The organism is Aeromonas sp. INTO2 (assembly GCF_049860605.1).
GTDB classification, from domain to species: Bacteria; Pseudomonadota; Gammaproteobacteria; order Enterobacterales; family Aeromonadaceae; genus Aeromonas; species Aeromonas caviae.
Genome location: NZ_CP187588.1, coordinates 540,207 through 1,001,579, shown reverse-complemented (window position 1 = coordinate 1,001,579; position 461,373 = coordinate 540,207). Strand labels below are relative to the sequence as shown.

Genomic DNA, 461,373 nt, shown 5'->3' with positions numbered 1-461,373 from the left:
TGCACATGGCACCCCGCCATGCCGATGCGCTCGGAATAGAAGCGCAGGTAGAAGCGGCTGACATCCCACAGGAAGCGGCCCGGCTCCCCCGCATCGTCCCGCAGGGCATCCAGATAGTCGGCGGTGAAGATGCTCTGCTGGGTGACGTCGAGCCCGATGATCACCAGGGGCCAGGGGGCGGTGAAGACCCGGTCCGCCGCATCGGGATCGTCGTGGATATTGGCCTCGGCATAGGGGGTCACGTTGCCGCGATGGCCGTTGACGCCAAAGGCACCGCCCATCACGACCACTTCTTTCACCAGGGCGGCTACCTCGGGGGCCGCCTCGAGCGCCAGCGCCAGGTTGGTGAGGGGACCGATGGTCACTAGGGTGATCTCGCCGGGATGGGCCTTCACCGTCTCGACGATGTATTGCCAGGCCGGGCGGGGATCCGGGATGAGGGTCACCTCCCCCGCCTGGACGTCGCCAAAGCCGCTCGGGCCGTGCACCACCGTCGTCGGCCCCACGGGCTCGCGCAGCAGCGGCGCGGCGGCGCCCCGGGCCACGTCCGCCTTCATGCCATATTTTTGCTTGAGCCAGAGGGCGTTGCGGGTGCCATTTTCGATGGTGGCATTGCCAAACACCGTGGTGATGGCGAGCAATTCGATGGCAGGGTGCGCCTCGGCAAACAGAATGGCCATGGCATCGTCGATGCCGGGATCGGTATCCAGAATGATCTTGTGGGTCATGGGTCCTCCGTGAAACGAGCTGCCAGTGTAGCGGGCCGCCGCCGCTTTGACAGCTCCGGGATCACAACCTCGGGGTTTCCTTTGCATCAGGCATGATGGCGGGAGCGCTCGCCCTTGGGGTCAGGGCAGGGTCACTCGGAAGGGGCGACCACGGCCTCCTCTCCCCTGGCGGTGCGTTTCAGTTGCCCCATGAATTGCTTGAAATGGGGGAGAAACCCCTTGAACAGCTCCTCTTTGCGATGCTGCATCATGACTTCGCCAAACAGCTTCAACCCGACGATAAACGCCTTATGTTCCTGCTCCGACATGGGCAGCTTCCCCTTGCTGAGCGCCAGGATGGCAAAGATGTCGTCGTGATTCTGGCAGTCGAACTGCAACGGGGGCACCTCGCGGTCCAGCGCCTGGACCTGTACACGATAAGTGTGTGGCATCTTTCATCTCCTCTCGGGCTGGGCTTTTGCCCATATGGTTGATAAAATCAATTAAACCCTTTTAAGTTGACTTTATCAACCATGAAGTTGTCAAACCGCCTCTTCCGGATCCTCGATCAGTACAAAATCGCCATGACGCAGCATTTCCGGGCACAGCAGATCGCCCTTAGCCCCCTCCATTACAAGGTGCTGCAACTGATCCATGCGCTGGATCCCGCCACGCCGCAGCTCATCGCGCAGCGGTCGGGCCGCGACAAGGCGCAGGTGACGCGCCTGCTGCAGGAGATGGAGAAACAGGGGCTCATCGAGAAGCGGCCCCATCCCACTGACAGACGCAGCATCTGCCTGGCCTTGACCCCGCTGGCCTGCGAGCGGGTCAACCAGGGGGAGCAGGAGGCCGCACGGCTCGACGAACGGCTGTGTTCCCTGCTGACGCTGGCGGAGATAGCGCAGTTGCAGCAACTGCTGGACAAGATAGAAAAAGGGCTTGAGTCGACCGATTAGGGTCAGCGTCAGGGGGGCCGCTGCCTGATTTGTGGCCAACCAGCGCGGCCTGCGCTGGCGGCGTCTTGTGAGCCACTCCCGGAGATGGTATCACTGGCCCCACTCTCCCCTTCCCGCCGAGGCGCCATCGTGATCACCCTGATTAAAGAGTCCGACCAGTTGAAAATGCCCTGGAAGAACAGGCAGGGCACCACGGCCCAGATCCTGATCTCCCCCCCTGGTTCGACCCTGGACAAGCTCGACTTTGACTACCGGCTGAGCTCGGCCCCCATCAAGGAAGCAGGGAGTTTCTCCCGCTTTCCCGGCTACCAGCGCATCCTGCTGCCCGTCAGCGGTGCCGGTTTCGTGCTCAACGGCCACCCCTACGCCACCTTCGAGGCAGCCCACTTCAGCGGGGATGACGAGACCCGCTGCGAGCTGCTGAAAAAAGAGGTGACGGATCTCGGGCTCATCTACCACCCGGCGCGCATCAGCGCCAACGTGCGGGTGCTGAACCTGCCCTTCCCCCTCAGCCTCACCCTGGAGACGGACAAGTGCTACCTCTGCCACCTGCTGGAGGGCCAGCTCACCGTGCAGGGGCAACAGGTCGCACCGGGAGAGACCCTGGTGGTGCAAGGGGAGGAGAGCATCCGCTTCGAGTGCGGCAAGAAGACCACCCTCGCCTTCTTTACCCTGCAGCCCAAGCAGGCCGCCGTTTAACGCCGAGGGGCACGGCCCCCGCTGTCGAGGCAGGCCTGCATGGTGTCATAGGGGGTATAGTGCCTGGTGCGGCTGTAGTAGGTGCCGCCCTTGGGGTGACAGATGCCGCTCCGGCTCTTCTTCACCGGGGGCTCGGCGGCCAGCGCGATGGCACACAGCAGCATCAGGCAACAGCCAAGCATCCATTTCACTGCGTTCATGCTCTCTTTTCCGAAGGGGCGTAGGCGGGCCACTGGCCCATTTGCGGCCTATTCTACGCCGCTCATCTCCTTGCCACCCCAGACCAGATCATGAAAGCACCGCGACGCAGCGCAAGCGAAGACAAAAAAGCCGGGCCCCTCCCGGCTTTTGCTTGTGCTGGCGGCGACACGACCCTTGGCACTACCCCACCTTGAAGCTGCCCTTCATCAGGGCGAAGTGGCCCGGGAAGGAGCAGAAGAAGGTGAGATCCTTGCCCGCCAGGCCGTCGGTCTTGAAGGTGACGCTGGTGCTCTCGCCGCCCCCCACCAGCTTGGTGTGGGCCAGGATCCTGGGGTCATCCTTGGGCAGGTAGTCGTGATCGTCCCCGGCGCTCATGCCGGCGGTGGCGATGGCCTGATAGTCGGCGGTGTTGGCCAGCACCCAGTTGTGGCCCATGTTGGCCACCGGCAGCTTGCCCGTGTGATTGAGGGTCACCGTCACCTCCTTGCAGGTGGCCGGCACGCTCATCCCCGTCTGGTTGAACTGCATGGCGTCATTGCCTTCGATCACCAGTGCGCACTCGTCGGCCAGGACCGGGGTGGCGAGGGAGCCAAGAAGCAGCAGGGTTAACACCTTTTTCATCACGTTCTCCTTTGATTGACGAAGGATGACAGCACAGGCATCTCGCCCCCGTGGGCGCGACCCGCAAAGATGCTGTCAGGATCGATCTTCATTGTATTCAAATGTCACCGAAGGACGACCGCTTTTGGGCCAGCCTGCGAGCCCGGTCACTTCTTTTCTCCCGACCCCGGGCCCAAAGCGGGTTGATCAAATTCCCCTCCGGCTTAATTATTTGCGGCCTTCCCGCCCACGGCCACTCGCCAACACCACAGCCGTTGGCTAAGCTGCTCCCCCGTCGATGACTCCCGCGAGAATGAGAGATGAAGTTCCCCTTTGCGCCTGCGCTGGCGCGCACCCTGCTGCTCTCCCTGATCCTGCTGCTTGGCGCCTGCCAGCCGGCCCCGACCCAGACCCGCATCCAGGGAAACACCATGGGCACCTATTATGCGGTGACCCTGAGCGACCCCTTCCCCGGCGGACAGGAGGCACTGCAACAGGAGGTGGAGGCGCTGCTGGCACGCCTGAACAAGGAGATCTCCACCTATGATCCGGGCTCCCTCATCTCCCGCTTCAATCAGGGAACGGGGCAGCCCCCCCAGGTCATCCCGGCCACCATGGCGAAGATTGTGCAACAGGGGATTGACGCCGGGCACCTCACCCGGGGGGTTCTCGATGTCACCGTGGGCCCCCTGGTCAATCTGTGGGGATTCGGGCCGGACAAGCGCCCGGTCAGGCGGCCCGGCGCAGAGCAGATCGCCAAGGCGCGGGAGCGGGTCGGCATCGACAAGCTCACCCTGACCCCCGAGGGGGATCACTTCCTGCTCGGCAAGGCCATCCCAGACCTCTATCTGGATCTCTCCACCCTGGGCGAGGGGGCAGCCTCCGACGAGATAGCCGGGCTGCTGGAGCAAAAAGGGGTCCACAACTACCTCATCGAGGTGGCGGGGGCGGTGCGCAGCAAGGGGCACAACGACAAGGGCAATCCCTGGCGGGTGGCCATCGTCGAGCCCTCTGACAGACCGGGCGCCATCGAGGACGTGGTGACCCCGAGCGGCATGGCGGTGAGCACCGCCGGCAGCTATCGCAACTATTACGAGCTCGACGGCAAGCGCTACTCCCACATCATCGATCCTGCCACCGGCGAGCCCGTGACCCACAAGCTGGTCTCCGCCACCGTCATCACCCCCACGGCCCTGGAGGCCGATGCCCTCGACACCGCCCTCATGGTGATGGGCCCCGAGCGGGCGATGGCCTTTGCCAGGGAGCACAAGCTGGCGGTCTATCTCATCGAGAAGACCGCCACGGGCTTTGCCGCCAGCCACACCCCCGAGTTTGCCCCCTATCTGGTGCGCAAGCAGCCCTGAATGACGAGGCCCCGCAGTGCGGGGCCTCGTTCACTGACCGCCTATTCGATGGGGATGCGGTGGGGCGCGGGGCTGGCCGCCTGCTTGGGCAGGCGCAGGGTGAGGATGCCGTTGTCAAAGCGGGCGCTCACCTGCTCTGGCGACACCTCCACCGGCAGCTCGACGCTGCGCGACACGCTGCCATAGTAGCGCTCGCTGCGCAGGGCCCGTTCATCCTTGTTCTGGCTGTCAAACTGGCGGATCTCCGCCTTCAGGGTCACCAGCTTGCCGTGCACGTCCACGTGGATGTCCTCCTTCGCCACCCCGGGCAATTCCGCATGCAGCAGGTAGTCATCCCCGCTCTCCCGCAGATCCAGCTTGATCTGGCTGGGCAACGGGTCCCCGTGCAGGGGGCGGATGTAGAAGCCGGAGGCCATGTCGTGGAACAGGTCATCAAACAGGCTGGTGCGACTCGGTAGCAAACTCATCTGATCCCTCCTTGTGAGCGGGCAAGGGAGCAGACGGGCACTCTGCCCTCTGCTGCCTCCCGCATGCTGACGCTCTTCAAGTCTAAAAACCGGGACAGCGCCTGCCAGTGCCAACTCGCCTTCCCTTGACCGGGATCAAAGGCAAGACACCCTTTTTTTCACCCAAGGTCTGCGGGAAAAACCGGGGCCCCTCCCCATGTGCAATTGCCTGCCTGCGGACTTTGGTGGCACACTTCTCCCACCAGCCCGTAGCGCCTTGATGCCAGACAGATGCAGACACCGGACTCCGTACCCGAGAAGAAACCCCAGCCCAAGCCCAAGCGCATCCTGCTGGTCAACGAACAGCGTTCCTTCCAGATGATGATGAAGGCGATGCTGATCAACATCGGCATCAACCGCATCACCTACACCAACTCCGCCGACGAGGCGCGCCGCCGCTGCCAGAAAGAGAGCTTCGACATCTATCTGCTCGACTATGAGCTGGGGGCGGGCGAGAACGGCCGCCAGTTGCTGGAAAGCCTGCGGGATCAGCAACTCATTCCGCCCCAGAGCGTGGTGATCATGGTCAGCAGCGACGGCTCCCGCGCCATGGTGCTGAGCGCGCTGGAAGCCGAGCCCGACGAATACCTGATGAAGCCCTTCTCCCAGGAGCAGTTCTCGTTTCGCCTCAAACGCGCCCTCGCCCGGCGCCAGGCGCTGGAGAGCGTCTTCAGCGCCCTCACCCGGGACGATCTGCCCGCCCTGGTGGAGGCCTGTGCCAAACAGGCGGACGCCGTGCCCCGCTTTGCCAACTTCTGCCGCTGCCTGCAGGCCGACACCCAGCTCAAGCTGGGCCAGGCCAAGGAGGCCCGCAGCCTGATGCGCCAGCTGCTGGCGGGGCAGGAGAACAGCTGGGCTCGCCTCACCCTGGGCAAGGCGTGCCATACCCTGGGTCTGCACGAGGAGGCGGTGAGCCACCTGCAAGCCACCCTGAAACACACCCCCCTGATGGTGGAGGCCTACCTCTGGCTCGCGGAGTCCCTGCTGGCGCTGGGCAATGACGAGCAGGCCCAGCAGGAGCTGCGCCGGGCGGTGGACATCTCTCCCCAGTCGGTGCAGCTCTCCCGCCGTCTGGCGGAGGTGTGCCTGCAACGGCACGACTACGCCCAGGCCAAGGACGTGCTGCTCGCCCTCATCGACTTGTCGCGCAACTCGATCCACCGCACGCCGCATTATCTAGGGGCCTATATCCAGACCCTCACTCTCTACGCCCTCAACAGCAACGACGGCTACCACATCGCCAACCTGCAAAAGCAGGTGAACTCCGCCCTGTCGCGCATCCGCGACTCCCTGATGATGTCGGAGTTCAACTACCCGGTGTTCGAGCAGATCTGCCAGGCCCGGGTGCGCATCGCCCTGGGAGAGCTGCTAAAGGGCAAAAAGATGCTCTATCGCGCCAACCAGAACTGGCTGGACGAGCCCGCCACCATGCCTCCGGCCCTCCTTGGCGAGACCATACTCGCCCTCTATCAGCTCGGGGAGTTCGAGTACGCCGAGAGCCTGCAATCCCTGCTGGCGGAGGATGAGGATCGGCTGCTCACCACCTGCATCCAGGTGACCCGGGATGACAAGACGGTGCAGGAGCGGCGCCAGCGCTATCAGCAGCTCAACGATCTGGGCATCAAGGCCTATCAGGCCGGGGAGCTGGAGCAGGCCCTCGGCCACTTTCGCGAGGCCCTGCGCCGGGCGCCCGCCAATACCGGCGCCGCCCTCAACAAGATCCAGGTGCTGCTGCAACTCATGCAGAAGAACCGCAAGAGCCCGGAGTTTGGCGCCGAGTGCAAGGAGACCCTGGAGGTGCTGGAGGGCATCCCCCTCAACCCCGCCCAGCAGGAACGTTTTCGCAAGCTGCGCCAGGAATATCATCAGCACAGCTGATATCCCCCCTCCTCCCCTCACCTATGCTGATACTGACTCAGGGAAGGGAGGGGCAACACCATGGCAATGTGCCGATACCTGGTGGCCGATGGCCGCCACTGCACCGAAGAGGCTGGGGATCATGATCTCTGCCGCTGGCACGACCCCGCTGCGGCCCACAACACCCCTGATACCGCCGAGGCGCTGGAGCGCTATGTGCGCCAGGGAGGCCTGTGCCACGGCCTGCAACTGGCCCGCGCCGAGCTGGCGGATCTCAACCTGGTGAACAGGCAGGGTCCGGAGGGATTCTTGCTGGAGCAGTGCAACCTCTATCGCGCCAACCTGCGGGGGGCCCATCTCTACGGCATTCGCATCAAGGGCGGCAGCCTGATGAAGGCCGATCTGAGCGAAGCGAACCTCCACTGCGCCACCCTCGACGACGTCAACCTACTCGGCATCCGCTGGAAGAACACCCGCCTCGACAACCTGGAGACGGGCAAGCGGCTGATGCAGGACAGAAAGGGGCGCCGCGAGCGGGACCCGGCACAGGCCCGCGTCTGGTTCAAGGAGGCGGAGGAGACCTACCGGGATCTGCGCAAGGCCTCGGAGGCCCAGGGCATCTTCACCATGTCCGGTCGCTACATCCAGCAGGAGCTCACCATGCGCCGCCTGCAGATGCCGTTCTGGTCCTACCGCCGCTTCGCCTCCTGGATAGTGGATCTCTTCTGCGGCTACGGCGAGGCCCCCATGCGGGTGGTGCTTTTTTCCCTGTTGCTCATCGTCATCTGCAGCATTTTTTACTTCTTCTGCGGCCTCAACTTCGCGGGCACCCACCTCATCTATCGCCCGGACGCCCCCCTGGAGCAGAACGCCATCTTCCTGATGGAGTGCCTCTACTACAGCGTGGTGACCTTCACCACGCTGGGGTATGGGGACTTCACCCCGGTGGGGTTGTCACGGATCTTCGCCGCCTTCGAAGCCTTTACCGGCAGCTTCACGCTGGCCCTGTTCGTGGTGGTGTTTGTCAAGAAGATGACCCGCTAGAAACCTGTCCACGATCCTGCTGGGAGGCTGCTTCCAAGGCTCATGTGCAGCTCGCTTGTGTATCGCCAGGCGCTCCCATGTATACATATGCGCTCAGGTTCCTCTGCTGCGCGTCACCTTGCTGACAGACTCTCGCGACAGATCGTGAACAGATTCCCGAGCCGCTGCGCCAGTCACAGCCCCCGAACTTGCATCCATCGCGGATTCCTAGTCCAATAAGCGACGAACAAAAACGACATGAGCACCCCGAACATGAAGATCATCTCTTTCAATATCAATGGCCTGCGCGCCCGTCTTCATCAGTTGCAAGCCCTTATCGACAAGCACCAGCCGGACGTGATCGGCCTGCAGGAGATCAAGGTGCACGACGAAGCCTTCCCGGTCGCGGACGTGGAGGCCATGGGCTACCACGTGGTCTTCCACGGCCAGAAGGGGCACTACGGGGTCGCCATCATGAGCAAGCAGGCTCCCATCGAGGTGCAAAAGGGCTTCCCCACCGATCCGGAAGATGCCCAGCGCCGCATGATCATGGCCAGCTTCAAGCGGGAAGACGGCTCCGTCATCAAAGTGATGAACGGCTACTTCCCCCAGGGGGAGAGCCAGGATCATGAGACCAAGTTCCCGGCCAAGCAGAAGTTCTATGAGGACCTGCAGCACTACCTCGAGACCCACCACACCCCGGACGACCAGATTGCGCTGATCGGGGATATGAACATCTCCCCCACGGATCTCGACATCGGCATCGGCGAGGCGAACCGCAAGCGCTGGCTGCGGGATGGCAAGTGCTCCTTCCTGCCCATCGAGCGGGAATGGATGGAGCGCCTGAAAGGCTTCGGGTTGACCGACACCTTCCGCGCCGCCAACCCCACCGAGTGCGAGCGCTTCTCCTGGTTCGACTACCGCTCCAGGGGCTTTGACGAGAACCGGGGCCTGCGCATCGACCTCATCATGGCCTCCGACGCCCTCAAGGACAAAGTGACCGAGACCGGCATCGACTACGAGCTGCGCGGCATCGACAAGCCCTCGGATCACGCTCCCATCTGGGCCTGCTTCGCCTGATCCCGGCGCCAGGCACCCCCTCGCAAAGAGAGCCAGCCCCCGCCCATGCGGGGGCTTTTTTGTTCACTACCCCCGCCCTTTCTTAATCCACATCAACTCTTTGGCTGACGGGTTTTGCCAAACCTTGACCTTCTCCTTTAGGCAAGGTTTACATTCGACTCATCCGTCACAGGGAAACCGCCCATGTTGTCATCGAGATTGCCCACAGTGCTCATCGCCCGGCTGTTGCTGGCGCTGCTGCTCGTCTGCAATCTCACCCTCTGCATCAGCTGGCATGGTGCGGCGGCAAGGGAAGAGGCGACTTCCTCCTCCCTCGCCATGACCAACACTATGCCCGCGGCCATGCAGGGGCTCTCCTGCCACGATGGCGGTGGCGGCAGCGCTGCCGCCGACCTCAATCAGGATGAGTGCCAGATGCACGGCGGCCTCACCTCGCCAATGGGTACCGGCCTGCCGCTGCTGGCGGCCCTGCTGACCCTGTTCGCCCTGCCGCTGTTGCTGCTGCCCCTCGGGACGGCAAGCGGCGCACTGGACAACTGGCTGCGCGACCCCTTGCTGCGTATCCGCGGCACCCACCCTCCCTCCTGGCCGCGCCGACACCTGATGTTGTCGGTGCTGCTCCACTAGAAAGCCCTTCTCTCGCGGCGGCGGCAAGCTTGCGCTTGCTCGTTTCCGGCCGCCTTGCCTGACCCTCCCTGCCAGCAACAGGGAGCCGAGCGCACGCTGACGTTTATCGCTGCGCCCCGTTTGCCGCCAGCCCCTGGGTGATGCCTTGCCCATCCGGCAGCCTGTACAAGAGAAGATGTATCATGTCACCAGCCAACTTTGTCGCCTTCGCGGGCGCCCTCTCCTCCTGCCCTGCCCGTGCCGGAGGCCAGTCATGAACAAGACAGTCCTGATGTCTGCCCTGCTGCTCGCCCTCGGCGCCGGTGGCGGCTACTGGGCCGCCAAACAGAGCACAGATGGCGCCAGTACCCAGGAGAAGACGCCGCTCTACTGGGTCAACCCCATGGATCCCCGCGACAAGCGCGACGGCCCCGCCAAGGACAACATGGGGATGGACTTCATCCCCGTCTATGAGGAGCAGAAAAACGGCTCGCCGGGCACCGTCACCATCAGCCCCGAGATCCAGCAGAACCTGGGGGTGCGGCTCGCCAAGGTGGAGCGGCTGCCCCTTCAACAGCAGGTCGAGACGGTGGGCTATGTCGGTTATGACGAAGACAGGCTGGAGGCCATCAACGCCCGCATGGCGGGCTGGATCCGCACCCTCGCCATCAAGAGCGAGGGGCAGCAGGTGAGCAAGGGAAGCCTGATTTACGAGCTCTACGCCCCGGATCTGGTCAATGCCCAGCACGAGTACCTGCTCGCCCTCAACACAGCCAACCCGCTGCTGCTGCGCGCCGCCGAGGGCAAGCTCAAGTCCCTGCAGGTGCCGGCAGATCAGATTGCGGCCCTCAAGCGCACCCGTCAGGTGCAGGAGACGGTGCGTATCTATGCCCCCAGCAGCGGCTATGTCTCCGAGCTGAAGGTGCGCGAAGGCCAGTATGTGGAGCCCACTGCGGCGCTCTTTAACATCAGCACCCTCAAGCAGGTGTGGGTCAGTGCCGAGGTGTTCGAGCGTCAAGCCGCCCAGCTGAAGGTGGGGGACCCGGTCACCATGACCCTCGACTATGCCCCCGGTCGCAGTTGGCAAGGTAAGGTGGATTACCTCTACCCGACACTGGATGCCGCTACTCGCACCCTCAAGGTGCGGCTGCGCTTCGCCAACCCAGACGAGTTTCTGAAACCCAATATGTTCGCCAAGGTGACCATTCAGGCGGACAAGGGAGAGCCGCAATTGGTGGTGCCGAGCGAAGCGGTGATCCGCACCGGCAGTCAGGATCGGCTGGTGCTGGCACTGGGGGATGGCAGCTTCAAATCGGTAGCCGTCACTCTGGGCCCCCAGTTTGGCGACAAGGTGGCCATCAAGGCTGGGGTAGAGGCTGGGGATAACATCGTCAGCTCGGCCCAGTTCCTGCTCGACTCGGAATCGGCCATCGATTCCGACTTTCAGCGCATGACGGCGGTACGCCCCGCCCAGGTGTGGACCCAGGGTGAGGTTGAAAGCATCGATCTGGCCAACCGCACCCTGATGGTCTCCCACCAGCCCATCCCCGAGTGGCAGTGGCCCGCCATGGAGATGGAGTTCACCGTGGCCGATGGGGTCGATATGAGCAAGCTCACCGAAGGGCAGACCCTGCATCTGCAAGTGATGCAGGAGGGGGATGAGTACCGCATCACCACCATCCATCAGGAGCAAGCGCCGGCCAACGGCGATGCCACCAAGCCTGCTGCGGATGAGATGGAGAAGATGGAAGGCATGGACCATAGCCAGCACGATATGGGAGCCAAATCATGATCCCGTCGATTATTCGCTGGTCCATCGGCAACCGCTTTCTGGTGCTGCTATTGACCCTCATGCTCACCGCCTGGGGGCTCTGGTCGGTCAAGCAAACCCCGGTGGATGCCCTGCCGGACCTCTCCGATGTGCAGGTGATCATCAAGACCTCCTACCCGGGCCAAGCGCCGCAGGTGGTGGAGGATCAGGTGACCTACCCGCTCACCACCGCCATGCTGGCGGTGCCGGGCGCCACCACGGTGCGCGGCTACTCCTTCTTCGGCGACTCCTTCGTCTACGTGCTGTTTGACGACGACACCGACCTCTACTGGGCCCGAGCCCGGGTGCTGGAGTACCTGAGCCAGGTGGCCCCCAACCTGCCCGCCTCCGCCCGCCCCCAGCTCGGCCCCGATGCCACCGGGGTGGGCTGGGTCTACCAGTACGCCCTGGTGGACAGAACCGGCAAGCATGACCTGAGCCAGCTCACCTCGCTGCAGAACTGGTTCCTTAAATACGAGTTGCAGACGGTGGAGGGGGTCTCCGAGGTCGCCACCGTGGGCGGCATGGTGCGTCAGTATCAGGTGCGGGTCGACCCGGACAAGCTGCGCGCCTACGGCATTCCGCTCTCCCTTATCGAGACCGCCATCAAACAGGGCAATCAGGAGACCGGCGCCTCCGTCATCGAGATGGCGGAAGCGGAGTACATGGTGCGCTCCAACGGCTATCTGAAAAGCGTGGAGGATCTGAAGCAGATCCCGCTCGGCACCAATGTGCGCGGCGCCCCCCTGCTGCTGGGGGATGTGGCGGATGTGGTCACCGGCCCCCAGAGCCGACGCGGCCTGGCCGAGCTCAACGGCGAAGGGGAAGTGGTGGGCGGCATCATCGTCATGCGCTATGGCGAGAATGCCCAGCACACCATAGACGGGGTCAAGGCGCGGCTGGCGGAGCTCAAATCCAGCCTGCCGGAGGGGGTGGAGATCGTCACCGTCTACGATCGATCCGATCTTATCCAGCGCGCCATCGACAACCTCTCCGGCAAGCTGGTGGAAGAGTTCGCCGTGGTGGTGCTGGTCTGCCTCGCCTTCCTGTTCCACCTGCGCTCGTCCCTGGTGGTGGTCATCTCCTTGCCCATCGCCATCCTGACCGCCTTCATCGTCATGCACCTGCAGGGGATCAACGCCAACATCATGTCGCTGGGGGGCATCGCCATCGCCATCGGCGCCATGGTGGACGGTGCCATCGTGATGATCGAGAACGTCCACAAACACATGGAGCGGGAGGCGCTCACCGACAAGAACCGCTGGCGCATCATCACCGAGGCGAGCATTGAGGTGGGGCCCGCCATCTTCTTCTCCCTGCTGATCATCACCATCAGCTTCCTGCCGGTGTTCGCGCTGGAGGCGCAGGAGGGGCGGATGTTCCACCCCCTCGCCTACACCAAGACCTACGCCATGGCCGCAGCGGCCGGGCTCGCCATCACGCTGGTGCCGGTGATCATGGGTTACTTTATCCGTGGCAAGGTGCTGGCGGAGCAGGCCAACCCGCTCAACCGCTGGCTAAGCCAGGGCTATGTGCCGCTGCTGAAAGCCGTCTTGGCCCGTCCGAAAACCACTCTGGCCATCGCCGCCGTGGTGACGGTGGCGGGCTTCTGGCCGCTCAAGTACCTGGGCTCCGAGTTCATACCGCCGCTCGATGAGGGGGACATCATGTATATGCCCACCACCGCGGCCAATATCTCGGTGGGCAAGGCGCGGGAGATTTTACAGCAGACCGACAAGCTCATTCGCACCGTGCCCGAGGTGCAGAACGTGTTCGGCAAGGCGGGGCGCGCCGAATCGGCCACCGACCCCGCCGACCTGGTGATGATGGAGACCAGCATCCAGCTCAAGCCCCGAGATCAGTGGCGTCCCGGCATGACCCCGGAGAAGCTGAAAGAGGAGCTGGATTCCCTCATCCGCTTCCCCGGCCTCACCAACGCCTGGGTCCCCCCCATCAAGACCCGCATCGATATGCTGGCCACCGGCATCAAGACCCCGGTGGGCATCAAGATTGCGGGGCCCGATCTCAAGGTGATCCAGCAGCTCGGCCAGCAGCTGGAACAGATCATCGGCAAGGTTGAGGGCGCCTCATCGGTCTACGCCGAGCGGGTAGCGGGCGGCCGCTATGTGAAGGTGGACATCGACCGGCTGAAAGCGGCCCGTTACGGCCTCAATATCGCTGACGTGCAGGCGGTGCTCGCCACCGCGGTGGGCGGCATGGAGGTGGGTCAGACCATCGAGGGGCGCGAGCGTTACCCCATCAACCTGCGCTATCCCCAAAGCTATCGCGATTCGGTGGCGAGCCTCGAGCTGCTGCCGCTGGTCACCCCGAGCGGTGCGCGCATCGCCCTGGCGGACGTGGCGCGGGTCTACATCAGCGACGAGGCGCCCATGCTGCGCAGTGAAAACGCGCGCCTCAACGGCTGGGTCTACGTCGATATTCGCGGCCGCGATATCGGCTCCTTCGTCGATGAGGCCAAGGCCGAGGTGGACAAACAGCTGGTGCTGCCGGCGGGCTACGCCCTCACCTGGTCCGGGCAGTACGAGTACATGGAGCGGGCCAAGGCACGCCTCGCCTACGTGGTGCCATTGACCGTCGCCATCATCGTGCTGCTGCTCTATCTGGCGTTTCGCCGCTTCCAGGAGGTGCTGCTCATTCTCACCACCTTGCCGCTGGCGGTGGAGACCGGCGTCCTGATGCTGGTCTACCTCAACCACGCCTGGGATGACCTCGTGGCCTGCGGCAAGCCGGACCAGGCGGGCCTGCACCGGGCGGTGATCCACGGCGCCGCCCTGCGCCTGCGCCCCAAGATGATGACGGTGGTGACCATCATCGCGGGCCTGTTGCCCATCATGTGGAGCCACGGCACCGGCTCCGAGGTGATGCAGCGCATCGCCGCCCCCATGATTGGCGGCATGGTGAGCGCGCTGGTGCTGACCCTCTTGGTGCTGCCTGCCGCCTATTACCTCTGGCGCAGCCGCAGCCTTGGCAAGACCGAAACCCGGCAAGCCGATTGACCCGACTTCACCACCGATTTTGAATAAACGACGAGGAAAAGATCATGAATTACAAGACTTTGACCCTGACATTGCTGCTCGGCCTTGCCACCCACACCAGCCTGCAGGCTGCCGAGATGATGAACCATGCCGGCCACGACATGGGCCAGATGAGCCAGATGGAAGGCATGAACGAGATGGCGATGACCCAGGGGGTCATCAGCCGCATCGACGCGGCCAACGGCAAGGTCGGCATCAAGCACGAGGCCATCGCGAACCTCAAGATGCCGGCGATGACCATGGTGTTTCGGGTGGCCGATCCCGCACTGCTCAAGGATCTGAAAGTGGGGGATGCGGTGCGCTTTCACGCCGAAAACCCGGCCGGCAAGCTCACCGTGACCGCCATCCAGAAACGGTAACCACTGCCTTGAGCCATAAAAACGGCGGGATTATCCCGCCGTTTTTATTTATGACATCACAAGATGTGGCTCTGTCAGCCGCGAATATGCGCGATAAAGGCGTCGATCTGTTCGCGGCCGCAGGCCGGGTTCATGAAGACCGCCTTCTCCCCGGCGATGTAGGAGTACTTGCCACGAGCGTCATAGTCGGAGTGAGCGATGGCCTCCACCCAGTTGGTGTAGAGCCCCACCTTGCCGCGCCCGGTAAGCAGGCTGCGGTGGTAGTCGGTGTTGCGCTGCAAGCGCGCCTTGTAGGCCGCATCCGGGCTGCGCGCCAGCTCGAAGGCGAACTCGGCCTCGGGGTCCTGCACCCACTCGGGGTTGTAGATCTTGAAGCCCACGCTCGGCCCCTGGTTCTCCTGGGCCACCAGCTTGACGTTGCCGAGCTGGCTTAACCGGAAGCGGAAGTAGTTGGCGTTTTGCAGGCAGTGGGCCAGCACGGTGCGATACCCCTCCACCCCCAGGTAGTTGAGCGCCGCATAGGCACCAAACAGGCCGCTCGCCCCGCGGGAGCACTCGATGGTGGACTGCAGGTGGGTCTGGCCCTGAATGTCCCGCTCAAAGTAGGAGAAGTTCTCCGGGTCGTTCTCCATCGCCTTGAGGTCGTCCTGCTCCTTGATCATCACCAGGCTGGAGGTGTAGGGCACATAACCCCACTTCTGGAAGTCGACGGTGAAGGAGTCGGCGTATTTGAGCTCGGCGAAGCGGCTCACGTTGCGCTCGATCCCCGCCAAGGTGGCGCTGTTGATGGCCAGCGGGTTGGCGGCAAAGTCGTAATCCAGGAAGAAGATCATCGACCAGCCGATGGCGGCGTCGACGTGGATGTGGGGCCTGACCGCCACCTCGAAGCGCTCGCAGAGGCGATCCCGCAGGTCCACCACGGGTTTCACCTGGTCCACTCCGAAGGTGTCGGTGGTGCCCATGGTCAGCATGATAGTGGGCACCACGTGCTTGAGAGCGAAGCAGGCGGTCAGGGTGCGCTCGAGGTGGTCGAGATCGATGTCGTTGTTCTCGCCAACCTGGATGCGGATGGTCTTGTTCTCGATGTCGACCCCGAGCAGGGAGAGGTTGGTGATGTTGGAGTAGTGACCGCCCTGGGAGTTGATGATGCGGTAATCCTGATAGTGGCCGAGCCCCTTGTGCTTGGCCTGTGGCAGGCTCTTGCGGATGCCGAGCAGGTAGCCGTAGAGGTTACAGAAGGTCCCCCCCTGGGTGAAGATGCCGGTGGCGCGGGCCGGGTCGTAACCCGCCAGCAGCGCTATCTGGCGCACCACCTTCTTCTCCAGCTCCTCGGCCACCCCGGCGTATTCGGAGTAGACCAGGTTAGGGTTGGCCAATATGCCCATCTGGGCGCCATAGATGGCGGGATCCGCCGACATGGTGATGACGTTCTCGACGCTGGAGGGGTTCTCCCAATCCTTTGACAGGGCGCCGGCAAACAGCAGCTCCGCCATGGGCTCCCCCGGCGTGCGCATGGTGGCCGGCACCGGCATGGTTTCGCAGAGATCGGCGAGACGGGCGCGGCCATCGGGCCAGGCATTGAGCCGCGCAGCCGGCGCCAGTCCACGGGCGCGAAACTCGTTGAGGGTGGCAAAGCCGGGCTCGCGAAAGACCGGCCAGAGGTCGGGGTTGCGTGAGAAAAAGTGGGCTTTGGCGGTGGCAAAACGGCGGGCGAATTCGGGGGAGACGGCGTTGACGCCCTCATCTTTCAGATAGACCAAGTGATTCATTTTTATACCATTGATACTGCTGAGGTGCGGTTTTTATACTCCAGTGACACCTCTATCAACAGAGACAATAACTAATGGTCTGCCCTACTTTTTGTCATGTTGGCGCCCTGACGGGCGCCGCGCCCCCTCTTCCCTCTTTTCCCCTGTTCATCTTGTGATCCTGGTCATGGGCAAGGTCAGCGCAGGGCGGTCAGCAGCCATGCCGAAAACCCTTCCAGCTCGGGGTTGGCCGAAAACGTCGCCCGCCACTGACGCAGCAACTCGTCGATGGCCTCGGGACGATAGGCCACCCCGGGCAGGCGTGCGGCCAGGTCATCCAGGGGCGCAGGGTCCAGGGTGTCACTGAAGATCTGTGCCCGCCCTATCACCCCCTTCTCCACATCGAAATGCAGCTCGACCCCGCCCCAGGGGAAGCGCTCCTCCAGCAGGTGACTGAAGGCGGGAGCATGGCCGAAGTTCCACTCCCAGCTGCGTTGGCGGGCAAAGCTCTCGGCAAAGCCGGGCAGGTCGGGCATCCGCTCGGGGGATATATGCTCGGGCTGCACCACCTCACCGTGATGGGCAAAGAAGGCGTCGCACAGGGCCTGCACCACCTGCTCATGACCCAGGCCAGGCAACAGCTCGCCAAGGTTCGCCACCCTGCTTCTCACCGAGCTGATACCCTTGGCCGCCAGCTTCTTGGGGTCGGGATTGAGGTAGTGGGCGAGGCGACCAAGATCGGCGTCCAGCAGCAGGGTACCGTGGTGAAAGCCGCGATCATGGGTCTCCCGGTAGGCCGAACCCGACACCTTGCGATCCCCGTCCGGGGTCGCCACCAGCAGGTCGTTGCGCCCGGAGGCAAAAGCGCTCACGCCGAGTCTGGCGAGGGCATCGATGACGATGGTGGTGGAGACGCTCTTGTCATAACCGGGCTTGCCCGCCATGAAGGTGAAACAGCTGTTGCCAAGGTCGTGGAACACGGCGCCGCCCCCGCTGCTGCGCCGGGCCAGGGTCACCCCGTCCTCTTCCATGCGGCGGGTGTTGCACTCCTTCCAGGGGTTCTGGGCCCGGCCTATCACCACCGTATTGTCGTTGCGCCACAGGAACAGCACCCGCTGGGCCGGGTCCATCTGGCGAAAGATGCACTCCTCCACCGCGAGGTTGAACAGGGGATCGTGGGAGTCGGAGAGCAGCAGGCGCAAGGAAGACATGACAGGACCTTCTCGGAAAACAGGAAACGGATGACTACCATACCACCCTGAACGGAGGAAGGCGTCCCCCGACCGCCACAGGTCGACACCCGATAGGGGCAAGAGCATCAACTTCTGATACGACAGGAGAAGACAAGCGGGAATTGCCGAAAACACGCAGTTTATCATTAACAGGCGAGAAGAGAGGCGGCAGCCACCCCTCCTGGAATGACACCTTATGCCCTTGCCACCGGGTCGGTGACGGGTTAACAAGGTTTCAAAACGAGCCGTGACGCCCATTGGCGTGATGAATGACACAAAAATGACTTTTACTGCCTCCCGCGCCCCATCTTATTGGGGCTTGCTCCCCTTGCGAATAACAGGAAATTGTTTGACTCTAGCCAGAAGAGCACCTCCCGAGAGAACAGCGGTATGACGGAGTCCGATGCATCTCGCCAGCCTGTACGCTGGCTTCTGCCCTTCTGGGTGATGATTGCCACCCTGACCACGGCTCCCCTCAGGGCGGATGAGCGCGTCATCCTGCAACTTCCCTGGCAGCACCAGTTCCAGTTTGCCGGTTACTACGCCGCCATCGCCAAGGGGTTCTACCGGGAGGCCGGCCTGCAAGTCACCCTGCGGGAGGCGGGGCCGGGCACCGACGTCATCAATGAAGTCACCACGGGTCGCGCCCAGTTCGGCATCCGCGGCAGCGATCTGCTGCTGGCCCGGGCAGCAGGTCGCCCTGTGGTGGTGCTCGCCGCCATGTTGCAGCACTCCCCCCTGATGCTCATCACCCTGGAGCGGCCGGATATCCAGACCCCGGGCGATCTGGCCAACAAGCGGCTGATGCTCGAACCCGGCTCCAACGAGCTGCTCACCTACCTGCATCGCTACACCCGCAGCCGGCAGTGGGATACCCTGCCCTACGAGAGGGGGGTACAGGCACTGCTGAGGGGCCAGGCGGACGCCATCAGCGCCTACAGCACAACCGAGCCCTTCACCCTGCAGCAACAGGGCATTCCCTACCGGGTGTTCAGTCCCCGCGACATCGGGTACGACTTCTACGGAGACAACCTCTTCACCTCGGAGAGTGAGGTCATCAACCAGCAGGAACGGGTCCAGCGCTTCTTGCAGGCCAGCCTCAAGGGGTGGCGCTATGCCATGGATCATCCCGAGGAGATGATCAACCTGATCCTGGAGCACTACCCCAGCGGGGCCGGGCGCGAGGCGCTCGCCTTCGAGGCCCGTGAAACCCGGGCCCTGATGCAGCCCGACATCATCGAGCCCGGCTACATGCAGCAGGATCGCTGGCAGCAGATCGCACGCACCTACCAGGAGGCCGGGATGATCAAGGCGGTGCCCAACCTCACCCCCTTCCTCTACAACAGTTCCCAGGCGAGCCTTCGCCAACAGCGCCAACTGCTCGACAGGAGCGTGGCCATCGCCATGCTGATCTCTTTCTCCCTGCTGGCCCTACTCGGCGTCTTCCTGCACCTCTATCTGCGTCTGCGGGAAGAGGCCAGTGACCGACAGCGGCTCACCCGGGAACTGGCCCAGCGCGAGCAGCACTACCGTTTCGTGGCGGAGAACAGCGGCGACGTGATCTGGACCATGGACACCGGCAGCCTGCGTTTTCGTTACATCAGCCCCGCCATCGCGTCCCTGAGCGGCTATGAGCCCGCCGAACTCTTTGCCCTCTCCCTGCGCCAGCTGCTCCCCGATGAGTCCTGGAAACAGCTTCGCGACGGCATCACCACCTCCCTCGAGGCCTGGCAACGGGGGGATCATGGGCAGACCCGGTGCGTCATCCACTCCCAGCTGCGCCACAAGCAGGGTCATCTGGTGGCCATCGAGACGGTCACTACCTTGCATGGCAGCGCCAGCACAAGACCGGACGCCATTTTGGGGGTGACCCGGGATGTCACCGAACGTTCGGCCCGGGAGGAGATGATGCGCCGCCTCGCCTTCTATGACCCCCTCACCGGCCTGGCCAACCGCCGCCTGCTGCAACAGCGGCTCAAGGAGACCCTGGAGCAGGCTCCCCAGCAGCCCCTGGCCCTGGTCTTCATCGATCTCGACCACTTCAAGCCCATCAATGACACCTTCGGCCACGAAACCGGCGACCTGCTGCTCAAGCTGGTGGCCGAGCGCATGGGGGAGTGCGTCAGGGAAGAAGATCTGGTGGCACGCCTTGGGGGGGACGAATTCGTGATCATGCTGCCCGATACGGATGCCTCGGCCCTCGCGGTCGCCGACAAGCTGCACCACTGCCTGCATCACCCCTTCCAGCTTGAGCAGCAGGCGCTGCGCATCTCCGGCAGCATAGGGGTCGCCCTCTATCCGGATCACGGCACCGACCCCAAGACCCTGATGCACCACGCCGATAAGGCCATGTATCAAGCCAAGCACCATGGCCGGGGCAGGGTCTGCCTGTTTTCCACCGGGCAGGATCCCCTCCCCGGCACCCTGCAATGGCAGCCTGCCCACGCATGCGGCCACCCCCGTATCGATGCGGACCACCGCCAGCTCTACCTGCTGGCCAACCGCTTGCTCGAGCACATGCAGGATCCCGGCATCCATCCCGATGCCTTGCTGGCAGACATGGCGCAGATATTCGAGATGGCGCGCCAGCACTTCCTCCTCGAAGAGCTGGTCCTCGTGCAATATGGCTATGAGGAGCTGGCGGCCCATCGCCAGGAGCACCAGCATCTGCTGAAAAAAGCCGGTCAGCTGATGGTGGCCGCACAGGCGGGCACCCTTGGCAACGACGCCCTGCTCAACTTCATCATCCAGGAGCTGGTCGTGGGTCACATGAGCCAGGCGGATCGCCGTTATTTCCCCCTGATGAAAACCTGCGATGCCCGCGAGGCGGTGTGATGCCAGAAAACAGGGGGCACGTGCCCCCTGTGTTTACCTCTGACTTCGGCGAACGAGCAGGCTGTAGTAGAGCAGCGGGATCACCACCAGGGTGAGCAGGGTGGAAACCAGGATCCCGAAGATCAGGCTGATGGCCAGCCCGTTGAAGATGGGGTCATCCAGGATGAAAAGCGCCCCTATCATGGCCGCCAGCGCCGTCAGCATGATGGGTTTGGCTCGCACCTGCGCCGCCTCGATCACCGCCTGCTCGAACGCCATGCCACTCGCCCGCTGCTGCTCGATGAAATCCACCAGCAGGATGCTGTTGCGCACGATGATCCCGGCCAGCGCAATCATCCCTATCATCGATGTGGCGGTGAACTGGGCCCCCAGCAGGGCGTGACCCGGCATCACCCCGATGAGGGTGAGCGGAATGGGGGCCATGATGATGAGCGGCACCAGATAGGAGCGGAACTGGGCCACCACCAGCAGGTAGATGAGGATCATCCCCACCCCATAGGCCAGCCCCATGTCGCGGAAGGTCTCGTAGGTTATCTTCCACTCCCCGTCCCACAAGAGGGCCACCTCCCCCAGCTTGTCGGGCTGATGCACGTAATACTGTGGCAGCGAGATGTCGGCACCGGCGGCAAACATGCCGTAGAGCGGGCTGTCGGCATGGCCCCCCATGTCAGCCACCACCATCACCATGGGCTGCATGTTCTTGTGCATGAGGTAGCTGGGGGCGACCTCGTCACAACGGCTCACCAGCTCGGAGACCCGCACCAGCTGGCCGCTCTGGCTGCGCACCTTGAGGGCCATGATGCCGGTCAGATCCCGCTTGTCACCGGGGGCGAGCTCGATGCGGATCGGCACCGGATACTTGGCGCCTTGCCCCTGCAGCCAGCTCGCATCCTGATAGCCCACCCCGCCATTGAGGGTCGCCACCAGATCCCCGAGATCGACCCCGAGCAGGGCCGCCTGGGCGCGATCCACCACCAGCCGCCACTTGGGCTGGGGGTCGGTCAGATAGATGTCCACGTCCACCAGATCCGCCGTGGCCACAAAGCGGGCCTGTACGGCGCGGGCAGCGGCTTCACGGGCGGCCTGCGTCGGGCCATACACTTCCGCGACAATGGGTGACCAGACAGGCGGTCCCGGGGGCACCTCCACCACCTTGAGATTGCCCCCTGCCGCGCTGGCGATGGCCTGCAAGGGCGCACGCACCGACCGGGCAATCTCGTGACTGCTGCGATCCCGTTCATGCTTGTCCACCAGATTGACCTGGATGTCCCCCACGTTGGCGCCGCTGCGGATGAAGTAGTGGCGCACCAGCCCGTTGAAGTTGATGGGGGCGGCGGTGCCGGCGTAGATCTGGTAATCCTTCACCTCGGGCACCCTGGCGAGCTCCCGACCCACCGCCAGCAGGGTGCGCTCGGTCTGCTCCAGGGTCGCCCCCTCCGGCATGTCGAGCACCAGCTGGAATTCCGACTTGTTGTCAAAGGGGAGCATCTTGAGCACCACCCACTGCACCACCGGCATGGCAGCCGCCCCCGCCACCAGCAACAGGATGGCCAGCCAAAGCTTGTGTCTCGCTCTTTTGGCACCCGCCCCCATCAGGAAGGGGGTCATCAGCCGGTGAAAGAGCCCGGCCTTGGCCTCCCCGTGGGCGACACGCCCCTCGCGCGTGAGCAGGTGATTGGCCAGCCAGGGGGAGAAGATGAAGGCCACCAGCAGGGAGATGAGCATCCCCATGCTGGCATTGATGGGGATGGGGCTCATGTAGGGGCCCATCAGGCCGCTGACGAAGGCCATGGGCAGCAGGGCCGCGATGACGGTCAGGGTCGCCAGTATGGTCGGCCCCCCCACCTCGTCCACCGCGCCCGGAATGAGATCCTTGAGGGACCCCTTGCCCAGGCCGCGATGGCGGTGGATGTTCTCCACTACGACGATGGCGTCATCCACCAGGATGCCGATGGAGAAGATCAGCGCAAAGAGGGACACCCGGTTGAGGGTAAAGCCCCACGCCCAGCTGGCAAACAGGGTCAGCGCCAGGGTGATGACGATGGCGACCCCCACCACCAGCGCCTCGCGCCACCCCATGCTCACCAGCACCAGCAATACCACCGCCGTGGTGGCAAAAATGAGCTTGCCGATGAGGGTGTTGGATTTGGTCTCGGCGGTGACGCCGTAGTCACGGGTCACCGTCACCTCGACGCCAGCCGGGATGAGCCGGTTCCTGAGGCTCTCGACCCGTGCCTCCACCCGCTTGGCCACCTCCACCGCGTTCTGCCCCGGCTGCTTGCCGATGGCCAGGGTCACCGCCGGGTAGCTGGCTTGCCCCTGCCCCATCCAGCTGCGCTGGACCGGGGTCTCTTCCCCAAGCGCCACCCGGGCCACCTCACCGAGATAGACGGGCTTGTCGCCCTGCAACCCCACCACCAGCTCCCGGGCCTCCTGCTCGCTTTGCAGGAACTGCCCCACCTGCACCTTGATTTCCCGGTTATCCTGCACCACGGCCTGCTCGCTGCCCACCCGGTTGGCGGCCGAGAGACGCTGGCTAAGTTCGCCCCAGCTGATGCCATGGGCGCTGAGGGCCGCCGGGTCCGGCATCACCCGCAGCACGGCGCTCTGGCTGCCCAGCGTGTAGATATCGCGGGTACCGGGAATGCGCTTGAGTTCGGTCTCTAGCTCGTGGGCGACCCGGGTCAGATCGGGGGCCCCCAGCTGCTTGCTCCAGAGGGTCAGACTGACGATGGGCACATCATCGATCCCCCGGGGTTTTACCAGTGGCTGACCGACTCCGATCCCCTGTGGCAACCAGTCGCGGTTGGAGTCGAGCTGGTTGTTGAGATCCACGATGGCCTGCTCCCGGCTCACCCCCACCTTGAACACCACCACCAGCAGGGCGCCATCGGGTTGGGAGAAGGAGTAGAGGGTATCTATCCCCTTTATCTGGGAGACCACCTGCTCGGCAGGGGTGGTGACGAGGGATTCCACCTCTGCCGGGCTGGCACCCGGGAAGGGAATGTAGACGTCGGCGAAGGTGACATCGATCTGGGGCTCCTCCTCCTTGGGGGTCACCAGCACGGCAAAGAGGCCGAGCAAGAGCCCCACCAGCGCCAGCAGCGGGGTGATGGCCGAGCCCTGAAACAGGGCCGCCAGCCGACCCGCCGGCCCCAGGTGGCCATGGTTGTCGTTCGGATCGCTACTCATGTGGCACCTCCTGTTGACGGGTCCAGGCATCGGGGGCCAGGGTGTCACCGCCCTTGAGACCCGCCAGGACCTCGCACAGCCCAGCCTCGCAGTGGCCGACCCGCACCGGGGTCAGGGCCCAGCCCTCCCCCTCTTTGAGGTAGACGCCGTTGAACTCCCCCTGCCGCAGCAGGGCGGGCTCCGGCACTTGCAACACCTGACGCTCACCCTGTTCGAGCTGCACCTTGAGCCACATGCCGGGCAGCACCCCTGTCGTGTTCGGCGGCAGATCGAGGCGCAGCCGGAAACTGTGGCTCTGGCTGTCGGCGTAGTTGAAGCGGGTCAGCTTGACGGGAGTCACGGCCTTGCCACCGGGCAGCAGCACCTGCACATCCGACGGCTGGCCGGCGAGAGCCAGTGCGGACTGGGGCAGCTCCAGCTCCACCCTCAGCTCGCCAAGGGAGAAACCGGATAGCAGCGGCGTACCGGGGGCCACCGTCTCCCCCAGCTCCACCAGCCGCCTGGTCACCACCCCGGCGTAGGGGGCGAGGATACGGGTATAGCCGTAGGCTTCCCGGGCCTGGATGAGGGCGGCCTCGGCGGCATTGACCTCGGCGCGGGCGGCCCGATCCGTTGCCTGGGCGTTGTCGAGCTGGGCCCGGGTGATCACCCCCTTGGCGATGAGGGCCTGATAACGGGTGAGCTGGCGCTCGGCCTCCACCTGCTGGGCCTGGGCCCTGGCCACTCGCGCCTCGGCGCCGGTCACGGCGGCAGACTGCTCCTTGCCGCTTATCTCGAGCAGGGGCTGCCCGGCCTGTACCTCGTCATTCACATCCACCAGCATGCGGGAGACGCGGCCACTGGTCTGGGCCGCGACCGTCCCCTGATGAATGGCGCTCACGGTACCGCTCAGGGTGAGCCAGTCGGTGACGCGCTGCGGGGTCAGCGTCAGCGACCCCTTGGCCTCCTCGGCCGCCACCAGGGTGGATGTCATGACCAGCAGGGGGATCACCAGCAACCGGATTGTGTTCATCATGATTCTCCTTCCCTGGCTCATGGGCACCTTGAAAACTCAGGCAATACGGTGCTGGCGAGCCTTCTCCAGCACCCTGTTCCAGACCTTGTCCACCAGCAGGATCCCGGCCGCCATGGCCCCGATGAACAACATTATCATGGGCTGTCCGCTGGAAATGAGACTCAAGGCAGGCCCTGGACAGATGCCGACCAGGCCCCAACCGATCCCGAACAGTGCGGCCCCGCCAATCAGGCGGCGATCCAGCACGGGAGCGGGAACCCGGGCCATGGGTTCCCCCAGCAGGCTCAGACGACGGGGCTTCACCAGCAGGAAGTAGCCCGGCATGAAGACAGCCAGGGCGCCCCCCATCACGAAGGCCAGGCTGGGATCCCAGGCACCGGCCAGATCGAGAAACCCGGTGACCCGCGCCGGATCCATCATCCCGGAGAGGGCCATCCCCAGCCCGAACAACAGACCCGCAAACAGACTTGTCAGCAATTTCATGGCAATCAACCCGTCAAAACATGTGGTGAGTAAAGAACACGGTCGCCACGCCCATCCCCATAAAGGTGAGCGTCGCCACCACGGAGCGCGTCGACAGCCGCCCCATACCGCAGATGCCGTGACCGCTGGTGCAGCCATTGCCAAGACGGGTGCCGATGCCCACCAGCAGGCCGGCCAGCAGCACCACGGGCCAGCCGGGCAAGGCATCAAAGGCGGGCATGGTGGCCCAACCCAGGGTCAGCGCCAGCCAGGCCCCCAGTCCCAATCCCAGCAGAAACAGCACCCGCCAGGGGGTCTTGTACTGCATTGCACCGGCCAGAATGCCGCTGATCCCGGCCACCCGGCCGTTGAACAACATCAGGATCAGGGCCGAGAGCCCCGCCAGCATGCCGCCCCCCAACGAGAGCAGCCATTGGCTTTCCATCATCGAATTTCCTCATCTGAGTGACAAAAATGGGTTTGCAGCGCCGCCAGCACATCGGCCGCCGCCTCGCTCACCAGGGAGTAGTAGATCTGCTGGGAGACTTTGCGCGAGCGGATAAGGCCCTGGCGCTTCAATACCGACAGTTGCTGGGAGAAGGCCGACTGCCCGAGCTGACTGTGGGCCAGCAGCTCCCCGACCCCCTTCTCCCCTTCCACCAGCTGGCAGAGCACCATCAGGCGTTCAGGATGAGCCAGCGCCTTGAGCAGGCCGGCGGCGGCTGTCGCATGTCGGTTCATCTCGTCGAAGTGGCTCATAAGATTAAATTAGCAATTGCTGATATTTGTTCTATTGTATAAAACAACCCTAAATTAGCAATCACTAAACAAAAGGAGACGAGAAATGGCCGTCGATAACGGAGTCAGAGTGGTCGCAGGTGGCATGTTGCTGCTGTCGCTGCTGCTCACGGCCTGGGTCCACCCGGGCTTTGTCTGGTTGAGCGTCTTTGTCGGGGTCAACCTGATCCAGAGCGCGTTCACCGGGGTCTGTCCCGCCGCCGCCGTGCTCAGGCGAATGGGGCTCAAATAGGCAGGCGGACATATTGGCTCACAGGAGCCGTGTAATAGAGCGGAGGCTCATTATGGCAACCATCATCATCGGGGCAGGGTTGGGGGGCATGTCGGCCGCCTACGAGCTCAAGGCCGAACTCGGCAAGCAGCAGGACGTCATCCTGGTGAACGACAAACCCGACTTTGAATTCAACCCTTCGAACCCGTGGATTGCGGTCCGGTGGCGAAAGCGCAAGGATATCTCCCTCCCCATAGAGCCTCATGTGAAGAAGAAGGGGATCCGCTTCATCCACGCCGCCCTGACCGGGTTGCAACCCCTCGAACAGCAGATCCGCCTCTCCGATGGCCAGCACCTGCACTACGACTTTCTGGTGCTCTGCACCGGCCCCGCACTCGCCTTTGAAGAGGTTCAGGGAGCGGGCCCGACGGCGTGCGGCACCGCCAGCGTCTGCACCCTCTCCCACGCAGAGGAGTGCCTGCACAGTGTCAACGGGCTGCTCGACGAACCGGGTCCGGTGATCGTCGGTGCCATGCCCGGCGCCTCCTGCTTCGGCCCGGCCTACGAATACGCCTTCATCCTCGATCGCCACCTGCGCGACAAGAAGGTGAGAAAGGACGTGCCCATGACCTTCGTCACCAGCGAACCCTACATCGGTCACCTCGGCCTCAACGGCGTGGGGGATTCCAAGGGCATGCTGGAGAGCGAGCTGCGCATGCGCGACATGCAATGGATCTGCAATGCCCGCACCGTGGCGGCCAGGGATGGGGTGATGACGGTGGAGGAGCTGGATGAAGATGGCAACGTCAAGCGCACCCACAGCCTCCCCTACAAGCATGCCATGATGCTGCCCGCCTTCGCCGGCATCAGCCCCCTGCGGGGTCTCGAGGGGCTGGTCAATCCCCGCGGGTTCGTCATCGTCGACGAACACCAGCGCAACCCTGTCTTCCCGCAGATTTACGCCGCCGGGGTCTGCATCGCCATCCCGCCCCAGCACAAGACGCCGGTACCGACCGGGGTGCCCAAGACCGGCTACATGATTGAGGCCATGGTGCGCACCCTGAGCCACAACATCAAGGCGGAGCTGGACGGCCAGCCCCCGGTCACCCGGGCGGTGTGGAATGCCATCTGTCTGGCGGACATGGGGGACACAGGGGCCGCCTTCGTGGCCATGCCGCAGATCCCGCCGCGCAACGTCGCCTGGTTCAAGAAAGGGAAGTGGGTCCACCTGGCCAAGATAGCGTTCGAAAAGTATTTCCTGCACAAGATGCAGGTGGGCGACACCGAACCCATCTATGAAAAACTGATGCTCAAATACCTGGGCATCGACAAGACCCGGTAACCCCCCAAGGGCCCGCCGGTGAAGGGAAGAGGGCTCCCTTCGTCGGCGCTTTCATCTCTTTTTTATTATGTTTCAATATGTTGCTATCAAGGGCTCGGGGTTTACCCAGGCCGCCGTATCGGCTACCATGTCGCCTCTTTATCACTAGCGGAGACCATCGGTGGGCAACTCATCAAGTGACGGACGCACGCCGCCCCTCGTCGTCGGCACCCTGGTCGCGAGCTAGCCGCAGGTTATTCTCTGCCGCGACTCGCCACCCTGCGAGAAGTGGATCCCTCTTTTCCCCGCTTTTCACACTTGACGTCAGGTGACGCGGACTCATCCCCCGACACCTTGCCTGCATAGTTTCTGCTTCCCAAAAGGAGGCTGCTATGCGCTTGATTTCAAACAACTCTGTCGCTGACAAATCCCCTTCCCTGCTGAGCAGACTGGGACGGGGCCTGCGACCACTCTGGCAACGTGGCAGACGGCGTCAGCACCTCTATCGGCTGCACATCCGCTGCGAAGACAGAGCCGACATGGAGCAGGTGCTGGCGGCGGTGAGCCACACCCTGCAACCGGCCGGACTCAGTCCTCTGCAGTCCATGAAGCCCGGGCGCGGTGAAGGCCGCGTGCTGGTGCTGAGCCTCTACTGCACGCCGCCCCAGCGCCGCTATCTGGTGCAGTTCATCCACCAGGTCGGGGCTGTCCACCCGGTACGCTGGGAACTGCGCCCCCGCGCCGGGGACGACGCCACCAGGCATTGACCCTCGAATGAGGCGGGTCCTTCCCGGGCAACCGTGAAGGGCCTGTACCCTGTTCTGCGCCATCCCGCTCCGTCAGGAGGCGGGTCGCGCCCTTGCATTCACCACGATGTCGACCTTGCCCCCCGTCTCTCACACAACCCGGGGGAGCAGGCTGGTCGGCATCCCAGGAGGAGACCCTTCATGAGAATGTGGCAACAACTCGATTTTCTCGCCCTGCTCGACACCCTGGCCAGCCTGCTGCTCGCCTTCGTGCTGGGCAGCCTGGTCGGCCTGGAGCGCCAGTACCGCCAGCGCACCGCCGGCCTTCGCACCAACGTGCTGGTCGCCGTGGGGGCGGCCCTGTTCGTCAACCTGGCCCAGCGCATCTATGACCTGCATGGTGGCAGTTACGGGGTCGTCCACGTGGTGGCCTACATCGTCTCCGGCATCGGTTTTCTCGGCGCTGGCGTCATCATGCGGGAATCCGGCAACATCCGGGGCATCAACACAGCGGCCACCCTGTGGGGCGTGGCCGCGGTCGGGGCCGCCTGCGGCGCCGGGTTCGCCCTGGAGGCCATCCTCGGCGCCCTCTTCGTGCTGGCCGCCAACACCCTGCTGCGTCCCCTGGTCAACCAGATAAACCGTGACCCGGTGAACAACATGGACACCGAAGTGACCTATCACGTGACCGCTCTCATCGGCCGCGCTCACCAGAAGGAGGTACTGCCCTGGCTCGAGCAGATGCTGGAGCAGGCCCACTACCCCCTGAGCGAGCTCGACATCACCCCCTTCGGCGATCAGGATCTCGAGATCTCGGCGGCGCTGCTCGCCACCGCCATCGATGGCACCAAGCTCGATGCCCTGATGAACACGCTCGGGGAGCACCCTCACATCAAGCAGATCTTCTGGCGGGCCAGCATCACCGATTGACGCCCTCATACCAGGCGCAGCACAAAAAGCCCCGCCGGATCCGGCGGGGCTTTTTCACAGGAAAGGGAAGCCGTGTGCCTAGCGGCGGCTGCGCCAGCGCACCCTGGGGTTGATGACCTGGGCGGTCTGGGCTGGGGGATTGCCCGCGATGAGTTGCTGCATCATCTCGGAGGCGGCCCGGGCCAGGGCCGGGCAATCCTGGGCCACGGAATCGATGCGCATGGGGATGCAGTCGAGCAGATCGTGATCGTCGAAGGTACACAGGCGCATGCCGGTCTCCATCAGTCCCGCCTCGTTGAGGTAGCGCAGCACCCCCTCCAGCAGGGTGAAAGAGGCGGTAAAAAGCCCCTTCGGCGGTGCCCCGAGTTCGTCCACCAGCTCAGACATCAGCTGATAACCCGAGCTCGGCTGGTAGTCACGGTGGCGGACCCGGTCTGAAGTGGCCTCCAGCCCGGCCCGGTGCAATCCGAGCTCGTAACCCGCCAGCCGGTGGCGGCTGGGGGAGAGATCCAGCAGACCGCCGAAGTAGTAGATCTCCTCCCCGCAATCCTCGGCCATATCCTGCACCAGCTCGGCGGTAGCCTTGCAGGCGTCCGAGATCACCATGGGCAGGCGCGACTCACCGATGTGGCGGTCGAGCTGCACCACCGGCAAGCGGTCGTGGATGCGGGCATAGATATCGTCACTGTGGCCGCTGGAGGCGACGATGAGGCCATCCACCTGGCGGCTGATGAGGTTGTCCACCACCCGCTGCTCCAGGGTGGGGTCATCCTCGGAGCAGGCGATGAGCAGCTGGATCCCCGCCTCCCGACAGCGGGCCTCCAGGGCACGGGCGATGCTGGCGAAGCCGAAGTTGGTGAGGTCGGGGATGACCAGCCCCCAGGTGTAGCTGCGCACCTCCCGCAGGGAGCGGGCATGGATGCTCGGCTGATAGTGGCACTCGTCCGCCACCGCCTGGATCCGCTTGCGGGTATCGTCGGCGATGCGGTATTCCGCACTCTTGCCGTTGAGCACCAGACTGGCGGTGGCCTTGGAGACCCCCGCGAGCGTGGCTATCTGGGCAATCGTGATCCGTTTCTTCTTCTCCACCTGACCTCCCGGCACACTGAGACCGGGCTATTGTACTAGGCAGGTCGCCAGCGGCCAGTGATCGAGACAAATTTTGCTGCCATCATCACCGCAACGTGCGGAAAGTACTGGGTTTTCGCCGGGGAAGTAACGGGTCGACAAGCTCTGGCGCCCGCCATCGACGAAGCACTCCAGGCTGGAGCGGTCACACAAGACGGTGATCTTGCCCCCAAGCCAGGGGGCGCTTCGCTCCTCCCACTCCCCGCTCTGCCAGTTCTGGCGACGCAGGACAAGACGCCCCGGCTGCCACACCAGCTCGACCACGGCCCCGAACCCGATGCGCCCTTCACCGCACAGCGCCAGATCGAGCCAGGCCGAGTCGATGGCCAGGGCAGGCAGCTCGTCCGGCGCCCCCTCGAAGCGGGTCTGCTCCCCTTTCAGGGCGCCCAGCTCTGCCACCGGCCGCTGGCAGAGCCACTCATCCTGCCAGAACAGCTCCCGCGGGCAGCTCATCTGGTGGATCCAGCCGTGCTCGAGAGTGGGCTGGCTCATCTCGTTCTCCTCCGGCAAGCCCAGCCAGCCGAACAGCAGGCGCCGCCCCTGGCTGTCCTGGGTAGTCTGGGGGGCATAGAACTCGAATCCCCGGTCCAGTTCATGGAAAGCCCCGTGCTCGAACCTCTCGCCGTCGAAATCACCCGCCAGCCAGCCGCACTGGTAGAGGTTGCGATAATCCTCTCCCTGCGGGGCAATCCCCTGCGGGCAGCTGATCAGCACATGGCGATCTCCCAGGGGGAAGAGGTCCGGACACTCCCACATATAGCCAAACTCCCCGAGACCGCCGCGCCCGCTGCCGGCGATGGGGCCCACCAGCGTCCAGGCATCCAGGGTATCACCGCGATAGAGCAGCACTTCCCCCCGATCGTCCAGGGTGCGGGCCCCCAGCACCATCAGCCACTGCCGACCGTCGTGCCACACCTTGGGGTCGCGCACATGGCCGCTGTAGCCTGCGGGCAGGTCCAGCACAGGGCCCAGCTTGGCAAAGCCCCCCGCACCGTCGGCGCGGGCCAGACACTGGTAGGCGGTGCGGCTGCCGTCCGGGTATTTGACGTTGCCGGTGTAGATGAGGGTCAGACGCCCCTGCTCATCGCTCACCGCCGAGCCCGAATAGCAGCCGTGGCTCTCATAGGCCTCGGTGGGCAATAGCGCCACCGGCTCATGCTGCCAGTGCAGCAGATCGGTGGAGGTGACATGCCCCCAGCCCTTGTTGCGGTGCTCGCAACCGAGCGGGTTCCACTGGTAGAAGAGGTGATAGCGCCCGTCGTGCTCGATGAAGCCGTTGGGATCGTTGAGCAGCCCCACAGGGGCTGCCAGGTGCCAGCGGGGCCGATGGGGATCGGCCGCCGCCTTGAGCTGTCCGGCCAGCAGGGACCGGACAACCTGGTTCAGGAGATGGCTTTCCTTCATCACTCCACCTTGTACTTGAGCAGGTAGGAGGCGGCGAAAGCGGCGCCAAAGGCGATCACCAGACCGATGACGTAGTGGATGAGGCTCATGGGCTGGACGATGGCCATGCCCGGGATGCCGGTCAGGCCCACCGCCGTCATGCCGACCTTGGCCGCCACCACGTAGGCGCCGCCGCAGGCCCCGCCGAACAGACCGGCCAGGAAGGGCTTGATGTAGCGCAGGTTGACCCCGAAGATCGCCGCCTCGGTGATACCGAGCAGGCAGGACATGGCCGCCGGCACCGTGATGGCCTTGATCTTCACATCGCGGGTCTTGAAGTAGACCGCGAGGCAAGCCCCACCCTGGGCCACGTTGGCCATGGCCCAGATGGGCAGCAGGAAGTTGACGCCGATGGCAGGGTTGGCCAGCAGCCCCGCCTCGATGGCGTGGAAGCTGTGGTGGATGCCGGTGATGACGATAAGGGAATAAGTCCCGCCAAACACCAGACCCGCCAGCCAGCCCGCCTGCTCATAGAGGGCGCTCAGACCGAACGAGATGCCATCCCCCAGCACCCGCCCGGCGGGGCCGATGAAGAGCAGCGCCACGAAGCCGGTGATGATGACGGTCAAAAACGGGGTGAGGATGAGATCCAGGGCGTCAGGGATGCGCTTGCGCAGCTGCTTCTCCAGGTGGGACATGAACCAGACTGCCAAGAGCACCGGGAAGACGGTGCCCTGGTAGCCGATCATGGCGACATCCAGGCCGAAGAAGTCCATGGTCTTGAAGCCCCCGGCCACGCCCCAGGCGTTGGTCAGGGCCGGGTGGGTGAGAATGCCGCCGAGCGTCGCCCCCAGATAGGGGTTTCCGCCGAATTCGCGCGCCGCCGTAAAACCGATGAGGATCGGCAGGATGATGAAGGCTGCCGAGCTGAACATGTCGAGCATCACAAACAGGGCGCTGTCTGCGTTGACCCAGCCGTAGGTGCGCACCATGCCGAGCAGCCCCATCAGCAGGCCGGACGCGACGATTGCCGGGATGATGGGGACGAAGATGTTGGAGAGGGTCCGCGCCAGGCGCTGTGCCACATTGAGCTTGGCCGTCGCCATGTCGGTCAGCTCCGCCTTGCTGGCGGTGCCGGTACCGGTCAGCGCCACGAACTCCGCATAGACCTTGTTGACCAGGCCGGTGCCGAAAATGACCTGGATCTGGCCGGCGTTGCTGAAGCACCCCTTGACCCCCTCCAGCTTGTCGATGGCGGCCTTGTTCACCTTGCTGTCGTCCGCCAGCACCAACCGCAGCCGGGTGGCGCAGTGGGCGGCGCTGACGATGTTCTCCTTGCCCCCGAGCAGGGGCACCAGATCCTGGGCTATCGCGCTGATATTCATATTCTTCCTCTTATGACCCGCCACGCTGGCGGGCCCTTGTCACATGAGAGTAGGGGCTGTCGAGCCGGGCTTCTAGCCGCAGATCAACAGCCGTCTGCGCCTGATCGCAAAAATTCATCCAGCCGGGTGCGGGTGGGCAGTGCCGTCATCGCCCCCTTGGCGGTGGTGGCGAGCGCCCCGCAGCCGTGGGCCTGAGCCAGAATGGTGGGCAGCTCGGCCAGCGTCGGCAGCGAGGTCCGTTCGGCCAAGGCCGCCAGCAGCCCGGCGACGAAGGCGTCCCCCCCCGTAGTATCGAGTGGCGTCACTTTGGGCCCCACCCACTCCAGCAACTCGCCACCCAGACGGGCCACCACGCCCCCGCCCCCGGGTCACCAGCACCAGTGCCGGGCCTGAAAGAGTGGCAAGCCCCGCCGCCAGATCGTCCAGACCGCTCAGCAGTTGCAGCTCCTCCACCGAGAGCTTGACCACGTCTGCGAGGGCCATGGCCTCGCGCACCACGGGCAGCATCTCGGCAGGGTTGCCCCACACCTCTGGCCTCAGGTTGGGGTCGAAGCAGACCCGCCCCCCGACGGCACGGATGGTCGCCATGGCTTGCAGGCAACTGCTGCGCACCGGCTCGTTGGCGAGCGCAATGGAGCAGGTCAGCAGCCACTGCCCGGCCTGGAAGACCGGCAGATCGGCGTGGCTCAGGAATTGATCGGCACTGGGGCGCACCATGAAGGTGAAGCTGCGCTCCCCCGCGTCATCGAGATCCACCAGCACCGTGCTGGTGCGATGGGCCGGATCCTGGATCAGGTGGCGAATGTCGACCCCCTCCCTGGCCAGGGTCTCCCCCATGAAGCGGCCGAAGGGATCCGCGCCGACCCGGCCAATGAAAGCCGACTCCCCGCCGAGCCGGGCAACGCCCACCGCCACGTTGGCCGGTGCGCCACCCGGACATTTGAGGTAGTGCTGCTCCCCTTCCGGGATCAAGTCCACTACCGCATCCCCCATTACCCACACACGATTCGTCACCTTGTTGCTACTCCACTGCTGCACAGGATTTGCCGGGGTCAGCCCCGGGTTCTGGGTCCGCATTATCAGCTAAACCGTTTTAGCTAACCAACAGATCCCGGGGCCGCCTGCCATTTTTGTGATCGGGATAACGAACTAGAACCAGGTTTCCATCTGCACGCCAAAGTTCCACTCGCCCCCGGCGGTGAAGTTGCTCTGGCCCATGGCATCGGAGCTGGCGTAGTTGTCGAGCTCGGAGGACCAGTCCATCCAGGTGGCGAACACCCGAAGCTCGGGCCGCTCGAAGAAGCCGGCGGTCTGCGCCTTGAAGGTCGGCGCGAAGGTGAGCTTGGTGAAATCGCCGCTCACCGCCTGACGACCCTTGTAGCCCTTGGGATCGAGGTCCATGTACTGCCAGGTCGCCTCGTAAACCAGCTCGACGTTCTGGCTCAGCACCTGGGCCAGGCGGCCATTGAGGGTCACCCAGCGGTACTCGTCCCCTTTCACGTAACGATCCTGGCTGTGCTCGGCCAGCAGGGCCGGGGCCACACGCCAGCGGGGCGCAAGATCGGTGGCGCCAAACACTGCGACCCGCACCGCATCGGCATCCGGCAGCAGCTCGCTGTCGGAGCCCAGCCCCTTGAGCTCGGCACCCAGACCGTGGCCATACAGCACCGCCGCCTTGGAGAAACCGGGGTTGATGCCAAAGAAGCTGTCGGCGTGGTAGGCCACCAGGGTGTGGGCACCCTTGTTCGCCGCTTCGCTGCCCGCGCCGCCGTCGTTGATGCGCGCCTCGTTATCCTTGGCGGAGAGGCCGTTCAGCATCCACTGCCAGTTGCCAACGCGGTTGTTCATGGTGAGGATGTAGCTCTCGATGTCGGAGAGACCGCTCGCGCTGATGTCGCCGTAGTCGCGCCCGTAGAGGGAGAAGTTCGCCTTCCAGCTGTCGGCCAGCTGCACGTCGTAGACGCCGCCGCCGGTACCGGCCAGGAAGACCACGTCCGAGTCGAGCCAGTGGATGTCGAAGTTGTCCCGGTCAAAGCGCTTGCCCGCCCAGAGCACCGAGTGCTGGAAAGGACCGCTGAAGCTCGCCAGATCGCCGATTTCGGCAAACACCTGGCGGGTGTTGAGGCTGGAATCGCTGGCGGTCCAGTCGTTGCTGGTCTCCACTCCGTCCGCCAGCATCAGCTTGTAGCGGGCCCAGCTGCCATCATCGAAGGTCTGGCTCTTCAGCAGGTTGGCCTCCATGTAGGTGTCATCCTCGTTGCCAAGGCGACCCACGGCGCCGCCCACCGAGCCGGCCGGGGTGATGTAGGGGCCGCCGCGGCCACCGTTGCCGTTGCCGTTCACCAGCAGGCCCGAGCGGGCATAGCCGTGGAACTCGAAGCCCTGGGCACCGGCGGTCTGCTTGTCCACCTTCTCGCTCTGGGCCTTGGCCACGGCGGCGGTCTCGCGGGCTTCGTTTGCCTTGCTCTGGGCCTCGTCGGCCCGCGCTTCGGCAGCGGTGGCACGCGCCTCGGCTGCCTGCACCCGCGCCTCCAGCGCCGCCAGACGAGCCTCGATACCACCATCCGCCGCCCACAGCGGGCTGCTCATTCCCAATCCCAGCGCCACGGCCAGCGCCAACTTGCTCTTGAACATCGTCATCGTCCTCACCTGTCTTCTGTCGCCCGTCCGGGCTCTGTTGTTGTTGACGAGCCGAGGATAGCTAAACCGCTTTAGCTGACTCAATATGCCAGCTAAACCGTTTCAGCTGGAGTGTGAGCGGGATAACATTTGTACAGGGGGAATTGGCGGAAGTTGTGAGGAGGATCCCTCATCGGGATCCACTCAATAAGGGGGGATCCAGGCCAGATGGCGGGCAAAAAAAAGCCGGCACATCCGTGCCGGCTTGGGTAACGCGGGTCGCGTTTATTTGGTCAGGTCGTCGAAGAAGCGTTTCACCCCTTCGAAGAAGCCCTCGGATTTCGGCTTGTGGGTCTTGGCAGCGGCGCCGCTGAAGGAGTCGTCCAGCTGGCGCAGCAGATCTTTCTGGGTCTCGGTCAGCTTGACCGGAGTCTCGATCACCACCTTGCACATCAGATCCCCCACCTGGCCGGAGCGCACGGACTTGACGCCCTTGCCCCGCAGGCGGAACAGCTTGCCGGTCTGGGTCTCCGGGGTCACCTTGAGCTTGACCCGGCCATCCAGGGTCGGCACTTCAATCTCCCCGCCGAGCGCCGCCGTGGTGAAGCTGATGGGCACTTCGCAGTAGAGGTCGTTGCCGTCACGGACGAAGATCTCGTGCTCGCGCACGTGAACCTGTACGTAGAGATCCCCCGCCGATGCGCCGGTTTCCCCCGCTTCCCCTTCGCCGGAGAGACGGATGCGATCCCCGGTGTCGACCCCGGCCGGGATCTTGACCGACAGGGTCTTGGTCTTCTGGTAGCGCCCTTCCCCATGGCACTTGCGGCACGGATCCTTGATGATCTTGCCGCGACCGTGACAGTGGGGGCAGGGCTGCTGCACCGCGAAGAAGCCCTGGCGCATCTGCACCTGGCCGGAGCCGTGGCAGGTGGGGCAGGTCTGGGCAGAGCTGCCGGTATGGGCACCGGAGCCGTTGCACACTTCGCAGTGGACCTGGGTCGGGATCTTGATCTCCTTGGAGACCCCGCGCACCGCCTCTTCCAGCGTCAGCTCCATGTTGTAGCGCAGATCAGCGCCACGGGCCGGGCCGCGACGACCGCCCCCGCGACCACCGAAGATGTCGCCAAACACGTCGCCGAAGATGTCGCCGAAATCGGCACCACCGCCAAAGCCGCCGTGGCCGCCACCCTGGCTCGGATCCACCCCGGCATGACCGTACTGGTCATAACGGGCACGCAGGTTCTCATCGGTCAGGACCTCGTAGGCTTCCTTGACCTCTTTGAACTTCTCTTCAGCCCCGGCATCACCCTGGTTGCGATCCGGGTGATACTTCATGGCCAGACGCTTGTACGCCTTCTTGATCTCGCGCTCGTCGGCACCTTTCGACACCCCGAGCACTTCGTAGAAATCGCGCTTCGACATACTCATCCTGTTGCTATATCAGCAGTTACGCAGACGGGCGTTGGTTACCCAACGCCCGTGAATTCATGGACTCAAGTCGATGGGCGAAGCGGACTTCGCCCATCCGGGTCGGGCTTACTTCTTGTCGTCTTTCACTTCTTCGAACTCGGCGTCGACCACGTCGTCGTCAGCCTTGGCAGAAGAGGAGGACTGACCGGCGTCAGCACCGGCGGCGCCTTGCGCCTGAGCCTGCTGCTGGGCAATCTCCATCAGCTTCTGGGACGCTTCCAGCAGCGCTTGCTGCTTGGCTTCGATGGCAGCCTTGTCGTCACCCTTGATGGCGGATTCCAGCTCGCTCAGGGCAGTCTCGATCTTGGTCTTCTCGTCGGCAGGCAGAGCTTCACCGGCTTCGGTGACCTGCTTGCGCACGGAGTGGACCAGACCGTCAGCCTGGTTGCGGGTCTGCACCAGCTCTTCGAACTTCTTGTCCTCGGCCGCGTTGGCTTCGGCTTCGCGTACCATGCGTTCAATCTCGTCATCAGACAGACCGGAAGAGGCCTGGATGGTGATCTTCTGCTCCTTGTTGGTCTCCTTGTCTTTCGCGGAGACGTGCAGGATGCCGTTGGCGTCGATGTCGAAGGTCACTTCGATCTGCGGCAGACCGCGCGGTGCCGGGCGGATGCCTTCCAGGTTGAACTGGCCCAGGGACTTGTTGTCGCTGGCGCGCTTGCGCTCACCTTGCAGCACGTGAATGGTCACGGCAGACTGGTTGTCTTCGGCGGTGGAGAACACCTGGGACTTCTTGGTCGGAATGGTGGTGTTCTTCTCGATGAGCGCGGTCATCACGCTGCCCATGGTTTCGATCCCCAGGGAGAGCGGAGTCACGTCCAGCAGCAGTACGTCGGTCTTGTCACCGGACAGTACGGCACCCTGGATGGCAGCACCCATGGCCACGGCTTCGTCCGGGTTGACGTCTTTGCGCGGCTCTTTGCCGAAGAAGTCGGCCACGGTCTTCTGAACCAGCGGCATACGGGTCTGACCGCCCACCAGGATGACGTCGTCGATCTCGCCAACCGCCAGACCGGAGTCTTTAAGGGCGACACGAACCGGCTCCAGGGAGTCTTTCACCATGTCTTCCACCAGGGATTCCAGCTTGGCGCGGGTCACCTTGATGTTCATGTGCTTCGGACCGGTGGCATCTGCTGTGATGTACGGCAGGTTGACGTCGGTCTGCTGGGCAGAAGAGAGCTCGATCTTGGCTTTCTCGGCGGCATCTTTCAGACGCTGCAGGGCCAGCTGGTCGTTGCGCAGGTCAATGCCCTGCTCGCGCTTGAACTCGTCAACCAGGTAGTTGATGACGCGGTTGTCGAAGTCTTCACCACCCAGGTGGGTGTTACCATTGGTCGCCAGTACTTCGAAGGTGGTTTCCCCTTCGACTTCGTCGATCTCGATGATGGAGATATCGAAGGTACCGCCCCCTAAGTCATACACGGCAACCTTGCGCTCGCCCTTGACCTTGTTGACGCCGTAGGCGAAAGCCGCGGCAGTCGGTTCGTTGATGATGCGTTTTACATCCAGACCGGCGATGCGACCGGCATCCTTGGTGGCCTGACGCTGGGCGTCGTTGAAGTAGGCCGGTACGGTGATGACGGCTTCGGTCACCGGCTCGCCCAGGTAGTCCTCGGCGGTCTTCTTCATCTTTTTCAGCACTTCGGCAGAGATCTGCGGCGGTGCCATTTTCTTGCCTTTCACTTCAACCCAGGCGTCACCGTTGTCGGCCTTGGCGATGGCGTACGGCATGATTTTCAGGTCACGTTGTACTTCGTCATCTTCGAAACGACGGCCGATAAGACGCTTGATGGCGAACAGCGTGTTCTTCGGGTTGGTGATGGCTTGGCGCTTGGCCGGCTGACCAACCAGGATTTCGCCGTCATCGGCATAGGCAATGATGGACGGAGTAGTACGGTCGCCTTCCGCGTTCTCGATCACGCGAGCATGGTCGCCATCCAGAATAGCGACGCAGGAGTTGGTAGTACCCAGGTCAATACCGATGATTTTACCCATTTGACGAATCTCCAAATACTTTGAATAAACTGGCGAGGGGCTCGCCTTGATACGTTAACGGCTAGGTGGGGCCTGCCACTGTGGCTTTCAAGCTCCCGGCATCAAATTTTTTGTGCCGCCGTGGCCTTGCAACCTATATGGGGTCTCAAGTCGGCGCTTCAAGTCCGGCCCTGAAAAAACCTGCATACAGGCCACCTGACAGCCAAATGACGCCAGACAGTTTTTTTTGGCGCCACATCCAACAAAAAGCCCGCCAAGCGGCGGGCTTGGTGAGAACAGCGTGATCAGTCAGCGGACTTGGACACCATCACCATGGCCGGGCGGATGACGCGGCCGTTGAGCTCGTAGCCCTTCTGCATCACGGCGATCACGGTGTTCGGCGCCACGTCGGCACTGGGCACCATGCTCATGGCCTGGTGGGCATTGGGGTCGAACGGCTGGTTGGTCGGGTCCAGCGCCACCAGGCCGAACTTGGCCACGCCGCTCTGCATGGATTTCAGGGTCAGTTCGACCCCTTCAATCATCGGCTTGAGGGTGTCGTTCTCCTTGTCCGCCAGCTCGATGGCGCGCTCCAGGTTGTCCAGCACCGGCAAGAGCTCTGCGGCGAACTTCTCCAGTGCAAACTTGTGGGCTTTCTCCACGTCCTGAGCGGCACGGCGACGCAGGTTCTCCATCTCGGCGACGGCGCGAATGGCGCGCTCGCGCTCTTCCAGGGAGGCCTGCTGGGCCGCCTCCAGCTGGGCCTCCAGCTCGGCGATGCGGGCCTGCTCGGCTGTCACTTCACTGTCTACATCGGTCGGCTCGACTGGCTGGGCTTCCACTTGCTCCATCGCTTCAACCTTTTGTTCTTCGTGGCTCATGACATCTCCAATATTCAGGGGTTGCGTGTGAGGGTGGCTGGCGTTCAGACAAGCGACACGCGCCAGCAGACCCTGTGTTGGCGCTATTATGGGGACACAGCCCCGGCTTTCAAGGGGAAAAGGGCAGATCGGGCACAATGGCGCCCATCCGCGTGCCAGGCAGCCCCTTTTCGGGGCCGATTGCACCAACCGCCACGGAGGCAGACAAATCCCCGGCAAAGCGCGGTATACTCCCCCCAAGACTCCCCCAGACCCGATAACCTATGGATTCTCCGTTCAAAACCGTTGCCCTCATCGGCAAGCCCCATCACGAGGGGGCCAACCAGACCCTGACCGGCCTGTACCAGTACCTGACCAGCCGCGGCTTTCGTGTGCTGCTGGAGAGCCGGGTGGCCCATACCCTGGGGCTGCTCGGGGAGAACGTGATGGATCTGGTGCAACTCGGCGAGCAGGCGGATCTCGCCATCGTCGTCGGCGGTGACGGCAACATGCTGGGGGCCGCCCGGGTGCTGTCACGGTTCGATGTGGCGGTGATCGGGGTGAACCGGGGCAACCTCGGCTTCCTGACCGATCTCTCGCCCCAGGATTATCTGCTGCCCCTGGAGCAGGTGCTCTCGGGTCACTTCAAAAGCGAGCATCGCTTCCTGCTGGAGGCCGCCGTCTATCGCCACGGGGAGCGCAAGTCGAGCAACCTCGCGGTCAACGAGGCGGTGCTTCACCCGGGCAAGATCGCCCACATGATCGAATTCGAGGTCTACATCGACGGCAGCTTCATGTACAGCCAGCGCTCGGACGGCATCATAGTGGCGACACCCACCGGCTCCACCGCCTACTCCCTGTCGGCAGGGGGCGCCATCCTCACCCCCAAACTCAACGCCATCACGCTGGTGCCCATGTTCCCGCACACCCTGAGCAGCCGCCCCATCGTGCTGGATGCGGACAGCGAAGTGCGGCTGCTGGTCTCGCCAGACAACCAGGACGACGCCATGCAGGTGAGCTGCGACGGCCAGGTCACCCTGGCGGTCCACCCGGGGGACGAGATCCTCATCAAGAAGAGCAGCCACAAGCTTCATCTGGTGCATCCGCTGGATTACAGCTACTTCCACGTGCTGCGCAACAAGCTCGGTTGGGGCAGCAAACTCTTCTAGCCAGGCACTATCGGTGGCGAGGGTCTACCCCTCGCTGCTTTCGACCAGCCGAGGCAGTGCCGGCTCGAATGCCAGATGCACCCCGTTTCGCCCCGCTTCCTTCACCCGGTACATGGCAGCATCGGCTTTGGTCAGCATCAGTGCCAGGTCAGCCTCGGCACTGGCGCACACGACCCCCATGCTCACCGTGACCCCCTCGCACGGCAGGCAGGCCCCCTGCCGGGAGCCCGTCTCTATCTGGCGGCGGATCCGGTCACAGATGTCGCGGGCCATCTGGCCGCTCACGCCCCCCATGATGATGGCGAACTCCTCGCCACCGATGCGCCCCACCAGATCACCCTTGCGTACCTCGGCCACCAGCACCCCGGCCACATAGCGAATGACCTCATCCCCGCAGCCGTGACCAAACTGGTCGTTGACCCGCTTGAAGTGATCGATGTCCAGGACCACCACGCAGCGCGTCTGGCCAGGCGTAGCCCCCTCTCCCTGCCTGAAGAGGCCGCGCCGATTGAGCACCCCGGTGAGGGGATCCCGCTCCGAGAGCGCCAGCAATGCCTCCTCCGTCTCCACATAGGCCACCAGAGGCAGCAGCAACACCGAGCCGATGGTCAGCACCATGTGCATGAAGAAGATGAGATCGAGCCAGCCTCCGTCTCCCATCCGCCCTTCGGCTCCCAGCAAGAGCAGCCCCCCCTGACTCAGCAGGATGGTGAAATGCAGCAGGTAAATGAGCGCCACCACATGGAGCACCCGCTTCTGTTGCCGGCCGAGAGAGACGATGAGGCAGGCGCACCACAGGTACAACATCGACTCCATCAGGGCCAGCACAATGCGCACGGGGGCGAGGCTGGACAATCCCAGATAGAGCAGCAGCAACACCGCCACGCCTCCCCCCACGGCACGGGGATGCCATGCGCGCTCGTAAAGCGCACAAAAACCGGCGAGCAACAGCAGGATGCTCATGAGCGAGACCAGGCCGCCGACCCGGATGCCCAGCGCCGGATGGCCGCCCAACACCCCCAGACTGAGCAGCAGGATGGAGAGGGAGAAGAGAAAAGCGGAGAGGGACCAGTACAGAAAGTTGCCTCGACCCGGCTTCAGGGAGTGGATGAACAACATGATCAGCCCCGACATCAGGTTGATTGCCAGGGAGATCAGCAGCAGGGTCGGGGTATGGATCATCGTGACGCATCCTTGCGAAGAGGTCTGTGCACAGCCCAGGCTCAACCAGGACTGTTTCGAGTGTGTCTCAACCCGCTACTCACCACAAGAGAGCCCCTCAAGGTGGCTTCTCGCATCGCCTCAGCCCATGCCAGGTACGCAGGTTGATTTTGCAGGCCATCTGATCGGCGTCACACCCATGCCGCGGCCTTGACATCCTTGCCCTCCCCCTGTTTCGCAAAAATCCTCCCTGCCCACTTTACTGTATATAAAACCAGTATATACTGGATGCATAGACAGTAATGTTGACCCATACAGGATGAGACCATGCTGACCCAGCTGACCGTCAACAACTTCGCCATCGTCAAGTTTCTCGAGCTCGATCTGCAACCGGGGATGACCTGCATCACCGGGGAGACCGGGGCGGGCAAATCCATCGCCATCGATGCTCTGGGGCTGTGCCTGGGGGAGCGCGCCGAAGCCAGCATGGTGCGCCCGGGCAGCGACAAGACCGAGGTGAGTGCCCGCTTCCTGCTGGAGGGTAATCCTGCCGCCCGGGCCTGGCTCGCCACCAACGAGCTTGAAAATGACGGTGAGTGCATCGTCCGGCGGGTACTGTCCGCCGAGGGGCGCTCTCGCAGCTATATCAACGGGGTTCCCGTCCCCCTCGCCCAGCTCAGGAACCTGGGTCAACTGCTGGTCAACGTCCACGGTCAGCACGCTCACCAGATGCTGCTCAAACCCGATTACCAGCTCGCCCTGCTGGACGGCTACGCCGGTCATCATCTGCTCCTCGACGATGTGCGCCGCCACTACCAACAGTGGCGCCAGTTGCAAAACGAGCTCAACCGGCTCAAGGCCGAGCAGCAGCAGCGGGAAGCCCGCCGTCAACTCATCGAATACCAGGTGCAGGAGCTGGACGAATTTGCCCTTCAGCCGGGAGAGTTTGAAGAGATTGAAGAGGAGCATCAGCGGCTCGCCAATGGCACCGAGCTGATGCAGGAGTGCGGGTATTGCCTCGATCTGCTCTATGACAATGAAGAGACCACCATCGCCGGTCTGCTGCAGACGGCGGTGGACAGGGCCGAGACCCTGGTCGGCATGGACAGCCGGCTTGGCAACGTACTCGGCATGCTCAACGAAGCGCTGATCGGCGTACAGGAGAGCCACAGCGAGCTGCGCAGCTATCTCGACCGGCTGGAACTGGATCCAGAGCGCTTCAACGAGCTGGAAAGCCGCCTCTCCAAGGCCATCAACCTGGCACGCAAGCACCATGTCAAACCGGCGGAGCTGGCCCTGCACCATCAGGAGCTGGCCGCCGATCTGGCCCGCCTCAACTCCGACGAGGAGCGTCTCGAGGGGATGGAGGACGAGCTGGCCTCGGCCCGCCAGGCCTTCGTGCAGGCCGCCGAGGCCCTGAGCCAGAGCCGCCAGCGCTATGCCGAGGAGCTGGGCGCCAAGGTAAGCGCCAGCATGCACGAACTGGCGATGCCAGATGGCCGCTTCGCCATCGAGGTGCGACCCGATGCCCAGAGCAGCCTCTCGCCCCTTGGCATCGATCGGGTGGAGTTCATGGTCACCACCAACCCGGGTCAGCCCATCCAACCCCTTGGCAAGGTGGCTTCCGGTGGCGAGCTGTCGCGTATCAGCCTCGCCATCGTGGTGATCAGTGCACGCAAGATCTCCACCCCGACCCTTATCTTCGACGAAGTGGATGTGGGGATCAGCGGCCCGACCGCCGCCGTGGTGGGCCGCCTGTTGCGCCAGCTCGGCGAATCCACCCAGGTGATGGTGGTCACCCACCTGCCCCAGGTGGCAGGCAAGGGTCACCAGCACATGGTGGTGAGCAAACACACCGACGGCAAGACAACGGAAACCCAGATGCAGGCGCTCACCCCGGGTGCCCGGCTCAACGAACTGGCCCGCCTGCTGGGGGGCGATCAGATCACCGACAACACCCTGGCCAACGCCCGTGAGTTGCTCGCAAGCTGACCACGGGGCGGACGGGATGCCCTCCCGTCCATGTCGGCCTTTTCAGATTGACCGTGCCATCATCGCGCTGGCCAGTTGAAGCCTCTTGCCGATGGCACCGGCCTGGTTGGCCCATGCCGTGAGCCACAAGAAAGAGGGGGAGCCCGGGCTAATCCGCGGCACGTGTCTTGATGCTCAGTCTGAGCCTGTCAGCCTGGTCATCACCCAGTCGGGTTTCCATCGCCATGGTCAGAACGCCACTCATCTTCGTTGCACTCATTCATATATCGAACGGACCCACTCCTTCATTTTCCATTCAACTCAGTCTGTTATGATGATGTAAACGGACTCGGTACCTTCAGTTGCCATCGACAGAAGGTGACGCTTGATGCAAACACACCGGGTTCGTTTGAGCTGACATTTCGCGGGAAGGGAGGATGGGAGCGCGCTTCCGCCGTCTGACCCGCACCTGCCAAGGAGAACTGCTTATGAGCCCGACCAATATTGTGCTGTTGCTGGAAGGCAAGGATTACGAGCAGGAGACACTGGCCAAGGCGAGCCGTCTGGCACAAGGGCTGGGCGCCAACCTGACCTTGTTGCACCTGACCCACAGCAGCAAGACCCGTCGCAATAGTCTGTCCCTGTCACAAGAGGAGCGCAGCCCCCAGGGCACCCTGGATGCCAAGGCGATCATCAGTGAACTCATCACCCAGCTGTCTCATCCGGTGGATTACCAGTGCCTGGTGGTGGATGACGTGGTGCCGGATCTCCAGCGCTGGCTGGCCGCCCACCCCGCCGATCTCTTGCTGGTCGGCAGCCGTCATCACTGGATGGAGGGCTCGCTAGCCCGCCTGCTCCTCTACAAACTGCCCCTCGATATCCAGATCTGCCACGAGCCTCACGCCGCCTTGCTCAAAGCCGTCGGTTGACACCACAAGACCCGCTCCCTGAGCGGGTCTTCTTGTTTCTGACGCCCCGCCGTCACCCTCCCCCAGCTTGACCTCCTCCACTGCGTCACCGCCAGAACCACACGATTTCTTACACATTGCTCGCTTCTTTTTGAGGGCCATTTGCTGCACGATATGGCCCTTGCACGCCTTCGCTCGTTTCGTTCAGGTGATAAATGAAAGCTCTTCGAAAACCCGGCAAGCTCGCCCTGCTCGCCCTTGTGCTGATCCCTCTCGTCACCTGGCTGGCCTGGCCAGGCAACACACCGGACCCGGTACTGACCGCAACGGTAACCCGCCAGGATGTGGAGCAGACGGTGCTCGCCAGTGGCGTACTGCAGGCCATCGAGCAGGTGGATGTGGGGGCTCAGGTCTCGGGTCAGGTCACCTATCTCGCGGTGGAAGCGGGTCAACAGGTCAAACAAGGAGAGCTGCTGGCGGAGATCGATCCCCTGATCGCCCAGAACAACCTCAAGACCGCCGAGGCGGAGCTGGCCAGCCGCCGCGCCCAGCTCAAGATCAAGCAGGCACAGCTCAAACAGAACGAGCTTGCCTGGCTCCGCCAGCAGCAGATGTTTCGGCAGGAAGCGAGCTCTCGTGCGGATCTGGAGAGCGCCGAAGCCCAGCTTGCCGTCACCCGGGCCGAGCTGCAAAGCGCCCAGGCCGACATCGACAACGCCATCATCAAGGTGGAGCGCGCCAAGACGGAGCTCGGCTACAACCGCATTCAGGCCCCCATGGATGGTACCGTCGTCTCCATCGTCACCCGGCAGGGGCAGACCCTGGCCGCCAGCCAGACGGTACCGACCCTGCTCAAGCTCGCCAATCTCGACACCATGACGGTCAAGGCCCAGATCTCCGAAGCGGACGTCACCCGTGTCAAAGCGGGCATGCCGGTCTATTTCACCCTGATAGGGGATCCGGATACTCGCTACCACGGTACCCTGCGCACGGTCGAGCTGGCCCCCACCAACATCAATGAGCAGACGGCCAGCACCACGGCCACCAGCAATGCGGCCATCTACTACTATGCCCTGTTCGATGTGCCCAACCCCGGCCATCAGTTGAGGGTCGCCATGACGACCCAGGTCACCATCGTACTCGGCGAGCGCAAGCAGGTACTGGCCATTCCCCAGACCGCCCTCGGCAAGAAGACTGGCGACAACGAGTACGAGGTCAGCCTGCTCAAGGCAGGGGACCAGAGAGAGACCCGCCGCATCAAGACCGGCATGAAGGATGACATCAAGATTGAGGTGGTGAGCGGCCTGACCGAGCATGAGAAGGTGATCCTGGAGCAGGGCAAGCCGGCCCTGCACGATGAAGGGGAGATGGACCCGTGAGCGAGCCCCTGATCCGTCTCAAGGGCATCGAGCGGCGCTACCAGAGCGGAGAGCACGAAGTGACCGTGCTGCACCCGCTGGATCTCGCCATCGATGCCGGGGAGATGGTGGCCATCGTCGGCGCCTCCGGCTCCGGCAAATCGACCCTGATGAACCTGCTGGGCTGCCTCGATCGCCCGAGCAGGGGCCAGTATCTGTTTCGCGGCCAGGACACCGCGACCCTGGATGCCCTCTCCCTGGCACGGCTGCGCTGCCACCACTTCGGCTTCATCTTCCAGCGCTATCACCTGCTGCCCCATCTGGATGCGGCCGCCAACGTGGAGATCCCCGCCATCTATGCCGGCACCGCCCGCCTTGATCGCCAGGCCCGTGCCCGCACCTTGCTGACCCGCCTGGGACTGCAGGATCGCAGCCACCACAGACCCGGCCAGCTCTCCGGCGGTCAGCAGCAGCGGGTCAGTATTGCCCGGGCGCTCGCCAACGGCGGCGAGGTGATCCTAGCGGACGAACCCACCGGCGCTCTCGACAGCCAGAGCGGCAAGGAGGTGATGACCATCCTCAAGGAGCTGCACGCCCAGGGCCACACCATCATTCTGGTGACCCACGACATGGCGGTGGCAAGCCATGCGGATCGCATCATCACCCTGCGTGACGGGCGGGTAGTGGAGGACAGCGGCCATCGGGCGACCGATGACAACGCAGCCTCCCCATCCGGGGCGCCGGCCCACCCGCTGCCAGGTGATGGCAGCCAGCTGGCCCCTCCCCCTGTCGGGCAAGATGCACAGGGCACAAGCGCCGCCGTCCGCACCGCAAGCCGGGGCTGGGATCGCTACCGGGAGGCGGGGCGCATGGCCCTGCACGCCATGCTGGCCCATCGCATGCGCACCTTCCTCACCATGCTCGGCATCATCATCGGCATCGCCGCCGTGGTCAGCGTGGTGGCGCTGGGTCAGGGGGCGCGCGCCAAGGTGATCGACGACATCAACGCCATGGGCACCAACACCATCGACATCTTCCCCGGCAAGGACTGGGGAGACGAGAAGGCCGCCAGCATCCAGACCCTGAACGAGCGGGATCTCGACGCGCTGCTCGGCCAGCCCTATCTGGAGGGTGCCAGCCCCCAGATAGCGACGTCGGGCCAGCTTCGCTATCGCAACAAGACCAGCAGCGGCAGCGTGATCGGGGTCGGCAACGACTTTTTCCGGGTCAAGGGGATGACGCTCACCCAGGGGCGCCTGCTCGATGAGCGGGACATTCGCAACCGGACGGCAGTCGCCGTGGTGGATGGCAAGACCATAGAGAGCCTGCTCGGCCAGGTGGACCCGGTCGGCCAGGTGGTGCTGGTCGGCACCCTGCCGGTGCGCATCGTGGGGGTGGTCACCCAGGAGACCGGCTTTGGCCGCAGCAGCCAGTCGGTCAATGTCTGGCTCCCCTACAGCGCCGTCATGAGCCGTCTCCTCTCCCAGCAGCACTTCACCCAGATCACCATCCGGGTCAAGGACGGCGTCCAGCCCGCCCTGGCCGAGCAGGCGGCAGTCGCCCTGCTGACCCAGCGACACGGCGTAAAGGACTTCTTCACCTTCAGCAGCGACAGCATCGTCAAATCGGTGGAGAAGACCACCGCCACCCTGACACTGCTGGTCTCCGCCATCGCGGTGATCTCCCTCATCGTCGGCGGCGTCGGAGTGATGAACATCATGCTGGTCTCGGTGGTGGAGCGCACCCGGGAGATAGGGATCCGCATCGCCGTCGGCGCCCGCCAGTCCGACATACTGCAACAGTTCCTCATCGAGGCGGTGATGGTCAGCCTGCTGGGGGGGCTGCTCGGTATCGGCCTCGCCCTGCTCATCGGCGCTCTCTTCTCCCTGCTCGTGGAAAGCTTCCAGATGCGCTTCTCGCTCTTCTCCATCCTGATGGCCTTCGGGTGCTCCTCCCTCATCGGGATCCTGTTTGGTTACCTGCCCGCCCGCAATGCGGCCAGGCTCGATCCGGTGGAGGCACTGGCGAGGGAATGACGATGCACAACCTATCAAGGCTCGGGCTAAGCCTGATGCTCACCGCCAGCCTCGGTGCCTGCAGCCAGCAGAGCACCTATCACAGACCCGATCTCGACGTGGCGCCAGCATGGCAGCAGGAGAGCCGGGGTCTCACCGCGCAGCAGGCTGGCCCCTGGTGGCAGGGATTCCAGGATCCCGCGCTCGATCGCCTGGTCGAGGCGGTGCTGGCCGCCAACCCGGACATGCGGGTGGCCGGGCTCAAGCTCAAGAACGCCCTGCTCGGCGCCGATCTGGCTGACACCAACCTCACCCCCTCGGTCAGCGCCAATCTCGGGGCCAGCGGCACCAAGAACATGAAAGATGGCAGCGCCAGCAGCAACCTGGGCCCCTCTCTCAACCTCAGCTACGAAGTGGATCTCTGGGGCAGACTGGCCGCGACAAGGGATCAGGCGAGCTGGGAAGCACAAGCCAGCGAACAGGATCTGGCCGCCACCCGGTTGCTGCTCATCGGCAAGACCCTGGAGCAATACTGGCAACTGGCCTACCTCGGCTCGGCCATGACCCTGGGCACCCAGCAACTGGGCAATCTGGAGCGCATTGAACGCCTGACCCGCGCCAAATACGAGGCGGGCGCCGTGACCCGACTCGATCTGGTACAGGCCAGCCAGCAGAAGGCAGGCAAGCAGGCGGAGCTCGCCACCCTCACCCAGCAGCGGGCACAGGCGGGCAATGCTCTTCGCCTGCTGCTGGGCCGCAGCAGCGGGCCGCTCGCTGACGCTCCCGACGCCCTGATCATGGGCCCGATCCCGTCCGTGGCGGCTGGCATCCCCGCCGATGTGCTGGCCCGGCGGCCCGATGTGCGCGCCGCCGAACTCAGGCTGCGCAAGACCCTTGCGAGGGGAGACGAGATCCGCACCGGCTTTTATCCCACCCTGAGCCTGACCGGCGGTGCCAGCACCACCTCGGATACCCTGACCCAGGTGCTGCAAAATCCAGTCGGCACCCTGGGCGCCACGCTGGCGCTCCCTTTCCTCGAGTACAACAAGACCCGGCTCTCCATCGCCAGCGCCGACATCGACTACCAGATTGCCGAAACCGAATTTCGCAAGCAGCTCTATACCGCGCTGCTGGAAGTGGAGGATGGCCTGGCCGCCCGTCAGCAAGGGGAACAGCGGCTGCGCTATCTGGAGCAGCAGAGGGCCTATGCCCGGGAGGCCGAGAGGCTCGCTGGCGCCCGTTTCCTGGCCGGAGCCACCGGGGTGCAACCCTGGCTGGATGAGCAGAACCGCCTGTGGGATGCCGAGCTCGCTCTGCTGGCACAGCAGCAGGCCCAGCTCAACAACATGGCAGGCATCTATCGGGCGCTGGGGGGAAGCGATCGAACCTGACCCAGGCAGAGAGTGTGGGATCGCGATGGACATCCCGAGGAGGTCAATCGCGACCCATTCTGCCCACAAACCAATTGATAATAGTTTTCATTTCATCAAGAATGGGCGCCATCATCAGCCAGGAGTATGCCCATGTCTCAACCCGCCCCGGCCAATCGCCCCCGCCTGCTCACCGTCAAGCATGTTCAGGATGTGAGCCCGCACCTGCGCCGAATCTGCCTGACCAGCCCCGAGCTTGTGGACTACCCCTTCAGCTGTGGCGGTGCTCATGTCAAGATCATGCTGCCCCGACCGGGTCAGCGCGAGATAGTGTTGCCCACCCCCACCGACAAGGGGCCTCGCTGGCTCGATCCCGCCCAGAAACCCGTCATTCGCACCTTCACCATACGCGCGTTTCGCCGGGAGGCGCTGGAGCTCGACATCGACTTCGCCCTGCACGGCGAGGCCGGCCCCGCCAGTCGTTTCGCCCTGCACGCCAAACCGGGTGACAGGCTCGCCATCTCAGGCCCGGGCGGTCCCGACCCCATGCTGCAAACGGCCGAGCACTATTACATGGCGGGGGATCTCACCGCCCTGCCCGCCATCAGCGCCATGGTGGAGATGATGCCGGCCCATGCCCTCGGCCATATCGCCCTGCTGGTCCCCCATCAGGACGACGTGCAGGATCTGTCGCTGCCGGCCGGCGTCGACCTGCGCTGGTTCGTGGGCAATCCGGAGCAGGCCGCGACTCTGGTGGCGCATTTCACCGCCCAGCCCATGGTCGCCGAGGGGAGCTATTTCTGGTTTGGCGGGGAAGAGAGCCTGGTCGTGCCGCTGCGCCGCCACGTCAGACGCGCCCTGGATGCCGAGCGCCAGCGGGTCTACGCAGTCCCCTACTGGCGCAGCGGCAAGGATGAAGACGCCTACCATCAGGACAGGCACGCCGTGATGGACAGCTGATCCCCTCTTTATCTTGTGACTGGCGGGCTTCTTCCCTCGGGGAAGCGGCCTGCTTTTGCTGCGGTTCCCCCGCCATCGTTCTCTCTCCCCCCATCTTCGCCTGGCGATTTCATTGCACTTGCATTTGAGACAAACACCAAGATAATGACAATCATTCTCAACAACTGCGATGAGCCGTGAATCTGTCTGCTCCCAACAGGATGCCGCATACGGGTTCCCCATCGCACACATGCACAGCAAGGTAACTCCAGATGGCAGTTTTGAATTCGGTCATGCGCGCCTTCGCCATAGAGGCGCTCCCCACCCCTGCCGAGCTGCTGGCGCAGCACCCCTGTCCGGCCGACATGGCCCGGCATATCGACAGCCAGCGCCATCAGGCACGCCGGATCCTGGCAGGTGAAGACGATCGCCTGCTGGTCGTGATTGGCCCCTGCTCCATCCATGATCCCGTCGCGGCCCTGGACTATGCCGGACGGCTGGCACGATTCGCCACCGCCTATGAAGACAGCCTTCAGATAGTCATGCGCGCCTATTTTGAAAAGCCGCGCACCACGGTGGGCTGGAAGGGGCTGGTCTTCGATCCGCACCTGGACGGCAGCAACGACATCAATCGGGGATTGCATCTGGCACGCCAGGTGCTGCTCGACATCAATGGACTGGGGCTCGCCACCGCCACAGAATTCCTCGACACCACCAGCTTTCTCTATCTCGCCGATCTCGTCAGCTGGGGCGCCATCGGGGCACGCACCACGGAGTCTCAGGTCCACCGGCAATTGGCCTCCGCACTGCCCTGCCCCGTGGGATTCAAGAACGGCACGGACGGCAATATCCGGGTCGCCATCGATGCCATCCAGGCCAGTACCGCCTCCCATCTCTTCACCGCCCCCGGCAGCCAGGGCGGCATGGTAGTGATCAAGAGCGAAGGCAATCCCGACGGCCATATCATTCTGCGTGGCGGCACCCTGCCCAACTACCACCAGAGCGATGTGGCGGAGGCAGCAGACCGCCTCACCCGCCAGGGACTCCCCCCTCGCCTGATGGTGGATTGCAGCCATGGCAACAGCCAGAAGCTGCACACGAACCAGCTGAAGGTCGCCAAAGAGCTCTGTCGCCAGCTGAGCGAAGGGAGCCAAGCCGTCGCCGCCGTCATGGTCGAGAGCTTCTTGCTGGGAGGAAACCAGAAACCGGCTCCTCTGGGTGAACTGCAATACGGTCTGTCAGTGACCGATGCCTGCCTCTGCTGGGAAGAGAGTGAACACCTGCTTGCCATGCTGGCAGAGGCGGTCCAGGCCCGTCGCCGCACCCGGAGAAAATACACACACGCCGTTCAGTCTGAACTCGGACAACCCGTCATCTAGCATTCGGTTTATTTGTTTGCCACCAATCCGTGTCTGCCTCATCCGCACATTGTCCGGCATCGTGCGGATATATCGCAGAAGAGCGGTGTCAAACAGACCATAAATAGAGGGGATAAATTAATAGGCGGTGGGCGTCATGCATCAGCATGAAAAAGAGACGGGCCGCTCAGGCATACAGATGAGGATCCACCGCCGCTATTTCATTCTGTCACAGCAGGTATCCATGATCGTTTCTCACAAGGGACGAAGAAACACGGGCTGTATGAGTCCTCAATGCGTATAAGTGGCGAGGTGGCGTGGAAGATGATGCGCCAACTTTATTGGGCACATGATGGTTATGGCTATTCCAGACGAGGCTCTCCAATTAACCGGAGTAACCTGCGCAATTGGGTTTTACTGCGACATCCTCTGAACCCTGAAAATAATAATGCCGCCCTGCAGGCGGCATTATCGAGATCCGGATCCGGCGATCAGATCAGGAAATCGTTCAGATCCTTGCCCAGCGCAACTTGCTCGGCGATGGCCTTGGGCATACGACCCTGACCGGTCCAGGTCTTCTCCTGACCGTCTTCCTGGTACTTGTACTTCGCAGGACGGGGAGCACGCTTGCTCTTGGTGGTGCCCGCCGCAGCCGGAGCCGCCACGCTGCCGATCAGCTCACGGGGATCGATACCAGCCTGTTGCAGCATTTCGGTGAATTCATTCAGTTTGCGCTGACGCTCTTCCTGTTCGGCACGTTCCTGTTCAACGGACTCGGCACGCTCGTTATATACCAGGTCAAACTTTTCTTTCGCTTCTTGCAGTTGCTCAAACGGCAGTTCACGAATGGCAGCGCGCAAGCTGCGAATGTTCAGCAGAACCTTCAGAAACTCGTTCATTACTTCCTCACAGAATTATTTTTGTATGTCACAGGGATAACACGATTTGAGAATAGCATGCCCATTGGATAACAACATAATGTTTTTATACCATCCGGCAGCGCTCTGACACCATATGGACATTATTCACCGTGGTTAATTCCCTGCCTGATACTTATTGGGAATACCCTCACGGACTTTATTTTCTATTTTCCCCGGTTAATCTCAGGCTCACCTCATCCGTTGCACACGCTGTTATCTCTTACCCGCGTCGCTCTGCGCCAGGTCATTTAGCAGCAGTGCCGGCACTTATTGTACAAATAGTGCGCTCATGGCCATGACCTTCGCGGACAATAAACCAGGTCCCGTTTCAGGATGCCCCTTGCGCCTGATCCTGTATCCAGCGGATGAATGCCTGGATCTTGGGACACTGGCGATGAGGGAGGGTCGCCAGGTAATAACGCGGCTCGCAGCGCACCGCCATATCCGGGAAGGGCATCACCAGCGCTCCGCTCGCCAGCGCCTGGCTTGCCAGCTGCCTGCGCCCCATGGCGACACCGGCGTGGTGGGTGGCGGCAAGGATCGCCAGATCCGCCCGATCAAATCCCATGTGTGACGAGCAGGCCTCCAGGGAGAGATGCCAGTGGCTCCCCCAGGTGCGCCACTCGTCGCTGTCGGTGTCCAGGCCCCAGGCCTGCCTGTCATGGAGCAGGCGGCACTGCTGCAGATTCCCCACCTCCCCCATCAGACCGTGGTCGCTGGCGTATTGAGGGCTGCACACCGGCACCATGAATTCATCCATCAGGGGGTGAATGGCCAGGCCCGTCGGGGTTCTGGCGTCGAAGTTGAGGGTCAGATCGATGCCGTAGCCGTGCAGGTTTATATGCTCGTTGCCCGTCAGCAGGTTGAGCTCGATGTGAGGATGCAGGCGGGAAAAATCGGCGAGCCTTGGCACCAGCCAGCACTGGGCGATGGAGGGGCGCGAGTGCAGCGTCAGGGAGCCCGACAGCGCCTGCTCCCTGATCTCCAGCACCTCCTGATTGATGAACTCCAGGGAGGAGGTGAGCGCCCAGAAGATGCGCTGCCCCTCCGTGGTCAAGGCCACCTTGCGGTGAAAGCGCTGGAACAGCAAAAAACCGAGCGCCTCTTCCAGGGCCGAGATGCGGTGGCTCACCGCGCTTGGGCTCAAGGAAAGCTCGTCGGCGGCGAGCGCAAAGGAGCCGTGGCGGGCCGCTGCCTCGAAGGTGTGGAGCCTGGCGAGCTGATGGCTGCTGAGCAGCTTGCTCCTCACCCCTGGGTGCTCATCGCGTTGCATGGTTGGGCCTCCCTCTCTTTTATCTGGCAGATGATACCAGAAGGGCGAGGTTTGCATTCACCAGGAAGACCCAACTCACCCGTATGCGAAGACACAGCAGGGTAGATGACCATTTGCATCAACTGGGCTCATCCAAGCGACGCGTTTTATCATTTGTCACGGCAACGCTGGCGCCGTTCAATGGGATGATTCCGTCACCACCCCGAGAGGCTTTCATGACACACACCGACATTGCCGGGCTCATCGCCCGCTTCCCCCTGCTCGAACCGCTGATCGCCCTCACCCCTGTGACCTGGTTCAATCCGGGGGCCACCTCCCTAGCGGAAGGATTGCCCCATGTGGGGCTCACCCGGCACGATGTGGCCGCCGCCTCCGCCCGGCTCGCCCGCTTCGCCCCCTACCTGTGCGAGGCCTTCCCCGAAACCCGCGCCAGCCACGGCATCATCGAGTCCGGGATCGCCGCCATCCCGACCCTGCAGGGGACCCTCAATGGGCGCTACGGTGTCGAACTCACCGGCAGGTTGCTGCTCAAACAAGACAGCCATCTGCCCATCTCCGGCTCCATCAAGGCGCGCGGCGGCATCCACGAGGTGCTGGCCCATGCCGAACACCTGGCCATCCAGGCTGGGCTGCTGCGCGAGACGGATGACTATCGCACGTTGTTCTCGGACGAGTTCCGCCACTTCTTCGGCCAGTACAGCATCGCGGTGGGGTCGACCGGCAACCTCGGCCTCTCCATCGGCATCATGAGCGCCCGCCTCGGCTTTCGCGTCACCGTCCACATGTCGGCTGATGCGCGGGAGTGGAAGAAGCGCAAGTTGCGCCAACATGGCGCCATCGTGGTGGAATACGCCGAGGATTACGGGGTGGCGGTGGAGCAGGGACGCAAGGAAGCCGAGCGCGATCCCAACTGCTTCTTCATCGATGACGAGCACTCCCGCACCCTGTTCCTCGGCTATGCGGTGGCGGGCGAGCGGGTGAAAAAGCAGTTCGACGAGATGGGCATCAGGGTGGACGCCGACCATCCGCTCTTCGTCTACCTGCCTTGCGGCGTCGGCGGTGGCCCGGGCGGAGTGGCTTTTGGCCTCAAGCTGGCGTTCGGGGACAACGTGCACTGCTTCTTCGCCGAACCTACCCACTCCCCCTGCATGCTGCTCGGGGTCCACACCGGGTTGCACGATGCCATTGCGGTGCAAGACCTTGGCATCGACAACCTCACCGCCGCCGACGGCCTGGCGGTGGGACGCGCCTCCGGTTTTGTCGGCCGCGCCATGGAACGCCTGCTTGCGGGCTTCTACACCCTGAGGGATCAGGAGATGTACGACCTGCTGGGGCTCCTGGCCCGGGATGAAGAGATCCGGCTCGAGCCCTCGGCACTGGCGGGCATGGCAGGCCCCTGGCGAGTGGCCACCAACCTTGAGTGGCAGAGTGGGCAGGGACTGGATGCTGCCAGGATGGCCGGGGCCACCCACCTGGTGTGGGCCACCGGCGGCGGCATGGTGCCCGCCGAGGAGATGGAAAAATACCTGGCCTGCGCCCGGATCTGATCTTTTTTTCGCCCCCGTGACCCGCCGACCTGGCGGGTTTTTCTGCTGCGAGATCAGCAAGATGGCACCTCAGCCCTCGCCACCATGACACAGACGGCCAGACTGCTGGACAGCCTGATTTGTCATCCAGCCCCACTGACTGGTTATTTTGTGATACGATAGAGACCGTTTTTTGACATCTGCGCCCCGTTGTCCCCTTTTTCCGGTGAGATAACCACCGGATCCGGCGACCAACACCTGTCGGGCGCAGCACAACATGTGCCCAGTTCGAATCGCTCCTGCGCGACCTTGACGCCTGGAGCACTCCCCTCTGGGCATCTTAGATAAGGAGATCGGGCGATGAAACAATATCAAAGCTGGTTGGGACAATATCTGATGAGCCGCCGTGACGGAGACCACGCCATGGCATCCGAGCTCGCCAACTCCATCTGCGAATTCTGGCAGGCCCGTGGAGATGAGGCCGAGACCAGCAAATGGCAGCAGATCTACGAGCAGCACGTGGAAAAAACCACCTGACGACCTGCTCTCTTCCATAAAAAAACCGGCGCTCATGGCGCCGGTTTTGCATTTCAACGACCCGGATCACATCTGGTCGATCATGTCCTGGGCGAACTGGGAGCAGGAACGCAGGGTGGCCCCTTCCATCAGACGCTCGAAGTCATAGGTGACGGTCTTGTTGGCGATGGCCGCTTCCATCCCCTTGACGATGAGGTCAGCCGCCTCGGTCCAGCCCAGGTGGCGCAGCATCATCTCGGCAGAGAGGATGAGGGAACCCGGGTTGACCTTGTCCTGGCCAGCGTATTTCGGCGCGGTGCCGTGGGTGGCTTCGAACAGGGCAACGCCGTCGCCGATGTTGGCACCCGGTGCGATGCCGATGCCGCCGACCTGGGCCGCCAGCGCGTCGGAGATGTAGTCGCCGTTGAGGTTCATACAGGCAATGACGTCATACTCGGCCGGACGCAGCAGGATCTGTTGCAGGAAGGCATCGGCGATGACGTCCTTGACCACGATGGTCTTGCCGGTTTTCGGGTTCTTGAAGGAGCACCAGGGGCCGCCGTCGATGAGCTGGGCATCGTACTCTTTCTGGGCCAGGGCATAGCCCCAATCCTTGAAGGCACCCTCGGTGAACTTCATGATGTTGCCCTTGTGCACCAAGGTCACGGAGTCGCGATCGTTGTCGATGGCGTACTCGATGGCGGCACGGACCAGACGCTCGGTACCGGCCTTGGACATGGGCTTGATGCCGATGCCGCAGGACTCGGGGAAGCGAATTTTCTTCACGCCCATCTCGTTTTGCAGGAAAGCGATCACCTTCTTGGCTTCATCGCTGTCTGCCTTCCACTCGATGCCGGCGTAGATGTCTTCGGCGTTCTCGCGGAAGATCACCATGTCGGTCAGCTCGGGGTGCTTGACCGGGCTCGGGGTCCCTTCGTAGTAACGGACCGGGCGCAGGCAGACGTAGAGGTCCAGCTCCTGGCGCAGGGCCACGTTGAGGGAGCGAATACCACCGCCGACCGGGGTGGTCAGCGGGCCCTTGATGGCCACGCAGTATTCACGAATGAAATCCAGGGTTTCGGCCGGCAGCCAGGCACCTTCGCCATAGACATGAGTCGATTTCTCGCCGGTATAGATCTCCATCCAGGCGATCTTGCGCTCGCCTTTGTAGGCTTTCTCGACCGCAGCATTCACCACATTCAACATGGCCGGGGTCACGTCCACACCGATACCATCCCCTTCGATAAACGGAATGATGGGATTGTGGGGAACCTGCAGCTTGCCGCTGGCATCGACTGTGATTTTCTGGCCCTGGGTCGGGATAACTACTTTGCTTTCCATCGGCATCTCCTAACTTCCGTTTGTTATCAATCTGATCGTTGCGCGCGGCCATCTTAAGCCCATCCATTTGCATAATCAAATAGCGGGCGTGCATGTCAGACCATAGTCGGGGAGTGGATCACAGTGCGCCTGAGGATCCCCTACTCCCTCGCTGCCCTCTGGTCCTGACGAGGCGCAGGCCCCGTCCATCCGGGCCTCTTCCTCTAGTGATGACAGCGTCTTCCTGCCCTCGCCGCCCCGAAGGCGTCATTCCCCCAAATCCCGTTCGCCTTTACATCGTCGTAACCCCTTTGGCGAGGCAAGGCGCGCCGGGGGACAGGCAGCCGGATCCGGACTAGGCTCTTTGCCAGTGATCGGGGCGCCCGGGGCGTGGCCGATCATGAAGAGAGCACGACAACAAGGAGAACACCATGTTTATCGTCACCAACCGGATGGTCAACGAGCAGGGCAAGACCCCCAGCGAGATCTTTGGCGAAAAACCCGCAGAGGGCCCCAACGAACTGCGCCTCGCCGAGGCCCGGCGTCAGGGCAAGCAGTGGCAGCTGGACCTGCTGCCGGATCAGATCACCGCCGAGATGGCCGCCAGCGTCGGCCTTGACCCCGACCTCCCCCACCCGGCCAGCGCCTATGTGGCGCGCAAGCTGCTGGAGCGCTGCGCCGGGACCGGCAGCACGGCCAAGCAGAAGCTCAAGACCGGCAAACACCTGCTGCTGTTCGTACACGGCTTCAACAACGATCTTGACGATGTGCTGGAGCGGGCCGCGGGGCTCGAGGCCCGGTACGGCGTCGAGGTGCTCTGCTTCAGCTGGCCCGCCAATGGCGGCGGCGCCCGGGGCGTGCTGAGCTACAAGAGCGACAAGCGCGATGCCCTGGCCTCGGCCGGTGCCCTTGACCGGGTGCTGGAGAAGATGAAGGGGCTGATCGACGAGTTCAACGGCCAGTATGTGACGCAACTGGAAGAGAAAGCCCAGAAGAAGTTCGCCGACAACGGCGAGGCCTGGGATCGCTACTTTGCCAAGGAGGTGAACAAGCGCTGCCCCTTCACCATCAACCTGCTGCTGCACAGCATGGGCAACTACCTGTTCAAGCACCTGCTGGGCAGCACCACCTACCACGCCAACCAGCTGCTGTTCGACAACATCATCATGGCCGCCGCCGACACCAACAACGAGCTTCACGCCCAGTGGGTCGATCGCATCCAGTGTCGCAACCGCCTCTACATCACCATCAATGAGCGCGATGGTGCCCTGATGGCATCGCGCATGAAGATGGGGGAGCAGCAAAAGGCGAGGCTCGGCCACTACACCCGGCGACTGGATGCCAGAACGGCCACCTACGTGGACGTGACCAATCAGCCCCATGTGGGGGACTCTCACGCCTACTTCGAAGGGGATGCCCTCGCCAACGAGAAGGTGCTGCGCTTCTTCCACACCGTCTTCAACGGCGGCACCGGCGAGCGCACGGAGCTGTTCGATGCGGCCCAGAACCTCTATCGCCTCTAGCCACTGCGCAAAAAAACCACCGCCCCGAACAGGGCGGTGGTTTTTCATTATGCGCTCACTCGGTGGCCACAAGGCCGCCAGGGGCTAGTGTTCTGCCGCTTCCGGCTGGGGCGCTTCGCTGCGCTCCCGTTGCAGTTCATCGACCCTGGCCTGCCATCTGTCCTGGGCCTGTTTTTGCCCCTGGGACTCGAATTCCTGGCGCATGGTGTCGATTTTTTGGTCAAGTTTTTCCATCAGGATGTCTCCTTACATCTCGGGTTACACACTGGCTGACGGCACTGTTTGGCCAACCTGCTCACCCGATTGGACACCAGGTTTTCCCCAATTGTCCAACAAAATAAACGATTGATTATGCAAAAACCAATCTAGAAAATGGGTTAAAGCTCCTTATGAAACCCCATCACCCACCCTGAAAACGCCTGATAAAAACACTATTTTTACCATTGATATCAATATCTTGATATTTATCACTCGCTCAATGACGCCCTTGAGATCGGCATGACGAATGTATGCACATTTTTTTTCACAAAAACGCCCCGCTCTCCGGATTCTGCGACCGGAAGGCCCCCTTTTCCATCCAAAAATACGATGGGTTATGACACAACCCATCTCTTTAATGGATAGATAATCCCCAATCCCGGCCCTGCGGCTTGCCAACCCGACCATCAGCAGGTTCGCTTGTTACCCATCCGGGCATATCCCGCCCCACTCCCGCCCCGATAAAATGAAGCCGCACCACGCCTGCTGAGCGGGTTGTTGCCGCCCTCATCCCCTCTCGTCGGAGTCATGACATGGATCTCTTCTGGTGGTTTGCCCTGCCCGTCGCCGCAGGCACCTTCTATGGGTGCTATTTCTGGAACCAGCGCCATGCCCAGCCCGACTGGCTGCGCCTGCCCACCCGCGCCGACTACCTGCACCAGCATCCCGAATGCGCCATCGACCATGAACTGGGGGCGCGCTGCTGCGCCTGCGGCTCCGACAAGGTGCTGGGCCACCCCCAGACCGGCTGGCCTGATCATCGCTTTCGCCACACCTGCCTCGCCTGCGGCAAGGCGATCTTTCGCACCGAAGAGCCCCCTGTATAAGCATCCACATTCGCCCTTTTTGTATGGCGATGTATGGCGATGGCAGATGCTGACACCCGCGAAGCAGCAAAGAGCACGCGCTCGGGACAGGGAGATGGCGCAGGCGTCCTGACAGGGAGAGCGCCGACCAGGTCATAATGGGTTGTCGTTTGTGACCCTCTTTCGTACTATTGCCCGCCACTGCAAACCCCCTTTTCCGGCCCGGGCGTCACGCACGGCGCGGGCCCACAAACGGATAGCGATCCCATGACATCTCTGACCCACTGCTCGGTGCTGGCGATGACGCTGGTTGCACTGCCCGCTCTCGCCTCCGGCGACGGTGACGGGTGCGGCTTCTGGCTCACCGACTGCCCTCTCCCCACCTATCCGCTCTATCTCAACGAGAACGACACCCGGGGCAACCTGCTGATGCTGCTGGGGGATGCCCAGCATCACCCCCTCCCCTTCACCCTGCCGGCGGATCCGCTGAACGAACGCAGCCAGCCGCTGTTCTACCTCACCCGCCTCCCCCAGCCGGAGGAGGTGGAGGACCCGGCGCTGCGCGAGCAGCTCGGCAGCCGGCTGGCCGCCTACGACCCGTCCCTCCCCCCGCTGCTCGAGCACTACGCGGGCCACGACTCCCTCTACGGCCACGCCATCTCCAACTCCCTCTCCTCGGTCAGCGCGTTTCTGGACGCCCTCGAGCAGAGCGAGGTGCCCGCCCCGGAGCGCACGTCGCTGCTGCGAAGCCGTCTGCTGATCCTGGGGCAGCAGGAGAGCCCCGCCCCCGCGACCGAAATGAGCAGTGCTGCCCTGGAGTGGCAGGGGTATCTGCAGGCCGCCCGACACTTCTACGAGAGCCGCTTCGAGGAGGCCCGCGCAGGCTTTGCCGCCTTGCAGCAGGCCAAGGCCCCCTGGGTGGCCGAAAGCGCGACCTACATGGTGATGCGCACGGAGATCAACCTCGCGATGAAGGAGGCGAAGGACGAATACGGCGATCAGGACGTGACCAGGAGCGACAAGGAGGCCCTTCGCCGCGCCATGGCCCAGGGTCAGGCCTATCTGGCGGCCTACCCGCAAGGGCGCTACGCCAGCTCGACCAGAGGACTGTTCAGACGCATCCAGTGGATGTCCGGTGATCTCGGCGCCCTGCGGGATGCCTATGACGAGGCCATGGCAACCCGCCAGCCCTTGCCGGCGCTGGAGGCCCTGGTCAACGAGATCGATCTCACCCTGCTCAGTGGCGATGCCTATCGCCATCAGGCGGCCTATCAGGACTCGGCCCAGCCGGCGCTGCTGTTCGTCAATGCCCTGCGGGGTCTCAGACCGACCTATGAGCGGCCGCGGGACTGGCAAGATGCCCAGCTGGACGACGCCATCACGCAACTGCAAAAAACCGGTCACCAGGCGCAGGCGGCCTATCTCAAGGCCTACGCCCTCTTTTTGGACAAGCAGTTCGAGCAGGTGCTGGCCCTGCCCTCCCCGGGGCAGGAGGACGCCACCCTGGCATTCAGCCACCAGATGCTGCGCATCTGGGCCTGGCAGGGCATGAAGGCCTTCGACAAGGCCGAGCAGGCCCTGATGGCACTGGTGGCCTCCCCCCTGGGTCAGGCCCAGCAGGCGTTCGTGGAGAACGTGCTGGCGGATCACTGGGTGCGCACCGGCAACACGGCGGCCATCTTCCAGCCGGGCAGCCCCATCACCCAGCTGCGCATCCGAGCGGCCGTGCTCAAGCAGGAGGCCGACCCCGCTCTGTTGCGCCAGCAAGCCAGTCAGGGCCCGAGCGCGGCGGAGCGGCAGATTGCGCTCCATACCCTGCTGGTGCGGGATCTCATCGCCAGCGACCCGGCCACCTTCTTGCAGGATGTGGCCCTCATCCCCGCCGATTACAAGGAGGCGACCCCTCCCGCCGACGCGCCCTGGGAACCCGTGCCCAACGGGGATGTGCGCCTCTCGGCGTTCCAGTGGCGCGGAGAGGGGACGCCCCAGGGCTACCACTGCCGGGATCTGACCCAGACCCTTGGCACCCTGGTGCAGCGCCCCGACGATGGTCATGCCCTCAACTGCTTCGGGGAGTATCTGCGCAGCCGGGATCCCCATATCGACCTGTGGCAGGATCGCGAGATGATCTGGGGGCTGGCGCAAGACGAGCGCCCCACGTTCCCGAGTCGCCTCGCCCTCTATCAGGCCGTGATGACCAACCCCAAGGCAGAGCCCGAAGACAAGAGCTATGCCCTCTATCGCGCCATCCAGTGCTATGCCCCCTCCGGCTACAACAGCTGTGACAGCCAGGAGATCCCCAAACGCACCCGGCAGGCCTGGTTCAACACCCTCAAGCAACGCTATGGCAACTCGGTGTGGGCCAGATCCCTCAAATACTACTGGTGAGCCATGAGCAGACGCTCTGAACGCGCCCTGCTGGCGCTGCTGCTGACGGCCCTGGCCACCCCCCTTGAGGCCAGTGTCGATGCCAGCGCCTATGACGCCTTCTGGCTCTGGTCCGCCACCCGCCACCAGCCGGTACTGGAACAGGCCAGCACCCTCTATCTGCATCAGGGGGAGATCCTGGACAGGCCCGGCGGCCCCCGCTTCGTCAAGCTGGGGCGGGTTCCCTCCCCTCTCAAGGCCGGGCAGGTCTGGCTGGTGGTGCGTGTCAACGCCCTCCCCCTCTCCCCCGCCCACGAGCAGGTGCTGGTGCGCCTCTACGAGGGGTGGCGCGCGGCCGGGGCCAGGGTGGCGGGCATCCAGATCGACTTCGATGCGGCGACCCGCCAGCTCGATCGCTATGGCAACGCCCTGCAACAACTGCGGCGCGTCCTGCCTCCCGAGTGCAAGCTCAGCGTGACGGGGCTGCTCGACTGGGCGAAAACGGGGGACGTGGCAGAGCTCAATCGCCTGCCCGTGGACGAGCTGGTGATCCAGACCTATCAGGGCACGCGCACGGTGCCGGGCTATCAGGCCTATCTGCCCGCCATGGCACACCTGACCATCCCGTTCAAGGTAGGGCTGGTGCAGGATGGGGAGTGGGATCCCGCCTGGCAGACAACACTTGCCGCCTCCCCCCACTACCGGGGCGAGGTGGTCTTCCTGCTCAACCGTCCGGCGCCGATCCCGGGGACCAGCAGGGCGATATCCTCCTTCACACCCCCTGCCCCTTGATCCAGCGCCGATAGCGGGCATTGCCACGCAGGGTCTGCCACTGCTGGCAGGCCAGCGCCAGGGCGGGTGCGACCTTGGGGCGGCTCGGCTGGCCACGCCCGAGGCGCCGCAGCTGGTATTTCACCATCGCCATGTAGCCCACCGAGGCCAACACCTTGTTGCGCCAGGGGATGGGGCGCAGCTCGGCGCTGGCCGCCTGCTCCCGGTGCCATCTGGCGGGCAGATCCGGTGCTATGGCCAGCGCGGTGGCCATACCGACGACCGCCACTCCGCTGCCAAGCACCTGCTCCACCACCGGATAGCGGCGAATTCCCCCGGTCACCATCACGGGCATATGGGCAACAGAGACGATCTCCCGAGCGAACTCCAGAAAATAGGCCTCCCGCGCCAGGGTACGGCCATCCCGGGCCTGGCCGTGCATGGCGGGCGCCTCGTAACTGCCGCCGGAGAGCTCCACCAGATCCACCCCGAGCGGGTTGAGCATCTCCACCACCGCCCTGGCATCCTCGGTGCTGAAGCCGCCACGCTGAAAGTCGGCGGAGTTGAGCTTGACCGACAGTGAGAAGCACTCCCCCACCTGCTCACGTATCCCCTGCACTATCTCCAGCAGCAGGCGGGCACGATTCTCAAGGCTGCCGCCCCAACGATCGCGACGCTGATTGGTAAGCGGCGAGAGGAACTGGCTCAACAGATAGCCGTGGGCGGCGTGGATCTGCACCCCGTCAAAGCCCAGATCCTGTGCCAGCCGCGCCGTGTGGATAAAGCGCGCCTTCACCTCGGCAATATCGCGCTCGCTCATGGCCCTGGGCGGGGCGAACTGCCTGGAGAAACTGCCGAGCGCCATGGGCACGGCGGAAGGGGCCAGGGTGGGCTGCCCCAGCGCCGCCGGCATCTGGCGACCGGGGTGGTTGATCTGCATCCAGATCTGGCCCCCGCCGCTTTTGGCCGCCGCAGCCCAGGCCCTGAAACGCTCGCCTATCTGTGGGGATAGCGCCGGGGAATCGAGCACCACGCCCCCAGGCCCCGTCATGGCGCGCCCGTCCACCATCACATTGCCAGTGATGATAAGGCCGGCGCCCCCCACTGCCCAGGTGCGATAGAGCTGGATCAGCGCCTCCGAAGGGGCATGGTCACGGTCGGCCATGTTCTCTTCCATGGCGGCCTTGGCGAGGCGGTTGATAAGCTGGCTGCCACTCGGCAGGGTCAGGGGAGTAAAGGGGTTCATGGCAATCTCCTCGGTAGTGAGGGCCCCACCATAAGTTTGAAGCCGACTTGAAGGTCAAGCCCCTTTGTCGGGATGCCGCTGCGATGGGGGAAATACTATCCAGCCGCACCGCCCTTGCTCAGGGCCGTTGACATTCAAGCGGACTTTAACCCTAGAATTCCCCAGACCCCGCCCCCTCAGTCATTGACATGGCGGGCCCATCAACCCGCAGCCCGGGAGGCAAGATGAAGATCGGTGAACTGGCCAGACAGACCGGCATGGCGGCCTCGGCCATCCGCTTCTATGAAGCCAGGGGCCTGCTCAGCCGGGTGCGGCGGGGTGCCAACGGCTATCGCGACTACCCGCCCGAAACGGCGCAGTTGCTGGCCATCATCGGCCAGGCCCAGCAGGCGGGCTTCTCCCTCGACGAGATCAAGCAGCTGGTACCCGCCGACATCAGCTCCTGGCAGCACGCCCCGCTGCTGGCGGCGCTCAAGGCCAAGGTGAGCGATATCGAGGCGCTGGAGGCAAGGCTTGCCCACAGCAAGCAGCAGTTGCAGGCCCTGATCCAGCTGGTTGAAGCCAAACCGGGCGAGATGCCGTGCGAGGAGAACGCCGCCCGGGTGCTGGCCAGCATGGGCATTGCCTCCCCCGAGGGCGCCGCCAAGGCCACCACATCGGTCAAGCCCGCCATCGTTTCGCGCGGCGCTCACCGTCACAAACAGGGAGAGAGATAAGGATGACGTTTGTCGAGATGGACCCCGCTCACCTGCCGCTTGCCCTGCTGCTGGAGGCCGATCCCGCCGCGTCGCGCATCGCCGCCTACCTGCCCGGGGCCTGGGGCTTTGCCGCCCTGGCGGACAACGAGGTCGTGGGGGCCTGCGTGGCGGGCCTGGTGGGGGAGCAAACCGCCGAGATCTTCAACATCGCCGTTGCCCCCAACCGCCAGCAGCAGGGCATCGGCTCCGGCCTGCTGCGCTTCGTGCTGGAGAACCTGACCGGGAAGGGGATAGGCCGCGTCGAACTCGGTACCGGCAGCTTCGGCCACCAGCTCACCTATTACCAGCGCCACGGCTTTCGCGTCCATGCCGTCGTGAAGGATCACTTCCTCATCCACTATCCCGAGCCCCTGATGGAGCACGGCATCCAGCACAAGGACATGCTGCGCCTCTCCCTTGCACTGGCGCCGGACACCGCCTCCCCCTGACCCGAGAGGGTGAGCCCCGCTCTCCCCCTGATGGCCGCCCCCTGTGGTACACTCCGCCATCCCCTGTTTTTGGTAGGCATGCGATGAAATCAGCCCGTCCCCGTCTCTCCCTCTCCGCCCGCCCTGACGCAGGCCGCACGGCCAGCGGGCCTACCACTGTGCCCCCATCCCAACGCCGGGAGGCCCGGCACCCAGGGAGGGTCAATGAGCGCAAACCGGCCCCCGCCCCGGCGGATCGCAAGCTGCTGCTCCTGAACAAGCCCTATATGGTGCTCTGCCAGTTCACCGACGAGGCGGGCCGCGAGACCCTCAAGGATTACATCAAAGAGCCCGGCATCTATGCCGCGGGCAGGCTGGATCGAGACAGCGAAGGGCTCTTGCTGCTCACCAACGACGGCAAGTTGCAGGCACGCCTCACACAGCCGGGAGAGAAGACCCCCAAGACCTACTGGGTGCAGGTGGAAGGCATCCCGATCGAGGAGAAACTGGCCGCCCTGCGCGCCGGTGTGGAACTCAACGACGGCATGACCCTGCCCGCCGGGGCGCGCATCATGGATGACCCTGCGGTGTGGCCACGCAACCCGCCCATACGCGAGCGCAAAGAGATCCCCACCTGCTGGCTGGAGATAACAATCGTGGAGGGGCGCAACCGCCAGGTGCGGCGCATGACCGCCCACATCGGTCACCCCACCTTGCGCCTCATCCGCTACGCCATCGGGGAGTGGACCCTCGATGGGCTGGCGCCGGGAGAGAGCCGCGCCCCTGCCCGCCCCCGATCTGGCCCCCGCGCCACGACCAGCCGCCACGCAAGGCAAAGCACGGGCATCCGCCGCAGCGGGGGGCACTGGCCGCCGCGCCCCCCGCACCGCCCGGCCAACAGATCAGGATCCACCCCAGGGGCGGGAGCGCCGCGGGGCAGACCCGCGCCCCGGCAATCGCAGCGGCGGGCGCACCACCGCCCGCCGTCCGGCTCGCCCCAAGCCCTCTGAATGAAGGCGACAACGGATCTGCATCGAGCGCCCCTGCCGGGGCACAGCCAACAAGACAAGGAGTCCTTATGAGCGATCACCCACCGCTGCCCACCCGCCTCACCGTGGCCGCCCTGGTGCACTGGCAAGGGCGTTTCTTGCTGGTGGAAGAGGAGATTGCGGGCAAGCGCCGCTTCAACCAGCCCGCCGGCCACGTGGAGCCGGGAGAAGACCTCATCCAGGCGGCCTGCCGCGAGCTGAAAGAGGAGACGGGGCTGACCGCCGCCCCCACCGGCTGGCTCGGGGTCTACCTCTTCAAACCGGCGGACAGCGAGGCCACCTTTGTGCGCACCGCCGTCATCTTCGACCTTGAAAAGTCGCCCGGTCAGCACCATCCAGAGGATCCCGACGGTGACGTACTGGCCTGTCACTGGCTCAGCCTGGAGGAGATTGCCGAGTGCAAGCCCGCCCTGCGAAGCCCCCTGGTGTGGCAGTGTATCCAGGACTATCTGGCCGGCACCAGGCTGCCGCTGTCGGCCCTCAAGGCCTTTATCTAAGCGCCATTGGACGCTCTTTTTGACGCTATGGGGCCGAGACAAGAAAAACGATTTCCCGCCACCGGGCTTCCAAGGGGAACGGCGGCAGGGAGATGTGACCGGGGGCGCAAAACTCTGGTAGAATACGCCCCGTTTAAACGAACTGGTAACTTCGACTAATGACAGACAACAGCCAAATCAAGGTGATCGTCGGCATGTCCGGCGGCGTGGATTCTTCCGTCTCGGCCTACCTGCTCCAGCAGCAGGGCTATCAGGTCGAAGGCTTGTTCATGAAGAACTGGGAAGAAGACGACACGGACGAGTACTGCTCTGCCGCCCAGGATTTGGCTGATGCCAAGGCCGTCTGCGACAAGCTGGGGATGAAACTCCACACCATCAACTTCGCCGCCGAATACTGGGACAACGTCTTCGAGCACTTCCTGGAAGAGTACAAGGCGGGTCGCACCCCGAACCCGGACATCCTGTGCAACAAGGAGATCAAGTTCAAGGCGTTCCTGGAATTCGCCGCCGAAGAGCTGGGGGCCACCTACATCGCCACCGGCCACTATGTGCGCCGTGACGACAGCACCGGCCGCCCTCGCCTGCTGCGCGGCCTCGATACCAACAAGGATCAGAGCTACTTCCTCTATACCCTGAGCGAAGCCCAGGTGGGTCAGAGCCTGTTCCCGGTCGGGGATCTGGAAAAACCCGAGGTGCGCCGCATCGCCGAGCAGCTGGATCTCATCACCGCCAAGAAGAAAGACTCCACCGGCATCTGCTTCATCGGTGAGCGCAAGTTCAAGGACTTCCTGGCCAAGTTCCTGCCCGCCCAGCCCGGTCCCATCGAAACCGTAGACGGCAAGATCATCGGCGAGCATCAGGGGCTGATGTACCACACCCTGGGCCAGCGCAAGGGGCTTGGCATCGGCGGTCGCAAAGATGCCACCGAAGAGGCCTGGTACGTGGTGGACAAAGAGGTGGAGCGCAACACGCTCGTGGTGGCACAAGGGGAACACCCCCGTCTCTACTCCGACGGCCTGGTCGCGAGCCAGCTGCACTGGGTGGATCGCACCCCCATTCGCGCGCCGCGCCGCTGCACCGTCAAGACCCGTTATCGTCAGGAAGACATCCCCTGCCTGATCCAGCCCATCGACGATGAGACCATCCGGGTCATCTTCGACGAGAAACAGGCTGCGGTGACCCCGGGCCAGTCCGCCGTCTTCTACGACGGGGAAGTGTGTCTGGGCGGCGGCATCATCGAACAACGTTTCAGCCATCCGGTCTAAGGGCTGGGCGCTCACGAGCGTCCGCGCTGTACTCCCTTCTCCCCTCGCGGGAGAAGGGTTGGGGATGAGGGGGTAACCACCCTCACCCTGACCCTCTCCCTGAGGGAAAGGGGACAAAGAAAAACAGTACCAGGCAGCGATACATGATTGGCAACGTCCAGGCCGGATCATGGCATCGGCCGGTGAAAGAACAGAACAGGGCCGTGAAGACATGGCCGACACATTCCAGGCCGGATCATGGCATCGGCCGGTGAAAGAACAGAACAGGGCTGTGAAGACATGGCCGACACATTCCAGGCCGGATAATGGCATCGGCCGGTGAAAGAACAGAACAGGGCTGTGAAGACATGGCCGACACATTCCAGGCCGGATAATGGCATCGGCCGGTGAAAGAACAGAACAGGGCTGTGAAGATATGAGCGACAAATTCCAAGACAGAACCATGGCCTTCGCAGGCATCTGCCAGGCCGCCTATCTGGTGCAGAAAGTGGCCCGTGACGGCTCCTGCGACGAAGCCTCCCTGCGCGAGAGCCTGCAAAGCATTCTGGTCACCAACCCCACGCAGCCGCTGGAAGTGTTCGGCAGCCACCTGGCCATTCGCGACGGCTATCGCGCCCTGGTGGAACAGCTGGGGGCCGACGGCAGCCAGAAGAATGCCGAGCTGACCCGCTACGTGGTGAGCCTGATCGCGCTGGAGCGCAAGCTCGCCAAGCGCAAGGACATCCTCAACATGCTGGGGGAGCGGATCAGCCAGATCGGCCGCCAGCAACAGCATTTCGATCTGCTCGACGAGCAGATCCTGGCCAACATGGCGAGCATCTACAGCGACCTTATCAGCCCCATCGGGCCGCGCATCCAGGTGGCGGGCACCCCGCTCTTCCTGCAGCAGCCCCTGGTGCAGCACAAGGTGCGCGCCCTGCTGCTCGCAGGCATCCGCGCCGTGGTGCTGTGGCGCCAGCTCGGCGGCAGCCGTACCCAGATCATCTTCGCCCGCAAGAAGATGGTGGAACTGGCCAAACGATTTTAACCCCCACACCAATCATCAGGAGTTCACCCCATGGAGCTGTCCGCGCTGACTGCCGTTTCCCCGATTGACGGTCGTTATGGCGACAAGGCCGATGCCCTGCGCCCTATCTTCTCCGAATTCGGTCTGCTGCGTTTTCGCGTCGAAGTCGAGGTGCGCTGGTTGCAAAAACTGGCCAGCCACGCCGGGATCCCGGAAGTCCCTGCCCTGAGCGAGGCAGCCAATGCCGTGCTTGACGGCATCGTCAGCAACTTCAACGAGCAGGATGCCGCCCGCATCAAACAGATCGAGCGCACCACCAACCATGATGTGAAAGCGGTGGAGTACTTCCTGAAAGAGAAGGTGGAATTGAACCCGGAGCTGGCCGCCGTCAGCGAATTCATTCACTTCGCCTGCACCTCGGAAGACATCAACAACAACTCCCACGGCCTGATGCTGAAGACCGCCCGGGAAGAGGTGATCAAGCCTTATTGCGAAAAGCTCATCAGCGAGATCAAGCGCCTGGCCGTCGAGTACCGCGACATGCCGCTGCTCTCCCGTACCCACGGTCAGCCGGCGACCCCGAGCACCATGGGCAAGGAGATGGCCAACGTCGCCTACCGTCTGGAGCGCCAGCTCAAGCAGATCATGGCGGTGGAGCTGCTGGGCAAGATCAACGGTGCCGTGGGCAACTACAACGCCCACATCAGCGCCTACCCGGATGTGGACTGGCACCAGTTCTCCGAGGAGTTCGTCACTTCTCTCGGCCTGACCTGGAACCCCTACACCACCCAGATCGAGCCCCACGACTATATCGCCGAGCTGTTCGACGCCCTGGCCCGCTTCAACACCATCCTGATCGACTTTGACCGTGACGTCTGGGGTTACATCTCCCTGGGCCACTTCAAGCAGCGCACCATCGCCGGCGAAATCGGCTCCTCCACCATGCCCCACAAGGTCAACCCCATCGACTTCGAGAACTCCGAAGGCAATCTGGGTCTGGCCAACGCCGTGTTCCAGCACCTGGCGAGCAAACTGCCCATCTCCCGCTGGCAGCGTGATCTCACCGACTCGACCGTGCTGCGCAACCTGGGTGTGGCGGTGGGTTACTCCCTGATTGCCTATCAGGCGACCCTGAAGGGCATCTCCAAGCTGGAAGCCAACGCGGACGCCATGGCCGCCGATCTGGACGCCAACTGGGAAGTGCTGGCGGAACCCATCCAGACCGTGATGCGCCGCTACGGCATCGAGAAGCCCTACGAGAAGCTCAAAGAGCTGACCCGTGGTCGCCGCGTCGACGCCGAAGGGATGCGCACCTTCATCGACACCCTGGAGTTGCCGGAAGCGGTCAAGGTCGAGCTCAAGAAGCTGACCCCGGCCAACTACATCGGCGACGCCCAGCGTCTGGTCGATCTGCTGAAATAAGTGATGTAACCGAACCGGCGGGGGCTCTGTCATGACGGCAGGGCCCCCGTTGGTTTTGGCCCATTTGATATGATCACCCTCTATCGGGCCATTTCAGAGCCCTTGCCCAAGCCCGCCTTGGGCAAGCCCTCTCACAAGATACGAGAAGCACCATGTACCAACTCAATCTGGATATCGCTCACTTCCTCGAGCACTACTGGCAGAAGCGCCCGCTCCTCATCAAGGGCGGTTTCACCGACTTTCAGGATCCCATCAGCCCGGACGAGCTGGCGGGTCTGGCCATGGAGGAGGTGATTGAATCGCGCCTCGTCACCCGCTTCAACAACAAGTGGGAGGCGGCCCACGGCCCCTTCGAATCCTACGATCACCTGGGGGAAGAGAACTGGACCGTGCTGGTGCAGGCGTGCAACCACTGGGTACCCGAGGTGCACGAGCTGGCGGTGCCCTTCCAGTTCATCCCGGGCTGGCGCTTTGACGATGTGATGGTGAGCTTCTCCACCCCTCACGGCGGTGTCGGCCCCCACATCGACAACTACGATGTCTTCATCACCCAGGGTCAGGGCAAGCGCCACTGGCGGGTCGGCGATGCCAAGCCCTTGAACGAGTTCGCCGCCCACGCGGCCCTGCTGCACTGCGAGCCGTTCGAGGCGATCATCGACGTCATCATGGAGCCGGGCGATATCCTCTACATCCCGCCTGGATTCCCCCACGAGGGCTACGCCATCGAGCCCTCCCTGAACTTCTCGGTGGGTTTCCGCGCGCCGGACGCCAAGGCCCTTGTCTCCTCCTTTGCCGATCACCTGATCGACAACGAGATCCGCACCGAACGTTACGGCGACCCGGACCTCCAGCCCCGCGCCCGCCACGGGGAAATCCAGCCCCATGAGCTGCACCGCCTGCGGGAGCTGATGCAACAGGCCCTCGACGACGAGACCCTGTTCAAGGAGTGGTTCGGCACCATGATCTCCGAGGCCAAGCACGATCTGGACGTCAATCCGGTGGAGCCGGACTACAGCGCCGACGAGGTGGCCGACCTGCTGAGTCAGGGGGAGCCCGCCATCAAGGTGCCGGGGTTGCGCAGCGTCTGGTTCAGCGGCGAGAGCCGCACCTGCTACATCGACGGCGAAGCCTGGACCCTGCCAAGCGAGGATCCGGCCGCCATCGCACTCCTGTGCGACAAGGACATCATCACCCAGGACGCGCTGGTGGAACTGGCCGATCAGGCGGGCTTCCTGCAACTGCTGACCCGGCTGGTCAACCGCGGCTACTGGTTCTTCGGCTGATCCAGAGGGCTGCCGCCCCTCCCGGCGTGCCGGGAGGGGCGGCGTTTTTTCCGCTGTAGGCCAACCGGCTCCTGCCCTGCATTGCTTCGCCCTGACGCCGCGGGAGGGAGTGACTACACTGGATGACGGCCAACGGCATCGGGCCGGATCGCCCCCGCAATGGGGCCCTGTTGTTTGTCATTTAACAACATGGGATCGGGCAGGATGCGGGGCCAGAAATGGGAACCAAATGGCCTCAGTTGCGGAAAATCAATTATTTTAGCCCCTAAAATGAGCTGTGAGCGAAAACGTTATCTTTCAAATTGAGGCCGTTTTCGCTCAAAACGTTGTTTCTGGATCATAAAAAGTATCCAAAAACTGGTGTATATTGCACGGCGGAAATTCCTTAACCATGAAGACTGACATGAAAAAGACCAAAATCGTCTGCACCATCGGTCCCAAGACCGAATCCAAAGAAATGCTGGGCAAGATGCTGGATGCCGGCATGAACGTCATGCGCCTGAACTTCTCCCACGGCGACTACGCCGAACACGGTGGTCGCATCAGCAACCTGCGCGCTGTCATGGCCGAAACCGGCAAGCACGCAGCCATCCTGCTGGACACCAAGGGTCCGGAAATCCGCACCATCAAGCTCGAAGGCGGCAACGACGTCTCCCTGGTCGCCGGCCAGACCTTCACCTTCACCACCGACCAGACCGTGGTGGGCAACAAAGACAAAGTCGCCGTCACCTATGCCGGCTTTGCCAGCGACCTGCGCGTCGGCAACCGCATCCTGGTTGACGACGGCCTGATTGGCCTGGACGTCATCGAAATCACCGAGCGCGAAGTGATCTGTAAAGTGCTCAACAACGGTGACCTGGGCGAGAACAAGGGCATCAACCTGCCGGGCGTCTCCATCAAGCTGCCGGCCCTGGCCGAGAAAGACAAGCGCGACCTCATCTTCGGTTGCGAGCAAGGCGTTGATTTCGTTGCCGCTTCCTTCATTCGCAAGAAAGAAGACGTGCTGGAAATCCGTGAGCACCTGAAAGCCCACGGCGGCGAGAACATCCAGATCATCTCCAAGATCGAAAACCAGGAAGGCCTGGACAACTTCGACGAGATCCTGGCTGTCTCCGACGGCATCATGGTTGCCCGTGGCGACATGGGTGTCGAGATCCCGGTAGAAGAAGTGATCTTCGCCCAGAAGATGATCATCGAGAAGTGCAACAAAGCCCGCAAAGTGGTCATCACCGCCACCCAGATGCTGGACTCCATGATCAAGAACCCGCGTCCGACCCGTGCCGAAGCCGGCGACGTGGCCAACGCCATCCTGGACGGTACCGACGCAGTGATGCTGTCCGGTGAGTCCGCCAAGGGCAAGTACCCGCTGGAAGCCGTGACCATCATGGCCACCATCTGCGAGCGTACCGATGCCGTGATGCCGTCCAACCTGTCTGCTGCCAATGACAGCAACAAGCTGCGCATCACCGAAGCGGTCTGCAAAGGCGCGGTAGAGACCTCCGAGAAGCTGGACGCCCCGCTGATCGTGGTTGCCACCGAAGGCGGCAAGTCTGCCAAGGCCATCCGCAAGTACTTCCCGAAAGCCTGGATCCTGGCCATCACCACCAACAAGAAGACCGCTGCCCAGCTGGTGCTGACCAAGGGTGTGGTTGCTCACGTGGTTGACTCCATCGCCTCCACCGACGACTTCTATCGCATCGGCAAAGAAGCCGCGCTGGAAATCGGCATGGGCGTGAAGGGTGACGTGGTTGTCATGGTCTCCGGTGCCCTGGTACCGAGCGGTACCACCAACACCGCCTCCGTTCACGTACTGTAATCCGTCCTGAACCGATGAAAGCGGCGCCTGCGGGCGCCGTTTTTTTTTATCTCTCCCCCTGCTGCCCCTCTTGCGCCGGTGCTAGAATCCACGCGGATTTTACCCTGGTGGAAAATCCCCCGAACATCGCATAATCACCCGGACGCTTTATGCTCTCAACACGCTTCAAAAGAGCCTCGGCCACCCTGCTGCCGCTGCTCTGTTTACTCATCACCTTCTGGACCCCGAGCACCCTGGCGCAGGATCTGCCCCAGCGCGCCACCGTGCAGCGGGCGCTCGACGCCCTCGGCAAATCGGACACCCCCACGGCCAGCCAGCAGGCGGACCAGAAGTTCCTGACTGACACCCTCTCCCTCCTCGACAGCATCGACAAGGAGAAGACCAAGGCCAAAACCCAGAGCGAACGCCTGCGCACCCTGCCGGCAGAGCTCAAGGAGATCGGCGCCAAGCTCGACGCCCTGACCCAGGGCAAAAGCCCGGAGCAGCTCAAGAGCGAATACGCCACCATGAGCCTGGCGGAGCTCGATGCCCGCCAACCCGAGATCATGGCCAACATGCAGGCGGCCCAGGAGGCCCTTGGCACCATCGGCAGCCAGATCACCAACCTGCAGACCCTGCCGGAGCGGGCCCAGGCCAGCATGAGCCGCGCCTATCAGCGCAGCCAGGAGATCCGCACCCGCCTCAACGCCGGGGACGGGGTGAGCAGCGCCGAGAAAATGAAGCTTAATGCCGAACTGGCCCTGCTGGATCTGCAACTGGCCAACCTGCAAAAGGAGCTGGACAACCGCACCAGCATGCAGGATCTGGTGGTCAAGCAACGGGACTACCAGAGTGCCCGCCTCGCCAGTGAAGAGCAGAAACTGCAGGCATTGCAGGAGCAGAGCAGCGCCAAGCGCCTGGGGGATACCGAGAAGACCGCCGAAGAGACCGGCGAACTGGTGGCCGCCGAAGACAACCCCCTGGTGCAAAAAGAGCAGGAGCTCAACTACCAGCTCAGCCAGCAACTCATCAGCTCCACCAACAGCCTCAACACCCTGGCCCAGAAGAACCTGCAGGCGAAGAGCATGCTGGAGCGCGGCACCCAGACCGAGCGCAACCTCAACGAACAGGTGCAGATGCTCAAGGGCAACCTGCTGCTCTCGCGCATCCTCTATCAGCTCTACCAGCAACTGGAAGCGGCCCCCTCCACCCTGGTGAAGAACCTGGAGGAGCAGATCGCCGACCTGCACCTGGCCCAGTTCGAACTGAGCCAGCAGCGTGACCAGCTGTTCCAGAAGAACCAGTATCTGGACAACCTCATCGCCAGCAGCGGCGAGACGGTGAGCGACGAAGACAGGGCCAGCCTTGCCAAGCTCATCGACACCCGCATCGGCCTGCTGGATCAGCTCAACCGCCAGATGGATGCCCAGCTCACCAACGCCATCAGCCTGCAACTGACCCAGCAGCAGCTGACCCGGGTCTATGCCTCCATCGAGTTCACCCTGCAGCAGCACATCTTCTGGGTGAGCAGCAACAAGCCCATCGATGCCAAGTGGTTCATCACCTGGCCGGCCCAGGCCTTCAAGCAGGCCTCCGACTGGGTGCTGAAACCGGACTGGAGCGGCTGGGGCGACATGCTGCTGGCGGTCTCCCTGCTCTCCCTGCCACTGCTGCTGGTGGGCGGCCTGCTGCTGTGGAAGCGCGGCACCCTGCTCGAGCGCCAGAAGAAGATCGTCAAGGATCTGGGACGTTTTCGTCAGGACAGCCAGTGGCATACCCCCCGTGCGCTGCTGTTCACCGTGCTGCAACGCCTGCCGGGCACCCTCTTCATCCTGGCCGCCGGCCTGCTGCTCGCCTATTGCGGCCTGCTGAGCCCGAGACTCATCTTCCAGATCACCCTGAACCTGGCCCTCGGCTACCTGGTGTTCAGCGTCTACCTGTCGGTGATGCGACCAGGGGGCATCGGCGAGACCCACTTCCGCATGCCGCGGGACGAACTGCAGGCCAAGCGCAACAGCATGCGCTACCTCTGGCTGCCCCTGCTGCCCCTCATCATGCTGTCGACCAAGGCGGTGGTGGAGCCCTCCTCCCTTGGCAACGACGTCATCGGCCAGGGCATGACCATGCTGCTGCTGGGGCTGACCGCCTACCTGGTGCTGCCCATCTCCCGCGCCCGCATCAAGGGCGAGGCGAGCATGTTGCAGACCCTGACTGCCGTCGCCCTGGCGCTGGCGCCGGTGGCCCTGATGGTGCTGGCAGCCCTTGGCTACTACTACACGGCTCTGAAACTCACCGGCAGGCTCATCGAGTCCTTCTACCTCATCATCATCTGGGGTCTGGTCTATCGCACCGCCCTGCGCGGTCTTGAGCTGGCAGCCCGTCGTCTGGCCTATCGCCGCGCGGTCGCCAAGCGGGAGCACAAGACCCAGGAGGATGCAGAAGGGGGCGAAGCCATCGAAGAGCAGCCCATGGATCTGGAAGAGGTCAGCCAGCAGTCCCTGCGTCTGACCCGCATCATGCTGCTGCTGGTGTTCGGCGTCGCCTTCTACTGGCTCTGGTCTGATCTGGTGGCGGTCTTCACCTACCTCGACAGCGTGGTGCTGTGGCACAAGAGCGAGGGGACCGGGGCCAACGCCGTGCTCTATCCCATCAGCCTGAGCGACGTGCTGACCGGCCTGTTCGTGTTTGGTGCGGCTCTGTCGCTGGCCCGCAACCTGCCGGGCCTGCTGGAGGTGCTGGTGCTCTCCAAGCTGCGCCTTGCTCAAGGCACGGCCTACGCCTTCACCACCATGCTCAACTACGCCCTGATCGGGGTGGGCAGCCTGACGGCGCTGGCCATGCTGGGGGTCCAGTGGGAGAAGCTGCAGTGGCTGGCCGCCGGTCTCTCGGTCGGTATCGGTTTCGGCATGCAGCAGATCGTCTCCAACTTCATCTCAGGCATCATCATCCTGTTCGAGCGCCCAGTGCGGATCGGCGACACCGTCACCATCGGCACCATCTCGGGCACGGTCAACAAGATCAGGATCCGCTCCACCACCCTCACCGACTTCGACCGCAAGGAGGTGATCATCCCGAACCAGCAGTTGATGATAGAGCGGCTCATCAACTGGTCCCTGTCCGACACCGTCACCCGGGTCATCGCCCGGGTCGGGGTGGCCTATGGCTCGGATCTGGATCTGACCCGCAAGCTGTTGATGCAGGCCGCCATGGAGAACAGCCGGGTGCTGAAAGACCCGGCCCCCATCGTCTACTTCCTCACCTTCGGGCCCAGCACCCTGGATCACGAGCTGCGCTTCTTCGTGAGCGAGCTGGGGGATCGCAACCCGGCCATCGACGAGCTGAACCGCCGCATCGACGTGCTGTTCCGCGAGCATGGCATCGAGATCGCGTTCAACCAGATGGACGTCTACATCAAGAACATGCAGGGAGACGAACAGAAGGTGGAATCCCGCCCGGCGCTGCCGCCGGCAGGGAACCAGCCCGTCTGATCCCGCCCGCTTCACAGGCCCCGTCACGGGGCCTGTTTTTTTCTGCCCGCCCCCCGCCTTGGAAAGCGCAGATCGCCCCCAATATAGGGAAGACAACGGACTGTCTGCACGAGGAATCCAATGGACTCGCTCTACGCCGTGGTGCTCTTTGCCATCTCGGCATCGGTCACCCCCGGCCCCAACAACATCATGGTGATGAGCGCCGGCGCCAGCGTCGGGGTACGCAAGAGCCTGCCCCTGCTCATGGGGATCTGCGTCGGCTTCACCCTGATGCTGTTGCTGGTGGGGCTGGGCTTTGGCCAGCTCTTTACCCGCTTCCCCGAACTCCACTTGTTCATCAAGTGCGCGGGCACCCTCTATCTGCTCTATCTTGCCTGGCTCATCGCCCGCCCGACGGACGGGATGACTGACAGCAACGGGGCCCGCCCGTTCGGCTTTTTCAAGGGAGCCCTGTTCCAGTGGGTCAATGCCAAGGCCTGGGTGGTCGCCACCGGCGCCATCGCCGCCTTCACCAGCGCGGGGAGCGACCCCTTTGAGCAGCACCTCGTCATCGCCCTGACCTTCTTCATCGTCTCTTTCCCCTGCGTCGGACTCTGGCTCCTGTGCGGTTCCCTGCTCAAGCGCTGGCTGGCAAACGATCTTGCCCGTCGCCGCTTCAACCAGGTAATGGCAGCCCTGCTGGTACTGTCAGTGGTGCCCGTCATTCGCGAGATCCTGATCCCCGCCTGAGAGGCCGGGACTCCCCTTTCCCTTGACCCGACGGACGGCCGTCGCAAAGGAGATGCAATGCAACAAGTGGTCTATGTGGCCAACCCGGTGAGCGGGTTGATCCATGTGTTTCGCCTCGAAGCAGGCACCCTCGCCCCGCTGCAGGAAGTGCAGACCGGCGGCGAGGTGCAGCCCCTGGTCATCAGCCCGGACCGGCGCTGGCTCCATGCAGGGGTGCGCCCCGATTTTCGGGTGCTGAGCTTCCCCATCACCGCCGATGGGCGGCTCGGGGCCCCGACCTCGGCGCCGCTGCTCGGCAGCGCCTCCCACACCTGCACCGATGGCAGCGGCCGCCTCTTCTTTGCCGCCTCCTACGCCTTCAACCACGTCACCGTCTCCCGCCAGGATCAGGCGGGGCGGATGCAGCCCCCTCACCAGCGTCTCGACCACCTGATGGCGGCCCACTCGGTCACCTGGCTTGCGGGGCAAAACGGGGAGCAGGAGCTGCTGGTGGCCTGCCTGAAGGAGGACAGGGTGCGCCGCTTTGCCCTGGTGGACGAGAAGCTGGTTCCCCATCCCTTGGGGGACATTCACACCGCACCCGGCGCCGGGCCCCGCCATCTGGCACTGCACCCGGACAACGGCGATCTCTATTGCCTCAACGAGCTCGATGCCACCCTCAATCGCTACCACAGGGAGGCGGACGGACAGATAGTGGCGCGCGAGAGCCTGGACATGCTGCCCCCAGGCTATGAAGGGGAGCGCTGGGGCGCCGACCTGCACCTGACCCCGGATGGACGTTTTCTCTACACCAGCGAACGGGCCAGCAGCCTGCTCACCCTGTTCGGCGTCTCCCCCCAGGATGGCGCCCTCACCCCCCTCGGCCACTTCCCGACCGAGGCCTGTCCTCGGGGCTTTGCCATCGACCACAGCGGCCACTGGCTCATCGCGACCGGGCAGCAATCCCACGAGGTGGCGCTGCATGCCATCGACCCCGAAAGCGGCCAGCTCACCCCGGGCCCACGGAGCGAGGTGGGCAAGGGGGCCATGTGGGTGAGGGTGCTCGCCCTCCCCTGAGATGGCGAAAAACGGGCATAAAAAAAGCCATGGCACTGCCATGGCCTGCGTGAGCCGGCCCCCTCAGGAGCCGGTCACCTCCTTCAGGAAACCGGTGAAGCGCTGCCAGGACTTGGCATCGGCATCGGCGCGGTAGTTGTCCGAACCAAAGACGCTGAACGCGTGGGGAGCACCGCTGTAGCTGGTCGCCTCGTGCTTCACCCCGGCGCTCTCCAGCTCGGCCACCAGCGCCGCAAACTGACCCAGAGAGACCGCCTCGTCGGCGCTGCCGTGCTGGACAAGCAACTCTCCCTTCACCTCTTTGTAGTCCTGCCCGGCCGGGGTCTCCAGCCCGCCGTGCACGCTCACCACCCCCTTGAGATCCGCCCCGCTGCGGGCCAGCTCCAGCACGGCGGCGCCGCCGAAGCAGTAACCGAGGGCCACCGCATTGTCGAGCCGCCCCCCCTGCCTGCCCGCCTCCGCCAATCCCCCTTGCAGCAGGGTGCGCATCCTGGTCCTGTCCTGATAAAGGGCCCCGGTGAGGCGCTTCTTGTCTTCCACCGTGCTCGGCCTGACCCCGGCACCGAACAAATCTACGGCAAAGACACTGTAGCCCAGGGCCACCAGCATCTCGGCCCGCTTGATCTCGTAACCGTTGAGCCCGTCCCAGTCGTGCACCAGCACCACCAGAGGGGCATCCTTGTCGGCACCCGCCAGGTAATAGCCCTCGAACGGATTGCCTTCGACCTCGTAGCGCACCGCACCGGCCTCGGCCGCGCCGCTTCCCATCAGCCCCAGCAGGGCCAGGATCCATGCCCTCTTCATCCTTTCGTCCTCTCCCGTCAATGGTGCCCCTGAGTGTAGCCGCTTCACATGGGGAGGCCGGGTTCAGTGGTACGCAGGCAAAGAAAGAGAGGCCACCCGAAGGTGGCCTCTTTTTCATCATCTCAACGTACAGCAAGCCAGGCGCTTAATCCTTGGCGCTCTCCATGGCACCCGTTTCGGAGTGCTGGGGCAGGATGAGGTTCAGCAGGATGGCCGCCACCGAGGCCAGCCCCACGCCCGCCAGGGCGAAGTCACCGATCTTCATCTCCAGGGCACCGACACCCACGGTCAGGGTCACCGCCACGATGGCGATGTTGCGGGACAGCCCCAGATCCACCTTGGACTCCACCAGGGTCTTGAGACCGATGGCGGCGATGGATCCGAACAGCAGCAGCATGATGCCGCCCATCACCGGCATTGGGATGGAGGTGAGCAGGGCGTTGAACTTGCCGAAGAAGGCCAGAATGATGGCGAACACCGCGGCCCAGGTCATGGTGACCGGGTTGAAGTTGCGGGTGATCATCACGGCGCCGGTCACTTCCGCATAGGTGGTGACGGGGGGACCACCGATGAAACCGGCGAAGCAGACGCCGATGCCGTCACCGGCCAGGGTGCGGTGCAGGCCCGGATCCTTGGTGTAGTCCTTGCCGGTCACGCCGCCGATGGCGAGCACGCCGCCGATGTGCTCGATGCAGGGGGCGATGGCCACCGGCAGCATGAAGAGGGCCGCGGCCCAGTTGATCTCCGGGGTCTCGAAGTGGGGCAACGCCAGCCAGGGGGCGTTGACCATGCCGTCGAAACTCACCTGGCCCATCAGCACGGCAGAGACATAACCGGCGATGACACCGCACAGGATGGGGATGAGCTTGATCCAGCCCTTGCAGAACACGGCGGCAATCAGGGTGACCGCCAGCGAGATCCCCGCCAGGGTCAGCGCCGTGGTGGCAGGCACCACCTGCTCACCGCCGGCACGGCCCATGGCCATGTTGCAGGCTACCTGGGCCACCGACAGGCCGATCACCATGATGACGGGACCGATGACCACGGGGGGCAGCAGCTTGTGCACGAAGCCCATGCCACGAGCGCGGATGATGGCCGCCAGGATGAAATACATGAAGCCCGCGGCAAACAGACCGAACATGGTGGAGGGCAGGCCCCAGGTCTGGGTGGCATAGATGATGGGGGCGATGAAGGCGAAGCTGGAGCCGAGGAAGATCGGCACCTGGCGACGGGTGCAGAGCTGGAACAGCAGGGTGCCGACACCGGCGCCAAGCAGGGCCATGGAGGGATTCAGTCCGGTGAGCAGGGGCACCAGCACCATGGCACCGAAGGCGACAAACAGAATTTGCAGCCCGGCGACGCTTTGCTTGACCAAGGAAAACATGGGTATCCTTAATTTTTTGATAACTGACAGGGATATTTGACACTTTTCAGTCATCACAAGACGTTTTCAAGGCAGCCAACGGGCCAAACGGCGTCATTTGTTGCCTTTTACTGCTTGGGGAGGGCATGAAACTGGCTTTTTAGGCGGGATTCGCTGCTACAAGCATCGAGGAAGCGATTTTACGCACTTTTATGGCCAACGCCAATCGTTTTTCCGGCGAGTTGACATGACAAGGCTTTCAACTGGTCGACGCAGATATCGCCCCAACCCCCTCTCTATACTCGAAGGCGTGACCCCACACCGACAAGGAGTTCCCCATGTCACTGCCCTCGTTCAAACCCAGCCAGCGCCGGCTGCTGCTGGGTTCGGCCATCGCCCTGGCCCTGTTCGCCACCCCGCTGAGCTATGACTTCGACCACCACCAATGGCAGGCAAACCAGGCCCATGCCAAGTCCTGCTTCATCGCCGGTACCCGCATCCTGATGGCCGATGGCTGCGAACGCCCCATCGAGACCCTGCGGGTCGGCGATCGGGTGCGGGACAGGCACGGGCAGAGCAACCGCATCCAGGCCATCGAGCGGGTGGCGCTGGGGGCGCGCAGGCTCTACGGGCTCAATCATCTGCCCCCCTTCTTTACCGCCGAGCACCCCTTCCTCACCACCCGGGGCTGGGCGGCCATCGCACCGGCCATGACCCGCACCGAAAACCCGGCCCTCGCCGTGCTGCCGCTCTTTACCGGCATGCACCTGCTGGGTTGGTCAGAGTGGGGCAGCGCGGGCAACCTGGCGCTGGCGCCGCACCCTGTCGAACTGCCGGTGGCCTCCCTCTCCTGGGTTGATGCCCCGCCCGCCACGGCGCTGTTCAACCTGATCCTCGATGGCAGCCACAGCTATGTAGCCAATGGGCTGATCGTGCACAACAAAGGGGGGGATGGCGGCGGCAACAGCGGCGGCGGAGGCGGCAACAGCAGCGGTGGGGGCAATAGTAGCCACAGTGGAAACAATAGCGGAAATGGAGGCGATAGTAGCCATAACGGAAACAATGGCGGGGACGACAGCGGCCACGGCGGCGATGACCGTGGTCAGGGCGAACATGCCGGTGGCGACCAGCACGCTGGCGGCGATCGCCACGGCGGTGGCGACAAGCATGCAGGCGGGGAGCGTCATGCCGGTGGCCGGGTGGACGACAACGGTGTGGACGCCGTCGATGCCAATGGCAACAAGCTTCGAGGCGATGGCAGCGTGGATGACAACGGTGTGGACGCCGTCGATGCCAATGGCAACAAGCTTCGGGGCGATGGCAGCGTGGACGACAACGGCGTGGACGCCGTCGATGCCAATGGCAACAAGCTTCGAGGCGATGGCAGCGTGGATGACAACGGCGTGGACGCCGTCGATGCCAGTGGCAACAAGCGTCGGGGCGATGGCAGCGTCGATGACAACGGTGTGGACGCCGTCGATGCCAATGGCAACAAGCTTCGAGGCGATGGCAGCGTCGATGACCGCCTGGTGCCCCCGCCCGCTCAATAAGTGGCAGCGTCCTGCCCCGCACACACAGCAGGGCAGAAAACAGAGAGGGTGGCCTGGGCCACCCTCTCTTTTTCTATGGCATCGTCATGCCCGCGACACGTGCGGGCAGGTCGCACCTCAGACCCGGCGGTACGGCAGGTAGACCGGCTCCCACATATGGCTCAGGATGTGCTCTTGCAGATCCTGACCGATGAGCGGGTGGGAGGGGTCGCGGCGCACGATATCCTTGAGCACCGCGGTCGCCACGTGCACCGAGATGTTGCGCAGCTCGCTGATCCTCGGGTAGACGGTGCCCCGGGCGAGATCCGCCTCGCTCACGCACTCCGCGAGCGCAAAGGCGGCGGTGGTGAAGATGTCCGGGCTTATCTCGCGGATCTGGCTGACGATGGCCGCCAGCCCCACCCCGGGGAAGATGAAGACGTTGTTGCCCTGACCGATGCGATAATCCTGCCCCTCATGGTGCACGTCTTTGAACGGGCTGCCGGTGGCGACGATGGCGCGCCCCTGGCTCCAGCGGAAGATGTCTTCCGGCAGGGCCTCGCAGTTGGCGGTGGGGTTGGAGAGGGGGAACACCATGGGGCGCTCGCAGTGAGTCAGCATCAGCCGGATGTGCTCCTCCTGGAAGGCGCCACCGGCGCCGCTGGTGCCGAGCAGCACTGTGATGGGCACGTGGCGCAGCACCTCGGTCAGCCCCGCCTTGCCCTGCAGATCCCACTGGGCCAGCAAGAGGCCCGGCTTGGCGTAGCGGCGCTTGTACTCATCCAGCCCCTCGCGGTTGTCACACACCAGCCCCTGGGTATCCAGGATATAGATGCGATCCCGCGCCGCCTGCGGGTCAAGCCCCTCGCGGATCATCCCCGCGCAGATCTGATCCGCCACCCCGACCCCGCCGGCTCCGGCCCCGTAGACCAGGTAATGCTGCTGGCCCAGGGTTTCCCCCTTGGATTTGACGGCCCCTATGATGCCCGCCAGCACCACGGCCCCGGTGCCCTGGATGTCGTCGTTGAACGACGGCAGCGCCTGCTGGTAGCGGGCCAGGTTGTTGAAGGCGTTGGACTTGCTGAAGTCCTCCCACTGCAACACGGCGTTGGGGAAGTGGCGCTTGACCCCGGCCACGAACTTGTCGATGAAGTCGTCGTACTCCTTGCCGCGAATGCGCCTGTGGGGCTGACCCAGGTACATGGGGTCATCCAGCAGCGCCTGGTTGTCGGTGCCCACATCCAGCGCGATGGGCAGGCAGCAGGCGGGGTGGATGCCCGCCCCCAGGGTATAGAGGGCGAGCTTGCCGATGGGAATGCCCATGCCCCCCACCCCCTGATCGCCGATGCCGAGGATCCCCTGGCTGTCGGTCACGACGATGATGCGCACCGCCTTGGCATCCATGTGGCGGGCGAGGGAGCCCATGTCATCGACGTTCTTCGGGGTGATGTAGAGGCCGCGCGGCTTCTGGAAGCGGTGGCTGAACTCCTGGCACGCCTTGCCCACGGTCGGGGTGTAGATGTAGGGAGTCATCTCCTCCACGTGGCGGGACAGGAGGGCGTAGAACAGGGTTTCGTTGCGATCCTGCAAGGCTCGCAGGTTCTGGTACTTCTCGATGTCGCTGCAGGCGCTCAGGAAGGCCTCATAGACCCGCTCCAGCTGGGCTTCGAAGGTCTGCACCTGGGGCGGCAAGAGGCCGCCCAGCTCAAAATCGGCCCGCTCCTGTTCGGTGAAGGCGGTACCCTTGTTGAGGTTGCGATCGTTGAGCAGATTGGTGCCCGTCAGCGCAACGGGGCGAAAATCGTGACCCTGTGCATCTTTCCACAGCAGATATTGTCCGGTAGCCATAGTCATTCTCTTTGATTTACATGAAGTTGCCATCAGGCAGGAGAGCAAGACTCAGAATGCTGGGGATCATATGACGTTTGCCGATCCCGTTTTGTGAGCTTGGACAAACCCTGCGGCCAAAGGCGCCTTTGCCGGGGCAGCCGAAGGTTGCTCCCACGCCCGCCTTGGCGCAAGATCCCGACACGCCCCTGTGGGCATCCCTTTGCGAGCAACGGAGCACCATGACCCCTTCCTCTTCCCCCGCTTTTCTCGTCAGCGGCGTCATCCTCGCGGGCGGTCGCGCCACCCGCATGGGGGGCGATGACAAGGGCTGGGTGCCCCTCGCGGGCACTCCCCTGATCGAACACGTGCTGACCCGCCTGCGCCCCCAGGTGGACGAGGTGCTGATCAACGCCAACCGCAGCCAGGCTCGCTACCGGCAGCTTGCTCCCGTCATCGGGGACGCGCAGGCCGACTTCCAGGGGCCGCTGGCCGGCATGCTGGCGGGGCTGACGGCGGCCCGTCACGACTGGGTGCTGTTCATCCCCTGTGACGGCCCCGCCCTGCCCCTTGATCTGATGACCCGCTTTCGCGCCGCCATCACCCCGGACACCGATCTGGTGGTGGCCCACGACGGGGAGCACCTCCAGCCCGTGGTCGCCCTGCTGCGCCGCGCCCTGCGCCCCTCCCTGAGCCAGGCGCTGGCGGACGGGGAGCGCAAGACCGGGGCCTGGTTTGCCCGCCACCGGATGGCGGTAGTGCCCTTTGCCGATCTGCCCGACGCCTTCGTCAACCTCAACAGCCCGAGCGATCTCGCCGCCTGGGAGGCGAGGCTGCGGGAAGGGGGCGCGCCATGAGCCCCCTGCCCCTGCTGGGCTTCGTCGCCTGGAGCGGCACCGGCAAGACCACCCTGCTGGAGCGCCTCATCCCGCGCCTGGTGGCGCGCGGTCTGCGCCTCGGGGTGCTCAAGCACACCCATCACGCCTTTGACATGGACCAGCCCGGCAAGGACAGCCACCGCCTGCGCCAGGCGGGCGCCACCCAGGTGATGGCGGCCTCCGACCGGCGCCACGCCCTGATCCGGGAGACCCCGGAGGGGGAGCCCCCCTTCGAGGCGCTGCTGGCCCGCTTCGATACGAGCGCCCTGGATCTGCTGTTGGTCGAGGGGTTCAAGCACAGGCGCTTTCCCAAGGTGGAGCTGTATCGCGCCGCCATCGGCCGGCCCCTGCTCTTCCCCGAGGATCCTGACATCGTCGCCCTCGTGAGCGACACTCCCCAGGCCACGACCCTGCCCCGGTTCCCCTTCGAGGATCTGGAGGCCATCGCCGATTTCATCTGCGCCCGGTTGCCCCCGCACGAACCCCGTCAGGCCCCACCGCCCCTTCGCCTCTGCGCCCGGCTGCTGGCGGCCCTGCCCCCATCGGCAGAGCAGAGCGTTGTGCCCGGCTTGCTCAGTCAGGACGAGGCGGGCACCCTGCTGGTGCGCCCGGTGGATGGGGGCCACGACAGTGCCAACTGCCGCATCGAACGGGCGCCGGGTAGCGCGGCCCTTCCCCCCGGCGAGCGGGTCATGGTGCGCCTGCCGACAGGTGCGCCCGTATGAACCGGGGAAACGACGCAGGTCAAGGCGAATGCCGTCCCCCTTGCTATCCTCACAACCCTGACCCGAGATAAGAGAACGCCCTTGCGCCTCAATGCCCCGCTCTCCCGCTTCGATCTGCTCATCTATGGCCGCTACCGCCTGGTCCACGGCCTGCGCATCGCCCTGGCCTTCACCCTCACCTTCCTGCTGACCCGGGAGCTCAAGCTGCCGGAGAGCACCTGGCCCCTCATCACCCTGGTGGTGGTGATGGGCCCCATCTCTTTCTGGGGCAACGTGCTGTCGCGCGCCCTGCAACGGGTGGTGGGCACCGTCTTCGGCGCCGCCTGCGGGGTGGTGGCCCTCTATCTGGAGCTCTACTCCCTGCCCCTGATGCTGGCCTGGTGCTGCGCCATCATGTTCCTGTGCGGCTACCTGGCGCTCGGCAAGCGCCCCTATGTGGGGCTGCTCATCGGTATCACCCTGGGGGTCATCGTCGGCGGGGTGCCCGGGGACATCGAGACCGCGCTCTGGCGCAGCGGCGACGTCATCCTGGGGTCGGTGCTGGCCCTGCTGTTTTGCAGCATCTACCCCCAGCGGGCCTATACCCACTGGCGTCTGCAGATGCACGACGCCCTGCAGCAGGCCGGGCGGCTCTACCACACCCACCTCTCCCCCAACGTGCTGGAGCGCCCCAAGCTCACCCGAAGCCATGCCCGCCTGCTCGCCAAGATAGTCAGCCTGCGCCCCCTGCTGGCCCCGGCGGTCAAGGAGACCCGCCTTGGCAGCCCGCTGTTCGAGGCGACCCAGACCACCCTTCGCAACAGCGTCTGCACCCTGGAGATGCTGGCCAACACCTATTGGCGGGATCGCCAGAGCCACTTCCTGATGCAGAGCCACCCGGGGCTTCGCGCCTGCCAGCAGGCGACGGAGTCGGTGCTCACCGAACTCGCCCTCATGCTCAAGAGCGGCGATACCACGGCGGCCGACCAGGCCATCGGCCGCCTGCAAGCCGCCGTCGCCCGGCTCGATGGGGACGCAAGCCAAGCGCCAGGCCAGGGACACGACCCCACTCTTGGCGGCTACCTCTGGCTCAATCTCCATCTCATCGAGCAGCTCGCCCACCTCTATCGCCTGCTGGGGCTGGTGCTGCAACCCTATGCCAAGCCCTCGACCCGCCCCTGATCGCGCCGCCTGCAACCGCCCACAAAAAAGCCCCGCCGATGCGCAATGCTGATCAGTTAAGGATCCATTGACCGATCCTTCTGCTGTAGGACAATCCGGAACCAATCACTGGTTCCGGATTTTTTTATGTCTATTGCAAACGATCTGAACGATGTTGTTGAGGCATCTGGCGACATGCTGGCTCGGCTGGCCATTTTTGCCGACCATATTCCCGACGAATGGATTACTGCCGCTGCCACCTTGTCTGAAAAGGCCACTATCCGCCGACGCCGCTTACCTTCTGATATGGTCTTGTGGCTCGTCGTGGGGATGGCCTTTTTCCGCAATGAGCCCATCTCCGAGGTCGCTCGGCGCCTCAACATCTGTGCAGAAGGGTTGGCCAATGATGCCTTGCTCGCGGACAGTGCCCTGTCTCAGGCCCGTCAGCGACTCGGCAAACAGCCGCTCGAGTGGCTGTTCAAACAGTGCGCCGATGTGTGGGGGCGGGAACGTTATCCTGAAGACCATTGGCACGGTTTACAGGTCTTTGCCATCGATGGGGCCCTGTTCCGAACCCAGGATATGCCTGAACTCAGAGCACATTTCGGCTCGGGTAACACCTCAACCAACCGGCAGACACCCTACCCGATGCTGCGGTTGGTCACGCTCATGAATGTCCGCTCGCATGTCATTGCCAACGCGGCCATCAGCCCGTACCGCAAAGGGGAAATCCCCCTGGCCAGCGAGTTCATTCACTCATTGCCGGACAAGTCAGTGACCCTGCTGGATAAAGGCTTCTTCGGTGCCGACCTGTTGCTGCGTATTCAGGCCGAAGACACCGACCGTCACTGGCTCATCCCGGAACGCAAGGGGCTGGTATACACGGAACTTGAGCGCTATGGCGACGGTGACCGTCTGTTGCAAATGACGGTCTCGCCTCAGGCTCGCAAGAAAAACCCGGCGTTGCCGACACACTGGCAAGTTCGCGCAGTGACCTATGAGGTGGCAGGCAAGGAGAAAACGGTCTTTACCTCCCTGCCCGTGGCGCGATTCAGTGCAGCTCAGGTGGCGACCCTGTACCACGAGCGCTGGGAAATCGAGCTGGGATACCGGGATATCAAAAGCGCGATGCAGCACAACGCCATCACGCTGAGAAGCAAGAAAGTGGACTTGGTCTATCAGGAGCTGTGGGGATTGCTGCTTGGATACAATCTGGTCAGGCGGGAGGCCAGCCAGGCCGCCGTAGCCCATCAGCGAGCGCCCAATGAGGTGAGCTTTAAGTTTGCCTGTCAGTTCATCGCGAACCAGATGGCAGTGATGGCGGGCGCGTTATCGCCAGCCCATACGCCACGGAGGTTGGCGGAGTTGCGGGGCTGCATAGGCGTCATGTTCATAGAAAAACGCCCCAGGCCATCGAGACCCAGGGCGGTGAAGATATCAAAGACCCGTTTTCCGGTAAATCGCAATGCGGCTCCGCTTAAGTGAACAGCATTGCCGCCGATGCGGGGCTTGCTTGTCTCGGGCTCGCGCCTTAGCTTGCACGAGCCAGGGGCTGCTCGGGAGTGAGGTAGAGGGAGAAGTCCTCTATCCCCGCCTTCAGGGCGGCAAAGCAGTCGGGGTCGATGGCCGTGCCCAGGTTTTCCGCCATCATCTTCAGGGCCCTCGGCACCGGGATGGCATCCCGATAGGGACGCTTGGCGGTGATGGCATCGAAGATGTCGGCGGTGGTGATGATGCGCGTCTCCAGGGTGATCGCCTCCCCCTTGAGCCCCTTGGGGTAGCCCTTGCCATCGAGTCGCTCATGGTGGGCACCAGCCACCAGGGCCAGCTCCTCGAAGGCGCCGATGCGGCTCAGGATCTCCTCGGTGTAGGCGGCATGCATCTGCACCGCCGCCCACTCCTGCTCGTCAAGCTTGCCCGGCTTGTCGAGGATGGCGTTGCTCACCCCGAGCTTGCCCACGTCGTGAAGCAGGGCACCCCGCTTGAGCCAGCGTCGCCGCGCCTCGGACAGCCCCATCTGGGCGGCGAGGATGTCGGTATAGAGCGCCACCCTGCCGCTGTGCCCCGCGGTATAGGGGCTCTTGGAGTCCACCACCTGGCCGAAGGCCGCAGCAATCTCATCCAGATAATCCTCATCCAGCGCCACCTCCCCCTGCCCCGCCGGGTGGGCGAAGACCCGCTCCGCCAACGCGGGATCCGCCAGCCCTTGCCAGAAGGCGTCATCGGCCAGCGCCTCGAAGGCATTGACCAGGGCGGGATCAAACCAGTTTCCACTGCGCTCGCGCAGCTCCCTCATCGCCGCGTCCGGCCCGGCGGCGGCGTGAAACACGTCCACCACCTGACAGAGCAGGGCGATGCGGGAGAAGAGCGGAATGGCCTCCCCCGCCAGTTGTTGCGGCCGCCCTTTGCCGCTCCAGTGCTCATCCAGGGAGAGGATCCCCTGGGCCACCTCGTCGCTGAAACGCAACTGGCGGGCGATGTCCGCCCCCCGGTGGCAGCGGGTCAGGATCAGCTCGTTGGCTATCTGATCCCCGTTGCGAAAGATGTGGAACAGGCTGCGAAAACGGCCCAGCAGATCCGCCTGCAAGCCGGTGTGGCCCAGCACGAAGTTGACCACCTCGGAGAGGGAGCCATCCACCAGCTTGAAGTCGCGCTTGAAGTGAAGATCGTCGGTGAGATAGAGCTCGCAGATGCGGGCGGCATTGCTGCTGCACCCCAGATCCTTGAGCAACAGGGTGTAGTAGAGGTCGTGGCGCTGCCGGGCATCCAGTCCCAGTTGCTCCCCCAGACGAGAGCCTATCCAGCAGCAGCGGATGCAATGGCCTCTCGGCTGCCCTTCCGTCATGTCCAGGGCATGGCTGAGAGAACCAATCAGCTCTGCCAAACGCAACCCGTTTACCGTCATAGCCCACTCCCTCTACATCGGGGCGTACTTGCCCGCAGGCATGTATAGCATTTGTCGGGAGTAAAGGATCAGGGGCGCGACAAATTATGCCTGCACCGCTCCCCGACTTGCCGCCGCATCGAGCTGCTCGCGGCTCAGGGTCGAGACCAGTTTGTCATCCAGATAGAGATCCAGCCGCTCCCCGCGCATCTCTCCCCGCATCAGGCTGCGCTGACCGTCGATGTAGTGGATCTCCATCTGGGCGGTGCGCTCGTCCGGGTAGCTCACCTGTACCTCGCGCACCCCTTGGGGCAGCAGGGCCAGCGGCACCTGGTTGAGGGCAGGATCCAGGTGCTGGTTCACCTTGATGATCGCATCGCTCTTCTGATCCACCAGGGCGGGCGACTTGCCGGTAATGGGGTTCTTGCCGGACCAGAATTCGATGGTGTTGAACACGAAGAGATCCGCCGTGGCCGCCAGGCCATAGACGGGGGAGAGCAGCACGAAGACGCCGGCACGGCCGTAGCGGTTGTCCACCACGCTGAGGTTGCCCTTGGTCACCATGGAAGAGAGGCCCATCTGGCCCATGCAACCGCCGAGCCCCAGGCTCGCCCCCACTCCCAGCAGCAGGGCCAGTGCCCTGCCTCTCTGTCGTACTGCCATTGTTGTCTACCTGCTCAATAAAAAGGAGGCGGCAGCCTAAACAAGGGGGCCGGGCGGCACAATGATGAAGGGGGGCCTCATACAGCCAGGGTTCAGCCTGGCCGTCCGATCGCTCACTCTGTTGGCAATCTTGTGGCCAGCCCCTCAGATGGAGAGGGCCGACACCGTCTGGGAGACCCTGTCCGCCTCCTGGTGGATCTCGCTCATCAGCTTGTCCACCCCGGCTATCTGCTGCTTGCCGAGTTCGGCGCTGCCCGCCACCCCGGCCATGTCGTCGGTCACCCTGGCGGTCAGCTCGCGGTTCTTCTGCACCACTTTGGCGATCTCGTCGGTAGAGAGCGACGTGCGGGCGGCCAGCTGGCGCACCTCGTCCGCCACCACCGCAAACCCGCGCCCCTGCTCCCCCGCCCGCGCCGCCTCGATGGCGGCGTTCAGGGCCAGCAGATTGGTCTGATCGGCGATGGCGCTGATGGTCGAGACGATGGCCTCGATGCTTCTAGACTGCTCGTTGAGCTGGCCGATGAGGGCGATGGCCTCATCCACCTGGGAGGCGATGAGGGAAGAGGTCTGCACCACGGCGCGCAGCAAGCCCGCCCCCTCCTCTGCGCTGTGCAGGGTCTCCTGGGCGGTGCTGTGGGCCAGGCGGGCGGCCTCCCGGGTGGCGTGGTTCTGCTCGATGCGCGCGGTGATGTCGCTGGCGAACTTCACCACCCGCACCACCTTGCCGCTGCCATCCCGGATGGGGTTGTAGGTCGCCTCCAGCCAGACGGCCTGCCCCCGGCTGTTGTGGCGCATGAAGAGGCCGGATTTGAACTGGCCCCGGGCCAGCTCCTCCCAGAAACGGGGCTGCTCGCGCAGGAAGGTTTCGTCACAGAAGATCCTGTGGTGCCTGCCCGCGATCTCCCCCAGGGTGTAGCCCATGACGCTCAGGAAGTTGGCATTGGCATGGAGGATGTCGCCGTTCGGGGTGAACTCGATCATGGCCTGGGAGCGGTCCAGCGCCTCGGTGAGCGCCTCGAGCCGCCCCAGCCGCTGGTGCTGTTCGGTGACGTCGCTGGCCATCTTGAGTACCCGGGTCACCCGGCCCTGGTGCTTCACCGGGAAATAGGTCGCCTCCAGCCAGCGCGTCTCCCCCTGCCGGTTCACGCGCTCGAAGGTGCCTGACTGCACCTCCCCCTGAGCGAGACGCCGCCAGAACTGGCGATAGTCACCGGACTCCCCCCAGGCCCTCGGACAGAGCTGGCTGTGGGGCTGCCCAATCAGTTCGGCGGCACCATATCCCATCAGGGCCAGGAAAGGGGTGCTCGCCTCCTGGATGATCCCCTCCGGGCTGAAGATGACGGTGGCGGCACCCGCCTTGATCGCCTCTATGATGCCCTGCTCCTCGTCGAGCCGGGTCTGACATGCCTGCAACTGCGCTTTGAGCTTCTGATTGAACATGACACTTCTTCCTCGTTGACCATCCCCATGGGCACCACCGCCTCACCCACAGAGGGTATCGGCACCGCCAGCGCCGACATAAGTGGTCGGACGACTGAAACGAATGGAGCGCGCAGTGTATAGAAAAGCGGCGATGCCGCCAAGGGCTCCCAGTACGCAGCCCTTGTGAAAGAGGATCAACTCGGTGCAGAAAAAGAGGAGGCTAACGGCCAGGTACGCACTCGAGGCAGGCGGGATTGCCGGCAAAGCCGAACCGTTCGTAGATAGCGCGCCCATCACTGCTGGCATGGAGCCACAGCTTGCCCAGTTGCTGCTCGCGGGCATACGCCACCATGGCCACCAGCAGGGCATTCGCCATTCCCCGTCTGCGCCAGGCCGGCCGGGTGTAGATGTTGAGCAGGTACCCTTCCCGCCCCGCCAGATTGCCCGGGTAGGGCGGGCGAACGAAGAGTGCCAGGGTGGCGCACGCCACCACCTCGCCCTCCTCCTCCTCCTCCACCACCCAGCTACGGGCGCTGCCCTCTTCCTGCGCCTGAATGAAGTAGGCCTGCGTCGCCTCCCTGAGGACCGGATCCTCATCGGGCCGGGCAAGTTCCCCCACCTCGCAAAAGAGCGCCATGCGCAGTGTCGTCAGGGCAGGAATATCGGCCGCCAGGGCCTCGCGTACCTTCATCTCTTCTCCTTTACATTCCTTTCCCGCCCGTCAGTCAGGCAGGGCTCGTGTGCGGCCACCTTACGCCGGAGGCGAGCGACGGGCAAGGCGCCAGCTGTCGAGCCCCAGGGGGCCCGCCCCCCACACGGCCAGGGTCAGCAGCATCCAGCCCCACAACTGGTGATCGTGAAAGCCTCCCGCCCAGAGGGCCGGGTAGGAGATGACCGCCATGGCGTTGAAGCCAAACAGCAGCAAGGCGACCGGACGGGTGAAGAGGCCCGCCAGCAGGAAGAGGGGCAGCAACAGCTCGGTCGCCGTGCCCGCATAGGCCGCCCACTGCCAGGGCAGCAGGGGCACCTGATATTCGAACTCGAACAGATAGAGGGTGCTGTCCCAGGCCGTGAACTTGAGCCAGCCGGATCGCAGAAAAATGGTGGCGACCCAGAGCCTGGCAAGCAGCAACAGGCCACCGCTGCACCAGGGCAAGATGCGTTCAACAAGGGGGCCAAGGGGCCTGGCAAGGGTTTGCGTTGTCATGGGGCAAGCTCCAGATCGACCAGCAGGTCGAGGGTGATGAGGGGGGCCAGGTGTTCGGCCATGGCGGGATCCTGAGCCAGCAGGCTGGCCAGCGGCCTGCCCTGCAGGCAGCCTTGCAGCAGACGCCAGGCGGCGGCATCCAGGGGAATGGGGTCGACCCGGTGTCCGGGGCGTTTCTTGAGTGCCAGGGAGCAGACAGCATCCAGTTCCCTGACCGTCTCACCGCCGTGCAGGGCCATCTGCCAGAGCGCCAGCACCGGATGAGGGCTCTCCAGGAGTTGCAGATCGCAGGCGGGATGCAGCACCAGCCGCTCCCAGTGGCCAGGGGGCATGGCGGCAAGCCGCTCGGCAGGCCAGCGCCGCGTCTCTGGCGCAAGCAGCGAGACCCGCTCCAGCCCCCACTCGAAGCGGGCCAGATCCCCGAGCCAGGGCAACGCGGCCGTGGTGGGCAAGCGTGCCAGCCAGTCGCCAAAGCCCTCCCCGTAGTCCTAGTCCATGACGCTCCCCTCCTCCAGAGGTGCCGCCAGCACGAACCCTCGTGCCGCCGCCTCAAAGAAGGTCTCGCCAACCATGGCGCGTACCGCGGGGTAGCTGCTGGCAAGCACCTCGGTGAGGCCGAGGATGAAGTTGTTGCGATAGATCTGCAACAGGGCGTCGGGGGCAAAGCGTCCCGGCTGGATGTGCCCGAGGATGGCATCATCCTGGCCGAGCAGACCGCTCACAAAAGTACCTTGCGGGAAAACAAGCTCAGACATGGGCTGCCTCCCTGGATGTTTGCTGCGCCGCGCTCAGGATCTCGCTGGCACGCTGCGCCTCTCCCAGCAGCACCGGCAGCGGGGGGATCGCCAGATCCCATTCAATCAGGGTGGGGATGGCGCGCTGCTGGCAGACCTGCTCGTAGAGCGCCCAGACGGGCTCGGCCACGGGGGTGCTGTGGGTGTCGATATAGAGGGGCCCCTGAGGCAGGTGCTTCTCGGTAAAACCGGCCAGGTGAATTTCGCCGACCGTGTCGAGGTCGATAGTCGCCAGATAGTCGTCCACCTCCAGGCCGTGATTGACCGCGCTCACATGGAGGTTGTTGAGATCGAGCAGGACGCCGCAACCGCTGCGCCCAGCCAGCTCGGCCAGAAACTCGGCCTCCCCCATCTCCCCCGCCAGTTGCAGGTAGGAAGAGGGATTCTCGATGAGCAGTTGTCTGCCCAGTGTCTGCTGCACCCGATCTATCTTGTCGCTCATGTGCAAAAGAGCGGCCCGGGTGTAGGGCATGGGCAGCAGATCGTTGAAATAGCGCCCGCCGATGCTGCCCCAGCTCAGGTGCTCCGACACCCGCACCGGCGAGATGGCCGCCACCAGGGCCGCCAGCTGGCGCAGGTGCCCGGCATCGAGAGGATCGGCGGAGCCCAGCGACATGCCGACTCCGTGAAGGCTCACGGGGTAGTGCCTCGCAAGCTCCCCCAGCACCTCGAAGCCCTGGCTGTGGCGCTCGAAGTAGTTTTCGCTGTGTACCTCAAGCCAGCCCACTCCGGGCAGGGTGTGGCGGATCTCGTCGTAGTGCGGGGGGCGTAAACCGATACCGATCAAGGGGTTCATGGCTGGGCTCTCAATAGATAGGGCCATGATGTGGCGGGCGCCACACCATGGCATGCGGCTTACTTGGGTTGCAGGGACCCGCCAGCGAGCTTCTCGCACAGCCCCTTGGGCACCACCACGAAGGCATCCCCCTGGGCATCCATCTTGGCGGTGCCGGCGCAGGATCCGCCCTTGGTGGCGCAGTCGTTCTTGCCCGCCTTGACCACGCCGTAGCACTTCTCCTTGTCATCCGCAGCCATGGCCGGCGCGGCGATGAACTGGGCACCCAGGGCCAGCAGACCCGTCATGGCAGAGGCGATGGCAGTACTTTTTTTCACGTTCATGTCTCTATTCCTTGTTGTCGAGAGTGATGTCTCCGGCGCATCTCACCCGGCTACGTTCAATAGAACCGGACGAGGGGGGAAAAGATTTCCCAAAAAACGGCATCAACTCGCTATTAACAAACAAGAAAGCGGTAACCATCTGATTTAAAGGCATAAAATACGATGAAAAAAACAGGGCGACGAGTGCCTCCCCCACGGTGATCATGGCCGTTGACCCCGTCACTCGCCGTCCACCCCTTGTCTGCTTTGCACCCGAGGGGCCTATAGTGTCTTGAGTCTCTCCACCCAAAGGTGTCCCATGAACGCTCCCCGTCCCCCCAGATGCACCCTGTCGCTGCCCATCTTCATACCGGGTCTGCTCTTCATCCTGGCGCTGCTGGCCATCTGCTCCCTGGCCCCGGAGGCCGCCGCCCGCTTCTTCGGCAGCGGCCAGAGCTGGATAGCCCAGCACTTCAGCTGGTTCTATGTGCTGGTGGTCGGCATGTTCCTGATCCTGCTGCTGGTGATCGCCTTCAGCCACTTTGGCAACATTCGCCTTGGGCCGGACGATGCCCGCCCGGAGTTCAGCTTCACCTCCTGGCTCGCCATGCTGTTCGCCGCCGGCATGGGGATAGGGCTCATGTATTTCGGGGTGGGTGAGCCCATGAGCCACTTCGTCTCCCCGCCCCAGGCGACGCCCCTGACCCAGGTGGCCGCCCGCGAGGCCATGGTCACCACCTTCTTCCACTGGGGCTTTCACGCCTGGGCCATCTACGCCATCGTCGGCCTGGTGCTGGCCTACTTCGGCTTTCGCTACAACCTGCCCCTGACCATCCGCTCCGGCCTCTATCCCATCTTCAAGGAGAAGATCCACGGGCCGCTCGGCCACGCGGTGGACGTCTTCGCCCTGGTGGGCACCATCTTCGGCATCGCCACCACCCTGGGCTATGGCGTGATGCAACTCTCGGCGGGGATCACCCGCCTCACCGGCATGGACACCTCGGGGGAGCTGTTTCGCTTCGGCCTCATCGGGGTCGTCATCGCCCTCGCCGGCATCTCGGCGGTCACCGGTCTCGACAAGGGGGTGAAGCGCCTCTCCGAGCTCAACCTCTTTCTCGCCATCGTGCTCCTGCTGTTCGTGCTGGTGGCCGGCCCCACCCAGTACCTGCTGGGAGCCCTCTCGGAGAACATTGGCAACTATGTCTCCTCTTTAAGCCAGCTCACCTTCCGCACCTTCACCTACAGCGAGACCCGCCAGGCGGGCTGGTTCAGCAACTGGACCCTGCTCTACTGGGCCTGGTGGATCTCCTGGTCCCCCTTCGTCGGCCTCTTCATCGCCCGCATCTCCCGCGGACGCACCCTGCGCGAATTCATTCTCGGCGTCCTGTTCGTGCCCACCGCCTTCAACCTGCTCTGGATGACGGTGTTCGGCAACGCCGCCATCTGGGCCAGCCAGCATGAGGGGGGTACAAGCCTCATCGACTCGGTCGGCAACATCGACACCCTGCTGTTCAACTTCTTTGACCTCTTGCCGGGAGCGGACATCACCTCGGCCCTCGCGGTGATCCTCATCAGCGTCTTCTTCGTCACCTCCGCCGACTCGGGAGCCTTCGTCATCGACAACATCGCCACCCAGGGCAAGGAGGGCTCACCGGTCTGGCAGCGCCTGTTCTGGGCTCTGCTGCTCGGGGTCACTGCGGGTACCCTGATGAGCACAGGGGGGCTGGCGGCGCTCCAGTCCATGACCCTCATCGCCGCCCTGCCGTTTGCCTTCATCATGGTGCTGCTCTGCCTCGGACTCTGCCGCGGCCTTGTCGCAGACAAGGAGCACTCGGCCAGGCGCCTCTCCCCCGCCACTGACTTCTGGAACGGCAAGCAGTGGCGCACCCGGATGGATCACCTGCTGCGCCCCTCCACCGAGCAGGAGGCCCGCGCCTTTGTGGACAAGGTCGCCCTGCCCGCCCTGACGGCCCTGAGTCAGGAGTTCGCTGCCCGGGGCATCACCAGCCGGGTCGAAGAGGATGGGCCGGATCAGTGCCATCTGCTGGTACCCCAGCAGGGTCGCCGGGACTTCTGCTACGGGGTGCGCATCGAGGCCCGCCCCGCACCCGCCTTCAACCCCCTGGAGGCGGCCCACAACCACGATCCCGAGGCCCGCATCTTCGAGCCCATCACCTATTTTGCCGATGGCCGCGCCGGTTACGACATCCAGTACCTGACCCGGGACGAGCTGAGTGCCGACGTCTTGCGCCAGTACGAGCGTTATCTGGTGCTGAGCCAGGACGAGGGGCAGGATCTGCTGAGCAGCGCCCCCGAACATACCCAGCCAACCCAGGGAGAGTGATGACCAGGCAGGGATCAAGTCAGCTCCCCGCCCACAGCTTATGGCCGGGCACACTGGCGGCGAGGGCTGCCCCCACCACCCATCACAACAGAGAAAGGGGCCCTGGGCCCCTTTCTCGTCAACTGCCTCAACCAGCGTTGGTGTCAGAGCCTCACCGGCTCAGGCGGTTTTCACGCACTTCTGGATAAAGCTGTTCTTGGCCGCCCCGGCGAGCTTCTTGTCCGCCGCCGCCTTCTCGCACTGGGTCGCCTTGTCGGCGGCCCCGTCCGTCTTCAGGCACTTTTGCACGAAGCTGTTCTTGGCAGCCCCGGCCAGCTTCTTGTCGGCGGCCGCTTTCTCGCACTGGCTTGCCTTGGCACTGGCGGAGGCATCCTTGACGCACTTGCCCACAAAGCTGGTCTTGGCGGCGCCCGCCAGCTTCTTCACCGCCGCCTGGGCCTCACACTCTTGCTGCGCGCCAGAGGTCGCGCTCTGGGCTACCCCCATTCCCATGCCCATGACCGTCACACACAGACTCAACACCATCAGGATCCGCTTCATATGACCAACTCCCATCGTGATATGGATTGTGGTTATCCCGCACTGATACGGGCCAAACGAGGCACCCTCGCCTCGCTGCACTATAGTCCCCCCTCCCCGTGACAACAAAATGCCCCTTCCTTCTCGACAACCCCCTCCCAGGCCTTCCCTCCGGCCACCCGGGCCTTAGTTCCAATTGTTGAGCTGGCGCAAAAATCCAGCGCTTCCTTGCGGTTGCGTCAACTTTTGACTGGTTTGCGTATGAGGCTTGAGGATATGCTGGTCATTCGGCGCCTACAGCACCATCCGGGCCCCGCCCGCTGGTCGATGGAGCGCATTGGAAGCTATAATCCAAGGGCGGTAGCGTGAGCTTTCATTGAATTATTCTTGGCTCAGTAATTTGGAAAACCTGACTTTAATTCCCATCCAAAAAATATAACCCCTCATTATTCACCAACATTTGATTGTATTACCATATATTATCGATTAACAGGAATCTCTAATGAATAGATTGATTGTCAACATGGCTGTAGTAAAAGTAAATTGGGACCAGTCCGCATCAGCCCCATTTCTTGATAATTATCTTCCTTTAGTCCTACACACATTGAAAGAGTTAGAGTCAGATGAGATCTCTACACATGAATTCAAAATAAAATTTGAGGCCATAGCTGATTTCAGAATCCCTCAGAATGTTATTCTGGTATTATTGAATAGAGTAATAAAGAAATATGAAGCCATCAAAAAATCCAGGGCAAATATTTATGTTATAGATAGAGATAAACTACCAGAAAGTAGCTATCTTGAGAGCCGGCATCAACAGGAAAGACTGTTTAGAAGTTTATTATCAAATTTTAGTAAGTATTGCCTTTCCACCTTCAACATCTCTATGCCTGATGATGAAGCCAGTCAATACTTCTTTGAAGTCTTATATCAAATTGCACCTAGGCTGTGTTCTCAAAATGCTGGTTTTCTGTCCACACATAACTCGCGCAAGTAGCGAAGGCAGAAAGCCAGTTTGATAAAGGCTGCAAAACTCTTGGCTAGCTTTTCATATCTCGTTGAAAACCGGCGAAACTTCTTCAACCAACCGAAGCACCGCTCCACGACATTGCGCCTGCGGTAATGCACCTTGTCCAGTACCAATGGACGCCCCTTATGGCGCCGTTGCTGGTCGCTGCGTTGCGGAATGACCGCTTTTATCCTTCTCCGCCGTAGCTCGGCTCGAAAGGCTTTGCTGCTATAGGCCTTGTCTGCGGCAAGATGCGCTGGCCGTGTTCGGTAGCGACCTGATGACGTTGGTATCCTCGCCATGGCCAACGCACTTGTCGCATATCTGATTTCCGCTGATTGCCCCGGCGAAAGGCAGAACCCCAGCGGTAAACCATTACCATCAGTGACCAAGTGAATTTTGCTGCCAAAACCACCACGAGAGCGACCAAGTGCTTGATTCACCGGAGTGTTTTTTTACGCGCTCCGGCAGCATCTTTGGATGCTCTGACATTGGAGCCGTCCAGGCACCACAGGTCGAAATCGATGAGCCCTTCTTCATTGAGCTTGAGTTGCAGCGCTTCCAGAATGGCATCAATCCGGCCTGTATCCTGCCAACGCCGGAAGGTGTTGTAGACCGAATTCCATGGTCCGAAACGTTCTGGAAGGTCTCGCCAAGGAGCTCCGGTGTGGAGTATCCAGAGAATGCCATCGAGCACTTGGCGCGGTTCACGGGTAGGGCGCCCGATCAGGCTTCGAGAAGGAAACTGGGGCTCGATAAGCCCCCATTGTGCATCAGTCAGCTGATAACGGCGGGACACGGAATGGATCTTAAGCTGTTGAGAAGATGTGAGATTATATCTTCATCACTTTAAGAACACAGCCTAGACTATTTAGCAGTGCAATGGCTGAAGATCAATATAATAGCACAGAATATAATTCACAATGGAAATATGGATACTTAGTCTCAAGATTTATTAGCTATGCAAACGAGTGTGACCAGCAGAGCCTTGACATCATTTTGTCATTCGTTAGAGGAGCGATGCTAACAGAGACATTTTATTATCAGGCGCCAGAAGATATTCAGGGTAAATTTAGAGATATCTCTGTATATTTAGATACATCTCTTCTATTAGATATATTTGGCTTTGCAGAAGATACTCAATGCATTCCTGCTAAAGAACTAGTAGACATGTTAAAACAATTATCTGTACCACTATATTGCTTTCAGAAAACAAGAGGAGAAATAGATTCTATTCTACATGCTATATCACTTCAATCTCAACGTATAGGCCGAGTTAAAGAAGCTCGCCCTGGTAGTGTTGGTGACTATTTCAACAGCATGGGTTACAGTTCATCCGATATTGAAATAGAGCGAAACCGCATTGACAGTTATCTTGAAAAATATGGTATTACTGTAATAGATCCACCAGCATATCTTGGTCACTATGGTATTGACGAACAAGGACTTGATGCTGCGATTAAAGAGAGAATTCCATATCAAGCTGATGACTCCCGACATAGGGACATTGATTGTATAGCTGCTATCTACAGGATAAGACAAGGAAAAATAAAGAGAAGCCTCCTTGATTGTAAAGCAATTTTCGTTACAAAAAACAACGATCTAGCTTCATCATCTACGAAATTCTTCAATAGCCAATACGGGCACTCTGATACACCTCTCTGCATACCTGATCAAGTATTCACAACTCTTGTATGGCTTAAGACAGCTAAAAAGGCTCCAGACTTACCACGAGAAAGAATCGTTGCCAACTGTTTTACTGCTATGCAGCCCTCTGAAGATATGTGGAGGCGTTATGCAGCTGAAGCAAAAAAACTTTTTGCACAAGGAACTATAACCGAAAGCGACTATAACTTCCTTGTTTATAGTACTGATTCAAGACTACACCTAATGAACTTAACCCTTGGTGACAGTGAAAAAATAATTGGTACGGTACAAGAGGTTTTAGAACGATCACGCAAAGAAATATTAAATGAAACCATACAAGAAAACAGACTATTATTAGAACAAAAAACTTCCTCAGAAGAAGCTCTCATGTACAGGATCTTTAGCTACAACCAATTGAAATAGATAGAAAAAAGGCTTCGTTTGTGATCTGATTTAATCGCAAAAAAAAACCGACACACCCGAAGCCATGACTATTATCAATGCAACCCAGTACCTCAAGCAACTTCTTAGCTCTTCTGAACTCAACCGGATCGGTAAATTTACCGGTTTTTGTCAGCGACTCCGGGATATCCAGCCTGCGAGACTACTCCCGGCTCTGCTCTCAGGGCTTGGTTGCGACAAGGTGGATGGTATTGCTGGTTTGCATCGCCATTTCAATGCGTTGCAGCTCCATGATACTGACCAAATAGCGTATAAACCCTTTCACAACCAGTTACGCAAGCAGGGTTTTCCCTTGTTCATGCGCGCACTGGTTGAACGAGCCATCGCCTTACGCCTCAAGGAGTGTCTACCGGACGCCCACGGACTGGCAGGCTTTGAGCAGGTACTGCTGCAGGACGGGTCGTCATTCGCGTTACATCCGCAATTGGCAGAACATTTCCCGGGCCGATTCAATAAGCACAGCCCCGCTGCGGTAGAGTGTCATATGACCATGTCCTTGCTGGACCAGTCGCCGATATCGATGAGTATCACGGCGGATACCGAATCGGAGCGCAAGCATCTTCCGGCCGCAAATTCGTTAAATAACAAACTGTTATTGGCGGATGCCGGTTACATCAGCCGCGAGTACTTTGCTGATGTGACCAAAGCCAAAGGAAGCTATCTGGTCAGAGGGAGTCAAAATCTCAATCCCAAAGTACAGGCAGCTTACCGACAGGACGGCAGGGAAATGCCCAAGTTACTCGGAAAAAAGCTCAAGGATATCGATCGGAGAAGCTGCAGAGCCGAGGTTCTGGATCTGGATGTGAGTTCGGGAAAGTATAAATATCGACTCATAAGACGTTGGTTTGCAGAGGAAAAACGGTTCTGTATATGGATGACCAATCTTCCGCGTGAGCGATGGCCAGCCGAGAAGGTGATGGCATTGTATCGTTGCCGTTGGCAGATCGAACTGTTGTTCAAAGAGCTGAAATCACATAACCGGTTGAAGGCGTTCGCGACACGACAAAAAGCGATAGCGGAAGGCTTGATCTGGGCTAGTTTGCTGGCCTTGCTGGTCAAACGTCGGCTGGCGCTGACGCTGATTGGCAGCGCGGAGTTATCGATGCTGAAGATTGCCAAAAACAGCGCGCTTTGGTTAATGCCGATATTGGCGAGCATCATCCATGGTGCGTGGCAGGAAATAACAGAGAAGTTGGAGTGGGCAATGGTGTATTTATCCAAAAACGGCAAAAAGAGTAGGCAGAGAAAATCCAAGCAAAACAACACGTTAGACGGTATTATTAATTCGCTTGCCGCTTAAGGTTCTGTACATGAAGAAGCTCTAACCTCGCTCAAAACAAACCTTAAAAATAGAATTCACGGCATCATATCCCCTGTACTTTATGTTTTTAGCTACATGATTATTACTTATGGTTTTTTCTCCACATGGCCAAAGGAAATTAATCTCCTTAGTTTACTTCCAATACTTTCAATATCATTCTTTACCATATTAACATTTTCAGGGTTAATACATGGGATATCATTAAAAAAAACAATTAATTCAGCTTCTAATTATCTATCTTTGAAAGTTGCAAAGTGGTTAGAATCTTAGTTATTTGAAACAGGATATCTGAGGCTCCACCTTTCTGAGCCAGCCACTCCTCGGCTGGCTTACGATTTAATCCCCCCTCCAATCAATACTCCCTTTCAATCCCCCCCCCGCCACAAACTCGGGATCGTGGAAGACCAGCAGCAAGGTGCCCGGATAGTCGGCCAGCACCTGAGTGAGCAGATGACGCGAGGGGGGCTCCAGATGGTTGTCCAGCTCATCGAGAGGCAGTGAAATCTGGGACACCCACCTTTTTGAGCCAGCCGTTAATTGGCTGGCTATATCTCTCATCACACACTGATCTTCCTGGAGCCCGATAAATACCTTGTACACCAGTGTCATTTACCCAGTGGGGTCGCGTGTTCAGACATGGCAATGCCTGACACCAAACAAATGCCAAGGGAGTAAAACGGGATCTATCGGATTAACAAGGTGGCTGATGGCATCGCCGCTGACCACAGTGCTGGGCGAATTGCTGGCAAAAAGGTGGGTGTCCCAATTTGGAAGTCCAAAAACCATCCCGCCCGGGATGGTTTTTTATTGGATGGCTTGAAAGGCAGGGACCTTCTTACCACCGCCCCTGGGGTGGCTGCTGGTTGCGCGACTCCACCATGGCAATGAGGATGGCCATCAGGCTTGATATCAGCATCAGCACCATGGCGATGGGAAACGTCACCAGGATGTAAGAGAAACGCCCGATCTCTGCCGCTGGAGAGTCCGATAGCATGATCATTGGCAGGGGGAATACCAATAACAGGGCCAGGTAAAACATGAGCCTGGCGATCATCAGGGGGGTCTTGAGGGACTGGGTCACTATTTTTCGGTACGGCCACATGATGGTTTGCTCCCTGCACTGTGGTGTTGTTGTTGTCGATAAGCCGCGCCGTCGAGGCATCTGCGGCTCTGCTCGTCCATGAAGGGTGTCAAGCAGTCCCCTGATTAGCAGCCACGGCAGACCGGGTCAACGGGCCACGGGGGGCCGGAAATGACCCACCGACAGGGTTGTGCTGCCAGGGGCGAACATAACAACGAGAGTGCAAACCAGATTCGTAAAAACGTCGCAGTAATCACTGTCAGCGCACTTTCTGCCAGCAGGTTGTGAGGCACAACCAAAACGGGGAGTTGCGCCGTTGGCAGCGCTGTGATGCCCCCTCCCAGGCAGAGCGGCGCCCTGCGTGCGGCTCGGGTTCTCCGGCCTGCATGGCTTGGCTCTTGCTACTCAATCTGGCTAGCCGATCTGGCTACGCCGAGCCAGTGTGACTGCGCTAGTCGGTTGCAGGCCGATCGCCGGGCTGCTGTGCCCCCAGCAGCGTGGTGCCGTAGGAGTTGTCCACCGTGCAGCGCCACTGCCCGCCGGGCTCTTTGCGAAACACATAGGTGGCGCGCCGGGTTTCATCGATCCACCCCTCTCCGCCCGGGTAGCGCAGCCGGGTCTCCATAATTACCAGCGCATTGTCGGCCCCTTCTATCACCTCCATGGCGCCCTGAGTCACCTCGAGCTGCCCCTGAAAGTAATCCGAGATGGCCCCGAAGGCGCGGCGGATGGCGGGGATGCCGCGCACCACCATACCGGGTTTGACCACCAGGGCGGCGTCTTCGGCGTAGAAGGCCATCAGGGCGTCGAAGTCGCCCCGGGAGATGGCGGCGTCACAGGTCTCGATCAGGGTGCGAAGGGGATGCGGGCTCATGCCGTGCTCCTTGTTTCAGGGGTATAGGGCGGGTCCCCCACTCTATACCGGACATAAAAAATCCCCCGCTCTCGTGAAAAAGCGGGGGATCGTCAGCGTCTCATGACGGCTTAACCGAGCAGGAAGGCCTTGAGGCGGCCAAAGTCAGCGGGTAGATCGTGGGACAGGAGCGGCAGCGCGGCGTGCTTGGCGAGCGGGCCCGGCAGCGGCACATCCAGATTCAGGATCTCGTCCACCGACTCCTTGAACTTGGCCGGATGGGCGGTGCAGAGGAAGACCCCAACCTCGTCTTGCCCAAGCTGCTCGTTCAGCAGATCCCAGGCAATCGCCCCGTGGGGCTCGCACAGGTAATCCAGCTGATGCAGGCGCTGCAACGCATCCCGGGTCTGGGCATCGTCACGCATCCCTGAGCCCAGGGTTTCCAGCGCCCAGCCCTTGCGACGGCACAGCTCTTCCACCCGCGGCCAGTTGTTGGGGCGGCTCACGTCCATGGCGTTCGACAGGGTCGCGACTGTCTGGTGCGGCTCCCACTGGCCGGTTTTCAGGTAGCGCGGCACGGTGTCGTTGGCGTTGGTGGCGGCGATAAAGCGCTTCACCGGCAGCCCCAGCGCCTTGGCGATGAGACCCGCGGTGAGGTTGCCAAAGTTGCCGGACGGCACGCTGATGACCGCCTTGGCGCGATCGGCTTTCGGCAACTGGGCCACGGCTTCGAAGTAGTAGCAGACCTGGGCCAGCAGGCGGCTGATATTGATGGAGTTGGCGGAGTTGAGGCCGATGGCGGTCTTGAGCCCTTCATCGTCGAAGGCATCCTTGACCAGCGCCTGGCAGGCATCGAAGTCACCGTCGATGGCGAGGGTGCGGATGTTGCCACCTAAGGTGCAGAAGAGCGCCTCCTGCAAGGGGCTTATCTTGCCCTTGGGGTAGAGGATCACCACTTCAATCCCCTCCAGGCCGTAGAAGGCGTGGGCCACGGCGGCACCGGTGTCGCCGGAGGTGGCTGTGAGGATGGTGATCTTGTCATTGGTTCTGAACGCAGCCAGACACTGGGCCATGAAGCGGCCGCCGAAATCCTTGAACGCCAGGGTCGGGCCGTGGAACAGCTCGAGGGCATAGGTGCCATCTTTGAGCTTCACCAGGGGCGCCGGGAAGGTGAAAGCAGCGTCGATAAGCTCGCTCACCTTGGCAGCCGGTACTTCGTCACCCAGCAGGTGGCTCAGGATGCGGGCCGAGCGCTCGGCCAGCGGCAGATCCAGCAGGGCATCCACGTCGGCCAGCGGCTCCAGGGTCTCTGGGAAGAACAGCCCCTGCTCGCGGCCCAGACCCTGACGCACCGCCTGCGCGAAGCTCACCTGTTCACTCTTGTCCTTGATGTTGTAAAGATTCATAGCTCGCTTCCTGTTACCCGTGCCCCGGCCATGTCCAGTTTGCAGACCCGGGCAAATCCATCTTCATTGCGCACGAAGTGCGCTTCCATCCACTCTTTCATGCGTTCGGCCTGGGCCAGATCCTTCATCACCACGAACACGGTGGGACCGGACCCCGAGATGCCGGTGGCGAGCGCCCCGTTCTGGGCCCCCTGGGCCCGCACCTCGTTGAAGCCTTCAATCAGGGCCGCGCGATAAGGCTCGGCGATCACGTCTTTCAGGACGCTGGCGGCCAGCCCTTCCTGGCGGCTGTAGCTGGCATGCACGAAGGCGGCCAGCCGGCGGCCATAGGTGAGGCAGTCCTGGCGGCGATACTGGGCCGGCAGGATGGCACGGGCGGCGGCGGTGGAGACCACGGTGCCCGGGTAGCAGACCACCCAGTACCACTCGTCAAACACCGGGATGCCCTGGCTGATGACGCCCCCCTCCTCCAGCACCAGCTGCATGCCGCCCAGATAACAGGGCGCCACGTTGTCGTAATGGACGGAGCCGGAGATCTTCCCTTCCATCTCCCCCATCAACAGCAGCAGGTCGTGTTCATTCAGGGGCGCGCCGTGGAAGGCGTTGAGCCCTTCCAGCGCCGCCACCACGCTGCAGGCACTCGATCCCAGGCCCGAGCCCACCGGCAGGTTCTTCTCCAGCACCATTTCCAGCGGCTTGAGACCAAGGCCGCGCTTCTCCAGCGCCTCGCCATAGGCGACCCAGCAGTCGTGGAGGATGTTCTTTTTCGGGTCGTCCGGCAACTTGTGGGCGTAACGGCCCACAGAGGAGAGAGCGAAAGGCACCTCTGCCGATTTGACCTGGACGCGGTCACCCAGCAGGGAGCCATCCACGGGGGCGAGCGCCGCCCCCAGGACGTCAAAGCCCACGCTCAGGTTGGCGCTGGAGGCCGGGGCATAGGCCACCACGCTGCCACCGATTTCTACATTCGGGTTCATCTCTGAACTCATGTTACAGCTCCTGCTTCCAGTTCTGGGTGCGCAGCACGTCGGCGAAGACACCGGCGGCGGTCACTTCGGTTCCTGCGCCATAGCCGCGCAGTACCAGGGGGATGGGCTGGTAATAGGTGGAGAAGAAGGCGAGCGCGTTCTCCCCGTCTTTTACCTTGAACAGGGGCTCGTCGCCACCCACCGCCTTGATGGCTACCTTGCACTTGCCACCCTCGATGGAGCCGACGTAACGCAGCACCTTGCCTTCACGCTGGGCCGCCGCGAACTGGTCGCGGAACCAGCCGTCGGCCTCGGGCAGGCGGGCCATGAAGGCTTCCACGTCGCCGCTCACGTCAAAGCCCGGCGGCAGTGCCTGCTCCACCTCCACATCGGAGAGCTCCAGCCCCATGCCGGCCTCGCGGGCCAGGATCAGGAGCTTGCGAGCCACGTCCATGCCATTCAGGTCATCGCGGGGATCCGGCTCGGTGAAGCCGTTGCCGCGGGCGATCTGGGTAGCCTCGGAGAAGGCCATCCCCTCGTCCAGCTTGCCGAAGATGAAGGAGAGCGACCCGGACAGGATGCCGTCGAAGGCGCGCAGCTTGTCGCCGGCCTTGATGAGGTTTTGCAGGTTCTCGATGACCGGCAGGCCAGCGCCCACGTTGGTCTCGTACAGGAACTTGCGGCGGGTCTGGCGGGCGGTGCGACGCAGCGCCTTGTAGTAATCCAGCGACCCGGTGTTGGCCTTCTTGTTCGGGGTGACCACGTGGAAACCGGCCCCGAGGAAGTCGGCGTACTGGACGGCCACGGCTTCGCTCGAGGTGCAATCGACGATCACCGGGTTGATGAGGTGGCTCTCTTCCACCAGCTTCTTCACCGCCTCCAGGCTGAAACTGCCTTGTGCTTCCACCAGCTGTTCACGCCAGTTGGCGAGGGCCAGACCGTCCTTGTTGACCGCCATCTGACGGCTGTTGGCGATGCCCACTACACGCAGGCCGGTGCCCTGCTCGGCCAGTACCGGCTGCTGGCGGGCAATCTGATCCACCAGGGCTGCACCGACGCCGCCCACCCCGACCACGAAGAGATCGATGAACTGCTGGCTGCCAAAGAAGTTCTGGTGGCACGCCTTGATGGCTTCCGCCACCTTGCCGGAGCGCACGACCGCGGAGATGGAGCGCTCGCTCGACCCTTGCGCGATGGCGACGATGTTGATGGAGGCCTGGGCCAGGGAGGTGAAGAAGCGCGCCGCCATCCCCTTGGAGGTACGCATGCCGTCACCGATGAGGGAGATGATGGCCAGATCGGTCATGATCTCGAGCGGGTCCAGCAACTGGTTCTTGAACTCCAGCTCGAACTCGCGCTCCAGCACCTTGCGGGTCTTGTCGCTGTCGTAGCTGTGGATACAGAAGCTGACACTGTACTCGGAGGACGACTGGGTGATCAGCACGATGCTGACCCCGGCGCGGGAGACGGCGGAGAAGATGCGACCGGCCATGCCCACCATGCCCTTCATGCCGGGACCGGAGACGTTGAACATGCACATGCCGGAGAGATCCGAGATCGCCTTCACCTTCAGATCGTCATCCCCCTGATCGACCCCGATGAGGGTACCCGGACCCTGAGGGTTGAAGCTGTTCTTGATGAGGCAGGGGATGTGGAACTGGGCCACGGGGGCGATGGTCTTCGGGTGCAGCACCTTGGCACCGAAGTAGGAGAGCTCCATCGCCTCTTTATAGGAGAGGGTTTTGAGCAGGTAGGCATCCGGCACCAGGCGCGGGTCGCAGTTGTAGCAGCCTTCCACGTCGGTCCAGATCTCGCAGCACTCGGCGTCCACGCAAGCGGCCAGCACGGCTGCGGAATAGTCGGAGCCGTTGCGGCCCAGCAGCACGGTTTCGCCCTTGTCGCTGCCACCGGTGAAGCCCGGCATCAGGTAGAGGCAGTCAGAACGCAGACCCTTGGCGGCGAAGCGCAGGCGGGAGGCTTCGATGTCCACATGGGCTTCGAGGTAGCCGCCATCGGTGACCAGCAACTGCTCGGGCACGATGAGATCCAGCTCGATGCCGCGCACCCGCAAGAGCTCGTGCATGAAGGCGATGGAGAGGTTCTCGCCACGGCTCAGGATGCGGGCCTGGACGTTGTCCGGGCACAGCCCCAGCAAACGGATACCCTGCATCAGCCGCTCGACCTGATCCAGTTCGCTGGTCAAACGAGCCTGCAGCGCCTTGTCATCCAGCGCGGGATAGGCGGCCTTCAAGCCGGCCAGCAGGCGGGAGAAGATGCCGTTGATCTCGAACAGGGTACTGCTTGCATCCATGCCGCGACTGGTCTGTTCCACCAGGGCGACCAGGTGATTGGTCACCTTGGCCGGTGCCGACAGCACCAGGGCCACCTGGGATTGGCCGTGGGTATTCACCGCGATATCGGCAACCCGCAAGAAACGCTCTGCGTCGGCCAGTGACGACCCGCCAAATTTCAACACTCTCATCGCTATCTCCCTGTATTCCCTGCAAATTGATCTGCTAATTGGTCTAAAAACAATCCAACAAAAAAGGCCCGTACTGGGTGGGTACGGGCCTTTTTCTGATTTCTGTGCTTGTTCGTCAGCGCATCAACCGGCCCCAGTGCCACCTGTGGTGGTACCGGTAATAATGGTGGTGGTGATGACGTTGGTGAATAGCTGCATGACGAACACTCTTGAACGAATCTGGTTGTTAGCAATACCGCGCCCGGCGAGGGGCTGTCAACCTAAACCTCCTTGCCAAACTTGCGGGCAAGGTCTTTGCAGAGCAGATGGAGCATATTGAGATCCCGCTGCGGCAGCATGGGCACTCGGTCCATCACCCATTGATGCAGTTTTTCATCCTGCGAAACTCCGAGTTCACCAAGCAATTCTGCTGTTTTTGATTTCAGCACGCGAACCTGCCCAGCACTCTCGAAATTTTCTGCTACGTCCTGCTCGTCGCTCACTTTCTGGTCATCGAGCAGCGGACTCAGCTCATAGGCATACAGCATGATCGCCTGACCCAGGTTCAGGGACGGGTATGAGACCTTGAGAGGCAGGTAGCTGATGAGATCCACCTGGGCGAGTTGTTCGTTGGAGAGTCCGGACTCCTCGCAGCCAAACACGATGGCCACCTTCTCGAGAGAGGGCTTGGCCCGGATCTGGTCGCGAATGTCCGCCGGGGTGAGGTAGTGCTGGTAGCGGCCGCGCTGCCGGGCGGTGGTGGCGACCACCAGATCCATGTCCGCCAAGGCCTCTTCCAGGGTGTCGAAGGCTTGCGCGTCCGTCAGGATCTCCTGCGCCCCGTGGGCAACCCAGCTCGCCTCCTCCTCTTCGTGCACCCGGCTCCCCACCAGTCGCATGGCATCGAAGCCCATGGTCTTCATGGCGCGGGCAGCAGCCCCCACGTTGGCGGCACGGGCGGGCGACACCAGCACAAAATAGAGTTTCATCGGGTTCTCTCCAGGATGGGGCCGACGCCGCGAACTGCGGCGAACCGTCGGCAAAACAGGGGCGCAATCTACCGTTTATCCCGAAATATTGCCACTTGAACAGATGTTTGGATGTTGCCATAGTGGCCTTGGACGCGAGTCCGCCGCCTCCGGGCACTGACGCCATGGGCCCGACAGTTCACAAGGAAGAGAGAGATGCAGCAGCCATTGGAGCAGGCGGTCGCCGAGACGATCCTGCAACGTTTTGAGTCGTTTTACAGCCGCTTTCTCGAGATAACCCAGGGCAGCAAGAGCCGTTTCGAGAACAGCGACTGGCTGGGGGTGCAGCTCGCCGGTCGAGAGCGCATCCGCCTCTATGATCACCATGTCGGCGCCACCACGGCGCAGATCAAACAGATGATGGGGGAGCAGCTGCCGACCCAGGCCCTGCTCAAGCAGGTGAAAGGCGCCTTCAGCGATCTCCTGCCCCGCTGCGAGAACTTCGAGGTGGCGGAGTCCTTCTTCAATTCCGTCTATCGCCGCATCTTCCGCCATCGCAACATCCGCGACGAGAACCTTTATATCCACCCCTTCGTAAGCCGGGGCGACAAGCCTGACCTGGGATCCTTGCTGCGTATCTATCGCACCGATCTCTCCCACCTGCCCCAGACCCTGAGCCAGCTGCTCGGGGATTACAGCTTCACCCTCCCTTTCGAAGACAAGCAGCGGGACATCATGGACATCCACCGCCATCTGGCAGAGAGCGGCCCGGCCATCCTGCACGAGGAGCCCTTCGCCATCGAGCTGCTCAGGGAAGTGTTCTATCGCAACAAGGGAGCCTATCTGGTGGGGCTCATCCGGGTGAAGGGAGAAGTCTATCCCTTCATCCTGCCCCTGCTCAGCACCGGTCAGAGCATCTATGTGGACACCGTCATCTTCGAGCCAGAGCTGGCCTCCATCGTGTTCGGCTTCGCCCGCGCCTACTTCATGGTCTATGCCCCGGTGCCGGCGCTCTTTGTGGCCTTCCTTCGCCAGATCATGCCCCGCAAGCCGGACTATGAAATCTACAACGCCATCGGCTGCCAGAAACACGGCAAGACCGAGCTCTATCGTCACTACCAGCAGCACCTGGCCCAGAGCCGGGAGCAGTTCGTCATTGCGCCCGGCATCAAGGGGATGGTGATGAGCGTGTTCACCCTCCCCTCCTACGATGTGGTGTTCAAGGTGATAAAAGACGAGTTCACCCCGCCCAAGGAGGTGAGCCACGAGCAGGTGAAGGAGAAATACCGGCTGGTAAAACAGCACGATAGAGTGGGCCGCATGGCAGATACCCAGGAGTTCACCAACTTCGAGTTTCCCCTCGATCGCATCTCGCCGGAGCTGTTGGCCGAGCTCAAGGCGGTGGCGCCCTCTGCGCTTACCCTCACCGCCGACAAGCTGGTGATCAAACACCTCTACACCGAGCGCAAGATGATCCCCCTGAACCTCTATCTGGATCAGGCGGACGAACAGCAGACCCGCCTCGCCCTGGAGGAGTACGGCAACGCCATCCGCCAGCTCGCGGCGGCCAACATCTTCCCCGGCGACATGCTGTTCAAGAACTTCGGGGTGACTCGCCACGGCCGGGTGGTCTTCTACGACTACGACGAGATCTGCTACATGACGGAATGCAACTTCCGCCAGATCCCGCCGCCCCGCTACCCGGAGGACGAGTGGAGCGCCGAACCCTGGTACTCGGTGGCCCCCAACGACATCTTCCCCGAGGAGTTCGCCACCTTCCTGCTGCAAAAGCCCCAGGTGCGGGAGATCATGATGCAGGTGCACAAGGACTTGTTCGATGCCAACTACTGGAAGATGCTGCAGAGCAACATCAAGGAGGGGGTGTTCGAGGATGTCTATCCCTACCGGCGCAAGAAGCGGTTTCGCTTCCAGCGAGGGGGATGACCCGGCATCAGGCACAAAAAGGGACGCCATGGTGTCCCTTATCACATTCTTATGCACGCTGGCGCAGGGGTCGCCTGCGACAGCCTTTGACGAGATCCCGGCTTATTTCACGGCGTCAAAGGTCAGCAAGGTGGCCTTGTCGGCATCCTTGAGTACCAGCTGTTTGCCGCTGATCTGGAAGCTCGCCACCTTCTCCAGGGTCTGCAGGTAGTTCATCTCCTTGCCGGCCAGATCCCCCGCACACATCATGCGCGTCGAACCCATGGCGCCCAGCGTCAACACGCCGTCACCCTGCTCTGTGATGCCGCCAAAGTAGCGGTTGCAGCCGCCCTTGCCCGCCACCTTGTCACCGGCGACCTGCAGGGTGAAGGTATCACCGCTCGCCCCTTGCAGTTGCCAGGTCGATGCCTGCAATTGTGCCAGCGTGGAACCCGTAGTCATGGCGCAGCCTCCCAGGGCCAGAGCGGCCAGCAGGATCAGTTTGTTGTTCATCAGTTCACCTCGTGATGGAGCGTGTCGTAACGACACGGAGTGAGGGGCCTGTGTACCATGGCTGCGGCGTCAATCAAAACTCTTTTATTGTGATCGGGGTTCCCTTTACTCCCCGCTGGCATGTGCCATGCTTGTAGTCCTGTTCGGACCCAGGGAGGGGAAACGAATGGTCAAGTCTCTCGTCATCGCAATGGCATCCAGCCTCGTCTTTTCGGCTCAGGCCGCCGACTGGAGTTTTCTCCAGACCGAATCGGACAACCCGCTCTACGTCAAAAGCTATTCCGGCGTATTGCTCGGCAACCAGAGCCACCTTGGCGACAATTTCGACCTCTGGCTCATCAATACCGGCTATCAATACCCGCTTCAGGATGACATCAGCCTCTATATGGAGGCCGGCCCCGCCATCGGCCCCCAAAGTGGGCAGGCCGGGTTCAATATCAGCTCTGGGGTGCGCTATCGCCTCTCCCCGTCACTCAACATCGGCAGCCAGCTCAAGCAGCTGGAGGTGAGCAAGGCCAGCACTCTGGTTGAGCTCAACAGCAGCCTGCTGGTGACACCCTCCCTGGCCATCACAGCCAATTACGGACTCAGTGCCTTCAGCACGGAACACTTTCTCACTCTGGGCGTGGGCTTCAACTTCTGAGGTTCAGAGGAGCCTGGCGCCGCTCACCAGCACACCGTTGAGGTCGGCGTAGACATAGTCGCCGGGCGCTATGGTCACACCGGCAAAAGAGACCACGGTGTCCAGCGTCCCCAGGCCCCGTTTTTCGGTCTTGACCGGACAGGGGGCCAGAGCCTTGACCCCCAGCGCCAGGGTCGCCAGCGTCCCCACATCCCGCACGGCCCCGTTGATGAGGATCCCCTCCCACCCCTGCTCCACCGCCTTGATGGCCAGCTGATCCCCGAGCAGCGCCCGACGCAGGGAGCCGCCCCCGTCGATCACCATCACCTTGCCATGGCCGGGACGATTGACCAGCTCACGCACCAGGCTGTTGTCTTCAAAGCAGGAGAGGGTCACGGCCTCGCCGTAAAACAGCGCCTTGCCGCCATAGTCCTGAAACAGGGGGTCAGCGATCCTAAGGGCGTCGCCATGTTCATCGCAAAGGTCGGGCAGCAGGTCCAGCATGATCATCATCCTTCCATGGAGTGAAATGTGTCCGCTCATTCTTTCATCATGTCGGGGCGCTGACAATCCACCGGCCGGGTGCCCTGTGCGGATGGCGGGGGGCCATGTCAGCCCGAAGGCCTGAGCCGCCAGCGGGACGCAAGCGCCCCCAGATGACAGGGCGGCCCTTCCAGCAACACGGGCACCAGCCAGAGCTCTCCTTCACGCACCCAATAGAGGGCATTCTGGCCAAATCGGGCGGCCAGCCGGATAGCCTCTGGCAGCGAAAGCGGCAACAATAGCGACGCCTCCTGCCAGCGCTCATCCTCATCGCTCCCCCAGACCTCTCCCATGACGGGACACTCGCCCACTTGCCGGACAAGGGCTCGCTGGCGACGGGCATTGCGGCGCAGCCCCACCCACCGGCTGGCCGGGTTCCAGGCCGTGACAATGGCATAGGCTGGGCAGCTGGGAGGCGCAAAGGGGGCGATGAAGCACACTTTTCTGTAGTTTTCCCACAAAGTCATGTCAACCACATGTTACATCCCATTACATTTATTAAGGGCGAAAAAGCGGGTCAGCCCAAGTATGATGCAGCGAACTCGGGGATTGACTTATATCAAAGCTGAGTTAAAAAGTTGCTATCTGACGGCAAAGAGTGTTGTTATGCGCCTGTTAACTGATAAAATGCAGCAACTTTTGTAATGGACTACCTCTCCGGGCTTCTCTATGTTCAGACTTGTTGAGAGCCCATGTACGGCACAGGGATGCTTGCCGACATAGTTACCAAATTCGCGATGATTCGACCTGATATTCATACCCAGGATGACGTAATAAATTTTCAGGACCGGTCGGATAACGCCAAAGAGTGTTAAAATTTCGATAATTAACTGATAGGAATCTGGGAATACTCATGCAAACACCACATATTCTGATCGTCGAAGACGAGCTGGTCACCCGCAACACCCTCAAGAGCATCTTCGAAGCCGAAGGCTACATCGTGCTGGAAGCCAACAACGGTGACGAGATGCACCAGGCCCTGACCAGCCACACCATCAACCTGGTGATCATGGACATCAACCTGCCGGGCAAGAACGGCCTGCTGCTGGCGCGCGAGCTGCGTGAAGATGACAACATCGCCCTGATGTTCCTGACCGGTCGCGACAACGAAGTGGACAAGATCCTAGGGCTGGAGATCGGCGCAGATGACTACATCACCAAGCCGTTCAATCCCCGTGAACTGACCATCCGTGCCCGCAACCTGCTGAGTCGCACCATGAACGTGGCCGCCGGTGGCGAAGAGAAGAAGCTGGTAGAACGTTATCTGTTCAATGGCTGGGCTTTGGACATCAACAGCCGCGCCCTGGTCAGCCCGGCTGGCGACATGTTCAAGCTGCCCCGCTCCGAGTTCCGCGCCATGCTGCACTTCTGCGAGAACCCGGGCCAGATCCAGACCCGTGCCGAGCTGCTCAAGAAGATGACGGGCCGCGAACTCAAACCCCACGACCGCACCGTGGACGTGACCATCCGCCGTATTCGCAAGCACTTCGAGAGCGTGGGTGACACCCCGGAGATCATCGCCACCATCCATGGCGAAGGCTATCGCTTCTGCGGCGAGCTGGAGCAGGAGTAATCCTCCCCACTCCCGAGTTGAAAAGGCGCCCTGTGGCGCCTTTTCCATGTCTGCAAGTCCGCCCCCCCCAGGCAACTTGCCCCCTCAAAAAGAGCACAACAAAAAGCCCACTCGCAGGAGTGGGCTTTTTGTGTGAAGGCTGGAGCGGGCAGCGGGAATCGAACCCGCATCATCAGCTTGGAAGGCTGAGGTAATAGCCATTATACGATGCCCGCTAGGCATCAAAACGTGCTCGGTGTGATGGGGAATCCCCACGACAGACAGCCATCTGGCTGATATGGACAACGGCGCGTGCCGCCATCTGGAATGTGGAGCGGGTGATGGGAATCGAACCCACGTATGCAGCTTGGGAAGCTACCGTTCTACCATTGAACTACACCCGCGTCAGTGGCCTCTACTATATGCATTTTGCCGCCGAGCGCAATCACCGACCTCGCATTTTTTGCCATAAATCAAGCTGTTCGGCCAACTAATGAGCATGAAGCCGATTTTTCACACAATGATGTTCATCCGCCCGGTTCTGCAAGGTTGCCAAGCCGTGGGGGCGACGATAGTCTTGCGCCACTCGTTTGAGGAGGGTGGTAATGGACAAGAACAGACAGAAACATCTCTATGGCTGGTTGCGCAAACAATCGGGCCATGGTCGGCGCTGGATCGGCATCTCCATCGCCTTCGGGCTGGGTCAGGGCGTCCTGATGGTGATGCAGGCCTGGTTGCTGGCGACCCTGCTGCACGGTTTCATCATCGAAGGCTCCACGCCGGAGCACTCCGCCCCCCTCTTCATCAGTCTGTTGCTGGTGACCCTGACCAAGGCGGCCCTGGCCTATGGCCGCGAGGTGGCGAGTTTCAAGGCGGGCAGTGCGGTGCGCCAGGCCATCCGTGAGCTGGTGCTCACCCGCCTCGCCAGGCTCGGCCCTGCCTATATCCAGCGTCGCCCCGCCGGTAGCTGGGCCAGCCTGCTGCTCGAGCAGATCGAAGAGATGCAGGACTTCTTCTCCCGTTATCTGCCCCAGATGGCCATCGCCGTCTTTATTCCCCTGGTGATCCTGGTCTCCGTGTTCCCGGTCAACTGGGCGGCGGGCCTCATTCTGCTCGGCACGGCCCCGCTCATTCCTCTCTTCATGATCCTGGTGGGGGTGGGCGCCGCCGATGCCAACCGCCGCAACTTCCAGTCGCTGGCGCGCCTCTCAGGCCACTTCCTCGATCGCCTCAAGGGGCTGCGCACCCTGCAGCTTTTCATGCGTACCCGGGCGGAAGGGGAGGCCATCCGCGATGCATCGGAAGATTTTCGCGAGCGCACCATGGAGGTGCTGCGCCTCGCCTTCCTGAGCACGGCCGTGCTGGAGTTCTTCGCCGCCATCGCGGTGGCCCTGGTGGCCGTCTACTTCGGTTTCTCCTACATCGATCACCTCAACTTTGGCAGCTATGGCGTCAAGGTCACCCTCTTTACCGGCCTGTTCGTGCTCTTCCTCGCCCCCGAGTTCTACGCGCCGCTGCGGGAACTCGGTGCCTACTATCACGCCAAGGCACAGGCCATTGGCGCCGCCGAACAACTGCTGGAATTTCTCGAGGCCGACGTGAGCGAACCCGCCTCCGGGACGCTCCCCTTCCATGCGGATGGCCCCGTCAAGGTAGAAGCCCGCAGCCTGGAAGTGCTGAGCGCCGAGGGCAAGGTGCTGGTCGGTCCCCTCGATTTCACGCTGGAAGCCGGCACGCGCACAGCCCTGGTCGGCATCAGCGGCGCGGGCAAGAGCTCCCTGGTCAACGCCCTGCTCGGTTTTGCCCCCTATCGCGGTTCCCTGTGCGTCAACGGAGTGGAGCTTCGTACCCTGGACATCAGTCAGTGGCGCCAGCAGCTAGGCTGGCTCTCCCAGAATCCCCAACTCTTCCACAGCTCCCTGCGGGACAACCTGCTGCTGGCCAGACCATCCGCCAGCGACGCCGAGCTGGAATCCGCGCTCAAGCGCGCCCAGGCCTGGGAGTTCGTCAATGAGAAAGGGCTGGACTATCGGGTCGGGGATCAGGCGGGCGGCCTTTCCGTCGGCCAGGCCCAGCGCATCGCCCTTGCCCGTACCCTGCTCAAGACGACCCAGATGATGGTGCTGGATGAACCCACTGCCAGCCTGGATCGCCATTCTGAGCGGGCCGTCATGAGCGCCCTCGAACAGGCCGCACAAGGTCAGACCCTGCTGATGATCACCCACCGCCTCGATCAGCTCAGCCAGATGGACAACATCCTGGTGCTGGCGCACGGCAAGCTGGTGGAGCAGGGACGTTTTGCCGCACTCGGCGAGGCCCAGGGCCCCTTCGCCCGCCTCCTGTCGCAATCCCAAGGTTTCGGAGACTCTCTCGATGACTGATCTATTGCCGTTCCTGCGCCTTTATCGCCAGCACTGGCTCAGCCTCTCCATCGGCCTGCTGCTGGCCCTGGTCACCCTGGTGGCCGGCATGGGCCTGCTCTCCCTCTCCGGCTGGTTCCTCTCCGCCGCCGCCGTCGCCGGGCTGGCGGTCGCCACCCGAGACACCTTCAACTACATGACCCCTGCGGGGGGCGTGCGTTTCTTCTCCATCGTGCGCACCGCCAGTCGCTGGGGCGAGCGGGTCGTGAGCCACGACGCCACCTTCCGGGTGCTGACCCGGCTGCGGGTCTGGTTCTGGCAAAAGCTCTCCCCTCTCTCCCCCGGCTCCCTTGCCGGTTTTCGCCAGGCTGACCTGCTCAACCGTCTGGTGGCCGACATCGATGCCATGGATCACGTCTATCTGCGCCTCATCACCCCCATTGGGGCGGCGCTGCTGAGCTGCGCCGGGCTGGTCTTCTTCCTCTCCTTCTTCGATGGTCGCCTGGCGCTGACGCTGGGAGCCATTCTGCTCTTTGGCATGCTGGCCTTGCCCCTGGTCTTCTATTTTGCCGGGCGCGCACCGGGCCGCCAGCTCATCGCCGAGAAGTCCAACCTGCGTACCCGCATGGTGGACTATCTGGACGGCCAGGCCGAACTGCAGATGTTCGCCGCCGCTCCCGAGGCGCTCACCGGATTGCAGCAGGCGGAGCAGGCCCTGATCAGGGCCCAGGCCCGCATGGCCCGCGTCAGCGGTCTGGCCGCCTTCTCGGTGCAGTTGCTGAGCGGCTGGACTCTGACCCTGATGCTCTGGCTGGCCGGTCACGGCGTCGGTGGCAGTTCCCCTGACCCCATCACGGCACTCATGGTGTTCGCTACCCTGGCGAGCTTCGAGGCGCTGCTGCCACTGGCCGGTGCCTTCCAGCACCTCTCCACCAGCCTCACCTCCGCCCGCCGTCTCAACGAGATCCTGCAAGAGGCCAAAGCGCCGGAGTGGGGAGCACAGCAAGCCCCCGCTGCCCGGGGTGCCGTGCAGATAAGCGACCTGCATTTCACCTATCCAGGCCAGGATGCCCCCGTGCTGCAAGGGTGCACCTTGCAACTGCATGCCGGGGAGAAGCTGGCGCTGCTGGGGCAGACCGGCTGTGGCAAGTCCACCCTGATGGGGTTGCTGACCCGGGAGTGGACGGCCCTATCGGGGGAGATCCTGCTCGATGGCAAGCCCCTCACCGATTACAGCGAAGAGGCGCTGCGCGCCTCCTGCTCCGTGGTGAGCCAACGGGTCCACCTGTTTGCCGATACCCTGCGTGGCAACCTCACCCTGGCCGCCCCCGGAGCCAGCGACGAACGGCTCATCGAGGTGCTCACCCAGGTGGGGCTCGGAACTCTGCTCCACGATGAGGGTGAGCAGGCCGAACAGGGACTGGATGCCTGGCTCGGGGATGGCGGGCGTCCGCTCTCCGGCGGGGAGCGCCGCCGCATCGGCATCGCCCGCGCCCTGCTCCACGATGCACCGCTCTGGCTGCTGGACGAGCCCACCGAAGGGCTCGATACCCAGACCGAACGGGAGATCATGGATCTGCTGCTGACCCTGGGGGCGGATCGCACCCTGCTGCTCATCTCCCACCGCCTGCTGGGGCTGGAACGGATGGACAGGGTAGCCCTGATGGAAGAGGGTCGCATCCGTTTGTGTGCCCCCCACCAGGAGCTGCTGGAAGATGATCACTACCGCAGCCTGCACCGGCGACTGGCCCCCGCCTGATCCGGGGTCGTCTCGCTACAATCCATTGATATGGCTAAAAATGGGGCTGGTCGCCATCGGCGACTGCCCCCTATAATGGCCCACTCGCCACCCAACAAGATGCCGATATGAAACGCCTGATCCTGATGATGCCCCTGATTGCCTCCGGTTGCGCCGACTTCGCCTTCAACAGCAATCTGGACAAGGAAAACTTCGACGAGTACTTCAAGCCGGGGAGCGTGCGGATCTACGAGCAGAGCGAGCTCGCCGACCTCAACTACCTCTACCTCGGCACCGTCGAGGGGGAATCCTGCCAGAGCGATGCCAACCAGGCGGTGCCCAATGCCGGTGAAGCCCGCACCCTGGCCCGCCGCCGCGTGGCGGACATGGGGGGCAACGGCGTCAGCTTCGACAAGTGCGCCGAGTTCAGCGACGTGCCCGGCTGCCTGAAGCAGGTGATCTGCTACGGTCAGGCGCTGAAAGTGGCCGAAGAGAAGTAAGTCCTGCCATGGCGATCGCCATCGTGCGACTCGGCAGCCCCCGCCTCGAGGATGAGGGACTTCGCATCGGCACCGTGCGTCGCCCCCCTCGCGGCGTGCCCAAAGCGGCGTTCGCCAGCCAGGATTGGTACGACGTCTGGTTCCCCAATCTGGCCCCCAGCGCCGAGACCATGAAACTCGGTCAGACTGCCGACACCCCGGCCCGGTGGACCGCCTTCTGCAAGCAGTACAAGGCCGAGATGGCCGCCCCGGCCGCGAAGCACGATCTGGCCCTGCTGGCCGCCCTCTCCCACACTACCCATTTCTCGGTGGGGTGCTACTGCGAACAGGAGTCCCGCTGCCATCGCAGTGTGCTGAGGACCCTGCTGGCCGACGCGGGGGCATTGCTGCGCTGAGCCCCGTCATGGATGAACACCCCACATGAGAAGAGGGCACCCTGGGGTGCCCTCTTCTTTATGATGTCGGCTAATGCGCATTCGATGACAAGGAAACCTCCACTCGTCGTCGCAAGGCCTGTTCCTCGTCATGGGTCATGCCCGGCAGCGGCCCCCGGGGGTTGCTGGCAAGCCATCCCACCAGATCGTCAACCGTCTCCTCCAGGGGGCGAAAGTTCAGCCCATGAACGATGGCGGCCTCGGCGCTGATGGTGCCATACCCAGCATACTCGGGCAGCTCGTTTGGCAGCAGCGTGGGATAGCTTTGCCAGGGCGCCACCCCTGCCGCCATCAGGTCACGCCAGGGAGCCCACTCGAGCTGCAAGGGGGTCGCTGGCGTCAGCCGGGCAGCGAGGCGCTCCACCCAGTCGTTCAGTGCGATGCCGGGCTTGATCAGGTTGAAGCACCCAGCGAGTCGCTGCTCGGCAGCCCGCAGCACGAACTCGGCGCAGTCGCGCACATCCAGGTATTGCAGCCTGTCCTCCCCCAGCCCCGGCAAGAGCCAGGGCCCGCCCCGCTGCACCCGCCTCACCCACCAGGCAAGACGAGCGGTCGGGTCAAAGGGGCCGCAGAGCACGCCGGGGCGCAGGGTGCACAGGCGATCTCCCCAGCGGGCGCGATACACCGACTCGCACAGCACCTTGAGGGGGCCGTAGTCGGTGGGCGCTCCTGCTATCTCGTGCAAGGGGGCCGACTCATCCATGCCGGGTTGGGAAAAATCGTGATAGACACTGATGGTGGAAATGAAGATGAGCCGATCACAGCGCCCCAGCAGAGCGTCAGAGAGTCCTTCGGCCTGTTCGGGGCGATAGCAGCAGGTGTCGATGACCAGATCCCAGTGCAGCCCTTCGCCCCGCAAGGGGGCCAGGTCCCCGTCTCTGTCCCCGTGAAGCTGGGTCAGCTCCCGCCAATCCGGGTGCTGGCGGTGGCCGCGATTGAACAGCGTCACCTCGTGCCCCCAATCCAGGGCTAGCGTGGTCAGGTGGCGACCCAGAAAGCCGGTGCCGCCGATAATCAACAATTTCATCCCTGTCTCTCCTCTATGGCGCCCTCTCCTTGCAGCCCCTCCACGGGCAGCCGAAACGGCCATGGCCTGGCATGGTGAGCACACGTCCCAGGCACGCTCTGATGCCGCCAGGCATATCGTCATGGTGCGGGCAGCAGGCTCCTTGCCCGCTCCCCCGCCACCCCTTTTGCCGCCCCACCCTACGCAAGTTGGCACCAGGACACAGCCCCCGGGCACCGGGTCTGGGATCGGGATCACAGGGGCCGCGTCCTGGTACTCCCCCTGCGTTTTCGGCGTGCCTGTGCTACATTGCCCGGGTTTTCAGCCAGGATCCGCCATGAAGTTCGATATCGATACCCTAGGGATCATCCGCTCTCCCTACAAGGAGAAGTTCGCCATACCCCGCCAGCCCGGCCTGGTCAGCGCGGCTCGCGCCCGCCTCGAACTGCTTCCTCCCTACGATCAGCCCGATGCGCTGCGCGGCATCGAGCAATTCTCCCATCTCTGGATCAGCTTCGTGTTTCACCAGACCATGGATCAGGGCTGGCACCCGACGGTGCGCCCGCCGCGCCTCGGCGGCAACGAGCGGGTCGGGGTCTTTGCCACCCGCTCCACCTTCCGCCCCAACCCCCTTGGCCTCTCCGTGGTCGAGCTGCACGGGGTGGGACGTGAGCGCGGCAAACTCTGGCTCGAGCTGGGCGCCGTGGACTTGCTCGACGGCACCCCCGTCGTCGACATCAAGCCCTATGTCCCCTATGCCGACAGCCTGCCCCACGCCCGTGGCGGTTTCGCCCCCGATGCCCCCACCCCGCCGCTGGCGGTGAGCTTCAGCGCCCAGGCCGAGCAGCAGCTCGCCCCCTGGCTCAAGGCCCACCCGGAGCTGCGTGAACTGGTGAGGGAGGTGCTGGCCCAGGATCCCCGCCCTGCTTACAAGAAGGGCAAGCCGGATGACAAGGTGTACGGTGTCAGATTGTTCGATGTGAACGTGCAATTTCAGATAAAAGAACCGCAATGTCAGGTGCTGACCATCGAACCCGCTTGAAAAAAGCCTCTCGGGCAGCATGAAAAAAGCCACCCTCCCGGGTGGCTTTTTTATGGGCAAAACAGGGTGCTCAGCGCCGCTGCAGCAGCAGGCTGCCGATGGAGTAACCGGCGCCAAAGGAGCAGAGCACCCCGCGAGCCCCGCTCGGCAGATCCTGGTTGAAGAGGTGGAAGGCGATGATGGAACCCGCCGAGCTGGTGTTGCCGTAGCGGTCGAGGATGACAGGCGCCTCCTGCTGGCTGGCGTCGTGGCCCAGCAACTTGCGGCCGATAAACTGGTTCATGGTGAGGTTGGCCTGATGGAGCCAGAGCCGGCTCAAGCCATCGGCCGCCCATCCCTGCTCCGCCAGCTGGGAGGCTATCTGATCGCACACCAGGGGCAGCACCTCCTTGAACACCTTGCGCCCCTGCTGGCGGAACAGCTTGTCGTCGCCGTAGCGGGTGCGCGGGCTGAGCCGGTTCAGGAAGCCGAAGTTGTTGCGGATGTTGTTGGAGTACTGGGTCACCAGCTTGCTGGCCACCAGTTGCCAGGGGTTGGCCACCTGGCAATCGGCCTCCCGCTCCAGCAGCACGGCGGTACAGGCGTCTCCGAAGATGAAGTGACTGTCCCGATCGCGGAAGTTGAGGTGACCCGAGCAGATCTCCGGATTGACCACCAGCGCCAGCCGGGCGGTACCTGCCGCCAGCATGTCTGTGGCGGTCTTGATCCCGAAGGTGGCGGAAGAGCAGGCCACGTTCATGTCGAATGCCAGGCCGCTCGCGCCGAGATAGTGCTGCAATTCGATGGCCAGCGCCGGGTAGGGGCGCGGCATGTTGGAGGCAGCGACGATGACAAGATCGATCTCCCCCGGTTCACGACCGGCGGCAATCAGCGCCTGCTCGGCGGCCGCCACCGCCATCTCCACCATGATGGAAGGCTGATCGTCCGGGCGCTCCGCCATGAGCGGTTGCATGATGTCGGGATCCAGCACCCCCTCGCTGCTCACCAGATAGCGGCTCTTGATGCCGGAGGCCTTCTCGATGAACTCGCAGCTCGAGTGCTGTTTGGCAGGCAGCTGCCCTGCATCGATGGCGGAGGCGTTCTCCTCGTTGTAGAGATCCACGTACTGGTTGAAGGCCGCCACCAGCGCTTCATTGCTGACGGCAAAGGGAGGGGTATAGAGGCCTGAGCCACTGATTACGATAGAGGTCATCTTTGCTCCTGGCCGGGTGCAATCCCGGCTTGTCTGTTTTTTAGGGTTCAGAGGGTCACAGCTGGTCGATGGCCGCAGCCAGACCCGCCAGGGTCAGCGGGTGCATCCGCCCGCCGATCAATTCGTTCATCAACTTGATGGAGGGGTGCCACAGCCACTCCTGCCTTGGCAGCGGATTGACCCACACCATCTTGGGGAAATGTTGTTGCAGGCGCCCGAGCCACACCTGGCCGGGCTCCTCGTTCCAGTACTCTACGCTGCCACCTGGCCAGGTGATTTCATAGGGGCCCATCTTCGCATCCCCCACCACCATCACCCTGTAGTCGCTGCCGTAGGTGCGCAGCAGCCGCAAGGTATCGAACCGATCATCATGGCGCCTGGCATTGTCCTGCCAGACGAAGTCGTAGAGGCAGTTGTGAAAATAGAAGAACACCAGGTGCTTGAACTCGTGGCGCAGGGCCGAAAAGAGGCGCTGCACCTCGGCCACATGGGCATCCATGGAGCCCCCTACGTCGAAGAAGACCAGCAGTTTGACCCCGTTGTGGCGCTCGGGCCGCAGTTTCACATCGAGCCAGCCTTGCCTGGCCGAGCTTTGGATGGTGTTGTCGAGATCCAGCTCGTCGGGATTGCCCCGGCGCACCCAGCGCCTGAGCTTGCGCAGGGCGAGCTGGATGGCGCGCTGCCCCAGGGGCGAGTCGTCACTGAAGTTGCGAAAGTGGCGCGCCTCCCACACCTTGGTCGCCCGCCCGTGCTGGCCCTCTCCCCCCATGCGGATCCCTTCCGGGTGATAACCACCGTGACCGAACGGGCTGCTGCCCCCGGTGCCGACCCACTTGTTGCCGCCGGCGTGGCGCGCTTTCTGCTCGCTTAGCCGCTGGTTGAGGGTCGCCAGCAGCTGGTCCAGCCCGCCAAGGGATTGGAGCAACGCCTTCTCCTCCGGGCTTAACAGTCGCTCGAACTCCTTGCGCAGCCAGTCGTCAGGCAGGCTCTCCGGCAACAGGGGGATGGCGGCCAACCCTTCGTAATACTCGGCGAAGGCGCGATCGAAGCGATCGTAGTGCGCCTCATCCTTCACCAGCAGGCAGCGGGATAGCTGGTAGAACTCGTCCATGTCGAGGCTGGCCAGTCTGGCTGCCAGCGCCGCGTGGAGGTCGAGCAACTCCCGCAGGCTGCAAGGAAGCTTGTGGCGGCGCAGGTGAAGGAAGAAGTCGATGAGCATTCAGCCGCCGCGGCGCGCCAGAAAGGCGAGCTTCTCGAAGAGGTGCAAGTCCTGCTCCGTCTTGAGCAGGGCACCGTAGAGAGCGGGCACCAGCTTGCCGGGCTCACGGGTGCGCAGGGCTTCGGGGGCGATGTCGTCCGCCAACAACAGCCGGATCCAGTCCAGCAGCTCGGAGGTGGACGGCTTCTTGCGCAGCCCCTCTACCGCACGCAGCTCAAAGAAGAGCGTCATCGCCTCGTCGAGCAGCCGCTCCTTGAGGTCGGGGTAATGGAGCTTGACGATGGCCTGCATCTCGGCCTTGTCGGGAAAGCGGATGTAGTGGAAGAAACAGCGGCGCAGGAAGGCGTCCGGCAGCTCTTTTTCGTTGTTGGAGGTGATGATGACCACGGGGCGCTGGCGCGCCTTCACGCGCTCGCCGGTCTCGTAGACATCGAACTCCATCCGATCCAGCTCCAGCAGCAGATCGTTGGGAAACTCGATGTCCGCCTTGTCGATTTCATCGATGAGCAGCACTGGCCGCAGCTCTGCGCTGAAGGCCTGCCACAGCTTGCCCCGGCGGATGTAGTGGCCTATCTCCCCTACCCTGGGGTCACCGAGCTGGGAGTCTCGCAGCCGGGCGACGGCATCATATTCGTAGAGCCCCTGCTGGGCCTTGGTGGTGGACTTGATGTGCCAGCTGATGAGCTCGGCGCCCAGGGATTCGGCCACCGCCTCCGCCAGCACCGTCTTGCCCGTACCGGGCTCACCCTTGATGAGCAGCGGCTTCTCCAGCACGATGGCGGCATCGACGGCCATCTTCAGTGCCTGTGATGCGAGATAGCGGTCGCTTCCTGCAAATCCCATGAGATCCCTTCCATTGGATGCCTAGGCAGCGGGAGCCCCCTCGGCAAGAGAGAATAAGTTCTATATGTTGTAATAACATATTGTTATAACGATTCGTCACTTCTCATTCAGAAACCACAGGGTAATCTTGTTTCATCGCCTTAACAAACACAGGGATAGCACCATGAGCAAAATTTTTGAGGACAACAGCCAGACCATAGGCAACACCCCGCTTGTTCGTCTCAACCGTGTTACCAAGGGCCGCGTGCTGGCCAAGATCGAGAGCCGCAACCCGAGTTTCAGCGTCAAGTGCCGGATCGGTGCCAACCTCATCTGGGATGCCGAGAAACGCGGCGTGCTGACCAAGGGCAAGGAGATCATCGAGCCCACCAGCGGCAACACGGGCATTGCCCTGGCATTCGTGGCTGCGGCCCGCGGCTATCCCATCACCCTGACCATGCCAGCCACCATGAGCCTCGAGCGCCGCAAACTGCTCAAGGCCCTGGGTGCCAACCTGGTGCTGACCGAAGGCCCCCTCGGCATGAAGGGCGCCATTGCCAAGGCCAACGAGATCCTCGAATCCGAGCCGGGCAAGTACGTGCTGCTGCAACAGTTTGAAAACCCGGCCAACCCGGAAATCCACGAGCAGACCACTGGCCCCGAGATCTGGGACGCCACCGATGGCGAGGTGGATGTGTTCGTGGCGGGCGTCGGCACCGGCGGCACCATCACCGGGGTCTCCCGCTACATCAAGAAGACCAAAGGCAAGGCCATCGTCTCCGTGGCGGTCGAGCCCAGCGAATCCCCTGTCATCAGCCAGAAACTGGCGGGTGAAGAGATAAAGCCCGGTCCCCACAAGATCCAGGGCATCGGCGCCGGCTTCATCCCGGGCAACCTGGATTTGAGCCTGCTGGACCGCGTCGAGCAGGTGAGCAGTGACGAAGCCATCGAGATGGCCCGCCGCCTGATGGAAGAGGAAGGGATCCTGGCCGGTATCAGCTCCGGCGCTGCCGTGGTCGCTGCCAATCGTCTGGCCGAGCAGCCGGAGTTCGAAGGGAAAACGATTGTCGTCATCCTGCCGAGCGCCGCCGAGCGTTACCTCTCCAGCGCCCTCTTCGCCGGTGTGTTCAGCGAGCAGGAATTGCAGCAGTAGTTGATCAGCCAACACCAAAACGACGGCGCTCCTCGGAGCGCCGTTTTCATTATGCGCTAAACTCTCTAGCCATCAGTGCCACTCGGCCCCTTATTTTTTGGGGTAAAATAACAAACTTGGATATGACAAAAAAAGCAGACATTCTGTGATAAATCTCATATCCTGTGCGGCGTCACGAGGTGTTTGCTGGCAAGGTATCACAAGGTAACAAAGTGTTATTTTTCGTTAGAAAATAATTTCAGGCCAGGCCTGACGCGGCTTGCAGCCTGATAACGAAAAATTACCTGGCCACGACGCCGAATACTGCACAGAAAATTGACCTGGATTAAACCATTGCAGGTCTGATTTCGTTACTTTACAACATATCCATACTGACACGGTGAGACAGGAAGCCTCATTGGCGACCATCTCTCCAAACAATATCAATAATATGGGGTGAAACCATGTACGAGAAGTCTGTTGTTATTACTGCTGAAAACGGCCTGCACACCCGTCCTGCAGCTCAGTTCGTGAAAGAAGCCAAAGAATTCCAAAGCGAGATCACTGTGGTCTCCGGTGGCAAATCCGCCAGCGCCAAGAGCCTGTTCAAGCTCCAGACCCTGGGTCTGACCAAAGGCACCAACGTGACCATCCAGGCTGACGGCCCGGACGCTCAGAAAGCCGTTGAGAAGCTGGTTGCCCTGATGGACGAGCTGGAGTAATCCAGCTTTATTCCTCCCCCACAGTCGTTTTAATAGGAAGGATTATGATATCTGGCATTCTTGCGTCCCCCGGTATCGCATTCGGCAAGGCGCTTCTTCTGAAAGAAGATGAAATCGTTATCAATCAGGGCAAGATTCCCGCCGAACAGATTGATGCCGAGATCAACCGCTTCCTCGAAGCCCGCACCAAATCAGCCGCACAGCTGGAAGCCATCAAAGAGATGGCCGGTCGCACCTTCGGTGAGGAAAAAGAGGCCATCTTCGAAGGCCACATCATGCTGCTCGAAGATGAAGAGCTGGAAGGGGATATCAGATCCTTCATCAAAGAACACAAGGCCTCTGCCGACAGAGCCGTTCACGAGGTGATCGAACAGTACGCCAAGATGATGGCCGATCTGGATGACCCCTATCTGCGTGAGCGCGCCACCGACTTCCGTGACATCGGCACCCGTCTGGTCAAGAACGTACTGGGCATCGCCGTTGTCAACCTGAGCACCATCGACGAAGAGGTCATCCTGGTCGCCAAAGACCTGACCCCGTCTGAAACCGCTCAGATCAACCTGAAATACGTGCTGGGCTTCGTCACCGACATCGGTGGCCGAACCTCCCACACCTCCATCATGGCCCGCTCCCTGGAGCTGCCGGCCGTCGTGGGCACCAACGACATCACCGAGCGCGTCAAGAACGGTGACATGCTGGTGCTGGATGCGATCAACAACCAGGTCATCATCAACCCGACTGCCGACCAGTTGAACGAAGCCAAGAAGTTCCAGGCCCAGTTCCAGGCAGAGAAGGACGAGCTGGCCAAGCTCAAAGACCTGCCTGCCATCACCCTGGATGGCCACCAGGTCGAAGTGTGCGCCAACATCGGGACCGTCAAGGATACCGAAGGTGCCATCCGCAACGGCGCCGAAGGCGTGGGTCTGTACCGTACCGAGTTCCTGTTCATGGACCGTGACGCGCTGCCGACCGAAGAGGAGCAGTTCAAGGCTTACAAAGAAGTGGCCGAAGCCATGCCGGATCAACCGATTATCGTCCGTACCATGGACATCGGCGGCGACAAAGAACTGCCCTACATGAATTTCCCGAAAGAGATGAACCCCTTCCTGGGCTGGCGTGCCGTGCGTATCTTCTTCGATCGCACCGACATCATGCACGCCCAGCTGCGGGCCATCCTGCGTGCGTCTGCCTTCGGCAAACTGCGCATCATGTTCCCGATGATCATCTCCGTCGAAGAGTTCCGCAGCCTGAAGGCTACCGTGGAGACGCTGAAAGCCGAACTGCGTGCCGAAGGCAAAGCCTTTGATGAATCCATCGAAGTGGGTATCATGATTGAGACCCCGGCCGCGGCCGTGATGGCTCATCATCTGGCCAAGGAAGTGGATTTCTTCAGTATCGGTACCAACGACCTGACCCAGTACACCCTGGCTGTCGACCGTGGTAACGAGATGATTTCCGCCATGTACAACCCGCTGTCACCCTCCGTCCTGACCCTGATCAAGATGGTGATCGACGCTTCCCATGACAATGGCAAGTGGACCGGTATGTGCGGTGAACTGGCTGGTGACGAACGCGCCACCCTGCTGCTGCTGGGTATGGGTCTGGATGAGTTCTCCATGAGCGCCATCTCTGTACCGCGTATCAAGAAGCTTATCCGCAACACCAACTTCGAAGATGTGAAGGCCATGGCCGACCAGGCGCTGAGCTTTGCCACCGCCGCCGAAATCGAAGCGTGCGTAGATAACTTTATTAAGCAGAAGGCAGTCTGCTAAGATCGGCTGCAAACAGCGACAATCATCTCTAGGAGCTTTTACTATGGGTCTGTTCGACAAACTGAAGAAACTGGTTTCCGACGACAGTTCTGACACTGGCGGCATCGAAATCTTTGCTCCGCTGTCCGGCGAAATCGTCCCCATCGAAGATGTGCCTGACGTCGTCTTCGCCGAGAAGATCGTCGGCGACGGCATCGCCATCAAGCCGGCCGGCAACAAGATGGTTGCTCCGTGCGACGGCACCATCGGCAAAATCTTCGAGACCAACCACGCGTTCTCTCTGGAGTCCGACTCTGGTATCGAGCTGTTCGTTCACTTCGGTATCGACACCGTCGAGCTGAAGGGTGAAGGCTTCACCCGTATCGCTCAGGAAGGTCAACAGGTCAAGCGCGGTGACACCATCATCGAGTTCGATCTGGCCGTTCTGGAAGCCAAAGCCAAGTCTACCCTGACGCCTGTGGTCATCTCCAACATGGACGAGATCAAAGAGCTGGTGAAAATGACTGGCGCCGTGACCGTGGGCGAAACCCCGGTGATCCGCATCAAGAAATAATGCGCCCTGGCCTGACGCCAGCGACCGCCAAAAACCGAAGCCTGGTGCTTCGGTTTTTTTTTTGCCCCTTCCATCTCCTGATACTCCATGGGCTCCCGCACAGGTCAGCATGACGGCAGAAAGGCAGAAAGGCAGAAAGGCAGAAAGGCAGAAAGGCAGAAAGGCAGAAAGGCAGAATTGTTATCGAGATCGACACGGGCATAAGCAAGCCGAGTACCCTCAAGAGGGATACCTGCGGGTCCTTTGGCTCGATATGAGACGGGATGAAAAGAGATAAGCCGCTTAAGTGGCGAGGAGACAACGATGCTGAGAAATACCGAACAACGTTATGGCAGCCTGAGCATAGGGCTGCATTGGTTGACCCTGCTGCTGATGATCGCCGTCTATGCGCTGATGGAGTTCAGGGACATCTTCCCCAAAGGGTCGGCCGGCCGCGACCTGATGAAGGAGTTTCACTTCATGGTGGGTCTGCTGATCCTGGCGCTGGTGGTCGTGCGCCTGCTGGTGCGCGTGGGTAGCCCTTCACCGCGTATCGTGCCCGAGCTCTCCCCCCTGATGCTCACGCTGGCCAAGCTCGCCCATCTGGCGCTCTATGGCTTCCTGATCCTCACCCCGCTGCTGGGCTGGCTGCTGTTGAGCGCAGGGGGCAAACCCATTCCCTTCTTCGGCCTGGCGCTCCCCGCCCTCATCGCCCCCGATGACGGCCTGAAGGGCACTATCAAGGAGTTGCACGAGACGCTGGCCAGCATTGGCTATGCTCTGATTGCCCTGCACGCAGCGGCAGCCATCTACCACCACCATGTGCTCAAGGACAACACCCTGACCAATATGCTGCCCGAGCGCAAATAACCAGCAACGGGTTGCACACCAACAAAAAGGCCCCTGTGACAGGGGCCTTTTTGTTCATGGAGGGTCATGGGCGACACGTCGTCATCCGGGCAACACTACCCGGCTTTCGCCGCCGCCGAGGGCCTCCACCCGCACCTGCACGCCGATCCGCTCCACCAGGGTCTGCACGTGGGAGATGACCCCGATCTGGCGACCAGCCGCCTGCAGGGAGTCGAGACTGGAGAGCGCCAGATCCAGGCTGTCGGGATCCAGGGTGCCGAAGCCCTCGTCGATAAAGAGCGATTCGACCTGGGTCTGCCGTGACGACAGGCTGGAGAGGGCCAGCGCCAGCGCCAGCGACACCAGGAAGCTCTCGCCGCCGGAGAGGGAATCTACCGAGCGCACCTCGTCCCCCATGTCGAGATCCACCACCTGCAGCGCCAGATCGGTGCCGGGCACCCTCTCCAGCCGATAGCGGGGGGAGAGCTCGGCGAGCTGGGCGTTGGCCTCCAGCAGCAACCGCTCCAGGGTGAGGCTCTGGGCGAAGGTACGCAGCTTGGCGCCGCTGGCCGAACCGATGAGATCGGAGAGTCGCTGCCAGTGATCCGCCACCGCCTGCTGGGCGGCCAGCTCCTCCTGCAAGGTGCCCGCCTTGAGGGCCGCCGCCTCGGCCTGGGCCAGCGTGCTCTTGCACTGGAACAGCTGCTCGTCGAGGGTGCGGCAGTGCGCCTCCAGCGCCGTCAGCCGGCTGGCTAGCTCCTGTGGCGCCAACGCGGCCAGCTCGGGGTGATGCTCGCGGTAACGATCCCGCTTGCTCTCCTCCAGCGCCAGCGCCCGCTGCCGCTCGGTCAAGCGGGTACGCGCCTCGGCGCGGGCATCCTCCAGCGCCTGCAAGGCGGCGCGGCGCCCCTTGAGCTCATCCGGGCTCATGGCCAGCAGGCGGCGCAGGTCATATTCGGCGATACCGAGACTGCTGGCGTGGGCAGCCCAGCGCCCCAGCACCTCCCGCCGCCGCCGACTGCTCACCTGTTTCTCCTGCTCCAGATGGCTGAGACGGGTCTTGAGCTCGGTCTGGCGCTCGCGCAGGGTGCGGGCCGTCCCCTGCATCGTCTCCCGCTCGCTGGCCAGTTGCTGCAGCCGCTGCTGCCAGCGGCTCTCGACCAGGGCAATCTCCTCCCCCCCCAGACAGGTGGCACGACTGGTAACCAGCCCCTGCCGTTGCTGTTCATGCTCCTTGTAGTCGCGTTCGAGCTTGTGCAGCAGCTCACGCTGGGTCTGCAGACGCGCCTCCTGGGCGCTCAGGGCCGGGGTGAGGCTGGCAATCTCGCCGGTCAGCCGCTCCCACTCGCTCTGGCCGTGCAGCCAGGCCTCGCAGGCCCGCTGCCACTCGTGCCACTGCTGGCTGCCCAGCCACTGACGCCAGGGCTGGCCTCCCATCTGCTCATCGAGCCGGCTGCCCCCCTGCTCAAGGCGCTGGCGCAGGGTCGTTTCCTGCTCGCCCATCCCCTTCACCTCCCCTTCCAGGGCGATGCGCTGGCGGTCGGCCTCCTGCCACTGCTGCTCGAACTGCTGGTGCTGGCTGGCCAGCTGGCTCAGCTGCTGGCGCACGGCCTGCAACTGCTGCTGCCCCTGCTGGGCCTCGCGCAGCTGCTGCTGGCTGCGGGCCAGCCCCTGCTCCAGGCTCTGGCCGCGGCCGAGCAGGGTACTCATCAACTCGTTCCACTCGATTGGGCTTTGACGCAGCGGCAACGGATGGCCCAGCAGTTCGGCACCGCCGAGCTGCTGCCAGCGCTGGGTCAGCTGCTCGGCGCGCGTCTCCAGCTCAGGCAGATGCTGCTGACGCACCGCTAGCTGGCGGGCCAGCTCCTGGCGTTCGCTCTCGCACTGAATGTATTGGTGATTGAGCCGATCCCACTCAAGCTCCAGGCTGCGGACGCGCTCCGCCAGCTGGCCGAGAATACCGGCCACCTGCGGCTGGCTCTGGTGATAGGGGTGCTCCTCGGCGCCACACAGCGGGCAAGGTTCACCGTCGCGCAGGATGTGGCGATGCTGCTCGAAACTGGCGATGGCACGGGACTGCTCCAGCGCGTGGCGTGCCTCGTCCCGTTGCAGGGCGAGCCGCTCGCGGGCCGGCGTCAGCTCGTCGCCGAGGATGGCCAGCTTGCCGAGCGCCTGCTCCAGCTGGGCGATCTCCTGCTGCAGGCGACCATGCTGCTCACCGTGATTGCGGCCATAGTCCGCCAGCTCCAGCAGCTGACGCAGCTGGCCGAGCTGCTCGGTCTGCCCTTGCCACTGCTCCTGCGCCTTGGCCAGGCGCCCCTCCCACTGCTGCTCCTGCAGCTCGTGCTGCTGTTGCTGCAGCCGCGCCTGCTCGCGCTGCCAGTAGTCGCGCTCCTGCTGCCCCTGCTCCAGCTGGCGCTGCAACTGCCTGAGGGCACGCAGCTTGTGCTCGCGCAGGGTAAGAAGCTGCTGCAGCCTGTCGGCATCCTCGGCCCAATCCTGCATGGCGGTGAGCAGGGGCTGCCACTGGCGGGCCACCGGCGCTAGCTCCTTGTGCTCCTCAAGCCAGGCCCCCCACTGCTGGTGCTGGGCCTTGAGCTGCTCCACCTGCTGGCGCTGCTGGCGCCAGCCCTGCTCCAGGGTGAGCTGGACTTCCCGCTCCTGCGCCCCCTCCTGCTGGATCTTCTGCAGTTGCTGCTGCTTTTCCCGAATGCGGGTGTCGAGCTCCTGCGCCCGTTTGAGTTCGGGTTGCAGGGCGCCCCACTCGCGCTCGGCGGCGATCTTCTCCGCCAGCAGTTGCTGTTCGGTGAGGGCGCTCTGCTGGGTCTGCTCCTCCAGCTTGCCAAGTTCGGGACCAAGCTCGGCCAGCGCCTTCTCCTGCTGCTGCACCTCCAGGGTGAGGCGAGCCAGCTCGTCGTGATCGGCGCGGGCCACCTGGGCCTGCTCGGCGCGGGCGAACTCCTCCCGCTCGGGGGCGGCCGCAGCGTGGGCCACCTCGGCCGCGGCAAGGGCCGCCTCTCCCTCCTGACAGGCCTGCAACTGGGCGGCGATGCGGCCGTTGAGATCGCGCAAGTCCTGCATCAGCTGCTGTTGCTGCTGCTCGTGCTTGAGGCTGGTGGCAAGGCTTATCTGCTGGCTCACCCACTGCTCGCGGGTCGCCTCGTCCATCAGCGCCACGTCACCGAGCCGCTGGCTGATGGCAGCCAGTTTCTGCTGCTCCTCCCGCGCCCGCTCATGGGTCTGGACCGAAATGGCGGAGTAGAGCTCGGTGCCAGTCATCCGTTCGAGCAGGGCCGAACGCTCATCGGCGCTCGATTTTAGGAAGGCGGCAAACTCCCCCTGCGGCAGGATGACGGCGCGGCGAAACTGCTCCCAGGAGAGCCCCACCAGCTCGTCGATGCGATCCTGCAGCTCCCGCTTGCTGCCACTGAACACCTGGCCCGACGCCACGTCGGTCAGGCTGCGCTCCTGGGCCTGAAAGCGCCCCTCGGCGCGGTTGCGGGCCCGGCGCACCGCCCAGCGGGCCAGCCAGATGCGGCCGTCACAGCCGCGAAACTGCACCTCGGCAAAACCGCTGGCGTGGCCGCGGCTGAGGATGCCGCGCACGTCGTTGGCCTTGAGCTTCTCCTCGTCATCCATGCGGCCCACTTCGGCGACATTCTTGCGATTGGCGATAAAGCGCGGCATCTCGTCGTAGAGCGCCAGACAGATGGCATCGAGCAGGGTGCTCTTGCCCGCGCCAGTATTGCCGGTGATGGCAAACAGGCCGGCAGCCCCCAGAGCGCCACCGGCAAAATCGATGGTGAATTGACCGGTCAGGCTGGCCAGATTCTCCCCTGACAGCGACAAGATTTTCATTGGCTGGACTCCTTCACCTGCTCCAGGATCTCTTCAAACGACGCCACCAGCTCGGCCTCCGGCTCCCCGTCGAACTGACGCTGATAGCAGAGGCGAAACACCTCGGTGGGGGAGAGCTCATCGAGCCTGCGCTGGCCGGCACCATCCGCCAGCCCCTGGCCCGAGCCCTGATAACTGGTCGTGATGCGGGCAAGGCGCACCGGCTTGTCGCCGATGGCGGCCAGCACGCGCTCGCGGATGCGGGCCTCGGGTTTGGGCAGCAGCAGCCGCACCTCGAGGAAGGGCTGCGCCTGCTGCGGGCAAGCGGGTAGCGCCAGCGCCTCGATGGCCTGGAGCGCCTCGTCAAGGCCGCTCTGGGGCAGCCGGATCATCTCCACCGCGCGGGGCACCGGGATCCGCTCAAGGCGGGCCAGTTTGCCCCTCTCAAACGTCACCTCCAGCACCTGATGGTTGTAATTCGCCTCGGCCAGCGAGAGCGGCAGCGGCGAGCCGCTGTAGTGCACCCCCTCGGCCGGACTCTGGGCCAGGTGCAGGTGACCCAGCGCCGTGTAGTCGGCGGCGGCAAACAGCTCGGCAGGCAAAGCGTGCTGGTTGCCGCCGAGCACCCGCCGCTCGGAGAGCTCGGAGAGCTGGCCCGCCGCCAGATAGGCGTGGCCCATGGCGATGAGGGCCTGATCCGGATGGCAGCGCGCCCGCCCCTCGCTCAGCACCGCCTCATAGACTTGGCGTACCCCTTCGATGAGTCTGTCCTGCCCCTCCCTGAGCCCGTCGGGGCGCAGATCGCTACTGCGCAGAAACGGCACGGCGGCGCACCAGGCGGCCACCTCGCCGTTCTTGCCTCGCAGCGGCACCAGCAGGCGCTCGGTCTCGAGGCGCCCCTCGTCGTCCCGGCTGATGCTGCCCACCAGATGGAGGTCGAAAGCGCGCAGCAGCTCGTGGGGGGCATCCAGCTTGGAGGGAGAGTCGTGGTTGCCGCCGATGAGCACCATCTCCAGTGCCGGGTGCTCGGCCCGCAGCCGTGCCAGGAAGCGGTAGAGCTGCTGCCAGGCACTGGCGGGAGGGTTGGCGGTGTCGAACAGATCGCCCGCCACCAGCAGGGCATCGATGTCGCGGGTCTTGATGGTGTCGGCCAACCAGTCGAGGAAGGCGTCGTGTTCGAAGCGGCGGTCGTGGCCGTGAAGCTGATGACCGAGGTGCCAGTCGGCGGTGTGCAGGATCTTCATGGAAAACGGCTCGATAAGGAGAAGAGAGCGGGGGCGAGGGCGCCCCGGGATGGAAACAAGATGAGGATGGAGCCCCCCGTTTTCAACCGGGGCAGCCCCAGACGTCAGATTCAGACGGCTTGGTAATGCATCTGGTACTGAAGATGACCGGTGAGGGGATCGGGCACCTCCCCCCCGATTTCAAAGCCGTGGCGGCGGTAGAAACGCACCGCAGGCTCGTTCTCCACGAAGACCCGGGTATGCAGCTCGGCACATCTGGATCTGGCTTCCTGCAACAGGGCGTGCCCCACCCCCCGCCCCTGCCTATCGGGGCGCACGAAGAGTGCAGCCAGGTAATCATCCACCAGCGCCATGAAGCCGAGCAGGTCCCCTCGCTCCTCGAACACCCAGATGCGGGCGTGATCGAGGTAGCGGGTACGCAGCTCCTCCTGAGCCTGCCACCAGCAGGAGGCATCGACGAAATCGTGGGCCTGCAGGGAGGCCAGGAGCCAGATTTCGACGATCTCTTCCATGTCTTCCGGCCGACTCTGTCTCAACATGGTCGCCTCCTTGTCAGCAATGTGAACACTCGCAGTCTAGGGGAGTTGGGCCCGCTCCCGGGGGATCAAGGTGGGGCCCTGTGAGGTCGATCGCCCTTTATTTAGCGAGAATGATTGGCTGATCACAAAGCGCCTCTCTAGTACAATGCCCGCCGGACAATCTAGAGACCGAGGACGCCATGTGGTTTAAAAACCTGCAGATTTACCGCTTTACCCGCCCCTTCGACCTGACCGTTGAGCAGCTGGAAACCCAGCTGGAAGCCTGCGCCTTCACCCCCTGCGGCAGCCAGGACATCTCCCGGTTCGGGTGGGTCAAGCCCCTTGGCAAATTCGGCTCCACCCTGACCCACGCCGCCTCTGGCCACATCCTGCTGTGCGCTCGCAAGGAAGAGAAGATGCTGCCCGGCACCGTGGTCAAGGAGATGCTGGCGGAGAAGGTAGAGGCCATTGAATTCGAACAGGGTCGCGCCCTCAAGAAGAAAGAAAAAGAAGCGCTGAAAGAGGAGATCATGCACACCCTGCTGCCCCGCGCCTTCAGCCGCACCAGCCAGACCTTCGCCTGGATAAACCCTGCCGACAACCTGATGGTGGTGGATGCAGGCTCCGCCAAGAAGGCGGACGATCTGCTGGCGCTCTTGCGCAAATCCATCGGCTCCCTGCCGGTAGTGCCGGTGGCCCTCAAGAACCCGCCCGAGATCACCATGACCGAGTGGCTCAATGAGGGCAACCTGCCCGCCGCCTTCACCCTGGAGGACGAAGCCGAGCTGCGCAGCGCCATGGAGCACGGCGGCATCATCCGCTGCAAGCAGCAGGATCTGATGAGCGAGGAGATCAAGAATCACCTGGCCAACGACAAGCTGGTGACCAAGCTGGCCCTCAACTGGGGCGAAACCCTGAGCTTCGTGCTGGGGGATGATCTCTCCATCAAGCGCCTCAAGTTCAGCGAAGAGCTGCGCGAGCAGAACGACGACGTCACCAGTGAAGATCCCGCCGCCCGCCTGGACGCCGACTTCGCCCTGGTCACCGCCGAGCTCTCCCAGTTCATCCCGGCCCTGTTTGCTGCCCTGGGCGGTGAAGAGCAGTCCATCTAAGCAAATTGGCTCAGCCTGATTGCAAAAAACCGCCTTCACGGCGGTTTTTTCATCTCCATCGGCATCATCGCCACGGGCTGGCCCCCTCCGGGGTAGCGCCGCCGCCCTCCCGCCGCGCAATCCCCTGAGCCCATTGATTGCGGCAGCATGGCGCACTGCCCCGGCAGCATGACATCTCGCTAGAGTGCCCCCCTTTCCTGCAACAGTCGATGAAGTCGCTGCGCCAGGGTGCGGTAACCCTCGGCATTGAAATGCACCGCATCGGACTTCAGGGCCGGGTCTCGCAGCAACTCACCGATGCTGTCGTTGTCCAGCACCAGCCCGTACTGCTCTGCCAGCTCCCCGTAGAGGGGAGCGCCATCGGCAAACAGGGATTTTCGGGGCACCCCGACAAGCAGGATCTGGGCCCCGCTCCCCTGCACCGCCTCTATCATGGCAGCGAGATTGGCCTTGAGGGCCGCCTCCCCGCTGCCACGCAGGATGTCGTTGCCCCCCTCCAGCAGGATGACCAGAGCGGGTCTGTGCCGGGCCAGCAACCCGGGCAGGCGGGCCCTGCCGGCCTGGCTCAGCTCTCCGGACACCCCGCCATTGACCACGGGATGGCCGCTCAGGGTCGCCAGCACGCTGGGGTAGCTTTGGGACGGGCTCACCCCGCGCCCCTCGGTCAGACTGTCCCCGAAGGCGAGCAGGGTCTCCCCCTGGGCCAGCGGTCTGAAGGTCGGCTCCCCGCAGGCCGCCAGCAACAGGCAGAGCAGCCCCGCCATGCAAGGTTTCGCCAGCGTCCCCCGGTGTGTCATGAGCGCCTCCTTGATAGTTTTGTAACCATATGAGTATTAAGACAAACTTTTAATCAAGCTCCAAGTGTGACACATTTCGGCAGGTGAACAAGAAACCGACAAGGAGCCTGTCATGTCCCTCAAACCCCTCGGCCTGCTGGTCGCCCTCGGCCTGCTTGGCGGCTGCGCCTCCCAGGATGGCTTTCACTATGTCCCTCCTCCCCAGACCCTGATCGCCCCGGAGGCGGCCAGCGGCTGGATTGACAAACCGGGCTGGCAGGGCCGTGACTTCATGGTGGCGGCGGCCAACCCGCTGGCAGTGGATGCGGGCTACCAGATCATCAAGGCGGGGGGCAGCGCCGTCGATGCAGCCATCGCCGTCCAGCTGGTGCTGACTCTGGTGGAGCCCCAATCCTCGGGTATCGGCGGCGGCTCCCTCATGCTGGTGTGGGACGGCAAGCAGGTGGCGGCGGTGGATGGCCGGGAGACAGCCCCCGCCGCTGCCACCGATCAGCTCTTCATGAAGGCGGGCAAACCCATGGCCTTCTATGAGGGGGTGGTGGGCGGGCGCTCCGTCGGCGCCCCCGGCACGGTGCGTGCCCTGGCCCTGGCGCACGAGCGCTATGGCAAGCTGCCCTGGGCCACGCTGTTCGAACCCGCCATCACCCTCGCGGAACAAGGGTTCGTGATAAGCCCCCGCCTCGCCACCCTGCTGGCAAAAGATCCCTATCTGGCCGGGGATCCGGACGCCCGTGCCTACTTCTATCAGGCGGACGGCACTCCCAAGACGGCCGGTACCCGGCTCACCAACCCGGCCCTGGCCAGGGTGCTGCGTACCCTGGCAAGCGATGGCCCCGACGCCTTCTATCGCGGCCCGCTGGCCGAGGCCATGGTGGCCAAGGTGCACGCCCACCCGACCAACCCCGGGGTGCTGAGCGCCGCCGATCTCGCCAGCTACCGGGCCAAGCTGCGGGACGGGCTCTGCTTTGACTATCGCCAGAGCGAGATCTGCGGCTTCCCGACCCCCTCCTCCGGCACCATCGCCCTTGGCCAGATTTTCGGCATGCTGGAGAGCCGGGACATGGCCGCACTCAAACCGGTACAGGGGGAGCAGGGTCAACTGGCCGCCTCCAGCGAGGCCATTCACCTCTACAGCGAGGCTGCACGCCTCGCCTTCGCCGATCGCAACCAGTATGTGGCCGACGGCGACGTCGTCGACGTGCCGGTGACAGGCCTGCTGGACAAGGGCTATCTGGCGCAGCGGGGGCACCTTATCGGCAACCGCTCCATGGGCGTCGCCCAGCCCGGCAACCCGCCCCGGGCGCTGGCCAGGGGCCGGGACGCCACCCCGGAGCTGCCCTCCACCAGCCACATCTCCATCGTGGACAAGAGCGGCATGGCGGTGGCCATGACCAGCTCCATCGAGGATGGCTTCGGCTCGCGGCTGATGGTCAACGGCTACCTGCTGAACAACCAGCTCACCGACTTCTCCTTCACCTCGGTGGACGCCGCCGGCCTGCCGGTGGCCAATCGGGTGGAGCCCGGCAAGCGCCCCCGCTCCTCCATGTCGCCCCTGCTGGTGTTTGACAAGGCAAGCGGCGAGCTCGAGATGAACCTGGGCTCCCCGGGAGGCTCGGCCATCATCAACTACGTGGGCAAGGCGCTGCTCGGCACCCAGGATTGGGGGCTCGACCTGCAGCAGGCCATCAACCTGCCCAATTTCGGCAGTCGCAACGGCCCCACCGAGCTGGAGCAGGGGCGCACGCCCGACGCCGTGGTTCAGGGGCTCAAGGCCAGAGGGCACGAGGTCCTGCTTAACGAGCAGACCTCCGGGCTGCAGGGCGTCCAGCGCCATGCCGGCGGCTGGCTGGGAGCCGCAGACCCCAGACGTGAGGGGGTCGCCAGGGGAGAGTGATGCCCCTTCAGCACCCTCGTTCACCATGGAGGAGGCCAGCCTCCTCCATGCCGTGTGCTCATAGGTGTTCTCCCTTGCCTCCCAATATCATCATAGATTGATTATTTCTGCCAATTTTTCTTTAACCGCACACTCTTTTCACCCAATCGCAATGCATTAAAGATGCTTTTCATCAAAATCAACGAAAAAACTGGAACAGTGTTGCTCATGGCATATAAATGCATTACTTTTCAATAGAAACGGCATCTGTTGCCCTCAAGATTTCCCCTTGATACGGCCAACTTCTGTCTCTTTCGCCCCCTGCTCATTGACAGCTGCCCTCTTCGCCTTCGGGTGATCTGGTAGCCCCTGACTGCCATTAGCGAGGTGACGACATGGACCACTCACTCCCCCTTATCACCACCCTGGTAGGCGGCCTCGTGCTGGCCTACCTCTTCGGCATGCTGGCAAGCCGCCTGCGCATCTCCCCCATGGTGGGCTACCTCGCGGCCGGCGTGGTATGCGGCCCCTTTACGCCGGGCTATGTCGCCGACCTGCGGCTCGCCCCCGAGCTGGCCGAAATCGGCGTCATCCTGCTGATGTTTGGTGTCGGCCTGCACTTTTCCGTGAAAGACCTGCTGTCGGTGAAACACATCGCCATCCCGGGAGCCATCGTCCAGATAACCCTTGCGACCCTGCTCGGCCTTGGCCTCTCCCAACTGCTCGACTGGACCGTGACCGCCGGCCTGGTGTTTGGCCTGGCCCTCTCCACCGCCAGTACCGTGGTGCTGCTGCGCGCCCTGGAGAGCCGCGGCCAGCTCGACACCAACGAGGGACGCATCGCCATCGGCTGGCTCATCGTGGAGGATCTGGTGATGGTGCTGGCCCTGGTACTGCTCCCCATCCTCGCCAACCTGCAGCAAGGGGGCGAGGCACTGACCCCGGCCCAGGTGATGGCGGATATCGGCCTGACCCTGGCCAAGGTGGCTGCCTTCATCGCCCTGATGGTCATCGGCGGACGCCGCCTCATCCCCTGGCTGCTGGCCCGCACCGCCGCCACCGGCTCCCGCGAGCTGTTCACCCTGGCCGTCCTCTCCTGTTCTCTGGGCATCGCTTTTGGCGCCGTCAAGCTGTTTGGCGTCTCCTTTGCCCTCGGCGCCTTCTTCGCCGGCGTCGTGATGAACAGCTCCCATCTGAGCCACAAGGCGGCCAACGACACCCTGCCCCTGCAGGACGCCTTCGCCGTGCTCTTCTTCGTCTCCGTGGGCATGCTGTTCGACCCCGTCATCCTGCTGCGCGAGCCCCTGGCCGTGCTGGCCACCCTGTTCGTCATCGTGATCGGCAAATCCGTGGCCGCCTTCGCCATCGTGCGGCTCTTTGGCCACAGCCAGCGCACGGCGCTGACCATCTCCGCCAGCCTGGCACAGGTGGGGGAGTTCTCCTTCATCCTGATGGGTCTCGGAGTCATGCTCGAGCTGGTCCCCGGAGTCGCCCGTGATCTGGTGCTGGTCGGCGCCTGTTTCTCCATCGTGCTCAATCCGCTGGTCTTCAACCAGGCGGAGCGCTGGCTGAGGCGCCATCCCGATCCACGCACCGATGGGTCACCTCACCTCTGCCCCTTGCAGGGCCATGTGGTGGTAGTGGGCGCCGACGAGATAGGTCAGCACCTCATCCGGCAGTTGCATGAACAAGGCAGGGAGATAGTGGTGATCGACACCGACGAGCGACTGCTGGCCCCCTGGCGCGCCATGGGGATCACCTGTCTGGCGGGCCATCCCATCCAGCAGGATCTGCTGACGGCGGCGCTGCCCAACGCCAGCTGGCTGCTGATCACCCTGGATGACAGCCTGCTGGCCGGTGAGATAGCCATCAGGGCGCAGGAATACGGCGCCCTGATGCGCATCGCCGCCTGTGCCCACCAGCACGAGGAGGTGCATCATCTGCGCGTGCGCGGCGTGCATCAGGTGGTCAAGAGCGAGGAGGAGGCTGCGCGGCGACTCTGTCACCTGGCCATGGAGATGGCCTGAAGCTCATCGAAGTAACGAGTCCCCACGATGGGGCCAGACAAGCAGCCCGGGCCTGCTGCCCGGGCTTTTTGCATGACGGGGCGATACTGCCGTCCCCTCACAGCAGATCGTGCTTGTCCAGCAGGCGATAGAGGGTGGCCCGGGAGATATCGAGCGTGCGGGCCACCTCCTCGAGCTGATCGGGGAAGCGGGCCAGCGTCCGTTGCAAGGCCTGACGCTCCGCCGCTTCGCGCACCGCCTTGAGCGAGCCGTCGAGCAGCAGGCTGTCCATGTTGGTCAGCTCCATGTCATCGGCTTCGATGAAGGGGCCGCTGCACATGACCACCGCCCGCTGCACCCGGTTGCGCAGTTCCCTCACATTCCCCGGCCAGCCATAGGACTGCATGGCCTGGCGCGCCTTGCGGGTGAAGCTGAGCACCCGCCCGCCCCGCACTTCCGCCAGAATGTCATCGGCAAGGAGCTGGATGTCTTCCGCCCGCTCGCACAAGGCCGGGGTGCGCAGGCGCACCACGTTGAGCCGGTAATAGAGATCCATGCGAAATCCGCCGCTGGCCACCGCCTGCTCCACATCGATATTGGTGGCCGCGATGATCCGCACATCCACACGACGCGTCAGGTGGCTGCCCACCGCCTCTATGCACTGCTCCTGCAAGAAGCGCAGCAGGGTTGCCTGATCCTCCAGTGGCAACTCCCCTATCTCGTCGAGAAACAGGGTGCCGCCATCGGCGGCCTCTATCTTGCCTATCTTGTGGTGCTGTGCCCCGGTGAAGGCCCCCTTGACGTGGCCGAACAGCTCGGACTGGATGAGCTGATGGGGCATGGCCCCGCAATTGACCGCGACGAAGGGGCTCTCCTCCCCGAACGTGCTGTAGTGCAGCTCCCGGGCCACCAGCTCCTTGCCCGTGCCGCTCGGTCCCGTCACCAGTACGGGCAGGCGGCAATGCTGCAACCGCACGATCTGGTCGCGCAACTGGCGGATGGGGGCGCTCTCCCCCTGGATGAAACGCAGCTGGGGTTGCAGTCTGGGGCGGTGTCGCCGGATGAGGCGCGCCATCCCCAGGGCATGTCCCAGGCTGTGGGAGAGCCTGTCTCTGTCCAGGGGAAAGGTGTGAAAATCATGAAAACAGGCTGCCAGCAAATTGCGAAGGGCTTCGCTGGCGAGACAGTCCCGCTGGATGAGGCCGATCCACAAGGCGCCGGAGTGCTGCGCTATCAGGTTGTAGAGGGCTTCGTGCTGCTGATGCTCGATCACCACCAGCACCAGGGGATAGTCCTTTTCCTGCAGTTTTTTCTCTGCCACCACCAGGGAGCTTACCTGCTCCACCTGCCACTCGCCTTGTTCCAGCAGGCTTTCCAGTACGGCACATGAATTGATGAGCAACAATGCCGTTTCTGTCATAGGGACAACTCCTTGTTATCACCACTGCACGAGGGAGTCTGACGCTGACGACTTATCCAGATAACTCCCTTTATCATCAAATGGCGCCGTTTAATATGGCCAGACGATGATAACTATAAACCATCCCGCCTTTAGACTGATGGCACCACAATATTGAGACGGCAAAAATATCGGTGAGAAAAAATAAACCCTTTGATAAATAAGCGCTTACTTGGCGACATAATATGTCGCTCTCAACATTGAGACATAAAAACAATCATATCAAATAAAAAACAGTTAAAAATCAAAATATTGCCAATTGGCATGGTCGTTGCTCTCTCCAATAAGCCCTCCTGGCAGATGGAGACAGAACATGAAGACATATATTGCATTGGCAACATTTCCTTTTCTGGCATTTGCCACCCCCTCATTGGCACAAAACCGGGTCGATCTCGGTGCTCAGGCATTGAGCAATATTCGTGGTTCCATGGGCGTCAATATGGTTGCCGGTAATAACAACCAGCAAGGCAATCTTGCCGCCATCGCCATTTCGGGTCCGGCCGTCATTCAATTTGGCCAGCTGAATCAATCCACCACCAATCTGAACGGCAGCCAGAGCGTCGCCATCCTGGGCTCGGCCCTGAGCCAGAACCGGGGACTGGTCGGCATCAATCAGGGGGCGGGTGAGGGCAACCAGCAACTGAACGCCTTCGCCCTGTCCCTCGATGACAGCGGCCTGGGTGTCGTGACCGACATCAATCTCAGCTCCAGCGTCGCGAAGACCCCAGGGGGAAAGCCCCCCGCCAACACCACTACCAGCATCTATCTGGATGACACCGCCCTCACGGGCAGCAAGGGGGTCATTCAGGTGAACCAGGTCACGGGACAGGGAAACCAGTCAGTCAACATGGTTTCCCTGCCCCTGGCTGGCGCAGTAACGGCATCCCCATGATGCCGCAGGGATAGGAAGCCAGGCCCGGGGGTATCAGCCGATGGGCATATCTTCCGCTGAAAGTTCAATGGAGAGACTCATTATGCGTGGACTTATTTATAGCTCATTAGCCGCCGCGGTCATCATGGCCATGTCGGGCACTGCATCCGCCGATTACCGCGGTGACAGAGATGAGACAGGGGCAACCTTGACCAAGAAGGTCAAGGCAGAAGTCGATGTGGAATACGAAGGCAGGGTCAATGTCGGCGGCTACATCAACGTCAACAAACTCGGCATGGCCGTCGTGGACAACCAGCAGTCCAGTTCCATGATAGGCACCGCCAATACAAGAACGGAGAACACGAGCAAGATCGACGGCTCGTTCAAGGGTGCATCCGGTAACATCGGCGCCAACGTCGCAGCCGGTGACTCCAACGTACAGGGCAACAGCGCTTCCCTGGCCGCCTATGACGAGGTCGATGCCGAGTTCATCATGGGTCGTGGTCAACAACAACACGGCGCCCCTGGCGGATCGTCGGATGCCGAGGTCTTCTCCACCCAGAGCGCCAGCAACAACTGGACGACCAATCACGGCCATCAGAACAAGGCCGGTGTGGGCGATGGGGCCTTCAAGGATGCCGCAGGCAACATCGGGGTCAACGTGACCTCGGGCTCGGGTAACGTCCAGGCCAACAACATGGCAGCCTCCGTGTCCACCGGCAACATGGCCGTGGCCACCGTGGCCAACAGCCAGAGCGTCTCCAAGAACATGACCGAAAACCAAAGCCTGAGTGCAACCAAGACGGTTGACAAGGCAGGTGTGTTCCTCGGTCTCAAGGCTTGGGGCGATTACGAAGGGGGCGGTACCGGTCATGATGTCAAGAAAGGACATGGCCACGACAATGACAACGACAGGTACGGCAACAACAACCCGAAAGATGATGGCAAGTTCGAGTTCAAGGAAGAGGGTGACATCAAGCTCAGTGGGTACGCCGTCGGGTATATTCCCGTGGTCAACACCTACACCAGCCGCGAAACCTTCAACCGGGCAACCATCGATGGCGGCGCCTTCAACGGTGCCGTGGGCAACATCGGGGTGAACGTCTCCTCGGGGACCAACAACCTGCAAGCGAACAATCTCTCGCTGGCCGCAGGGTTTGCCAAGTAAGTCGATGCGAGGGGGCCCAGTGCCCCCTTTTTCCCTGACACTGGAGGTCTGAATGCGCTGGCTGTTGCTGTTGCTGTGCTGTCCTGCCGTCTGGGCGGGCTCGGTGCCACTGGGGGAGCATCTCCCGGCACTGGGGGATCTCAACAAACCGGTGCAGAGCATTCTGGAGCGCCGGTACGCCAACATCGAGCGCCAACATACGGATTTCAGCTGCGGGGCCGCCGCCGTCGCCACCATCTTGCGCTACGCCTACGGCCATGCAACCAATGAACGCTGGGTCATGGATGGCATGCTTGCCATGGCAGACCCGGAGCAGGTCAAGCACTACGGCTTCTCCATGCTCGACATGAAGCAGTACCTGCAAATGCTCGGCATGCGGGTCAGAGGGTATCGACTGGGCGATGAAAAACTGCGCCAGGTGAGGGTACCTACCATCGTCCTGCTCAACATTCGCGGCTATCAGCACTTTGCCGTGCTGCGGGCCATCGATCGCCATGATCGCGTCTATCTGGCAGACCCGGCCCTCGGCAACCGGGTGATCACCTTCAAGGAGTTCAAGGAGAGCTGGAACGGCATCCTCCTCGCCGTCATCGGCGCGGGCTATCGTCCCGATGCCCCCCTTGCCAACCCCTCTCCCCCGCTCTCTGTCAGAGGCAAGGATGGGCTCTTCGCCCCGGTCAATGAAACATCCCTGCTGGAATTCGGTTTTCAGCACAAAGAGCTAATGTGAGGTCATCATGAATACCCGACCCGCCCTATGCCTCCTCTGCAGCCTGGGTGGCATCGCCTCTCCGCTGCTGGCAGCACCGGACCCGCTGGCCCATCTGTCAGACCACTTTGCGCCCGAACTGGCGGACGGGGAGCTGGCCCACCTGCGCGGCCGCTATGTCAGCAGCCATGGCATCAGCTACTTCGGCATCGAGTTCATCTCGTCACTGACCACGGCCCAGGCCCAGCAGACGGCGGCCATGAACCTGGCGCTGAGCATTGTGCAAAACAAACCCAAGCTGGATGTGCGCGTCAAGGATGAGGTCAAGCCCGCGGCCACGCCCGCCAAGGAGGCCCAGGTGCAGGGGGCCGGGCTGGTGCAGGTCGTTCAACTGGAGGGGAGTGGCAACAGCTCGGTCAACCAGGCCGGTATTGAACTGACCCCCCCCACCATGACGGGACACCTGGTTCAGGCGGGCAGCTACGAGCATCAGGGCGATCTTGGTACCGCCACCTATCGGGTCTCGGGGAATTATGCCGGCTTGCAACTACACTCTTCCGACGGCCGGGTCCTGCTGGAGCAGAGCCTGCGCGGTACCGACTTCAGCCGGGGGCTGCTGCAGTTCAACAAGGTCAGGGGGGACGGTTTGCAGACGCTCAATCAGACCCGCATCTGGTTTTCGCGCTGAGAGCAGGTGAGTTCCCGGGGCTGAACTATAAGAAAGGATGATAAACAACAAGGACGTATCCCGATGAAACAGTCTCGCATGCTGTTGATTGCCCTCGCCCCCTTCGCCTGCTGGGGGGCCACGGCCGAGGAGGAGGCCCTGCAACAACAGCTGGATCTCCTGCGCCAGCAACTGATCCAGCAAAACCAGGCCCTTCATCAGCTCCAGGCCCGCCTGGAGGCCGTCAAGGCCGCCGGTGCCACGACGGCAACCGCCGGAGCCGGGGCCGCCGTCGCCTCCACCCAGCAGGACGCCTCACGGCGCACGCCGGAAGTCGGCCGCAGTACCGAAGACCTGATGATCGAACAGCACAATGTGTTCGACCGCGCCCTGACCGTCGATGTGGGCCTCTCCTACCAGCACTACAACCGCAAGGATCTCGCCCTGCGCGGCTTCCTCGCCCTGGACGCCATCTTCCTTGGCGAAATCAACCTGGATCGGGTGCGCTCCGATCAGTGGACGGCGGATGTCATCACCCGCTACACCCTCAACGATCGCTGGCAACTGGAGCTGGCCCTCCCCTACATGTTCCGCAACACCAACTACCAGAGCACCGGCAAGGAGAACTCCAGCCGCGACTTCGAGGAGCAGAGCGTCAGCGATGGCGGTCTGGGGGATCTCAGCCTCGCCATCTACTACAGGGTCATGGCCGAGAGCGAAGATTGGCCGGATCTGGTATGGAACTTCCGGGCCAAGGCGCCGACCGGCAAGGATCCTTACGGCATCGAGATCAACACCTCGGAATCGGGCAACCTGGTGACCCCCAAGGAGCTCGCCACCGGCAACGGGCTCTGGCAGCTCTCCACCGGCTTCTCCCTGGTCAAGACCATGGATCCCGCCATCCTGTTTGCCAGCCTCAACTATGGTCACAGCCTCAAGCAGGACTTTGACGATATCTCCTACCAGCCCGGCAACCAGCCCGGCAGCATCCAGCTGGGGGACTGGTATGAATATGGCCTGGGGGTCGCATTCGCCCTCAACGAACGCTTCAGCCTCTCCTTCAACATCAACCAGCGCGTCACCATGGAGTCCGAGCAGGGGTCCGAAGGCTTTGCCATGGAGAAGGTTACCGGCTCCGATGCCAACGCCGCCAGCTTTGGCATGGGGTCGACCTGGGCCATCACCGACAACCTCTCCATGGCGGTCAACTGGTCTGCCGGGCTCACCACGGACGCACCGGACTACACCATCGGGATCCGCTTCCCCTACCGCTTCTAGCCCCGTCAGGACCCCGGCAGGTTGACGACAAAAAACGAGGGAGGCATAACGCCTCCCTCTTCTTGTTGACGCCAGCCTGCCTGGCGGGCCACCTTGTCATCACACCCCCAGGCGATCGCGCAGGGTGTACCATGCGGCGCCGGCGGCGGTGAAGGGGATGCGCAGCAGGCGGCCACCCGGGAAGGGGTAGTGCGGCAGCCTGGCGAACGCATCGAAGCGCTCCGCCTGACCGCTCAGCACCTCGGAGAGCAGCTTGCCCGCCAGATGGGTACAGGTGACGCCGTGGCCGCTGTAGCCCTGCATGTAGTAGATGTTGTGACCGATGCGGCCAAACTGCGGCAGGCGCGACAGGGTGAGCAGGAAGTTGCCGGTCCAGGTGTACTCCACCTTGACGTCGGCCAGCTGCGGGAAAGTCTTGAGCATCTTGGGGATGATCAGCCGCTCGATGTCCGCCGGATCCCGCGCCCCGTAGACCACGCCGCCGCCATAGATGAGCCGGTGATCGCCGGAGGTGCGGTAGTAGTCGAGCAGGTAGTTGCAATCCTCCAGACAGTAGTTCTGTGGCAAGAGTGAACGGGCCCGCTCCTCTCCCAGCACTTCGGTGGCGATCACCTGGGTGCCGCAAGGCATGCTCTTGCCGGCGAGCTCGGGCACCAGGTTGCCGAGATAGGCGTTGCCGGCCACCACGATAAAGCGTGCCTTCACCGCCCCTTTGGCGGTCTTGACCAACGCCGGCTGACCCGGCGTGATGCTGGTGACGGCGGACTGCTCGAAGATAAGCCCCCCCTGCATGCGGATGGCTTCCGCCTCCCCCAGCGCCAGGTTGAGGGGATGAATATGGCCGCCGCTCTTGTCCAGCAGGGCGCCGACGTAACGATCGCTCGCGACCACCTCGCGCACCCCGTCGGCATCGAGCAGCTCCAGCTGGTCGTTGCCCCACTTCTCCCAGCGCGCCTTCTGCGCCTTGAGTTCGTGAAGCTGCTTCTCGGTCTCGGCGGCAAAGACCCCGCCCTCCTGCAGATCGCACTGGATGTTGTAGCGTTTGATCCGCTCGCGGATGATCTGGCCCCCCTCAAACAACATGGAGCCGAGCAGCCTGGCCTGATCCGGCGGGCAGTTCGCTTCGATGGTGTCGATGTCGCGGCTGTAGGAGTTGACGATCTGGCCGCCGTTGCGGCCGCTGGCGCCAAAGCCGACCCTGGCCGCCTCCAGCACCACCACCTTGTACCCCTTCTCCACCAGATGCAGCGCACTGGAGAGGCCGGTGTAGCCTGCGCCGATGACGCAGACGTCGCACTCCAGCTGCTCGGTGAGCGTGGGATAGGGCGCGTGTTTGTTGGCACTGGCTGCGTAGTAACTCTTTACATGTTCGGTCATGATCCCTGTTTCCTTACCGGTTCGTTTCCAACACAACGGGTTGTTCACATTAAAAGCTGGCCGGGGTGTGGGCGCTGACGATGCGGCAGACCTGCCCCGAAGGATTGCTGAAACTGTGGGGCTCGCCGGTGTCGATGACATAGCTGTCCCCAGCGCACAGTTCATAGGTCTGGCCGGCCAGGGTCAGCAGCACCGACCCTTCCAGCACGGTGCCCACCTCCTCCCCCTGATGCTTCACCACGCCGCCGGTGTCGGTGCCGGGGGCATAGGTCTCCAGCATGAAGCCGAGCTGGCGCCGATTGTTGCCGTTGTGCACCAGCTTCATGGAGACCCCCTGGCTGCCGAGCTCGATGAGCTGCTCCGCCTTGATCACCACGCTGGGCGTGCTCGCCACCTCCTCTTCGGCGAAGAAGCGCGACAACGGCAGCTCGTAGACGCTCAGCAGCTTTTGCAGGGAGGCCACCGAGGGGCTCACCTTGTTCTGCTCTATCATGCAGATGGCGCCGTGGGTCAGGCCGCTCAGCTCCGCCACCCGGCGCTGGGAGAGCCCGAGCTCCCTGCGGATCCGGGCGAGCCGCTCCCCCATGTTTCTCTCGTGCTCCGCCAGGGGGTTGTCCGTCATGGTCCGCCACCGGACCTCGCCACGGGATTGCTCCATCGCCCATCTCCTTCCATGGTCATTCGAATACCTGGTGCAGCCTGGTCAATATAGTGAGTCAGGCACGTCAGCCCCGTTCACTATCCTGCACAACCCAGGGCGTTCATTATTTTGCACACCCTGCGCAATGAAAACCGCTACAATCGCGCTCACAGCCCCATTTCTAGCATGTGACGCCCAGTTCACTCAAATATATTTAACACTTGAAAAACATTTCGGCTCATTTTATGGTCATTACGTGCTTATTATTCTATACGGCGGTGCCCACATAAACGCGCCACCCAGACCCACTATCGAGGCCCCTTACATATGTCAGCATCACAACCTGCTCTCTCCCTGATCAAATCCCTGGCCTATGTCGACGGCCGCTGGTGCGAGTCCCTGGGCGGGCGCCGGTTCGAGGTCCTGAACCCGGCCACCGGCCAGGTCATCACCCAGGTGCCCGACATGGACGGGGAGGACACCCGCCTCGCCATCGCGGCCGCCCACGCGGCGCAACCCGCCTGGGCGGCCCTCACCGCCAAGGAGCGCAGCAGCAAACTCTACGCCTGGTTCGAGCGCATCATGGCCAACCAGGAGGAGCTCGCCCGCATCATGACCTGCGAGCAGGGCAAGCCGCTGGCGGAAGCCAAAGGAGAGGTGGCCTACGGCGCCAGCTTCATCCAGTGGTTCGCGGAAGAGGGCAAGCGTGCCTATGGCCGCACCATCCCCGGCTTCTCCGCCGATCGGCGCCTGGCCACCATCAAGCAGCCGGTGGGGGTCGTGGCCGCCATCACCCCCTGGAACTTCCCCATCGCCATGATCACCCGCAAGGCGGGTCCGGCGCTGGCCGCCGGTTGCACCATCGTCATCAAGCCCGCCGCCGAAACACCCCTCTGCGCCCTGGCGCTGGCGGTACTGGCTGAGCAGGCGGGCATTCCCGCCGGGGTCATCAACATCGTCACCTCCCATCAGGCGAGCGCAGTGGGCAACGAGCTGTGCAGCAACCCCGTGGTGCGCAAGCTCTCCTTCACCGGCTCCACCCGCATCGGCAAACTGCTGATGCGCCAGTGCGCCGACACCATGAAGCGCCTCTCCCTGGAGCTGGGCGGCAACGCCCCCTTCATCGTCTTTGACGACGCCGACCTCGACGCCGCCGTGGCCGGGGCCCTGGCCTCCAAATACCGCAACGCCGGCCAGACCTGCGTCTGCGCCAACCGCATCCTGGTGCAGGCCAGCGTCTATGACGCCTTCGCCGAGAAGCTCGCCGCCGCGGTCAAAGCCTTCAAGGTGGGGGACGGCATGGGCGAGGGCGTCCAGATCGGGCCCCTCATCAACCCGGCCGCCGCCAGCAAGGTGGCCGAGCTGGTGCAGCAATCGGTCGCCGCCGGTGCCCGGGTGCTGGTGGGGGGCGACGCCCACCCCGCCGGTCCCCTCTTCTATCACCCCACCATCCTGACCGGGGTCACCCGGGGCAACCCCATTCTGGACGAGGAGATCTTCGGGCCCGTCGCCCCCCTGGTGCGCTTCGAGACGGAAGCCGAGGCCATTGCGCTTGCCAACGACACCCCCTATGGCCTGGCCGCCTACTTCTATGGCCGCGACATCGCCCGGGTGTGGCGAGTGGCCGAGGGGCTCGAATACGGCATGGTGGGGATCAACGAGGGGATCATCTCCACCGAACTGGCCCCCTTTGGCGGGATCAAGGAGTCGGGACTGGGCCGGGAAGGGGCGGCCGAAGGGCTGGAGGAGTACCTGGAGACCAAATACCTCTGCTTTGGCGGCATTCGCTGAGGGGAGTGAAGGGGCAATCGCATCGTTAAAACAGATGCGTTATGACACAGCCCATCGCTTTTACAGATAGAAAGAGGGGGCCGCCGGTCACGACCGAGCGCCTTGTGGGCCCTGAGGGCACACCCGGGGCCCCCTTTTGCGAACAGGCCGCCCTGCCCGAGGGCAGTTGGCGGCACACATATGGCCAGATGGCACAGGAACAGCGGGGGCCCATGCCCCTCAGGGAGGAAAGATGAGTCATTCAAGCAACAACCAGCAGTGGCAGGCCCGCCGCGAAGCGGCCGTGGTCCAGGGGGTCGGCACCCTGCTGCCGGTCTTCATCGACCGGGCGCACAACGCCGAGCTGTGGGACGTGGAGGGCAACCGCTACATCGACTTTGCCTCCGGCATCGCCGTGCTCAACACCGGCCACAACCACCCCAAGGTGGTGGCGGCGGTGCGCGAGCAGCTCGAGAAGTTCAGCCACACCTGCTTCCAGGTCACCCCCTACTCCGGCTATATCGAGCTGGCGGAGAAGTTGAATGCCCTGGTGCCCGGCCCCACCCCCAAGCGCACCCTCTTCCTCTCCACCGGCGCCGAGGCGGTGGAGAACGCCATCAAGATCGCCCGCGCCCACACCGGTCGCAGCGGCACCATCGCCTTCAAGGGGGGCTTCCACGGCCGCACCATGATGGGCATGGCCCTCACCGGCAAGGTGGTGCCCTACAAGACCGGCTTCGGCCCCTTCCCGGGGGAGGTCTATCACCTCCCCTTCCCCGCCGATTACCTGGGAGTGAGTGAAGACGATGCCCTGGCCGCGCTGGATCTCTGCTTCAGCGCCGACATCGAACCCACCCGGGTGGCCGCCATCATCATCGAGCCGGTGCAGGGGGAAGGGGGCTTCTACCCCGCCTCCGCCAGCTTCATGCAGCGCCTGCGCCAGGTGTGCGACCAGCACGGCATCCTGCTCATCTGCGACGAGATCCAGACCGGTTTCTGTCGCACCGGCAAAACCTTCGCCACCGAATACAGCGGTGTCGAACCCGACATCATGACGCTCGCCAAGAGCCTGGCCGGCGGCTTCCCGCTCTCTGCCGTGGTGGGCAAGAGCGAGGTGATGAACGCCGCCAAGCCCGGTGGCCTGGGGGGCACCTATGCGGGCTCCCCCATCGCCTGCGCCGCCGCCCTGGCAGTGCTGGAGGTGATCGAGGAGGAGCGCCTGAACCAGAAGGCCCTGGCCCAGGGGGAGCAGATCAAGGCACGCCTGCACCAGCTGGCGACACGGTTTGACTGCATCGGCAACATCCGTGGCCCCGGCGCCATGGTGGCCATGGAGCTGGTGAAGGAGGGAGATGCCGCCAGACCGGACCCGGATCTCACCAAGCGGCTGGTGGCCGAGGCGGGCAAGCGGGGGCTGGTGCTGCTGGCCTGCGGCGTGCGTGGCAACGTGATCCGTTTCCTCGCCCCCCTGACCGCCCCGGCGGCCATCGTCGACGAGGGACTGGACCTGCTGGAGCAGGCCCTGTCCGCCTCCCTGGCCTGATCCGGAAGACCGCGTTCGCCCACGTGCAAAAAAATGCGTTTTTGCTCCCTTGATATGCTTGTCAAGGGGGCATCACGAATGCACAATGCGCCGCCGTATTCAAGGACCGTCCGCTCATCGGAGCCCGGTTCTTTTTTTGCGCCAAACAAATCCATAACGAGGCCGGAACAGACCGGAAATGATAACGAGGTGGCACGCCATCTCACGACACCCGCTTCTTAGTGAGGAACTCCATGGGGCATATCATCGCTTTCCTGCCGGCCCGCGCCGGTCTGCGCCATCCGTCCGCATCCCGGACTGGCGCCCCCACCGTGCAGGATGACCTCACCGTCAGCCTGATCCCGTCAGCCAGCCTGCGGGGGATCGCCTGATGCACCCGCACCCCGCCGGTCTGAAAAAAAGCCTGAAACTCTGGCACGTGGTCATCATGGGGCTGGCCTATCTCACCCCCATGGCGGTGTTCGACACCTTCGGCATCGTCACCGAGATCACCGAAGGCCATGTGCCGACCGCCTACCTGCTCGCCCTCATCGGCATGCTGTTCACCGCCATGAGCTACGGCCACCTGGTGCGCAAGTTCCCCTCGGCAGGCTCCGCCTACACCTATGCCCAGAAGGTGTTCCACCCCTATGTGGGTTTCATGGTGGGCTGGGTCTCCCTGCTCGACTACATGTTCATGCCCATGATCAACATGCTGCTGGCCAAGATCTACATGGAGGCCCTCTTCCCCGGCGTGGCCCCCTGGACCTACATCCTGGCCCTGGCCGCCGTCATGACCTTCCTGAACCTGCGGGGCATCAAGCTGGTGGCGAACTTCAACAGCCTGATCGTCATCATGCAGTTCAGCATCATCGCCGTCTTCATCGGCCTCATCGCCTGGGGCGTGAGCCACGGCGAGGGGCTCGGCACGGTGGCGAGCAGCCGCCCCTTCTTCTCCGAGCAGATGCACATCAATCCCCTGCTGACCGGCGCCTCCATCCTCTGCCTGTCGTTCCTCGGGTTTGACGCCATCACCACCCTGTCGGAGGAGACCCCGAACGCGGATCGGGTGATCCCCCGGGCCATCGTGCTCACCGCCCTCATCGGCGGCGTGCTCTTCATCTCGGTCTCCTACTTCCTGCAGCTCTTCTTCCCGGACATCTCCCGCTTCCAGCAGCCGGATGCGGTGCTGCCGGAGATCGCCCTCTATGTGGGCGGCAAGCTGTTCCAGGCGGTGGTGCTGGTCTGCACCACGGTGGCGGTGCTCGCCTCGGGGCTCGCCTCCCACGCCGGGGTGTCGCGCCTGCTCTATGTGATGGGCCGGGATCGCGCCCTGCCGAGCCGCGTCTTCGGCTACATCCACCCCACCTGGCAGACCCCGACTCTCAACGTGCTGCTGGTGGGCATGCTGGCCCTCTCGGCGGTGGTCTTCGATCTGGAGATGGCGCTGGCGCTCATCAACTTCGGCGCCCTGGTGGCCTTCACCTTCGTCAACCTGGCGGTGATTGCCCACTTCTATCTCAAGCTGGGTCACAACAAGACCCTGAAGGATCACCTGCTGTTCCTCGCCCTGCCCCTGTGCGGCGCCGCCTGCATCGGGGTGCTCTGGCTCAACCTGGAGCCCGCCTCCTTCGAGCTGGGGCTGATCTGGGCCGCCCTCGGTGCCATCTACCTGCTGCTGCGCCTCACCGTGTTCCGGGTCCGCCTCGGCCGCCCCGAGCAGGACGCCTCCTGAGCAAAACCGGCGCCCTCAGGGCGCCGGTTTCACATAGTGGCAAAGCAGGGCGCCAGCTGATGACAAGGTTGTCATCGACTTTTCGGCAGCGGTGGCGAAGTGATCGCTCACGGGGGGAAAAAATTCCCCGCTGGCGGCCTTTTTCGCTTGTCTCCTCCCCCCCCTGAGGGCACAATACGGCGCCCCTTGAGAGCCGATGTTTCAACAACATCGGTTCTTTGCTTTTCTGGGGCACACCACCATTCACCAAGAGGCCGGCCATGTGCCGGAATTGATACCCAGATTGCCAAGCAATCTCCCGACGTTGTGAGGAAAAACATGGGGCATTTCACTGCTTTCCTGCCGGTCCCCGCCGGCGTGCGCCACGCATCTGTGCCACAGATGGGCGCCCCCTGTGTCCAGCGACGCGTTTCCGCGTCCCTGATCCCGTCCTATCTCGCCCACGGGGCCTGTGCAGAGGAGAAAGCGTGATGGCCGGTGCCAAGCTGCTCAAGACCCTCACCCTGTTCCAGGTCGTGGTGATGGGTCTGGCTTACCTCACGCCCATGGCGGTATTCGATACCTTCGCCATCGTCGGTGACATCACGGATGGTCGCGTGGCCACCGCCTACCTGCTGGCGCTCGGCGGCATCCTGCTGACCGCGTTCAGCTACGGCCACCTGGTGCGCCGCTTCCCGTCCGCAGGCTCCGCCTACACCTATGCCCAGAAGGTGTTCCACCCCTATGTGGGCTTCATGGTGGGCTGGTCTTCCCTGCTGGACTACATGTTCATGCCGATGATCAACATCCTGCTGGCCAAGATCTACCTGACCGCCATGTTCCCCACCGTGGAGCCCTGGATCTTCATCTTCGGTCTGGTGACCGTGATGACCTTCCTGAACCTGCGCGGCATCAAGCTGGTGGCGAACCTCAACGGCTTCATCGTCTTCATCCAGATCGCCATCATCGTCACCTTCCTCGGCCTCATCGCCTGGGGCCTGAGTCACGGTGAAGGGGCCGGCACCCTGATGAGCAGCCGTCCGTTCCATGTGGAGTCTGCCAGCATGCTGCCGCTGTTCACCGGCGCCACCATCCTCTGCTTCTCGTTCCTGGGCTTCGACGGCCTGAGCTCTCTCTCCGAAGAGACCCCGAATGCCGGCAAGGTGATCCCCCGTGCCATCGTGCTGACGGCCCTCATCGGCGGCATCATCTTCGTCACCGTCTCCTACAGCCTGCAGCTCTTCTTCCCGGATCTGGCCCGCTTCAAGGAACCGGACGCCGTGCTGCCGGAGATCGCCCTCTACGTGGGCGGCACCCTGTTCCAGAGCGTGGTGCTGGTGTGCACCACCGCGGCCGTGCTCGCCTCCGGCATGGCGGCCCACGCCGGAGTGTCGCGCATCCTCTACGTGATGGGGCGCGATCGCATGATCCCGGAGCGGGTGTTCGGCTATATCCACCCCACCTGGCGCACCCCGGCCATCAACGTGCTGCTGGTGGGGGCCCTGGCCCTCTCCGCGGTCTCCTTCGATCTGGACATGGCCCTGGCCCTGGTGAACTTCGGCGCCCTGGTGGCCTTCACCTTCGTCAACCTCTCGGTGATCGGCCAGTTCTGGGTGCGCGAGAAGCGCAACAAGAGCCTCAAGGAACACCTGCTGTTCCTGGTGCTGCCGCTGCTGGGGGCCGCCACCATCGGCGCCCTCTGGATCAACCTGGAGCAGAGCTCTCTGGAGCTTGGCCTCATCTGGGCGGGGATCGGGGTCACCTACCTCTTCCTGCGCCTCGCCGTGTTCCGCATCCCCTTCCGTCAGTACGAGGAAGCGGCCGACGGCCAGTAAGGCGGCACACACGCCCAAACAGAAGGGGAGCCCATGGCTCCCCTTCTTGCATTCAGACGTCCGATACGCGGACCCTCACCCCTGATTGAGCACGGCCGTGGCGGCCGCCTTGACCGGATCCCTGGTCACGGCGTTGACATCCTTGCGGGTCTGGTTGACCTTGTCCTGCGCCTGCTTCACACCGGCACTCTGCTTGTTCAGGGCCGCATTGGTGTGCTGCCTGGTCTCTTTCAGTCCCGCCGTCTTCTTGTCCAGCACGTCCGTGGTGTGTTTCTTCACCTCGGCATTGGCCTTCTCCTTCTGCTTGCGCACCAGCTTGTCGGCATCGCAGTTGCCCTTGACCCCCAGGGTGGCGTTCATCGCCTCGTTCCTGACCGCCTTGTCGAGGTTGCACTCGGACTTGAACACGCTGGCCTGCGCACCGGCAGACAGCAGACCCAGGGAGAGGCACAAAACCCATGCACGCATCATCACTTCCTCAGTTTCAAGACAGGAAAGTCCGGCAGCATATAACCCTGGGATCCCAGTGCAAGGGCGGGGGCCGGTGATGAGCCGGATGGCGTCATATCGGCGTTTGCTCCGACACCTTTTGTCTGCGACGCCCCCTGCAGCCCTGTCACCAAAGCATCATAAAAGTGTCACGTTGTCATATTTCTGTCATGGAGCCTTGTTGTAATGCGCCCGTCCATTTTCAACGCAGAACGACCCCAAGAGGCCATATGCACAGCACCGCATCTTCCGCACCCCAGCAGAACCGTCGTCCCGGCCCCCTGTTCAACTGGCTCGCGGTGATCACGCTGATCTACCTGATCCTGGTCGCCGTTGGCGCCGTCTCCCACGGCTTCAAGGGCTTCTCCGGCGGCGCCGAGGGCGCGGCCCAGATCTTCGCCTTTGCCAACAACCCCTTCGTCGCGCTGCTGCTCGGCATCCTGGCCACCGCCCTGGTGCAATCCTCCAGCACCGTCACCTCGGTGATCGTCGGCCTGGTGGCAGGGGGCCTGCCCATGGCCATGGCCATCCCCATGGTGATGGGGGCCAACCTCGGCACCACCATCACCAACACCATCGTCTCCCTGGGGCACATCCGGGACAGAGGCGAGTTCCGCCGCGCCTTCGCCGCCGCCACCGTGCACGACTTCTTCAACCTGCTGGCGGTCTTCATCTTCCTGCCCCTGGAGCTGATGTTCGGTCTGCTGCAAAAGAGTGCGGAAGGGATTGCCAGCCTGCTGCTGGGCTCCGCCGACATGTCGATGAAGGGGATGGATTTCATGAAGCCCCTCATCTCCCCGTCCCTGGATCTCATCGACGGTGCCGTCGCCTTCCTGCCGGGCAAGGGCCCCGCCATCGCCACCATCGTCATCGGCATTCTGCTCATCCTGTTCTGCGTCACCGCCCTTGGCAAGGTGCTGCAACGGGTCATGGTGGGTCGTGCCAAGGAGCTGCTGCACAAGGCCCTGGGCCGTGGCCCGCTCACCGGCATCGCCTCCGGCACCCTGGTGACCGTCATGGTACAGTCCTCCTCCACCACCACCAGCCTGATGATCCCGCTGGCGGGCGGCGGCGTGTTCAACACCCGTCAGCTCTACCCCTTCACCCTGGGGGCCAACATCGGCACCACCATCACGGCCCTGCTGGCGGCCACCGCCATCAGCGGCGCCGGCGCCCAGCTGGCCTTGACCATCGCCTTCGTGCATGTGCTGTTCAACGTCTTCGCCGTGGCGCTCATCTATGGCGTGCCCTTCCTGCGGGAATTGCCCATCAAGGCCGCCGAAACCCTGGCCCGGGTCGGCAGCGAGAACAAGCTGCTGGCGCTGGGTTACGTGGCCGGGCTCTTCTTCGCCCTGCCCGCCCTGATGATGGTGGCCGTCAAGTAAATCCGAACCGGGGGCATCATGCCCCCGGTGCCTTGCCCGTCCGGTCACATCCTCCGGCATCCCCCCTCGCCCTCCCTCCCCGGCTGGGATAAGATGCCCCTTCATTGCACTCTGATTTCAAGGAACAGGAAAACCCGATGAAATTCATTCTGATAGCCCTTCTTATCGCCGGCGCCGCCTACTACTTCTACTCCAGCAGCAACAACCGGAAGCTGGCGGAAGAGAACGTGCGCAAGGGGGCCGAGTTCCTCGCCAGCAACCAGGAAAAACCCCTGGTGACCACCACCGCCTCCGGCCTGCAGTACGAAGTGCTGACCCCGGGCACCGGCACCGTTCACCCCACCGCCACCAGCAAGGTGAAGGTGCACTACGAGGGCAAGCTGCTGGACGGCACCGTGTTCGACAGCTCCGTCGCCCGTGGCGAACCCATCGAGTTCGGCCTCAACCAGGTGATCAAGGGTTGGACCGAAGGGGTGCAACTGATGGTGGAAGGGGAGAAGACCCGCTTCTACATCCCCGCCAACCTGGCCTATGGCGATCGCGCCGCCGGCAAGATCCCGCCGGGCTCAGTCCTCATCTTCGACGTGGAGCTGCTGGGCATTCAATAAACCCGCCCTGGGCCTGCGTTGAGCTTGGCGGTGGCGCTGCGGGGCATCCCGTCAGAAGCCACGTCCGACGGACCCTGATCACAACGCCGGCGCACTGCGCCGGCGTTGTCGTTTCTGCCCCGGTCTCCCTCGCCCTGATGCCAGACTATCAACCAAAAGTGAAGAGTGCTTATCCATAAAGCCTGATTGTTAACCCATCATTAGGGGCAGATAATGACCACATCGTCAGCGGCATGTCGCCCTGGCCTCGGGTTGTCGGTGCGCCGCGCGCATCGGCACAACGCATATGGAGTCTGTCATGTCTATCGCCCCTGTCTGGTTCATCTCCCACGGCGCCCCGGATCTGGTCCTGCGCGATCAGCCCGCGACCCGGTTCCTCAAGCAACTGCGCCTCAAGGGTGCCAGAGGGCTGGTGGTGATCTCGGCACACTGGTTCAGCCGAAGCGAGCTGCAGATCAACGTCGAGCCCAACCCGGCCCTGATGTACGACTTCTACGGCTTCCCCGAGCCCCTCTACCAGATCCGCTGGCCCGCGACGAGCCCGCAATGGTTGCAGGAAGCGGTGAGCGATCAGCTGCTGCTGGCCGGTCTGCCCGCCACCCCGGTGCGCCGCGAGCTGGATCACGGAGTCTGGTCCCCCCTCTCCCTGATGGATCCGGACAGTGAACTCCCCCTGGTGCAGATCGCCATCCCGGCCAGCTTCACCCCGGCCCAGCTGTGGCAACTGGGGGAGGCATTGCAGGGGCTGCGCGAGCAAGGGATCGGCATCCTCGCCTCCGGCGCCATCACCCACAACCTCCGTGCCCTCGGGCCGGACGGCTCGCCGGTTCCCCAGTGGGCGAGCCAGTTTGCCCGCTGGCTGGAGCAGACCATGGCAGAGGGAGACAGGGGAGCACTGGAAGATTACCGGGCCCGGGCGCCGGGCGCGGTGGAATCCCATCCCCATGACGATCACCTGCGCCCCCTGTTTGTGGCGCTCGGCGCGGCGGGGGCCGACAGACCCCGAAAGCTGCACGACAGCTGGGATTACGGCAGCCTCTACATGGGGGCCTACCAGTTCGGTTGAGGGCGGGGCGGCCAGGCCGCCCTGCTTGCCGTGCTACCGCCGACGCGCGTGGAGAAATAGCGGACTCGTTATAGCCATTTTCCGGTAGAATGGCCGCCATTGGATGAGGCTTGGCAGGGATGGCTGTCGCGTCGGGTGGCTAGATGAACCTATATCGAACACTGATCCTGCTCTGTCTGCTCTGCCTTCAACCTGTGCAGGCCCTGACCCTGCACAGCCGCTACGATCCCGCCCCGCTGCCTCCCCGCTGGTCGGAGGCGGAGCTCGGATGGCTGCGCCAGCAGTCCCAACTGCGGGTCGGCATCCTGCAAGAGGACTACCGCCCCTTCACCATGAGCGCTCGCCAGCGCGTCGAGGGGCTCAGTGCCGACTACATCGACCTGCTGGCCCGGATGCTGGACAAACCCGTTGCCCTGAGCGCCTTCCCCGACAAGGCGCACCTGCTCCGTGCTCTGGCACGGGGGGAGATACACCTCGCCAGCCTCGGCAATCTCACCCTGGCGGACAGTGACACCCGGGCGATCCGCCTGAGCAACCCCTATTTCAGCAGCCCCCTCGTCTTCTCCGTGCCCAGACGTTATCGGGGGGCACTGCTCACACCGGGACAGCGGGTAGCCGCCGTCCGGGATCAGATAGACAGGGCGCGCTTTGGCCGCTACTACCCCACTCTCACCCTGGTGACCTATCCCTCCAACATGGAGGCGTTCGATGCGGTCTTCTTCGGCCGCGACGACATCCTGCTAGGGGATGCCCACGCCACCCACTACCTCAACAGCGAGCGCTTCGACCACCTTCGCCAGCGGGGCGAGGCCCCGCCCGAGCTGGCGCCTGCCGAGTTCCGCTTTGCCGTCCCGGCCACCGAGCCCGCCCTGCTCAGCCTGGTCAACCGGGGGCTGGCGGCCATCGACGACCGGGCGCGCAACACCCTCTTCACCCAGTGGAACGGGCCCATCCGCGACATGAACGAGCGAAGCGCCGATCTCTATGATGCCGCCGAGCGGGCCTGGATGCGGCAAGCGCCCCCCATCAGGGTGTGGCTGATGGACAACCTCTACCCCTATGGCGCCCTGGATCATGACGGCCAGCTGGTCGGCATGACGGTGGACATGCTGGACAAGATCCGCACACGCACCGGCCTCACCTTCGAGTTCGTGCGGGCAGACTCAGAGGGTCAGCTGGCAAAAGCCATGCAGTCAGGCGCCATCGACCTCATCGGCGCCATCTCCCAGCAGGTGGCCGAACACTACGGGCTGCGCACCTCGGTGCCCTATGCCACCGACAACATCTATGTGATCCTCACCCGCCAGGAGGAACAAGGGATCGACACCATCCGGAGTCTGGCGGGCAAGACGGTGGCGATGACGCACCATGTGCCCCTCGCACAGAGACTGGAGGGCAGCCGCATCACCCAGGTGGAGAGTGCCGCAGAGGCGATGGAGGTGCTCGCCCAGGGACGGGTGGATGCCGCCATCGTGCCCCTCTATTTTGCCCGTCATGCGCTGGACAATGATCCCCAGAGCCCGCTGCGCATCGCCGGCCCCGCCGATGACGAGCCAATCCGGATGGGGTTTGCCAGCCTGCCCGGACAGGGGATGCTGATGGGGATCCTCGACAAGACCATCCTCGCCATCCCCCCCAACGAGCTCGCCATGATGAGTTACGAGTGGCGCAACCGCAAACTGCCGGTGCCCGGCTTCATGGATCGCCACGCCCACATCGTCTACCTGGTGTTCGTGGGGCTCCTCACCCTGGCGCTGGTGCTGCTCTATCGCAACCGCATGTTCAAGCGGATGGCCAGCGCCGAGCAGGCGTCCCGCCAGCAACTGGAGGCCCATGTCAGGTTCATCCGGGCGCTGGGGGAGAGCCTGCCCCACCCCATCGTCGTGCGGGACAAGAGCGGCAAGGTATTGCTGTGCAACAGCAAATACCTGACCCAGCTCGGCGCCGAGCCAAAGGCCATCCTGGGTCAGCCCTTCGCCCAGGGGCTGTCAGGGGTGCTCGATGCAGACAGCATCGCCGTGCTGGAGCAGGACTTTGCCAGGGTATTGCAGGAGGGGCAGCCCATCTTTGCGGATCGCCTCTTCCATCACAGGGGAACCCAGAGCGACATCTATCACTGGATGGTGCCCTATTTCGACGGGGAGGGGGCCATCAGCGGGGTGATCGACGGCTGGATAGACATCACGGACCGCAAGCGGCTGGAAGAGGCGCTGCGCGAGGCCAAACAGCAGGCCGACAGCGCCAGCCGCGCCAAAAGCGACTTCCTCGCCACCATGAGCCACGAGATCCGCACCCCCATGAACGCCATCCTCGGCATGCTGGAGCTGGCCACCGAGGATCCCGCTCTCAGCCGTCACAGCGGCGAGCTGCTGCGCATCGCCGCCGACTCCGCCAACGGCCTGCTGGATCTGCTGGGGGACAGCCTGGATATCGCCTCCATAGAGGCGGGCCAGATGACCCTGACTCCCACCCCCTGCGATCTCGCGCCCCTGCTCTCGTCCGTCACCCGGGTCTTTGCGGGCATGGCCGAGCAGAAGGGGCTGCTCTATGAGGTCAGGCTGCCCGACACCCCCATGCCAAGGGTGCTGATCGATCCCCTTCGCCTGCGCCAGATCCTCTTCAATCTCATCGGCAACGCCATCAAGTTCACCGAGCAGGGCCGGGTCGCCATCACCGCCACCCTGACCGGGAGCGAGCAGCCTCCTGTGCTGCACCTCACCATCACCGACACCGGAGCCGGCATTCCCGCGGACAAGCTGCCCCGGCTCTTCACCCCCTTCTATCGCGCCCACGGCCAGGGCCAGTTCCCCGGCAGCGGGCTGGGCCTCAACATCGCCCGCATCCTGTGCCAGATGATGGGGGGGGAGATAGCCGTTCACAGCCAGGTCGGCGAAGGCACCCGGCTCGAGATAAGGCTGCCCCTCACGCTCGCTCAGCAACCCCCGCCCCGATCACGGCAATGCCGGCGCCCCAGCCCCACCAGGCTCAACCCCTCCCCCATCGGCTGCATATCCTGGTGGTCGATGACAATCACGCCAACCAGATCCTGCTGCGCCAGCAGCTCAAGCACCTGGGACACGACGTCAGTGTGCGCAGCAATGGCCTGGAGGCCCTGCGCGCCCTCGCCAGCCCCCCCTTCGATCTGGTCATCACCGACTGCCAGATGCCGGTGATGGACGGCTTCGAGCTGACCCGCAGCCTGCGTGCCCTTGGCCATGACCTGCCCGTCTGGGGCTTCACCGCCCATGCCCAGCCTCGCGAGCGGGAGCTTTGCCTCGCCGCCGGCATGAACGACTGCCTGTTCAAGCCCATCGGCCTCGCCCGTCTGCGCGCGGCGCTGGCCACCCTTGGGCCTGCGCCCTGAGTACCGCCAGCCCTTCCTCCCGTCATGTCGCACGGGCGCGGCTGAGAATGCGGCTGAGAGTGCGCCGGCGTTTGCCGCATAAAGGGTCGCCCACAGAAACAAGAGACAAGAGACAACGTGGACCAGCCATGGATACAAGGCCGGTGGCGGTTCGAGCCCCATAAAAAAACCGACACCAGGGTGTCGGTTTTTTATATCGGGAGGTGCGCCCTGCCTTCCTGTCACGCCAGTCTGGCGCCGGGTGAAGCGGGCGTCACGGGGAGGATCAGTAGAAGATCCGCTCCCCTCGCTCGCTCATCTTGAGCCAGACCGGCTTGGTGCTGGTCTTGCTCCAGATGCGGTGCAGGTAGCTGTAGAAACGGGCGCGATCCCGGCGAAACAGCATCACCGGGAAGGCGAGCAGACCCGCCATCAGGACGAAGATGCGGCGAAGGATTATCTGAGTCAGGGAGAAGGGATGAAACATGATGTAACGCCTCACTGGTAAGACCACTGAACAAAGATTACGCCAATCATTGTAGGATTACTACACCGACAGCGCCATTTTTTGATAAAAAATGGGGCTAAAAGCCTAAAAATGAAACCGGGTTACATTCTTTAACTAAAAAACAACAAAGGTGGCAAAACGCGGCCCCTGTTCCAGAGTTAACGAGGACTGGACCAGAACGGGGGAACACAGGATGAAACTTGCAGATGCGGCGCTGCTGGGGGCATTGGGCGTGCTCGCCTGGAGCCAGTGGCAGGAGTGGCGGCTCAATCGTGACGATGCCATCGACATCCCCTATCACGGGGTCCCCACCGCCAGCCTGTGGCAATGCGGTCTGCTGATAAAGGAGATGGCCGCGCTGGCAGAACAGGGGGGCGAAGAGAGGTCCGGATCCAGGGGCGAGGCATTGGCCGAGATGGATCAGCATCTGCACAAGACGTGGCAACGGGAGGGTTGTTCACGGCTTACTGACATCCAATGAAGCATCATTCTGGGCCGCCATGGCGGATAGACAACGTCAATGACGTGGAAAACAGGGAGAAGATGGAGGCACGTTCCGGAGTCGAACCGGACTAAACGGATTTGCAATCCGCTGCATAACCGCTTTGCTAACGCGCCATGCTGACAAGGCATTGCCTTGAGAGTGATGTCCATGGTTGGTGCCATGGAGTATTGGAGCGGGAAACGAGACTCGAACTCGCGACCCCGACCTTGGCAAGGTCGTGCTCTACCAACTGAGCTATTCCCGCATGACTGCTTGCGTGCCAGTTGCCTGACAACGAGGCGCATTATACGTACCCCGAGCCCGGGCACAACCCTTTTTTCTCACTTTAAGCCCTTTCCCGTGCTGTTTGCTCACCCTTTAGACGCCTTGGTCGAAAATCCCCCCGCTCCCTGTGACCCGACGAGCGAATTTAAGATAAAGCCATTGAAATAGTTAGCCTTTAGTCAGAAACTCATCGCGCTTAGTAACTGGATTCTCAATTGAAAATCATGCGATGAAATGGAACTTCAGGCCTCGGGGGCTCAGACCGCAGCTGATGCTGGCTTTTTTCATGTTGGGCCTGGTGCCCTTCCTGGTCGTCACCCTGTTTTTCCTCTATAGCCACGGCAAGGATCTCACCACCCAGACCTCCAACCATCTGGTCTCGGTGCGCAACATCAAGAAAAACCAGCTGCAAGACTACTTCGGCAACCTCAAGGAGCAGATCATCAACTTCTCCCAGCAGGACTTTGCCGGCAACAGTATCGGTCGCTTCTACGGTTTCACCGGTGCCTTCGAGAAGCTCGGCACCACGCCGCAGGAGGCCCGCGCCCGCGCCCAGGCCCGCTATGTGCCTGGCTCCTGGGACAAGCTGCAACAACCTGACAGTCAGGTGGAGATAGAGCCCTCCATCAGTGCCCTCATCCTGGCGGACGAGATGTATGGCCGCGTCCACCAGCGCTTCCATCGCGGCTACGCCGACATGGTGCGCAAATCCAACTACAGCGACATCTTCCTGGTCGACCTCAACAGTGACGTGGTCTACTCGGTCACCAAGCAGGCCAACTTCGCCACCAACCTGCTCTCGGGCCCCTACCAGTCCAGCGGCCTTGGCAACACCTTCGCCAAGATCAAGCGCCGCCTCGATGGCGGCCAGAAGCCCCAGCAGATCTTCGAGTTCACCGATTTTGGCCGCAACGAGCTGACCGGCCAGGTGGTCGCCTACCTCGCCGCCCCCGTGATGCAGTACGACTATGTGCGCGGCGTGGTCATCTTCGAGCTGCTGCCGGACAAGCTCAACCAGATCATGGCGGAGCGGGAGGGGCTCGGCGCAACCGGCGAGACCATTCTCATCGGCCCGGACAAGCGGATGCGCGCCAACGCCTGGCTCGCCCCCGAATTCAGCGTGGAGAACAGCTTCAGCCCCGACTTCCGACCGCTGCAGACCCCCCTCATCATCAAGGCCCTCTCCGGGGAGCAGGGGGTCGGCCCCTTCCTCTCCTACCACGATGACGAGGTGCTGGCCGCCTATACCCAGGTGAAGGTGTTCGATACCGAGTGGGCCTTCATCGCCGAGATCTCCACCAGCGAGGCCTATGCCCCCATCCGCCAGCTCGAGACCCTGGTGATCCTGCTGGGAGCTGGCTCACTGCTGCTGCTGATCCTCTTCTCCCGCTGGCTCTCCCACTCCATCACGGCGCCCCTGCGATCCCTCACCGCCGCCGCCGAACAGGTGGCGGACGGCGCTCTGGATCACCCCATCACCATCCCCCGCACCGACGACGACATCGACCGGCTGGCCCAGGCGTTTCGCCACATGCAGCGCTCGGTGAAAGACAAGATCGAGCTCATCGAACGCCAGACCCAGGAGCTGCAACAGCAGGTCAAGCTAACCCACAAGCAGAACCTCAGCCTGCAACAGGCGGACAAGCTCAAAGACGAGCTCCTGGCCAACACCTCCCACGAGCTGCGCACCCCCATCCACGGCATCAAGGGGATGGCCGAGTCCATGCTCGCCAGCCAGCAGGACCTGACCGAAGGGCAGCAGAAACAGCTCGGTCTCATCATCAAGAGCGCCGACGGTCTGGCGCGCCTCGTGGACGACTTGCTCGACTACCACCAGATGCGCTACGGCCAGCTGGAGATCCACCCCCAGCCGGTCTCCTCCAAGGGGGTCATCCGGCTGGTGCTGGATCTCTGTCAGCACCTCGTGCAGGCCAAGCCCCTCACCCTGGTGGACAAGAGCCCCGCCGAGCTGCCCCCTGTGCTGGCGGACGAGCAGCGCCTCGAGCAGGTGCTCTACAACCTGGTGGGCAACGCCATCAAGTACACCCCCCAGGGCAAGGTGGTGCTGAGCGCCCTGGTGGAGGGCAACTTCCTGCGCATCAAGGTGACCGACACCGGCATCGGCATCGCCAGGGAGCATCTGGAGCACATCTTCGAGCCCCTGGTGCAGATGAGCCCGGAAGTGAGCAAGCAGGGAGCGGGCCTCGGTCTCTCCATCACCCGCCAGCTGGTACACCTGATGGGGGGGGAGCTGTTCGTGGAGAGCGAGCCGAGCGTCGGCTCCACCTTCGCCTTCACCCTGCCGCTGGCCAGGGGCAAGGCGGGCAGTCTGACCCTCGACAGCCGCCAGATAGAGCACCAGCTGGTGCGCCAGCAGCCCGTCATCCTGCCGGACTGGGAGAGCGAGGATCTGCCGCCCCCGCCGCAAGATGCCCCCGTCATCCTGGTGGTGGACGACGAGCCCATCAATTTGCACATACTGCGCCACCTGCTGCAGCCCTGCGGTTATCGCATCCTGCCCAGCAGCGACGGCCACGACGCCCTGACCAAGCTGGCTCAGGAGCCGGTGGATCTCATCCTGCTTGATGTGATGATGCCCACCCTCTCGGGCTTCGACGTCTGCCGCCGTCTGCGCCAGCAGCACCCCAAGGAGAAGCTGCCGGTGCTGCTGCTCACCGCCCTCAACCAGCCCAAGGAGATTGAAGAGGGTTTCAACGCCGGGGCCAACGACTATCTGGTGAAACCCTTCTGCAAGGAGGAGCTGTTCGCCCGGGTGAGAGCCCTGCTGGAGGCCAGCGCCGGGCGCGCCTCCCTGGTGGAGAACCGCCTGCTCAAACAGGAGATAGAGCACCGTCTGCTGCTCCAGGAGCAACTGCACCAGGATCAGGAGCGGCTCCTCGCCCTGCTTGGCGAGGGGGCCGACCCCATGGTCTTCCTCGATGAGCAAGGAGGGGTGCTGTTTGCCTCCCGGGCCCTGGCGCGCCTGCTGGGTCAGGAGCCGGAAGCCATGGAGGGGCAGAGGCTGGACGAGTGGCTGGCCGCCCCGCTGGCAAGCCAGTGGCCCGACATGACCGCGCAGCCGGAGCGGGAGCTGGACTTCCTGGTGGCGGGCCAGCGAGACACCCTCAACGCCCGCGCCCTGCCCATCAACCTGGGGGGGCAGCACGCCTATGCGCTGACCCTTGGCACCGAACCGCGCCAGGACGACAATCGCATGGCTGCACTGGAGAACGCCCTCAAGAGCCTCTCTCGCCAGGCCATCATCGAGGATGGCCAGTTGCTGGGGGAACTGAGCCGGCTGGGCGGGGAGTTCAGGTCGCTGGCCGACGATCTCATTCGCCAGCAGGATGACGAACCTCTGCGCCGCGCCCTGGTGGACACCATGCGTCTCACCCTGGAGACCTGGCAGCAGAGCACCGGCAAGGGCAAGATAGTGCTGGCGGAGAAGAGCAAGCTGTGGCGGGTCTACATGGACCGCTCCAGTCCCCAGACCCGCACCCTCGACAAGTACCTGAACCTCGACACCCTGCCCAAGGCACCGCGCTGGAAGACGGTGGTGGCCAGCGCCGAGTACGTGCTCAAGCACTGCGCCCTGAACGAGGTGCAGCACCAGAGTCTGCACCAGAGCACCCAGCGCCTTCGCCAGCTCGCCAGCCGCAAGGCATGAGTCTCCAACCCGCAGCCACGTTGCTCTGATGATGGCTGCGGGATAGAAAACCAAGCACCAATAGCCAACTCTGGACACATCGACTCGCAGGCTTTCTGCGCCTATCAGGGGGATCGCGATGGCTGAGCTCGCGGGGTCGGCCAGATGACCCTGCAGGTGCGGGCCCATGCCCCATCACCATGTTGGTGATGACCCCGGGAGACCTGTCTGAGCCGGCAAGTGGCTAATCAGGTGAATGGACATTCGAGAGAATGGGGTGAGACTTCGCGACCCCGTGACCACAGGCCCCAAATCGGGAAAGACATTGGGAGATGGCTGAGGCGGGGGTAGAAATGACAAACCCGCGACGGACGCGGGCTTGAGGGGAATAAATGGCGGAGAGACAGACCGCTATAAAACAGTCCAAAACAATCTATATCAAAACAAATAACCAAGAAATATCAATGCATTGAAAGAGCATCGTGTCCGAACCCTTCCAATCTAACACTATCAAATCCCACATCAAATGGCATACTGGATGGCATACTCATATCCGCTGAAGGTGACCATATGGCAATACTCACCGATACCAAGGCTCGCAGTCTAAAGCCCGAAGACAAACCCCTCCCCCATGGTGGAATAACAGGCTTAGCTCTGCATCCGTCGACAACCAAAGGAAGGGGGAAGTGGGTGTTACGCTACGTCAGCCCCACAACCGGCAAGCGCCGTAATGCAGGGTTAGGGGCATACCCAGAAATCTCTATCGCAGATGCAGGCAACCAGGCACGGTTAATGCGGGAACAGCTGGCTAAAGGGCTAGACCCTCTTGAGGAGAAGGGAGAGGTAAAGAGAGAAGAAACCAGCAAGCCCGCTATCCCCTCACTGGAGATCGCTGCCCGTCAGGTTCACGAACAGTTACTCCCCGGTTGGCGTAATCCGAAACATGGCAAACAGTGGATCTCTACTCTGGAGCAATATGCCTTCCCGCTTCTTGGTCGTCAGTCTATCGATACCATTTCGCCAGCTCATATCGCCAGCGTACTGCAACCTATCTGGTTGTCGATCCCAGAAACTGCAACCCGTGTTAAACAGCGGTTGCATGCCGTGATGGCCTGGGCTTGGGCCCATGGATTCTGCCAAGCAAATCCTGTCGATGTCGTGGATAAACTCCTGCCGCAACAGCCCAGCAAAGCAATTCGAACCCAACATCAGCCCGCGATGGATTGGCGAGAGCTTCCTGAGTTCTACCAAAAGCATTTGGCCAGCTCAGAGTCCTTTGATGTTAGCCGTGCCCTGCTGTCATTTGTGATCTTAACGGCCTGCCGCTCCGGCGAAGCCAGGAGTATGCGCTGGGAAGAGCTCGACCTGGGTAATGCCATTTGGACAATCCCAGCAGGCAGAATGAAGGCACACGTTACACACAGAGTACCATTGTCTCTTGAGGCCCTGGCAGTGTTGAAAAAGGTACAGGGTTTACATGGGGAATGGGTATTCCCTTCACCACGTAAACAAGTACCACTCACCGATATGGCTATGACCAGCCTATTGAGGCATATAGGTGCATCAAGTACCACTCCCGGTCGTATCGCTACTGCACATGGTTTTCGCTCTAGCTTCCGGGATTGGTGCAGCGAGCAAAGTTATGCACGGGATCTTGCAGAAAGGGCTCTAGCCCACACAGTTAAAAATAAGGTCGAAGCCGCCTATCATCGCACTGACTTGCTGGTTCAGCGTCGGCCCATGATGGATGCTTGGGCGGAGTTTGTTACGGGGTCTTCAGTGGATAAATAAGAGGGTGGCCTATTAGGCCACCTATATTTAGTGTGAATATTGTCGCTGATATTCTTGATCGATCATATCTTCTACAACCTGATAGATCCGGCGGTTTGAATCCTTTGCAATCCTCTTTAGCATTTCTTTCCGTTCTTCGGAAAGTGGAATGCTCATAGACTTACGATTTTCTGAGTTGATGCGATTTTTTTGCACAGTTCCACTCTTTCTTATCGAGGCCATTAATATGGTGCGATGATCTATCGATAACAGATCGTAAAGCGTAATCATAGCTTGTTTTGCTTTGTCATTTTTATTTACCCCTGATAAATCAAGCCAAGCAGGAGCTGTGAATGCAAGGTAAGTTTTGAATGTATAATTCCAAGCCCACTCTGCCATCCCCTCATTTTTTATTAACCAATCCTCCATCTTGGATTTATTTTTAATTTCACCCCAAACGTTTACAAAATACTGAAGTTGCCGCTCTTTATCTTGTCGAGAGACCATCCATAGATCAAAGAAATAAATTATACACTCCCTCTTTTCTCGGCTATTAGTTAAGTGAACTGGCAATTTAAGATCAAAGTAGACGCTCTCATTCAGACCAAGCGAAGGCAATACATCAACCATCAGTTTGTTTTTATCATCAATAATAAGTGATTGATTGCATCGAAGGATGCCATCTCTCCTGCCTTTAGTGGCGACTCGCAGATAGGACCAAACAAAATTGCATAACCGTTCATTATCAGGATCAATCCAATCAAAGTTTTTCGTGCCCAGACAATGTTCATTGAACATATCCAGCATCAGTTTTTTTACTGTATTTTCTTCTTCAAACTCCTCCTGATAAGGAGATATACCAATATTATCTAATTCTTTTGCCAATAGCCTTCTTTCTTCTCTTTCATTTATATCAGCAACAACATCACTTATAAACAATTCCAGCCTATTTGCCTGTTCTTCAATATTTGGCACTGAAATTTCTCTGCGGCGCCGATTATCGTCATAAAAAAACAAATGATAGAGAAAGGTGATTTCTCTTTCTTCCTTTTTGGGATGCCATGTCACTTTTGCCATTTGAACCTCGCCGTAAATCAAGCCTGCATTTTAGCTCTGTAAGAGTCTCAACCTGAGAGAACCACATCATGAGGAAGGGGAACTCAGTCCTCTGAAATAAAGATTACTATGTAGATTTTACGCTAAAGAGAGGCGATTTTTCGTTGATTTAGGATAGAAAAGTAGATTGTTTTATGTTGATTTCAGGCTGATTTTATGCTCATGAAAAAACTTGGGTGTCACAACAACCTTGCCTCAGAGAGGTCCGGCTCCCTTTTTTGCGCGCCGAGCTCGTTCGACCAAAAGACGAGCCACCCTCCTTGCTCCTGTTATCGGAAAGCCAACCAAGTATCTGAGTTCGTATAGGCTTACAGATACATTGACGTTTTGATGCTGCTATATAGGCTTATTACTGCCTCTGTAAGCCTATTTTACAAGATGCCTCTGTTGAAATCTGTTTTTTTTAACTGGCCCGCCCTTCTGATGAAACAACCCACCACATCATCAGGAGCACACCATGAACAACACCATCAAAGTCCTGCGCACCAAAGACCTCATCGCCAAGATTGGCATGGCACGTTCTACCATATACGACTGGCTTGATCCAAAGTCACCTCGCCATGACAACACCTTTCCCAAACCGTTCAAGATTGGCAAATCTTCCATCGGCTGGTTTGAGCATGATGTGGACAGTTGGCTCATCCTTCGGAGTCAGTCCTAAGCCAATATATTTTTCACAGCAATTAGGCTCCTTAACTTCCTGTCATCATACGAACCACTTTACTGCTAATGAGACAGTAAAATAGGCTATCTCTTCTTATATTTACTTTTCACTGTCAGCCACCCTTCATGGTAAGTATAGAGTTTAGGTTTATATATTATTTAATACCATTTATTACCATGCACACTAAGTACGCTACGCATCACCACTCAACGCCATGGATACCCCAGCATCCTATTGCTACACCCGCATACCACTACACCCGTATATATAACCACATTCCACTATGAGCAACTATGCCCGCTATACGCGTGTGTCTAACACACAGCGTAGGGGTAACGCTGCCTGAGCGAGAGCACCATGTTTAATACAGTTAGACTTTTGGATATCCTGACCTTATCACGCAAACTCCAGCATACGACGTTCCCAGTCGTCATCGTGGCATATACTCCTATCCGCGAGCTGCATATAGATTTAGATTATTCGAATGGACCATTATCGACTTGCCTCTTTAACGTATTGGATACCGTGTGTGATTATTTCTACTGTCACACCGAGATATCATCAGCCCACCCTACCATCGAGCTATTCCTGACTTATATGCGAGCAGTACCAAGGCTACACCTCGCCAAGATGGTTTCTCTCAATAGTCAGACTCATGTACAGAACCTTAAGCGGCAAGCGAATTAATAATACCGTCTAACGTGTTGTTTTGCTTGGATTTTCTCTGCCTACTCTTTTTGCCGTTTTTGGATAAATACACCATTGCCCACTCCAACTTCTCTGTTATTTCCTGCCACGCACCATGGATGATGCTCGCCAATATCGGCATTAACCAAAGCGCGCTGTTTTTGGCAATCTTCAGCATCGATAACTCCGCGCTGCCAATCAGCGTCAGCGCCAGCCGACGTTTGACCAGCAAGGCCAGCAAACTAGCCCAGATCAAGCCTTCCGCTATCGCTTTTTGTCGTGTCGCGAACGCCTTCAACCGGTTATGTGATTTCAGCTCTTTGAACAACAGTTCGATCTGCCAACGGCAACGATACAATGCCATCACCTTCTCGGCTGGCCATCGCTCACGCGGAAGATTGGTCATCCATATACAGAACCGTTTTTCCTCTGCAAACCAACGTCTTATGAGTCGATATTTATACTTTCCCGAACTCACATCCAGATCCAGAACCTCGGCTCTGCAGCTTCTCCGATCGATATCCTTGAGCTTTTTTCCGAGTAACTTGGGCATTTCCCTGCCGTCCTGTCGGTAAGCTGCCTGTACTTTGGGATTGAGATTTTGACTCCCTCTGACCAGATAGCTTCCTTTGGCTTTGGTCACATCAGCAAAGTACTCGCGGCTGATGTAACCGGCATCCGCCAATAACAGTTTGTTATTTAACGAATTTGCGGCCGGAAGATGCTTGCGCTCCGATTCGGTATCCGCCGTGATACTCATCGATATCGGCGACTGGTCCAGCAAGGACATGGTCATATGACACTCTACCGCAGCGGGGCTGTGCTTATTGAATCGGCCCGGGAAATGTTCTGCCAATTGCGGATGTAACGCGAATGACGACCCGTCCTGCAGCAGTACCTGCTCAAAGCCTGCCAGTCCGTGGGCGTCCGGTAGACACTCCTTGAGGCGTAAGGCGATGGCTCGTTCAACCAGTGCGCGCATGAACAAGGGAAAACCCTGCTTGCGTAACTGGTTGTGAAAGGGTTTATACGCTATTTGGTCAGTATCATGGAGCTGCAACGCATTGAAATGGCGATGCAAACCAGCAATACCATCCACCTTGTCGCAACCAAGCCCTGAGAGCAGAGCCGGGAGTAGTCTCGCAGGCTGGATATCCCGGAGTCGCTGACAAAAACCGGTAAATTTACCGATCCGGTTGAGTTCAGAAGAGCTAAGAAGTTGCTTGAGGTACTGGGTTGCATTGATAATAGTCATGGCTTCGGGTGTGTCGGTTTTTTTTTGCGATTAAATCAGATCACAAACGAAGCCTTTTTTCTATCTATTTCAATTGGTTGTAGCTAAAGATCCTGTACATGTAGTCAGACTGCTCATAGACTGGCAGATGCGATCAATAACGCCTTGGAAGCCTTCCTAAGCGAGTTAAAGAGTCAGTCGCACCGTAAGCGTCTCAATAACCTTCGACGCGTTGAGAAACGCAATCAGCGCAGCATAGCGACCTATATCAACAGCCTATTCGCTCAACATGCAAAGCTATTATTCATTCGTTTGGATATTGGGTATCGCGAGGCCCACTATCATCGATTAACCGCGAATTCAACTTCGAAGTGCGACACTCGCCTATGCCGCCTGACGGTACTCTTCGAATACCTTGACAGGCTGCCTGAATCCGAGACATTTCCGAGGTCGTAGGTTGAGCCACTGCTCCGCTCTCCTGACATCCTCGTCCGTGACCTCTCTCAGGTCTGTTCCCTTTGGGATAAACTGCCTCAACAGCCCATTGCTGTTCTCGTTCAGACCGCGCTCCCACGAAGAGTAAGGGTGCGCAAAGTAAGTCTCGGCACCCAGCGCTTCCTCTATCGCCTTGTGTTCGGCAAACTCGCCGCCGTTGTCAAAGGTGATGGTATGCACCTGCTCGATGTAGGGCGTTAACATCTCGATTATCGCATCCCGCACCACCCCAGCCTGTTTGCTCGCGACCCGCTTGACCAGATAGAGCCGGCTCTTGCGCTCCACCAGGGTGACCAGTGCACCTGTGCCTTGCTTGCCCAGCACCGTGTCCGCTTCCCAATCACCGAGCCGCTCCCGGCTATCGACGATAGCCGGCCGTTCATCAATAGAGCGGGCTTCCTTGATGGGAGAACGCAGGCTGCTCGCCCCCTTGCGGTAGCGCTTGTGGCCCTGGCGCAGATGGCGGTACAACTGGCCACCCCGGGCTTTGTCGGCGGCCACATGGCGGTATATCCACTCGTGACTCACCATGAGGCCTATCTGCTTGCCCACCGCGCTTATCTGCTCCGGGCTCCACCACCAGGCGAGTGTCAGCTCGACAAACTGGATGACATCGGCAGATAGCCGAGATTTGGCCGCACTGGCCCGTCGGTGGGTGGCGTGCTGATGCGCATTGTCTGGCTGGTAGCCCTGCGGCCCGGCGTTACGACGCAGCTCCCGGTAGAGGGTGGAGCGATGAACGCCAATGGCGCGTGCGGTGGCAAGGATGGACATCCCCTGTGCGCGAAGCACCGATAACTGGTATCGTTGCCCCTCGGTCAACTGCTGATAGCTCATGGTGATACTGCTTTTACTTTGGCGAGCAGAAGGGTACCACCAATCAGCAGTTGGCCACCTCTCGCCATTCATCCATGAGTGTCGCACTTATTATCTGAATTCCCGAACCGTGGATAACACCTCCGATAACCTGCGTCATTACCTGAGCGTAATACAACGACGATTCAAACACCTTGTGGGATATATCTGGAAGATAGAATATGGTGCCGACCGGCGTTTCCATTTTCACCTCACCTTTATCTTCAACGGGGCTGAGCATCAGCAGGATATCTCATTGGGGCGATTGCTGGGGGAGCAGTGGGAGACCATCACCGATGGGCAGGGGAACTATTACAACTGCAATAGCAGGCGAGTCCAGTACCAAGAATGGGGGACCGATGGGATTGGTATGGTGCATTACGCAGATACCGGCAAACAGGATCTACTACTGAGTGCTCTTGGTTATCTGACCAAACCCGATGAGCAGATATTGGCTACCCTCCCAGCAGGTCGCCGAACCTTTGGTCGCATGGAGATCTCGGTAGCCCGTCCTCGCGGGGGGAGGCCACGGAGCGTGAGCTATGGAACTGGGGCTATTCAGTTGGCCAACTGATACAGCCCTCAAGGAATCTTGGATTCAGATTGCACTGAGAATGGTGGGAATGTGATGTTTCGCACCCTATAACTGCATGATATTCAATAATCTGGAAGTGATCGCCGACGGAGATAGTTGGGCGACTTTAAAAATGGTTAATAACAATGGAGGTTACATGTTCCTAAACGCTGAACGGAAAAAAGCACTGCAAGACCTTGAAACTGCTGAAACGCGCTGCAAAGCCTACGTTGTGCTGGCCCAGCGAGAGATCACTGCTCTCTATGAGTGGCGCGCCAAATGCAGTAAAGAGTTGATCACTCGAGTTGAGAGTTATATCAACAGAATGAAGAATACCCCCATCGAATTCGATAAATCATTTGCAGAATTCAAAGCTGAAATCGTTGAGTTTGATGACGTCGTCGAAAAGCTTGAGATGGAATATAACAAATCACATGTTGGTAAGGGTACTGCCGCTGTTGGGATTGCTGCAGGTGCTGGCTTCGCAGCTTTTGCACCCACAGCTGCTTTGGCCGTAGCAACTACATTTGGTACAGCATCTACAGGGACTGCTATCGCAACGCTAAGTGGTGCAGCGGCAACTAACGCGGCCCTGGCTTGGTTGGGAGGTGGCGCCCTTGCTGCAGGTGGTGGTGGCATGTCTGCTGGCGGAGCATTGCTGGCACTTGCTGGGCCACTGGGGTGGGGAATAGGTGCGGCTGGCATAGCTGGCGGCGCGTTACTAGCTCGTAACAAAAACAGCAAGATTATTGAAGATACTCGAAGCGAAGAGCGCAAACTACTTGCTCAATGTAGTGAGCTCAATGTTGTCCAGACCACCGTTAAAAAAATGGTTTCGCTTACCTCCGAGCATTATCACGGTACGGAAAGCATTATCGACGTGCTAAGCAAGACTGCGCCTCACGACTACAAAGACTTTGCCCCTGGCCAAAAGCAACAACTTGCCTCACTGATCAATCACATCAACTCGCTGTCTCAGCTAATCAACAAAAAGGTTAAGTAATGGTAGTGAAGCATGCTGAACCAGTGAAGGATCAAGTCACAGGAATTGTTGTTGATCAGCTTAATCAAATGAATCAACAAGCCATGAATATCCAACTTGACGCACAGCACATTGCCTTTGAGGTGGCCACTGAGCAGATGCAGAAGGTGCGGGATTTCATTGCCAATCCCAGTGGCATTCTTGGCTCGATGTCCACTAAGCATGGTGAAATTGCCGAGCAGGTCGAGGTAGGTGTGCGCAATGCTCGCCAAGCTATTGAGGAACGACTGCAAGACGAGTCATTGCTTAAAGCTACGTTCGAGGGGGTGGGTCGCACCGCCCCTGTGGACTACATGATCGATAACGTTGCTGTGCAGTCGAAATTCATAAACGGTGCCAAAGACAATCTCGATCATGTCCTCAGACACCTCGACAAGTACCCAGAATTTGGCCGCAAGGATGAGATTTATCACATACCAAAAGACCACTGGAAAACCATTCGTGATGTTCTGGATGGTAAGCCAGTTGATAACTTAAATGAAAAATCTATCAGGGCAATCCAAGAAAAAGTCGTGGCCATGGAGCAGGCCACTGGACGCTCGTTTGATGACCTAGTCCGCCCTGGAATATCCGATTATCGTGACGTGCAACTAGGGCGGATTGATGACACGCTGGATAAGTATGATCAGGAACTTGCGGATCAAAATCAGGAAAAGAAAACCGAGATTGTTGATGACCACCGGCCATCACTCCAGGGAGCTGCGAATGCTGCAATGATGGGAGCCGCAGTAGCTGGCGCAGTGACTTTGGGTACAGGGATCTACAAGAAATACCGTGAAGGAAGGAACATATTCAAAGGTGAGCTCACAAAGAACGATTGGCAAGAGCTTGGTATGGATACGGCCAATGGTGCTCTAATCGGAGGAGTGTCTGCGGGAGCAATCTACACGCTGACAAACTTTGCCGGTATGGGAGCTCCTTTTGCCAGCGCTCTGGTCACAGCGGCCAAAGGTGTTGGAAGTCTCACCCTGTCACTACAAAGGGGGGAAATTGATATAGAGCAGTTCACCGATCTGGGCATGATTGTGTGTGCAGAAGCAGCTGTTGTTGGCGCCATGACTGTAGCTGGCCAAACAGTCATCCCGATCCCAGTGCTCGGCGCTCTCATCGGTTCAATCTCAGGAAAGATGCTGGTCACTGTTGCCAAAGGTATGAGCGACAAAATGATCGCTGAAATGAATCACAAAAAAGAAGCCTTTATTAAACGGCTAAGCGAGATTGAACAACAGGCTTTGGCACGCATTATGGCTGAGTTTGACGCGCTGGGTGATTTGACAAAGGCCGCATTCAATATACAGACCAACCAACAACTCCTGCTGGCTAGCGTCGAACTGGCCAGAGCTTATGGAGTCAATGAAGCACTCATCATTGCAAGTGAGGACGAGCTCGATAGCTTCATGAATGCCTAAGGAAGGTGCGAACAAGTCCCTGATATGAGATCATGTTTGTCATCTGGAGCCATGGAACAGGGTTCATCATGAGTCATCAACTTACCTTCGCCGACAGTGAATTCAGCAGTAAGCGCCGTCAGACCAGAAAAGAGATTTTCTTGTCCCGCATGGAGCAGATTCTGCCATGGCAAAACATGGTGGAAGTCATCGAGCCGTTTTACCCCAAGGCTGGTAATGGCCGGCGACCTTATCCGCTGGAAACCATGTTACGCATTCACTGCATGCAGCATTGGTACAACCTGAGCGATGGCGCGATGGAAGATGCTCTGTACGAAATCGCCTCCATGCGTCTGTTTGCCCGGTTATCCCTGGATAGCGCCTTGCCGGACCGCACCACCATCATGAATTTCCGCCACCTGCTGGAGCAGCATCAACTGGCCCGCCAATTGTTCAAGACCATCAATCGCTGGCTGGCCGAAGCAGGCGTCATGATGACTCAAGGCACCTTGGTCGATGCCACCATCATTGAGGCACCCAGCTCGACCAAGAACAAAGAGCAGCAACGCGATCCGCAGATGCATCAGACCAAGAAAGGCAATCAGTGGCACTTTGGCATGAAGGCCCACATTGGTGTCGATGCCAAGAGTGGCCTGACCCACAGCCTAGTCACCACCGCGGCCAACGAGCATGACCTCAATCAGCTGGGTAATCTGCTGCATGGAGAGGAGCAATTTGTCTCAGCCGATGCCGGCTACCAAGGGGCGCCACAGCGCGAGGAGCTGGCCGAGGTGGATGTGGACTGGCTGATCGCCGAGCGCCCCGGCAAGGTAAGAACCTTGAAACAGCATCCACGCAAGAACAAAACGGCCATCAACATCGAATACATGAAAGCCAGCATCCGGGCCAAGGTGGAGCACCCATTTCGCATCATCAAGCGACAGTTCGGCTTCGTGAAAGCCAGATACAAGGGGTTGCTGAAAAACGATAACCAACTGGCGATGTTATTCACGCTGGCCAACCTGTTTCGGGCGGACCAAATGATACGTCAGTGGGAGAGATCTCACTAAAAACTGGGGATAACGCCTTAAATGGCGAAGAAACGGTCTAAATAGGCTGATTCAAGGCATTTACGGGAGAAAAAATCGGCTCAAACATGAAGAAATGAAATGACTGAGTCAGCCGAGAAGAATTTCCCCGCTTATTCGCACCTTCCCTAACTAATGGGCCACCAAGAAGAGTGGCCCTATTTATTACCGTGAGGTAAGTGCCAGTTGGCTGGCAATCCAATCGTGAATCTGGCCTGGGGTAGTGATTGCGGTTTCTAGCGCAAAGCGTTTACTGCAACACTCTACCTCTGGGTATTCCTGCGCTTGGCCGGTCCAAACTTCATGATCAGCCCAGGGGTAGTCGTGCTCGATAGAGCCCCAGTTATACATGGCATGCTTGGTAAAGCGATATAGATGTACTGTGAGCCAGGCTCTTAATGTACAGATCTAGTTATCACCTGACACCGGCCTCAAACCGGTGTCTTGTTTACGCTACTTTAGTGCGCACTTCCTTCGGTATCAATTTCAGACCCTTTTTGAACATGCTGTAGGGAGTCTGTCCTTCCATCATCCTGCCTTGATGTGGCCGCTGGGTGTTGTAGTGATCCAGATAGCTGTCCAGGTCTGTCTGCATCTGCTCTACCGACTCATACCAGGTTGTCCTCCCCTTGATACGGAAGTGTTCATCCAGCAGGGTGCGATGTAGCCGCTCGATAAAGCCGTTGCTCTGCGGCCTGCGTACCTTGGTGGTCCGGTGCTCAATCCCCTCCAGTTGCAGGAACAGCTCGTAGGGGTGATGGTCAGGGCGCCCGCAGAACTCGCGCCCGTTATCTGACAGGATGGTATAGACCCGCGCCTCGTGAGCCTCGAAGAACGGCAGGACCGTTTCGTTGAGCACATGGACCGAGGTCACCGGCAGCTTGCTGGTGTAGAGCCGTCCCCAGGCGTGGCGGCTGTAGCAGTCCAGTACGGTTTGCAGATACACCTTGCCCACCCCCTTGAGTGCGCCGACGAAGAAGGTGTCGACCGCCACCAGTTCCCCGGTGTAGTGAACCTCAATTTGGCGTTCGCGAAACTCGGGGCTGAAGCGCTCGAGCAGGCGGATCTGCTCGTCATTGAGCTCAATCGTCTGTTCCCTGTGGGTTTTCTCGAGGCGCAACAAGCGGTCATGCTTGGAGAGCAAGTCGTGACGTTGCCACACGCCACGCACACCGTGCGTATTCCGGCGAAGTTGAACAGCCATTCCGGCCAACGTGAACACCCTGATCCTTAACGCGCTCACGTCACCCCGTTTCTAACTCGAGTGTTCAGATTGGGTCAACTCACTTCTCCTCTTTCTCATCGATTCTCCCTTCAGTGACAGCCGGTGAGCGTTGTGCATCAGCCGGTCCAGGATCGCATCTGCCAGAGTGTTGTCCCCCAAGCTCGCGTACCACTCTTCCGTTGGCAGCTGACTGACCACGACCGTCGAGTATTTCCCGTACCGATCATCCATGATCTCCAGCAGGGCGTTGCGCTGCTCGGCATTCACCGCTTCCAGTCCCCAGTCATCCAGGATCAGCAGCTCTATCCTTGCCAGTTGACCCAGCAGTCTGGCGTAACTGCCATCTACCTTGGCCTGGCTCAGCTCAAGTAGCAGACGCGGCAGCCGGTAGTAACGAGTGCTGTGCCCCTGCTGACAGGCTTGGTAGCCCAGCGCACAGGCTAGGTAGGTTTTTCCGCAGCCACAGGGGCCGGTAATGAGCAGGTTCTGGCCCCGGCGCAGCCACTCTCCTTGGGCCAGGTTTGCCACCTGTGACCGCTCCAGGTTGCGTGCAGACTGGTAGTCCACCTCTTGCACCGTGGCCTGGAGTTTGAGCCTCGCCTGCTTGACCAGCCGAGCTTGTTTACGCTGCTCCCGGCTCAGTTGTTCGTGTTCGACCAGCAGGCTTAGCCGCTCGATGAAGGGCAGCCCTTCGTAGGTACTTGCCTGTTCCAGTTGTTGTTGCACGGCATCCGCCATGCCGGTCAGTTTCAGGTGTCTCAAGCGGGTCAGCGTTTGTTGGGTCATGGGACGTATCCTCTTTAGTGGAAGCTCTGGGGGCCACGGATGTTCTCGTGCTCTTGCGGTAACTCTGGGTAGCTCAGCGGGCTTGCGGGCAGTTGGTCGCGGCCACTGGTCAGCACCGACTTGAGCTGTTTGAGTCGCACCAGACCTTCCCGGTTGGCCAACTGGCAACAGGCTTCAACCCGTGATGGCGGATATTCCCGGCTAAGACTCAGCAGCCCCAGGCAGAGTCGGTATGCCTGCTCGGCATGGGCTTTCTCTTCCAACCGTTCGCTAACCCAGCACAAGGTGCTCGGTCCGATGTCAGCAGCCCACTGTTTAAGACGCCCTGGGGTCCAGCGTTGCTGCTTGCTGTGACGTTCCGGCATGTGCTCAGGGAGTGTGCTCATCCCCGGGATGGTTTTACGCGGATGGCTCGCGACCAGCTGTTGCTGGTGATAGACCTGAAGCAGTGTGTCGCCTGCATGGAGCTCCAGTTGCTGACCCACATACTGGTGTGGCACCGAGTAATGGTGCTGCTCATAGCTGACGTGATAGTCGATGTTGACCTTGACCGTTTTGATGGCGACATAGCGATAGGGATGCACCGGCAGTGGTCCCAGTGCCGGGCGGTCCAACTGCTCAAATGCGTCACGTCGGTTACCGGGCAGTTGCTTGAACGGACGCTCGTTGAGTTCGTTCAGCAAGGCACGGATGCACTGGTTGAGTTCGGCAAGCGAGAAGAAGGTCTGATGGCGTAGACGGGCCAGGATCCAGCGCTCGACGATCTGCACACCCACCTCTGCCTTGGCCTTGTCCTTGGGCTTGTAAGGACGAGCTGGCATCACCGCCACCTGATAGTGCTCGGCCAACTGCTGGTAGCTGGGGTTGAGCTCGGGATCGTATCGGCAAGCCTTGCTGACACCGCTCTTGAGGTTGTCGGGGATCAGCAGTGCCGGTGTCCCGCCGAAAAACTCAAAGGCACGGACATGGCTTTGCAGCCAGTCCGGCAGTGACTGTGACCAGGTGGCCTCGGCAAAGGTGTAGTTGGACGCACCGAGCACGGCGACAAAGACTTGTGCCTGACGGACCTCACCCGTAGTCGGCGACACGATGGGCACCGTGGGCCCGCAGTAGTCGATAAAGAGCTTTTCCCCCGCCTTGTGGATCTGGCGCATGGAGCGCTTTTGCAACTGACACCAGGACTTGTAACGGTCACAGAACTGGGAGTAGCTGTAACAGCTATTGGGATAGCGCTGGGTGTACTCCTCCCAGAGCAGCTGTTTGGAGACCCCCTTGCGCTTGAGCTCCTGATGGACAGAGGGCCAATCCGGCACAACATGGCGGGCCGAGATGGTGGTATCGGCCTGCGGATAGAACAGGGCAGCCAGTCGGCCATCATCAAGCTCGGTAGGTAAGGGCCAGGTAAGGCCGAGCGCCTGGGCACTTTTGAGGAGTTTCTGGATGGAGCCGACACTGACCTTGGTACAGATACTGATTTGGCGAACAGAGAGGTCAGCTTCCAGCCGCAGTCGCAGTACTTCACGAATTTTACGCATTGCAATCCTCTTGGCAGACATAGGCTCTTCCCTGGCAAAAGGGAGAGCGTATCAAAGGTTTTTAAATCAATGCGTTAAGGATGATTCCGGTGAATGTGAACAGTGATTCCGGGATGTTGAACACTGTTTCCGGAAAGGAGGGGCGAAGTGTTCAGGTTGAACCGGAATGAGCGTTCATATTGGTCCGGAAATGGTGTTCACGTTGAATCGGAATTGGTGTTCATGATCGGCCGGAATATGCACACCGCCCGCACTGACGTTGATGCCTTGCAGAGCCAGTTCTTGCGCGACCCGCAGCGGGCCATGGGTTGGTCTGGTGAGAGAGTAATCGAGGATAGCCTGTTCAATCTCGGGAGCGACCCGGTTGGGATGCGCCCCTTTACAGCCGGGTAGTTTGTCGAGCAAGCCCTCGGCGCCATAGGTCTGATAGTTACGGCGAATTTCGTAGAACTGCTGACGGCTGTAGCCGATGAGCTTGCAGGCTTTGCTGACGTTATTGAGCTCTTTGGCGAGCTCTAGCAGGCTGAGTTTGCGACGTGCTACTTTCTCGTTGGTGGTCATACGGTGACTCCGGATAACACGGTAGGGGTACCGTTTTGTTATCCGGTTTGAAGCCGTATGACCACTCCCTTTTGTGGGCAACTGTCAGGTGAATACCATCTCCATACACTCTTAATGTATCGCGTGCGCAGCTATCCGTTCGTGTTCATCGAAAACCGGGTTGGCAAGATGGTCGTCATCATCGCCAGCGTGATGATGCAGCCTTACTTGGCCGTATCATGGAGGCGATGGCAGAGCTTCCCTCCTATGGCTATCGCCGGGTCTGGGCGCTGTTACGGCGTCAGTCTGAGGCAACAGAACAACCTGTGGTAAACGCTAAGCGGGTATATCGCGTCATGCGCGAGCATGGCTTGCTGCTGGAAAGAAAACCAGCTGCACCATTGGCCCAGCAGGCACATAAGGGGCGTGTTGCCGTCAAGGAGAGCAATCGACGGTGGTGCTCAGATGGCTTCGAGTTTCGCTGTGATAACGGTGAAAAACTACGTGTCACGTTCGCCATGGATTGCTGCGATAGGGAAGCGTTGGACTGGGCGGCCAGTACTGGGGGTTACGACAGTGACACTGTGCAAGATGTCATGCTGAGGTCTGTCGAACGTCGCTTTGGGGATTCGTTGCCGGCATCACCGGTGGAGTGGCTGACTGATAATGGCTCGGCGTATCGAGCCCATGAGACCCGCGCGTTTGCACGAGAAATCGGGTTGGAGCCCAGAACTACTGCGGTGAGAAGCCCACAGAGTAACGGTATAGCGGAGAGCTTCGTGAAGACGATGAAGCGAGACTATATCGAGATGATGCCAAAACCGGATAGCCGAACAGCGGTAGGCAATTTGGCTATCGCGTTTGAGCATTATAACGAGCACCACCCGCACAGCGCCTTGGGATACCGTTCACCACGGGAATTTCTGCGCAGTCGGGTATCACAACCCTAAGCGGGAAAAAGTGTCTGGACCTATGGGGTCAAATCCAATAGGGAACACGGCCAAAAAATGTGGCGGTGAGCAGATCCTCACTACGCTGAAACGCCTCACGCCAACTTACTGACTCCCCTTCCAACCCAATGCGACCCGCTTTGCTGCTTAAGATTGCCTGTAGCATCCGTCCTCCAGGATTCAAAAGAACATAAGCATCTATCGTACTACCAGTCGAAGTTAATAATTGCCAAATGGGGCACAATTTGGCCCTGAATGAAAAGAATCTCAGATATATATCATCTCCATGAACCTCGACCGGGGCTGCCTTTGCAGCCCCTTTTTCATTGGAGATTTTTATATGGCTCATCTCATCGACACCATGGCCTACACCGGCCAGACGCCTTGGCATGGCCTCGGCAATCTGTTACCCGCACAGCAATCGCTCGATATCTGGCTACAAGCTGCCGGGATGGATTGGACCATCGAGCAGAGCGACGTGATGTTTAACGTGGCTTCCGATGCCCTGCATATCCGCCCCTACAGCGATAGCAAGGTGCTCTACCGCTCCGATACCCTGACACCGCTCTCGGTAGTCTCCCAGCGCTATAACGTGGTGCAGCCCCACGAGGTGTTGCACTTTTATCAGGATCTAGTGGAAGCTGGCGGCTTTGAATTGGAAACCGCAGGCTCACTCAAAGGCGGTCGCAAGCTGTGGGCGCTGGCCCGTACCGGCCAGGACATGAAACTCAAGGGCGGGGATGTGGTGAAGTCTTACCTGCTGCTCGCCACCAGTTGCGATGGCACCCTCTGCACCACGGCGCAGTTCACTTCCCTGCGAGTGGTCTGCAACAACACCTTACAGATGGCGCTGCGTGACAGCAGCGGGGCCATCAAGGTCCCCCATTCGACCCAGTTCGATGCGACAGCAGTAAAAGAGTCGCTGGGACTCGGACTCTCTCATTGGGATGAGTTCAAAGCCCAGACCAAGGCATTAGCGCAACGCCCGGTCGCTCCTGAAGAGGCCCTGCGCTTCTTTAGTGACCTGCTGACCCAACCGTTGGATGACGAGAACATCATCCTCACCCGCCCAGTACAACGCCTGCACGAGCTCTATCAGGGCGCCGGGATGGGGTCTGATTTATCGAGCTCCTGCAATACTGCCTGGGGGCTGGTCAATGCGGTGACCGAGTACGTGGATCACCATCGCCGTGCTCGCAGTCAGGATCACCGGCTCGACTCCGCCTGGTTCGGACAAGGGGCGCAACTGAAAATCCAGGCGTTAAACCGGGCCCTCAACCTGTTGCAGTGATGGCCGTATCCATCTAGGATATAAACTAAAGATTATATTGGTGCGCTATGTGGACAGTAAAAACGACCGAGCTGTTTAATGCTTGGTTTGATGTGCAAGATGAAGCGACGCAGGAGAAAGTCTTGGCTGGGCTACTCGCCTTGGCACAAGGTGGCCCATCGGTAGGGCGTCCCCTGGTCGATACCATCAAGGGCTCGCGTTTTACAAACTTAAAAGAGCTGAGGGTGCAGCATCAGGGAGAGCCGCTACGTGCATTCTTTGCCTTTGACCCGCTGCGACAAGCCATCGTGCTTTGTGCTGGCAACAAGGGCGGGAACGAGAAGCGGTTTTACAAAGAGATGCTGCCGTTGGCTGAGGCACAGTACGCCAGGCATCTGGCTGAGTTGGAGGAAAAGTAATGGGAAGAACACTTGACGATTTGCTGGCCTCCCGTTCAGAAGAGAGTCGGCAACGCATCCAGGAAATGGCAACCGAGCTGTTGCTGGAGGTGCGTATACAGGCGCTGCGCGAAGAGCTGGAGGTGTCGCAGGTTGAGTTGGCTAAGGCACTCGGTGTCAGTCAGCCTGCCGTCGTGGCGATGGAGCAGCGTGGCAGTGATATCAAGCTCTCCACCATGAAACGCTATGTTGAAGCGATGGGCGGCAAGCTGCGTGTAGATGTGGAATTGCCTACCGGCCGACACATCGGGTTCAACGTCTGACGCCGTTGCGACGACCCGTTAACAGACATCTAGCGATTTAGCTCGCCCATCAACACCCCATCCTGAGGCTGCAAATGCAGCCTATTTTCATTCCACCAGAAAGCAAAAATCCCCTCACCCGGACTGGCGTAAGCCAATCCGGGCGGGAGCATTTATGCCGTCAAGCAGGAGTCACGATGAAAGCAAAAGCCAAATACGGTCAGGCCATTCGTTTAGCCTCGACCTCCGACCTCCCTCGCGAACAGTGGCTGGCGATCCGCAAGCTGGGGATCGGCTCGTCCGATGCCGCCGTGGCGGTGGGCCTCTCACCCTATAAATGCCCGCTGTCGCTATGGCTGGAGAAAACCGGTCGCAAGGAGCCGGAAGATATCTCCCACAAGGAAGCGGTGCTGTGGGGTATCGAGCTCGAACCGGTCTTGGCGCAGGTCTACGCCAAGCGAACCGGTTACCGGGTACGCCGGGTCAATGCCGTACTACAGCACCCCGAACACACCTTTATGCTCGCCAATCTCGACCGGGAGGTGGTGGGTCACCCCGACGGCCCCGGCATCCTCGAAATCAAGACCGCCAGCTATCACAGTGCCCCGCAGTGGGAGGAAGGTGTGCCGGTCGCCTACCAGTGTCAGGTACTTCATCAGCTCGCCGTCACCGGCCATGCCTGGGCGGAGGTAGCTGTGCTGATCGGGGGGCAGGATTTTCGGATTTATCGCATCGAGCGCGACGAGGAGAAGGTCCGGGATCTCACCGAGCGTGAAGCACAGTTCTGGCATCAGGTCACCAGCAACCAGCAGCCCGAGCCCGATGGCTCTGAGGATGCAGGCTCGGCGTTGGCTTGGCTATTTCCCCGCGATGACGGAGAGACCGTCGATCTCTCCGATTCCCCCGAGTTCAACCAGCTGTTCGGGGAGTTACTGCATCTGCGCGAGCACAAGGAGGAAGTGGAGCTACGCGAGTCGCAGATCAAGCAGCGGCTACAGGCCACGCTGGGCGAGGCCACGGCAGGGCTCTTCGCCGACGGCAAGATCACTTGGAAACGCAGCAAGGATCGGCTGGCGCCGGACTTGGAACGGCTCGGGCAGGATCATCCCGACCTGCTCAGCCACTACGTCAAACCGGTGCCCGGCTCACGCCGTTTCACCATTCAGGCCACTCATGCTGGCAGGAGTTAAACACCATGATCAAAGGACTGGCAATTACCCCGCCCGTGATCGGGCGGATCTGTATCGGCAGGCTGGTACAGAAAGACGGGAAATGGGTGCCGGAGAAGGATGACAGTTTCACCCTCACCACCCAGGTGCAGCAGAAAGGGGGATGGTTACTCCATCCCTTGCATCAGCAGTTCGCTCAAGGGCATGAGCAGGCCAAGATCCGCGCCATCCCGGTACGTGTGCTGTTCAATGACAGCGATCTGAACCTGCGGGCAGAGTACAGCGCCTTTGACCGCCAGACTGGGCGACCGCTCTGTGTCGGCAATGGAGAGATGGCAAAACGGGTGGGGGCACAAGGGATGGAGGAGGTCAGTTGCCCCGGTCCAGAGCGCTGTCCCTACGGCCAGCAACAGGGCTGTAAGTTGTACGGACGACTGAACCTATTTGTGGAGGGACAGGGGGATGAACTCGGCAGCTTTATCTTTCGTACCACCGGCTATAACTCGGTACGAACCCTGGCGGCACGGCTCAAGTATTTCGAGGCAGTGAGCGGTGGATTGACCCGCTATCTGCCACTGACCTTGAGGTTGCGGGCCAAGAGCACCACCCAGTCCTACCGTACCCCGGTCTACTACGTGGACTTGACGCTGCGTGACGAACTGACCCTGACCGAGGCAGTCGGTCAGGCACGGCAGGAAGCGATGCAGGATGATGAAGCTGGGCTGACGATTAGCGAAATGGAAGCCGTGGCGCGGGCGCTACTGCGCAATGGTCAGTTCGAGGAGGTGGATGAAGAGGTGCCAATGCTGCTGGAGGAGTTTTACCCCCAGGTGGAGGAAGGGGAACATTCGACTGCCGAACCGGCTCTGCAAGCGGAGACCAGACCACGGGGAACGCGAACTCGGGCATCCCCGTTAACCAACAAATTGGGTAAAGGCGCGGCACCGGCACCCGGTGCGCTCTAACTCAGGATCTGGCCAGACGCTCGACCAATCGCTCAAACGTCTCCAGCGGCAATGCCCGGTCGGCACTGTCCAGTCGGGCTAGCTTCTGCCCCAAGACTGTACCCTGCTCGGTTGGGCGCGGGCGGGTCTCATACATCTTTTCACACCGACTCCAGGGCACCCATTAGGTGCCCTGTTGCGTTTATATGCCTGACCACAAGGAGTTAACTTCATGTCTCGATTCACCCCAGGCGATCATTTGGTGACCGTTCGCCTCGGTTATACCCACCACGGCCTCTATGTCGGGGGCAACCATGTCATCCACTATCAGGGGCCTAATCTCGGCCTACCCGGTGAAATAGTGATGACCTCTCTGGATGAGTTTTCCGATGGTAAACCGGTCTGGTGCAAGCCTTGCCCTGCCAGGCTGTATGGCCGAACAGAGAGCCTCGAACGTGCCCGTACTCGGCTGGGCGAGCATCGGTACGATGTATTATTCAGTAACTGTGAACACTTCGTGATGTGGTGCATCCACGGTATCCATCACTCGACACAGGTTAGCCAAGCAGCGGCGGCGGTGGCGAAAGCGGCCCTCCGCACTCAGCAGACCACCATCATGCCCCCAGCTACAACCGTGTTGACCCGAGAACGCACAGCATCTGATTGCATGACGCTCGCCACCTCCGCTATCACTCTGACTTCGCCAAGCTGGGTCCCCTTGGCAACCGGCGTATTAGCCGCTCACGCAGTAAGCCGCCTCTGGTCCTGGCTCACCGACTGAGCCACTGCCGCTACCTCACACTTTCAAGGATCACTACCATGACTATTCCCTTTCACCGGGACGGCATCAGCCTGCCTGTCTGCCAAGCACTGTTGGCTCTACTCAGCCAGGAAGCCGAACGAACCGACCTCGACCTGGGACGCTGTACCCAGCTGACCTTCAACTTCCGTAACCCCGGTTACAGCGCCGAACAAGGCGGCGTTCACCCGGTCGAAATACGCCTGGTGCGTGGTCTTGACGACTGGTTGTTCGATTACGTCACCGACTTCAGCTACCAAGGGCTGGGGCAAGATGCCGAGCTCTGCAAGGAGCTCGATTTCAACTTTCTCGATGGGGAGCACACCATGTTGGGCTGGGGACCGTTGCGACTGGCCGAAGCGCGGGAGTTGTTCGATATATGGCAGAGCAACTTCATTGCCTACTACCGGTTGGAATGTTTCAGCATCACGGTCAGCGGCGATTAGGAGGTGTGAAATGCCACATGAATTAGCGCTCTCCCACTACTCACGCCAATGGCTAGAACTAGTTGCAGCCAAAGCCAGGTTACAACCTGTACACAGCGGCAAACACTGGCTGCTGCACATCACCCCCGATAGCCCACATGTCCGAACGGTGACTCTACAAGTTCGCTGGTCTGGGGTTCAGTGGCAACTGCTCACCATCAGCAATGCTGACGACTGGCGCACTATGAACCAGCCTGTGAATGAGATCTGCGTTGATCCCAAGCGCAGGTGTTTCTGGCATTGCCAGGCAGGGCCGGTCCCGCTCACTGAACAGCCCAGGGTACTGGCCAGCTTTCTGGCTGACCTGCAGCGCATTTGTATTCATCGCGGTTTTACCGTGGAGAGTGACCCCTTACCCCATGAGGAAGGTGCCGATGACCAGAACACTGCTCGCCCTTGAGCTGGAGGGGGTTCACGATAGCGGGGGGCAGATCCAAGTAGTGCGGGACTACGGTCTACGGGTAGATGGCTACGCCCTCTACCTGCGCTATCAGACCGAACAGGGTTACGCACTGGCCGAATGGCTGTGCGATCACCCACAGCGGGAGTGGCTGTATGGCATCGGCAACCTGCTGGCCACCAGTTACCACCTCCCGTTGCACGACCTGACACCGCAAGGGCTGGCCCAGGCCCCCCACTGACCCACTCGCCGCAATCACCACCCCCTTTATTGCAAAAAAGCACACCCCACCAGCCCATAGGCCAGTGGGGCGAACGCTTTTGGAGGATCCATCATGTTGCATCAGAAACTCATCGCCGGGGAGGAACCCGGCACTTATCGCGTGCCCGGCCTCGTTACCGACGACGATTTGCTGATCATTGCCCAGATGATTGCCCGCCAGAAACTGGCCAAGGGCGTTGCCATTACCGATAAGCACTTGGCCCTGCAAGGGCTGCTGCAAGCACGAGATCGCGAAGTCTTTGCAGCGTTGTTCCTCGATAACCAGCACCGGATCCTGGCCTATGAAGAGCTGTTTCTCGGCACCCTGTCCGCAGCGACCATCTACCCCCGCGACGTGGTCAAGCGGGTACTGCACCACAATGCCGCAGCGCTGATGCTGGTGCATAACCACCCGTCGGGTTACCCGGAGCCCAGCAGTGCAGATATCGAGATCACCCAGCGGCTACAAAGTGCCTTGGCACTCGTGGATATCCGAACTCTGGATCATCTGGTGGTCGGGACGGAGGGCGTGGTGTCGCTGGCAGAGCGGGGGCATTTGTAACGGTCACGCCGGTCAAGCGGCCCGTTCGGGGAGTAATAAAGCATGGTCAGCAGTGACTAATGCAATGACTCACCATCATTCGGAGTAAACAGAGTATGAGCACAATAGGCAGTTGGGGATTACATACCCAGGTCCAACCACGCTTTGGCGCACGTGCCATTGTCGAGAGAAGCGGAGTCTCCCTGCTATGGGATCGCAGCGGCGTCTATGGCGAGGCTGACGAGCAGTGGCTTACCGATATCGACACCGTTTTACCGGGGTTTATTGAGCGTCTTAGCAAGCTCTTTCAACAAGGGGAACTGCTGAGCGACCAAGATAAATTGGTGACGTTGAGGCAGGGGGATTGGGTCTGCCTGGCCAATCCAAGGGCCAGCTATGGTTACCTCTATCTGGATGTCTACCGGCAAGAAAGCGGCAATGTTCAAGCCACAGAGGCGTGAAACCGACACAAAGGGTGAGCCACATGCTCACCCTCTGCCTGAGACTTATTTTTTTGCCTGACTACTGAACCCCAAATGCCTTACATACGGTATCCACGGACCGGCAACATGATCGACTTCAGCTATCAGGGGGCAGAATGCGGAACTGTGCCAGGAGCTCGATTTAAACTTCTGGAGGACGATCACTACATGCTGGAGTGGGGGCCGCTGCCGCAGGCTAGTGCCATAGAACTGTTTGTTGTATGGCAATCCAATTTCATCACTGGTGTTACGCCGCAACTCCCAGTACAGCAGGAATTCAGATAAAATGTGCAACACTCATGGTTAAGCGGCGAGAGATAGTGATATGTGCGGTCAGAATGTGAAGAGCAGTGAGGTAATGCTGTCCATGCTCGATTCGATGGCGCCCATGCCCGGCTTGCCGCCTTGTCTGTATTACATGATGCCGTTGGAGAACTTCCGGACGGTACGCAAGCACGGCCTTGTGTCCCGCAGTACTGCGATGGCGCAAGGGCTGCACATTCAGGATTATTCGGATCTGGAGGTGCAATCTCGGCGCGCCAAAAGGCGCGAGCCGGTTTTTCAGCGCTGTTTGCATGATTACGTACCGTTATACCTGAACCCCAGAAATCCCATGCTGTACCGACTCAGGGATCGGGCTGCAGATCTAGTTGTGCTGGGGCTTACGCCAAGTCTTTTGGATTACCATGATCAGCACTGTTTTACGGATGGCAATGCGGCCAGTGAACTGACGCTATTTGCGAAAGGCCCATCGGTGGTTCTGCCTTCACTAGAAGCTCTCAAGGCAGTGTACTGGAACGATGTGCCGGATGGTAAGCGTCGACGCTGCGCTGAGGTACTTGTAGCGCCTAGTATCGCCCCCGGATTTATCGAGGTCGCGATCTGCTCAAACGCCGAAACAGCTGCGGCTGTTAATGATGCGGGGCTTTATCTAGATGACCGACTGATTGTCGATCCGAGCTTCTTTTTTGCGGGGGCTTTTAGGTGAGTAATGTCTCAGTGGTTACGGGCAATATCTTTTGCTCTCGCGCCCAGACGTGCGTCAACACCATTAACTGTGTTGGTGTGATGGGAGCAGGCATCGCATTCGAGTACCGTTTGCGTTATCCGGACATGTTCCAGCAGTACCGTGCCCTGTGCGAGCAAGGGCAGTTTAGTATTGGGAAGTTATGGATTTACAAAGCAGCGGATCGCTGGGTGTTGAATTTCCCGACCAAGAAGCACTGGCGCTACCCGAGCCAGGAAGATTTCTTGCACGCCGGGCTAGAGAAATTCATGAGGACCTACGAATCTCGCGGGATTAGCTCTGTTGCCTTCCCGCTACTAGGGGCTCAGATGGGGGGGGTATCGGCTGAGCGCTCATTGGAAATCATGCTGCATCACCTTGGCACTTGTGCGATTCCGGTGGAGATTTATCGCTATGACCCTGTTGCACCAGATGATCTGTACGAAGTATTCAAGACTAGATTCTTGAAACTGAGCTCCGAGCAGATCAAGTTCAGCAGTGGTTTGCGTTCTCAGTCTATCGAGGCAATTAGGACAGCGTTGGCGGACGAGCGGGTCTGTCAGCTGAATCAGCTATTGCAATTCGAGGGGATTGGAGACAAGACCTTGGAAAAGGCTTACAGCTTTGTCACGCAGGTGTTGAGGGGATCGGAACAGAGAGCACCGACGCAAGCATCATTGCTCTAACTGTGGCCTCGGAATCAACGGAAAAGTAAAAAATACTGCGTGAATATAAATATTCATGTTGATCTGGATGCCGTCGATTTCATAAATCTCTGCTTCAGCAATCTATTAATAGCAATTTTTACAATTGGCATGCATTTCACCCGTACTTCTAGGGAAGGTGCGAACAAGTCCCTGATATGAGATCATGTTTGTCATCTGGAGCCATGGAACAGGGTTCATCATGAGTCATCAACTTACCTTCGCCGACAGTGAATTCAGCAGTAAGCGCCGTCAGACCAGAAAAGAGATTTTCTTGTCCCGCATGGAGCAGATCCTGCCATGGCAAAACATGGTGGAAGTCATCGAGCCGTTTTACCCCAAGGCTGGTAATGGCCGGCGACCTTATCCGCTGGAAACCATGTTACGCATTCACTGCATGCAGCATTGGTACAACCTGAGCGATGGCGCGATGGAAGATGCTCTGTACGAAATCGCCTCCATGCGTCTGTTTGCCCGGTTATCCCTGGATAGCGCCTTGCCGGACCGCACCACCATCATGAATTTCCGCCACCTGCTGGAGCAGCATCAACTGGCCCGCCAATTGTTCAAGACCATCAATCGCTGGCTGGCCGAAGCAGGCGTCATGATGACTCAAGGCACCTTGGTCGATGCCACCATCATTGAGGCACCCAGCTCGACCAAGAACAAAGAGCAGCAACGCGATCCGCAGATGCATCAGACCAAGAAAGGCAATCAGTGGCACTTTGGCATGAAGGCCCACATTGGTGTCGATGCCAAGAGTGGCCTGACCCACAGCCTAGTCACCACCGCGGCCAACGAGCATGACCTCAATCAGCTGGGTAATCTGCTGCATGGAGAGGAGCAATTTGTCTCAGCCGATGCCGGCTACCAAGGGGCGCCACAGCGCGAGGAGCTGGCCGAGGTGGATGTGGACTGGCTGATCGCCGAGCGCCCCGGCAAGGTAAGAACCTTGAAACAGCATCCACGCAAGAACAAAACGGCCATCAACATCGAATACATGAAAGCCAGCATCCGGGCCAAGGTGGAGCACCCGTTTCGCATCATCAAGCGACAGTTCGGCTTCGTGAAAGCCAGATACAAGGGGTTGCTGAAAAACGATAACCAACTGGCGATGTTATTCACGCTGGCCAACCTGTTTCGGGCGGACCAAATGATACGTCAGTGGGAGAGATCTCACTAAAAACTGGGAATAACGCCTTAAATGGCGAAGAAACGGTCTAAATAGGCTGATTCAAGGCATTTACGGGAGAAAAGATCGGCTCAAACTGAAAAAATGAAATGACTGAGTCAGCCGAGAAGAATTTCCCCGCTTATTCGCACCTTCCCTAGAGAATCAACAAGGAAAGTACCCATGTCAGAACTCAAAAAGTTCCAAGTCCAAACCGCTCGCCCGCTGCCGGTCATCGTGTTGGCCGACACCAGTGGCAGCATGTCGGTCGATGGAAAGATCGAAGCCTTGAACAAGGGACTCAAAGACATGATCAGCAGTTTTGCCAGCGAGAGCCGTCTGCGTGCAGAGATCCAGGTCAGTGTGATCACCTTTGGAGGTAGCCAGGCAGAGTTGAACCTACCTCTGACTCCGGCTCATCAGTTGCAAAGCTTCACACCGCTGGTGGCAGATGGTATGACCCCACTGGGCGGTGCTCTTTCGCTAGTTTGTGAGATGATCGAAGACAAAGACAGCATTCCTTCCCGCGCCTACAAGCCGGTGATCGTGCTGGTCTCCGATGGCTATCCCAATGATGACTGGCAAGGCCCATTTGCCAGCCTGGTCAATGGCGAACGCTCATCCAAGGCCACGCGCCTTGCTATGGCCATTGGTGCGGATTCGGATGAGATCATGCTCGGCGACTTCACCAACGACCCTGAGGCGCCGCTGTTCCATGCCGAGAATGCCCGCGACATTCACCGTTTCTTCCGTGCAGTGACCATGAGTGTCAGTGCGCGCAGTCAGTCGGCCACACCTAATCAGCACACGCCATTGCAGATCCCTAGTGCAGACGATCAAGACTGGGAATTCTGATGCGCATGCTGGCAGGCGGGGCTTCAGTGCGAGGCCCCGCACATCAGTTGGACGGCACTCCTAATCAGGATGCTCTGTGCGTAAGTGGTCTACGCGGCGGCTTGTGTATCGCCGTGGCAGATGGGCTAGGCAGTCGTCCACTTAGCCATCTTGGCTCCCGGAAAGCTGTCCAGCTGTTCAGGCAACTTGCCCGTCAGCGACAAGGAATGCTGCATGGCACGGTTGCTCTGACCCTGCGTGATGCCTGGCTTGCCCACTTTGGTGATCGATACAGGGCTCATGAAACGACCTGTTTGTGGGCTCAAGTGGATATTTATGGGCAAGGTATGGCTGGTCAGGTTGGGGATGGCATGCTGCTGGTTAGAAGTCAGGGTGTGTTCAAGGTGCTGACTAATCGGCGCCAAGGCTTTGGCAATCAGACGGCCACCTTGGCACAGGTGAATTCTCAGGATGGCTGCAGCGCCGAATTCGTGCTGACCCAGCCAGGCGATGGTGTATTACTGATGACTGACGGCATATCGGATGACCTGATTCCGGAACAGTTGGAGTCATTCTTCGATGCGATTTGCCAGCGCCAGTTGCGCAGCAGCAAACGCCGTATGCGCAAGTGGCTGACACGAGAACTGCACGGTTGGTCCACACCACGTCACGGCGATGATAAGACCATCGCTGGAATTTTCAGAACGGATTGAAGCAGATGACCGCGACTACGACAGCGCAGAAGAAACGTGTAGTGTATGACACCAAAGGCTCGGTTTATGAACTGCGGCAGGAATTGAGCCGGGGTGGCCAAGGGATCGTATACCGGACCCAGTATCCCCAGGCTTTGATCAAGGGCTTCACCAACAAGGATGAGCACGCTCGCCTGCGTTGGCAGCGGCATATCGCTTGGCTGATTCGTCAGAATCTCAGTGATCTGAAACTGGCCAGGCCATTGGCACTGCTGGCTGAGCCACGCTTCGGTTATGTCATGGAACTGATGGATGGTCTGGTTCCGTTGCAAGGCCTGCTCGACAGTTTCATCAATGCAGAAAATGAGGCGTCTGCCGATTATCTTCGGCAGGGTGGTCTGCGCCGGCGTATCCGTATTCTGAGCCAGCTGGCCAGAACACTGAATCAATTGCATGCGCGCGGCATGCTTTACGGCGATCTATCCCCGAGCAACATCTTCGTATCAGATGACCCCATCCATGCGGAAACCTGGCTGATCGACTGCGACAACATCAGTCTGGAAACGCACAGCGGCTTGACTTTGCACACGGCTGACTATGGTGCTCCAGAAGTGGTGCGCGGTGACGCGCTGCTGTCCAGCCTGACGGACAGTTGGAGTTTTGCGGTCATCGCCTATCAGTTGCTGACCCATAACCACCCCTTCAAGGGCGAGTTGGTAAGCAACGGTGAGCCAAATGAAGAGGAGGCTGCGCTGCGTGGTGAGCACCCTTGGATCTACGACACGCAGGATGATACCAATCAGTGTTTTGCCAATCTGCCGATTCAACTGGTGGAGCACAGCAAATTACCTGCACTTTTTTGCCGTTGTTTCGAGCAGGGGCTATGCAGCCCCTGCGAGCGCCCAAGCATGGCTGAGTGGCTCGAAGCCTTGGCTGAAATTGACGAGCACCTTTACTGCTGCGACGGTTGCGGCGGCACTACCTTGCTGCCTGCTGAGCTTGATTCACTCAATGAGGCGTCATGCTTTTTCTGCGACGAACCTGCCGATAGCCGGCTGGTGTTGTTCGAGGAGTTTATCACTCTGCCGGACGAAGCGGAGGGTTCGTCTGAGGAGCCTGGCAACATGATTGCCACCGGCCGTAAGGTATGGTTGCAACCGGGGGGAGATCTGGAGCTCAAGCGTTTGATGCCCACCTTCAGCTATGACCGCTGGCCTGCGGACCATCTCCGCATCGAGTACTCAGATCAGGGACTCGTCATCTACCCGCTGTCGCAGAGCAAGTTGCATCTGCAGCGGGGCTCAGTGAAGAAGCCACTGGAGCGTTACCAGGGACTCAAGGAAAGTCTGCGCGGACAGCACGAGGAGCCCTATCGGCTACATGTGGGTGAGCTGGCAGAGTCCCATGTCATTTGGCAGTTCCGGTGGTGATTACATATGGAATTTAAAGACTTTCCCCTGCTGTCCGAGGATGTGCTGGCGCTCTTTACAGATGAGCAAATCGACGGTTTTCAGGCTGGTCAGGTGATTTTTCTCCAGAGCTATCAGGATGAGTGGCTGGCGATACAGGGTGACTTACGTGTCAGGGTGAACTGCGCTCCGACTGATCATGGTCTCTTTAGCCGCCTGGTAATACGCGATCAGAGCCGCTGGCTGCTGACCAGCAAACAGAGCTGCCAGCTACTGGTGCAGTACTGCGCACCAGTCGAAGTGTCCACCATGCAGCTTGAACTTGGGGTCGACGAACTGATTACCGATGATCTCTACGGTAAACAGGAAATTGCCGATAAGAGCATCGACCTTGCCTGCCGATGGTTCGCGGAGCAGTTCCTGGTACGTGGGCAGGCCGAGGGTGACTGGCTCACCGTCGCACGCTTTAGCAACAGTGCCTCCAAGGGAGGCTTCCAATTGCTGGGCAATGGTTGGCGCGCCGATGTGGAGCAACGGCAGGACCGTGGACTGCTGATCAAGCGCCTTACCCGCCACTTGCGCCGTGACAGCGCGTTTTCTTTGCTGATCGGCCAGTTTGAGTTCCGTGATGCCTCTGTTGTCGCGGTTCTCAACAGCGGCAGTCAACAGGCGATACTGGATACTGCGCTGCGAGACAATGCCAGTTATTTGGAATTATGGAATCTCTACAACGATAAGGAATGGCAGAGTGCATTGCAGCAAGCCGAGAGCCTGCGTTCACTGCGCTTTGTGCAATGTGAAGGCGGCGAAGATGGACGTGAAAACCTCTGGCGTCTGACTCCGAAGTCACAGGACGACTACCGGGAGTTTCGTCAACGTTGGCGCAATCTCGAATTGCCAAGCGACACCCAGTTTGACCTGGGTACTGAGCGTCCCGACTGGGCGGAGGAGCTGAGCACCGACGAGGCAAAGACAGCCGCGAGTACACCGCGCGGCACCATCCGTTTTGAGCCTGACTGTGTTGTATTCAAGACGGCCTCGAACCGGCGTGATGTTCGCCCGAAACAGGATGAAGGTTGGCTCTACCTCTCGCTGGCAGGCCAGCGATCCGTAGGCAAGCGACGCCTTGCGGCAAAGCAGTCCATTGACTCGGGCAAGCGCTTGCCGCAGTTGAAGTGGCTCTTGGAGGGTATTGCGGTGCCAGCAGCCCGGCGGCGCCCCATCAAAGGGCTTACACCCTATGCGCAGGAAACCTTCAAGGGGGGAAAGCCTACAGAGAAACAGGCACTGGCTCTGGATGCTGCGCTCAATACTCCAGACCTGGCCATCATCATTGGCCCACCTGGTACGGGCAAAACGCAGGTAATCGCTGCGTTGCAGCGTCGCCTGGCTGAAGAGGCTGAAGAACGGGACATTTCCGCGCAGGTCCTGATCAGCAGCTTTCAGCACGATGCTGTAGACAACGCTCTGGATCGTAGCGATGTGTTCGGTTTGCCTGGAGCGCGCGTGGGCGGTAAGCGTGGTGCGAACGATGAGGCGTCGCTGATCGATCCCTGGCTAGAGCGGCATGCGGCCCATTTGCAGGAAAAAATTTCTACGGAGTACAGCAAGTACCCGGAACTGGAGTGCATCAGGGATCTATCGACCAGGTTGGCGATGGCCCGAGTTGTCGGTGCATCGCCAGTTCAACAGGCGGAAGCATTCGACCGCATTCTGGACGGATTGCGAGGCTTGGACCAGAGCGGTCTGGTATTGCCGCCCAAGCTGGAACATCAGCTCGAAGACTATATCGAGCAACTAAAGACGCAGGCGCCCAGCTTGGCCGAGAACCGGCCGGATGAGCAAGCCTTGCGACGCATTCGAGCACTACGTGTCGAGGCCTCTTCATTTGCAGATGATGGCCCAGATCGAGCCTGGAATTTGCTCAGTTGGTTGAAACGTCATAGCCAAGGCAGCAGTGCCGAGTTGCTGACATTGCTGCAAAACGCTGCGGATAGCTCGCAACTGGCGGAATCTGACCTACATGCGCTTGCGGACTGCCAGGCTCGTCTACTCAAACTGTATTTGCCCGACTACCGGCCTACGGAGTTGAAGCGTCAAGCCGACCCTGAGGGTCAGACTCTGCTTAATGAAGTCGACAGGCATCTAGAGCGCAAGTTGCGCCAGCGCAAACAGGGTGTAGCGTGGGTGCTAGAGCAGCTAGCCGACAGCCTGGCGATGGACCGTAATGCTGCTCAGGCTGTTGTCAATGAGTACTCCATGGTGGTGGGCGCAACCTGCCAGCAAGCTGCAGGCCGGCAGATGGCGAGTCTGAAGTCAGTGGCTGGGTTGAATAGCACCGATATTGAGTTCGACACCGTGGTGATCGATGAGGCCGCCCGTGCCAACCCTCTGGATCTGTTTGTGCCGATGTCCATGGCGAAGCGGCGCATCGTTCTGGTGGGCGATGACAGGCAGTTACCGCACATGCTCGAGCCTGACATTGAAGGGCAATTGCAGGAGGAGCACGAGCTGACCGAGCTGCAATTGGCTGCATTTCGATCCAGCCTGTTCGAGCGAATGCGCATAAAGCTGCAAGATCTGGAGAAGCAGGACACGATTCGCCGAGTCGTAATGCTGGACACTCAATTTCGAATGAACCCGACCCTGGGGGCGTTCATAAGTAAACAATTCTACGAGGCTGTTGGTCTAGGGACGGTACGCTCCGGCAGGGCTGCAGAGGATTTTGTCTTCTCCCATGATTTGCTGAACGCTCTTGGGGAGCTTGAGCCCCACTACCGAGGCCGAGTATGCCAATGGATCGACGTACCCGCTTCCCAGGGCAAGGACCATCGCCCTGGGATCGGAACGAGCAGGATCAGGGATATTGAGGCTCAGCGCATTGCTGAAGAAGTGGTAAGGCTGATGCAGGCCGGTGGTGACAGCCTTTCAATTGGCATCATCACCTTCTATGCGGCGCAACGTGATCTGATCATGGAGAAACTTTCTCGGCAGCAGATTGAAGGGGTTGCGTTGATGGAACAACGCAACGGCACCTATGAGCCACACGAGCATTTCAAATGGGCCAGAAAGGTACGAGGCGATGGCTCAGTCAGCCTCGAAGAGCGATTGCGTGTAGGCTCAGTCGACGCCTTTCAAGGCAAGGAGTTTGATATCGTCTTGCTCTCGTGCGTACGCACCTATCAGCAGGCAAGGCCTGGGCAATCGAGCGGCGATGTAGTCGCTGATCGTGAAAGGCAATTGAATCGCCAGTTTGGCTTCCTGCGTTTGCCGAACCGAATGAACGTGGCCATGAGTCGCCAGCGGCAAATGCTGATTTGTGTGGGTGATTCGGCACTGGCAACCAGTCCCGAGGCAGAGGAGGCGGTACCGGCATTGGCGGCCTTCTACCAGATGTGTGGAGGTGAACATGGCAGCCTTCGTTGAAACTGGCACATACCTCAGGTTCGGAGCCGCCCCGAGGGGCAAGAAAAAGCCGGTGCTCTGGCCTGTGCTGGTGTACCGAGTGTTGTATCCAGATGCCAAAAGGTCACAGTTAAATCTGTTTCAGCGTGCGGTACTGGGATTGATTCGTGCGCGCACTGTCCGTGGCGAGGCAATCGCGGATCTGACCGGACTTCACCAGAACCTGATTAAGCTGATATTGGCTCAAGGCGTGAGTAATGGCTGGCTGGTAGAGAATGCTCAAGCATTGACGGACAAGGGTGAGCGCCTGCTAGACGACGAGGAGACAGACGAGGCCAACCTGAAAACCGGCTATTTGCTGCAGGACGCGCTGACGGGGCAGTTTTGGCCGCGCCTTGTTGCTCAACTAAATCAACTGGAGCCAAAGGATCCGCTGGCTCACTACCCAGAATTCCTGGATGAAAGAAAGACCGGGTATAACATCAGACCGTACATGATCGCGAGCGGGAGAGCTGACCTACCTGCACTCGATCATGAGTCCTTGACGCTAGCCTACCGGAATTATCGCGAAGACTATCGCGCAAGCCAGCAGCTTGGCCAAGACAACCAACTGCCGAAACAAATCAGTTTGCAGGGCGTGCAGCGACTAGATGATGTACCGCAATCTGCGCGGGCGCTTATCTGGGTGACTGCTGATGACGATGGTGGTGGCCTGTGGTCAATCAACGATCCATTTGAACTGCGCGAGAATGCCTGGTGGCTGCAGGACACACTTCTTCAGGTGATTGAGGGTGACGCTAAACTGCTCGCTCGTCTTGAACCATTAGTGAATGTGCCGCGTGCCGACAACCAGAGTGTCGAGCAGTGGCTGGAGGCATTGCGGAAGCAGACTGAACTGCAGGTGCTAATTGAGTTCCCCTGGGTGGAACGTCAGCCTGATATCAAACGCCATTTGGCAGCACTGCTGGTCCGTAGAGAGAAGCTTCTTCAGGGCGACAGCCACGACCAAGAGCTGGACGCGGCAATGATGGAGTGCCAGAAACTGCTTGAGGTTGTCATGCAATGGCTGATTCGCAAGTACCCAGCCGATGCTGGGCAGCTACCAATACAACAACGGCCCGATCCGAAGCTCAATCAGCGAATTCTCTCAGCGTTGCAGATTCCTGCATTCACTGAGGAAGTTATCAGGCTGCTGTCTAGGCAGAGGATCGCTCAAGTTATCAGGGCCTGCTCCAGGCCTAGCGACTCACTTAAGGCACTACTGTTTGCCGCATCCATGGGCACTCTTAATGCTCAGCAACACCCGCTCAAGGTACTGGGTGATCGGGAGCTGCAGTTGGCCAAGCTCATGGAGCTCGCGGACCTTCGTAACCAGAGCAGTCACGCCCAGAGTCGTTTTACCGGACGAGATTCAACTCAACTTACTAGTAGCATGGCCTTGGGCAGTATCCAGTACGCCCTAAGCTTCACCGCATGTTTTAAGGAATGGATGTAATGGCGAAGAAGTTCTCAAACAAATTTGGTCCTCCCCAGATACCAGTGGCCGCATCTGTCACAAAAGGATCGCAACGTCCTTCGCTAGAGAAGCATGTCCCTACTTGGGTTGCTTCATTTGAGAATGCATCCAAGGTCTACCAATCGTTTAATATGAGTCTTGATATCCATGTCGAGCCTGATTGGTTACGCAGCGTGTTCGAGCGTTTCCAGTCCAACGGTGACACTGATCTTGCACTGTGGATTGAGCAGTTTGCGGATGTGAGCAAAGAGCTTGTGCAGTTCAAGGAACGTCTACGCGACGAAGCTGCCGAGCGTTGGGATGAGGCTAATAGGCTCGCTTTAGCTGTGGAAGTAAGGGAGCAAGCAATTTCGACAGCACAGCACACCCTTGAGCAAGAAACTGCTGTTTTGCAGCACGACAAGGCTGAGTTAGCGAGTGAGCAATCGCTGTTCTCCAAGAAGAAGTCGGAGCTGCTTGATAGCGAGCGCTCCCTGAACTTGCGCGAAGCAAACGCGCAGGCAGGTTTCGTTGAGCAAAACGAGCAAGCGTTACGCCAGTTGGAGGATCGTCAGCACCAACTGACGCAGCAGCATGAAGCTCATCTACAGCAGTTGCAGGAAGAGAAACGCCAGCTCGATAGCGAGCTCACGCACACAGCTAGGCACCTGGCCGCGGTAAAGTACAACTGTACTGAGGAGGAGGCTGAGCGTACCCGGCAGTTGGACCAGCGCGAGCAGGAAATAAAACAGAGCAAGATGGAGCTTGATCGTGTGCGTAGCAGGCTTGATCGTGAGTGGGATGAAATCAAGGTTGCGGAGAATGCCCTTGAGCAGCGCATCGCTGCTGATATGGAAGCCGAGCGTGCGAGTCATGAGCACGCAATTTCCAGGTTGGAGCGTCAACGTGACACCGCTTGGAGAAAATCCGAAGAATGGAGGGAGCAGCTGGCGGACATTCAGGAGCTCAAGCAGGCACTGGGTGAGCAATCTGGCAGAGAGATTTTGGAGCAGCTTGAAAGCTTGCGACAGGAAAACAGATCCCTCAAACGTAGTCTGGAGCAGTCGGACACTGCTGAGCTGCAGCGGGAAAATGAATACCTGCGCAGTAGCAAGGCCGATCTTGAGCGTGATATTTCGATGCTGAGGCCCGAGCTGGATGAGCTACGGCGCGAGCTGAGCATCAAGCGCGTCGCATCAACTGAGCTAGAGGCTGTGGCGCGGGAGAAGCGTGTGCTGGAGCAGCACAAAAATACGCTGGCCGTGCATATTGATGATCTTGAAAGCCGTATTGAGCAGCTTACCAACGCACAGAAAACCCAGACACCTTTCCCAGCCATGTCGCTTATGGACTCCGATCGTGAGTACCGAGCCAGCATGGAATTGGAAGAAGTCCCCGATCTCAAGTTGTTTGCTGTGGAACTGCAGCACCGGATCGCCAAGGCTGAAAAGCATGTAGAGCTGTTCTACCCACTCGAAGATATTCGCGTGCTGCTTGGCGGCTTGGCCATGAGCCAATTGCATGTCTTCCAGGGCATCAGCGGGACTGGCAAAACCAGCCTGGCCAAGGCTTTTGCCAAGGCTATGGGGGGCTTCTGTACAGACATCGCCGTGCAAGCCGGTTGGCGTGATCGCGATGATCTGCTGGGGCATTACAACGCGTTCGAGCGGCGTTTCTACGAGAAGGACTGCCTGCAGGCCCTGTACAAGGCACAGACACCTCGGTGGCAGGACACCTGCAACGTCATCCTGCTGGATGAAATGAACCTTTCGCGCCCCGAACAATACTTTGCCGAGTTCCTCTCGGCGCTGGAGAAGAACAATCGGGATGAGCGCTTGATCAGTCTGTCCGAGACGGCCTTACCAAATGCACCAGCCATGCTGCATGAGGGGCGCAAGATTCTGGTTCCAGGTAATGTCTGGTTTATTGGTACGGCCAACCACGATGAAACCACCAATGAGCTGGCTGATAAAACCTATGACCGTGCTCATGTGATGACGCTGCCCAAGCAGGATCATCGTTTCAATATCAAGAAACTGGAGTCTGCGAGCTATTCCTATTCCTCCCTTCGCAAGGCATTTGTCCGCGCCCGCACAGAGCGAAAGGGGGAAGTTATTGAATTGCTACAGCGCTTGACCGGGGACGGCTTCACTGAGCAGTTGGGTAGCCAATTTGCGCTTGGGTGGGGCAATCGCTTCGAAAAGCAGGCGATGGATTTCATCCCGGTGATGCTGGCAAGCGGTGCCTCTTCAGGCGATGCACTGGATCACTTGCTGTCTACTCGAGTCATGCGTTCGGGCAAGGTCACTGGTCGCTACAACGTTGGTGTTGATGCAGTCAGAAGCTTGAAAGACGCCTTGGAGACTTTGTGGATCAAGGCTGATCTTGATGGGGAACCGGTAAAATCCCTCGAGATGCTGGATGCAGATATTCGACGCCTGGAAGGTCGTAACTGATGTGGCTTGACCGACTCACAGGGGAGCAATGTCGTCAGTTACCACCTGTAATCGAGCAGGGGCGCTATCAACTTGCAGCCAGTAGCCATACCTTCAATGGGCACACACCTGCTTTTTCTGGTGTTCTGGTGAGCGATGGAGGCGAGCGGTGCCAATTGGGAGGTGAGGTGTGCTCTTTTGTTATGCCGCAGCAAGCTCAGGCCGTCCAATTGGATCAGCTGTGCAAAGCAATAGAGACCATTGACGCTGATATACGTCGAACCGAGTTGATGTCGCCGTTGATGCCTGCAGCGATCATTGACACCCAAAGTCACCTACTTTCCTTTGAGGAGTGCTTGCTTGACGTGGTGCAACAAGGGCATTTACATCAGATATCACAACGACCACGTCTGGATTTGCACTATCAGGATGAGGTAGCTGATGTCGCGCGTGCACGGCGACTGGCAAAAGGGGCTCTGGTGCATCTGGCATCGCATTCAGAGTGCTGGCAGCGGCAGACGCTGAGCGGTGTGATTCCCAAAAAAGTGCTTGCTCGATTTAGCGAAGATGACTATGGGATCTATGAGAACCGTGTTTTTGCCAGGCTACTGGACAAAATCGAGCGTCACTTGTGGAGCCGCCTGTTAGCGCTGAAGAACCTGCAGGCAACCCTGAGTCAGGCGCTGGAGTTTTATCGATCAGAAGAGATTGACTACCGTCTTTCCCACGAGGTTTGCCGGCTCTGGGGGATGGCATTTGACCAAGCTACGACCAGCAGGACTTCTGAGCTTCTTGGCAAAACACTAGGGACTCTTCAGCGCCTGCACCGAACCATTTCGGGGTTGCAGCAAAGCGGCCTATACCTGCTAGTCAGCCGGCAAGCACAGGTCACGGGCTCGTTGCATCTGACCAACGTTCTTAGCCATGACCCTCATTATCGGCATTTAGCGATTCTTTGGGATCTTCTGGACAAGACGACGCTCAGTACTCGAACAACACCCGAAGAGCGGTTCCGGCAGAACCAGTACCTGGCACATGCCTATTCGCGTTATGCAGGCCTGGTACTGCGTCATGCGTTGCACCCGTATCTGCATGGGAATGACGAGGGTATATGGGCGGGTAGAACCATACAGCTCCAGCAAAGTGGGCTTGAGTGGCGGCTGGTGAGCATTGCTTCAGGTGAGCACTATGCTGACGAAACCTTGCTCACGGTGGTGCCTTGGTTGAGCAGTACACCTGTATCAGAGGAGCTTCAGCAACTCCCTGTGGATAGATTCATTGCTTGGCCAAATATTGGCCAGGAGTCTCATCAGGCTGCACATCAGGTGCAGTGGATTACACTATCCCCTTCTGACATGTACTGCGTGGAGCGCTTTGGCCTGCTCATTGATCAAGTTCTTTACCGTAAGGTGCTGCAGGCTTATGGGAAACCTCTCAACAAAATTCCAGCAACGGTGCTGGCATTGGCTGATGGGATTCCCGGTTTACATGTTGACCATCGGGCGCACGCACTGGAAGTACGAGAGGTCGTGTCCGACGAGGCCGTTGATATGTTGAAAAATGCCTTGATTGCGGTAAACGCAACTCATCAGGGAGTCGCTCTGGAGCGGCTCAATCATGGGCTGCTCGCCTTGGAAACATGCCCGGTCTGTAGGACAAGGGCAGATCTGTTTTATCAGGATCCTGCTGGCTTCAGGGCGAACTGCGAAGGATGTGGTACTGTACGCTATCTGCGACAGCAAAATGATCTATTAGTATTTGATCAGATTGTTTCAGGGCGCATGGACTTTCGAACCTTGGGGCGCAGAGCTTTTTCTATGCAGATTTAGTTCTGAGGTGTTGAACACCCAGAGCAGTTGATCAGCGCGCAAAAATGACCAAGTTTCCGGGGATTTCAGCGTCCATAGTTGGCCACCCCGGTTTGCCAAGCCTTCAATCAATGACGGTGAATCAGGTAGAGATTGCAGCCATAGATCCGGATTTTGATCGAGGCTACTGCCTCTATCCCTAATGGAATTCGCTGACCGGCTCCTATATCAATTTTTCGCACTTGAAAGTGCCTTGACGTCGATGATGCGGACGCTGGGGCATCTGGTTGGCCGATTCAAAGTGCGTCGCCTGATGAAGGAAGCGGGACTGGAGTCCAAGCAACCCGGCTCTCATGCCTACAAGGTCGCCCGGGCTGAACGACCAGACATCCCGCATCTGCTGGCGCGTGAATTTGCGGCCCCGCAGCCCAATCAGGTGTGGTGCGGCGACATCACTTACGTAGTATGGGCAGGTGGCCGCTGGCATTACCTGGCTGCGGTGCTCGACCTCCACACCAGACGGGTTGCAGCATGATGGTGCTCCATACGCCATCACCCCACCGTGTTGGACGCGGCAGGGAAGGCGATGTGTTTGGTTAATGGGTTGGCAAATGTGGTGGTGGCAACAAGATTGGCTAGCTGTGTTCAGGCTGCTAGTGTGTCCGGGGTGTAGTCGTGCAACGGAATGTGGTAACTGGTAGCTAGCAGGGTGTCTAGCTGGGTTAGCCAGCGGTGATCTGAGTTGTTGTACAGCCATTGCGTCAATACATTGCCCTGTTCGTTTTCATAGCGCATGTAGTGTAGTGGACTTGCCCTTGCTCCTGTCCAAAGAAAGCCAGACTTGTGTAACCTCAGCCAACATGTAATGGCATACCCAATGGCATACTGAAAAACACATAAAAACAAAAAACCCAACCTAATCAATAGGTTGGGCTTAATAAATGGCGGAGAGACAGGGATTCGAACCCTGGGTGGCATTGCTGCCACAATTGATTTCGAGTCAATCCCGTTCGGCCACTCCGGCATCTCTCCACGGGCACTCATATTGACCCAACCCTAGCCGGGAAATCAATGTAAATCTCGTTGCAGATCAGACGACTGGCGATAAAACCGCCATCCGGCGATCCCGCCCCTCCCAACGCCAGTGACTTTCACCCGGCAGCGCCTCCCCACTCACGGCCTCCACTTTGTGCCCGGTTCCGGGCGGGTGAATATGGCGAGCCTGATGGGCCAGTGACACCCTGTGACGCGCTCGCCACCGCCCTCCCGGCAGTCATGGTGCCGGACTGGTAATCCCCGCGGGATTCGTTGACAATCTCTGCTCATTTTTTGGAAGGGAACCCGTCCCTCGCCCCAGCCGATAGGAACAACCATGCTCAACACTCGTATCGTCTCACTGCTGCTGGCCGCCGCCAGCCTCTGGGCCGCACCTGTCTGGTCCAACACCTATCCCCTGCCGCCAGCGGACAGCCGTCTCATCGGCGCCCTGGAAGATTACATCGTACAGCCTGGCGATCATCTGGAACTGGTCGGCAAGCATACCCGGACAGGCTTTCTGGCACTGCTCGAAGCCAATCCCGGCGTAGACCCCTATCTGCCCACACCGGGCACCCGGCTCACTCTGCCGACCCAGATGCTGCTGCCCGACGTGCCGCGAGAAGGCATCGTCATCAACCTGCCTGAACTTCGCCTCTACTACTTCCCCAAGGGCAAGCAGGAGGTGATGGTGCTGCCCATCGGGATCGGTGACATCGGGCGCGAGACGCCGGAGATGACCACCACCGTCATCGCGAAAAATCCCAACCCGACCTGGGTGCCCGGCCCCATGGTCCGCAAGTCCTGGCTGGAGCAGAAGGGGATCGATCTGCCCGCCGTGGTCCCCCCCGGCCCCGACAACCCCCTCGGCAAGTTCGCCATGCGTCTTGGCTATGGCAACAAGGACTACCTCATCCACGGCACCAACAAGGATTTCGGGGTCGGTCTGCGAGTCAGCGCGGGTTGTATCCGGCTGCGCCCGGATGACATCGAAACCCTGTTTGGTCTTGTTCCCGTCGGCACCCCGGTCCGTGTCATCAACCAGCCGGTCAAGATGGCGGTGGAACCTGACGGTCGTCGCTGGCTGGAGGTACACTCTCCCCTCTCCCGCACCGAAGCGGAGATGGCACAGGGGGCGCCGCTGGTGCTCTCCCCCGAAGCCGAGCAGTTCATCGCTGCCCCCGACATCGACAGTGCCCGGGTGACCGCCCTGCTCGAGCACAAGAGCGGGCTGCCCAAGCCCGTGAGCGGCTGAAGGCCTGACCACCATGAACAGAATCAGTCATGTGGTTTGCCTGTTGTTTCTGCTGCCTGGCTCCGCGGCGATGGCGGACATCCTCTGGATGCGCAACGGCGATCGTCTGAGCGGGACCATAGAGGAGATCACGGACGAGCAGATCCGTATCAAGCCCGCCTACAGCCAGGCCATGACGGTCCCGCGCCACGCCATCAAACGCTGGCGTCTGGACAAGCAGGAGAAACCCAAGACGCTCACCAAGACGGGGATCCCCCTGCTGGGCTCTCCTGATGAGGCCAATGCCTGGCTGCTGACGGGGAACGGGGATCTCAACATCAAGCTCAAGGAGAACACCAAGAAGACCAACAACGTCAATCTCAAGGTCTCCACCGAGTTTGCCAATCTGGACTGGCGTTACAGCCTGGATGGCGAGTACATCTACGAAACGGCGAACAACATCACCGACAGCCACGAGTACAAGCTCAAACCCAAGCTCGACTTCTTCTTCGACGATCACTGGTTCCTGCGATCTTCCGTAGACATCGATTACAACATGATCGAGGCAGGCTATCTGGAGATTGACTATGCCTCCGGTCCCGGATACCGCTTCTGGAATGACAGGCAACGCCGGCTGGAGATCATCAGCCAGCTCGGCCTGGAGCGGGCCTATTTCAGGCCGGAGGTGTGGAGCAACTCAGACCTGTTTGACGACAGGATCATCAATTACCCCTTCGTCAGCCTGGGTTGGGACTACCGGCAACCCTTGGCACTCTTGGAAGAGAAGTTCGAGCTGTTTGGCAAGGGCAGTTATGAAAGGTTCGTCGACCAACCATCCCCCTATCTGACCAGAAAGCAGTCCGTCAGCGGCAGCCTGGGCCTCAGGTATTACTTCAGCGATCATTTGCGTCTCTCCTGGTCAAGCGAACTGGATTGGGACGATGCCTGGCTCGACTACCACGGTCTGCACAGGGATGTGAGCGAGAAAGAGTGGCGTCACCTCATCACCCTGGGAGCGAGTTTCTGACCCGCCAGAAACGACACAGGCCCACCGAAGTGGGCCTGTGTTCATGGACGCAAGACGAGCGCGTCAGAAATAGATCCGGGTGACCGACTCGATGACGCAGCCAGGGCGGCGGATCCCCTCGATCTCTATCTTGATCTCCTTGAGGAGCTCGATGCCGCCCTTGATGGGCGTGACACGCGACAGCTTGGTACGGGCGCGGATATTGCTGTCCACCTTGATGGGGTAAGGGAAGCGGACCTGCTCCAGGCCGAAATTCACCACCATGCGAGCGGTCGGGAACTCCGGCGTGCTCTCGTCCACCGAACCGGTCAACTGGGGCAGCAGGGCCAGAGTCAGGAAGCCGTGGGCAATGGTGGTCTTGAAAGGAGACTCGGCCGCCGCACGCTCGGGATCGGTGTGGATCCACTGATGATCGCCGGTCACGGTCGCGAACTGGTTGATCAACGCCTGGGTGACCTGCAACCACTCACCCACATGGGTCTCTTCACCGATGCGGGTCTGCAACTCGGCATAGAGTGCCGCCGCTTCGCCTTCGAGCTCCACCACGGGATCCTGCGCCAGGGCAGGCTGGCCATTCGCTACCTGGGTGACTCTGGCAGCCTCTTGCTGGCGGGCATCCTGGGACTCCCCCTGCAAATCCAGCACTCTTCCCAGCAAGGGGTGAAGGTGTGCCTTTTGCTGAAACTCACGCCAGTAGTCGCGGATCGCCGGAGAGAGCCAATCCTTGAGCTCAAAGGGGTGTTGCGCCAGAATTTCGCGCTTGTGCTTCAGAAAATCGACAACTTTCATTTACCGATCCCTATTCGATTCAAAGCCTGTAAAGAGGTCTAACCAGTCCTATTTTATGAAAGTTTCATCAGCAAGTACAAAAAAATCTCGGCGTACACCTGTACCAGGCGCGAGAGTGGTCACTAACATGCGAGCAAACACGGGCAGGAAAACGATTGAATGGAAGGCTGCAAACGAATCAACATCTGATCTGAAAAGAGACGGGGCCCGTGTCGCCACTGAGCCCCGTCCTCGATCATCTCCCCTGGGCGGTCCACCAGCTCTTGCGCTGCCCATCGTCCAGGAAACTCCAGGCGAGGATCCGGCTCACCTTGTTGCCTTGCGCCATGTCGAGCACGCGAACCTCCCGCGCCCCCACCCGAGCCAGCGCCTTTCGTGCGGCAGGCAGATTTTCCTTTTTCGACACCAGCGAGCTGAACCAGAGGCATTGGCTGGCAAACTCCTTGCTCTGCTCTATCATGGCCGCCAGAAACGCCGCCTCGCCCCCCTCGCACCAGAGCTCGGCCTTCTGACCGCCGAAATTGAGCACGGGCGCCCCGGCCACTGCCTGGCCCTTGCCCAGGTTGCGCAGCTTGCGTTCCGTCCCCTTGCTCGCTTCCGCCAGAGAAGTATGAAACGGCGGGTTGCACAGAGTCAGGGCAAAGTGCTCCTTCGGCCCCAGGAGCCCGCGAAAGACATGCTTGGGGTTACCCTGATGACGGCATGTGATCTGGTTGCCCAATCCATTGCTGGTGGCCAGCAGGGTCGCCGCCTTCACCGACACAGGATCGATGTCTGAGCCCACGAAGCGCCAGCCATACTCCCGGGCGCCCAGCAAGGGATAGATGCAGTTGGCCCCGACACCGACATCCAGCACTCGAACCTGCTTGCCCGTCGGTACGCATCCCGCGCTCTCGGCCAGCAGATCCGCGGCTCGATGCAGGTAGTCTACCCGACCCGGAATGGGCGGGCAGAGATAGCCGGGGGGCAGATCCCAATGCGCAATGCCATAGTGCAGTGCCAGCAATGCCCGGTTGAGCGTCTTGACGGCGGCCGGATCGGCAAAGTCCAGGGTTCGGGTGCCGTGCTCGTTGGTGAACACGAAAGGCGTCAACGCCGGGGTACGCTGGCAGAGCGCGTCGAAGTCGTAGGGTGCCTGATGGCGATTGCGCGGGTGCAATCCGGTTTTCTGCTGGGGTGTCATGCTGGACCTGCCGAGGATCAAGGGGGCCACACTATAGAGAGTCGACCAGGGAAAGTCTAAACGAGGGTCATAAAAAAACCGGGCCCTGAGGGCCCGGTTCAAGTGAGGTTGGAAAAACAGTCCGTACTGCGAGCCGTTTGTCCAGCCTGACTCAGATGTCTATCCGGCGTGCCTGCCAGAATTTGCTGCGCCAGTAACTGCTGTCGAGCTTGGAGCGTGTCACCCCGGCGCGGGTGGAGGCATGAATGAATTCGCCATTGCCGACATAGATGCCCACGTGATTGAGGCGGCGGTTGATCTTGAAGAAGACCAGGTCTCCTTCGACCAGATCCTGTTTGGAAACCCGGGTGCCTTCATGGACCTGGGAGCGGGTATCACGGGGTAATTCGATGCCGACTGCATTGCGGAACACTTCACGGGCGAAGGCGGAGCAATCGATGCCTCGCTGGCTGCTTCCTCCCATCCGGTAAGGAACGCCGCGCCACTCTTTGTATACGGTCAGGATTTCGTTGACGTCAGGGGTTGGTGAAACTTCGGGTTCAATCACGGGTTCCATCATGGAAACCTCGATCTTGCTCGCGACCTCGGGTTGGGGTGCCGATGCACAACCCACCATTCCGAGCGCGACCAGCAGTAGCATCAGGTGGCGCAATCCTTTATCCCCGCAAAAAGAGTGAAACTTGTTAAAATGCAGCCCGAAAGGGCAATTTATAAGGCAACAGCACCCGACTATATCCAAGAATTCTATCGAGGCAAGCGAAAATCCCAATCGACCTCACATTTTTGCAAGGAAATGCTCTGTTTAGCGCAATTTATGTGATCATGCCCAAACAATATACAATCTTGAAAGCATCGGTTTTGAGCGCATCAAACGGACTGTTATCGCTATTTCACCCCCATTTTTAAGTGAAATATTATGCTATCTGCGGATCTCTATTTGTTAAATACGGCAAGCGTTGATGCAGACCTGGTGATCAGGCTGGCATCCGAACTCGCCCCGGATGAACGCCGTCACTGGCACGAGATCCACCAGGCGGGTCGCCAGCATGAGTACCTGCTCGGCCGGGTGCTGCTGCGCCGCCTGCTGGCCGAGCGACTCCATTGCCGGGCCGATGCCCTGACTTTTGGTATCGGTGCGCATGGCAAACCGACACTGCTCAGTCATCGCTGGCAGTTCAACCTCAGCCACAGCGGAGAGTGGCTGGTGATCGCCCTCTGTGAGGAGGGCCCCCTCGGGGTGGACATCGAGATGGGAGTGCGTCACCGCCCCATACTGCCGCTGGCCAAACGCTTCTATGCGCCAAGCGAATACCAATGGTTGAGCGCCCAGCCCCGAGAGGAGCAACATTCGGCCTTCTATCGGCTATGGTCTCGCAAGGAAGCTGTGCTCAAGGCGCATGGCGATGGTATTTCCGCCGGGCTCGACAAGATCTGCTTCCTTCCGGAGCAGGCATGGCAGCTCAATAATCATCTCGACAATCGCCACTATGAAATCCGTGACTGGCCCACGGGCAGCGGATGGCTCAGCCTGGCTGCCCCGACCCGCCGGGTCGATGCCCATCTGCTGGATGCACGCTTGAATTCCACCCCGCTGGACCCCATGTTGATCCACACCATTTTTCGAGAGTCAGCCTCATGATCGTCGACATCACTCCCCAGAACTTCCACGCAGAATTGCTCGATGCGTCCATGAAAAAGCCGGTCGTCATCTATTTCCACGCCCCCCAGATGCCGGAGAGCCAGGCCATGACCCCGCAAGTGGAAGCGCTGGTCGGCCCGGCCAATGCGGCGGTGACCCTGGCCAAAGTCGACATGAACGACCCCCAGTTGCAGCCTCTGGCCAGCCAGCTTGCCTTGCGCGCACTGCCCGCGCTGGTGCTGTTCCATCAGGGGCGCCCGGATGAACAGGCCATTCTGGAAGGGCCGCAGGATGAAGCCACATTGCGCCAATATTTCGCCGCCTTTGCCCCCAAAGAGGAGGAGTTACTGCTCGATCAGGCAAAGCAGGCGCTGGAGAACGGGCAAGCCGATGTGGCGCACACCCATCTTGGCCAGGCCCATCGCCTCGCCCCCGAGCGTCACGACATCACGCTCTGGCTGATACAGGCCGCGCTGGATCTCAATCTCCTTGACGAGGCGCAGAGCCTGCTTTCGACCATCCCCATGGTGGCACAGGATGATCATTACCAGACCCTGAGCTCCCGCCTCTCGCTGGCGCTGCAGGCCAGCGACAGTCCTGAGCTGCGCGCCCTGGAGCTACGCCACGCTGAACAGCCTGATGACCATGCCCTCGCCCAGGAGCTGGCGGTGCTCTACAGCCAGGTTGGTAGACAAGAGGAGGCGTTGGCCCTGTTGTTCACCATCCTCAAACGTGATCTCGCCTTTGGCGATGCCAAGAAGATCTATCTCGATGTGCTGGCAACCATGGGTGCGCACCCTGCAGCGCAGAGTTATCGTCGCAAGCTCTACAGCCTGCTCTATTGAGCGACAGGAAAATCAGATGAGGGGATGCCGATTCGTCGGCATTGCCTTGTCAGGCGGGTATTAGCGGGAAAAACGCGGGTATTTGACGAATTTCAGGCAAAAAAAATGGCGCATTGAAATGCGCCATTTTTTCGCATGGATTACTTCTTGTAGGAAGTAGCCATGTTGTCGATGCGCTGGTTAGCACGCATAGCTTCTTGCTTGGCTTCTGCAACATCAGCAGCGATCTTGGACTGATCAGCACGAACAGCGCTAACATCTTGAGCCAGTTGGTCAACTTTGTTAGACAGATTCTGAACGGAAGTTTCCAGTTCGCTGGTGTTTGCACAACCGCCCAGCAGAGCGGACAGACCAACAACACCTACTAACAACATTTTTTTCATTTTTAAAAGCTCCCTTTAACTCGCCAGACGTTTAGCAAGCGGCGTGATTATGGCACAAAAAAATCATAGTTTGGATAGGCCTCATCACAGATAAATGCGTTAAAACCCTCATTTTTTTTTAGTTGCACACTTTCCGTACAAACTTTAAGCAAAAATGAGTGTCCCTGGATGAGGTTCGCACAAAGCGTAACCAAAATTTGGGCTTATTACAATTTCGTATGAGGCTCAGGCTGAACGTTCTGACAGCAATTGACGATATTGCACCAGATCTTCGATGGTCAGGACCGGCATCCGGTGCTGGCGACCGAAGGCCACCAGGTCCGGCAACCTGGCCATGGAGCCATCTTCCTTGGTCAACTCGCACAATACTCCGTAAGGTTTGAGCCCGGCGAGCTGCATCAGATCGACGGTCGCTTCCGTGTGACCACGGCGGGTCAGTACCCCACCCGTACGGGCGCGCAGCGGGAAGACATGGCCGGGTCGATGCAGATCGGAGGGCCGGGCGCCGTCGGCGATGGCCGCGCGGATGGTGGTGATGCGATCGGCGGCGGACACCCCGGTGGTCACCCCCTGCGCCGCTTCGATGGTCACGGTGAAGGCAGTCTGATAGTGGCTGGAGTTGGCCTCCACCATCATCGGCAGCTCGAGCTGGCGAACCCGCTCGTCGGTCAGACAGAGGCAGACGATGCCGGAGCACTCGCGGATCATCATGGCCATCTGCTCGTTGGTCATGGTTTCTGCGGCAAAGATGAGATCGCCTTCGTTCTCGCGATCTTCATCATCGGCCACCAGCACACCCTGACCGGCACGCAGAGCGGCCAGCGCGGCTTCGACGCGAGCAATGGGATCACCGAATTCACTGAGTAGAGACTGATTCATGGTAAGACTCCTAAAAAAGACAAGGACCAGAATCAGGGCATGGAAAGGCAGACAGAAGTAGCCATGCGGCGGCCAACCCGGCAGGGTCTGGCCAGCAATATCTGTCTTATCCTCTTTCATCCGGACTATGACCGTCGGCTCCGGCATCTCACCGGATCTGCTGACCCCGTCCCGGATGAATGCCGGGTCGGGCGCTCGCGGGCTCCCCGAGTCACATCGGGATACCGCCGGTGGGGAATTTCGCCCCGCCCTGAGAATAAGCGCAGACAGCCTAAAGAAAAAAGACGCAGGATGCCAGCCAAAAACCCATCAAAGACAAACCGGGAGCTGGCTGCACTGCAATTTTCGCGCGAGCACCACCCGATACACGGCGCGCTGTCCTTTCTGATTTCGTTTGTGGCATAGTGCCAGCAAAAACGCGCGCGCCCGCGCAGACCGGGTGCCAACATCACAAACGGAATCATGACAGAGATGGAAAAGAAAATACTGCTGACCGATTGCCCCGACGCCAAGGGTCTCATCGCCAAGATCACCAACATCTGCTACAAGCACCAGCTCAACATCAACAAGAACGACGAGTTCGTGGATCACGAAAACGGCCGCTTCTTCATGCGCACCGAGCTGGAAGGGCGCTTCAACGACGAGACACTGCTGGCCGACCTCGATGATGCACTGCCTGCCGGCGCCCAGCGTCGTCTCGTCAAGGCGGGCAAGAAGCGCATCGTCATTCTGGTGACCAAGGAGACTCACTGCCTCGGCGACATCCTGATGAAAAACTATGCCGGCGCCCTGGACATGGACATCGTCGCGGTCATCGGCAACTACGACACCCTCGCCGAGCTGACCGGCAAGTTCGACATCCCCTTCCACTGCGTGAGCCACGAGGATCTCAGCCGCACCGAGCATGAGGAGCAAGTGCGCACGCTCATCGATGGCTACCAGCCGGATTACGTCATCCTGGCCAAATACATGCGTGTGCTGACCCCAAGCTTCGTGGAAGCCTATCCGCGCAAGATCATCAATATCCACCACTCCTTCCTGCCTGCCTTCATCGGCGCCCGCCCCTATCGTCAGGCCTTCGACCGCGGGGTCAAGCTGATTGGTGCCACCGCCCACTTCGTCACCGACGATCTGGATGAAGGCCCCATCGTCGAGCAGGACGTGATCCACGTCGATCACACCTTCAGTGCCGATGACATGGCCAAGGCCGGACGCGACGTGGAGAAATCCGTGCTGAGCCGGGCGCTGGAACTGGTGCTGAACGAGCGGGTCTTCGTCTACGGCAACAAGACCGTCGTGTTCAAGTAAGCGGCTGCGCGCACCCAGAAAAAAGGCTCCCGAGGGAGCCTTTTTCATTGCGCGGCACTCACGGGTGCAGCGGCAGACCATTGACGGTCACGGCCCCTTTGTCGAGCTTGAGCTCGGCCTGAAGCTGTGACTCCTGCGCCTTCAGATATCCCATGGCAGTGAATTGCTCCAGCATGGGGGCCAACTGGGGAACGGCCTGGCCCAGCTTCTCCCCAAGGTGGGCATGAAGCAGACCGGAGAGTGCCTGCATCCCCTCCTCGCTGCCCATCAACTGTGCCAGGGTGGTGGACGCCAGCTTGGCCTCCCCTTGCAGGCTGACAGGCTCACCGTTCAATCGCGCACTCAGGTCCGCCAGTTCCAGCGTGGCCCCTCTCTGGAGCATCTTGTCCAGCGCTTCCTGGATGGCCGCTTCGTCCACCCGTTTGCTGCTGGCCTCTTGCAGCGTCTGATACCCCTCGAGATCCAGCCCCTTGAGGGAGAGATCCAGATTTCCCTGGGTCAGCGCGAGCCGGTCTTCCTCGCTCTCCATGTTGAGGGTCGCCACCTTCATCTGATAGCGAGTGGAGAGCGTCTGAAGATCGTCCCCCGCCAGCTCGGTGGCCGTGGTCAGCCCCTCCAGCGTGATCTTGACGTTCCCCGGCTGGGTCAGGGAGAAGGCCGTAAGGGTCGCATCGCTGCGGGGAGAGAGCCAGAGCCCGCTGATCTCGGCCATGTCGGCACTGCCCTTGAGATCCGCCAAGGCCAGATCTGTCTTGCTCTGGGCATCGTGGACCGTCATCCCCAACCAGTGGGCGGTGAGATGGCCATTGCCGTCGAGATCCCCGCGATAGTCGCCGTTCAAGGGCAGGAAGGTGAACTCGTTGAGCCCCTCCTTGACCTTGAAGTCACTCACCCAGAAGCGGGAGCTGTTGCTCATGGTCCAGAGGCTGCTCGCCGATTCTGCCCCCAGTTGCCACTGCTGCATCCCCAGGGAGGTCAGAATGGGCGCCAGCGTGCCCTGTGCAGTATCAAGCTGGAGGTGACTCTTGATATAGAGCGGCAACAGGCGGCTGTTGAACGCGAACTGCATCTCGATGGGTTCGCTTCCCGCCAGTTGGGGATCAAAACTCGCCAGCGTCTGGGGCGGCACCACCACCTTGAGCACACCGTCGCGGGTAAACAGATTCTCCGTCTCTGGGCTCCAGGTGACTTCGATCCCGCTCTCCTGCTGCGCCCTGGCGATCTGCTCGGCCAGGATCCGGTCGAACGTATTGCCCGTGTACCAGCAGGCGCCAAGCCCTCCCACCACCAACACGGCTCCGACAGCCAAGGCCACTTCTTTCTTCATCAGTTCTGTTTCTCCACAATGGTTCAATGGCGGGTGCATGGGCGCACTCTACGGGGAGGATGGGCATCAACACAAGCCAGACAACGGCTTGGGGTCCACGCTCTGACTGTCACAGCAGGGGGCTGAACAGGTAGAAGATGTTCTCAAGCAATTTTTTGTACCAGGGGCGAGCACGCCACCTGGTCAGTGACATGGGGGTCGCCTCCAGCATGTAGCCCTGCACCAGCTGGTTCATCTCGGCCACAAACACCGGGTTGTCGATGAGCAGGGTGATCTCGAAATTGAGCCAGAGACTGCGCCGGTCGAGGTTGACCGTGCCCACCAGGGCGAAATCATCGTCCACCAGCACGCTCTTGGTGTGCAGCAGTCCGGCATCATAGCGGTATATCTCCACTCCTGCCGCCAGCAGATCCTCCATGAAGGAGTTGCTGGCGTGGTTGGCCATCAGGGAGTCGTTGCGCGCAGGCAGAACTAACTGCACCAGCACGCCGCGGGCCGCCGCCGAAGAGAGGGCCGCCGCCAGCGGATCGTCCGGCACGAAATAGGGGGTGGTCAGCACCAGATGGTGACGAGCCTGGTAGATGGCGAGCAGCAGGCTCTGCTGGATGCAGTCACCGCCGACGAAGGGGCCGGAGGGAATGAGCTGGGCCCGATAGTTGGTCTGTGACCAGGCTTCCGGCTCATGTTGCAGACTGTCGAGCAGCCGCTCGCCGGTCTCCATCTCCCAGTCCCAGACGAAGGTGGACCACATCAACGGCACCACAGGGCCCTGCACCCGGATCATGATGTCCACCCACTGGCCGACCCCGGCATCCTGCTTGAAGAAACGGGGATCCACCATGTTCATGGAGCCGGTGTAACCAACCTTGTCATCGATCACCACCAGCTTGCGGTGCATGCGCAAGTCCTGGCGCTGAAACGGGATGCGCCAGGCGCCGACCGGCAACACTTCCACGACTTTGACACCGGCGGCACGCAAGGTTTTGGGCCAGGAGGAGCGGAAGAAGGTCTTGCTGCCGATGGAGTCGAGCAAGACACGACAATCCACGCCGCGTGCCGCCACCTCCATCAACGCCTCGCACACCTCGTCCACATCCCCGCCGGGGTGCCAGATGTAGAACTCCAGATAACAGGATTGGGAGGAGCCCCGGATGTCGCGCACTATCTCCTCTACGATGCTCTTGGGCTTGTGCAGCAGGGTCATCCGGTTGCCCGAGAGCATGGGCATGGCCAAGCGCCCCTGGATCAGATCGTGGAGCGGGCGTGCCTTGCTGCCCACCTCGCAGCAGTGCTGGGGGAAGAGGCGCGCGAGCTGGCGGATCCAGATGGCGTAAGGACGGTACATGGCCTGGGCCCGCTCCGCCCGCTTGCGACCGAGGCGTATCTCGCCAAACAGCACGTAGAAACCGACCCCGGCGAAGGGGATGGCATAGATGAGGGCCAACCAGGCAAGAGATACCCCGATGGGACGTCGCTTCATCACCACCCGCAGGGAGATCCCTGCCACGATCACGGTGTGAAACAACAGCAACAACCAGCCGAGAAAGCGGGAAAACAGCAACTGAATGTCGTATTCCAGACCGTCGAGCAAGGCGACTCCTTGGTGTATTGGACAGATGGCACGGGCAGACCCCACAGGGTCGGGATGGTATGCTATGGGGCACACCCATTCTATCAGGTCGTTAGCATGATCCTGCAATCTATGCTGCTGAGTCTGGCCATGCTAGGTCAAGGCTCATATGACATCAATGAGCAGCAGATAAATCAGTACCTGCAATCCCAGGTGCAAGTGGACAAACAGCTGGAATTGCCCGGCATCATCAAGGCCCATGTGCAACTCGAGCAGAGCGATGTGCAGATTGGTCGCCAGAGCCCGGATACCGCCAGGGTGTTTGGCAAAGGCAAGTTGAAAATCGCGCTCCCGGATCAGACCGAGTACGACGCGCGCCTCAACATGACCTATGAGGCGAGGCCCCGCTACGACAAGGCCAGGAGTGCGCTCTTCCTCGACAACATGAAGCTCATCGATTACAAGCTGGAGCCTGCTGCGGCGGAACAGAAGTTTGGTTTCATGCTGAGGATGCTGCTGCAGAGCATGGAGAAACGGCTGGAGACCCAGCCTGTCTACAAGCTGGATGACAAGGACCCCAATCAGGCCTGGCTCAAGGAAAATCTGCTGGGGCTGGAGCTGTCACCAGGCAAGATCCACCTGCTGACCAAACCCCAATAAGACGTCAGTTGAAAACAGGCGCCTTCGCCTGACGCACCAGCAGCTCGATCTGATAACCCTGTTCGTGCTGCTGGTGATAGTGGGAGTGAAGGGGCCCGTCGAGTTCATGCAGGGGAAGGTGGTCAAATCCCGCCTTGAGGTAGAAGGGTTTCTCGAACGGCAGGGCGTGACAGATCACGGGCTTGTCGGAAAGATCGCGGCAGGCATGCTGCAGCAAGCGGGACCCCAGCCCCAGGGACTGGTAGTGAGGGAGCAGACGAAAGCCGCACAAGTGGTAATAATCCTGTTCATCGCGCAGGCGCACCGCCCCCACCAGCCAGTGCGCGTCACGGACCACAAAAATCCGCTCTGCCAAATCCGGCACATAGTGGGAAAACGTCGTCTCGTAATAGTCTCTGATGAGGGAAAGATCCGCATCACAGTACTCTTCGAATCTGAGCTCCATCGCTCGCCTGCTTGTCATGCCCATTTCGCTCTGGCCATACCGGCCCTCTCCTGCTCGCTCGCTGGCTCCACGAAGAGATCTGACCAGAGTGGAGCAACAGCAAGATAACACGCCTTTAACTTACAAAAAAGCCAATAACTCGATGGAAAAGACGAGGTTGCGATCATCCGCCCCTTGACGCCATGAGCCGCGCCCCTTGTCCTGAGTGAGCACTCAGGTGGGACGTCCCTCTGCCATCACATTTCCAGCCTCCCCTGTTCACGGGCACTTGTTCTGCGCCATCCCGAATGCTTTACTCAACGTGGCTAACGAGGCTTAAGGAGCAAGCCGTTGAAAGCATGGATGTTGCTGGGCATGATGCCGCTGTTTTCCCACGCAGCCCCGGCTCAGATACCGCCGCCGGCAGAGGTGGTGATCCTGACCCCGGAGACGGCAGTCTCCTCCCCGGTTCCCACGCCGCGTACCGTGGCGCTCACCCCGGCGCCGCTCCCCTCCCCTGAACCCGCTAAGCCTGCAAGCCGTCAGATCCAGGTCTACAAGTCGGTACAAAAGAACGGGGTCATACGCTATTCCGACATGATGCCGGAGCAGGGTCACTACGAACTGCTGCTGTTCAACGACTGCTATGCCTGCGATCCGGCGTCCAAGGTCAACTGGCGCACAACAGGCCTCTTCCTCTATGACTACGCCAGCACCATACAGGCGGCAGCCAAGGCTTATCAGGTCGAGCCTGCCCTCATCCGGGCACTTATCCATGCCGAGTCCGCTTTCAATCCTCTGGCCGTCTCCCGCAAGGGCGCCATGGGACTGACCCAACTGATGCCCGCCACGGCGCGCGAGCTCGGGGTCGGCAACGCCCTGCTGGCGGAGCAGAACATCTTTGGCGGGGTGAAATACCTGGCGGGTCTACTCAAGCAGTATGACGGCAATGTGGCCCTGGCCACCGCCGCCTACAATGCAGGCGCCGGTGCGGTGCAAAAACACGGCGGCATACCGCCCTATGCCGAAACCCGGGCCTATGTGGAACGGGTCAAGCTGCTGCATCAGCGCTACAAAGAGATGCTGAGCGCCAAGGGACTGTGATCATGCCGCACCCTATCGTCGGCATGGCGCCCTGCCCGGTGTTCCTTCAGGCATAAAAAACACGCCCGAGGGCGTGTCGATACCACACGTTACCTAGCAACACATCACTCTTTCGTGGCGATCACACGATAGGCCAATGCACCCAGAATGGCACCGACAACGGGGGCAACCCAGAACAGCCAGAGCTGGCCCACTGCCCAGTCACCGACAAAAAGCGCCACGCCAGTGCTGCGCGCCGGGTTGACCGAGGTGTTGGTCACCGGAATGCTGATGAGGTGGATGAGGGTCAGGCACAGACCGATGGCGATGGGAGCAAACCCGGCCGGTGCACGGCTGTCGGTGGCGCCCATGATGACGAACAGGAAGAAACCGGTCATCACCACTTCACACACCAGCGCCGCCAGCATGCTGTAGCCGCCCGGGGAGTGCTCGCCATAGCCGTTGGAGGCAAAGCCCGCCGCCAGATCGAAACAGGCCTGACCGCTGGCAATCACATAGAGCACCGCCGCTGCCGCAATCCCGCCCAACACCTGAGCGACCATGTAGGGCAGCACGCCGGAGGCCGGGAAACGACCGCCGGCCCAGAGCCCGATGGTCACGGCCGGGTTCAGGTGACAGCCAGAGATATGGCCGATGGCGTAAGCCATGGTCAGCACGGTCAGACCGAACGCCAGCGCCACGCCAAGCAGGCCGATGCCGACGTTCGGAAAGGCGGCGGCCAGCACGGCGCTGCCGCAGCCCCCCAGCACCAGCCAGAAGGTGCCCATGAATTCAGCTGCAAAAGGTTTCACTTCTCAACTCTCCCAATGATGGATGAAGCGGGAGCCAGCGGCTCACCGGGCCGCACCACGCGGCCGGCGCACATTATGGGAGTCCCGATCGGGCAAGCGAAGGGAAGCGATGAAGGCCGAAAAACGTGACCCGCGTCACAAGTTATTGATTAACTGAGAAGATTGTCGTTAGCGTCCGGGCGGGCTGCGCCTCGTAGCAGGCAGGCAGTGCGACAGCTTGTGACTCTGTTGAGGCTTTTGCCGACAGCCGCCACTGCCAGAGAGGCAACCAATCGGCACAGGGCCGCTTGCCTGAGATTGCCGGAATCACACCGGCAATATCGGCTCAGCGGTAACGACCACGCACCGATCCCGTGCTGCGCCCGGCCATCTTGATCAGGATCTGGCGGGTATGGAAGTGGCAGAGCGCCACCCCGAGGGCATCCGCCGCATCCGCCTGGGGGGTGGCCGAGAGCTTGAGCAGGTGGGTCACCATGTGCTGCACCTGCTCCTTGGCGGCGCCGCCGGTGCCCACCACCGCCTGCTTGATCTGGGTGGCCGAGTATTCGCTCACCGGCAGCAGAGCATTGACCGCCGCCACGATGGCGCTGCCGCGCGCCTGACCCAGCTTCAAAGCCGAATCAGCATTGCGCGCCATAAAGACCCGCTCGATGGCGAACTCGTCCGGCTTGAACTGGGTGATGATCTCGCTCACTCCGTCATAGACCTGCTTGAGGCGTGACGGCAGCTCGCCCAAATCGGTGCGGATGCAGCCCGAGCCCAGGTACTCAGCCTTGCCTGCCACGATGCGAATGACCCCGTAACCTGTGATGCGCGAACCCGGGTCTATCCCCAAAATGATGCTCATGGACGGGCCACCCTGGCCATCATGGCGGGGATTCGCTCCCGTTTGGCAAGGGCAGCCAGCCGGCCACCCCGTTTCAATAGCTGGTTCATCACACTCTGTCGCTCTGCTGGCAGTTCATGGCCGCCAAGATAGCAAACAAGCGCCCGCTTGGCTTGCGCGGCAGCGCCCCCGTCAATCAACTGTGCAGGGATGCGCCATCTCATACAGTGGTCCGGCGATTTTTTCGCCCGCAGACCCACCCATGGCCCGGGCAAACCAGCGCGGCGATCACCTTCACTCCCCCGCCAAGGCCACCAGTTGCTCTGCCAGTCGGTGGCCGTGCAGGTAACTCTCAATCAGCGCCCCGTCGGCCCGCCCCGTCTCAATCTGCTGATACCAGTGAGCCAGCATGGCGGCAAAGCCCCGTTGGGTAAGCACCGACTGCCAGTCGTCGGGGGCCAGGGTCTGCACGGTTTTATCGCGGGCCAGGGTGCCCCGGGTGCAGTTTTCGATATGCAGGGAGAGGTTGTCGCCATAGGCATCGATGCGCTCCTCGGTGAGGCCGGCACTGCGGTTCATGCTGCCGCTCACCGCCACCTGCCCGTACTGCCAGGCCATGCTCACCCCGGCCAGCAGCTCGGGTTGACGGGCACAGCGCCGCAGTACCGCATGCAGATCCCCATCAGGCGCGCCGCCGTAGTAGCAGAGGCTGTCGAGCACATGGATGAAGTCGTCGAACAGAAACGAGCGCGGCGCCCCTGGCAGGGCGTGGCGGTGCTTTTGCCAGTTGAGCTCGGTGAGCGGCTGGCCGCGGGCTTCGCTCATGGCGGGCAGATAGCGGCGGTTGAAGCCGACAAACAGCGGGCGGTTCTGCGCCAGCGCCAGGTTGGCAAGCTCCTCTACCCCGGCAAGAGTGTCACAGAGCGGCTTGTCGACAAAGGTGGGGATGCCGGCGCGCAGACACTGGGTGGCCAGCTCAAGATGCACCGCGGTGGCGGCGTGGATCATCACCGCATCCGGGCGGCTTGCCAGCAGGTCGTCCAGCTCGGTGAAGCTCTCGGCAATCCGGTACTGGCGAGCCAGCTTATCCAATACCGCTGGATTGCGGGTACAGAGCAGCGGAGTGACTCGCTCGTCACTGGCAAGCAGCGGCAGATAGGCCTTCCGGGCGATATCGCCAAGGCCAATCAGGGCAATGCGCATGGGCACTCCTCTCAAGGGGATAACCAGATAACTGCCTGCACGATCTCAGGATTTCCCTCGCAGATCCAGCCTTGGCGCATCTCGCTCCAGGCGCCTTCTGATGCAATGCGGCATCGCCCCGCGACACCCTGGCCACCTTCCTCCATCGCAGCAAACCCCGGCGGCGCTTGAGCGGCAAACCGCGATAGCAAAACAGGCAGGGCGACAACAGTCGCCCTGCCTGTTACACCCGCACACACCACCGCACTCGGGCGATTGGCGCTCTTCTCACGTCGAGTTACTCTGCCGATCCGGCCTGCTCTTTGGCATCCCGCCACTTGCCAATCCTGGCGCCCAGCTCGGCGCAAAGCATGGCGCTGACCATGGCACCTATCATCCGGGTCATATCCGACATCTCTGTTGCAACCGGAAGCAGGGGCACGATCAGGTTAAAGGCGATGAGCCCCATCACCAGCCCGAGCCCGCTGCCAATCTTCTCTCTTCGGGATCGCGTTGTTATCGCCATCTGATTGCTCCTGACCAAACCCTTTCGACAATATTATCAAACAATGCGTTCAACAGAGGTCTTGCAATGCTTCGAACTGCCTGTGCCCCACTCTATAAACTGTTATCAGACATATTTATCGACAATTAATCCATTATATAAACGGGCTGCCAGACGTTATTCTGCCCATGAATATTATTTCGCCAGCACTGTCAGTGGGGGCGACCACATACTTCCCCCAACAGCCCTCATCCTCAATAGCGATAATCGGCCTGCGCCTTTCACAAACCACAAGAGCGTCGCCATATCGCTCTTTGTGTTCAGCGTCGGGGAGATGGGCAAAGATATTGGAAAGTCGATGTTTTTCCTATGGTTGCATCACTTTTCCACTCGCATGATCAGGTTCGTTTGGCTTATCATAGCCACTCGATACCTATTGAACCGCATAGATAATTGCCTCTTCTGACACTCAGGACATATCAGACACAGCCGCTTGCGAGAATGAGCACGCCTGGCGCCGATATTAAACATCAGCCCGCGTTAATATCTCTTATATCAGCAAGTGTCGATATTTCACTCCACCCGAAGACGCTTTTCTCTGGCCTCACTGGCATGTCTGAATCTCGCTATTAAATATAAATGGCAAGGAATCGCTATGGATAAATCGTTTCGTCTTGCACCTCTCAGCTGTGTATTGATTGCCGCCGTGGGTTGCAGCTCTCAGCAGATGCAGAATTTCAAATCCACGGTCAATGATATCGGCAAGGATTACGGCATGCCGGTGCTTTGTGGGGCTGGCATGATTGCAGGAGGGGCTGCGGGCTACGCCATCAACGGGAAAAAAGGGGCTGTCGCGGGGGTTGCCCTCGGTGGGGCGCTGGGCTGCGCAGCAGGCTATATGTGGCAGTCCAGGCTACAAGAGCTTGACCGGATAGCAAAGGAAGAGAATCTCAACATCGCTACCGAGAAACTGACCGTTGCCGAGCCAGCCGCAGTGACCGGTGTCCCTCAGGACGCCGGCCTTGTGGCCCAGATCCCCGATTCCGGCATGTTCTCGAGTGGTTCTGCCCAGCTCACAGAAAGCGGCCTGCGCGTGGTCACGAAACTGGCCCAGCTCTATGCCAAACCCGCAGCCGCAGACGCCTCGGATCAGCGCCGTATCCTTCTCGTCGGCCACAGTGACGCCACCGGCCCTGCAGAACTCAACCTGCGACTCTCCGAGCAACGTGCGCGAGCCGTCGGCAAGGTCCTGGTCGCATCGGGGATCCCGGCCTCTTCCATTTACTATCAAGGCGCGGGTTCGTCGCGTCCCATCGCAGACAACAGCGACCCCTTGCTTCGCGGTCAGAATCGCCGGGTCGAAATTGTAGAACTGGCGAACGAGCAGGCTCTGGTCATGCGGGCCCAATCCGAAGAGAACAACACCCGCTATCTGCGTTACGGGGCTTCCGATACCGCCAAACCGCGTGTGGCTGCGACCAAACCGGCGGCTCAGTCCGCAAGCGGTTCAAGCAAGGTGGCGGCCACGTCGCAAACCGCCCCTCGCCAACCCGCCGCCAAGCAGAGCGCCTCAAACACCAGCACGACCAAGGCCCTGCCCAATGCCAAGGCCGCAGTGGACTTCGGCGGCAAGCCTGCCGGCACCTATCAGTGGAACATGGCTCAGAACATCAAACCCAAGGCGAGTGGTTTTGCACTGATCAGCAGCGCATACGCAAGCGACATGCCGATGTCGAGCTGTGAGGCAGATAAGCCACGCAGTGCAGGCCAGGTACTGAGCATGGCAGACGACAAGCCTCTCCCGCGCCATGCCACCAAGGAGTACATGCCCGGCTATAACAATCGCGTCTGGGCCAATACCGTCAACGGCCACCTGGTGACTGTCTCTCCGGTTTCCATCTTGCGTGACAACGCCCAGGTCGATCGTCAACCGATCCTGCAAGTCGTTCAGGGTTACAAATCCTCGAATCAGAAGAAGCCCCAGACCCTCAAGGCGGTGGCCAACACCTATGAGGGCGAGAGTGAGGTGCTATACCGCGTCTTCACCAGCGATCCCAAGGCGTCGGTGTCCTGCATAGACCTCGTGTTCAGCAAAGGCAACGCCAAGGTAAGCCAGGGAGCCCTGTTCTATCCGGCAGGTTCCGAGGCTTATGTGGCTTCGTACCTGCCCATTCCCGCCACCCATTCCAAATAAGAAAACGGAGAAACTTAGTGGAAGACTTTTCTTTGGCAGCGCTCAAGACGCTGATCCTCGCCAACCAGATGCTGACCGTTGGCATTGTTTCATTCCTCGTCAGCACCGTGGTGGTGTGGCGGCATTGGGAGCATGTCTCCTACTTCCTGATCCGGGTATGGCACAGCCTGCCGCTGATCGGCACAGTGGCCCGTCTCGCCCGCAAGCCGGCCTCGGTCGATGGCGATGGATGGATCAACCATGAAGTGACCCTGTCGAATGTGTACTACCGCGAATACAAGAAGCATTTAAAGGGGACAGATGCCTACAACGCCTCCCTCGACTACCTTGCCAAGGCAGGAGAGGCCGGCCGCTCCCCGCGCCCGGCGTGGGTGCTTGCTCTGGTGCTGGTGCTGGTGCTGGTCGAGGCAATGGGCTTTGCCTATGTGCTGGCAGGCTGGATGAACATGGATGCCTCCACCAATGACCGTCATCTGCTGGCAGCCGCGACGGCTCTGTTGCTCGCCGTTGCATCCGCATTCCTGGCTGAAGTGGCCGGACACTCCCTGCATCACAACAGCCTGATCGCCCGGGCGCGTCACTGGTGGCAAGGGGAAGAGCCCTCAAAACGCTCCCGTACCCTCAAGGCAAACAAGGCCATCAATCTGGAAGACTCCTTCTCGGACTCTGACAAACCTGACTACGAGCAGTTGCTGGCACGCCTGAAAGACGTGAATTCAGGTGTCAGCCGCAAGTTTGTCTGGCTGATTGTCTGTGCTTCGTTTGTTGCCTGCATGGCCGTGGGCGCCTTCGTGGTGCGTTCAGCCACCCTCGACAGCATCGAAACCGAGATGGTCAACAACATGCGCGCCGAAACAACGGCACAGAGTGACAGCAGCATGGGGTCGCCGTTTGATCTGCCGGAAGAGTCTCAAGCCATCAACAACGAGGCGGAAGAGGCCACCATCGAAGACAAGATGCAGGCCATCCGTGAGGCCAGCCTGACCACCTACGTCATGCTGTCGCTCATCTACATCGCCATCCAGGGGATCAGCATCTGGCTTGCCAGCAAATACCACTTTGCGGGCACCCATTCCAAAACAGCCTGGCGTCTGACACACGAATACGCGACCGCCGAAGAGATGCTGGACGCGATGGACCAGCAACGCACCGCCATTGCCAGCCATGCCGATGACAAGCTCCGCCGCTTGCAGACCCTGTTGTCGAGCCGTGACCATACCAACTCGGGTGTGCTGGGGGCGCTGGAAGGGGAGAAATCCGCCCATCGCAATTTCCTGGCCTTTATCGAGTACAAGGCAGGCACCGTGCCGCCCAAGCCGGCCCCTCAGGCGGCCCCCCAGGTCGCACCGACAGTGCAAGCCGAGCCGGCACCCGCCGTACAACCGGCTGTTGCGCAGGCAGAGGCGGCTCTCCCGCCCACCACTGACGCCCCCGGCCAGACCGGCGCTGCCGTCAAGGCCGCCGATTTCCATGATGTCACTGGCCTGCCCGAAGAGAGTCTGGCAGCAGCCAGCCGCGCACTGGGGGTGGACGAAGCGCAGTTGCGTGATATCCGTGAACAGCAGATGGCCCTCAAGACCCTGGGCCTCTTTCCCACCAAGCAGAGTGCCTAATCGTGAAGATCACCCAGGTATTGCTACTGGCGTTGACGCTGCCTTGTGCAGCGTTGGCGGCCGAGCGTAACGACATACAGAGCTGCTATGAACGCAATGGCCTGACCGACATCAAACCTGCGGGCACCGGTCGCGAACTGGTGGTCATCATCGACCAGACCATTCCGATGCCTGACGATCTGCAACGCAGCAGTTGGGGGCAGATCGAGCGGTTCGTGCAGGCTGGCGATCGCGTCAAGCTCTATACCTTCTCCGCCTTCTTGCCTGGCGAATACCTTCGCCTGGCCTACGCGGGGCAACTGGATATGCCGCTGGAAGGGGAGATCCGGGACGATGTCAGCATGCGCAAATTGCGCGGCCTGGACACCTGCCTGACGACGCAGACCAAGGTCTTTCGTAACGGCTTTGGCAAACAGTTCGTGAAAGCACTGCGTGATGCCCGCCAGGACATCCCCAAGAGCGAGATCATGAACTCGCTGCGCAAGGTGGGTGACGATATGAAGGCCGAGCAAGGCGTCAATGACCGCGTCGTGTTCCTCATTTCGGACATGCTGGAGCACTCCGATTACACCAGCTTCTATGCCACCAACAAGATCAAGCAGCTCAATGTCGGTGACGAGCTCAAGCAGGCCAAGAGCAAGGGGCTGTTTGCCGATCTGCAAGGCGCTCGCGTCTACGTCACGGGCGCCGGGCTGGTAACCGACGCGGTGAAACACGCCTATCGTTCCGGCAAGACCATGGATGCACTCGGTGACTTCTGGTCACAGTACTTCGAGCACTCCCATGCCACCCTGGTGAACTTCGGCGCCCCCAGCCTGAGCACGGATTTGCAATAACCGTCACCTTCACAGGCAGAGCCCGCGCTTCTGCCCATCACACAAGGGCGACCAACTGGTCGCCCTTGTTATTTATTGCCAACGCTGCCCCCATTCGAGATATCGGCCAACCCGCCCCTTGGCATCAGGTTTAATCATGCGAGCGAAAGGTGGATCCCCATACTTGCCGACTCTCGTAAAAGATCCCCAAGGGACGTCGTCATCTCCCCCTTTCTCCATGGACCGAGCAAGATAAGCTCCCTTTTTATTTGGGACAGCCATCTTTGTGTACGAATTGTTCCATTGGAGGAACCATATCACCCACTCTGTTTCACTGATGCAAAAATCACCTGCTCAAGCAACACCCACGGTGTCGCAGCGTTGTGAAAAAACGGCCTGATAACAGAGGGCCGATAGTACATCTTCCTTAACCCTTCTCTTCTTATCTGCGACAGCAGCGCCTTATCAAGACAGCCATCTTTTGGAGAAAGCCCTCATCCAGCGCCCAGCACAACTCGTCATCCAGCATTTGTGATGGCATTTGTGAAACTCGGGGGATTAAAGAGAATGTCTTGGCATTGATGACGCCACTTCAGATGCGATCACACAGGCGGGGGGCTGGCGCGATACCGGACGTTGTTATGATGCGAGCATTCATCACTCAAAGGGATGGTTGATGACACCGTCGCTGGCCACAGTGCCAGGCAAACTGCTGACAATGCTCTTTGTCACCCACCACTCTGATACCCTGGCGCCGAAACAGCGTCACTTGCTTGAGCCAGCGCACCTCGTCCAACCCCAGCCGCGCCAGGATGGGGGCAAGACAAACTGGGATATGGCCCCGTTTGTCCACTCGGATGGCGCGACCTGTCCAGTCCACCAGCATCAGGTAATCCGCAAAGGTATATGGCAGGCTATCGGGTCGCGCTTCGTGCGCGAATGGCAACAGCAACGGCGGCAATGGGGCGGCGGACTGCTCGCCATCGAGACGCTGCTTGAGGCTGGTGTAATCGCTCTGCTCGGGCCGGTCGGCAATCGCCGCCCGTATCGGATTGAGATCAACATAGGCCATGCAGGCCAGCAGGGCTGATTCGGTGAGCAGGGCCTGGCTCTTGAAGCGCCCTTCCCAAAAATGGCCCTTGCAACCATCTTCCCGATTGGCCTGCCGAGCCAGGTTTTCGTTGAGCAACCGCACAAACCAGCTGATGGAATGTAACCGCTCCCGCCACTGCCCTATCAGTTGTTGCACCACAGCGAGTTCAGGCTCAATCAGGGATTCCCCCTGATACCAGCGTCGTACCAGCAGCGGCCACTGGAATAGCGCCGCCCAACGCTCGGCCACCTCTCGCTCGCTCCAATTGGCAGCGGTATCCGACTCGACCTTGAGCACCAGGTGATAGTGATTGCTCATCACCGCATAGGCACACACACCGATGGCAAACAGTCGCGACAATTGGCCCAACTTGTCCACTACCCACTGGCGCCGATGCTCGTAACTCTGGCCGGAGTGGGCATCTTCCCCGCACAGAAACGCCCGCCGCACACAGCGACTGACCACATGATAGTAAGGCGTATCCTGCAAACTGATTTGACGTGAACGGGCAATGGTCATGGCTCACCCCCTGGGCAGTGACACCTCAAGCCAAGTACAGGGCTACGCCGCTGTCAAAAAGGTGGGTGTCCCAGATTTCCTGTTGAACCACAGCGAGTTCAGGCTCAATCAGGGATTCCCCCTGATACCAGCGTCGTACCAGCAGCGGCCACTGGAATAGCGCCGCCCAACGCTCGGCCACCTCTCGCTCGCTCCAATTGGCAGCGGTATCCGGCTCGACCTTGAGCACCAGGTGATAGTGATTGCTCATCACCGCATAGGCACACACACCGATGGCAAACAGTCGCGACAATTGGCCCAACTTGTCCACTACCCACTGGCGCCGATGCTCGTAACTCTGGCCGGAGTGGGCATCTTCCCCGCACAGAAACGCCCGCCGCACACAGCGACTGACCACATGATAGTAAGGCGTATCCTGCAAACTGATTTGACGTGAACGGGCAATGGTCATGGCTCACCCCCTGGGCAGTGACACCTCAAGCCAAGTACAGGGCTACGTCGCTGTCAAAAAGGTGGGTGTCAAAAAGGTGGGTGTCCCAGATTTCTGTGGAGCATATTGGAAGCTGTAATCCACGGGCGGTAGCGTGGGAGTTGGTTGCGTTACGCCCCATACAGAAAGGTGGGTGTCCCAGAACTCCCTCATTACAGTGGCTATCTGGAACCTGTTGAACTGCGATGGATCACTGCCCTCGCTGTGCATATTCCGGCCGATCATGAACACCAATTCCGATTCAACGTGAACACCATTTCCGGACCAATATGAACGCTCATTCCGGTTCAACCTGAACACTTCGCCCCTCCTTTCCGGAAACAGTGTTCAACATCCCGGAATCACTGTTCACATTCACCGGAATCATCCTTAACGCATTGATTTAAAAACCTTTGATACGCTCTCCCTTTTGCCAGGGAAGAGCCTATGTCTGCCAAGAGGATTGCAATGCGTAAAATTCGTGAAGTACTGCGACTGCGGCTGGAAGCTGACCTCTCTGTTCGCCAAATCAGTATCTGTACCAAGGTCAGTGTCGGCTCCATCCAGAAACTCCTCAAAAGTGCCCAGGCGCTCGGCCTTACCTGGCCCTTACCTACCGAGCTTGATGATGGCCGACTGGCTGCCCTGTTCTATCCGCAGGCCGATACCACCATCTCGGCCCGCCATGTTGTGCCGGATTGGCCCTCTGTCCATCAGGAGCTCAAGCGCAAGGGGGTCTCCAAACAGCTGCTCTGGGAGGAGTACACCCAGCGCTATCCCAATAGCTGTTACAGCTACTCCCAGTTCTGTGACCGTTACAAGTCCTGGTGTCAGTTGCAAAAGCGCTCCATGCGCCAGATCCACAAGGCGGGGGAAAAGCTCTTTATCGACTACTGCGGGCCCACGGTGCCCATCGTGTCGCCGACTACGGGTGAGGTCCGTCAGGCACAAGTCTTTGTCGCCGTGCTCGGTGCGTCCAACTACACCTTTGCCGAGGCCACCTGGTCACAGTCACTGCCGGACTGGCTGCAAAGCCATGTCCGTGCCTTTGAGTTTTTCGGCGGGACACCGGCACTGCTGATCCCCGACAACCTCAAGAGCGGTGTCAGCAAGGCTTGCCGATACGATCCCGAGCTCAACCCCAGCTACCAGCAGTTGGCCGAGCACTATCAGGTGGCGGTGATGCCAGCTCGTCCTTACAAGCCCAAGGACAAGGCCAAGGCAGAGGTGGGTGTGCAGATCGTCGAGCGCTGGATCCTGGCCCGTCTACGCCATCAGACCTTCTTCTCGCTTGCCGAACTCAACCAGTGCATCCGTGCCTTGCTGAACGAACTCAACGAGCGTCCGTTCAAGCAACTGCCCGGTAACCGACGTGACGCATTTGAGCAGTTGGACCGCCCGGCACTGGGACCACTGCCGGTGCATCCCTATCGCTATGTCGCCATCAAAACGGTCAAGGTCAACATCGACTATCACGTCAGCTATGAGCAGCACCATTACTCGGTGCCACACCAGTATGTGGGTCAGCAACTGGAGCTCCATGCAGGCGACACACTGCTTCAGGTCTATCACCAGCAACAGCTGGTCGCGAGCCATCCGCGTAAAACCATCCCGGGGATGAGCACACTCCCTGAGCACATGCCGGAACGTCACAGCAAGCAGCAACGCTGGACCCCAGGGCGTCTTAAACAGTGGGCTGCTGACATCGGACCGAGCACCTTGTGCTGGGTTAGCGAACGGTTGGAAGAGAAAGCCCATGCCGAGCAGGCATACCGACTCTGCCTGGGGCTGCTGAGTCTTAGCCGGGAATATCCGCCATCACGGGTTGAAGCCTGTTGCCAGTTGGCCAACCGGGAAGGTCTGGTGCGACTCAAACAGCTCAAGTCGGTGCTGACCAGTGGCCGCGACCAACTGCCCGCAAGCCCGCTGAGCTACCCAGAGTTACCGCAAGAGCACGAGAACATCCGTGGCCCCCAGAGCTTCCACTAAAGAGGATACGTCCCATGACCCAACAAACGCTGACCCGCTTGAGACACCTGAAACTGACCGGCATGGCGGATGCCGTGCAACAACAACTGGAACAGGCAAGTACCTACGAAGGGCTGCCCTTCATCGAGCGGCTAAGCCTGCTGGTCGAACACGAACAACTGAGCCGGGAGCAGCGTAAACAAGCTCGGCTGGTCAAGCAGGCGAGGCTCAAACTCCAGGCCACGGTGCAAGAGGTGGACTACCAGTCTGCACGCAACCTGGAGCGGTCACAGGTGGCAAACCTGGCCCAAGGAGAGTGGCTGCGCCGGGGCCAGAACCTGCTCATTACCGGCCCCTGTGGCTGCGGAAAAACCTACCTAGCCTGTGCGCTGGGCTACCAAGCCTGTCAGCAGGGGCACAGCACTCGTTACTACCGGCTGCCGCGTCTGCTACTTGAGCTGAGCCAGGCCAAGGTAGATGGCAGTTACGCCAGACTGCTGGGTCAACTGGCAAGGATAGAGCTGCTGATCCTGGATGACTGGGGACTGGAAGCGGTGAATGCCGAGCAGCGCAACGCCCTGCTGGAGATCATGGATGATCGGTACGGGAAATACTCGACGGTCGTGGTCAGTCAGCTGCCAACGGAAGAGTGGTACGCGAGCTTGGGGGACAACACTCTGGCAGATGCGATCCTGGACCGGCTGATGCACAACGCTCACCGGCTGTCACTGAAGGGAGAATCGATGAGAAAGAGGAGAAGTGAGTTGACCCAATCTGAACACTCGAGTTAGAAACGGGGTGACGTGAGCGCGTTAAGGATCAGGGTGTTCACGTTGGCCGGAATGGCTGTTCAACTTCGCCGGAATACGCACGCTGGTCAATGGAACATATTGGAAGCTGTAATCCATGGGCGGTAGCGTGGGATTTGGTGGCGTTACGCCCCACACAAAAAGGTGGGTGTCCCAGATTTCCTTTGTTAAAACTCGCCCAGGCAGTTTCGTTTGGCTTACCATAACCATCCAGAACCTGTTGAACTGCGATGGGATGCTGTCATCGCTGGTCAAAGGAGCATATTGGAAACTGTCATCCACGGGCAGTAGTTTACTTCCCTAGTCTGGCGGGAAATAGCAGACGACCTCGAGACCAGATGTAGAACGCGGTCAAAAAAGATGGGTGTCCCAGAATTGGCCCAACGCTCGGCCACCTCCCGATCGCTCCAATTGGCAGCGGTATCCGACTCGACCTTGAGCACCAGGTGATAGTGATTGCTCATCACCGCATAGGCACACACACCGATGGCAAACAGTCGCGACAATTGGCCCAACTTGTCCACTACCCACTGGCGCCGATGCTCGTAACTCTGGCCGGAGTGGGCATCTTCCCCGCACAGAAACGCCCGCCGCACACAGCGACTGACCACATGATAGTAAGGCGTATCCTGCAAACTGATTTGACGTGAACGGGCAATGGTCATGGCTCACCCCCTGGGCAGTGACACCTCAAGCCAAGTACAGGGCTACGCCGCTGTCAAAAAGGTGGGTGTCCCAGATTTCCCCTACTCCGGGGATTTAGCCTGCTCCCTGGTATCGAGCCACTTGCCGATTCGGGCACCCAGCTCGGAGCAGATCATTGCGCTGACCATGGCCCCGATCATCCGGTTCATATCCGAGATCTCTTTTGCTTCAAGGAGCAGGGGCGCGATCAGGTTAAAGGCAATGAGCCCCATCACCAGCCCGAGCCCACTGCCAATCTTCTCTCTTCTGGATCGGACTCTTACCGCCATCTGATTACTCCTGATTCTGGGATGCCCGCTGCAATATGTTTTAGGGAGATACCATGGTGCCCTCCCCTTTGAACCAGACGCCAAGATAACAAAGTCACTGTCACCTAGCCGCTTTTGGTTGCAGTTGGTGATGCGCTTTGATGATCTGGTTCAAAAAACGATAACGTTTTGATGGTTGTATCACTTCCGATACTCGTAAAAGCGGCTTCGTTTGGCTTACCATATCCGTCCAGAACCTGTTGAGCTGCGATGGGTTGCTGCCAACGCGGGTCAATGGGGCATATTGGAAGCTGTAATCCACGGGCGGTAGCGTGTACTTTATATGTTTTAACAAACTGCATGCACAAAAACTTATTTAAGAAGGAAGTATTAATAACTTTTTCGACATCATCTAACGGCCAGTTTCTGTGAGTAAAAACAAGTTCTTATTGACTTTCAAATTACATGGCGATATTGTCCACCTCGGCTTATGGGCAGATTTTGGATTGTGTTTCGCAATCAGTGAAAAAAATGTCCCACAGGACTCGCCATTTGGCGGATTGACGCAGTGTCGATTCCGAATATAAGTGCATAAGAGTGCCCATAAGCCTTCACTTTAACTTCAAAAAAATGTCCAGACTGGCCTTATTAAAGCAAGCAACTACTAAGAGAATGCTTGCAAAAGTACTAGATGTAAACCCCTCCTTTCTTACCAAAACCCTCTATTTGACCAGCGATGAACTAAAATATAAATCTTTTGAAATACCTAAACGCAATGGCGACCCTAGGACAATTTACGCACCAAATAAAGAATTAAAAGATTTGCAATCTAGGCTTTCAGCTTTACTACTTGACTGTATAGATGAAATAAATAAAGAAAGGAAAATAACACCAAAACTATCTCATGGTTTTGTTAGGGAAGGTGCGAATAAGCGGGGAAATTCTTCTCGGCTGACTCAGTCATTTCATTTCTTCATGTTTGAGCCGATTTTTTCTCCCGTAAATGCCTTGAATCAGCCTATTTAGACCGTTTCTTCGCCATTTAAGGCGTTATCCCCAGTTTTTAGTGAGATCTCTCCCACTGACGTATCATTTGGTCCGCCCGAAACAGGTTGGCCAGCGTGAATAACATCGCCAGTTGGTTATCGTTTTTCAGCAACCCCTTGTATCTGGCTTTCACGAAGCCGAACTGTCGCTTGATGATGCGAAATGGGTGCTCCACCTTGGCCCGGATGCTGGCTTTCATGTATTCGATGTTGATGGCCGTTTTGTTCTTGCGTGGATGCTGTTTCAAGGTTCTTACCTTGCCGGGGCGCTCGGCGATCAGCCAGTCCACATCCACCTCGGCCAGCTCCTCGCGCTGTGGCGCCCCTTGGTAGCCGGCATCGGCTGAGACAAATTGCTCCTCTCCATGCAGCAGATTACCCAGCTGATTGAGGTCATGCTCGTTGGCCGCGGTGGTGACTAGGCTGTGGGTCAGGCCACTCTTGGCATCGACACCAATGTGGGCCTTCATGCCAAAGTGCCACTGATTGCCTTTCTTGGTCTGATGCATCTGCGGATCGCGTTGCTGCTCTTTGTTCTTGGTCGAGCTGGGTGCCTCAATGATGGTGGCATCGACCAAGGTGCCTTGAGTCATCATGACGCCTGCTTCGGCCAGCCAGCGATTGATGGTCTTGAACAATTGGCGGGCCAGTTGATGCTGCTCCAGCAGGTGGCGGAAATTCATGATGGTGGTGCGGTCCGGCAAGGCGCTATCCAGGGATAACCGGGCAAACAGACGCATGGAGGCGATTTCGTACAGAGCATCTTCCATCGCGCCATCGCTCAGGTTGTACCAATGCTGCATGCAGTGAATGCGTAACATGGTTTCCAGCGGATAAGGTCGCCGGCCATTACCAGCCTTGGGGTAAAACGGCTCGATGACTTCCACCATGTTTTGCCATGGCAGAATCTGCTCCATGCGGGACAAGAAAATCTCTTTTCTGGTCTGACGGCGCTTACTGCTGAATTCACTGTCGGCGAAGGTAAGTTGATGACTCATGATGAACCCTGTTCCATGGCTCCAGATGACAAACATGATCTCATATCAGGGACTTGTTCGCACCTTCCTTAGAAATCGGTCAATAATAACAAACGCAAAAAACCACACTCATAAAAAAAATGTTTTAAATTTAGATTTAAATGATTTCTTTGGATCATTTAACTTCGGTCGAGTGAGAGGTTTTTTCATAAAAAACCAGCACTTTGAGCTTCATGAACATATTGCAACTGTTATTGCACAAATAGCATGCTATAAAAACTTTTTACCTCAAGGAAGTCCATGCTCTCCAGTAATAACAAATTTAATAATGCATAGTGTCGATATTCGACTTGCTAAACTTGCTAAGAAAAATAGCTGTACATATACCAGGTATGCAGATGACATAACCTTTTCAACACGTGAAAATATATTTCCAAAAGATGTTGCAATAGCAGATAAAAACAAAATTCATCTCGGCAGAAGGCTTTCCAAAGAGATAACTGATAATGGATTCACAATAAATGAGAAGAAAACCAGAGTTCAGTTAATGGATTCAAGACAAGATGTAACTGGCTTGGTTGTAAACAAAAAAGTTAATATAAAAAGTGACTACTGGAGAATCACTAGAGCTATGTGCCATAGCTTATTCCAAACTGGTTCATACATAAAATGCGAACAGAATGGACAAGAGGTTGCGGGTACTCTTTATGAACTAGATGGCCGATTAAATTTCATTGATTACATAGATAAATATAATAACGTAAAGGAAAAAGGTCCTATAGATAACCGTTTTTCACTGAGAAACCACGGACTTAACTACAGAGAAAAACTTAATGTAAGAGAAAAAACCTTCAGTCGATTTTTATTTTACAAGTATTTCTTCGGCCATAATAAACCAACGGTACTATGTGAAGGGAAAACCGATAACATTTATATCAAGGCAGCCATACTACGTTTATCTGAAAAATTTGACTTATTATCCAATGCAAAAACTGATGAAAAAGAATATGAGCTCCTGGTTAACTTTTTAGAATACAGTAAGAGAACTAGATACCTCCTTGATTTATATGGTGGAGCAAGTTATCTAAAGCGTTTTGTAGAAAGATACCGTTCTGATTATTCTTACTATCGAGCTCCAGCAGCAACGCAACCGGTCATTATTGTTGCGGACAACGACTCTGGTTCAACAGAGTTAATTTCATATCTTGTAAATAATAAACCTCTCTACCCTGAACTAAAAAAGGATAAAGTCGAGTCAAATAAAATCATAAAAGATTCTTCTTTTGTTCATGTTGAGAAAAACTTATATATAGTGTTTACGCCACTTATTGATGGTCGAGATAGCTTCATGGAAAATCTCTTTTCACATGAAACACTAAATATTGAAGTTGATGGACGAAAATTCTCACCCCAACAAGAAGCCGATACTAAAAACTCCTATGGTAAAAATACTTTTGCGACCAAAGTAGTATCGGCCAAAAAGCATAGCATACCTTTTTCCGGTTTTGAGCCATTATTAACCAGAATGGAAGAGGCTATTATTCACTATCGTACCCAAATTGAAAAAAATAAGGTTAAATAAAAAGGCGACCATCCGGTCGCCTTTTTATTTCTATCGCTTGTACAGATCTAGTTATCACCTGACACCGGCCTCAAACCGGTGTCTTGTTTACGCTACTTCATGTACAGAACCTTAAGCGGCAAGCGAATTAATAATACCGTCTAACGTGTTGTTTTGCTTGGATTTTCTCTGCCTACTCTTTTTGCCGTTTTTGGATAAATACACCATTGCCCACTCCAACTTCTCTGTTATTTCCTGCCACGCACCATGGATGATGCTCGCCAATATCGGCATTAACCAAAGCGCGCTGTTTTTGGCAATCTTCAGCATCGATAACTCCGCGCTGCCAATCAGCGTCAGCGCCAGCCGACGTTTGACCAGCAAGGCCAGCAAACTAGCCCAGATCAAGCCTTCCGCTATCGCTTTTTGTCGTGTCGCGAACGCCTTCAACCGGTTATATGATTTCAGCTCTTTGAACAACAGTTCGATCTGCCAACGGCAACGATACAATGCCATCACCTTCTCGGCTGGCCATCGCTCACGCGGAAGATTGGTCATCCATATACAGAACCGTTTTTCCTCTGCAAACCAACGTCTTATGAGTCGATATTTATACTTTCCCGAACTCACATCCAGATCCAGAACCTCGGCTCTGCAGCTTCTCCGATCGATATCCTTGAGCTTTTTTCCGAGTAACTTGGGCATTTCCCTGCCGTCCTGTCGGTAAGCTGCCTGTACTTTGGGATTGAGATTTTGACTCCCTCTGACCAGATAGCTTCCTTTGGCTTTGGTCACATCAGCAAAGTACTCGCGGCTGATGTAACCGGCATCCGCCAATAACAGTTTGTTATTTAACGAATTTGCGGCCGGAAGATGCTTGCGCTCCGATTCGGTATCCGCCGTGATACTCATCGATATCGGCGACTGGTCCAGCAAGGACATGGTCATATGACACTCTACCGCAGCGGGGCTGTGCTTATTGAATCGGCCCGGGAAATGTTCTGCCAATTGCGGATGTAACGCGAATGACGACCCGTCCTGCAGCAGTACCTGCTCAAAGCCTGCCAGTCCGTGGGCGTCCGGTAGACACTCCTTGAGGCGTAAGGCGATGGCTCGTTCAACCAGTGCGCGCATGAACAAGGGAAAACCCTGCTTGCGTAACTGGTTGTGAAAGGGTTTATACGCTATTTGGTCAGTATCATGGAGCTGCAACGCATTGAAATGGCGATGCAAACCAGCAATACCATCCACCTTGTCGCAACCAAGCCCTGAGAGCAGAGCCGGGAGTAGTCTCGCAGGCTGGATATCCCGGAGTCGCTGACAAAAACCGGTAAATTTACCGATCCGGTTGAGTTCAGAAGAGCTAAGAAGTTGCTTGAGGTACTGGGTTGCATTGATAATAGTCATGGCTTCGGGCGTGTCGGTTTTTTTTTGCGATTAAATCAGATCACAAACGAAGCCTTTTTTCTATCTATTTCAATTGGTTGTAGCTAAAGATCCTGTACATGTACGCTACTTTAGTGCGCACTTCCTTCGGTATCAATTTCAGACCCTTCTTGAACATGCTGTAGGGGGTCTGACCCTCCATCATCCTGCCCTGATGTGGCCGCTGGGTGTTGTAGTGTCCCAGGTAGCTATCCAGGTCTGTCTGCATCTGTTCTACCGACTCATACCAGGTCGTTCTCCCCTTGATACGGAAGTGTTCATCCAGCAGTGTGCGATGCAGTCGCTCGATAAAACCGTTGCTCTGCGGCCTGCGTACCGTGGTTGTCCGGTGTTCAATTCCCTCCAGTTGCAGAAACAGCTCGTAGGGATGATGGTCTGGGCGCCCACAGAACTCGCGCCCGTTATCTGACAGGATGGTATAGACCAGAGCCTCATGGGCTTCGAAGAACGGCAGTACCGTTTCGTTGAGCACATGAACCGAGGTCACCGGCAGCTTGCTGGTGTAGAGCCGTCCCCAGGCATGGCGACTGTAGCAGTCCAGCACGGTTTGCAGATACACCTTGCCAACCCCCTTGAGCGCGCCGACGAAGAAGGTGTCAACCGCCACCAGTTCTCCGGTGTAGTGGACCTCAATCTGGCGTTCGCGAAACTCGGGGCTGAAGCGTTCTAACAGGCGGATCTGCTCGTCATTGAGCTCAATGGTCTGCTCCCGGTGGGTTTTCTCGAGGCGCAACAAGCGGTCATGCTTGGAGAGCAAGTCGTGACGTTGCCACACGCCACGCACACCGCCTGCACTGACGTTGATGCCTTGCAGAGCCAGTTCTTGCGCGACCCGCAGCGGGCCATGGGTTGGTCTGGTGAGAGAGTAATCGAGGATGGCTTGCTCAATCTCGGGAGCGACCCGGTTGGGATGAGCGCCTTTACAGCCGGGGAGTTTGTCGAGCAAGCCCTCGGCGCCATAGGTCTGGTAGTTACGGCGAATTTCGTAGAACTGCTGACGGCTGTAGCCGATGAGCTTGCAGGCTTTGCTGACATTATTGAGCTCTTTGGCGAGCTCTAGCAGGCTGAGTTTGCGACGTGCTACTTTCTCGTTGGTGGTCATACGGTGACTCCGGATAACACGGTAGGGGTACCGTTTTGTTATCCGGTTTGAAGCCGTATGACCACTCCCTTTTGTGGGCAACTGTCAGGTGAATACCATCTCCATACATATCGCTTTTCAATCAGCAAACTCACCTTGCCGGTCGCTTGGCACCATTGCCTTTGGCCGCGGGCTTGCCGCCCTGAGTGGCGGGTTTGGCACCCGGCTTGGCAGAACCTGCGCGGGTCGTGGCCTTGCCCTTATGGGCGGGTTTGCCAGCCGGTTTACCTTGAGCTGCCCCTTGAGCGGCAGGTTTGCCGTTGCCTGCCCCTTTGCTGAGCTGGGAGCCGACAGGCTTGCCATTGCCCGCCTTGCCGCCCTTGCTGGCGGCAGGGGAATTGGTTGCGCCAGCCTCGCTGCGGGCAGCCTTGTTGCCAGCCCCATTGCTGCGCTGATGGGTGATGGCGCTATGGCGAGTCAACGCAGGCTTGAGGCCCTTGTTGCGGCTGCGCTCGGCTTTGGCTTCGCCACGGCCTTCCGGCGGCACCAGGCAGTCGGGGCCGTTACCGATGAGGTGGCCCTTGCCCATCTCCAGCAGGGCTTCGCGGATCATCGGCCAGCCGGCCGGATCGTGATAGCGCAGCAGCGCCTTGTGCAGGCGACGGCGACGCTCCCCTTTCACCACGAACACGTCCCCGCCCTGGCGGCTCACCTTGTTGAGCGGGTTTTTCTCGGTGTAATACATGGTGGTGGCGTTGGCGAGCGGCGACGGGTAGAAGTTCTGCACCTGATCGAGCTTGAAGCGATTGGACTTGATCCAGAGCGCCATGTTCACCATGTCTTCATCCGTGGTGCCCGGGTGGGCGGAGATGAAATAGGGGATCAGGTACTGCTGCTTGCCCGCCTCTTTGGAGTACTTGTCGAACAGCTCCTTGAAGCTGTAGTAGCTGCCCATGCCCGGCTTCATCATCTTGGAGAGCGGGCCCTCTTCGGTGTGTTCCGGCGCGATCTTGAGGTAGCCGCCGACGTGGTACTTGGCCAGCTCCTTGATATAGCGCGGATCTTCCACCGCGATGTCGTAACGCACGCCGGAGGCGATCAGGATCTTCTTGATGCCCTTGAGGTCGCGTGCCTTGCGATAGAGGTTGATGGTCGGGCTGTGGTCCGTGTCCATGTGCGGGCAGATGGTCGGCCAGACGCAGGAGGCGCGGCGACAGGTCTGCTCGGCCTTGGGGCTCTTGCAGCGTAAGCGGTACATGTTGGCGGTAGGGCCGCCCAGATCCGAGATGACGCCGGTAAAGCCCGGCACCTTGTCGCGGATCTCTTCGATTTCTTTGAGGATCGACTCTTCCGAGCGGCTCTGGATGATGCGCCCCTCGTGCTCGGTGATGGAGCAGAAGGAGCAGCCGCCGAAGCAGCCGCGCATGATGTTGACCGAGGTCTTGATCATGTCGTAGGCCGGGATCTTCTCGTTGCCATAGGCAGGGTGCGGCACCCGCTGGTACGGCAGGCCGAACACCCCGTCCATCTCGTCGGTTTCGAGGGGGAAGGCGGGCGGGTTGACCCAGATGATGCGATCGCCGTGGGCCTGGGAGAGCGCGCGGGCGCAGCCCGGGTTGGTCTCGTGGTGCAGGATGCGGGACGCATGGGCGTAGAGCACCTTGTCCTCCTTCACCCGCTCGAACGCCGGCAGCTTGACGTAGGTCTTCTCCCATGGCTTTTGCTTAGGGGGCTGCACCAGGATGGGCTTGGCCTCCTGCTCCATCGGCGCAGTGCCCTCGTCGTCGCTGCAGGGGGCCCCTTCCATATAGGGGTTGGGAATGGGATCGATGCGGCCAATCTGGTCGAGCTTGCTCGAATCCACCCCGCGCCAGCCCGGCAACGGCTCCTTGCGGATGACGGCGGTGCCGCGAATGTCCTGCATGGTGTCGATGGTCTCGCCGCCTGCGATGCGGTGAGCCACTTCCACCAGGGGGCGCTCGGCGTTGCCGTAGATGAGGATGTCGGCCTTGGCGTCGATGAGGATGGAGCGACGGATGGTCTCAGACCAGTAGTCGTAGTGGGCGATGCGGCGAAGCGATGCCTCGATGCCGCCGATGACCACCGGCACCTCTTTATAGGCCTCTTTGCAGCGCTGGGTGTAGACCAGGGTGGCGCGATCCGGCCGTTTGCCGCCCACATCCCCCGGGGTGTAGGCGTCGTCGTGGCGCAATTTTTTGTCGGCGGTGTAGCGGTTGATCATGGAGTCCATGTTGCCCGCCGTCACCCCGTAGAAGAGGTTGGGCTTGCCCAGGCGCATGAAGTCATCCTTCGATGACCAGTCCGGCTGGGCGATGATGCCGACCCGAAAACCCTGGGATTCGAGCATGCGGCCGATCACCGCCATGCCGAAGCTCGGGTGATCCACGTAGGCGTCGCCTGTCACCAGCACGATGTCGCAGCTGTCCCAGCCGAGCTTGTCCATCTCCGCGCGGGACATGGGCAGGAAGGGCGCCGTGCCGTAGCACTCGGCCCAGTAACGGGGATAGGAGAAGAGGTTGGTAACCGGCTGCATTTTGACCACCTGGAACAATTCGGGTCGCGCATTATACCGGCAGAGCCAGGCGGGGGCGACGGCTTTTTGCCCCTACAGAACGCGAGGGGAAGGGGCGCCTTCGAGCGGGCGCGACAGCTCGGCGTGACAAGCTCAGATCTCATCAACAAGCAGGGCGCCCATTGGCGCCCTGCTTGCTGTCATCCGGGTCGGCACGCTAGGCCGCCGGTTTGTCCCGCCCCTCGGGGGCCACCGCCCCCGACACCGGGGAGGGACTGGCCGGGGTTGCCGTGGCCAGTACCTCGTCCACCAGTCGGTCCCGCGCCCCCGTCATCCCCGCGCGTCTGGCGATCAGGTGATAGATGGCGGGCACCACCAGCAGGGTCACCAGGGTCGCCAAGGACAAGCCGAAGAAGACCACGGTCCCCACGGCCATCCGGCTCTCGTACCCCGCCCCCATGGAGAGCATCAGGGGCACGGCGCCGATGATGGCGGTGAGCGAGGTCATCAAGATGGGGCGCAAGCGGCGCACCGACCCCTTGATGATCGCCTCCTCGAACCCTTCACCCCGCTGGCGCAGCTGGTTGATGAACTCCACGATGAGGATGCCGTTCTTGGTCACCATGCCGATGAGCATGATCATGCCTATCTGGCTGTAGATGCTGAGCTCCTGCCCCGTGAGCCAGAGGCCGAGCAGGCCGCCGAAGATGCCGAGCGGCACCGTCATCATCACCACCGCCGGGGTCAGCAGGCTCTCGAACTGGGCCACCAGCACCAGATAGACCACCAGCAGGGCCAGGCCGAACACCAGCACCATCTCCCCCTGGTTGTCGCGATAGTCCTTGGACTCGCCGGCATAATCCACCGACATGCCGGTGGGCAGGTGATCCGCGGCCCAGCCATCCAGGAAGTCGAGCGCCTCCCCCAGGGTGTGGCCGGGGGCCACGTCTGCGGTGAGGGTGACCGCCTTCTGGCGCTGGTAGTGGTTGAAGCGCTGGGGGCTCGCCACCTGAGTGACGGTCGCCAGGGTGGAGAGGCTCACCATCTCGCCGCTCGCGGCCTTCAAATAGATGCGGCTGATGTCGGAGATGCCGTTGAACTGGGTCTGGTTGGCGCGCAGGTAGACATCATACTCTTCGCCCCTGTCCACATAGGTGGTCTGGCTGACGCCGCCGAGCAGGGCCTGCAGGGAGCTTGCGATGGTGGAGACCGGAATGCCGAGCTGGGTGGCTCGCTCCCGCTCTATGGTCACCTGCAGCTCCGGGGTCTTCTCGGCATAGTCGAGATCCGGGCTCTGCATCAGCCCGCTTTGGGCCGCCGCCTCCTTGAGTGCCAGCCCCTGCTGGTTGAGCTCGCCGTAATCGGAGCCTTGCAGCACGAACTGCACCGCCGCGGTGGATCCGCCTCTGAACCCCGGCTGGAAGGTGCGGATCATCACGTCGGGGATGCCGGCGAGGCGACCGCTCAGGGAGCGGCCAAACTCGGTGGCCGTTTCGTCCCGCACCGCCCAGTCACTGAGCTGGATGATGGCCATGCCGGTCTGATCGCCGCCGCGCCCGAAGGCCGGGGTGCTGAAGCTCATGGCCTGCACCACCCCCTTGCCGAGCAGCGGCAGGATGGCGGCCTCCACCTGCTGCATGTTGCGCTTCATCCGCTCGATGCTGGTGCCCTCCGCCCCTTTCACGAACACATAGAGCACGCCCCTGTCCTCGGTCGGGGTGAGGCTCGCGGGCAGCTTGCCAAAGAGGGCGCCAATGCCGCCGAGGCAGAGCAGCAACACCAGGGGCATCCAGACGGCGCGGCGCAGCACGGCCCCCAGCACGCGGCGATAACGCTCCTCCACCCAGCCAAGTCCCTTGTCCAGGGTGGTGGTCAGGGCGTTGGGTTTGTCCACGGCACGCATCAGCCAGGAGCCCATGGCCGGGGTCAGGGTGAGCGCCACCAGGGAGGAGAAGAGCACAGTCAAGGAGAGCAGGATGGCGAACTCGGTGAAGAGGCGCCCCACCATGCCATCCATAAAGGCGATGGGCACGAACACCATCACCAGCACGGCGGTGGTGGCGATGACGGCAAAGCCCACCTCCCGGGTGCCGTGCCAGGCCGCCATCAAGGGGGACTCGCCCCGTTGCAGGTGGTGGTGGATGTTCTCTACCACCACGATGGCGTCATCCACCACCAGGCCGATGGCGAGGATGAGGGCCAGCAAGGTAATGAGGTTGATGGAAAAGCCCAGATACCAGGCACCGATGAAGGCCGAAATCAGGGAGACGGGGACCGTGATGGCAGGGATGAGCGTGGTGCGCCCCTGCCCGAGGAACAGATAGAGCACGGCCACCACCAGCAGGGCGCAGATGGCGAGTGTCTCATACACCTCGTCGATGGCCTGCTTGATGAAGATGGTGGAGTCGTAGTCGACCTCAAGGGTGGCCCCCTCCGGCAGGAAGCGCTGCATCTCCACGAGCTTCTTCTCGATGCCCTGGGCCACCGCCAGGGGATTGGCGGTGGACTGGGCGACGATGCCAATCCCCAGGCTCTCGCGGCCGTTGCGCTGATAGGCGCTGTCTTCGTTCTTGGCCCCCACCTCCACATCCGCAATGTCCGCCAGATAGATGCTCTGACCATTGGTGGCGGTTTTCACCGGCAGGGTGCGAAAATCTTCCGCACTGTGATAGAGCCGTGCAATCTGCACCGCCATGGTCATGGTGTTGTTGCGGATCTCGCCGCCCGGCAGCTCGATGTTCTCCCGCTTGAGGGCATCCTGCACGTCGGCTACCGTGATGCCGCGGGCAGCCATGTCGGCGGGGCGCAGCCGCACGTACATCACCTGGGTCAGGTCGCCGGAGAGGGAGACCTCGCTCACCCCGTCCACCAGGCTCAAGGGGTCCACCAGCATGCGATTGGCGTAATCCGTCATGGCGGTACGATCCATCTGGGTGCTGCTGAAATTGAGCCAGATGGCCACATCCCCGTTGCCGTTGTCCTTGGTCACCATGGGCTCGTCCGCCCCGTCTGGCAGCTTGGGTCTGGCCCGGGAGATGGCGTCACGCACGTCGGAGGTGCCCTCCAGCATGTTCCAGCCGAGCTTGAACTCCACCGTGATGGAGGAGCGCCCCTTGCGGGTCACCGAGTTGATGTTCTTGATGCCGCTGATGCCGGAGAGCTGATCCTCGATGGGCTTGGTGACCTGGCTCTCCATCACCTCGGGGGCCGCCCCCTCATAGGTGGTGGTGATGGAGACGGACGGAGTCTGCACATCCGGCATCTCCCGCACGGTGAGTTTGCTGAAGGCCACCAGGCCGAACACGGTGAGCAGGGCGCTGATGACCACCGCCACCAGGGGACGGCGTACTGAGATATCGGAGAGCCACATCAGCCTTTCACCTCGCCCAGATCACGTACCTGGGCGCCGTCGCGCAGATTGACCAGCCCCTCCACCGCGATGCGATCGCCGACGTTCAACCCCTTGAGCACCCAGACGGCCTCGCCATGGGTGTCGCCAAGCTCCACCGGCACGCGCTTCACCCGTCCGTCCGCCTCCAGGCGATAGACGAAGCGCTGCTCGCCAGCATACTCCACCGACTGGGCGGGGATCAGGGTCATCTTCTGGGGTGGCAGAGAGAGATCCACGTTCATCAGCATGCCGGGACGCAGCTGGCCACCGGTGTTGGGCAGGATGACGCGGGCCTTGATGTTCTGGGTGTCGCTGGAGATCCGGCTGTCGAGGGTCTTCAGCACGCCGGAAAAGGATTGATCCGGCCAGGCCGAGCTGGTTGCCGTCACCGCCATGCCGGGGCGCAGCAGGGAGAGGTAGCGCTCGGGCACCGCCAGATCGAGCCGCAGTTTTGCCAGCTCGTCCAGATGCAAGAGCACGTCGCCGCTGTTGACCAGGGCTCCTTCGCTGAGATCGATGAGGCTGACAGTGCCGTCGAAGGGGGCGGCCAGGGTGCGCAGGGAGAGCTCGTAACGGGCCGCATCGACCCGGGCCTGGGCCTGGGCAACAGTCGCCTCCTGCCCCTCCAGCTCCGAGGTGGTGACGGCGCCTCGCGCCACCAGCTTGCGCATGTCCCGCAGCTTGCGGGCCTCGTCGCGCACGCTGGCGCTCTGCTCGGCCAGCTCCGCCTGCTGCTTGCCCGCATCCAGGGCGATCAGGGTCTGCCCCTGTTTGACCTGCTGGCCGGAGCTCACCGCGATGGTGGCAATGCGGCCGGTCACCTCGGGACTGATGGCCACGGAGCGATTGGCCGCAAGCTTGCTCACCAGCTTGATGGAGGGCTCGGCCAGGCTCTGCCTGACGGTTTCGGCCCTGATATTGATCTCTCTTGGTGCAGGCTTGCTGGCAGGTTCAGCCTGCCGCAGATGCCAGGCGCCCGCCGCCAGCAATAGAAGAAGAGGGAAAAGCCACAGCCACACGCGCGTTTTCATCACAAGATCCATGCAGTCAAAGAGAGAGGAAGAAGAGATAGCTTCATCAAGGATGGCACCATGTTACCCCCTGACTATGCCGTGACTATGTATAAATGTGACAAAACGTAACAGTCCGGTGAGAAGATCATCAAAAACGCATCTTGTCGGCACGCGCGTCAGGGTTCTGCCTTACACTGATGCCGACTCTCGCCATCTTCCGGTACGCCCATGTCCATTCCCTCCCCCGCCTTTGCCAGATACCGATTGCAGTGGCTGCTGCTGGGCCTCGGCCTGCTGCTGTTGCTGCTCGCCCTGCAACATGCGTTTCGCCAGGTTACCGAGATCAACAAGCGTGACACCATCAACGCCGCGACCCAGCTCAGCAGCCAGCACCAGCGGATGGAGACCTTCCTCGAGGCCATGCGCGGCCAGGCGGAGGAGCGCCTGCGCAGCAATCCCCAGTCCGTGCTCTCTCGCCAGCTCTATCAGGCGCTGCAATCCGACGGGGAGCACGGCATCAACCTGGATCGCATCCCCGTCGATCTGCCCCCCGCCCTCATCGGCAACCTGACCGGGCAGGGCCCGCTGCCCCATGACGGCAGCGAGCGGCAAGCCAGAATACATCTCGCCCTCAGCCTCTCCCCCCTGCTCGCCACGGCCAGCAAGCTGCTAGACAGGGACGTGGCCTGGATCTACTTCACCGGTACGGACAATTTCATCTACCTCTATCCCTGGGTGCCATCCAGCCAGTTTCGCTTCGATCCCGTGATTTACAGCAAGGCCTACTGGCAGGAGGCGATGGCCAGGCATCCCCACCTGGAGCACGCCATGCTCTCGCGCCCCTACCAGGATTTTGCCGGACGGGGGCAGATGATCACCCTCTCCCAGCCCATTACCCAGGGCGGCCAGATCATTGGCCTGCTCAGCATCGACATCCAGACCGTCACGCTGGCGCAGACCCTGCACCGCCTCGCCCCCCGGATTGGCACCCTGTTCCTGCTCAACGCCCATCAGCAGATCCTTGCCAGCAGCCAGTCCGGTACCGCGCCGCCCCCGGTCAGGACGGCGCAGTCAGCGGAATATGAGTGGCAACAGGGCGCCTTGCAGCTCGTCTATCCCATCCCGGAGACACCGCTCTCCCTCATCCATCGCATCCCGCTGCTGCCTCTGCTGCAGACGCTGTTGTGGCAATCGGCGACGGCGCTCATCACCATTCTCTGTCTGGTGGTGGCGACCGTTTCCAGCCTGCGTGCCCAGCGCCTCAACCGCCGCCTCAACTATCTGTCGCGCCACGATGCCCTGACCGGCGCCTTCAACCGCCACTACTTCGATGCCTTCGAACACCGCCAGGCCCTGGCAGGCCGCCAACGCATCGGCGCCATCATGTTTGACTGCGATCACTTCAAACAAGTCAACGACCGTTTCGGCCACGGGGTGGGCGATCAGGTCCTCATCCGTCTGGTGCAGCTCTGCCAGTCCCTGCTGACACGGGAGTGCCACCTGATCCGCTGGGGCGGCGAGGAGTTCCTGCTGCTCGTCGCCGATGAAGCGATCCCTCTGGCCCCCTTGGCCGAGCGGCTTCGTCTGTGCATAGCAGAGCATCCCTGGAGCGCCATCGCGGCCGAGCTGAAGGTGACCGTCAGCCTGGGCCACTGTCGCCAGTCACCGGCCATCTCCTTGCAGGAGGTGATCCGCCGCGCCGATATCGCCCTCTATCAGGCCAAGGCCAACGGCCGCAATCGCAGCGAAGCGTGGCAGGATGACGGGCAGGAGAAGCCGGAGTAAGCTGGACTCCCACTTCATGTCAGGAGACGCAACTGTGTCACGAAAACCCCGTCTGGGATTGGCCCTGGGCAGCGGTGCGGCCCGAGGATGGGCCCACATCGGCATCATCCGTGCCCTGGAGCGACTGGGCGTCAAGCCGGATCTGGTGGCTGGCTGCTCCATCGGCAGCTTTGTCGGCGCAGCCTATGCCGCTGGTGAACTGGACAAGCTGGAGAGCTGGGTGCGCGGCTTCAGCCGCCTGCAGGTCATGGGGCTGCTCGATCCTGCCCTCTCCGGCGGCCTGTTTCGCGGTGACAAGGTGTTTGGCATCGCCGCCGGCCATCTGGGGGATCCCGCCATCGAAAGCCTGCCGCTGCCCTTTGCCTGCGTCGCCACCGAACTCGATACCGGTCGCGAGATCTGGTTGCAGGAAGGGCCGCTTCGCCAGTGTGTGCGCGCCTCCTGCGGCATGCCCGGCCTGCTCACCCCGACCCGGGTGGAGGATCGCTGGCTGGTGGACGGGGCCGTGGTCAACCCGGTCCCCATCTCCCTGGCCCGCGCCATGGGAGCCGAGGTGGTGATCGCCGTCAACCTCAACACCGACATGCACCAGCCCTGGACCGACGAACCGGACGAGCCCGTGCAGGGGGGGCTGCTCAGCCAGTGGTTGAACCGGGGCGAGCGCGAACCCAGTACCCCCGGCATGTGGGGGGTGATGACGGGCTCCATCAACATCATGCAGGAGCGCATCACCCGTGCCCGGATGGCCGGGGATCCCCCCGAGATCCAGCTCTGCCCGCGCCTTGGCAACCTCTCCATCATGGATTTCCACCGCGCGAGCGACGCCATCGACGAGGGGGAAGCCTGTGTCGAGCGCAACCTGGAGCAGCTCAAGGAGGAGCTGTCACGACTCTGCCTGATATGAAGACATATCGGGGTAAAAGACAAAAAGAGCGCCAATAGGCGCTTTTTTGTTTCTGGCGACGCGGCTCAGAACAGCCCCAGCCCCTTGAGCATCACTACCAGGATCAGCAGCGGCGACACATAGCGGATGATGAAAAACAGGGGCCTGAGGATGGGCAGCGATAGCTTGCCTCCATTGGTCAGCGCCGTCGTCATCCGCTCGAATCCCCATACCCAGCCCACAAAGAGGCAGAGGAAGATGCCGCCAAGGGGCATCAGCACGTTGGAAGAGACGAAGTCGAACAGATCGAAGAAGGTTTTCCCGCCAACCTGCACATCCGCCAGCGTGCTGCTCGAGAGCGCACAGGTCGAGCCGACCGCCCCCAGTACCAGCAGGTTGATCAAGGTTGCCCTTATGCGGCTCATGTGAAAGCGCTCGGAGAGCACCGAGACCGGCACCTCCAGGATGGAGAGCATGGCCCCGGTGGCTGCGATGGCGGAGAGCACGAAAAAGAGCACCATCAAGAGGTGTCCAAACGGGATGCTGGCAAAGACCGCGGGTATGGTGATGAACAGCAGGGAGGGGCCTGCGCTCGGCTCGAAGCCAAAGGCAAACACCGCCGGGAAGATGGCGATCCCCGCCAGCATGGAGACGAAGAGATCCGCGCACATCACTCGTACCGTGGTGAGAGGGAGGTGCTGATCATCGCGAAAATAGCTGCCATAGGTCATCATGCAGCCCATCCCGATGGAGAGCTTGAAGAACGCCAGCCCCATGGCCGTCAGCACGACGCCTGCGGTCACCTTGGAGAAATCCGGCGAGAACAGGAAATGCAGTCCTTCGCTTGCTCCGGGCAGAGTCAGGCTGCGCACGCCTATCACCAGCAGCAGGATGAAGAGCAGTGGCATCAACCGCTTGGTGACCGCTTCGATCCCCCTGGAGACCCCCATCAGCAAGATCCCCCCCATCAGGGCCAGCACCAGCCACTGCCAGAGCAGACTCTGCAAGGGATCCGTGATGAGTGAATTGAAGGCAGCACCCGTGACGGCGGGATCGGTGGAGAGGATCTCGCCGCTGGCCGCCTTGAAGATGTAGGCAAACACCCAGGCCGCCACCTCGGAGTAGAACGACATGATGAGGAAGGCCGCGCTCACCCCCATGGCGGCGATCAGCCACCAGGGTTGCCCCTTCGGAGCCAGCTTGATGAGCCCGCTGACCGCATCCGTCCTGGCCTCGCGCCCCAGCATGATCTCGGAGATCATCACCGGCAATCCCACCAGCAGAGTGGCGATGACATAGACCAGCAGAAAACCGGCGCCACCGTTCTCACCGGTCAGATAGGGAAACTTCCAGATATTGCCGAGCCCGACGGCAGACCCCAGGGTCGCGGCCAGCACGCCAAAGGTGCTGGTAAACCCATCTCTGGCTTTGGTAATGGATTGGCTCATCGTTGTCTCGCTGTGTGGATCACCGCCTGAATTAAAAGGGTCGGAGTGTTCCGTGGATTAATCCAGCCCGACAAGATGATTTAGTGAAAATCGCCGTTGACCGCACACAACGCATTATTTAATTAAATAATCATCCATTTTGACAAATAAAAAATGCCGCCTCGAGGGCGGCATTTTTATCGAGGTTGAACTGAATCAAGCCTTGGCAATATCGTCCGGACCGATCTGGCCGATTTCGGCGACTTTCTTGTCAGCCAGCAGCCAGAGGGTGAACTTGTGCAGATCGGGGTGGTGGGCCAGGGCAACCAGGAAGGCGCCTCCGACTTCACGGTAACCCAGTTCATAATTCTTCAGGGTGGTTGGGGGGACGCCCAGCAGATCGGCAAACTTGGGACGGCTCAGGCCTACCGCTTCGCGGATCTGACGGATCTTCTTGCCAACAGTTACGATATTTGAATTCATGTGTTCCATACTCCGTTCGGCGGATTGACTCCACCTTTATTTTTCGCGACGACTCGTAGTCAAGTGTATCAGTTTTGAACGGACTCGTTATGGTCGAGCCTCTATCTATAATCAGCGTCTTTCGACGACAACCCTTCACAAACCTCGGGGATGGTAATCGCTGCGTCGCCTCAGGTAAACAGTCTCGAAAAGAAACCTTTCTTGTTGCCCGGCCATCCCTCGTATAATTCGCCGGTTATTTCCAAGAGAGTCATCAACATGGCATTTCCCGGCATCATTTCCCGTCTTCATTCCGACCCGGACTCCCTCCCCCGTCAGCTCGCCCAGGGTCTGCAGACCCGGGCCGAAGCGTTCTGGTTGCCCATGGCCATGCAGGGGGACGCCACCACCGTGCTGGCGGCCCTCCCGGACAGCTGCAGCCTCTATCTTGAAGGCCAGGCGACGCTTCCCCTGCGCAGCCACGACGGCGTCGTGGCAGAAAACGGCACCCTGGCACTGGGCAATGGTCACACGATGACGCTGGCCAGGGAGAAAGGCGATGGCGGCATCGTGCCGGAAGAAAGCCTCGCCGAGATGGCCCAATGGCTGGAAGCAGGTCATCGGCACTTCATCTGCTCCACCGCCGTCCAGCCCGTGGCGCGGGCCATCCTCAACATCTGGCCTCTCGATCCCTACCTCGCCCGTCACTTCTTGCTCAGTTTCACACCCTTGCTGTGCGAAGCAACTGAGGCAGACTATCTTGCTGTCCTCTCGGTCAGGGCGGGTGACGCCACCCCGCGGCACGCTTGGGCTGAGGCTTATATGAAGCTTGAGAAGAAACTGCATCGCGCCTACTTGGATCACTAATAAATCCCAAGAAACAGCCAGTTATCCCTACGACACAATTTGCCCCATCCCTTATCTGTGAGCTTGATCATGTTTTGAAATGGGCATAAAGTGCGCCACGTCATCGGAATGACGTCGGCTGTTCGTGGCGGAGTATGCATTGTCGACAGTGCAACCCGCGCACTTGTGCACCCAGATACGTGCCTCCTGGATGGATCTAGGATCCCTGTTCGCACCAACGTCGTTGGTCGACAGAGCCAGCAGCTTACATAAATTACAAAGTGCGAAGCACGTGAACAACGTGCCATCTCAACGAGGATTATTTTATGATAAAAATGGCTCCTTCCCTGATCGCCATCGCTATGGCCACCATGGGTGCAACTGCAGCTCACGCCGCTGACGACATCTACTTCGGCGCCGGTGTTGGTGCAACTCACTTCAACGGTCTGAACAAGATCGAAGGCGTGAACGTTGGCGAAGAAGATGCGGCTGCTGCCAATGCCTTCGTTGGTTACAACTTCAACGAATACTTCGGTTCCGAGCTGGGCTACCAGTACACCGGCCGTGGCAACACAGACGGCAACCGTTACGAGAGCCAGGGTGCCACCCTGTCCGGTATCGCTCGTCTGCCGCTGGGCAACGATTTCTCCCTGTTCGGTGAAGCTGGCGCCTACTGGGGCCACACCGACGGTCTGGGCACCAGCGATACCAAAGTATCCCCGCTGGCCGGTGCCGGTGTGACCTACAAGGTCAACGACGCGCTGGATCTGCAAGCTCGCTACCGCTACATGTGGGACGTGGCTGACCTGCACGCCGACAACGTACGCTACAAGTCCAACCAGAGCGTTGCGACCCTGGAAGCCGTTTACCACCCGTTCCGTACTTCCTACGTAGCGCCTGCTCCGGCCCCGGTTGTTGAAGAAGCACCGGCCCCGGCTCCGCAAATCGTTGAGAAGAACTTCGCCCTGAACTCCGACGTGCTGTTCGCCTTTGGCAAAGACAGCCTGAAGGCCGAAGGTGTGCAAGCCCTGAACGCTCTGTACCAGCAAATCGTTGAGTTCCAGCCGAAAGACGGCAACGCCGTTGTTGTTGGTTACACCGACCGTATCGGTTCCGACGCTTACAACCAGAAGCTGTCTGAAGCTCGTGCCCGCACCGTTGCCAACTTCCTGGTCAGCAAGGGTATGGCTGCCAGCAAGGTTGCCATCGAAGGTCGCGGCGAAGCCAACCCGGTCACCGGCACCAAGTGTGACGGCGTCAAGGCCAAGGCTCAGCTGATCTCCTGCCTGGCTCCGGACCGTCGCGTAGAAGTTCGCGTATCCGGCGTACAAGAAGTTCAAAAGTAATCTGACTTCGCTCAGGTAACGTAAAAAAGGGGATGCCACGGCATCCCCTTTTGCTGTCTCTCTCCTCCCCCCAGCGACACTCTCTGTCTCACCTTTTCTCCCCTTTGCCCCCCGTATTGCGGCCCCGCGACACCGGTGTCGGCGCTGCATATCTGTGCAGAAACTTGATCACGCTGATTCAAAAGAATACAGTAGCAACGCTTGTAAGACATTGGATGAACTATTAAAAGTGCTCAGTGCCCGGTTAGTTGTCCATGGAGAAACAGCTTCATGAGAATCCAGGTTTCCATCCATTTTTTATTCAAGCCGTCCGTGATCCGCTCACGGTGTCGCACATGAAGTGTCATCTGCGACCGGTATAACAAAGAGTGCGCAGTACGCCCATAGCACGGCAACTCAACGAGGATAAAACGATGAAAATGAAAATGGCACCAACCCTGATTGCTCTGGCCATTGCAGCCATGGGAACCACCACCGCTCAGGCGGCCGACGACTGGTACACGGGTATGGGTGCAGGTTGGGCCTATGGCCACGACCTGGATACCTTCGGCCAGGATGCTGACAAGGACGCCACCGCGCTCTCCCTGTTCGGCGGTTACAACTTCACCGAGAACTTTGCCGCCGAGCTCGGCTATCTCTATGCCGGCAAAGCCGGCGTCGATGGCGTCGACTTCAAGACCCAGGGTGCCACCCTGTCCGGTATCGCACGCCTGCCCATGAATGACATCTTCTCCGTCTTCGCCGAAGGGGGTGCCTACTTCAACCACGTCAACGGTAATGGCCAGAGCGACAACGGCACCTCGCCGCTGGCGGGTCTGGGTCTGACTGCCAAGCTCTCCGACCTTATCGACCTGCAGGCCCGCTACCGCTACATGTGGGATCTGGGTGACGATCAGAAAACCTGGAAAACCGACATGAGCGTCGCCACCCTGGAACTGGTGATGCACCCGAACCGCACCACCTATGTGGCACCGGCCCCGGCACCGGCTCCCGAGCCGGTTCCCGAGCCCGTCATGGTCGACAAGAACTTCTCCCTGAGCTCGGACGTGCTGTTTGCCTTCGGCAAATCCACCCTGAAGCCGGAAGGGGCTGCTGCGCTCAACACCCTGTATCAGCAGATCGTCGACGTCCAGCCGAAAGATGGCAGCGCTGTGGTGGTGGGTTACACCGACCGCATCGGTTCCGATGCCTACAACCTGAAGCTGTCTGAAGCCCGTGCCCGCACCGTGGCCGACTTCCTGGTTGGCAAGGGTCTGCCGGCTGGCAAGGTTTCCATCGAAGGTCGTGGTGAAGCCAACCCGGTCACCGGCACCCAGTGTGACGGCATCAAGGCCAAGGCTCAGCTGATCGCCTGCCTGGCACCGGATCGCCGCGTCGAAGTGCGCGTCACCGGCGTACAGGAAGTGCAGCAATAAGGGGACAACCACCTGTTGCAAAAAGGGGCCATTCCGGCCCCTTTTTTAATGCCCGGACGGCACCGCCAGCGCGGGCAGCCCACCTGCCTGTCTCACCGATTTTCCATACAGATGCGTCACTTAAATGGTTAATGCGCTCACATCGCCTATACATAATGTTGGCTATACATAGCAAAGGGCTGGGAGCCCTATAACACCCAACATCGACGAGGATACGCGATGAACATAAGACTGAAACCTGTGTGGATTGCATTGGCATTGGCGACGAGTGCCGCCCAGGCGGCACCTGTTCACGACTGGTATGTGGGGGCTGGGGGTGGCTGGGCCTTTGCCCATGACATCGATGATTTCAGCCAGGACGTCGGCAAGGACGCGACCGCCATCAACGCCTTTGTCGGCTACAACTACAACGAGAATCTGGGGGCAGAGCTCGGCTACCTCTCCACCGGTGACTGGGATATTGCCGGCCAGGACTTCAACAGCAAGGGGGCCACCCTGTCGGTCATTGGCCGTTTGCCGCTGGGGGACATCTTCTCTGTCTTTGCCGAAGGGGGCGGTTATCTCTATCACGTCGACTCCGTCAACGGGGGAGATGACAACCTGGCTCCCCTGGCGGGTCTGGGCCTGACCGCCAGACTGAGCGACTGGGTAGACATCCAGACCCGCTACCGCTACATGGTGCGAGTCGGGGACGATCCTGACAACGACAAGGTGGGCAGCGGTACCAAACGCTGGGTCAGCGACATCAGTACCGCCACCATCGAGCTGGTGCTTCACCCCAATCGCACCGTCGCCGCAGTGCCGGTGGCCGCGCCTCTGGTCGTGGCACCGCCGCCCCCGGCTCCCGAGCCGGTGGATCAGACCTTCAACCTGAGTTCGGATGTGCTGTTTGCCTTTGGCAAGGCGGAGCTCAAACCGGAGGGGATGCAGGCACTCGACGCCCTCTACCAGCAGATCGTCGACGTCAAACCCAAAGATGGCAACGCCATGGTGATGGGCTACACCGACCGCATCGGCTCGGATGCCAACAACCAGGCACTGTCGGAGGCCCGTGCAAGCACGGTCGCCAACTTCCTGATTGGCAAGGGGCTGCCCGCCGACAAGGTGAGCATTCAGGGCAACGGCGAGAGCAACCCGGTCACCGGCACCCAGTGTGATGCCATCAAGGCCAGGGCTGCCCTCATCGACTGCCTGGCCCCGGATCGCCGGGTCGAAATCCGGGTCACCGGTGTCAGCAATCCCGCCGAGCCCGCCCCCGCCGAGCAACCGGCACAATAACCTCCTCTTCCTTCACAGCCGTGCACAAAAAAGGGATGCCGAGGCATCCCTTCTGCGTGTCTGTCCCCTTGGGATCAGAAGGAAGTACGACGATAGCGGCGGTACTCGGGGCGCCAGAAGTTCGCCTCGATGGCCTGATCGATCACATCATCGGGGGTCTGCACCGCCTTGCCCTGCAACATGGCGGTCTTGGCCACCATCTTGGCGATGTAGCGGGAGACCTGATGGATGTCCGCCAGATCCGGCAGCAAGGAGCCCTCTTCCCCCTTCACCAGGGGTGAACAATCCGCCAGGGCACGGCTGGCCGACATCAGCATGGCATCGGTCACCCGGTTGGCACCGGAGGCGATCACCCCAAGGCCGATACCCGGGAAGATGAAGGAGTTGTTGCACTGGGCGATGACGTAGCGCTTGCCCTTGTACTCCACCGGTGCGAACGGGCTGCCGGTGGCGACCAGCACCTGGCCGTCGGTCCAGCGAATGAGATCCGCCGGGGTGGCTTCCACACGGGAAGTGGGGTTGGAGAGCGGGAAGATGATGGGACGGGCACAGTGCTTGTGCATGGTCTTGACCACCTCTTCGGTAAACAGACCCGGCTGGCCGGAGACCCCGATCAGGATGTCCGGGCGACCGTGCTCCATCACCTCCAGCAGGGAGATGTTGTCCCCCACCGGCCACTCCTTGATCCGCTCGACCGGCTGGGAGAGCTTGCGCTGGAAGTCGAGCTGGTTGGGGATCTTGTCGGTGATGAGACCGAATCGGTCCACCATGAAGACCCGGCCCCGCGCCTCGGCGTCGGTCAGCCCTTCGGCCTTCATCTGCGCCACGATCTGCTCGGCGATGCCGCACCCGGCACTGCCCGCCCCGAGGAAGGCGACCCGCTTCTCGGAGAGTTTGGCATCGGAGGCCTTGCAGGCGGCGATGAGGCTGCCCAGGGTCACCGCGGCGGTCCCCTGAATGTCATCGTTGAAGCAACACAGCTCATCCTTGTAGCGGTTGAGCAGCGGGGTGGCATTGCCCTGGGCGAAATCCTCGAACTGCAGCAGGATGTCCGGCCAGCGGCGCTTGACCGCCTGGATGAAGGCATCGACGAACTCGTCGTACTCTTCGCCGGAGATGCGCGGATGGCGCCACCCCATGTAGAAGGGGTCGTTCAGCAGCTGCTGGTTGTTGGTGCCCACGTCCAGCACCACCGGCAGGCAGTAGGCCGGGGAGATGCCGCCACAGGCGGTGTAGAGGGAGAGCTTGCCGATGGGAATGCCCATGCCGCCGATGCCCTGATCCCCGAGACCCAGGATGCGTTCGCCATCGGTGACCACGATCACCTTGACGTTCTGCTTGGTGGCGTTTTGCAGCATGTCATCGATCCTGTCCTTGTCCGGATAGGAGATAAAGAGGCCGCGAGCACGACGATAGATGTTGGAGAACTCCTCGCACGCCTTGCCGACCGTCGGGGTGTAGATGACCGGCAGCATTTCGGTGAGATGATTGTTCAGCAGGCGGTAGAAGAGCGTTTCGTTGGTATCCTGGATGTTCCGCAAATAGATGTGCTTGTCCATGTCGTTGCCAAACGCCATGAACTGGCGATAGGCACGCTCTGCCTGCTCTTCGATGGTTTCGATGTTCTGGGGCAGCAGACCTTCCAGATTGAAGCTGCTGCGTTCTTCGCTGGTGAAGGCGCTGCCCTTGTTGAGCAACGGCGTCTCCAGCAGGGCTGGACCTGCGTAGGGAATGTAGAGGGGACGTTTTTGATTATTATCTTCAAACATGGATCTGTACCTTGACTGTGTGGCCCGTCGATCCTATGGGCTTGAGCCAACAATTTCAAAGGGTTTGCACCTCCCTTGCGAAAGGTTTGCGACCCAGTCGACGAAAGGCCCCCGGAGTCTGACCCGTCAGACGCCGAAAACGGTTGGCAAAGTTGGCGCCGTCGCTGTATCCGACCCGGGCCGCCAGCTCGGCCAGCGGCCAGTTGGTGTAGAGCAGCAACTGGCGCGCCTTGTTCATGCGAAGCCCGGTGAGCCAGGCCATGGGGCCCATGCCGAACACCTGCTGGCAGAGCCGGTGCAGATGGGGCACCGAGCAGGCCATCTGGTCGGCCAGCAGGGCCACGCTCCAGGGCTCGTCCAGACGTGCCTCCACCCGCCGAAACAGCGCCTGTAGCCGCAACTCCGGCGTGCCGCGCACCTCCCCCTGCAGGGTCCGCTCCAAGAGCGCCAGCAGCAGGCTCAGCAGCTGGGGCTGGAGCGGCGAACGTATTCCCTCCCCCTGCATCAGGCTGAGCAGGTGGTAGAGCTGCTCCCCCTCCTCCCCCTGCCAGATGCGATGGCCAAGCCGGTGCAGATGCTGCCAGCGCGGCACGTCGTCCAGCAGGATCCAACTGGTATGCCAGGCTTCCCCCACCAGCCTGAGGCCCCCCGGCACGGCGGCCGGGAGAAAGACCAGGGCTCCCGCCGGGATGGGCTGCTCCCCGCCATCGGTGAGCAGGGCGCCCCCCTCGTCATGGCTCACCATCAGGATATGAAACTCCGGTCGGTTGCGGCGGATAAGGTAGTGCTCCCGTATCGTCGAGAGGCCGGTCAGGAAGACGCCTGCCTCCCCAAGCAGGGGCAGCCCTTCGCGTCCCAGCATCCGCTCTTCGCAGGCCGGGGCGATTTCCAGACACTCGCTGATAAATGGCATAGCACCTCAACAGGATAGTTTTGCACAAGAAAGCCGAGAGAGGCTCACAGTGAAGCCTCCCGATATCACCCCTATCATACCCACGACAAACCCTGATTTTTACCAACCCGGTTAACATAAATGAATTATTGGCAAGCGATTTTAAAACAAACCACCGATCGCGAGTTCATGACGCGACTGTGGCGACTGGCCCTGCCGGTTTCGCTGCAATCCATGATGTTCTCCCTGCTCGGCCTCATCGACATCATGATGGTGAGCCAGCTCGGCACCACGGCTGTGGCGGCGGTCGGCTTGGGCAACCGGGTCTTCTTCTTCAATCTGCTGGTGATAGCGGGGCTCTCGGGCGGGGTCTCGGTGTTGGCGGCACAATATTTCGGCCGTGGCGAGATGGCCGGGGTGCGCCGCTCCCTGGCCCTGGCCCTGGTGGGCGCCCTGGCGGTGAGCCTGCCCTTTGCCCTCGTCTATGTGCTCTCACCGGGCAGCGTGCTCGGGTTTGCCAGCCAGGAGCCCGCGCTGCGCGAGCTGGCCGACGAGTTCCTGATGATCACCGGCGCCACCATCCTCTGCACCGCCGTGGTGGTGCCCCTGGAGTCGGCCCTGCGCTCGGTGGGCAATGCCGCGGCGCCGACCCGCATCGGCATCATCGCCATCATCGCCAACGTCATCCTCAACTATGCCCTCATCTTCGGCCATTTCGGCGCCGAGGCCATGGGAGTAGCCGGTTCCGCCTGGGGCACCACCCTTTCGCGCCTGCTGCAGACCGCGCTGCTGCTTGCCTATGTGTGGCGTGCCGAGCCCCGTCTCATCCCGCGCAAGCAAGACTGGCTCGCCGCCTTCAGGCGCAAGGAGGTGGTGCGCTTCACCCTGATCGCCCTGCCGCTGTTGCTGCACGACGGGCTCTGGGCCTTCGGCATGCTGCTCTACGGCTTCCTCTACGCGCACCTCGGCACCGACGCCCTGGCCATCATGACCACCCTCGGCACGCTGGAGAGCATCCTCATCTCCCTCTTCTTCGGGCTGGCGGTGGCCTGCTCCACCCTGCTCGGTCACCGGCTCGGGGCAGAGGAGTATGACGAGGCCTGGCAGCACTCCCAGCTCTTCCTGCTGCTGGCCCCCGTCGGCGCCCTACTGGTGGGGACCGCCGTCTGGCTGATGCAGGGCAGCCTGCTGCAATGGGTCGGCAACCTGCCGGGCGAGCTGATGACTGAGGCCGGCCAGGTGCTCGCTATCATGTGTCTGGGCATGCTGCTCAAGGTATTCAACATGGTGGGGATCGTCGGGGTGCTGCGCTCGGGGGGGGACGTCAACTACAGCATCTTCATCGACATCGTCGGCATGTGGTGCATCGGCCTGCCGCTGGCCTGGGTGGCGGTCAGCCTGCTGGGCTGGCCCCTCTCCTGGGTGGTGGCGGTGGTCCTGCTGGAAGAGCTCTCCAAGGTGCTGCTGGTGCAGCGCCGCATTCGCCAGCGGCGCTGGCTGCGCAATCTGGTGCTGGGATAAGGGAAGAGCGCAAAGCGGGAAATGCGGGGTCATATCAATGACAGAAAATCCCGCTTTGCAGTATGCTGGCCCCCTCTTCAATCAGAGGCGGGGTGCGCCGGCCATGCCGACCCTTGTGCCCCTGCCCAGTAGTCGTTTAAGGAGACGAGCATGCAACCACAAAAAGAGCGGATCACCGAGACTGCCCTGCTGGAGATGGCCAACAAGATCATTCGTGAACACGAGGACTTCATCCACGGCATGCGCGCCGACTCGGTGGAGCAGAAGGGGGACATTCTGGTGTTCAAGGGGGAGTTCTTCCTGGCAGAGGACGGCACCCCGACCGGCAAGACCATGGCGGTGTTCAACATGTTCAAGCTGCTGGCCCAGCAGCTCTCCGGCAAATACACCCTGGCCTGACGCCTGCCCCGTCATCACCGGATGCCGCCCTCAGGCGGCATCCGTTTTTGTGCGCCCTGCATCGCCCGCGGGTTTGCCGGCCTCGGCCACCACGCAGTTGCGACCCGCCATCTTGGCCATGTAGAGGCACTCGTCCGCCCGGTTGAGCAGATCCTCCACCCCCTCGCCACGCTGGGCCAGGGTCAGACCGATGCTCACCGTCACCTCCAGCAGCTCGTCGGAGGTGGGGCTTTTCACCAACCTCGCCTCCACCGCGACCCGCAGCCGCTCCGCCACCCGCTTGGCTTGTGCCAGATCCGTGCAACCGGGCAACAGGATGGCAAACTCCTCCCCGCCGTAACGCCCGAGCACCATGCCGGGCTCCAGTTGTTCCGACAGGGTGGCCGCCACCTCCTTGAGCACCGCATCCCCCGCCAGATGGCCGAAGGTGTCGTTGATGCGCTTGAAGCGGTCCAGATCCAGCAGCAGCACCGCGAAGGGAGCCTGTTTGCGGATCATGGCGGCCCTCGCCTTCTCGAGCTGCTTCATCAGCAGGCGGCGGTTCATCATGCCGGTCAGCTCGTCCGTGGTGGATTCCCGATAGAGTTGCAGCAGCATGTTGAGCTGGCCGCACTGCACCCAGGCGCTGGCGATGGCAAAGAGCCCCAGCAGCCAGACCTGATTGAGGGTCTGCACGCTCCAAAGAGGCTGGCCCACCAGCAACCAGTTGCCCGCCAGCATGGTGGCCAGAATGCCCCCCGCCAGTTGCAGGCTGAGGGAGAGGGGAATGGGGAAGATGGCGAACAGGCTGATGAGCAGATAGGGGAAGGCCATGTAGCCCGCCTGCATCTCCTGATCCGCGCCGAAGCTGTGCAGGCAGATGAGGGAGAAGAGCATCATCACCGCCATCAGGTAGCCCAGCGCCAGCTTCATGCGCTCGCGCTTGAAGTGGATGAGATAGGAGAGGGGGATGAGGGGCGAGAGGGCCAGCAGGCAGAAGATCCTGACCTGGAACAGCGCCTCGAACTGGATGGCTGGCAGGGTCAGCCAGTCCACCAGGGCCCAGCTCGGGAGCCCCGCCATCAGCAGACAGGTGAGCAGCCGCAGCCGCACCGTCATGAAGCCCATCCGGGTCAGGGTAAAATCTTCGGAGTGGGCGCGGGCACTCCAGAACTCCGACAGCTTCAGCATCCAGAGTCTCCATCTTCGAACCGAGGGCTCATTCTACACCGTCCCCATCCTGATGCATTAGCCTCCCTCCCCTTTGTGAGGGATCGGTCTCACACAAACCGGCGGATCTTAATCGCCACAGGAAAACGTTTCAACCCATCAGGAAATAAACGAGTTTGCGCTCAATTAGCGCTGGAAAGCGCGATGCCAATCACTAAAATAGCGCCCAATTTTCTCCCCTCCCCCCACACATTCGAGGTATTTATGGAACAGGCTGCCGCCCCAAGCGCCATCCGAGAGGCCCATCCCCCCAGGCGAGCCCACAGCGAACTGGTCTACGGCATCGAGGATGTCCCCCCCCTGCCCCAGACCCTGTTCGCCGCCCTGCAGCATATGCTCGCCATGTTTGTCGCCATCATCACCCCGCCCCTCATCATCGCCAATGCCCTCGGCCTCCCCGCCGACGACACCCGCTACATCGTCTCCATGTCCCTGGTCATGTCCGGCATCGCCTCCTTCATCCAGACCCGCCGTTTCGGCCCCCTCGGTTCCGGCCTGCTCTCGGTACAGGGCACCAGCTTCAACTTCCTCGGCCCCATTATCGCCTCCGGCCTCGCCCTCAAGCAGGCGGCCATGCCCACCGACGATCTGCTGGGCACCCTGTTCGGCACCATGCTGGCAGCGGCCCTCACCATCGTCGTCATGAGCCGCTTCCTGCACCTGGTCAAACGGATCATCACCCCGCTGGTGACTGGCATCGTGGTATTGCTCATCGGCCTGACCCTCATCAAGGTAGGGCTCATCAGCATGGGGGGCGGCTATGGCGCCCTGGCGGACGGCAGCTTCGCCAGCCACACCAACCTCTTTCTCTCCCTGCTGGTGCTCGGCCTCATCGTGCTGATGCAGCGCAGTCGCAACCCCTGGCTGCGCCTCTCCGCCATCATGATCGCCATGCTGGCGGGCTATGCGGTGGCGCTGCTGCTGGGCAAGGTGGCAGCCCCCACCTTCGACGGCCCCCTGCTGATGGTGCCTGTTCCGCTGCACTACGGGCTCGGCTTTGACTGGCAGTTGTTCGTGCCGCTCGCCATTATCTTCGTGGTGACGGCGCTCGAGGCCATCGGCGACATGACCGCCACCTCCGACATCTCCGGCGAGCCGCTGGAAGGGCCGGTCTACATGGCGCGGATCAAGGGGGGCGTGCTGGCCGACGGCGCCAACTCCATGCTGGCGGCGGTCTTCTCCACCTTCCCCATGTCCACCTTCGCCCAGAACAACGGCGTCATCCAGCTGACCGGGGTGGCCAGCCGCCACGTCGGCCTCTTCATCGCCGCCATGCTGGCCCTGCTCGGCCTGTTCCCGGCGGTGGCGAGCCTGGTGCAACAAATACCTGAACCCGTGCTCGGCGGCGCCACCATCGTCATGTTCGGCACCATCGCCGCCGCCGGGGTGCGCATCATCTCCCGGGAGGAGCTGGACCGCCGCGCCCTGATGATCCTGGCGGTGTCGCTCGCCATGGGTCTCGGAGTGGCCCAGGTGCCCGAGGTGCTGCAACACCTGCCGGAGCTGGCCAGGAGCGTGCTCTCCTACGGCGTCGCCACCGGCGGCCTCACCGCCATCCTGCTCAATCTGCTGCTGCCCAGGCGCGCCGCCCCCCGGGCCTGAGGCCCCGCCATCCTTGCACCAAAGCCCCGCCACGCGGGGCTTTACCTTGTTTGCCCCCGCGCGTACTGTGCTTGGCAGCCTCTGCCAAAGGATGCCTCTCATGCCTTATACCCTGCTGCCCCCGCCGCCCGCCCACCAGACACCCGACCAGATCCTGGCCGAGGAGCAGCGCTGGCTGCGGGAGTGCGCCGGTGACGGCGAGCCCAGAGCCCTCCTCTGGCAGGGCCCCCAATGCCTCATCGTCACCCGCAAGGATACCCGTTTGCCCCGCTACCAGGCCGCCTGCGAGCAGCTGGCCGCCGAGGACTGGCCGGTGTTCGTGCGCGACAGCGGCGGCACCGCCGTGCCCCACGGCGCCGGCATCCTCAACCTCTCCCTCATGCTGCCCCGCACCACCACGGATCTGGCCCACTACTACCGGCTGCTGGGGGCGCCCCTGCTCGCCCTGCTGGAGGAACACGGTCTTGCGGGCAGCTACGACTTCGTGCCCGGCTCGTTTTGCGACGGCCAGTACAACCTGGTGATCGGAGGGCGCAAGGTGACCGGCACAGCCCAGCGCTGGCTGGCGCCGGGCCGGGATCACGACGGCGCCGTGCTGGCCCAGGCCATGCTGCTGGTGGCGGGGGATGTGGACGAGGGCACCCGGATGGCGAGCCGCTTCTACGAACTGGCCGGGGGCGAGCTGCGCTTTGCTCCGGGCACCTCCACCACCCTGGCCCACGCCATTGGCTGGCAGGGGGATGAGGCGGCCCTGGTGAGCCGGGTGAGCAGGGCGCTGGCGCAGCGGCTCACCGGAGATATTCCCTCCCCCTGACCCTCTTTGGGTGACAAGCGCCGCCATTCATTGCGTAAAATGCAAAAAAGCCACGATGAGCGTCGTGGCTTTTGCGTATTTCGCACAGATATTGTCAGAGGAGCCGGGATCAAGCCCCGGGTTTTGCCATCCCAGCCCGGATCCCGGTTGACACCATGGACAGGAGCCCGGTGACAGGACTTCCCGCAGGCCCGCTTCTCATCAGGCCGTCTGCGGCTCGGGCTCGGACTCCGTATCCCGGTCCCGGCTGAAGTAGGCGCGGGTCTCGGCAATCACCACGTGGCGCAGGCCGATGAGGCCGATGAGGTTGGGCACCGCCATCAGGCCGTTGACGATGTCGGCCAAGAGCCAGATCAGGTCCAGATGGAGGAAGGCACCGCTCGCCACCAGCACCAGATAGATGAGGCGGTAGGGTTGGATCGCCTTCACCCCGAACAGGTACTCGGTGCAGCGCTCGCCGTAGTAGTTCCAGCCAAGGATGGTGGTAAAGGCGAAGAACAAGAGGCCGATGCTCACCAGATACTGGCCCACATGGGCATCCAGCCCCTGGGCAAAGGCCAGACTGGTCATGGCCGCACCGCTTGCATCGCCGCTCCACACCCCGGTCACCACCAGCGTCAGGCCGGTCATGGTGCAGATGATGAGGGTGTCGATGAAGGTGCCGGTCATGGAGACCAGCCCCTGCTCCACGCAGGAATCGGTCTTGGCCGCCGCCGCCGCGATGGGGGCCGAACCCAGGCCCGACTCGTTGGAGAAGACCCCGCGCGCCACCCCGGACTGGATCGCCAGCATGATGCCGGCGCCGACGAAACCGCCGGTGGCCGCATGGCCGGTGAAGGCGCTCCCGATCACCAGCATGACCGCATCGGGCAGGGCGCCTGCATTGTTCACCAGCACCCCGGCACAGGCGACGATGTAGAAGATGGCCATGATGGGCACCACCTTGCTCGACACACTGGAGATGGACTGGATACCCCCCAGGGTCACCAGCGCCACGATCAGGGTCAGCACCACGGCGGTCACTTCACGGGGTACCGAGAAGGAGAGGCTCATGGCATCACTGATGGCGTTGACCTGGGGGAAGGTACCGATGCCGAAGAAGGCGACGCCGATGCCGAACAGGGCAAACAGCTTGGCGAGCGGCCTGGAGCCGAGCCCCTTCTCCAGATAGTACATGGGGCCACCTGCCATCTGGCCGTTGGCGTCCTGCTGGCGATATTTCACCGCCAGCAGGCACTCGGCGTACTTGGTGGCCATGCCGAACAGGGCGGCCATCCACATCCAGAACAGGGCGCCCGGGCCGCCGAGCTTGATGGCGGTGGCGACCCCGACGATGTTGCCGGTGCCGATGGTGGCGGAGAGGGCGGTGCACAGGGCACCAAAGCTGGAGACATCCCCTTGCTTGCCCTGCCCCTGATCGCGGCCAAAGACCAGCTTGAGGGCCAGCGGCAAACGCACGATCTGAAGCAGACCCAATCGCCAGGTGAGATAGATACCGGTCCCGACCAGCAGGATCAGCAGGGGGGGACCCCAGATAAAGCTATCGATGGCGGCGAGCGCCGATTGAATTGATGACATGCATCCTCCTTAAAAAACAACGATTAAGGAGGAGAAGGATGATCTTCCCATAGGTATCGCGATCAACCAGAGGCGATCGGATGCGGGCCAAGCCCAGGTACAACCATCCCATCCCCTCTGTCCTTTTGCCTGAGAGTTTCCGGCGCCAGATTGCGATGCAATCACGGTACCTTGCTCCTTCGGCGCCCGATTCAACGGGTCTCTCCAGAGTATCGTCCAGTAGCAGTCCACACCGGTTGCCCGGTACCTGAAAGATTCACTTCTTCGGTGGATGGTTGCCCATCGCTCTCCTGCTACCTTCATCCGAACTAGTTTGGATCAGGAAGCGGGCATGGTAATCCAAAAAATGTGAGCTGTCTCGCACTCCCTGGCCCCGGCGCCCCCTTTTTACCTGGCCTCAACCCCCAGGCCTGATGTTATTAGTTCGTTAACTATCAACAGCTTATCAAGCTCCCTTCGGAGGTGCTCCCCATCACGGCCCTGATCGCTCCCCGTATCAAGAGCCTGTTTCGTCTCGACCAGAAAAACTTGCCGACATATCCAATCAAAATGCTTGCACACAAACTCAATAAGCCGATAATCCCGCGCATAACTAAGCACTTTGCAAGGGAGTTATGCAATGTGCCTGGTGGGTCCCTCCGGACCGCTCGCCTGAGCCGGCCGTCGCCGGTTCAATCGCATATGGCTTGGGCATATCACGCCCCCTAAGGACTATCAAAAGAGAATGAACGAGACCCTGGTCGCACAAGATTACCGTCAGTTGGTTGAACAATTCGGCTCCCCCCTGCTGCTGCTCGACAAGGCAGCCGTCCGCAAACAGTATCGGGCCCTGGCCGCCGCCCTGCCCGATGTGCGCTTGCATTATGCACTCAAGCCCCTGCCCCACGAGGCGGTGGTCTCTGTCTTGAAGGAAGAGGGGGCCTGTTTCGATCTGGCCACCAATGGCGAAGTGGATCTGGTGCGCAGCCAAGGGGTTCGCCCGGGACGCTGCATCCATACCCATCCCATCAAGCGTGACAGCGACATCCGTTATGCCCTGGAATTCGGCTGCACCGTGTTTGTCTATGACAACCCGCTGGAGCTGGAAAAGTTCCTGCCCTACAAGGATGAAGTGAAACTGCTGCTGCGGGTCAGCTTCCCCAACCCCGAGACCAAGGTCGATCTTTCCAAGAAGTTCGGCTGCACCCCGGAGCAGGCATTGCCGTTGCTGCAACTGGCCCAGGCCAAGGGGATCAAGGTGATGGGGCTGTCGTTCCACGTCGGCTCCCAGGTGCCCCACGCCCGTCGCCACGTGCAGGCCATCGACGCCTGCCGCGAGATCATGGAGCAGGCCTGGGAGCTCGGGCTCAAGCCCTGGGTGCTGGATATCGGCGGCGGCTTCCCGGTGGACTATGACGGCGGCGAGTTCGACATCGACGGTTTCTGCGCCCCGATCCGCGAGGCCCTGGCCAAGCTGCCCGCCACGGTACAGAAGATTGCCGAGCCGGGCCGCTTCATCAGCGCGCCGGCCATGACCTCGGTCTCCAGCGTGATGGGCAAGGCCCACCGCGGCGACAAGATCTGGTACTACCTGGATGACGGCCTCTACGGCAGCTACAACGGCCAGCTCTACGACCACGTCACCTACCCGGTGAGCACGCCCTATGCCCACGGCGAACTGCACAATGCGGTGCTCTCCGGCCCCACCTGCGACAGCGTGGACGTCATCCGCGACAGCATCATGCTGCCGGATCTCGAGATCGGCGAGCTGGTGGTGGGTCGGGTGATGGGGGCCTACACCTGGGCCTCCGCGTCCACCTTCAACTTCTTCCCCAAGGCGAGCATCCTGATCCTGGACAGCGCCCAGAAGCAGAAGCTGGTTGCCGTGGCCTGAGACCAGGCCCCGCGCACAAAAAAGAGGGGACGCCGCGGCGTCCCCTCTTTCATTTCATCATCAGACTAGATGAACTGGCTCGTCAGCAGCCAGCCGGTGTAGGCGACGAAGCAGGCGAGCAGCACGCCCCCCTCCAGCCGGTTGATGCGCCCCTGCCCCTTGCGGCCCAGACACATCATCAGCAGCAACAGGGTCAGCCCCATCATGATGCTCCAGTCGCGGGAAAGCACTTCGGGCGCCACCTCGAGCGGGTGGATGCCGGCGGCGATGCCCACCACGGCCAGGGTGTTGAACAGGTTGGAACCCAGCACGTTGCCAAGGGCCAGATCGTGCTCGTTCTTGCGGATGGCGATGAGGGACGATGCCAGCTCCGGCAGGGAGGTCCCCACCGCGACTATGGTCAGGCCAATCACCAGATCGCTGATGCCAAAGCCCTGGGCGATGGTCACCGCCCCCCACACCAGCAGACGGGAAGCCCCGATCAGCAGCACCAGGCCGACGATGAGCCAGAGGATGGCGCTCTTGAGAGACATCCCCTCGGAGACGATGTCCTCCTCGGTATCCGTATCCAGCGCATCCCCCTTGCCGTTCATGCCGGCCCAGATGGACCAGCCCATCAGCACTGCGAACACGGCCCCCAGAATGGCGGCATCCATCCGGCCCAGATTGCCATCGATGAGCAGGGCGCCGGAGAGCAGGGTGATGCCGAGCAGGATGGGGATCTCCTTGCGCACCACCTGGGAGGCGACGGCGATGGGGCTGATCAGGGCGGTCAGACCCAGGATCAGGGCAATATTGGTGATGTTGGAGCCATAGGCATTGCCGAGCGCGAGCCCGGGATTGCCCTGGGAAGCCGCCAGCGCGGAGACCACCATCTCGGGGGCCGAGGTACCAAAACCGATGATCACCATGCCGATCAGCAGCGGCGGCATACCGGCGTAACGGGCGGTGGCGGCGGCGCCGTCCACGAACTTGTCGGCACTCCAGACCAGCAACGCCAGTCCGGCAATCAAGGCAACAAAAGCCAGGGTCATATTGTTCTATCTCATCCACGGCAAACACGAGAGCCAGGCAAGTTGCCTGGCTCCATCCAAACGCGGCCTCAGTGTAACGGGGCCGCTTGCTATTTCAAGGTGTAATCAAACGCCGATTAATCTTTCACAGCGCCGCCAGCAGGCTCTGGGCATCCGACACCTCGAACTTGCCCGGCGCCTCCACGAAGAGCCGCTCCACCACACCATCGTTGGCGATGAGAGCGAAACGCTGGGCCCGCACGCCGCCGAAGGCCCCGGTCTCCTTGGCAAGACCCAGTGCCCGGGTCCAGCTGCCGTCACCGTCCGCCAGCATGGTGATGTCAGAGGCGTTCTGTGCCTCCTGCCACGCCTTCATCACGAAGGCGTCGTTGACCGACAGACAGCACAGTTCCACCCCCTTGGCCCTGAACTGATCGGCCAGCACCACGTAGCCCGGCAGGTGGGCGTTGGAGCAGGTGGGGGTGAAGGCGCCGGGCACCGCAAAGAGCACCACCCGCTTGTCGGCAAACAGGGCCTGGGTATCCTTCACCTGCTTGCCCTCGGCGGTGATAAAGGTAAATTCCCCTGCGGGCAGGGATTGACCGACCGTGATCATGATGACGCATCCTTCTGTGGTTCAAAGAGGCCCAGTCTACCCCATTCCACCAGAAGGCGAAGGGGTCCATCGAGCAGCAACAAAGCGATCGGGGAGCGAACGCCTGTCGCCCCTATTTCTGGCCTGATGGCAGGCGCCTTGCCTGCCAGGTGGCGATGGCGAGCAGGGAGTCGGGCGTGAACTCGCCCGCCCGATCGGCTATCTCGCCCAGGCTCATCCAGTGCACCTCGCTCACCTCTTCGGCCTGCAGTTGCAGCGGCCCCTGATAGTGACAACTGAACAGGCCGCCCCAGACCCGGTAGCGGCTGCCCCTCGCCTCCCCTTCGGCATAGAAGGTGCCGTAATCCTGTAGGGGCACGTCGCGGATCCCCAGCTCCTCGGCCAGCTCACGCCGGGCGGAAAGGGCCATGGCCTCCCCCGTGGTCACCACGCCACCGGCGCAGGCATCCAGCATGCCGGGGCAAAAATCCTTGCTCGGGGTGCGCCGCTGCACCAGGATGCGCTCAGCCTCATCCAGCACCAGGATGTAGCTGGCACGATGGCGCAGGTTTTCCTGACGCACCCTGGCGCGCTCGGCCACCCCGATCACCCTGTCCTGCTCGTCTACTATGTCCACCCACTCCACGTGCGGCACCTTTGTCATGTCTGCAATGGTCGCAGTATATCGGGCCCCGGACCCGGACTCTCACTACTTTTTCAACGCCGGGGCTGCACGCCAGTCGATCACAAGGCAGATTCATACAAATCTTTATCAAGTGTCACATCAGTGTCACGGTCCGTCGGCATAGTGTGCCCTGTCCAAACAACAGGGTCTCTTGCCATGAAGGTGTTCAAGCAGTGGTCTCCCCGTCGAATTGCTCGATATATCAAGAGCTTCCATCATGGAAGTTTCATTGTTGAAGCACTGGGGCGGTTTGAGTTTCAAGGGGGGATCATCGATGTGAAGCCGTTGAGCTGTCATCAGGCGCTGAGCCTGGCCCGGCAGATCAACCTGGCCGTGCGCGATCTGCGCACCACCACCCTGTTGCCGGGCTGACATACTCCTTTCTGTCTGTCGTCGACTTCCATATACACATTTGCCCGCCGCTCATTCGAGCGTGCGGGCTGTTTTTCTGAAGGTTGTGCCCTGCCTCAGTGCTGCAGGATCTGGGAGAGGAAGAGCTTGGTCCGATCGGACTGGGGGTTGTCAAAGAACTGATCCGGCACGTTCTCTTCGATGATTTGCCCCCGGTCCATGAAGATCACCCTGTCCGCCACCTGCTTGGCAAACCCCATCTCGTGGGTGACGCAGAGCATGGTCATCCCCTCGTGGGCCAGCTCCACCATCACATCCAGCACCTCCCGCACCATCTCGGGATCCAGCGCAGACGTCGGCTCGTCAAACAGCATGACCTGGGGATTCATGCAGAGACTGCGGGCGATGGCGACCCGCTGCTGCTGGCCACCGGAGAGCTGCCCCGGATACTTGAGCGCCTGTTCGGGGATCCGCACCCGGCGCAGGAAGTTCATGGCGATCTCCTCGGCCTCCTTGCGCGGCAACTGCTTGACCCAGATGGGCGCCAGGCAACAGTTCTCCAGCACGGTCAGATGGGGGAAGAGGTTGAAGTGCTGGAACACCATGCCCACCTCCCGGCGCACCGTCTCGATGTTCTTGAGATCGGAGGTCAGGGCCGTGCCCTTGACCAGGATGTCTCCGCTCTGGTGCTCTTCCAGCCGGTTGATGCAGCGGATCATGGTGGACTTGCCCGACCCCGATGGTCCGCAGATGACGATCTTCTCCCCTCTGCCCACCTGCAGGTTGATGTTGCGCAGCACGTGAAACTCACCGTACCACTTGTTGACCTCTTTCAGTTCGACAACTGCGTCCGTTTTCATATCAGAACGACTCCTAATGCTTGTGACCCGTGTTGAGTTTGCGCTCCAGATAGATGGAGTAGCGGGACATGCCAAAACAGAACATCCAGAAGATCATGGCGATAAAGACATAAGCTTCGGTGGAATACCCCAGCCAGGCCGGATCCGCCAGGGCCACCTTGGAGATGGCCAGCAGATCGAACAGCCCGATGATCAGCACCAGGCTGGTGTCCTTGAACAGGGAAATAAAGGTGTTCACCAGGGAAGGAATGGTGATCTTGAGGGCCTGGGGCATGATGATGAGGCCCATCACCTTCCAGTAGGAGAGCCCCAGGGCATCCCCCGCCTCATATTGCCCCTTGGGGATCGCCTGCAGCCCCCCTCTCACCACCTCGGCCACATAGGCCGCCTGGAACAGGATGATGCCGATGAGCGCCCGCAGCAACTTGTCGAGCTCCACCTCGGTACTCATGAACAGTGGCAGCATGACGGACGCCATGAAGAGCACAGTAATGAGCGGCACCGCCCGCCAGAACTCGATGTAGACGGTACAGAGGCTGGAGATGACCGGCATGTGGGAGCGACGCCCCAGTGCCAACAGGATGCCGAACGGCAGTGCGACCACTATGCCCACCACCGCCAGCACCAGGGTGAGCATCAGCCCGCCCCAGCGGTTCGTTTCCACCACCTCCAGCCCCGCTCCCCCATGGATGAGGAAGAAGGCGATGACAGGGAACACCAGCAGGGTGAAGAGCGCCAGCCACCCCTTGCGCGGGGTCTTTGGCCAGATGAGCAAGGCCAGCAGCACCGCCAGACCGGCGAAGGTCAGGTTGATGCGCCAGTACTGATCGGCCGGGTAGAAGCCATAGAGATACTGCCCCAGCCGGCTCTCGATGAAGATCCAGCAGGCACCGCCCTGGACGCAGGACTCGCGACTGCTCCCCTGCCAGGTGGCCGAGAACAGCGCCCAGTCCAGTGCAGACCAGATGAGTGGCAGCAGCAGATAGGCCAGCACCAGGGTCAGCAGGCCGTTCCACCAGTTGGGGAAAAGGTTCTGCCTGATCCAGGCGAGCGGCCCCCGACGGTGGTTGGGAGGCGGCAGCGCCTCCTGCAATTCATTCACGAACATGACAGCTCCCTAGCGCTCAACCAGCGTCATTCTGCGGTTGTAGATGTTCATCAGCACCGAGGTGGTGATACTGATGACGAGATAGACCCCCATGGTCATGGCGATGACCTCGATGGCCTGCCCTGTCTGGTTGAGAGTCGTCCCCATGAACACCGAGACCAGATCCGGATAGCCGATGGCGGTCGCCAGGGAGGAGTTCTTGGTGAGGTTCAGATACTGGCTGGTCAAGGGAGGGATGATGACCCGCATGGCCTGGGGAATGATCACCAGCCGCAGCGTCTTGGTGGGCGAGAGCCCGAGGGCGGAAGCCGCCTCAGTCTGACCCTTGCTGATGGCCAGGATGCCGGATCGCACTATCTCGGCGATGAAGGCCGCCGTATAGATGGTGAGCGCCAGCAAGAGGGCCGCGAGCTCCGGCAGCACCGTCAGCCCCCCCCGGAAGTTGAACCCTTGCAGCGCAGGCACGCTCCAGCTGAGCGGGCTGCCCGCCAGCAGGAAGGTGATCCCCGGGAGCAGCATGACCAGGGCGGCCACACAGCGCCAGAACGGGAAGATCCTGCCGGTCAGGGCCTGACGGCGGCGAGCCCAGCGGCCCAGCCCCCAGCTCAGCAGCACCGCCAGCACCAGTGCCCAGAGCACGTAGCCGAATCCCTCTTCGAACAGGGGCTTGGGCAGATAGAAGCCCCGCACGTTGAGGAAGGCGAGCCCGCCTATATCCACGCTCTGACGCGGGGAAGGCAGGGTACGCAGCACCGAGAAGTACCAGAAGAAGATCTGCAGCAGCAGCGGGATGTTGCGAAACGTCTCTATGTAGACGGCCGCTATCTTGGCCACCAGCCAGTTGCGCGACAGGCGCGCGACCCCGAGTGCGAACCCGAGCAGGGTGGCAAACAGGATGCCGAGCACGGAGACCAGCAGGGTGTTGAGCAGGCCCACCACGAAGGTGCGACCAAAGGTATAGGTCTCGTCGTAGGGGATGAGGCTCTGCAAGATGCCGAAACCGGCCGTGTTGCCCAGAAAATCAAAGCCTGTGGTAATACCACGGGTGGCCAGATTGGTCAGGGCATTGTTGACGATGTAGAACAGAAACCCGATAACCGCCGCGATGGCCAGGCACTGGAAGAGCAGCGCCCGCACCTTGGCGTCATACCACCAGCGGCCCTGTTCTTTCCTATGGTTTGATGCGTGTAACGCCATGAGGATAACTCCGACAAAGCCAGGGAAAACATGGGGGGCCAGGCCCCCCGGTGACTGTCGACTCAGCGGATGGGTGGCGCGTACATCAGACCGCCCTTGTTCCAGAGGGCATTGATGCCGCGATCAATCTTGAGGGGGGAACCGGCACCGACGTTGCGATCGAAGGATTCACCGTAGTTGCCGACCTGTTTGACGATGTTGTAGGCCCATTTGTCATCCAGCCCCAGCACAGTCCCTTTGGGCTCTTCCAGCCCCAGCAGACGACGGATGTCAGGGTTGGTGGACTTGAGCATCTCGTCCACGTTGGCAGAGGTGACTCCGGCCTCCTCGGCATTGAGCATGGCGTTGAGGCTCCAGCGCACCACCTTGAACCACTGCTCGTCACCCTGACGCACGGCTGGGCCCAGCGGCTCCTTGGAGATGACCTCCGGCAGCACCACGGCTTCCTCTGGCTTGGTGAGCTTGATCTTGAGGGCATAGAGCTGGGACTGATCCGAGGTCAGCACGTCACAGCGGCCAGCTTCGAAGCCCTTGACGGTCTGATCCGAGGTATCGAACACCACTGGGGTGTACTTCATGCCGCCATTGGCGCGGAAATAGTCGGCCAGGTTGAGCTCGGTAGTGGTACCGGACTGGATACAGACGGCGGCACCGTCAAGCTCCTTGGCGCTCTTGACCCCGAGGGACTGCTTGACCAGGAACCCCTGCCCGTCGTAGTAGTTCACCCCGGCGAACGTGAGGCCCAGCGACCCATCCCGGGTCAGGGTCCAGGTGGTATTGCGCGAGAGCAGATCCACTTCCCCGGACTGCAGGGCGGTAAAGCGCTCCTTGGCGGTGAGGGAGACATACTTGACCTTGCTGGCGTCCCCCAGTACCGCGGCGGCCACGGCGCGGCACACGTCCACGTCGAGCCCGGTCCAGGTTCCCTTGGCATCCGGGTTGGAGAACCCGGGCAGGCCGTCACCGACCCCGCACTGCACGAATCCCTTCTTCTTGACGGCATCCAGCGTACCGTCCGCCCACGCATTGGCTGCCATCAGCGACAGCGCCATCACCATACCTGCCTTGTGTATCTGCTTCATGTCACTCTTCCCTGTGGTTTGATTCGAACAGGCATCAAAATCTAGCGAGATGCCATCGTTTCCCTGCTTTTTGGCAGCTTATCCAGCCGCAGAAAAACCTGTCAATCGGTGCAATCCGGCCCAACCATGGTGCAACAGAACAAAATATCTAAACGGGGGAATATGCACTCTCAGAATCAAAAGTAGACCCTTATTTGCCAAATAGCCTGCTGCTTAAAACCCTTCATGGCATGAGGATTATTTTTCGAAAATAAATCGGCTGCACCGCATTGGGGCAGCCATTTCTGCTGACAACTGACTCATCAGATTCGGTTTTATGCCAAAAGCACCAGAGTGAGGCAGCATGACCCCATATGGAAAAATGGCGATAACAGGCAGGGAAAAGAAACAGAAAAAGAGGTAAAAGGCGGGGAAATGGCGACCTCATCTCCCGCAGGCTGGGCTTCAGAAAACCAGGAGGTCATCCTCCCCGTGGACCATCCGCAATGTCGGTGATGACGCCGTTTTCGACGGTGACAAACTGCATGAATTCCCGCTTGCCGAAGTTGTAGGTCCAGCGCTCGGCATACTTGACCGTTACTCTCGCCCCGAAGCCGTTCTCCTCGAAGCGGGTGAGATCTTCCTTGAGCATCGGTTGGCCGCAGCGAACCAGCAGCTCTGCCGTGGTGTCTCCCTCGGTCAGCAAAGCGTTCTTGCAACGCAGGGTACCTGCCTGCACAGGCAAGGCCGCCACCAGCAACAACCACAGAACAGGTTTCATTTTGCACTCCATTTGAACAGCATGGCGCCCAGCGAGATGCACACCAGGGCGAACACCATGACCTGACCCAGAGGGCCTGCCACCTCCTGCCATCCCGCCCCTTCCAGCATCACGGCGCGGGCTGCTTCGATGATCTGGCTGAGGGGCAGCCTGGCCGCAAGCTGCTGCAGCCAGGCGGGCGCGCCTTCCAGCGAGAACCAGACACCGGATAAAAACATCATGGGCAAGCTGATGAGATTGAGCAAACCGCTCGCCAGCTCCTCGTTCTGCAGGCGAGCGGCGATGAGCAGGCCAAGGGAGGCCATGGCCGTTCCTCCCGCCAGAGCGATCACCAGCAGCAGCCACCCCGACCCGATGAGGGGCACATCCAGCAGCCAGTAGGCCGCGCAGAAGACCAGCAGGCTCACCACCAGGGTGATCAGCACCCGTGACAGCAACTGGGCGAAGAGAAACTCCAGCGCGCCGAGCGGCGTGGCTCGCAGCCGTTTCAGCACCCCGTTCTTGCGATAACGCACGATGACAAACCCGACCCCGAACAGGCCGGAGAACATCAGGTTCATGCCGATCACCCCGGGCAGCAGCCAGTCGCCGTAGCGGATGGCGCGCCCGCTCAGGGTCTCTCTTTGCAAGGGCACCTGCACCGCCTGGCGCAGCAGATACTCGGCCATGGCCCCCTGAGGGGCGTCCGGGTTTATCCAGTAACGCCCCCCGGCGGGTGAAAGCAGCAGGTCCAGCTGATGGTGACGGACCTTGAGCTGGCCTCTCGACGCCTCGTCATAGGGGATGATCTTGAGCAGCGGCACGGCGCGCAGCGGGGCATAGGTTGCGGGCAGTTCCCCCACCACCCCGATCTGCACCAGCGGTTTGGGCGGGCCGGAGAAGATGAGGGAGAAGCCGATGACCAGCAGGAGCGGGAAAAGCAGGTTCCACACCAGGGCCGCGCGATCGCGTACGAACTCGAGGGTACGGGCATAGAAGAGCGCCCCGATGCGCTTGAGGGATCCCTTCATCGTCCACTCCCGGGATTGCATGTCGGCAAGGCGTACCACAGCCCGGAGGCCACGGTCAGACAGAACTCGGTCATCCCTCTCATGCGCCGCTCCGCAGGCTGTGGCCGGTCAGGTTCAGGAAGAGATCCTCCAGATTGGGGGAGCGCACCTGCATGCCGGTGAGCGGCACACCAAGATCCAGCAAGGCTGGCAGCAGGGTCGCCACGTCGGGGCAACAGAGCTCCACCTGATCGCCAACCGGACGCAGGGGATAGCCGAGCCCAGCCAGGGCCGGGTGGCCCCCAAGACGCACCAGCACGCCATCAAAGTGTTGCGCCAGCAAGGCGGCCGGCGTGTCCAGACTGAGCAGGTGACCGTGATCGACGATGGCAATCAGATCGCACAGCTGCTGCGCTTCGTCCATGTAGTGGGTGGTGAGCACCACCGTCTTGCCCTGGGCCTTGATCGCCTCTATTCGCTGCCAGAAGTGGTGGCGCGCCTGGGGATCCAGTCCTGTGGTGGGCTCATCCAGAAACAGCAGTTCGGGATCCCCGAGCAGGGCCAGGGCCAGCAGCAGGCGCTGACGCTGGCCCCCCGAGAGCTTGCGACTGTCCCTGTCGATGAACTCGCCCAAGGCGCACAGATCGATGAGCAGCTCCCGTGGCAAGGGATTGGGGTAGAGGCTGGCGAACAGGCGCAGGGTATCGCGCACCGTCAGGAAATCCTGCAGCGCCGTGTGCTGGAACTGGATGCCGATGCGGGAGCGATAATCCGGGCCGCGCGGGGCGCCGTGAAACAGGATACGGCCGCTGTCCGGGGTGAGGATCCCCTCCAGCAACTCTATGGTCGTGGTCTTGCCCGCCCCGTTCGGGCCGAGCAGGCCGAAACAGCTGCCGACGGGAATGGCAAAGCTGAGCCCGTCCACCGCCTTGACGCCGGGGAAGTGCTTGACGAGATCGACGACCTCGATGATGGCTGCCATGGCGTGTCTCCCTCACATGGCCGGAATGGACGACGCTCTGACTATATCCAAATCCCCGCCGAAGGCACATGGCCCGTTTGGGCGGTCCAAAAACAAACGGCGACCTCAGGGTCGCCGTTTGCATCACGCCAGCCGGATCACAGGATGTCCAGCAGCTCCACTTCGAATACCAGAGCGGAGTACGGCGGGATGGAGCCGGCGCCACGGGCACCGTAGGCCAGATCCTGCGGAATGTAGAGCTTCCACTTGGAGCCAACCGGCATCATCTGCAGCGCTTCCACCCAACCGGCGATCACGCCGGTCACCGGGAACTCGGCCGGTTGGCCGCGCGCAACGGAGCTGTCGAACACGCCACCGTGGGTGAAGGTACCGTGGTAGTGCACACGCACGGACTGACCGGCAACCGGCACGGCGCCATTGCCTTCGACCATGACTTCATATTGCAGACCGGAGTCGGTGGTCTTCACTTCGGCGCGCTTGGCGTTGTCGGCCAGGAAGGCTTCGCCTTCGGCGGCAGCGGCCTTGGCGGCAGCTTCCTGCTCTTCCTGCATGCGGGCGGTGATCACCTGGAAGGCATCGTTGATATCGTCACGGCTGACCGCGAACTCCAGGCCGTTCAGGGCATCTGCCAGACCTTGTTGCAAGGCCGGGATATCCAGACCGGCGAAGGCTTGCTGAGCCAGTTGGTCGCCCATGTTGCGGCCGATGCCGTAGCTGGCCTTCTGTTCGATAGAGTCGTATTGGGACATTGAGAGGTTGCTCCGGGTCCTGATGGTAAAAGAGACGGGATGATAACAGACTTTTTTGCACCGTGCTGCCAAGACACCCCTCAATTGCCCGCCGGTGGGAGACGCCTCACATCGGCCCCCTCATCCCCACCCCTTCTCCCGCAAGGGGAGAAGGGAGCAAAACAGAGCACCATATCGCCGCACGGCCTGTATCAGGCCCCGTCCAGCAGAGCCCTCACCGCCGCGACCTTGGCGCCATCGGTGATGTTGACCCGGCCATCGTCAGAGGTGCCCATGTTCACACCATGGGGAACCATGCCGCCGCGCCAGCCCATGCCGGACATGTGTACTTCATTGACGTCGGTGAATTCGATGATGGTGCGCACGTTGTCGGCGTTGACCCCGGCCCCCGGCATCAGGCTGGCCCGTCCCGCCAGCGCCTGGTGCATGGCCTGCAGGGTTTCGAGCCCCGCCAGCGCGGTCGGCGCATGGCCGGAGCTCAGAATGCGCTCGCAACCCGCCGCGACGATCGTCTCGAGATCCAGCCGCCAGTCGGAGGAGAGATCGATGGCCCGGTGGAAGGTGACGCCAAGCGGCCCCGCCGCCTCGACCAGTTGCCGGAGCTTGCCTTCGGGTACCCGTCCATCTTCATCCAGCAGACCGACCACCACCCCTTGCAGGCCGGCAGCACGTGCGGCGGCGATATCCTGCAGCATGATGTCGAACTCCCCCTCGCCAAAACAGAAATCCCCGGCACGGGGCCGGATCATGGCGTAGACGGGGATGGTGGCGTGGCGCGCCACCTGCTGCATGAAACCATAGGAGGGAGTGAGGCCACCCAGCCCCAGCGCAGAGCAGAGCTCGATGCGATCGGCGCCGGCCGCCTGGGCGGTGAACAGGGATTCGAGGTTGTCGATACAGATTTCAAGACGGGTCATGATGACTCCTTGTTCGGGGAGATCAGACCCTCTGTCCGATCTCACAGATTGAGCAGGGCTGCACCGCGCACACCGCCGGCTCCACCGAAGCGGGCCTCGCGGATCGCCGGCAGGGCGACACCGGGCAGCAGGTGGCCGGGCAGACGTTTGGGCAACTCCTCATAGAGGGCTGGCAGGGCGCTCAGGCCGCCCCCCAGCACCACCACATCGGGATCAACCACCGAGATGGCGGTGGCAAGGCCGGCGGCGATGATCTCGAGCCAGCAGTCGATGGTCGAGAGGGCCGCCGCCTCACGGGCATCGGCACGGGCGACGATCTGGTGGCCGCTCACCCGTTCCCCATGAACATGGTGGTATAGCCGCTCCAGGCCCGTGCCCGACGCATAGGTTTCGAAACAGACCAGGCGCCCGCAGCCACAGCGGGGACGGGGCAAATCCGGGTATTTCATCAGGATGGTGGCGGGCAGCGGGTAGTGACCTATCTCCCCCGCCAGCCAGTTGCGCCCCTGGATGAGCTTGCCCGCCAGGTAGACGGCGCCGCCGATGCCGGTACCTATGGTGACGCCGAGGGCGCTGCCTGCGCCGTCTGCGGCCCCCTGATGCACTTCCGACCACAGGAAACAGTTGGCGTCATTGTCGACCTTGACCGGTCGGCCCAGCAGTTCGGCCAGATCCGCCCCCAGATGGCGGCCATGGATGGCGGGCAGGTTGGCCGCCACTATGCTCCCGTCGAGGCGATTGAGGATCCCCGGAAACCCGATGCCGACGGCCCCTTTCACCCCGAAGCACGCATCCGCCGCCTCGACCCGCTCGCGGATCAGCTGCTGCAACCCTTCGTAATCATTGCCGGGAGTGCTCATGCGCTCCTCGTGACAGAGATTCAAGGCGCCGTCATACACAGCGAACGCTATCTTGGTGCCGCCAATGTCAAATCCGTAGTACATGCCACACTCCCTTGCGGTGGACCCGGCCACCTCAGTCTGTCCAGATGGGGCACATTGTATTAATTCGCAAAAAAAATAAAGTGACCGAGGGCGAAAAACGGGAGCCAGCTCAAAGCAAACGGAACATTTGTCGTTGTTGGCAAGGTTGTCCGAGGCTCATCAGGGTGCGCTCCTGACCGTCGAACATGAAGCCGCGGCGCAGGTAGAATCCCTCGCCGATGTGATTGCCATCCAGCAGCCAGAGCCTGACGCACTCGCAACCGGCCCGGCGCATCTGCACCGCCACCGCCTGCCACAGCCGTTTGCCATGACCCTGACGCCAATGATCGGGATGAAGGTAGAGCGCCCGGATCCGCGCCGTCATCAAGCCTTCCTCCAAAGAGGGCTGCCAGTAGAGCAGGCCGATGACCACGTCGTCCTGGCAGACCAGCATGGGAACGGGGCCGGGCTCGGCGAGCCGGTGTCGCCAGATCTGCAGGTGGTCGGTCACCGCCAGCTGGGCCAGCATGTCGGCCCCCAGCACCTCCCCGTAGGCCGCCAGCCAGCTCGCCCGCTGCATCACCGTCATGGCGGCGGCATCGGCGGGACGCGCCAGGCGCAGGCTTACGCCTTGCACTGGGGAACCAGCCCTGATGCTTTCGCCTGCTGGTACAGGGGCTGCACCTCGGCCTGCTGGGCCTGCAGGTTGGCGATCCGGCTCTGGTCGCTGGGGTGGGTGGAGAGCAGCTGGGGCGGTGCCTTGCCACCGGAGGCGGCGCTCATGTTCTGCCACAGGGTGACGGCTTCGGCCGGGTTGAACCCGGCGCGGGCCATCAGCTCGAGACCGAGCCGGTCCGCTTCGCTCTCCTGGGTTCTGCCATAAGGCAGGGCTATCCCCACCTGGACCCCGAGGCCCAGGGCGGCCATGGTGGCAGCGCCCCCGAGGCTGTCGCTGCTGCCGATGGCGGCGTCCGCCACCGCCAGCCCGATACCGGTCAGCTGATCCCGGGAGAGGCGCTCGTTGGAGTGCTGGGCCAGCACGTGGGTCAGCTCGTGACCGATGACGGTGGCGAGCTGGTCCTGATTCTTGGCGACTTTCAGCAGGCCGCTGTAAACGCCTATCTTGCCGCCGGGCAGGGCGAAGGCGTTGATCTCCTTGGAGTCGAACACCACCACCTCCCAGCTGGTGATGCCATAGCTGGCAGGCACCTGGGCGGTCACCGCCTTGGCCACGCAGCCCACATAGGCATTCATCCTGGCATCCGTGCTCACCTTCTCCTGCTGCTTCATCTGGGTGAAGGAGTCGGCGCCCAGCTGGTTCATCTGCTGGGGGGAGAAAAGCAGCATCTGGTTGCGACCGGTCGGCGACTGGGCGCAGCCGGCCAGCAGGGCGCTGCACAAGGCCGTCAGGGCCAGTCTGGAGAGGGAAGATGCGCGCATGAGAGGGTCCTTTGCCGTGAAGTTGCCCTATTCTCGGAAATGCCGCCGCCCGGCGCAAGCCGGGCGCTGCGCCCTGCGACCAAAAAGATCCTGGGGCGCACCAATGAAAACGAGCCCGCATGGGGCTCGTTTTTCTGCAAGGGCATGTTCTGTTACATGATGCCCAGCTTCTTCAGGTCGGCCTGAACCACCTTGGCCGGGACCGGCACATAGCCGTCCTTGGCAACGATGGTCTGGCCCGCCTTGGAGAGCATCATCTTCACAAACTCCTGCTCCATCGGGGAGAGCGGCTTGTTCGGATGCTTGTTCACGTAGACGTACAGGAAGCGCGACAGCGGGTACTTGCCGGTGATGGCGTTGTCGGAGCTCGCCTCGATGAAGGTCTTGCCATCCTTGGAGAGCGGAACGGCGCGCACGCCGGAGGTGACGTAGCCGATACCGGAGTAGCCGATGCCGTTCAGGGAGGAGGAGACGGACTGTACCACGGAGGCGGAGCCCGGCTGCTCGTTCACGCCGCTCTTGAAGTCACCGTTGCACAGGGCGTGTTCCTTGAAGTAACCGTAGGTACCGGACACGGAGTTGCGACCGAACAGTTGCAGATCCTTGCCGGACCAGCTGCCGTCCAGACCCAGATCAGACCACTTGGTGGCCGCCTTGGCTTCGCCGCACTTGAGGGTGCTGGAGAAGATGGCGTCGATCTGCGACATGGTCAGCCCCTTGATGGGGTTGTCCTTGTTGACGAACACGGCCAGGGCATCGACGGCGACGCGGATGGCGGTCGGCTTGTAGCCGTAGCGCTTCTCGAATGCCTCCTCTTCACCGGCCTTCATGGCACGGCTCATGGGGCCAAACTGGGCGACGCCCTCGGTCAGGGCAGTCGGTGCGGTGGAAGAACCGGCGGCCTGGATCTGCACGTTGACGTTGGGATACATGCGCTTAAATTCTTCGGCCCACAGGGTCATCATGTTGGCCAGGGTGTCCGAGCCGACAGAGGACAGGTTGCCCGAGATGCCGCTGGTCGGTGTGTATTCCGGCAGGTCTTTATCCACACCGGCAGCCAGAGCGCTGACAGAAAACAGGGTTGCTGCGGTGAATCCGATGACACCAGCCAGTTTGTTGAGTTTCATCCAATCTCTCCAAGTCCAAGGTTGCAGAAGGCAATCGTCAGGTTGACGTCTAAACGTGGTTGACACCCGATCGTAATGATCCGTGGGCCAGCACCACTCCTTCTCCAGTGTTACAGAAGGTCCGTTCTTTAAGAGAGTTATGGTGATTTCTGGTGTACGGAGGGATAGAAGGAGTGGCGTATCCTGCTGATTGATTCCTGCAAGAATCTCAATCAACAGAGCGGATACGCCATGAAACATTCTACCCTCACTGTCCTGCCACAACCAGAAGGCAAGCCCGGCGACATGCTCACCGAGCTGCTACGCGCCGGAGCCAGGGACCTGATTGCACACGCTGTGGAGGCGGAGCTCGCCATCATGCTTGAGCAGCATCGAGAGTTGCGACTCCCTGATGGCCGCCAGGCGGTAGTGCGCAACGGGTATCTGCCCCAGCGGACTATCCAAACCGGCATCGGAGACGTTGAAATCAAAGTGCCCAAGGTACGCGACCGCAGCGGCTCCGGTATCAACTTCACCAGCACCCTGCTGCCGCCCTATCTCAAGCGCTCCCGCAGTATCGAGGAGCTGTTGCCGTGGCTCTACCTCAAGGGGATATCCAGTGGGGACTATCAGGAGGCCCTCTGTGCGCTGCTCGGCGACCAGGCCAAGGGGCTGTCAGCCAACACCGTCTGCCGGCTCAAGCAAGGTTGGATTGATGAGCACCAGCGGTGGCGACAACGAGACCTGACCAAGTCTCGCTATGTCTACTGGTGGGCCGACGGGATATACAGCAACGTGCGCATGGATGACCGGCTCTGTTTGCTGGTCATCATCGGGGTGACCGAGCACGGGCGCAAGGAGCTGGTTGCGGTGGAGGATGGTCACCGGGAGTCAGAGACAAGCTGGACGGAGGTGCTGATGGGACTGCGAGGCAGAGGGCTCACCCTCAGTCCCAAGCTGGCCATCGGGGATGGGGCACTGGGCTTTTGGAAGGCGCTGGCCAAGTGCTACCCGGACACAGCCCATCAGCGCTGCTGGGTTCACAAGACAGCGAATGTCTTGTCGGTGCTGCCCAAGTCGGTACAGCCCAAGGTCAAGGAGGCGCTGCATGATATCTGGATGGCCGAGACGAGAGAGGATGCTCACAAGGCGTTTGATCGCACCCTGACCCGTTTTGAAGCGAAGTATCCAGGGGCCATGGATAAACTGGTTAAAGACCGGGATGAACTGCTGGCGTTCTATGATTTTCCGGCGGAGCACTGGGTCAGTATCCGGACGACTAACCCGATAGAGTCAACGTTTTCGACGGTCCGGTTACGCACCAAGCGAGCGAGAAACTGTGGTTCACGGGAGACCACGCTGGCGATGGTTTATAAGCTGCTGGAGTCGGCCCAAAAGAACTGGAAGCGGCTCAAGGGATTTGCGCTGCTGACGTTGGTGGTAAACAACGTGAAGTTCAAGGACGGAATACAGATGCAGGAAGAGTCAGACAGGAACGCCGCCTGACTCCATACACCACATTTGACAATAACTCTCTTTAAGACGGCGCCAGTATCTGGCCTGGCAGTGACAAATTTATGGAATTTATATGACACTTTGATGACATGGGCCGAGAGTGGCCCGGATGAAAAAAGGGCTGCGATGCAGCCCTTCTCTCGTTGCTAACACATTGACACAAAATATTATTTCACCAGCACCATGCGGGCGGGAATGAGAAAGCTGAAGCGGCTGCCCGCACCGACCCGGCTCTCGATATCGAGATGGGCATCGTGATGACTCAGGGCGTGCTTGACGATGGCAAGGCCGAGCCCGGACCCTCCGGTGTGGCGCGAGCGGGCCTTGTCGACCCGATAGAACCGCTCGGTGAGGCGCGCCAGGTGCTCGGGGGGGATCCCCTCCCCCTCATCCTGCACCGCAAACAGCGCCATGCTCCCCTGCTTGCGCCACTCCACGGTGATCTTGCGCCCCGCCGGGGTGTAGTGGATGGCGTTGTAGACCAGGTTGGAGACGGCGCTGCGCAGTTGATCCTGATCCCCGCGCACCAGCAGATTGGGCTGAACCATGAAGACGATCTCGTGGGCCCGCTCGCCGGAGAGCGCCCGCGCCTCCTGCTCCAGCAGCCCCAGCATGGCGGGCATGTCCACCAGATGGGAGAGATCCACGGTGGGCGCCGCCTCGATGCGCGACAGGGTGAGCAGCTGGTTAACCAGATTGTCCATGCGGATCGTCTGCTCCATCATCACCTTGTGCGCCTTGGCCCACATGGCGGGGGGCGGCGGCTCCTCGGTCATCTCCAGATACCCCTTGAGCACGGTGAGGGGGGTGCGCAGCTCGTGAGAGACGTTGGAGACGAAGTGCTTGCGCGTCTTCTCCAGGCTGCGCAGCCGGGTCACGTCCCGCACCACCAGCATGGCCTGGTCCTCCGCATAGGGCATGATGCGAAATTCGAGGAACTTCTCCTCGTTGATGGGGGAGTGCATCTCGAACGGCTCGTCATACTGCCCCTTGCCCAGATAGGCGACGAAGGCGGGGTGACGGATCAGGTTGCCGATGTGCTGGCCGGCATCCTCGGGCCAGCGAAAGCCGAGCAGTTGCTCCGCCAGCCGGTTGCACCAGAGGATGCTGCCGTCGGTGCGAAACACCACGGCCGCATCGGGCAGCGCCTCCGCCCCTTCCCGAAAACGGCGGATGAGGCCCGCCAGCTCCCGGCGCCGGGCCCGGTGACGCTGTTGCAACTTGTAGATGCCGTTGAAGATGTGCTCCCAACTGCCGCTGCCGTGGGGCGGCACCAGGCTGCGATCGTGCCACAGCCAGTCCGACAGCCGCTTCTGAAAGCGGTAGTGCCAGACCAGGTGCACCACAGTGGCCACCAGCAGGCAAAGAACGAGATGATCGATTAACCAACCTACCAAGACGAAGGGGCTGTAGAAGAACGCCATTCGCCACAACTGTCGCCGCCAGGCGTAAGGTTGCAACATTAAGATCTCCTAGAGACAGCAAAGAGCCGGGTCCAATGCCCGCCAGCAGGGGCTGGCGGCACTGGCCCAGACCTAGAGACGGGTCGAGAAGCGGTAGCCGGCCCCGCGCACCGTCTGGATCAATCTGTCGTGCCCCGTCTCTTCGATGGCCTTGCGCAGGCGGCGAATGTGCACGTCCACCGTCCTGTCCTCGACATATACGTTGGTACCCCAGACGTTGTTGAGCAACTGTTCGCGGCTGTAGACCCGCTCGGGGTGGGTCATGAAGAAGTGCAGCAGCTTGAATTCGGTCGGCCCCATGTCGAGGGCCTTTTCCTCGGCACTGACCCGGTGGGAAACGGGATCCAGCTTGAGCCCCTGCACCTCGATCACCTCGTCCACCGAGGTGGGAGAGACACGGCGCATCACGGCGTGCAGGCGGGCGGTGAGCTCCTTGGGGGAGAAGGGTTTGGTGATGTAGTCGTCGGCACCGGCCTCGAGCCCGCGCACCTTGTCCTCTTCCTCGCCCCGGGCGGTCAGCATCACCACCGGGATCTGGCGAGTCATCTCATCCTGCTTGAGCTGCTTGAGGAACTGGATACCGCTGCCGCCTGGCATCATCCAGTCCAGCACGATGAGTTCGGGGTAGGGTTCGCGCACCTTTGCCAGTCCATCGGCGTAATCTTCTGCTTCTACTGTTTCATATCCCTTCTGCTCAAGCACGAAGCAGAGCATTTCGCGGATCGGTGCCTCGTCCTCGACCACCAGAATTCGCTTAGCCATATCCCTTCTCTCTCCTCTGTGAAGATGGGTGCGCCAATTATTAGAACTTTCTGTGACACTTTTATGACTTTATGACGGGCGGGATGATAAACGTTTTCAGATTCAGTTGGCAGCAGCGAGTTGCAGCAGGTCCCAGCGATTGCCACTGATGTCCTCGAACACCACCACGGTGCCGTAAGGTTCGAGGCGCGGCTGTTCACAAAAACGAACGCCATAGGCCTGCATCCGCTCGTAATCGCCCCAGAAGTCGTCGGTCTCGAGAAACAGGAAGACCCGACCGCCCCCCTGGCGACAGATGGCGGCGCGCTGCTCCTCGTTGGCCGCGCGGGCCAGCAGCAGGGCGGAGCCGGGAGCCCCCTTGGGAGCGACCCGCACCCAGCGTTTGCCCGGTTTGCCCGGCTCGTCGAGGGGGGTGTCTTCCAGTAGCTCGAAGCCCATTCCCCGGGTGAAGAAGGCGATGGCCTCGTCGTAATCTGCCACCAGCAGCGTCAGGGCGCCAATATGTTGTGCCATGGCATCTCTCCTCGGATAAATGATGGGGCGCATGATAGCCCCGCCCGGCCATGGGCTCCAGCGCCGGATCAGTCGGGCGCCACCTCCACCCGGTTGCGACCATTCTGCTTGGCCTGATAGAGCGCCTCGTCGGCCCGCTTGAGCGCCTGCTCCAGGCTATCCTTGCGCCGCTCGGCCACCCCGAAGGAGGCGGTGATCCCGAGCCCCAGCGGCCAGTGCCTGTACCCCTCCAGTGCCCCTCTCAGCCGCTCCGCCAGGGCGGCAGCCCGTCCCTCGTCGTAATGGAGGCATACCAGCACGAACTCCTCCCCACCCCAGCGCACCAGTCGGCACAGGCTGTCACAATGGCGCAGCAGCTCGCTCACCATGTGCTTGAGCACCTCGTCCCCCACCGGGTGGCCGTGACCGTCGTTGACCCCCTTGAAGTGATCGATGTCGATATAGATGAAGGAGAGCGGCATCTCGCCGAGCTCCCCGAGCAGCTTTTCGCCACCGAGCCGGTTGAGGGCCCCGGTCAGGGGATCGTAGCGGGCCTCCTCCTCGGTGCGCCGGTTCTGCTCGAACAGGCTCGCACTCAGGGCTTCAGCCGCGAGGCGCGCCTCCCTGGCCTTGCGCAGCCGATCCCCGAACATCAGGTTCTGGACCAGGAAGAGCAGCACGCCGTAGACAAGCCACCCCAGCAGCAGATAGCGATAGAAGTCCCCCGGCTTGCACCAGCGGCCATAGAACTCCAGCCGCTCGAGCCGCAACCGGTACTCCCCCGGCAGCATCTTGTCATCGGAGGCGATCTCGATGGCCTAAACATGGTGCAGATCCGGCCCCTGCTGGACCAGCGGAATATCGTACTGCTGCACCCACCAGGAGCTGGGGGCAAAGACATTCAGGGGGACATCCTGCTCACGACCAAAATCCCTGGCGGTGAAGAGCACTTCGTTGAACTTGTGGGAACTCTCGTCTTCCCGCGTCGAGTAGACGGGATCGTAGTTGCGCAGATAAAGGCGCCAGGCCTGTCCCCCCTGCCCTTCTACATCCAGCCTCACCCGCACCCCGGTGAAGCCGGAGAGATCCAGCCCCCGCTCGGGGTCGGTCAGGGTCAGAACCAGCTCGCAGAAAGGATAGGCATATTGGCTTCGCAGGGTGCACTGGATGGCGGGTCTGTCGCCCCCCTGACTCAGGGTGGCGACGGAGGAGCCCTTGTGGGCCCTGTCATCCTGGGCACGCACGGACAAACCGGCCTGGCTCAGGATGTCGAGCCGCCGCTCGGGTCCGAATTCGAATAACACCATGGCCAGCAGGCTCGCCGCCAGCAGGCACCAGAACAACAGCGTCGTCATGCGGGAATAGGAAGGGATCATCGGTATCACACCTGAAAAAGGGCTTTTACCCTACACCTTGAAGCGCCGGACCGCGCTGATCCAGATCCAAGGTTATTACACGCGCCGCACCGGGCGCAGACGAGTGCCGACTAGCCGGCACGGGCCCCATGGGGCGCAAGCGGCATCGGCCAGCAGCCGGGAGAGAGGCGGGGAGCCTCGTCGGTCGTAAGATGGATCATTGAGCACTCCCTGCGATGGAAACACAACGAAAAAACGTCCTTGCCACCGCAGTCTACACAGGCGCTGGACGGCGCGACACCCTTCACCCCTCCTCCCGCAGCGCCCGATAGAGGGTGGTGCGACTGATGCCAAGACGGCGCGCCGCCTCGCTTACGTTGCCGCCGCACTCTGCCAGGGTCTGCTGCACCCGCTGCCGGCTCTGCTCGCGCAGGGTATTCCCTCCCAAAGGTGAGCTCGCTCCCCCCGCCACGGCGGGCAGATGCAGATGGGCAGGTTCAATCCAGCCCTGCCCCTCTGCCAGTACACAGGCCACCTCCAGCGCCTGTTTGAGCTGGCGCACGTTGCCGGGCAGTGGGTGAGCCAGCAACCGCTGCTCCGCCTCCCGGCTCAGTTGTAGCGCCGGGTCCATCTGGGCGAGCAGGTTCAGGATCAGCCCCTGACGCTCGGGCACCGACCAGGCCCGCAGGGGTGCCAGTTGCTGGCGCCAGCCGCAGATGCGGTAGTAGAGATCTTCGCGAAAGGTGCCGGCCGCCACCATGGCCGCCAGATCCCGATGGCTGGCGCTGACCAGCCAGAAATCCACCGCCTCGGGTCTGTGGCTGCCTACCGGGGTGACGACGCGCTCCTGCAACACCCGCAGCAGCCGGGTCTGGGCCTGGAGCGGCAGCTCGCCAATTTCATCCAGCATCAGGATGCCGCCGTGGGCGGCGCGCAGATAGCCCTGGCTGCCCTGGCTGCGGGCACCGCTGAAGGCCCCCCCCACGTAGCCAAACAGCTCGGCCTCCACCAGCTCCGCCGGCAGGGCGCCGCAGTTGACGCACACCAGAGGCCGCGCCCGACGGCTCGATCTGGCGTGCAGGGTGCGCACCAGGTGCTCCTTGCCGCTGCCGGTCTCCCCCTCGATGAGCAATGAGATGCCCCGCTCCAGCATCTTGAGCGGCACCTGCTGCGCCTGCGATCCCCCCTCCTCAACCGCGCTCGGCAGGGGAAGCCTGGCGGCGCGCTCCCCCGCCTCCGGCACCAGCCGCAGGCCGCGGCGCTCGCGCAGCAACTGCTGACCGTCGAAGGGGTGCTGGCCGAGCCAGAGCCGACCGGCCCGGTTGGCCCCGAGCAGCTCGCCCCCCTCCCCCAGCAGCAGGCGGGCAGACCAGAGACTCTGGGGATCGAGATCCACCAGCCAGCCCGGCTGGCGGGCCAGCAGGGCGTTTTCCAGGGTCATGGCCAGGAGGCGCACGGTGCCCAGCATGTCGCCCCCGTGGTGGGCCGCATCGGTGGAGATGTCGAGCACGCCGAGCAGTTGCCCGTCCGGCCCGAGCAGGGGGCAGGCGCTGCAACTGAGAAAGCTGTGCTGGGCGAAGAAGTGCTGCGCCCCCAGCACCTGCACCTCGCTCTGCTCGGCCAGCGCGGTGCCGATGGCGTTGGTGCCCTTGCTCGCCTCCCCCCAGCGGGCGCCGCTGCGCAAAAAAATGCGCTCGGCATGGCGGGCAAACCGGTCGTCTCCGCTCACCGCGAGGATGGCCCCCTCGCCGTCACACAACAGCAGACGACAGGGTCTGCCTGCCAGCAACTGGCCAAAGAGCGGCAGCACGAAGCGCTGGAAGCAGGCGATGAGCGTCCTGTGCTGCTCCTGGCGAGCCGACAGCTCCCCCTGGGGCAGCAAGTCCAGCTCGGCGCTCTGCTGGCGGCTCAGCCCCTGATGCAGGCAGCGCTCCCAGGAGCGCTGGATTGGGCTGGCACCGGATTGAGGCAACTCGCTCATCACACCTCCTTCTACACACTCGCGAATAGGGCCGCCTTGGGGGAGCGCCTTCATCACGTCTCCTGTTCACAAACGGCACAGTGTCACACCCGATGTTCAGAAACGGCACAGTTCGGGGGCCGCCCTAGGGGGCACTGGTTAACCAAGATACCCCTTGGCACCCCATTTGATAACGTTTTTGCAACCTTTTTGTGTAGAGCGCCGCCCGCTGGCACGCCCCTTGCGATGACAGGAAGCAACCGGACTGCCCGCCAGGCCGGTCAGGACCACACACATAAGGATGATGAGATGATTTATACCGCTCCCGGTCAGGCAGGTGCCCTGGTCAGCTTCAAATCCCGTTATGACAACTTCATCGGTGGCGACTGGGTGGCGCCGCGCGCCGGCCGCTATTTCGAGAACATCTCGCCGGTGGATGGCCGGGTGTTCTGCGAGGTGGCCCGCTCCGACGCCGCCGACATCGAGCTCGCCCTGGACGCGGCCCACAAGGCGTTCGCCAGCTGGAGCAAGACCAGCGTCACCGAGCGCAGCAACCTGCTGCTGCGCATCGCCGATCGCATCGAACAGAACATTGAGCGGCTCGCCGTCGCCGAGACCTGGGAGAACGGCAAGGCGGTGCGCGAGACCCTGGCCGCCGACCTGCCCCTGGTGGTGGATCACTTCCGCTACTTCGCCGGCTGCATCCGCGCCCAGGAGGGCTCCGCCGCCGAGCTGGACCAGAACACCGTCAGCTACCACTTCAAGGAGCCCATCGGCGTGGTCGGCCAGATCATCCCGTGGAACTTCCCCCTGCTGATGGCCGCCTGGAAGCTGGCCCCGGTACTGGCGGCCGGCTGCTGCAGCGTGCTCAAGCCCGCCGAGCAGACCCCGGTCACCATCATGCTGATGATGGATCTCATCAAGGACATCCTGCCCCCCGGCGTGGTCAACGTAGTCAACGGCTTCGGCGCCGAGGCGGGCCAGGCGCTCGCCACCAGCAACCGGATCCAGAAGCTGGCGTTTACCGGCTCCACCGAGGTGGGCGCCCATATCCTGCGCTGCGCCGCCGACAAGCTAATCCCCTCCACCGTGGAGCTCGGTGGCAAGTCCCCCAATATCTACTTCGCCGACGTAATGCAGCACGAGAGCAGCTACATCGACAAGGCGGTGGAAGGGATGCTGATGACCTTCTTCAACCAGGGGGAGGTGTGTACCTGCCCCTCCCGCGCCCTGGTGCAGGCCAGCATCTATGACGACTTCATGGACCGGGTGCTGGCCCGCGCCCGCACCATAGTGCAGGGCAACCCCCTCGACACCACGACCCAGGTGGGGGCCCAGGCGTCCCGCGAGCAGTTCGACAAGATCCTGAGCTACATGGAGATCGGCCGCGGCGAAGGGGCCAAGATGCTGCTGGGCGGCGGCCCGGCCAAGGTGAGCGGGCTGGAGGGGGGCTTCTACATCCAGCCCACCATCTTCTCGGGCCAGAACAAGATGCGGGTGTTCCAGGAGGAGATCTTCGGGCCGGCGCTCGGGGTCACCACCTTCAAGGACGAGGCGGATGCCCTGGCCATTGCCAACGACACCCAGTACGGGCTGGGGGCGGGCCTGTGGACCCGGGACAGCAATCTGGCCTGGCGCATGGGGCGCGGCATCCAGGCCGGCCGGGTCTGGGTCAACTGCTACCACGCCTACCCGGCCCATGCGGCCTTTGGCGGCTACAAGAAGTCGGGGATCGGTCGCGAGACCCACAAGATGATGCTGGACCACTACCAGAACACCAAGAACCTGCTGGTGAGCCACGACATCAACCCCCTCGGCTTCTTCTAAGCCCATCCCATGATCCACAAGGGCGCCTGCGGGCGCCCTTTTTCATGCGGTTCAGGCCACGGGTTGGCCCAGTTGCTGGCGATAGCGCTGGGGGGCGCAGCCCTGTTCGCGCTGGAACATGGCGATGAAAGCCGAGGTGGAGGCGTAACCGAGGCGCCAGGCGATCTCCTGCACCGGCATCTCGCCCCGCAGCCAGTCCAGCGCCTTCACCAGCCGCAGCCGGGTGCGCCACTGGCCCAGGCTCATGCCAAGCTCCTTCTGGCAACGCCGCGCCAGGGTGCGCTCCGTGGTGTGCAGCGCCCTGGCCCACTCCACCAGCGTGCGGTTGTCCTCCGGCGCCGCCTGCAATGCCGCCAGCAAGGGTGCCAGCAGGCGATCCCGGCTCTGGGGCAGGTAGCTCGGCTGGCAACGGGTGCGGGCCAGCTTCTCGATGAAGAGCTCACCCTGACGGGCATCCCACTCATCCTCCATGTGGCCGACCCGGCGCTGGGTGAAGTCCTCCAGCAGGGCCCGCAGCAAGGGGGTGAGGGCCAGCAGCTGGGGTTCCCGTGGCAGGCGCGGTGCCAGCGCGTGGCTGACGTAGATGGAGGTGTAATCCAGGGTCTGCTCGTTGAAGGCGGTGTGGGGCAGGTCCGCCGGCACCCAGATGAGGTAGTCCGGAGGCGCCACCAGCCGCTCTCCCCCCACCTCCACCACCATGACCCCCAGGCTGATGAGGCTGAGCTGACCCCAGGGGTGGGCGTGCTCGGCGCAGGCGTTGCCCCCCTGGATCTGGCTGTAGCGAAAGTAGAGGGGGTTGGGGTCGGCCAGCAGGCGATCCTGCTCGGCCAGGGTGAGGGTGCCCATGCAGATTGTCCCAAAGCGGTTATGACATGTCTTATTTACGCTACTTACCTCGTTCAAGACAAGGCTAGACTCTCCCCATCGTACCAAGGAGTGCCTATGCCTTTTCTCTTCCCCCTGCTCGCCATCCTGATCTGGGCCGCCAATACCGTGGTCTCCAAGGCCGCCGCCGGCGTGCTGGATCCCGCCGCCATCTCCTTCTATCGCTGGGTGATCGCCGCCTTCGCGCTCTCCCCCTTCTGCCTGCCGCAGCTCTGGCGCCGCCGGGCCGACATCCGCCCCTGGCTCGGCAAGCTGCTGGTGCTCTCCCTGCTCGGCATGGTGCTCTACCAGTGCCTCGCCTACTACGCCGCCCACAGCACCTCGGCCACCAACATGGGGGTCATCGGCTCCCTGCTGCCCCTGCTCACCCTGCTCATCGGGGCCTGCTGCTTTGGCCAGAAGCCGGGCAAGCAGGCGCTGCTCGGCATGAGCCTCTCCCTGTTCGGGGTGCTCTGGCTGCTGGGTCAGGGCAACCCCCTGGCACTGCTGCACAGCGGCATCAACCCGGGCGATGGCATGATGCTGCTGGGGGCAGCCAGCTATGCCCTCTATGGCCTCTTGATCCGCCGCTGGCAACTGCCGTTCGGCCCCTGGCTCAACCTCTACCTGCAGATCCTGCTGGCGGTGCTGCTGCTCATCCCGGTGGCCCTCTCTGCCGACTCCCTGGCCATTCCCGCCCAGGGCTGGAGCATGGTGCTGTTCGCCGGCCTCGCCTCCTCCATCTTCGCCGCCTACTGCTGGATGCGCGGCCTCGCCACCCTGGGGGCGGAGCGCACTTCGGTCTTCATGAACCTGATGCCCCTGTGCACGGCCCTCATCGCCGTCATCACCCTGGGGGAGCCCATCCACGGCTATCACCTGCTGGGGGGCGGCCTCATCCTGACCGGGGTCATGCTCTCCCAGCTCAAGCCGAGGGTACGCCGTCCTCTGCCGGAAGGTGCTTGAGCCGGCCAGCACCATGAAAGAAGGGAGCCTCGGCTCCCTTCTTGCTGCCCTCGTCAGGGCACACCTGACCTTTTCGTCAGGGTGGCGTCTCCTCCTTAATCCCTGCCCCCCGCCCCTTGTCATGGGCGGCGAAGGCGCTGCGGGCCGCACTGATGCCATTCATGCAGGCGGGCACTCCGGCATAGACGGCGACCTGGAGCAGGATCTCGATGATGGTCTCCCGGCTGACCCCCACATTGAGGGCGGCCCGGATATGGAACTCGAGCTGTCCGGGCGCCGTGCCCATTCCCATCAGGGTCGCCACCGTGAGCATCTCGCGGGTGCAGAGATCGATGCCGGGACGGGCGAGCACATCGGCAAAGGCAAACCCCAGCACCAGCTCGGCAAGCTCGGGTGACAGGGCATCCAGGCTGGCGGCGACCCGCGTGGGCGCCTGGGGATCGAGCCGGGCCAGCAGCGCGAACGCCCGTTCACGGCGATCCGTGTGCGAGCCGCTCATGCGTTCACCCCCTTCATCCCCTCGGCGGTATAGCGCTCCCCCGCCACCGGCAGGGTCCGGATGGCCTGTCCCAGGGCCCCGAGTTCTGCTGGGGAGAGGCGCACCGAGAGGGCGCCGAGGTTATCCGCCAGATGGGTCAGACGCCGGGTGCCGGGGATGGGCACTATCCCCTCCCATTGCGCCAGCAGCCAGGCCAGGGCTATCTGCGCCGCCGAGCATCCCTTCTGCTGCGCCAGGGCCATGACCGCCTGCACCAGGGTGCGGTTGGTGGCGAGGTTCTCCCCCTGAAAGCGCGGCAGACCGGCCCGAAAATCCCCCTCCTCGAACACCGCCTCCTGCTGGTAACGCCCGGTCAGAAACCCGCGCCCCAGGGGGGAGTAGGCCACCAGACCAATCCCCAGCTCCCGGCAGGCGGGCAGCACCGCCGCCTCCACCTCCCGCGTCCAGAGGGAGTATTCGGTCTGCACCGCCGCCACCGGGTGCACGGCATGGGCGCGCCTCAGGGTGGCCTCGCTCACCTCGCACAGACCGATGCGGGCTATCTTGCCCTCCTGTACCAGCTGCGCCAGCCCGGCCATGGTCTCCTCGACGGGATGGGCCGGATCAAGGCGGTGCACATAGTAGAGATCGATCTGCTCGATGCCGAGGCGGCGCAGGGAACCCTCGCAGCTCTGGCGCGCATAGCGGGCGCTGTTGTCGAGGGTACGCCTGTACTCCCCGTGCTGGCGCACGATGCCAAACTTGGTGGCGACCTTCACCTGCCCCCGCCGGGTCGCGAGAAAACGCCCGATCAGCGCCTCGTTGTGGTGGGGGCCGTACATGTCGGCGGTGTCGAGCAGGTCGATGCCCCGCTCCACCGCCTCCGCCAGCACCCGCAAGGACGTCTCATCGTCCCGCGGCCCGTAGAATTCGCTCATCCCCATGCAGCCCAGCCCAAGGGCAGAGACCTGCAGGTTGGCTCCCAGTGTTCGTCGTTGCATCGCATTTTCTCCCTGACAAGTTGCAGGGGAGTATGGTCTTCCGAAAATGAATGAGATATAGAGGTAACTGGCAACCTATCTTCCGATTATGGAAAAACTATGCACGATCCCCTGCTCTGGGACGACGCCCGCGTCTTCCTGGCCATCGCCCGCAGCGGCACCCTGAGCGGTGCCGCCCACGCCCTTCGCATGGGGGTGGCCACCGTCTCCCGGCGCCTGGACAGGCTGGAGGCGGCCCTCGGCCTGCCCCTGTTCAGCCGCCACCAGCAGGGTTATCGCCTGACCGACGACGGGGAGGCCCTGCTTGAGCGAGCCGAGGCGCTGGAACATGCGGGGCTGGCCTTTGGCGAGGCGGGGCAGTTGCAGGGACAGGTGGCCGGCACCGTGCGCCTCGCCACCGCCGAGAACCTGGCCAATCCCCTCATCATCCCCTCCCTGCCGACGCTCTTTGCCCAGCACCCCGAGCTGAGGGTGGAGCTGGTCACCGGCGCGATGCCGATCTCGCGGTGCGCATGGTCAAGCCCGATGCCGGCCACCTCACCCTGCGGCGTCTGGGCACCCTGGGCTTTGGCCTCTACGGGACCGGCGCCTACCTGGATGCCCGCAGCCCCGGGGTGGATGCCGCCAGCTTCGATCAGGATGACTTCATCGGCTGGAACGAAACCCAGAGCCACCTGCCCGCCGCCAGATGGATGACCCGCATGCTGCGCGGCCGCCCCTGCCGGGTGGAGACCGGCACCCTGGCGGCCCAGCTCGCCGCCGCCCAGGCCGGTCTGGGGCTCGCGGTGCTGCCCCACTACCTGGCCCGCCAGACGGATCTGGTCTGCCTGCTGCCGGAGCTCGGGGTGGATCAGCCCATCTGGCTGGTGCTCCACAGCGATCTCGCCCACTCCCGGCGGGTGCGGGCCGTGGCGGATCACCTCATCGCCCTGTTCGAGCGCGCCCGTACCGCCCTGCACCCCTTCTCGGGCGACCCCAGATAGAAGGGCCGGGTCACATCGGGGCAAAACAAAAGGGAGCTCAAAGGCTCCCTTTTATCTGCGCGGCCTGCGCAGCATGATGTGCGCGGCCTCTTCGGCGTTGTGCCAGCGGCGGGGTCACGACTCCCGGCGCCAGTGGTAACGCCGCTCCGGGCGGCCACGCTGGCCGTAGTTGAGCTCCACGTCCAGCCGATCTTCTGACTCCAGAAACTCCAGGTAGCGGCGGGCCGTGGTGCGACTCAGGGAGAGGCGCAGGGCCACGGTGTCGGTGGAGAAGGTGTTGTCCGGCTCCCCCGCCAGCAGATCCAGCACCTGGCGCAGGGTGATGGCGTCGATCCCCTTGGGGGTCTCCCGCGCCTCCCGCCCCTGGTTGCGCGCCTTGCCCATCAGGCGGTCCAGGTCGCTCTGGGCCAGCTCCCCCGGCTCGCACAGGCGGCGATGGAGGACCAGGATCTCCTCCAGGCTCTGCTGGATACGAAACAGCCGCAGCGGCTTGATGACGTAGTCCTGCACTCCCAGGTTGAGGGCCTGCTGTATGGTCTCCACGTCGCAGGAGGCGGTCACCATCATCACCATCACCTCCCGGTTGTGGCTGCGCAGCCGGCTCACCCACTCCAGGCCCGAGCCATCGGGCAGGGAGATGTCGACCATCAGCAAGCGGGGCTCGCTCCCCGCCATCAGGCGATCCGCCTCGGCCAGGGTGCCGGCCCGCCCCATCAGGGAGAACCCGGCCGTGGAGGAGACCAGCTCCCCCAACATGGCGCCTATCCGCTCGTCATCCTCGATAATCAGCGTGAAGATTGGCTTCATGACTTACACCAATTGGTTTTTATTCAAATAGATACCGAACAGGGTCGTCTGCTCGGCGGTGCGGCGCCATTCTATCACGCCCCCCCGCCTGGCCACCGTCTTCTTGACCAGGAAGAGGCCGACCCCGTGATCCCCGGTCTGGCGGCTGACACCATAGTCGAACAGGTGATCCGCCAGCGCCTCGTCCACCCCCTCGCCACTGTCCTCCACCTCGATCACCAGCCGCCGCCCCAGATCATCGAGGGAGAGCAGCACCCTGGGCTCGGCGTGCTCGCGGTTCCCCCAGGCGGCGCGAATGCCGTTGTCCAGCAGGTTGCCGATGCAGGTGATGAGATCCGCCGACACCTCGGCCGGATACTCCCCGAGGGCCGACCCCGCATCCAGCACCAGCTCCACCCCCAGCTCCCGCGCCCGGCTGAACTTGCCGAGGATGAGCCCGGCCACCGGCTTGTTCTCGATGACCCGCAGCAGATCCTGCAACATGTTCTGGCAGGCTTCGTTCTCCTGCTGGATGAGGTCTACCGCCTGATCCACGTGGCCGAGCTGGAGCAGGCCGGAGAGGCTGCTGAGCTTGTTGGCGAATTCATGGGTCTGGATGCGCAGCATCTCGCCGTACTGGCGCAGGTGGGTCACCTGCATGCCCAGGCTGCCGGTGCCGTCTGGCCGGCTGAAGATGAGCATGCGCCCCGGCTCGCGACCGCTGAGCTCCTGCCAGTGGCCGACGAAGTCATCCCCCTGCACGGTGAACCTGACCGCTCCCCCTTGCTGCAACGTGGGCACGAGGCCGGGGGCCAGCTCCGCCAGGGAGCGGCCCAGCAGGGCGTGGCGCCCGGTGCCGGGCAGTCGCAACTGGTAGAAGGCGGCGCTGTTGAGCATGGTGATCCTGTGCTGGTTGTCCAGGGCCACTATCCCCTCCGAGATCCCCTCCAGCACCAGATCCTGCTGGGCGAAGCGATTGGCGATGGTCTCCGGCTCCAGATCCAGCAGGGTGCGCCGCAGCAAGTACTGCACCCAGAGCGCCAGCAGCAGACCGCACCCCAGCACCGCCGCGATGGCGCCGACCAGCAGGGCGATCCGCTCCTGATAGGTGCCCTCCACGGTGCGCATCAGATAACCCACCGCCACCGCGCCGATGGCCTGGCCATCGGGCCCCACCACGGGAGCGAAGCAGCGGATGGCGGGGCCCAGGGTGCCCACGTCCCGGGAGCAGTAGCTCTCGCGCGACTGGAGTGCAGGCCAGATGTCCTCCCCCCGGAAGGTCTGGCCCACCAGCTCGGGGGAGGGGTGGCTCAGGCGCCTGGCATGTTCGTCGGTCACCACCATGTAGGCGGCATCGGTGCGGCTGCAGATCCCCTGCACATAATCCCGCAGCCCGGGATCGCTCCCCTTCTCCAGGGCCTGGACCACCCGGCTGTCCGCCGCCAGCACCCGGGCCAGATCGCTCCCCTTCTCCTTCAGGTTGTTCTCCAGCAGGTGGCGCATGAAGAGGGCGAGCAGACAGCCCAGGATCAGGATCAGCAGCAGTGACAAGCCAAGCGAGAGGGTGACTAGCTGGTGGCGCAGTTTCATCGTTCAACCTTGCAGCGGACGGGGAAGCCCAGGGTGAGGGTGTCCCCCGGCCGGGTCAATGGCCAGCCTGGCGCACCTCAAAGGTGGCCACTCTAACGCCTCCTCCGGCCGTTGTCGGTTAGCTGGCCCGCAAAGCCATATAAAAACTTAAACACCACGGCCCGGGCAAAAAACCTGAACGTGAGCTGTATCACACTATTTACTTAGCCTGCGAAATAAATATAATGCTTCGCAAGCTAAGTAATTGAGGTGCCCGTCATGAAAAAGGATCTGGAGATGTTGCGAGAACTCTCCCTCGCCGAGCAGCTGGGGCGATTGCACCGGCTCTGGCGCACCGTGGCCGATCTCGAGCTGGCACCTCTGGGGCTCACCCATCCCCGCTGGACCGCCCTGTGGAAACTCAGCCGCCTCGGCGGCCACCTCAGCCAGAAGACCCTGGCCGAGGCCCTGGAGATAGAGCTCCCCTCCCTGATGCGGACCCTGGGTCAGCTCGAGGAGCAGGGGCTGATCGAGCGCCATTGTTGCAGCCAGGACAAGCGGGCCCGCATCGTCACCCTGACCCCGGCGGGCAAGGCGCTGCTCGATCAGATCGAGGGCCGCATCATCGCCGTGCGCCGGGAGCTGCTCACCGGCATCAGCCAGCAGGAGCTGGCCCAGTTTGAAGACATTGTGCACCGCATCTCCGCCAACGCCCTCGGCAAGATAGCCGCACAGCATGAAGAGAGAGAATAAGATGACACCGGATCAACAATTCAAGCGCTGGATAAAGTGGGCCATCGTCTGCTTCGTCCTGGTGTTTGGCTACTTTCTGCTGGCCGACATCAAGATGCCCCTGACCCCCCAGGCCATGGCCACCCGGGTCGTCACCCGGATGGCCCCCCAGGTCAGCGGCAAGGTGGTCGAAGTCGCCGTCGCCAACAACCAGCACGTCAAGCAGGGGGATCTGCTGTTCGCTCTCGACCCGGAACCCTTCCAGCTCGCCGTGGATCAGGCCAGGCTCGCCCTGGATCAGGCCAGGCAGCAGAACCGCCAGCTGGACGCGACCCTGACCGCCTATGAGGCGGAGTACAGCTCGCTGCGCACCCAGGCCGACCAGAAACAGCGGGAAGCGGCGCGCATCGACGCCCTCTACCGCCGTCACATGGTCTCTGAACAGCAGAAGGATGACGCCGACAGCGCCGCCCGCACCGCCCGTGCCAACCTGCTCGGCAGCCAGGCCCGGGTAGAGCAGGCCCGCGTCAACCGCGGCTTGCCAGGGGAAGATAACCTGCTGCTGCGCCAGGCCCGCAACCGCCTCGCCCAGGCCGAGCTCAACCTCGCCTACAGCCGGGTTCATGCGAGCCAGGACGGCATCATCACCAACCTGCAGCTCAAGCCTGGCAGCGTGGCCAATGCGGGCTCCCCTCTGCTGGCCCTGGTCTCCGAGCAGGTGGACGTGATCGCCGATTTTCGCGAGAAGAGCCTGCGCCACGTCAGCGCCGGCAGTCAGGCCCTCGTCGCCTTCGACGGCGAGCCCGGTCGCCTCTATCCTGCCCGCGTCGCCAGCCTGGATGCCGGGGTTAGTGCCGGCCAGTTTGACGCCAACGGCCAGCTTGCGAACCCCGTCGAGTCCGATCGCTGGGTGCGCGATGCCCAGCGCCTGCGCCTGCACCTGACCCTGGAGCAACTGCCCGCCCACCTGCCGGCCGGGGCCCGCGCCACGGTGCAGCTGCTGCCGGACAACACCCTGACCGGGCTGCTGGCCCGCGGCCAGATCCGTCTGCTCAGCCTGCTGCACTACATCTATTGAGATGACGACCATGAACCTGTGGCACAGACCCCTCACCCCCAACGAACTGCGCCAGTGTCTGCGCATCGCCTTTGGCTGTACCCTGGGGTTTGTGCTGTGCAAGATCTTCGGCTGGAGCAACGGGGTCTTCTTCACCGTCACCCCGGTGCTGCTGCTCGGCCTGGTGCCGGTGATGAACGGTCACGCCGCCCGCCAGCTCATCGCCTCCGCCGCCATGTGCGGTCTGGAAGTGGGGCTGCTCGGCGGCCTGTTCGGCGGCCACCCGGGGCTCATGACCCCCCTGGTCTTTTTGCTCTTCCTCTACCGTTTCGCCGCCATGTCCCGGGGCAGCCTGTTCCTGTTCGGTGCCAACGGGGTGCTCAGCCTCAGCATCATGCTGCACTTTGCCAGCTACCCCGGGATTGATCTGAACGACCTCATCTTCAGCAACCTCTGGGCCAGCGTCCTGTCGGTGCTCATCGCCTATCTGATGACGGCCCTCATTCCGGACGTGGAGGAGCGCCCCAGGCCGGCCCCCTCCCCCAAGGCGCCGCACCGGATGCGACACGAAGCCCTGCTGGGGGCGTCCATCGCGACCCTCTCGTTCCTGGTGTTCCAGATCTTCGATCTGCGCGACTCCATGTCCGCCCAGGCCACCACCCTGCTGCTGCTCTTCCCCATGCACTGGAACGGCGCCCTGGACTATGCCCGCAAGCGGGCCATGGGCACCCTGCTGGGGGTGAGTTTCGGCATCCTGGGGCAGCTGGTGCTCTATGACTGGTCCGGCTTGCTGCTGCTGGTGACCCCGGTGCTCTGGCTCGGCGCCATGCTGTTCAGCTATGCCCATGTGAAGGAGGCGAGCGGCTCCGGAGTCGGCTTCGGTGCCCTCACCACCCTCGGCATCCTGTTCGGCCAGTACCTGACCCCGGGCAACGACCTGGTGTTCAGCGCCCTCTATCGGGTGAGCAGCATCCTCTTTGCCATCGTGGTCACCCTGCTCGCCTGCTACCTCATCCACCGGCTGCTCAATCGCTTCGAGGCGACACGGTTCGGCCACTGACCCTTTTCTGCAGCCATTGGACGGCTCCCTTTCGCCCCGCTTGCCTGCCGGGGCGTTTTTTTGCCTGCCCCACGGACCAGAGGGAGACGGACGCATCCCGACGCAGGGCTCCTGCCATAAGGTTGCAGTTGTGCCTCATCCTGTTAGGCTCAAGGCCATATGACACCGTTGTGAGGATCAAACATGAAACACGCCAAGCTCTTTCTACTGGGGGCGGGCGCCATCACCCTGCTCGGCGGCTGCGATCTGGGCAGCGGCAAGCTGGGAGTGACCGGCGGCGATCCCGTCACCTATCTGTGTGAACAGAACCAGAAAGTGCAGGTTCGCTACTTCTCTCTCTCGGACGAGAGCCTGAACTTCGTCAAGCTCTCCCTCCCCGATGGCAAGGATTACACCCTGCCCCAGGCGGTTTCCGCCTCCGGCGCCCGCTATACCGACGATCACGAGGTGGTCTGGTGGAACAAGGGCAAGGAGGGGTTCGTCGAGATGCGCGATGACGCCGGGGAGTGGCAGAGCCGCTACAACGACTGCAAGGAGCAGTGATCCGCGCCGTCATGGCACAGAGCCCACACGAAACACCCCGGCCTGGCCGGGGTGTTTGTCATTTCACTTCCACTTCGAATCGGGCCACAACCCGAGCCGGAATGGCTTGCTGATTCTGCTCCGATGGCCGGTAGCGCAGCTGCGCCAGCCCGGAGATGGCGATGAGATCCAGCACGCCGGGCGGCTGGGACTCCAGTACCTCTGGGCTGAACAACGTGCCATTGGAATCGATGAGGTAGCGAAGGGTCACATACCCCTTGACCGGCCTCTTCGCCGGCAGCCCCCCGACCGGGTTAAAACTGATGGCATCCCCCACCAGCACCCAGTATTCGGGCAGCGTTTCCCAGGTGACATCCACCGGAGGCTGATTCAGCTTGGCGGTGGGGCTGGCACAGCCCCCGAGCAGGGCCAGGGCGGCCCACAGCAACAACCCTTTCACTCGCACTCGACATTCCCTCTTCGTTGTATCGCTCGACTCCATGAGCGACGCGCCAGTGTCAGGCAAAGGGGCTCATCCGGGAAGCCCCCATCTGGCAGGCAAAAAAAAGCCAACCCCGGAGGGCTGGCCTTGTGATCTCTCACGGCTCAGGCGCGCTTGTCGCTTACCACCAGCCAGAGGGCATGAACCATGCCGGGCAGACCGCCCAGCAGGGTCAGCACTATGTTGATGAGGAAGTGGAGGCTGAAGCCTACCTGGATAAAGGCGCAGACCGGGGGGAGAAAGATGGCCAGCAGGATCTTGAGCAGATTGTTCATCGGGATTCCTCGTGTAAACAGCGCTTGGGGTTGGCCTAACCATAAACACCCAAGGCCTCAACTGCAAACCAGACAGGGGATCCGCTCTCCTCCTTTCCGCCAGGCGTTGAGGTCGTGAACCATCTGGTTGCTGCTGCCGCGCCAGAGCAGACCGGGATCCGCCAGGGCCTTCTCGAACCTGCCATCCACCAGCACGTCCAGCAAGGCCACCAGCTCCCGCTGGGCCGGGCTGAGATCGGCCAGCAGATAGCCGGTCCAGCACCAGATGTCCTTGCCGGGGCACTCGGCCCGCACCCGCTTCACCAGCGCCAGCACATGCGGCACGTTGGCGGGGTGGAGCGGATCGCCGCCGGAGAGCGACAGTCCGCGCCGCTTGATGCGCGTGTCTTTGAGATCGTGAATGATGCGATCGCTCATCGCCTCATCGAACGGCTTGCCCCCATCGAGCCGCCAGGTGCTCTGGTTGTAGCAGCCGGGACACTGGTGCTCGCAACCCGACACGAACAGGGTGGCGCGGGTGCCGGGGCCGTTGATCACATCGACCGGGTAGTACTGGTGGTAGTGCATTCGAGTTCTCTGGGTTAACGGCCAACCCCCTCCCAACCTCCCCCTTCGAAAGGGGAGGAGCTTCTTTGCCCCCTCCCCTGCCAAGGGGAGGGCTGGGGTGGGGTCTGCTCGCTTACATATGCTTGACCCGGCGTTTGACCTCTTCCTGCTTGCCCGCGTTGAAGGGGCGCGCATCCGGGCTGCCGAGATAGCCGCACACCCGACGGGTCACCGACACCTTGGCCGGGTCGTGGTTGCCGCAGCGCGGGCAGGTGAAGCCCTTGGAGGTGCACTCGAACTCGCCGGTGAAACCACAGTCGTAGCACTCGTCGATGGGGGTATTGGTGCCGTAGTAGGGCACCTTGTCATAGCTGTAGTCCCAGACATTCTCCAGCGCCTCCAGGTTGTGCTGGATGTTGGGGTACTCGCCGTAGCAGATGAAGCCGCCGCTGGCGATGGGCGGATAGGGCGCCTCGAAGTCCAGCTTGTCGTAGGGGTTCACCTGCTTCTCCACGTCCAGGTGGAAGCTGTTGGTGTAGTAGCCCTTGTCGGTCACCCCGGCCACCACGCCAAACTCCTTGGCATCGATGCGGCAGAAACGGGTGCAGAGGTTCTCGCTCGGGGTGGAGTAGAGGCTGAAGCCGTAGCCGGTCTCCTCCTTCCACTCGTCGGTGGCCGCCTTGAGCCGCGCGATGATGGCGATGGCCTTCTGGCGCAGGGTCTCGCTGTCGAACAGGTGGACGTCGGTGCCATAGAGGGCGTTGATGGTCTCGTGTACCCCGATGTAACCCAGCGAAATGGAGGCGCGGCCATGTTTGAAGATCTCGCTGATGTTGTCGTCCGCCTTGAGGCGCACCCCGCAGGCCCCCTCCATGTAGAGGATGGGAGCGACCCGGGCCTTGACCCCGTCCAGGCGCTTGATGCGGTACATGAGCGCTGTCTTGGCCACCCGCAGGGCGGCATCCAGTTTGTCCCAGAAATCCGCTTCATCGCGGGATTTCAGGGCAATGCGCGGCAGGTTGAGGCTCACGACACCTAAGTTGTTGCGCCCTTCGTGGACCAGCTCGCCATTCTCCTCGTAGGCACCGAGGAAGGAACGGCACCCCATGGGGGTCTTGAAGGAGCCGGTGACCTTGACCACCTGGTCGTGGTTGAGGATGTCCGGGTACATCCGCTTGGAGGCGCACTCCAGCGCCAGCTGCTTGATGTCGTAGTTGGGATCCCCCGGTTTGTGGTTCAGGCCATCCTTGATGGCGAACACCAGTTTCGGGAAGACGGCGGTCTTCCTGTTCTTGCCAAGGCCGGCGATGCGGTTGCCTAGGATGGCGCGCTGGATGAGGCGCGATTCCCAACTGTCCCCCAGACCAAAGCCGAAGGTGACGAACGGCGTCTGACCGTTGGCGGTGTGCAGGGTATTGACCTCGTATTCGAGGGACTGGAAGGCGTCGTGGCACTCCTTCTCGGTGCGAGCCATGGCGTAGGCGTCCACATCCTGGATCCCCCACTCCTCGGCCACCTCCCGGTGCTTGTGCCAGCTGATGGTCACATAGGGTGCCAGCACCTCGTCGATGCGGTTGATGGTGGTGCCACCATAGATGTGGCTCGCCACCTGGGCGATGATCTGGGCGGTCACCGCAGTGGCGGTGCTGATGGATTTGGGAGTGTCTATCTCCGCGTTGCCCATCTTGAAGCCGTGGGTCAGCATCCCCTGCAGATCGATCAGCATGCAGTTGAACATGGGGAAGAAGGGGGAGTAGTCGAGATCGTGGAAGTGCAGGTCGCCGCTCTCGTGGGCCTGTACCACGTCACGGGGCAGCATGTGACTGATGGCGTAATGCTTGGCGACAATGCCCGCCAGCAGGTCACGCTGGGTCGGGATCACCTTGGAGTCCTTGTTGGCGTTCTCGTTGAGCAGGGCCGCGTTGGTCTGCTCCACCAGGCCGCGGATCTCCTGGGCCAGACGACCCCTGGCCTCGCGGGCCTGATCCCGGTCGTGACGGTATTCGATGTAGGCACGGGCGATGGCCTTGTCGTCGGAGGCCATCAGGTGGTTCTCGACCCGGTTCTGGATCTCGTGGATGTCTACCTCCCCTCGCCCCTCCAGCTCCTGGCTGACAGCGGCGGCAATGCGCTCTGCCAGCGCCGGACTGGCCTGATTGACCGCGGCCGCCGCCCGGCTGACCGCATCGCGGATCAGTTGGCCATTGAATGGTGCACGACATCCATCGCGTTTGATCACTACCGGTTTCATCGATTTTCCCCGTATTGAAAGACCTGGTGGCCACCCTCGGCTCACCCTCGTTGAGTCCCCTTCTCCACGCCCGTCCCCGGCGCAAACAAGGTCAGCCAAGGCTTGAAACACCTGGGCTGACACTGAGAGGGTGACCACTTATGCACAGCTTTATAACACTATATATGGGTATTTTTTTTATGATTAACCCTATATGTGGGGTCTATTAGGCACCAAAGCGGTACCCTGTTTCTTGATCCAGAACAGGTTTTGGAAGGAGTGGGGCAGTTCACGACCAGCGCCAAAAGAGACTATCTCTGTGCATCCCAGACGGGATGCGGGCTCCCGCCCGGCAAGGGATAAAAAGAGAGGGGCACGCCTTCCGACAACAATTGACCGAGGCGCCAGAGAGCGGGAGAGCACATACTGGGGAACAGTCTGTCCCTTGCGGAAAACACACGTGACCAAGGTCTTGCTCCTGCTCTCTCTCCTCTCCCTCCCGCTGCTGGCCGCCGAGATCCTGGTGATCAGCAGCTATCACCAAAGCAACCAGTGGGATCAGAGCTACAGTGCCGGCCTCGAGAAACACCTCAAGCAGGCGCATCACCTCGGCTATCTCTATCTGGACACCAAGCGCCAGCCCGGCCAGACCCGTGACGAACTGCTCGCCAAGGGAATGGCCGCCTACCGGACCCATCAGCCGGCGCAGGTGATCTTGGGGGATGACAACGCCATCAACGCCCTCGCCCGACCCATCGCCGCCCGGGGAACGCCCATGGTGTTTCTCGGGATGAACGAGAATCCGCGCTCCAAGGGGCTGGTCGGCCACCCCCTGATCACCGGCGTACTGGAACGCCCCCTGCTCAAGCGCAGCATCAGCGAGATGAGTCAGTTGATGGGAGGGCTGGAGCGTGCCCTGGTGCTGTTTGACGAAAGCGAGGTGTCCCGCACCGCCGTCGCCCACGAGTTCAAGGGGCGAGGCGAGCTGACGATCGGCCAGACCCGGGTCAGCAGCCGCCAGTTCACCGACTACGGACGCTGGCAGGAGGCAGTGCTCGCCAGCCGGGAAAATGGCTATCAGGCGCTCTTCCTCGGCCTCTACCACACTCTCACCGACGCGCAGGGCCAGCATGTGAGCGAGCAGCAAGTGCTGGCATGGACCAGCGCCAACAGCCCGGTGCCACTGTTCTGCTTCTGGGCCTTTGCGGTGGGCAGGGGAGCCGCCATCGGCGGCCTGGTGCTCGACGGCCACAGTCAGGGAGAGAGAGCCGCCGAACTGGCCAATGCCATCCTCTCGGGCACGGCGCCCGGCGCCCTCTCCCCCCGCGCAGCATCCCGCGGGGAATACCTGTTCAGCAAGAGCGAACTGGCACGCTGGCACCTGACGGCTCCCGATGCCTGGCAGGACAAGGTGAGCTACATCGAGTGAGCCCACCAACGACAAACCCGGCCAGTGGGCCGGGTTTGTCTGCTCAAACGTGCATCCTCAGGGCTGAATGGCCGCCTGCAACTCGGCTTCGGTCCAGATGGTGATCCCCAGCTCCTGGGCCTTGGCGAGCTTGGAGCCTGCCGCCTCCCCCGCTACCAGCACGTCGGTCTTGGCCGACACCGAGCCCGCCACCTTGGCCCCCAGGGCCTGCAGCGCCGCTTTGGCGTCGTTGCGGGACAAGGCGGTGAGGGTGCCAGTCAGCACGAAGGTCTTGCCGGCAAAAGGTTGATCGCTTGCCTCCTTCTTCTCGATGGCCGGCCAGTGGATGCCGGCGGCCAGCAGGGCCTCCAGCACCTCGATGTTGTGGGGCTGGCGCAGGAAGTAGTAGACGTGCTTGGCCACTATGTCTCCCACGTCAGGCACTTCCAGCAACTGCTCCACCGAGGCTGCGCGCAGGGCATCCAGGGTGAGGAAGTGGTTGGCAAGGTTCAAGGCGGTCGCCTCCCCTACTTCGCGGATCCCCAGGGCAAACAGGAAGCGGGGCAGGGTGGTGCTGCGGGCGGCATCGATGGCGGCCACCAGGTTGAGGGCCGATTTTTGCCCCATCCGCTCGAGACCGGCCAGCTGGATGGCGTTGAGGCTGAACAGATCCGCCGGGGTCTTCACCAGCCCCTTGTCCACCAGCTGCTCGACGATCTTGTCGCCGAGACCGTCCACGTCCATGGCGCGGCGGGCGGCGAAGTGCTTGATCGCCTCCTTGCGCTGCGCCTCGCAGAACAGGCCGCCGGAGCAGCGGGCCACCGCCTCCCCTTCCAGCCGCTCCACCGCGGAGCCACACACCGGGCACTGGGTCGGGAACAGGATTTCCCGGGCATCCGCCGGGCGCTGGGCCTCCACCACGGCCACGATCTGCGGGATCACGTCCCCCGCCCGGCGCACGATCACGGTGTCGCCGACCATGACGCCGAGGCGCGCGATCTCGTCCGCATTGTGCAAGGTGGCGTTGGAGACGGTGACGCCGCCGACGAACACGGGTTTGAGCTTGGCGACCGGGGTCACGGCGCCGGTGCGGCCGACCTGGAACTCGACGTTCTCGAGCAGGGTCATCTCCTCCTCCGCCGGGAACTTGTGGGCGGTGGCCCAGCGCGGGGCGCGGGCCACGAAGCCGAGCTCCCCTTGCAGGGCAATGTCGTCCACCTTGTAGACCACGCCGTCGATCTCGTAGGGGAGCTCGCCACGGCGGGCCAGGATGTCGTCATGGAAGGCTTGGCAACCGGCGGCGCCCTCTTTCAGCTTCACCTCGGAGCTGAGCGGCAGGCCCCAGGCCTTGAGCTGCATCAGGCGACCGTAGTGGGAATCCCCTAGGGCGTCGCCCCCAACTCCGACGCCGTAGGCATAAAAACTCAAACGGCGGTTGGCTGTAATTCGAGAGTCCAATTGCCTCAGACTCCCTGCAGCAGCATTACGTGGATTGACAAAAACTTTCTCACCTGACGCTGATGCTCGTTCGTTCAGATCAACAAAATCCTTCTTTCTCATGAAGGCTTCGCCACGAACCTCCAAACGTACAGGCCAATCCTTACCCTGAAGAGCCAGGGGGACAGATCTAATAGTTCGAACATTGTCAGTAATATTCTCCCCAACTCGGCCATCACCACGAGTTGCGGCTTGAACTAATATTCCGTTTTCATACAGCAAGCTAACTGCAAGTCCATCCAGCTTTGGCTCACAACAAAACTTCAAAGTACTAGTCGACTTTAAGCGCCCTTCAATACGATGAACAAAATCATCAAGGTCTTCATTATTAAAGACATTATCCAAACTGAGCATAGGAACTTCATGTGTCACTTGCCGGAACTCAGGCAAAGGTGCACTTCCAACACGTTGACTTGGAGAAGAAGGAGTTCGTAACGAAGGTTGCTGTTTCTCGATATCAAGCAGTTCACGCATCAGACGATCGTATTCGGCGTCCGGTACAGTGGGCTTGTCCAGCACATAGTACTGGTAGCCATAGTCGGTGAGCAGTTCACACAGTTGACGGTGGCGGGAGAGGGTATCGCTCATGGAAGAGTCTCGAAGTGTGATGGAACATTCAGTCTGGGGCACAAATAAAAATGCGGCACCGGGGTACCGCACTTTTCATTGTTCAAGCCCCATGGCGCATCAGTCGCGGCTGGCCTCGTAGGCCGCCAGCTCGTGACGGTAGCGGGCGATGTCGTCGTCGCTGAGGGGACTGCGCGAGGCGTCGGTCAGCATGGCATCGAGATCGCTCGCCAGCTGATCCGCGGCCTGCAACATGTGCTCGAAGGCGAAGGCGGCATTGCTGCGAAGGGGCAGTTGCATGAAGAGGGACACACCCGGGGTGCTGAACTGCTCCATGCGATAGGGGTTGAAGGTACCCGGCTTGACCATGTTGATCATGGAGAAGAGCACCTCCCCCTTGCCGCCCAGATCTTCGTGACGGTGGAAGATGTCCATCTCGCCAAACTTGAAGCCCAGCGCCAGCAGGGAAGAGAGCAGGGTCGCACCTTGCAGATCGTGGCCGGGACGGGCCATCAGGTTGATGACATAGACATCCTGCCAGATCTTCTCAACCGGGGCCGGAGCGGGTTCTGGCTCGGCTGCGTGAACCGGCTCTTCATAGGCTGGCTCGTCATCGTAAGCGGGCTCTTCATAAGCCGGCTGGGCGTAGCGGGGAGCCTGCTGGGCAACCGGTGCCGGCTCGCGTGCACCGAAAGTTGGCGCCTGGGCATAGGCCGGCTCCACCAGCGGCTCTTCGTCCAGCGGCTGCATCATGGGCTCGCGCTGCGGACGGGAACGGTGTACCGGCGTACGGCGGATCACCTGTGCAGGTTTGCGCACCGGCGCGGCAGGGGCCTCTTCAACAGGGGCGGCAACCGGCTCTTCATAGTCCTCTTCTTCCTCATACACAGGCTGAGGGGGGACAGGGCGAGCGGCAGGCTTGCGCACCACGGGAGGCGGCAGATCGGCGTCGTCATCTTCATCATCGAAGGCGGGAACGGGGGCGACACGGCGGGGTTCGGGCTGACGGGCCTCGTCGCTGCGCAGTTTGGGCTCGGCACGACGGCCACCGCTCACCACACGCACCTGACCGATGCCATCGCTGTCGAAGGCGTCGTTGTCACGCTCACGGGACTTGGACTCCATCCGACCCAGGGGTTTCTCCTTGATCGGTGCCTGACGATTCTTTCTGTTGCTCCACAACCCGTGAATGAGCAATGCCGCGATGGCAATACCGCCCAGGGCAACCAAGATGTAACGCAATTCCTGCATTAGCTGCTTCTCTTTCTAGTTTTGCTCAGCCAAAGCGACGGCTTCACCGATATCGACCGACACTATGCGCGAAACCCCGGGCTCTTGCATCGTGACGCCAACCAGCTGCTCGGCCATCTCCATGGAGACCTTATTATGACTGATGTAAACGAACTGTACTGTGCTCGACATCTCTTTGACAAGAGAACAGAAGCGACCGACGTTCACTTCATCGAGCGGTGCATCCACCTCATCCAGCAGACAAAATGGTGCTGGATTGAGTCTGAAGATGGCAAAAACCAGCGCAAGGGCGGTTAGCGCCTTCTCCCCCCCGGAAAGCAGGGCAATGGTAGCATTCTTCTTGCCCGGAGGTCTTGCCATGATGCTCACTCCGGCCTCCAAAAGATCATCCGAGGTCAGCTCAAGCCAGGCACTGCCCCCCCCGAACACTTTTGGGAACAGGGATTTTAAATCTTCATTGACCTTATCGAAAGTGTCGCGGAAGCGTATTTGTGTTTCTTTATCAATTCTTTTAATGGCTTGGCTCAAGGTATCGAGGGCCTGCTCCAGATCCTGGCACTGATTTTCCAGGTAGCTTGAACGGGTTTTCGCCTCCTCATACTCTTCCAGTGCCGCCAGGTTGATGGCGCCAAGCGCCTCCACCTGCGCCTCCAGCGTCTGGATCTCCTGGCGCAGCTTGCCGCGATCAGCGGCAATCAGCACCGCCTGATCGAGGTCCACCAGGCGCACGCCCAGCTCTTCGAACTGCTCGTGCAGTCCCTGCCTGCGCGTCAGGTTGCGCTCGCGCTCGAGCCGCAGAGTCGCCAGCTTCTCTTGAATTTTCACCAGCTGCTTGTGATCGGCGCTTCTGGCCTGCTCCAGCTCGGTCAGCTGACGATCCAGCTCCGCGAGCCGCTGGTGACAGGCCAGTTGCTGCGCCTCAAGATTGCGCTGTTCGACCAGCAGGGGCGACAGATCCTGACTCGGAGCGGCCCCTGGCTCCTTGAGTTCCGCCAGCTCCAGGCCGAGACGGGCCAGCTCCTGCTCGCGCAGCGTGATGAGCTGGCGCTGGTTCTGCTGCTCCAGTTGCAACCGCTGGCAGGCCGCCTGCTGCTGCTCCCGGCGAAGGCGCACCTCTTCCAGCGCCCGCTCCGCCCCGCTCACCTGCTCCTGGGCGAGCAGCAGCGCCTCGGCGAGTACCTCCCCCTGCTCCTGCAGCTCGCCAAGGGCCGCTTCATCCTGCTCAAGCCGCTCCCCGGCCGACGCCAGCCGCTGCGCCTCCTCAGCCTGCTCCTTGTCGAGCCGGGCCAGCTCTTCCCCCAGCTGGCCCAGGCGCTGCAAGCGCTCCTGGCGCTGCCCCTCGCGCAGACTCCAGGCTTCGCGCAGTTGCTGCCACCGCAGCTCCTGCTCGCGCAGGGTGTGCTGAGCCAGCTCATGGGCACTGTGCAGCTGGGCCCGCGCTGCATCGGCGGCGGCAAGCTGCTCGTCGAGTCTGTGCAGCGCCTCCCGACCCGCGGCCAGCTCAGTGTGCAGCCGCTCACGCTCACCGAGCAGCGCCAGCGTACCGAGGGCCATGCCCTCCCCCAGATCCGCCCAGTTGGGGCCGAACCAGTCGCCGGCGGGAGTGAGCAGCGACTCACCGGCAGAGAGGCTGTGCAGGCGGGACAGAGCCTCCTCCCTGCTCTCTGCCAGCCAGATGGCATTGAGGAAAGCCGGAATGTGCTCGCCCCCCAGTTGCGCCGCCAGGGTACCGGCCCTGGCTGGCTGGGCCGGGCCAATCCAGAGTCCGGGTTGCGCCAGGTTGCACTCGTCCGCCGGGATTGCGGTGAGCCAGCGGCCGAGCACCTTGTCCAGCCCCCGGGCCCACTCGGGGGGAACCTGCAACCGATCCGCCAGGGTCGCGCCCGCCATCTGCTCCCCCAGGATCTGATCCAGGGTGGCGAGGCGCGCCTCCAGCTCGCGCAGCAGGCCCTGCTGGCGACCCTGCTCTGCCTTGAGCTCTTCATGGCGCGACACACCGGCCTGCCACGCTGCATCGGCTTCCTCATGGCGGGCGCGGGAGAGCGAGAGTTCCGCCGCCAGGGCATCGAGCGCCGGTTGCAAGTTCTCCCCCTCCCCGCCAAGGGGCCCGGCCTGTTCGTCTTCCAGCTTGAGGCGGGCAAGCCGGGTCTTGGCCTGCAGCTCCTGCAGGCCATTCACCTCGGCGCGGGTCTGGTTGAGCCGCCCCTGCAACTGGCCCAGCTGCTGCTGCCACTGCTGCTGACGCTGGCGCGCCTGCTCGAGCCGATCGCCCGCTACCGCACGCACGCTCTGCTGGTCGGTAAGCAACTGCTCACACTGCTCGAGGCGCGCCGACGCCACCTCCCCCTGCAACGTGCTGTCGCCCAGTTGCTCCAGCTGGCCGGCCAGCTGGGCCTTGAGACCGTCGATACGCTCGCCGAGGGACTGCCGCCTCGCCTGCCAGTCGCGGCCAAGCTCGCTCTGGTGCAATTGCTGCTGCTCGAGGCGGGCGATGGCCTGCCCGCCGAGGAAAATCTGCTGCTGGCGGCTCGCCTGCTCGGCCTGCGCCTCCTGGCGGGCCACCGACAGAGTGACGTGGCGCCCCTCGTCTGCGGTGCGCTTGGCATCGAGGGCCGCCAGCGCCTGTTCAGTCTGGGCCAGTTCGGTCTTGGCTTCGCCAAGACGCGTCTCCAGCGCCCACAGTTCCGAGCCGATCAGTTCGCTGCGGGCCGCGCGACTGCGACTCTTGAGCTGCTTGTAGCGCTCGGCGGTCTCGGCCTGGGCCTTGAGATGTTCGAGGCGCGAGCCCAGTTCGCCGCGGATGTCGCCAAGGCGTTCCAGGTTCTCCTGGGTATGGCGGATGCGCTGCTCGGTCTCGCGGCGCCGCTCCTTGTAGCGGGAGACCCCGGCGGCCTCTTCCATGAACAGCTTGAGATCGGCGGGGCGGGACTCCACCAGCCGGCTGACGGTGCCCTGTTCGATGATGGCGTAACTGCGGGGCCCAAGGCCGGTGCCGAGGAAGAGGTCGGTCACATCCTTGCGGCGGCACTTCTGGCCGTTGATCTGGTAGTGATTGGAGCCGTCGCGCAGCACTTCGCGGCGCACCGAGATCTCGGTAAAGCGGCCGAACTCGCCGGGTACCCGGTTGTGGGGATTGTCGAACACCAGCTCCACCGAGGCGCGGCCATGGGCGCTGCGATTGATGGAGCCGTTGAAGATGACGTCGGTCATGTTCTCGCCGCGCAGATGGCGGGCGGAGCTCTCCCCCAGCACCCAGCGCACGGCGTCGATGACGTTGGATTTGCCGCAGCCGTTGGGGCCCACCACGGCGGTCATGTCGGCGTTGAGTTCGATGCGGGTCGGCTCGACAAACGACTTGAAACCGGCGAGTTTGATCAATTTCAGACGCATGGCGGCCTATGTGGGTAACGAAATAAAGAGGAGGCGGGCAGGCGACTTTACCAAATCAAAGGCTTGTTTGTAATATGCTGGCACTTTCCCCATTCACTGATGGAGCTCACATGAGCCAATCACCCCACATGGTCAAAGATTCGGTCAGCGGTGCAGACTACTTCCTGCGCGGCTTCTCGCTCATCCGCCAGCCCGGCATCCGCACCTTCGTGCTGATCCCCCTGCTGGTCAACTTCGTGCTCTTTGCCGGTGCCTTCTACGCCTTGTTGCTACAACTGGACGGCCTTTTCGCCTGGCTGCACCAGCAGATCCCGAGCTGGCTCTCCTGGCTTGATTACCTGCTCTGGCCCATCGCCCTCATCACCATACTGGTGGTCTTCTCCTTCATCTTCAGTTCGGTGGCCAACTGGATAGCAGCCCCTTTCAACGGCCTGCTGGCAGAGAAGGTGGAACAGATCCTCACCGGTGAAGCCATGAATGACACCGGCATGCTGGATGTGGTGAAAGATGTACCCCGTACCTTCGGCCGCGAATGGACCAAGCTGAAATACTATCTGCCCAAGGCCATCGGCTGCCTGATCCTCTTCCTGATCCCGGTAGTGGGCCAGACCCTGGCACCCGTGCTCTGGTTCCTGCTCAGCGCCTGGATGATGGCGATCCAGTATGTCGATTATCCGTTCGACAACCACAAGATCGGCTTCATCACCATGCGCGACGCCCTCAAGCAGCGTCGTGGAAAGTGCCTGAGCTTCGGCGCCCTGGTGACCCTCTTCTCCGCCATCCCGGTGGTGAATCTCTTCGTGATGCCGGTGGCCATCTGTGGCGCCACCGCCATGTGGGTGGACCAATACCGCAGCGAGCAACTTGGACGCTGAACCGCGTCATCATGATCAAAAGAGGGGGCGAAAGCCCCCTTTTCATTACTTAATCTAATGCATAACCAAGATAGCTTGTCGCCCCAGCGCAGGGTTGTTAGGATGCGGGCCTTTCTCGCACCCTGGGATATCTCATGTTACATGCACTCTTCTTGCTCGGCCTGGTGGCCGAAGGGATGACTGGCGCGCTGGCAGCGGGTCGGCGACGGATGGATCTGTTTGGCGTCGTGATCATCGCCTCGGCGACGGCCATCGGTGGCGGTACCATTCGGGATGTGCTGCTGGGCCACTATCCCCTGCTCTGGGTCGAGCACCCCGAATACGTGCTGCTGGTGGCGGGCGCCGCCATGGCCGGGGTCATCTCGGCCCCGCTGATGCGCTACCTTGGCAAGCTGTTCCTGGCGCTCGATGCCCTGGGGCTCGTGGTCTTCTCCATCTTCGGGGCTGCCCGGGCGCTCGAGATGGGCCACGGGGCCGGCATCGCCTGCATCATGGCCGTGGTGACCGGCGTGTTCGGGGGGGTGCTGCGGGACTTGCTGTGCCAGCGTATCCCGCTGGTGTTCAAGCGCGAGCTCTATGCCGCCGTCTCGCTGATCACCGCAGCGCTCTACTGCTTTGCGCTGCACCATGGGCTGCCCAACGACTGGGCCGCTTTCGGTGCCATCGGCATCGGCTTCGTGCTGCGGCTCCTGGCGGTACGCTTCAAGTGGGGACTGCCCACCTTCAACTATCAGTACGCCACCCATTGATCGCGCCAGTTCCTGGCCATATCGCACGGATAACGAGCAACAAAAAAGCGCCATACGGCGCTTTTTTGTTGGGCATCGGCAAGAGAGGAAAGGGTCAGTTGATCCCTTCCGAGCTGAAGAAGGTCGCCTTGTCGGCGATGAAACGCACCTTGATATTCTTGCCTTCCCCTCCCCAGACACAGCTCGTGGTGCCGAGAGCATCGTCGCAACGCTCGGCCTTGCCGAGGATGGCACTCGCTTCGGCATAGCTCATCCCGACTTTCAGCTTGTCGTAGCTCTCGCGGTTGAGCTTGCCGCAACCAGTCAACAACAGGGCGATGAGCCCCCCGATCACAATCTGCTTCATCTTTCTCTCCTCTGGCTGGAGTCCAGAGCCTAGCAGCTTGGTTCCCCTCAATGCCAGCGGCAAAAAGACACAATCGGCACTCAACCCTTGAGACAATCCCGACTCACCAGCTGCGAACGGGGCCTGTGTCCAGGTGCACGAAGTTGTCGGAAGGGTAATAACCCACACCGCCCACCTTGAGGTTCAGGGCGGCCTTGCGCAGGTGCGCCAGCTGCACGCCGGGGATGCGCACGTCAACCGCCTGCCCCAGGGTGTGGTAGCTGTGCTTGGCGACGCCGCGACTCTTGCGCCGCTTCTGCTGATTGGTGGCCGGGGAGCGATAACCCGAGATGAGCTGGATTTCGCCGTGGCGTCCCAACTTGTGTTGCAGCAGAAAGAGCTGATCGAACAGCTTTCTGTCGATGTTGAACACTTCGTTGCGACGGTAGTCACGGAAAATATGGTTGAGCTCCGCCAGCCCATCGCTCAGATAGTGGCCATCTTCCCAATAACTGGCGCGTACCCGCTCGCCGGTATTGAGGTTGAAGAAACTCAGTTCCCGTCCCGAAGTGCTGCGGCTCGCCAGCGCAGGGAACGACAGCAGGCTGGTCCCCATCAGGCAACCCGCCCCCAGCAGCAGACGGCGTCGGCTTATCTCTTGTCCCAGCATCCGTTGTCCGTCCATCTCATGGTGAAGTCACACAGGTGAATGAATTTGATACAAGGGCCGAAACTACCTGCCAGAAAAAGCGCTGTCAAACCCCATTCACCCATGAAAAAGCCCGGCACGGGCCGGGCTTGTCACTCTGTGGCGAGGATCACAGCAAGCGGCTTTGATAGCTGACTCTGTCGAATCCGTAGATATCGTTGCGCAGTTGCTGACGTCCCTCTTCATCAATCCAGCTGCTCCAGTAGACGGTAAACACCGGGATAGGGTTGCTCAGGGGCAGCCACTTGGTCTGGGTCTCTTTCAGGATGCTGGCCACCTTGTCCGGCTGATAACGGGAGTCCGCCAGCAGCAGCTCCGCCAGATCGTCGGCGTGTTCCACCCGGATGCAACCCGAGCTGAAGGCACGGGCCCCCTGCTCGAACAGCGCCTTGCGCGGGGTGGAATGGAGATAGATGGCATCGTTGTTGGGCAGATAGAACTTGTAGCGACCCAGGGCATTGTGATCCCCCGGCTTTTGCCGCAACCGGTAAGGGAAACCGGAGGCCAGCGCATGGTGCCAGCCATCTTCGCTGAACTGCACCGGATTGCCCTCGCCGTCGATCACCTCGAACTGTTCGCGATCCAGGTAGGCAGGATCGCGCCCGAGCTTGGGCAGAATGTCCTTGCTCAGGATGGAGCGCGGCACGTGCCAGGCCGGGTTCAGCACGATGGAGCGGATCTCGCTGGCGAGGATGGGGGTGGCCCTCTGCTCCTTGCCGACGATGACCCGACTGGTGAAGACCTCGCTGCCAGACTCCACCACGCTCAGGCGGTAGTCCGGAATGTTGACCAGCACATAGCGACCGGCAAGGTGATCCACCAGATCACGGCGCCACAGGTTGCGTACCAGCAGGCTGGCGCGCACCTCGGGGCCGGTATTGAGCCAGCTGCGGGTCTGACGGCCGATGATGCCGTCGGCCGTCAGGCCGTGGCGGCGCTGGAACTGCTTGATGGCCTGCTCGGTCTCGGGATCGTAGAGGCTGTCCTGGTGAGTCGGGGCACTGTCCCCCAGTTCGTTCAGGATGGAGCGGATCTGGCCGAGCTCGGTCGAGCTCTCCCCGGCCCTCAGGGTCGGCATGGAGAGGGTGGGCCAGTGCTTGGCCATGGGCATGGCCAGCAGCTTGCGCACTTCTTCGCGCACGGCGTCGTATTCCGCCACCTGTGGCCTGAGTTGCCTGACCTGCTCCAGCAGATTGTCTCCCTGGGGGGCATGGGCCAGGGGGCGGTTCAGATCCAGCTTGAGGGTCTGCATCTGTTCACGCGCGACCAGATCCATCCCTCGCCAGGCCTGCTGGAACCGGGCCAGCTTGCCAAAGGCCTCATCGTAGAGGGCACCGCGCCGATCCGCCGGGGTCTTTTGCAACTGCTGCCAGAGGCGGTAGAAATCCGGATGCAGCTGGGCCAGCACCGCTTCCTGCAACTGCTGTTCAAGCTCATGACGAGCCTGCTCGGCCACCTCGTTCTGATACCAGTCATGCTGGATGCTGGGACTGGCCACTACCGCCTGTTCCGTGCTGGCATGAACCATGCTGGCCGGCCAGCAGCCCAGCCAGATGAGATTCGCCAATGCCAACCAATACTTCTTACCCATGCTTCTTACCACGCTTGCCTCAAATCGGTTCATTTCGGCCTGTCAGGCGCGACGGTCAGGTCCCCATGATGCGTGAATGCCGACGACTTTGCTAGCGGACGGAGGTGTAACGACGCCAGATGAGTTCCTGCTCCCCGCTGTCACCGACGGCCACTATCGCCTCGTTGAACCGCGCTACGAATTCCCCGGACAGGGTCTTCTTGCTCAACATGAAAAAGGTGGGCGTCTCATGGATCGCCATGGTGTGGGGGGCGACCGCATCCGACAGCCCCTCTCTCTTCAGACCCCAGGGCGTGGCCAGACTATCCCCGAGAAAACCGTCTATCCGCCCAAGCAGCAGCTTGCGATAGTTTTGCACATCGTTGACCTCGCTCACCTGGTTGCGGTATCGCTGCAGAACCTTGGTGATTTCCGGGCCGTAATAGTAGTCCCTGGTCACACCGAGGCGATGCCCGTGGGCCAGCCAGCTCGCCAGATCCGACTCCTCACCGGCACTGGATTTGCGTACCCAGAGCGATGTCCGGCCCGGGTTGTAGGGGATGGAGAACCAGGCATAACGCGCCCTCTCATCAGCAAAATACGCCTCCATCACGATGTCCAGCCGACCCCGCTCAAGATCGTGCAACCCCCGCTTCCAGGGACGCTCCACATAGACCAGACGACAACCCAGCCGATTCGACACGGCATTGAGGTAGTCGACCGCAAATCCACGCAGTTCCCGACGTGCTCCCTCTTGCTGGTAATAGTGGTATGGGGGCCAGTCATCGAAACCGACGCGAAGGGGGGAGGAGCAGAACGATTGCGCCCACAACGGTTGGAGGGGCAGACAGCAGAGCACACACAGAGAGAAGAGTCTCATGGGTCATCCTTGACGACGGGACAGGCCATCTTAATTCTGCCCGGGTGAAATGGCGACAGATCCTGCCACAACAAAGCACAATATCAGCCGTTTGCCTGATGCGCCCCAGGTGGCGGCAGACAGGTTGGCGCCGAAAAAGCCACAATCAAGAAGAGGAAGCAAACGACCCCAAAGCCCCTTTGTAAGCAGGGTGATTGAGGGTTAATATGTGAGCAAATATATTTTTGTGATCCACTATGCTTTTTTTGCAATTGGATTAGCATATGCGCGAAATCTGCCTATCAATCTGTCGGGCGTCGAGTGAGTAATATGACCTACAAAAAGTTCGGTTTTCTGGCTGCCATCCTGGCACTGAGCGGTTTCTACCTTTATACCCTCTATCTGGCCGCTCACCCCAACGTGAGCCTGGCTTACAAGCTCTATTACCTGGAAGGCAAGACCCGTTTCTGGGAGCACAACTCCAGCATGACCTACCAGCCCGGCAACGAACTCAACCTGACCAAGCCGAGCCGCTTCCTCTCAAGCGAAGGCTGGGCCAAGAAGCCCAGCGAGCAAGGCACCGAGCTGAGCGGTCAGGGCGGTCTCTATTTCGTGCTGCCCAAGCAGCAGGCCCAGCCGGAGCAGCTCACCATCCAGGCCAGGATCAACAGCCCCCAGGCTGGTGCCCTGCTCAAGGTGGCGCTGGGTCATGATTTCACCACCACGGTCAAGCTGGCCAAGGCGGGCATCAACGAGATCCGCCTCAGCCTGCCGGGCGACTCCCTGACCGCCGATCCCAAGCGTCCCAACTTCCTGGCGCTCTCCGCCCCGACACCGCTCAACGTCCAGTCCGTGCGACTGACCGTGGCTCAGTGAAGCGGAATGCCCCAAGCATCTGTTCCGTAAAATAATTCTTTCAATAAGGAAGTTCCCATGTCCCGTGCCGATTTTCGACTCTCTCTGGTCGTTCCCGTTTACAACGAGGAAGAGAGCATAGACGCCTTCATCAGCGCGATAGATACCGAACTGGCCCCGCTCAAAGACCAGCTTGAAATCGTGTTCGTCAACGATGGCAGCCGTGACCGCACCCGTGAGGTGGTCGAGCAGGCCATCGCCCGGGATCCCCGTGTGACCCTGGTCAACCTGGCCCGCAACTTCGGCAAGGAAGCGGCCATGACCGCCGGCCTGCACCAGGCCAAGGGCGACGCCATCGTCCCCATGGACGTGGACCTGCAGGATCCCCCCTCTCTCATTTTGGAGTTCGTCAAGCTGTGGCAGACCGGCGACTATGACACCGTCTACGGCATCCGGGTGGATCGCAGCGCCGATACCCCGATGAAACGCCTCACCGCCGGTGGCTTCTACCGCTTCTTCAACGCCCTCTCCACCAGCACCAAGCTGCCGGAGAACGCCGGTGACTTCCGCCTCATCGATCGCAAGGTGGTCGAGGCCATCAAGCAGTTGCCGGAGCGCAACCGCTTCATGAAGGGGCTGTTCGCCTGGGCCGGTTTTCGCGCCGTCGGCGTTCCCTACGAGCGCCCGGCCCGCCATGCCGGCGAAACCAAGTTCAACTACTGGAAGCTGTGGAACTTCGCCCTTGACGGCCTGATGAGCTTCTCCAGCTGGCCGCTGCGGGTGTGGAGCTACATCGGGGTCGGTGTCTCCTTCATCGCCTTCCTCTATATCCTCAAGATCATCACCCAGGTGCTCTTCTTCGGCATCGACGTGCCCGGTTACGCCTCCCTGATGTCGGTCATGCTGTTCCTCGGCGGCATCCAGCTGCTGTCGCTGGGCATCATCGGCGAGTACATCGGCCGCATGTTCGTCGAGGTGAAACAGCGCCCCGTCTACCTCATCGAAGGGGTCTACGGCCAGTACGCCAAGCAGGATGAAGAGCAGAAGCAGGAAGTGCCCACCACCAGCAAGAAGGGCGCTGGCAAGAAGGCCGCCGCGAAAGCCGCTGATGATCAGCAGGAGCAGGCGTCTCAATGATCTCCCGCGAGGAATTCTGGCGGCTGGTTCGCTTCGGTTTTGTCGGCGGGGGGGCCACCCTCGTCGATCTGGGTACCTCCATCGCCCTGTTTCATACCTGGCCGGCCATCTCCGAGCACCTGGTCACGACCCTGGCCTTTGCCGTGGCGTTCTGGTTCTCGTTCTTCGGCCATCGCTACATCACCTTCCAGAAACAAGGTGCCGCCAGCAAGTTCCTGCTGGTTGCCCTCTTCTCGCTGGCGGTGCGTAATCTCATCCTGAGCGGTTTGCTGTTTGCCGGTCTCTCCGGCCTGTTGCCGGTGGTGATCGCCACCCTGACCGTCACCGTGCTCACCTACGTTCTCTCCCGTATCTGGGTTTTTGCCTGATGAATGATATGACCAATACCGCCCCGTCAACCGGGGCTGCACTCCCCTATCGCCCGTCACTGTGCATCAGCGGCCGCGACTGGCTGATGATCGTCGCCGCCTTCGTGCTGAGCCGGGTGGCGCTCTATGGCATGGGCTATTTCGGCGTCCAGCTCTATGGCGCCACCGACATCGGGCCGCTGCAAGCCTACTGCCAGTTCGACTGCGTCTGGTTCCAGCGCATCATCGAGAATGGCTACGACCTCTATCCACGCTGGCTGAGCAAGGGCAATGCGGCGAACTGGGCCTTCATGCCCCTCTATCCCATGCTGGCCGGCGGTCTCTCCAGCCTGTTTGACATGGAGAGCCTCATCGGTCTGATGCTGGTGGCCAACATCGCCTTCTTCATCAGCCTGCCCCTGATGCTGCTGGTGCTGCGCCAGCTCAAGCTGGGGGACGACACCGCCCGCTTCGGGGTCTGGCTGCTGGCCTTCTCCCCCTTCTCCGCCTATTTCGTCTCCGGCTATACCGAGCCCATGTTCATGGCCTTGATGCTGGGAATGTTCCTGTTCGCCTACCGCGAACAGTGGCTCATGGTCGCCTTCCTCGGCATCTTCATCTCCGCCACCCGCAACCTGGGGGTGATGATGGTATTCCCGGTGTTGATCCTGGCCCTGCAGGCCTACGGCTGGCGCGAGTTCTTCCGCTTCACCGAGCGGGCCTTCAAGGTGGTGTTCACCCTCTGGCTCATTCCCCTCGGCCTCTTCTCCTACATGGTCTATCTCTATCACCTCACCGGGGATGCCCTGGCCTTCAAGCACATCCAGGTGGCCTGGGGCCGCTATATGGACAGCCCCCTGGACTGGTGGCTGAGCGGCTTCGAGCTGGGGGGGCGCAAGGCCTATCTCTCCATCATGGTGATCTTCGGCTGGTGCCTGAATGGCTACCTGTTCAGCCAGAAACGCTGGGCCGAAGCGACCCTGATGTTCATCTGCTGCACCATCCCCCTGATGACCGGCCTCAACGCCATGCCCCGCTACATGTTCGGCCTCTATCCGACCCTGCTGGCCATCGTGCTGCTGGCCCATCGCTGGCCTGCCATCCGCCCTGCGGTGCTCTGCATCAGCGGCATGGTTGCCTCCTTCATCGCGGTGGCCTTCGTCAACTTCAAGTTCTTCACCGTGTGACGCCACCCCGAATGCCTACAAGCCGGTCAACTGACCGGCTTTTTTCATGGCCGCGACACCCGGTTCACACTTTTCCATTCTTGAAAACGTAACCATTTGAACTGACGTCACAAATCGGTATTTTACCGGTCCAAGCCTGCCCCAGCGCGCCCTAGAATGAGTGCCTCAACGGACCCTGCTCCTCACACTCTGCTCAAGGAATGGCTTATGCGTCTCTCTTCGCGCCCCGCTCTTCGCCCATCACCCCTGTGGCTGGCCGTGCTCGCCACACCGCTGTTCATCGGTCAGGCGATGGCGGCCCCCGAGGTCTATCTCCATGTGGATGGCAAACCGGTGGCCGAGGCGCTGACGCTGGACAAGGGCACCGTCACCCTGACCCACAGACTGGACAAGGGGAGCCACCAGATCCGCATCAGCGATGCGGGCAACAGCTGCGGCACCAGCTTCGGGCCAACCGAGGCCAGGCCCCTTCCCTTCGGCACCGCCCAGCCCATGGACAAGTGCAGCAAGGGGACAGACTTCAATCTGAGGGTGATGCTGGCGGGGGACTACGAGTTCACCTTCAACCCCGATACCCCCAGCCTCAAGGTGTTGCGGGCAACCAAAAAGAGCGAGTTCAAACGCCAGCCTCCGGAAGAGCCCTGCATCAGCTGGGATGGCGGCCCGGTCACGACATCACTCAAGGGAGTCTGGCCCGACGGCACCCGGTTGCGGGATGCCTACTCGGGACAGGAAGCCGTGGTCAAAGGCGGCAAAATCACCCTGACACCGAGCAAGGAGAGCGGCGGCCTGCTGCTGCTCGAACCGGTCAAGGCCGCCAAGCCTGCTCCCTTCAGCTGGGATCAGGCGAGCGTCTATTTTCTGCTGACCGACCGCTTCCACAACGGCGATCCCGCCAATGATCACAGCTTCGGTCGTCAGAAGGATGGTCAGGACGAAGTGGCCACCTGGCATGGCGGTGACTTCAAGGGGCTGACCGAGAAGCTCGACTACATCAAGCAACTCGGCATCAACGCCATCTGGATCACCCCCATGGTGGAACAGGTCCACGGCTTCATCGGCGGTGGCGAACAGGGGAACTTCCCCTTCTACGCCTACCACGGCTACTGGGCGCTCGACTTCACCAAAATCGACCCCAACTACGGCGACGAAGAGAGCCTGAAGACCCTGGTGGACGAGGCCCACAAGCGCGGCATGCGGATCATCCTCGACGTGGTGATGAACCACGCAGGCTACGCCACCCTGGCGGATCTGCAGGATCTGGGGCTCACCGATCTCACCCAGAACACCGGCAAGCTGCCGAGTCGCTGGAACGAATGGCGCCCAAGCGGCGGCCTCAACTGGCATGGCTACAACCAGTTCATCGACTACCAGTCATCCCACTGGGACAAGTGGTGGGGCCCTGACTGGGTGCGCGCAGGCCTGCCCGGCTACCCGCAACCCGGCACCGACGACGTCACCGGCTCGGTGGCGGGACTGCCGGACTTCCTGACCGAATCCACCAGATCGGTGGGGCTGCCACCGCTGCTCGCTGCCAAAAAAGACACCAGGGCCAAGGCCCTGCCCGACGCCACCGTGAGCGATTACCTCATTGCCTGGCACACCGACTGGGTGCGCCGCTTCGGCATCGACGGCTTCCGTGCCGACACCGTCAAGCACCTGGAGCCCGCGGTCTGGGCCAGGCTCAAGCAGGCGGGCACCGACGCGCTCAAGGAGTGGAAGGCCGCCAACCCGGGCAAGGCACTCGATGACCTTCCCTTCTACATGGTGGGCGAGGTGTGGGATCACGGGGTCGCCAAGGACTTCTGGTACCAGCACGGCTTCGATTCCCTGATCAACTTCGACTACCAGCGTGAATTCGCCCTGCCCCAGGCCCAGTGCATGGCAGGGGCAGAGCCCACCTATGCGAGCTATGCCAGCCGCATCAACCAGGATCCCGAGTTCAACGTGCTGAGCTACATCAGCTCCCACGACACCAAGCTCTTCTTCGGCGACTACCAGGACGTGGCGCTGCAACGGCGGGTGGCCAACAGCTTCATGCTGCTGCCGGGGGGCATCCAGATCTACTATGGCGACGAGTCCGGCCGGGGACTGGCCAAGGATGGCGGCGTGTTCGATCAGAGCGTGCGCTCGGACATGAACTGGCAGGAGCTGGCGAGTGGCGAGAAGGCGGAGCTGGTCAAGCACTGGCAACGGCTCGGCCAGTTCCGTGCCGCCCACCCTGCCATCGCGGCGGGCAGCCACAAGAAGATTTCCGATGCCCCCTACGGCTTCGTGCGGGAGAAAGGAGAAGACAAAGTGGTCGTGGTCTTCGCAGGTCGGCAGAAATAGCGACCTGGCCTGAATAAAAAGGGGAGCCGATGGCTCCCCTTTTTTGTCTTGCCAACGCCCGCATCAATCAGACTGGCGGGCCGCCTTTGGCCACTGCAACCTCGCCCTGAGCAGGGTTTCCTGCCACAGGGGCCAGGCCAGCAAGGCCTGCTGATAGGCGCCAGCCTGACCGGGCAGCGAAATGCCATAGCTTGCCAGTCGATAGGCCATCACCGCATAGAAGGCATCCAGAATGCTCGCCTCGTCGAAATAGAAGGGCCCCCGCGCCTGGGACCAGAGGGTCTGCAACCGGGCCAGCTCGTCAATGACCTCCACCGGCGGTTCACTCTGGGTGGGCGCCCCCAGGAAGAAGGGCAGCAGGGTGCGGATCTGGCGAAAACCGGCGTGCAGCTCGGCGCACAGGCTGCGGGCCAGGGCCCGTTCGGCCTTGTCCACCGGATAAAGGTGACGCTCCGGGCAACACTCGTGGAGATATTCGGCGATGGCCAGAGAGTCGTGAATACGCAGCTCACCGTCGTCGAGCCAGGGCACCAGGCCGGCGGGGGCCGTGCGCTTGAGCCGTTGCAGCTCCTTGGTATCTTCCAGATCGAAGACCTGCTCCTGCCACTTGAGCCCGCTCATGGCCAGCACCAGCGCCGTTCTCATTGCCCAGGTGGAGCCCGTGCCCACCGTCAAAACCAGGGATCCCATCGATTGCCTCCTGCATGGGTTGTTTACTGGCCATCCCGCCGGCCCCGTGGCACGACATCCGATGACCACCTCACATTTGCGTACTGGCGGGTTTGACCCACTTGGGTAGCAGTGCTAGTTTGATTTTTCAAAACAATCAGTTAGCAACAATGTGAGCTATGGACAGCCAATTTACCATCGTCATCGCAGATGACCACCCCCTGTTTCGGGGCGCCCTCTATCAAGCGGTGCACATGGCCATCGACGACGCCAGATTGCTGGAGGCTGACTCCATCGACAGCCTGAGCCACCTGCTCGATGAACATCCCGACGTCGACCTGCTGCTGCTGGATCTCAAGATGCCGGGGGCCAACGGCTTCGAGGGGCTGGCCTATCTGCGCGGACATCACCCGGATCTCCCCATCGTCGTGGTCTCGGCCTCCGAGGATCCCGCCATCATCCAGCAGGTGCTGCGCCTGGGCGCGCTCGGCTTCATTCCCAAGTCCGTCCCCATGAAAGAACTGGTCAGCGCCCTCAATACGGTGATCGGGGGGGACAACTGGGTGCCGGAAGGCATCTCCCTCCATCCCGAGCCCAGCGAAGGGCCCGATTTCGCCACCAAGCTGGCCAGCCTCACCCCCCAGCAATACAAGGTGCTCATCATGTTGCGGGATGGCAGCCTCAACAAACAGATCGCCTGGGAGCTCAACGTTTCCGAGGCGACCATCAAGGCCCATATCACCGCGATTTTCCGCAAACTAGGGGTCAAGAACCGCACCCAGGCCGTCATCGCCCTCCAGCAGATGGATATCAAGGACAGTTGAGCCCCTTGCCATCATCAGAGCCCATATCACTCCGCCTTCCGCAAACTCGGGGTCAAGAACCGCACCCAGGCGGTCATCGCCCTCCAGCAGATGGATATCAAGGACAGTTGAGCCCCTTGCCACCATCAGAGCCCATATCACTCCGCCTTCCGCAAACTCGGGGTCAAGCACCGCACCCAGGCAGTCATCGCCCTGCAGCAAATGGGCATCAAGGACGACTGAGCTCGTCCCCGGCTGGCTTGTATCGAGCCAGCGCCCCCTCCAACAGACTCTCTGGCCCCCCGCGGCAGCCGGAAACGGCCTCCCTGCACCATTTGCGGCTCGACAATTAGCACGGTCGTACTTTATGCTGCCAGCCCAGAGAGAGGAGAGCCGGATGAGCAAGGGACGTCTGACCCGCGACACCATTTTGCAGACTGCATTCGAGCAGGCGAGCCAGCAGGGGCTTGAGAGCCTCACCATAGGCTCCCTCGCAACGGCCTGCGAGATGTCAAAAAGCGGTCTGTTCGCCCACTTCCAGTCCCGCGACAACCTCCAAATCGCCGTGCTCACCCATTCCGCCGAGGTATTTCGGGAGCGGGTGATCCAACCGGTGCGCCAACAGGGACACGCCACCCAGCAGGAGAAACTGCTCGCCCTGTTGCAGGCCTGGCTGGCCTGGAACCAGAGTTTTGCCGGCCGCTGCATGTTCCTCGATGCCTGGACCTCCGCCCAGGAGGGTGAGGTCCAGCAGGCGGCACGCGAGCTGGTCCGTTTCTGGCTCGACTACCTGGCACGCCAGGTAGTGCAGGGGCAGGCCAGAGGGGAGTGGCGCAGCGATCTCGATCCCTGGCGCGCAGTCTATCGCCTCTATGGCCTCTATCTCGGGGATCAGGTGTTCCATGCCCTGGGGCTCAGCGAGGATCCGGCCCGTCACTTCTGGCCCGAGGTGGAACAATTGCTGACCAGCTGGCGCTGACCCGACGGGCTCTTCTTTTTAAAAACCCGCAAAAAAGCACGACCGTTCGCACACAAAAGACACAGGATGACCATGAGCAGCAAGATCTACTTCAACACACGCCGCTTCAGCCCGAGCAAGTTGCTGCTGGGCCTCGGCACCCGCCTGCATCACGTGCTCGCGCCCACCCACGCCAAGCGCACCGCCAGCAAGCTGCTGCTCACCCCGCAGCGGGCGACCCGGGACGTCGAAGCCCCGGCCGGCCTGGTCGAGCAGGCCATCCACACCAGTGAAGGGACCCTGATGAGCTACCGGCTCGGCCAGGGGCCGGTCTGGCTGCTGATGCACGGCTGGTCAGGCAGTGCCAGCCAGTTCTATCCGTTGATGAGCCACATCGCCGCCCAGGGCTATACGGCCCTCGCCTACGATCACCCCGCCCACGGCCGGAGCGAAGGGAACAGGGGTCACCTGCCCCGCTTCGTGCGCGCTTTCGACGAGATCCTCGAGCGGGTCGGCCCCGTCCAGGGCGTCATCACCCACAGCATGGGGGGCGCCGTCACCCTCAGCAGCCGTCACCCGGCAATCGATACGCTGCCGCTGCTGCTCATCTCCCCGGTGCTCGACTACGTGCCCCAGCTCTACGGCATGGTGGCGCGCTCCGGCTACTCCATCCGGCTGTTCGATGCGGTGGTCAAGGAGATAGAACACAAATACCAGCACCCGCTCAGCACGGTTGACCCCCTTGGCCGGCTCGCCCGGCGCAGCGGCGCCGCCCTCATCGTTCACGACGAGGAAGACCGCTTCGCCCCCCACCGGGACTCCCTACGCGCGGCCCAGGATGGCAGAACCCGACTGGTGAGCACCCGGGGGCTCGGCCATGGCCGTATTCTGGCAAGCCCTCCAGCCTTCGCCGCCTTCGATCAACTGAGCCAGACGCCCTTGGCAAACTGAAAATGAAACGGGCCGCAAAAATTGAGCGTGCGGCCCATTTTATCCGGTATACAACGTCTTATAGTTGAATTGCGCGGTGGCAACCCGCCCTGGCGATCACGATAAGGCGCACCCTCATGGCCAGACCCAATACTGCTCTTCTGCTGACCGGTGGTGGTGCCCGCGCCGCCTATCAGGTCGGCGCACTCAAGGCGGTGGCCGAACTCTACCCCCGCAACATCGGCATCCCCTTCCCCATTTTGTGCGGCACCTCGGCGGGGGCTCTCAACATCACGGCGCTGGCGTGCTACGCCTCCTGCTTCCATCTGGGGGTGCGCAAGCTGGAGTGGGTCTGGCGACGTTTCGAGACCCACCACATCTTCGACTTCCACCCCTGCCAGCTGCTGTGGCGCACCCTCTATCAGGGCTCGGCCGGCCTCATCACCCCCCAGAGCAACCGTGCCTTCCACCTGTTCGACAACGCCCCCCTGCGCCGTCTGCTGGATCAGCTCATCGACTATCACCGCATCGATGACAACATCCTCTACGGCAGCCTGGAGGCCATCGCCATCACGGCCTCCGACTACGATGACGGCCTCTCCACCACCTTCTTCCAGGGGCGGGCCGAACATCAGCCCTGGGAGCGCGCCAGACGACGTGGCCTGCGAACCCTGCTCACCTCGGATCATCTGCTGGCTTCGTCGGCGCTGCCCTTTGTCTTTCCCGCCACCCCCATCGGCGATCGCGTCTACGGGGATGGTTCCATCCACCAGCTGAGTCCGCTCAGCCCCGCCATCCATCTGGGGGCGGAGCGGATCCTGCTGGTGACCCTGGACTCCCCTCACAGGGAGAACCCGACTCCCCGCCAGGGGCACCTGACCAGCTCCAACATCGCGAGCCATCTGCTCAACACCGTCTTCTCCGACACCCTCAATTCGGATCTGGAGCGGCTCGGGCGCATCAACCAGACCCTTTCCCTTATTCCGGCACGGGAGCGCAGTCGACTGAAACTGCGCCAGGTGGAGACCTGCGTGATCCGCCCCAGCCAGGATCTCGACCTCATCGCCCTCGAATACCTCCCACGGTTGCCGACCCAGCTGCGCCGTCTGCTGCGAGTGCTCGGGGTCAACGGCGAAGAGAGCAGCAGCCTGGCCAGCTTCCTGATGTTTGACCCCGGCTATTGCCAGCGGCTCATCAAGCTGGGATACCAGGACGCGCTGGATCACCGCCAGCGCATCGAGGCCTTCCTCGACCTGCCGGGCAGCGGGAGGCAGCAGCAGTTTCGCGAAGAGGCCTGAGGGGCCTTATCCCATGGCAAGGAGATCCTAGCGTCCCTCCAGCAGGCGCTGCTCGGCCTGTTCCATGGCCACGGCCGTGCCGAAAAGCACCAGGGTATCTCCCGCCGCCAGCACCAGCTCGCGCCTGGGATCCAGGCTGCGCTCCCCGCGATGAATCGCCTTGATGCGCACCTCTCCCAGGGCGAGATCCCGTACCCTGTGTCCCACCGCCCAGGCCTGGTCGTGCAGCAGCACGGGATGCAGCCGCTCGAGCAGTTGATCCGTCTCCAGATTGCCCGCACTCTTGCCGCCCCAGTAGAAACCGTGCAGAAAGCGATACTGGCTGCTGCGCTCGTGCTCCATGCGCCGGATCACCCGGCCGATGGGAATGTCGCAGTTGAGCAGCAGGTGGGAGACCAGCATCAGGGCTCCCTCCTGGGATTCGGGGATCACCTCGAAGGCGCCGGCCTGCTTGTAGTGTTCAAGGAAGCTGTCATCCCGGGTGCGTACCAGCACCTTGATCTCCCCCGCCAGCTCCCGGATCAGCGTCAGCATGGCATCGACCCGCTTTTGATCGTCGAAGGTGATGATCACCAGCCGCGCCCGCAACAGACCGGCCGCCAGCAGGATGTCGCGCCGGCTGGCATCGCCGAACGCCACCTGCTCCCCCGCGAGCTTCGCCTCACTCACCCGCTCGGGATCGAGATCCAGGGCCAGGAAAGGTATCTCTTCGAGCTTGAGAAAGCGGGCACAGGTTTGGCCGGTGCGTCCGAACCCGGCGATGATGACGTGCTGGTGTTTGCTCAGGCCCGACTGGGCCACCTCGGCGCGAGAGAGCAGGGCACTGTCGGTGAGGGAGTGGGCAAGCCCCAGCGCCCGCAACACCAGCCAGGGGGTGAGGGCGATGGAGATGACACCGATGCCGATGAGCAGAGAGACCAGCTGGTGGTCCAGCAAGCCGTGATGACTCGCCAGCGCCAGCAGCACAAAACCGAACTCCCCGACCTGGCTCAACATGATGCCAGCGGCCATGGCGTCGCGCTTGCGCTCCCCCATCAGGCGGCCCGCCAGCAATATCAGCAGCGACTTGCATAGGATGAGCCCCGTCACACAGGCCAGCACCTGCCACCAGGCGTCCGCCACCAGCGCCCAGTCCATGGTCATGCCGATGGTAATGAAGAAGAGCCCCATCAACACGTCGCGAAACGGCTTGATGTCCACTTCGAGCTGATGACGATAGTGGGACTCCCCCAGCATCATGCCCGCCAGGAAGGCACCGAGCGCCATGGAGAGCCCCATCCACTGGGTCAGGGAGGCCGCCAGCAATGCCACCAGCAGGGCACTCAGTACGAAGAGTTCGTCTGAACGTGCGCGCGCCACCTCGAAAAACAGCATGGGCAGCAGCCACTTCCCCACCGCCAGCAGCACGGAGAGCGCAAACAACCCCTTGAGGGAGGCCCAGGCGACCTCCGCCAGCAGGGCGCTGCCCTGCACCTCGGGCTGGGCCAGGATGGGGATCATCACCAGCAGGGGCACCACGGCGAGATCCTGGAACAGCAGCACGCTCACCCCGAGCTGGGCTCGCCGGGTATGGAGCTGCTTGAGCTCGCCCAGCTGCTTGATCACCACGGCGGTGGAGGAGAGCGCCAGGGTGCCTGACACCACCAGCGCCTGGGCCAGGCTCAGCCCCCACCACCAGCCGAGCCCGAAAAACAGCAGTGAGGTGAGCAGCACCTGCAGGCTGCCGACCCCCAACACCAGCTTGCGCATGGCGAGCAGACGCGGCAGGGAGAACTCGAGCCCGAGGGAGAACATCAGGAACACGATGCCAAGCTCCCCTATGGTCTGCATCATGGCCTGACCCGTGACGATGGCCACGCCGTGGGGGCCGAGCAGCATGCCGGCAAACAGATAGGCAAGGATCACCGGCTGGCCGAGGCGCCGGAAAATGGCCACCAGCACAACGGCGAAGATCAGCAGGATCAACACATCGGCGTACACCCATCCCTCTCCTTCATCTGCCCGGCGCCCTCTTCCCTGACACAGCAAGCACAGCGCCCGCTCCCCATATGGCACGCCACTCGCTCAGCGGCAGGAATTTCCCCTCCCGTTTCATCCCGTTAAGCCTAGCCAGCCCCCTTGTTTTTCATCGGACATATTTTAGGCACAGGGCTTGCAGGAGCCTGTGCAATGAATGGAGAGGTGTAAGGGCTGTAACGTGGAAAACACATCGTCATTGAACGGCTTCGGACATGGCATAGAGCAGTGGGTACAGCAGATGGAGCGGCTTGCGCCCTTGACCGGGCAGGACCGCTATCAGCAGATAGAGCAGTTGCTGGGGCAACGGGATCTTGACGCCCTGCTGGCAATCTTTGCCGAGCGGGTGGCAAACATTGTCCGGATCCACTCGCTCCAGTTCGACTGTGGCCAGCCCCATCCCCTCATCTCGCACCCGCCCCAGGCCAGGCTGACCCTGCATGCCTATCGCTTCGAGCTACGGGGACGACACGAGCAGTTGCTCGGCCAGTTGCACTACGAGCTGGAGCACCCTCTGAGCGACGGCCAGAGGCGGTTGCTTGAGCAATATCATCAGCTGTTCAGTCTCCCCCTGCCCCTCTATCTGCGGCTGGATCGGCTGGAACAGCAGGTGCGGCTCGACCACCTGACCGGGCTTGGCAATCGCGCCTACTTCGACGAGGCCATCGGCCGGGCGGTGGAGCAACACAGCCGGGAACCCCACGGCCTGGTGCTGGTGCTGCTGGATCTCGACAGATTCAAGCAGGTCAATGACACCTGGGGCCACCCGGTGGGCGACCTGGTGCTAAGCCGCTTCGCCCAGTTGCTGCAGGGGTGCATTCGCGGGACGGATCAGGCGTTTCGCCTCGGCGGGGACGAGTTTGCCCTGCTGCTGCAACCCGCGGACCCCGAGGCCTGGCGCCCGGTCTGGCTGCGGTTGCAACATGTGCTCCACAGCCACAAGGAGCTCAGCGCCTTCTCGGTGGGGTGCAGCCTGGGAGCCGCCAGCTGGCAGTCGGGCATGGATGTGCAGCGCCTCTACGAGACGGCCGATACCCATCTCTACGCCCGCAAGAAAGCCGGGGGCTCCGGCCTGCCCGAATAGGGCATCACCCTTCCCCTCCCGGCCCCCTGTCACTCTGCGATGTCAATCTGCATCCGGGGTGACGGGGGGCCGCCACTCCCACGCCACCCCCTCTTCTGGCGCCAGAAATCCGTCGCAGACAAAGAGCCCGGCCACCAGTGCCACCTGTTCACCGTAGTAGAGGATGGGAATGCGCCCCCGCTGCCAGGAGGGCACCCCGTACTCTTGCAGCAGCTTCTTGAGCCGCCGGCTGCCCACCCGCCCCACCGGTTTCAGCATGACGCCGGGGGCGACCTGAAAACGCACCGAGAGCGGCTCGTCCCCCCTCGGTGTCCGCAACCCTTCGCCATCCGTTCTCCAGAGCCTGAACTGCCCGAGCCCGTCCGGCAGGGTGAGCGTCTCTTCCATCCGGATGGGCAGCACCTCCTCGCGGGGGGCGAGATCCGGCGCCACCAGGTACAGGCGCCCCTGATAGCGGCGGCACGCCAACCCTTGCAGGCTCAGCCTGGGGTTGGCGTCATCGCGCGCCAGCGCCACCTCCTGCCACAGCAGGCCCAGCAGCTCGCGGGAGGGCATCTCTCCCCCCTGGCGGCGGATCCAGTGGCGCAGCAGGTTGTTGCGCCGCACGGGGGAGAGGGAGAGGAGTCCGTCAATGCGCAGCCCTTCTCCCTCACCCACCGCCTGCCAGTCCGCCTCGGCCAGCTCGCTGATGAGCGCCTCCTGCTCGGCGCACAGGGCCATGGTGCGCGCCGTCGTCCGGGCCATGGCGGGCCAGCGGTCCTTGAGCAGGGGGATGATCTGCTGGCGCAGGAAGTTGCGGTCATAGCTCGGGTCCTCGTTGCTCTCATCCTCAACCCAGCCATAAGGAAGTGACTGCGCGGCTTCCGCCAGCTCGGCCCGGCTCATGTCGAGCAAGGGGCGCAACAGATGGCCTGCGGCAAAAGGCTGGCTCGCCACCATGCCCGCCAGTCCGCGCAGACCGGCACCCCGCTTGAGCGCCAGCAGCAGGGTCTCCAGCTGATCATCCTGATGGTGAGCGGTGAGCAGCCACTCCCCTTCCCCCAGGTGGGCGGCGAGTCGCTCATAACGCGCCGCCCGCGCCTGGGCCTCCAGGCTCTCCCCGTTGCCCCGACAGAGCTGCACCCGCTCCACGATGAGGGGCACCGCCAGTTGCCGGCACACCCCTTCGCAGTGAGCCACCCAGTGGTCGGCATGTGGGCTCAGGCCGTGATGAACGTGCAGGGCGTTCAGGGCGAGGCCATGGGCACGGGCAAAACGGGCCGCCAGCACCAGCAAGACGGTGGAGTCGAGCCCGCCGCTGAAAGCCACCAGCAGACCGCGGGAACCTTCCGGCGCGGGCAGGGTCTGACAAAAACGAGAATAAATACGAGAAATCATAGGCTTCCCCAATACGACCAGGCCGATCTTAGCAGAGTCGGGCTTATCAAGCGCTAACCCGGCTGCTAGAGTGAATCGCTCCCTGCGTGGGCAAGGAAGCCATATAACCCGAATTGGAATAAAACCATAATGAACAACAAGAAACACATCCTGGCCACCCTCGTCGGGCTGGCCCTGCTGGCCGGTTGCAGTCAGGCACCGAACCAACCGGACAAACACTCCGGCCTTGCGCTGGCCAACATGGACACCAGCGTCAAACCTGGTGACGACTTCTTCCGCTACGTGAACGGCCACTGGCTCGCCACGGCCAAGATCCCCGATGACAGGCCCGCCGACGGCGCCTTCTACCTGCTGCGGGACAAATCCCTGGCGGACGTGCGGGTGCTGGTGGAGGGGCTGGATGGCAAGGCCGCCGCCGGCACCCCTGCACAGCAGATCCACGACCTCTACCAGAGCTATCTGGATCAGGCCGCCCGCAACGCCAAGGGCACCACGCCCCTGCTGCCGATGCTGAGCGAGATAGAGCAGATCAGCACGCCGCAGGATCTCGCCCGCGCCTTCGCCCAGAGCGCCCGCACCGGTGGCGGCTCCCCCTTCGGTTTCTGGATAGACGCCGACGCCAAGGCTCCTGACAGCTATGCCGTCTACCTCTACCAGGCCGGCCTCGGCCTGCCGGATCGGGACTACTACCTCAAGCGCGACCCCAACAGCCAGGCACTGCTGCACAAGTACGAGCAGCACATCGCCGCCATGCTGGCCCGCTTCGGTGAGACGGATGCCCAGGCCAAGGCGAAACGCATCCTGGCCCTCGAGACCAGGCTCGCCCAGATCCAGTGGGACAACGTGGCCCTGCGGGACAGAGAGAAGAACTACAACAAGGGACCGGTGAGCGAGCTGGGGCGCCTCGCCCCCGCCATCGACTGGGACACCTACCTGGCCCAGGCCGGCCTTGCGGGGCAACAGAGCCTGGTCATCGGCCAGCCCACCTACCTCTCGGCCCTGAACGAGGTGATGCAGCAGACTCCGGTCGCTGACTGGCAGGCCTACCTCAAGTGGCAGCTCATCACCGATTACGCCCCCTACCTCGACAGCCAGACCGATGCCCAGAATTTTGCCTTCTTCGGCACCGCCCTGAGCGGCACGCCCAAGCAGCGCGCCCCCTGGGAGCGGGCCCTCGGGGTGCTGGACAACAACCTCGGGGAGGCGGTGGGCAAGCTCTATGTCGAGCGCTACTTCCCGCCAGCGGCCAAGGCCCGTATGGAGCAGCTGGTGGAGAACCTGCGCACCGCCTACGGCCAGAGCATCCAGGAGCTGGACTGGATGTCCCCGGCCACCAAGACCCAGGCCCTCGAGAAGCTCGCCAAGTTCAGACCCAAGATCGGCTACCCGGACAAGTGGAAGGACTACAGCGCCATCACCATTCGCCCCGACGATCTGGTGGGCAACCTGCAGCGGGCCCGCGCCTTCGAATACGCCGACAACCTGGCTCGCCTCGGCAAGCCGGTCGATCGGGACGAGTGGCACATGTCCCCCCAGACGGTGAACGCCTACTACAACCCGAGCAACAACGAGATCGTCTTCCCGGCCGCCATTTTGCAGCCCCCCTTCTTCGACATGACGGCGGACGATGCGGTCAACTACGGCGCCATCGGCGGGGTGATCGGCCACGAGATGGGCCACGGTTTTGATGATCAGGGGGCCAAATCCGACGGTGACGGCGTGATGCGCGACTGGTGGACGCCGGCGGATCTCAAGGAGTTTCGCTTCCGCACCAGCCGGCTGGTGGCCCAGTACAACCGCTTCGAGCCCATCAAGGGCCAGTACGTCAACGGCCAGTTTACCCTGGGGGAGAACATCGGCGATCTCGGCGGCCTCACCATCGCCCACAAGGCCTACCTGCTCTCCCTGGATGGCAAGGAGGCCCCGGTGCTGGACGGTTTTACCGGCGAGCAGCGCTTCTTCCTCGGCTGGGCCCAGGTGTGGAAGGGCATGTATCGCCCCGAGCTGATGCAGATGCTGCTCGCCTCGGATCCCCACTCGCCGCCGGAATACCGGGTCAACGGCGTGGTACCGAACATCCCCGCCTTCTACGAGGCATTCAAGATCCAGCCCGGCGACAAGCTCTATCTGGACCCGGCCAAACGGGTCAAGATATGGTGATGACAACCCGGGCAGGGGGCGGCCGACCAGCGGCCCCCTGCCCGCTTCCGACGTGGCAGGGAAGCGTCCCCTGCTCGTCACAGACACACAAGCAGCAACAAGGGTCCTCTCCATGAAAGCCTTATTCCTTACTCTCGGCCTGCTCACCCTGCCCCTCGCCAGCCAGGCGGCGGACGGCTTCTTCAAACAGCTGACACTCCCCTCCGGCCAGGTGGTGACCGTCAGCGAAGGGCGCGGCGAGCCCGCCTCCACCGGCAGCTACGACGTGCGCCTCTACTCCGGTGCCAACCCCCAGTTTCCGCTGGATCAGTTCATCGACGGCAAGGTGCTGCCGCGCGATGGCAGTATCAAGGAGATCAAGCTGCTGGATCTCAACGGCGACAAGCAGCCTGAAGTCATCGTCGTGGTGGAGAGCGCCGGCAGCGGCAGCTACCTGAGCGCCGACGCCCTCACCATCAATCCCCAGGAGGGGCTGGAGAGCTTCAACCACGTGGAGGGACTGGCCCCCAGTGACGATGTGATTGAGGCCCTCAAGACCCCCCGCGACTGACCCCCCACGCCCCGTATCACGGGGCGTTTTTTTACCCCGCGCCTCCCGATGCGGTGCCCGCGGCCCCCCACAGGGCGGATGGACGACTGTTTTTTTCTGTGCCTATAATCGCCGCACCCTGCCATAACGAAACACAAGGAGGTAAAAAATGGTTATCCAAGCGTGTCCGATGTTCTCGGCTCGCCTGTTCGGCACATTCAAGTGCTCTTGCCTGCATACCATCGCGCTGCGATAGCGGGTTCGAGCAAAGCCGACTCCCTTCCATACCGAGACCTTTCTCGACTCTGCCGTTGTCGCCAGCGCTCCTGATGACAGGGATTTCCCATCCCGCGATTTAAGAGAGCAAGAGCATGACAACCCTGATGAGTACCCATTCCCTGCAGATGAGTGCGGGGCACCTTCCCTTATTTGATCACCTCGAACTCGGCATTCGCGCAGGCGACCGACTCGGCCTGATTGGCGCCAACGGCTGCGGCAAGAGCACATTGCTCGCGCTGCTGGCGGGCGAGCGCACGCCCCAGGCCGGCCGGGTCGTGCAGGCCGCCGCCTGCCGCTGCGAGTTCGTGGCCCAGCAACTGCCCGCCGGGCTTTCCACCCTCAGCACCCGCGCCGTGCTGCTGGATGCACTGGGCAATGACCCCGCCGCCGAATGGCAGGTGGACAAGCTGCTGGCCGAACTGCAGCTGGAGGCCCAGGCCACGTTGCCGGTCAGTGCACTGAGCGGTGGCCAGCACAGCCGGCTGCAGATAGGCCGCGCCCTGCTGCGCCAACCCAACCTGCTGCTGCTCGATGAGCCCAGCAACCACCTGGACTTGCCCGCCCTGCTCTGGCTCGAGCAGTTTCTGCTGGGCTGGCGCGGCGCCTTCGTGCTGGTCTCCCACGACGCTCGCCTGCTGGACAGCGTCACGGATCAGACCCTGATCCTGCGAGACGGCCAGTTGCACCGCTTCGCCCTGCCCTGCAGCCCGGCCAGGGCGGCACTGGCTGCCGAGGATGAGCAGGCCCGCCTGCGCCGGGCAGATGAGCAAAAGGAGATAGACCGCCTGAGCGCCAGCAGCAAGCGCCTCGCCATCTGGGGGCGGGAGCATGACAACGAGAAGCTGGTGCGCCAAGCCAAGTCCATGGAAAAGCGCATCGCCCGCCTGCAGGAGGAGCAGAGCCAGGTGGCGGCGCTGGCCCCCTGGCGGCTCGAGCTGCGCGGACTGAGCCTGCCTGCCGACACCCTGCTGCGACTGGAAGCCCTCGACGTATCGCCGGCACCGGCACTGCCGCCGCTGCTGCGTGCCGAGGGGCTCTGGCTGCGGGCAGGGGACAGGGTCGCCCTGCTCGGTGCCAACGGCACCGGCAAGTCCTCCCTGCTGCGCCAGTGCTGGCGCGAACTGACTGACCTGAGTCCGCAGGCGGGCTGGTACTGCCACCCCGGCGCGAGCATCGCCTATTACGATCAGTCCCTGCAGCAGCTGGCTGACGACGCCACCCTGAGCGACGCGCTGTACCCCCTGGCCCCTCTGCCTGAGGTGACGCGGCGACAGGCGCTGATCCGGGCGGGCTTCCCCTATGCCCGCCACGGCCAGCAGGTGCACACCCTGAGCGGGGGCGAGCGGGCACGGTTGCTGTTCCTCGCCCTGTCCCTCGGCAGCCACCACATGCTCTGGCTCGACGAACCCACCAATCACCTGGATCTTGCGGGCAAGGAGGAGCTGGCCGACGCCATTGCGGCCTTCCCCGGGGGCGTGCTGCTGGTCTCCCACGACCGGGAGCTGATCGAGCGCAGTTGCAACCGCTTCTGGCTGATACAGGACGGGCGCATCCAGGAGGCTCACAGCGCCGAGCGGGCCTATGCCGAGCTGCTGGGCGATGCCCCCTTGCCGCAGGCGGGCAGCCCGGCTCGATCAGGTGACCCGCAGACCGCGGCCGCCACGGGGGATGACGAAGAGGCGCTGCTGGCGCGCTGGTATGAGCTCGATGCCCTGCTCGCCGCCGATCTGGCCCGCAAGCCCAGGCACCAGACCCCGCGCCTGCAGCAGCAATGGCGTGACGAGCTGGCGCGCCTTGCCGAGCGGCTCGGGTTTGCCTGACGCCAGCCCGGATCATCCATTTCTTGTTACGCAACACACGCGGCCAGCCACGGCTGGCCGCAAGGAGTCATCATGACATCAGCACCACCCCACATCAGGCTGGATCCCGTCACCGACACCGACCTGCCTCACATCTATCGCGGCCTCTCCGATCCCCGGGTCGTCGCCTACTACGGCGTCAGCTACGACAGCCTGGCGGCATGCCGGGCACAGATGGATTGGTATGCCGAGCTGACCCGCACCGGCCGTGGCGCCTGGCACCTCATTCGCGACCGGCACACGGGCGAACCGCTGGGGGCCATCGGCTACAACGATGCCGACCCGACTCACCGGTGTGCCGAGCTGGGCTACTGGCTCTATCCCGAACACTGGGGCAAGGGGGTGATGAGCGCGGCGCTGCAACTCTGGCTACCGCTCACTTACCGCACCACCGACCTGCACCGGCTTATGGCAGTGGTGGAGGAGCCCAACCTCCCCTCAGCCCGCCTGCTGGAGAGGGCCGGTTTTCACTACGAGGGCACGGCGCGGGAGTGCGAGCGCAAGGGGGATGGCTTCATCTCCCTGCGCCACTACGCCATCTTGCGCAGCGACCTGCCCGCCAGCCTGTGACCAGCAACAAAAAGCCCCGCACTGCGGCAATGCTGTTCACTTAAGCGGAGCCGCATTGCGATTTACCGGAAAACGGGTCTTTGATATCTTCACCGCCCTGGGTCTCGATGGCCTGGGGCGTTTTTCTATGAACATGACGCCTATGCAGCCCCGCAACTCCGCCAACCTCCGTGGCGTATGGGCTGGCGATAACGCGCCCGCCATCACTGCCATCTGGTTCGCGATGAACTGACAGGCAAACTTAAAGCTCACCTCATTGGGCGCTCGCTGATGGGCTACGGCGGCCTGGCTGGCCTCCCGCCTGACCAGATTGTATCCAAGCAGCAATCCCCACAGCTCCTGATAGACCAAGCCCACTTTCTTGCTTCTCAGCGTGATGGCGTTGTGCTGCATCGCGCTTTTGATATCCCGGTATCCCAGCTCGATTTCCCAGCGCTCGTGGTACAGGGTCGCCACCTGAGCTGCACTGAATCGCGCCACGGGCAGGGAGGTAAAGACCGTTTTCTCCTTGCCTGCCACCTCATAGGTCACTGCGCGAACTTGCCAGTGTGTCGGCAACGCCGGGTTTTTCTTGCGAGCCTGAGGCGAGACCGTCATTTGCAACAGACGGTCACCGTCGCCATAGCGCTCAAGTTCCGTGTATACCAGCCCCTTGCGTTCCGGGATGAGCCAGTGACGGTCGGTGTCTTCGGCCTGAATACGCAGCAACAGGTCGGCACCGAAGAAGCCTTTATCCAGCAGGGTCACTGACTTGTCCGGCAATGAGTGAATGAACTCGCTGGCCAGGGGGATTTCCCCTTTGCGGTACGGGCTGATGGCCGCGTTGGCAATGACATGCGAGCGGACATTCATGAGCGTGACCAACCGCAGCATCGGGTAGGGTGTCTGCCGGTTGGTTGAGGTGTTACCCGAGCCGAAATGTGCTCTGAGTTCAGGCATATCCTGGGTTCGGAACAGGGCCCCATCGATGGCAAAGACCTGTAAACCGTGCCAATGGTCTTCAGGATAACGTTCCCGCCCCCACACATCGGCGCACTGTTTGAACAGCCACTCGAGCGGCTGTTTGCCGAGTCGCTGACGGGCCTGAGACAGGGCACTGTCCGCGAGCAAGGCATCATTGGCCAACCCTTCTGCACAGATGTTGAGGCGCCGAGCGACCTCGGAGATGGGCTCATTGCGGAAAAAGGCCATCCCCACGACGAGCCACAAGACCATATCAGAAGGTAAGCGGCGTCGGCGGATAGTGGCCTTTTCAGACAAGGCGGCAGCGGCAGTAATCCATTCGTCGGGAATATGGTCGGCAAAAATGGCCAGCCGAGCCAGCATGTCGCCAGATGCCTCAACAACATCGTTCAGATCGTTTGCAATAGACATAAAAAAAATCCGGAACCAGTGATTGGTTCCGGATTGTCCTACAGCAGAAGGATCGGTCAATGGATCCTTAACTGATCAGCATTGCCGCACTGCGGGGCTTTTTTTCGGGAGTTACTTGATGGCGCAGACACCCTCATCGGACGCCGAGCGGCGGCGTCTGCGCCGCCACAGGGAGAAGCCGCCATACCCCAGGCTCAGCACGACGGCATAGAGCACCTGGGTAGCGAGGGCCAGCAGCACCAGGGTGCAGAGCAGCACGCTGAGGCCCGCCAGCCCCTTGCCGGTCCCCGACAGCAAGCGCCAGCCGGCCGCCATGCAGAGCAGATAGACCAGCACGAAGTTGCCATTGGCGTAGCGGATCAACGCATCGAGGGGCAGACGCAGCCAGAGGATCAGGGTGATGGAGACGAAACAGATGGCGAGCACCCAGGCAAGGGCATGCAGGGGAGCGCCCCGGGCCGAGAGGCGAGAGAGGGAGACCGGCAGTTTGCCCTCCCGCGCCATGCTCCAGATAAGGCGCGCAAAACCTTGCAGGTAGATGTTGATGCTGGCGAAGCAGGAGAGATAGCCCAGCACCGCCACCAGCCACTTGGCGGTGGGGCCGAACAGCAGGGAGAGCAGGGCCGGAATGGCGGTGGCATTGGTCGCCTCGTCCCCGTAGAGGTCATATTTGAGCACCACCAGGGAGTGTACCCAGTAGATGAGCCCCGCCAGCAGCACGCCCCCCAGCAGGGCAAGGGGGTAGTCCCGCTCCGGCCGCTTGAACTCCTCCCCCATGTGGGCGAAGGCCTCGAGCCCCACGAAACACCAGAACATCACCGCCAGCGCCGAACCCATGGCGGGCCACTCGCTCGCCGTTGGCAGAGGCTGGGCGGCATCGCGCCAGCTGAGATCCCCCTTGACCCAGATAAGCAGGGTGAGCCCCAGAATGGCCAGGGCGATCAGCAGTTGCAGGTTGCCGGAGGAGCGCGCTCCCCGCAGCCCCAGCAGAAAGACCCCGAGCAGGGTGAGCAGCTGGATGCCCCAGAGGGTCCACTCCCCCATGTCGAACAGGGCGTGCCAGAAACCGGCGGCGATGGTGAGGGCGGCAGGCAGGCCCACCGGCAGCACCGCCAGAAACAGGAAAGCAGAGAAGCGCTCGGCGCCGTTGCCAAAGGCGAGGCCAATCAGATGGGGGGCGCCACCCGCGTGGGGATAACGCCGCCCGAGGCGGGCGAAGGTAAAGGCGATGGGCAGCACCAGAGCAATCAGCAGCAACCAGGCCCACAGCGACGCCCCTCCCGCCAGCGAGGCGGCGGTGGCCGGTACCACGAAGATCCCGGTACCGAGCAGGGAGGTGGCGAGCAGCCCCATCCCCTGCCAGAGCCCGAGATCCTTTTTCAACCCAGACATATCCTGTTGTCCCGTCTAGAAAAACATCCCGCCATGTTAGGCCGCCACCACCGCTTTGTTAAGCATTTGTGCCCATAAAAAAACCGCCCCGGGGGGCGGCTTTCTCACAGGGATGAACGCTGTCATCAGGCAATCAGCTTGTAGATGATGCCGGACATGGCGATGAGGCCGATGAGGGTGACGAAGCCGTTGCTGAGGTTGCCGGCATATTTGCGCATGGCCGGTACCTTGGCGATGGCGTACATCGGCATCAGGAAGAGCAGCATGGCGATGATGGGGCCGCCCAGATCTTCAATCATGCCGAGGATGCTCGGGTTGATGGTGGCCACGGCCCAGGTGGTCAGGATCATGAAGACCGCGGTCACCTTGTTCAGCTGCTTGACGTCGACGTTCTTGCCCTTCTCGCGCAGGGACTTGGCCATCAGGCCGTTCATGCCCTCTTGCGCACCCAGGTAGTGACCCAGGAAGGACTTGCTGATGGCAACCATGGCGATGAGCGGTGCCACGGTGGCGATCACCGGGTTGTCGAAGTGGTTGGCCAGGTAGGAGAGGATGGAGATGTTCTGCTCCTTGGCCGCCGCCAGGTCAGCCGGGGAGAGGCTCAGCACGCAGCTGAACACGAAGAACATCACCGTCATCACCATCATGACGTGGGCGCCCAGCAGGATGTTGCTGCACTTCTTCTCGGCGTTGGCGCCGTAGCGGCCTTTGTTGTCCACCGCGAAGGAGGAGATGATCGGGGAGTGGTTGAAGGAGAACACCATCACCGGGATGGCCAGCCACAGGGTCTTGATGAAGTCGCCGTTGAAGGCCTCACCCAGCGCAGGGGCTTCGGTGATGATGGCACCGTTCCAGTGCGGGATCAGGTAGAGCGCCAGGCCCATCAGAGTGACCACGAACGGGAAGACCAGCACGCTCATCGCCTTGACGATGACCTGGCCGCCCAGGCGAACGATCGCCATCAGACCCAGGATCAGCACCAGGGAGAGGATGGCACGGGGAGGTGCCGTCATGCCCAGCTGGTGCACCATCAGGCTCTCGACGGTGTTGGTAATGGCCACGGAGTACATCAGCAGGATGGGGTAGATGGCGAAGAAGTAGAGCAGGGTGATGAACTTGCCTGCGGTCTTGCCGAAGTGCTCTTCCACCACCTCGGTGATGTCGCCGTCACGGGTGGAGCCGGACAGCACGAAGCGGGTCAATCCACGGTGGGCGAAGAAGGTCAGCGGCAGGGCCAGGATCAGCATGGCGACCAGCGGCCACAGGCCACCGACACCGGCATTGATCGGCAGGAAGAGGACACCGGCGCCGATGGCGGTACCGTACAGACCCAGCATCCAGACCACGTCGGCCTTGTTGATGCCACGGGAGGAGGCTTTGCTCAAGCTGCCTTCAACTGCAATGTTCATGTCAGACATAGGGGTGTTCCTGTCATCAAGGAAAGTGGGATCTTAACTTGTCAGTGGGCCTGGGCCCGGTTCCTTTCCCTGGAACTCCAGCTATTCGTCCTGTTTGTTCCTCCGCCCCGGCCATCCGGCCGCCACTCCCTGTGGCAACCTGATTGCAACAAACACGGGCGGGGAGTCGTAATACAGAGGGGATCGTGCTCGCTCGTTAACAACGGGATAACGCTCACCTCATCCGATGAGATGACTCTAGTTAAAAGGCCCTATTAATCACAGCGTTTTTTTGAATTAATCAACCAAAGTTTGATTGGAATCGCCTTTCCGTCGCTTCAGATCACACTTGAATCGCCATATTGCGATTTTTTTTTAACATATAAACTTTTTGGTGTAATCCACCTCACCCTTGAAACGCGCAACAATTTTGTCACAACCCCCTCATTGCCCCCCGATTGTCTCCCGTCGCCCCATGGCGTACCCTTTGTGTCCGCCCCTTTTCTGCGTACCGACCATGACCCTCTCCCGCACCGATCTCGCCGAGCTGGCCGTGTTTGCCGCCGTCGCCCGTCACCGCAGTTTCAGCAAGGCCGCCCTCGAGCTCGGGGTCTCCGCCTCGGCCCTGAGTCATGCCCTCAAAGGGCTGGAGAGTCGCCTGGCCGTCAGGCTGCTCAATCGCAGCACCCGGGCCGTGGTGCCGACCGAAGCGGGCGAACGGCTGCTGGCCCAGGTACTGCCGACCCTGGGGCAACTGGAGGCGGCGCTGGCGGAGCTGACGCGCCACGCGGGCGAACCCGTGGGCAGGCTCAGGCTCTGTGCCCCGCGAGCCGCCATCCAGGAGGTGCTGGCCCCGGTGCTCATCGACTATCTGGTGCGCTACCCGCGCATGCAGGTGGAGGTGGAGGAGCTGGAGCTGATGCCCCGCCTCATCGAGGATGGCTACGACGCCGCCCTCTTCTACGGCGACCTGCTGCCCCAGGAGATGATCTCGGTTCCCCTGGGCCCGCAGCAGCGCTATCTGGTGGTGGGCTCCCCCGACTATCTGGCACGGCGTGGCACCCCTCGCCACCCCTCGGATCTGCGCCAGCACGACTGCATCGGCTACCGGCTCACGCCCCATCACCACTATCGCTGGGCCTTTGCCGCCGAGGGGGAACTGCTGGAGATCGAAGTGACGGGCCCGCTCACCACCAGCACGCCCGCGCTCTATCTGGGGGCGGCCGAGGCGGGGCTCGGGCTCGCCTACTGCCATGAAGGGGAGGTGTTCGACGCACTGGCATCGGGGCGGCTGGTGAGCGTGCGGGATGACTGGAGCCCCAGCTTTGCCGGGTTCAACCTCTTCTATCCGGGCCGGCACCAGCTGGGGCAAGGGCTGCGAGCCCTGATCGACATGCTGAAGGAGTATCACAGGATCCGTTGATTGATGAAATCTATTCAGCAATCCATCAAATGAAAGCCTGATTATCAATTAAACCATAAGAAACTAGACTGTCTGCTCGATTCCGGCCCTTTTCCCGAGTACAGATATGTCCGCCTACTTCCGTCTGCGTCAACGGGCCATGGCCCGCCGTTTCTGGGGCTATGCCCTCCCCTCCGTCATGGCCGTGCTGGTCTCCGGCGCCTACTACCTGGTAGACGGCATCTTCGTCGGCCACTACGTGGGGGCCGCCGGCCTTGCCGGCATCAACCTGGTCTATCCGGTCATCATGGTGCTCATCGGCCTCGCCGCCATGATCGCCATGGGGGCCGCCACCGCCATCTCCTTCCAGCAGGGCGCCAGGAACCTCGCTCTGGCCCGCCAGGCTCTGGTCAGCGCCCTCTGGCTGCTGCTGATCCTGGGCACGGTAGCGCCGCTGCTGCTGCACCACTGGCACACCGATATCCTGCAGGCCCTGGGAATGGCCCCCGGCACCGACACCTGGCAGCGGGCCAGCGACTACCTCACCTGGATTGGCGGTGGCACCCTGCTGCTCGCCAGCAACCTGGCGGTGCCCTACCTGCTTCGCAACGACGGCCGCCCTCGCCTCGCCATGGTACTGGTGAGCGGCGGCGCCCTCCTCAACATCCTGCTCAACTACATCATGGTGGGCCGGCTCGGGCTCGGCCTCACCGGCACGGCCCAGGCCACCCTCCTCTCGGAGGCCGTGGTCAGCCTGCTCGGCCTGGGGTACTTCTTCTCCCGCCACGCCCGGTTGCGGCTGACCTGGCGCCAGCTGGTGCCACGCTTCCCGGCCATGCCCGGCCTGCTCTTCACCGGGCTGCCGAGCCTCATCGCCCAGTTCAATCTGGGGCTGCTGTTGCTGCTGCACAACAGCCAGCTGATGGTGCACGGCACGGTCAAGGATCTGGCGGGCTTTACCGTGGCGGGATACACGGAGGCGGTCTTCATCGTCATCCTGCAGGGACTGGCGTTTGGCATCCAGCCCCTGGTGAGCCAGGCAGCCGGGGCCGGGCGCTATCGCGACCTCCAGTTCCTGATGGCGATGGGGCTCAAGATCACCCTGGTCTATGGCCTGGGGGTCTGGCTGATTGTCCAGCTGCTGCCGCAGCCGGTCGCCATGCTCTACACCGGTGATCAGGACGCAGAGCTGCTCGCCGCCGCCATCAGCAGCCTGACCCTCAACCTCGCTGCCCTGCCCCTGGAGGGGATCGTCATGTTCGGCATCGTGCTGTTGCAGGCCATGGCCCGCACCCGCCAGGCCCTCGTCATCTCCGTGGCCAAGACGGTGCTGCTGCTGCCCCTCATCTTCCTGCTGCCCCTCTGGTGGGGGCGCGACGGGGTCTTGATGGCACAGCCCGCCACCGTGCTGCTGCTGACGCCCCCCCTGTGCTGGCTGCTGTGGCGGGAGTGGCGGGCCCTGAGCCCTGCCGGAGGGCGTGCTTCCGTCCGTATGCAACGGGCGCTGACCGCTCCCTGAGGCCCGCCCCGGCGTCCCCCCACAAACGTCGCCCATAAAAAAAGTCCCCGCATGCGGGGACTTTTTATTGGAAGCGGCAGATCAGCAGTAGCCGTAACCCAGCAGACGCTGGTAGCGCTGCTCCAGCAGTTGCTCGCTGTCGAGGGGGCGCAGGGCATCCAGATCCTGCTTGATGCGCGCTTTCAGGTGCTTGGCCATCTTCTCCACGTCGCGGTGGGCACCGCCGAGGGGCTCCTCGACGATGTTGTCGATGAGCTTCAGCTCCTTCAGGCGCTGGGCGGTGATGCCCATGGCATCCGCCGCCACCGAGGCCTTCTCGGCGCTCTTCCACAGGATGGAGGCGCACCCTTCCGGGGAGATGACGGAGTAGGTGGAGTACTGCAGCATGTTGACCCGATCGCCCACGCCGATGGCGAGAGCGCCGCCGGAGCCGCCTTCACCGATCACGGTGCAGACCACCGGCACGGTCAGGCCGGCCATGACTTTCAGGTTGCGGGCGATGGCTTCGGACTGGCCACGCTCCTCGGCACCCACGCCGGGGTAGGCACCCGGGGTGTCGATGAAGGTGATGATCGGCATCTTGAAGCGCTCGGCCATCTCCATCAGGCGCAGGGCCTTGCGGTACCCTTCCGGGCGCGGCATACCGAAGTTGCGCTTGATCTTCTCCTTGGTCTCGCGACCCTTCTGGTGACCGATGATCATCACGGGCTCGCCGTCGAGACGGGCGATGCCGCCGACGATGGCCTTGTCATCGGCATAGGCGCGATCCCCGGCCAGCTCGTCGAAATCGGTGAAGATCTGCTCGATGTAGTCGAGGGTGTAGGGGCGCTGGGGATGACGTGCCATCTGGGATACCTGCCAGGCACCCAGATCGCCGAAGATCTTCTTGGTCAGCTCTTCGTTTTTCTTCTCCAGCCGGCGAATGTCTTCGCTGAGATCCACGGCACTGTTGTGCTCGCTCACATGGCGCAGTTCATCGATCTGTGCCTGCAACTCGGCGATCGGCTGTTCAAAATCCAGAAAAAGACTCATAGGGACAATAGATCCTCTAATCAAAAACCAATTCAACCCGCTCTCGTCCAAGCAGGACTCGCAAGTCATCTATCAGTTGATCGGTGGGCGTCACCCGCCACTCGGTACCGAGCGTCAATCGCACCCGGGAACCGGGGCGACGATAGTTTACCTGAACCGGACAGACTCCGGCACGGGCGGGCTCCAAAATCTCGCACAAACGCGGGAAAAAGCGCTCGTCAATGCGTTGTTCATCGAGGGAGATGCGGATTGCCCTGGCAAAACGCTCCCTCGCATCGTTGATATCCAGCAACTCGCGGGCCGACATTTTAAGGCCACCGGAGAAGTCATCAAAGCTGACCTGTCCAGAAACCACTAAAATACGGTCTTTTTGCATCAATTCTTCGTATTTTTCCAGCGCTTCACTGAAAAGGGTCACATCCAGACGGCCGGATCTGTCGTCCAGGGTGAAGATCCCCATCTTGTTGCCGCGCTTGGTCACCATGCTGCGCGCCGCGATCACCAACCCCGCCGCCGTGGTCACCGTATCCCGGGAGGTGGGATGCAGATCGCACAGTCGGCCCGAGGTGTAGCGCCGCAGCTCGCTGCTGTACTGGTTGATGGGGTGACCGGTGAGGTAGAGCCCGAGGGTCTCGCGCTCCCCTTCCAGCCACACCTTGTCGGGCCAGTGCGGCACGTTGGCGAACGCCTTCTTGACGTCGTCGATCTCCTCCGTGAGCACGCCGAACATGTCGACCTGCCCCACCGCCTGGGCCTTGGCGTGCTGCTCGGCGGCGCGCATCGCCTCCTCCAGGGTCGCCATCAGGGCGGCGCGGTGGGGGCCGAGCCTGTCCATGGCGCCGGAGAGGATGAGCTTCTCCATCACCCGCTTGTTGAGCTTCTTGATGTCGACCCGGTTGCAGAAATCGAACAGGTCGCGGAACGGACCGTCCCGATCCCGCGCGTCCAGGATCGCCTCGATGGGCCCTTCCCCGACCCCCTTCACCGCGCCGATGCCGTAGACGATGTGGCCGTCCTCGTTGACACTGAAGCGGTAGCGACCGGTGTTGACGTCCGGCGGGATCACGGTCAGCCCCATGCGCTGACACTCGTCCACCAGGGTCACTATCTTGTCGGTGTTGTCCATGTCCGCGGTCATCACCGCCGCCATGAACTCCGCCGGGAAATGGGTCTTGAGCCAGAGGGTCTGGTAAGAGACCAGCGCATAGGCAGCGGAGTGGGACTTGTTGAAGCCGTAGCCCGCAAACTTCTCCACCAGATCGAAGATCTTCATCGCCAGTTCGCCGTCGACGCCGTTCTTGACCGCCCCCTCCTCGAAGCCCGCCCGCTGCTTGGCCATCTCTTCGGGTTTTTTCTTGCCCATGGCCCGACGCAGCATGTCCGCGCCACCCAGGGTATACCCCGCCAGGGTCTGGGCGATCTGCATCACCTGCTCCTGGTAGAGGATGATGCCGTAGGTGGGCTCGAGTATGGGTTTGAGGCTTTCGTGCTGCCACTTCTCGTCCGGGTAGGAGATGGCCTCCTTGCCGTGCTTGCGCTCGATGAAGTTGTCCACCATGCCCGACTGGAGCGGGCCCGGGCGGAACAGGGCCACCAGCGCGATCATGTCTTCGAAGCAGTCGGGCTGCAGCCGCTTGATGAGGTCCTTCATGCCGCGGGATTCGAGCTGGAACACCGCCGTGGTCTCGAAACGCTGCAAGAGGGCGAACGACTTCTTGTCGTCGATGGGGATGGCGGCGATGTCCACCGGCGGCTTGCCCTCTTTGGCAAGACGGGGGTTTATCATGCCAAGGGCCCAGTCGATGATGGTGAGCGTGCGCAGACCCAGGAAGTCGAACTTCACCAGCCCGGCATACTCCACGTCGTTCTTGTCGAACTGGGTGACCGGGTGATGCCCCTCGTCGTCGCAATAGAGCGGCGCGAAGTCGGTGATCTTGGTGGGCGCGATCACCACGCCACCGGCGTGCTTGCCGGCGTTGCGCACCACCCCTTCCAGGCGGCGGGCCATGTCGATGAGGTCCTTGACCTCCTCGTCCTGCTCGTAGAGCTCCGGCAACTTGGGCTCGGCTTCGAACGCCTTGGCGAGGGTCATGCCCGGATCCGGCGGGATCAGCTTGGAGATGCGATCCACAAAACCGTAGGCGTGGCCCAGCACCCGGCCGACGTCCCGCACCACCGCCTTGGCTGCCATGCTGCCGAAGGTGATGATCTGGGATACCGCCTCCCGGCCATACATCTCGGAGACGTGATCGATCACCTCGTCGCGCCTGTCCATGCAGAAGTCGACGTCGAAGTCGGGCATGGAGACCCGCTCGGGGTTCAGGAAACGTTCGAACAGCAGGTCAAATTCCAGCGGATCGAGATCGGTGATCTTGAGGGCATAGGCCACCAGCGACCCCGCCCCCGAGCCCCGGCCCGGACCGACGGGGATGCCGTTGTCCTTGGACCACTGGATAAACTCCATCACGATGAGGAAGTAACCCGGGAAGCCCATCTGGTTGATCACTTTGAGCTCGATGTCGAGACGCTCGTCATACTCGGGACGACGCTCGGCCCGCACCGCCGGATCCGGGAACAGGAATTCAAGCCGCTCCTCCAGCCCTTCCTTCGACTTCATGACCAGGAAGTCCTCGGTGGTCATGTCGCCGGTGGGGAAATTGGGCAGGAAATACTCGCCAAGGCGCACCGTCACGTTGCAGCGCTTGGCGATTTCCACCGTGTTTTCCAGGGCTTCCGGGATGTCGGCAAACAGCTCCGCCATCTCCTCCTGACTGCGCAGGTACTGCTGGGGGCTGTAGCGGCGCGGTCGGCGCTTGTCCATCAGGGTGTAGCCGTCGTGGATGGCGACCCGGATCTCGTGGGCATCGAAGTCATCGGCGGTGAGGAACACCACCTCGTTGGTGGCCACCACCGGCAGCTCGAACTCGGTGGCAATGGCCACCGCCATGTGGAGGTAGACCTCCTCGTCCGGGCGGCCGGTACGCAGCAGCTCCAGGTAGTAGGCATCCGGGAAGTGGGTCTGGTAGAAGGCGAGGCAATGCTCCACCATCTGGCGGTTGCCCTTGAGCAGGAACTTGCCCACATCCCCCTCGCGCCCGCCGGAGAGGACGATCACCCCCTTGGCATGTTCGCCAAGCCAGGCCTTGTCGATGACGGGGCGCCCCTGCACATGACCGCGCTGATAGCCGCGGGAGATGAGCAGGGTGATGTTCTGGTAGCCGTCGTTGTCCATGGCGAGCAGGGTGAGGCGAAACTGCTCGTCCCCAAGCTCGTCGCTCTGCACCCAGAAATCCGCCCCGACGATGGGCTTGATCCCCTTGCCGTGGGCAGAGCCGTAGAAGCGCACCAGGCCGCACATGTTCATCTGGTCCGTCAGGGCCAGGGCCGGCATGTTGTTGGCGGCGGCAGCGGAGACGATGGGACCGATCTTCTGCAGGCCGTCGACCATGGAGAAGTCGGAGTGCACCCTCAGGTGGATGAAACGAGGATCAGCCATGGTCACGCCCTCTCATTGCGCAAGCAGAAATCGTTCAGACAGATCGGCATCGGTTATTCGATCCCCAGGGCGCGGCGCACCGGCTTGAAGCTCTGCCGGTATTCGGGCAGCGGGCCCCGTTCGGCCAGAATGGCGAGGTGCTCCGCCGTCGGGTAGCCCTTGTGGCGGGCGAAACCGTACTCGGGATGGCGGCTGTCCAGCTCGGTCATCTCGGCGTCCCGGGTCACCTTGGCGAGGATGGAGGCGGCGCTGATGGCGGCCACCAGGCTGTCACCCTTGACCACGGCGCGGGCCTCCATCGGCAATCTGGGGCAGCGGTTGCCGTCGATGAAGACCAGCTCGGGCGTCACCTTGAGCCCCGCCACGGCGCGCTGCATCGCCAGCATGGTGGCGTGCAGGATGTTGAGCTCGTCGATTTCCGCCGGGCTGGCGCGGCCAATGGCATAGGCCAGCGCCTTCTCTTTGATCTCGCCAAACAGGGCGAGGCGCTTCTTCTCGGAGAGCTTCTTGGAGTCGGCGAGGCCAAGGATGGGATTGGCAGGATCCAGGATCACCGCGGCGGTGACCACGTCACCCACCAGGGGGCCGCGACCCACTTCGTCCACCCCGGCAATCAGCTTGTCTTCGGGAATATCGATCGTCATCTCATAGCCTTGAATCAAAACCGGCCCCGCAGGGCCAGTATCAGCACAACATCACGCCTGACACACAGGCAGAGCCCACTAGCGTTCCAGCAGCGCGGCAACCGCTTCCGCTGCCTGCACATCCGCATTGCAGCGGATCTTCTCGTGCAACCGGGTGAAGGTGGCGATGAGCTCGCTGTTGTCATGGTCCAGCAGCTTGCTCACCTCTTCCACCAGGTTGGCCGGGGTGCACTCGTGCTGGATGAGCTCGGGCACCAGCATCTTGTCCGCCAGCAGGTTCGGCAGGGAGACATAATCCGTCTTCACCAGCCACTGGGCCAGCAAGTAGCTGAAGGGTTTGAGCTTGTAACCCACCACCATGGGCTTTTTCACCAGCATGGCCTCGAGGGCCGCGGTGCCGGAGGCGAGCATCACCACGTCGGCGGCAATCATGGCCTCGCGGCCCTGACCGTCCAGCAGCACCATGTCGAGCTCCGGGGCCACCTCGGCCTTGATGGCGAGGAACTGCTCGCGCCGTTTCTGGTTGACCAGAGGCACGATGAAACCGAGATCCGGGTTGTGCACCGTCAGGTGCTTGCACGCCTCGAGGAAGACCGGCGCCATGAAGCCCACTTCCGCCGTGCGGCTCCCCGGCAGTACCGCCAGCCAGCGACGGGCGGGATCGATGCCGAGGGCCTCGCGCACCGCCCCTTGATCCGGCACCAGCGGGATGTCGTCCGCCATGGTGTGGCCGACGAAGCGACAGGGGGCATCGAAACGGTCGTAGAAGGCTTTCTCGAACGGCAGGAAGGCGAGCACCATGTCGGTGGCCGCCTTGATCTTGTGAATGCGGCCCTGACGCCAGGCCCAGACGGAGGGGCTGACATAGTGGACCGTCTTGATACCGGCGCGGCGCAGTTTCAGCTCCACCCCGATATTGAAATCCGGTGCATCCACACCGACGAAGATGTCGGGGGGATTGGCGATGAAGTGGCGCAGCAGTTCGCGGCGCACCTGGAGGATGCGGGGCAGACGGCCCAGCACCTCGGTGATGCCCATGACGGAGAGCTCCTCCATCTCGAACAGCGCCTTCACGCCGAGAGTCTGCATCCGCGGCCCGGCGATCCCTTCGAACTGCGCATCCGGGTAGCGGGCTTGCAGTTCGCGCACCAGCCCTGCGGCCAGGATGTCGCCGGAGGTCTCTCCGGCGACGATGCCGATGCGAATGGGATCAGGCACGGATGATCCCGCGCTCGTTGTCCTTGAGGAAATCCACATAGAGCTGGATGGCCGGTTCGCTCTGGGCCATCTCGCTCAGCACGGGCAACACCTCTTCAATGGTCTTGCCGGAGCGGAAGATCTCCTTGTAGGCGCGCTTGACGGCGGAGATCGCCTCGGCGCTGAAGCCACGACGGCGCAGGCCTTCGGAGTTGACCCCGAACGGCTTGGCGTAGTTGCCGGCGGCCATCACGTAGGGCGGCACGTCCTTGTTCAGGGCGGCGCAGCCGCCGACGAAGGCGTGGGAGCCGACGCGGCCGAACTGGTGAATGGCAGACAGACCGCCGAAGATCACGAAGTCACCGATGTGCACATGGCCCGCCAGGGTGGCGTTGTTGGCGAAGATGCAGTTGTCACCGATGATGCAGTCGTGGGCCACGTGAACGTTGACCATGAACAGGTTGCCGCTACCCACCTTGGTCAGGCTCTGGTCCTGGGTGGTGCCGCGGTGCACGGTGCAGTTCTCGCGAAACACGTTGTTGTCGCCGATCTCGAGGAAGGTGCGCTCGCCGGCGTACTTCTTGTCCTGGCAATCCTCACCGATGGAGGTGTGCTGGAAGATCTTGTTGCCGCGACCAATCTTGGTCGGGCCCTTGATCACCACGTGGGAACTCACCCAGGTGTTGTCACCGATTTCCACCTCGGCGCCGATGACAGTAAAGGGGCCGATTTCAACCCCTTTGCCGATGACGGCAGACTCATGGACGATGGCGGTGTCGTGGATGATGGCAGTCTGATCGATCACGGTTATACCTCGCGCTTGGCGCACATCAGTTCGGCAGTACAGACCACTTCACCGTCGACGGTGGCGACACCGGTGAACTTGGCGATGCCGCGACGCTCCTTCAGGAACTCCACATCCAGCACCAGCTGATCGCCGGGGCCCACCGGGCGCTTGAAGCGGGCGTTGTCGATGGAGGCAAAGTAATAGAGCTCGTTGGGGGACGGCTTGCCCACCATGGTGAAGGCCAGGATACCGGTGGCCTGGGCCATGGCTTCCAGGATCAGCACGCCGGGGAAGACCGGCTTGGCCGGGAAGTGGCCCTGGAAGATCGGCTCGTTGAACGAAACGTTCTTGATGGCGCGCAGGGTCTTGCGCTCATCGCTGATCTCGTAGTTTTCCACCTTGTCCACCATCAGGAACGGATAACGGTGGGGCAGCAGATCCATGATTTCCTGGATGCCCAGGCTCTTCTTTTCAGTAGTCAAAACAGTACCCTATACCAATCGTGATTATTCTTGATCCAGCTTTTTCTCAAGCTTGCTCAACCGCTTGTGCATCTCTTCGATACGCATCACCCGGGCGGCGGTCTTGCGCCACTCTTTATTGGTTTGCAGGGGGATGCCGGAAGAGTAGATACCGGGCTCGGTGATGGGACGCATCACCATGGCCATGCCGGTGACGGTGGCCTGGTCGCAGATCTCCATGTGCCCGTTAAAGACGGAGGCACCACCAATGATACAGTATTTGCCGACCTTGAGACTACCGGCCATCACGGTGGAGCCCGCCACGGCAGTGCCGTAGCCGATCTCGACGTTGTGGGCGATCTGGCACTGGTTGTCGATGATGACGTTGTCAGCGATGCGGGTATCTTCCAGCGCACCGCGGTCGATGGTGGTGCAGGCACCGATCTCGACCCGGTTGCCGATGGTCACGCCGCCGAGCTGGGGGATCTTGATCCACTCGCCGCGCTCGTTGGCATAACCGAAACCGTCTGCCCCGATCACGGTGCCGGCCTGTACCAGACAGTCCGTGCCCAGGGTCACGTTGTGATAGAGGGTGACGTTGGCCCACAACCGGGAGCGCGCTCCCAGTCGGGTATCCTTGCCAACGAAACAGCCCGGGCCGATGCGCACATCGTCACCCAGCACGACGCCGGATTCGATCACCGCATTGGCACCGATGGCCACTCTCTCGCCCAGTTGCACGTCAGCCGCGATGACGGCGCTAGGATGGATATCCATGGCCGGCTGCGGGGTGGTGTCCAGCAGTTGGGCAACCCGGGCAAAGCCCACGTAGGGGTCCTTGAGCACCAGGGCGTTGGTGGGGCAAAACGGCAGGTCTGCCTCGGTGATGAGCACGGCAGTGGCCTTGCTCTGCTCCAGAAAATGCCGGTACTTCTTGTTGGACAGGAAGGCTATCTCCCCCTCCCCGGCTTTTTCCAGTGTCGCGACCTTGCGAATTTCCCGGGTCCCATCCCCATGGACCTCGGCCCCCAGTTGCTGGGCCAGCTGTGCGAGAGTGAATGCCATCAATTAGTTGCTCTTGCTAACCTGAGAAATAACCTGGCCGGAGATGTCCAGCTTGCTGGCTGCATACGGGGCGGCGTTGCGCTCCAGCACCAGATCGTAGCCATTGCTCTTGGCGATGGCGTCAATGGCAGCCTGCACCTTGGTCAGGATCTTGTTGCGCTCTTCGGACTGACGGCGACCGTTGTCCTGTTCAAACGCCTGACGCTTCTGGTTGAATTCCATCTGCAGCTTGGCCAGCTTCTCCTGGCTCTGCTTCTTCTGTTCGGCGCTCATGAAGGCTTCGTCCTTCTTGAACTTCTCGACCAGTGCCTGACCGTCGGACTCCAGCTTCTGCAGTTCACGCATGCGCGGCTCGAACTCGCCCTTCAGCTTCTTGGCAACGGCTTCACGCTGGGGCAGCTTTTGGAAGACTTCGCCCATGTCGACCACGGCAATCTTGGTCTCAGCGAAGGCAGAACCCATGCCGGCAGCCATCAGTGCAAAGCTCAAACCAGCTACTTTCAACGCTTTATTCACACTTACTCCTTGGTCCCTCGGTCGAGGGCTACCTGATTTACCTGATTGTGCAAGCGATCCACGAGATCGTCTTGTTACCTGGTGAGGCACGCAAACGCGCGACCCATCATGCTTCCCCCCGCCATGGCGGGGGGACGTCCGCTTCCCTTAGAAGGTACGGCCGATGTTGAAGGAGAAGACTTCGGTGTCGTCCCCTTCGTATTTCTTGATTGGTCTTGCCAGCACGAACACCAGCGGGCCCATGGGAGAGAGCCACTGCAGCGACAGACCGGTCGACATCCGGATGTTGCTCGGGTCGGAGTAGTCCATCAGATAGTTGCAACCACTGAAGCAACGGTTCTGATACTGGCTGTAGTCGAAGTGGGTATCCCACACAGAACCGGCGTCGATGAAGAAACTGGTCCGCAGCTGGGGCTGATAGGTCTCGGAGGCAAAGGGCGTCGGCACGATCATTTCCAGCGAGGCCACCGCCAGGGCGTTGCCCCCGACCGAGCTGTCAGTGCCCTGGATGACGTCGTTGCCGCTCAGGTTGTAGTAGTAGAGCGCCTTCGGACCGACCGTGTTACTCTTGAAACCGCGCAGGGTATCGAAACCACCGGCGTAGTAGTTCTCGAAGAACGGCAGGACGTGCTCGTAATCGCCATTGGTGCCGTAGCCATCGCCGTAGGAGGCACGAGCCTTGGCCAGCATGACCCACTTGTGGTCGGCATCAAACGGGAAGTAGTGGGCATCTTCTGCGTTGAGCTTGAAGTACTGCAGATCCATACCGGGCACCGTCACCTTGGCGTTCACCCGCTGGCGGTCACCGGAGGTCGGGAACTGACCCTTGTTGAGGGTGGAGCGGGTCCAGCCGGCGGTGACGTCCACGGTGTTGAACACCATGCGGTTGTCGCCATCCAGATTGCCGTTGTAGACCTTCCAGAACTCGTCCACCTGTACATAGGGGTTGGGCTGGGAGAGCTTGTTGTTCTCGTAGCCCAGGCTGAAGTCGAGACGGTTGTTCTCGTTGACCGGGAAGCCGCTGGAGAGACGGAAACCGACGGTGGTGTTCTCGTAGTCCACGATGTTGGCGTCGGCCGCACTGAACTTGTTGTAGTAGAGACGGCCGCCCAGGCTCACCCCGTCCACGGTGAAGTAGGGGTCGTTATAGCTCAGGTCGACGCTCTTGGAGTAGTCGTTGGTGCTGGCGTTGATGCCGATCTTCTTGCCGGTCCCCATGAAGTTGTCCTGTTGCAGACCCGCCTGCAGGCTCAGACCCGACTCGGTGCCGTAGCCGATACCGGCGTTGATGGACCCCGCCGGCTGCTCCTTGACCTTGAAGTCCAGATCGACCTGGTCATCGCTGCCCGGCACCCGCTTGGTGTCCACTTCCGCGGTCTCGAAGAAGCCGAGGCGGTTGAGACGGGTCTTGGACTGCTCGACGTTGTCGGAGGAGAGCCAGGTGCCCTCCATCTGGCGCATCTCGCGACGCAGCACTTCATCCTTGGTGGTGACGTTGCCGCTGAAGTTGATGTTGCGCACATAGACCCGGGGACCCGGCTCCACGTTGACGATGAGCTCCACTTCCTTGGTCTGGTCATTGATCTGGGGGAAGGTGACCACTTTCGGATAGGCGTAGCCGTAACGGCCGAGGAACTTGGAGAGCACCTCTTCGGTATGGGTCACCTGGCTGGCGGAGTAGACGCTGCCCGCCTCGATGGGGATAAGGCCCTTCATCTCGCCGCCGCGGTCGATGAGGTCGCCCTTGAGCTGGATGCCGGAAACCTTGTACTGCTCCCCTTCCTTGACGTTGAGGGTGACGTAAACGCCCTTCTTGTCCGGGGTCATGGAGACCTGGGTGGACTCCTGGGTGAAGCGGATGTAGCCGCGGTCCATGTAGTAGGAGCGCAGCACTTCGATGTCACCGGCCAGCTTCTGCTTCTGGTAGCGCTGATCGCCGGTGAAGTTCCACCAGGGCACGTCGTCCTTGAGGGAGAGCTGGGCCAGCAGCTTCTCTTCCGGGAAGACGTTGTTGCCGACGATGTTGATCTGTTGGATCTTGGCCGCTTCCCCTTCCACGAAGGTGAACTTGAGGTCGACCCGGTTGCGCGGCAGCGGGGTGACGATGGCCTTGACCTTGGCGGAGTACTTGCCCACGCCGTAGTAGAAATCTTCCAGCCCTTTCTCGAGGGAGCTCAGCACGGTGCGATCCAGCGGATCACCCACGCGGATCCCGGAGGATTCCAGGCTCTGGGTCAGTTGATCTTCCTTGATGTCCTTGTTGCCGGAGAACTCGATGCTGGAGATGGTCGGGCGCTCCTTGACCACCACTTGCAGCACCTGACCGTCGCGATAGACCTTGACGTCCTCGAAGTTGCCGGAGGCATAGAGCTTCTTGATGGCGTTCGCCAGGGACACGGAGTCGACGGAATCACCGACCCGCACCGGCAGATTCAACAGGGCGGCACCCAGGGTCACCCGCTGCAGGCCCTCGACCTGAATGTCTTGCACCACAAAAGAGGCCGGGGCAGCCTGAGCCAGGAAGCTGGCCCCCAGCAGGCAACTCAACACCAATGCTTTTTTAACAGCCATTTTGTTCTTATGTGTCCTTGTTGATGCTCTGGCCTCAGAGGCGAGCGAAATCATTAAACAGCGCAATGCCCATCAGTAACATCAGAATGGCGGCGCCTATCCTGAACCCAACTTCCTGAATTTTTTCCGATACCGGCTTGCCGGTGATCGCCTCGATGAGGAAATAGACCAGATGGCCACCATCGAGCACCGGCAGGGGGAACAGGTTGATGATCCCCAGGTTGACGCTGATGAGCGCCAGGAATCCGAGGAAATAGACCAACCCGTAATCGGCGCTGCTGCCGGCCCCCTTGGCGATGGAGATGGGGCCGCTCAGGTTGTCCAAAGAGACGATGCCACCGATCAGCTTGCCTATCATGTCGAAGGTCAGGGTGATCAGGCTCCAGGTCTTCTGGACCCCATGCCACAGGGCTTGCAAAGGCCCATACTGTAACAGAGTTCGATACTCATCCGGTAATGGAACCAGTTGCGGCGACAAGCCCACAAAACCGACCAGCTGGCCCTTCACTTTCTTCCCGTCCGGGGTCAGGGTCAGGGTCATCTCGCTGCCCCCGCGCTCCACCGTCACCTGCAGCGGCTGCGCCGGTGACTGCTGGACACGCTCGACAAACTGGGCCCATTCGGTGATGGCCTCTCCATCGACCCCCTTGATGCGATCCCCTATCTGAAGGCCGGCCTTCTCGCTGGCGCTCGACGGTACCACGGCCTCCACCACGGGCAGTACCTTGCCACCGAGGGGCACTATCCCGAGGCTCCCGATGGGTGACTCTTTGTCCGGATCGAATTTCCAGCCTGCCAGCTGCAGGGTCTTGTCCACTGCATAGCTGGTGTTGACCGCCTTGAGCTTGAGTTGGACCGAGTCATCACCAAGGTGGCTGATGAGGGCATAGGTGACGCTCTCCCAGTCACCGGTCTCCTCGCCGCCGACGCCGACGATCTCCATGCCTGGCAGGATGCCGGCCTCTGCCACGATGGAGGCGGGACGCACCTCGCCCACCACGGGTTTGACGCTCGGCACCCCTATCATGAACATCAGCCAGAAGGCGAACAGGGCGAACACGAAGTTCGCCATGGGGCCAGCCGCCACGATGGCCATCCGGGCCCAGACGCTCTTGTGGTTGAAGGCCTGCGCCTCCTCCCCCGGCTTGAGTTCATCGACCCGGCCATCCAGCATCTTGACGTAACCGCCAAGGGGGATCAGGGCCAGCACGTATTCGGTGCCATCCTTGCCAAGGCGACGCCAGATGGCCTTGCCAAAGCCGATGGAGAAGCGCTCCACCTTGACGCCGCAACGACGAGCCACCCAGAAGTGGCCAAATTCATGCACCGCCACCAGCAGCCCGAGGGCCACGATGAAGGCGCCGATATTCCAAAGAAGCCCGCCCATCAGCCGCGTACCTCGCGGTCATGTCCAGTCCTGCGCTCGAGAGCATGGAGAGGGGCTGGCTGCCACCACAGTCCGTTCATACGGCAAGCTCCTTTATCAGTTGCTGGGCACGGGCTCGGGCCGTACCGTCCAGGGCGATGAGATCCGCCAGAGAGCCGGCAGCACTGCTGCCCAGCTCGGACATGACGGATTCGTTGACTCTGGCAATATCCATAAATCCGATCCGCTCTGCAAGAAAAGCCGCGACGGCCTCCTCGTTGGCGGCATTGAGGGAGGTGGTCGCCCCCTGCCCCTGCTGGCACGCGCTCATGGCCAGCGCCAGACAGGGATAGCGCTCATAGTCGGGCCGGATAAAGCTGAACTCTCCGACACTGAAGAAATCCAAAGGTTCCACACCGGACTCGATCCGTTCCGGATAGGCCAGAGCGTGGGCAATGGGGGTGCACATGTCCGGGTTGCCGAGCTGGGCCAGCACGGAGCCATCCTTGTACTGCACCATGGAGTGAATGACGGACTGGGGGTGAATCACCACCTGGATCTGCTCGGGGGCCGCATTGAACAGCCAGCGCGCCTCGATGTACTCCAGCCCCTTGTTCATCATGGTGGCGGAGTCCACCGAGATCTTGGCCCCCATGGACCAGTTGGGATGGGCAATGGCTTGCGCCGGGGTGACATGGTGCAGTTCACCCACATCGGCATAGCGGAAAGGTCCGCCGGAGCCGGTCAGCAGGATCTTGCTGATCCCCGCCCCGGCCAGATCGCAGAAACCGGGCTGGCGCTGCACGTCGACCGGCAGGCACTGGAAGATGGCGTTGTGTTCGCTGTCGATGGGCAGCAGCTCGGCGCCGTGCTCGCGCACCGCCTCCATGAAGAAGGCGCCTGACATCACCAGCGCCTCCTTGTTGGCCAGCAGAATGCGCTTGCCGGCGCGCACGGCAGCCATGGTGGGTGCCAGACCCGCCGCACCGACAATGGCCGCCATCACGCTGTGGGCCTCGGGGTGAGCAGCCACGTCGCACAGGGCTGCCTGACCGGACAACACCCGGGTGGTGCTGCCGTGAGCCTTGAGCCGACCCGCCAGCGAGCTGGCGGCGCCTTCGTCCACCATGACAGCGAACCGGGGGGAGAATTCGAGACAGTCGCGCAGCATGGCATCCACGCTGCGGGCAGCGGTCAGCGCCAGCACCTGCCAGCGCCCGGGGTTGTGGCGCAGTACCTTGAGGGTGCTCTGACCGATGGAGCCTGACGCTCCCAGGATCACCAGGTTTTGCATCAAGACTCCTGATTGGGTAACAGACTGATGGAGCGGGACGCTCCCGGGATCATCAGTGCGCGAAACATCAAAACTCCGGACCGAGCAACAGGTAGCTGAGCAGGAAGACGGGCAGCGCCGCCGTCAGGCTGTCGATGCGATCGAGAATGCCCCCATGGCCCGGCAACAGGGTGCCGGAATCCTTGATGCCGGCTTCCCGCTTGAACATGCTCTCGGCCAGATCGCCGAGCACGGAGGCCAGCACCGCCAGCAGGGAACAGAGCAACACTGTGCCCATCTTGGCAGGCACGAAGCCCATGAACCAGGTCACGCCGATGGCCAGCAGGCTGGCGGTAAAGAGGCCGCCCAGCATGCCTTCGATGGTTTTACCCGGGCTCACGGCCGGTGCCAGCTTGTGTTTGCCGAACGCCTTGCCGAAAAAATACGCGCCAGAATCTGCCGCCCAGACCAGTCCCATCACGAACAGCAGGATCCAGGCCCCCATCATGGGGTCGTGGTAGAAGTTGTAACCGCGAATGGCCACCAGGGACCAGAAGAAGGGAACCAGGGTCACCAGACCGAACAGGGATTTGAGCCAGATGGATTCACGCCACAGCCTGGCGCTTTGCGGGTAGCGCAGCACCAGCACCAGCCCCAGCAGCCACCAGCTGACGGCGGTCCAGAGCACGCCCATCACCAGCGGATGCAGTTGGGGGATCCAGAGTTGCTCCACGGGCACCCAGAACAGGCTGGCCCCCAGCAGCAGACAGAACACCAGCGGCAACCACTGTTGCGGCTGGGCAGTGACGAAGGCACTCCACTCACGGCTGGCCAGCAGAAAGACCAGGGCGGCGAGCAGGGCAAAGAATTTCAACGGCAGAAAAAACAGCGCCCCCAACACCAGGGGTACTAACAGTAATGCGGTAATAATTCGTTGTTTTAGCAAAAGAAACCTCTCTCTTGGGAGCGGGGTTTAGCCGGTCTGTTGCGCGGCGATCAATTCCCGGATCTGTTCACCCGTACACCCGAAGCGACGCTCGCGAGCAACGAAGGAGGCAACTGCCCCACTGAACTCGGCCTCGTCAAAATCGGGCCACAGGACCGGGGTAAAATAGAGTTCGGCATAGGCGAGCTGCCACAGGACAAAGTTGCTGATGCGATGATCCCCGCCGGTGCGGATCAACAGATCCACGGGGGGAAGATCAGCCATGCAGACATGACGACCCAATGCCGCCTCATCGACCGCCTCGGCATCCAGTTCACCAGCCGCCACGGCCCGTGCCAGGGTCCGGGCCGCCTGGGCGATGTCCCACTGACCACCATAGTTGGCGGCGATATTGAGGGTCAGTCCCTGATTGTTGGCGGTCAGGGCCTCAGCCTTGGCGATCTTGGCCTGTAGCCGCTCGCTGAAGCGGGCAGTGTCGCCAATCACCCGAAGGCGAATGCCGTTGCTGTGCAACTTGCTCACCTCGCGACCCAGCACCGTCATGAACAACTCCATCAGGGCGTTTACTTCCCCTTCCGGACGGCGCCAGTTCTCGCTGGAAAACGCAAACAGGGTCAGCGCCTCCATCTTGGCGCGGGCGGCAAAGGCCACGGCCTCACGCACGGATTTCACGCCCGCCTTGTGCCCGGAAACCCGCATCTTGCCGCGGTTCTGGGCCCAGCGACCATTGCCATCCATGATGATGGCGACGTGACGGGGCAAGGACGAGCTGGCGCTATCGCCTAGCGCTGCCAAAAGCGACATTCATTTCTCCCACAAAGACAAAAGCGCCGTGCAGGGGCACTACACGGCGCTCGTAATATACCTGTCGGAGGCTTAGATTTCCATTAGCTCCTTTTCCTTCACAACCAGGGCGTCATCCACCAGCTTGATGAAGGTATCGGTCAGCTTCTGGATCTCTTCCTGGGCGCGACGGTCGTCGTCTTCGGAGATCTCTTTCTCTTTCAGCAGGGCTTTCAGATCGGCGTTGGCATCGCGACGGATGTTGCGAATGGCAACCCGGGCACCTTCGGCTTCGGCACGGACGATCTTGGTCAGATCACGGCGACGCTCTTCGGTCAGCGGCGGCAGCGGCACGCGCAGAGTCTGGCCGTTGCTGGACGGGTTCAGGCCCAGATCGGAGGTCAGGATGGCTTTTTCCACCGCCTGGATCATGGAGCGATCGAAGATGGAGATGGAGAGAGTACGAGCATCTTCTGCCACCACGTTGGCCAACTGCTTCAGAGGAGTGGCAGCACCGTAATACTCCACCTGGATGCCGTCAAGCAGGCTCGGGTGAGCACGGCCGGTACGGATCTTGGACATCTGGGTCTTCAGCGACTCTACGCTTTTGCCCATGCGGTCCTTGGCGTCGTTTTTAATCTCGTTGATCACAGTGGTTTTCCTTTTGGCGAACGAGCCGACAGGCGGCTCGTATCTATCTTGTTGACTGGCGTAATGGACAAGCGAGCCTGGGGCTCACACTTGCCTTACTTGCTGGCCTGGTGGATCAGGGTACCTTCCGGCTCACCCATGATCACGCGGCGCAGCGCGCCCGGTTTGTTCATGTTGAACACCCGGATCGGCAGATCGTGGTCGCGGGCCAGGGTAAAAGCAGCAAGATCCATCACTTTGAGTTCTTTTTCAAGAACTTCATCATAACTCAGTTCCTGATAGAGCACGGCATCCGGGTTCTTGACCGGGTCATCGGTGAACACGCCATCGACCTTGGTGGCTTTCAGCACGACGTCGGCTTCGATCTCGATACCGCGCAGGCAGGCTGCCGAGTCGGTGGTAAAGAAGGGGTTGCCGGTACCGGCAGAGAAGATCACCACCTTGCCGGCACGCAGCTGGCTGATGGCTTCGGCCCAGCTGTAGGAGTCGCAGACCCCTTGCAGGGAGATGGCCGACATCAGGCGGGCATTCACATAAGCACGATGCAGGGCATCACGCATGGCCAGGCCGTTCATGACGGTCGCCAGCATACCCATGTGGTCACCCACCACGCGATTCATGCCTGCCTTGGCAAGGCCGGCACCACGGAACAGGTTGCCGCCACCGATGACCAGACCGACCTGAACACCCAGCTCAACCAGCTCTTTGATCTCTTGGGCCATCCGTTCCAGCACCGCCGGATCAATGCCGAAACCCTCGGATCCTTGCAGGGCTTCACCACTCAACTTCAGAAGAACACGTCTGTATGCAGGCTTGGGATTGGTACTCATGTCACTGATTCCTGGTCATATAAAGACCGCGACATAAGTCGCGGTCTGGGGAAACGGAAAAACCGGTTCGATTAGGCCTTCTGAGCGGCCGCGATCTGGGCTGCTACTTCAGCAGCGAAGTCGGTCTCTTGCTTCTCGATGCCTTCGCCCACTTCGAAACGGGTGAAGGAAACAACGTCAGCGCCTTCTTTCTTCAGCAGCTCGGCAACGGTCATGGAAGGATCTTTCACGAACGGTTGACCAGTCAGGGAAACCTCACCGGTGAACTTCTTCATGCGGCCTTCAACCATCTTCTCGGCGATCTCTTTCGGCTTGCCGGAGTTGATGGCGATGTCGATCTGGATTTCGCGCTCTTTGGCAACGACTTCGGCAGACACGTCTTCCGGTTTGACGAATTGCGGGCTGTTGGCAGCAACGTGCATGGCCAGATCTTTGGCCAGCTCGTCGGTACCGCCAACCAGCTTGGTGATAACACCGATGCGGGAGCCGTGAACGTAGGTGCCCAGGTTGTCACCTTCAACCAGCATCACGCGACGCAGGTTCATGTTCTCACCGATCTTGGCGATCAGGTTGGTGATGGTCAGCTCGACGGACTCGCCGTTACCGAAGTCGGCGGCTTTCAGCGCGTCAACGTCAGCGATTTTCTGGGTAGCAGCGATCTCGACGATCTTCTGACCCATGGCCAGGAAACCGGCATCCTTGGAAACGAAGTCAGTCTCGCAGTTCAGCTCGATCATGACGGCAACGTTGCCTTCGGTACGGGCGAAGATCACACCTTCAGCGGCGATACGGCCAGCTTTCTTGGCGGCCTTGGCCTGACCGGATTTACGCATGTTCTCGATAGCCAGCTCGATATCACCGTTGGCTTCTTCCAGCGCTTTTTTGCAATCCATCATGCCAGCGGCGGTGCGCTCGCGCAGTTCTTTTACCAGGGCGGCAGAAATGTTTGCCATGTCCAGTATCCTCGGTCTTGAATTGACAAGAAACAGGGGCCACAAGGGCCCCTGCTAACCAATTACATCAGCTTGGTTAATAAGGGCTTTTCAGTCCTTATCAATTACTCAGCTTCAACGAAGCCATCTTGTTCGGCTTGAACAACGATGTCCTGCTCGCGGGCTTCCAGAACGGTGTCAGCAGCAGCGTTCAGGTACAGCTGTACGGCACGGATAGCGTCGTCGTTACCCGGGATGACATAGTCAACGCCGTCCGGGTTGGAGTTGGTATCAACGATGGAAACTACCGGGATACCCAGGTTGTTGGCTTCTTTGATAGCGATGTGCTCGTGGTCGGCATCGACAACGAACAGAACGTCAGGCAGGCCGCCCATGTTCTTGATACCACCCAGGCTCTTCTCCAGCTTTTCCATTTCGCGAGTACGCATCAGCGCCTCTTTCTTGGTCAGCTTGTCGAAGGTACCGTCTTCGCTCTGGGTTTCCAGATCTTTCAGGCGCTTGATGGACTGACGAACGGTTTTCCAGTTGGTCAGCATGCCGCCCAGCCAGCGGTGGTTAACATAGAACTGGTCGCAACGCTCAGCGGCTTCTTTGACGGCTTCAGACGCGGCACGCTTAGTACCTACGAACAGTACCTTGCCTTTCTTGGCAGCTACGGAGCTGATGAAGTTCATTGCATCGTCAAACATCGGAACGGTTTTTTCCAGGTTGATGATGTGAACTTTGCTGCGGGCGCCGAAGATGTAGGACTTCATTTTCGGGTTCCAGTAACGAGTCTGGTGACCGAAGTGAACGCCGGCTTGCAGCATGTCGCGCATAGAAACTTTAGCCATTTTATACCTCTGTATTGGGGTTAGGCCTCCACACATCCCATATAACCGACCCGTTAAGGCACCCCGGCATATGTGTCGATGTGTGTGTGTTGTTGAGTAAGGGTGATGGCATGAGGACACGAGTTCCCCATTCCGGCGCGCTTTATACCATAACTTTGGTCATGACACCACCAGCCCGGGTGCTAAAAATGGATCCCGGACCATGGTGCGACCGCCTGATGACGTTGCGATGACGATCACACTGGAAGTAAACGGGGGTTGGGGATAAAATTTCGCCCTGATTGCAAACGCATCTATTTTTCATTACCTGGTTGTTGGGCATCGGCAGGATGCGCAATCAGGCCCCAAGAGAGATCCCATGTCCATTAAAATCAAGACACCGGAAGAGATTGAAAAAATGCGTGTCGCCGGCCAGCTGGCCGCCGACGTGCTGGTCATGATCGCCCCCCACGTCAAGGCGGGCGTCACCACAGACGAACTGAATACCCTCTGCCACGACTACATCGTCGACGTGCAGCAGGCCATCCCCGCGCCGCTCAATTACCACGGCTTCCCCAAGTCCATCTGTACTTCGGTGAACGATGTCATCTGCCATGGCATCCCGAACCACAAGAAACTGCGGGAAGGGGACATCATCAATCTGGACATCACCGTCATCAAGGATGGTTATCACGGCGATACCTCCGCCATGTTCATCGTGGGCCAGACCACCCCCCTGCGTCGTCAGCTCTGCAAGGTGGCCCAGGATAGCCTCTATGCCGCCATCAAGCGGGTGCGCCCGGGCATGTGCATCACCGAGATCGGCGCCGTCATCCAGCCCATCGTCGAGCAGGCAGGCTTCTCCGTGGTACGCGACTACTGCGGCCATGGCATCGGTGCCGAGTTCCACGAAGAGCCGCAGATCCTCCACTACCGCAACGGCGGCAAGCTGGAGCTGAAAGCGGGCATGTGCTTCACCATCGAGCCCATGGTCAACAGCAAGAAGTACCATTGCAAGGTCAATCCGAAGGATGGCTGGACCGTCACCACCAAGGACGGCGGCGACTCCGCCCAGTGGGAGCACACCCTGCTGGTGACCGAGGATGGCTGCGAGGTCCTGACCCTGCGCCCCGACGACACTATCGAGCGTTTTATCCGCCACGTTTGACATTCAACCCCGGCCGCGCGCCGGGGTTGCTCTTTACCCGGCCCGACCGAGAGTGTGACATGCCATGGATGCCAGCCTGCTTTCTCCCCATCTGCTCCCAGACGATCAGCTCACCCGTGACAACTGCAAGGAGTACCTGAGCCGCTTTCTCGCCTGGCTGCACGAGCGCTTCGACGCCGGTGACAACATCATCGAACTGGTGGCCACCCGCTCCGAATACATGGACGCGCTGCTGACCAGGCTCTGGCACAAGTTCGGCTTCGACAGGACCGAGCTCACCCTGATCGCGGTAGGCGGCTATGGCCGCGGCGAACTCCATCCCCACTCCGACATCGACCTGCTGCTCCTCTACGAAGGAGATGAACTGGACGAGGTGCTGGGGCTTCGCATCGGCGAGTTCATCACCCTCTTGTGGGATCTCAAGCTGGAAGTGGGGCAGTCGGTGCGCAACGTGGCCGAGTGCATCGAGCAGGGCCGCAACGACATCACGGTTGCCACCAACCTCATCGAGGCCCGTTACATCACGGGTAGCCTGGCGGGATTCGAGCAGTTGCAGGTGGCCACCCAGCCCCAGCACTTCTGGCCGAGCGAAGCCTTCTTTCGTGCCAAACGCGAAGAGCAGGCCCTGCGCCACCAGCAGTTTCTCGGCACCGCCTACAAGCTGGAGCCGGATCTCAAGAACAATCCCGGGGGCCTTCGCGACATCCAGACCCTGGCCTGGGTCGCCCGCCGCCACTTCGGCGCCACCACCCTGTTCGAGATGACCAGCCACGGTTTTCTCAACCGGGCCGAGTACCGGGAGCTGCTCGACTGCCAGAATTTCCTGTGGAAGGTGCGCTTCGCCCTGCACATGGCCATCAACAAGGGGGACAACCGCCTCTTGTTCGACCGCCAGCGCACCGTGGCCCAGATGCTGGGGTTCGAGGGGGAAGGAAACGGCCCGGTCGAGCAGATGATGAAGCGCTTCTACCAGACGGTGCGACGGGTGGCCGAACTCAACGAGATGCTGCTGCAACTCTTTGACGAGGCCATTCTCGGCAACACCGCCATGGACGTGCGCCGCATCAGCGACGAATTCCAGCTGCGCGGCCGCCTCATCGATGCGGTGGACTCCGAGCTGTTCGGCCGGGATCCTGCCGCCATCCTGCGACTCTTCTACCAGATAGCCCAGCATCCGGAGATTGCCGGCATCCACTCCGCCACCTTGCGCCAGTTGCGCGAGGCCAGACGCACCCTCAACTGCTGGCTGCAAGATCTACCCGAGTGCCGCCGTCTCTTCATGGCGCTCCTGCGCCACCCCAACGGCATCGGCCAGCCGCTCACCCTGATGCACAAGTACGGGATCCTCGCGGCCTACCTGCCCCAGTGGAACCTTATCGTCGGCCAGATGCAGTTCGACATGTTCCACGCCTACACGGTGGACGAGCACACCCATCGGCTGCTGCAAAACATCCATCGCTTCCCGAATCCGGCCAGCCGCCAGACTCACCCGCTCTGCCACGAGGTGTTCACCCAGTTGCGCAAGCCCGAGCTGCTCAGCATCGCCGCCCTCTTCCACGACATCGCCAAGGGCAGGCGCGGCGATCACTCCGAACTCGGGGCCGTGGATGCGCTGGAGTTCTGCCAGTTGCACGGGCTGGATCGCTACGAGAGCCGACTGGTCGCCTGGCTGGTGCGCCACCATCTGCTGATGTCGGTCACCGCCCAGCGCCGCGACATCTACGACCCGGATGTGGTCACCGACTTCGCCCAGAAGGTGCGGGATGAATTGCACCTCGACCTGCTCTATTGCCTGACCGTGGCCGACATCTGTGCCACCAACGACAGTCTGTGGAACGACTGGAAGGGCACCCTGCTGCGCGAACTCTACTTCGCCACCCAGAAGGCCCTGCGCCAGGGGTTGGAAAACCCGCCGGACATGCGCCTCAAGATCCGTGAAAACCAGCGCCAGGCCAGGCAGATCCTGACCCAGCGTGAGGTGCCACAGGAGGCGGTCACCGCCCTCTGGAACGACTTCAAGGCCGATTACTTCCTGCGCCACAGCCCGGAGCAGATCGCCTGGCACTGCCGCAAGATCATCGCCCACGGTGACAACCCGGCCCCCCTGGTGCTCATCGGCAAGCATCCCATACGGGGCGGTAGCGAGGTGTTCATCTATTGCCGCGATACCCCCAACCTCTTTGCCACCGTGGCCTCGGCACTGGATCAGAAGAACCTCAGCATCCACGACGCCCAGATCATGAATTCGCGCAACGACTACGTGCTCGATACCTTCATCGTGCTGGAGCCAAACGGCGAGCCCATCAGCCCCAACCGTACCGCCACCATCAAGAAGGCGCTGGAGAAAGCCCTTCAGGAGCCGGGCAAACTGGTACTGCGCAGCAAGCCCCTGTCCAGACGCCACCGCCAGTTCAGCGTGCCGACCAGGGTGGTCTTCCTGCCCCACAAGGGGGAAAACCGCCACACCCTGCTGGAGCTGACGGCCCTGGATACCCCGGGCCTGCTGGCCCGTATCGGTGCCGTATTCCAGCAGTGCGGCCTCTCCCTCCATGCCGCCAAGATCACCACCATCGGTGAGCGGGTGGAGGACTTCTTCAGCCTCACCACCCTGGCCGGAGAGCCGCTGAACCCGGAGGAGCAGCAAGCCCTCGAGGAGAGGCTGGTCAATCAGCTCAACCCCCAGGAACCGGTTGGCGAGAGTGCCTGACACGCTCGGATGAAGCCTCGAAAGAAGCTTTTTGACGTATTGATTCCTCAATCAGAACAAATGGTTGGACCACTCAAGTACAATAAATCGCCCTGATTCTGAAGAAATCGGCGAGAGCCCTTAAAAACGATTGGAAAAGTGTGATACAACAAACAGAATTTTATAAAGGAAACCTGTCATGACCCAGTTGCAACAGACCATCGAAGCGGCCTTCGAGCGCCGTGACTCCATCACTCCCGGCTCCGTCGATGCCGCCACCAAGGCCGCCATTCTGGAAGCCATCGACCTGCTGGACTCCGGCAAAGCCCGGGTTGCCGAGAAGATTGCCGGCGAGTGGGTCGTCCACCAGTGGCTGAAGAAGGCCGTGCTGCTCTCCTTCCGCATCAACGACAACGGCATCATCAAGGGCGACGATGCCCAGTACTACGACAAGGTTCCCCTGAAGTTCTCCAACTACACCGAAGAGCAGTTCAAGGCTGCCGGTGTACGCGTCGTGCCGCCCGCGACCGCGCGCAAAGGCTCCTTCATCGCCCCGAACACCGTGCTGATGCCCTCCTACGTCAACATCGGCGCCTTCGTCGATGAAGGCACCATGGTCGACACCTGGGCCACCGTGGGCTCCTGCGCCCAGATCGGCAAGAACGTGCACCTCTCCGGCGGCGTCGGCATCGGCGGCGTACTGGAGCCCCTGCAGGCCAACCCGACCATCATCGAAGACAACTGCTTCATCGGTGCCCGTTCCGAAGTGGTGGAAGGGGTAATCGTCGAGGAGGGCTCCGTCATCTCCATGGGGGTCTTCATCGGCCAGTCCACCCGCATCTATGACCGCGAAACCGGCGAAATCCACTACGGCCGCGTCCCGGCCGGCTCCGTGGTCGTTTCCGGCTCCCTGCCCTCCAAGTGCGGCAAGTACAGCCTCTACGCCGCCGTCATCGTCAAGAAGGTGGATGCCAAGACCCGCGCCAAGGTCGGCATCAACGCCCTGCTGCGCTCCATCGACGAGTAATCCACGCCGATGTCATCAAGGGCACCTCTGGTGCCCTTTTTCATGCCCGCTCCCATGGGTGGACGCCAACTCCCCTGCCCCACCAGCACTGCACACCCCCATGAGACGATACCGCTTATGGCAGTGCTGACTAGGTGTTTACCCCTCCCCCTTGGCTCGTTGATTACAGAAGACCACTTTGAAACCAATTTGAATTTGGCGCGCCTGTCACAGGCAAGGCGTCCGGACTCGGGTAAGATAGAGGGGTCAGGATCGTTTCAAACCAAGGAAGCCCGATGTACGAGAATCTCAAGAGCCTGGGGATCCAGGAACCCACCTCGGTGGACAGCTACACCCTGCGCCAGGAAGCCAACCACGACATCCTCAAGATCTATTTCAAGAAGCAGAAGGGTGAATTCTTCGCCAAGAGCGTCAAATTCAAATACCCTCGCCAGCGCAAGACCATGCTGGTCGACTCGGGGACCCATGAGTACAAAGATGTCACCGAGATCAACGCCAACCTCAAATACGTGGTGGATGAGCTGGACAATCTGACCCAGGGCGGCCAGCCTTCCGCCGATCCGGACATCAAGCAGAAAATACTGCGCGACTTGCGTCATCTGGAAAAGGTGGTGCAGAACAAGATCAGCGAGATAGAACGGGATCTCGAAAAGCTTTAAGCCGGTCTGATGCAGCAAAGGCGCCCAGGGGCGCCTTTTTCATTGGGTCACACCATGCTGGCGCCGTCAGGAAAGCCCCCGCACATGTCCCGCCACCAAACGCAACCCAGCAAAAAGGGAGGCTTGCGCCTCCCTTTTCGGAACTCGGATATCGGAGCGACAATCAGTTGCTCTTCATCCAGATGTCCATTTCAGTTTTCAGGTTGTCGGACTTGGTGCCGAAGATGGCTTGTACACCGGAACCCGACACCACCACACCGGCGGCGCCCAGCTTCTTCAGACCAGCCTGGTCAACCTTGGCCACATCCTTCACACCGACACGCAGACGGGTGATGCAGGCGTCCAGAGAGGCGATGTTCTCTTTGCCACCGAAGGCGGAGACCAGTGCAGCAGACATCTCGTCCTTGCTTTGACCGGCAGAGGACTCTTGGGCAGCTTCGTCTTCACGACCCGGGGTTTTCAGGTTCATGGCACGGATGACCACGGTGAAGACCACGTAGTAGATGACTGCGTAGACCAGACCCAGACCCACCAGCAGCAGCATGTTGTCGGCACGCGGAGATTGCACCACGAAGTCGATGAAGCCGTTGGAGAAGGTGTGACCGTGAACGACACCCAGCATGTTGGTCAGGACATAGGCCAGACCTGCCAGCAGAGCGTGGATGGCGTACAGTACCGGGGCCACGAACAGGAAGGAGAATTCGATAGGCTCGGTGATACCGGTCAGGAAGGAGGTCAGGGCTGCAGAAGCCATGATACCTACGATCTTGGCGCGGTTTTCCGGCTTGGCGGAGTGCGCAATGGCAAACGCGGCAGCAGGCAGACCGAACATCTTGAACAGGTAGCCACCCGCCAGCTGACCGAAGCCGTTGCCGGCAGCACGGGAAGCGTCATCAGCAGTCAGGAAGCAGGTCATGATGCCGTGTACGGTTTCACCGGCGGCGTTGACGCAGGTACCAGCCTGATAGAAGAACGGCACGTTCCAGATGTGGTGCAGACCGAACGGGATCAGGGAGCGCTCAACCACGCCGTAGATGCCGAAGGCCAGGACCGGGTTCTGGTTGGCAGCCCAGTCGGAGAAGGCACCGATGGCACCACCAATCGGCGGCCAGATGAAGGAGAGCACGACACCCAGACCGATGGAAACAAAACCGGTGATGATGGGCACGGCGCGCTTGCCAGCGAAGAAGCCGAGGTACTCTGGCAGCTGGATCTTGTAGAAGCGGTTGAACGCCCAGGCAGCCACGCCACCGGCGAGGATACCACCCAGCACACCGGTATCGATCTTCTCGACACCCATCACAGGCGCCATCACAGTCAGGGTGGCGGTCATGATGCCGTAGCCGACGATGGCGGACAGGCCGGAAACACCGTCGTTATTGGTGAAGCCAAGGGCAACGCCCACGGCGAACAGCAGAGCCATCTGGCCGAATACGGAACCACCGGCCTGCTCCATCAGTTGGGAGACGATTTCCGGCAACCAGCTGAAGTGGGCAGCACCCACCCCCAGCAGAATACCTGCAACGGGCAAGACCGATACGGGCAGCATCAGCGCCTTACCGACCTTTTGCAGATTAGAGAAAGCATTTTTTAACATGTGTGCGCTCCTGAATGGAATGTCTTACCGTAGACGCTTCAGTCCAATTTATAGACGATCATCAACATCATCTCTCATCGGCATGAATTCGACGCGGGTTTGTTTATTTTGACCAGCTGAATATAACCCAGCAGATCGCAAATATCTTCCATCAGGGGTAAGCGAATAAAAAATTTGGAGGGGAGATCACAAGATAATTTCGGCGGGAATTTTCGGCTAATTACGGATATATTTCGGCATCTTCATGCTAAACCATAAATATGAAAAGTGCTGTTTCGCATTGTATTTTAGCCAATCAAACCAATACCCAACGAAACACACTGTAACTTAATGTAACCATTTGCTGTTTTTTCTATTTTAGTCTACCGATTAAAAAGGCCTCCAACAAGGGAGGCCTCAAATAAATATTATATTTTAAAGACCGGGCAATATTCAGCCCTTTTGGGAACGCTTCACCGCATCAATAAAGATCGATTTCGCCTTGGTCGAACCGGCCCGCTCCGCCTCGCTGACCAGTTGCATCGCCTTGTCGATATCACCGGCTTTCACCGCTTTTTCGATCTGGGATTGATAGAAGGCCTCGGTTTCGCTCAGCATGGGGGCACTGCTCTTGACTGCGCCGGCGGTCGCCAGGGGCACGACAAGCTTGTTTGGTGCCGTGTTGACTACCGGGGTGTTGGCATCAATCACATCCTGATAGACAGGCTTGTAATAGTTGCTCTCGGTTTTGACACCACTCAAGTCCTCCACAGAGAGGCTGACCACGCCCCAGGGGGAGTGCGGAATGACGGGGTCTTTTTCACCATAATCAACCACCCCCAGCGACTTGGTCATCAGCTTGGAAGGGCTAAGGATGGTGGTTGTTTTGTCCAGACCGCTCTGGTCTGTGTAGATCACCATGTAACTTTCGTTATTGGGGTTACCAACATAGGAGCGATCCACGGTAAACACGGCTTCCATGCGATCCCCTTGCAGCATGCGTGCAGGCTCGTACTTGAACACGTCGCTGCCCAACTTGCGGGTCACATTGAATTTGGAATCCAGCATCAAGACGGTCGGGTTGAACAGCGATTTGTCGATCAAGCCATCAACCGTGATGCGCAGGTCACCGGAGTTGACCGGCAACCGGAAGGCGGCAAAGTGGCTTTTCCCTTCGCTGAAAGCGTAAACGGGGGAGCTGTCATCAATGGGGATAAGCTTAGTTGCGCCCGGTTGTATGTCCTGGAATGGCAGACTGGAGACATCGCGACAGCAGCTGCCAACCGTAGCCAATTGGCTCATCGCAACGTCGCGATTTCCCATGATGGACTTGAACTCCTGAGTCGGCGCTACCGTCGTTTCCAACGTGGCGCACCCACCCAGCACAACAGAACAGAATACAGTCAAGGCTAATCTGGAATATCTCATCGCGTGACCCTAAGAAACGTGTTGTAAAAAAAGAGCCCCCGTCATGCGGGGGCACTTGCAGTCATGACGTCAACAGATTACCACCAAGCTTCAGCTTGAACACCGAAGTTCCAGGAGTCGTCCTGCTTCACGCCATTGGCATCCGGGCGGAACTGGCCGTCAGAATCCAGGTAGGAAGCATATACGCGGATTTCCGGGCGGGCCCAGAAGCTGGAGCCAGCGGACCAGGCCTGAGCCAGGGTGTATTTCTTACCGATGGTGCTGGTTTCGGTGCCATTGTTCGGCTTGTAGCTGTCATGGTGATAGCCAAGCTCGGCGATGGTCTTCATGGTGTCATTCCACTTGTACATCGGGCGAACGACAACGGAGAAGGTGTCTTTGTCAGCGCTGTCATTGTCAATATCACTGGCAGTACCGTAAACCAGCTGATGACCGAACTCGACCTTATCGCCAACGGGCAGCACGCCCCAGTTGATGAAGCGCCAGCCATCGCCCTTGGCGGCAGATTGGCTCAGGCCGCTGCCAGAACCGCTACCGTAGTCAACAGCCTGAGCGGCATAACCGTCGGCGAAATACTGAACCACGGTCTTGTTGAAGCCACCCAGCATGGATTGGGTCAGCTCGGCGGTCAGCATGTGGCCGTTTTTCTCGTAATCTTTGCTGCCCAGAGCCGCTTTCTGCTCATCGGTCAGGTTACCGCGGGCGTAGTCATATCCCAGCTCCAGGGAGCCGTCTTTCCACAGCGGGATACCGGCATAACGCAGGTCCAGTACGTCCGTATCAACACGCTTGTCGACACCAACACCACCTACAAACTGATCGTAATCATCCCACGGGTCGTTACGCAGCCATGCAAAAGAGAGCTTGCCCGGACCAGCCTGGATATTTTCTACACCAGCACCGGCACCAGACACATCCCAGTAGTAGAAGTCGGAGATGTGGATGTCGTGACGTTGATAGTAACGCTTACCGGCCCACAGAGTGGCTTCCGGCGCGAAGCCCAGCACGCCTTTGGCCTGGACGTTGAATTGGCGCAGGGCAAAGTCGGCATCACTACCGCTAGTGCTTTCCCAGTCGCGACCTTGCTGACCAGAAACCATTGCAAACATGGAGTCTACGTAGAAAGACTTGCCGTCCTTGTTGTAAGCCTCTTGACCTAGCTGGACTTCGCCGTAGGTCTCGGCTTCATTGCCCAGACGACCGACTTTCGCCTTGGAATAGGTTTGCAGGCTGCCGTTATCGGAAGTACCGACACCGGAACGCATGTAGCCGTGGAAATCAACGGCGAAGGCGGCTTGGGAAGCCAGGGCTGCGGTTACTGCTGCAGCGATCGGGAGCCACTTTGCTTTCATTTTCATTTTCCTTATTCCCGCTGAGAGGAGTGTGATCCTGATATTCAAGTTCTTATCACCGGAAAAACGTTTTGGTGATAACCGAGGTCGATTATAGGTACCCAAATTCCCTGCAAACATGAGCTGATTCACAAAACGATGACAAATCGCACGCCGCCAACAACCACAGCAACAAAAGCTCATTAAATTTAAGTTTGTTGGACAAAGTCTCCGGTATCGAGCAAAAACAAGAAAACAAACACCAAAGAAAGCGCTTTCAAATATTAATTCGCGACGAAATTTAAGTGACAAATCCGTGTCGCAGTAGCAAAAACATGACTGAAATCGCTTTCAATGCGGAACTTTTAATTTTTCAATTTGTCGTGGGTGATGATGAATATGGCCAACCGGTTATCATCATTGGCGAGAAAAATAACCGGACGAAAGAGAGGATATATTTGGGGGCTGAGGCGTGACGCCCCAAAAATAAAACACCCCCGTCAGCACACTCACGGAGGTGAATTTATTCTCGGGGAGAAGGGTCTGGCTACAGTCTATTTTCCCAGGTTTTCAACCAGGCCAGCGCTGCCACTTCAGGCTCATCTTCTACCGTCGCATCGATTTCCAGGCGCACAACCAGTGGCTCGGCAGCCAGCTCCTGCAACAGAGCATCCAGCGTTCGCCCCGCTCCGCAGAAGTGTTCATAGCTGCTGTCTCCCATGGCGATGAGGGCATAGCGCCATCCCTTCATATAAGGAGCACGATCGGCCAGAGCACTGGCAAAGGGCTGCAAATTGGGCGGTATATCCCCCTGCCCCGTGGTGGCGGTCACGATGAGCAGAAAGCGTGAGGCATCGATGTCGGTCAGCGCCGCGTCATCGAAGATCTGGCAGACATGGCCATTGGCTTGCAGGTGATCAGAGAGGGTCTCGGCCACCAGCATGGCAGAGCCGTAGACGGTGCCGACCAGGATGTCGATCTCGGCCATCAGCGACTCCTCAGGGACAGACAATGGGCCCGGCAAGACCGGGATGGGTAGGAAGAGCCCCCCTGAACAGGCGGGGGGCACGCGATTGCGCAGGCGATATCTCGTTGAGCCATAAGTCATTCCTCTGACGTACCTGGGCTACAGCATGCCACAGCCCGGTCAGAGGCAACAGATGGAAAGAGGCTCAGGCGCCGTAGTCTTGCTCGCTGGCAGGCCAGCCCAGACGGGCGAACAGACCCAGCACCTCGGGGCCCAGGGGCGCCTGGATCCGCATCGGCACCTTGAGCACCGGATGCTCGAAGCTCAGACGGTGCGCGATCAACAGCAGGCGGTCGCACCCGTAGTGCTCGCGAAAGAAGCGGTTGTGCCGGCCATCCCCGTGGGTGGTATCACCAACGATGGGGTGGAACAGGTGATCCAGATGGCGGCGCAGCTGGTGCTTGCGCCCCGTCTTGGGAAAGAGGCGGACCAGGCTGTAGCGACTGGTGGGATGCTTCTTGGAGACGGCGAAGGGCAACTCGACCTGATGCAGACGACGAAACGCGGTCACCGCTTCCTGGGCGGGGCGATCCGGGTCGCTGAAGGCATCGGCAATCTTGTCCAGCTGCTCCTTGAGCGGATAGTCGATGAGCCCCTCTTCGGGGGCCCATCCCCGCACCAGTGCCAGGTACTCCTTGTGGACCTGACGGGCAGCAAAGGCCTCGGTCAGGATACGGGCCACGGCAGGATCAAGAGCAAACAGCAGCACACCCGAAGTGGGCCTGTCCAGTCGATGCACGGGGTAGACATGACGACCCCCGATCAGATCCCGGGTCATCTGCATGGCGAAACGGGTCTCGGCCTTGTCGAGCCAACTGCGGTGCACCAGGAGACCGGACGGTTTGTTCACCGCCACCAGCCAGTCATCCTGATAAAGCAGTGTCGGCTGCAAGGCATCCGCTGTCCGGGTCTGCTCGTCCATCATTGTTCGACCACTTTGCCGGAGAGCAGCAGATCGAAACGGGCGATCAGACGAAGCAGGGCCTCGACCTCCGCCAGCTCCTCTTTATAGACCTCACTCGCCATGGGATAGAGGGAGACGCTGGTCGGCAGCGGTGCCTGCAGCACCACCAGTTGTTCCATGCGCGGGATCAGCACGAACTGCAGCCATTGATCGAAACTCAGGGTATCGACACAGAACGGCAGCTCGCTTGCCAGCGCCTCGCTCCCCGGATGGTCGGCTTGCCAGCGTTCCAGACGTTGCAACTCGGCAGTCAGCTCTCCCAGCAGACCGGCAACCAGCAGATATTGATTCATCTCGCTCACTTCCTCATCGCGGGCCCGGTCTGCGACGGGGCCCCACTCAATACGGCCATCAAAAAGGGGCGCTACTATACACCGACCCCGCAATGGCTGCCATGTTGCCGTCACCTTCATACCCTGCATCACCGCCTCTGGCTATCTGGTGCAGCCCCCTTATAATCGCCCGCATTATCTTCAAGCGGGATCTCTTCATGTCTTCCATCAACACCCTGACCGAGTTTCTGACCCAGGCCGATACCCAGTTCCAGCTGTTCGATCTGGGCCGCCAGGTGCGCCCGCTCCCCAGCGACCTCTTCGTGCGCATCGAGCAGCAGCAGGAGCCCTACCCCTGGCCGTTGCAGCAACACGCCTGGCTCGGCGTGCACTTCTTCCAGCCGACCGAATCCAGGCACTACCTCTGGTTCCTCAAGTTCGCCCTTGATGAACGCGGCCTGCTCATCTCCAGCGGCCCCAAGCATTTCATGGATCAGGTGGTAGAGACTCTGGGCTACAAGCTCACCGGTGAACTGGACGAAGAGAAGGCCCAGCGTCTGGCGGACAACCCCTATACCTTCCGCCCGGCCGAGGCCAAGATGGCCAGTGTGCACGCCAAGCTGGCCCGCCAGCTGGAACAAGCCCCTTCCGCTTACTACGAGGCCCTCTGCCACTATCTGGCGGCGCCGGGGGAAGAGGGGTGGCAGGCCCTGGGACTGCAAGGGTTTGCAGATCTCGCGGAGCGGCTGCAGGTTGAACGCAACCTGGCACTGGTCTGCAAGGCCTTGCCCGTGCTGCCGCAGGCCCCCCTTTACGCCCTGTGCCAAAGCCTGGAGAACGCCCCCCTGCCCCCTGCCCTGCAAGGCGCATTGCTGGAGCGCATCGGCAAGGAGCAGGAGTGCGCCGAGCCTGCCCCCGAAACCCTGGCCTATCTGTGCCGGGCACTGGCCTCCTGCCCGGGCAACGGACTGCGCACCAACAAGCTGCTGACCCTGCTGCAAACCCGGCCAAGCCCCTCCCTGCTCCTCGCCATCGCTGGCCGCCTCTGGCCCGATCTGAAACACCCCGAACTGCTCGGCCTGTTTCTGGAGCAGCTCGCCCTGCAACCCACCCAGTTCTTCAACCAGGTATTTGCCGAGCTCGTCACGCTACCGGCCCTGCGCAATGATATGCTGGCAAAACTGCGTGACCCCGAACGCAGCGAGGCCCTGGGTCTGGCCATCGGTCGCCTGTTCGCTGCCACCTAGGCCCGACACAACGGCCCTGTTGCCTGAGGTGAACAGGGCCCCACACACATCACAGAAGGAACCCGCTGATGGGAGAAATGCTTGGGATCTTGCTGCTCGGCCTCGTTGGCTGGGCCTTCTGGCAACAGCGCCGCCAGGCGGAGCTGGCCTGGCAATACATGCGCCGCTACTGCCAGCACCACGACCTGCAACTGCTGTCGCTGGCGCGGACACACCGTGCCCTGGGGCACAAGCCCCTGCGCCTGCTCACCTACTACCAGTTCGAGTTCTCCAGCGACGGTGAGAGCCATTATCAGGGGCAGCTCTGCATGCAGGGGCTGCATGTCGCCGGTGTCGAGCTGCCACCCCATCGTCTCCCCTCCTAGATTTGAGAGCACGGGGGCTGGCTATACTCTTCCACAGCCCCTTCCAAGGAGTACCGACATGGAATTGCTCACCCATGACATGGCCGCCCTGTTTGCCCAGCTGGGGCTGGCCAGTGACGACATCAGCCAGCAGCGTTTTATCCGCGACCATCCCATCGATCGCCATACCCAGTTGCCCGATGCGCCGTTCTGGACGCCTTCCCAGGCAGATTTTCTGCGCGATGCCCTCAGCCACGACGCCGACTGGGCGGAAGCCATCGACCAGCTGGATGTGATGCTGCGCCAGGGGACCTGATCCCCCACTCCCGGCGGCCAGCGTTGGGTCGACGCGGAACCGCCAATCCCCTCCCTCTCGCCACCCACGCCCTTCGCTCCGCTTTCCTGATGGACAGGCTTTGATTAAGCTCTGTGCCACTATCCACCCGCAGCAAGACGGCCGTGCAGGAGCCAAGATGTCAGCCCAAGAGATCATCCAGATAGCCAACGAACTCAGTGCCAGGGGGATCACCCCCTCTACCGCCATGGTCAAGGCCCGCCTCAGCCATCCCGTGCCCATGGCCGAGCTGCTCAAGGTGTTGAGCCAGTGGAAGCAACAACCCCAGCCCGCGGCGACAGCGCCCGCCCCCGCCAGTGCCCCCGAGGCGTCCCCCTTGGCCACGGAAAGCGTCACTCTTCAGCAACTGAGCGAACAGCTCGCCCGGCTGGAGCAGAAGGTCGATCGCCTCACCGATCTGCTGCTCAACCAGAAGCCGGATTGACCCATCGCCATGTATATCCTCGAACTCACCTTTGAGTGCTACCGCGATACCTCCCTCGGGGAGGCCGAGCGGGCCATCGTCCACTACCTCGACATGCTGCGCTATCAGGGTCAGATCCTGGGGCGGGAGTTTCCCACCAGCATGCACGAAGGCTATTTCGTCAGCCGGGTGGTCTGCCCGGAGCAGGACAGCCTGCACCCTGACAACCAGAGCGAGCTGGTCGCCCTTGCCGAGCAAGGTCTGCACCAGGCGGGCCTGCTCGCCCCCAAACTCCACCTGCAAGGGGCGGATCTGCTCTCGGACAGCACGGACCCGTGCGCAGAGCAGGGAGAGCGTCCCAGCTGGATGCTGCTCTACACCAGCTTCCTGCACAGTTGCTCTCCCCTGCGCTGTGGCGATCACTTCGCTCCCATCCCGCTCTATCGGCTGCCCGCCGTCGCCAACGGTGACCACAAGCAGATCATCAAGTGGCAGGAAGATTGGGAAGCCTGCGATCAGTTGCAGATGAACGGCTCCATTGCCGAGCACGCCGCCCTGCACGAAATCGGCGAGGTGGGCAGCCGCCTTCATCGCCGGGGCAGCGATCTCGCCAGACGGCTGGAGCTCCTGAGCGGCATCCCCACCTATTACTATCTCTACCGGGTAGGCGGCCTGAGCGCCGCCGAAGAGCGGGCTCGCCCCTGCCCTGGCTGTGGTGGCCCATGGGCGCTGGCCGCCCCCCTGCACGAGATCTTCGACTTCAAGTGCGAGCCTTGCAGGCTGGTCTCCAACCTCTCCTGGGACTTCAAGGAGTAGGTGCCCACCGCGCACAATGGCGCATTAAAAAGAGAGGGCCTTGCCAGGTGGCAAGGCCCTCTCTTTTGGAGCATCACTGGGGCAAGGTTTCCAGTCGCGCCAGAAAGGCCGGCAACGAGGGGGCCAGCGTCAGGCGCCGTCCGGAGTCCAGCCACTCCAGCCACACCTGGCCGCTCTCGTTATCGAGGGAGACCAGCGTCATCTCGTTGCGGGTCGTGGCAATGAAGAGTGAAGGGGATCGCTTCAACTTGCGCAGCATCAGCAGGTGGCCGATGAGGTTCTCCTTGAGCAGATCCAGATCGGCGTCGTTCCACGGCAGGATGAGTTCGATGCTCAGCCCCTTGAAAGAGCAGGGCAGAGGGCGGCTGAACCAGTGGCCAAACAGGGCGATGGCGCTGGGATGCAGGGTCAGCTCCAGGGCGTTCGCCATGGCCGTGAAGTCGGCTGCCTGCTCCCGCTGGAACAGACGCCAGGCTACCCGCCCCTCCCTGGGTTCATCCAGCTCGCAAGGAGAGCGCCAGTCGGCCTCCCAGTCGCACAGGGGCAGCCCCCGCCTTCCTTCGCCATCGCGCTGCCAGCGTAAAAAGAACTGCTCCAGGGCAGACAGGACTTGATCCGACATCGATATTCCCCACAATAGCGGCCTCTGATGGCCGCAAGTACCTGATCGAAAAATCGGGCCATTGCACCATCAAACCCCTTATCAGACAAGCGTGAGCAAACCAGCATGAGCAAACAAGAGAGATACGCCGGCGCCAGTGCGCTGCAAGGCCTGAGCCTGGGGCAGCAGTCCGCCTACATCAGCCAGTACACCCCGAGTCTGCTGCAGCCCGTGCCACGCAGCCTGAACCGCGACGATCTTGGCCTGAGAGGTGAACTGCCGTTCCAGGGGTGCGACGTCTGGACCCTGTATGAACTCTCCTGGCTCAATGCCAAAGGCAAGCCCGTGGTTGCCATCGGGGAGGTCTTTGTGCCTGCTACCAGCCCGAATCTCATCGAGTCCAAGTCGTTCAAGCTTTACCTGAACTCCTTCAACCAGACCCGCTGCGACTCCCTGGAGGCGGTGCAGGCGCTGCTGGTTCAGGACCTGAGTGGCTGCGCTGGTGCCCCGGTGAGCGTCACCCTCTTCACCCTCGACCAGGCCCCCCACCAGATAGCCCAGCTGCCCGGTGAGTGCATCGACAGCCTGGATATCGAGGTGGACGGCTACGAGTTTGACGAGACCCTGCTGCAAGGGGCCGCCGGTCACGAGATCGTGGAGGAGACCCTGCACAGCCACCTGCTCAAGTCCAACTGCCTGGTGACCAGCCAGCCGGACTGGGGATCCGTGGTGATCCACTATCGCGGCCCGCGTCTCGACCGGGAGAAGCTGTTGCGCTACCTCATTTCGTTCCGCCAGCACAACGAGTTCCACGAGCAGTGCATCGAGCGCATCTTTACCGATCTCAAGCACTTCTGCGCCCCGGAAAAACTGACCGTCCATGCCCGTTACACCCGCCGCGGCGGCCTGGACATCAACCCTTTCCGCAGCGACTGGGAGCCGGTTCCGGCGAACCTGCGCCTCATTCGCCAGTAATCACCGGCGCCGCCATCCTGCGGGCTGCGGCCGGCTGCGCATCACCTCAGTAAACTCTGGACGGGCGGGGGTGGGCTTGGATAACATGCCTGCACCTCCGTGCCGTTCTTAATCCAATGAATCAACTGTTTTTTCTGGCAATGATGATGTCCTCCCTGTCGGCTCCTGATCTGGATCTGGCCAAGGAGCAGTTGTCCATCGACCTGCAGCAGGCCCAGACCCTGGTGCTGACCGATCCCGCCAGATGTGCCCAGATTGCCACCTCCTTCCTCGAACGCACGGCCAACAATCCCAAGCAGATCATCAGCAACCGTCAGGAGTACGGCTATCGCGAGCCGATGCTGAACTACGGTACCGCCACCCAGACCACGGGCGCCTATCTGCTCAAGGGGGAGTGTCTGCAGCAGCTAGGGCAGTTCGCCCAGGCACAGGAGTCCTTCGAGCAGGGCATCGCCATGGCCGAGAAAGAGCAGCAGTTCGAGCTGCAGGCCCATGGGCTCTATCTGCTGGTTAGAAGCCGCAACCTGCAACAGCATACCCATGGCGCCGCGGCCCCCCTGCTCGACAAACTCGACAAACTGCTGGCCAATCCCGACCTCAAGGAGAGCCAGTTGCAGGTCTACAGCCGCCTGCTGCGCGTCAACGCCAGCATAGAGGAGCGGCAATTCGATCTCGCCAAGCAGCAGCTGGCCGAGACCCGCAAATGGGCGGATCACGCCAAACACCCTCTGGCCAGGGCCTGGACCAGCGCAGTGGGCGGGGATCTCTATCAGGCTCTGGGTCAGCCCCAGCTTGCACTGGGGGAGTACATCGAAGCACAACAGCAAGCCAAGCCCCTGCAGGATCCCCTCTTCCTCGGCCTGCTTTCGAACCAGATGGTCAGCCTCTATCAGGAAGAGCAGGAGCCACAAAAAGCGCTGCAATACGCCAGCGAGGCGGCCAACTATTTTCATGCCCTCGGCAATTCCTCCATGCTGAGCGACGCCCTGATCGTGCTCGCCCGTCTCAACCGGGATCAGGGCGAGATGAACATGGCGCTGGTCTATTTCTTCAATGCCCTCGACCTGCTGGACGAGAGCAGCAACCGTACCCGCATCGCCCATCTCAAGTTCGAGATAGGCAAGACCTACCTGCAGACCGGCAACCTCAACCTGGCGCGAAACTACCTGAACGCCGCACGCCAGTCCCATGAGCTGGGGGATGACAAGGAGTCGCTCATCGACACCCTGCTGTTGCTGGGAGAGCTGCACCTCAAGCAGCAGGAGGCGGGCATCGCCATCCTGCAGTTGGAGAACGCCCTCACCCTGGCCAACCGGATTGGGGACATCCGGCGCCAGTTCGAGATCTTCCGCCTGCTCTCCGTCGCCTATGAGCAGAAGGGTTACCTCCAGCAGGCCCTGGAGAGCTACAAGAATTACCACCAGCGCAGCGAACTGGTTCGCCAGCAACAGCTGGCGCTGGAGCAGGAGGCGGTGCGCGACAACTACGCCCAGGTGGAGCGTGTGCAACAGGTCAAGGAGCTGGAGCAGCAACTCGACGTCAGCCAGCACCAGCAGGAGCGATACCTCTGGACCAGCGTCAGCACCGGGCTGCTGCTGGCACTCTTCATCTATCTGTTCTTCACCCTCTGGCTGAAACTGCGGGTCGCGCGCCTTCATGCCAAACAGCTGGGAGAGGCCCTGCTGGTAGAGCCGCGCAGCGGCCTGGCCAACTGGCAGCGACTGATGAGCCGCTGGCCGCGGGAGATGGCAAAGCGCCAGCAAAAATCCGAGCGCTGGTACCTGAGCGAACGCCCCACCAGCGAATTTGACGACAAGCTGCACTACCTGCTGTTCCGGGTTCCCTTCCTGATCAACAGCCTGGAGCAGCACGGCTATCAGGTCAGCCGCGAGATAGAGCAGGCCTTCGGCCGTTACGTCAACGAACTGACCCCGCAGGATGGCCGCATCTACGACCTGCGCGAAGGCCACCTGCTCTATGTGGTGCCCCAGCGCCACGTGGCCCAGTTGCATCAGCTGGCCCAGACCCTGCTCGACACCCTGGCAGCCTTCCCCTGCGAGCACCAGCTGGACAGGCGCATCAGCCTCGGCATCGTCAGCCATCCCTTCCTGCCCAAGGCAGCCATGGCCCTCGATCACCACGGCCTGTTCGATCTCTGCTACCTGGCCCTCTCGGGTGCCATTCAGCTCAGCGAAAAATGCCAGCAGAGCGTCTGGCTTGAGCTGGCCGCCATCGATTGCCAGCAGGCCGCATTTTTTAACGGAGATGTGTGGCAATGCTGCTTGATGGCAATTGACAAGGGACTGGTAAAAGTAAATTCTTCTCATGAAAAGCAATGGGTTAACTGGCTTGCGCTTTCACGGATGAAGGTTGCGGACAATCCTTGACAAAAAGGTACTCAACGGGGTCTTTGATTGGCTTTCTGTTGCTGGACGAAACAAAAACGATAATGACAACAGGGCGACCTGAAGAATGAATGATATGGCTGCCGTAACAGGACAACTGGCAAGACTCAGGGAATCCCTCCAGCAGAAACAGCAGGAGCTTGACGGCATGGCGAGCTTCTCCGATGCCGAACGCACCCGCAGTATCCAGTTCATCGGCAAGTTGATGCAAGCCTGTCGCGGCCACGATCGCGAGCTCGACAACCGGCTCGCCAAGCTCAAGCAGAAACTTGAAGGCAACCCTCCGCTCACCTCCATCGATGCCGATCTGATCGCCATCGAGAAGCTGTTGCAGCAGCACAGCCACACCATGGAAGAGTCCATCAGCCTGACCCGGGCAGCCATCGATCTCGGCAGCAAACAGCTCAAAACCATCAAGGGGTTTCCGGAAGATACCCGCCGCGCCCTCAAGGAGTTTCTCGCCAGCCCGGAGAGTTACGGCATCGGCGATCACCAGAAGAAGGTGATCCGGCTGCTGGAGTTCTACCAGCAGGCGATCAAGATCCAGCTGCTGCCGCGCAAGCCGCTGATCCCCCCTTCGGCGGAGATCCCCACCGAGCTCTCCAGCCCGGCCCCTACCGACTCCTTTGACATCAAGGCACATGCCCAGATTTCAGACGAGTTGCAGCGTCTCATCACCGAGCTCGACTTTGCCGGCGCCGTGGGCGAGAGCCTCGCAGACATCCGCCGCCAGTTGCTCGGGGGCATCACCCCTGCCCTGCTGGCCGAAGTCTGCCTGCAGATCATCGAACTCATCATCGAGGGTACCCGGGAAGAGCGCAAAGCCTCCCAGGCGTTTCTCAGCACCCTGAACGAGAGTCTCTCCTCGGTCCATTACAGCTTTACCGAATCCCTGGATGAAGGGCGGGCGCTGCAAAATGCCGCCCATCTCAGCGGACAGGCGCTGGAGCGGGAACTCGCCGCCATCGATCGCGCCATGGCAGCCCATGACTCGCCACAGATACTCAGGGGCGCCATTTCTGGGCATCTGGACACCATCCGCCGGCTGCAGCAGGAGCGGGAGGAGATGGCCAACCGCGAGCGCCACCTGCTCACCCACCTCTCCAACATGGAAGCCAAGCTCAGGTTGATGAAGGACGAGACCGCCGAGTACAAGAAGCGGCTCAGCATCCAGAAACACAAGCTCTTCCTCGACAGCCTGACCCAGGTACACAACCGGGCGGCCCTGGACGAGCGGCTCGAGCTCGAATACAAACGCTGGCTACGCTATGGCACCCCCCTGTGCCTGGCCATCATCGACATCGACCACTTCAAGCACATCAATGACAATTACGGCCACATGGCCGGCGACAAGGCATTGAAGGTGGTTGCCAAGGCCCTGCAGAACGCCTTGCGCGACACCGACTTCATCGCCCGCTTTGGCGGTGAGGAGTTCGTGGTCCTGCTGCCGAACATCAATCCGGACAAGTACCAGAAGCCGCTGGAGAACCTGCGTCAGACCATCAAGAGCATCCCGTTCCGCTTTCGCGATGCCAGGGTCGAGATCACCATCTCCATCGGTGCCACCCTGTTTCGGACCGGCGACCATACCACGGATGCGTTCGAGCGCGCCGACAAGGCGCTTTACAGTTCCAAGCACTCCGGCCGGGATCAGGTCAATCTCGCCTGAATCCGCTTTGAGGGGCGGCTAAAAAAGCGGCAAACGCACAGTCCCCCTATTCCCCTGCCCACCCCCTTGCCTCTACTATCGAACCCGAGGGATGCCAAAGCATCCCGTTTTCTCCCCAGGGAAAGCACAACGATAACAAGCGAGTGAAAGGGGAAATTATGATTACACACATCAATCCCGTGGGCAGCATGGACCTGCTGTCCCAGCTCGAGGTGGATCGCCTCAAGCAGACGGCCTCCAGCGATATCTATCAACTGTTTCGCAACTGCTCGCTGGCGGTCCTCAACTCCGGCAGCCATACCGACAGTTCCAAAGAGATACTGGAACGTTTCAAATCCTTCGATATTCACGTGATCCGGCGCGAGCGCGGGGTCAAGCTCGAGCTGTTCAACGCCCCCGAGCACGCCTTTGTCGACGGCGAGATCATCCGCGGCATCCAGGAGCACCTGTTCTCCGTGCTGCGGGACATTCTCTATGTGTCGACCCAGCTCGAGTCCAATCGTCTGGTCAACCTGACCAGCTCCACCCATATCTCCAACGTGGTGTTCGCCATCCTGCGCAACGCCAAGGCGATCCTGCCCGGCGCCGATCCCAACCTGGTGGTCTGCTGGGGCGGCCACTCCATCAACGAGGTGGAATACCAGTACACCCGGGCGGTGGGTAGCGAGCTGGGTCTGCGCGAGCTCAACATCTGTACCGGTTGCGGTCCGGGTGCCATGGAGGGCCCCATGAAGGGGGCCGCCGTCGGCCACGCCAAGCAGCGGGTGCGCAACGGCCGTTACATCGGTCTCACCGAGCCTTCCATCATCGCCGCCGAACCGCCGAACCCCATCGTCAACGAGCTGGTGATCCTGCCGGACATCGAGAAGCGGCTGGAAGCCTTCGTGCGTCTGGGTCACGGCATCATCATCTTCCCGGGCGGGGTCGGAACTGCCGAGGAGCTGCTCTACCTGCTCGGCATCATGATGCACCCGGCCAACGATCGCCAACCCATCCCCATCGTGCTGACCGGCCCGAAAGAGAGCGCCGACTACTTCCGCGCCATCGACGACTTCGTCAAGGCAACCCTGGGGGAAGCCGCCACCAGTCTTTACCGGATCATCATCGGCGATGCGCCCGAGGTGGCCCGCGTGATGAAGGAGGCGATGCCGAAGATCCGCGAATACCGCAAGTCGGTGGGAGATGCCTACTCCTTCAACTGGTCCCTGCGGATCGAGCCCGAGTTCCAGCTGCCGTTCGAGCCGGATCACGCCAGCATGGCCAGCCTGGATCTGCATCGCAACCAGCCGCCCCAGCTGCTGGCAGCCAACCTGCGCCGCGCCTTCTCAGGCATCGTCGCAGGCAACGTCAAGGAAGGGGGCATCAGGGCCATCGAGAAGAAGGGTCCCTTCAAGCTGCACGGCGACAAGGAGCTGATGCACCTGATGGACAGGTTGCTGGAAAGCTTCGTCAAGCAGCAGCGCATGAAGCTGCCGGGCAGCCAGTACGTTCCCTGCTACGAGATAGTCAAATAGCCGGGACACCACAATGCACCGGAGGGGCCCAGGGGCCCCTCTTTCATTGACTGGTCTTCTAAGGGGTTAGCAGGAGACGCCACCATTGTTACAATGGCACTCCCCGACGCCCGGAGTGCCCCATGCCACACCTGCTCATCATCGATGCCCTCAACCTCATCCGCCGACTGCACGCGGTGCAGAGCCAGCAGGGACTGACCCCGGCCCAGGCCCTGCTCGCCACCCGAGCCAACCTCATCAACACCTGCAAGAAGCTCCTGGCAGCCAGCGAGCCGACCCACGCCATCGCGGTCTTTGACGGTGAGGTCCACAGCTGGCGCAAGACGCTCTATCCCCCCTACAAGGAGGGCCGCACCCCCATGCCGGATGAGCTGAGGGAAGGGCTTGCCGACCTGCAGGACGCCTTCTGGGAGTGCGGTGTGGATGCCCTGCTCTCCCAGACCGACGAGGCGGACGATCTCATCGCCACCCTGGCAAGCGGCATTGCCCAGCACGGCGCCAGCGCAACCATCATCTCCACCGACAAGGGGTTCTGCCAGCTCATCTGCCCGCAGATCCGGGTGCGGGATTACTTCAACAAACGCTGGCTGGATGCCGCCTTCGTCCAGCAGCAGTACGGCGTTACACCGACCCAGCTTGTGGACTTCTGGGCCCTGACCGGTATCAGCGGCTCCAACATCAAGGGGGTGCCCGGCATCGGCCCCAAGACCGCCACCCAGTTGCTGCAGCAATACGGGGACCTGGCTGCCATGCTGGAGGCCTGTGAGCGGGAGGAGGCCACCAGACCCCTGCTCAAGCTGCGCCAGCACCGGGAAGAGGCCCTGCTGGCCCAACGCCTGGTCCGGCTGCAGCACGATATCCCGCTCGGGTTCAACCTGCGGGAGATCCGCTACCCTCCCGTCCCTGATGCCGGGGCGTGATCCCCAGCACACCATTTCCCAAGACAGGCCGTACCTGTTGACATAAATGGGTAAAATGTAAAGAAACATGGAGGATGTGGTGCAAAAATGGTATAAAGCCGACGAATCCTCCCCCTCTGTTCCCTAGAAGTGGATACGCCTCATGTCAAAAAGAAAGATTACCGTCATCCCGGGCGACGGCATCGGCCCCAGCATCATCGAATCCGCCATCCAGATCCTGACCCACGCGGGTTGTGACTTCGACTACGAATACGCAGACGCCGGTCTGGTAGCCCTGGAAAAACATGGCGAGCTGCTGCCCCAGGCCACCCTCGATCTGATCGAGAAGAACAAGGTCAGCCTGAAAGGCCCGCTCACCACTCCGGTCGGCGGCGGCTTCACCTCCATCAACGTCTCCCTGCGCAAGAAGTTCAATCTCTACGCCAACGTGCGCCCCGTCCTCTCCTTCAAGGGCACCAAGAGCCGTTACGACAACATCGACATCATCACGGTGCGCGAGAACACCGAAGGCATGTACTCCGGTGCCGGCCAGAAGCGCAGCGATGACAACCAGAGCGCCGAGGCGATGAGCATCATCACCCGGGAAGGGGCCGAGCGCATCGTCACCTTCGCCTTCGAGCTGGCGCGCCAGGAAGGACGCAAGAAGGTCACCATCATCCACAAGGCCAACATCCTCAAGTCCACCTCCGGCCTGTTCCTGGAAGTGGCCCGTCAGGTCGCGGCCCGCTACCCGGACATCCAGAACGAGGAGATGATCGTCGACGCCGCCTGCATGAACCTGGTGATGTACCCGGAGCGCTTCGATGTGATGGTCACCACCAACCTGTTCGGCGACATTCTCTCGGATCTCTGTGCCGGTCTGGTGGGGGGGCTGGGCATGGCGCCGGGCGCCAACATCGGTGAAGGGGCCGCCATCTTCGAAGCGGTGCACGGCTCTGCGCCGGACATCGCCGGCAAGAACATCGCCAACCCCACCTCGGTGATCCTCGCCTCCATCCAGATGCTGGAATATCTCGGCATGCAGGACAAGGCGGAGCGCATTCGCGAGGCCGTGCGGGCGACCATCGAGTCCGGTGATCGGGTGACCCGTGACCTGGGGGGCACAGCGTCCACCAGCGAATTCACCCAGGCCATCATCGACCGTCTATAAATGGAATCCAACCATATGATTTTAAAAGGGAGCTTCGGCTCCCTTTGTTTTATGCCAACGCCTCCCTACCTCCCTCGCCAGATGAATACTATGTTGATATGAGGGATAAGGAGATCCACCATGCGTGCTACTTTCATCTTGCTGATTGTCAGCAGCAGTGCCACTGCATTAGACAGGCCAGTCGACAATGCCTGGTTGACGCCGCCCCCCCAGCACGAGGCGCCAGCCAAGCAGACCTGGCAATCCACCCTGGATACCAACGATCTGCTCAAACAGCCCAAGCCGCTCTCTCTGGGGGTGGATATCACCACCGACAGCAACGGCAATCGGCAGGTCACCCCCTATCAGAAGCTGAACCTCACGGCAGAGAAGAGCGTCAGCCTCTCCTTCGAAAAGCAAAAGCCCAGGATCAAGTTCAACGCTGGCGGCATCAACACCTCGGTCAAGCTTCGCGGGGATGGCGTCAAGATGCAGTTCAACCCCAGTGACAAGACCATTCCCCTGCAAATTGAGCTGAAGATCACCGACGACGAGTCCATGATGCGTCTGGACTACCGCTTCTGATGGCCCAGACACAAAAAAACCGGACGTCGTCGTCCGGTGGTTTTTTCATGCCCTGTTCCCGATGCTGCTTCAGGACTTGGGGGACAGCTTGGAGACCCAGAACTTGTTGTAGACGTGCACCGTGATCTCTTCGCGATCGTGATAGAGCTGCTTGGCCTGAATGATGAAGCCGCTGTCGATCTCCGCCAGCAGTCCGCGCAGCACCTCGATGTTGTGCACCGCCTCGGCATAGCGCTTCTTCATCGGCAGCTTGAGGTTGAACATGGCTTCCTGACAGTCGTTCTCCCTGAACCAGTCGGCCACCATGTGGGTCACTCGCGCAGGCTTGTCCACCATGTCGCACACCAGCCAGTAGGTATTCTTCTTGCTCGGCCGCCACACGAAACCATCGTCACGGATGTGCTTCACCTGACCTGTGTCCATCAGGGATTGGGCCATCATGCCGTTGTCCACCGCCGTCACCATCATGCCGCGACGCACCAGCTGATAGGTCCAGCCACCCGGGCAGGCGCCGAGATCCACAGCCTTCAGGCCGGAGCACAGGCGCAAGTCCCACTCTTCCTTCGGCACGAAGACGTAGAACGCCTCTTCCAGCTTGAGGCTGGAGCGGCTCGGGGCATCGGCCGGGAAGCGCAGGCGCGGGATCCCCATGTGGAAGGCGGAGTTGTTGAAGGAGTAGGAGTACCCCAGCATCAGGTGGTCATTGGCCAGGAAGAAGGCGTGGAACACGGGACGGTTCGGGGTCTCCTTCTTGGTCAGGATCTCGTTGCTGCGCAGCGCCTGGCGAAGCGGCACGGTGAACTTGCGGCAGAAGGCGGAGAGCTCCTTCGCCTCGTTGGTGTCGGCCGTCTCCACCCGCAGATCCCCGCAGATGGCGTAGCCACTCGCCGCCTCCAGGATGGGAGAGACCCGATCGCTTATTTCCAGATCTTTCAGCTCGTGGGTCACCACCAGCATCTGGCGAATGAAGATGAGCTCGCGGAACGGCAGCTTGCGCGCCAGCAGATCGGCCTGCTCCTCGTCATACAACTCGAAGATCACATAGCCGCTGTCGTCCTTGACCCGGGCAAAGCCGTAGCACTGCATGTTGCCGGCACGCTCGGTGATCTCTGCCGCCGCCTCTTTCTCAAAACCCGGGCGGCAATAAAGCAGCAGATTATTCATTCTTTCCTCCAAGACGACAGCCGGCCCACATCAGAGCCGCCCATCCCAACATAAAACAGAGGCCACCGGCCGGGGTGATGAGCCCCAGCCCCTTGCTGCCAAGCAGCACCATGGCGTAAATACTGCCGGAGAATCCCAGGATCCCCAGCACAAAGACGGCGCCCGCGAAGGTGATCACCTTGCCGCGCACACCGCACAACCCCAGCACCAGCAGGGCCAGGGCGTGGAAAAACTGGTATTGCACGGCGGTGTTGAACGCCGCCAGCAACGAAGGGGCGATGCCGGCCGCCGCCAGCCCATGAGCGCCGTAGGCCCCGAGCATGGTGGCCGTCAGGCCGAAGAAGCCCGCCAGCACCAGCCAATGTCGTTGGATCTGCATCTTCTCTCCTTGCACGCTTCTTCTATCGACCCGCTCGAGATGGTCAGGAGCGGCCCACCGCCGCGATAAAACCCTTGATCCGCTCCGCGGCCAGTCGCAGGTTCTCCTGCTCGCTCATGCCGCTCGCCTTTCTCGGTTTGAAACCATGATCCCCGTCGGTCAGCCAGTGGACCGATACGGCGGGTGAGAAGGGGAAATCGGCCAGCTCGGCGCGGGAACCGAAGGTATCGCGCTCCCCCTGCAGCAGCAGCGTGGGCGTCGTGATCAGCTTGAGCACCTCGCCCCGCCATGCGTCGGGCTTGGCCGGGGGGTGGAAAGGATACCCGAGAACGATCAATCCTGCAGCATCCATCTCGTCGTCCCCCTCGCAAAACAGCTCGGCCGCCATCCTCCCCCCCATGGACTTGCCCGCCAGAAACAGCCGGGGATGGGCAAACTGACGCACCATCTCGCGCCAGTGGGCCAGCAGCACGGGTTGTCTGTCCGGCGGCCTGCGTTTGCCGTCCTGAGCCCGTTTGGTCATGTAGGGGAAGTTGAAGCGCACCACCTCGATCTCCGGCCCCGCCAGCAGTCGCGACAACTCGGCCAGGAAGCTGTGCTCCATGCCCGCCCCCGCGCCGTGGGCCAGCAGAATGCGAACGGGGGCGTCACTCGCCCCCTCTCTTGTCAGGTCAGTCACCAGGTCAACTCCTCAGGCATCGGCAAGGCGGGCACGCCTGCGGGCCTCTTCCTGCTCCACCAGTTCCAGCATCCAGTCACGGAAGGCCACTATCTTGCCCTGATCGGACTGCTGCTCCTGACACACCAGATAGAAAGCGTTCTTGCTCACCAGCACCTGCTCGAACGGGCAGATGAGACGACCCGCCTCGATCTCCGGCTGGGCCAGCACGCTGTGGCCGAGCGCCACCCCCTGACCGTGGATCGCCGCCTGGATCACCATGGTGGAGTGGCTGAAGATGGGCCCCTGATTGACATTGGGCGCGTCGATATCGAGCTGGCGGAACCAGGCCTTCCAGTCGCGCCGGGAGGTGTCGTGCAGCAGGGTGTGACGGGTCAGATCGTCCGGGGTGCGCAGGGGCTTGGGGCCGGTCAGCAGCAGGGGGGAGCAGACCGGGATCAGGTACTCGGTGTGCAGCTTGTCCGAGCGCAGCCCCGGCCAGTTGCCGCGGCCGTAGTAGATGGCCACGTCCACGTCGTCGGTGAGGGAGCCCTCGTCCATGTCCACCGCCTTGATCCGCACATCGATGTCCGGGTGGCGTTCGCTGAACTTGACCAGTCGGGGCACCAGCCACTGGATGGCGAAGCTCGGCTGCAGGGAGACGGTGAGCGCCCCCTTGGCGCTGCGGGCCAGCAGCTTGTCAGTCGCCTCGGAGATGGAGGCAAAGATGTCCTTGATATCGAGGAAGTAGCTCTGCCCCTCCTCGGTCAGTAGCAGGGAGCGATTCTTGCGGCGAAACAGCTTGATGCCGAGATACTCCTCCAGCGCCTTGATCTGGTGGCTGATGGCTGCCTGGGTCACGAACAGCTCTTCTGCTGCGCGGGTAAAGCTCAAGTGACGAGCCGCGGCTTCAAACGCTTTCAGTGCATTGAGCGGAGGTAAACGACGAGACATGGAATCGGCCGACGATGAATTTTTCTAATGGGGCGCATTATAAATTGTCGGTTGCGGGTCGACCAGTGAATAAACATAATTCGCCACGCAATTCGTTGTCATATGGCTCACACCTTCTCTTCCATGTTGGTTTACATGTGGTTTTTGTGAGTGAGTCGACAGTGATTGTGGTGTTGTGTTTCTTCCTCTGCGGGAAGAAGGGCTAAATCAGGTCGATTTAACCCAGTCTGTCATCTGAATGTGTTTGGCGCCTCCGGTTGGATGGCGCCTTTTTTCTTATCCTCCCCTACACCCGGAACTGGCCCACCAGTTGCTGCTGCTTGTCCGCCAGTTGCGACAGCTCGCGCCCGTTGTCGGCGGAGGTCGCCGCTTCCGCTCGAATGGTATGGCTCACATCGCGAATGTTGCTGACGTTGCGATTGATCTCGTCCGCCACTCCGCTCTGCTCCTGCGCGGCCCTCGCGATCTGCTCGTTCATCTGGTGGATGGTGCCGACAGCCTGGATGATCTGCTCCAGCACGCTGACCGACTGCTCCACCTTGGTGAGGGTCAGATCCGCCTGGTGATGACCGGTCAGGATCGCCTTCACCACCGCCTCCGTCCCTGACTGCAACTGGCCGATGAGGTTCTGGATCTCGACGATGGCGTTCTGGGTTCGGCCCGCCAGGTTGCGCACCTCGTCGGCGACCACCGCAAAACCGCGCCCCTGCTCACCGGCTCGGGCCGCCTCGATGGCCGCGTTCAGAGCCAGCAGGTTGGTCTGCTCGGCAATCCCCTGGATCACCACCAGGATGTCGTTGATGTTGTCGCTGTTGGCAGAGAGGTGCTCCACCACTGGTTTGGCATCGCTTATCACCGTCATCAGTCTGGACATGGCCTCCTGGGTCTGCGCCACCACGGACTTGCCCTCCTGGGCCGCCGTGTCGGCCTCATCGGCCGCCGCCACCGCCGCATTGGCATTGCCAGCGACCTGCAGGGCGGTAGCGCTCAACTCTTCAAACGCGGTCGCCACCAGATCCACCTCCTGATACTGGGACTGCATGCCGGCGCTGGTACGGGCTGCCCCTTGCGCCGCCAGGGCCGCACTGGCCCGAGTGCCCGCAACGGTGTCGATCACCTCGCTGATGGTGGACTGCAGCTTGTCCAGAAACTTGTTGAACCACTTGGCCAGCTCGCCTATCTCGTCATCCCTGCGCAGATCGATGCGCTGGGTGAGATCCCCCTCCCCGCTGGCGATGTCCTTGAGGCGTGCCACCACGGCGCGGATGGGCGCCACGATGCGCTGGGCCATCAGCCAGATGCAGAGCAGGGCGAGCGCCGAAATCCCGCCACCTATGGTGAGCTGGGTGGCCACGCTGCGCTGGGCCTGATCCTCAAGCTCCCCTTGCAGTTGCAGGGCCGAGGCGAGCACCACGGCGCGGGGCAGCTCGATATAGGTGCCCCACTTGCGATCCGTACCGCGCATGCTGACCGGCACGAAGGTCTGCAACAGTGCGCCATCCGGGCTCCAGCGCGTCACCACATCTCCCTTGGTCAGCCACCCCTTGAGATCCTGCGCCAGCCCTTGCTGCTCCAGCAGATTGCCAAGGGCGACCGGGAACCCTTCCACGCCGGCCACCCGCCCTTCACTGCTGAGCAGAAGCACCTTGCCCTGCCCCTTGTAGAGGGTCCGGCCCATCTCTTCCACCAGGCTCTGCAGGGTCCCCAGGGAGATGTCGACCCCCACCATGCCAAGCAGGGAGCCCTGGTCCAGCAGCGGCACGGTTACCGAGGTCATCAACACCTGCTGGGTCCCCACCTCGTCCACATAGGGTTCGAGCAGACAGAGCGCCTTGCTGCGGATGCTGCAACTGTACCAGTCGTTCTCAAGGCCGCCGTGTCCGGAGGGCTTGTCGTTGGCCAGTATCGCCTCGTCCATCACCTCCAGGGTCACCTTGCCATCGACCCTGGCCCAATAGCTGGAAAAACGCCCCTTGTCGTTGGCGCCGAGCGCCGTCGACCCCTGATAGTTGTCATCCTCCCCGTCGAGCTGGTTGGGTTCGAATACCGCATAGACACCGAGCAGGTTCGCTGACGACTCCGCCGCATCCTGCAACTGCTGGTTGACGGCATTGCGCAGCGCCTCGGAGTGAACGAAGTTGTCGGCCGCGTTCTTGCGCTGGAACAAGATACCCTCGGCAAGCAGGGTCGCCCTGAAGTAAGCCTCGTCAAGGTAGCTGGTCACCCGGGCTGCCTGGGTCGCTCCCATGGCCTGCATCCAGTTTTCTGCCGCGTGCTGCCCCTCCAGGGTGGTGGAGGTGAGCACCTGCTCCTGCATGCGGGCCGCGTTGAAAAGAGAAGAAGCCACCAGCGCGACGGCACTGGCCAGCAGACAGCAACCGGCGATCAGGGTGATCCGTCCCTGAACAGAAAGAGAACTCATGCCACTATTTCCTAGCGTCTACAGATGTGAACACTATATCGGTTTTGGATACAAAAACTTAACTAAATCAGCAGAAATCCAGGCTTAATTGATTGATTTCACCCGCTCCGGGCAAACCAACGACCAGACCGAGCAGGCGAATGGGCTTTCCTTGAGCCCGTTGCAGTCCCTCGTGCAGCAGATCGTGGAAGCGGGCCGCCTGATAACTCCCCTTGCGATAAACGGTGGTCTGGTGAAAATCGGCAAACTTCAGCTTGATCCCCTGCCCCATCAGCATCTCCGCAGGGCAGGCCTTGGCAAAACGCTGCTCCAGCTCGGGAATGAGCCGGCTAAGCACCTGCCAGCAGGCGTCCTCGTCCAGCACGTCGCTGGCGAGCGTCGTCTCCACACCGATGCTCTTGCGCACCCGCCTGGCCTGCACCGGCTGATCGTCATGCCCCCAGATGCGGCCGGCCAGCATCTCCCCGAGCTTGCCGAAACGGGCGATCAGCTCCTCGTTGCCGAGCTGGCGGGCATCTTCGCACGAATACAGCCCGAGGGACTCCAGCCGCTCTGCCGTCTTGCGGCCGATGCCGGGCAACTTGCCAAGAGGGAGCTGACGCACGAACTCGTCCACCTCCTGGGGGCGGATGACGAACAGGCCGTCAGGCTTGCGCTGCTCCGAGGCGAGCTTGGCCAGAAACTTGTTCGGCGCCACACCGGCCGAGGCAGTCAACCCAAGCTCGGCGCTGATGGCGGCGCGGATCTCCGCCGCCATCATGGTGGCGCTGCCACCGCAGCGGGGACTCTGGGTCACGTCGAGATAGGCTTCATCGAGGGAGAGCGGCTCCACCTGCTCGGTGTAGCGCAGGAAGATGGCGCGCAACTGGCGCGAAGTTTCTTTGTAGACGGCCATCCGCCCGGGGATCAGCACCAATGGCGGACAAAGCTTTCTGGCCAGGGCGCTCGGCATGGCGGAGCGCACCCCGAAGCGGCGCGCCACGTAGTTGCAGGTGGAGATGACCCCGCGTCGGTCGGCGGCGCCACCAATGGCGAGCGGCACCTCCCTGAGGGCCGGGTTGTCCCGCATCTCCACCGCGGCGAAGAAGCAGTCCATGTCGATGTGAATGATCTTGCGCATGGCCGTGTCTGTTGCTGTGTCGACAGCCTCCCGAACAGATCATAGGGATAGACCCTGGGCATCCGGCGAGGAGACATGTCGAACGCCAAAAATACTGTATGGATAACCAGTTGGACGTTCCATGCTACCCCAAGCCTGTCATTTCTACCAGTCTGCGCGCGGGCGCGGCGGCATAGACTCTCAAGGCCACATCCACACGAGACTCAAGGAGGAGAAGCATGAGCATCATCCGGGCGGGGCTCTGCCTGCTGCTGTTGCCGCTAGCGACCATGGCCAAGGATCACCCGACAGCCGAATGCAGCTGGCTGTACAAGCGCATCGAGATACTGGAAACCGCCATCAGGCAGGGAGATGAACTGGGCACCAGGGAAGAGCTGGCAAAGCGAAAGAAAGAGTTCAAGGCAAAGGCATGCAGCCAATATGACTACTGACCCCATGCCACATATAAAAACGAGCCGACCCAGGGGTCGGCTCGTTTCGTTGCAAGGCTGCCTTCAGAGCGATATCCACCGTTAGATGATGCGGTTGTCCACCAGCATCTTGCGACGGGCCTCTTCTTTGGCCATCTTCTTCTTGCGGTTGTCACAAGGCTCGGGGCAGTCGCACTCCTTCTCGATTCCGATGGAACCCAGGCCGCCACAGGAACCGGAGATGCTCTTCTTCTGGAAGATGTAGCCGATGGCCATGGCCACCACCACCGCCAGAAACACCCCGAAGGTGATCAGAAAAATCTGCATGTCGTTACCCCTTACTTCTTGACCAAATAGGGTTTGAAGGCATCCGAGTAGGTCTCCTCGAAGCCGTCGTCCGTCTTGGTGATCACGAAGATCGCCAGGCCCCGCTCCTTGGCATAGGCCAGGCTCTTCTCTGGTCCCATGACGGTCAGCGCCGTGGCCAACCCGTCTGCAGTCATGCAGGAGGGGTGGATGACGGTCACCGACACCAGGCGGTGCTGGATGGGCTTGCCCGTCAGCGGATCCATGGTGTGGGAGAAGCGCTTGCCGTCCAGCTCGTAATAGTTGCGGTACTCGCCCGAGGTGGCCACCCCGTTGTCACCGGGCAGGATCACCTCCTGTACTGAACCGGCATTGACGGTCGGCTTCTCGATGGCGACACGCCAGGGATGCCCCTTGCCGTTGACACCGTTGATGCGCAGCTCGCCGCCGATCTCCACCAGATAGTTGCGCGCCCCCTGGGACTCCAGGTACTCGGCCACCTTGTCCACGCCAAACCCCTTGGCAATGGCGGAGAGATCCACGTAGAGGTCCGGGATGTCCTTTTGCAGGGTATCGGCATCGGCAGAGGTTATCACATGCAGATTGCCAAGGCCCGTCTTCTGCCGGGTCTGGGCGATCAGCTCGTCGGACGGCACCTTGGTCGGTCTGGCATCCGGCCCAAAGCCCCACAGATTGACCAGAGGCCCGACGGTGACGTCCAGCGCCCCGCGGCTCTCGCGGCCAATGTGAATGGCCTCGGTCACCACCCGCGCGGTATCGCGGGAAACCACCACAGGGGTATTGCTCTTGTGCTGGTTGAAGCGTGACAGCTCGGAATCCGGGCGATAGGTCGACATCTGATCGTTGACCCGCTCCAGCAGGACGTCGACCTCCGCCTGCAACTTGGCCCCATCCTTGACGGCGTCATCCGCCACCTTGATGGAGTAGTAGGTCCCCATGGTGCTGCCGGTGATGTGGATCTCCGGCTTGGATTGGACCGTTTCCTGACCGCACCCCGTCAAGAAAAAGGCTAGCCCGAAGGCTAGCCAGGTCTTTACAACGCTGTGCATGGATCAACCACCGAAGTCATCCAGCAGGATGTTTTCGTCTTCAACGCCGAGATTTTTCAGCATGTTGATGACGGCCGCGTTCATCACGGGAGGCCCGCACATGTAGAACTCGCAATCTTCCGGCGCCTCGTGGTTCTTGAGGTAGTTCTCATAGAGCACGTTGTGGATGAAGCCGGTATAGCCGTCCCAGTTGTCTTCCGGTTGCGGATCCGACAGGGCGACGTGCCACTGGAAGTTGTCGTTCTCGGCCGCCAGCATGTCGAAGTCCTCGACATAGAACATCTCGCGCTTGGAACGGGCACCATACCAGAAGCTCATCTTGCGCTTGGTCTTCAGACGGCGCAGCTGGTCGAAGATGTGGGAGCGCATCGGCGCCATGCCCGCACCACCGCCGATGAACACCATCTCGGCATCGGTGTCCTTGGCGAAGAACTCGCCGAACGGACCGGAGATGGTCACCTTGTCCCCCGCCTTCAGGCTGAAGATGTAGGAGGACATCTGGCCGGGAGGAGCGGTCCAGTTGCTGGGCGGCGGGGTCGCGATCCGCACGTTCAGCATGATGATGCCGAACTCTTCCGGATAGTTCGCCATGGAGTAGGCACGGATGATCGGCTCGTTGACCTTGGACTCCAGCTCGAAGATCTTGAAGCGATCCCAGTCGCCGCGATACTCCTCGGGAATGTCGAAGTTCTTGTACTGCACGTGGTGGGCAGGGGCTTCGATCTGGATATAACCACCGGCGCGGAACGGCACGCTCTCCCCATCGGGGATCTGCAGCTTGAGCTCCTTGATGAAGGTGGCCTTGTTGTCATTGGAGATGACGGTACAGTCCCACTTCTTCACGCCGAAGATCTCTTCCGGCAGCTCGATGTCCATGTCGGAGCGCACGGTGACCTGGCAGGCCAGACGCTCGCCGTGACGGGCTTCGCCCTTGCTGATGTGATCCAGCTCGGTCGGCAGGATATCGCCGCCGCCGGACTTCACCCGCACCTTGCACTGACCACAGGAGCCGCCGCCGCCGCAGGCGGAGGAGACGAAGATACCGCTGCCGGCCAGCACGCCGAGCAGCTTGCCACCCGCCGGGCTGGTCACAGCCTTGGCCGGGTCGCCGTTGATGCTGATTGTCACGTCACCGGCGGTCACCAGCTTGGACTTGGCGAACAGAATGACTGCCACCAAGGCCAGCAGGATCACGGTGAACATGACCACACCCAAAATAATTTCCATCTATATTTCCTTTCCGATTACAGGGAAATACCAGAGAAGGACATGAAGCCCAGCGCCATCAGACCCGCGGTGATGAAGGTGATGCCGAGGCCGCGCAGGCCTTCCGGAACATCGGAATACTTCATCTTCTCGCGGATCCCCGCCATCGCGACGATGGCCAGCATCCAGCCTGCACCCGACCCCACGCCATAGACTACGGACTCCACGAAGTTGTAGTCACGCTGCACCATGAAGGAGACGCCGCCGAAGATGGCGCAGTTCACGGTGATGAGCGGCAGGAAGATACCGAGGGCGTTGTAGAGGGCCGGGAAATACTTGTCCAGCGCCATCTCCAGGATCTGCACCAGGGCCGCGATCACCCCGATGAAGGTGATGAAGCTCAGGAAGCTCAGATCCAGACCGGATACCAGGGCACCGTCTTTGAGCACGTAGTTGTAGATCAGGTTGTTGGCCGGGACGGCCACGGTCTGAACCACGATAACGGCAATCCCCAGACCCATGGCGGTCTTGACCTTCTTGGACACCGCCAGGAAGGTACACATCCCCAGGAAGAAGGAGAGCGCCAGGTTCTCGATGAAGATCGAGCGAATCAACAGACTGATATAGTGTTCCATACCTTAATCCTTCGCCTCCACCTGCTTGGGATCCTTGGTGCGCACGCCCCAGATGATCAGACCAATGATGAAGAACGCACTCGGCGGCAGCAGCAGCAGGCCGTTGGGCACATACCAGCCACCATTGTTCACCAGCGGCAGCAGTTCGATGCCGAACCAGGTGCCGGAACCCAGGATCTCGCGCACGGTGGCCACGGTCAGCAGCACGGCGCCATAACCCAGACCGTTGCCGATACCGTCCAGGAAGGAGGGCAGCGGGGCACTCTTCATGGCGTAGGCTTCGGCACGACCCATCACGATACAGTTGGTGATGATGAGGCCGACGAACACCGACAGTTGCTTGGAGATGTCATAGGCATACGCCTTGAGCACCTGGTCAACCACGATAACCAGCGAGGCAATCACCGCCATCTGGGCGATGATCCGCACGCTGTTCGGGATCTGGTTGCGGATCAGAGAGATGAACAGGTTGGAGAAGGCGGTGACCGCGGTAACGGCCAGCGTCATCACGAACGCCGTCTTCATCTGGCTGGTAACGGCCAGCGCGGAACAGACACCCAGCACCTGCAGTGCGATGGGGTTGTTGCCGAGCACAGGCGTCAACAGCAACTTTTTCATTTCGCTCTTGTCAGCCATTGTTGATTTCTCCTGCACGTACCTTGGCCAGGAAGGGACCGAAGCCCTTGGGGCCCATCCAGAAGTCGAAGGTGTGCTGTACACCATTACCGGTCAGGGTTGCACCAGACAGGCCGTCGATTTCATGCTCGGAACCAGCCGGAGCATGGCCCTTGATCACCCGCAGCGCAGGCTGACCGTTCTGGTCGAACAGCTTCTTGCCGACGAACAGCTCGCGCCAGGCCGGGTTCTCGATCTCGCCACCCAGACCCGGGGTTTCACCATGGTCATAGTAGGTGATGCCCTTGATGGTCTGACCGTCGGCCGCGACCGCTACGAAGGCATACATGGTGGACCACAGACCCTGGCCGTAGATCGGCAGGATGATGTTGTCGACCTTGCCTTCGGCATCTTTCGCGAAGAACACGGGAACCAGCTTGGAGATCTGACGCAGGCCGGCCTTGTCGTCGGCCGGGGCCAGACGGATGCTCTTGGCCGGATCCTTGGCGGCGACCTTGGTGTCGAAGTTGTCGGCGTCGCCGTCAACGAACTCACCAGTGGTCAGATCCACCAGACGCGCTTCAATCTTGTCGCCATAGAGCTGGGCCAGGTCACGCTTGGCCACGGCGCTGATGTCGACGCCGGCGACGGACAGGATGTTGCTTTGCTTGTCCAGCGCCTTGTTTTCCAGCTGGGCCGGACGCAGACCCACGGCGGCCACGGAGACCACGATGGAGCAAACCAGACACAGACCGGTCACTACGGCGAGGGTGCCGGTAGTAGAGTCTTTATTAAACGCCACGTGCGATCCTCCGCTTGATGTTCGCCTGTGCCACGAAATGGTCAAACAAGGGGGCAAACAGGTTGGCGAACAGAATGGCCAGCATCATGCCTTCCGGGAATGCGGGGTTCACTACCCGGATCAGCACCACCATCACGCCGATCAGGGCGCCATACCACCACTTGCCCTTGTTGGTGAAGGCAGCGGAGACGGGGTCGGTCGCCATGAAGGCCATGCCGAACGCGAAGCCACCCAGCACCAGGTGCCAGTGCCACGGCATGCTGAACATGGGGTTGGTATCGGAACCGATGACGTTGAACAGCAGGGAGGTCGCAACCATGCCGACCATGACGCCGGCGATGATGCGCCAGGAGGCGATGCGCATGTAGACGATCATGGCCGCGCCGATGAGGATCATCAGGGTGGAAACTTCACCGATGGAACCGGGCAGGTTGCCAAGGAAGGCGTCCATCCAGCTGATGGCTTCACCGGTGGCACCGTTGATCAGCGCCATCTGGCCGCCCTGGGCCCACTGGCTCAGTGCGGTTGCGCCGGAGAAGCCGTCAACGGCAACCCAGACCGCATCACCGGAGATTTGACCCGGGTAGGCGAAGAACAGGAAGGCACGACCCGCCAGCGCCGGGTTCAGGAAGTTTTTGCCGGTACCACCGAACACTTCCTTGGCCAGCACCACACCGAAGGTGATACCCAGGGCAGCTTGCCACAGGGGCAGCTCGGGCGGCACGATCAGGGCGAACAGGATGGAGGTCACGAAGAAGCCTTCGTTGATCTCGTGCTTGCGCACCATGGCGAACAGCACTTCCCAGAAACCACCGACGATGAAGACGGTGATGTAGATCGGGAAGAAGTGCGCCGCACCGATCAGCATCTTGCTGCCGATGCCGGCGACGGCCGGATCCAGCGAGGCACCGAACAGGGTGGCCAGGGCGTATTGCCAGGAATCGGCACCGGCCGCGCTGCCCATGTGGGCGATGGCGGCGATGGACTGGTTGCCGACGTTGTACATGCCCCAGAACATGGCCGGGAACACAGCCAGCCACACCATGATCATCATGCGCTTCAGATCGATCGCATCACGGACATGGGCGGCATTGCGGGTCACGGAACCCGGGGTATAAAACAGGGTGTACGCCGCTTCGAACAGGGCATAGTACTTAGCGTACTTGCCACCCGGCTCGAAGTGATGTTCCATATTTTCAAGAAGTTGCTTGAAACTCATCGCTTAACCTTCCAGTTCGATCTTGGTCAGGCACTCACGCAAGACGGGGCCGTACTCTGTCTTGCCGGGGCAGACGAAGGTACAGAGCGCCAAATCTTCCTCATCCAGCTCCAGGCAGCCGAGCGCCTGCGCGCTGTCGGTGTCACCGGAGATCAGATCCCGCAGCAGCAGGGTCGGCAGGATGTCGAGCGGCATCACACGCTCATAGTTGCCGATAGGCACCATGGAGCGATCACTACCGTTGGTGGTGGTAGTGAAGTTGATGAGTTTGCCCTTCATCAGGTGAGAGAGGGTGGTACGGGTGATGGAGAACTTGTTGGCACTGGGTTTGACCCAGCCCATGAACTCTTTCTCACGGCCTTCGCCCAGCACGCTCACCTGGTTGTGGAAGCGACCCAGGTAGTCATGGACCCCTTCGGCCTTGGCACCGCTCAGCAGGGAACCGGAGATGATGCGATTTTCGTCCGCACGCAGCTCGTTGTTGGTCAGCTGGCTAAGGCTGGCGCCCAGGCGGGTACGCAGCAGACGCGGCTTGATGACGTTCGGGCCAGCCAGGGCGATCACCTTGTCGGTGAAGATCTGGCCGGTGGTGAACAGCTTGCCGTAAGCGATCACGTCCTGATAGTTGATGTGCCACTGCACCTTGTTGGCACCGACCGGATCCAGGAAGTGGATGTGGGTGCCCGGCAGACCGGCGGGATGCGGACCGACGAACACGGCTTCCTTGACCTGGGCCAAGGAGGAGTGCGGCAGGCTGGCTTCGCCCTTGCAGACGTGGACGGTACCATCGGTCAGGCGGGTCAGCACGGCCAGACCGTCGAGGAAGGCCTGGGCCTGTTCCTTGATGATCAGCTCCGCACTGGCGGCCAGCGGGTTGGTGTCCATGGCGGTGACGAAGATGGCGCGCGGGGTGGAGCCCACGGCCGGCACCTTGCTGAACGGGCGGGTACGCAGCGCGGTCCATTGGCCTGATGCGACCAGGATCTCCTGCACCTTGCTGCGCTCGAGCTGTGCCAGCTCGGCGGAGGCAAAATGCTCAAAAGTCACCTGCTCGTCGGACCCATCGATGTCGATGACGACGGACTGGAGAACACGCTTGGCACCACGGTTGATCTCAGAAACCACACCGGTGGCAGGGGCCGTGAATTTAACGCCGGGATTCTTCTTATCTTCGAAGAGCTCCTGACCTTTAATGACGCGATCACCTACTTTGACAAACATAGTAGGACGCATCCCCACGAACTCTTCGCCGAGTGTAGCAACACGGGTGATGGCCGGGCCATCGTAGATTACTTGCTCCGGAGCACCCAGCACGGGGATGTCCAGTCCTCTTTTAATTGTAATCATACTCACTTGCACTACCGTTAAGGGAAGACAGGTTGGTTAGCGCCGAGAAATACATCACGACGAGTTGTTGAATGAGCCCGTCAACATCGCGGAAAGCTGTCGAAGAAATAAACAAATCAGCAACATACAGGATCATTCAAAAGCGCCTGAGTTTACCACCTTAGGCGAGTTAGCCGCCACGCCAAATGGGGAAAATCCCCGCCCTATCACAAAATTAACCTTCACTGAATATTTCGCGCACGTCCTTGCAAACCGTGGTTTTAAAGGACTTTTCGCAAAACCAACCATATAGAGGTATTTTTCAGGCGTAAGGAAAAGGATTAGAAAAAATAATGTTACACCCCTCATCCCTGGCGGCACACCATTCGTGATAGCGCTGTTAATGGCCCGAGGAAGGCGCCATCAGAAGGTCCAACGGCTCACGCAAAGGGGGATTTGCTGACGCAACCCGGCGTCTTTGGCGCCTGCTCCCTGGCCTGCCACTCGGATTCGGTATAGGTATGCAGCGCCAATGCATGAATGGCTCCCGCCAGCTCGTCGGCCAGCACCCCGTTCACCTGACGATGGCGACCCAGCAAACGCTGTCCCTCAAACGCCTGGCTCACCACGACTACCTTGAAGTGGCTTTCGGAGCCCGGTGCCACCCTGTGCATGTAGCTCTCATTGATCACTTCCAGGTGGCTCGGGGAGAGCGCGGCGGCCAGCTTGGCCTCTATCTGTTGTTGCATGCTCACGGTAAGGACTCCTCGTTGAATATCCGGCCATTGTAGCCAGGGTTGTGCGCCCGATGCATCAGGTACGAAGGATCCGCTCGCTCTCGCCGCACCGGACTGGTGAATTTCTCCGCCGCCGCTAGAATAGCGCCACTTTCACCGCTGCCGGGCAACACGGGGCAGACGGTCGCCATTCATCAATCACACGTTGGACTCTTGCCTATGCAAACCCTGCTCGACACGGCCCACTGCCGCCTGACCCTGTATCGTTACCCACGGCAGAGCCAGGACCCCCTGCAGGCCTGGGATGCGGCGGACGAGTACCTGATAAGCCACCTTGCCGAATCGCAGCAGGCACCTGACGGCCCCGTCATCATCATGAACGACGGCTTCGGTGCCCTGGCAGGCTACCTGCATGCCCACGCCCCCGTCTGCGTGACCGACTCCCACATCAGCGAGCGGGCCACCCTGGCCAACCTGGCGGAAAACGGGCTGGATCCCCACTCCATCACCCTGCAGGATGCCCTGGCCCCCCTGCCCGATGCCCCCGCCCTGGTGGTGATCAAGGTCTCCAAGTATCAGGCGCTGCTGGAGCAGCAACTGCTTGCCCTGCGCGGGGTCGTGACCCCTGCGACCCGCATCATTGCTGCCGGCAAGGCCAAGGACATCCACACCTCCACCCTCAAGCTGTTCGAAAAGTATCTGGGGGAGACCCGCACCTCGCTCGCCTGGAAGAAGGCGCGCCTCATTCATTGCACCCCGGCCGCCGAGCGCCCGTCCCTGACCAGTCCCTTCCCGACCGTCTGGCCGCTGGAAGGCACCGACATGCTCATCCACAACCATGCCAACGTGTTCTCGCGCACCAGCCTGGATATCGGCGCCCGCTTCATGCTGGACAACCTGCCCATCCACAGTGCCCGCAGGGTGATCGATCTGGGCTGTGGCAACGGCGTGCTCGGGCTCTCCCTGCTCGCGCGGGACAGCGAGGTGGAGGTGACCTTCATCGACGAATCCCGGATGGCGGTGGCGTCCGCACGGCTCAACGTCGAGCACAACCTGCCCGATGCCCTGCCCCGTGCCCACTTCATGGTCAACAACTGTCTCGATGACGTTCCCGTCGGGGCAGCGGACAGGATCCTCTGCAATCCCCCCTTCCATCAGTTGCAGGCGATCACCGATCACATCGCCTGGCAGATGTTCAGCGACGCCCACCGGGTGTTGCCTCAGGGGGGCGAACTCTGGATAGTAGGCAACCGTCATCTGGACTATCACAACAAACTCAAGCGCCTGTTTGGCAACGCACAAGTCGTTGCGTCGAACAGCAAATTCGTTATTTTGAAAGCCATCAAACGCTAAAGATAAAGCTAAAGGAAACCCATGATGAAAAAGTCACTCTTGCTGCTGGCCGCTCTGGTATTGGGCGGTTGTGCTACTCACTGGCCCGAGAGCGCCCTGCTCAACCCGCAAGTCATCCCCTCCAACCAGCAGTACTACTCCGGCAACCGCATCACCATGGAAGGGGTGGACAAGCGTGAAGCCGCCTATGTCTTCTCCATCAAGAAGAAAGAGAAGGCTCCTGTGCTGGTGAACAGCAGTCAGCCTCTCAACAGCCTGCTGGCTGAAAAACTGGCGGAAGGGCTGCGCAGCCAGGGCCTGGAAGTGGGCAACAGCGGCACCACCAACCTGACGTTGGCCATCTCCACTGCCGCCGTCACCGTGGAAGAGAAGACCTTCACCTATGTCACCAAGTCCCGCGTCAGCCTGCAGGTGATTGCGGACTTCCAGGGCAGCAAGCTGACCAAGCAGTTCAACATGTCCTCCAGCAAGGAGGGCCCGGGCGAACCGAGCATGGCCGATCTGGAATCCACTCTGAACCAGCAGCTGGGCAGCGTGCTGCAGCAGATCATGGCCGACGAGGCGCTGCGCGGTTATCTCAAGGGTCAGCCGAGCTGAGCGAGGATATATAAATGAAGAAACTCTGGTTACTGGTCACCCTGATCGCCCCCCTGGCTTTTGCCGGTCAAAAAGTCCAGATGGAGACCAACCATGGCACCATCGTCGTGGAGCTGGCCCCCAAACAGGCGCCCCAGACCGTGAAGAACTTCCTGCGCTACGTGGCAGACGGCAGCTATGACGGCAGCCTGTTCCACCGGGTGATCCAGAACTTCGTGGTGCAGGGTGGGGGCTACAACCAGCAGTTCCAGCCCCTGCCGACCTTCGATCCCGTGGTCAACGAGTCCAGAGGCGGCCTGCCCAACAAGCGCGGCACCATCGCCATGGCCCGCACCCAGGCGGTCGACAGCGCCACTCGCCAGTTCTATTTCAATCTGGTGGACAACGACAACCTCAACGCCAATGCCGGCGCCGGTTACACCGTGTTCGGCCAGGTCGTGAAGGGGATGGAGGTGCTGGACAAACTGGCCCAGGTCCAGACCGGCTACAGCTCCATCCTGCGTGCCAACGACGTCCCCACCAGCCCCATCATCCTGAAGAAAGTGGTGCTGCTCGCGGACAAATAACGCGGCCCGGATCACATTCCACCGCGTCCCTGAACGGGTCACCGGTCTCTTTTTCTATACTCTGCTCCCCGATGTGTGCCACGCATCGGGGAGCAGAACCAGAAGGAGGAGCCGGTGACCTGTCATGATTACATAACCCAACACGCCGGCCCGCTGGCCCAGGCGGTTCGCCATTTTCTGGCACGCAAGATTCCCTATCAGCAGCTGGAAGACTTGAGTTGGCAGCTCCTCTCCCACTGGCAGGCGCTCTGCGTGATCCCCATGGACAAAACCCCCGCCAACGCACAGGAAGGAGTGTTCTGGCATCTGCTTCACAGCCTGCACCTGTGGGATGAGCAGCGCCTCCTCTGTGATGACGCGCTGCGCCTGCAACTCATGGCCTGCGCCAATTTTCTCGCCGACGGGGGCCCCTGCCCGCACCACTGCATCGGCTCACGTCCCTGAAACCTGCCGCCCGCCACTCGGCTTGCCTTGGCTACGCCTGCCGAACCTGACAAAATGACCCCCTTTTCCCAGAGGAGTCAGGCTGTTGAACAATCTCCGCCCGCCCAGCCACACACCGGGCCGCGCCACCCGCTGGCGAGATGCCCTCGCCGTCTATCTGGAAGCGCGGGTACTCATCCTGTTCGCCATGGGATTCTCCTCCGGCCTGCCCTTGCTGCTGGTCTTTGGCACCCTCTCGTTCTGGCTGCGCGAGGCGGATGTCAGCCTGACCGACATCGGTTACATGAGCTGGGTTGCACTGGCCTACGGTTTCAAGTGGCTGTGGTCGCCCCTGGTGGATCGGCTGCCCCTGCCCCTGCTGTCACGGCTGCTTGGGCGACGACGCAGTTGGATGCTGTTCTCCCAGGTGCTGATCGCCCTCTCCCTGGTGGGGATGGCCTATTGCGATCCCAAGACCCAGCTCGCCCAACTGGCCCTCTTCGCCCTGCTGGTGGCTTTCTCCTCTGCCACCCAGGACATCGTCATCGATGCCTATCGCATCGAATCCGCTCCCGAGCGGCTGCAGGCGGCCATGGCCGCTTCTTATATGACGGGGTATCGACTCGCCATGATCATGGCGGGAGCGGGGGCGCTGGCGCTGGCGGCCTGGCTCGGCAGCAACAGCGGCTATGACTATCGCGGCTGGCAGCTCACCTATCTGCTGATGGGAGGGCTGATGTCTCTTGGCATCCTCACCACCCTGATGAGTCACGAGCCGCAGATCGATCTCAAGAGTCAGGACGAGCAGCAGATGGCGCGCAAGGCTACCCTGCTGGCACGGGGTTGGTCACCCACGCTGGCCGGGCTGGGGGCCTGGACCTACGAGGCCATCTGGTGTCCCTTCGCCGACTTCTTTCGCCGCTACGGCTCCTCGGCCCTGCTGATCCTCGGGCTTATCGCCTGCTATCGCATCTCGGACGTGGTGATGGGGGTGATGTCCAACAGCTTCTATGTGGATCTGCAGTTCAGCAAGACGGAAGTGGCCACCATCACCAAGGTCTATGGTGTCATCATGACGCTGGTGGGAGCCGCGCTCGGGGGCGTGCTGGTGATGCGCTTTGGCACCCTGCGCATCCTGTTCCTCGGCGCCGTGCTGACCGCCAGCACCAATCTGCTGTTCGCTCTCCTCAACGAAGTGGGCCACAACCTGGAGCTGCTGACTCTGATCATCTCGCTGGACAACCTCAGCGCCGGCATAGCGACGGCTGCGTTTGTAACCTATCTATCGAGCCTCACCAACGTAGCCTTCTCCGCCACCCAGTACGCCCTGTTCAGCTCCATCATGCTGTTGCTGCCCAAGTTGCTGGCGGGGTTTTCTGGTCGCGTGGTGGAGCAGATCGGCTACAGCCACTTCTTCATCGGCACCAGTCTGCTCGGCATTCCGGTGATGATCCTGATCATCATGGTTGCCAAACGAGGCAGCACCTTGTCACCACAAACGCACAAATAGCAAGCGTTTGCGCATTTTAGGGGGTGATTAGATTCACAAATCCTGACAAAGTTCCCTGGTGCTTGTTTATCCGTTGAATTTATTTGGCTAGAATCCCTCCCGCTCCTTGTGGGCAGGCTACGGAAAACCTCAACTAACGCACAAGAGACCAATAAAATGGCCAAATTTACCAAGACTCTGATCGCTGCCGGTCTGCTGGCTGCCTCCGCCACCCCGGCCTTCGCTGCCGACTACAGCGGCGACATCCACAAGAACGACTACAAGTGGATGCAGTTCAACGTGATGCACACCATCGACCAACGTCCTTTCACTGCAGGTGCTGAAGATTACAACGACACCTACTTCGAAATGGAATTCGGTGGTCGCTCCGGCCTGTTTGACCTGTACGGTTACGTCGACGTCTTCGATATCTTCGACTCCCGTCACAGCGACAAGCACAAGGGTCAGAACCCTTAACCATCCCCTCGTATGAGCGAGGCGTGGCGCGGCTTCTGAGGTATGATCGCCATCCTTGACCAGCTAATACCCGACAGATAATCGCCATGTTTAACCACGATCTAATCCTCAACCACATCAACGAGATATTTGGACAGGACATGCATGCCAAGCGTGTTCTTTCCCTGGCCAATGCAACCCTCGGGGTTATCGAATCCGGTTCGCTGGCCATCCACGCCATCGGGAATGGTCTCTCCTTGGCCAATGGTCTCGAGCGCAAACATGCGGTGAAACAGGTGGACCGCCTGCTCACTAACACCAAGCTCAACGTCTGGAGCCTCTTTGACGATTGGGTTCCCTATGTGGTCGGTGAACGCACCGAGATCGTGGTATCCATGGACTGGACCGAATTCGATGCCGATGATCACAGCACCTTGGTTATCAGCCTGCAAACCAACCATGGCCGCAGTACTCCGCTGCTGTGGAAAACCCATCGAAAATCGTTGCTCAAAGGGCAACGCAATGCCCATGAGAAAGAGCTGCTCACCAAACTCAAGCAGACCCTGCCAGAAGGTATCTTCGTGACGGTAGTCGCTGACCGTGGGTTTGGTTACATGGAGCTGTTCGAGCGCCTGGAACAAGAGCTAGGCTTTGCCTATATCATTAGATTTAAAGGAAATATTTTGGTTGGTTACTCTGGTGGAGAGCAGGTTCCCGCCCGCGACTGGCTAACGCCGACCGGGCGCACCCGAACCCTCAAGGAGGTGGAGCTCACTGGGCAACGACAGCCTGTCGAGCGGGTCTATTGTTGTCACAAGAGTGGCATGAAAGACGCGTGGTTTCTGGCCAGTAACCGGACCGATCTGAGTGCCGCCAAGGCGTTGCAACTATACGGCCAGCGCTGGGGTATCGAGACCAGTTTTCGGGATATCAAAGATTACAAATTCGGCATGGGTATGGGAGATGTGCACATCAGTAATCCGGTCCGGCGTGACCGACTGTTTTTGTTCAGTGCCTTGGCCATCGTCTTGCTGACGCTGCTGGGTAAGGCTGGAGACAGTGTCGGTCTAGAGAGAACGATCAAGGTCAATACCAGCAAGAGCCGAACCTATTCGTTCTTTCGGCAAGGGGTCATCTATTACCAGTTGCTGCCTAAAATGAAAGAAGCCAATGCGGTCTTGTTGATGGATAAATTTATCTACTACCTGAAGCAACACCGCTTATATACCCGCACACTTGGAATTATTTGAGTCTCTAAAAATGAGGGGATCTCTGAGGTCAGAACCTGTTCATGAAGTTTGCGCCGCGTATGTCTCTGGATGCGCTGACTGGTAAAGATCTCTCCTTCGGTCCGGTGCAAGAGGTTTACATCGCCTCTCTGAACAACATCGGCGACAACCAGATGGAAAACATGATCGGTCTGGGTGCTGATGTACAAGTGCCTTGGTTCGGCAAAGTGGGCATGAACCTGTATGCTCGTCACGCCACCGAAAACCAGTTCTTCACCGAAGAAGAGGGTGAGTGGAACGGTTACTGGTTCGCCATGAACTGGTTCAAGCCTTTCTACACCTTCAGCAACGGCAGCTTCGTCTCCTATCAGGGTTACCTGGACTACGCCTTCGACTTGGACACCCACAACCGTGCTGACCGTACCAGCGACAACCTGGCTACCTTCCACGGTATCTACTGGCACTCCGACCGCTACGCCGTCGGTTACGGCCTGAAGTACTTCATGGATGCCTACGGCACCAAAGACGGTTCCACCGCCTACGACGGTACCCCGTGGAAGAGCTCTGGCTTCAGCCACTACTTCTCCGTGACCTACAAGTTCTAATCGAACTCGTCACACGGATACAAAAAACCGGAGCAGCTGCTCCGGTTTTTTTATGCCCTCATGCTGGCAGTGGGGGGAGAGCCGCGCCCTCCCCGTTCGCCATCAGTCGCGGAAGTTCTGGAACTGCATCGGCTGGCCCAGTTCGGCGCCACGCACCAAGGCCATGGTCTCTTGCAGATCGTCGCGCTTCTTGCCGGTGACCCGCACCTCGTCGCCCTGGATGGCAGCCTGCACCTTGATCTTGGAGTCCTTGATGAGCTTCACCAGCTTCTTGGCCACTTCCTTGTCGATCCCCTGCTTGAACTTCACGGTCAGGTGGAAACGTTTGCCGGAGTGGACGCTGTCACCCACATCCATGGAACTGTTCTCGATCTGGCGCTTGAGCAGGGCGCCGCGCAGGATCTCGACCATCTGCTTGAGCTGGAAATCGGCATCGGCTTCCAGCTTCACTTCTTCCTTGTTCAATTCGAAGCTGGCTTCCACACCACGAAAATCGAAACGGGTCGCCAGTTCACGGTTGGCGTTATCAACGGCGTTCAACACCTCGTTCATTTTGACTTCAGAGACAATATCGAATGACGGCATAGCCGGGCTCCTCATGCTGTACTTCAGGTTGTGCTGACAGGTGGGCAAATCTACCAGAAAACGGGCAAATTTGCTGATTTCGATGGGATTGCTCTGCTAGAATCCCCTGCGCACAGGAATGGTGAGACCCGTTAGAACCCGTTTAGGAGCGACCGCGAGAGGTCCGACACTCGGTGAAGTGCAGCCCAGACACCCGCATGTTCATGCATACATGAGGCTCCCTGGCTGCGCATGAACCTTGAGCACGACCCGGCAACCAGCTCATGCACCGGTTCCAGGTATTCACCAAGCGACATCTTCCCTTATCCCGGGTTGGCGGTTGACAGGATGGCAGCCCTTCCCATGATCGAGCCTCTTCATGCCAAGCGGATTACGCGACAACAACCTGAAAACACGCCGTCACCCTGTCTCTCCCGAGTGGACCTTGCTGGGCTGCGGCGCCCTGGGCGGCGTCTTCGCCTCCCTGTTGACCCAAAGCGGCCAAGCAACCCGCCTCCTGCTGCGCGAGCGCCATCGTGCCACCTTGCACCCCGGCGTCGACTTTACCTCACTTGAGGGGCATACCCAGCTCCTGGCCATCGAACGCGCCTTCATCGACAAGCCGGGCAGCATCAAACGCCTGCTGGTGATGACCAAGGCGGGGCAGGTGATATCGGCCCTCACTCCCCTGGTCGGGCAACTGGCGGCAGGGGTGCCCATCGTGCTGCTGCACAACGGCATGGGGATCGCCGATCAGGTGGTCGCACTCTTCCCCGACAATCCGGTGATCGCCGGCGTCACCAGCCATGGCGCCATGCAGAGCGGCCACTTCGTGTTCCGCCACACCGGCAAGGGGGAGACCTGGCTGGGCCCAATCAACGAAGCGGCCCGTGCCCATGCCCACCTCGCCGACGAGCTGGCCAGCGCCCTGGGTCAGGCCGGTTGGGATGAGCAGATCCTGACACGTCAGTGGCAGAAACTCGCCGTCAACTGCGCCATCAATCCCCTCACCGCGCTCTACAAGCTCAAGAACGGCGAATTGGCCGGTCCGCGTTTTGCCGATGCCCTGCAGCAAATCTGCGTGGAAGTGGCTGACGTCATGCGGGCCGAAGGTCAGCCCACCGGCAGCGAAGAGCTGCTGCGCCGCGTCATGATGGTGGTGGAGCTCACCGCCGACAATTACTCTTCCATGTATCAGGACATGGAACAGGGCCGCGAGACCGAGATCGAAGCCATCACCGGCTTCCTGCTGGGCAAGGCCGCCCTTCACGGTATCGCGGTGCCGGTCAATCAGGGCCTCTATCAGGCCGTCAAAGAGAAGCGCTGAGCAGAGCAGCTGGCAAGCAAGGAGTGCAGGATGAGCGTACTGGTACTGGTGGCCCCCGGGTCGGAAGAGATAGAGACGGTTGCCATCGTCGATACCCTGGTTCGGGGTGGCATCGATGTGGTGCTGGCCTCCTGCTGCCCCACAGGAGCGCGCCAGATCCGCGCCTCTCGCGGGGTGCAACTGGTGGCGGATTGCCATCTCGACGAGCTGACCACCCGTGACTTCGATGCCATGGTCGTGCCGGGCGGTCTGCCTGGCAGCGAAGTGATCCGCGACACCCCCCTCGCCATCGACCTGCTACGGGAGCAGGCAGGCCTCGGCCGCTGGCGCGCCGCCATCTGCGCCGCACCCGCCGTGGTACTGCACCATCACGGCTTGCTGGGGAATGCGAGCACCACCTGCCATCCGGGCTTTCAGGCCCGTCTGCCCGCGACACAATTGAGCACGGCGCGGGTCGTGACCGATGAAGCCCATCGCCTGATCACCAGCCTGGGCCCGGGTACCGCCATCGAGTTCGCCCTCGAGATAGTACGGGTACTGCGAGGTGACGAGGCAGCCCGTACGGTGGCCGGTCCCATGGTGTTGCCCCCTTCGGTGTTGCCATAATCGCATCAATCACTTCTCTGAAAACGGCAGAGCCCCCTTGTTTGGTCTATGTTGGCTGCTCTTGTGCTAGATAAAACAATCCGGGCTTCCCCGGCCTGGCACCGGCTGTTAACATGCGCCCCTTATGCCTGTTATGTGCTCTGGGGTGGCCGTCACGCCGCCCTGACCCTGCCCTGTGCGGCCTCTGCCGCCTGACTCCGGTTATGCCGACCGGCCGGTTTACCCGGCCATCAACAGCCAATCCAACCCTGTGATCCCCGCCATTTCCCCTGATTTGCGGGCCTGTGGCCATGGATCCTCAACGAGCGAGAAAATCCCCATGCTGGAACGTGCAAGACAAGAGTGGTTCTCCAACATACGGGGCGATCTGCTGTCGGGCATCGTCGTCGCCCTGGCGCTGATCCCGGAGGCCATCGCCTTCTCCATCATTGCGGGCGTCGACCCCAAGGTCGGCCTCTATGCCTCCTTCTGCATCGCCGTGGTCATCGCCTTCGTCGGCGGTCGTCCCGGCATGATTTCCGCCGCCACCGGCGCCATGGCACTCCTGATGGTGACCCTGGTCAAGGAACATGGCCTGCAGTATCTGCTGGCAGCCACCCTGCTCACCGGCCTCTTCCAGATAGCGGCGGGCTACCTCAGGCTCGGCAGCCTGATGCGATTCGTCTCCCGCTCCGTGGTGACCGGCTTCGTCAACGCCCTGGCCATCCTTATCTTCATGGCCCAGCTGCCCGAGCTCACCAACTTCACCTGGCAGGTCTACGCCATGACCGCGGCCGGGCTTGGCATCATCTATCTGTTCCCGCTCGTTCCCGTGGTGGGCAAACTGCTCCCCTCCCCCCTGCTGTGCATCGTCATCCTGACGGCGGTGGCCATCACCCTGGGCATCGACATCCGTACCGTGGGCGACATGGGTGAGCTGCCCGATACCCTGCCGGTCTTCCTCTGGCCCGACGTGCCCCTCAATCTGGAGACCCTGGCCATCATCTTCCCCTACTCAGCGGGGCTGGCGGTGGTGGGACTGCTCGAGTCCATGATGACGGCAGCCATCGTCGACGAGATGACCGACACTCCAAGCGATCGCAACCGCGAGTGCAAGGGTCAGGGGATCGCCAACATCGGCGCCGGTCTGCTGGGAGGCATGGCGGGGTGCGCCATGATTGGCCAGTCCGTCATCAACATCAAATCCGGTGGCCGCGGCCGCCTCTCCACCTTCGTGGCGGGGACCCTGCTCATCCTGATGGTGGTCTTCATGGATGAGTGGATCCGTCAGATCCCCATGGCAGCCCTGGTGGCCGTGATGATCATGGTCTCCATCGGCACGTTTTCCTGGGAGTCGGTACGCAACCTGAAGAGCCACCCCCTCTCCACCAACCTGGTGATGGCTACCACCGTCGCCGTGGTGGTCGCGACCCACAACCTGGCACTCGGGGTCTTCGTGGGGGTGCTGCTCGCCTCCCTCTTCTTCGCCCACAAGGTTGCCCGCGTCATGCTGGTCAAGAGCGACAGCGAACGCAGCGGCGCCGTGCGTACCTATCTGGTGCGGGGCCAGGTCTTCTTTGCCAGCGCCGAGCAGTTCCTGGCCGGTTTCGATTTCAGGGAGGAAGTGGAGAAGGTGGTCATCGACCTGACGCACGCCCACTTCTGGGACATCACCGCCATCACGGCCCTCGACAAGGTGGTCATCAAGTTCCGCCGTGAGGGGAAAGAGGTGGCGGTCATCGGCCTGAACGACGCCAGTGCCACCCTGGTCGATCACTTTGCCATCCACGACAAATGCCAGGAGGGAGAGCCCCTGCTGGCCGAGCATTGATCCCGGTGCGCCCCATGAGGGCGCTGCCTGCAAGCCATAAAAAAAGCCCGTCTCTCCCCATGAGATGGGCTTTTTTGGGCTGTTGGATCACAGTCAACACACGCGCCTCGGCGCTCCCATCCTCAACCGATGCGGCAATGCGGGGTCATGACCTGCCGTCAGGGTGCAAGAGGGGCCAGGAAAGCAGGAACAGGGTGCCGCCCCGCCCGCCGGATTGGCAGACCGCACTGCCGCCGTGAGCCTCGGCAATGGCCTTGACCACGGCCAGCCCGAGCCCGCTGCCGCCACTCTTGCGTGAGCGTGACGGATCCCCCCGGCGAAACGCCTCGAAGATATGGGCGGCGACCTCCTCGCTGATGCCGGGCCCTTCGTCTTCCACGCTCAGGATGCACTGGGTGCCCGAACGATGCAGGCGCACTGTCAGCATGCCCGGCACCCCATGCTTCTGGGCATTTTCCAGCAGCGCCATCAGGGCCTGACGGATGCGAAGAGCATCGCAACAGACCCAGAGTTCGGCATCGAGCTCCCGTTTGAGGGTGAAACCGCTCGCAGCCAGGGGGGTGGCAAACGCCTCAAGCACCACGGCAAGCTCGTCGGCCAGCCTGATCGCCTCTCGTTGCAGCTCCAGGTGGCCGCTGTCGTTGAGACTGAGAACCCGCAAGTCTTCGATCAGGTGGGTCAATCCCTCCACCTGGCGCAACAAACCTTCAAAGAGCGCACGTTCTGGCGGAAATACCCCTTCGGCCAGCCCCTGCAAGCGGCCACGCAAGATGGTCACCGGGGTGCGCAATTCGTGGGCGATGGCGGCATTCCAGAACTCCCGCTCACGGGTCATGCTTTGCAGTCGCTCGGCCATGGTGTTGAAGTCCCGCACCAGTTGCGCCGTCTCCCCGATCGCCTGTTCATCCAGCGGCACGCGCGCATCGAGTTTGCCCTCTGCCACCTCTCGCAGGCTGTTCGCCACCGAATTGAGCGGGGTCAGGATGCGCCGAGAGAGGCGCACCGCCACGTACAGCGCCATCCCCAATGCAATAAGAATGGTCGAGCCGATCCAGATCATCTCGACCCTGGAGGGCATCCAGCTCTCGGAGATGCTGCCAGGCACATAGGTCACGGCAATGGCGTAGAACACATAGGTGCCGATCACCGCGAGGCAGATGATGCCGAGCGCCATCAGGCCCAGGGAGTGGATGATCTGCCTGCGCAGGCCGGGGGCCGATGTCACGCATCGCCCCCGAAGCGATAGCCGACGCCCCAGACACTGGCGGGCACCCCCTGGATGCCCTGTGCCTCCAGCTTCTTGCGCAGCTTGCTGATGTGGCTGTCCACCGTGCGCTCCTGGGTATCCCCCTCCGGCAGGCAGTGGGTCAGCAGTTCGGCGCGGCTGAACACCCGCTTGGGTACCCGCATCAGGGAGGCGAGCAACTTGAACTCGGTCAGGGTCAGATCCAGCACCTGCTGCCCCTCATCGCGGCAAATGCTGGCCTCGTGGCTCTCCAGATCGATCTGGAAGGGGCCGACCCGCAGCACCCGGGCCGTGGCCTGTTTCGCTGCCTGGCTGCGTCTGAGCACCGCCTGTACCCGGGCCACCACTTCGGCCGGGTTGAAGGGTTTGACCACATAGTCATCCGCCCCCATGTGCAGCCCCATCAGCTTGTCGAGGTCCTGATCCAGGGCGGTCAGCATGATCACCGGCGTGTCGCCACGGGCCCGGATCTCGCTGAGCACCTGCCAGCCGTCGAGCTGCGGCATCTGCACATCCAGCAGCAGGAGATCGGGTTTGCATGTCTGGTGCATGGCCAGGGCTTCGCGGCCATCGGCGGCATGCAAAGTGCGCAATCCGTGGCGTTGCAGGTAAGCGGCGAGGATGTCGGCTATCTCGGCTTCATCCTCTGCAATCAGTACCAGTGACTGGGCCGCCGGGTTGGCGGAAGCAGGAAGATACGACATGGTCGGCCTCGAAAATGGTGGGTTTGAACTTTATCACCGCCTCCATGGATTCTCCACAAAGCCTCGAATCATTCGCAATAGCCCCTCTCCATAATGCCCGCTCGATGTGCTCTCGCGGCAACACCATGCCCGGGAGGCGGTTTAACGAGGTGAATATGATGTTTGTCAAACAGCGGTATGCGGGCACCCTGCTCGCCGTCATTGCCGCATTCGGGTTGGCAGGTTGCGATGGGGCGTCGCAAGCGCAAGATGCGCCGGCCCTTCCTCAGGTGTCGGTGATGACGCTGGCAGGTCAGGACCTGGTCATCAGCGAGGATCTGCCCGCCCGGGTAGCCGCGGTGCGCAGCGCCGAAATTCGGGCCCAGATCAGCGGCATCGTGCAGCGCCGCCTGTTCGAGCAGGGTGCCGAGATCAACGCTGGCACCGTGCTGTTCCAGATAAATCCGGCCCCCTTCAAGGCGGATGTCGACAGCGCCGCCGCCGCATTGCAGCGCGCGGAGGCCGTGCTGGCCCGCGCCCGTATCCAGATTGACCGTCTGGTGCCGCTGCTGCGCACCGAGGCCATCAGCCGCCAGACCTATGACGATGCTGTCTCCCAGCGTGATCAGGCGGCCGCCGACGTGGCTCAGGCCAGGGCGACCCTGGCCCGGCACCAGCTGAACCTGCAATTTGCCAGCGTGGAGGCCCCCATCGCCGGGCGCATCGATCAGGCGCTGGTGAGTGAAGGGGCCCTGGTGTCCCCCACCGACGCCACCCCCATGGCCAGGATCCAGCAGATCGATCAGGTCTACGTCGATGTGCGTCAACCGGCCTCTGTGCTCGACACCCTGCGCCAGCAGGCTGGCTCGACGGCACCGGAACTGACGGTGGACATCCTCGGCAGCGACGGCAAGCCGCTCGGCATGCAGGGGCACATCCTCTTCTCCGGCATCGAGGTGGATGCCGGGACCGGTGACGTACTGCTGCGGGTACTGGTGGACAACCCGGAGCGGCGGCTCTTGCCCGGCCTCTACGTGCAGGCGCGCATTCCCCGGGCTCACTATGCCAACGCCCTGAGCGTGCCTCAGCAGGCGGTGGTGCGCACATCGGGCCAGACCAGCGTGTGGGTGGTGGATGGCCAGGGGCAGGCACAACTGGTTCCGGTCAACACCGCTGAACTGGTGAATAGCCAGTACCGCATCGCGTCCGGACTCAGCGCCGGACAGCGGGTGGTGATCGAGGGGATCGACCGCCTGACCCCGGGGACGCAAGTCATTGCCCATCCCTGGCAATCCCCCGCAGTCAGCCAGCAGGCTGACGCCGGCACCCGCTGAATCGGAGACATTTTCATGCCGCAGTTTTTCATTCATCGCCCGGTGTTTGCCTGGGTGATCGCCCTCTTCATCGTGCTGGCGGGGGTCATCGCCATCCCCAAGCTGCCCATCTCCCGCTATCCCTCGGTGGCGCCGGTGTCGGTGATCCTCTATGCCACCTATCCGGGCGCCACGCCGCAGACCCTGAACGATGCGGTGGTGAGCCTTATCGAGCGCGAGCTGTCTGGGGTGAAGAACCTGCTCTACTTCGAGTCGTCGGTAGATGCCTCCGGCAGCGCGCAGATCACCGCCACCTTCAAGCCGGGCACCGATCCGGAGCTGGCCCAGATGGACGTGCAAAACCGCATCAAGGCGGTCGAGCCTCGCTTGCCACAGGCGGTGCGGCAAACCGGCCTGCAGGTGGAGTCCGCCTCGTCCGGCTTTCTGATGATGGTCGGCATGACTTCACCGGATGGCCGCTTCGATGAGGTCGCGCTGAACGACTACATGGCGCGCAATATCGTGCAGGAGCTGCGCCGCATCGACGGCGTGGGGCGAGTGCAGCTGTTCGGCGCCGAGCAGGCCATGCGCATCTGGGTGGATCCGGGCAAACTCGCCGCCTACGGGTTGACCATCAGCGAGGTGGCGCAGGCCATCGAGCAGCAGAACGTGCAGATTGCACCGGGGCGCCTCGGCGACGAACCCGCCCTGCCTGGCCAGCGACTGACGGTTCCCCTCACGGTACAGGGGCAGCTGACCACTCCCGAGGCGTTCGCCGCCATCGTGCTGCGGGCCGGTAGTAATGGCGCCAAGCTGGTGCTGGGTGACGTGGCCCGGGTCGAGCTGGGGGCGCAATCCTACGCCTTTTCCAACCGCGAGAACGGGGTGGCTGCCACCAGCGCCGCCATTCAGCTCTCCCCCGGCGCCAACGCCGTGCGCACCGCCGATGCGGTGCGTACTCGCCTTGCCCAGCTCTCGCCAACCCTGCCGGCGGGCATGGCCTATTCGATCCCCTTTGACTCGGCCCCCTTCGTCAAGGTCTCCATCGACAAGGTGATCCACACCCTGCTGGAAGCCATGGTGCTGGTGTTCCTGGTGATGTTTCTCTTCCTGCAGAACCTGCGCTACACCCTGATCCCGGCCATCGTCGCCCCCATCGCCCTGCTTGGCACCTTCGCGGTGATGCTGCTGGCCGGTTTTTCGATCAACTCCCTGACCATGTTCGGCATGGTGCTGGCCATCGGTATCATCGTCGACGACGCCATCGTGGTGGTGGAGAACGTCGAGCGCCTGATGGCCACCCAGGGGCTATCGCCCAGGGAGGCGACATCGCGGGCCATGAAGGAGATCACCGGGGCGGTGATCGGCATCACCCTGGTGCTCACGGCGGTGTTCATCCCCATGGCGTTCGGCAGCGGCTCCGTGGGGGTCATCTACCAGCAGTTCACCCTGTCGATGGCGGTGTCGATCCTGATTTCCGCCTTCCTCGCCCTGACCCTGACACCTGCACTCTGCGCCACCCTGCTGCGTCCGGTCAGCCCGGATCACCATGAGAAGCGCGGTTTCTTCGGCGCCTTCAACCGGGGCGTAGAGCGGCTCACCACAGGCTACAGCGTTCGGGTCACCCGGCTGGTCGGGCGCAGCGGACGCATGATGGCGGCCTTCATCGCCCTCTGCGCCGTACTGGCCATTGCGGCCACCCAGCTGCCCTCCTCTTTCCTGCCGGACGAGGATCAGGGCTACTTCATGACCTCCATCCAGCTGCCGACCGGCGCCACCAGCGAGCGCACCCTGGCCGTCATCAAGGAGTTCGAGGCCCATGTAGCCTCTCGCGAGGCGCTCGACACCAACCTGGTGGTGCAGGGCTTCAGCTTCTCCGGCGCCGGCCCCAATGCGGCCATGGCCTTCACCATGCTCAAAGAGTGGGATCAGCGCCATGGTGCCACGGCTGCCGAAGAGGCGGAGCTGGCACAGGCCGCCATGGCCAACAGCAAGGAAGGCACTGTGATGAGCCTGTTGCCACCCGCCATCGACGAACTGGGCACCTCTTCGGGTTTCACGCTCTTCCTGCAAGACAGGGCCAACCAGGGGGAGGCCGCGCTGCAGGCCGCCCAGGCGCAACTGCTGGCACTGGCGGCCCAAAGCGAGGTGGTGAGCGATGTCTATCCCGACAGCCTGCCCCCCGGCGAGAGCATTCACCTCGAGATCAACCGGCAGAAGGCCGAGGCCATGGGGCTCTCGTTCACCAGCGTGAGCAGCACCCTGTCGGCGGCGATGGGGTCGCTCTACATCAACGACTTCCCCAACGGCGGGCACATGCAGCAGGTCATCCTGCAGGCCGACGTGTCAGCGCGCATGCAGCTCGATGACGTACTCGCCCTGCGGGTGCGCAATGCCAGCGGTGGCATGGTGCCCCTGCGGGAGGTGGTGACGCCGACCTGGCGCCAGTCGCCGCAACAGATGATACGTTTTGATGGTTTCCCCGCCGTGCGTCTTTCCGGGAGTGCCGCCACCGGGGTGTCCAGTGGCGCCGCGATGGCGGAAATGGATCGCCTGGTGGCGCAACTGCCGCCAGGCTTCGCCCTGGCCTGGACGGGGCAGTCATTGCAGGAGCGCCAGTCGGCGGCACAAGCCCCCCTGCTGATGCTGCTGTCGGCGCTGGTGGTCTTCCTGGTGCTGGCCGCGCTCTACGAGAGCTGGTCCATCCCGCTCTCGGTGATGCTGGTAGTCCCCCTGGGCCTGCTCGGCGCCGTGGCGGCGGTGATGCTTCGGGGCATGCCCAACGACGTCTTCTTCAAGGTGGGCATGATCACCATCATCGGTCTGTCGGCCAAGAACGCCATCCTCATCGTGGAGTTTGCGCGCCAGTTGCACGGCGAAGGGCGCTCGCTGCTTGATGCCGCTGTGACTGCCGCCCGCCTGCGTCTGCGCCCCATCCTGATGACGTCGCTGGCCTTTACCCTCGGCGTGGTGCCGCTGATGCTTGCCAGCGGTGCCAGCGCTGAGACCCAGCATGCCATCGGCACCGGCGTGTTCGGCGGCATGATCAGTGGCACCCTGCTAGCCATCTTCTTCGTGCCGGTCTTTTTTGTCTTCGTCATCGGCACCCAGGCGCGCATTCAGGCCTGGAGGGCCAGACGAGCCACGCAGCGGAGAGCGTCATGATGTTGCCCCCTGATGTCTGGCGCTCGGCAATGCCGGCAGGGGGCTGCAGGGAGTGGCTCTCAGCCCTCACTTCCAGTGTCATCACGGGCGCTGTGGTGGCGGCCAAGGTGAGAAGGCATGGGCTGGCAGGAGAGCACGGGAGGCGGGATTATCGTCACTGGCGGCAGCAATCTAACGGCCCAGACAATGACAGCGTTCAGACAACAGAGGCCATCGAGACCGTGAAAGAGACAGGCTCGGCGTTCGAGCCAGACATCCACCGGACTGACGGGCAGCCTGGCCGTGCTCGTCCGCATCTTGTTGGCCACCATTGAAGGAACTGACGGGTGGGAGAGCCCCGCTCAGGTTGTCACTCAATGGCACCTGCATGTAGGTGCGCGAATATGAAAAAGCCCAACTGAATAAATCAGTTGGGCTATATAGATGGCGGAGGAGGTGCCCGCCGTAATCAAGTCCAACCAACGCCACGCTCATCCATCAAGCCCTTTACTATCAGTAGATTAGACGCGAATACTGTCCAATTCATCCCAATCACATATTACCACTGTGCATGCTTGGTGGCATACTGTGTGGCATATTCAATTCTCAAGGAGGTTACCTGATGGCGATCCTCACCGATACCAAAGCTCGTAGCATCAAGCCGGAAGATAAACCCCTTGCTCATTGTGGGGTCACCGGGTTGACGCTACACCCTTCTACTGCCAAGGGTAGAGGCAAGTGGGTATTCCGCTATGTCAGCCCATTGACGAAGAAACGACGTAATGCAGGCCTCGGGACTTACCCCGAGATCTCCATCGCTGACGCAGCTCGAGACGCACAGGCAATGCGGGAACAGCTGGCGAATAATTTGGATCCGCTAGAGGTCCGGCTGCAGGAGCAGAACAAGCCGAAGCTCCCGACGTTGGAAGTATCGGCCAGATTGGTCTACGAAAGCTTGCTACCAGGCTGGAAGAACCCCAAACATGGTAAGCAATGGATCACCACATTGGAGCAATATGCCTTTCCTACCATTGGCGCTATTTCCATTGATACCATCACCCCAGCTCATATCGCTTCAGTGTTGCAACCGATATGGCTGACGATCCCGGAAACGGCAAGCCGTGTTAAACAGAGGCTACACGCAGTCATGGCTTGGGCATGGGCCCATGGCTATACCTCTGCAAACCCAGTGGATGTGGTAAGCCACCTATTACCGGCTCAACCCAGCAAATCTGTGCGTGTAGAACACCAGCCTGCAATGCCTTGGCGTGATATCCCTGCATTTGTGCAAAAACATCTGAGAACAACGCAACAGTACGATGTAACCCGCTCCATGCTGGAGTTCTTGATCCTGGCTGCTTGCCGTTCAGGTGAAGTCAGAGCCATGAAGTGGTCAGAAGTCGATTTGGAGGCAAGGGTCTGGACTTTGCCTGCCGAGCGTATGAAAGCCAAACAACAACATCGTGTTCCGTTATCTCTTCGTGCCGTCGAAATCCTGAAAGGGTTAAGGGGATTACATGACGAGTTGGTATTCCCATCCCCCAGAGACCAAGTACCGCTCTCAGACACAGTGTTGACGATGTTTCTGAGAAGAGCCAAAGCAGGGAGTTGCACACCTGGCCGAATGGCCACTGCTCATGGCTTTCGTTCTAGTTTTCGAGACTGGTGCAGCGAGCAGGGCTATGCGCGGGATCTCGCTGAACGAGCATTAGCTCACACAGTGCAGAACAAGGTAGAAGCCGCCTACCACCGCACGGACTTGCTGGATCAGCGGCGTCCAATGATGGATGCGTGGGCTGAGTTTGTATCCGGTAATTCACCAACTGAATAAGAAGGAAGCGGCCCACCAAGGCCGCTTCCTTCTATGTTCTTTTTTTTTAGCTTTTCTTAGCCGTTGATGACATCTTGCCAAACCAGTGCTCAGATAGTTTCTGCGCTTGTTTGACTTCCGGCTTGGTCATCGCGGCCTCGAGTTCATCACGGGCCCGTACAGCCTCAGGCATTCCTTCTGTCGCCGCCAGTGACAGCCAAGCATAAGCATGCACCCGGTTACGAGGTGCCCCCAAGCCTTCCTCACGCAATGTCCCCATTCGGTATTGGGCTTGGCGGTCGCCCTGCTGGGCCGCTAGGCGATACTGCTTGAGAGCAAGCGCGTAATCCTCTTTTCCCCCTTGTCCCAGACGCAGCATTTCACCGTAGGTGTACTGGGCGAGAATGTGTCCTTGTTGGGCGGCCTTGGCATAACTGGCTCTGGCCTGCGCCAGTTCACCTTATTTATGCTGTAAATCCACCAGCTCGAACAACGCCTTGGGTACGCCACCGTCAGCAGCCTTCCCTAACCAATAGATCTGCTGTTTCCGGTCTACCTGCAGCACCCGCAGTAGATACTGCTGCCCACCCTGTAACGGTTCACCCAGACCAGTTGACAGGTAAAAAATGAGACGATCGTCCGGTGATCCACTATTGCCTCTTGCGTGATCCTGTCAGCTTGGCACCATCAGGGGCATGAGCACATCCATGACCCCACCGGCCGCTTCGCCGCTGACCCTTGAGCAGGCTAATGAACTTATTCAGAAGCTGATGGCGCGCATCGCCGAGCTAGAAGACCGACTCAACCAGCACAGCGGCAATTCCTCCAAGCCTCCTTCCAGTGATGGGCCAGGCTCACCACCACCTGCTCGGCCGCGCCTTGCCTCAGGTAAAAAACGCGGCGCCCAACCGGGCCACAAAGGCGCTCGGCGTGAGCGTCATCCAGCGGATGAACGGCTGACGGTAATACCCCATTACCCTGCCAGACAGTGCGCCTGCTGTGGGGGCAATGTGGTATTTCATGACAAACCCTACCGCGTCCATCAGGTCTTTGACCTGCCCGAGGTCAGCTACAGGGTGACCGAACATCAGCTCTTTAGCGGCACCTGTTGTCATTGCATCGAGACCAGCCCGGCTCCGTTGCCCGAGACGGTGAGCAGCAGCCAGATGGGGACCAACCTGCTGAGCTACATCGCCCTGCAAAGTGGTCTGTTTCACCAGAGCATTAGCCAGATACAACAACAGCTTAAACAGCACTTCGGCCTGAGCTTCAGTCGCGGCGCCATCAGCGAGGCGCAAGGGCGAGTCAGTGCCATGTTGACCCCGACGCACCAGGCCATCAAACAACAAGTGCAATCAGCCTCCTGTATCCATGCCGATGAAACACGGCATCAGCGTGGTGGTGAGCGGCGCTGGATGTGGCTGGCACTGAGCAAGGTGGCCGTCTGTTTCATGACGGCGTTTGGCCGGGGTCAGGATGCGGCCAAACGGCTGCTGGGCTCAGAATTGGATGGCGTGTTGGTGACAGACCAGTACGCAGGATACCGTTTCATCGACAGCAGCCAGCGTCAGCTGTGCTGGGCCCATGTACTGCGCAATGTGGCAGCGATTGCCGACAGCGGCGAAAAGGTCAATCAGCCCATTGGGGCCCGACTGGTGCTTCTCGCAAATAGCGTATTCAGGGTTCGACATGGCTATGAACAAGGCGTGTTGAGCCAGAAACAATATCAGCGAAGGCTTGAGCGATGTCGGCAAAGCTGGCGAAAAGAGCTGGGGCGAGGCAGTTTGCTGTGCAGCAAGCGCTACCGAGGTCGCTGTCGGCTACTGCTCAAGGATGATGAAATGCTGTGGCGTTTTCTGGAAAACGACGAGATAGCCTTGACCAATAATGAGGCGGAACGGGCGCTACGCGGGTATGTGCTGTGGCGCAAGGGGAGCTATGGCGTTTGGTCACATCGGGGAGAGCTGTTTCGGCAGCGCATCTTGTCTTTGATAGAGACAGCCAAGCGGTTAGGTCGCTGTCCGCAGGAATGGCTGAGGGCCGTGGTCAGTGCCTGCATAGAGAAAACAGACTACCCGCTCCCGGAAGAGTTGTTGTCAACATCCTCCCGGTGAACGGTTACAACTGAGTCAGCTCCGGATTAATACGAATCGCCCCCATCACCTCGTCCATCAGAATGGGCGCATAGCTCCAGCCCAGGGTGGCCGCCACTCGCTGCGCCTCGCTATCCCGTGCCATGCCATCCCGGTAGATCGGCATCAGCATCAGGAAGGATTTGCTGGGTGCTTTCATGGCCTGGACCAGGGTAATCGGTGCCGTGAGCTGCACCTGCCCGCTCCGCATGGTAGCGTCGGCGGCGGCCTTGCGGTTCGCCTCGGAGGCAATATCAAGTCCAATCGCCTGCTGATTGCCAGCCTGCGGTTCAAGGTACTGGACGACATAGCGCTCGCCGGCATGTGGCTGCAGCTGGCGGATGGCAAAGCCGGGGGCGTCATCTTGTCTCGCCCTGGCGACAAACGCCGCCTCATCGGCCAGCGGCACACGACGGATGAAGCCGAAGCCGCGCGCCCCCGGGAACTCCACTTTCATATCGCGGCTGGCACTGTAACGACGGAAATCCGCACGCGAGATGCCCTGCTCCCCGGCCACCAGAATGGCGCCCCGCGCGCCGCGCAAGCCGTACTGGTAATGGGTAATCCGCTCCTCGACCGTATCGGCAAATTGCGTGGTGAAGTTCTGGTAGGCCTCTTGCCGATCCTGCTCCTGCTTACGATCCAGTTGCAGGGTCAGCCCCGCGGTCAGGAGCAGCCCGCTCAGGAACACCAGGATGCCACGCCGTCCGGCATGGATCCGCAGTTTTTGTTGTTGTAATGCCATGACTTGCTTTCCCCTGGCTAGTCTGTTCATGTGCACCGCGCTACCCCCTTACCGGCGCATACGGCTACTGCTCCAAGCGGCAACAGGCCGCCATGTGGCGCATCGCCAGCCTTTGCGGACGGTTACTTTGACCGCCAGTGTTGGAGATACTCGGTCAGCCGCTCCGGCATCAGCGGGCGGCTGTACAGGTAGCCCTGCATCACCGTGCAGCCCATCTGCTGCAACAGCTCCGCCTGTGCCTGCGTCTCCACGCCCTCGGCCACCAGGCGCAAATCCAGGCCATGCGCCATGTTGATGATGGCGGCCACAATTGCGGCGCTGCTCTTTTCCGTCAGGATTTCGCGGGTAAAGCTCTGGTCGATCTTGAGTACATCGATGGGGAACTGCTTCAGATAGGAAAGACTGGAGTAACCGGTGCCGAAGTCGTCGATGGAGATCGTCACTCCGATTTTGTGCAGCTCATTGATGATGGCAAAGGTATTTTTGACATCCTTAGCCAGCACCCCTTCCGTGATCTCCAGTTCCAGGTAGCCCGGCATGATGCCGGTTTGCTCGATGATCTCGCTGACCATGGCAGTAAAGTTGCTCTGCGCCAGCTGCACGGCGGAGACATTGACCGCGATATGGATCAAGTAACCCTGCTCATGCCAGCGCCGCCCTTCCTGACAGGCTTTCAGCAGCACGGAGCGCCCGAGCGGTACGATCAGCCCGGTTTCTTCCGCGAGCGGAATGAACTGGGCGGGAGAAATCAGCGAGCCATCCTGCCGGCGCCAGCGTACCAACGCCTCGGCACCGACCACCTGCTGTGAAGCCAGATCGATCTTGGGCTGGTAGTGCACCTCGAAGTCGCCCTCGGCCACCGCGACACGCATTTGGCGCTCCAGCATGTGGCGTGCATAAAGGGTATGCTCGATTTCCTGCGAGAAAAAGCGGAAGCGTCCACGTCCCTCCTGCTTGGCCTGATACATGGCGGCATCGGCATGGCGGTACAGTGCCTCCTGGTCGTCGGCGTCGTCCGGGTACAGGCTAATGCCGATGCTCATCGACAAGTCATAGCGGACGCCATCGAGCAGGAAGGGTTCGGCACAGGCTTCCAGCAGGCGCTCGCCTAGCTGGGAGACTTCGTCCACATGCCTGATTTCCGGGATCAGGATAATGAACTCGTCGCCGCACTGACGGCTGATGGTGTCACCATTGCGCACAAACTGCTGCAGCCGCTTGGCAAGCTGCAACAGCAGCTGATCGCCGATGGAATAGCCGACCGAGTCGTTGATGGTCTTGAAATGGTCGAGATCCAGTATGAACAAGGCAACCTGGCCACCATTGCGGCCAGCCTGTTGCAGTGCCTGCGAGGTACGGTCCTGCAGCAGCATGAGGTTCGGCAGATTGGTCAGCGGATCATGGTGGGCAAGATGCGTCATCTTGAGCGCCATTGCCCGCGCTTCGCTGACATCATGAAAAACGATGATGGCACCGGTCAGCTTGCCGGCCTGGTCCCAGATCGGGGCGGCAGAGTCTTCCACCTCCAGCACGCGACCATCGCGGCAGGCGATCTGGCTGTTGAGCGCCATGCCGACGATGCGCTGCTCCTTGAGCGCGAGATAGATCGGGTTTTGCAGCACGTGCCCATCGAAGCTGTCGCGTAGCGGCATCACCTGCTCGATCGGCACGCCGATTGCCCTCCTGCCATACCAGCCGGTCATCGCCTCCGCGATGGGGTTCAGGAAGTTGACCCGACCTTCGGCATCGGTAGCGATCACGGCATCGCCGATCGAATTCAGGGTAATGCGCAGCCGCTCCTTCTCGTTGTGCAGAGAGGTCTCGGCCAATTTCCGGTCTGTCACATCCGTCACCAGCATCAGCAGGCCGGCTTGCAGACCGGACTGGTCTCGACACACCAGCGACACCTGGCCAAACAGCATGTCGCCATCCTGACGCATGTATTCCAGATCAAACGACACCGCACGCCCGTCGGCCAGGCCGGCAAGGTGCGCTTCGATCTCGGCATAGACATGATTGCCGAGCACCTCCTGCGGCCGCATGCCACGCATGCGCTCGGCCGGAATGCCAAACCACTGCCCGTCCACATCGTTGCACAGGATATTGCGGTACGACTCATCCCAATAGGCGACAAAGGCAGGCAGATGCTGCACCAGATCCTGCAGGTCCTGTTGCGCGCAGGCCAGCTGTTTGGAACGCAAGCGCAGCGCCAGGTGAGTCTTGGTGCGCGCACGCGCAATCGGCACATTGAGCGGCTTGTGCAGGAAATCCACCCCGCCGAGACTGAGCGCATGCAGCTCGTTGGCGTCTTGCGTATGAGAAGTGACAAAAATGACCGGGACGTCCCTCAACCGGGGGTCCGCTTTAATGGCCTGGCATACGGCATAGCCATCCATCTCCGGCATCTCGATGTCCAGCAGGATGATGTCCGGCGGCTCGCGTTGCGCCGCTCGCAGCGCCGCTTCCCCGCTGGTGGCGAAATGGATTTCGCCCAGATCGCGAACCGCTTCTCGCAGAATCAGCACATTACTGGGTTGATCATCAATGATCAAAATGTGCGCTGGTTCGGTTTTTTGATCATTGAATAACAAGTTACCCTCCTTGCCGGATTTGCCTCGGGCAGCCGTGATTCATGTCAGTGGCACAGAGACATCCAAAAAAATTGTCATAGCTACTGAAGATAACACATTTTGTATGTCACGGTATTAATCGCCACTTTGGGCTTTGTTGCACAAATCAGGGCTTGCGTCCGTCTGTAGTGGTCAACTAAAACCGGACACTTGGTTAGGCCGATCCTCGGCTTTTGCTGGCGCGATCCCGTCATTGTGTTGATGTGGACGCCGCCAGTTGTAGTAATCCATCAGGTAATAGCTGATATCCCGCTTCGCCTCCCGCAGGTTCATATATCCCGTTGTCGGGAGCCACTCTGACTTCAGGCTCCTGAACAGCCGCTCCATCGGCGCGTTATCCCAGCAGTTGCCACGCCGACTCATGCTCTGGGTCATGCGATAGCGCCACAGTCGTTGCCGAAATGCCCGACTGCCATATTGGCTGCCCTGGTCGGAGTGAAACAGCACACCGGATGGGCAACCCCGCTGCTGATAGGCCATCTCCAGTGCTTTGATGGCCAGCTCTGCATCAGGCTTGTCAGACATCGCCCAGCCCACGACCCGCCGGGTATGCAGGTCGAGCACTGCGGCCAGGTAATACCAACGACCCGCGGCCCAGACATAGGTGATATCGCCACACCACACCTGATTGGGTTGCTGGACATCAAATTCACGGGCCAGCAGATTGGGAATATCCGGTCGCTCAGACCGGGCGACCTGATAGCGATGAGCGCCCGGTTGCTTGGATACCAGACCGGCTTCTTTCATCAGACTGCGCACTTTGAATCGGCCAATCTGATGCCCCAGCTCTCGCATCATCGACATCAAGGCGCGGCTGCCCGCTGAGTTCCGGCTTTCTTTGAACAAACGGCGCAACTCGCTGCGTTGCTGCATCCGCTCACGGTTAATCGTCCGCTTGCGGGCCAGATAGTCGTAAAAACAGGATGTTGGAACATCGAAAGCGCAGCAGAGCAGAGTGATGGGGGCTTGCTCTCTTAATCGGTCTATCAGCGCGTACGAGTGAACTCGTCCGTCATCAAGAGAGCCGTAGCCTAATGGGATGGTCTGCTCCATCTACCCCGCTATGCTGAAGCCAGCATCAAGGAGGCTGATCATGACCCAATCTCAGATTTACATTTATGGCATCGATTTAGGCAAAAACTGGTTTCACCTGGTAGCGATGGATCGCATGGGGCATGTATTGACCAAGCAAAAGCTCACTCGTTCACAACTGAAACAGTTCATCAGCACGACCCCACCCTGTCGGGTTGCCTTCGAGGCATGTCCTGGTTCGCAATACTGGGGACGACTGTTTCAACAGGCGGGGTTCGAGCCCAAGATTATTCCCGCTCAATTTGTTAAGCCCTACCTCAAATCGAACAAGAATGACTTCAACGATGCCACCGCCATTGCCGAGGCTGGTAGCAGAGGCACTATGCGCTGTGTCCCGTTGAAATCTCATGAACAGTTGGCATTGCAGGCGACTCATCGAGTCCGTCAACGTTTCATCATCGAACGTACCGCCACGGTCAATCAGATGAGAGCGTTGCTGCTGGAATATGGGCTCACCGTACCGGTGGGCAGAAAAGTCTTCGAACGCGCCCTACCGGCGATCCTTGAAGATGCCGAGAATGGCTTGCCTGATTTTATCCGCGCCCTGGTATTGCGCCTGAGAGAACGGTGGCAACAGCTGGATATTCAGATTGATGAGATGAGCCTCATGCTCGGGCAAGCCTCAAGCGCATCGAGTTTGTGCCAAAAAGTCAGCACCGTCCCAGCCATTGGACCGATTGTCTCAACCGCGTTAATTGCCGCGATTGGCAATGGTTCACAATTCAAGAAAGCCCGCGATCTTTCAGCCTGGTTGGGGCTGGTTCCCAGACAATATTCAACGGGTGGCAAATCCTCGTTCGGCGGGATCAGTAAGCGTGGCAATAACTATTTGAGGCAAATGGTTATTCAGGGCGCCAAAGCGCTGAAAATTCACATGAAGCGTGACAAATCATCGTTAGGCGAATGGGTCGCCAGGCTGGAGGTCGGCCATCACCATCATGTGGTCCTTATCGCCCTGGCCAACAAGATAATGCGAATTTGCTGGAAAGTACTGACATCCGGCAGGGATTACCGACCATATCCCAACGCAAGCGCAGCCGTTTAACAGATAGAACTCATACCAGGTTTTGCGAGCCAAAAACAGATGACAGAAGCGTTCACCCCACGACGTTGCAGCCTGGCTAAAAAAGCAGTCTCTCGTGACTGGTAGCTTTATTAGGACGACGACGTGCGGATCCCATCAAGGCCAGAGCCGGAAAACGGCTCACAGACAGGCCGGATACATTGACGCAAACGACTTCTGGAAATCAGTTCACGCTTGCAGATAAGGAGCAGACCATACATTTTTTAGAATGTCCTTTTCGCGCTCGAGCCGGTTGATGCGGGCTTCCAGCTCCTGGATTTTCTGCTGCTCCGGGGTCAGCGCTTTGCCGATAGGGGTGGTGCCGGTTCGTTCGGATTGAAGCTGCTGAACCCATCGGCGAAGTATGGTTTCACCGACATCCAGTGAACGGCTGGCTTCGGGGACAGAGTATCCCTGGTCGAGCACCAGGGATGCGGCTTCGAGTTTGAATTCAGCAGTAAATGAGCGACGTAATCTTGTCATTGAACACCTCAAGTCATGGTGGCGACTGTACCACCTAAAACGGTGTCCGGGATGATTAGACCACTACAGGAGTCAGCTACGAAGGAATGAGCACGCCCGAGCGTGAAGCCAAGATCCAAGCTCGCAAGGAAGAAGAAGAAATCAGGAAAGAGTTTCGGAGAGTTGCTGTTGTTGCTGTTTATGGTAGCGTTTAATTTTAAGCTTTGGGAAATCAACAAGAAGGCATAGCGAATGATCCCCTCTGGCAAACCAAGCCGACTGTCGCCGAGGCTAATCCCTCTTGTGGTTTTTTTGATCGGCCCATGCTCCACCGTAGTGCTTTACCAACTCATCGTCGAGTCCGTCTATCAACGACAACAGGTCTACTTCGACTTCCGCGCCCGGGAGGCTGCTGAGCGCATCGAGAACCGCATGGCCACCTACCAGCAGGTCCTGCGGGGCACGGCCGGGTTCTTTGATGTGCATGATGATGTCGGACGTGAAGATTTCCGAAGGTATTCCGATCGCCAGGCTCTGGACAAGTACCTGCCTGGCATCCAAGGCGTGGGCTTCGCCAGGGCCATCCGGCCTGCCGATCTGCAAACCCACATCGATCAGGTCCGCGCCGAAGGCTTTCCCTCTTACACGGTGCAACCAGCAGGCCAACGAGACCTGTATTCCTCGATCGTGTATCTGGAGCCGTTTTCGGGACGCAACCTGCGTGCCTTCGGCTTCGACATGTATTCAGAACCCGTGCGGCGCGAGGCCATGCAGCGCTCGGTAGATACGGGTGCCATCGCGCTTTCGGGGCGTGTGCGTCTCGTGCAGGAAACGGGGGTTCAGGAGCAGTCGGGGTTCCTGATCTACCAGGCGATCTACGCTACTGACCAGCCAGCGGCAACCGTAGCAGAGCGCCGGGAACAACTGCGCGGCTGGGTCTATGCACCGTTTCGCATGACAGACTTCCTGCAGGGTCTCCTCGGAGAGCAGGAGCGTGACCTGATCATCGACATCTTCGACGGCGAAGAGATGGTTGAAGCGACACGAACTCACTTTGGCAGTTCAGGGCGTACCGATATCCGTCCAGGGTTTGAATCGGTGCATCGGCTGCGCATGATGGGACAAACCTGGACCGTTCGCGTGCATGGCAGCACGAGCCTTCTGCAACGGGTGGACAGAGGGCTACCGATCGTGATCGCGGTAACCGGTGTCTTGCTCAGTGCCATGCTGGCTGGGCTGATGTTTTTGCTGGTGTCGGGTCGGTCCCGGGCAGAAGCGGCGGCCCGCGCGATGACAGAAGACCTGTCTCTGGAGAGGTCTCGATTGAGTGGCATTCTTGAAGGCACCCAGGTCGGCACCTGGGAGTGGAATGTCCAGAGCGGTGAAACCGTCTTCAATGAGGAATGGGCGAGGATCGTTGGATACAAGCTCCAAGAGCTTGAGCCGATCTCCATCGTCACCTGGGTAAAGCTCACGCATCCGGAAGATCTGCAAAAGTCAGAACAGCTGCTCAAGCAGCACTTGGCGGGGGAGTTACCGTTCTACGAGTGTGAGGCCAGAATGCGCCACAAGGATGGGCACTGGATCTGGGTGCTGGACCGCGGGAAGGTGGGGAAATGGGATCGGGATGGCAAGCCTCTCATCATGTACGGTACCCATCAGGACATCAGCCGGTCCAGACAGGAGCTGGATACCTATCACCATCGAGCGCATCATGACGTATTGACCGATCTACCCAACCGGGTCTTACTCGGTGACCGCATACAGCAGGCGCTTGCATTGGCAGAGCGCGAGAACACGCATCTGGCTGTGCTGTTCATGGATCTGGATGGGTTCAAGTCGGTCAACGACACCCATGGCCACGAAGCGGGGGATGTAGTGCTAAAGACCGTGGCCCGCCGTCTCCTGCGTTGCATCCGTGCCTCCGACACGCTCGCCAGGGTGGGAGGCGATGAGTACGTGGCCTTGCTGCAACACGTCAGCGGCGAACAGGAGGCGCTCAAAAAGGCCAGCCTGTTCATCTCGGAGGTCCGCCGACCAATCCCCTTGCCTGCGGGTGGCGAAGCACGAATTACCATTAGTGTCGGTATCGCGCTCTACCCTCAGCATGGAACGACCATCGAGGTGCTCAGCGAGCATGCCGATCAGGCGATGTATCAGGTCAAGAAAGGCTCCAAGAATGGAGCCTTGGTGCATCAGGATAGCGGCTCGGTGTAGCTCTGCGTTCCCGTAGCGTTTAAACGCACCCTGATCGACAACTCCAGATCTTGTGTTGCCGGCGACAGCGTCCACGCATGAAGTTGGTCCATCACGACCGATCAGGCATTGACCGCCGATTGCTTCGAGCAACTGGCCCCACAGATGACCGCCAAGGGCTGGAAAGGGAAGCCGCAGAATTCGGGAAGAATCGTACGCTAAGCCGACTTGGCTTAAGTGCGTTTCCTGTTCCACTGCTCCCTATTCGGGATTTGGGGAGCAATGGAACCAAAACCCAACGTAGGCCCGCCGCGAACGTCCAGTTGAAGTACGCCCTAACTAGGCGTCAGGCCGGAACCTTGGGCCGCGTCAGGATAGGGCCGATTCCAGCATTTTCTGACGCCTCGCCGGCAACCTCTAGGGCCTCAACCTGACAGGCCGTACGCTTAACGTACGATTTTTTCCGTTTTCTCTATCGTCCCCATCTTGCAGGATGACCAGCAGCAAAAAGGGCGTCCGATTTAACGTAACGCCCCCTTATCTCTGTTACTCGCTGTAGAGGTGCACGATGGCCTCGGCTTCACCCGACCAGGGCTGATAGTCGCCATCGTTAAGAGCTCGAACGCTGGCCGCCGAATCCACCCCCACCACCAGCCATACTCTGGCCGCCGTCGGGTGTACTTCCTTTATTGATCGCAGCCGTGAATTCAGATAATAAGTGCAATGCCCATGGTGCATAGGAGAGAGGCGGTCAACTACCAGTTAGGGTACGCTTCTTCTCGCCAAAGAAACAAAGCGATACACCATGAAATACCAGCAGTTGACCGAGGGGCTACGATACCAGATTGCCTGCCTCCGTGACCATGGCCTGTCACAGGCCCGCATTGCCAAACAGCTCGGGGTTCATCCATCGACTATCAGTCGTGAGCTTCGTCGTAATTGTGCTGGGCAGGCCTATCAGCCGCAGCAGGCTCACCAACTTGCCACGGCACGACGGCTGACGAGTCAGAAGCGTACTGTCCCGTCTGATACCATCGACTTTGTTTGCATGGCGCTGGTCGCGGACTGGAGTCCCGAGCAAATCAGTGGCGTTGGAGACATGATTAACTGCCCGGTTAGCCACGAGTGGATATACCGCTATGTGGCACGCGACAAGGCCAACGGTGGCACGCTATACCGGCATCTGCGTCAGGGTCACAAACGCTATCGCAAGGGTAAGAACAGCAAACGCAGTGTCATTCCCAATCCGGTATCGATTGATGAACGCCCTGCGATAGTCAATGAGCGGAGCCGTGTGGGAGATTGGGAAGTCGATACCGTGTTGGGTAAGCAAGGCAGCGGTGCAATAGTGAGTCTGTTGGAGCGTAAGAGCCGGCTCTACCTGGTTCAATACGTTCCCAGCAAAACAGCCAGCGCGGTGGCGGACACCATTATCAGCATGCTGAAACCCTACCAGGCACATGTCCATACCATCACAGCTGACAATGGTAGCGAGTTTGTCGAACATGAACGTGTTGCAGCAGAGCTGGAAGCGCAGGTGTACTTTGCGCATCCATACAGTGCATGGGAACGGGGACAGAATGAGAATAGCAATGGTCTGCTGCGGCAATATGTGCCCAAAGGCAGTGATTTGAGTGTGGTGACAGCAGAGGCACTGTCAGCCGTCGAAAAGCGGCTGAACTTCAGGCCGCGCAAATGCTTGGGATTTAAACAGCCACAGGTGGTTTTTGACGAACTTCTGAAAGCAGCCTGATTTTTAATCGGGAATTGCACTTCGAAGTTGAATTCGCGACTAGCTTACTCCGTGGCCCTCTCACCCTGATGATTAAAGGAATACCCGCAGACTTCTTCGATCGGTTTAATGATGAAATGTATATCGCACACAGTAACTTTAGTAAGAACAACTACTGTCTCGACCTCCACAATCCTCACGTGATAAATATCGTTGTCCCAGCCAGACACAGATACCTCAAGAGGGCCTTGGCCATTCACGCCATGACGCATGGGTGCCAGATCCGATTCATTGATGGAGCCATATTCGAGGTGCTTGGACAAACAACCATGCTAGAGAGAAAAACAGATGCCCAAGGCGCTTGTTCAGCGCAATAAATGGCACCAGGCCTTCGATAGCGTGTGCGTGACATAGTCCTGATGGACAACGCCATCGCCGATACCCGAGGGCGCAAAGATCTCAAGACGGCTCACCGGAGTGAGGGGCTGCCAGCAGGGCACCTAGCCGGGCAGATCAAAGGGCTTGTTGTTAGGCAGGTATTGACGACGTTCGATCTGAACGAGCAGCGCATCCCAATGGGCCTGCACCAGCCCGAGCTGTAAGCGCCCCTCCTGCCAAAACCCGGGAGAGATTTTGACGGTCTCCCAGATCCGCATCTCATCGACAGTCAGCAGATCAGCACGAAGCCGGGCCAGATTACACAGCCTGGTTGGCTCATCGGTAGACCAGATCTGATCGACCATCGCCAGAAATGAGATCCCCTCACCACCCTCACTCATTAAGAACGTATCGGCAGCGGCCCGCTCAACCGACCGCTCGATGACCGCAGTCAAGCCGCGCTTCTGCTCTCTGCCAAGCAGGTCTATCAGGTATTTCGAGCGGGGATCCAGCCGCAACGACAAGGTGACGCTGGTGGGGCTCTTGGATTTGTTCTGGATGGTCATGGGCAGTGATGATGACGAAATGAGGGGGACATGATAGCACTGGCGAGATCCGGTGGAGGCAGATGGTCCTCCAGGGACAACAATGAGCACCAGCCCGAGGAGCTGGTGCCCATGTCCGGTTAACGACGCATCCGTTTGATGTCCTCGGTCGCGTGGATAATGGCGTCGCGTGGGCTGCAACCCTTGTCGATGTACGACTTGATGATCTTCTTCTCGTCCGGGTCTGTGGTGTGAACCGTCATGGAGCGATCATCCATGTAGAGCCGCATGACCTGGTACAGGCCCTCGTACTGGATCATCAACTCCGAGAACATCCCTTTATCGGTTCGAACCGACTCCATCAGGTTGAACACAAAGTTTGGGGCATCCATCAGCTTGTCGGTCTTGAGACGGCTGATAACCGGCCCCTCTTGCGCCAGGGTGAACAGCCACCCCACCCTTGCTGGGTACTCGTTGCTCATCGAACACAACGATCCCGGACAACGCTCGAACCCTGGCAAAATCTCGCTCTATGGACCAAGGCGAGACGCCAAACACGTCTGCGGCTTCACGGGCGCTGATTGCTCGCGGCTGTTCGTGCAGCCAATGTGCTTACTTGCAAGTAACGCGGCAAAGGTGGATTCGGATTGATAGACATGTAATTCCGTCATTACGCTGGGTGATGGGTAGGCACATTGGACTACCCATGGAGCAATTTGTTCAGGTAATCACAATAAACTTCCTGGCTAACTACTTGTCAGCAAGGCTTGGGCTTCGTCGCGTATCGCACAATATCGCTGTGTGAGGAGTGATCGTTTTTCAACTCGCCAACCGCCATATTTAGCTAGCCAGCGCCTGGGGCAACGTGGATCCCAACTATCAATGGCTTCGCGTAATCGCGCATCCAAATCGGTACGCTCTGCGTCTAAGTCTTTTATGGCTGGCATCAGGATCGGCTATGAGGAACTCGGTGGTTATCGTAGTGCTGACGAGAGGAATTGAACTGGTGACCTACTGAGCTAAGCCAGCATCATGCGCATGCTAAAGGATGTTTTGAATAATGTCATTAGAGCTGGCCTCTGTCATGCGACAGATCATTACCTAGTATTCCTGGTTCGTCACAACGAGAGCTGGCACTAATTAGCCACGAAGCACGTAAAAAGGAAGGCCACACCGTGAGGGCATGGCCTTGTCTATTTAGATGAGGAAGTCATCCAGCTGACGACCTTGCTCGAGTTGCTCAGCCAAGAACTTGGGTGTACGGCCCTGACCGGTCCAGGTTTTCTCTACGCCATTTTCAACATAACGGTATTTCGGGGGCCGAGGTGCTCGTTTCGCTTTAGCCGCAGTCGCTGCTGCTGGGGCACAGCCTACCAACTCAGTCGGGTCAATACCAGCCTGAGCCAACATCGCTTGGAACTCAGCCAGCTTTTGCTGATGCTCAGCATTGGCAGCTTGCTCTTTTTCTGCCTGCTCTAAACGCTCCAGATAAATCGATTCAATCTTCTCGTGGGCTTCTTTTACTTGCTCGAGAGACAACTCGCGCATTGCAGCCCGCAGACTACGGATGTTCAACAGTACTTTCAGAAATTCACTCATTATAATCACCTATCTAAAATATCGAAAACGAGGATGTAATATCATCTTTAGCATTATTTATCAAATTCTATACGGGCAATAGGGAAAGGTACTTTGGTTAGTTAGCGTAATGCTGCTGAAACGCCTTATCGATCATCTCTTCTACCACCTGATAGATCTTACGGTTTGAATCCCTTGCTATCTGTTTAAGCATGCCTTTATGCTCATCAGATAACGGAATGCTCATAGGCTTACGATTGTTTGAATTTATTCTATGTTTCTGCACTGCACCACTTTTGCTCAAAGATGCCATTAACAGCGCCTGATCTTTGACGGAGAGCATATCGTAGAGCGTGATCAATGCATTTTTCTCTTTTTCTTCATTTTTAGAGTTAGATAAATCAACCCATGCCGGGGTATCGAAATTCAAAAATCTCTTTAACGTATAGGTCCACGCCCAGCCAGCCATATTATCATTTTTATTTAACCAATCAGCCATTTTGGATTTGTTTTTAATTTTACTCCATGCATATACAAGTGTCTCCATTTCGTCTTCTTTTCTTTCTCTAGATACATCCCATAAATCAAAGAACCGAATAATACACTCTTTTTTTGCATGACTACCGTCCACTAACGTAGGTAGCCCTAGACTCTCATAGAGATTTGATTTTAAGCCTAAGAGGTTAACCGTAGGTAGTCGCCTCCTATCCTTTTCATCAAACTCTTCATGCTCATTGGGAATGGTAAGCGATTGTTTATATGCTAATGTTCCACGGCGCTCATCAGACATTCTTAAGTATGTCCAGATAAAGTCACACTGTCGTTGATTATCGGATGATATCCACTCAAAGGCGTCTGACGTTAAATTGCAGTAGTCAAAAATATCATTCATCAAGTGTTTTATTTTAAAAGGGTCTTCGAAGCTAAGGTCTCTTGCCTTTATATCCATACTTCTTAGCTTGTCAAGCAAGATATCCCTTTCTATTCGGTCGCCAAGAACATCTAATATGAATTCATCGAGTTTTTTAGCGGCAATATCAATCGCAGGCATCGATACATCTCTGTTTCGCCGCCCTCGCCACCCAGCCTCATAAGCGAAAAGATCATAAAGAAACATAATTTCTCTTTCTTCTTTTTTCGTATTCCACGTCACTTCAGCCATCTCAACCTCACCACCATCGATACCTACCACGCCCTCGGTAGTCACAAGCAAATACACCTCTAACGAGTCCCATTCATGCTTGCGTCGGTAGCAAAAGGCTCTGTACCAAACCAAGCGAAATGGATATTACTATGTAGATTTTAGGATGTAAATGGTCGATTTTTGCTGGCTTTTGAGTTGAAAGTCGGGCTGTTTTTGGTTGACCTTTGGTTGATTGTGTGCATACGGAAGTGAGTGAATTATGTCCCCGACCCCTCCCATAGGGGTCCCTCTCACCTCCTCTCTGGGATCTGGATGGCGGGGCAATCCGCCGCCACCTCACTACCTTCACCAGATGATCCATCCCAGAGCAGAACGCCTAAGGAGATATAAAGCCGCAGCTCTTTGGGCGTTGTATATAGCTATATCTGCAAGTCTCTCGTTGATTATACCTCGAGCCTGAGTAGAGCTGTTTTTTTTCACTGGCCCGCTCTTCTGATGAAACAACCCACTACATCATCAGGAGTACACACCATGAACAACACCATCAAAGTCCTGCGCATTAAGGACCTCACCAACAAGATTGGCATGGCCAGGTCTACTATCTATGACTGGCTTAACCCCAAGTCTCCTCGTTATGACGAGACATTCCCCAAACCCTTCAAGATAGGTCAGTCCTCTATTGGCTGGTTTGAGCATGATGTTGACAGCTGGCTTATTGGTAGAAGCCAGTCTTGAATGTACTTTTCCATCCCTAGTGAGCTCCATAACTTCCAGTGTTATAAGTCATACCTTGATAGGATAATGGGCTAGGGAAATAACCATTCCTTCTTATATATGTTTTTTGGTATTTTCGTAGGTGAGGCAGGCATATCACATTTAGGTATATTTATTATTTAATATCACTTCTATTCAATACTATTCCTACGCTATGTACAGCCACCCATATACCCGACATTCCGCACCTGATTTAGGAATAAATTTGCCGATAGCGCTCACCCAATACCTCCAAAATGATCTGCTGGTCTCCTGTTAGCTCCGTTACTTGTGGCGGAGCTTCTCCCAGTCGATATTCATGGATGCCACCAAAGCGCAAAAAGATCCAACGGGCCGTCGGCTGCTGGGTCGGTTTCTTTTTCATATCCGCCACACTGCGATTCTGCTCCACTAATCCCTGCCGGATCCGGTGCTCCAACGCTGCGTAAATCATCAGGCTACAGGTCATCACCATGAGCAACGCTTCAATCCGCTCCGGCTTTTTCAGGTACAGTGAGGAGGTTAAAAACTCCGGGCTCTTGAGAAAACGAAAGCCCCGTTCGACATTCTGCTGCGCTTTATAGGTGGCCAACAGTTCGGCCATGGTCAGCGTATCGCTGTGGTCATTGGTCGCCAGGATGAACACCCCGGTCTGGTTGCGGGCCTCTTCAACGCAAGCCAGGCTAGTTGCCGCCAACCCAGTGATTTGAAACTGATGGCCAATTGGCTCTTCGCCACGCTTGGGTCTGCCACGTCCTGTATAAACGGGTTCACCTACCACTTCGGCATCCAGTTGCAGCAGCATCAAGCTGGCGGTAAAACAGCTCAACTCAGCTTGGGCATCCGCCTCACAAGCAAAGCGTCGGGCACACAATTTGGCGAAGGCTTTGAGCTCGCGGGTACTGTCTTTGAGCAGGTTTTTGGCCAATGTCTGCTGCTCGCGGTGGCTGGCTTGTTCGCTGCGCACCAGCAACCAACGTTGCGCGACCCCGGCATAATTCGCGTGTTGCCAACGGCCATGATAGCCATTGCCCAGAGCGGTCAGCGGTTGTGCACCTATGGTTGCCACGGCCTGCTTTGCCTCATTGAGAGTGACGGGCACCCGGGTCACAAATAGTTGCTGCTGTTGCGCCAGTAATTGCAAGGTATCGGCGCAGTACAGTGCGGCATCGCCGACCAGATAACGGCACTCCTGCGCGGCCTTGAGACTGCTCAAATGGCGACGAACGGTCTGGGCAAAGGCTTTGGTGTCATTACTATTGCCGCTCAGGGCCTGCATATAGACAGGTAGGCCAGCCTGATTTTCACAGATGAGCTCAAGGATCACTTGATTCAGCTCTGGCCGGTGATCACGACTATAACCACGCACCAGTTGCAGCTTACCGACCAGATCCCCATCGGCACAGTCATAGGCGCCATCGACGTGGAAGCTGGTAATATCGAGGTGCACTGCGGTGCTTTTGAGCCCCAGCCGCTCGACAACTTGCGCCGCCATCACCTGATACAAGGCGCTGACATCGGCCTCAAAGAGGGCATCGAGACAGCGACCGAGCACATCATCATTGAGGTCATCAGCACAGATCCCGGGGCCAATCAGGCGCTCAACCGGCTTGTTAGCAAAGAATTGCGGGAACATGTGCAGGGTGCTGCTGTGAAAGCCGAGGCCGTTCACTATCATGGCGACCAAGGCTTCACCATGTGAGACCTTGAAAGGCGGGGTTTTGGGGAGCAAGGCATCGATCATGCGGGCAATGCCCAGTTCCTGGCAGAGTGCGGCGACCAAACCAAGGTGATCGAGGTTACGGATCGAGATAGCGGGTGCGGCCATGATGATCTACCTGCAAAAGAGAGTAATAGATCAGAACGGCCGATCGCCGTCAAGCACTGAAAATAGCAAAATCAGGTGCGGAATGACGGATATACACCCAATAACCATTACCACTATCGCGTACCATTACACCACTCCCATGTGGTGGTCATGCTACCACCAACATAGTTAGCCAATACCATTCCACCAATCGCCCCTATATACGCGTGTGTCTATCACACAGCGTAGGGTTACTCCTGCCTAAGCGAGGCCATCATGTTTAACTCAATCAGACTATTAGATATCCTATCCATAACAGACCAGCTCCAAAATACAACTCTTCCTATTGTCAGGGCTGTTGATTCAGCCCCCGGTAAGTCACGCATCACTTGCATTGACCGTAGACTATCAACCAAACTATTTAATGTATTGGATACTGTGTGTGATTATTTTTATTGTCATGAGGAGGTATCGTCAGCGCATCCAACGGTAGCGCTATTCCTAACGCATATGCGAGAGGTTTATGGATTGCACCTCATCCATGAGAGATATCTCGATAGTGATGTCAGTGATGAATTAGCCAGGGATATCAATAACGCGCTGTATGCGTTTCTAAGAGAGTTCAAGAGTAAGGCACACCGTCAGCGCCTAAAGAACCTCAAACGCGTTGAGAGCCGCAATCAGCGCAGTATAGCGACGTATGTTAATAGCCTATTCGACCAGCATGCCAAACTATTAGTCATCCGATTGGATATCGGCTATCGCAAAGCCTACTACGACCAGTTAACGTTAGATCAGGTGACGGATGACCGGAATTGTTACCTTCGTCGAGTACAGAACAAATATCCCGCTCTGGTAGGCTATATCTGGAAACTGGAGTTCGGTGTTGATAGACGTTTTCATACCCACATTACGTTCATTTTTAATGGGGCTGTACACCAACGAGATATCTCTCTGGGTATAGCGCTGGGAGAGGTATGGAAAGATATTTCCGACAATAACGGGATCTATTACAACTGCCAGATCAGGCGGGAGGAATATCGGGAATGGGGTACTGATGGGATTGGGATGGTCCACTACAGCGATACAACCAAGCGCATAAACCTGATTAATGCGCTGAGTTATCTGACCAAGCTGGATACGCAAATACTGGCGGTATTGCCAGCCGATCGTCGGACCTTCGGGCGTATGGAGAGACCATCACGCCAACCTCGCCTTGGCAGGCCAAGGAGAGAGGAGGAGAGTCGATAGTTTTAAGGGATATTCTGTCCTTCTTTTTGTCGTGGTCAAGTTGGTTGGTATGGAAAGGACACATTATACGCTTTAGGACGCTGGGCCTTGTCAACGGTGTGATAGATTTGATCACTTGCTGGTAGACAATGCAGAGTAGCAGGCTTACTGCTTAACCAATGTATGGTCGAACTAGGGGGCTAACGCGATAGTCCTCACCTGTTTTTCTTGATCAGCCAGCTCCTGTACGAGCGCACTAACCAGTGCCTTTTCCTCGACCCGAATTTCTTCCAAGTACAGACCAGAGAATAGCTACAGCGATGCTACATAAGTCTCATCGCTGTAAGCTCTTCAAGATTGGAGTGCTCCCATATCGGTTCAAGCAGAGGATGAAATTCACCGGCTAATCCGAACCAATGTTAAACGATACCCCTCGGCACTTTCGAAACTGATTGTAAGCTTATTGCTCTAAATCTACAGTCAGCGTTGAAGCCATGCTTTAAGTCGAGCCCAGATACTAATTGACTGGGCAGGAGAACACTGTTCTCGGGGAGGAATAGCATTCGACAACTCAGTACATGATTCATTCAAGACACGGTAATGTGCTGCTTTGGCTTTTTTGTCGCGTAAGCGTTCCGCCTCTATCTGGCCTTGCGACCAAGGTCCCGACTCTAAAACACGTCCTCGCTGAATGATGTAATGCGACCGACATTTCTGATTCCAGTTGCCTACGGAGGGCTGGAGCGAGATGGACTCTCCATCGAACGTCATTCGCCAGTCGGTCGGGGTGAATGGGGTCACCACGCGGTCCCCGCAACCGCAGCAGCATGAGTGCACTGCGGTTGCATAGTCCATCGAGATATACAAGATGCCTGGCTCCAACTCGCGTGGAACATTTCGCACAAAACGATGTTCCAGAGTCTGATAGCGAATCATGTTTGATCTCCGTTGAGCAGCATGCTCCCATCGGTCGTGTACGTGCTGTGATGCTCGCTCTCTAGGTCGCGATAGAATCCGCAGAGCTTTTTCCACTTCACGACTGCGAGACAAGCATTCAAGGCGTTAAGGTCGGCCACCTGGATATTGGATGCGTATACGTCCTGACCTCCGCCACCAGCGAAAGAAATTCGCCCTGCGTGGACATGCTCGCGTTTCGCCGGCGTGCTCGTTGTCACCCGCAGAATGCCGCCCAAGCTACCGTTGCTAAGTTCAAGCCCCATCCCGACGTCGATGAATGGCACACCAAGTGCTTCGAGTTTCGCCACCACGGCCCGCTTTTCCTCACCCGCGTCCATGCTGATGAACGCAAATGTGATGCCGTCAAGCAGCCCCAGCGTCTCCGTTTTCATCTTCACGGGGTGAGCCACGATCCCGCGATGCATCCGTTCATAGATGCCCTTCAGGTAGTGCACCTTTTTGGGGGCGTCCCGCAACTCCTCGAGCGATGGAGCCCCGGGCGCGCGGAACGCGTTGTGGGAAAGAAAATCGTCATCGTCGAAGATCCGGATTTCCCTCACCGGCGTTTTCGCGACCAGATCGAGGATGTACCCACCGGTACCACCAGCGCCGAGGATGCCCACCACCTCACCTTCCAGCTTGCTAGATAGCGCGCCCAAGCCTACCCGGCTGGATGCTGTATCGAGATAGTTGAAGACGCTGGGCTCATTCTCATCGTCAGCACCACGGATCAGCCGTGGGCTGACTCCGGGCTGCAGGACGGCCGCAGGGCCGGCCAAGATGGTCGCGTAGGTAGCCATCTTAGTGTAATAGTCCGGGTAGCCATCCGGATTGGGTTTACTGGAAAAGCTGTGCCTTGCGGTGAGCCCGTAACCGAGGTCGGTGTTGGGCGACGCATGGGAAATGCCTGGCAAGGGCGTTCCATTCGCGCTGCAGGGGAAGTCGCCGTCCCAGTGGATTACGTGTGTCTCTGGTTTGCGCGTCCGATCCCCAGCCAAGTCAAGGTTGGACACCAGCGTGCCGGTACGCACACGACATTGAGCGTCGACATAGGGCACTTCCAGCATGACTAGGAGACTCCCCTGAATGCGAACGAAGTAGCCCTCCGTACGCAACCGGGCCAGATCGGCATTAAGACTGAACAGTGCGTGTGACATTGAAAATTGTCCCCTGTTTTTTGACTTCAACGGAGCCACCCTCAGCGAGTTCACCAGCATGGGGGTGCGAGGCAGCATTGCGGTATGTCATCGAGAACTTGACGTTGGTCTCTGCCGGCGCGTTTGGATGGGACAACTTGACCACCTGCTCGAAGGTGACATGCTTGTCCGGCACAATCTCCTCGACAGCATTGACCACGATGACGTAGCCCTTTTGCGGCTTGCTGGCGGTGATAAACCGCTCAATGCCAGGGCTGTCGAGATTGATCCTGTCATCCGGCTCGATGAGGATGTCTTCGCCGCCCCGTACTTCCAGGAAGATGGCCTCTTCGGGCGAGGCGTCGGCTAGGTCATACAAAACGCTGCCCAACAGCTCCGGGTGACCCCAGGCCATCTGGCGATCGTTCAAGGAGAACTTGAAGTCGCGGTCGGACTTGAACGCAATGAAGCGCTCAGCACCCTTGCCTCGCAGATCCACTGTCTCGTCGAGACGAACGTCCTCAAAATCGCCCGAGGCGAGAAGTGCATAGAGTAGATAGTCGCTTCGGCGATCGAGCCCCGCGCTGTCCAGGATTTGCCGGCCGGTGGGTACCGGGTCAGGCACGTCGATGTTGCGGAAGGTCAGTCCTTCCAAGCCGAAGCGGATGCGATAGGCGTCGGCCTCTCGCAGTTGACGATCCTCACGGATCGCGTCACCAACGTCGTCAAACGGAGAGTTTTTCATATGGTCCTCGAAAGTGTTGCGACAGAGTTTGTTCTGCCTTCAACTCTCTAATCGGACCCAGCGACTGCCGCCGGTAAACTTTTTTCAGAATTGTTTTAAGAGGGTTCCATAGGGGGCTGCGCCACACACGAAAAAGGCCGGGCAGTTCGGGCAAGTGGCGTCCGAAGTATTTGTTGGGAACTGGCCGCCTCGGATACCGCGGAAAATCTCGCCCAATTTTTCTTGGCGATTGCTCAACTCTTTGGGACTGAGTTTCAATGGCTTGATTTCAGCATCAGCTAGGTAGACCAGTTCCAGCTCAGCACCCGGGAACTCCGCTTGGGCCGCTAGTACAAATACAGCTGCACCAACGTCCTTGCTGTCACGGCTGGGCGCATGGCCAGTTCTCACCCGGCGTATGGCCCGCTTTCCGTCTTTCACGAGGACATCATCCGGTGTTACCTCGATCTCGTGGCCGTCTAGCACAATTCGCAGTGGGGTCGGAGCTTCAACCTGCGCACCAGCCCTCGATACCAGGAAATATTGGAGCATGGTGGAGGCTATCGTACGGTAGTCATCGATATAGCCATGTTCATGAAGCCCCTGAGTTGCGAAGGCCTGAGAAAGCAGGTCCTCCCACTCACCACTAGAGCTGCCCTGCGCGACGATCTTCCGGTAGACCTCACGAATCGCTTCATGCATACGCATAAATGAACTCATGCCGCGCCGGCCACCCACCTGAAGCAAGTGTGTGTAGAGGAATCGCCGTGAACACGACTCGTAAAGCGCGACCGCATCTGAGCTGAACCGCGGGGTTCCCGAGAAGACGATAGGTATTTGCGTATCGTCCGGGGCAGGAGGTAATACAGTAGTAGGCGTGACGGCGAGCCGTTGAGCTGGACCAATGCGATCCAGGAACTGCGATAGCGGCCTGGCACGCCCATTTGATGTTGAGGTCGCACCGTAAAACGCCAGACGTGTCTTCGCCCGGGACATTGCGACGTAGAACAAGCACTCCTGCTCTTCGTTGTGGGCCGCCCGTGCAATGTCCTCTACGCTCCCTTGACCACCTGCGACCATGCCTACGGGTGGGGGACACTTTGATGCCCGAAGTGCCCCTGGGATGGAGTCCTTATTGACGCCGGCAATGTGAACCGCTGGAAATTCCAACCCTTTCGAGCCATGGATAGTCATCAGGCGAACCGCATCAATCCCCTGGGCTGCCGTGGGTAGCTGCCTCAAATCTCTATCGTCCCGAAGGCGTAGCAGTCTCCTCACGCGGTCAGCAAGCTGCTGGATCGGGAGACCCTGGCCGTTAGGCTGCGCCCGAACGAAGTTCATGAACTGCCAGATTGCGATGCCCTGAGCCTGGTTCGAGACGCAGGCTGAAGACGCTATGCGGGCAGCATGTCTAGTCCGGTCGAGCAGAAGGGTTGCCAGCACGGTCCAAGGTTGGGAGGTCGCGCCGAAGCCTGCAAGAGCTGCATTGAGGTAAGAAAGAGCAGCCTGACCAGCAGGTGTCAGTTCAGCTGGAATGCTAAGTCGCCAAGCGCTAGGTTCCGCGTCGGTACCTCGTAGATGCTCAAAGACACAAACTACATCCTCTAAACTCATGGCGAATTCTGGCCAACAAGCTGTCCGAATCATCCCCATCGCGCGCCGATCCACAAGTAGTGATAGCACCGCGACAAGGTCTTTTACTTCCGGGCGCTCAAACAGGCTGCCTAGGAAAAGCACTGGAATGCCGGCGCGCTCGAGCTCACGTCCAATTTCCGAAAGTCGATCGTTGCCCCGGCAAAGAACTGCCTGGTCCCGATACCGATAGCCCGACTTACTAAGCTCTTGAATGCCATCAGCGATGGCCGAAGTCAGCAGGGGGGCGTTGTTCACTGTGATGATTTCGGGCAGCGTTCCGCTTGGGCCTCTATCCGCCTCAAGGGCCTCTTCTCCATCAGCTGCGGACATACCTGCAGCAAAAGCAGAAAAAGCATGGACAACTTCAGGGGTGGAACGGTAGTTGATTTTCAGGCTGTCCCGTACCGCTCCAGGGAAATCTTGGCAATCGAATCGGGCCATGTTGAACGAAGAGGCGCCGCGGAACCGATAGATTGACTGCTTGGCGTCCCCCACCACCCAGAGGTTATTACCTGACGGCTTCAGTGTCGTAAGAAGCCGAACGCTACTGTGGTTCACGTCCTGATACTCGTCGACCAGAATGTGGTCATAGTCGCTCTGCAACTGCCTTCGAACGGCTTCATCGCTCTCCAGTAGTTGAACCGGGCGCATAACTAGGTCGCCAAAGTCGACACATTGAGCGAGTGTTTTGAGCTCTTCATAGCAAGCGTAGACCTTGGCGACTTCTGTTGCTTTCTCCGCAGCCTCCACTTCGCTCGGGTTACTCGCCGCGTTAGCCATTGCATTGGCTAGCGCAAGATAGGCCGCCGCATCAACAACTTCATCCTTGGCTCGTGAGATCGCGGTCAGGATATCCGCAGCTGTCTGGGATGGATCGTAAAGATTGCGATAGTGGGTCAGACCTAGCCGAGGAAATTCGTTTTCAAGCAGTTCTACTGCTTCGGTTCGGTCCATTAGGCGGGGATCGACCGGAAGGCCACATCGATCGTTGAATCGTCTGAGGATGTCCAAGCCAAAGCTATGGAAGGTTCCGATGCAAAGAGCTGCGGCTTCCGCTGGCCGCTTCAGCGCAATCCGCTCGGACATCTCCGCAGCAGCCTTGTTCGAGAAGGTTAGGAGAAGGATACGTCTTGGATCAACCCCCTCATCCAATAAGCTCTCAACTCGCGCCACCAGCGTACGGGTCTTCCCGGTGCCTGGCCCTGCTTGGAGAAGGAACGCAGCCCCGCGATGGTTGGCTGCTGTTTGTTGCTTCTCGTTGAGTGGAATTTCGACAGGCGCTTCTGCTGCAACTGCTGGCACTGGGGGGAGCAAAAGCGCATCAAGCATCTGCTGTGCGACGACCTCGAAGGGAGCCCCCAACCGGTTTGCAATCTCCGAACAGGTCTTCCCTTGAGTGACGTGCAAGTCGAAGACTCGCGACCTTGGCAACAGCAACTCTCTCGCGAAGAGGTCCATCTGGACTTCTCGGCGCTGCCGTCGGCTGTAATCGACCACTCGCTCTATCCCAACTGGCGAGACCTCAGAGGTTCGTGTTGGATCGATTTGAAATGCTGACCCTTCCTCTTCCTCACCGTCGCCAAGCACGGCGTGCCCGACTTCATGAGCTACGAGAAAGGCTTGCTCGAACGGAGTTCCTAAGTCCTCATGAACAATCAGCGGCAAGGCGGCATCAAACGTTGCGCGTGCCCCATCGAGGATTGAAGCACCGGGGACGCATCTTTCAACCAAGATGCCCAGCTTCTCCGCTATGTCTTCGGCGAACCGATAAGGAGACCATGGATCGCTGCCGTGTTGGACAGCTTCATCATGCAAGTGTTTCGCGTACTGTCGAGCAAGTTCTATTGGGTCCATGGTCACTCATCGTCGAGCAGTTGCTTTGAAATGCTTGCCTCATCCATTCCCGCCTCTCTTAAAAGGCGTTCAAGCGGGACTTTTTCGGCTAAGGCGGGTTTGTCATCGGACTTGTTTGAACGAACTGATGAGACCTGCGCAGGCAAAAGGAGAAATGACTGAATAACAGTTACTGATGTTTGTAACTCGTTCGCTAAACGTGTGAGAAACCGGCTTGGCAGCGTCGCAATATCTATTCGTCGCTCGCGAATGGCGACGCCGACTTGTATGGGTAATCCGAGAGCTTTGGCTGCGGCAGCGAAGATCTTTGGCGAAGCAGTCTGCAGCGTTTCTACCGTGACTGTGGACTCGCGGAGCCGATCCATTTTAGCGCTTATGGCTGCAAGCTCTTGCACGCTCAACGGAAGGTCCTCATCGATTTCCCGAGAAAGCTCTCTGGCAAGATCGACAAGATCGGCAGCAAACTGGGGATAGTCAGCTAGATACTGTTTGAGGATGTCAGTCTTAGGCTCGAAATCCATCGCGAAAGCGTTCATGACGTCTTCGCTAGAAATAGGCGAACGCTTAGTCATCACTGTTTCCCCTTGCGTTCAAGGCGCAATCGTAAAGTTGCAAAGGCCTTGTCACGGTGTGTACGGATAGTCTTCTCACTCTTGCCCAACGCTTTGCTTATGGTAACGGCAGAGGGCTCTTGAGAGTCGATGGGAATGTCTTGAAGGAGCATTTCGATGATTCTTCTTTGGATTTCAGGTAGACCATCAATCGCATTGTCGAGCTGTAGCCGGTAAGATTTTTGATCGAGATCGTGAGGGTCAAAAGGATCATAGCCGCTGATTGCTGCCCCAGCAGCAAGAGATACATCATCTGTGAATAACTCTTCACTCCGATTTTCATGCTTCCAATGGCGATTGCTAGCATCCGCACGGTCTTTCGCTATGGCCGAATTGAAGTTGATCTCGTAGTAGTCCAGCCGGTCGTCGTACGACGACCTGTCACTAAGTAATAGATCGATGAATCGGTCTACAACATCATCTCGGATGTTTGCCTTGGTAAGTGAGAGGGTTGATTCATCTGAATTTTCAGCGCGAGGAAGACGACAGTAAACTCGTTGGGAGTTATGGTGATTTCTGGTGTACGGAGGGATAGAAGGAGTGGCGTATCCTGCTGATTGATTCCTGCAAGAATCTCAATCAACAGAGCGGATACGCCATGAAACATTCTACCCTCACTGTCCTGCCACAACCAGAAGGCAAGCCCGGCGACATGCTCACCGAGCTGCTACGCGCCGGAGCCAGGGACCTGATTGCACACGCTGTGGAGGCGGAGCTCGCCATCATGCTTGAGCAGCATCGAGAGTTGCGACTCCCTGATGGCCGCCAGGCGGTAGTGCGCAACGGGTATCTGCCCCAGCGGACTATCCAAACCGGCATCGGAGACGTTGAAATCAAAGTGCCCAAGGTACGCGACCGCAGCGGCTCCGGTATCAACTTCACCAGCACCCTGCTGCCGCCCTATCTCAAGCGCTCCCGCAGTATCGAGGAGCTGTTGCCGTGGCTCTACCTCAAGGGGATATCCAGTGGGGACTATCAGGAGGCCCTCTGTGCGCTGCTCGGCGACCAGGCCAAGGGGCTGTCAGCCAACACCGTCTGCCGGCTCAAGCAAGGTTGGATTGATGAGCACCAGCGGTGGCGACAACGAGACCTGACCAAGTCTCGCTATGTCTACTGGTGGGCCGACGGGATATACAGCAACGTGCGCATGGATGACCGGCTCTGTTTGCTGGTCATCATCGGGGTGACCGAGCACGGGCGCAAGGAGCTGGTTGCGGTGGAGGATGGTCACCGGGAGTCAGAGACAAGCTGGACGGAGGTGCTGATGGGACTGCGAGGCAGAGGGCTCACCCTCAGTCCCAAGCTGGCCATCGGGGATGGGGCACTGGGCTTTTGGAAGGCGCTGGCCAAGTGCTACCCGGACACAGCCCATCAGCGCTGCTGGGTTCACAAGACAGCGAATGTCTTGTCGGTGCTGCCCAAGTCGGTACAGCCCAAGGTCAAGGAGGCGCTGCATGATATCTGGATGGCCGAGACGAGAGAGGATGCTCACAAGGCGTTTGATCGCACCCTGACCCGTTTTGAAGCGAAGTATCCAGGGGCCATGGATAAACTGGTTAAAGACCGGGATGAACTGCTGGCGTTCTATGATTTTCCGGCGGAGCACTGGGTCAGTATCCGGACGACTAACCCGATAGAGTCAACGTTTTCGACGGTCCGGTTACGCACCAAGCGAGCGAGAAACTGTGGTTCACGGGAGACCACGCTGGCGATGGTTTATAAGCTGCTGGAGTCGGCCCAAAAGAACTGGAAGCGGCTCAAGGGATTTGCGCTGCTGACGTTGGTGGTAAACAACGTGAAGTTCAAGGACGGAATACAGATGCAGGAAGAGTCAGACAGGAACGCCGCCTGACTCCATACACCACATTTGACAATAACTCCTCGTTGGAGTAAGAATTCGATTAGCTTCTTTCGATGCCCCCCTTCTTCCAAATTCCGAACAAGATGCACTAATGCTTCTGATGAAACAAAGCAGGGATCGGTAGGTGAGAGAATTGACGTTCTGTATTCAAGTTCCGCCTGGCTAACGGTTGCCAACTCTTGAATTTCAGCTTCAACAATTTCACGACGGGAGTACAAGGTTCCATCAAGTTTGCTTTTGCGAAGAGGGCGAACCACAGATATTCCTCTGTTTTATTTATACTCCGGCCCTTTTAGTAAAGGACGCTAAGTAAAGTAATTCCTGATTACCCATGATTAGCAGTCACCACGAGCTATACTGATCTTACGTACAGTTACTGAGGTGCGAGATCATGGCCAAAAGCAAAGTCCAATTCCAGAAAGGCTACAGCCTGTTTGATTTTTTCAAGGACTATGGCACTGAAGCGCAGTGCGAAAACGCGCTGCTCGCTTGGCGTTTTCCGAACGGTTTCATCTGTCCTGAGTGCGCCAACAAGACCTGCTGTCGCCTGAAAAGTCGGCCACGCGTGCTGCAATGCAATAACTGCCGTCACCAGATGTCATTGACTGGAAACACGATTTTTGCAAACACCAAACTCCCACTGACCAAGTGGTTTCTGGCGATGCACCTGCTGTCACAGACCAAAACTGGCTTGTCAGCGATGGAGCTAAAGCGCCAGTTGGACGTCAAATATGACACCGCCTGGATGCTCAAGCACAAGCTGCTGCAAGCCATGAAAGAGTCCGATGACAAGCAGCCCATCAGCGGCATCATTCAGCTCGATGATGTCTACTGGGGTGGAGAGCGCCGTGGTGGCAAACGAGGTCGCGGCGCGGCAGGCAAGACGCCGTTTGTGGCAGCAGTAGCCCTGAACAAGGAAGGGCATCCAATCAAGATGCGGATGACGGTGGTCGATGGTTTCAAAACCAACGTCATTGCTGATTGGGCAAAACGGCATCTTGCTAGTGGTAGCGCGGTGATATCCGATGGATTGGCCTGTTTCAAAGCGGTCAAGGAGGCCAATTGTGAGCACCTGGGTGTTGTCACCGGGGGCAACCTTGATTTGCTGGATCATCCGGCATTCAACTGGGTAAACACGATGATAGGGAATGTGAAGAACTCGCTGCGGGGCAGTTGTCATAAGCTCGGAGCGAAGCATTTACCAAGGCATCTTGCTGAATACTGCTTCCGGTTTAATCATCGTTTTGACCTCAAGAGTATGTTTGTTGAATTGGGGCATGCAGTCGTGGCAAGCCCGCCGATGCCATATCGGCTCTTGAAGCTGGCTGAGGGTCATGGGTAATCAGGAAGTAATTTAGGTGTATTACTACGCTATAAGTACCCGTACAGAGCTTATCATCGCAGTCAGTGCGATTGAATACAATCTCAGATAGATATCATCAGGAGACACCAAGCAAAGATCGCCGTAAGTCCGCTTGGGAGCGCCATTGCGGCCTCCCAAGTTATCGGTCCTGGTATCCCATCGGTCTGTCATCGATGCGCACTGTGAGTCATTAAGGCGCCAGTCGTGCTACCAGCTTATCAACCACCTCCAGCACCAGCGCTCTGTCAGCTGTATCGAGTTTGGCCAACTGCTGGCTGAGCACAATGCCTTGTTCGGTAGGGCGGTTGCTGGTCTCACGCAGGAAGTCTGCAAGCTCACAGCCAAACAACTGAGCCAACTCTGCGAGCCGCACGACGGTCGGCACCACGAGGCCTCGCTCCATCCGGGAGACGGCTTCCATACCTATCTTCAAGTGCTCTGCCACTTGCTCCTGAGTCAGCCCCGCCTGCTGGCGTTGGCGCCCAATCGCTTTGCCCACGCTCTTGGCCAGCGCTTCAGAGTTGATGTTTTTCATAAGTCCTCCAGTCAACCCTTATAGTTGACTATGGACTTTTATTGACATTAAGGACCCTTTGCGATGAGGATCACCCCATTAGATCTAATCCAGTGAAATAGTTACCCCAACATCGAAAGGAGTTCGACGCGACCTAACCTCAACCCATCCCCTTGGTGGCATTTGGCTATCAGCCTGCACCACCATTAACCCATTACGTTTACACCCGTTCGCCCGACAGGCTCACCTCGTCGGTCAGGCATCCGTTTGCCATTTTTATTAAGGAGAGATCATGAATCGCACACTGCTTTATCCCTTACTACTGGCTTGTGGCCTATCACTGAGCGCTTGCGATACAGCATCCGCTAATAGCCCAGAATTCAGTCTGGAAGTGGAATACACCGCTATCGGGCGACCTCAGATAGTCGTCACCTCGCTCAACGATCAAGTCACCATTCAAAAAGTGCTGATTAATGGCGGCAAGAGTAAATGCCGGGTGATGCTGCGCAGTGACTTGATGGGTTCGGTGGGAGGAACCTATTTCCCACTCAAGCTCAATTACACCGAAAGCTGGCGGCTGGTCATGACCGAGCCGTGCCGATTGAGGGAGGTCACCCTCTTCACCAATCTGGGCAATGCCTCTTACACCATTGAATAACTCGTTTGGAGAGTGACATGACAGAAAAAATCAAACTGGCACTGTGGTGCACATGGTTATCGCTGCTTGCCTTACCGACCTGGGCTGCACCTGAATTCACTGTGCCAACAGTCACTAAACGGGTACCGGCCAACGTTGAGGGCATCCTCAATTTCGCCAGCATGCAGTTTTGGATAGAGACTTCGAAAGGGGATCGCATCATGCTGATGCCGCTGGATGAAGATGAGCCGAGGCTCATACCCAGTGTCAGCCAGCCGGTTGCCCTGAACGGTTTTATGCTCACCTATTCAGATGGCAGCCGTTACTTCGAGCCTTCCTTTGCACCTGCGTCAGCTGCATCAAGTACCACGTCATTTACCATCGTGAAAAATGACGATGACAGCATCGAGATCCGGCATGGGGATGAAGTGCTGCTGCGCACCGATGAATATGACGCCATCAAACTCACGCACCGTTTGCCGCTGGCCAACGGGAAGGCGGTCTTGTTTGAGCTGCACAGTGGCGGAGTGGCATGCCCGGTGCTCTACCAGTTGGCTGTCGCCCAGACGGGGGCGCTGACCATGCTTTCACAGCCCTTTGGTACCTGCAGCGATGAAGGCAAGCTGACCCGCGAACCCAACGGTTTCAACCTCGACCTGCCCGGCAATCCTCGTCAGCGCTGGGTATGGGATGCCAGCAGCTTGACGCTGCGCAAGCAGTCCTGACCACCAGCCTCTACACATTCACCACCATCAGGGCACCTTCGGGTGCCCTCTGTTTTATGCCGCATTTTATTTAAGGAACTGTTCATGCCATTACCGCAATCAGGGGACCACCTCGTTTCCCCCCGCACTGGTTACCAGCACCACGGTCTCTACCTAAGGGACCATCAGGTCATCCACTACCAGGGGGGCAGTGCCGGTATACCTTCCGGTCAGATAGCTATCACCACGCTTGCCGAGTTTAGCCAAGGGCGGGGCTATCGCATCCAGCACCATAGCGCACGAGCTTTCAACCGGGAGGAGAGTATCGACCGTGCTTACTCCCGTCTTGGAGAGGCGCACTACAGCACGCTCTTTAACAACTGCGAGCACTTCGTGCTCTGGTGTATCGAGGGTTTTCACTACAGCAAGCAGATTAACCAGCTGATTGCCACGGGGTGTATCGCACATCAGGCGCTTCGCACTGTGGCCCATCAGCCCACACTAGCGGCCCTACCTTGCATGGCCACCAGCACGGCACTGAATCCATCAGCAACTACCGCTGTGACCGCTGCAGTCGGTGCGTTGCTGGGGAGTTCGGCCACCTCGCTGGCGGCGCCCTTGGCTGCCACCTACAGCCTCTACCGCGCCTGGCGCTGGTTCAGGGATTAACGCGTCTCACATTCGATACGAAAGGACACACCATGATGACCATGCCATTTCACTTGGCAGGGATGGCCCTGCCGATTTCACCCGAGCTACCTGACTTGCTGCGCAAAGTCGTGCGGGCACAACAGCTCGACCTCACCCACCTCTCGACCCTGACCTTCAACTTTCGCAGCCCCGCCTACAGTGCTGAAACGGGTGGAGTTCATCCAGTAGAGCTGCGGCTTATTCGGGGATTACACGGCTGGGTCTTCGATTACATCACCGACTTCAGTTACCAGGGGCTAGGCCAGGATGCCGAGCTCTGCAAAGAGCTCGACTTCAACCTCTCTTGCGACGAGCACTATCTGCAGGGCTGGGGACCACTGCCCGGCGTGGAAGCACGGGAGCTGTTTGCCCTATGGCAGCGCAATTTCATTAGCTACGCCCAGTTGGGGTATTTCACCGTCACAGTCAGTGGGGAGTAGGAGGTGTGTGATGACTAACGAACTGCCGCTCTCCCACTACTCACGCCAGTGGCTGGGACTGGTCGCCGCCAAGGCCAAGATACAACCGCGCCACCGTGGCCAGCGCTGGTTACTACACCTCACTCCTGATAGCCCCCATGCCCGCACCGTTACGCTGCACCTGCGCTGGTCTGGGGTGCAGTGGCAACTGCTCTCCCTCACCAATGCCGAGGATTGGCGCACGATGAGTCAGCCGATAGATGAAATTTGCGTGGACCCCACTCGTCACTGTTTTTGGCGCAGCCAGGCAGGACCGGTTTCTCTCACCGAGCAACCCCGTGTGTTGGCAAGTTTCCTGGCTGACCTGCAGCGTACCTGCACTAATCACGGTTATCGCGTGGAGAGTGACCCCTTACCACAAGAGGAGACACAAGATGCCCAAACAACCGATAGCCGTTGAGCTGGAGGCCATCAATCGAGAGGGGGAAACGCAGGTGGTGCGTGACAGTGCCCTACCCGTGCAGGGCTACAGCGTCTACCTGCGAGCGATGGAAGCAAGCGAGCTGGCCTTGGCAACTTGGGTAGCTGACTACGACACCATCGGCCCAGCTTACGAACTAGCCGAGCGCCTGAGCCTGGCGCTGGCTATACCGCTCACTGTGCTGGTCCCCGAATCGCTGACACCGGTACAGAGTGACCCCGCAGCCA

General features: G+C 60.9%; 399 protein-coding genes, 5 tRNA genes, 17 pseudogenes, 2 riboswitches and 1 other annotated feature (2 of these 424 running past the window's edge). Of the genes and pseudogenes, 213 read left to right on the top strand and 208 right to left on the bottom strand.

All coding sequences use genetic code 11. The annotated features are described in order from the left end of the window. Together ACPW74_RS04760 and ACPW74_RS04755 are read right to left on the bottom strand one after the other, a co-directional pair. On the bottom strand, positions 1-728 hold the 5' portion of the coding sequence (locus ACPW74_RS04760; RefSeq protein ID WP_425858603.1) for a nucleoside hydrolase. It extends 244 nt beyond the left edge of the window; the window shows 728 of its 972 coding nt (coding positions 1-728); the start codon lies at positions 726-728; its stop codon lies off the left edge, out of view. Between the two features lie 131 nt (positions 729-859). After that, positions 860-1,159, bottom strand: coding sequence for a DUF3861 domain-containing protein (locus ACPW74_RS04755; RefSeq protein WP_102948685.1), 300 nt, complete (start codon positions 1,157-1,159; stop codon positions 860-862). Positions 1,160-1,240: 81 nt separating this feature from the next. Between ACPW74_RS04755 and ACPW74_RS04750 the strand changes: the two genes are divergently transcribed. Both ACPW74_RS04750 and ACPW74_RS04745 read left to right on the top strand, forming a co-directional pair. After that, entirely contained in the window at positions 1,241-1,663 is a 423-nt protein-coding gene (locus tag ACPW74_RS04750; RefSeq protein WP_102948686.1) for a MarR family winged helix-turn-helix transcriptional regulator, read from the top strand. 129 nt (positions 1,664-1,792) lie between these two features. Next, positions 1,793-2,362 carry a HutD family protein gene (locus ACPW74_RS04745; protein ID WP_043155563.1) on the top strand — a complete coding sequence of 190 codons (570 nt, stop codon included), beginning with the start codon at positions 1,793-1,795 and terminating at the stop codon, positions 2,360-2,362. Here the strand turns inward: ACPW74_RS04745 and ACPW74_RS04740 are convergent. Next, on the bottom strand, positions 2,359-2,562 hold the full coding sequence (locus ACPW74_RS04740) for a hypothetical protein (RefSeq protein WP_039039209.1): 204 nt from the start codon (positions 2,560-2,562) through the stop codon (positions 2,359-2,361). The genes ACPW74_RS04745 and ACPW74_RS04740 overlap by 4 nt on opposite strands. 181 nt (positions 2,563-2,743) lie before the next feature. Then, positions 2,744-3,184: an azurin gene (gene azu, locus ACPW74_RS04735; RefSeq protein ID WP_425858600.1), complete on the bottom strand. Its 441-nt coding sequence runs from the start codon at positions 3,182-3,184 to the stop codon at positions 2,744-2,746. Positions 3,185-3,483: 299 nt separating this feature from the next. On the opposite strand from azu, the gene ACPW74_RS04730 reads away from it, so the two are divergent. Beyond that, positions 3,484-4,527: an FAD:protein FMN transferase gene (locus ACPW74_RS04730; protein ID WP_102948688.1), complete on the top strand. Its 1,044-nt coding sequence runs from the start codon at positions 3,484-3,486 to the stop codon at positions 4,525-4,527. 41 nt (positions 4,528-4,568) lie between these two features. Here the strand turns inward: ACPW74_RS04730 and ACPW74_RS04725 are convergent, their stop codons facing one another. Beyond that, positions 4,569-4,994, bottom strand: a complete 426-nt coding sequence (locus ACPW74_RS04725) for an Hsp20/alpha crystallin family protein (protein WP_102948689.1) — start codon at positions 4,992-4,994, stop codon at positions 4,569-4,571. A gap of 270 nt (positions 4,995-5,264) precedes the next feature. Here ACPW74_RS04725 and ACPW74_RS04720 point away from each other — a divergent pair, with 270 nt between their 5' ends. From ACPW74_RS04720 to ACPW74_RS04690, 7 genes are all read left to right on the top strand, one after another. Then, positions 5,265-6,911 carry a response regulator gene (locus tag ACPW74_RS04720; protein ID WP_042014219.1) on the top strand — a complete coding sequence of 549 codons (1,647 nt, stop codon included), beginning with the start codon at positions 5,265-5,267 and terminating at the stop codon, positions 6,909-6,911. Positions 6,912-6,971: 60 nt separating this feature from the next. After that, a complete protein-coding gene (locus ACPW74_RS04715; RefSeq protein ID WP_029314056.1) occupies positions 6,972-7,934 on the top strand; it encodes an ion channel in 963 nt (320 codons plus the stop codon). Positions 7,935-8,186: 252 nt separating this feature from the next. Continuing rightward, complete coding sequence (xthA, locus tag ACPW74_RS04710) at positions 8,187-8,993, top strand: exodeoxyribonuclease III (RefSeq protein WP_102948690.1); 807 nt, start codon at positions 8,187-8,189, stop codon at positions 8,991-8,993. Between the two features lie 183 nt (positions 8,994-9,176). Next, positions 9,177-9,620, top strand: coding sequence for a hypothetical protein (locus ACPW74_RS04705; RefSeq protein ID WP_025327655.1), 444 nt, complete (start codon positions 9,177-9,179; stop codon positions 9,618-9,620). Positions 9,621-9,873: 253 nt separating this feature from the next. After that, positions 9,874-11,391: an efflux RND transporter periplasmic adaptor subunit gene (locus ACPW74_RS04700; protein ID WP_164882120.1), complete on the top strand. Its 1,518-nt coding sequence runs from the start codon at positions 9,874-9,876 to the stop codon at positions 11,389-11,391. Continuing rightward, complete coding sequence (locus ACPW74_RS04695; protein ID WP_223930000.1) at positions 11,388-14,426, top strand: efflux RND transporter permease subunit; 3,039 nt, start codon at positions 11,388-11,390, stop codon at positions 14,424-14,426. Before ACPW74_RS04700 ends, ACPW74_RS04695 begins: the two co-directional genes overlap by 4 nt. Positions 14,427-14,470: 44 nt before the next feature. Further along, positions 14,471-14,824, top strand: a complete 354-nt coding sequence (locus ACPW74_RS04690; RefSeq protein WP_102948692.1) for a copper-binding protein — start codon at positions 14,471-14,473, stop codon at positions 14,822-14,824. A 74-nt stretch (positions 14,825-14,898) separates the two neighbouring features. Here ACPW74_RS04690 and ACPW74_RS04685 read toward each other — a convergent pair whose 3' ends face one another. Both ACPW74_RS04685 and ACPW74_RS04680 read right to left on the bottom strand, forming a co-directional pair. After that, a complete protein-coding gene (locus ACPW74_RS04685) occupies positions 14,899-16,593 on the bottom strand; it encodes a pyridoxal phosphate-dependent decarboxylase family protein (RefSeq protein WP_102948693.1) in 1,695 nt (564 codons plus the stop codon). A gap of 176 nt (positions 16,594-16,769) precedes the next feature. After that, positions 16,770-17,783 carry a lipoate--protein ligase gene (locus tag ACPW74_RS04680; RefSeq protein ID WP_102948694.1) on the bottom strand — a complete coding sequence of 338 codons (1,014 nt, stop codon included), beginning with the start codon at positions 17,781-17,783 and terminating at the stop codon, positions 16,770-16,772. Positions 17,784-18,251: 468 nt separating this feature from the next. On the opposite strand from ACPW74_RS04680, the gene ACPW74_RS04675 reads away from it, so the two are divergent. Continuing rightward, entirely contained in the window at positions 18,252-20,639 is a 2,388-nt protein-coding gene (locus ACPW74_RS04675) for a diguanylate cyclase domain-containing protein (RefSeq protein ID WP_223937812.1), read from the top strand. Positions 20,640-20,672: 33 nt separating this feature from the next. Here the strand turns inward: ACPW74_RS04675 and ACPW74_RS04670 are convergent, their stop codons facing one another. The 5 genes from ACPW74_RS04670 to ACPW74_RS04650 are packed head-to-tail and all read right to left on the bottom strand — an operon-like array spanning position 20,673 to position 26,067. Next, positions 20,673-23,831: an efflux RND transporter permease subunit gene (locus tag ACPW74_RS04670; RefSeq protein WP_425858595.1), complete on the bottom strand. Its 3,159-nt coding sequence runs from the start codon at positions 23,829-23,831 to the stop codon at positions 20,673-20,675. Further along, positions 23,824-24,843 (bottom strand): efflux RND transporter periplasmic adaptor subunit, encoded by a 1,020-nt coding sequence (locus ACPW74_RS04665; protein WP_425859180.1) that lies wholly within the window; start codon positions 24,841-24,843, stop codon positions 23,824-23,826. Before ACPW74_RS04665 ends, ACPW74_RS04670 begins: the two co-directional genes overlap by 8 nt. Before the next feature lie 39 nt (positions 24,844-24,882). Then, positions 24,883-25,329 carry a YeeE/YedE family protein gene (locus tag ACPW74_RS04660; protein WP_164882110.1) on the bottom strand — a complete coding sequence of 149 codons (447 nt, stop codon included), beginning with the start codon at positions 25,327-25,329 and terminating at the stop codon, positions 24,883-24,885. 13 nt (positions 25,330-25,342) lie between these two features. Further along, positions 25,343-25,756 carry a YeeE/YedE family protein gene (locus ACPW74_RS04655; RefSeq protein ID WP_042881673.1) on the bottom strand — a complete coding sequence of 138 codons (414 nt, stop codon included), beginning with the start codon at positions 25,754-25,756 and terminating at the stop codon, positions 25,343-25,345. After that, the gene (locus ACPW74_RS04650) at positions 25,753-26,067 is read right to left on the bottom strand and encodes an ArsR/SmtB family transcription factor (RefSeq protein WP_039039225.1); all 315 of its coding nucleotides are present in this window, start codon (positions 26,065-26,067) and stop codon (positions 25,753-25,755) included. The genes ACPW74_RS04655 and ACPW74_RS04650 overlap by 4 nt, the downstream gene beginning before the upstream one ends. Positions 26,068-26,152: 85 nt before the next feature. On the opposite strand from ACPW74_RS04650, the gene ACPW74_RS04645 reads away from it, so the two are divergent. The 4 genes from ACPW74_RS04645 to ACPW74_RS04630 all read left to right on the top strand — a co-directional run bounded on the left by ACPW74_RS04645 (position 26,153) and on the right by ACPW74_RS04630 (position 29,314). Continuing rightward, positions 26,153-26,338, top strand: a complete 186-nt coding sequence (locus ACPW74_RS04645) for a YgaP family membrane protein (protein ID WP_052814676.1) — start codon at positions 26,153-26,155, stop codon at positions 26,336-26,338. Positions 26,339-26,390: 52 nt separating this feature from the next. Further along, positions 26,391-27,659 carry an NAD(P)/FAD-dependent oxidoreductase gene (locus tag ACPW74_RS04640; RefSeq protein ID WP_425858593.1) on the top strand — a complete coding sequence of 423 codons (1,269 nt, stop codon included), beginning with the start codon at positions 26,391-26,393 and terminating at the stop codon, positions 27,657-27,659. 371 nt (positions 27,660-28,030) lie between these two features. Further along, positions 28,031-28,405: a hypothetical protein gene (locus ACPW74_RS04635; protein ID WP_041213245.1), complete on the top strand. Its 375-nt coding sequence runs from the start codon at positions 28,031-28,033 to the stop codon at positions 28,403-28,405. A 180-nt stretch (positions 28,406-28,585) separates the two neighbouring features. Then, the gene (locus tag ACPW74_RS04630) at positions 28,586-29,314 is read left to right on the top strand and encodes an MgtC/SapB family protein (protein WP_052814657.1); all 729 of its coding nucleotides are present in this window, start codon (positions 28,586-28,588) and stop codon (positions 29,312-29,314) included. 78 nt (positions 29,315-29,392) lie between these two features. Here ACPW74_RS04630 and ACPW74_RS04625 read toward each other — a convergent pair whose 3' ends face one another. The 8 genes and pseudogenes from ACPW74_RS04625 to grpE form a co-directional block, all read right to left on the bottom strand. After that, positions 29,393-30,403: a substrate-binding domain-containing protein gene (locus ACPW74_RS04625; RefSeq protein ID WP_109112194.1), complete on the bottom strand. Its 1,011-nt coding sequence runs from the start codon at positions 30,401-30,403 to the stop codon at positions 29,393-29,395. Positions 30,404-30,430: 27 nt separating this feature from the next. Continuing rightward, the gene (locus ACPW74_RS04620; protein ID WP_425858592.1) at positions 30,431-31,846 is read right to left on the bottom strand and encodes a glycoside hydrolase family 32 protein; all 1,416 of its coding nucleotides are present in this window, start codon (positions 31,844-31,846) and stop codon (positions 30,431-30,433) included. Further along, entirely contained in the window at positions 31,846-33,210 is a 1,365-nt protein-coding gene (locus ACPW74_RS04615; RefSeq protein WP_102948701.1) for a sucrose-specific PTS transporter subunit IIBC, read from the bottom strand. The genes ACPW74_RS04620 and ACPW74_RS04615 overlap by 1 nt, the downstream gene beginning before the upstream one ends. An 83-nt stretch (positions 33,211-33,293) precedes the next feature. Next, positions 33,294-34,203, bottom strand: a pseudogene (locus ACPW74_RS04610) (aminoimidazole riboside kinase). Between the two features lie 156 nt (positions 34,204-34,359). Beyond that, entirely contained in the window at positions 34,360-35,850 is a 1,491-nt protein-coding gene (locus ACPW74_RS04605) for a carbohydrate porin (RefSeq protein WP_102948702.1), read from the bottom strand. A 264-nt stretch (positions 35,851-36,114) separates the two neighbouring features. Then, positions 36,115-37,251, bottom strand: coding sequence for a molecular chaperone DnaJ (gene dnaJ, locus ACPW74_RS04600; protein WP_045524008.1), 1,137 nt, complete (start codon positions 37,249-37,251; stop codon positions 36,115-36,117). Positions 37,252-37,365: 114 nt separating this feature from the next. Then, positions 37,366-39,294, bottom strand: a complete 1,929-nt coding sequence (gene dnaK / locus ACPW74_RS04595; RefSeq protein ID WP_052814974.1) for a molecular chaperone DnaK — start codon at positions 39,292-39,294, stop codon at positions 37,366-37,368. Positions 39,295-39,578: 284 nt separating this feature from the next. Further along, entirely contained in the window at positions 39,579-40,154 is a 576-nt protein-coding gene (grpE, locus tag ACPW74_RS04590; RefSeq protein ID WP_029314044.1) for a nucleotide exchange factor GrpE, read from the bottom strand. A 263-nt stretch (positions 40,155-40,417) separates the two neighbouring features. On the opposite strand from grpE, the gene nadK reads away from it, so the two are divergent. Beyond that, positions 40,418-41,302 carry an NAD(+) kinase gene (gene nadK / locus ACPW74_RS04585; protein WP_010673644.1) on the top strand — a complete coding sequence of 295 codons (885 nt, stop codon included), beginning with the start codon at positions 40,418-40,420 and terminating at the stop codon, positions 41,300-41,302. A 24-nt stretch (positions 41,303-41,326) separates the two neighbouring features. On the opposite strand, the gene ACPW74_RS04580 is transcribed toward nadK, so the two are convergent. Beyond that, entirely contained in the window at positions 41,327-42,484 is a 1,158-nt protein-coding gene (locus tag ACPW74_RS04580) for a GGDEF domain-containing protein (RefSeq protein WP_104451703.1), read from the bottom strand. A gap of 306 nt (positions 42,485-42,790) precedes the next feature. On the opposite strand from ACPW74_RS04580, the gene recN reads away from it, so the two are divergent. The 7 genes from recN (at position 42,791) to ACPW74_RS04545 (ending at position 52,403) form a co-directional block, all read left to right on the top strand. After that, entirely contained in the window at positions 42,791-44,455 is a 1,665-nt protein-coding gene (gene recN, locus ACPW74_RS04575) for a DNA repair protein RecN (protein ID WP_042014248.1), read from the top strand. Positions 44,456-44,922: 467 nt separating this feature from the next. Then, positions 44,923-45,363, top strand: coding sequence for a universal stress protein (locus ACPW74_RS04570; protein ID WP_039039240.1), 441 nt, complete (start codon positions 44,923-44,925; stop codon positions 45,361-45,363). Between the two features lie 194 nt (positions 45,364-45,557). Further along, positions 45,558-46,721 (top strand): efflux RND transporter periplasmic adaptor subunit, encoded by a 1,164-nt coding sequence (locus tag ACPW74_RS04565; RefSeq protein WP_102948705.1) that lies wholly within the window; start codon positions 45,558-45,560, stop codon positions 46,719-46,721. Continuing rightward, positions 46,718-48,736, top strand: a complete 2,019-nt coding sequence (locus tag ACPW74_RS04560; protein WP_102948706.1) for a MacB family efflux pump subunit — start codon at positions 46,718-46,720, stop codon at positions 48,734-48,736. The genes ACPW74_RS04565 and ACPW74_RS04560 overlap by 4 nt, the downstream gene beginning before the upstream one ends. Then, the gene (locus tag ACPW74_RS04555; protein ID WP_102948707.1) at positions 48,733-50,106 is read left to right on the top strand and encodes an efflux transporter outer membrane subunit; all 1,374 of its coding nucleotides are present in this window, start codon (positions 48,733-48,735) and stop codon (positions 50,104-50,106) included. The genes ACPW74_RS04560 and ACPW74_RS04555 overlap by 4 nt, the downstream gene beginning before the upstream one ends. 132 nt (positions 50,107-50,238) lie before the next feature. After that, positions 50,239-51,045, top strand: a complete 807-nt coding sequence (locus ACPW74_RS04550) for a siderophore-interacting protein (protein WP_102948708.1) — start codon at positions 50,239-50,241, stop codon at positions 51,043-51,045. Between the two features lie 251 nt (positions 51,046-51,296). Further along, entirely contained in the window at positions 51,297-52,403 is a 1,107-nt protein-coding gene (locus ACPW74_RS04545) for a 3-deoxy-7-phosphoheptulonate synthase (RefSeq protein WP_069651643.1), read from the top strand. Between the two features lie 470 nt (positions 52,404-52,873). Here the strand turns inward: ACPW74_RS04545 and ACPW74_RS04540 are convergent, their stop codons facing one another. Beyond that, complete coding sequence (locus ACPW74_RS04540) at positions 52,874-53,281, bottom strand: H-NS family nucleoid-associated regulatory protein (protein ID WP_010673634.1); 408 nt, start codon at positions 53,279-53,281, stop codon at positions 52,874-52,876. A 349-nt stretch (positions 53,282-53,630) separates the two neighbouring features. Continuing rightward, positions 53,631-54,575 carry a DNA-binding transcriptional regulator DsdC gene (gene dsdC / locus ACPW74_RS04535; RefSeq protein ID WP_043154694.1) on the bottom strand — a complete coding sequence of 315 codons (945 nt, stop codon included), beginning with the start codon at positions 54,573-54,575 and terminating at the stop codon, positions 53,631-53,633. 215 nt (positions 54,576-54,790) lie between these two features. Here dsdC and dsdA point away from each other — a divergent pair, with 215 nt between their 5' ends. Together dsdA and ACPW74_RS04525 are read left to right on the top strand one after the other, a co-directional pair. After that, positions 54,791-56,122 carry a D-serine ammonia-lyase gene (dsdA, locus tag ACPW74_RS04530; protein WP_104451704.1) on the top strand — a complete coding sequence of 444 codons (1,332 nt, stop codon included), beginning with the start codon at positions 54,791-54,793 and terminating at the stop codon, positions 56,120-56,122. 339 nt (positions 56,123-56,461) lie between these two features. After that, complete coding sequence (locus ACPW74_RS04525) at positions 56,462-56,638, top strand: hypothetical protein (RefSeq protein ID WP_080944224.1); 177 nt, start codon at positions 56,462-56,464, stop codon at positions 56,636-56,638. Positions 56,639-56,704: 66 nt separating this feature from the next. Here ACPW74_RS04525 and icd read toward each other — a convergent pair whose 3' ends face one another. Further along, positions 56,705-57,958, bottom strand: a complete 1,254-nt coding sequence (gene icd, locus ACPW74_RS04520; RefSeq protein ID WP_010673630.1) for an NADP-dependent isocitrate dehydrogenase — start codon at positions 57,956-57,958, stop codon at positions 56,705-56,707. 410 nt (positions 57,959-58,368) lie between these two features. On the opposite strand from icd, the gene ACPW74_RS04515 reads away from it, so the two are divergent. Further along, positions 58,369-59,460 (top strand): alpha/beta hydrolase, encoded by a 1,092-nt coding sequence (locus ACPW74_RS04515; protein ID WP_010673629.1) that lies wholly within the window; start codon positions 58,369-58,371, stop codon positions 59,458-59,460. 84 nt (positions 59,461-59,544) lie between these two features. On the opposite strand, the gene ACPW74_RS04510 is transcribed toward ACPW74_RS04515, so the two are convergent. Next, a complete protein-coding gene (locus ACPW74_RS04510; protein WP_010673628.1) occupies positions 59,545-59,694 on the bottom strand; it encodes a hypothetical protein in 150 nt (49 codons plus the stop codon). Positions 59,695-60,251: 557 nt separating this feature from the next. Between ACPW74_RS04510 and ACPW74_RS04505 the strand changes: the two genes are divergently transcribed. The 3 genes from ACPW74_RS04505 (at position 60,252) to ACPW74_RS04495 (ending at position 63,683) form a co-directional block, all read left to right on the top strand. After that, positions 60,252-60,545: a hypothetical protein gene (locus ACPW74_RS04505; RefSeq protein WP_425858591.1), complete on the top strand. Its 294-nt coding sequence runs from the start codon at positions 60,252-60,254 to the stop codon at positions 60,543-60,545. Between the two features lie 246 nt (positions 60,546-60,791). Further along, complete coding sequence (locus tag ACPW74_RS04500) at positions 60,792-62,912, top strand: hypothetical protein (protein WP_010673626.1); 2,121 nt, start codon at positions 60,792-60,794, stop codon at positions 62,910-62,912. A gap of 3 nt (positions 62,913-62,915) precedes the next feature. Next, positions 62,916-63,683, top strand: coding sequence for a DUF3142 domain-containing protein (locus ACPW74_RS04495; protein ID WP_010673625.1), 768 nt, complete (start codon positions 62,916-62,918; stop codon positions 63,681-63,683). Here the strand turns inward: ACPW74_RS04495 and ACPW74_RS04490 are convergent. Then, positions 63,664-64,908, bottom strand: a complete 1,245-nt coding sequence (locus ACPW74_RS04490) for an NADH:flavin oxidoreductase/NADH oxidase family protein (RefSeq protein ID WP_010673624.1) — start codon at positions 64,906-64,908, stop codon at positions 63,664-63,666. The genes ACPW74_RS04495 and ACPW74_RS04490 overlap by 20 nt on opposite strands. A 224-nt stretch (positions 64,909-65,132) precedes the next feature. Between ACPW74_RS04490 and ACPW74_RS04485 the strand changes: the two genes are divergently transcribed. The 12 genes and pseudogenes from ACPW74_RS04485 (at position 65,133) to ACPW74_RS04430 (ending at position 79,663) form a co-directional block, all read left to right on the top strand. Further along, positions 65,133-65,624, top strand: a complete 492-nt coding sequence (locus ACPW74_RS04485) for a MerR family transcriptional regulator (protein ID WP_010673623.1) — start codon at positions 65,133-65,135, stop codon at positions 65,622-65,624. Between the two features lie 2 nt (positions 65,625-65,626). Beyond that, the gene (locus ACPW74_RS04480) at positions 65,627-66,094 is read left to right on the top strand and encodes a GNAT family N-acetyltransferase (RefSeq protein ID WP_029314039.1); all 468 of its coding nucleotides are present in this window, start codon (positions 65,627-65,629) and stop codon (positions 66,092-66,094) included. Positions 66,095-66,177: 83 nt separating this feature from the next. Beyond that, a pseudogene (locus ACPW74_RS04475) lies at positions 66,178-67,087 on the top strand (pseudouridine synthase). Between the two features lie 64 nt (positions 67,088-67,151). Beyond that, positions 67,152-67,619 (top strand): NUDIX hydrolase, encoded by a 468-nt coding sequence (locus tag ACPW74_RS04470; RefSeq protein ID WP_010673620.1) that lies wholly within the window; start codon positions 67,152-67,154, stop codon positions 67,617-67,619. A gap of 158 nt (positions 67,620-67,777) precedes the next feature. Continuing rightward, on the top strand, positions 67,778-68,884 hold the full coding sequence (gene mnmA, locus ACPW74_RS04465) for a tRNA 2-thiouridine(34) synthase MnmA (protein ID WP_010673619.1): 1,107 nt from the start codon (positions 67,778-67,780) through the stop codon (positions 68,882-68,884). A 415-nt stretch (positions 68,885-69,299) separates the two neighbouring features. After that, a complete protein-coding gene (hflD, locus tag ACPW74_RS04460; protein ID WP_010673618.1) occupies positions 69,300-69,911 on the top strand; it encodes a high frequency lysogenization protein HflD in 612 nt (203 codons plus the stop codon). A gap of 30 nt (positions 69,912-69,941) precedes the next feature. Beyond that, entirely contained in the window at positions 69,942-71,312 is a 1,371-nt protein-coding gene (purB, locus tag ACPW74_RS04455; RefSeq protein ID WP_425858590.1) for an adenylosuccinate lyase, read from the top strand. 152 nt (positions 71,313-71,464) lie between these two features. Next, the gene (locus ACPW74_RS04450) at positions 71,465-72,595 is read left to right on the top strand and encodes a cupin domain-containing protein (RefSeq protein ID WP_010673616.1); all 1,131 of its coding nucleotides are present in this window, start codon (positions 71,465-71,467) and stop codon (positions 72,593-72,595) included. A 403-nt stretch (positions 72,596-72,998) separates the two neighbouring features. Further along, positions 72,999-74,411, top strand: a complete 1,413-nt coding sequence (pykF, locus tag ACPW74_RS04445; RefSeq protein ID WP_010673615.1) for a pyruvate kinase PykF — start codon at positions 72,999-73,001, stop codon at positions 74,409-74,411. 149 nt (positions 74,412-74,560) lie between these two features. Next, complete coding sequence (mscK, locus tag ACPW74_RS04440) at positions 74,561-77,878, top strand: mechanosensitive channel MscK (protein WP_010673614.1); 3,318 nt, start codon at positions 74,561-74,563, stop codon at positions 77,876-77,878. A 120-nt stretch (positions 77,879-77,998) separates the two neighbouring features. Then, a complete protein-coding gene (locus tag ACPW74_RS04435) occupies positions 77,999-78,607 on the top strand; it encodes a LysE family translocator (RefSeq protein WP_182957674.1) in 609 nt (202 codons plus the stop codon). Between the two features lie 57 nt (positions 78,608-78,664). Further along, positions 78,665-79,663 carry a 6-phosphogluconolactonase gene (locus ACPW74_RS04430; protein ID WP_244081141.1) on the top strand — a complete coding sequence of 333 codons (999 nt, stop codon included), beginning with the start codon at positions 78,665-78,667 and terminating at the stop codon, positions 79,661-79,663. 63 nt (positions 79,664-79,726) lie between these two features. Here ACPW74_RS04430 and ACPW74_RS04425 read toward each other — a convergent pair whose 3' ends face one another. Continuing rightward, positions 79,727-80,467 carry a dienelactone hydrolase family protein gene (locus ACPW74_RS04425; RefSeq protein ID WP_103859028.1) on the bottom strand — a complete coding sequence of 247 codons (741 nt, stop codon included), beginning with the start codon at positions 80,465-80,467 and terminating at the stop codon, positions 79,727-79,729. A 145-nt stretch (positions 80,468-80,612) separates the two neighbouring features. Continuing rightward, a complete protein-coding gene (locus ACPW74_RS04420) occupies positions 80,613-81,851 on the bottom strand; it encodes a uracil-xanthine permease family protein (RefSeq protein WP_041213272.1) in 1,239 nt (412 codons plus the stop codon). Positions 81,852-82,168: 317 nt separating this feature from the next. On the opposite strand from ACPW74_RS04420, the gene ACPW74_RS04415 reads away from it, so the two are divergent. Next, positions 82,169-83,380, top strand: coding sequence for a Hint domain-containing protein (locus tag ACPW74_RS04415; protein WP_425858589.1), 1,212 nt, complete (start codon positions 82,169-82,171; stop codon positions 83,378-83,380). A 117-nt stretch (positions 83,381-83,497) separates the two neighbouring features. Here ACPW74_RS04415 and ACPW74_RS04410 read toward each other — a convergent pair whose 3' ends face one another. Then, on the bottom strand, positions 83,498-85,207 hold the full coding sequence (locus tag ACPW74_RS04410; protein WP_223918320.1) for an NAD-dependent malic enzyme: 1,710 nt from the start codon (positions 85,205-85,207) through the stop codon (positions 83,498-83,500). 221 nt (positions 85,208-85,428) lie between these two features. Between ACPW74_RS04410 and mobA the strand changes: the two genes are divergently transcribed. From mobA to ACPW74_RS04390, 4 genes and pseudogenes are all read left to right on the top strand, one after another. After that, the gene (gene mobA, locus ACPW74_RS04405) at positions 85,429-86,043 is read left to right on the top strand and encodes a molybdenum cofactor guanylyltransferase MobA (protein ID WP_425858588.1); all 615 of its coding nucleotides are present in this window, start codon (positions 85,429-85,431) and stop codon (positions 86,041-86,043) included. Then, positions 86,040-86,555 (top strand): annotated as a pseudogene (gene mobB / locus ACPW74_RS04400) (molybdopterin-guanine dinucleotide biosynthesis protein B); the annotation flags it as partial. The gene mobA and the pseudogene mobB, both read left to right, overlap by 4 nt. 315 nt (positions 86,556-86,870) lie before the next feature. After that, the gene (locus ACPW74_RS04395) at positions 86,871-87,950 is read left to right on the top strand and encodes an FUSC family protein (protein ID WP_425858587.1); all 1,080 of its coding nucleotides are present in this window, start codon (positions 86,871-86,873) and stop codon (positions 87,948-87,950) included. A 126-nt stretch (positions 87,951-88,076) separates the two neighbouring features. Continuing rightward, the gene (locus ACPW74_RS04390) at positions 88,077-89,414 is read left to right on the top strand and encodes an IS4-like element ISAeme15 family transposase (protein WP_425858397.1); all 1,338 of its coding nucleotides are present in this window, start codon (positions 88,077-88,079) and stop codon (positions 89,412-89,414) included. 46 nt (positions 89,415-89,460) lie between these two features. Here ACPW74_RS04390 and ACPW74_RS04385 read toward each other — a convergent pair whose 3' ends face one another. From ACPW74_RS04385 to ACPW74_RS04350, 8 genes and pseudogenes are all read right to left on the bottom strand, one after another. Further along, positions 89,461-90,834 (bottom strand): HD-GYP domain-containing protein, encoded by a 1,374-nt coding sequence (locus ACPW74_RS04385; RefSeq protein WP_210600601.1) that lies wholly within the window; start codon positions 90,832-90,834, stop codon positions 89,461-89,463. Positions 90,835-90,918: 84 nt separating this feature from the next. Next, positions 90,919-91,476 (bottom strand): DUF3332 domain-containing protein, encoded by a 558-nt coding sequence (locus ACPW74_RS04380; protein ID WP_221365674.1) that lies wholly within the window; start codon positions 91,474-91,476, stop codon positions 90,919-90,921. Positions 91,477-91,620: 144 nt separating this feature from the next. Further along, a complete protein-coding gene (locus ACPW74_RS04375; protein ID WP_210600599.1) occupies positions 91,621-92,916 on the bottom strand; it encodes a methyl-accepting chemotaxis protein in 1,296 nt (431 codons plus the stop codon). 202 nt (positions 92,917-93,118) lie between these two features. Then, positions 93,119-93,589 (bottom strand): GNAT family N-acetyltransferase, encoded by a 471-nt coding sequence (locus tag ACPW74_RS04370; RefSeq protein ID WP_041213280.1) that lies wholly within the window; start codon positions 93,587-93,589, stop codon positions 93,119-93,121. A 60-nt stretch (positions 93,590-93,649) separates the two neighbouring features. Continuing rightward, a complete protein-coding gene (locus ACPW74_RS04365; RefSeq protein ID WP_045523951.1) occupies positions 93,650-94,105 on the bottom strand; it encodes a DoxX family protein in 456 nt (151 codons plus the stop codon). Next, positions 94,102-94,860: pseudogene (locus tag ACPW74_RS04360) on the bottom strand (putative DNA-binding domain-containing protein). The gene ACPW74_RS04365 and the pseudogene ACPW74_RS04360 overlap by 4 nt, the downstream one beginning before the upstream one ends. Further along, entirely contained in the window at positions 94,853-95,695 is an 843-nt protein-coding gene (locus ACPW74_RS04355) for a DUF692 domain-containing protein (RefSeq protein WP_223930619.1), read from the bottom strand. The pseudogene ACPW74_RS04360 and the gene ACPW74_RS04355 overlap by 8 nt, the downstream one beginning before the upstream one ends. A gap of 59 nt (positions 95,696-95,754) precedes the next feature. Continuing rightward, positions 95,755-96,018, bottom strand: a complete 264-nt coding sequence (locus tag ACPW74_RS04350) for a BufA1 family periplasmic bufferin-type metallophore (RefSeq protein WP_010673595.1) — start codon at positions 96,016-96,018, stop codon at positions 95,755-95,757. Positions 96,019-96,316: 298 nt separating this feature from the next. Here ACPW74_RS04350 and ACPW74_RS04345 point away from each other — a divergent pair, with 298 nt between their 5' ends. Continuing rightward, positions 96,317-98,341: a BCCT family transporter gene (locus ACPW74_RS04345; protein WP_266136998.1), complete on the top strand. Its 2,025-nt coding sequence runs from the start codon at positions 96,317-96,319 to the stop codon at positions 98,339-98,341. A 159-nt stretch (positions 98,342-98,500) separates the two neighbouring features. On the opposite strand, the gene ACPW74_RS04340 is transcribed toward ACPW74_RS04345, so the two are convergent. After that, positions 98,501-98,881 carry a hypothetical protein gene (locus tag ACPW74_RS04340; RefSeq protein WP_049636634.1) on the bottom strand — a complete coding sequence of 127 codons (381 nt, stop codon included), beginning with the start codon at positions 98,879-98,881 and terminating at the stop codon, positions 98,501-98,503. Positions 98,882-99,362: 481 nt separating this feature from the next. On the opposite strand from ACPW74_RS04340, the gene ACPW74_RS04335 reads away from it, so the two are divergent. After that, positions 99,363-99,857 carry a hypothetical protein gene (locus ACPW74_RS04335; protein ID WP_425858586.1) on the top strand — a complete coding sequence of 165 codons (495 nt, stop codon included), beginning with the start codon at positions 99,363-99,365 and terminating at the stop codon, positions 99,855-99,857. On the opposite strand, the gene ACPW74_RS04330 is transcribed toward ACPW74_RS04335, so the two are convergent. Then, positions 99,815-100,668 (bottom strand): IS5 family transposase gene (locus ACPW74_RS04330; protein ID WP_425858479.1). Its coding sequence is split into 2 segments (ribosomal slippage): positions 99,815-100,326 and positions 100,326-100,668, totalling 855 coding nucleotides; the frame shifts between segments, so codons are not numbered across the junction. The two genes, ACPW74_RS04335 and ACPW74_RS04330, sit on opposite strands and share 43 nt — an antisense overlap. Positions 100,669-100,751: 83 nt before the next feature. Here ACPW74_RS04330 and ACPW74_RS04325 point away from each other — a divergent pair. Both ACPW74_RS04325 and ACPW74_RS04320 read left to right on the top strand, forming a co-directional pair. Next, a complete protein-coding gene (locus ACPW74_RS04325) occupies positions 100,752-101,939 on the top strand; it encodes a hypothetical protein (protein ID WP_425858585.1) in 1,188 nt (395 codons plus the stop codon). A gap of 64 nt (positions 101,940-102,003) precedes the next feature. Next, a complete protein-coding gene (locus ACPW74_RS04320; RefSeq protein WP_011191341.1) occupies positions 102,004-103,278 on the top strand; it encodes an IS4-like element ISApu2 family transposase in 1,275 nt (424 codons plus the stop codon). A 357-nt stretch (positions 103,279-103,635) separates the two neighbouring features. Here the strand turns inward: ACPW74_RS04320 and ACPW74_RS04315 are convergent, their stop codons facing one another. The 7 genes from ACPW74_RS04315 to ACPW74_RS04285 form a co-directional block, all read right to left on the bottom strand. Then, positions 103,636-103,812: a hypothetical protein gene (locus ACPW74_RS04315; RefSeq protein ID WP_425858584.1), complete on the bottom strand. Its 177-nt coding sequence runs from the start codon at positions 103,810-103,812 to the stop codon at positions 103,636-103,638. A 322-nt stretch (positions 103,813-104,134) separates the two neighbouring features. Further along, on the bottom strand, positions 104,135-104,401 hold the full coding sequence (locus ACPW74_RS04310) for a hypothetical protein (RefSeq protein ID WP_425858583.1): 267 nt from the start codon (positions 104,399-104,401) through the stop codon (positions 104,135-104,137). Positions 104,402-104,831: 430 nt separating this feature from the next. Next, positions 104,832-105,254 carry a YybH family protein gene (locus tag ACPW74_RS04305; RefSeq protein WP_425858582.1) on the bottom strand — a complete coding sequence of 141 codons (423 nt, stop codon included), beginning with the start codon at positions 105,252-105,254 and terminating at the stop codon, positions 104,832-104,834. 110 nt (positions 105,255-105,364) lie between these two features. After that, the gene (gene thrC / locus ACPW74_RS04300) at positions 105,365-106,639 is read right to left on the bottom strand and encodes a threonine synthase (RefSeq protein WP_104454503.1); all 1,275 of its coding nucleotides are present in this window, start codon (positions 106,637-106,639) and stop codon (positions 105,365-105,367) included. Continuing rightward, positions 106,636-107,616 carry a homoserine kinase gene (gene thrB / locus ACPW74_RS04295; RefSeq protein ID WP_010673589.1) on the bottom strand — a complete coding sequence of 327 codons (981 nt, stop codon included), beginning with the start codon at positions 107,614-107,616 and terminating at the stop codon, positions 106,636-106,638. The genes thrC and thrB overlap by 4 nt, the downstream gene beginning before the upstream one ends. A 13-nt stretch (positions 107,617-107,629) precedes the next feature. Next, on the bottom strand, positions 107,630-110,089 hold the full coding sequence (gene thrA / locus ACPW74_RS04290; RefSeq protein WP_288212497.1) for a bifunctional aspartate kinase/homoserine dehydrogenase I: 2,460 nt from the start codon (positions 110,087-110,089) through the stop codon (positions 107,630-107,632). A gap of 57 nt (positions 110,090-110,146) precedes the next feature. After that, positions 110,147-110,281, bottom strand: a sequence feature (Thr leader region). A gap of 68 nt (positions 110,282-110,349) precedes the next feature. Continuing rightward, positions 110,350-111,057: a tRNA/rRNA methyltransferase gene (locus ACPW74_RS04285; protein WP_039039357.1), complete on the bottom strand. Its 708-nt coding sequence runs from the start codon at positions 111,055-111,057 to the stop codon at positions 110,350-110,352. Positions 111,058-111,252: 195 nt separating this feature from the next. On the opposite strand from ACPW74_RS04285, the gene aceK reads away from it, so the two are divergent. Next, positions 111,253-112,980, top strand: a complete 1,728-nt coding sequence (gene aceK / locus ACPW74_RS04280; RefSeq protein ID WP_052814840.1) for a bifunctional isocitrate dehydrogenase kinase/phosphatase — start codon at positions 111,253-111,255, stop codon at positions 112,978-112,980. A gap of 102 nt (positions 112,981-113,082) precedes the next feature. On the opposite strand, the gene ACPW74_RS04275 is transcribed toward aceK, so the two are convergent. Next, complete coding sequence (locus tag ACPW74_RS04275; protein ID WP_039039356.1) at positions 113,083-113,472, bottom strand: META domain-containing protein; 390 nt, start codon at positions 113,470-113,472, stop codon at positions 113,083-113,085. Positions 113,473-113,638: 166 nt separating this feature from the next. Between ACPW74_RS04275 and ACPW74_RS04270 the strand changes: the two genes are divergently transcribed. Beyond that, positions 113,639-114,115: a hypothetical protein gene (locus ACPW74_RS04270; RefSeq protein ID WP_039039355.1), complete on the top strand. Its 477-nt coding sequence runs from the start codon at positions 113,639-113,641 to the stop codon at positions 114,113-114,115. Positions 114,116-114,118: 3 nt separating this feature from the next. On the opposite strand, the gene ACPW74_RS04265 is transcribed toward ACPW74_RS04270, so the two are convergent. Further along, positions 114,119-114,598 (bottom strand): putative 4-hydroxy-4-methyl-2-oxoglutarate aldolase, encoded by a 480-nt coding sequence (locus tag ACPW74_RS04265; RefSeq protein WP_042015815.1) that lies wholly within the window; start codon positions 114,596-114,598, stop codon positions 114,119-114,121. A 107-nt stretch (positions 114,599-114,705) separates the two neighbouring features. Beyond that, positions 114,706-115,104 carry a DUF3293 domain-containing protein gene (locus ACPW74_RS04260; protein WP_082180751.1) on the bottom strand — a complete coding sequence of 133 codons (399 nt, stop codon included), beginning with the start codon at positions 115,102-115,104 and terminating at the stop codon, positions 114,706-114,708. Positions 115,105-115,490: 386 nt separating this feature from the next. Between ACPW74_RS04260 and arcA the strand changes: the two genes are divergently transcribed. Further along, the gene (arcA, locus tag ACPW74_RS04255) at positions 115,491-116,210 is read left to right on the top strand and encodes a two-component system response regulator ArcA (protein ID WP_010673581.1); all 720 of its coding nucleotides are present in this window, start codon (positions 115,491-115,493) and stop codon (positions 116,208-116,210) included. A gap of 140 nt (positions 116,211-116,350) precedes the next feature. Here arcA and ACPW74_RS04250 read toward each other — a convergent pair. Further along, positions 116,351-116,425 (bottom strand) — tRNA-Gly (locus ACPW74_RS04250). A gap of 94 nt (positions 116,426-116,519) precedes the next feature. Beyond that, positions 116,520-116,593: transfer RNA gene (locus ACPW74_RS04245), tRNA-Gly, on the bottom strand. A gap of 201 nt (positions 116,594-116,794) precedes the next feature. Between ACPW74_RS04245 and cydD the strand changes: the two genes are divergently transcribed. From cydD to ACPW74_RS04225, 4 genes are all read left to right on the top strand, one after another. Continuing rightward, positions 116,795-118,570: a heme ABC transporter permease/ATP-binding protein CydD gene (gene cydD / locus ACPW74_RS04240; protein WP_425858581.1), complete on the top strand. Its 1,776-nt coding sequence runs from the start codon at positions 116,795-116,797 to the stop codon at positions 118,568-118,570. Then, the gene (cydC, locus tag ACPW74_RS04235) at positions 118,563-120,308 is read left to right on the top strand and encodes a heme ABC transporter ATP-binding protein/permease CydC (RefSeq protein ID WP_425858580.1); all 1,746 of its coding nucleotides are present in this window, start codon (positions 118,563-118,565) and stop codon (positions 120,306-120,308) included. The genes cydD and cydC overlap by 8 nt, the downstream gene beginning before the upstream one ends. A 107-nt stretch (positions 120,309-120,415) precedes the next feature. Then, positions 120,416-120,787 carry an Rcs stress response system protein RcsF gene (gene rcsF / locus ACPW74_RS04230; protein ID WP_010673578.1) on the top strand — a complete coding sequence of 124 codons (372 nt, stop codon included), beginning with the start codon at positions 120,416-120,418 and terminating at the stop codon, positions 120,785-120,787. Between the two features lie 8 nt (positions 120,788-120,795). Beyond that, positions 120,796-121,182 (top strand): DUF488 domain-containing protein, encoded by a 387-nt coding sequence (locus ACPW74_RS04225; protein WP_039039351.1) that lies wholly within the window; start codon positions 120,796-120,798, stop codon positions 121,180-121,182. 70 nt (positions 121,183-121,252) lie between these two features. Here the strand turns inward: ACPW74_RS04225 and ACPW74_RS04220 are convergent, their stop codons facing one another. Further along, complete coding sequence (locus ACPW74_RS04220; RefSeq protein ID WP_270822283.1) at positions 121,253-122,248, bottom strand: NAD-dependent epimerase/dehydratase family protein; 996 nt, start codon at positions 122,246-122,248, stop codon at positions 121,253-121,255. Positions 122,249-122,564: 316 nt separating this feature from the next. On the opposite strand from ACPW74_RS04220, the gene tsaA reads away from it, so the two are divergent. Beyond that, positions 122,565-123,269 (top strand): tRNA (N6-threonylcarbamoyladenosine(37)-N6)-methyltransferase TrmO, encoded by a 705-nt coding sequence (gene tsaA / locus ACPW74_RS04215; RefSeq protein ID WP_201936433.1) that lies wholly within the window; start codon positions 122,565-122,567, stop codon positions 123,267-123,269. 70 nt (positions 123,270-123,339) lie between these two features. Here tsaA and ACPW74_RS04210 read toward each other — a convergent pair whose 3' ends face one another. The 3 genes from ACPW74_RS04210 to ACPW74_RS04200 are packed head-to-tail and all read right to left on the bottom strand — an operon-like array spanning position 123,340 to position 126,523. Beyond that, positions 123,340-124,461 (bottom strand): beta-ketoacyl-ACP synthase III, encoded by a 1,122-nt coding sequence (locus ACPW74_RS04210; RefSeq protein ID WP_425858579.1) that lies wholly within the window; start codon positions 124,459-124,461, stop codon positions 123,340-123,342. Positions 124,462-124,516: 55 nt separating this feature from the next. Further along, on the bottom strand, positions 124,517-125,680 hold the full coding sequence (locus ACPW74_RS04205) for a vWA domain-containing protein (protein ID WP_425858578.1): 1,164 nt from the start codon (positions 125,678-125,680) through the stop codon (positions 124,517-124,519). After that, positions 125,681-126,523 (bottom strand): AAA family ATPase, encoded by an 843-nt coding sequence (locus ACPW74_RS04200; protein ID WP_425858577.1) that lies wholly within the window; start codon positions 126,521-126,523, stop codon positions 125,681-125,683. It lies immediately after the preceding gene. Between the two features lie 163 nt (positions 126,524-126,686). Between ACPW74_RS04200 and cysK the strand changes: the two genes are divergently transcribed. The 5 genes from cysK to ACPW74_RS04175 all read left to right on the top strand — a co-directional run bounded on the left by cysK (position 126,687) and on the right by ACPW74_RS04175 (position 131,530). After that, on the top strand, positions 126,687-127,655 hold the full coding sequence (gene cysK / locus ACPW74_RS04195) for a cysteine synthase A (protein WP_010673571.1): 969 nt from the start codon (positions 126,687-126,689) through the stop codon (positions 127,653-127,655). Positions 127,656-128,098: 443 nt separating this feature from the next. Continuing rightward, positions 128,099-128,356, top strand: a complete 258-nt coding sequence (locus tag ACPW74_RS04190; RefSeq protein ID WP_005303128.1) for an HPr family phosphocarrier protein — start codon at positions 128,099-128,101, stop codon at positions 128,354-128,356. A 44-nt stretch (positions 128,357-128,400) separates the two neighbouring features. Beyond that, positions 128,401-130,128, top strand: coding sequence for a phosphoenolpyruvate-protein phosphotransferase PtsI (gene ptsI / locus ACPW74_RS04185; RefSeq protein WP_323918104.1), 1,728 nt, complete (start codon positions 128,401-128,403; stop codon positions 130,126-130,128). A gap of 43 nt (positions 130,129-130,171) precedes the next feature. Beyond that, positions 130,172-130,681, top strand: a complete 510-nt coding sequence (crr, locus tag ACPW74_RS04180) for a PTS glucose transporter subunit IIA (RefSeq protein WP_010673569.1) — start codon at positions 130,172-130,174, stop codon at positions 130,679-130,681. A 303-nt stretch (positions 130,682-130,984) separates the two neighbouring features. Beyond that, positions 130,985-131,530 (top strand): cytochrome b, encoded by a 546-nt coding sequence (locus ACPW74_RS04175; protein WP_425858576.1) that lies wholly within the window; start codon positions 130,985-130,987, stop codon positions 131,528-131,530. 81 nt (positions 131,531-131,611) lie between these two features. On the opposite strand, the gene ACPW74_RS04170 is transcribed toward ACPW74_RS04175, so the two are convergent. From ACPW74_RS04170 to ACPW74_RS04160, 3 genes are all read right to left on the bottom strand, one after another. Then, on the bottom strand, positions 131,612-135,367 hold the full coding sequence (locus ACPW74_RS04170; RefSeq protein ID WP_425858575.1) for an AAA family ATPase: 3,756 nt from the start codon (positions 135,365-135,367) through the stop codon (positions 131,612-131,614). Continuing rightward, positions 135,364-136,590 (bottom strand): exonuclease SbcCD subunit D C-terminal domain-containing protein, encoded by a 1,227-nt coding sequence (locus tag ACPW74_RS04165; RefSeq protein ID WP_043155829.1) that lies wholly within the window; start codon positions 136,588-136,590, stop codon positions 135,364-135,366. Before ACPW74_RS04165 ends, ACPW74_RS04170 begins: the two co-directional genes overlap by 4 nt. A gap of 110 nt (positions 136,591-136,700) precedes the next feature. Beyond that, on the bottom strand, positions 136,701-137,129 hold the full coding sequence (locus ACPW74_RS04160) for a GNAT family N-acetyltransferase (protein ID WP_010673565.1): 429 nt from the start codon (positions 137,127-137,129) through the stop codon (positions 136,701-136,703). A 179-nt stretch (positions 137,130-137,308) separates the two neighbouring features. Between ACPW74_RS04160 and rdgC the strand changes: the two genes are divergently transcribed. Beyond that, positions 137,309-138,220 carry a recombination-associated protein RdgC gene (rdgC, locus tag ACPW74_RS04155; protein ID WP_010673564.1) on the top strand — a complete coding sequence of 304 codons (912 nt, stop codon included), beginning with the start codon at positions 137,309-137,311 and terminating at the stop codon, positions 138,218-138,220. A gap of 179 nt (positions 138,221-138,399) precedes the next feature. On the opposite strand, the gene ACPW74_RS04150 is transcribed toward rdgC, so the two are convergent. Continuing rightward, complete coding sequence (locus tag ACPW74_RS04150) at positions 138,400-139,017, bottom strand: arylesterase (protein ID WP_216944497.1); 618 nt, start codon at positions 139,015-139,017, stop codon at positions 138,400-138,402. A 112-nt stretch (positions 139,018-139,129) separates the two neighbouring features. Here ACPW74_RS04150 and ggt point away from each other — a divergent pair, with 112 nt between their 5' ends. Together ggt and ybaL are read left to right on the top strand one after the other, a co-directional pair. Further along, positions 139,130-140,911, top strand: coding sequence for a gamma-glutamyltransferase (gene ggt / locus ACPW74_RS04145; protein ID WP_216944498.1), 1,782 nt, complete (start codon positions 139,130-139,132; stop codon positions 140,909-140,911). Positions 140,912-141,285: 374 nt separating this feature from the next. Beyond that, the gene (ybaL, locus tag ACPW74_RS04140; protein ID WP_109112435.1) at positions 141,286-142,917 is read left to right on the top strand and encodes a YbaL family putative K(+) efflux transporter; all 1,632 of its coding nucleotides are present in this window, start codon (positions 141,286-141,288) and stop codon (positions 142,915-142,917) included. A gap of 97 nt (positions 142,918-143,014) precedes the next feature. Here the strand turns inward: ybaL and ACPW74_RS04135 are convergent, their stop codons facing one another. Continuing rightward, entirely contained in the window at positions 143,015-144,316 is a 1,302-nt protein-coding gene (locus ACPW74_RS04135) for a sigma 54-interacting transcriptional regulator (RefSeq protein WP_425858574.1), read from the bottom strand. A 352-nt stretch (positions 144,317-144,668) separates the two neighbouring features. Between ACPW74_RS04135 and ACPW74_RS04130 the strand changes: the two genes are divergently transcribed. From ACPW74_RS04130 to ACPW74_RS04110, 5 genes are all read left to right on the top strand, one after another. Then, positions 144,669-145,247: a hypothetical protein gene (locus ACPW74_RS04130; RefSeq protein ID WP_223302574.1), complete on the top strand. Its 579-nt coding sequence runs from the start codon at positions 144,669-144,671 to the stop codon at positions 145,245-145,247. A 187-nt stretch (positions 145,248-145,434) separates the two neighbouring features. After that, a complete protein-coding gene (locus tag ACPW74_RS04125) occupies positions 145,435-146,394 on the top strand; it encodes a hypothetical protein (protein ID WP_010673558.1) in 960 nt (319 codons plus the stop codon). 52 nt (positions 146,395-146,446) lie between these two features. Continuing rightward, positions 146,447-147,124, top strand: coding sequence for a C39 family peptidase (locus ACPW74_RS04120; RefSeq protein ID WP_039039335.1), 678 nt, complete (start codon positions 146,447-146,449; stop codon positions 147,122-147,124). 7 nt (positions 147,125-147,131) lie between these two features. Beyond that, positions 147,132-147,791 (top strand): hypothetical protein, encoded by a 660-nt coding sequence (locus tag ACPW74_RS04115; RefSeq protein ID WP_226043932.1) that lies wholly within the window; start codon positions 147,132-147,134, stop codon positions 147,789-147,791. A gap of 63 nt (positions 147,792-147,854) precedes the next feature. Then, entirely contained in the window at positions 147,855-149,048 is a 1,194-nt protein-coding gene (locus tag ACPW74_RS04110) for a transporter (RefSeq protein WP_042864210.1), read from the top strand. Between the two features lie 99 nt (positions 149,049-149,147). Here the strand turns inward: ACPW74_RS04110 and ACPW74_RS04105 are convergent, their stop codons facing one another. Together ACPW74_RS04105 and puuR are read right to left on the bottom strand one after the other, a co-directional pair. Continuing rightward, entirely contained in the window at positions 149,148-150,425 is a 1,278-nt protein-coding gene (locus tag ACPW74_RS04105) for an NAD(P)/FAD-dependent oxidoreductase (protein WP_103244474.1), read from the bottom strand. 49 nt (positions 150,426-150,474) lie between these two features. After that, complete coding sequence (gene puuR, locus ACPW74_RS04100) at positions 150,475-151,083, bottom strand: HTH-type transcriptional regulator PuuR (RefSeq protein WP_029314011.1); 609 nt, start codon at positions 151,081-151,083, stop codon at positions 150,475-150,477. Between the two features lie 309 nt (positions 151,084-151,392). On the opposite strand from puuR, the gene ACPW74_RS04095 reads away from it, so the two are divergent. The 5 genes from ACPW74_RS04095 (at position 151,393) to ACPW74_RS04075 (ending at position 157,906) form a co-directional block, all read left to right on the top strand. Then, positions 151,393-152,856 carry an NAD-dependent succinate-semialdehyde dehydrogenase gene (locus ACPW74_RS04095; RefSeq protein WP_010673552.1) on the top strand — a complete coding sequence of 488 codons (1,464 nt, stop codon included), beginning with the start codon at positions 151,393-151,395 and terminating at the stop codon, positions 152,854-152,856. A 232-nt stretch (positions 152,857-153,088) separates the two neighbouring features. Beyond that, on the top strand, positions 153,089-154,378 hold the full coding sequence (gene gabT / locus ACPW74_RS04090) for a 4-aminobutyrate--2-oxoglutarate transaminase (protein ID WP_042014742.1): 1,290 nt from the start codon (positions 153,089-153,091) through the stop codon (positions 154,376-154,378). Positions 154,379-154,611: 233 nt separating this feature from the next. Next, a complete protein-coding gene (locus tag ACPW74_RS04085; protein ID WP_164882979.1) occupies positions 154,612-154,749 on the top strand; it encodes a hypothetical protein in 138 nt (45 codons plus the stop codon). Beyond that, positions 154,749-156,092, top strand: coding sequence for an APC family permease (locus ACPW74_RS04080; protein ID WP_128273403.1), 1,344 nt, complete (start codon positions 154,749-154,751; stop codon positions 156,090-156,092). Before ACPW74_RS04085 ends, ACPW74_RS04080 begins: the two co-directional genes overlap by 1 nt. A gap of 470 nt (positions 156,093-156,562) precedes the next feature. Next, positions 156,563-157,906, top strand: coding sequence for an APC family permease (locus tag ACPW74_RS04075; protein ID WP_039039328.1), 1,344 nt, complete (start codon positions 156,563-156,565; stop codon positions 157,904-157,906). Between the two features lie 75 nt (positions 157,907-157,981). On the opposite strand, the gene ACPW74_RS04070 is transcribed toward ACPW74_RS04075, so the two are convergent. Further along, positions 157,982-158,374, bottom strand: a complete 393-nt coding sequence (locus ACPW74_RS04070) for a hypothetical protein (RefSeq protein WP_029314009.1) — start codon at positions 158,372-158,374, stop codon at positions 157,982-157,984. 251 nt (positions 158,375-158,625) lie between these two features. Here ACPW74_RS04070 and ACPW74_RS04065 point away from each other — a divergent pair, with 251 nt between their 5' ends. From ACPW74_RS04065 to ACPW74_RS04045, 5 genes are all read left to right on the top strand, one after another. Beyond that, positions 158,626-159,780 (top strand): Na/Pi symporter, encoded by a 1,155-nt coding sequence (locus ACPW74_RS04065; RefSeq protein WP_279981619.1) that lies wholly within the window; start codon positions 158,626-158,628, stop codon positions 159,778-159,780. A gap of 137 nt (positions 159,781-159,917) precedes the next feature. Next, entirely contained in the window at positions 159,918-160,388 is a 471-nt protein-coding gene (locus ACPW74_RS04060) for an FKBP-type peptidyl-prolyl cis-trans isomerase (protein WP_010673545.1), read from the top strand. 298 nt (positions 160,389-160,686) lie between these two features. Continuing rightward, on the top strand, positions 160,687-161,454 hold the full coding sequence (locus tag ACPW74_RS04055; RefSeq protein WP_210538614.1) for a DODA-type extradiol aromatic ring-opening family dioxygenase: 768 nt from the start codon (positions 160,687-160,689) through the stop codon (positions 161,452-161,454). A gap of 143 nt (positions 161,455-161,597) precedes the next feature. Then, positions 161,598-164,627 (top strand): ATP-binding protein, encoded by a 3,030-nt coding sequence (locus ACPW74_RS04050; protein ID WP_425858573.1) that lies wholly within the window; start codon positions 161,598-161,600, stop codon positions 164,625-164,627. Further along, positions 164,525-164,818, top strand: coding sequence for a response regulator (locus ACPW74_RS04045; RefSeq protein ID WP_425859178.1), 294 nt, complete (start codon positions 164,525-164,527; stop codon positions 164,816-164,818). Before ACPW74_RS04050 ends, ACPW74_RS04045 begins: the two co-directional genes overlap by 103 nt. 265 nt (positions 164,819-165,083) lie before the next feature. Here ACPW74_RS04045 and ACPW74_RS04040 read toward each other — a convergent pair whose 3' ends face one another. After that, on the bottom strand, positions 165,084-165,284 hold the full coding sequence (locus tag ACPW74_RS04040; protein WP_010673543.1) for a YbfA family protein: 201 nt from the start codon (positions 165,282-165,284) through the stop codon (positions 165,084-165,086). A 214-nt stretch (positions 165,285-165,498) separates the two neighbouring features. Between ACPW74_RS04040 and ACPW74_RS04035 the strand changes: the two genes are divergently transcribed. Next, positions 165,499-165,786, top strand: a complete 288-nt coding sequence (locus tag ACPW74_RS04035; RefSeq protein WP_041213319.1) for a hypothetical protein — start codon at positions 165,499-165,501, stop codon at positions 165,784-165,786. Positions 165,787-165,849: 63 nt separating this feature from the next. Here the strand turns inward: ACPW74_RS04035 and ACPW74_RS04030 are convergent. Together ACPW74_RS04030 and ACPW74_RS04025 are read right to left on the bottom strand one after the other, a co-directional pair. Next, positions 165,850-165,923: transfer RNA gene (locus ACPW74_RS04030), tRNA-Cys, on the bottom strand. A 55-nt stretch (positions 165,924-165,978) separates the two neighbouring features. Further along, positions 165,979-166,054: transfer RNA gene (locus ACPW74_RS04025), tRNA-Gly, on the bottom strand. A gap of 249 nt (positions 166,055-166,303) precedes the next feature. Between ACPW74_RS04025 and ACPW74_RS04020 the strand changes: the two genes are divergently transcribed. Continuing rightward, on the top strand, positions 166,304-169,741 hold the full coding sequence (locus tag ACPW74_RS04020) for an ATP-binding protein (RefSeq protein WP_425858572.1): 3,438 nt from the start codon (positions 166,304-166,306) through the stop codon (positions 169,739-169,741). A 549-nt stretch (positions 169,742-170,290) separates the two neighbouring features. Next, a complete protein-coding gene (locus ACPW74_RS04015; protein ID WP_279981622.1) occupies positions 170,291-171,511 on the top strand; it encodes a tyrosine-type recombinase/integrase in 1,221 nt (406 codons plus the stop codon). A gap of 27 nt (positions 171,512-171,538) precedes the next feature. On the opposite strand, the gene ACPW74_RS04010 is transcribed toward ACPW74_RS04015, so the two are convergent. Then, positions 171,539-172,567 carry a hypothetical protein gene (locus tag ACPW74_RS04010; RefSeq protein WP_146054415.1) on the bottom strand — a complete coding sequence of 343 codons (1,029 nt, stop codon included), beginning with the start codon at positions 172,565-172,567 and terminating at the stop codon, positions 171,539-171,541. 496 nt (positions 172,568-173,063) lie between these two features. Here ACPW74_RS04010 and ACPW74_RS04005 point away from each other — a divergent pair, with 496 nt between their 5' ends. After that, positions 173,064-173,267: a helix-turn-helix transcriptional regulator gene (locus tag ACPW74_RS04005; protein WP_103829277.1), complete on the top strand. Its 204-nt coding sequence runs from the start codon at positions 173,064-173,066 to the stop codon at positions 173,265-173,267. Between the two features lie 670 nt (positions 173,268-173,937). On the opposite strand, the gene ACPW74_RS04000 is transcribed toward ACPW74_RS04005, so the two are convergent. The 3 genes from ACPW74_RS04000 to ACPW74_RS03990 form a co-directional block, all read right to left on the bottom strand. After that, the gene (locus ACPW74_RS04000) at positions 173,938-175,212 is read right to left on the bottom strand and encodes an IS4-like element ISApu2 family transposase (protein WP_011191341.1); all 1,275 of its coding nucleotides are present in this window, start codon (positions 175,210-175,212) and stop codon (positions 173,938-173,940) included. Positions 175,213-175,575: 363 nt separating this feature from the next. Continuing rightward, a complete protein-coding gene (locus ACPW74_RS03995; protein WP_019706001.1) occupies positions 175,576-176,523 on the bottom strand; it encodes an IS30-like element ISAs2 family transposase in 948 nt (315 codons plus the stop codon). Positions 176,524-176,566: 43 nt separating this feature from the next. Next, positions 176,567-176,782, bottom strand: a complete 216-nt coding sequence (locus tag ACPW74_RS03990; protein WP_425859238.1) for a hypothetical protein — start codon at positions 176,780-176,782, stop codon at positions 176,567-176,569. Here ACPW74_RS03990 and ACPW74_RS03985 point away from each other — a divergent pair. From ACPW74_RS03985 to ACPW74_RS03970, 4 genes are all read left to right on the top strand, one after another. Further along, positions 176,699-177,115, top strand: a complete 417-nt coding sequence (locus tag ACPW74_RS03985) for a YagK/YfjJ domain-containing protein (RefSeq protein ID WP_425859176.1) — start codon at positions 176,699-176,701, stop codon at positions 177,113-177,115. The genes ACPW74_RS03990 and ACPW74_RS03985 overlap by 84 nt on opposite strands. A 157-nt stretch (positions 177,116-177,272) precedes the next feature. Next, positions 177,273-178,118, top strand: coding sequence for a hypothetical protein (locus ACPW74_RS03980; protein WP_052815451.1), 846 nt, complete (start codon positions 177,273-177,275; stop codon positions 178,116-178,118). Beyond that, on the top strand, positions 178,118-179,566 hold the full coding sequence (locus ACPW74_RS03975) for a hypothetical protein (RefSeq protein WP_052815452.1): 1,449 nt from the start codon (positions 178,118-178,120) through the stop codon (positions 179,564-179,566). The genes ACPW74_RS03980 and ACPW74_RS03975 overlap by 1 nt, the downstream gene beginning before the upstream one ends. A 68-nt stretch (positions 179,567-179,634) precedes the next feature. Next, a complete protein-coding gene (locus tag ACPW74_RS03970; protein WP_026141915.1) occupies positions 179,635-180,615 on the top strand; it encodes an IS5-like element IS5 family transposase in 981 nt (326 codons plus the stop codon). 466 nt (positions 180,616-181,081) lie between these two features. On the opposite strand, the pseudogene ACPW74_RS03965 reads toward ACPW74_RS03970, so the two are convergent. The 4 genes and pseudogenes from ACPW74_RS03965 to ACPW74_RS03950 all read right to left on the bottom strand — a co-directional run. Further along, positions 181,082-181,807 (bottom strand): annotated as a pseudogene (locus ACPW74_RS03965) (IS481-like element ISAs19 family transposase); the annotation flags it as partial. Positions 181,808-181,888: 81 nt separating this feature from the next. Continuing rightward, a complete protein-coding gene (gene istB / locus ACPW74_RS03960; protein ID WP_000194037.1) occupies positions 181,889-182,644 on the bottom strand; it encodes an IS21-like element ISAs29 family helper ATPase IstB in 756 nt (251 codons plus the stop codon). A 14-nt stretch (positions 182,645-182,658) separates the two neighbouring features. Then, positions 182,659-184,200: an IS21-like element ISAs29 family transposase gene (gene istA / locus ACPW74_RS03955; RefSeq protein ID WP_001274811.1), complete on the bottom strand. Its 1,542-nt coding sequence runs from the start codon at positions 184,198-184,200 to the stop codon at positions 182,659-182,661. 219 nt (positions 184,201-184,419) lie between these two features. Beyond that, positions 184,420-184,740, bottom strand: a pseudogene (locus tag ACPW74_RS03950) (helix-turn-helix domain-containing protein); the annotation flags it as partial. Between the two features lie 110 nt (positions 184,741-184,850). On the opposite strand from ACPW74_RS03950, the pseudogene ACPW74_RS03945 reads away from it, so the two are divergent. Next, a pseudogene (locus ACPW74_RS03945) lies at positions 184,851-185,669 on the top strand (IS3-like element ISAs17 family transposase); the annotation flags it as partial. A 28-nt stretch (positions 185,670-185,697) separates the two neighbouring features. Here ACPW74_RS03945 and ACPW74_RS03940 read toward each other — a convergent pair. Beyond that, a complete protein-coding gene (locus ACPW74_RS03940; protein ID WP_158197741.1) occupies positions 185,698-186,018 on the bottom strand; it encodes a hypothetical protein in 321 nt (106 codons plus the stop codon). Between ACPW74_RS03940 and ACPW74_RS03935 the strand changes: the two genes are divergently transcribed. From ACPW74_RS03935 to ACPW74_RS03830, 22 genes and pseudogenes are all read left to right on the top strand, one after another. Further along, on the top strand, positions 186,010-186,960 hold the full coding sequence (locus ACPW74_RS03935) for a DUF932 domain-containing protein (RefSeq protein WP_052815455.1): 951 nt from the start codon (positions 186,010-186,012) through the stop codon (positions 186,958-186,960). The two genes, ACPW74_RS03940 and ACPW74_RS03935, sit on opposite strands and share 9 nt — an antisense overlap. Positions 186,961-187,007: 47 nt before the next feature. Then, entirely contained in the window at positions 187,008-187,358 is a 351-nt protein-coding gene (locus ACPW74_RS03930) for a type II toxin-antitoxin system RelE/ParE family toxin (protein WP_042046568.1), read from the top strand. Next, positions 187,358-187,660 (top strand): helix-turn-helix domain-containing protein, encoded by a 303-nt coding sequence (locus ACPW74_RS03925; RefSeq protein WP_042046566.1) that lies wholly within the window; start codon positions 187,358-187,360, stop codon positions 187,658-187,660. Before ACPW74_RS03930 ends, ACPW74_RS03925 begins: the two co-directional genes overlap by 1 nt. 176 nt (positions 187,661-187,836) lie before the next feature. After that, positions 187,837-188,829, top strand: a complete 993-nt coding sequence (locus ACPW74_RS03920; protein ID WP_042046565.1) for a YqaJ viral recombinase family protein — start codon at positions 187,837-187,839, stop codon at positions 188,827-188,829. A gap of 5 nt (positions 188,830-188,834) precedes the next feature. Beyond that, complete coding sequence (locus ACPW74_RS03915; protein WP_042046564.1) at positions 188,835-189,773, top strand: hypothetical protein; 939 nt, start codon at positions 188,835-188,837, stop codon at positions 189,771-189,773. 211 nt (positions 189,774-189,984) lie between these two features. Then, positions 189,985-190,533 carry a lecithin retinol acyltransferase family protein gene (locus ACPW74_RS03910; RefSeq protein ID WP_052815456.1) on the top strand — a complete coding sequence of 183 codons (549 nt, stop codon included), beginning with the start codon at positions 189,985-189,987 and terminating at the stop codon, positions 190,531-190,533. Positions 190,534-190,571: 38 nt separating this feature from the next. Further along, positions 190,572-190,997, top strand: a complete 426-nt coding sequence (locus ACPW74_RS03905; RefSeq protein WP_042046560.1) for a DUF2787 domain-containing protein — start codon at positions 190,572-190,574, stop codon at positions 190,995-190,997. A 413-nt stretch (positions 190,998-191,410) separates the two neighbouring features. Then, on the top strand, positions 191,411-191,677 hold the full coding sequence (locus tag ACPW74_RS03900) for a hypothetical protein (RefSeq protein WP_042046558.1): 267 nt from the start codon (positions 191,411-191,413) through the stop codon (positions 191,675-191,677). 93 nt (positions 191,678-191,770) lie between these two features. Further along, positions 191,771-192,259 (top strand): RadC family protein, encoded by a 489-nt coding sequence (radC, locus tag ACPW74_RS03895; RefSeq protein WP_042046556.1) that lies wholly within the window; start codon positions 191,771-191,773, stop codon positions 192,257-192,259. Positions 192,260-192,354: 95 nt separating this feature from the next. Then, positions 192,355-192,699 (top strand): type IV toxin-antitoxin system YeeU family antitoxin, encoded by a 345-nt coding sequence (locus ACPW74_RS03890; RefSeq protein WP_042046554.1) that lies wholly within the window; start codon positions 192,355-192,357, stop codon positions 192,697-192,699. Positions 192,700-192,807: 108 nt separating this feature from the next. Continuing rightward, complete coding sequence (locus ACPW74_RS03885; protein ID WP_052449453.1) at positions 192,808-193,005, top strand: DUF2787 family protein; 198 nt, start codon at positions 192,808-192,810, stop codon at positions 193,003-193,005. A gap of 73 nt (positions 193,006-193,078) precedes the next feature. Further along, positions 193,079-193,708 (top strand): DUF4433 domain-containing protein, encoded by a 630-nt coding sequence (locus tag ACPW74_RS03880; RefSeq protein ID WP_158197746.1) that lies wholly within the window; start codon positions 193,079-193,081, stop codon positions 193,706-193,708. Then, positions 193,705-194,412 (top strand): macro domain-containing protein, encoded by a 708-nt coding sequence (locus ACPW74_RS03875; RefSeq protein WP_042046553.1) that lies wholly within the window; start codon positions 193,705-193,707, stop codon positions 194,410-194,412. The genes ACPW74_RS03880 and ACPW74_RS03875 overlap by 4 nt, the downstream gene beginning before the upstream one ends. A gap of 220 nt (positions 194,413-194,632) precedes the next feature. Then, positions 194,633-195,613, top strand: a complete 981-nt coding sequence (locus ACPW74_RS03870; protein WP_026141915.1) for an IS5-like element IS5 family transposase — start codon at positions 194,633-194,635, stop codon at positions 195,611-195,613. Between the two features lie 171 nt (positions 195,614-195,784). Next, positions 195,785-196,456 (top strand): vWA domain-containing protein, encoded by a 672-nt coding sequence (locus ACPW74_RS03865; protein ID WP_042046551.1) that lies wholly within the window; start codon positions 195,785-195,787, stop codon positions 196,454-196,456. Next, entirely contained in the window at positions 196,456-197,148 is a 693-nt protein-coding gene (locus ACPW74_RS03860) for a PP2C family serine/threonine-protein phosphatase (RefSeq protein WP_042046550.1), read from the top strand. Before ACPW74_RS03865 ends, ACPW74_RS03860 begins: the two co-directional genes overlap by 1 nt. Before the next feature lie 5 nt (positions 197,149-197,153). Next, entirely contained in the window at positions 197,154-198,557 is a 1,404-nt protein-coding gene (locus ACPW74_RS03855; protein WP_042046549.1) for a protein kinase domain-containing protein, read from the top strand. A 6-nt stretch (positions 198,558-198,563) separates the two neighbouring features. Next, on the top strand, positions 198,564-201,962 hold the full coding sequence (locus tag ACPW74_RS03850; RefSeq protein ID WP_042046548.1) for a DEAD/DEAH box helicase: 3,399 nt from the start codon (positions 198,564-198,566) through the stop codon (positions 201,960-201,962). Continuing rightward, positions 201,946-203,436 carry a hypothetical protein gene (locus tag ACPW74_RS03845; RefSeq protein WP_042046547.1) on the top strand — a complete coding sequence of 497 codons (1,491 nt, stop codon included), beginning with the start codon at positions 201,946-201,948 and terminating at the stop codon, positions 203,434-203,436. Before ACPW74_RS03850 ends, ACPW74_RS03845 begins: the two co-directional genes overlap by 17 nt. Continuing rightward, positions 203,436-205,892 carry an AAA family ATPase gene (locus tag ACPW74_RS03840; RefSeq protein WP_042046546.1) on the top strand — a complete coding sequence of 819 codons (2,457 nt, stop codon included), beginning with the start codon at positions 203,436-203,438 and terminating at the stop codon, positions 205,890-205,892. Before ACPW74_RS03845 ends, ACPW74_RS03840 begins: the two co-directional genes overlap by 1 nt. Further along, the gene (locus tag ACPW74_RS03835; RefSeq protein WP_198133158.1) at positions 205,892-207,700 is read left to right on the top strand and encodes a hypothetical protein; all 1,809 of its coding nucleotides are present in this window, start codon (positions 205,892-205,894) and stop codon (positions 207,698-207,700) included. The genes ACPW74_RS03840 and ACPW74_RS03835 overlap by 1 nt, the downstream gene beginning before the upstream one ends. Before the next feature lie 229 nt (positions 207,701-207,929). Beyond that, positions 207,930-208,205 (top strand): annotated as a pseudogene (locus ACPW74_RS03830) (DDE-type integrase/transposase/recombinase); the annotation flags it as partial. A 416-nt stretch (positions 208,206-208,621) separates the two neighbouring features. On the opposite strand, the gene ACPW74_RS03825 reads toward ACPW74_RS03830, so the two are convergent. After that, a tRNA-Ser gene (locus tag ACPW74_RS03825) sits at positions 208,622-208,711 on the bottom strand. 340 nt (positions 208,712-209,051) lie between these two features. On the opposite strand from ACPW74_RS03825, the gene ACPW74_RS03820 reads away from it, so the two are divergent. Then, entirely contained in the window at positions 209,052-209,969 is a 918-nt protein-coding gene (locus ACPW74_RS03820; RefSeq protein ID WP_049636696.1) for a L,D-transpeptidase family protein, read from the top strand. Between the two features lie 13 nt (positions 209,970-209,982). After that, positions 209,983-210,975 carry a DUF481 domain-containing protein gene (locus ACPW74_RS03815; protein ID WP_425858571.1) on the top strand — a complete coding sequence of 331 codons (993 nt, stop codon included), beginning with the start codon at positions 209,983-209,985 and terminating at the stop codon, positions 210,973-210,975. 63 nt (positions 210,976-211,038) lie between these two features. Here ACPW74_RS03815 and ACPW74_RS03810 read toward each other — a convergent pair whose 3' ends face one another. The 3 genes from ACPW74_RS03810 to ACPW74_RS03800 form a co-directional block, all read right to left on the bottom strand. After that, positions 211,039-211,764 carry a MaoC family dehydratase gene (locus ACPW74_RS03810; RefSeq protein ID WP_010673529.1) on the bottom strand — a complete coding sequence of 242 codons (726 nt, stop codon included), beginning with the start codon at positions 211,762-211,764 and terminating at the stop codon, positions 211,039-211,041. Between the two features lie 235 nt (positions 211,765-211,999). Next, positions 212,000-212,947 carry a 23S rRNA (adenine(1618)-N(6))-methyltransferase RlmF gene (gene rlmF, locus ACPW74_RS03805; RefSeq protein ID WP_425858570.1) on the bottom strand — a complete coding sequence of 316 codons (948 nt, stop codon included), beginning with the start codon at positions 212,945-212,947 and terminating at the stop codon, positions 212,000-212,002. A 151-nt stretch (positions 212,948-213,098) separates the two neighbouring features. Continuing rightward, positions 213,099-213,587 carry a C40 family peptidase gene (locus ACPW74_RS03800; protein ID WP_039039319.1) on the bottom strand — a complete coding sequence of 163 codons (489 nt, stop codon included), beginning with the start codon at positions 213,585-213,587 and terminating at the stop codon, positions 213,099-213,101. A 276-nt stretch (positions 213,588-213,863) separates the two neighbouring features. On the opposite strand from ACPW74_RS03800, the gene ACPW74_RS03795 reads away from it, so the two are divergent. Further along, positions 213,864-214,586, top strand: coding sequence for a 4'-phosphopantetheinyl transferase family protein (locus ACPW74_RS03795; protein ID WP_214002701.1), 723 nt, complete (start codon positions 213,864-213,866; stop codon positions 214,584-214,586). Then, the gene (locus ACPW74_RS03790) at positions 214,583-215,431 is read left to right on the top strand and encodes a tetratricopeptide repeat protein (protein WP_425858569.1); all 849 of its coding nucleotides are present in this window, start codon (positions 214,583-214,585) and stop codon (positions 215,429-215,431) included. Before ACPW74_RS03795 ends, ACPW74_RS03790 begins: the two co-directional genes overlap by 4 nt. Before the next feature lie 140 nt (positions 215,432-215,571). Here the strand turns inward: ACPW74_RS03790 and ACPW74_RS03785 are convergent, their stop codons facing one another. Together ACPW74_RS03785 and ribB are read right to left on the bottom strand one after the other, a co-directional pair. Further along, positions 215,572-215,814 carry an Lpp/OprI family alanine-zipper lipoprotein gene (locus ACPW74_RS03785; protein ID WP_010634682.1) on the bottom strand — a complete coding sequence of 81 codons (243 nt, stop codon included), beginning with the start codon at positions 215,812-215,814 and terminating at the stop codon, positions 215,572-215,574. A gap of 225 nt (positions 215,815-216,039) precedes the next feature. Next, on the bottom strand, positions 216,040-216,693 hold the full coding sequence (gene ribB / locus ACPW74_RS03780) for a 3,4-dihydroxy-2-butanone-4-phosphate synthase (RefSeq protein ID WP_010673523.1): 654 nt from the start codon (positions 216,691-216,693) through the stop codon (positions 216,040-216,042). A gap of 104 nt (positions 216,694-216,797) precedes the next feature. Continuing rightward, a riboswitch (FMN riboswitch) is annotated at positions 216,798-216,955 on the bottom strand. Between the two features lie 209 nt (positions 216,956-217,164). Between ribB and purU the strand changes: the two genes are divergently transcribed. Next, positions 217,165-218,001 (top strand): formyltetrahydrofolate deformylase, encoded by an 837-nt coding sequence (gene purU, locus ACPW74_RS03775; protein WP_029313992.1) that lies wholly within the window; start codon positions 217,165-217,167, stop codon positions 217,999-218,001. Positions 218,002-218,059: 58 nt separating this feature from the next. Here the strand turns inward: purU and ACPW74_RS03770 are convergent, their stop codons facing one another. Together ACPW74_RS03770 and cls are read right to left on the bottom strand one after the other, a co-directional pair. After that, positions 218,060-219,328 carry a DUF945 family protein gene (locus ACPW74_RS03770; RefSeq protein WP_279981638.1) on the bottom strand — a complete coding sequence of 423 codons (1,269 nt, stop codon included), beginning with the start codon at positions 219,326-219,328 and terminating at the stop codon, positions 218,060-218,062. A 109-nt stretch (positions 219,329-219,437) separates the two neighbouring features. Then, positions 219,438-220,919: a cardiolipin synthase gene (cls, locus tag ACPW74_RS03765; RefSeq protein ID WP_279981639.1), complete on the bottom strand. Its 1,482-nt coding sequence runs from the start codon at positions 220,917-220,919 to the stop codon at positions 219,438-219,440. A 96-nt stretch (positions 220,920-221,015) separates the two neighbouring features. Here cls and ACPW74_RS03760 point away from each other — a divergent pair, with 96 nt between their 5' ends. Further along, on the top strand, positions 221,016-221,558 hold the full coding sequence (locus tag ACPW74_RS03760) for a DUF1439 domain-containing protein (protein ID WP_029313991.1): 543 nt from the start codon (positions 221,016-221,018) through the stop codon (positions 221,556-221,558). 4 nt (positions 221,559-221,562) lie between these two features. Here the strand turns inward: ACPW74_RS03760 and ACPW74_RS03755 are convergent, their stop codons facing one another. Beyond that, on the bottom strand, positions 221,563-222,003 hold the full coding sequence (locus ACPW74_RS03755) for a GNAT family N-acetyltransferase (RefSeq protein ID WP_223919618.1): 441 nt from the start codon (positions 222,001-222,003) through the stop codon (positions 221,563-221,565). 342 nt (positions 222,004-222,345) lie between these two features. On the opposite strand from ACPW74_RS03755, the gene ACPW74_RS03750 reads away from it, so the two are divergent. Continuing rightward, positions 222,346-223,086 carry a lytic transglycosylase domain-containing protein gene (locus ACPW74_RS03750; RefSeq protein ID WP_042878789.1) on the top strand — a complete coding sequence of 247 codons (741 nt, stop codon included), beginning with the start codon at positions 222,346-222,348 and terminating at the stop codon, positions 223,084-223,086. 104 nt (positions 223,087-223,190) lie between these two features. Here the strand turns inward: ACPW74_RS03750 and aqpZ are convergent, their stop codons facing one another. From aqpZ to ACPW74_RS03725, 5 genes are all read right to left on the bottom strand, one after another. Then, the gene (gene aqpZ, locus ACPW74_RS03745) at positions 223,191-223,877 is read right to left on the bottom strand and encodes an aquaporin Z (RefSeq protein WP_279981641.1); all 687 of its coding nucleotides are present in this window, start codon (positions 223,875-223,877) and stop codon (positions 223,191-223,193) included. Positions 223,878-224,202: 325 nt separating this feature from the next. Next, a complete protein-coding gene (gene ruvC / locus ACPW74_RS03740) occupies positions 224,203-224,724 on the bottom strand; it encodes a crossover junction endodeoxyribonuclease RuvC (protein ID WP_005298649.1) in 522 nt (173 codons plus the stop codon). Further along, entirely contained in the window at positions 224,721-224,927 is a 207-nt protein-coding gene (locus ACPW74_RS03735) for a hypothetical protein (RefSeq protein ID WP_198497322.1), read from the bottom strand. Before ACPW74_RS03735 ends, ruvC begins: the two co-directional genes overlap by 4 nt. Positions 224,928-224,997: 70 nt before the next feature. Continuing rightward, on the bottom strand, positions 224,998-225,906 hold the full coding sequence (locus ACPW74_RS03730) for a Gfo/Idh/MocA family protein (protein ID WP_279981642.1): 909 nt from the start codon (positions 225,904-225,906) through the stop codon (positions 224,998-225,000). 277 nt (positions 225,907-226,183) lie between these two features. Beyond that, positions 226,184-226,411 carry a hypothetical protein gene (locus tag ACPW74_RS03725; protein WP_041214736.1) on the bottom strand — a complete coding sequence of 76 codons (228 nt, stop codon included), beginning with the start codon at positions 226,409-226,411 and terminating at the stop codon, positions 226,184-226,186. 634 nt (positions 226,412-227,045) lie between these two features. On the opposite strand from ACPW74_RS03725, the gene ACPW74_RS03720 reads away from it, so the two are divergent. Genes ACPW74_RS03720 through ACPW74_RS03710 form a run of 3 tightly spaced genes read left to right on the top strand, consistent with a single transcriptional unit; the run spans position 227,046 to position 231,033 of the window. Then, on the top strand, positions 227,046-228,584 hold the full coding sequence (locus ACPW74_RS03720; RefSeq protein ID WP_279981643.1) for an OmpA family protein: 1,539 nt from the start codon (positions 227,046-227,048) through the stop codon (positions 228,582-228,584). A gap of 17 nt (positions 228,585-228,601) precedes the next feature. Continuing rightward, positions 228,602-230,197, top strand: coding sequence for a hypothetical protein (locus ACPW74_RS03715; protein WP_279981644.1), 1,596 nt, complete (start codon positions 228,602-228,604; stop codon positions 230,195-230,197). A 2-nt stretch (positions 230,198-230,199) separates the two neighbouring features. Beyond that, positions 230,200-231,033: a hypothetical protein gene (locus tag ACPW74_RS03710; RefSeq protein WP_042017295.1), complete on the top strand. Its 834-nt coding sequence runs from the start codon at positions 230,200-230,202 to the stop codon at positions 231,031-231,033. Positions 231,034-231,673: 640 nt separating this feature from the next. On the opposite strand, the gene ACPW74_RS03705 is transcribed toward ACPW74_RS03710, so the two are convergent. After that, positions 231,674-232,624, bottom strand: a complete 951-nt coding sequence (locus ACPW74_RS03705) for a transposase (RefSeq protein WP_279981646.1) — start codon at positions 232,622-232,624, stop codon at positions 231,674-231,676. 55 nt (positions 232,625-232,679) lie between these two features. Next, positions 232,680-233,075, bottom strand: a pseudogene (locus tag ACPW74_RS03700) (alpha-amylase family glycosyl hydrolase); the annotation flags it as partial. Positions 233,076-233,540: 465 nt separating this feature from the next. Between ACPW74_RS03700 and istA (ACPW74_RS03695) the strand changes: the two are divergent. Further along, positions 233,541-235,082, top strand: a complete 1,542-nt coding sequence (gene istA / locus ACPW74_RS03695; RefSeq protein ID WP_001274811.1) for an IS21-like element ISAs29 family transposase — start codon at positions 233,541-233,543, stop codon at positions 235,080-235,082. Positions 235,083-235,096: 14 nt separating this feature from the next. After that, positions 235,097-235,852 carry an IS21-like element ISAs29 family helper ATPase IstB gene (gene istB, locus ACPW74_RS03690; protein ID WP_000194037.1) on the top strand — a complete coding sequence of 252 codons (756 nt, stop codon included), beginning with the start codon at positions 235,097-235,099 and terminating at the stop codon, positions 235,850-235,852. A 395-nt stretch (positions 235,853-236,247) separates the two neighbouring features. Here istB (ACPW74_RS03690) and ACPW74_RS03685 read toward each other — a convergent pair. Together ACPW74_RS03685 and ACPW74_RS03680 are read right to left on the bottom strand one after the other, a co-directional pair. Beyond that, positions 236,248-236,535 (bottom strand): annotated as a pseudogene (locus ACPW74_RS03685) (alpha-amylase family glycosyl hydrolase); the annotation flags it as partial. Positions 236,536-236,616: 81 nt separating this feature from the next. Continuing rightward, a complete protein-coding gene (locus tag ACPW74_RS03680) occupies positions 236,617-236,844 on the bottom strand; it encodes a hypothetical protein (protein WP_279981649.1) in 228 nt (75 codons plus the stop codon). Between the two features lie 651 nt (positions 236,845-237,495). On the opposite strand from ACPW74_RS03680, the gene ACPW74_RS03675 reads away from it, so the two are divergent. Then, positions 237,496-237,849 (top strand): hypothetical protein, encoded by a 354-nt coding sequence (locus ACPW74_RS03675; protein ID WP_279981651.1) that lies wholly within the window; start codon positions 237,496-237,498, stop codon positions 237,847-237,849. A 37-nt stretch (positions 237,850-237,886) separates the two neighbouring features. Here the strand turns inward: ACPW74_RS03675 and ACPW74_RS03670 are convergent, their stop codons facing one another. Beyond that, positions 237,887-238,867, bottom strand: a complete 981-nt coding sequence (locus ACPW74_RS03670; protein WP_026141915.1) for an IS5-like element IS5 family transposase — start codon at positions 238,865-238,867, stop codon at positions 237,887-237,889. A gap of 34 nt (positions 238,868-238,901) precedes the next feature. Here ACPW74_RS03670 and ACPW74_RS03665 point away from each other — a divergent pair, with 34 nt between their 5' ends. Next, complete coding sequence (locus ACPW74_RS03665; protein WP_425858568.1) at positions 238,902-240,428, top strand: retron Ec67 family RNA-directed DNA polymerase/endonuclease; 1,527 nt, start codon at positions 238,902-238,904, stop codon at positions 240,426-240,428. A gap of 111 nt (positions 240,429-240,539) precedes the next feature. Here the strand turns inward: ACPW74_RS03665 and ACPW74_RS03660 are convergent, their stop codons facing one another. From ACPW74_RS03660 to ACPW74_RS03640, 5 genes are all read right to left on the bottom strand, one after another. Beyond that, positions 240,540-241,814, bottom strand: coding sequence for an IS4-like element ISApu2 family transposase (locus tag ACPW74_RS03660; RefSeq protein WP_408791972.1), 1,275 nt, complete (start codon positions 241,812-241,814; stop codon positions 240,540-240,542). Between the two features lie 64 nt (positions 241,815-241,878). After that, a complete protein-coding gene (locus tag ACPW74_RS03655; protein ID WP_425858567.1) occupies positions 241,879-242,955 on the bottom strand; it encodes an IS481-like element ISAs19 family transposase in 1,077 nt (358 codons plus the stop codon). A 130-nt stretch (positions 242,956-243,085) separates the two neighbouring features. Next, positions 243,086-245,488 (bottom strand): YgiQ family radical SAM protein, encoded by a 2,403-nt coding sequence (locus tag ACPW74_RS03650; RefSeq protein ID WP_279981655.1) that lies wholly within the window; start codon positions 245,486-245,488, stop codon positions 243,086-243,088. A gap of 196 nt (positions 245,489-245,684) precedes the next feature. Further along, a complete protein-coding gene (locus ACPW74_RS03645) occupies positions 245,685-248,837 on the bottom strand; it encodes an efflux RND transporter permease subunit (protein ID WP_425858566.1) in 3,153 nt (1,050 codons plus the stop codon). Beyond that, positions 248,837-249,889, bottom strand: coding sequence for an efflux RND transporter periplasmic adaptor subunit (locus tag ACPW74_RS03640; RefSeq protein WP_279981658.1), 1,053 nt, complete (start codon positions 249,887-249,889; stop codon positions 248,837-248,839). The genes ACPW74_RS03645 and ACPW74_RS03640 overlap by 1 nt, the downstream gene beginning before the upstream one ends. 210 nt (positions 249,890-250,099) lie before the next feature. Between ACPW74_RS03640 and ACPW74_RS03635 the strand changes: the two genes are divergently transcribed. Then, positions 250,100-251,656 carry a sensor domain-containing diguanylate cyclase gene (locus ACPW74_RS03635; RefSeq protein ID WP_270821887.1) on the top strand — a complete coding sequence of 519 codons (1,557 nt, stop codon included), beginning with the start codon at positions 250,100-250,102 and terminating at the stop codon, positions 251,654-251,656. Positions 251,657-251,690: 34 nt separating this feature from the next. Next, positions 251,691-252,560, top strand: a complete 870-nt coding sequence (gene rssA / locus ACPW74_RS03630) for a patatin-like phospholipase RssA (protein ID WP_041213338.1) — start codon at positions 251,691-251,693, stop codon at positions 252,558-252,560. Positions 252,561-252,625: 65 nt separating this feature from the next. On the opposite strand, the gene ACPW74_RS03625 is transcribed toward rssA, so the two are convergent. Next, on the bottom strand, positions 252,626-253,987 hold the full coding sequence (locus tag ACPW74_RS03625; RefSeq protein WP_279981661.1) for a sodium-dependent transporter: 1,362 nt from the start codon (positions 253,985-253,987) through the stop codon (positions 252,626-252,628). 195 nt (positions 253,988-254,182) lie between these two features. Then, positions 254,183-254,449: a helix-turn-helix domain-containing protein gene (locus tag ACPW74_RS03620; protein ID WP_010673503.1), complete on the bottom strand. Its 267-nt coding sequence runs from the start codon at positions 254,447-254,449 to the stop codon at positions 254,183-254,185. A 258-nt stretch (positions 254,450-254,707) separates the two neighbouring features. On the opposite strand from ACPW74_RS03620, the gene ACPW74_RS03615 reads away from it, so the two are divergent. The 4 genes from ACPW74_RS03615 (at position 254,708) to ACPW74_RS03600 (ending at position 259,313) form a co-directional block, all read left to right on the top strand. Continuing rightward, positions 254,708-255,295, top strand: coding sequence for a hypothetical protein (locus ACPW74_RS03615; RefSeq protein WP_103244459.1), 588 nt, complete (start codon positions 254,708-254,710; stop codon positions 255,293-255,295). Positions 255,296-255,600: 305 nt separating this feature from the next. After that, complete coding sequence (ompA, locus tag ACPW74_RS03610; protein ID WP_244081127.1) at positions 255,601-256,620, top strand: porin OmpA; 1,020 nt, start codon at positions 255,601-255,603, stop codon at positions 256,618-256,620. Positions 256,621-257,033: 413 nt separating this feature from the next. Next, positions 257,034-258,035, top strand: coding sequence for a porin OmpA (gene ompA, locus ACPW74_RS03605; protein ID WP_039039303.1), 1,002 nt, complete (start codon positions 257,034-257,036; stop codon positions 258,033-258,035). 219 nt (positions 258,036-258,254) lie between these two features. After that, a complete protein-coding gene (locus ACPW74_RS03600; protein WP_048208140.1) occupies positions 258,255-259,313 on the top strand; it encodes an OmpA family protein in 1,059 nt (352 codons plus the stop codon). A 74-nt stretch (positions 259,314-259,387) separates the two neighbouring features. Here ACPW74_RS03600 and ACPW74_RS03595 read toward each other — a convergent pair whose 3' ends face one another. After that, positions 259,388-261,082, bottom strand: a complete 1,695-nt coding sequence (locus ACPW74_RS03595) for an NAD-dependent malic enzyme (protein WP_425858565.1) — start codon at positions 261,080-261,082, stop codon at positions 259,388-259,390. A 55-nt stretch (positions 261,083-261,137) separates the two neighbouring features. After that, on the bottom strand, positions 261,138-261,995 hold the full coding sequence (locus ACPW74_RS03590; RefSeq protein WP_041213342.1) for a helix-turn-helix transcriptional regulator: 858 nt from the start codon (positions 261,993-261,995) through the stop codon (positions 261,138-261,140). Positions 261,996-262,115: 120 nt separating this feature from the next. Here ACPW74_RS03590 and ACPW74_RS03585 point away from each other — a divergent pair, with 120 nt between their 5' ends. Then, entirely contained in the window at positions 262,116-263,495 is a 1,380-nt protein-coding gene (locus ACPW74_RS03585) for an MATE family efflux transporter (protein WP_041213343.1), read from the top strand. Between the two features lie 150 nt (positions 263,496-263,645). Then, a complete protein-coding gene (locus ACPW74_RS03580; protein ID WP_010673495.1) occupies positions 263,646-263,894 on the top strand; it encodes a YciN family protein in 249 nt (82 codons plus the stop codon). Positions 263,895-263,924: 30 nt separating this feature from the next. On the opposite strand, the gene ACPW74_RS03575 is transcribed toward ACPW74_RS03580, so the two are convergent. After that, positions 263,925-265,064, bottom strand: coding sequence for a GGDEF domain-containing protein (locus tag ACPW74_RS03575; protein ID WP_010673494.1), 1,140 nt, complete (start codon positions 265,062-265,064; stop codon positions 263,925-263,927). Between the two features lie 243 nt (positions 265,065-265,307). Between ACPW74_RS03575 and ACPW74_RS03570 the strand changes: the two genes are divergently transcribed. Together ACPW74_RS03570 and ACPW74_RS03565 are read left to right on the top strand one after the other, a co-directional pair. Continuing rightward, entirely contained in the window at positions 265,308-266,705 is a 1,398-nt protein-coding gene (locus tag ACPW74_RS03570; protein WP_408817252.1) for a nucleobase:cation symporter-2 family protein, read from the top strand. A 100-nt stretch (positions 266,706-266,805) separates the two neighbouring features. Then, positions 266,806-267,519, top strand: a complete 714-nt coding sequence (locus tag ACPW74_RS03565; RefSeq protein ID WP_128342527.1) for a lipoyl protein ligase domain-containing protein — start codon at positions 266,806-266,808, stop codon at positions 267,517-267,519. Between the two features lie 201 nt (positions 267,520-267,720). On the opposite strand, the gene ACPW74_RS03560 is transcribed toward ACPW74_RS03565, so the two are convergent. Beyond that, positions 267,721-269,097 carry a sodium:alanine symporter family protein gene (locus ACPW74_RS03560; RefSeq protein ID WP_336592658.1) on the bottom strand — a complete coding sequence of 459 codons (1,377 nt, stop codon included), beginning with the start codon at positions 269,095-269,097 and terminating at the stop codon, positions 267,721-267,723. Between the two features lie 107 nt (positions 269,098-269,204). Beyond that, positions 269,205-269,315: riboswitch (glycine riboswitch) on the bottom strand. A 506-nt stretch (positions 269,316-269,821) separates the two neighbouring features. Between ACPW74_RS03560 and ACPW74_RS03555 the strand changes: the two genes are divergently transcribed. Then, a complete protein-coding gene (locus ACPW74_RS03555; protein ID WP_010673490.1) occupies positions 269,822-270,970 on the top strand; it encodes a type III PLP-dependent enzyme in 1,149 nt (382 codons plus the stop codon). A 65-nt stretch (positions 270,971-271,035) separates the two neighbouring features. Here the strand turns inward: ACPW74_RS03555 and ACPW74_RS03550 are convergent, their stop codons facing one another. The 3 genes from ACPW74_RS03550 to yfcD form a co-directional block, all read right to left on the bottom strand. Then, a complete protein-coding gene (locus tag ACPW74_RS03550) occupies positions 271,036-272,004 on the bottom strand; it encodes a calcium/sodium antiporter (protein WP_151028559.1) in 969 nt (322 codons plus the stop codon). 124 nt (positions 272,005-272,128) lie between these two features. Further along, positions 272,129-272,599, bottom strand: a complete 471-nt coding sequence (locus tag ACPW74_RS03545; RefSeq protein WP_408817249.1) for a peroxiredoxin — start codon at positions 272,597-272,599, stop codon at positions 272,129-272,131. Between the two features lie 112 nt (positions 272,600-272,711). Beyond that, complete coding sequence (gene yfcD, locus ACPW74_RS03540) at positions 272,712-273,242, bottom strand: NUDIX hydrolase YfcD (RefSeq protein ID WP_139700539.1); 531 nt, start codon at positions 273,240-273,242, stop codon at positions 272,712-272,714. A 177-nt stretch (positions 273,243-273,419) separates the two neighbouring features. Here yfcD and ACPW74_RS03535 point away from each other — a divergent pair, with 177 nt between their 5' ends. Then, complete coding sequence (locus ACPW74_RS03535) at positions 273,420-273,635, top strand: DUF1107 family protein (RefSeq protein WP_041214719.1); 216 nt, start codon at positions 273,420-273,422, stop codon at positions 273,633-273,635. Between the two features lie 95 nt (positions 273,636-273,730). On the opposite strand, the gene ACPW74_RS03530 is transcribed toward ACPW74_RS03535, so the two are convergent. The 13 genes from ACPW74_RS03530 to ACPW74_RS03470 all read right to left on the bottom strand — a co-directional run bounded on the left by ACPW74_RS03530 (position 273,731) and on the right by ACPW74_RS03470 (position 285,748). Beyond that, positions 273,731-274,474 carry an amino acid ABC transporter ATP-binding protein gene (locus ACPW74_RS03530; RefSeq protein WP_010673485.1) on the bottom strand — a complete coding sequence of 248 codons (744 nt, stop codon included), beginning with the start codon at positions 274,472-274,474 and terminating at the stop codon, positions 273,731-273,733. Between the two features lie 13 nt (positions 274,475-274,487). Further along, the gene (locus tag ACPW74_RS03525; RefSeq protein ID WP_221435948.1) at positions 274,488-275,582 is read right to left on the bottom strand and encodes an amino acid ABC transporter permease; all 1,095 of its coding nucleotides are present in this window, start codon (positions 275,580-275,582) and stop codon (positions 274,488-274,490) included. A gap of 9 nt (positions 275,583-275,591) precedes the next feature. Next, on the bottom strand, positions 275,592-276,779 hold the full coding sequence (locus tag ACPW74_RS03520; protein WP_048208147.1) for an amino acid ABC transporter permease: 1,188 nt from the start codon (positions 276,777-276,779) through the stop codon (positions 275,592-275,594). A gap of 62 nt (positions 276,780-276,841) precedes the next feature. Continuing rightward, complete coding sequence (locus ACPW74_RS03515) at positions 276,842-277,861, bottom strand: amino acid ABC transporter substrate-binding protein (RefSeq protein WP_052816148.1); 1,020 nt, start codon at positions 277,859-277,861, stop codon at positions 276,842-276,844. Between the two features lie 460 nt (positions 277,862-278,321). Then, positions 278,322-278,633: a DUF2845 domain-containing protein gene (locus ACPW74_RS03510; RefSeq protein WP_029313965.1), complete on the bottom strand. Its 312-nt coding sequence runs from the start codon at positions 278,631-278,633 to the stop codon at positions 278,322-278,324. Then, complete coding sequence (locus ACPW74_RS03505; RefSeq protein ID WP_104451726.1) at positions 278,618-279,631, bottom strand: ABC transporter permease; 1,014 nt, start codon at positions 279,629-279,631, stop codon at positions 278,618-278,620. Before ACPW74_RS03505 ends, ACPW74_RS03510 begins: the two co-directional genes overlap by 16 nt. A 79-nt stretch (positions 279,632-279,710) precedes the next feature. After that, positions 279,711-280,592, bottom strand: coding sequence for an ABC transporter ATP-binding protein (locus ACPW74_RS03500; protein WP_425858564.1), 882 nt, complete (start codon positions 280,590-280,592; stop codon positions 279,711-279,713). Positions 280,593-280,729: 137 nt separating this feature from the next. Next, entirely contained in the window at positions 280,730-281,341 is a 612-nt protein-coding gene (locus ACPW74_RS03495; RefSeq protein WP_010673478.1) for an FKBP-type peptidyl-prolyl cis-trans isomerase, read from the bottom strand. Positions 281,342-281,532: 191 nt separating this feature from the next. Beyond that, on the bottom strand, positions 281,533-282,258 hold the full coding sequence (locus ACPW74_RS03490; RefSeq protein WP_279981665.1) for a copper homeostasis protein CutC: 726 nt from the start codon (positions 282,256-282,258) through the stop codon (positions 281,533-281,535). A 41-nt stretch (positions 282,259-282,299) separates the two neighbouring features. Continuing rightward, positions 282,300-283,202, bottom strand: coding sequence for an ROK family protein (locus ACPW74_RS03485; RefSeq protein ID WP_223930349.1), 903 nt, complete (start codon positions 283,200-283,202; stop codon positions 282,300-282,302). Positions 283,203-283,311: 109 nt separating this feature from the next. After that, positions 283,312-283,818: a GNAT family N-acetyltransferase gene (locus ACPW74_RS03480; protein WP_039039287.1), complete on the bottom strand. Its 507-nt coding sequence runs from the start codon at positions 283,816-283,818 to the stop codon at positions 283,312-283,314. Then, complete coding sequence (locus ACPW74_RS03475; RefSeq protein ID WP_010673474.1) at positions 283,806-284,621, bottom strand: M48 family metallopeptidase; 816 nt, start codon at positions 284,619-284,621, stop codon at positions 283,806-283,808. Before ACPW74_RS03475 ends, ACPW74_RS03480 begins: the two co-directional genes overlap by 13 nt. 152 nt (positions 284,622-284,773) lie before the next feature. Next, positions 284,774-285,748 carry a PstS family phosphate ABC transporter substrate-binding protein gene (locus ACPW74_RS03470; protein ID WP_039039286.1) on the bottom strand — a complete coding sequence of 325 codons (975 nt, stop codon included), beginning with the start codon at positions 285,746-285,748 and terminating at the stop codon, positions 284,774-284,776. 231 nt (positions 285,749-285,979) lie between these two features. Between ACPW74_RS03470 and ACPW74_RS03465 the strand changes: the two genes are divergently transcribed. Continuing rightward, the gene (locus tag ACPW74_RS03465; protein WP_113069873.1) at positions 285,980-287,233 is read left to right on the top strand and encodes an IS256 family transposase; all 1,254 of its coding nucleotides are present in this window, start codon (positions 285,980-285,982) and stop codon (positions 287,231-287,233) included. A 176-nt stretch (positions 287,234-287,409) separates the two neighbouring features. On the opposite strand, the gene phoR is transcribed toward ACPW74_RS03465, so the two are convergent. The 6 genes from phoR to ACPW74_RS03435 form a co-directional block, all read right to left on the bottom strand. Further along, positions 287,410-288,705: a phosphate regulon sensor histidine kinase PhoR gene (phoR, locus tag ACPW74_RS03460; RefSeq protein ID WP_010673472.1), complete on the bottom strand. Its 1,296-nt coding sequence runs from the start codon at positions 288,703-288,705 to the stop codon at positions 287,410-287,412. A 72-nt stretch (positions 288,706-288,777) separates the two neighbouring features. After that, positions 288,778-289,467 carry a phosphate regulon transcriptional regulator PhoB gene (gene phoB / locus ACPW74_RS03455; protein ID WP_010673471.1) on the bottom strand — a complete coding sequence of 230 codons (690 nt, stop codon included), beginning with the start codon at positions 289,465-289,467 and terminating at the stop codon, positions 288,778-288,780. Between the two features lie 102 nt (positions 289,468-289,569). Next, on the bottom strand, positions 289,570-289,980 hold the full coding sequence (locus ACPW74_RS03450; protein ID WP_181023053.1) for a VOC family protein: 411 nt from the start codon (positions 289,978-289,980) through the stop codon (positions 289,570-289,572). A 68-nt stretch (positions 289,981-290,048) separates the two neighbouring features. After that, positions 290,049-290,750: a GGDEF domain-containing protein gene (locus ACPW74_RS03445; protein WP_223930350.1), complete on the bottom strand. Its 702-nt coding sequence runs from the start codon at positions 290,748-290,750 to the stop codon at positions 290,049-290,051. A gap of 27 nt (positions 290,751-290,777) precedes the next feature. Beyond that, a complete protein-coding gene (locus ACPW74_RS03440) occupies positions 290,778-291,335 on the bottom strand; it encodes a hypothetical protein (protein ID WP_223930351.1) in 558 nt (185 codons plus the stop codon). A 283-nt stretch (positions 291,336-291,618) separates the two neighbouring features. Continuing rightward, positions 291,619-293,295, bottom strand: coding sequence for a sigma-54-dependent Fis family transcriptional regulator (locus tag ACPW74_RS03435; RefSeq protein WP_111896661.1), 1,677 nt, complete (start codon positions 293,293-293,295; stop codon positions 291,619-291,621). A gap of 288 nt (positions 293,296-293,583) precedes the next feature. Between ACPW74_RS03435 and exaC the strand changes: the two genes are divergently transcribed. Further along, entirely contained in the window at positions 293,584-295,101 is a 1,518-nt protein-coding gene (gene exaC, locus ACPW74_RS03430) for an acetaldehyde dehydrogenase ExaC (protein ID WP_039039283.1), read from the top strand. Positions 295,102-295,152: 51 nt separating this feature from the next. On the opposite strand, the gene ACPW74_RS03425 is transcribed toward exaC, so the two are convergent. Further along, positions 295,153-295,947, bottom strand: a complete 795-nt coding sequence (locus ACPW74_RS03425) for an AraC family transcriptional regulator (protein WP_010673466.1) — start codon at positions 295,945-295,947, stop codon at positions 295,153-295,155. Positions 295,948-296,043: 96 nt separating this feature from the next. On the opposite strand from ACPW74_RS03425, the gene ACPW74_RS03420 reads away from it, so the two are divergent. Further along, a complete protein-coding gene (locus ACPW74_RS03420) occupies positions 296,044-296,931 on the top strand; it encodes a DMT family transporter (protein WP_111896663.1) in 888 nt (295 codons plus the stop codon). A 76-nt stretch (positions 296,932-297,007) separates the two neighbouring features. On the opposite strand, the gene ACPW74_RS03415 is transcribed toward ACPW74_RS03420, so the two are convergent. Both ACPW74_RS03415 and ACPW74_RS03410 read right to left on the bottom strand, forming a co-directional pair. Beyond that, entirely contained in the window at positions 297,008-297,430 is a 423-nt protein-coding gene (locus ACPW74_RS03415) for a carboxymuconolactone decarboxylase family protein (protein WP_253585354.1), read from the bottom strand. Further along, complete coding sequence (locus ACPW74_RS03410) at positions 297,427-298,410, bottom strand: aldo/keto reductase (RefSeq protein ID WP_039039281.1); 984 nt, start codon at positions 298,408-298,410, stop codon at positions 297,427-297,429. The genes ACPW74_RS03415 and ACPW74_RS03410 overlap by 4 nt, the downstream gene beginning before the upstream one ends. Positions 298,411-298,509: 99 nt before the next feature. Here ACPW74_RS03410 and ACPW74_RS03405 point away from each other — a divergent pair. Continuing rightward, positions 298,510-298,647 (top strand): annotated as a pseudogene (locus ACPW74_RS03405) (helix-turn-helix domain-containing protein); the annotation flags it as partial. Between the two features lie 275 nt (positions 298,648-298,922). Next, entirely contained in the window at positions 298,923-299,393 is a 471-nt protein-coding gene (locus ACPW74_RS03400) for a LysR substrate-binding domain-containing protein (protein WP_425858563.1), read from the top strand. A gap of 114 nt (positions 299,394-299,507) precedes the next feature. Here the strand turns inward: ACPW74_RS03400 and ACPW74_RS03395 are convergent, their stop codons facing one another. After that, on the bottom strand, positions 299,508-300,200 hold the full coding sequence (locus ACPW74_RS03395; RefSeq protein WP_039039279.1) for a response regulator: 693 nt from the start codon (positions 300,198-300,200) through the stop codon (positions 299,508-299,510). 3 nt (positions 300,201-300,203) lie between these two features. After that, entirely contained in the window at positions 300,204-301,769 is a 1,566-nt protein-coding gene (locus tag ACPW74_RS03390) for a sensor histidine kinase (protein ID WP_279981675.1), read from the bottom strand. 258 nt (positions 301,770-302,027) lie between these two features. Between ACPW74_RS03390 and slyA the strand changes: the two genes are divergently transcribed. From slyA to ACPW74_RS03370, 4 genes are all read left to right on the top strand, one after another. Next, positions 302,028-302,501 carry a transcriptional regulator SlyA gene (gene slyA / locus ACPW74_RS03385; protein ID WP_010673459.1) on the top strand — a complete coding sequence of 158 codons (474 nt, stop codon included), beginning with the start codon at positions 302,028-302,030 and terminating at the stop codon, positions 302,499-302,501. 1 nt (position 302,502) lies between these two features. Next, the gene (locus ACPW74_RS03380; RefSeq protein WP_010673458.1) at positions 302,503-303,558 is read left to right on the top strand and encodes an HlyD family secretion protein; all 1,056 of its coding nucleotides are present in this window, start codon (positions 302,503-302,505) and stop codon (positions 303,556-303,558) included. 10 nt (positions 303,559-303,568) lie between these two features. Continuing rightward, positions 303,569-304,597 carry a DUF2955 domain-containing protein gene (locus tag ACPW74_RS03375; protein ID WP_010673457.1) on the top strand — a complete coding sequence of 343 codons (1,029 nt, stop codon included), beginning with the start codon at positions 303,569-303,571 and terminating at the stop codon, positions 304,595-304,597. Between the two features lie 183 nt (positions 304,598-304,780). Next, positions 304,781-305,140 (top strand): MliC family protein, encoded by a 360-nt coding sequence (locus ACPW74_RS03370; RefSeq protein WP_010673456.1) that lies wholly within the window; start codon positions 304,781-304,783, stop codon positions 305,138-305,140. 58 nt (positions 305,141-305,198) lie between these two features. Here ACPW74_RS03370 and ACPW74_RS03365 read toward each other — a convergent pair whose 3' ends face one another. The 4 genes from ACPW74_RS03365 to nrdD all read right to left on the bottom strand — a co-directional run bounded on the left by ACPW74_RS03365 (position 305,199) and on the right by nrdD (position 308,693). Further along, a complete protein-coding gene (locus ACPW74_RS03365) occupies positions 305,199-305,579 on the bottom strand; it encodes an energy transducer TonB (protein WP_223931061.1) in 381 nt (126 codons plus the stop codon). A gap of 146 nt (positions 305,580-305,725) precedes the next feature. After that, a complete protein-coding gene (locus tag ACPW74_RS03360; RefSeq protein WP_010673454.1) occupies positions 305,726-305,896 on the bottom strand; it encodes a YqaE/Pmp3 family membrane protein in 171 nt (56 codons plus the stop codon). A gap of 57 nt (positions 305,897-305,953) precedes the next feature. After that, positions 305,954-306,463, bottom strand: a complete 510-nt coding sequence (gene nrdG / locus ACPW74_RS03355) for an anaerobic ribonucleoside-triphosphate reductase-activating protein (protein WP_425858562.1) — start codon at positions 306,461-306,463, stop codon at positions 305,954-305,956. A gap of 112 nt (positions 306,464-306,575) precedes the next feature. Further along, positions 306,576-308,693 carry an anaerobic ribonucleoside-triphosphate reductase gene (gene nrdD / locus ACPW74_RS03350; protein WP_113069842.1) on the bottom strand — a complete coding sequence of 706 codons (2,118 nt, stop codon included), beginning with the start codon at positions 308,691-308,693 and terminating at the stop codon, positions 306,576-306,578. Between the two features lie 439 nt (positions 308,694-309,132). Here nrdD and ACPW74_RS03345 point away from each other — a divergent pair, with 439 nt between their 5' ends. Continuing rightward, positions 309,133-310,101, top strand: a complete 969-nt coding sequence (locus ACPW74_RS03345; protein ID WP_125117444.1) for an ABC transporter substrate-binding protein — start codon at positions 309,133-309,135, stop codon at positions 310,099-310,101. Positions 310,102-310,158: 57 nt separating this feature from the next. Here the strand turns inward: ACPW74_RS03345 and ligA are convergent, their stop codons facing one another. From ligA to ACPW74_RS03330, 3 genes are all read right to left on the bottom strand, one after another. Then, positions 310,159-312,165: an NAD-dependent DNA ligase LigA gene (gene ligA, locus ACPW74_RS03340; RefSeq protein ID WP_210601670.1), complete on the bottom strand. Its 2,007-nt coding sequence runs from the start codon at positions 312,163-312,165 to the stop codon at positions 310,159-310,161. A gap of 99 nt (positions 312,166-312,264) precedes the next feature. Then, complete coding sequence (zipA, locus tag ACPW74_RS03335) at positions 312,265-313,395, bottom strand: cell division protein ZipA (RefSeq protein ID WP_042864248.1); 1,131 nt, start codon at positions 313,393-313,395, stop codon at positions 312,265-312,267. A 15-nt stretch (positions 313,396-313,410) separates the two neighbouring features. Continuing rightward, entirely contained in the window at positions 313,411-316,785 is a 3,375-nt protein-coding gene (locus ACPW74_RS03330) for an AAA family ATPase (RefSeq protein WP_425858561.1), read from the bottom strand. Between the two features lie 110 nt (positions 316,786-316,895). Between ACPW74_RS03330 and cysZ the strand changes: the two genes are divergently transcribed. Both cysZ and ACPW74_RS03320 read left to right on the top strand, forming a co-directional pair. Beyond that, on the top strand, positions 316,896-317,660 hold the full coding sequence (gene cysZ / locus ACPW74_RS03325; RefSeq protein ID WP_010673447.1) for a sulfate transporter CysZ: 765 nt from the start codon (positions 316,896-316,898) through the stop codon (positions 317,658-317,660). 134 nt (positions 317,661-317,794) lie between these two features. Continuing rightward, positions 317,795-318,409: a trimeric intracellular cation channel family protein gene (locus tag ACPW74_RS03320; RefSeq protein ID WP_010673446.1), complete on the top strand. Its 615-nt coding sequence runs from the start codon at positions 317,795-317,797 to the stop codon at positions 318,407-318,409. Positions 318,410-318,503: 94 nt separating this feature from the next. Here the strand turns inward: ACPW74_RS03320 and ACPW74_RS03315 are convergent, their stop codons facing one another. The 4 genes from ACPW74_RS03315 to ACPW74_RS03300 all read right to left on the bottom strand — a co-directional run bounded on the left by ACPW74_RS03315 (position 318,504) and on the right by ACPW74_RS03300 (position 321,893). Then, complete coding sequence (locus ACPW74_RS03315) at positions 318,504-318,755, bottom strand: hypothetical protein (protein ID WP_010673445.1); 252 nt, start codon at positions 318,753-318,755, stop codon at positions 318,504-318,506. A gap of 103 nt (positions 318,756-318,858) precedes the next feature. Next, positions 318,859-319,404 (bottom strand): DUF882 domain-containing protein, encoded by a 546-nt coding sequence (locus ACPW74_RS03310; RefSeq protein ID WP_039039271.1) that lies wholly within the window; start codon positions 319,402-319,404, stop codon positions 318,859-318,861. A 148-nt stretch (positions 319,405-319,552) separates the two neighbouring features. Further along, positions 319,553-321,034 (bottom strand): L,D-transpeptidase family protein, encoded by a 1,482-nt coding sequence (locus tag ACPW74_RS03305; protein WP_045523555.1) that lies wholly within the window; start codon positions 321,032-321,034, stop codon positions 319,553-319,555. A 91-nt stretch (positions 321,035-321,125) separates the two neighbouring features. Further along, entirely contained in the window at positions 321,126-321,893 is a 768-nt protein-coding gene (locus ACPW74_RS03300) for a substrate-binding periplasmic protein (protein WP_425858560.1), read from the bottom strand. A 309-nt stretch (positions 321,894-322,202) separates the two neighbouring features. Here ACPW74_RS03300 and ACPW74_RS03295 point away from each other — a divergent pair, with 309 nt between their 5' ends. From ACPW74_RS03295 to ACPW74_RS03275, 5 genes are all read left to right on the top strand, one after another. Then, positions 322,203-322,748 carry a hypothetical protein gene (locus ACPW74_RS03295; RefSeq protein ID WP_010673441.1) on the top strand — a complete coding sequence of 182 codons (546 nt, stop codon included), beginning with the start codon at positions 322,203-322,205 and terminating at the stop codon, positions 322,746-322,748. Positions 322,749-322,805: 57 nt separating this feature from the next. Continuing rightward, complete coding sequence (locus ACPW74_RS03290) at positions 322,806-323,864, top strand: glycosyltransferase family 2 protein (RefSeq protein ID WP_041214702.1); 1,059 nt, start codon at positions 322,806-322,808, stop codon at positions 323,862-323,864. After that, complete coding sequence (locus tag ACPW74_RS03285; protein WP_010673439.1) at positions 323,861-324,232, top strand: GtrA family protein; 372 nt, start codon at positions 323,861-323,863, stop codon at positions 324,230-324,232. Before ACPW74_RS03290 ends, ACPW74_RS03285 begins: the two co-directional genes overlap by 4 nt. Beyond that, a complete protein-coding gene (locus ACPW74_RS03280) occupies positions 324,232-325,398 on the top strand; it encodes a hypothetical protein (protein WP_325770703.1) in 1,167 nt (388 codons plus the stop codon). Before ACPW74_RS03285 ends, ACPW74_RS03280 begins: the two co-directional genes overlap by 1 nt. A gap of 207 nt (positions 325,399-325,605) precedes the next feature. Next, the gene (locus ACPW74_RS03275; RefSeq protein WP_425858559.1) at positions 325,606-327,729 is read left to right on the top strand and encodes an alpha-amylase; all 2,124 of its coding nucleotides are present in this window, start codon (positions 325,606-325,608) and stop codon (positions 327,727-327,729) included. A 63-nt stretch (positions 327,730-327,792) separates the two neighbouring features. Here the strand turns inward: ACPW74_RS03275 and ACPW74_RS03270 are convergent, their stop codons facing one another. Further along, a complete protein-coding gene (locus tag ACPW74_RS03270) occupies positions 327,793-328,419 on the bottom strand; it encodes a glutathione S-transferase (RefSeq protein ID WP_041213384.1) in 627 nt (208 codons plus the stop codon). Positions 328,420-328,577: 158 nt separating this feature from the next. Here ACPW74_RS03270 and ACPW74_RS03265 point away from each other — a divergent pair, with 158 nt between their 5' ends. From ACPW74_RS03265 to ACPW74_RS03245, 5 genes and pseudogenes are all read left to right on the top strand, one after another. Next, on the top strand, positions 328,578-329,222 hold the full coding sequence (locus tag ACPW74_RS03265) for a response regulator transcription factor (protein WP_010673435.1): 645 nt from the start codon (positions 328,578-328,580) through the stop codon (positions 329,220-329,222). 118 nt (positions 329,223-329,340) lie between these two features. Further along, positions 329,341-329,444 (top strand): annotated as a pseudogene (locus ACPW74_RS03260) (DNA-binding response regulator); the annotation flags it as partial. A 154-nt stretch (positions 329,445-329,598) separates the two neighbouring features. Beyond that, positions 329,599-330,180, top strand: a complete 582-nt coding sequence (locus ACPW74_RS03255; protein ID WP_125117452.1) for a TetR/AcrR family transcriptional regulator — start codon at positions 329,599-329,601, stop codon at positions 330,178-330,180. A 72-nt stretch (positions 330,181-330,252) separates the two neighbouring features. Beyond that, positions 330,253-331,110 (top strand): alpha/beta hydrolase, encoded by an 858-nt coding sequence (locus ACPW74_RS03250; RefSeq protein ID WP_164882730.1) that lies wholly within the window; start codon positions 330,253-330,255, stop codon positions 331,108-331,110. Between the two features lie 116 nt (positions 331,111-331,226). Then, positions 331,227-332,387, top strand: a complete 1,161-nt coding sequence (locus ACPW74_RS03245; RefSeq protein ID WP_010673432.1) for a patatin-like phospholipase family protein — start codon at positions 331,227-331,229, stop codon at positions 332,385-332,387. A gap of 27 nt (positions 332,388-332,414) precedes the next feature. Here ACPW74_RS03245 and ACPW74_RS03240 read toward each other — a convergent pair whose 3' ends face one another. Next, on the bottom strand, positions 332,415-334,367 hold the full coding sequence (locus ACPW74_RS03240; RefSeq protein WP_408763755.1) for a cation:proton antiporter: 1,953 nt from the start codon (positions 334,365-334,367) through the stop codon (positions 332,415-332,417). Positions 334,368-334,560: 193 nt separating this feature from the next. Between ACPW74_RS03240 and ACPW74_RS03235 the strand changes: the two genes are divergently transcribed. Further along, positions 334,561-335,487 carry a GGDEF domain-containing protein gene (locus ACPW74_RS03235; RefSeq protein WP_039039444.1) on the top strand — a complete coding sequence of 309 codons (927 nt, stop codon included), beginning with the start codon at positions 334,561-334,563 and terminating at the stop codon, positions 335,485-335,487. A 42-nt stretch (positions 335,488-335,529) separates the two neighbouring features. Here ACPW74_RS03235 and tilS read toward each other — a convergent pair whose 3' ends face one another. Next, the gene (gene tilS / locus ACPW74_RS03230; protein WP_052814346.1) at positions 335,530-336,864 is read right to left on the bottom strand and encodes a tRNA lysidine(34) synthetase TilS; all 1,335 of its coding nucleotides are present in this window, start codon (positions 336,862-336,864) and stop codon (positions 335,530-335,532) included. Positions 336,865-336,993: 129 nt separating this feature from the next. On the opposite strand from tilS, the gene ACPW74_RS03225 reads away from it, so the two are divergent. The 4 genes from ACPW74_RS03225 to ACPW74_RS03210 all read left to right on the top strand — a co-directional run bounded on the left by ACPW74_RS03225 (position 336,994) and on the right by ACPW74_RS03210 (position 342,261). Continuing rightward, entirely contained in the window at positions 336,994-339,024 is a 2,031-nt protein-coding gene (locus ACPW74_RS03225) for a M13 family metallopeptidase (RefSeq protein ID WP_182976004.1), read from the top strand. Between the two features lie 112 nt (positions 339,025-339,136). After that, positions 339,137-339,574, top strand: coding sequence for a PliI family lysozyme inhibitor of I-type lysozyme (locus ACPW74_RS03220; RefSeq protein ID WP_010673427.1), 438 nt, complete (start codon positions 339,137-339,139; stop codon positions 339,572-339,574). Positions 339,575-339,924: 350 nt separating this feature from the next. Next, on the top strand, positions 339,925-341,652 hold the full coding sequence (locus ACPW74_RS03215; protein ID WP_425858558.1) for an ABC-F family ATP-binding cassette domain-containing protein: 1,728 nt from the start codon (positions 339,925-339,927) through the stop codon (positions 341,650-341,652). A gap of 72 nt (positions 341,653-341,724) precedes the next feature. After that, entirely contained in the window at positions 341,725-342,261 is a 537-nt protein-coding gene (locus ACPW74_RS03210) for a GNAT family N-acetyltransferase (protein WP_151027928.1), read from the top strand. 36 nt (positions 342,262-342,297) lie between these two features. Here ACPW74_RS03210 and ACPW74_RS03205 read toward each other — a convergent pair whose 3' ends face one another. From ACPW74_RS03205 to ACPW74_RS03195, 3 genes are all read right to left on the bottom strand, one after another. Continuing rightward, a complete protein-coding gene (locus ACPW74_RS03205; protein WP_261237945.1) occupies positions 342,298-343,635 on the bottom strand; it encodes an IS4-like element ISAeme15 family transposase in 1,338 nt (445 codons plus the stop codon). Positions 343,636-343,746: 111 nt separating this feature from the next. After that, positions 343,747-345,027: an L-methionine/branched-chain amino acid transporter gene (yjeH, locus tag ACPW74_RS03200; protein WP_041211297.1), complete on the bottom strand. Its 1,281-nt coding sequence runs from the start codon at positions 345,025-345,027 to the stop codon at positions 343,747-343,749. A 125-nt stretch (positions 345,028-345,152) separates the two neighbouring features. Then, entirely contained in the window at positions 345,153-346,445 is a 1,293-nt protein-coding gene (locus ACPW74_RS03195) for an HAAAP family serine/threonine permease (RefSeq protein WP_049636279.1), read from the bottom strand. A gap of 496 nt (positions 346,446-346,941) precedes the next feature. Here ACPW74_RS03195 and ACPW74_RS03190 point away from each other — a divergent pair, with 496 nt between their 5' ends. Both ACPW74_RS03190 and ACPW74_RS03185 read left to right on the top strand, forming a co-directional pair. Further along, positions 346,942-347,847: a LysR family transcriptional regulator gene (locus ACPW74_RS03190; RefSeq protein WP_201872230.1), complete on the top strand. Its 906-nt coding sequence runs from the start codon at positions 346,942-346,944 to the stop codon at positions 347,845-347,847. 106 nt (positions 347,848-347,953) lie between these two features. Continuing rightward, positions 347,954-349,345, top strand: coding sequence for an MATE family efflux transporter (locus tag ACPW74_RS03185; protein WP_425858557.1), 1,392 nt, complete (start codon positions 347,954-347,956; stop codon positions 349,343-349,345). An 81-nt stretch (positions 349,346-349,426) separates the two neighbouring features. Here the strand turns inward: ACPW74_RS03185 and accA are convergent, their stop codons facing one another. From accA to rpsB, 17 genes are all read right to left on the bottom strand, one after another. Beyond that, positions 349,427-350,377 (bottom strand): acetyl-CoA carboxylase carboxyl transferase subunit alpha, encoded by a 951-nt coding sequence (gene accA, locus ACPW74_RS03180; protein WP_010673419.1) that lies wholly within the window; start codon positions 350,375-350,377, stop codon positions 349,427-349,429. A gap of 16 nt (positions 350,378-350,393) precedes the next feature. Then, positions 350,394-353,873, bottom strand: a complete 3,480-nt coding sequence (gene dnaE / locus ACPW74_RS03175) for a DNA polymerase III subunit alpha (RefSeq protein WP_139736831.1) — start codon at positions 353,871-353,873, stop codon at positions 350,394-350,396. A 53-nt stretch (positions 353,874-353,926) separates the two neighbouring features. Then, complete coding sequence (rnhB, locus tag ACPW74_RS03170) at positions 353,927-354,517, bottom strand: ribonuclease HII (protein ID WP_039039433.1); 591 nt, start codon at positions 354,515-354,517, stop codon at positions 353,927-353,929. Positions 354,518-354,595: 78 nt separating this feature from the next. Beyond that, positions 354,596-355,735: a lipid-A-disaccharide synthase gene (lpxB, locus tag ACPW74_RS03165; RefSeq protein WP_103255024.1), complete on the bottom strand. Its 1,140-nt coding sequence runs from the start codon at positions 355,733-355,735 to the stop codon at positions 354,596-354,598. Beyond that, entirely contained in the window at positions 355,728-356,519 is a 792-nt protein-coding gene (gene lpxA / locus ACPW74_RS03160) for an acyl-ACP--UDP-N-acetylglucosamine O-acyltransferase (RefSeq protein ID WP_010673415.1), read from the bottom strand. The genes lpxB and lpxA overlap by 8 nt, the downstream gene beginning before the upstream one ends. Positions 356,520-356,521: 2 nt before the next feature. Next, positions 356,522-356,983 (bottom strand): 3-hydroxyacyl-ACP dehydratase FabZ, encoded by a 462-nt coding sequence (gene fabZ, locus ACPW74_RS03155; RefSeq protein WP_010673414.1) that lies wholly within the window; start codon positions 356,981-356,983, stop codon positions 356,522-356,524. Between the two features lie 24 nt (positions 356,984-357,007). Beyond that, a complete protein-coding gene (gene lpxD / locus ACPW74_RS03150) occupies positions 357,008-358,027 on the bottom strand; it encodes a UDP-3-O-(3-hydroxymyristoyl)glucosamine N-acyltransferase (RefSeq protein WP_039039449.1) in 1,020 nt (339 codons plus the stop codon). A gap of 3 nt (positions 358,028-358,030) precedes the next feature. Next, the gene (locus tag ACPW74_RS03145) at positions 358,031-358,543 is read right to left on the bottom strand and encodes an OmpH family outer membrane protein (protein ID WP_029313943.1); all 513 of its coding nucleotides are present in this window, start codon (positions 358,541-358,543) and stop codon (positions 358,031-358,033) included. 147 nt (positions 358,544-358,690) lie between these two features. After that, positions 358,691-361,114: an outer membrane protein assembly factor BamA gene (gene bamA, locus ACPW74_RS03140; protein WP_425858556.1), complete on the bottom strand. Its 2,424-nt coding sequence runs from the start codon at positions 361,112-361,114 to the stop codon at positions 358,691-358,693. Positions 361,115-361,148: 34 nt separating this feature from the next. Then, the gene (gene rseP / locus ACPW74_RS03135) at positions 361,149-362,501 is read right to left on the bottom strand and encodes a sigma E protease regulator RseP (RefSeq protein ID WP_139736829.1); all 1,353 of its coding nucleotides are present in this window, start codon (positions 362,499-362,501) and stop codon (positions 361,149-361,151) included. Positions 362,502-362,577: 76 nt separating this feature from the next. Continuing rightward, positions 362,578-363,774 (bottom strand): 1-deoxy-D-xylulose-5-phosphate reductoisomerase, encoded by a 1,197-nt coding sequence (gene ispC, locus ACPW74_RS03130; protein ID WP_425858555.1) that lies wholly within the window; start codon positions 363,772-363,774, stop codon positions 362,578-362,580. A gap of 67 nt (positions 363,775-363,841) precedes the next feature. Then, positions 363,842-364,699 (bottom strand): phosphatidate cytidylyltransferase, encoded by an 858-nt coding sequence (locus ACPW74_RS03125; protein ID WP_029313939.1) that lies wholly within the window; start codon positions 364,697-364,699, stop codon positions 363,842-363,844. A 27-nt stretch (positions 364,700-364,726) separates the two neighbouring features. Further along, entirely contained in the window at positions 364,727-365,503 is a 777-nt protein-coding gene (gene uppS, locus ACPW74_RS03120) for a polyprenyl diphosphate synthase (RefSeq protein WP_039039427.1), read from the bottom strand. A 72-nt stretch (positions 365,504-365,575) separates the two neighbouring features. Continuing rightward, complete coding sequence (gene frr / locus ACPW74_RS03115) at positions 365,576-366,133, bottom strand: ribosome recycling factor (protein WP_010673406.1); 558 nt, start codon at positions 366,131-366,133, stop codon at positions 365,576-365,578. 95 nt (positions 366,134-366,228) lie between these two features. Beyond that, positions 366,229-366,963, bottom strand: coding sequence for a UMP kinase (pyrH, locus tag ACPW74_RS03110; protein ID WP_010673405.1), 735 nt, complete (start codon positions 366,961-366,963; stop codon positions 366,229-366,231). A gap of 71 nt (positions 366,964-367,034) precedes the next feature. Next, the gene (gene tsf / locus ACPW74_RS03105) at positions 367,035-367,916 is read right to left on the bottom strand and encodes a translation elongation factor Ts (RefSeq protein WP_010673404.1); all 882 of its coding nucleotides are present in this window, start codon (positions 367,914-367,916) and stop codon (positions 367,035-367,037) included. 104 nt (positions 367,917-368,020) lie between these two features. Continuing rightward, positions 368,021-368,749, bottom strand: a complete 729-nt coding sequence (gene rpsB / locus ACPW74_RS03100; protein WP_010673403.1) for a 30S ribosomal protein S2 — start codon at positions 368,747-368,749, stop codon at positions 368,021-368,023. A 358-nt stretch (positions 368,750-369,107) separates the two neighbouring features. Between rpsB and map the strand changes: the two genes are divergently transcribed. The 4 genes from map to ACPW74_RS03080 all read left to right on the top strand — a co-directional run bounded on the left by map (position 369,108) and on the right by ACPW74_RS03080 (position 374,268). Beyond that, positions 369,108-369,896, top strand: coding sequence for a type I methionyl aminopeptidase (gene map / locus ACPW74_RS03095; protein ID WP_010673402.1), 789 nt, complete (start codon positions 369,108-369,110; stop codon positions 369,894-369,896). A gap of 64 nt (positions 369,897-369,960) precedes the next feature. Further along, positions 369,961-372,603 (top strand): bifunctional uridylyltransferase/uridylyl-removing protein GlnD, encoded by a 2,643-nt coding sequence (glnD, locus tag ACPW74_RS03090; protein ID WP_425858554.1) that lies wholly within the window; start codon positions 369,961-369,963, stop codon positions 372,601-372,603. A gap of 178 nt (positions 372,604-372,781) precedes the next feature. Continuing rightward, a complete protein-coding gene (gene dapD / locus ACPW74_RS03085; protein WP_010673400.1) occupies positions 372,782-373,609 on the top strand; it encodes a 2,3,4,5-tetrahydropyridine-2,6-dicarboxylate N-succinyltransferase in 828 nt (275 codons plus the stop codon). A gap of 275 nt (positions 373,610-373,884) precedes the next feature. Beyond that, positions 373,885-374,268 (top strand): DUF3461 family protein, encoded by a 384-nt coding sequence (locus ACPW74_RS03080; RefSeq protein WP_039039426.1) that lies wholly within the window; start codon positions 373,885-373,887, stop codon positions 374,266-374,268. A 163-nt stretch (positions 374,269-374,431) separates the two neighbouring features. Here the strand turns inward: ACPW74_RS03080 and ptsG are convergent, their stop codons facing one another. The 3 genes from ptsG to ACPW74_RS03065 all read right to left on the bottom strand — a co-directional run bounded on the left by ptsG (position 374,432) and on the right by ACPW74_RS03065 (position 378,624). Next, complete coding sequence (ptsG, locus tag ACPW74_RS03075; protein WP_264787482.1) at positions 374,432-375,865, bottom strand: PTS glucose transporter subunit IIBC; 1,434 nt, start codon at positions 375,863-375,865, stop codon at positions 374,432-374,434. Between the two features lie 432 nt (positions 375,866-376,297). After that, a complete protein-coding gene (locus ACPW74_RS03070; RefSeq protein ID WP_233759714.1) occupies positions 376,298-377,167 on the bottom strand; it encodes a MalM family protein in 870 nt (289 codons plus the stop codon). A 182-nt stretch (positions 377,168-377,349) separates the two neighbouring features. Continuing rightward, entirely contained in the window at positions 377,350-378,624 is a 1,275-nt protein-coding gene (locus ACPW74_RS03065; RefSeq protein WP_043152296.1) for a maltoporin, read from the bottom strand. Between the two features lie 314 nt (positions 378,625-378,938). Between ACPW74_RS03065 and ACPW74_RS03060 the strand changes: the two genes are divergently transcribed. Further along, the gene (locus tag ACPW74_RS03060) at positions 378,939-379,079 is read left to right on the top strand and encodes a hypothetical protein (protein ID WP_010673395.1); all 141 of its coding nucleotides are present in this window, start codon (positions 378,939-378,941) and stop codon (positions 379,077-379,079) included. Between the two features lie 71 nt (positions 379,080-379,150). Here ACPW74_RS03060 and ACPW74_RS03055 read toward each other — a convergent pair whose 3' ends face one another. The 3 genes from ACPW74_RS03055 to ACPW74_RS03045 all read right to left on the bottom strand — a co-directional run bounded on the left by ACPW74_RS03055 (position 379,151) and on the right by ACPW74_RS03045 (position 380,887). Beyond that, positions 379,151-379,591 (bottom strand): flavodoxin, encoded by a 441-nt coding sequence (locus tag ACPW74_RS03055; RefSeq protein WP_270804527.1) that lies wholly within the window; start codon positions 379,589-379,591, stop codon positions 379,151-379,153. 184 nt (positions 379,592-379,775) lie between these two features. Continuing rightward, positions 379,776-380,552 (bottom strand): tRNA pseudouridine(65) synthase TruC, encoded by a 777-nt coding sequence (gene truC / locus ACPW74_RS03050; RefSeq protein WP_404800943.1) that lies wholly within the window; start codon positions 380,550-380,552, stop codon positions 379,776-379,778. Further along, positions 380,552-380,887 carry a YqcC family protein gene (locus ACPW74_RS03045; protein WP_134997583.1) on the bottom strand — a complete coding sequence of 112 codons (336 nt, stop codon included), beginning with the start codon at positions 380,885-380,887 and terminating at the stop codon, positions 380,552-380,554. Before ACPW74_RS03045 ends, truC begins: the two co-directional genes overlap by 1 nt. Before the next feature lie 197 nt (positions 380,888-381,084). Here ACPW74_RS03045 and ACPW74_RS03040 point away from each other — a divergent pair, with 197 nt between their 5' ends. The 5 genes from ACPW74_RS03040 to ACPW74_RS03020 all read left to right on the top strand — a co-directional run bounded on the left by ACPW74_RS03040 (position 381,085) and on the right by ACPW74_RS03020 (position 384,031). Continuing rightward, positions 381,085-382,113, top strand: coding sequence for a DUF3549 family protein (locus ACPW74_RS03040; protein WP_104454587.1), 1,029 nt, complete (start codon positions 381,085-381,087; stop codon positions 382,111-382,113). Between the two features lie 68 nt (positions 382,114-382,181). Next, the gene (locus tag ACPW74_RS03035) at positions 382,182-382,478 is read left to right on the top strand and encodes a DUF3301 domain-containing protein (protein ID WP_039039421.1); all 297 of its coding nucleotides are present in this window, start codon (positions 382,182-382,184) and stop codon (positions 382,476-382,478) included. Positions 382,479-382,536: 58 nt separating this feature from the next. Beyond that, positions 382,537-382,773, top strand: a complete 237-nt coding sequence (locus ACPW74_RS03030; RefSeq protein WP_010673389.1) for a DUF2789 domain-containing protein — start codon at positions 382,537-382,539, stop codon at positions 382,771-382,773. 157 nt (positions 382,774-382,930) lie between these two features. Beyond that, on the top strand, positions 382,931-383,236 hold the full coding sequence (locus ACPW74_RS03025) for a DNA-binding protein (RefSeq protein WP_010673388.1): 306 nt from the start codon (positions 382,931-382,933) through the stop codon (positions 383,234-383,236). A gap of 9 nt (positions 383,237-383,245) precedes the next feature. Beyond that, the gene (locus ACPW74_RS03020; RefSeq protein ID WP_219603902.1) at positions 383,246-384,031 is read left to right on the top strand and encodes a Zn-ribbon-containing protein; all 786 of its coding nucleotides are present in this window, start codon (positions 383,246-383,248) and stop codon (positions 384,029-384,031) included. A gap of 73 nt (positions 384,032-384,104) precedes the next feature. On the opposite strand, the gene syd is transcribed toward ACPW74_RS03020, so the two are convergent. After that, positions 384,105-384,653: a SecY-interacting protein gene (gene syd, locus ACPW74_RS03015; RefSeq protein WP_257706922.1), complete on the bottom strand. Its 549-nt coding sequence runs from the start codon at positions 384,651-384,653 to the stop codon at positions 384,105-384,107. 105 nt (positions 384,654-384,758) lie between these two features. Between syd and queF the strand changes: the two genes are divergently transcribed. The 7 genes from queF to ACPW74_RS02980 all read left to right on the top strand — a co-directional run bounded on the left by queF (position 384,759) and on the right by ACPW74_RS02980 (position 393,829). Beyond that, a complete protein-coding gene (queF, locus tag ACPW74_RS03010; RefSeq protein WP_221435977.1) occupies positions 384,759-385,607 on the top strand; it encodes an NADPH-dependent 7-cyano-7-deazaguanine reductase QueF in 849 nt (282 codons plus the stop codon). A gap of 116 nt (positions 385,608-385,723) precedes the next feature. Then, complete coding sequence (locus ACPW74_RS03005; RefSeq protein ID WP_052816321.1) at positions 385,724-387,994, top strand: hypothetical protein; 2,271 nt, start codon at positions 385,724-385,726, stop codon at positions 387,992-387,994. An 85-nt stretch (positions 387,995-388,079) separates the two neighbouring features. After that, a complete protein-coding gene (locus tag ACPW74_RS03000) occupies positions 388,080-389,681 on the top strand; it encodes a GGDEF domain-containing protein (RefSeq protein ID WP_043152479.1) in 1,602 nt (533 codons plus the stop codon). Positions 389,682-389,839: 158 nt separating this feature from the next. Then, positions 389,840-391,195, top strand: coding sequence for a nucleotide 5'-monophosphate nucleosidase PpnN (gene ppnN / locus ACPW74_RS02995; RefSeq protein ID WP_010673382.1), 1,356 nt, complete (start codon positions 389,840-389,842; stop codon positions 391,193-391,195). Between the two features lie 122 nt (positions 391,196-391,317). After that, complete coding sequence (gene xni / locus ACPW74_RS02990) at positions 391,318-392,115, top strand: flap endonuclease Xni (RefSeq protein WP_069785575.1); 798 nt, start codon at positions 391,318-391,320, stop codon at positions 392,113-392,115. Positions 392,116-392,257: 142 nt separating this feature from the next. Then, positions 392,258-393,265: an isocitrate dehydrogenase gene (locus ACPW74_RS02985; protein WP_010673380.1), complete on the top strand. Its 1,008-nt coding sequence runs from the start codon at positions 392,258-392,260 to the stop codon at positions 393,263-393,265. Between the two features lie 120 nt (positions 393,266-393,385). After that, positions 393,386-393,829 carry a hypothetical protein gene (locus ACPW74_RS02980; protein ID WP_041211281.1) on the top strand — a complete coding sequence of 148 codons (444 nt, stop codon included), beginning with the start codon at positions 393,386-393,388 and terminating at the stop codon, positions 393,827-393,829. 69 nt (positions 393,830-393,898) lie between these two features. Here the strand turns inward: ACPW74_RS02980 and rlmM are convergent, their stop codons facing one another. The 6 genes from rlmM to dinB all read right to left on the bottom strand — a co-directional run bounded on the left by rlmM (position 393,899) and on the right by dinB (position 400,526). After that, entirely contained in the window at positions 393,899-394,993 is a 1,095-nt protein-coding gene (gene rlmM, locus ACPW74_RS02975; protein ID WP_042864272.1) for a 23S rRNA (cytidine(2498)-2'-O)-methyltransferase RlmM, read from the bottom strand. Next, complete coding sequence (locus tag ACPW74_RS02970; RefSeq protein ID WP_201894473.1) at positions 394,986-395,372, bottom strand: DUF423 domain-containing protein; 387 nt, start codon at positions 395,370-395,372, stop codon at positions 394,986-394,988. Before ACPW74_RS02970 ends, rlmM begins: the two co-directional genes overlap by 8 nt. Before the next feature lie 43 nt (positions 395,373-395,415). Beyond that, entirely contained in the window at positions 395,416-396,051 is a 636-nt protein-coding gene (locus tag ACPW74_RS02965; RefSeq protein ID WP_201890140.1) for an alpha/beta fold hydrolase, read from the bottom strand. 12 nt (positions 396,052-396,063) lie between these two features. Beyond that, positions 396,064-396,984, bottom strand: coding sequence for a transcriptional regulator GcvA (locus tag ACPW74_RS02960; protein WP_029313926.1), 921 nt, complete (start codon positions 396,982-396,984; stop codon positions 396,064-396,066). A 286-nt stretch (positions 396,985-397,270) separates the two neighbouring features. Then, positions 397,271-399,406: a methyl-accepting chemotaxis protein gene (locus ACPW74_RS02955; protein ID WP_254231690.1), complete on the bottom strand. Its 2,136-nt coding sequence runs from the start codon at positions 399,404-399,406 to the stop codon at positions 397,271-397,273. A 67-nt stretch (positions 399,407-399,473) separates the two neighbouring features. After that, the gene (dinB, locus tag ACPW74_RS02950) at positions 399,474-400,526 is read right to left on the bottom strand and encodes a DNA polymerase IV (RefSeq protein ID WP_119197399.1); all 1,053 of its coding nucleotides are present in this window, start codon (positions 400,524-400,526) and stop codon (positions 399,474-399,476) included. 218 nt (positions 400,527-400,744) lie between these two features. Here dinB and ACPW74_RS02945 point away from each other — a divergent pair, with 218 nt between their 5' ends. Further along, the gene (locus ACPW74_RS02945) at positions 400,745-400,957 is read left to right on the top strand and encodes a hypothetical protein (protein WP_039040708.1); all 213 of its coding nucleotides are present in this window, start codon (positions 400,745-400,747) and stop codon (positions 400,955-400,957) included. 81 nt (positions 400,958-401,038) lie between these two features. On the opposite strand, the gene nqrM is transcribed toward ACPW74_RS02945, so the two are convergent. From nqrM to ACPW74_RS02900, 9 genes are all read right to left on the bottom strand, one after another. Continuing rightward, entirely contained in the window at positions 401,039-401,263 is a 225-nt protein-coding gene (gene nqrM / locus ACPW74_RS02940) for a (Na+)-NQR maturation NqrM (RefSeq protein WP_425858553.1), read from the bottom strand. An 11-nt stretch (positions 401,264-401,274) separates the two neighbouring features. Next, complete coding sequence (locus ACPW74_RS02935; protein WP_425858552.1) at positions 401,275-402,312, bottom strand: FAD:protein FMN transferase; 1,038 nt, start codon at positions 402,310-402,312, stop codon at positions 401,275-401,277. Positions 402,313-402,315: 3 nt separating this feature from the next. Then, entirely contained in the window at positions 402,316-403,539 is a 1,224-nt protein-coding gene (gene nqrF / locus ACPW74_RS02930; RefSeq protein WP_042074778.1) for an NADH:ubiquinone reductase (Na(+)-transporting) subunit F, read from the bottom strand. Positions 403,540-403,556: 17 nt separating this feature from the next. Then, positions 403,557-404,153, bottom strand: a complete 597-nt coding sequence (gene nqrE / locus ACPW74_RS02925; RefSeq protein ID WP_005303538.1) for an NADH:ubiquinone reductase (Na(+)-transporting) subunit E — start codon at positions 404,151-404,153, stop codon at positions 403,557-403,559. A gap of 3 nt (positions 404,154-404,156) precedes the next feature. Then, positions 404,157-404,789 (bottom strand): NADH:ubiquinone reductase (Na(+)-transporting) subunit D, encoded by a 633-nt coding sequence (locus ACPW74_RS02920; RefSeq protein WP_005303545.1) that lies wholly within the window; start codon positions 404,787-404,789, stop codon positions 404,157-404,159. Then, complete coding sequence (locus ACPW74_RS02915) at positions 404,782-405,570, bottom strand: Na(+)-translocating NADH-quinone reductase subunit C (RefSeq protein ID WP_039040709.1); 789 nt, start codon at positions 405,568-405,570, stop codon at positions 404,782-404,784. Before ACPW74_RS02915 ends, ACPW74_RS02920 begins: the two co-directional genes overlap by 8 nt. Next, the gene (locus tag ACPW74_RS02910) at positions 405,560-406,789 is read right to left on the bottom strand and encodes an NADH:ubiquinone reductase (Na(+)-transporting) subunit B (RefSeq protein WP_010673367.1); all 1,230 of its coding nucleotides are present in this window, start codon (positions 406,787-406,789) and stop codon (positions 405,560-405,562) included. The genes ACPW74_RS02915 and ACPW74_RS02910 overlap by 11 nt, the downstream gene beginning before the upstream one ends. Positions 406,790-406,792: 3 nt before the next feature. After that, complete coding sequence (locus tag ACPW74_RS02905) at positions 406,793-408,136, bottom strand: Na(+)-translocating NADH-quinone reductase subunit A (protein ID WP_201890136.1); 1,344 nt, start codon at positions 408,134-408,136, stop codon at positions 406,793-406,795. 419 nt (positions 408,137-408,555) lie between these two features. Further along, complete coding sequence (locus tag ACPW74_RS02900; protein WP_010673364.1) at positions 408,556-408,864, bottom strand: BolA family protein; 309 nt, start codon at positions 408,862-408,864, stop codon at positions 408,556-408,558. 207 nt (positions 408,865-409,071) lie between these two features. Between ACPW74_RS02900 and ACPW74_RS02895 the strand changes: the two genes are divergently transcribed. The 8 genes and pseudogenes from ACPW74_RS02895 to ACPW74_RS02860 all read left to right on the top strand — a co-directional run. Continuing rightward, positions 409,072-410,205, top strand: a complete 1,134-nt coding sequence (locus ACPW74_RS02895; RefSeq protein ID WP_052816330.1) for a methyltransferase — start codon at positions 409,072-409,074, stop codon at positions 410,203-410,205. A gap of 24 nt (positions 410,206-410,229) precedes the next feature. Beyond that, on the top strand, positions 410,230-410,802 hold the full coding sequence (locus ACPW74_RS02890; RefSeq protein ID WP_039040711.1) for a YajG family lipoprotein: 573 nt from the start codon (positions 410,230-410,232) through the stop codon (positions 410,800-410,802). Between the two features lie 14 nt (positions 410,803-410,816). Continuing rightward, positions 410,817-411,368: a peptidylprolyl isomerase gene (locus ACPW74_RS02885; protein ID WP_010673361.1), complete on the top strand. Its 552-nt coding sequence runs from the start codon at positions 410,817-410,819 to the stop codon at positions 411,366-411,368. Between the two features lie 114 nt (positions 411,369-411,482). Beyond that, positions 411,483-411,812, top strand: coding sequence for a hypothetical protein (locus tag ACPW74_RS02880; RefSeq protein ID WP_052816331.1), 330 nt, complete (start codon positions 411,483-411,485; stop codon positions 411,810-411,812). An 85-nt stretch (positions 411,813-411,897) separates the two neighbouring features. Continuing rightward, positions 411,898-413,301, top strand: a complete 1,404-nt coding sequence (locus ACPW74_RS02875) for an AmpG family muropeptide MFS transporter (protein WP_048208191.1) — start codon at positions 411,898-411,900, stop codon at positions 413,299-413,301. Positions 413,302-413,457: 156 nt separating this feature from the next. Then, positions 413,458-413,751, top strand: a pseudogene (locus tag ACPW74_RS02870) (outer membrane protein OmpK); the annotation flags it as partial. A gap of 92 nt (positions 413,752-413,843) precedes the next feature. After that, the gene (locus ACPW74_RS02865) at positions 413,844-414,986 is read left to right on the top strand and encodes an IS4 family transposase (protein WP_041205622.1); all 1,143 of its coding nucleotides are present in this window, start codon (positions 413,844-413,846) and stop codon (positions 414,984-414,986) included. Positions 414,987-415,012: 26 nt separating this feature from the next. Then, positions 415,013-415,570, top strand: a pseudogene (locus tag ACPW74_RS02860) (outer membrane protein OmpK); the annotation flags it as partial. Positions 415,571-415,672: 102 nt separating this feature from the next. Here the strand turns inward: ACPW74_RS02860 and ACPW74_RS02855 are convergent. Continuing rightward, positions 415,673-416,155 (bottom strand): YajQ family cyclic di-GMP-binding protein, encoded by a 483-nt coding sequence (locus ACPW74_RS02855; protein ID WP_010673357.1) that lies wholly within the window; start codon positions 416,153-416,155, stop codon positions 415,673-415,675. A 358-nt stretch (positions 416,156-416,513) separates the two neighbouring features. On the opposite strand from ACPW74_RS02855, the gene ACPW74_RS02850 reads away from it, so the two are divergent. From ACPW74_RS02850 to ACPW74_RS02840, 3 genes are all read left to right on the top strand, one after another. Beyond that, positions 416,514-417,461 (top strand): ketopantoate reductase family protein, encoded by a 948-nt coding sequence (locus tag ACPW74_RS02850; protein ID WP_039040714.1) that lies wholly within the window; start codon positions 416,514-416,516, stop codon positions 417,459-417,461. Positions 417,462-417,491: 30 nt separating this feature from the next. Beyond that, positions 417,492-418,067 carry a DJ-1 family glyoxalase III gene (locus ACPW74_RS02845; protein ID WP_052816332.1) on the top strand — a complete coding sequence of 192 codons (576 nt, stop codon included), beginning with the start codon at positions 417,492-417,494 and terminating at the stop codon, positions 418,065-418,067. A 319-nt stretch (positions 418,068-418,386) separates the two neighbouring features. Then, on the top strand, positions 418,387-419,877 hold the full coding sequence (locus ACPW74_RS02840; RefSeq protein ID WP_425858551.1) for a SulP family inorganic anion transporter: 1,491 nt from the start codon (positions 418,387-418,389) through the stop codon (positions 419,875-419,877). 145 nt (positions 419,878-420,022) lie between these two features. Here the strand turns inward: ACPW74_RS02840 and ACPW74_RS02835 are convergent, their stop codons facing one another. Both ACPW74_RS02835 and ACPW74_RS02830 read right to left on the bottom strand, forming a co-directional pair. Then, positions 420,023-421,102 carry an ATP-binding protein gene (locus tag ACPW74_RS02835; RefSeq protein ID WP_425858550.1) on the bottom strand — a complete coding sequence of 360 codons (1,080 nt, stop codon included), beginning with the start codon at positions 421,100-421,102 and terminating at the stop codon, positions 420,023-420,025. Then, a complete protein-coding gene (locus ACPW74_RS02830; RefSeq protein ID WP_270807237.1) occupies positions 421,099-421,827 on the bottom strand; it encodes a response regulator in 729 nt (242 codons plus the stop codon). Before ACPW74_RS02830 ends, ACPW74_RS02835 begins: the two co-directional genes overlap by 4 nt. Before the next feature lie 155 nt (positions 421,828-421,982). On the opposite strand from ACPW74_RS02830, the gene ACPW74_RS02825 reads away from it, so the two are divergent. The 3 genes from ACPW74_RS02825 (at position 421,983) to ACPW74_RS02815 (ending at position 428,094) form a co-directional block, all read left to right on the top strand. Continuing rightward, complete coding sequence (locus tag ACPW74_RS02825; protein WP_425858549.1) at positions 421,983-423,140, top strand: efflux RND transporter periplasmic adaptor subunit; 1,158 nt, start codon at positions 421,983-421,985, stop codon at positions 423,138-423,140. A gap of 15 nt (positions 423,141-423,155) precedes the next feature. Next, positions 423,156-426,284 carry a multidrug efflux RND transporter permease subunit gene (locus ACPW74_RS02820; protein ID WP_425858548.1) on the top strand — a complete coding sequence of 1,043 codons (3,129 nt, stop codon included), beginning with the start codon at positions 423,156-423,158 and terminating at the stop codon, positions 426,282-426,284. 601 nt (positions 426,285-426,885) lie between these two features. Next, the gene (locus tag ACPW74_RS02815; RefSeq protein ID WP_425858547.1) at positions 426,886-428,094 is read left to right on the top strand and encodes a tyrosine-type recombinase/integrase; all 1,209 of its coding nucleotides are present in this window, start codon (positions 426,886-426,888) and stop codon (positions 428,092-428,094) included. Between the two features lie 46 nt (positions 428,095-428,140). Here the strand turns inward: ACPW74_RS02815 and ACPW74_RS02810 are convergent. Continuing rightward, positions 428,141-428,644, bottom strand: a pseudogene (locus ACPW74_RS02810) (tetratricopeptide repeat protein); the annotation flags it as partial. A gap of 124 nt (positions 428,645-428,768) precedes the next feature. Here ACPW74_RS02810 and ACPW74_RS02805 point away from each other — a divergent pair. Continuing rightward, a complete protein-coding gene (locus ACPW74_RS02805; RefSeq protein ID WP_005327996.1) occupies positions 428,769-430,187 on the top strand; it encodes an IS66-like element ISUnCu16 family transposase in 1,419 nt (472 codons plus the stop codon). Between the two features lie 4 nt (positions 430,188-430,191). On the opposite strand, the gene ACPW74_RS02800 is transcribed toward ACPW74_RS02805, so the two are convergent. The 3 genes and pseudogenes from ACPW74_RS02800 to ACPW74_RS02790 all read right to left on the bottom strand — a co-directional run. Next, entirely contained in the window at positions 430,192-430,950 is a 759-nt protein-coding gene (locus ACPW74_RS02800; RefSeq protein ID WP_279473654.1) for a CHASE domain-containing protein, read from the bottom strand. A 122-nt stretch (positions 430,951-431,072) separates the two neighbouring features. Further along, entirely contained in the window at positions 431,073-433,541 is a 2,469-nt protein-coding gene (locus ACPW74_RS02795) for a GGDEF/EAL domain-containing response regulator (protein ID WP_282684726.1), read from the bottom strand. A gap of 171 nt (positions 433,542-433,712) precedes the next feature. Further along, a pseudogene (locus ACPW74_RS02790) lies at positions 433,713-434,612 on the bottom strand (IS3 family transposase); the annotation flags it as partial. A 61-nt stretch (positions 434,613-434,673) separates the two neighbouring features. On the opposite strand from ACPW74_RS02790, the gene ACPW74_RS02785 reads away from it, so the two are divergent. Beyond that, complete coding sequence (locus ACPW74_RS02785; protein WP_425858546.1) at positions 434,674-435,717, top strand: IS110 family transposase; 1,044 nt, start codon at positions 434,674-434,676, stop codon at positions 435,715-435,717. Positions 435,718-435,957: 240 nt separating this feature from the next. Here the strand turns inward: ACPW74_RS02785 and ACPW74_RS02780 are convergent. After that, a pseudogene (locus tag ACPW74_RS02780) lies at positions 435,958-436,218 on the bottom strand (transposase); the annotation flags it as partial. Positions 436,219-436,533: 315 nt separating this feature from the next. Between ACPW74_RS02780 and ACPW74_RS02775 the strand changes: the two are divergent. Further along, positions 436,534-438,414, top strand: a complete 1,881-nt coding sequence (locus ACPW74_RS02775) for a CHASE domain-containing protein (protein ID WP_412706706.1) — start codon at positions 436,534-436,536, stop codon at positions 438,412-438,414. 784 nt (positions 438,415-439,198) lie between these two features. Then, positions 439,199-440,146: an IS30-like element ISAeca1 family transposase gene (locus ACPW74_RS02770; protein WP_012564931.1), complete on the top strand. Its 948-nt coding sequence runs from the start codon at positions 439,199-439,201 to the stop codon at positions 440,144-440,146. Positions 440,147-440,625: 479 nt separating this feature from the next. Here ACPW74_RS02770 and ACPW74_RS02765 read toward each other — a convergent pair whose 3' ends face one another. The 4 genes from ACPW74_RS02765 to ACPW74_RS02750 all read right to left on the bottom strand — a co-directional run bounded on the left by ACPW74_RS02765 (position 440,626) and on the right by ACPW74_RS02750 (position 443,833). Beyond that, positions 440,626-441,069 (bottom strand): hypothetical protein, encoded by a 444-nt coding sequence (locus ACPW74_RS02765; protein WP_109421987.1) that lies wholly within the window; start codon positions 441,067-441,069, stop codon positions 440,626-440,628. A 119-nt stretch (positions 441,070-441,188) separates the two neighbouring features. Then, positions 441,189-441,530 (bottom strand): hypothetical protein, encoded by a 342-nt coding sequence (locus ACPW74_RS02760; protein WP_425858545.1) that lies wholly within the window; start codon positions 441,528-441,530, stop codon positions 441,189-441,191. Positions 441,531-442,245: 715 nt separating this feature from the next. Then, positions 442,246-442,647, bottom strand: coding sequence for an H-NS family nucleoid-associated regulatory protein (locus tag ACPW74_RS02755; protein ID WP_113994405.1), 402 nt, complete (start codon positions 442,645-442,647; stop codon positions 442,246-442,248). 97 nt (positions 442,648-442,744) lie between these two features. Beyond that, complete coding sequence (locus ACPW74_RS02750; RefSeq protein WP_425858544.1) at positions 442,745-443,833, bottom strand: hypothetical protein; 1,089 nt, start codon at positions 443,831-443,833, stop codon at positions 442,745-442,747. A gap of 468 nt (positions 443,834-444,301) precedes the next feature. Between ACPW74_RS02750 and ACPW74_RS02745 the strand changes: the two genes are divergently transcribed. Then, the gene (locus tag ACPW74_RS02745; RefSeq protein ID WP_024945106.1) at positions 444,302-444,505 is read left to right on the top strand and encodes a helix-turn-helix transcriptional regulator; all 204 of its coding nucleotides are present in this window, start codon (positions 444,302-444,304) and stop codon (positions 444,503-444,505) included. A gap of 232 nt (positions 444,506-444,737) precedes the next feature. On the opposite strand, the gene ACPW74_RS02740 is transcribed toward ACPW74_RS02745, so the two are convergent. Continuing rightward, positions 444,738-446,351 (bottom strand): IS1634-like element ISAs25 family transposase, encoded by a 1,614-nt coding sequence (locus ACPW74_RS02740; RefSeq protein WP_010674210.1) that lies wholly within the window; start codon positions 446,349-446,351, stop codon positions 444,738-444,740. A gap of 255 nt (positions 446,352-446,606) precedes the next feature. Between ACPW74_RS02740 and ACPW74_RS02735 the strand changes: the two genes are divergently transcribed. After that, positions 446,607-447,581: a YagK/YfjJ domain-containing protein gene (locus tag ACPW74_RS02735; RefSeq protein ID WP_425858543.1), complete on the top strand. Its 975-nt coding sequence runs from the start codon at positions 446,607-446,609 to the stop codon at positions 447,579-447,581. A gap of 459 nt (positions 447,582-448,040) precedes the next feature. Here ACPW74_RS02735 and ACPW74_RS02730 read toward each other — a convergent pair whose 3' ends face one another. The 6 genes from ACPW74_RS02730 to ACPW74_RS02705 all read right to left on the bottom strand — a co-directional run bounded on the left by ACPW74_RS02730 (position 448,041) and on the right by ACPW74_RS02705 (position 454,784). Continuing rightward, the gene (locus tag ACPW74_RS02730) at positions 448,041-448,415 is read right to left on the bottom strand and encodes a DUF6527 family protein (protein ID WP_237753739.1); all 375 of its coding nucleotides are present in this window, start codon (positions 448,413-448,415) and stop codon (positions 448,041-448,043) included. Between the two features lie 77 nt (positions 448,416-448,492). After that, positions 448,493-449,674, bottom strand: a complete 1,182-nt coding sequence (locus ACPW74_RS02725; protein WP_034165690.1) for a ThiF family adenylyltransferase — start codon at positions 449,672-449,674, stop codon at positions 448,493-448,495. Then, positions 449,649-450,398, bottom strand: coding sequence for a multiubiquitin domain-containing protein (locus ACPW74_RS02720; RefSeq protein WP_113994402.1), 750 nt, complete (start codon positions 450,396-450,398; stop codon positions 449,649-449,651). The genes ACPW74_RS02725 and ACPW74_RS02720 overlap by 26 nt, the downstream gene beginning before the upstream one ends. Positions 450,399-450,482: 84 nt before the next feature. Next, positions 450,483-453,866, bottom strand: a complete 3,384-nt coding sequence (locus ACPW74_RS02715) for a UvrD-helicase domain-containing protein (RefSeq protein ID WP_113994401.1) — start codon at positions 453,864-453,866, stop codon at positions 450,483-450,485. Positions 453,867-453,868: 2 nt separating this feature from the next. Further along, on the bottom strand, positions 453,869-454,438 hold the full coding sequence (locus ACPW74_RS02710) for a hypothetical protein (protein ID WP_113994400.1): 570 nt from the start codon (positions 454,436-454,438) through the stop codon (positions 453,869-453,871). Positions 454,439-454,535: 97 nt separating this feature from the next. Next, positions 454,536-454,784 (bottom strand): hypothetical protein, encoded by a 249-nt coding sequence (locus ACPW74_RS02705; RefSeq protein WP_425858542.1) that lies wholly within the window; start codon positions 454,782-454,784, stop codon positions 454,536-454,538. A 291-nt stretch (positions 454,785-455,075) separates the two neighbouring features. Here ACPW74_RS02705 and ACPW74_RS02700 point away from each other — a divergent pair, with 291 nt between their 5' ends. Together ACPW74_RS02700 and ACPW74_RS02695 are read left to right on the top strand one after the other, a co-directional pair. Beyond that, positions 455,076-456,329 carry an IS256 family transposase gene (locus ACPW74_RS02700; protein WP_113069873.1) on the top strand — a complete coding sequence of 418 codons (1,254 nt, stop codon included), beginning with the start codon at positions 455,076-455,078 and terminating at the stop codon, positions 456,327-456,329. Between the two features lie 400 nt (positions 456,330-456,729). Then, positions 456,730-457,680: an IS1595-like element ISAeca5 family transposase gene (locus ACPW74_RS02695; RefSeq protein ID WP_042649575.1), complete on the top strand. Its 951-nt coding sequence runs from the start codon at positions 456,730-456,732 to the stop codon at positions 457,678-457,680. Positions 457,681-457,891: 211 nt separating this feature from the next. Here the strand turns inward: ACPW74_RS02695 and ACPW74_RS02690 are convergent, their stop codons facing one another. Next, the gene (locus ACPW74_RS02690; RefSeq protein WP_042021014.1) at positions 457,892-458,236 is read right to left on the bottom strand and encodes a helix-turn-helix domain-containing protein; all 345 of its coding nucleotides are present in this window, start codon (positions 458,234-458,236) and stop codon (positions 457,892-457,894) included. Between the two features lie 271 nt (positions 458,237-458,507). Between ACPW74_RS02690 and ACPW74_RS02685 the strand changes: the two genes are divergently transcribed. The 6 genes from ACPW74_RS02685 to ACPW74_RS02660 all read left to right on the top strand — a co-directional run. Next, positions 458,508-458,873, top strand: coding sequence for a hypothetical protein (locus ACPW74_RS02685; protein ID WP_042022585.1), 366 nt, complete (start codon positions 458,508-458,510; stop codon positions 458,871-458,873). A 17-nt stretch (positions 458,874-458,890) separates the two neighbouring features. After that, a complete protein-coding gene (locus ACPW74_RS02680) occupies positions 458,891-459,577 on the top strand; it encodes a hypothetical protein (protein WP_239991368.1) in 687 nt (228 codons plus the stop codon). Positions 459,578-459,661: 84 nt separating this feature from the next. Next, positions 459,662-460,225 (top strand): lecithin retinol acyltransferase family protein, encoded by a 564-nt coding sequence (locus ACPW74_RS02675; protein WP_113994397.1) that lies wholly within the window; start codon positions 459,662-459,664, stop codon positions 460,223-460,225. A gap of 35 nt (positions 460,226-460,260) precedes the next feature. Then, positions 460,261-460,686, top strand: a complete 426-nt coding sequence (locus ACPW74_RS02670; protein WP_193550699.1) for a DUF2787 family protein — start codon at positions 460,261-460,263, stop codon at positions 460,684-460,686. Positions 460,687-460,696: 10 nt separating this feature from the next. Then, positions 460,697-461,125, top strand: coding sequence for a hypothetical protein (locus tag ACPW74_RS02665; RefSeq protein WP_113994395.1), 429 nt, complete (start codon positions 460,697-460,699; stop codon positions 461,123-461,125). Beyond that, positions 461,100-461,373: the 5' portion of a hypothetical protein gene (locus tag ACPW74_RS02660; protein WP_113994394.1), read on the top strand. 26 nt of this gene lie beyond the right edge of the window; the window shows 274 of its 300 coding nt (coding positions 1-274); its start codon is at positions 461,100-461,102; the stop codon falls past the right edge of the window. Before ACPW74_RS02665 ends, ACPW74_RS02660 begins: the two co-directional genes overlap by 26 nt.

Bases quoted from the DNA above. Each gene is read 5' to 3' on its own strand.
- ACPW74_RS03270 (WP_041213384.1), bottom strand. From the start codon at position 328,419: ATGGGATCCCTGGTTTTGACGGTGGGCACGGGCTCCACCTGGGCAATG.
- ACPW74_RS04070 (WP_029314009.1), bottom strand. From the start codon at position 158,374: ATGCGTGCATGGGTTTTGTGCCTCTCCCTGGGTCTGCTGTCTGCCGGT.
- ACPW74_RS04490 (WP_010673624.1), bottom strand. From the start codon at position 64,908: ATGAACCCCTTTACTCCCCTGACCCTGCCGAGTGGCAGCCAGCTTATC.
- ribB (WP_010673523.1), bottom strand. From the start codon at position 216,693: ATGAATCAGTCTCTACTCAGTGAATTCGGTGATCCCATTGCTCGCGTC.
- accA (WP_010673419.1), bottom strand. From the start codon at position 350,377: ATGAGTCTTTTTCTGGATTTTGAACAGCCGATCGCCGAGTTGCAGGCA.
- ACPW74_RS04515 (WP_010673629.1), top strand. From the start codon at position 58,369: ATGTTTATCGTCACCAACCGGATGGTCAACGAGCAGGGCAAGACCCCC.
- ACPW74_RS03865 (WP_042046551.1), top strand. From the start codon at position 195,785: ATGTCAGAACTCAAAAAGTTCCAAGTCCAAACCGCTCGCCCGCTGCCG.
- ACPW74_RS03395 (WP_039039279.1), bottom strand. From the start codon at position 300,200: ATGAAGCCAATCTTCACGCTGATTATCGAGGATGACGAGCGGATAGGC.
- ACPW74_RS03300 (WP_425858560.1), bottom strand. From the start codon at position 321,893: ATGAGACTCTTCTCTCTGTGTGTGCTCTGCTGTCTGCCCCTCCAACCG.
- ACPW74_RS03615 (WP_103244459.1), top strand. From the start codon at position 254,708: ATGGCATTTCCCGGCATCATTTCCCGTCTTCATTCCGACCCGGACTCC.
- ACPW74_RS04135 (WP_425858574.1), bottom strand. From the start codon at position 144,316: ATGACAGAAACGGCATTGTTGCTCATCAATTCATGTGCCGTACTGGAA.
- queF (WP_221435977.1), top strand. From the start codon at position 384,759: ATGAGCAAACAAGAGAGATACGCCGGCGCCAGTGCGCTGCAAGGCCTG.
- ACPW74_RS03290 (WP_041214702.1), top strand. From the start codon at position 322,806: ATGTCCCGTGCCGATTTTCGACTCTCTCTGGTCGTTCCCGTTTACAAC.
- ACPW74_RS04685 (WP_102948693.1), bottom strand. From the start codon at position 16,593: ATGAATCACTTGGTCTATCTGAAAGATGAGGGCGTCAACGCCGTCTCC.
- ACPW74_RS03275 (WP_425858559.1), top strand. From the start codon at position 325,606: ATGCGTCTCTCTTCGCGCCCCGCTCTTCGCCCATCACCCCTGTGGCTG.
- ACPW74_RS02705 (WP_425858542.1), bottom strand. From the start codon at position 454,784: ATGCTAGCAATCGCCATTGGAAGCATGAAAATCGGAGTGAAGAGTTAT.
- ACPW74_RS03035 (WP_039039421.1), top strand. From the start codon at position 382,182: ATGGGAGAAATGCTTGGGATCTTGCTGCTCGGCCTCGTTGGCTGGGCC.
- ACPW74_RS03920 (WP_042046565.1), top strand. From the start codon at position 187,837: ATGAAAGCAAAAGCCAAATACGGTCAGGCCATTCGTTTAGCCTCGACC.
- ACPW74_RS03070 (WP_233759714.1), bottom strand. From the start codon at position 377,167: ATGGGAAATCGCGACGTTGCGATGAGCCAATTGGCTACGGTTGGCAGC.
- ACPW74_RS04380 (WP_221365674.1), bottom strand. From the start codon at position 91,476: ATGGCAGTACGACAGAGAGGCAGGGCACTGGCCCTGCTGCTGGGAGTG.
- xthA (WP_102948690.1), top strand. From the start codon at position 8,187: ATGAAGATCATCTCTTTCAATATCAATGGCCTGCGCGCCCGTCTTCAT.
- arcA (WP_010673581.1), top strand. From the start codon at position 115,491: ATGCAAACACCACATATTCTGATCGTCGAAGACGAGCTGGTCACCCGC.
- ACPW74_RS03755 (WP_223919618.1), bottom strand. From the start codon at position 222,003: ATGGAGCTCAGATTCGAAGAGTACTGTGATGCGGATCTTTCCCTCATC.
- ACPW74_RS04725 (WP_102948689.1), bottom strand. From the start codon at position 4,994: ATGAGTTTGCTACCGAGTCGCACCAGCCTGTTTGATGACCTGTTCCAC.
- ACPW74_RS04120 (WP_039039335.1), top strand. From the start codon at position 146,447: ATGCGCTGGCTGTTGCTGTTGCTGTGCTGTCCTGCCGTCTGGGCGGGC.
- ACPW74_RS02825 (WP_425858549.1), top strand. From the start codon at position 421,983: ATGATGTTTGTCAAACAGCGGTATGCGGGCACCCTGCTCGCCGTCATT.
- ybaL (WP_109112435.1), top strand. From the start codon at position 141,286: ATGGACCACTCACTCCCCCTTATCACCACCCTGGTAGGCGGCCTCGTG.
- ACPW74_RS02805 (WP_005327996.1), top strand. From the start codon at position 428,769: ATGAGCACATCCATGACCCCACCGGCCGCTTCGCCGCTGACCCTTGAG.
- ACPW74_RS03080 (WP_039039426.1), top strand. From the start codon at position 373,885: ATGTACGAGAATCTCAAGAGCCTGGGGATCCAGGAACCCACCTCGGTG.
- ACPW74_RS04055 (WP_210538614.1), top strand. From the start codon at position 160,687: ATGTCTATCGCCCCTGTCTGGTTCATCTCCCACGGCGCCCCGGATCTG.
- ACPW74_RS03450 (WP_181023053.1), bottom strand. From the start codon at position 289,980: ATGGCACAACATATTGGCGCCCTGACGCTGCTGGTGGCAGATTACGAC.
- ACPW74_RS03515 (WP_052816148.1), bottom strand. From the start codon at position 277,861: ATGAAGCAGATACACAAGGCAGGTATGGTGATGGCGCTGTCGCTGATG.
- recN (WP_042014248.1), top strand. From the start codon at position 42,791: ATGCTGACCCAGCTGACCGTCAACAACTTCGCCATCGTCAAGTTTCTC.
- ACPW74_RS03005 (WP_052816321.1), top strand. From the start codon at position 385,724: ATGAATCAACTGTTTTTTCTGGCAATGATGATGTCCTCCCTGTCGGCT.
- ACPW74_RS04540 (WP_010673634.1), bottom strand. From the start codon at position 53,281: ATGAACGAGTTTCTGAAGGTTCTGCTGAACATTCGCAGCTTGCGCGCT.
- ACPW74_RS03660 (WP_408791972.1), bottom strand. From the start codon at position 241,814: ATGACTATTATCAATGCAACCCAGTACCTCAAGCAACTTCTTAGCTCT.
- ACPW74_RS03505 (WP_104451726.1), bottom strand. From the start codon at position 279,631: ATGAAGGGATCCCTCAAGCGCATCGGGGCGCTCTTCTATGCCCGTACC.
- cysZ (WP_010673447.1), top strand. From the start codon at position 316,896: ATGAGCCAATCACCCCACATGGTCAAAGATTCGGTCAGCGGTGCAGAC.
- dinB (WP_119197399.1), bottom strand. From the start codon at position 400,526: ATGCGCAAGATCATTCACATCGACATGGACTGCTTCTTCGCCGCGGTG.
- ACPW74_RS03560 (WP_336592658.1), bottom strand. From the start codon at position 269,097: ATGTCATCAATTCAATCGGCGCTCGCCGCCATCGATAGCTTTATCTGG.
- ispC (WP_425858555.1), bottom strand. From the start codon at position 363,774: ATGCAAAACCTGGTGATCCTGGGAGCGTCAGGCTCCATCGGTCAGAGC.
- ACPW74_RS04690 (WP_102948692.1), top strand. From the start codon at position 14,471: ATGAATTACAAGACTTTGACCCTGACATTGCTGCTCGGCCTTGCCACC.
- ACPW74_RS04555 (WP_102948707.1), top strand. From the start codon at position 48,733: ATGACGATGCACAACCTATCAAGGCTCGGGCTAAGCCTGATGCTCACC.
- ACPW74_RS04495 (WP_010673625.1), top strand. From the start codon at position 62,916: ATGAGCAGACGCTCTGAACGCGCCCTGCTGGCGCTGCTGCTGACGGCC.
- uppS (WP_039039427.1), bottom strand. From the start codon at position 365,503: ATGTCGCTTTTGGCAGCGCTAGGCGATAGCGCCAGCTCGTCCTTGCCC.
- ACPW74_RS02945 (WP_039040708.1), top strand. From the start codon at position 400,745: ATGAGCATCATCCGGGCGGGGCTCTGCCTGCTGCTGTTGCCGCTAGCG.
- ACPW74_RS03885 (WP_052449453.1), top strand. From the start codon at position 192,808: ATGATCGACTTCAGCTATCAGGGGGCAGAATGCGGAACTGTGCCAGGA.
- ACPW74_RS04160 (WP_010673565.1), bottom strand. From the start codon at position 137,129: ATGTTGAGACAGAGTCGGCCGGAAGACATGGAAGAGATCGTCGAAATC.
- ACPW74_RS04480 (WP_029314039.1), top strand. From the start codon at position 65,627: ATGACGTTTGTCGAGATGGACCCCGCTCACCTGCCGCTTGCCCTGCTG.
- ACPW74_RS03435 (WP_111896661.1), bottom strand. From the start codon at position 293,295: ATGAGCGAGTTGCCTCAATCCGGTGCCAGCCCAATCCAGCGCTCCTGG.
- ligA (WP_210601670.1), bottom strand. From the start codon at position 312,165: ATGAGCGATACCCTCTCCCGCCACCGTCAACTGTGTGAACTGCTCACC.
- ACPW74_RS03535 (WP_041214719.1), top strand. From the start codon at position 273,420: ATGAAGGTGTTCAAGCAGTGGTCTCCCCGTCGAATTGCTCGATATATC.
- truC (WP_404800943.1), bottom strand. From the start codon at position 380,552: ATGGACGAGCAGACCCGGACAGCGGATGCCTTGCAGCCGACACTGCTT.
- ACPW74_RS04355 (WP_223930619.1), bottom strand. From the start codon at position 95,695: ATGAACCCCTTGATCGGTATCGGTTTACGCCCCCCGCACTACGACGAG.
- ACPW74_RS04700 (WP_164882120.1), top strand. From the start codon at position 9,874: ATGAACAAGACAGTCCTGATGTCTGCCCTGCTGCTCGCCCTCGGCGCC.
- ACPW74_RS03855 (WP_042046549.1), top strand. From the start codon at position 197,154: ATGACCGCGACTACGACAGCGCAGAAGAAACGTGTAGTGTATGACACC.
- ACPW74_RS03675 (WP_279981651.1), top strand. From the start codon at position 237,496: ATGCTTGCAAAAGTACTAGATGTAAACCCCTCCTTTCTTACCAAAACC.
- ACPW74_RS04040 (WP_010673543.1), bottom strand. From the start codon at position 165,284: ATGTTTCATCCCTTCTCCCTGACTCAGATAATCCTTCGCCGCATCTTC.
- nrdG (WP_425858562.1), bottom strand. From the start codon at position 306,463: ATGCACTACCACCAGTACTACCCGGTCGATGTGATCAACGGCCCCGGC.
- ACPW74_RS04755 (WP_102948685.1), bottom strand. From the start codon at position 1,159: ATGCCACACACTTATCGTGTACAGGTCCAGGCGCTGGACCGCGAGGTG.
- yfcD (WP_139700539.1), bottom strand. From the start codon at position 273,242: ATGACAAAGGTGCCGCACGTGGAGTGGGTGGACATAGTAGACGAGCAG.
- ompA (WP_244081127.1), top strand. From the start codon at position 255,601: ATGATAAAAATGGCTCCTTCCCTGATCGCCATCGCTATGGCCACCATG.
- icd (WP_010673630.1), bottom strand. From the start codon at position 57,958: ATGGAAAGCAAAGTAGTTATCCCGACCCAGGGCCAGAAAATCACAGTC.
- ACPW74_RS04615 (WP_102948701.1), bottom strand. From the start codon at position 33,210: ATGAATATCAGCGCGATAGCCCAGGATCTGGTGCCCCTGCTCGGGGGC.
- ACPW74_RS03730 (WP_279981642.1), bottom strand. From the start codon at position 225,906: ATGCGCATTGCCCTGATTGGCCTTGGCGATATCGCCCGGAAGGCCTAT.
- ACPW74_RS04485 (WP_010673623.1), top strand. From the start codon at position 65,133: ATGAAGATCGGTGAACTGGCCAGACAGACCGGCATGGCGGCCTCGGCC.
- ACPW74_RS04260 (WP_082180751.1), bottom strand. From the start codon at position 115,104: ATGACTTTGTGGGAAAACTACAGAAAAGTGTGCTTCATCGCCCCCTTT.
- rseP (WP_139736829.1), bottom strand. From the start codon at position 362,501: ATGGGCGGGCTTCTTTGGAATATCGGCGCCTTCATCGTGGCCCTCGGG.
- dsdA (WP_104451704.1), top strand. From the start codon at position 54,791: ATGACACACACCGACATTGCCGGGCTCATCGCCCGCTTCCCCCTGCTC.
- ACPW74_RS04415 (WP_425858589.1), top strand. From the start codon at position 82,169: ATGTCACTGCCCTCGTTCAAACCCAGCCAGCGCCGGCTGCTGCTGGGT.
- ACPW74_RS03475 (WP_010673474.1), bottom strand. From the start codon at position 284,621: ATGCGCGCATCTTCCCTCTCCAGACTGGCCCTGACGGCCTTGTGCAGC.
- nqrF (WP_042074778.1), bottom strand. From the start codon at position 403,539: ATGGAAATTATTTTGGGTGTGGTCATGTTCACCGTGATCCTGCTGGCC.
- ACPW74_RS03645 (WP_425858566.1), bottom strand. From the start codon at position 248,837: ATGTGGCTCTCCGATATCTCAGTACGCCGTCCCCTGGTGGCGGTGGTC.
- ACPW74_RS03925 (WP_042046566.1), top strand. From the start codon at position 187,358: ATGGGAAGAACACTTGACGATTTGCTGGCCTCCCGTTCAGAAGAGAGT.
- ACPW74_RS04470 (WP_010673620.1), top strand. From the start codon at position 67,152: ATGAGCGATCACCCACCGCTGCCCACCCGCCTCACCGTGGCCGCCCTG.
- ACPW74_RS03490 (WP_279981665.1), bottom strand. From the start codon at position 282,258: ATGACCCGTCTTGAAATCTGTATCGACAACCTCGAATCCCTGTTCACC.
- nqrE (WP_005303538.1), bottom strand. From the start codon at position 404,153: ATGGAACACTATATCAGTCTGTTGATTCGCTCGATCTTCATCGAGAAC.
- ACPW74_RS03415 (WP_253585354.1), bottom strand. From the start codon at position 297,430: ATGAGCGGCTCGCACACGGATCGCCGTGAACGGGCGTTCGCGCTGCTG.
- ACPW74_RS03375 (WP_010673457.1), top strand. From the start codon at position 303,569: ATGAACCTGTGGCACAGACCCCTCACCCCCAACGAACTGCGCCAGTGT.
- ACPW74_RS04115 (WP_226043932.1), top strand. From the start codon at position 147,132: ATGAATACCCGACCCGCCCTATGCCTCCTCTGCAGCCTGGGTGGCATC.
- ACPW74_RS03060 (WP_010673395.1), top strand. From the start codon at position 378,939: ATGACTGAAATCGCTTTCAATGCGGAACTTTTAATTTTTCAATTTGTC.
- nadK (WP_010673644.1), top strand. From the start codon at position 40,418: ATGGATTCTCCGTTCAAAACCGTTGCCCTCATCGGCAAGCCCCATCAC.
- ACPW74_RS03210 (WP_151027928.1), top strand. From the start codon at position 341,725: ATGACATCAGCACCACCCCACATCAGGCTGGATCCCGTCACCGACACC.
- ACPW74_RS03065 (WP_043152296.1), bottom strand. From the start codon at position 378,624: ATGAAAGCAAAGTGGCTCCCGATCGCTGCAGCAGTAACCGCAGCCCTG.
- ACPW74_RS04680 (WP_102948694.1), bottom strand. From the start codon at position 17,783: ATGTCTTCCTTGCGCCTGCTGCTCTCCGACTCCCACGATCCCCTGTTC.
- dnaK (WP_052814974.1), bottom strand. From the start codon at position 39,294: ATGGGTAAAATCATCGGTATTGACCTGGGTACTACCAACTCCTGCGTC.
- ACPW74_RS02735 (WP_425858543.1), top strand. From the start codon at position 446,607: ATGTTTAACTCAATCAGACTATTAGATATCCTATCCATAACAGACCAG.
- ACPW74_RS04620 (WP_425858592.1), bottom strand. From the start codon at position 31,846: ATGAAGGAAAGCCATCTCCTGAACCAGGTTGTCCGGTCCCTGCTGGCC.
- dnaJ (WP_045524008.1), bottom strand. From the start codon at position 37,251: ATGTCGAAGCGCGATTTCTACGAAGTGCTCGGGGTGTCGAAAGGTGCC.
- ACPW74_RS03020 (WP_219603902.1), top strand. From the start codon at position 383,246: ATGTATATCCTCGAACTCACCTTTGAGTGCTACCGCGATACCTCCCTC.
- xni (WP_069785575.1), top strand. From the start codon at position 391,318: ATGCCACACCTGCTCATCATCGATGCCCTCAACCTCATCCGCCGACTG.
- ACPW74_RS04510 (WP_010673628.1), bottom strand. From the start codon at position 59,694: ATGGAAAAACTTGACCAAAAAATCGACACCATGCGCCAGGAATTCGAG.
- ACPW74_RS04050 (WP_425858573.1), top strand. From the start codon at position 161,598: ATGAACCTATATCGAACACTGATCCTGCTCTGTCTGCTCTGCCTTCAA.
- ACPW74_RS02920 (WP_005303545.1), bottom strand. From the start codon at position 404,789: ATGGCTGACAAGAGCGAAATGAAAAAGTTGCTGTTGACGCCTGTGCTC.
- ACPW74_RS04270 (WP_039039355.1), top strand. From the start codon at position 113,639: ATGGTCAAGTCTCTCGTCATCGCAATGGCATCCAGCCTCGTCTTTTCG.
- ACPW74_RS03915 (WP_042046564.1), top strand. From the start codon at position 188,835: ATGATCAAAGGACTGGCAATTACCCCGCCCGTGATCGGGCGGATCTGT.
- ACPW74_RS04210 (WP_425858579.1), bottom strand. From the start codon at position 124,461: ATGACCTCTATCGTAATCAGTGGCTCAGGCCTCTATACCCCTCCCTTT.
- ACPW74_RS03810 (WP_010673529.1), bottom strand. From the start codon at position 211,764: ATGAAAGTTGTCGATTTTCTGAAGCACAAGCGCGAAATTCTGGCGCAA.
- ACPW74_RS04385 (WP_210600601.1), bottom strand. From the start codon at position 90,834: ATGACGGTAAACGGGTTGCGTTTGGCAGAGCTGATTGGTTCTCTCAGC.
- dsdC (WP_043154694.1), bottom strand. From the start codon at position 54,575: ATGCAACGCGATGAGCACCCAGGGGTGAGGAGCAAGCTGCTCAGCAGC.
- ACPW74_RS02685 (WP_042022585.1), top strand. From the start codon at position 458,508: ATGAATCGCACACTGCTTTATCCCTTACTACTGGCTTGTGGCCTATCA.
- istA (WP_001274811.1), bottom strand. From the start codon at position 184,200: ATGTCTGCCAAGAGGATTGCAATGCGTAAAATTCGTGAAGTACTGCGA.
- ACPW74_RS04005 (WP_103829277.1), top strand. From the start codon at position 173,064: ATGAACAACACCATCAAAGTCCTGCGCACCAAAGACCTCATCGCCAAG.
- ACPW74_RS04150 (WP_216944497.1), bottom strand. From the start codon at position 139,017: ATGACACACCGGGGGACGCTGGCGAAACCTTGCATGGCGGGGCTGCTC.
- cydD (WP_425858581.1), top strand. From the start codon at position 116,795: ATGGACAAGAACAGACAGAAACATCTCTATGGCTGGTTGCGCAAACAA.
- ACPW74_RS03425 (WP_010673466.1), bottom strand. From the start codon at position 295,947: ATGGGCACCCTCACCCTGGCCGAGCAGGATCGCCTGCTGGCCGACCCC.
- ACPW74_RS04630 (WP_052814657.1), top strand. From the start codon at position 28,586: ATGAGAATGTGGCAACAACTCGATTTTCTCGCCCTGCTCGACACCCTG.
- ACPW74_RS03360 (WP_010673454.1), bottom strand. From the start codon at position 305,896: ATGAACAATCTGCTCAAGATCCTGCTGGCCATCTTTCTCCCCCCGGTC.
- ACPW74_RS02725 (WP_034165690.1), bottom strand. From the start codon at position 449,674: ATGTCACACGCACTGTTCAGTCTTAATGCCGATCTGGCCCGGTTGCGT.
- ACPW74_RS03670 (WP_026141915.1), bottom strand. From the start codon at position 238,867: ATGAGTCATCAACTTACCTTCGCCGACAGTGAATTCAGCAGTAAGCGC.
- ACPW74_RS04320 (WP_011191341.1), top strand. From the start codon at position 102,004: ATGACTATTATCAATGCAACCCAGTACCTCAAGCAACTTCTTAGCTCT.
- ACPW74_RS04325 (WP_425858585.1), top strand. From the start codon at position 100,752: ATGGCTGAAGATCAATATAATAGCACAGAATATAATTCACAATGGAAA.
- ACPW74_RS02680 (WP_239991368.1), top strand. From the start codon at position 458,891: ATGACAGAAAAAATCAAACTGGCACTGTGGTGCACATGGTTATCGCTG.
- ACPW74_RS04720 (WP_042014219.1), top strand. From the start codon at position 5,265: ATGCAGACACCGGACTCCGTACCCGAGAAGAAACCCCAGCCCAAGCCC.
- tilS (WP_052814346.1), bottom strand. From the start codon at position 336,864: ATGATTTCTCGTATTTATTCTCGTTTTTGTCAGACCCTGCCCGCGCCG.
- purU (WP_029313992.1), top strand. From the start codon at position 217,165: ATGGAAAAGAAAATACTGCTGACCGATTGCCCCGACGCCAAGGGTCTC.
- ACPW74_RS04190 (WP_005303128.1), top strand. From the start codon at position 128,099: ATGTACGAGAAGTCTGTTGTTATTACTGCTGAAAACGGCCTGCACACC.
- cysK (WP_010673571.1), top strand. From the start codon at position 126,687: ATGAGCAAAATTTTTGAGGACAACAGCCAGACCATAGGCAACACCCCG.
- ACPW74_RS04035 (WP_041213319.1), top strand. From the start codon at position 165,499: ATGAAACTTGCAGATGCGGCGCTGCTGGGGGCATTGGGCGTGCTCGCC.
- ACPW74_RS03850 (WP_042046548.1), top strand. From the start codon at position 198,564: ATGGAATTTAAAGACTTTCCCCTGCTGTCCGAGGATGTGCTGGCGCTC.
- ACPW74_RS04420 (WP_041213272.1), bottom strand. From the start codon at position 81,851: ATGTTTTCCTTGGTCAAGCAAAGCGTCGCCGGGCTGCAAATTCTGTTT.
- ACPW74_RS02845 (WP_052816332.1), top strand. From the start codon at position 417,492: ATGAGCGTACTGGTACTGGTGGCCCCCGGGTCGGAAGAGATAGAGACG.
- ACPW74_RS04105 (WP_103244474.1), bottom strand. From the start codon at position 150,425: ATGACCGAACATGTAAAGAGTTACTACGCAGCCAGTGCCAACAAACAC.
- ACPW74_RS04425 (WP_103859028.1), bottom strand. From the start codon at position 80,467: ATGAAGAGGGCATGGATCCTGGCCCTGCTGGGGCTGATGGGAAGCGGC.
- ACPW74_RS04275 (WP_039039356.1), bottom strand. From the start codon at position 113,472: ATGAACAACAAACTGATCCTGCTGGCCGCTCTGGCCCTGGGAGGCTGC.
- ACPW74_RS03595 (WP_425858565.1), bottom strand. From the start codon at position 261,082: ATGTTTGAAGATAATAATCAAAAACGTCCCCTCTACATTCCCTACGCA.
- ACPW74_RS02905 (WP_201890136.1), bottom strand. From the start codon at position 408,136: ATGATTACAATTAAAAGAGGACTGGACATCCCCGTGCTGGGTGCTCCG.
- ompA (WP_039039303.1), top strand. From the start codon at position 257,034: ATGAAAATGAAAATGGCACCAACCCTGATTGCTCTGGCCATTGCAGCC.
- ACPW74_RS03880 (WP_158197746.1), top strand. From the start codon at position 193,079: ATGCTGTCCATGCTCGATTCGATGGCGCCCATGCCCGGCTTGCCGCCT.
- ACPW74_RS02670 (WP_193550699.1), top strand. From the start codon at position 460,261: ATGACCATGCCATTTCACTTGGCAGGGATGGCCCTGCCGATTTCACCC.
- hflD (WP_010673618.1), top strand. From the start codon at position 69,300: ATGAGCGACAAATTCCAAGACAGAACCATGGCCTTCGCAGGCATCTGC.
- ACPW74_RS03840 (WP_042046546.1), top strand. From the start codon at position 203,436: ATGGCGAAGAAGTTCTCAAACAAATTTGGTCCTCCCCAGATACCAGTG.
- ACPW74_RS04570 (WP_039039240.1), top strand. From the start codon at position 44,923: ATGAGCCCGACCAATATTGTGCTGTTGCTGGAAGGCAAGGATTACGAG.
- ACPW74_RS03590 (WP_041213342.1), bottom strand. From the start codon at position 261,995: ATGCCATTTATCAGCGAGTGTCTGGAAATCGCCCCGGCCTGCGAAGAG.
- ACPW74_RS04545 (WP_069651643.1), top strand. From the start codon at position 51,297: ATGGCAGTTTTGAATTCGGTCATGCGCGCCTTCGCCATAGAGGCGCTC.
- ACPW74_RS02695 (WP_042649575.1), top strand. From the start codon at position 456,730: ATGGCCAAAAGCAAAGTCCAATTCCAGAAAGGCTACAGCCTGTTTGAT.
- tsf (WP_010673404.1), bottom strand. From the start codon at position 367,916: ATGGCAAACATTTCTGCCGCCCTGGTAAAAGAACTGCGCGAGCGCACC.
- ACPW74_RS03720 (WP_279981643.1), top strand. From the start codon at position 227,046: ATGGATAAATCGTTTCGTCTTGCACCTCTCAGCTGTGTATTGATTGCC.
- ACPW74_RS04285 (WP_039039357.1), bottom strand. From the start codon at position 111,057: ATGAAACTCTATTTTGTGCTGGTGTCGCCCGCCCGTGCCGCCAACGTG.
- ptsG (WP_264787482.1), bottom strand. From the start codon at position 375,865: ATGTTAAAAAATGCTTTCTCTAATCTGCAAAAGGTCGGTAAGGCGCTG.
- ACPW74_RS02800 (WP_279473654.1), bottom strand. From the start codon at position 430,950: ATGGCATTACAACAACAAAAACTGCGGATCCATGCCGGACGGCGTGGC.
- ACPW74_RS03940 (WP_158197741.1), bottom strand. From the start codon at position 186,018: ATGAGCCATATAAAAATCTCCAATGAAAAAGGGGCTGCAAAGGCAGCC.
- ACPW74_RS03190 (WP_201872230.1), top strand. From the start codon at position 346,942: ATGACCCTCTCCCGCACCGATCTCGCCGAGCTGGCCGTGTTTGCCGCC.
- ACPW74_RS02895 (WP_052816330.1), top strand. From the start codon at position 409,072: ATGCAAACCCTGCTCGACACGGCCCACTGCCGCCTGACCCTGTATCGT.
- ACPW74_RS03225 (WP_182976004.1), top strand. From the start codon at position 336,994: ATGAACAACAAGAAACACATCCTGGCCACCCTCGTCGGGCTGGCCCTG.
- ACPW74_RS03025 (WP_010673388.1), top strand. From the start codon at position 382,931: ATGTCAGCCCAAGAGATCATCCAGATAGCCAACGAACTCAGTGCCAGG.
- ACPW74_RS02665 (WP_113994395.1), top strand. From the start codon at position 460,697: ATGACTAACGAACTGCCGCTCTCCCACTACTCACGCCAGTGGCTGGGA.
- ACPW74_RS03835 (WP_198133158.1), top strand. From the start codon at position 205,892: ATGTGGCTTGACCGACTCACAGGGGAGCAATGTCGTCAGTTACCACCT.
- map (WP_010673402.1), top strand. From the start codon at position 369,108: ATGTCCATTAAAATCAAGACACCGGAAGAGATTGAAAAAATGCGTGTC.
- ACPW74_RS03640 (WP_279981658.1), bottom strand. From the start codon at position 249,889: ATGAAAACGCGCGTGTGGCTGTGGCTTTTCCCTCTTCTTCTATTGCTG.
- yjeH (WP_041211297.1), bottom strand. From the start codon at position 345,027: ATGTCTGGGTTGAAAAAGGATCTCGGGCTCTGGCAGGGGATGGGGCTG.
- syd (WP_257706922.1), bottom strand. From the start codon at position 384,653: ATGTCGGATCAAGTCCTGTCTGCCCTGGAGCAGTTCTTTTTACGCTGG.
- ACPW74_RS04165 (WP_043155829.1), bottom strand. From the start codon at position 136,590: ATGAAGATCCTGCACACCGCCGACTGGCACCTCGGTCATCAGCTTCAC.
- ACPW74_RS03305 (WP_045523555.1), bottom strand. From the start codon at position 321,034: ATGGGTAAGAAGTATTGGTTGGCATTGGCGAATCTCATCTGGCTGGGC.
- ACPW74_RS02730 (WP_237753739.1), bottom strand. From the start codon at position 448,415: ATGGACTATGCAACCGCAGTGCACTCATGCTGCTGCGGTTGCGGGGAC.
- bamA (WP_425858556.1), bottom strand. From the start codon at position 361,114: ATGGCTGTTAAAAAAGCATTGGTGTTGAGTTGCCTGCTGGGGGCCAGC.
- ACPW74_RS03215 (WP_425858558.1), top strand. From the start codon at position 339,925: ATGACAACCCTGATGAGTACCCATTCCCTGCAGATGAGTGCGGGGCAC.
- dnaE (WP_139736831.1), bottom strand. From the start codon at position 353,873: ATGGCTGATCCTCGTTTCATCCACCTGAGGGTGCACTCCGACTTCTCC.
- ACPW74_RS04390 (WP_425858397.1), top strand. From the start codon at position 88,077: ATGTCTATTGCAAACGATCTGAACGATGTTGTTGAGGCATCTGGCGAC.
- ACPW74_RS03725 (WP_041214736.1), bottom strand. From the start codon at position 226,411: ATGGCGATAACAACGCGATCCCGAAGAGAGAAGATTGGCAGCGGGCTC.
- ACPW74_RS03315 (WP_010673445.1), bottom strand. From the start codon at position 318,755: ATGAAGCAGATTGTGATCGGGGGGCTCATCGCCCTGTTGTTGACTGGT.
- ACPW74_RS03905 (WP_042046560.1), top strand. From the start codon at position 190,572: ATGACTATTCCCTTTCACCGGGACGGCATCAGCCTGCCTGTCTGCCAA.
- ACPW74_RS03585 (WP_041213343.1), top strand. From the start codon at position 262,116: ATGAATTATTGGCAAGCGATTTTAAAACAAACCACCGATCGCGAGTTC.
- ACPW74_RS03185 (WP_425858557.1), top strand. From the start codon at position 347,954: ATGTCCGCCTACTTCCGTCTGCGTCAACGGGCCATGGCCCGCCGTTTC.
- mscK (WP_010673614.1), top strand. From the start codon at position 74,561: ATGCTCTCAACACGCTTCAAAAGAGCCTCGGCCACCCTGCTGCCGCTG.
- ACPW74_RS03635 (WP_270821887.1), top strand. From the start codon at position 250,100: ATGTCCATTCCCTCCCCCGCCTTTGCCAGATACCGATTGCAGTGGCTG.
- ACPW74_RS03930 (WP_042046568.1), top strand. From the start codon at position 187,008: ATGTGGACAGTAAAAACGACCGAGCTGTTTAATGCTTGGTTTGATGTG.
- ACPW74_RS04010 (WP_146054415.1), bottom strand. From the start codon at position 172,567: ATGGCAAAAGTGACATGGCATCCCAAAAAGGAAGAAAGAGAAATCACC.
- ACPW74_RS03370 (WP_010673456.1), top strand. From the start codon at position 304,781: ATGAAACACGCCAAGCTCTTTCTACTGGGGGCGGGCGCCATCACCCTG.
- ACPW74_RS03525 (WP_221435948.1), bottom strand. From the start codon at position 275,582: ATGTTCGTGAATGAATTGCAGGAGGCGCTGCCGCCTCCCAACCACCGT.
- ACPW74_RS04715 (WP_029314056.1), top strand. From the start codon at position 6,972: ATGGCAATGTGCCGATACCTGGTGGCCGATGGCCGCCACTGCACCGAA.
- ACPW74_RS02720 (WP_113994402.1), bottom strand. From the start codon at position 450,398: ATGAAAAACTCTCCGTTTGACGACGTTGGTGACGCGATCCGTGAGGAT.
- ACPW74_RS04175 (WP_425858576.1), top strand. From the start codon at position 130,985: ATGCTGAGAAATACCGAACAACGTTATGGCAGCCTGAGCATAGGGCTG.
- ACPW74_RS03500 (WP_425858564.1), bottom strand. From the start codon at position 280,592: ATGGCAGCCATCATCGAGGTCGTCGATCTCGTCAAGCACTTCCCCGGC.
- grpE (WP_029314044.1), bottom strand. From the start codon at position 40,154: ATGAGCCACGAAGAACAAAAGGTTGAAGCGATGGAGCAAGTGGAAGCC.
- azu (WP_425858600.1), bottom strand. From the start codon at position 3,184: ATGAAAAAGGTGTTAACCCTGCTGCTTCTTGGCTCCCTCGCCACCCCG.
- ACPW74_RS03550 (WP_151028559.1), bottom strand. From the start codon at position 272,004: ATGACCCTGGCTTTTGTTGCCTTGATTGCCGGACTGGCGTTGCTGGTC.
- ACPW74_RS03220 (WP_010673427.1), top strand. From the start codon at position 339,137: ATGAAAGCCTTATTCCTTACTCTCGGCCTGCTCACCCTGCCCCTCGCC.
- ACPW74_RS04095 (WP_010673552.1), top strand. From the start codon at position 151,393: ATGTCAGCATCACAACCTGCTCTCTCCCTGATCAAATCCCTGGCCTAT.
- ACPW74_RS02755 (WP_113994405.1), bottom strand. From the start codon at position 442,647: ATGAGTGAATTTCTGAAAGTACTGTTGAACATCCGTAGTCTGCGGGCT.
- ACPW74_RS03280 (WP_325770703.1), top strand. From the start codon at position 324,232: ATGAATGATATGACCAATACCGCCCCGTCAACCGGGGCTGCACTCCCC.
- ACPW74_RS04170 (WP_425858575.1), bottom strand. From the start codon at position 135,367: ATGAAAATCTTGTCGCTGTCAGGGGAGAATCTGGCCAGCCTGACCGGT.
- ACPW74_RS03310 (WP_039039271.1), bottom strand. From the start codon at position 319,404: ATGCTGGGACAAGAGATAAGCCGACGCCGTCTGCTGCTGGGGGCGGGT.
- ACPW74_RS03665 (WP_425858568.1), top strand. From the start codon at position 238,902: ATGATCTCATATCAGGGACTTGTTCGCACCTTCCTTAGAAATCGGTCA.
- ACPW74_RS03990 (WP_425859238.1), bottom strand. From the start codon at position 176,782: ATGCTCAGCCCCGTTGAAGATAAAGGTGAGGTGAAAATGGAAACGCCG.
- ACPW74_RS04635 (WP_041213245.1), top strand. From the start codon at position 28,031: ATGCGCTTGATTTCAAACAACTCTGTCGCTGACAAATCCCCTTCCCTG.
- ggt (WP_216944498.1), top strand. From the start codon at position 139,130: ATGTCCCTCAAACCCCTCGGCCTGCTGGTCGCCCTCGGCCTGCTTGGC.
- ACPW74_RS03760 (WP_029313991.1), top strand. From the start codon at position 221,016: ATGATCCTGCAATCTATGCTGCTGAGTCTGGCCATGCTAGGTCAAGGC.
- ACPW74_RS04695 (WP_223930000.1), top strand. From the start codon at position 11,388: ATGATCCCGTCGATTATTCGCTGGTCCATCGGCAACCGCTTTCTGGTG.
- ACPW74_RS02785 (WP_425858546.1), top strand. From the start codon at position 434,674: ATGACCCAATCTCAGATTTACATTTATGGCATCGATTTAGGCAAAAAC.
- ACPW74_RS04665 (WP_425859180.1), bottom strand. From the start codon at position 24,843: ATGAACACAATCCGGTTGCTGGTGATCCCCCTGCTGGTCATGACATCC.
- ACPW74_RS03195 (WP_049636279.1), bottom strand. From the start codon at position 346,445: ATGTCTGACATGAACATTGCAGTTGAAGGCAGCTTGAGCAAAGCCTCC.
- ACPW74_RS02840 (WP_425858551.1), top strand. From the start codon at position 418,387: ATGCTGGAACGTGCAAGACAAGAGTGGTTCTCCAACATACGGGGCGAT.
- ACPW74_RS02970 (WP_201894473.1), bottom strand. From the start codon at position 395,372: ATGCAGATCCAACGACATTGGCTGGTGCTGGCGGGCTTCTTCGGCCTG.
- ACPW74_RS04655 (WP_042881673.1), bottom strand. From the start codon at position 25,756: ATGATGGAAAGCCAATGGCTGCTCTCGTTGGGGGGCGGCATGCTGGCG.
- ACPW74_RS03400 (WP_425858563.1), top strand. From the start codon at position 298,923: ATGGTCAAGCCCGATGCCGGCCACCTCACCCTGCGGCGTCTGGGCACC.
- ptsI (WP_323918104.1), top strand. From the start codon at position 128,401: ATGATATCTGGCATTCTTGCGTCCCCCGGTATCGCATTCGGCAAGGCG.
- rlmM (WP_042864272.1), bottom strand. From the start codon at position 394,993: ATGAATAATCTGCTGCTTTATTGCCGCCCGGGTTTTGAGAAAGAGGCG.
- ACPW74_RS02885 (WP_010673361.1), top strand. From the start codon at position 410,817: ATGAAGAAACTCTGGTTACTGGTCACCCTGATCGCCCCCCTGGCTTTT.
- pyrH (WP_010673405.1), bottom strand. From the start codon at position 366,963: ATGAGTACCAATCCCAAGCCTGCATACAGACGTGTTCTTCTGAAGTTG.
- ACPW74_RS03815 (WP_425858571.1), top strand. From the start codon at position 209,983: ATGAACAGAATCAGTCATGTGGTTTGCCTGTTGTTTCTGCTGCCTGGC.
- ACPW74_RS04705 (WP_025327655.1), top strand. From the start codon at position 9,177: ATGTTGTCATCGAGATTGCCCACAGTGCTCATCGCCCGGCTGTTGCTG.
- ACPW74_RS04310 (WP_425858583.1), bottom strand. From the start codon at position 104,401: ATGTGGCCGTACCGAAAAATAGTGACCCAGTCCCTCAAGACCCCCCTG.
- ACPW74_RS04335 (WP_425858586.1), top strand. From the start codon at position 99,363: ATGAATAGATTGATTGTCAACATGGCTGTAGTAAAAGTAAATTGGGAC.
- purB (WP_425858590.1), top strand. From the start codon at position 69,942: ATGGAGCTGTCCGCGCTGACTGCCGTTTCCCCGATTGACGGTCGTTAT.
- ACPW74_RS03250 (WP_164882730.1), top strand. From the start codon at position 330,253: ATGAGCAGCAAGATCTACTTCAACACACGCCGCTTCAGCCCGAGCAAG.
- rlmF (WP_425858570.1), bottom strand. From the start codon at position 212,947: ATGACACCCCAGCAGAAAACCGGATTGCACCCGCGCAATCGCCATCAG.
- ACPW74_RS03295 (WP_010673441.1), top strand. From the start codon at position 322,203: ATGACCTACAAAAAGTTCGGTTTTCTGGCTGCCATCCTGGCACTGAGC.
- ACPW74_RS03680 (WP_279981649.1), bottom strand. From the start codon at position 236,844: ATGGCGGTAAGAGTCCGATCCAGAAGAGAGAAGATTGGCAGTGGGCTC.
- ACPW74_RS03820 (WP_049636696.1), top strand. From the start codon at position 209,052: ATGCTCAACACTCGTATCGTCTCACTGCTGCTGGCCGCCGCCAGCCTC.
- cydC (WP_425858580.1), top strand. From the start codon at position 118,563: ATGACTGATCTATTGCCGTTCCTGCGCCTTTATCGCCAGCACTGGCTC.
- ACPW74_RS03785 (WP_010634682.1), bottom strand. From the start codon at position 215,814: ATGAAAAAAATGTTGTTAGTAGGTGTTGTTGGTCTGTCCGCTCTGCTG.
- ACPW74_RS04565 (WP_102948705.1), top strand. From the start codon at position 45,558: ATGAAAGCTCTTCGAAAACCCGGCAAGCTCGCCCTGCTCGCCCTTGTG.
- ACPW74_RS03580 (WP_010673495.1), top strand. From the start codon at position 263,646: ATGCAACCACAAAAAGAGCGGATCACCGAGACTGCCCTGCTGGAGATG.
- ACPW74_RS03995 (WP_019706001.1), bottom strand. From the start codon at position 176,523: ATGAGCTATCAGCAGTTGACCGAGGGGCAACGATACCAGTTATCGGTG.
- ACPW74_RS04550 (WP_102948708.1), top strand. From the start codon at position 50,239: ATGTCTCAACCCGCCCCGGCCAATCGCCCCCGCCTGCTCACCGTCAAG.
- ACPW74_RS02765 (WP_109421987.1), bottom strand. From the start codon at position 441,069: ATGACCATCCAGAACAAATCCAAGAGCCCCACCAGCGTCACCTTGTCG.
- ACPW74_RS04200 (WP_425858577.1), bottom strand. From the start codon at position 126,523: ATGGGATTTGCAGGAAGCGACCGCTATCTCGCATCACAGGCACTGAAG.
- ACPW74_RS03000 (WP_043152479.1), top strand. From the start codon at position 388,080: ATGAATGATATGGCTGCCGTAACAGGACAACTGGCAAGACTCAGGGAA.
- ACPW74_RS04430 (WP_244081141.1), top strand. From the start codon at position 78,665: ATGCAACAAGTGGTCTATGTGGCCAACCCGGTGAGCGGGTTGATCCAT.
- ACPW74_RS04740 (WP_039039209.1), bottom strand. From the start codon at position 2,562: ATGAACGCAGTGAAATGGATGCTTGGCTGTTGCCTGATGCTGCTGTGT.
- ACPW74_RS04345 (WP_266136998.1), top strand. From the start codon at position 96,317: ATGAACGCTCCCCGTCCCCCCAGATGCACCCTGTCGCTGCCCATCTTC.
- ACPW74_RS03790 (WP_425858569.1), top strand. From the start codon at position 214,583: ATGATCGTCGACATCACTCCCCAGAACTTCCACGCAGAATTGCTCGAT.
- rnhB (WP_039039433.1), bottom strand. From the start codon at position 354,517: ATGACGATCGATATTCCCGAAGACAAGCTGATTGCCGGGGTGGACGAA.
- ACPW74_RS03390 (WP_279981675.1), bottom strand. From the start codon at position 301,769: ATGAAACTGCGCCACCAGCTAGTCACCCTCTCGCTTGGCTTGTCACTG.
- ACPW74_RS03570 (WP_408817252.1), top strand. From the start codon at position 265,308: ATGGAACAGGCTGCCGCCCCAAGCGCCATCCGAGAGGCCCATCCCCCC.
- ACPW74_RS02740 (WP_010674210.1), bottom strand. From the start codon at position 446,351: ATGGCCGCACCCGCTATCTCGATCCGTAACCTCGATCACCTTGGTTTG.
- thrA (WP_288212497.1), bottom strand. From the start codon at position 110,089: ATGAGAGTGTTGAAATTTGGCGGGTCGTCACTGGCCGACGCAGAGCGT.
- ACPW74_RS04340 (WP_049636634.1), bottom strand. From the start codon at position 98,881: ATGAAGCGGATCCTGATGGTGTTGAGTCTGTGTGTGACGGTCATGGGC.
- ACPW74_RS03205 (WP_261237945.1), bottom strand. From the start codon at position 343,635: ATGTCTATTGCAAACGATCTGAACGATGTTGTTGAGGCATCTGGCGAC.
- ACPW74_RS04525 (WP_080944224.1), top strand. From the start codon at position 56,462: ATGAAACAATATCAAAGCTGGTTGGGACAATATCTGATGAGCCGCCGT.
- phoB (WP_010673471.1), bottom strand. From the start codon at position 289,467: ATGGCTAAGCGAATTCTGGTGGTCGAGGACGAGGCACCGATCCGCGAA.
- ACPW74_RS02980 (WP_041211281.1), top strand. From the start codon at position 393,386: ATGCGTGCTACTTTCATCTTGCTGATTGTCAGCAGCAGTGCCACTGCA.
- ACPW74_RS04410 (WP_223918320.1), bottom strand. From the start codon at position 85,207: ATGGCTACCGGACAATATCTGCTGTGGAAAGATGCACAGGGTCACGAT.
- exaC (WP_039039283.1), top strand. From the start codon at position 293,584: ATGATTTATACCGCTCCCGGTCAGGCAGGTGCCCTGGTCAGCTTCAAA.
- ACPW74_RS03860 (WP_042046550.1), top strand. From the start codon at position 196,456: ATGCGCATGCTGGCAGGCGGGGCTTCAGTGCGAGGCCCCGCACATCAG.
- ACPW74_RS04660 (WP_164882110.1), bottom strand. From the start codon at position 25,329: ATGAAATTGCTGACAAGTCTGTTTGCGGGTCTGTTGTTCGGGCTGGGG.
- ACPW74_RS03620 (WP_010673503.1), bottom strand. From the start codon at position 254,449: ATGAATTCAAATATCGTAACTGTTGGCAAGAAGATCCGTCAGATCCGC.
- radC (WP_042046556.1), top strand. From the start codon at position 191,771: ATGTTGCATCAGAAACTCATCGCCGGGGAGGAACCCGGCACTTATCGC.
- phoR (WP_010673472.1), bottom strand. From the start codon at position 288,705: ATGTTGCAACCTTACGCCTGGCGGCGACAGTTGTGGCGAATGGCGTTC.
- ACPW74_RS03975 (WP_052815452.1), top strand. From the start codon at position 178,118: ATGGTAGTGAAGCATGCTGAACCAGTGAAGGATCAAGTCACAGGAATT.
- ACPW74_RS02745 (WP_024945106.1), top strand. From the start codon at position 444,302: ATGAACAACACCATCAAAGTCCTGCGCATTAAGGACCTCACCAACAAG.
- ACPW74_RS03045 (WP_134997583.1), bottom strand. From the start codon at position 380,887: ATGAATCAATATCTGCTGGTTGCCGGTCTGCTGGGAGAGCTGACTGCC.
- ACPW74_RS02850 (WP_039040714.1), top strand. From the start codon at position 416,514: ATGCCAAGCGGATTACGCGACAACAACCTGAAAACACGCCGTCACCCT.
- ACPW74_RS04220 (WP_270822283.1), bottom strand. From the start codon at position 122,248: ATGAAATTGTTGATTATCGGCGGCACCGGCTTTCTGGGTCGCCACCTG.
- ACPW74_RS03900 (WP_042046558.1), top strand. From the start codon at position 191,411: ATGACCAGAACACTGCTCGCCCTTGAGCTGGAGGGGGTTCACGATAGC.
- ACPW74_RS02715 (WP_113994401.1), bottom strand. From the start codon at position 453,866: ATGGACCCAATAGAACTTGCTCGACAGTACGCGAAACACTTGCATGAT.
- ACPW74_RS03750 (WP_042878789.1), top strand. From the start codon at position 222,346: ATGTTGCTGGGCATGATGCCGCTGTTTTCCCACGCAGCCCCGGCTCAG.
- istA (WP_001274811.1), top strand. From the start codon at position 233,541: ATGTCTGCCAAGAGGATTGCAATGCGTAAAATTCGTGAAGTACTGCGA.
- ACPW74_RS03800 (WP_039039319.1), bottom strand. From the start codon at position 213,587: ATGCTACTGCTGGTCGCGCTCGGAATGGTGGGTTGTGCATCGGCACCC.
- ACPW74_RS03575 (WP_010673494.1), bottom strand. From the start codon at position 265,064: ATGCTGAAGCTGTCGGAGTTCTGGAGTGCCCGCGCCCACTCCGAAGAT.
- ACPW74_RS04500 (WP_010673626.1), top strand. From the start codon at position 60,792: ATGACATCTCTGACCCACTGCTCGGTGCTGGCGATGACGCTGGTTGCA.
- ACPW74_RS03040 (WP_104454587.1), top strand. From the start codon at position 381,085: ATGTCTTCCATCAACACCCTGACCGAGTTTCTGACCCAGGCCGATACC.
- ACPW74_RS03795 (WP_214002701.1), top strand. From the start codon at position 213,864: ATGCTATCTGCGGATCTCTATTTGTTAAATACGGCAAGCGTTGATGCA.
- ACPW74_RS04110 (WP_042864210.1), top strand. From the start codon at position 147,855: ATGAAACAGTCTCGCATGCTGTTGATTGCCCTCGCCCCCTTCGCCTGC.
- ACPW74_RS02675 (WP_113994397.1), top strand. From the start codon at position 459,662: ATGCCATTACCGCAATCAGGGGACCACCTCGTTTCCCCCCGCACTGGT.
- ppnN (WP_010673382.1), top strand. From the start codon at position 389,840: ATGATTACACACATCAATCCCGTGGGCAGCATGGACCTGCTGTCCCAG.
- ACPW74_RS03235 (WP_039039444.1), top strand. From the start codon at position 334,561: ATGGAGAGGTGTAAGGGCTGTAACGTGGAAAACACATCGTCATTGAAC.
- mobA (WP_425858588.1), top strand. From the start codon at position 85,429: ATGACCCCTTCCTCTTCCCCCGCTTTTCTCGTCAGCGGCGTCATCCTC.
- nrdD (WP_113069842.1), bottom strand. From the start codon at position 308,693: ATGAAACCGGTAGTGATCAAACGCGATGGATGTCGTGCACCATTCAAT.
- ACPW74_RS02865 (WP_041205622.1), top strand. From the start codon at position 413,844: ATGTTTAACCACGATCTAATCCTCAACCACATCAACGAGATATTTGGA.
- ACPW74_RS03625 (WP_279981661.1), bottom strand. From the start codon at position 253,987: ATGAGCCAATCCATTACCAAAGCCAGAGATGGGTTTACCAGCACCTTT.
- ACPW74_RS03245 (WP_010673432.1), top strand. From the start codon at position 331,227: ATGGCCAGACCCAATACTGCTCTTCTGCTGACCGGTGGTGGTGCCCGC.
- ACPW74_RS03770 (WP_279981638.1), bottom strand. From the start codon at position 219,328: ATGAAGAAAGAAGTGGCCTTGGCTGTCGGAGCCGTGTTGGTGGTGGGA.
- aceK (WP_052814840.1), top strand. From the start codon at position 111,253: ATGCAGCAGCCATTGGAGCAGGCGGTCGCCGAGACGATCCTGCAACGT.
- ruvC (WP_005298649.1), bottom strand. From the start codon at position 224,724: ATGAGCATCATTTTGGGGATAGACCCGGGTTCGCGCATCACAGGTTAC.
- lpxD (WP_039039449.1), bottom strand. From the start codon at position 358,027: ATGGCATTCACTCTCGCACAGCTGGCCCAGCAACTGGGGGCCGAGGTC.
- rdgC (WP_010673564.1), top strand. From the start codon at position 137,309: ATGTGGTTTAAAAACCTGCAGATTTACCGCTTTACCCGCCCCTTCGAC.
- ACPW74_RS03970 (WP_026141915.1), top strand. From the start codon at position 179,635: ATGAGTCATCAACTTACCTTCGCCGACAGTGAATTCAGCAGTAAGCGC.
- ACPW74_RS03935 (WP_052815455.1), top strand. From the start codon at position 186,010: ATGGCTCATCTCATCGACACCATGGCCTACACCGGCCAGACGCCTTGG.
- ACPW74_RS02830 (WP_270807237.1), bottom strand. From the start codon at position 421,827: ATGTCGTATCTTCCTGCTTCCGCCAACCCGGCGGCCCAGTCACTGGTA.
- thrC (WP_104454503.1), bottom strand. From the start codon at position 106,639: ATGAATCTTTACAACATCAAGGACAAGAGTGAACAGGTGAGCTTCGCG.
- ACPW74_RS03980 (WP_052815451.1), top strand. From the start codon at position 177,273: ATGTTCCTAAACGCTGAACGGAAAAAAGCACTGCAAGACCTTGAAACT.
- ACPW74_RS03470 (WP_039039286.1), bottom strand. From the start codon at position 285,748: ATGAAACTCAACAAACTGGCTGGTGTCATCGGATTCACCGCAGCAACC.
- ACPW74_RS03650 (WP_279981655.1), bottom strand. From the start codon at position 245,488: ATGCAGCCGGTTACCAACCTCTTCTCCTATCCCCGTTACTGGGCCGAG.
- ACPW74_RS04650 (WP_039039225.1), bottom strand. From the start codon at position 26,067: ATGAGCCACTTCGACGAGATGAACCGACATGCGACAGCCGCCGCCGGC.
- ACPW74_RS03600 (WP_048208140.1), top strand. From the start codon at position 258,255: ATGAACATAAGACTGAAACCTGTGTGGATTGCATTGGCATTGGCGACG.
- ACPW74_RS04060 (WP_010673545.1), top strand. From the start codon at position 159,918: ATGAAATTCATTCTGATAGCCCTTCTTATCGCCGGCGCCGCCTACTAC.
- crr (WP_010673569.1), top strand. From the start codon at position 130,172: ATGGGTCTGTTCGACAAACTGAAGAAACTGGTTTCCGACGACAGTTCT.
- rcsF (WP_010673578.1), top strand. From the start codon at position 120,416: ATGAAACGCCTGATCCTGATGATGCCCCTGATTGCCTCCGGTTGCGCC.
- ACPW74_RS02890 (WP_039040711.1), top strand. From the start codon at position 410,230: ATGAAAAAGTCACTCTTGCTGCTGGCCGCTCTGGTATTGGGCGGTTGT.
- ACPW74_RS02770 (WP_012564931.1), top strand. From the start codon at position 439,199: ATGAAATACCAGCAGTTGACCGAGGGGCTACGATACCAGATTGCCTGC.
- ACPW74_RS04505 (WP_425858591.1), top strand. From the start codon at position 60,252: ATGGATCTCTTCTGGTGGTTTGCCCTGCCCGTCGCCGCAGGCACCTTC.
- ACPW74_RS04075 (WP_039039328.1), top strand. From the start codon at position 156,563: ATGGCCGGTGCCAAGCTGCTCAAGACCCTCACCCTGTTCCAGGTCGTG.
- ACPW74_RS02935 (WP_425858552.1), bottom strand. From the start codon at position 402,312: ATGCACAGCGTTGTAAAGACCTGGCTAGCCTTCGGGCTAGCCTTTTTC.
- gabT (WP_042014742.1), top strand. From the start codon at position 153,089: ATGAGTCATTCAAGCAACAACCAGCAGTGGCAGGCCCGCCGCGAAGCG.
- ACPW74_RS03910 (WP_052815456.1), top strand. From the start codon at position 189,985: ATGTCTCGATTCACCCCAGGCGATCATTTGGTGACCGTTCGCCTCGGT.
- ACPW74_RS02900 (WP_010673364.1), bottom strand. From the start codon at position 408,864: ATGCAACAACAGATAGAGGCCAAGCTGGCCGCCGCGCTCTCCCCGAGC.
- ACPW74_RS02700 (WP_113069873.1), top strand. From the start codon at position 455,076: ATGAAACATTCTACCCTCACTGTCCTGCCACAACCAGAAGGCAAGCCC.
- ACPW74_RS02855 (WP_010673357.1), bottom strand. From the start codon at position 416,155: ATGCCGTCATTCGATATTGTCTCTGAAGTCAAAATGAACGAGGTGTTG.
- ACPW74_RS04670 (WP_425858595.1), bottom strand. From the start codon at position 23,831: ATGAGTAGCGATCCGAACGACAACCATGGCCACCTGGGGCCGGCGGGT.
- ACPW74_RS03735 (WP_198497322.1), bottom strand. From the start codon at position 224,927: ATGAGATGGCGCATCCCTGCACAGTTGATTGACGGGGGCGCTGCCGCG.
- dapD (WP_010673400.1), top strand. From the start codon at position 372,782: ATGACCCAGTTGCAACAGACCATCGAAGCGGCCTTCGAGCGCCGTGAC.
- ACPW74_RS04265 (WP_042015815.1), bottom strand. From the start codon at position 114,598: ATGCTGGACCTGCTGCCCGACCTTTGCGATGAACATGGCGACGCCCTT.
- glnD (WP_425858554.1), top strand. From the start codon at position 369,961: ATGGATGCCAGCCTGCTTTCTCCCCATCTGCTCCCAGACGATCAGCTC.
- ACPW74_RS03330 (WP_425858561.1), bottom strand. From the start codon at position 316,785: ATGCGTCTGAAATTGATCAAACTCGCCGGTTTCAAGTCGTTTGTCGAG.
- ACPW74_RS03445 (WP_223930350.1), bottom strand. From the start codon at position 290,750: ATGCTGCCGGGGGAGTACCGGTTGCGGCTCGAGCGGCTGGAGTTCTAT.
- ACPW74_RS03440 (WP_223930351.1), bottom strand. From the start codon at position 291,335: ATGATCCCTTCCTATTCCCGCATGACGACGCTGTTGTTCTGGTGCCTG.
- zipA (WP_042864248.1), bottom strand. From the start codon at position 313,395: ATGCAGGAATTGCGTTACATCTTGGTTGCCCTGGGCGGTATTGCCATC.
- ACPW74_RS04085 (WP_164882979.1), top strand. From the start codon at position 154,612: ATGGGGCATATCATCGCTTTCCTGCCGGCCCGCGCCGGTCTGCGCCAT.
- ACPW74_RS04730 (WP_102948688.1), top strand. From the start codon at position 3,484: ATGAAGTTCCCCTTTGCGCCTGCGCTGGCGCGCACCCTGCTGCTCTCC.
- ACPW74_RS04370 (WP_041213280.1), bottom strand. From the start codon at position 93,589: ATGAAGGTACGCGAGGCCCTGGCGGCCGATATTCCTGCCCTGACGACA.
- ACPW74_RS04365 (WP_045523951.1), bottom strand. From the start codon at position 94,105: ATGACAACGCAAACCCTTGCCAGGCCCCTTGGCCCCCTTGTTGAACGC.
- ACPW74_RS02960 (WP_029313926.1), bottom strand. From the start codon at position 396,984: ATGTCTCGTCGTTTACCTCCGCTCAATGCACTGAAAGCGTTTGAAGCC.
- ACPW74_RS03870 (WP_026141915.1), top strand. From the start codon at position 194,633: ATGAGTCATCAACTTACCTTCGCCGACAGTGAATTCAGCAGTAAGCGC.
- ACPW74_RS03530 (WP_010673485.1), bottom strand. From the start codon at position 274,474: ATGAAAACGGACGCAGTTGTCGAACTGAAAGAGGTCAACAAGTGGTAC.
- thrB (WP_010673589.1), bottom strand. From the start codon at position 107,616: ATGAACCCGAATGTAGAAATCGGTGGCAGCGTGGTGGCCTATGCCCCG.
- ACPW74_RS04605 (WP_102948702.1), bottom strand. From the start codon at position 35,850: ATGACGATGTTCAAGAGCAAGTTGGCGCTGGCCGTGGCGCTGGGATTG.
- ACPW74_RS04015 (WP_279981622.1), top strand. From the start codon at position 170,291: ATGGCAATACTCACCGATACCAAGGCTCGCAGTCTAAAGCCCGAAGAC.
- ACPW74_RS04350 (WP_010673595.1), bottom strand. From the start codon at position 96,018: ATGAACGTGAAAAAAAGTACTGCCATCGCCTCTGCCATGACGGGTCTG.
- ACPW74_RS02985 (WP_010673380.1), top strand. From the start codon at position 392,258: ATGTCAAAAAGAAAGATTACCGTCATCCCGGGCGACGGCATCGGCCCC.
- ACPW74_RS02760 (WP_425858545.1), bottom strand. From the start codon at position 441,530: ATGAGCAACGAGTACCCAGCAAGGGTGGGGTGGCTGTTCACCCTGGCG.
- ACPW74_RS04205 (WP_425858578.1), bottom strand. From the start codon at position 125,680: ATGCTCATCGACTTCTTCCTTCACCTGCGCCGCCACAAGCTTCCTTGC.
- ACPW74_RS02820 (WP_425858548.1), top strand. From the start codon at position 423,156: ATGCCGCAGTTTTTCATTCATCGCCCGGTGTTTGCCTGGGTGATCGCC.
- ACPW74_RS03705 (WP_279981646.1), bottom strand. From the start codon at position 232,624: ATGACCATTGCCCGTTCACGTCAAATCAGTTTGCAGGATACGCCTTAC.
- ACPW74_RS03255 (WP_125117452.1), top strand. From the start codon at position 329,599: ATGAGCAAGGGACGTCTGACCCGCGACACCATTTTGCAGACTGCATTC.
- ACPW74_RS04020 (WP_425858572.1), top strand. From the start codon at position 166,304: ATGAAATGGAACTTCAGGCCTCGGGGGCTCAGACCGCAGCTGATGCTG.
- ACPW74_RS03555 (WP_010673490.1), top strand. From the start codon at position 269,822: ATGAACGAGACCCTGGTCGCACAAGATTACCGTCAGTTGGTTGAACAA.
- ACPW74_RS04675 (WP_223937812.1), top strand. From the start codon at position 18,252: ATGATTGCCACCCTGACCACGGCTCCCCTCAGGGCGGATGAGCGCGTC.
- ACPW74_RS03845 (WP_042046547.1), top strand. From the start codon at position 201,946: ATGGCAGCCTTCGTTGAAACTGGCACATACCTCAGGTTCGGAGCCGCC.
- ACPW74_RS03495 (WP_010673478.1), bottom strand. From the start codon at position 281,341: ATGTCCCAATACGACTCTATCGAACAGAAGGCCAGCTACGGCATCGGC.
- ACPW74_RS03510 (WP_029313965.1), bottom strand. From the start codon at position 278,633: ATGGAGTGCAAAATGAAACCTGTTCTGTGGTTGTTGCTGGTGGCGGCC.
- ACPW74_RS03565 (WP_128342527.1), top strand. From the start codon at position 266,806: ATGCCTTATACCCTGCTGCCCCCGCCGCCCGCCCACCAGACACCCGAC.
- ACPW74_RS03410 (WP_039039281.1), bottom strand. From the start codon at position 298,410: ATGCAACGACGAACACTGGGAGCCAACCTGCAGGTCTCTGCCCTTGGG.
- ACPW74_RS04000 (WP_011191341.1), bottom strand. From the start codon at position 175,212: ATGACTATTATCAATGCAACCCAGTACCTCAAGCAACTTCTTAGCTCT.
- ACPW74_RS03030 (WP_010673389.1), top strand. From the start codon at position 382,537: ATGGAATTGCTCACCCATGACATGGCCGCCCTGTTTGCCCAGCTGGGG.
- ACPW74_RS03545 (WP_408817249.1), bottom strand. From the start codon at position 272,599: ATGATCACGGTCGGTCAATCCCTGCCCGCAGGGGAATTTACCTTTATC.
- ACPW74_RS04375 (WP_210600599.1), bottom strand. From the start codon at position 92,916: ATGTTCAATCAGAAGCTCAAAGCGCAGTTGCAGGCATGTCAGACCCGG.
- tsaA (WP_201936433.1), top strand. From the start codon at position 122,565: ATGAAGTTCGATATCGATACCCTAGGGATCATCCGCTCTCCCTACAAG.
- mnmA (WP_010673619.1), top strand. From the start codon at position 67,778: ATGACAGACAACAGCCAAATCAAGGTGATCGTCGGCATGTCCGGCGGC.
- ACPW74_RS03380 (WP_010673458.1), top strand. From the start codon at position 302,503: ATGACACCGGATCAACAATTCAAGCGCTGGATAAAGTGGGCCATCGTC.
- ACPW74_RS04065 (WP_279981619.1), top strand. From the start codon at position 158,626: ATGCACAGCACCGCATCTTCCGCACCCCAGCAGAACCGTCGTCCCGGC.
- ACPW74_RS04305 (WP_425858582.1), bottom strand. From the start codon at position 105,254: ATGAGCCCGCATCCCCTTCGCACCCTGATCGAGACCTGTGACGCCGCC.
- ACPW74_RS04580 (WP_104451703.1), bottom strand. From the start codon at position 42,484: ATGATCCATACCCCGACCCTGCTGCTGATCTCCCTGGCAATCAACCTG.
- ACPW74_RS03890 (WP_042046554.1), top strand. From the start codon at position 192,355: ATGAGCACAATAGGCAGTTGGGGATTACATACCCAGGTCCAACCACGC.
- ACPW74_RS04435 (WP_182957674.1), top strand. From the start codon at position 77,999: ATGGACTCGCTCTACGCCGTGGTGCTCTTTGCCATCTCGGCATCGGTC.
- ACPW74_RS02710 (WP_113994400.1), bottom strand. From the start codon at position 454,438: ATGACTAAGCGTTCGCCTATTTCTAGCGAAGACGTCATGAACGCTTTC.
- ACPW74_RS03320 (WP_010673446.1), top strand. From the start codon at position 317,795: ATGTTACATGCACTCTTCTTGCTCGGCCTGGTGGCCGAAGGGATGACT.
- ACPW74_RS03520 (WP_048208147.1), bottom strand. From the start codon at position 276,779: ATGGCGTTACACGCATCAAACCATAGGAAAGAACAGGGCCGCTGGTGG.
- ACPW74_RS03655 (WP_425858567.1), bottom strand. From the start codon at position 242,955: ATGACCACCAACGAGAAAGTAGCACGTCGCAAACTCAGCCTGCTAGAG.
- ACPW74_RS02690 (WP_042021014.1), bottom strand. From the start codon at position 458,236: ATGAAAAACATCAACTCTGAAGCGCTGGCCAAGAGCGTGGGCAAAGCG.
- ACPW74_RS02955 (WP_254231690.1), bottom strand. From the start codon at position 399,406: ATGAGTTCTCTTTCTGTTCAGGGACGGATCACCCTGATCGCCGGTTGC.
- ACPW74_RS04080 (WP_128273403.1), top strand. From the start codon at position 154,749: ATGCACCCGCACCCCGCCGGTCTGAAAAAAAGCCTGAAACTCTGGCAC.
- istB (WP_000194037.1), top strand. From the start codon at position 235,097: ATGACCCAACAAACGCTGACCCGCTTGAGACACCTGAAACTGACCGGC.
- ACPW74_RS04130 (WP_223302574.1), top strand. From the start codon at position 144,669: ATGAAGACATATATTGCATTGGCAACATTTCCTTTTCTGGCATTTGCC.
- ACPW74_RS04645 (WP_052814676.1), top strand. From the start codon at position 26,153: ATGGCCGTCGATAACGGAGTCAGAGTGGTCGCAGGTGGCATGTTGCTG.
- nqrM (WP_425858553.1), bottom strand. From the start codon at position 401,263: ATGCAGATTTTTCTGATCACCTTCGGGGTGTTTCTGGCGGTGGTGGTG.
- ACPW74_RS03265 (WP_010673435.1), top strand. From the start codon at position 328,578: ATGGACAGCCAATTTACCATCGTCATCGCAGATGACCACCCCCTGTTT.
- rpsB (WP_010673403.1), bottom strand. From the start codon at position 368,749: ATGGCTAAAGTTTCTATGCGCGACATGCTGCAAGCCGGCGTTCACTTC.
- ACPW74_RS03485 (WP_223930349.1), bottom strand. From the start codon at position 283,202: ATGTACTACGGATTTGACATTGGCGGCACCAAGATAGCGTTCGCTGTG.
- pykF (WP_010673615.1), top strand. From the start codon at position 72,999: ATGAAAAAGACCAAAATCGTCTGCACCATCGGTCCCAAGACCGAATCC.
- ACPW74_RS02910 (WP_010673367.1), bottom strand. From the start codon at position 406,789: ATGAGTTTCAAGCAACTTCTTGAAAATATGGAACATCACTTCGAGCCG.
- ACPW74_RS04450 (WP_010673616.1), top strand. From the start codon at position 71,465: ATGTACCAACTCAATCTGGATATCGCTCACTTCCTCGAGCACTACTGG.
- ACPW74_RS04640 (WP_425858593.1), top strand. From the start codon at position 26,391: ATGGCAACCATCATCATCGGGGCAGGGTTGGGGGGCATGTCGGCCGCC.
- ACPW74_RS04225 (WP_039039351.1), top strand. From the start codon at position 120,796: ATGGCGATCGCCATCGTGCGACTCGGCAGCCCCCGCCTCGAGGATGAG.
- ACPW74_RS03420 (WP_111896663.1), top strand. From the start codon at position 296,044: ATGCCTTTTCTCTTCCCCCTGCTCGCCATCCTGATCTGGGCCGCCAAT.
- slyA (WP_010673459.1), top strand. From the start codon at position 302,028: ATGAAAAAGGATCTGGAGATGTTGCGAGAACTCTCCCTCGCCGAGCAG.
- ACPW74_RS02815 (WP_425858547.1), top strand. From the start codon at position 426,886: ATGGCGATCCTCACCGATACCAAAGCTCGTAGCATCAAGCCGGAAGAT.
- ACPW74_RS03055 (WP_270804527.1), bottom strand. From the start codon at position 379,591: ATGGCCGAGATCGACATCCTGGTCGGCACCGTCTACGGCTCTGCCATG.
- ACPW74_RS04750 (WP_102948686.1), top strand. From the start codon at position 1,241: ATGAAGTTGTCAAACCGCCTCTTCCGGATCCTCGATCAGTACAAAATC.
- istB (WP_000194037.1), bottom strand. From the start codon at position 182,644: ATGACCCAACAAACGCTGACCCGCTTGAGACACCTGAAACTGACCGGC.
- ACPW74_RS03465 (WP_113069873.1), top strand. From the start codon at position 285,980: ATGAAACATTCTACCCTCACTGTCCTGCCACAACCAGAAGGCAAGCCC.
- ACPW74_RS03285 (WP_010673439.1), top strand. From the start codon at position 323,861: ATGATCTCCCGCGAGGAATTCTGGCGGCTGGTTCGCTTCGGTTTTGTC.
- puuR (WP_029314011.1), bottom strand. From the start codon at position 151,083: ATGGAGCAATCCCGTGGCGAGGTCCGGTGGCGGACCATGACGGACAAC.